Annotated in this window: 419 protein-coding genes, 1 other RNA gene and 3 pseudogenes (1 of these 423 only partly in view); 178 read left to right on the top strand and 245 right to left on the bottom strand. The window is 60.2% G+C overall.

What is annotated here, in order from left to right; all coding sequences use genetic code 11:
• The 5 genes from ssuD to V6F91_RS11275 form a co-directional block, all read right to left on the bottom strand.
• Positions 1-1036, bottom strand: the 5' portion of a protein-coding gene (gene ssuD / locus V6F91_RS11295; RefSeq protein WP_186549553.1) for an FMNH2-dependent alkanesulfonate monooxygenase. Its footprint begins 113 nt before the window's first position; the window shows 1036 of its 1149 coding nt (coding positions 1-1036); the start codon lies at positions 1034-1036; its stop codon lies off the left edge, out of view.
• Between the two features lie 25 nt (positions 1037-1061).
• Entirely contained in the window at positions 1062-2036 is a 975-nt protein-coding gene (locus V6F91_RS11290) for a sulfonate ABC transporter substrate-binding protein (RefSeq protein WP_332764356.1), read from the bottom strand.
• Positions 2037-2125: 89 nt separating this feature from the next.
• Positions 2126-2719 (bottom strand): NADPH-dependent FMN reductase, encoded by a 594-nt coding sequence (gene ssuE, locus V6F91_RS11285; protein WP_332764355.1) that lies wholly within the window; start codon positions 2717-2719, stop codon positions 2126-2128.
• Positions 2720-3032: 313 nt separating this feature from the next.
• A complete protein-coding gene (locus tag V6F91_RS11280; protein WP_332764354.1) occupies positions 3033-3671 on the bottom strand; it encodes a peroxiredoxin in 639 nt (212 codons plus the stop codon).
• A 298-nt stretch (positions 3672-3969) separates the two neighbouring features.
• On the bottom strand, positions 3970-5313 hold the full coding sequence (locus V6F91_RS11275; RefSeq protein WP_332764353.1) for an OprD family porin: 1344 nt from the start codon (positions 5311-5313) through the stop codon (positions 3970-3972).
• Between the two features lie 364 nt (positions 5314-5677).
• Here V6F91_RS11275 and tauA point away from each other — a divergent pair, with 364 nt between their 5' ends.
• Complete coding sequence (tauA, locus tag V6F91_RS11270; RefSeq protein ID WP_332764905.1) at positions 5678-6667, top strand: taurine ABC transporter substrate-binding protein; 990 nt, start codon at positions 5678-5680, stop codon at positions 6665-6667.
• Positions 6668-6749: 82 nt separating this feature from the next.
• Here the strand turns inward: tauA and argA are convergent, their stop codons facing one another.
• Both argA and argE read right to left on the bottom strand, forming a co-directional pair.
• Positions 6750-8051 (bottom strand): amino-acid N-acetyltransferase, encoded by a 1302-nt coding sequence (argA, locus tag V6F91_RS11265; protein WP_332764352.1) that lies wholly within the window; start codon positions 8049-8051, stop codon positions 6750-6752.
• A 269-nt stretch (positions 8052-8320) separates the two neighbouring features.
• A complete protein-coding gene (gene argE / locus V6F91_RS11260; protein WP_332764351.1) occupies positions 8321-9475 on the bottom strand; it encodes an acetylornithine deacetylase in 1155 nt (384 codons plus the stop codon).
• A 158-nt stretch (positions 9476-9633) separates the two neighbouring features.
• Here argE and V6F91_RS11255 point away from each other — a divergent pair, with 158 nt between their 5' ends.
• Positions 9634-11004 (top strand): inorganic triphosphatase, encoded by a 1371-nt coding sequence (locus V6F91_RS11255; RefSeq protein WP_332764349.1) that lies wholly within the window; start codon positions 9634-9636, stop codon positions 11002-11004.
• Positions 11005-11099: 95 nt separating this feature from the next.
• Here the strand turns inward: V6F91_RS11255 and V6F91_RS11250 are convergent, their stop codons facing one another.
• Positions 11100-11564 (bottom strand): Lrp/AsnC family transcriptional regulator, encoded by a 465-nt coding sequence (locus V6F91_RS11250; protein ID WP_064589724.1) that lies wholly within the window; start codon positions 11562-11564, stop codon positions 11100-11102.
• A gap of 125 nt (positions 11565-11689) precedes the next feature.
• Here V6F91_RS11250 and V6F91_RS11245 point away from each other — a divergent pair, with 125 nt between their 5' ends.
• The 3 genes from V6F91_RS11245 (at position 11690) to V6F91_RS11235 (ending at position 14293) form a co-directional block, all read left to right on the top strand.
• Positions 11690-12028 carry a hypothetical protein gene (locus tag V6F91_RS11245; protein WP_332764345.1) on the top strand — a complete coding sequence of 113 codons (339 nt, stop codon included), beginning with the start codon at positions 11690-11692 and terminating at the stop codon, positions 12026-12028.
• A gap of 93 nt (positions 12029-12121) precedes the next feature.
• Positions 12122-13906: a GspE/PulE family protein gene (locus tag V6F91_RS11240; RefSeq protein ID WP_332764343.1), complete on the top strand. Its 1785-nt coding sequence runs from the start codon at positions 12122-12124 to the stop codon at positions 13904-13906.
• A 66-nt stretch (positions 13907-13972) separates the two neighbouring features.
• Positions 13973-14293 carry a DUF2388 domain-containing protein gene (locus V6F91_RS11235; RefSeq protein ID WP_197677994.1) on the top strand — a complete coding sequence of 107 codons (321 nt, stop codon included), beginning with the start codon at positions 13973-13975 and terminating at the stop codon, positions 14291-14293.
• 176 nt (positions 14294-14469) lie between these two features.
• On the opposite strand, the gene gcvP is transcribed toward V6F91_RS11235, so the two are convergent.
• From gcvP to V6F91_RS11180, 10 genes are all read right to left on the bottom strand, one after another.
• Complete coding sequence (gene gcvP, locus V6F91_RS11230; protein WP_332764341.1) at positions 14470-17343, bottom strand: aminomethyl-transferring glycine dehydrogenase; 2874 nt, start codon at positions 17341-17343, stop codon at positions 14470-14472.
• 251 nt (positions 17344-17594) lie between these two features.
• Positions 17595-17978, bottom strand: coding sequence for a glycine cleavage system protein GcvH (gcvH, locus tag V6F91_RS11220; RefSeq protein WP_332764339.1), 384 nt, complete (start codon positions 17976-17978; stop codon positions 17595-17597).
• 47 nt (positions 17979-18025) lie between these two features.
• Complete coding sequence (gene gcvT, locus V6F91_RS11215) at positions 18026-19108, bottom strand: glycine cleavage system aminomethyltransferase GcvT (RefSeq protein WP_332764337.1); 1083 nt, start codon at positions 19106-19108, stop codon at positions 18026-18028.
• Positions 19109-19531: 423 nt separating this feature from the next.
• Positions 19532-21145: an iron ABC transporter permease gene (locus V6F91_RS11210; RefSeq protein ID WP_332764335.1), complete on the bottom strand. Its 1614-nt coding sequence runs from the start codon at positions 21143-21145 to the stop codon at positions 19532-19534.
• Positions 21146-21391: 246 nt separating this feature from the next.
• Positions 21392-22393 carry an extracellular solute-binding protein gene (locus tag V6F91_RS11205; protein ID WP_332764333.1) on the bottom strand — a complete coding sequence of 334 codons (1002 nt, stop codon included), beginning with the start codon at positions 22391-22393 and terminating at the stop codon, positions 21392-21394.
• Positions 22394-22614: 221 nt separating this feature from the next.
• A complete protein-coding gene (locus tag V6F91_RS11200; protein WP_332764901.1) occupies positions 22615-23832 on the bottom strand; it encodes a 2-octaprenyl-3-methyl-6-methoxy-1,4-benzoquinol hydroxylase in 1218 nt (405 codons plus the stop codon).
• A 9-nt stretch (positions 23833-23841) separates the two neighbouring features.
• Positions 23842-24327, bottom strand: coding sequence for a DUF4442 domain-containing protein (locus V6F91_RS11195; protein WP_332764331.1), 486 nt, complete (start codon positions 24325-24327; stop codon positions 23842-23844).
• The gene (gene ubiH / locus V6F91_RS11190; protein WP_332764329.1) at positions 24320-25507 is read right to left on the bottom strand and encodes a 2-octaprenyl-6-methoxyphenyl hydroxylase; all 1188 of its coding nucleotides are present in this window, start codon (positions 25505-25507) and stop codon (positions 24320-24322) included. The genes V6F91_RS11195 and ubiH overlap by 8 nt, the downstream gene beginning before the upstream one ends.
• Positions 25504-26838 carry a Xaa-Pro aminopeptidase gene (gene pepP, locus V6F91_RS11185; protein WP_332764327.1) on the bottom strand — a complete coding sequence of 445 codons (1335 nt, stop codon included), beginning with the start codon at positions 26836-26838 and terminating at the stop codon, positions 25504-25506. The genes ubiH and pepP overlap by 4 nt, the downstream gene beginning before the upstream one ends.
• A gap of 27 nt (positions 26839-26865) precedes the next feature.
• On the bottom strand, positions 26866-27426 hold the full coding sequence (locus tag V6F91_RS11180) for a YecA family protein (protein ID WP_332764325.1): 561 nt from the start codon (positions 27424-27426) through the stop codon (positions 26866-26868).
• A 130-nt stretch (positions 27427-27556) separates the two neighbouring features.
• Between V6F91_RS11180 and V6F91_RS11175 the strand changes: the two genes are divergently transcribed.
• The 4 genes from V6F91_RS11175 (at position 27557) to V6F91_RS11160 (ending at position 28971) form a co-directional block, all read left to right on the top strand.
• A complete protein-coding gene (locus V6F91_RS11175) occupies positions 27557-27766 on the top strand; it encodes a TIGR02449 family protein (RefSeq protein ID WP_007911197.1) in 210 nt (69 codons plus the stop codon).
• The gene (locus V6F91_RS11170; protein ID WP_016772632.1) at positions 27763-28080 is read left to right on the top strand and encodes a cell division protein ZapA; all 318 of its coding nucleotides are present in this window, start codon (positions 27763-27765) and stop codon (positions 28078-28080) included. Before V6F91_RS11175 ends, V6F91_RS11170 begins: the two co-directional genes overlap by 4 nt.
• 30 nt (positions 28081-28110) lie before the next feature.
• Positions 28111-28289: non-coding RNA, 6S RNA (gene ssrS, locus V6F91_RS11165), on the top strand.
• Between the two features lie 79 nt (positions 28290-28368).
• Complete coding sequence (locus tag V6F91_RS11160) at positions 28369-28971, top strand: 5-formyltetrahydrofolate cyclo-ligase (protein ID WP_332764321.1); 603 nt, start codon at positions 28369-28371, stop codon at positions 28969-28971.
• Positions 28972-29010: 39 nt separating this feature from the next.
• Here V6F91_RS11160 and V6F91_RS11155 read toward each other — a convergent pair whose 3' ends face one another.
• Positions 29011-29166: a hypothetical protein gene (locus V6F91_RS11155; protein ID WP_090287349.1), complete on the bottom strand. Its 156-nt coding sequence runs from the start codon at positions 29164-29166 to the stop codon at positions 29011-29013.
• 197 nt (positions 29167-29363) lie between these two features.
• Here V6F91_RS11155 and V6F91_RS11150 point away from each other — a divergent pair, with 197 nt between their 5' ends.
• Positions 29364-29816, top strand: a complete 453-nt coding sequence (locus V6F91_RS11150; RefSeq protein ID WP_332764317.1) for an EVE domain-containing protein — start codon at positions 29364-29366, stop codon at positions 29814-29816.
• A 115-nt stretch (positions 29817-29931) separates the two neighbouring features.
• Here the strand turns inward: V6F91_RS11150 and V6F91_RS11145 are convergent, their stop codons facing one another.
• Complete coding sequence (locus tag V6F91_RS11145; protein WP_332764315.1) at positions 29932-30339, bottom strand: flagellar basal body-associated protein FliL; 408 nt, start codon at positions 30337-30339, stop codon at positions 29932-29934.
• 150 nt (positions 30340-30489) lie between these two features.
• Here V6F91_RS11145 and V6F91_RS11140 point away from each other — a divergent pair, with 150 nt between their 5' ends.
• Positions 30490-31467, top strand: coding sequence for an NADPH:quinone oxidoreductase family protein (locus V6F91_RS11140; RefSeq protein ID WP_332764313.1), 978 nt, complete (start codon positions 30490-30492; stop codon positions 31465-31467).
• 259 nt (positions 31468-31726) lie between these two features.
• The gene (glpT, locus tag V6F91_RS11135) at positions 31727-33076 is read left to right on the top strand and encodes a glycerol-3-phosphate transporter (protein ID WP_024014747.1); all 1350 of its coding nucleotides are present in this window, start codon (positions 31727-31729) and stop codon (positions 33074-33076) included.
• Here the strand turns inward: glpT and V6F91_RS11130 are convergent.
• From V6F91_RS11130 to V6F91_RS11100, 7 genes are all read right to left on the bottom strand, one after another.
• Complete coding sequence (locus V6F91_RS11130) at positions 33052-33720, bottom strand: gamma-glutamylcyclotransferase (RefSeq protein WP_332764311.1); 669 nt, start codon at positions 33718-33720, stop codon at positions 33052-33054. The two genes, glpT and V6F91_RS11130, sit on opposite strands and share 25 nt — an antisense overlap.
• A gap of 196 nt (positions 33721-33916) precedes the next feature.
• Positions 33917-34885 (bottom strand): CDP-6-deoxy-delta-3,4-glucoseen reductase, encoded by a 969-nt coding sequence (locus V6F91_RS11125; RefSeq protein WP_332764309.1) that lies wholly within the window; start codon positions 34883-34885, stop codon positions 33917-33919.
• A complete protein-coding gene (gene ubiD / locus V6F91_RS11120) occupies positions 34885-36351 on the bottom strand; it encodes a 4-hydroxy-3-polyprenylbenzoate decarboxylase (protein WP_008081413.1) in 1467 nt (488 codons plus the stop codon). Before ubiD ends, V6F91_RS11125 begins: the two co-directional genes overlap by 1 nt.
• 80 nt (positions 36352-36431) lie before the next feature.
• Positions 36432-38393, bottom strand: coding sequence for an acyltransferase family protein (locus V6F91_RS11115; RefSeq protein WP_332764306.1), 1962 nt, complete (start codon positions 38391-38393; stop codon positions 36432-36434).
• A 139-nt stretch (positions 38394-38532) separates the two neighbouring features.
• Positions 38533-39792 (bottom strand): transcription termination factor Rho, encoded by a 1260-nt coding sequence (gene rho, locus V6F91_RS11110; protein WP_003229334.1) that lies wholly within the window; start codon positions 39790-39792, stop codon positions 38533-38535.
• A 246-nt stretch (positions 39793-40038) separates the two neighbouring features.
• On the bottom strand, positions 40039-40368 hold the full coding sequence (trxA, locus tag V6F91_RS11105; protein ID WP_003206727.1) for a thioredoxin TrxA: 330 nt from the start codon (positions 40366-40368) through the stop codon (positions 40039-40041).
• A gap of 120 nt (positions 40369-40488) precedes the next feature.
• Complete coding sequence (locus tag V6F91_RS11100) at positions 40489-41196, bottom strand: FadR/GntR family transcriptional regulator (protein WP_332764304.1); 708 nt, start codon at positions 41194-41196, stop codon at positions 40489-40491.
• A gap of 257 nt (positions 41197-41453) precedes the next feature.
• On the opposite strand from V6F91_RS11100, the gene V6F91_RS11095 reads away from it, so the two are divergent.
• From V6F91_RS11095 to ppx, 5 genes are all read left to right on the top strand, one after another.
• On the top strand, positions 41454-42239 hold the full coding sequence (locus V6F91_RS11095) for a transporter substrate-binding domain-containing protein (protein WP_090287367.1): 786 nt from the start codon (positions 41454-41456) through the stop codon (positions 42237-42239).
• A gap of 21 nt (positions 42240-42260) precedes the next feature.
• On the top strand, positions 42261-42929 hold the full coding sequence (locus V6F91_RS11090) for an amino acid ABC transporter permease (protein WP_332764300.1): 669 nt from the start codon (positions 42261-42263) through the stop codon (positions 42927-42929).
• Complete coding sequence (locus V6F91_RS11085; protein ID WP_208939309.1) at positions 42926-43576, top strand: amino acid ABC transporter permease; 651 nt, start codon at positions 42926-42928, stop codon at positions 43574-43576. Before V6F91_RS11090 ends, V6F91_RS11085 begins: the two co-directional genes overlap by 4 nt.
• Complete coding sequence (locus tag V6F91_RS11080; RefSeq protein ID WP_203419941.1) at positions 43563-44300, top strand: amino acid ABC transporter ATP-binding protein; 738 nt, start codon at positions 43563-43565, stop codon at positions 44298-44300. The genes V6F91_RS11085 and V6F91_RS11080 overlap by 14 nt, the downstream gene beginning before the upstream one ends.
• Positions 44301-44509: 209 nt before the next feature.
• A complete protein-coding gene (gene ppx, locus V6F91_RS11075) occupies positions 44510-46012 on the top strand; it encodes an exopolyphosphatase (protein WP_208939308.1) in 1503 nt (500 codons plus the stop codon).
• Between the two features lie 247 nt (positions 46013-46259).
• Here the strand turns inward: ppx and ppk1 are convergent, their stop codons facing one another.
• Both ppk1 and hemB read right to left on the bottom strand, forming a co-directional pair.
• Entirely contained in the window at positions 46260-48485 is a 2226-nt protein-coding gene (gene ppk1 / locus V6F91_RS11070; RefSeq protein ID WP_208939307.1) for a polyphosphate kinase 1, read from the bottom strand.
• 18 nt (positions 48486-48503) lie between these two features.
• Entirely contained in the window at positions 48504-49517 is a 1014-nt protein-coding gene (gene hemB, locus V6F91_RS11065) for a porphobilinogen synthase (protein WP_332764296.1), read from the bottom strand.
• A gap of 207 nt (positions 49518-49724) precedes the next feature.
• On the opposite strand from hemB, the gene V6F91_RS11060 reads away from it, so the two are divergent.
• Both V6F91_RS11060 and elbB read left to right on the top strand, forming a co-directional pair.
• Positions 49725-50384 (top strand): DedA family protein, encoded by a 660-nt coding sequence (locus V6F91_RS11060; RefSeq protein ID WP_332764294.1) that lies wholly within the window; start codon positions 49725-49727, stop codon positions 50382-50384.
• Positions 50385-50611: 227 nt separating this feature from the next.
• The gene (gene elbB, locus V6F91_RS11055) at positions 50612-51280 is read left to right on the top strand and encodes an isoprenoid biosynthesis glyoxalase ElbB (RefSeq protein ID WP_332764292.1); all 669 of its coding nucleotides are present in this window, start codon (positions 50612-50614) and stop codon (positions 51278-51280) included.
• Between the two features lie 129 nt (positions 51281-51409).
• Here the strand turns inward: elbB and V6F91_RS11050 are convergent, their stop codons facing one another.
• Positions 51410-51865, bottom strand: a complete 456-nt coding sequence (locus V6F91_RS11050; RefSeq protein ID WP_332764291.1) for a YaiI/YqxD family protein — start codon at positions 51863-51865, stop codon at positions 51410-51412.
• A gap of 93 nt (positions 51866-51958) precedes the next feature.
• Positions 51959-53854 carry an FTR1 family protein gene (locus tag V6F91_RS11045; protein WP_332764289.1) on the bottom strand — a complete coding sequence of 632 codons (1896 nt, stop codon included), beginning with the start codon at positions 53852-53854 and terminating at the stop codon, positions 51959-51961.
• Positions 53855-54020: 166 nt separating this feature from the next.
• Between V6F91_RS11045 and V6F91_RS11040 the strand changes: the two genes are divergently transcribed.
• The 5 genes from V6F91_RS11040 (at position 54021) to V6F91_RS11020 (ending at position 58786) form a co-directional block, all read left to right on the top strand.
• Positions 54021-55424, top strand: a complete 1404-nt coding sequence (locus tag V6F91_RS11040; RefSeq protein ID WP_332764287.1) for a hypothetical protein — start codon at positions 54021-54023, stop codon at positions 55422-55424.
• A 206-nt stretch (positions 55425-55630) separates the two neighbouring features.
• Positions 55631-57025: a hypothetical protein gene (locus tag V6F91_RS11035; RefSeq protein WP_332764285.1), complete on the top strand. Its 1395-nt coding sequence runs from the start codon at positions 55631-55633 to the stop codon at positions 57023-57025.
• A gap of 15 nt (positions 57026-57040) precedes the next feature.
• Positions 57041-57415 carry a YcfL family protein gene (locus V6F91_RS11030; protein ID WP_093097162.1) on the top strand — a complete coding sequence of 125 codons (375 nt, stop codon included), beginning with the start codon at positions 57041-57043 and terminating at the stop codon, positions 57413-57415.
• A gap of 36 nt (positions 57416-57451) precedes the next feature.
• Complete coding sequence (gene lpoB / locus V6F91_RS11025; RefSeq protein WP_039757415.1) at positions 57452-58039, top strand: penicillin-binding protein activator LpoB; 588 nt, start codon at positions 57452-57454, stop codon at positions 58037-58039.
• Between the two features lie 3 nt (positions 58040-58042).
• The gene (locus V6F91_RS11020; RefSeq protein WP_332764281.1) at positions 58043-58786 is read left to right on the top strand and encodes a penicillin-binding protein activator LpoB; all 744 of its coding nucleotides are present in this window, start codon (positions 58043-58045) and stop codon (positions 58784-58786) included.
• Between the two features lie 105 nt (positions 58787-58891).
• Here the strand turns inward: V6F91_RS11020 and V6F91_RS11015 are convergent, their stop codons facing one another.
• From V6F91_RS11015 to V6F91_RS11005, 3 genes are all read right to left on the bottom strand, one after another.
• Positions 58892-59524 carry a LysE family transporter gene (locus V6F91_RS11015; protein ID WP_332764279.1) on the bottom strand — a complete coding sequence of 211 codons (633 nt, stop codon included), beginning with the start codon at positions 59522-59524 and terminating at the stop codon, positions 58892-58894.
• A gap of 134 nt (positions 59525-59658) precedes the next feature.
• Complete coding sequence (locus V6F91_RS11010) at positions 59659-60240, bottom strand: mechanosensitive ion channel family protein (protein WP_332764277.1); 582 nt, start codon at positions 60238-60240, stop codon at positions 59659-59661.
• Entirely contained in the window at positions 60240-62150 is a 1911-nt protein-coding gene (locus tag V6F91_RS11005; RefSeq protein WP_332764275.1) for an ATP-binding cassette domain-containing protein, read from the bottom strand. Before V6F91_RS11005 ends, V6F91_RS11010 begins: the two co-directional genes overlap by 1 nt.
• A 50-nt stretch (positions 62151-62200) precedes the next feature.
• On the opposite strand from V6F91_RS11005, the gene V6F91_RS11000 reads away from it, so the two are divergent.
• Entirely contained in the window at positions 62201-62662 is a 462-nt protein-coding gene (locus tag V6F91_RS11000; protein WP_332764273.1) for a TIGR02444 family protein, read from the top strand.
• On the opposite strand, the gene V6F91_RS10995 is transcribed toward V6F91_RS11000, so the two are convergent.
• Entirely contained in the window at positions 62659-63849 is a 1191-nt protein-coding gene (locus V6F91_RS10995; protein ID WP_332764271.1) for an AlgP family protein, read from the bottom strand. The two genes, V6F91_RS11000 and V6F91_RS10995, sit on opposite strands and share 4 nt — an antisense overlap.
• 192 nt (positions 63850-64041) lie before the next feature.
• Between V6F91_RS10995 and V6F91_RS10990 the strand changes: the two genes are divergently transcribed.
• Positions 64042-64707, top strand: a complete 666-nt coding sequence (locus tag V6F91_RS10990; protein WP_332764268.1) for an FKBP-type peptidyl-prolyl cis-trans isomerase — start codon at positions 64042-64044, stop codon at positions 64705-64707.
• Positions 64708-64766: 59 nt separating this feature from the next.
• On the opposite strand, the gene rsd is transcribed toward V6F91_RS10990, so the two are convergent.
• From rsd to V6F91_RS10955, 7 genes are all read right to left on the bottom strand, one after another.
• Positions 64767-65225 (bottom strand): sigma D regulator, encoded by a 459-nt coding sequence (rsd, locus tag V6F91_RS10985; protein WP_332764267.1) that lies wholly within the window; start codon positions 65223-65225, stop codon positions 64767-64769.
• Between the two features lie 182 nt (positions 65226-65407).
• A complete protein-coding gene (locus V6F91_RS10980) occupies positions 65408-65959 on the bottom strand; it encodes a disulfide bond formation protein B (RefSeq protein WP_332764266.1) in 552 nt (183 codons plus the stop codon).
• A 218-nt stretch (positions 65960-66177) separates the two neighbouring features.
• Positions 66178-67416 carry a heme biosynthesis protein HemY gene (locus V6F91_RS10975; protein WP_332764265.1) on the bottom strand — a complete coding sequence of 413 codons (1239 nt, stop codon included), beginning with the start codon at positions 67414-67416 and terminating at the stop codon, positions 66178-66180.
• Complete coding sequence (locus V6F91_RS10970; RefSeq protein WP_332764263.1) at positions 67413-68555, bottom strand: uroporphyrinogen-III C-methyltransferase; 1143 nt, start codon at positions 68553-68555, stop codon at positions 67413-67415. Before V6F91_RS10970 ends, V6F91_RS10975 begins: the two co-directional genes overlap by 4 nt.
• A 16-nt stretch (positions 68556-68571) precedes the next feature.
• Positions 68572-69339, bottom strand: a complete 768-nt coding sequence (locus V6F91_RS10965) for a uroporphyrinogen-III synthase (protein ID WP_332764261.1) — start codon at positions 69337-69339, stop codon at positions 68572-68574.
• Entirely contained in the window at positions 69336-70277 is a 942-nt protein-coding gene (hemC, locus tag V6F91_RS10960; RefSeq protein ID WP_332764259.1) for a hydroxymethylbilane synthase, read from the bottom strand. Before hemC ends, V6F91_RS10965 begins: the two co-directional genes overlap by 4 nt.
• A 137-nt stretch (positions 70278-70414) precedes the next feature.
• Complete coding sequence (locus V6F91_RS10955; RefSeq protein ID WP_332764257.1) at positions 70415-71161, bottom strand: LytTR family DNA-binding domain-containing protein; 747 nt, start codon at positions 71159-71161, stop codon at positions 70415-70417.
• A 470-nt stretch (positions 71162-71631) separates the two neighbouring features.
• Here V6F91_RS10955 and argH point away from each other — a divergent pair, with 470 nt between their 5' ends.
• Entirely contained in the window at positions 71632-73026 is a 1395-nt protein-coding gene (argH, locus tag V6F91_RS10950) for an argininosuccinate lyase (RefSeq protein ID WP_332764255.1), read from the top strand.
• 102 nt (positions 73027-73128) lie between these two features.
• Here the strand turns inward: argH and V6F91_RS10945 are convergent, their stop codons facing one another.
• On the bottom strand, positions 73129-73788 hold the full coding sequence (locus V6F91_RS10945; protein ID WP_332764253.1) for a glutathione S-transferase: 660 nt from the start codon (positions 73786-73788) through the stop codon (positions 73129-73131).
• A gap of 124 nt (positions 73789-73912) precedes the next feature.
• Here V6F91_RS10945 and V6F91_RS10940 point away from each other — a divergent pair, with 124 nt between their 5' ends.
• The 3 genes from V6F91_RS10940 to V6F91_RS10930 all read left to right on the top strand — a co-directional run bounded on the left by V6F91_RS10940 (position 73913) and on the right by V6F91_RS10930 (position 77728).
• On the top strand, positions 73913-74203 hold the full coding sequence (locus V6F91_RS10940) for a hypothetical protein (protein WP_332764251.1): 291 nt from the start codon (positions 73913-73915) through the stop codon (positions 74201-74203).
• A gap of 254 nt (positions 74204-74457) precedes the next feature.
• Positions 74458-74703 (top strand): TIGR02647 family protein, encoded by a 246-nt coding sequence (locus tag V6F91_RS10935; RefSeq protein ID WP_332764249.1) that lies wholly within the window; start codon positions 74458-74460, stop codon positions 74701-74703.
• A 181-nt stretch (positions 74704-74884) separates the two neighbouring features.
• On the top strand, positions 74885-77728 hold the full coding sequence (locus tag V6F91_RS10930) for a class I adenylate cyclase (RefSeq protein WP_332764248.1): 2844 nt from the start codon (positions 74885-74887) through the stop codon (positions 77726-77728).
• An 8-nt stretch (positions 77729-77736) separates the two neighbouring features.
• Here V6F91_RS10930 and rnk read toward each other — a convergent pair whose 3' ends face one another.
• The 3 genes from rnk to cyaY form a co-directional block, all read right to left on the bottom strand.
• Positions 77737-78156 carry a nucleoside diphosphate kinase regulator gene (rnk, locus tag V6F91_RS10925; RefSeq protein ID WP_093097081.1) on the bottom strand — a complete coding sequence of 140 codons (420 nt, stop codon included), beginning with the start codon at positions 78154-78156 and terminating at the stop codon, positions 77737-77739.
• A 126-nt stretch (positions 78157-78282) separates the two neighbouring features.
• Positions 78283-78507 carry a DUF1289 domain-containing protein gene (locus V6F91_RS10920; protein ID WP_332764245.1) on the bottom strand — a complete coding sequence of 75 codons (225 nt, stop codon included), beginning with the start codon at positions 78505-78507 and terminating at the stop codon, positions 78283-78285.
• Positions 78508-78510: 3 nt separating this feature from the next.
• Entirely contained in the window at positions 78511-78843 is a 333-nt protein-coding gene (gene cyaY, locus V6F91_RS10915; RefSeq protein WP_077575013.1) for an iron donor protein CyaY, read from the bottom strand.
• A gap of 306 nt (positions 78844-79149) precedes the next feature.
• Here cyaY and lptM point away from each other — a divergent pair, with 306 nt between their 5' ends.
• Genes lptM through V6F91_RS10885 form a run of 6 tightly spaced genes read left to right on the top strand, consistent with a single transcriptional unit; the run spans position 79150 to position 83756 of the window.
• Positions 79150-79320, top strand: coding sequence for an LPS translocon maturation chaperone LptM (lptM, locus tag V6F91_RS10910; protein ID WP_016772589.1), 171 nt, complete (start codon positions 79150-79152; stop codon positions 79318-79320).
• A gap of 9 nt (positions 79321-79329) precedes the next feature.
• Entirely contained in the window at positions 79330-80577 is a 1248-nt protein-coding gene (lysA, locus tag V6F91_RS10905; RefSeq protein WP_332764241.1) for a diaminopimelate decarboxylase, read from the top strand.
• 3 nt (positions 80578-80580) lie between these two features.
• The gene (dapF, locus tag V6F91_RS10900) at positions 80581-81411 is read left to right on the top strand and encodes a diaminopimelate epimerase (RefSeq protein WP_332764239.1); all 831 of its coding nucleotides are present in this window, start codon (positions 80581-80583) and stop codon (positions 81409-81411) included.
• 13 nt (positions 81412-81424) lie between these two features.
• Positions 81425-82150 (top strand): DUF484 family protein, encoded by a 726-nt coding sequence (locus tag V6F91_RS10895; RefSeq protein ID WP_332764237.1) that lies wholly within the window; start codon positions 81425-81427, stop codon positions 82148-82150.
• A 2-nt stretch (positions 82151-82152) separates the two neighbouring features.
• Positions 82153-83052 carry a tyrosine recombinase XerC gene (gene xerC / locus V6F91_RS10890; protein WP_332764235.1) on the top strand — a complete coding sequence of 300 codons (900 nt, stop codon included), beginning with the start codon at positions 82153-82155 and terminating at the stop codon, positions 83050-83052.
• Positions 83049-83756: an HAD family hydrolase gene (locus V6F91_RS10885; protein ID WP_332764233.1), complete on the top strand. Its 708-nt coding sequence runs from the start codon at positions 83049-83051 to the stop codon at positions 83754-83756. Before xerC ends, V6F91_RS10885 begins: the two co-directional genes overlap by 4 nt.
• Positions 83757-83945: 189 nt before the next feature.
• On the opposite strand, the gene sutA is transcribed toward V6F91_RS10885, so the two are convergent.
• The 4 genes from sutA to glnK form a co-directional block, all read right to left on the bottom strand.
• A complete protein-coding gene (gene sutA / locus V6F91_RS10880; RefSeq protein WP_332764231.1) occupies positions 83946-84269 on the bottom strand; it encodes a transcriptional regulator SutA in 324 nt (107 codons plus the stop codon).
• 102 nt (positions 84270-84371) lie between these two features.
• Positions 84372-84797, bottom strand: a complete 426-nt coding sequence (locus V6F91_RS10875; protein WP_093097054.1) for a secondary thiamine-phosphate synthase enzyme YjbQ — start codon at positions 84795-84797, stop codon at positions 84372-84374.
• A 214-nt stretch (positions 84798-85011) separates the two neighbouring features.
• Positions 85012-86349, bottom strand: coding sequence for an ammonium transporter (locus V6F91_RS10870; protein ID WP_332764227.1), 1338 nt, complete (start codon positions 86347-86349; stop codon positions 85012-85014).
• Between the two features lie 36 nt (positions 86350-86385).
• Complete coding sequence (glnK, locus tag V6F91_RS10865; RefSeq protein WP_002555808.1) at positions 86386-86724, bottom strand: P-II family nitrogen regulator; 339 nt, start codon at positions 86722-86724, stop codon at positions 86386-86388.
• 413 nt (positions 86725-87137) lie between these two features.
• Here glnK and V6F91_RS10860 point away from each other — a divergent pair, with 413 nt between their 5' ends.
• From V6F91_RS10860 to V6F91_RS10845, 4 genes are all read left to right on the top strand, one after another.
• Positions 87138-87398, top strand: coding sequence for an accessory factor UbiK family protein (locus tag V6F91_RS10860; protein ID WP_007920416.1), 261 nt, complete (start codon positions 87138-87140; stop codon positions 87396-87398).
• A 683-nt stretch (positions 87399-88081) separates the two neighbouring features.
• Positions 88082-88534, top strand: coding sequence for an N-acetyltransferase (locus V6F91_RS10855; protein WP_332764224.1), 453 nt, complete (start codon positions 88082-88084; stop codon positions 88532-88534).
• Positions 88535-88568: 34 nt separating this feature from the next.
• Positions 88569-88739, top strand: a complete 171-nt coding sequence (locus V6F91_RS10850) for a hypothetical protein (protein ID WP_332764222.1) — start codon at positions 88569-88571, stop codon at positions 88737-88739.
• Positions 88740-88911: 172 nt separating this feature from the next.
• Positions 88912-90405 (top strand): YifB family Mg chelatase-like AAA ATPase, encoded by a 1494-nt coding sequence (locus V6F91_RS10845; protein ID WP_332764220.1) that lies wholly within the window; start codon positions 88912-88914, stop codon positions 90403-90405.
• On the opposite strand, the gene V6F91_RS10840 is transcribed toward V6F91_RS10845, so the two are convergent.
• From V6F91_RS10840 to V6F91_RS10830, 3 genes are all read right to left on the bottom strand, one after another.
• The gene (locus V6F91_RS10840) at positions 90402-91616 is read right to left on the bottom strand and encodes an aldose 1-epimerase family protein (RefSeq protein ID WP_332764218.1); all 1215 of its coding nucleotides are present in this window, start codon (positions 91614-91616) and stop codon (positions 90402-90404) included. The genes V6F91_RS10845 and V6F91_RS10840 overlap by 4 nt on opposite strands.
• 218 nt (positions 91617-91834) lie before the next feature.
• Positions 91835-93811 carry a methyl-accepting chemotaxis protein gene (locus V6F91_RS10835; RefSeq protein ID WP_332764216.1) on the bottom strand — a complete coding sequence of 659 codons (1977 nt, stop codon included), beginning with the start codon at positions 93809-93811 and terminating at the stop codon, positions 91835-91837.
• 189 nt (positions 93812-94000) lie between these two features.
• Positions 94001-94921, bottom strand: coding sequence for a LysR substrate-binding domain-containing protein (locus V6F91_RS10830; protein ID WP_332764214.1), 921 nt, complete (start codon positions 94919-94921; stop codon positions 94001-94003).
• Positions 94922-95078: 157 nt separating this feature from the next.
• Here V6F91_RS10830 and V6F91_RS10825 point away from each other — a divergent pair, with 157 nt between their 5' ends.
• Positions 95079-96476 carry a NorM family multidrug efflux MATE transporter gene (locus V6F91_RS10825; RefSeq protein ID WP_332764212.1) on the top strand — a complete coding sequence of 466 codons (1398 nt, stop codon included), beginning with the start codon at positions 95079-95081 and terminating at the stop codon, positions 96474-96476.
• A 6-nt stretch (positions 96477-96482) separates the two neighbouring features.
• Here the strand turns inward: V6F91_RS10825 and V6F91_RS10820 are convergent, their stop codons facing one another.
• A complete protein-coding gene (locus V6F91_RS10820; protein ID WP_332764210.1) occupies positions 96483-98156 on the bottom strand; it encodes a bifunctional diguanylate cyclase/phosphodiesterase in 1674 nt (557 codons plus the stop codon).
• A gap of 271 nt (positions 98157-98427) precedes the next feature.
• Between V6F91_RS10820 and rep the strand changes: the two genes are divergently transcribed.
• Together rep and V6F91_RS10810 are read left to right on the top strand one after the other, a co-directional pair.
• Positions 98428-100437, top strand: coding sequence for a DNA helicase Rep (gene rep, locus V6F91_RS10815; protein ID WP_332764208.1), 2010 nt, complete (start codon positions 98428-98430; stop codon positions 100435-100437).
• Between the two features lie 57 nt (positions 100438-100494).
• On the top strand, positions 100495-101067 hold the full coding sequence (locus V6F91_RS10810; protein ID WP_332764206.1) for a xanthine phosphoribosyltransferase: 573 nt from the start codon (positions 100495-100497) through the stop codon (positions 101065-101067).
• A gap of 136 nt (positions 101068-101203) precedes the next feature.
• Here V6F91_RS10810 and V6F91_RS10805 read toward each other — a convergent pair whose 3' ends face one another.
• From V6F91_RS10805 to dadA, 6 genes are all read right to left on the bottom strand, one after another.
• The gene (locus V6F91_RS10805) at positions 101204-103126 is read right to left on the bottom strand and encodes an acetyl-CoA hydrolase/transferase C-terminal domain-containing protein (protein WP_332764204.1); all 1923 of its coding nucleotides are present in this window, start codon (positions 103124-103126) and stop codon (positions 101204-101206) included.
• A 392-nt stretch (positions 103127-103518) separates the two neighbouring features.
• A complete protein-coding gene (locus tag V6F91_RS10800) occupies positions 103519-103932 on the bottom strand; it encodes a c-type cytochrome (RefSeq protein ID WP_332764899.1) in 414 nt (137 codons plus the stop codon).
• Between the two features lie 182 nt (positions 103933-104114).
• The gene (locus V6F91_RS10795; RefSeq protein WP_016772566.1) at positions 104115-104663 is read right to left on the bottom strand and encodes a cupin domain-containing protein; all 549 of its coding nucleotides are present in this window, start codon (positions 104661-104663) and stop codon (positions 104115-104117) included.
• Between the two features lie 88 nt (positions 104664-104751).
• Entirely contained in the window at positions 104752-105825 is a 1074-nt protein-coding gene (gene alr / locus V6F91_RS10790; protein ID WP_332764201.1) for an alanine racemase, read from the bottom strand.
• A 94-nt stretch (positions 105826-105919) separates the two neighbouring features.
• A complete protein-coding gene (locus tag V6F91_RS10785) occupies positions 105920-106273 on the bottom strand; it encodes a RidA family protein (protein ID WP_034152045.1) in 354 nt (117 codons plus the stop codon).
• Positions 106245-107549, bottom strand: a complete 1305-nt coding sequence (gene dadA, locus V6F91_RS10780) for a D-amino acid dehydrogenase (RefSeq protein WP_332764197.1) — start codon at positions 107547-107549, stop codon at positions 106245-106247. Before dadA ends, V6F91_RS10785 begins: the two co-directional genes overlap by 29 nt.
• A 154-nt stretch (positions 107550-107703) precedes the next feature.
• On the opposite strand from dadA, the gene V6F91_RS10775 reads away from it, so the two are divergent.
• Positions 107704-108192, top strand: coding sequence for an Lrp/AsnC ligand binding domain-containing protein (locus tag V6F91_RS10775; protein ID WP_010465173.1), 489 nt, complete (start codon positions 107704-107706; stop codon positions 108190-108192).
• 113 nt (positions 108193-108305) lie between these two features.
• Here V6F91_RS10775 and V6F91_RS10770 read toward each other — a convergent pair whose 3' ends face one another.
• Positions 108306-108659 (bottom strand): YkgJ family cysteine cluster protein, encoded by a 354-nt coding sequence (locus V6F91_RS10770; RefSeq protein WP_332764191.1) that lies wholly within the window; start codon positions 108657-108659, stop codon positions 108306-108308.
• 145 nt (positions 108660-108804) lie between these two features.
• Here V6F91_RS10770 and V6F91_RS10765 point away from each other — a divergent pair, with 145 nt between their 5' ends.
• Positions 108805-110115 (top strand): FAD-binding oxidoreductase, encoded by a 1311-nt coding sequence (locus V6F91_RS10765; protein WP_332764189.1) that lies wholly within the window; start codon positions 108805-108807, stop codon positions 110113-110115.
• A gap of 133 nt (positions 110116-110248) precedes the next feature.
• Here V6F91_RS10765 and V6F91_RS10760 read toward each other — a convergent pair whose 3' ends face one another.
• The gene (locus tag V6F91_RS10760; protein WP_332764187.1) at positions 110249-110491 is read right to left on the bottom strand and encodes a DUF1127 domain-containing protein; all 243 of its coding nucleotides are present in this window, start codon (positions 110489-110491) and stop codon (positions 110249-110251) included.
• A 175-nt stretch (positions 110492-110666) separates the two neighbouring features.
• Between V6F91_RS10760 and V6F91_RS10755 the strand changes: the two genes are divergently transcribed.
• A complete protein-coding gene (locus V6F91_RS10755) occupies positions 110667-112088 on the top strand; it encodes a PLP-dependent aminotransferase family protein (RefSeq protein ID WP_332764185.1) in 1422 nt (473 codons plus the stop codon).
• Here V6F91_RS10755 and V6F91_RS10750 read toward each other — a convergent pair.
• The 4 genes from V6F91_RS10750 to V6F91_RS10735 form a co-directional block, all read right to left on the bottom strand.
• The gene (locus V6F91_RS10750) at positions 112085-112606 is read right to left on the bottom strand and encodes a hypothetical protein (protein ID WP_332764183.1); all 522 of its coding nucleotides are present in this window, start codon (positions 112604-112606) and stop codon (positions 112085-112087) included. The two genes, V6F91_RS10755 and V6F91_RS10750, sit on opposite strands and share 4 nt — an antisense overlap.
• Positions 112607-112619: 13 nt before the next feature.
• The gene (locus V6F91_RS10745) at positions 112620-115040 is read right to left on the bottom strand and encodes a fimbria/pilus outer membrane usher protein (protein ID WP_332764897.1); all 2421 of its coding nucleotides are present in this window, start codon (positions 115038-115040) and stop codon (positions 112620-112622) included.
• A 5-nt stretch (positions 115041-115045) separates the two neighbouring features.
• On the bottom strand, positions 115046-115756 hold the full coding sequence (locus tag V6F91_RS10740; RefSeq protein WP_332764181.1) for a fimbria/pilus chaperone family protein: 711 nt from the start codon (positions 115754-115756) through the stop codon (positions 115046-115048).
• Positions 115757-115856: 100 nt separating this feature from the next.
• The gene (locus V6F91_RS10735) at positions 115857-116507 is read right to left on the bottom strand and encodes a DUF1120 domain-containing protein (protein ID WP_332764179.1); all 651 of its coding nucleotides are present in this window, start codon (positions 116505-116507) and stop codon (positions 115857-115859) included.
• 282 nt (positions 116508-116789) lie between these two features.
• Between V6F91_RS10735 and V6F91_RS10730 the strand changes: the two genes are divergently transcribed.
• On the top strand, positions 116790-118358 hold the full coding sequence (locus V6F91_RS10730) for a phospholipase D family protein (protein ID WP_332764177.1): 1569 nt from the start codon (positions 116790-116792) through the stop codon (positions 118356-118358).
• A 120-nt stretch (positions 118359-118478) separates the two neighbouring features.
• Here the strand turns inward: V6F91_RS10730 and V6F91_RS10725 are convergent, their stop codons facing one another.
• Positions 118479-119624 (bottom strand): MFS transporter, encoded by a 1146-nt coding sequence (locus tag V6F91_RS10725; protein ID WP_090287504.1) that lies wholly within the window; start codon positions 119622-119624, stop codon positions 118479-118481.
• Positions 119625-119811: 187 nt separating this feature from the next.
• Complete coding sequence (locus V6F91_RS10720; protein ID WP_090287506.1) at positions 119812-121305, bottom strand: aldehyde dehydrogenase; 1494 nt, start codon at positions 121303-121305, stop codon at positions 119812-119814.
• Positions 121306-121540: 235 nt separating this feature from the next.
• Here V6F91_RS10720 and V6F91_RS10715 point away from each other — a divergent pair, with 235 nt between their 5' ends.
• The gene (locus V6F91_RS10715; RefSeq protein ID WP_332764173.1) at positions 121541-121903 is read left to right on the top strand and encodes a cupin domain-containing protein; all 363 of its coding nucleotides are present in this window, start codon (positions 121541-121543) and stop codon (positions 121901-121903) included.
• A 175-nt stretch (positions 121904-122078) separates the two neighbouring features.
• On the opposite strand, the gene rpmG is transcribed toward V6F91_RS10715, so the two are convergent.
• Both rpmG and rpmB read right to left on the bottom strand, forming a co-directional pair.
• The gene (gene rpmG / locus V6F91_RS10710) at positions 122079-122234 is read right to left on the bottom strand and encodes a 50S ribosomal protein L33 (protein ID WP_003177274.1); all 156 of its coding nucleotides are present in this window, start codon (positions 122232-122234) and stop codon (positions 122079-122081) included.
• A gap of 11 nt (positions 122235-122245) precedes the next feature.
• The gene (rpmB, locus tag V6F91_RS10705) at positions 122246-122479 is read right to left on the bottom strand and encodes a 50S ribosomal protein L28 (protein ID WP_007920377.1); all 234 of its coding nucleotides are present in this window, start codon (positions 122477-122479) and stop codon (positions 122246-122248) included.
• 447 nt (positions 122480-122926) lie between these two features.
• Between rpmB and V6F91_RS10700 the strand changes: the two genes are divergently transcribed.
• A complete protein-coding gene (locus V6F91_RS10700; RefSeq protein ID WP_332764170.1) occupies positions 122927-124516 on the top strand; it encodes an ABC transporter substrate-binding protein in 1590 nt (529 codons plus the stop codon).
• Between the two features lie 77 nt (positions 124517-124593).
• Here V6F91_RS10700 and radC read toward each other — a convergent pair whose 3' ends face one another.
• Positions 124594-125268, bottom strand: a complete 675-nt coding sequence (gene radC, locus V6F91_RS10695; protein WP_332764168.1) for a RadC family protein — start codon at positions 125266-125268, stop codon at positions 124594-124596.
• 133 nt (positions 125269-125401) lie between these two features.
• Between radC and coaBC the strand changes: the two genes are divergently transcribed.
• The 4 genes and pseudogenes from coaBC to argB all read left to right on the top strand — a co-directional run bounded on the left by coaBC (position 125402) and on the right by argB (position 129634).
• Positions 125402-126610, top strand: a complete 1209-nt coding sequence (coaBC, locus tag V6F91_RS10690; RefSeq protein ID WP_332764895.1) for a bifunctional phosphopantothenoylcysteine decarboxylase/phosphopantothenate--cysteine ligase CoaBC — start codon at positions 125402-125404, stop codon at positions 126608-126610.
• Positions 126611-126615: 5 nt separating this feature from the next.
• Positions 126616-127071 carry a dUTP diphosphatase gene (gene dut, locus V6F91_RS10685; protein WP_208939256.1) on the top strand — a complete coding sequence of 152 codons (456 nt, stop codon included), beginning with the start codon at positions 126616-126618 and terminating at the stop codon, positions 127069-127071.
• 263 nt (positions 127072-127334) lie between these two features.
• Positions 127335-128711 (top strand): annotated as a pseudogene (locus tag V6F91_RS10680) (phosphomannomutase/phosphoglucomutase); the annotation flags it as partial.
• A 17-nt stretch (positions 128712-128728) separates the two neighbouring features.
• Complete coding sequence (gene argB, locus V6F91_RS10675; protein ID WP_016772548.1) at positions 128729-129634, top strand: acetylglutamate kinase; 906 nt, start codon at positions 128729-128731, stop codon at positions 129632-129634.
• A 183-nt stretch (positions 129635-129817) separates the two neighbouring features.
• Here argB and pyrE read toward each other — a convergent pair whose 3' ends face one another.
• A complete protein-coding gene (pyrE, locus tag V6F91_RS10670; RefSeq protein WP_258451168.1) occupies positions 129818-130462 on the bottom strand; it encodes an orotate phosphoribosyltransferase in 645 nt (214 codons plus the stop codon).
• Positions 130463-130544: 82 nt separating this feature from the next.
• Between pyrE and V6F91_RS10665 the strand changes: the two genes are divergently transcribed.
• Complete coding sequence (locus V6F91_RS10665; RefSeq protein WP_332764164.1) at positions 130545-131324, top strand: exodeoxyribonuclease III; 780 nt, start codon at positions 130545-130547, stop codon at positions 131322-131324.
• 75 nt (positions 131325-131399) lie between these two features.
• Here V6F91_RS10665 and gltS read toward each other — a convergent pair whose 3' ends face one another.
• The 3 genes from gltS to rph all read right to left on the bottom strand — a co-directional run bounded on the left by gltS (position 131400) and on the right by rph (position 134094).
• Complete coding sequence (gene gltS / locus V6F91_RS10660; RefSeq protein WP_332764162.1) at positions 131400-132608, bottom strand: sodium/glutamate symporter; 1209 nt, start codon at positions 132606-132608, stop codon at positions 131400-131402.
• A 366-nt stretch (positions 132609-132974) separates the two neighbouring features.
• A complete protein-coding gene (locus V6F91_RS10655) occupies positions 132975-133343 on the bottom strand; it encodes a DUF4870 domain-containing protein (protein WP_332764160.1) in 369 nt (122 codons plus the stop codon).
• Positions 133344-133371: 28 nt separating this feature from the next.
• Positions 133372-134094, bottom strand: coding sequence for a ribonuclease PH (gene rph / locus V6F91_RS10650; RefSeq protein ID WP_090287527.1), 723 nt, complete (start codon positions 134092-134094; stop codon positions 133372-133374).
• Between the two features lie 270 nt (positions 134095-134364).
• On the opposite strand from rph, the gene V6F91_RS10645 reads away from it, so the two are divergent.
• The 6 genes from V6F91_RS10645 to V6F91_RS10620 all read left to right on the top strand — a co-directional run bounded on the left by V6F91_RS10645 (position 134365) and on the right by V6F91_RS10620 (position 139669).
• A complete protein-coding gene (locus tag V6F91_RS10645; protein ID WP_332764157.1) occupies positions 134365-135228 on the top strand; it encodes a YicC/YloC family endoribonuclease in 864 nt (287 codons plus the stop codon).
• Positions 135229-135240: 12 nt separating this feature from the next.
• Positions 135241-135861: a guanylate kinase gene (gene gmk, locus V6F91_RS10640; protein WP_039757364.1), complete on the top strand. Its 621-nt coding sequence runs from the start codon at positions 135241-135243 to the stop codon at positions 135859-135861.
• Positions 135862-136029: 168 nt separating this feature from the next.
• Positions 136030-136293 (top strand): DNA-directed RNA polymerase subunit omega, encoded by a 264-nt coding sequence (rpoZ, locus tag V6F91_RS10635; protein ID WP_039757363.1) that lies wholly within the window; start codon positions 136030-136032, stop codon positions 136291-136293.
• A 57-nt stretch (positions 136294-136350) separates the two neighbouring features.
• Positions 136351-138456 carry a bifunctional GTP diphosphokinase/guanosine-3',5'-bis pyrophosphate 3'-pyrophosphohydrolase gene (gene spoT / locus V6F91_RS10630; RefSeq protein ID WP_332764153.1) on the top strand — a complete coding sequence of 702 codons (2106 nt, stop codon included), beginning with the start codon at positions 136351-136353 and terminating at the stop codon, positions 138454-138456.
• 24 nt (positions 138457-138480) lie between these two features.
• Entirely contained in the window at positions 138481-138861 is a 381-nt protein-coding gene (locus V6F91_RS10625; protein ID WP_003229509.1) for a RidA family protein, read from the top strand.
• A 67-nt stretch (positions 138862-138928) separates the two neighbouring features.
• On the top strand, positions 138929-139669 hold the full coding sequence (locus tag V6F91_RS10620; RefSeq protein ID WP_332764149.1) for a hypothetical protein: 741 nt from the start codon (positions 138929-138931) through the stop codon (positions 139667-139669).
• Between the two features lie 140 nt (positions 139670-139809).
• On the opposite strand, the gene V6F91_RS10615 is transcribed toward V6F91_RS10620, so the two are convergent.
• The gene (locus V6F91_RS10615) at positions 139810-140667 is read right to left on the bottom strand and encodes an SDR family oxidoreductase (RefSeq protein WP_332764147.1); all 858 of its coding nucleotides are present in this window, start codon (positions 140665-140667) and stop codon (positions 139810-139812) included.
• Between the two features lie 188 nt (positions 140668-140855).
• On the opposite strand from V6F91_RS10615, the gene exbB reads away from it, so the two are divergent.
• The 6 genes from exbB (at position 140856) to V6F91_RS10585 (ending at position 147763) form a co-directional block, all read left to right on the top strand.
• Positions 140856-141812 carry a tonB-system energizer ExbB gene (exbB, locus tag V6F91_RS10610; RefSeq protein WP_332764145.1) on the top strand — a complete coding sequence of 319 codons (957 nt, stop codon included), beginning with the start codon at positions 140856-140858 and terminating at the stop codon, positions 141810-141812.
• Between the two features lie 6 nt (positions 141813-141818).
• Positions 141819-142247, top strand: coding sequence for a TonB system transport protein ExbD (gene exbD, locus V6F91_RS10605; RefSeq protein ID WP_332764143.1), 429 nt, complete (start codon positions 141819-141821; stop codon positions 142245-142247).
• Entirely contained in the window at positions 142244-142990 is a 747-nt protein-coding gene (locus V6F91_RS10600; RefSeq protein WP_332764141.1) for an energy transducer TonB, read from the top strand. The genes exbD and V6F91_RS10600 overlap by 4 nt, the downstream gene beginning before the upstream one ends.
• A gap of 278 nt (positions 142991-143268) precedes the next feature.
• Positions 143269-144198 carry a hydrogen peroxide-inducible genes activator gene (locus V6F91_RS10595; RefSeq protein ID WP_024014805.1) on the top strand — a complete coding sequence of 310 codons (930 nt, stop codon included), beginning with the start codon at positions 143269-143271 and terminating at the stop codon, positions 144196-144198.
• Between the two features lie 9 nt (positions 144199-144207).
• Entirely contained in the window at positions 144208-146283 is a 2076-nt protein-coding gene (gene recG / locus V6F91_RS10590) for an ATP-dependent DNA helicase RecG (protein ID WP_332764138.1), read from the top strand.
• Between the two features lie 79 nt (positions 146284-146362).
• Positions 146363-147763: an aminoacyl-tRNA deacylase and HDOD domain-containing protein gene (locus tag V6F91_RS10585; RefSeq protein ID WP_332764136.1), complete on the top strand. Its 1401-nt coding sequence runs from the start codon at positions 146363-146365 to the stop codon at positions 147761-147763.
• 180 nt (positions 147764-147943) lie between these two features.
• On the opposite strand, the gene V6F91_RS10580 is transcribed toward V6F91_RS10585, so the two are convergent.
• Positions 147944-148327, bottom strand: a complete 384-nt coding sequence (locus V6F91_RS10580) for a helicase (protein WP_039757355.1) — start codon at positions 148325-148327, stop codon at positions 147944-147946.
• Between the two features lie 584 nt (positions 148328-148911).
• Here V6F91_RS10580 and V6F91_RS10575 point away from each other — a divergent pair.
• A complete protein-coding gene (locus tag V6F91_RS10575) occupies positions 148912-149283 on the top strand; it encodes a DUF6124 family protein (RefSeq protein WP_332764132.1) in 372 nt (123 codons plus the stop codon).
• 95 nt (positions 149284-149378) lie between these two features.
• On the opposite strand, the gene V6F91_RS10570 is transcribed toward V6F91_RS10575, so the two are convergent.
• The 28 genes from V6F91_RS10570 to tssA all read right to left on the bottom strand — a co-directional run bounded on the left by V6F91_RS10570 (position 149379) and on the right by tssA (position 182391).
• The gene (locus tag V6F91_RS10570) at positions 149379-149558 is read right to left on the bottom strand and encodes a hypothetical protein (RefSeq protein WP_332764130.1); all 180 of its coding nucleotides are present in this window, start codon (positions 149556-149558) and stop codon (positions 149379-149381) included.
• A 302-nt stretch (positions 149559-149860) separates the two neighbouring features.
• A complete protein-coding gene (locus V6F91_RS10565; protein WP_332764128.1) occupies positions 149861-150448 on the bottom strand; it encodes a lysozyme inhibitor LprI family protein in 588 nt (195 codons plus the stop codon).
• Between the two features lie 4 nt (positions 150449-150452).
• The gene (locus tag V6F91_RS10560) at positions 150453-150908 is read right to left on the bottom strand and encodes a cell division protein (protein WP_332764126.1); all 456 of its coding nucleotides are present in this window, start codon (positions 150906-150908) and stop codon (positions 150453-150455) included.
• A 137-nt stretch (positions 150909-151045) separates the two neighbouring features.
• A complete protein-coding gene (locus tag V6F91_RS10555) occupies positions 151046-152410 on the bottom strand; it encodes a lysozyme inhibitor LprI family protein (RefSeq protein WP_332764124.1) in 1365 nt (454 codons plus the stop codon).
• A gap of 330 nt (positions 152411-152740) precedes the next feature.
• Positions 152741-153469 (bottom strand): hypothetical protein, encoded by a 729-nt coding sequence (locus V6F91_RS10550; protein ID WP_332764122.1) that lies wholly within the window; start codon positions 153467-153469, stop codon positions 152741-152743.
• A 2-nt stretch (positions 153470-153471) separates the two neighbouring features.
• Positions 153472-156507 carry a hypothetical protein gene (locus V6F91_RS10545; RefSeq protein ID WP_332764120.1) on the bottom strand — a complete coding sequence of 1012 codons (3036 nt, stop codon included), beginning with the start codon at positions 156505-156507 and terminating at the stop codon, positions 153472-153474.
• The gene (locus tag V6F91_RS10540) at positions 156507-157508 is read right to left on the bottom strand and encodes a sel1 repeat family protein (RefSeq protein WP_332764118.1); all 1002 of its coding nucleotides are present in this window, start codon (positions 157506-157508) and stop codon (positions 156507-156509) included. Before V6F91_RS10540 ends, V6F91_RS10545 begins: the two co-directional genes overlap by 1 nt.
• Positions 157509-157546: 38 nt before the next feature.
• The gene (locus tag V6F91_RS10535) at positions 157547-159595 is read right to left on the bottom strand and encodes a type VI secretion system tip protein VgrG (RefSeq protein WP_332764115.1); all 2049 of its coding nucleotides are present in this window, start codon (positions 159593-159595) and stop codon (positions 157547-157549) included.
• A 28-nt stretch (positions 159596-159623) separates the two neighbouring features.
• Positions 159624-160625: a serine/threonine-protein kinase gene (locus V6F91_RS10530; RefSeq protein WP_332764113.1), complete on the bottom strand. Its 1002-nt coding sequence runs from the start codon at positions 160623-160625 to the stop codon at positions 159624-159626.
• Positions 160622-161350, bottom strand: a complete 729-nt coding sequence (locus V6F91_RS10525; protein ID WP_093096874.1) for a PP2C family protein-serine/threonine phosphatase — start codon at positions 161348-161350, stop codon at positions 160622-160624. The genes V6F91_RS10530 and V6F91_RS10525 overlap by 4 nt, the downstream gene beginning before the upstream one ends.
• Entirely contained in the window at positions 161350-164889 is a 3540-nt protein-coding gene (tssM, locus tag V6F91_RS10520; protein WP_332764110.1) for a type VI secretion system membrane subunit TssM, read from the bottom strand. Before tssM ends, V6F91_RS10525 begins: the two co-directional genes overlap by 1 nt.
• A gap of 13 nt (positions 164890-164902) precedes the next feature.
• A complete protein-coding gene (icmH, locus tag V6F91_RS10515) occupies positions 164903-165778 on the bottom strand; it encodes a type IVB secretion system protein IcmH/DotU (RefSeq protein ID WP_090287580.1) in 876 nt (291 codons plus the stop codon).
• Between the two features lie 5 nt (positions 165779-165783).
• Positions 165784-167115 (bottom strand): type VI secretion system baseplate subunit TssK, encoded by a 1332-nt coding sequence (gene tssK / locus V6F91_RS10510; protein WP_090287582.1) that lies wholly within the window; start codon positions 167113-167115, stop codon positions 165784-165786.
• A 2-nt stretch (positions 167116-167117) separates the two neighbouring features.
• Complete coding sequence (tssJ, locus tag V6F91_RS10505) at positions 167118-167618, bottom strand: type VI secretion system lipoprotein TssJ (protein WP_090287584.1); 501 nt, start codon at positions 167616-167618, stop codon at positions 167118-167120.
• 5 nt (positions 167619-167623) lie between these two features.
• Positions 167624-168820: a type VI secretion system-associated FHA domain protein TagH gene (gene tagH, locus V6F91_RS10500; protein ID WP_332764105.1), complete on the bottom strand. Its 1197-nt coding sequence runs from the start codon at positions 168818-168820 to the stop codon at positions 167624-167626.
• A gap of 18 nt (positions 168821-168838) precedes the next feature.
• Entirely contained in the window at positions 168839-168979 is a 141-nt protein-coding gene (locus V6F91_RS10495; protein WP_003229566.1) for a hypothetical protein, read from the bottom strand.
• 93 nt (positions 168980-169072) lie between these two features.
• A complete protein-coding gene (locus tag V6F91_RS10490) occupies positions 169073-170593 on the bottom strand; it encodes a sigma-54 interaction domain-containing protein (RefSeq protein WP_208939231.1) in 1521 nt (506 codons plus the stop codon).
• Between the two features lie 10 nt (positions 170594-170603).
• Positions 170604-173261: a type VI secretion system ATPase TssH gene (tssH, locus tag V6F91_RS10485; protein ID WP_332764101.1), complete on the bottom strand. Its 2658-nt coding sequence runs from the start codon at positions 173259-173261 to the stop codon at positions 170604-170606.
• 11 nt (positions 173262-173272) lie between these two features.
• Positions 173273-174280: a type VI secretion system baseplate subunit TssG gene (tssG, locus tag V6F91_RS10480; RefSeq protein WP_093096850.1), complete on the bottom strand. Its 1008-nt coding sequence runs from the start codon at positions 174278-174280 to the stop codon at positions 173273-173275.
• Positions 174244-176031 carry a type VI secretion system baseplate subunit TssF gene (gene tssF, locus V6F91_RS10475; RefSeq protein WP_332764099.1) on the bottom strand — a complete coding sequence of 596 codons (1788 nt, stop codon included), beginning with the start codon at positions 176029-176031 and terminating at the stop codon, positions 174244-174246. Before tssF ends, tssG begins: the two co-directional genes overlap by 37 nt.
• 56 nt (positions 176032-176087) lie before the next feature.
• On the bottom strand, positions 176088-176483 hold the full coding sequence (locus tag V6F91_RS10470) for a hypothetical protein (RefSeq protein ID WP_332764097.1): 396 nt from the start codon (positions 176481-176483) through the stop codon (positions 176088-176090).
• 5 nt (positions 176484-176488) lie between these two features.
• On the bottom strand, positions 176489-176899 hold the full coding sequence (locus V6F91_RS10465) for a hypothetical protein (protein ID WP_332764095.1): 411 nt from the start codon (positions 176897-176899) through the stop codon (positions 176489-176491).
• Positions 176900-176931: 32 nt separating this feature from the next.
• The gene (locus tag V6F91_RS10460; protein ID WP_332764093.1) at positions 176932-177852 is read right to left on the bottom strand and encodes a hypothetical protein; all 921 of its coding nucleotides are present in this window, start codon (positions 177850-177852) and stop codon (positions 176932-176934) included.
• The gene (locus V6F91_RS10455) at positions 177845-178363 is read right to left on the bottom strand and encodes a PAAR domain-containing protein (RefSeq protein WP_332764091.1); all 519 of its coding nucleotides are present in this window, start codon (positions 178361-178363) and stop codon (positions 177845-177847) included. The genes V6F91_RS10460 and V6F91_RS10455 overlap by 8 nt, the downstream gene beginning before the upstream one ends.
• A gap of 11 nt (positions 178364-178374) precedes the next feature.
• Positions 178375-178782, bottom strand: a complete 408-nt coding sequence (tssE, locus tag V6F91_RS10450; protein WP_332764089.1) for a type VI secretion system baseplate subunit TssE — start codon at positions 178780-178782, stop codon at positions 178375-178377.
• 9 nt (positions 178783-178791) lie between these two features.
• Positions 178792-180267: a type VI secretion system contractile sheath large subunit gene (tssC, locus tag V6F91_RS10445; protein ID WP_016772499.1), complete on the bottom strand. Its 1476-nt coding sequence runs from the start codon at positions 180265-180267 to the stop codon at positions 178792-178794.
• 25 nt (positions 180268-180292) lie between these two features.
• On the bottom strand, positions 180293-180796 hold the full coding sequence (tssB, locus tag V6F91_RS10440) for a type VI secretion system contractile sheath small subunit (RefSeq protein WP_003229587.1): 504 nt from the start codon (positions 180794-180796) through the stop codon (positions 180293-180295).
• Between the two features lie 32 nt (positions 180797-180828).
• Positions 180829-182391 (bottom strand): type VI secretion system protein TssA, encoded by a 1563-nt coding sequence (gene tssA, locus V6F91_RS10435; protein WP_332764085.1) that lies wholly within the window; start codon positions 182389-182391, stop codon positions 180829-180831.
• 711 nt (positions 182392-183102) lie between these two features.
• On the opposite strand from tssA, the gene tssI reads away from it, so the two are divergent.
• The 5 genes from tssI to V6F91_RS10410 all read left to right on the top strand — a co-directional run bounded on the left by tssI (position 183103) and on the right by V6F91_RS10410 (position 189544).
• The gene (gene tssI / locus V6F91_RS10430; RefSeq protein WP_332764083.1) at positions 183103-185127 is read left to right on the top strand and encodes a type VI secretion system tip protein TssI/VgrG; all 2025 of its coding nucleotides are present in this window, start codon (positions 183103-183105) and stop codon (positions 185125-185127) included.
• On the top strand, positions 185124-185972 hold the full coding sequence (locus V6F91_RS10425; protein WP_332764081.1) for a DUF4123 domain-containing protein: 849 nt from the start codon (positions 185124-185126) through the stop codon (positions 185970-185972). The genes tssI and V6F91_RS10425 overlap by 4 nt, the downstream gene beginning before the upstream one ends.
• Positions 185969-186766, top strand: coding sequence for a hypothetical protein (locus V6F91_RS10420; protein ID WP_332764080.1), 798 nt, complete (start codon positions 185969-185971; stop codon positions 186764-186766). Before V6F91_RS10425 ends, V6F91_RS10420 begins: the two co-directional genes overlap by 4 nt.
• Positions 186763-189093 (top strand): lipase family protein, encoded by a 2331-nt coding sequence (locus V6F91_RS10415; RefSeq protein WP_332764079.1) that lies wholly within the window; start codon positions 186763-186765, stop codon positions 189091-189093. The genes V6F91_RS10420 and V6F91_RS10415 overlap by 4 nt, the downstream gene beginning before the upstream one ends.
• Positions 189094-189187: 94 nt before the next feature.
• On the top strand, positions 189188-189544 hold the full coding sequence (locus tag V6F91_RS10410) for a hypothetical protein (protein ID WP_332764078.1): 357 nt from the start codon (positions 189188-189190) through the stop codon (positions 189542-189544).
• 98 nt (positions 189545-189642) lie between these two features.
• Here the strand turns inward: V6F91_RS10410 and V6F91_RS10405 are convergent, their stop codons facing one another.
• From V6F91_RS10405 to V6F91_RS10395, 3 genes are all read right to left on the bottom strand, one after another.
• The gene (locus tag V6F91_RS10405; protein ID WP_003213368.1) at positions 189643-189918 is read right to left on the bottom strand and encodes an HU family DNA-binding protein; all 276 of its coding nucleotides are present in this window, start codon (positions 189916-189918) and stop codon (positions 189643-189645) included.
• Positions 189919-190108: 190 nt separating this feature from the next.
• Positions 190109-191257: an NAD(P)/FAD-dependent oxidoreductase gene (locus V6F91_RS10400; RefSeq protein WP_332764075.1), complete on the bottom strand. Its 1149-nt coding sequence runs from the start codon at positions 191255-191257 to the stop codon at positions 190109-190111.
• Positions 191258-191277: 20 nt separating this feature from the next.
• Positions 191278-191445, bottom strand: a complete 168-nt coding sequence (locus V6F91_RS10395) for a rubredoxin (RefSeq protein WP_003177199.1) — start codon at positions 191443-191445, stop codon at positions 191278-191280.
• 200 nt (positions 191446-191645) lie between these two features.
• Between V6F91_RS10395 and V6F91_RS10390 the strand changes: the two genes are divergently transcribed.
• Both V6F91_RS10390 and ubiA read left to right on the top strand, forming a co-directional pair.
• Complete coding sequence (locus V6F91_RS10390; protein WP_332764072.1) at positions 191646-192206, top strand: chorismate--pyruvate lyase family protein; 561 nt, start codon at positions 191646-191648, stop codon at positions 192204-192206.
• On the top strand, positions 192206-193096 hold the full coding sequence (ubiA, locus tag V6F91_RS10385; RefSeq protein ID WP_332764070.1) for a 4-hydroxybenzoate octaprenyltransferase: 891 nt from the start codon (positions 192206-192208) through the stop codon (positions 193094-193096). Before V6F91_RS10390 ends, ubiA begins: the two co-directional genes overlap by 1 nt.
• Before the next feature lie 113 nt (positions 193097-193209).
• Here the strand turns inward: ubiA and V6F91_RS10380 are convergent, their stop codons facing one another.
• The gene (locus tag V6F91_RS10380) at positions 193210-193593 is read right to left on the bottom strand and encodes a COG4315 family predicted lipoprotein (protein ID WP_038359362.1); all 384 of its coding nucleotides are present in this window, start codon (positions 193591-193593) and stop codon (positions 193210-193212) included.
• Between the two features lie 151 nt (positions 193594-193744).
• On the opposite strand from V6F91_RS10380, the gene phoB reads away from it, so the two are divergent.
• From phoB to V6F91_RS10365, 3 genes are all read left to right on the top strand, one after another.
• Positions 193745-194434 carry a phosphate regulon transcriptional regulator PhoB gene (gene phoB, locus V6F91_RS10375; RefSeq protein WP_007896474.1) on the top strand — a complete coding sequence of 230 codons (690 nt, stop codon included), beginning with the start codon at positions 193745-193747 and terminating at the stop codon, positions 194432-194434.
• A gap of 136 nt (positions 194435-194570) precedes the next feature.
• A complete protein-coding gene (gene phoR / locus V6F91_RS10370; protein ID WP_332764893.1) occupies positions 194571-195857 on the top strand; it encodes a phosphate regulon sensor histidine kinase PhoR in 1287 nt (428 codons plus the stop codon).
• A gap of 123 nt (positions 195858-195980) precedes the next feature.
• On the top strand, positions 195981-197321 hold the full coding sequence (locus tag V6F91_RS10365) for a hemolysin family protein (RefSeq protein ID WP_090287628.1): 1341 nt from the start codon (positions 195981-195983) through the stop codon (positions 197319-197321).
• Between the two features lie 113 nt (positions 197322-197434).
• Here V6F91_RS10365 and V6F91_RS10360 read toward each other — a convergent pair whose 3' ends face one another.
• The 8 genes from V6F91_RS10360 to V6F91_RS10325 form a co-directional block, all read right to left on the bottom strand.
• Complete coding sequence (locus V6F91_RS10360; protein ID WP_332764067.1) at positions 197435-198331, bottom strand: M23 family metallopeptidase; 897 nt, start codon at positions 198329-198331, stop codon at positions 197435-197437.
• Positions 198332-198538: 207 nt separating this feature from the next.
• The gene (locus tag V6F91_RS10355; protein ID WP_332764065.1) at positions 198539-199492 is read right to left on the bottom strand and encodes a response regulator; all 954 of its coding nucleotides are present in this window, start codon (positions 199490-199492) and stop codon (positions 198539-198541) included.
• A 188-nt stretch (positions 199493-199680) separates the two neighbouring features.
• Positions 199681-200442, bottom strand: coding sequence for a phosphate signaling complex protein PhoU (phoU, locus tag V6F91_RS10350; RefSeq protein ID WP_016772483.1), 762 nt, complete (start codon positions 200440-200442; stop codon positions 199681-199683).
• A 111-nt stretch (positions 200443-200553) separates the two neighbouring features.
• Positions 200554-201387, bottom strand: coding sequence for a phosphate ABC transporter ATP-binding protein PstB (gene pstB, locus V6F91_RS10345; RefSeq protein WP_252879120.1), 834 nt, complete (start codon positions 201385-201387; stop codon positions 200554-200556).
• A gap of 93 nt (positions 201388-201480) precedes the next feature.
• Entirely contained in the window at positions 201481-203151 is a 1671-nt protein-coding gene (pstA, locus tag V6F91_RS10340) for a phosphate ABC transporter permease PstA (RefSeq protein ID WP_332764059.1), read from the bottom strand.
• A gap of 16 nt (positions 203152-203167) precedes the next feature.
• Positions 203168-205201 (bottom strand): ABC transporter permease subunit, encoded by a 2034-nt coding sequence (locus V6F91_RS10335; protein ID WP_332764891.1) that lies wholly within the window; start codon positions 205199-205201, stop codon positions 203168-203170.
• A 473-nt stretch (positions 205202-205674) separates the two neighbouring features.
• The gene (locus V6F91_RS10330) at positions 205675-206676 is read right to left on the bottom strand and encodes a phosphate ABC transporter substrate-binding protein PstS (RefSeq protein ID WP_332764057.1); all 1002 of its coding nucleotides are present in this window, start codon (positions 206674-206676) and stop codon (positions 205675-205677) included.
• 240 nt (positions 206677-206916) lie between these two features.
• Positions 206917-208215, bottom strand: a complete 1299-nt coding sequence (locus V6F91_RS10325) for an MFS transporter (protein ID WP_093096782.1) — start codon at positions 208213-208215, stop codon at positions 206917-206919.
• A 377-nt stretch (positions 208216-208592) separates the two neighbouring features.
• Between V6F91_RS10325 and V6F91_RS10320 the strand changes: the two genes are divergently transcribed.
• A complete protein-coding gene (locus tag V6F91_RS10320) occupies positions 208593-208997 on the top strand; it encodes an acyl-CoA thioesterase (RefSeq protein ID WP_003229628.1) in 405 nt (134 codons plus the stop codon).
• 57 nt (positions 208998-209054) lie between these two features.
• Positions 209055-209954, top strand: coding sequence for a D-hexose-6-phosphate mutarotase (locus V6F91_RS10315; protein ID WP_332764054.1), 900 nt, complete (start codon positions 209055-209057; stop codon positions 209952-209954).
• A gap of 122 nt (positions 209955-210076) precedes the next feature.
• On the opposite strand, the gene V6F91_RS10310 is transcribed toward V6F91_RS10315, so the two are convergent.
• The 5 genes from V6F91_RS10310 to V6F91_RS10290 form a co-directional block, all read right to left on the bottom strand.
• Positions 210077-210613, bottom strand: a complete 537-nt coding sequence (locus V6F91_RS10310) for a DUF3299 domain-containing protein (RefSeq protein WP_332764052.1) — start codon at positions 210611-210613, stop codon at positions 210077-210079.
• 93 nt (positions 210614-210706) lie between these two features.
• The gene (locus V6F91_RS10305; protein WP_208939209.1) at positions 210707-210952 is read right to left on the bottom strand and encodes a GlsB/YeaQ/YmgE family stress response membrane protein; all 246 of its coding nucleotides are present in this window, start codon (positions 210950-210952) and stop codon (positions 210707-210709) included.
• Between the two features lie 107 nt (positions 210953-211059).
• On the bottom strand, positions 211060-212142 hold the full coding sequence (locus V6F91_RS10300; RefSeq protein ID WP_332764048.1) for a 5-(carboxyamino)imidazole ribonucleotide synthase: 1083 nt from the start codon (positions 212140-212142) through the stop codon (positions 211060-211062).
• 10 nt (positions 212143-212152) lie between these two features.
• Entirely contained in the window at positions 212153-212644 is a 492-nt protein-coding gene (gene purE, locus V6F91_RS10295) for a 5-(carboxyamino)imidazole ribonucleotide mutase (RefSeq protein WP_007954291.1), read from the bottom strand.
• A 332-nt stretch (positions 212645-212976) separates the two neighbouring features.
• Positions 212977-213885: a LysR substrate-binding domain-containing protein gene (locus V6F91_RS10290; RefSeq protein ID WP_208939207.1), complete on the bottom strand. Its 909-nt coding sequence runs from the start codon at positions 213883-213885 to the stop codon at positions 212977-212979.
• 180 nt (positions 213886-214065) lie between these two features.
• Here V6F91_RS10290 and V6F91_RS10285 point away from each other — a divergent pair, with 180 nt between their 5' ends.
• The 5 genes from V6F91_RS10285 (at position 214066) to V6F91_RS10265 (ending at position 220961) form a co-directional block, all read left to right on the top strand.
• Positions 214066-215490 (top strand): aspartate ammonia-lyase, encoded by a 1425-nt coding sequence (locus V6F91_RS10285; protein WP_093096767.1) that lies wholly within the window; start codon positions 214066-214068, stop codon positions 215488-215490.
• Between the two features lie 535 nt (positions 215491-216025).
• Positions 216026-217474 carry an alanine/glycine:cation symporter family protein gene (locus V6F91_RS10280; protein WP_332764040.1) on the top strand — a complete coding sequence of 483 codons (1449 nt, stop codon included), beginning with the start codon at positions 216026-216028 and terminating at the stop codon, positions 217472-217474.
• A 171-nt stretch (positions 217475-217645) separates the two neighbouring features.
• Complete coding sequence (locus V6F91_RS10275) at positions 217646-218650, top strand: asparaginase (RefSeq protein ID WP_332764039.1); 1005 nt, start codon at positions 217646-217648, stop codon at positions 218648-218650.
• 110 nt (positions 218651-218760) lie between these two features.
• Complete coding sequence (locus tag V6F91_RS10270) at positions 218761-219756, top strand: AraC family transcriptional regulator (protein ID WP_332764038.1); 996 nt, start codon at positions 218761-218763, stop codon at positions 219754-219756.
• A gap of 179 nt (positions 219757-219935) precedes the next feature.
• Positions 219936-220961, top strand: a complete 1026-nt coding sequence (locus V6F91_RS10265) for a histone deacetylase family protein (protein ID WP_332764036.1) — start codon at positions 219936-219938, stop codon at positions 220959-220961.
• Between the two features lie 66 nt (positions 220962-221027).
• Here V6F91_RS10265 and V6F91_RS10260 read toward each other — a convergent pair whose 3' ends face one another.
• A complete protein-coding gene (locus V6F91_RS10260; protein WP_332764034.1) occupies positions 221028-222581 on the bottom strand; it encodes a PLP-dependent aminotransferase family protein in 1554 nt (517 codons plus the stop codon).
• Positions 222582-222673: 92 nt separating this feature from the next.
• Between V6F91_RS10260 and V6F91_RS10255 the strand changes: the two genes are divergently transcribed.
• The 3 genes from V6F91_RS10255 to V6F91_RS10245 are packed head-to-tail and all read left to right on the top strand — an operon-like array spanning position 222674 to position 224437.
• Complete coding sequence (locus tag V6F91_RS10255; protein ID WP_332764032.1) at positions 222674-223297, top strand: FMN-binding negative transcriptional regulator; 624 nt, start codon at positions 222674-222676, stop codon at positions 223295-223297.
• 10 nt (positions 223298-223307) lie between these two features.
• Complete coding sequence (locus V6F91_RS10250) at positions 223308-223754, top strand: GNAT family N-acetyltransferase (protein WP_332764029.1); 447 nt, start codon at positions 223308-223310, stop codon at positions 223752-223754.
• A gap of 11 nt (positions 223755-223765) precedes the next feature.
• Positions 223766-224437: a GNAT family protein gene (locus tag V6F91_RS10245; RefSeq protein WP_332764027.1), complete on the top strand. Its 672-nt coding sequence runs from the start codon at positions 223766-223768 to the stop codon at positions 224435-224437.
• Positions 224438-224558: 121 nt separating this feature from the next.
• On the opposite strand, the gene V6F91_RS10240 is transcribed toward V6F91_RS10245, so the two are convergent.
• A complete protein-coding gene (locus tag V6F91_RS10240) occupies positions 224559-225461 on the bottom strand; it encodes a homocysteine S-methyltransferase family protein (protein ID WP_332764025.1) in 903 nt (300 codons plus the stop codon).
• A 113-nt stretch (positions 225462-225574) separates the two neighbouring features.
• On the opposite strand from V6F91_RS10240, the gene V6F91_RS10235 reads away from it, so the two are divergent.
• Entirely contained in the window at positions 225575-226396 is an 822-nt protein-coding gene (locus tag V6F91_RS10235; RefSeq protein ID WP_332764023.1) for an ABC transporter substrate-binding protein, read from the top strand.
• A complete protein-coding gene (locus V6F91_RS10230; protein ID WP_332764022.1) occupies positions 226393-227229 on the top strand; it encodes an amino acid ABC transporter permease in 837 nt (278 codons plus the stop codon). The genes V6F91_RS10235 and V6F91_RS10230 overlap by 4 nt, the downstream gene beginning before the upstream one ends.
• Before the next feature lie 29 nt (positions 227230-227258).
• Here V6F91_RS10230 and V6F91_RS10225 read toward each other — a convergent pair whose 3' ends face one another.
• A complete protein-coding gene (locus V6F91_RS10225; RefSeq protein WP_332764020.1) occupies positions 227259-227549 on the bottom strand; it encodes a helix-turn-helix transcriptional regulator in 291 nt (96 codons plus the stop codon).
• A 215-nt stretch (positions 227550-227764) separates the two neighbouring features.
• On the opposite strand from V6F91_RS10225, the gene V6F91_RS10220 reads away from it, so the two are divergent.
• Positions 227765-230719, top strand: a complete 2955-nt coding sequence (locus V6F91_RS10220; RefSeq protein ID WP_332764018.1) for an autotransporter outer membrane beta-barrel domain-containing protein — start codon at positions 227765-227767, stop codon at positions 230717-230719.
• Positions 230720-230925: 206 nt separating this feature from the next.
• Positions 230926-233115: an autotransporter outer membrane beta-barrel domain-containing protein gene (locus tag V6F91_RS10215; RefSeq protein WP_332764016.1), complete on the top strand. Its 2190-nt coding sequence runs from the start codon at positions 230926-230928 to the stop codon at positions 233113-233115.
• Positions 233116-233750: 635 nt separating this feature from the next.
• Here V6F91_RS10215 and oadA read toward each other — a convergent pair.
• Together oadA and V6F91_RS10205 are read right to left on the bottom strand one after the other, a co-directional pair.
• Positions 233751-235559 carry a sodium-extruding oxaloacetate decarboxylase subunit alpha gene (oadA, locus tag V6F91_RS10210; protein ID WP_332764014.1) on the bottom strand — a complete coding sequence of 603 codons (1809 nt, stop codon included), beginning with the start codon at positions 235557-235559 and terminating at the stop codon, positions 233751-233753.
• 101 nt (positions 235560-235660) lie between these two features.
• The gene (locus V6F91_RS10205) at positions 235661-237076 is read right to left on the bottom strand and encodes an acetyl-CoA carboxylase biotin carboxylase subunit (RefSeq protein ID WP_090287702.1); all 1416 of its coding nucleotides are present in this window, start codon (positions 237074-237076) and stop codon (positions 235661-235663) included.
• Between the two features lie 189 nt (positions 237077-237265).
• On the opposite strand from V6F91_RS10205, the gene V6F91_RS10200 reads away from it, so the two are divergent.
• Entirely contained in the window at positions 237266-238228 is a 963-nt protein-coding gene (locus V6F91_RS10200) for a LysR family transcriptional regulator (protein WP_332764011.1), read from the top strand.
• Here the strand turns inward: V6F91_RS10200 and V6F91_RS10195 are convergent.
• The 3 genes from V6F91_RS10195 to V6F91_RS10185 form a co-directional block, all read right to left on the bottom strand.
• Positions 238170-238373, bottom strand: a complete 204-nt coding sequence (locus tag V6F91_RS10195) for a PA3496 family putative envelope integrity protein (protein WP_332764009.1) — start codon at positions 238371-238373, stop codon at positions 238170-238172. The genes V6F91_RS10200 and V6F91_RS10195 overlap by 59 nt on opposite strands.
• A gap of 164 nt (positions 238374-238537) precedes the next feature.
• Positions 238538-239404: a transcriptional regulator HexR gene (gene hexR, locus V6F91_RS10190; RefSeq protein WP_007962240.1), complete on the bottom strand. Its 867-nt coding sequence runs from the start codon at positions 239402-239404 to the stop codon at positions 238538-238540.
• 127 nt (positions 239405-239531) lie between these two features.
• Positions 239532-242402 (bottom strand): EAL domain-containing protein, encoded by a 2871-nt coding sequence (locus V6F91_RS10185; protein WP_332764006.1) that lies wholly within the window; start codon positions 242400-242402, stop codon positions 239532-239534.
• Positions 242403-242658: 256 nt separating this feature from the next.
• Here V6F91_RS10185 and uvrD point away from each other — a divergent pair, with 256 nt between their 5' ends.
• The 3 genes from uvrD to V6F91_RS10170 all read left to right on the top strand — a co-directional run bounded on the left by uvrD (position 242659) and on the right by V6F91_RS10170 (position 246503).
• Positions 242659-244842 (top strand): DNA helicase II, encoded by a 2184-nt coding sequence (gene uvrD, locus V6F91_RS10180; protein WP_332764005.1) that lies wholly within the window; start codon positions 242659-242661, stop codon positions 244840-244842.
• Between the two features lie 236 nt (positions 244843-245078).
• A complete protein-coding gene (locus V6F91_RS10175; protein WP_332764003.1) occupies positions 245079-245954 on the top strand; it encodes a Tim44 domain-containing protein in 876 nt (291 codons plus the stop codon).
• Between the two features lie 141 nt (positions 245955-246095).
• Positions 246096-246503 (top strand): SMI1/KNR4 family protein, encoded by a 408-nt coding sequence (locus V6F91_RS10170; RefSeq protein ID WP_003187120.1) that lies wholly within the window; start codon positions 246096-246098, stop codon positions 246501-246503.
• Positions 246504-246524: 21 nt separating this feature from the next.
• On the opposite strand, the gene V6F91_RS10165 is transcribed toward V6F91_RS10170, so the two are convergent.
• Positions 246525-248288, bottom strand: a complete 1764-nt coding sequence (locus V6F91_RS10165) for a cation:proton antiporter (protein ID WP_332764000.1) — start codon at positions 248286-248288, stop codon at positions 246525-246527.
• A gap of 279 nt (positions 248289-248567) precedes the next feature.
• Between V6F91_RS10165 and V6F91_RS10160 the strand changes: the two genes are divergently transcribed.
• Complete coding sequence (locus V6F91_RS10160; protein ID WP_016772447.1) at positions 248568-249050, top strand: acyl-CoA thioesterase; 483 nt, start codon at positions 248568-248570, stop codon at positions 249048-249050.
• Between the two features lie 117 nt (positions 249051-249167).
• Here the strand turns inward: V6F91_RS10160 and pdxY are convergent, their stop codons facing one another.
• Positions 249168-250040, bottom strand: a complete 873-nt coding sequence (gene pdxY, locus V6F91_RS10155; protein WP_090287716.1) for a pyridoxal kinase PdxY — start codon at positions 250038-250040, stop codon at positions 249168-249170.
• 117 nt (positions 250041-250157) lie between these two features.
• Here pdxY and V6F91_RS10150 point away from each other — a divergent pair, with 117 nt between their 5' ends.
• Positions 250158-250571 (top strand): DUF3301 domain-containing protein, encoded by a 414-nt coding sequence (locus V6F91_RS10150; RefSeq protein ID WP_332764889.1) that lies wholly within the window; start codon positions 250158-250160, stop codon positions 250569-250571.
• A 6-nt stretch (positions 250572-250577) separates the two neighbouring features.
• Here the strand turns inward: V6F91_RS10150 and V6F91_RS10145 are convergent, their stop codons facing one another.
• Positions 250578-251543: a CobW-like GTP-binding protein gene (locus V6F91_RS10145; protein WP_332763994.1), complete on the bottom strand. Its 966-nt coding sequence runs from the start codon at positions 251541-251543 to the stop codon at positions 250578-250580.
• 27 nt (positions 251544-251570) lie between these two features.
• On the opposite strand from V6F91_RS10145, the gene V6F91_RS10140 reads away from it, so the two are divergent.
• Positions 251571-251927, top strand: coding sequence for an NADH:ubiquinone oxidoreductase (locus V6F91_RS10140; protein ID WP_332763992.1), 357 nt, complete (start codon positions 251571-251573; stop codon positions 251925-251927).
• A 4-nt stretch (positions 251928-251931) separates the two neighbouring features.
• Here the strand turns inward: V6F91_RS10140 and V6F91_RS10135 are convergent, their stop codons facing one another.
• Both V6F91_RS10135 and zigA read right to left on the bottom strand, forming a co-directional pair.
• The gene (locus V6F91_RS10135) at positions 251932-252576 is read right to left on the bottom strand and encodes a DUF1826 domain-containing protein (protein WP_332763990.1); all 645 of its coding nucleotides are present in this window, start codon (positions 252574-252576) and stop codon (positions 251932-251934) included.
• Entirely contained in the window at positions 252576-253781 is a 1206-nt protein-coding gene (gene zigA / locus V6F91_RS10130) for a zinc metallochaperone GTPase ZigA (RefSeq protein ID WP_332764887.1), read from the bottom strand. Before zigA ends, V6F91_RS10135 begins: the two co-directional genes overlap by 1 nt.
• Before the next feature lie 186 nt (positions 253782-253967).
• Between zigA and V6F91_RS10125 the strand changes: the two genes are divergently transcribed.
• The 5 genes from V6F91_RS10125 (at position 253968) to V6F91_RS10105 (ending at position 257765) form a co-directional block, all read left to right on the top strand.
• A complete protein-coding gene (locus V6F91_RS10125) occupies positions 253968-254345 on the top strand; it encodes a glutamine synthetase (RefSeq protein WP_332763988.1) in 378 nt (125 codons plus the stop codon).
• Between the two features lie 105 nt (positions 254346-254450).
• Positions 254451-255347 carry a GTP cyclohydrolase FolE2 gene (gene folE2 / locus V6F91_RS10120; protein ID WP_332763986.1) on the top strand — a complete coding sequence of 299 codons (897 nt, stop codon included), beginning with the start codon at positions 254451-254453 and terminating at the stop codon, positions 255345-255347.
• The gene (locus V6F91_RS10115; RefSeq protein WP_332763984.1) at positions 255344-256012 is read left to right on the top strand and encodes a metal ABC transporter ATP-binding protein; all 669 of its coding nucleotides are present in this window, start codon (positions 255344-255346) and stop codon (positions 256010-256012) included. The genes folE2 and V6F91_RS10115 overlap by 4 nt, the downstream gene beginning before the upstream one ends.
• On the top strand, positions 256012-256878 hold the full coding sequence (locus V6F91_RS10110) for a metal ABC transporter permease (protein WP_332763982.1): 867 nt from the start codon (positions 256012-256014) through the stop codon (positions 256876-256878). Before V6F91_RS10115 ends, V6F91_RS10110 begins: the two co-directional genes overlap by 1 nt.
• Positions 256879-256889: 11 nt before the next feature.
• Positions 256890-257765 carry a metal ABC transporter substrate-binding protein gene (locus V6F91_RS10105; protein WP_332763980.1) on the top strand — a complete coding sequence of 292 codons (876 nt, stop codon included), beginning with the start codon at positions 256890-256892 and terminating at the stop codon, positions 257763-257765.
• A gap of 9 nt (positions 257766-257774) precedes the next feature.
• On the opposite strand, the gene V6F91_RS10100 is transcribed toward V6F91_RS10105, so the two are convergent.
• A complete protein-coding gene (locus V6F91_RS10100) occupies positions 257775-258293 on the bottom strand; it encodes a DUF3617 domain-containing protein (RefSeq protein ID WP_332763978.1) in 519 nt (172 codons plus the stop codon).
• Positions 258294-258424: 131 nt separating this feature from the next.
• Here V6F91_RS10100 and cls point away from each other — a divergent pair, with 131 nt between their 5' ends.
• The gene (cls, locus tag V6F91_RS10095) at positions 258425-259864 is read left to right on the top strand and encodes a cardiolipin synthase (protein WP_332763976.1); all 1440 of its coding nucleotides are present in this window, start codon (positions 258425-258427) and stop codon (positions 259862-259864) included.
• 29 nt (positions 259865-259893) lie between these two features.
• On the opposite strand, the gene cfaB is transcribed toward cls, so the two are convergent.
• From cfaB to V6F91_RS10065, 6 genes are all read right to left on the bottom strand, one after another.
• Positions 259894-261081 (bottom strand): C17 cyclopropane fatty acid synthase CfaB, encoded by a 1188-nt coding sequence (gene cfaB / locus V6F91_RS10090; protein ID WP_332763974.1) that lies wholly within the window; start codon positions 261079-261081, stop codon positions 259894-259896.
• Positions 261082-261277: 196 nt separating this feature from the next.
• Complete coding sequence (locus tag V6F91_RS10085) at positions 261278-263197, bottom strand: cation-translocating P-type ATPase (protein ID WP_332763972.1); 1920 nt, start codon at positions 263195-263197, stop codon at positions 261278-261280.
• Entirely contained in the window at positions 263194-264243 is a 1050-nt protein-coding gene (locus V6F91_RS10080) for a protease modulator HflK (RefSeq protein WP_332763970.1), read from the bottom strand. The genes V6F91_RS10085 and V6F91_RS10080 overlap by 4 nt, the downstream gene beginning before the upstream one ends.
• Entirely contained in the window at positions 264240-265286 is a 1047-nt protein-coding gene (locus V6F91_RS10075; protein WP_332763968.1) for a protease modulator HflC, read from the bottom strand. The genes V6F91_RS10080 and V6F91_RS10075 overlap by 4 nt, the downstream gene beginning before the upstream one ends.
• Positions 265283-267244 carry a protease modulator HflK gene (locus V6F91_RS10070; RefSeq protein ID WP_332763966.1) on the bottom strand — a complete coding sequence of 654 codons (1962 nt, stop codon included), beginning with the start codon at positions 267242-267244 and terminating at the stop codon, positions 265283-265285. The genes V6F91_RS10075 and V6F91_RS10070 overlap by 4 nt, the downstream gene beginning before the upstream one ends.
• 218 nt (positions 267245-267462) lie before the next feature.
• Positions 267463-267936, bottom strand: a complete 474-nt coding sequence (locus V6F91_RS10065; RefSeq protein WP_332763964.1) for an Lrp/AsnC family transcriptional regulator — start codon at positions 267934-267936, stop codon at positions 267463-267465.
• A 143-nt stretch (positions 267937-268079) separates the two neighbouring features.
• On the opposite strand from V6F91_RS10065, the gene V6F91_RS10060 reads away from it, so the two are divergent.
• Positions 268080-268709 (top strand): LysE family translocator, encoded by a 630-nt coding sequence (locus tag V6F91_RS10060; RefSeq protein WP_332763962.1) that lies wholly within the window; start codon positions 268080-268082, stop codon positions 268707-268709.
• Here the strand turns inward: V6F91_RS10060 and V6F91_RS10055 are convergent.
• Genes V6F91_RS10055 through V6F91_RS10025 form a run of 7 tightly spaced genes read right to left on the bottom strand, consistent with a single transcriptional unit; the run spans position 268706 to position 277824 of the window.
• A complete protein-coding gene (locus V6F91_RS10055) occupies positions 268706-270844 on the bottom strand; it encodes a hypothetical protein (RefSeq protein ID WP_332763960.1) in 2139 nt (712 codons plus the stop codon). The two genes, V6F91_RS10060 and V6F91_RS10055, sit on opposite strands and share 4 nt — an antisense overlap.
• Entirely contained in the window at positions 270831-272015 is a 1185-nt protein-coding gene (locus V6F91_RS10050; protein ID WP_332763958.1) for a DUF3142 domain-containing protein, read from the bottom strand. The genes V6F91_RS10055 and V6F91_RS10050 overlap by 14 nt, the downstream gene beginning before the upstream one ends.
• Positions 272016-272074: 59 nt before the next feature.
• On the bottom strand, positions 272075-272902 hold the full coding sequence (locus V6F91_RS10045; protein ID WP_332763956.1) for a class I SAM-dependent methyltransferase: 828 nt from the start codon (positions 272900-272902) through the stop codon (positions 272075-272077).
• The gene (locus tag V6F91_RS10040) at positions 272896-274050 is read right to left on the bottom strand and encodes an acyltransferase (protein WP_332763954.1); all 1155 of its coding nucleotides are present in this window, start codon (positions 274048-274050) and stop codon (positions 272896-272898) included. The genes V6F91_RS10045 and V6F91_RS10040 overlap by 7 nt, the downstream gene beginning before the upstream one ends.
• A complete protein-coding gene (locus V6F91_RS10035; protein WP_332763952.1) occupies positions 274047-274952 on the bottom strand; it encodes a class I SAM-dependent methyltransferase in 906 nt (301 codons plus the stop codon). Before V6F91_RS10035 ends, V6F91_RS10040 begins: the two co-directional genes overlap by 4 nt.
• Positions 274949-276250 (bottom strand): glycosyltransferase, encoded by a 1302-nt coding sequence (locus tag V6F91_RS10030; RefSeq protein ID WP_332763950.1) that lies wholly within the window; start codon positions 276248-276250, stop codon positions 274949-274951. The genes V6F91_RS10035 and V6F91_RS10030 overlap by 4 nt, the downstream gene beginning before the upstream one ends.
• Entirely contained in the window at positions 276244-277824 is a 1581-nt protein-coding gene (locus V6F91_RS10025) for a glycosyltransferase (RefSeq protein ID WP_332763948.1), read from the bottom strand. Before V6F91_RS10025 ends, V6F91_RS10030 begins: the two co-directional genes overlap by 7 nt.
• A gap of 417 nt (positions 277825-278241) precedes the next feature.
• On the opposite strand from V6F91_RS10025, the gene V6F91_RS10020 reads away from it, so the two are divergent.
• Genes V6F91_RS10020 through V6F91_RS09985 form a run of 8 tightly spaced genes read left to right on the top strand, consistent with a single transcriptional unit; the run spans position 278242 to position 287230 of the window.
• Complete coding sequence (locus V6F91_RS10020) at positions 278242-279156, top strand: GDP-mannose 4,6-dehydratase (RefSeq protein WP_332763946.1); 915 nt, start codon at positions 278242-278244, stop codon at positions 279154-279156.
• Positions 279153-280124, top strand: coding sequence for a GDP-mannose 4,6-dehydratase (gene gmd, locus V6F91_RS10015; RefSeq protein ID WP_332763944.1), 972 nt, complete (start codon positions 279153-279155; stop codon positions 280122-280124). Before V6F91_RS10020 ends, gmd begins: the two co-directional genes overlap by 4 nt.
• Before the next feature lie 3 nt (positions 280125-280127).
• Positions 280128-281570 (top strand): mannose-1-phosphate guanylyltransferase/mannose-6-phosphate isomerase, encoded by a 1443-nt coding sequence (locus V6F91_RS10010; protein WP_332763942.1) that lies wholly within the window; start codon positions 280128-280130, stop codon positions 281568-281570.
• Positions 281571-282368: an ABC transporter permease gene (locus V6F91_RS10005; RefSeq protein WP_332763940.1), complete on the top strand. Its 798-nt coding sequence runs from the start codon at positions 281571-281573 to the stop codon at positions 282366-282368. It abuts the gene before it with no gap.
• On the top strand, positions 282368-283621 hold the full coding sequence (locus V6F91_RS10000; protein WP_332763938.1) for an ABC transporter ATP-binding protein: 1254 nt from the start codon (positions 282368-282370) through the stop codon (positions 283619-283621). The genes V6F91_RS10005 and V6F91_RS10000 overlap by 1 nt, the downstream gene beginning before the upstream one ends.
• The gene (locus V6F91_RS09995) at positions 283618-284985 is read left to right on the top strand and encodes a glycosyltransferase family 1 protein (protein ID WP_332763936.1); all 1368 of its coding nucleotides are present in this window, start codon (positions 283618-283620) and stop codon (positions 284983-284985) included. The genes V6F91_RS10000 and V6F91_RS09995 overlap by 4 nt, the downstream gene beginning before the upstream one ends.
• Complete coding sequence (locus tag V6F91_RS09990) at positions 284969-286099, top strand: glycosyltransferase family 1 protein (RefSeq protein WP_332763934.1); 1131 nt, start codon at positions 284969-284971, stop codon at positions 286097-286099. Before V6F91_RS09995 ends, V6F91_RS09990 begins: the two co-directional genes overlap by 17 nt.
• Positions 286100-287230 (top strand): glycosyltransferase family 4 protein, encoded by a 1131-nt coding sequence (locus V6F91_RS09985; protein ID WP_332763932.1) that lies wholly within the window; start codon positions 286100-286102, stop codon positions 287228-287230.
• 131 nt (positions 287231-287361) lie between these two features.
• Here V6F91_RS09985 and V6F91_RS09980 read toward each other — a convergent pair.
• The 8 genes and pseudogenes from V6F91_RS09980 to serC form a co-directional block, all read right to left on the bottom strand.
• A pseudogene (locus V6F91_RS09980) lies at positions 287362-289392 on the bottom strand (pyridoxamine 5'-phosphate oxidase family protein).
• A 43-nt stretch (positions 289393-289435) separates the two neighbouring features.
• Entirely contained in the window at positions 289436-290062 is a 627-nt protein-coding gene (locus V6F91_RS09975; protein WP_332763930.1) for a glutathione S-transferase, read from the bottom strand.
• Between the two features lie 103 nt (positions 290063-290165).
• Complete coding sequence (locus tag V6F91_RS09970; protein ID WP_332763928.1) at positions 290166-291092, bottom strand: LysR family transcriptional regulator; 927 nt, start codon at positions 291090-291092, stop codon at positions 290166-290168.
• A 146-nt stretch (positions 291093-291238) separates the two neighbouring features.
• Complete coding sequence (gene glyA, locus V6F91_RS09965; protein ID WP_332763926.1) at positions 291239-292504, bottom strand: serine hydroxymethyltransferase; 1266 nt, start codon at positions 292502-292504, stop codon at positions 291239-291241.
• A 25-nt stretch (positions 292505-292529) separates the two neighbouring features.
• On the bottom strand, positions 292530-293711 hold the full coding sequence (locus V6F91_RS09960; protein ID WP_332763924.1) for an aspartate aminotransferase family protein: 1182 nt from the start codon (positions 293709-293711) through the stop codon (positions 292530-292532).
• A 24-nt stretch (positions 293712-293735) separates the two neighbouring features.
• Positions 293736-294578, bottom strand: a complete 843-nt coding sequence (locus V6F91_RS09955) for a YggS family pyridoxal phosphate-dependent enzyme (RefSeq protein WP_090287795.1) — start codon at positions 294576-294578, stop codon at positions 293736-293738.
• Positions 294578-295831, bottom strand: coding sequence for a benzoate/H(+) symporter BenE family transporter (locus V6F91_RS09950; protein WP_332763920.1), 1254 nt, complete (start codon positions 295829-295831; stop codon positions 294578-294580). Before V6F91_RS09950 ends, V6F91_RS09955 begins: the two co-directional genes overlap by 1 nt.
• A 124-nt stretch (positions 295832-295955) precedes the next feature.
• Positions 295956-297038: a 3-phosphoserine/phosphohydroxythreonine transaminase gene (serC, locus tag V6F91_RS09945; RefSeq protein WP_332763918.1), complete on the bottom strand. Its 1083-nt coding sequence runs from the start codon at positions 297036-297038 to the stop codon at positions 295956-295958.
• 135 nt (positions 297039-297173) lie between these two features.
• On the opposite strand from serC, the gene V6F91_RS09940 reads away from it, so the two are divergent.
• The gene (locus V6F91_RS09940) at positions 297174-298670 is read left to right on the top strand and encodes a PLP-dependent aminotransferase family protein (protein WP_332763916.1); all 1497 of its coding nucleotides are present in this window, start codon (positions 297174-297176) and stop codon (positions 298668-298670) included.
• Here V6F91_RS09940 and V6F91_RS09935 read toward each other — a convergent pair.
• Together V6F91_RS09935 and V6F91_RS09930 are read right to left on the bottom strand one after the other, a co-directional pair.
• A complete protein-coding gene (locus V6F91_RS09935; RefSeq protein ID WP_332763914.1) occupies positions 298667-298843 on the bottom strand; it encodes a hypothetical protein in 177 nt (58 codons plus the stop codon). The two genes, V6F91_RS09940 and V6F91_RS09935, sit on opposite strands and share 4 nt — an antisense overlap.
• Positions 298844-298873: 30 nt before the next feature.
• The gene (locus tag V6F91_RS09930; RefSeq protein ID WP_332763912.1) at positions 298874-300172 is read right to left on the bottom strand and encodes a serine hydroxymethyltransferase; all 1299 of its coding nucleotides are present in this window, start codon (positions 300170-300172) and stop codon (positions 298874-298876) included.
• Positions 300173-300432: 260 nt separating this feature from the next.
• Here V6F91_RS09930 and V6F91_RS09925 point away from each other — a divergent pair, with 260 nt between their 5' ends.
• From V6F91_RS09925 to V6F91_RS09905, 5 genes are all read left to right on the top strand, one after another.
• Positions 300433-301647 carry an MFS transporter gene (locus V6F91_RS09925; protein WP_332763910.1) on the top strand — a complete coding sequence of 405 codons (1215 nt, stop codon included), beginning with the start codon at positions 300433-300435 and terminating at the stop codon, positions 301645-301647.
• 155 nt (positions 301648-301802) lie between these two features.
• On the top strand, positions 301803-302765 hold the full coding sequence (locus V6F91_RS09920; RefSeq protein WP_093096523.1) for an AurF N-oxygenase family protein: 963 nt from the start codon (positions 301803-301805) through the stop codon (positions 302763-302765).
• Positions 302762-303823 carry a 2Fe-2S iron-sulfur cluster-binding protein gene (locus V6F91_RS09915; protein WP_332763907.1) on the top strand — a complete coding sequence of 354 codons (1062 nt, stop codon included), beginning with the start codon at positions 302762-302764 and terminating at the stop codon, positions 303821-303823. Before V6F91_RS09920 ends, V6F91_RS09915 begins: the two co-directional genes overlap by 4 nt.
• Positions 303824-303860: 37 nt before the next feature.
• The gene (locus V6F91_RS09910) at positions 303861-304571 is read left to right on the top strand and encodes a glutamine amidotransferase (RefSeq protein ID WP_332763905.1); all 711 of its coding nucleotides are present in this window, start codon (positions 303861-303863) and stop codon (positions 304569-304571) included.
• A 76-nt stretch (positions 304572-304647) separates the two neighbouring features.
• Complete coding sequence (locus V6F91_RS09905; RefSeq protein ID WP_332763903.1) at positions 304648-305016, top strand: antibiotic biosynthesis monooxygenase; 369 nt, start codon at positions 304648-304650, stop codon at positions 305014-305016.
• A gap of 199 nt (positions 305017-305215) precedes the next feature.
• Here V6F91_RS09905 and glmS read toward each other — a convergent pair whose 3' ends face one another.
• The 16 genes from glmS to mnmG all read right to left on the bottom strand — a co-directional run bounded on the left by glmS (position 305216) and on the right by mnmG (position 320966).
• Positions 305216-307048, bottom strand: a complete 1833-nt coding sequence (gene glmS, locus V6F91_RS09900) for a glutamine--fructose-6-phosphate transaminase (isomerizing) (protein ID WP_332763901.1) — start codon at positions 307046-307048, stop codon at positions 305216-305218.
• Between the two features lie 2 nt (positions 307049-307050).
• The gene (locus V6F91_RS09895; RefSeq protein ID WP_332763899.1) at positions 307051-307827 is read right to left on the bottom strand and encodes a DeoR/GlpR family DNA-binding transcription regulator; all 777 of its coding nucleotides are present in this window, start codon (positions 307825-307827) and stop codon (positions 307051-307053) included.
• 154 nt (positions 307828-307981) lie between these two features.
• Complete coding sequence (gene glmU / locus V6F91_RS09890) at positions 307982-309343, bottom strand: bifunctional UDP-N-acetylglucosamine diphosphorylase/glucosamine-1-phosphate N-acetyltransferase GlmU (RefSeq protein WP_332763897.1); 1362 nt, start codon at positions 309341-309343, stop codon at positions 307982-307984.
• 118 nt (positions 309344-309461) lie between these two features.
• Positions 309462-309887 carry a F0F1 ATP synthase subunit epsilon gene (locus V6F91_RS09885; protein ID WP_016772407.1) on the bottom strand — a complete coding sequence of 142 codons (426 nt, stop codon included), beginning with the start codon at positions 309885-309887 and terminating at the stop codon, positions 309462-309464.
• A gap of 45 nt (positions 309888-309932) precedes the next feature.
• Positions 309933-311312, bottom strand: coding sequence for a F0F1 ATP synthase subunit beta (atpD, locus tag V6F91_RS09880; RefSeq protein ID WP_090287822.1), 1380 nt, complete (start codon positions 311310-311312; stop codon positions 309933-309935).
• A gap of 27 nt (positions 311313-311339) precedes the next feature.
• On the bottom strand, positions 311340-312200 hold the full coding sequence (gene atpG / locus V6F91_RS09875) for a F0F1 ATP synthase subunit gamma (RefSeq protein WP_007911960.1): 861 nt from the start codon (positions 312198-312200) through the stop codon (positions 311340-311342).
• A gap of 50 nt (positions 312201-312250) precedes the next feature.
• Positions 312251-313795, bottom strand: coding sequence for a F0F1 ATP synthase subunit alpha (atpA, locus tag V6F91_RS09870; RefSeq protein ID WP_016772405.1), 1545 nt, complete (start codon positions 313793-313795; stop codon positions 312251-312253).
• A 21-nt stretch (positions 313796-313816) separates the two neighbouring features.
• On the bottom strand, positions 313817-314353 hold the full coding sequence (locus V6F91_RS09865; RefSeq protein WP_016772404.1) for a F0F1 ATP synthase subunit delta: 537 nt from the start codon (positions 314351-314353) through the stop codon (positions 313817-313819).
• A gap of 12 nt (positions 314354-314365) precedes the next feature.
• Positions 314366-314836, bottom strand: coding sequence for a F0F1 ATP synthase subunit B (locus V6F91_RS09860; RefSeq protein ID WP_016772403.1), 471 nt, complete (start codon positions 314834-314836; stop codon positions 314366-314368).
• Positions 314837-314895: 59 nt separating this feature from the next.
• Positions 314896-315153, bottom strand: a complete 258-nt coding sequence (atpE, locus tag V6F91_RS09855) for a F0F1 ATP synthase subunit C (protein WP_003097235.1) — start codon at positions 315151-315153, stop codon at positions 314896-314898.
• 133 nt (positions 315154-315286) lie between these two features.
• The gene (atpB, locus tag V6F91_RS09850; RefSeq protein ID WP_016772402.1) at positions 315287-316156 is read right to left on the bottom strand and encodes a F0F1 ATP synthase subunit A; all 870 of its coding nucleotides are present in this window, start codon (positions 316154-316156) and stop codon (positions 315287-315289) included.
• 16 nt (positions 316157-316172) lie between these two features.
• Positions 316173-316580: a F0F1 ATP synthase subunit I gene (locus V6F91_RS09845; RefSeq protein ID WP_090287824.1), complete on the bottom strand. Its 408-nt coding sequence runs from the start codon at positions 316578-316580 to the stop codon at positions 316173-316175.
• 148 nt (positions 316581-316728) lie between these two features.
• On the bottom strand, positions 316729-317601 hold the full coding sequence (locus tag V6F91_RS09840) for a ParB/RepB/Spo0J family partition protein (protein WP_332763887.1): 873 nt from the start codon (positions 317599-317601) through the stop codon (positions 316729-316731).
• Positions 317602-317610: 9 nt separating this feature from the next.
• The gene (locus V6F91_RS09835) at positions 317611-318408 is read right to left on the bottom strand and encodes a ParA family protein (RefSeq protein ID WP_203420125.1); all 798 of its coding nucleotides are present in this window, start codon (positions 318406-318408) and stop codon (positions 317611-317613) included.
• 18 nt (positions 318409-318426) lie between these two features.
• The gene (gene rsmG, locus V6F91_RS09830) at positions 318427-319071 is read right to left on the bottom strand and encodes a 16S rRNA (guanine(527)-N(7))-methyltransferase RsmG (RefSeq protein WP_332763884.1); all 645 of its coding nucleotides are present in this window, start codon (positions 319069-319071) and stop codon (positions 318427-318429) included.
• Positions 319068-320966 (bottom strand): tRNA uridine-5-carboxymethylaminomethyl(34) synthesis enzyme MnmG, encoded by a 1899-nt coding sequence (mnmG, locus tag V6F91_RS09825; protein WP_332763882.1) that lies wholly within the window; start codon positions 320964-320966, stop codon positions 319068-319070. The genes rsmG and mnmG overlap by 4 nt, the downstream gene beginning before the upstream one ends.
• Before the next feature lie 573 nt (positions 320967-321539).
• Here mnmG and V6F91_RS09820 point away from each other — a divergent pair.
• The 3 genes from V6F91_RS09820 to V6F91_RS09810 all read left to right on the top strand — a co-directional run bounded on the left by V6F91_RS09820 (position 321540) and on the right by V6F91_RS09810 (position 325547).
• Entirely contained in the window at positions 321540-322046 is a 507-nt protein-coding gene (locus V6F91_RS09820; RefSeq protein ID WP_332763880.1) for a sigma-70 family RNA polymerase sigma factor, read from the top strand.
• Positions 322046-322993 carry a FecR domain-containing protein gene (locus V6F91_RS09815; protein ID WP_332763878.1) on the top strand — a complete coding sequence of 316 codons (948 nt, stop codon included), beginning with the start codon at positions 322046-322048 and terminating at the stop codon, positions 322991-322993. Before V6F91_RS09820 ends, V6F91_RS09815 begins: the two co-directional genes overlap by 1 nt.
• A gap of 118 nt (positions 322994-323111) precedes the next feature.
• Positions 323112-325547, top strand: coding sequence for a TonB-dependent siderophore receptor (locus tag V6F91_RS09810; RefSeq protein WP_332763876.1), 2436 nt, complete (start codon positions 323112-323114; stop codon positions 325545-325547).
• Between the two features lie 37 nt (positions 325548-325584).
• On the opposite strand, the gene mnmE is transcribed toward V6F91_RS09810, so the two are convergent.
• The 5 genes from mnmE to rpmH form a co-directional block, all read right to left on the bottom strand.
• Positions 325585-326955, bottom strand: a complete 1371-nt coding sequence (mnmE, locus tag V6F91_RS09805) for a tRNA uridine-5-carboxymethylaminomethyl(34) synthesis GTPase MnmE (RefSeq protein WP_332763874.1) — start codon at positions 326953-326955, stop codon at positions 325585-325587.
• Between the two features lie 81 nt (positions 326956-327036).
• Complete coding sequence (yidC, locus tag V6F91_RS09800) at positions 327037-328719, bottom strand: membrane protein insertase YidC (RefSeq protein ID WP_090287843.1); 1683 nt, start codon at positions 328717-328719, stop codon at positions 327037-327039.
• Positions 328720-328721: 2 nt separating this feature from the next.
• A complete protein-coding gene (gene yidD, locus V6F91_RS09795; protein WP_010465488.1) occupies positions 328722-328967 on the bottom strand; it encodes a membrane protein insertion efficiency factor YidD in 246 nt (81 codons plus the stop codon).
• Positions 328960-329361: a ribonuclease P protein component gene (gene rnpA / locus V6F91_RS09790; RefSeq protein ID WP_197677837.1), complete on the bottom strand. Its 402-nt coding sequence runs from the start codon at positions 329359-329361 to the stop codon at positions 328960-328962. Before rnpA ends, yidD begins: the two co-directional genes overlap by 8 nt.
• A gap of 16 nt (positions 329362-329377) precedes the next feature.
• On the bottom strand, positions 329378-329512 hold the full coding sequence (rpmH, locus tag V6F91_RS09785; RefSeq protein ID WP_003213577.1) for a 50S ribosomal protein L34: 135 nt from the start codon (positions 329510-329512) through the stop codon (positions 329378-329380).
• A gap of 566 nt (positions 329513-330078) precedes the next feature.
• On the opposite strand from rpmH, the gene dnaA reads away from it, so the two are divergent.
• Genes dnaA through gyrB form a run of 4 tightly spaced genes read left to right on the top strand, consistent with a single transcriptional unit; the run spans position 330079 to position 336286 of the window.
• Positions 330079-331602, top strand: a complete 1524-nt coding sequence (gene dnaA / locus V6F91_RS09780) for a chromosomal replication initiator protein DnaA (protein ID WP_332763870.1) — start codon at positions 330079-330081, stop codon at positions 331600-331602.
• A 39-nt stretch (positions 331603-331641) separates the two neighbouring features.
• The gene (gene dnaN / locus V6F91_RS09775; RefSeq protein WP_186546224.1) at positions 331642-332745 is read left to right on the top strand and encodes a DNA polymerase III subunit beta; all 1104 of its coding nucleotides are present in this window, start codon (positions 331642-331644) and stop codon (positions 332743-332745) included.
• Positions 332746-332759: 14 nt separating this feature from the next.
• Complete coding sequence (gene recF / locus V6F91_RS09770; protein WP_016772389.1) at positions 332760-333863, top strand: DNA replication/repair protein RecF; 1104 nt, start codon at positions 332760-332762, stop codon at positions 333861-333863.
• Positions 333864-333868: 5 nt separating this feature from the next.
• Complete coding sequence (gene gyrB, locus V6F91_RS09765; protein ID WP_090288680.1) at positions 333869-336286, top strand: DNA topoisomerase (ATP-hydrolyzing) subunit B; 2418 nt, start codon at positions 333869-333871, stop codon at positions 336284-336286.
• Positions 336287-336346: 60 nt separating this feature from the next.
• Here gyrB and V6F91_RS09760 read toward each other — a convergent pair whose 3' ends face one another.
• Positions 336347-337783 (bottom strand): zinc-ribbon domain-containing protein, encoded by a 1437-nt coding sequence (locus tag V6F91_RS09760; RefSeq protein ID WP_332763864.1) that lies wholly within the window; start codon positions 337781-337783, stop codon positions 336347-336349.
• 55 nt (positions 337784-337838) lie between these two features.
• Entirely contained in the window at positions 337839-338543 is a 705-nt protein-coding gene (locus V6F91_RS09755; protein WP_332763862.1) for a response regulator transcription factor, read from the bottom strand.
• 158 nt (positions 338544-338701) lie between these two features.
• Here V6F91_RS09755 and V6F91_RS09750 point away from each other — a divergent pair, with 158 nt between their 5' ends.
• Complete coding sequence (locus tag V6F91_RS09750) at positions 338702-340234, top strand: HAMP domain-containing sensor histidine kinase (RefSeq protein ID WP_332763860.1); 1533 nt, start codon at positions 338702-338704, stop codon at positions 340232-340234.
• Positions 340235-340402: 168 nt separating this feature from the next.
• Here V6F91_RS09750 and V6F91_RS09745 read toward each other — a convergent pair whose 3' ends face one another.
• The 4 genes from V6F91_RS09745 to glyQ form a co-directional block, all read right to left on the bottom strand.
• Entirely contained in the window at positions 340403-341182 is a 780-nt protein-coding gene (locus V6F91_RS09745) for a lysophospholipid acyltransferase family protein (RefSeq protein ID WP_332763858.1), read from the bottom strand.
• An 81-nt stretch (positions 341183-341263) separates the two neighbouring features.
• A complete protein-coding gene (gene gmhB / locus V6F91_RS09740) occupies positions 341264-341803 on the bottom strand; it encodes a D-glycero-beta-D-manno-heptose 1,7-bisphosphate 7-phosphatase (RefSeq protein ID WP_332763856.1) in 540 nt (179 codons plus the stop codon).
• Between the two features lie 4 nt (positions 341804-341807).
• Entirely contained in the window at positions 341808-343862 is a 2055-nt protein-coding gene (gene glyS, locus V6F91_RS09735) for a glycine--tRNA ligase subunit beta (protein ID WP_332763854.1), read from the bottom strand.
• On the bottom strand, positions 343859-344812 hold the full coding sequence (gene glyQ / locus V6F91_RS09730; protein WP_003187265.1) for a glycine--tRNA ligase subunit alpha: 954 nt from the start codon (positions 344810-344812) through the stop codon (positions 343859-343861). The genes glyS and glyQ overlap by 4 nt, the downstream gene beginning before the upstream one ends.
• Positions 344813-344893: 81 nt before the next feature.
• Between glyQ and V6F91_RS09725 the strand changes: the two genes are divergently transcribed.
• Positions 344894-345451, top strand: coding sequence for a DNA-3-methyladenine glycosylase I (locus V6F91_RS09725; RefSeq protein ID WP_332763851.1), 558 nt, complete (start codon positions 344894-344896; stop codon positions 345449-345451).
• 41 nt (positions 345452-345492) lie between these two features.
• Positions 345493-346380: a lysophospholipid acyltransferase gene (locus V6F91_RS09720; protein WP_332763849.1), complete on the top strand. Its 888-nt coding sequence runs from the start codon at positions 345493-345495 to the stop codon at positions 346378-346380.
• 93 nt (positions 346381-346473) lie between these two features.
• Here the strand turns inward: V6F91_RS09720 and V6F91_RS09715 are convergent, their stop codons facing one another.
• From V6F91_RS09715 to def, 5 genes are all read right to left on the bottom strand, one after another.
• Entirely contained in the window at positions 346474-346791 is a 318-nt protein-coding gene (locus tag V6F91_RS09715; RefSeq protein WP_332764882.1) for a tetratricopeptide repeat protein, read from the bottom strand.
• 145 nt (positions 346792-346936) lie between these two features.
• Positions 346937-348313 (bottom strand): Trk system potassium transporter TrkA, encoded by a 1377-nt coding sequence (gene trkA, locus V6F91_RS09710; protein WP_090287869.1) that lies wholly within the window; start codon positions 348311-348313, stop codon positions 346937-346939.
• Positions 348314-348335: 22 nt separating this feature from the next.
• Positions 348336-349646 (bottom strand): 16S rRNA (cytosine(967)-C(5))-methyltransferase RsmB, encoded by a 1311-nt coding sequence (rsmB, locus tag V6F91_RS09705; RefSeq protein ID WP_332763846.1) that lies wholly within the window; start codon positions 349644-349646, stop codon positions 348336-348338.
• Positions 349643-350602 (bottom strand): methionyl-tRNA formyltransferase, encoded by a 960-nt coding sequence (gene fmt / locus V6F91_RS09700; protein ID WP_332763844.1) that lies wholly within the window; start codon positions 350600-350602, stop codon positions 349643-349645. The genes rsmB and fmt overlap by 4 nt, the downstream gene beginning before the upstream one ends.
• A 58-nt stretch (positions 350603-350660) precedes the next feature.
• Entirely contained in the window at positions 350661-351167 is a 507-nt protein-coding gene (gene def, locus V6F91_RS09695; RefSeq protein WP_186546237.1) for a peptide deformylase, read from the bottom strand.
• 161 nt (positions 351168-351328) lie between these two features.
• Here def and V6F91_RS09690 point away from each other — a divergent pair, with 161 nt between their 5' ends.
• The 4 genes from V6F91_RS09690 (at position 351329) to V6F91_RS09675 (ending at position 355061) form a co-directional block, all read left to right on the top strand.
• Entirely contained in the window at positions 351329-352354 is a 1026-nt protein-coding gene (locus V6F91_RS09690; RefSeq protein WP_332763839.1) for a LysM domain-containing protein, read from the top strand.
• A gap of 79 nt (positions 352355-352433) precedes the next feature.
• The gene (dprA, locus tag V6F91_RS09685; protein ID WP_423815326.1) at positions 352434-353534 is read left to right on the top strand and encodes a DNA-processing protein DprA; all 1101 of its coding nucleotides are present in this window, start codon (positions 352434-352436) and stop codon (positions 353532-353534) included.
• A gap of 55 nt (positions 353535-353589) precedes the next feature.
• A complete protein-coding gene (locus tag V6F91_RS09680) occupies positions 353590-354147 on the top strand; it encodes an L-threonylcarbamoyladenylate synthase (protein ID WP_090287880.1) in 558 nt (185 codons plus the stop codon).
• Positions 354148-354386: 239 nt separating this feature from the next.
• Entirely contained in the window at positions 354387-355061 is a 675-nt protein-coding gene (locus V6F91_RS09675; RefSeq protein WP_332763838.1) for a hypothetical protein, read from the top strand.
• 64 nt (positions 355062-355125) lie between these two features.
• Here V6F91_RS09675 and V6F91_RS09670 read toward each other — a convergent pair whose 3' ends face one another.
• Positions 355126-356103 carry an NADPH:quinone reductase gene (locus V6F91_RS09670; protein WP_332763836.1) on the bottom strand — a complete coding sequence of 326 codons (978 nt, stop codon included), beginning with the start codon at positions 356101-356103 and terminating at the stop codon, positions 355126-355128.
• 153 nt (positions 356104-356256) lie between these two features.
• On the opposite strand from V6F91_RS09670, the gene hemF reads away from it, so the two are divergent.
• Together hemF and aroE are read left to right on the top strand one after the other, a co-directional pair.
• A complete protein-coding gene (hemF, locus tag V6F91_RS09665) occupies positions 356257-357171 on the top strand; it encodes an oxygen-dependent coproporphyrinogen oxidase (RefSeq protein ID WP_332763834.1) in 915 nt (304 codons plus the stop codon).
• Between the two features lie 9 nt (positions 357172-357180).
• Positions 357181-358002 carry a shikimate dehydrogenase gene (gene aroE, locus V6F91_RS09660; protein WP_332763832.1) on the top strand — a complete coding sequence of 274 codons (822 nt, stop codon included), beginning with the start codon at positions 357181-357183 and terminating at the stop codon, positions 358000-358002.
• Between the two features lie 115 nt (positions 358003-358117).
• On the opposite strand, the gene V6F91_RS09655 is transcribed toward aroE, so the two are convergent.
• The 3 genes from V6F91_RS09655 to betC all read right to left on the bottom strand — a co-directional run bounded on the left by V6F91_RS09655 (position 358118) and on the right by betC (position 362392).
• Positions 358118-359686 (bottom strand): SulP family inorganic anion transporter, encoded by a 1569-nt coding sequence (locus V6F91_RS09655; protein ID WP_332763830.1) that lies wholly within the window; start codon positions 359684-359686, stop codon positions 358118-358120.
• Positions 359687-359941: 255 nt separating this feature from the next.
• On the bottom strand, positions 359942-360862 hold the full coding sequence (gene choX, locus V6F91_RS09650) for a choline ABC transporter substrate-binding protein (RefSeq protein WP_332763829.1): 921 nt from the start codon (positions 360860-360862) through the stop codon (positions 359942-359944).
• 15 nt (positions 360863-360877) lie between these two features.
• Positions 360878-362392 carry a choline-sulfatase gene (betC, locus tag V6F91_RS09645; RefSeq protein ID WP_332763827.1) on the bottom strand — a complete coding sequence of 505 codons (1515 nt, stop codon included), beginning with the start codon at positions 362390-362392 and terminating at the stop codon, positions 360878-360880.
• 114 nt (positions 362393-362506) lie between these two features.
• On the opposite strand from betC, the gene V6F91_RS09640 reads away from it, so the two are divergent.
• Positions 362507-363457 carry a choline sulfate utilization transcriptional regulator gene (locus tag V6F91_RS09640; RefSeq protein WP_332763825.1) on the top strand — a complete coding sequence of 317 codons (951 nt, stop codon included), beginning with the start codon at positions 362507-362509 and terminating at the stop codon, positions 363455-363457.
• A 4-nt stretch (positions 363458-363461) separates the two neighbouring features.
• Here the strand turns inward: V6F91_RS09640 and V6F91_RS09635 are convergent, their stop codons facing one another.
• Positions 363462-364124, bottom strand: a complete 663-nt coding sequence (locus V6F91_RS09635) for an NAD(P)-dependent oxidoreductase (RefSeq protein ID WP_332763823.1) — start codon at positions 364122-364124, stop codon at positions 363462-363464.
• A 79-nt stretch (positions 364125-364203) separates the two neighbouring features.
• On the opposite strand from V6F91_RS09635, the gene V6F91_RS09630 reads away from it, so the two are divergent.
• The 16 genes and pseudogenes from V6F91_RS09630 (at position 364204) to V6F91_RS09555 (ending at position 380145) form a co-directional block, all read left to right on the top strand.
• Complete coding sequence (locus tag V6F91_RS09630; RefSeq protein WP_332763822.1) at positions 364204-364530, top strand: DOPA 4,5-dioxygenase family protein; 327 nt, start codon at positions 364204-364206, stop codon at positions 364528-364530.
• 396 nt (positions 364531-364926) lie between these two features.
• Positions 364927-366234 (top strand): CitMHS family transporter, encoded by a 1308-nt coding sequence (locus V6F91_RS09625; RefSeq protein WP_039757164.1) that lies wholly within the window; start codon positions 364927-364929, stop codon positions 366232-366234.
• Between the two features lie 85 nt (positions 366235-366319).
• Positions 366320-367069, top strand: a complete 750-nt coding sequence (locus V6F91_RS09620; protein WP_332763821.1) for a TerC family protein — start codon at positions 366320-366322, stop codon at positions 367067-367069.
• Positions 367070-367333: 264 nt separating this feature from the next.
• Positions 367334-367832: pseudogene (locus V6F91_RS09615) on the top strand (PAAR domain-containing protein).
• Between the two features lie 17 nt (positions 367833-367849).
• Positions 367850-369007 carry a DUF2515 family protein gene (locus V6F91_RS09610; protein ID WP_332763820.1) on the top strand — a complete coding sequence of 386 codons (1158 nt, stop codon included), beginning with the start codon at positions 367850-367852 and terminating at the stop codon, positions 369005-369007.
• Positions 369007-369636 carry a hypothetical protein gene (locus tag V6F91_RS09605; RefSeq protein WP_042608274.1) on the top strand — a complete coding sequence of 210 codons (630 nt, stop codon included), beginning with the start codon at positions 369007-369009 and terminating at the stop codon, positions 369634-369636. Before V6F91_RS09610 ends, V6F91_RS09605 begins: the two co-directional genes overlap by 1 nt.
• Positions 369637-369903: 267 nt before the next feature.
• A complete protein-coding gene (locus V6F91_RS09600; RefSeq protein WP_332763815.1) occupies positions 369904-370545 on the top strand; it encodes a hypothetical protein in 642 nt (213 codons plus the stop codon).
• A gap of 361 nt (positions 370546-370906) precedes the next feature.
• Positions 370907-371215 (top strand): hypothetical protein, encoded by a 309-nt coding sequence (locus V6F91_RS09595; RefSeq protein WP_332763813.1) that lies wholly within the window; start codon positions 370907-370909, stop codon positions 371213-371215.
• The gene (locus V6F91_RS09590; RefSeq protein WP_332763811.1) at positions 371212-371853 is read left to right on the top strand and encodes a hypothetical protein; all 642 of its coding nucleotides are present in this window, start codon (positions 371212-371214) and stop codon (positions 371851-371853) included. Before V6F91_RS09595 ends, V6F91_RS09590 begins: the two co-directional genes overlap by 4 nt.
• Positions 371854-372151: 298 nt before the next feature.
• Positions 372152-373810, top strand: a complete 1659-nt coding sequence (locus V6F91_RS09585; RefSeq protein ID WP_332763809.1) for a Na/Pi cotransporter family protein — start codon at positions 372152-372154, stop codon at positions 373808-373810.
• Positions 373811-373975: 165 nt separating this feature from the next.
• Complete coding sequence (locus V6F91_RS09580; RefSeq protein ID WP_332763807.1) at positions 373976-375376, top strand: M16 family metallopeptidase; 1401 nt, start codon at positions 373976-373978, stop codon at positions 375374-375376.
• A gap of 174 nt (positions 375377-375550) precedes the next feature.
• The gene (locus V6F91_RS09575) at positions 375551-376579 is read left to right on the top strand and encodes a DUF5924 family protein (RefSeq protein ID WP_332763805.1); all 1029 of its coding nucleotides are present in this window, start codon (positions 375551-375553) and stop codon (positions 376577-376579) included.
• Positions 376580-376633: 54 nt separating this feature from the next.
• Positions 376634-377782 carry an ABC transporter permease gene (locus V6F91_RS09570; protein WP_332763803.1) on the top strand — a complete coding sequence of 383 codons (1149 nt, stop codon included), beginning with the start codon at positions 376634-376636 and terminating at the stop codon, positions 377780-377782.
• A complete protein-coding gene (locus V6F91_RS09565) occupies positions 377779-378582 on the top strand; it encodes an ABC transporter ATP-binding protein (protein WP_332763801.1) in 804 nt (267 codons plus the stop codon). Before V6F91_RS09570 ends, V6F91_RS09565 begins: the two co-directional genes overlap by 4 nt.
• A 1-nt stretch (position 378583) precedes the next feature.
• Positions 378584-379522: an MlaD family protein gene (locus V6F91_RS09560; RefSeq protein WP_332763799.1), complete on the top strand. Its 939-nt coding sequence runs from the start codon at positions 378584-378586 to the stop codon at positions 379520-379522.
• The gene (locus V6F91_RS09555) at positions 379519-380145 is read left to right on the top strand and encodes an ABC-type transport auxiliary lipoprotein family protein (protein WP_332763796.1); all 627 of its coding nucleotides are present in this window, start codon (positions 379519-379521) and stop codon (positions 380143-380145) included. Before V6F91_RS09560 ends, V6F91_RS09555 begins: the two co-directional genes overlap by 4 nt.
• Positions 380146-380260: 115 nt before the next feature.
• On the opposite strand, the gene V6F91_RS09550 is transcribed toward V6F91_RS09555, so the two are convergent.
• The 5 genes from V6F91_RS09550 to V6F91_RS09530 form a co-directional block, all read right to left on the bottom strand.
• Positions 380261-381490 carry a nucleoside recognition domain-containing protein gene (locus tag V6F91_RS09550; RefSeq protein ID WP_332763794.1) on the bottom strand — a complete coding sequence of 410 codons (1230 nt, stop codon included), beginning with the start codon at positions 381488-381490 and terminating at the stop codon, positions 380261-380263.
• Positions 381491-381692: 202 nt separating this feature from the next.
• Positions 381693-383024, bottom strand: a complete 1332-nt coding sequence (gene gltP, locus V6F91_RS09545) for a glutamate/aspartate:proton symporter GltP (RefSeq protein ID WP_332763792.1) — start codon at positions 383022-383024, stop codon at positions 381693-381695.
• Between the two features lie 707 nt (positions 383025-383731).
• The gene (locus tag V6F91_RS09540) at positions 383732-384196 is read right to left on the bottom strand and encodes an inhibitor of vertebrate lysozyme family protein (RefSeq protein ID WP_258451040.1); all 465 of its coding nucleotides are present in this window, start codon (positions 384194-384196) and stop codon (positions 383732-383734) included.
• Between the two features lie 2 nt (positions 384197-384198).
• Positions 384199-384363, bottom strand: coding sequence for a DUF1328 domain-containing protein (locus V6F91_RS09535; protein ID WP_003177151.1), 165 nt, complete (start codon positions 384361-384363; stop codon positions 384199-384201).
• 74 nt (positions 384364-384437) lie between these two features.
• The gene (locus V6F91_RS09530) at positions 384438-384725 is read right to left on the bottom strand and encodes a hypothetical protein (protein WP_332763787.1); all 288 of its coding nucleotides are present in this window, start codon (positions 384723-384725) and stop codon (positions 384438-384440) included.
• A gap of 429 nt (positions 384726-385154) precedes the next feature.
• Here V6F91_RS09530 and algB point away from each other — a divergent pair, with 429 nt between their 5' ends.
• Together algB and V6F91_RS09520 are read left to right on the top strand one after the other, a co-directional pair.
• Positions 385155-386501: a sigma-54-dependent response regulator transcription factor AlgB gene (gene algB, locus V6F91_RS09525; protein WP_093096334.1), complete on the top strand. Its 1347-nt coding sequence runs from the start codon at positions 385155-385157 to the stop codon at positions 386499-386501.
• A 10-nt stretch (positions 386502-386511) separates the two neighbouring features.
• Positions 386512-388302: an ATP-binding protein gene (locus tag V6F91_RS09520; RefSeq protein ID WP_332763783.1), complete on the top strand. Its 1791-nt coding sequence runs from the start codon at positions 386512-386514 to the stop codon at positions 388300-388302.
• Positions 388303-388329: 27 nt separating this feature from the next.
• On the opposite strand, the gene V6F91_RS09515 is transcribed toward V6F91_RS09520, so the two are convergent.
• The 7 genes from V6F91_RS09515 to V6F91_RS09485 all read right to left on the bottom strand — a co-directional run bounded on the left by V6F91_RS09515 (position 388330) and on the right by V6F91_RS09485 (position 395639).
• Positions 388330-389943: an EAL domain-containing protein gene (locus V6F91_RS09515; RefSeq protein WP_332763781.1), complete on the bottom strand. Its 1614-nt coding sequence runs from the start codon at positions 389941-389943 to the stop codon at positions 388330-388332.
• A 76-nt stretch (positions 389944-390019) separates the two neighbouring features.
• A complete protein-coding gene (locus V6F91_RS09510) occupies positions 390020-390802 on the bottom strand; it encodes an N-acetylmuramoyl-L-alanine amidase (RefSeq protein WP_332763779.1) in 783 nt (260 codons plus the stop codon).
• 101 nt (positions 390803-390903) lie between these two features.
• A complete protein-coding gene (locus tag V6F91_RS09505; RefSeq protein ID WP_332763777.1) occupies positions 390904-392961 on the bottom strand; it encodes a diguanylate cyclase in 2058 nt (685 codons plus the stop codon).
• Complete coding sequence (locus V6F91_RS09500; RefSeq protein WP_332763776.1) at positions 392958-393836, bottom strand: endonuclease/exonuclease/phosphatase family protein; 879 nt, start codon at positions 393834-393836, stop codon at positions 392958-392960. Before V6F91_RS09500 ends, V6F91_RS09505 begins: the two co-directional genes overlap by 4 nt.
• Positions 393837-393850: 14 nt before the next feature.
• Positions 393851-394492: a thiol:disulfide interchange protein DsbA/DsbL gene (locus tag V6F91_RS09495; RefSeq protein ID WP_332763773.1), complete on the bottom strand. Its 642-nt coding sequence runs from the start codon at positions 394490-394492 to the stop codon at positions 393851-393853.
• Between the two features lie 199 nt (positions 394493-394691).
• The gene (locus V6F91_RS09490) at positions 394692-395303 is read right to left on the bottom strand and encodes a c-type cytochrome (RefSeq protein ID WP_332763772.1); all 612 of its coding nucleotides are present in this window, start codon (positions 395301-395303) and stop codon (positions 394692-394694) included.
• A 30-nt stretch (positions 395304-395333) separates the two neighbouring features.
• On the bottom strand, positions 395334-395639 hold the full coding sequence (locus tag V6F91_RS09485) for a c-type cytochrome (protein WP_016772347.1): 306 nt from the start codon (positions 395637-395639) through the stop codon (positions 395334-395336).
• A gap of 191 nt (positions 395640-395830) precedes the next feature.
• On the opposite strand from V6F91_RS09485, the gene yihA reads away from it, so the two are divergent.
• A complete protein-coding gene (gene yihA, locus V6F91_RS09480) occupies positions 395831-396472 on the top strand; it encodes a ribosome biogenesis GTP-binding protein YihA/YsxC (protein WP_123417616.1) in 642 nt (213 codons plus the stop codon).
• Between the two features lie 402 nt (positions 396473-396874).
• Here yihA and polA read toward each other — a convergent pair whose 3' ends face one another.
• Positions 396875-399679: a DNA polymerase I gene (gene polA, locus V6F91_RS09475; RefSeq protein ID WP_332763766.1), complete on the bottom strand. Its 2805-nt coding sequence runs from the start codon at positions 399677-399679 to the stop codon at positions 396875-396877.
• Positions 399680-399753: 74 nt separating this feature from the next.
• On the opposite strand from polA, the gene V6F91_RS09470 reads away from it, so the two are divergent.
• Together V6F91_RS09470 and V6F91_RS09465 are read left to right on the top strand one after the other, a co-directional pair.
• A complete protein-coding gene (locus V6F91_RS09470) occupies positions 399754-400044 on the top strand; it encodes a DUF2782 domain-containing protein (protein WP_090287949.1) in 291 nt (96 codons plus the stop codon).
• A 59-nt stretch (positions 400045-400103) separates the two neighbouring features.
• Positions 400104-401057, top strand: coding sequence for a homoserine kinase (locus V6F91_RS09465; RefSeq protein ID WP_332763763.1), 954 nt, complete (start codon positions 400104-400106; stop codon positions 401055-401057).
• A 127-nt stretch (positions 401058-401184) separates the two neighbouring features.
• Here V6F91_RS09465 and V6F91_RS09460 read toward each other — a convergent pair whose 3' ends face one another.
• Complete coding sequence (locus tag V6F91_RS09460) at positions 401185-402105, bottom strand: zinc ABC transporter substrate-binding protein (RefSeq protein ID WP_332763761.1); 921 nt, start codon at positions 402103-402105, stop codon at positions 401185-401187.
• A gap of 66 nt (positions 402106-402171) precedes the next feature.
• Between V6F91_RS09460 and V6F91_RS09455 the strand changes: the two genes are divergently transcribed.
• The 4 genes from V6F91_RS09455 to V6F91_RS09440 are packed head-to-tail and all read left to right on the top strand — an operon-like array spanning position 402172 to position 404971.
• Positions 402172-402654: a Fur family transcriptional regulator gene (locus tag V6F91_RS09455; protein ID WP_332763759.1), complete on the top strand. Its 483-nt coding sequence runs from the start codon at positions 402172-402174 to the stop codon at positions 402652-402654.
• Positions 402654-403439: a zinc ABC transporter ATP-binding protein ZnuC gene (znuC, locus tag V6F91_RS09450; RefSeq protein WP_093096270.1), complete on the top strand. Its 786-nt coding sequence runs from the start codon at positions 402654-402656 to the stop codon at positions 403437-403439. The genes V6F91_RS09455 and znuC overlap by 1 nt, the downstream gene beginning before the upstream one ends.
• Positions 403432-404220 (top strand): zinc ABC transporter permease subunit ZnuB, encoded by a 789-nt coding sequence (gene znuB / locus V6F91_RS09445; protein ID WP_090287957.1) that lies wholly within the window; start codon positions 403432-403434, stop codon positions 404218-404220. The genes znuC and znuB overlap by 8 nt, the downstream gene beginning before the upstream one ends.
• Before the next feature lie 37 nt (positions 404221-404257).
• Positions 404258-404971: a PA5502 family lipoprotein gene (locus V6F91_RS09440; protein WP_332763755.1), complete on the top strand. Its 714-nt coding sequence runs from the start codon at positions 404258-404260 to the stop codon at positions 404969-404971.
• Positions 404972-405064: 93 nt separating this feature from the next.
• Here the strand turns inward: V6F91_RS09440 and katE are convergent, their stop codons facing one another.
• Positions 405065-407206, bottom strand: coding sequence for a catalase HPII (gene katE, locus V6F91_RS09435; RefSeq protein ID WP_332763753.1), 2142 nt, complete (start codon positions 407204-407206; stop codon positions 405065-405067).
• A 262-nt stretch (positions 407207-407468) separates the two neighbouring features.
• On the opposite strand from katE, the gene V6F91_RS09430 reads away from it, so the two are divergent.
• The 3 genes from V6F91_RS09430 (at position 407469) to V6F91_RS09420 (ending at position 409986) form a co-directional block, all read left to right on the top strand.
• Positions 407469-408476 (top strand): methionine ABC transporter ATP-binding protein, encoded by a 1008-nt coding sequence (locus tag V6F91_RS09430; protein WP_332763751.1) that lies wholly within the window; start codon positions 407469-407471, stop codon positions 408474-408476.
• Entirely contained in the window at positions 408476-409150 is a 675-nt protein-coding gene (locus V6F91_RS09425; protein WP_101159657.1) for a methionine ABC transporter permease, read from the top strand. Before V6F91_RS09430 ends, V6F91_RS09425 begins: the two co-directional genes overlap by 1 nt.
• Positions 409151-409215: 65 nt before the next feature.
• On the top strand, positions 409216-409986 hold the full coding sequence (locus tag V6F91_RS09420) for a MetQ/NlpA family ABC transporter substrate-binding protein (protein ID WP_332763748.1): 771 nt from the start codon (positions 409216-409218) through the stop codon (positions 409984-409986).
• Positions 409987-410387: 401 nt separating this feature from the next.
• On the opposite strand, the gene V6F91_RS09415 is transcribed toward V6F91_RS09420, so the two are convergent.
• The 5 genes from V6F91_RS09415 to V6F91_RS09395 are packed head-to-tail and all read right to left on the bottom strand — an operon-like array spanning position 410388 to position 414296.
• A complete protein-coding gene (locus V6F91_RS09415) occupies positions 410388-411023 on the bottom strand; it encodes an SCO family protein (RefSeq protein WP_332763747.1) in 636 nt (211 codons plus the stop codon).
• Positions 411020-411919, bottom strand: coding sequence for a heme o synthase (gene cyoE, locus V6F91_RS09410; protein WP_332763746.1), 900 nt, complete (start codon positions 411917-411919; stop codon positions 411020-411022). The genes V6F91_RS09415 and cyoE overlap by 4 nt, the downstream gene beginning before the upstream one ends.
• On the bottom strand, positions 411907-412986 hold the full coding sequence (locus V6F91_RS09405; RefSeq protein ID WP_332763745.1) for a COX15/CtaA family protein: 1080 nt from the start codon (positions 412984-412986) through the stop codon (positions 411907-411909). Before V6F91_RS09405 ends, cyoE begins: the two co-directional genes overlap by 13 nt.
• A 10-nt stretch (positions 412987-412996) precedes the next feature.
• Positions 412997-413590 carry a hypothetical protein gene (locus tag V6F91_RS09400; RefSeq protein WP_332763743.1) on the bottom strand — a complete coding sequence of 198 codons (594 nt, stop codon included), beginning with the start codon at positions 413588-413590 and terminating at the stop codon, positions 412997-412999.
• Positions 413556-414296 (bottom strand): SURF1 family protein, encoded by a 741-nt coding sequence (locus V6F91_RS09395; RefSeq protein ID WP_332763741.1) that lies wholly within the window; start codon positions 414294-414296, stop codon positions 413556-413558. The genes V6F91_RS09400 and V6F91_RS09395 overlap by 35 nt, the downstream gene beginning before the upstream one ends.
• Positions 414297-414367: 71 nt before the next feature.
• Between V6F91_RS09395 and V6F91_RS09390 the strand changes: the two genes are divergently transcribed.
• On the top strand, positions 414368-414571 hold the full coding sequence (locus tag V6F91_RS09390) for a twin transmembrane helix small protein (RefSeq protein ID WP_332763739.1): 204 nt from the start codon (positions 414368-414370) through the stop codon (positions 414569-414571).
• 90 nt (positions 414572-414661) lie between these two features.
• Here V6F91_RS09390 and V6F91_RS09385 read toward each other — a convergent pair whose 3' ends face one another.
• The 4 genes from V6F91_RS09385 to coxB form a co-directional block, all read right to left on the bottom strand.
• Complete coding sequence (locus tag V6F91_RS09385; protein ID WP_332763737.1) at positions 414662-415549, bottom strand: cytochrome c oxidase subunit 3; 888 nt, start codon at positions 415547-415549, stop codon at positions 414662-414664.
• 25 nt (positions 415550-415574) lie between these two features.
• Positions 415575-416126, bottom strand: a complete 552-nt coding sequence (locus V6F91_RS09380; RefSeq protein WP_332763735.1) for a cytochrome c oxidase assembly protein — start codon at positions 416124-416126, stop codon at positions 415575-415577.
• Positions 416127-416242: 116 nt separating this feature from the next.
• Complete coding sequence (ctaD, locus tag V6F91_RS09375) at positions 416243-417829, bottom strand: cytochrome c oxidase subunit I (protein WP_332763733.1); 1587 nt, start codon at positions 417827-417829, stop codon at positions 416243-416245.
• Between the two features lie 82 nt (positions 417830-417911).
• Positions 417912-419039 carry a cytochrome c oxidase subunit II gene (coxB, locus tag V6F91_RS09370; protein WP_332763731.1) on the bottom strand — a complete coding sequence of 376 codons (1128 nt, stop codon included), beginning with the start codon at positions 419037-419039 and terminating at the stop codon, positions 417912-417914.
• Between the two features lie 369 nt (positions 419040-419408).
• On the opposite strand from coxB, the gene V6F91_RS09365 reads away from it, so the two are divergent.
• Entirely contained in the window at positions 419409-420059 is a 651-nt protein-coding gene (locus tag V6F91_RS09365; RefSeq protein ID WP_332763729.1) for a hypothetical protein, read from the top strand.
• Positions 420060-420188: 129 nt separating this feature from the next.
• On the opposite strand, the gene V6F91_RS09360 is transcribed toward V6F91_RS09365, so the two are convergent.
• The 3 genes from V6F91_RS09360 to V6F91_RS09350 form a co-directional block, all read right to left on the bottom strand.
• Positions 420189-421715, bottom strand: a complete 1527-nt coding sequence (locus V6F91_RS09360; RefSeq protein ID WP_332763726.1) for a SulP family inorganic anion transporter — start codon at positions 421713-421715, stop codon at positions 420189-420191.
• A gap of 90 nt (positions 421716-421805) precedes the next feature.
• Entirely contained in the window at positions 421806-422534 is a 729-nt protein-coding gene (locus V6F91_RS09355; protein WP_093096212.1) for a carbonic anhydrase, read from the bottom strand.
• Positions 422535-422770: 236 nt separating this feature from the next.
• Entirely contained in the window at positions 422771-423826 is a 1056-nt protein-coding gene (locus V6F91_RS09350; RefSeq protein WP_332763721.1) for a PA0069 family radical SAM protein, read from the bottom strand.
• 212 nt (positions 423827-424038) lie between these two features.
• Between V6F91_RS09350 and V6F91_RS09345 the strand changes: the two genes are divergently transcribed.
• Positions 424039-424341, top strand: a complete 303-nt coding sequence (locus tag V6F91_RS09345) for a hypothetical protein (protein ID WP_332763719.1) — start codon at positions 424039-424041, stop codon at positions 424339-424341.
• Positions 424342-424406: 65 nt separating this feature from the next.
• Here the strand turns inward: V6F91_RS09345 and V6F91_RS09340 are convergent, their stop codons facing one another.
• The 3 genes from V6F91_RS09340 to V6F91_RS09330 are packed head-to-tail and all read right to left on the bottom strand — an operon-like array spanning position 424407 to position 428254.
• Entirely contained in the window at positions 424407-425708 is a 1302-nt protein-coding gene (locus V6F91_RS09340; RefSeq protein ID WP_332763717.1) for a cytochrome c, read from the bottom strand.
• 12 nt (positions 425709-425720) lie between these two features.
• Positions 425721-427505 carry a GMC family oxidoreductase gene (locus V6F91_RS09335; protein ID WP_332763714.1) on the bottom strand — a complete coding sequence of 595 codons (1785 nt, stop codon included), beginning with the start codon at positions 427503-427505 and terminating at the stop codon, positions 425721-425723.
• A 2-nt stretch (positions 427506-427507) separates the two neighbouring features.
• Positions 427508-428254 (bottom strand): gluconate 2-dehydrogenase subunit 3 family protein, encoded by a 747-nt coding sequence (locus V6F91_RS09330; protein WP_332763712.1) that lies wholly within the window; start codon positions 428252-428254, stop codon positions 427508-427510.
• A 300-nt stretch (positions 428255-428554) separates the two neighbouring features.
• Between V6F91_RS09330 and V6F91_RS09325 the strand changes: the two genes are divergently transcribed.
• A complete protein-coding gene (locus V6F91_RS09325; protein WP_332763709.1) occupies positions 428555-429199 on the top strand; it encodes a dual specificity protein phosphatase family protein in 645 nt (214 codons plus the stop codon).
• Positions 429200-429207: 8 nt separating this feature from the next.
• Here the strand turns inward: V6F91_RS09325 and V6F91_RS09320 are convergent, their stop codons facing one another.
• From V6F91_RS09320 to prlC, 3 genes are all read right to left on the bottom strand, one after another.
• A complete protein-coding gene (locus V6F91_RS09320; RefSeq protein WP_332763707.1) occupies positions 429208-431235 on the bottom strand; it encodes a M3 family metallopeptidase in 2028 nt (675 codons plus the stop codon).
• Positions 431236-431327: 92 nt separating this feature from the next.
• Positions 431328-431612, bottom strand: coding sequence for a YheV family putative zinc ribbon protein (locus tag V6F91_RS09315; protein ID WP_090288005.1), 285 nt, complete (start codon positions 431610-431612; stop codon positions 431328-431330).
• A complete protein-coding gene (prlC, locus tag V6F91_RS09310; protein WP_332763704.1) occupies positions 431609-433687 on the bottom strand; it encodes an oligopeptidase A in 2079 nt (692 codons plus the stop codon). Before prlC ends, V6F91_RS09315 begins: the two co-directional genes overlap by 4 nt.
• A gap of 62 nt (positions 433688-433749) precedes the next feature.
• Here prlC and V6F91_RS09305 point away from each other — a divergent pair, with 62 nt between their 5' ends.
• Both V6F91_RS09305 and V6F91_RS09300 read left to right on the top strand, forming a co-directional pair.
• Positions 433750-434295, top strand: coding sequence for a gamma carbonic anhydrase family protein (locus V6F91_RS09305; protein WP_332763702.1), 546 nt, complete (start codon positions 433750-433752; stop codon positions 434293-434295).
• A 29-nt stretch (positions 434296-434324) separates the two neighbouring features.
• Entirely contained in the window at positions 434325-434975 is a 651-nt protein-coding gene (locus V6F91_RS09300) for an HAD family hydrolase (RefSeq protein ID WP_332763700.1), read from the top strand.
• Between the two features lie 97 nt (positions 434976-435072).
• Here V6F91_RS09300 and V6F91_RS09295 read toward each other — a convergent pair whose 3' ends face one another.
• Positions 435073-436149 (bottom strand): aminopeptidase, encoded by a 1077-nt coding sequence (locus V6F91_RS09295; protein ID WP_332763698.1) that lies wholly within the window; start codon positions 436147-436149, stop codon positions 435073-435075.
• 59 nt (positions 436150-436208) lie between these two features.
• Here V6F91_RS09295 and V6F91_RS09290 point away from each other — a divergent pair, with 59 nt between their 5' ends.
• Positions 436209-436631 (top strand): hypothetical protein, encoded by a 423-nt coding sequence (locus tag V6F91_RS09290; protein WP_203420208.1) that lies wholly within the window; start codon positions 436209-436211, stop codon positions 436629-436631.
• A gap of 40 nt (positions 436632-436671) precedes the next feature.
• Complete coding sequence (locus V6F91_RS09285; protein ID WP_332763694.1) at positions 436672-437091, top strand: hypothetical protein; 420 nt, start codon at positions 436672-436674, stop codon at positions 437089-437091.
• Between the two features lie 4 nt (positions 437092-437095).
• On the opposite strand, the gene V6F91_RS09280 is transcribed toward V6F91_RS09285, so the two are convergent.
• Together V6F91_RS09280 and V6F91_RS09275 are read right to left on the bottom strand one after the other, a co-directional pair.
• On the bottom strand, positions 437096-437335 hold the full coding sequence (locus V6F91_RS09280) for a DUF1161 domain-containing protein (protein ID WP_332763691.1): 240 nt from the start codon (positions 437333-437335) through the stop codon (positions 437096-437098).
• A gap of 231 nt (positions 437336-437566) precedes the next feature.
• The gene (locus V6F91_RS09275) at positions 437567-437998 is read right to left on the bottom strand and encodes an OsmC family protein (RefSeq protein WP_016772308.1); all 432 of its coding nucleotides are present in this window, start codon (positions 437996-437998) and stop codon (positions 437567-437569) included.
• A gap of 240 nt (positions 437999-438238) precedes the next feature.
• On the opposite strand from V6F91_RS09275, the gene V6F91_RS09270 reads away from it, so the two are divergent.
• Entirely contained in the window at positions 438239-439240 is a 1002-nt protein-coding gene (locus tag V6F91_RS09270) for an LLM class flavin-dependent oxidoreductase (protein ID WP_332763687.1), read from the top strand.
• A gap of 158 nt (positions 439241-439398) precedes the next feature.
• Here V6F91_RS09270 and V6F91_RS09265 read toward each other — a convergent pair whose 3' ends face one another.
• Both V6F91_RS09265 and V6F91_RS09260 read right to left on the bottom strand, forming a co-directional pair.
• Entirely contained in the window at positions 439399-439623 is a 225-nt protein-coding gene (locus tag V6F91_RS09265; RefSeq protein WP_332763685.1) for a DUF1161 domain-containing protein, read from the bottom strand.
• A gap of 128 nt (positions 439624-439751) precedes the next feature.
• On the bottom strand, positions 439752-439967 hold the full coding sequence (locus tag V6F91_RS09260) for a dodecin (RefSeq protein WP_090288024.1): 216 nt from the start codon (positions 439965-439967) through the stop codon (positions 439752-439754).
• 165 nt (positions 439968-440132) lie between these two features.
• Here V6F91_RS09260 and V6F91_RS09255 point away from each other — a divergent pair, with 165 nt between their 5' ends.
• Positions 440133-440459, top strand: a complete 327-nt coding sequence (locus V6F91_RS09255; protein ID WP_039757078.1) for a DUF883 family protein — start codon at positions 440133-440135, stop codon at positions 440457-440459.
• Here V6F91_RS09255 and V6F91_RS09250 read toward each other — a convergent pair.
• On the bottom strand, positions 440432-441349 hold the full coding sequence (locus V6F91_RS09250; protein ID WP_332763680.1) for a LysR family transcriptional regulator: 918 nt from the start codon (positions 441347-441349) through the stop codon (positions 440432-440434). The genes V6F91_RS09255 and V6F91_RS09250 overlap by 28 nt on opposite strands.
• 114 nt (positions 441350-441463) lie before the next feature.
• Here V6F91_RS09250 and trpB point away from each other — a divergent pair, with 114 nt between their 5' ends.
• Positions 441464-442696: a tryptophan synthase subunit beta gene (gene trpB, locus V6F91_RS09245; RefSeq protein WP_332763678.1), complete on the top strand. Its 1233-nt coding sequence runs from the start codon at positions 441464-441466 to the stop codon at positions 442694-442696.
• A complete protein-coding gene (gene trpA, locus V6F91_RS09240; RefSeq protein WP_332763676.1) occupies positions 442696-443505 on the top strand; it encodes a tryptophan synthase subunit alpha in 810 nt (269 codons plus the stop codon). Before trpB ends, trpA begins: the two co-directional genes overlap by 1 nt.
• A 66-nt stretch (positions 443506-443571) precedes the next feature.
• On the opposite strand, the gene V6F91_RS09235 is transcribed toward trpA, so the two are convergent.
• The 10 genes from V6F91_RS09235 to V6F91_RS09190 form a co-directional block, all read right to left on the bottom strand.
• A complete protein-coding gene (locus V6F91_RS09235; RefSeq protein ID WP_332763674.1) occupies positions 443572-445533 on the bottom strand; it encodes a DUF4105 domain-containing protein in 1962 nt (653 codons plus the stop codon).
• Positions 445530-445850: a DUF2388 domain-containing protein gene (locus V6F91_RS09230; protein WP_122604763.1), complete on the bottom strand. Its 321-nt coding sequence runs from the start codon at positions 445848-445850 to the stop codon at positions 445530-445532. The genes V6F91_RS09235 and V6F91_RS09230 overlap by 4 nt, the downstream gene beginning before the upstream one ends.
• A gap of 27 nt (positions 445851-445877) precedes the next feature.
• Positions 445878-446195: a DUF2388 domain-containing protein gene (locus tag V6F91_RS09225; protein ID WP_332763667.1), complete on the bottom strand. Its 318-nt coding sequence runs from the start codon at positions 446193-446195 to the stop codon at positions 445878-445880.
• Between the two features lie 108 nt (positions 446196-446303).
• The gene (locus tag V6F91_RS09220) at positions 446304-446621 is read right to left on the bottom strand and encodes a DUF2388 domain-containing protein (protein WP_332763665.1); all 318 of its coding nucleotides are present in this window, start codon (positions 446619-446621) and stop codon (positions 446304-446306) included.
• 332 nt (positions 446622-446953) lie between these two features.
• Positions 446954-447169: a DUF1127 domain-containing protein gene (locus V6F91_RS09215; protein WP_011058498.1), complete on the bottom strand. Its 216-nt coding sequence runs from the start codon at positions 447167-447169 to the stop codon at positions 446954-446956.
• A gap of 321 nt (positions 447170-447490) precedes the next feature.
• Positions 447491-448984 (bottom strand): acetyl-CoA hydrolase/transferase family protein, encoded by a 1494-nt coding sequence (locus V6F91_RS09210; protein WP_332763663.1) that lies wholly within the window; start codon positions 448982-448984, stop codon positions 447491-447493.
• A 214-nt stretch (positions 448985-449198) separates the two neighbouring features.
• Positions 449199-450632 carry an NAD(P)(+) transhydrogenase (Re/Si-specific) subunit beta gene (locus V6F91_RS09205; RefSeq protein WP_090288044.1) on the bottom strand — a complete coding sequence of 478 codons (1434 nt, stop codon included), beginning with the start codon at positions 450630-450632 and terminating at the stop codon, positions 449199-449201.
• Entirely contained in the window at positions 450632-450952 is a 321-nt protein-coding gene (locus tag V6F91_RS09200; RefSeq protein ID WP_003220416.1) for an NAD(P) transhydrogenase subunit alpha, read from the bottom strand. The genes V6F91_RS09205 and V6F91_RS09200 overlap by 1 nt, the downstream gene beginning before the upstream one ends.
• 15 nt (positions 450953-450967) lie before the next feature.
• Positions 450968-452089, bottom strand: a complete 1122-nt coding sequence (locus V6F91_RS09195; RefSeq protein WP_332763658.1) for a Re/Si-specific NAD(P)(+) transhydrogenase subunit alpha — start codon at positions 452087-452089, stop codon at positions 450968-450970.
• 434 nt (positions 452090-452523) lie between these two features.
• On the bottom strand, positions 452524-453423 hold the full coding sequence (locus tag V6F91_RS09190; RefSeq protein ID WP_332763657.1) for a LysR family transcriptional regulator: 900 nt from the start codon (positions 453421-453423) through the stop codon (positions 452524-452526).
• Between the two features lie 158 nt (positions 453424-453581).
• Between V6F91_RS09190 and V6F91_RS09185 the strand changes: the two genes are divergently transcribed.
• Entirely contained in the window at positions 453582-454763 is a 1182-nt protein-coding gene (locus V6F91_RS09185) for an acyl-CoA dehydrogenase (RefSeq protein WP_332763655.1), read from the top strand.
• A gap of 13 nt (positions 454764-454776) precedes the next feature.
• Positions 454777-455997: a CaiB/BaiF CoA-transferase family protein gene (locus tag V6F91_RS09180; RefSeq protein ID WP_332763653.1), complete on the top strand. Its 1221-nt coding sequence runs from the start codon at positions 454777-454779 to the stop codon at positions 455995-455997.
• The last annotated feature ends 321 nt before the right edge of the window (positions 455998-456318 follow it).

Genomic DNA, 456318 nt, shown 5'->3' with positions numbered 1-456318 from the left:
ATAGCAGCTCGGCGACGCGATAGGATTCTTCGAGGTGTGGATAACCAGAGAAGATGAACGTATCGATGCCCAGATCGGCGTATTCCTTGACCCGCGCCGCCACGGTCGGGCCATCGCCGACCAGCGCCGTACCGGCACCGCCGCGCACCAGACCGACGCCGGCCCACAGGTTCGGACTGACTTCGAGGTTATCGCGGCTGCCGCCGTGCAGCGCGGCCATGCGTTGCTGGCCGACCGAATCGAAGCGCGCCAGCGACGCCTGCGCACGTTTGATGGTGTCGTCGTCCAGATGCGAAATCAGCCGGTCCGCCGCTTGCCAGGCTTCGGCATTGGTTTCCCGCACGATCACATGCAGGCGAATGCCGAAGCGTACGGTGCGTCCGAGCTTGGCGGCTTTGGCACGAACTTGGGCGATCTTCTCGGCCACCGCCGCTGGCGGCTCGCCCCAGGTCAGGACCATTTCCACTTGCTCGGCGGCCAGATCCTGCGCAGCTTCCGAAGATCCACCGAAATACAGCGGCGGACGCGGTTGCTGGATCGGCGGATAGAGCAGCTTGGCGCCTTTGACGCTGATGTGCTCGCCGTCGTAATCAACGGTTTCGCCTTCCAGCACGCGGCGCCAGATACGGGTGAATTCCACCGAGGCCTGATAGCGTTCTTCGTGGTTGAGGAACAGGCCGTCACCGGCCAGTTCTTCCGGATCGCCACCGGTGACCAGATTGAACAACGCACGGCCGCCGGACAAACGATCCAGTGTTGCAGCCTGTCGCGCCGCGACCGTTGGGGAAATGATCCCGGGGCGCAGGGCGACCAGAAACTTCAATCGCTGGGTCACTGGAATCAGCGACGCCGCCACCAGCCACGAGTCTTCGCAGGAGCGCCCGGTGGGAATCAGCACACCGCCAAAACCGAGGCGATCCGCCGCTTGCGCGACTTGCTGCAAATAACCGTGGTCCACCGCACGGGCGCCTTCGGCGGTGCCAAGGTAATGGCCGTCGCCGTGGGTAGGCAGGAACCAGAAAATATTGAGGCTCATGGAGTGGTCTCCTTGTGGATTCGAATTACTGCGCTTGAGAACTTTGGGCCACAGCGGCCGGCGGGGTCCAGATCACGTCCTTGATGCTCAGCGGCTTGGGAATCAGCTTGAGCTGGAAGAATGCGTCGGCGATTTTCTGCTGCGCGGCGACCACTTCCGGGGTCAGGAACAGCGCGCCGTAGCCCTGGCGTTTCACCGAAGTCAGAGTGATGTCTGTTGGCAGACCGAGCAGTGGCGCCACCTGTTGGGTCACGTCTTGCGGATTGGCTTGCGACCATTCGCCGACCGCGCGCACTTCTTCGACAAGGGTCTTGATCACCTCGGGATTTTTCTGCGCGTAAGGTTTGGTGGCGAGATAGAACTGGTGGTTGTCGACGATGCCTTTGCCGTCACGCAGGGTATGCGCCTGCAGTTGTTGCTCGGCCGCGGCCTGATACGGATCCCAGATCACCCAGGCGTCGACACTGCCGCGCTCGAACGCTGCGCGGGCATCGGCCGGTGGCAGGAACACGGTTTGAATGTCGCTGTACTTGAGGCCGGCATCTTCCAGCGCGCGCACTAACAGGTAGTGAACGTTGGAGCCTTTGTTCAGGGCAATTTTCTTGCCTTTGAGATCGGCCACCGATTTGATCGGCGAGTCTTTTGGCACAAGGATCGCTTCGCTGTGCGGCGCGGGTGGTTCGTAAGCCACGTAGAGCAGATCGGCGTCAGCGGCCTGGGCGAACACGGGCGGGGTTTCGCCGGTCACGCCAAAGTCGATCGAACCGACATTGAGACCTTCGAGCAGTTGTGGGCCGCCGGGGAATTCAGTCCATTGCACGTCGACGCCCTGGGCGGCCAGACGTTTTTCCAGCGTACCTTTGGCCTTGAGCAGCACCAGCGTGCCGTACTTTTGATAACCGATCCGCAAGGTCTCGGCTTGAGCTTGGGTAATAGCGCCGATGGACACAGCCGCAGCAAACAGAGCGACCAGACCACGACGCAAAAATACAGGGCGCATGGCGCTCTCCTTTTTGCTGTTGGGTTGTGGCTGCACCTGCTTGCCCGTTGGCGGGCGAGTAAGGCCAGTACTTCAAAATGCGATGAGGCTCAAATGCTCCAGCGAGCACTCAACAAACGTTCGTTCAAAAGGCCCGGCTCCAAAGGTTTCGGCCGGCGCGCCATGGCGCCGACAAACTGCTCCAGCGCTTCATGCAGTCGCAATTCCAGGGTCGGCGCCAGTTGCGCATCGGCACTGCCTTCGCCGTAAGCGATCTGGCTGTCCTCGGCAAAAATCCCCTGGAGCATTTCCTGGGCCTTCAACGCCGACAGCACTGGCTTGAGGGCGTAATCGACTACCAGCATGTGGGCGATGCTGCCGCCGGTGGCCATCGGCAGGACGACCTTGTGGCTCAGCGCACGTTCGGGCAGCAGATCGAGCAGGGTTTTCAGCGCGCCGGAAAACGAAGCCTTGTATACCGGCGTGGCGATCAGCAGGCCGTCGGCGTTTTCGATCTGTTGCAACAGGTCGAGAACCTTCGGACTGTCGAAGCGCGCATGGAGCAAATCCTCGGCCGGGAAGTCCCGCACCCGATAACTCACCACTTCCACCCCGTGCTGTTGCAACCAGCGTTGCGAGCGCTCCAGCAGCACCCCGGAACGGGAGCGCAGGCTGGGGCTGCCACCCAGTGAGACGACCAGCATTGAGACAATTCCTTAAACGTTAGCGGCGATTCGCAGGTTGCGATCTCGCTTCAATGGAATGACCTTACCAGCAGATTCATATATCTATAAATCATATTTATTCATTTGGTTATGCGTTTTAGAGATATACCAACAGCCATTATTCGGGCGAAAAAAAAGGCCGTTGAAACGGCCGAAGTTCCCCTGCTTTGTGTCCTGAATTCTGTATTGACCGAGCTGCCGCCTTCGCGAGCAGGCTCGCTCCCACGGGAGATGCGGTGCAAATGTGGGAGCGAGCCTGCTCGCGAAAGCGGTGGTGGCTACACCGCGAAGGTTATTTGTTCGGCTGCGGCGTCAGGCGCAGGTACGGCTTCACTGCGCGATAGCCTTTCGGAAAGCGCTGCTTGATCTCGTCCTCATCCTTTAGCGAAGGCACGATCACTACCTCTTCACCGTCCTGCCAGTTGGCCGGGGTGGCCACCTTGTAATTGTCGGTGAGCTGCAGCGAGTCGATCACCCGCAGGATCTCGTGGAAATTGCGCCCAGTGCTCGCCGGATAAGTGATGGTCAGGCGAATCTTCTTGTTCGGATCAATGACGAACAGCGAGCGCACGGTCAGCGTGTCACTGGCGTTCGGGTGGATCAGGTCGTAGAGATCGGAAACCTTGCGATCGGCATCGGCCAGGATCGGAAAATTGACCACGGTATTCTGGGTTTCGTTGATGTCTTCGATCCACTTGTGGTGCGAATCCACCGGATCGACCGACAGCGCAATGGCTTTGACGCCGCGCCGGCTGAACTCGTCCTTGAGCTTGGCGGTGAAGCCCAGCTCGGTAGTGCATACCGGGGTGAAGTCCGCCGGATGAGAGAACAGCACGCCCCAGCTATCGCCCAGCCATTCGTGGAAACGAATCTTGCCGGCGCTGGAATCCTGTTCGAAATCGGGGGCGATGTCGCCAAGTCTGAGGCTCATGATGCGGCTCCTGATGGAGTTGTTGGAGACCTCAACTGTAGCTCGGGATTTGCCATCATGAAAAAGAATAAATAACTTGATATCTAGACCTTTATCGAATATTAAATATCTGTTCACTGGACCCTTGGCGAGATCGCGACGAACATCGGCCTTAAGGTTCGAGAAGGCCTTGAGTTGCAGTAAAGAGGGAAACTTCGAGACAGGCTTACGGGGGTGGGCCTGACCCGAAAACGCAAAAGCCCCGTCCGGCGCAATGCCGGACGGGGCTTTTTTTACGTCTGCGAATCGAGCCGCGCTATTACAACAGCGGGATCGAGTAGCTGACGATCAGGCGGTTTTCGTCCTGCGAACGGGTGTTCGGCAGGTCGGTGCGCCATACAGCGTTTTTCCACATCAGGCCGACGTTCTTGAACGGGCCTTCCGGCACCACGTAACCGATGGTGAAGTCACGTTCCCACTCGGAACGGTTCGAAGCGCTTTCGCGACCGTTGCTGCCAACGGTGTCGATGCTGTCGCCCTTCAGGTAAACCACACCGGCGGTCAGGCCAGGTACGCCAACCTTGGCGAAATCGTAGGAGTAGCGAGCTTGCCAGGTTTTCTCACCGGCACGACCGAACTTCTGGATCTGCATATCGGTGATGGTGTAGTTCGACGAACCGTCGCCCTGGTTCAGCCAAGGGAAGTCGCTGCTACCGTTGGAAACCTGGTAGCCGCCGCCGAAGGTGTGGCCGGCAACGGTATACAGGAACAGGCCGCTGTACAGGTTGTTGTCGACTTCGCCACGACCGTTACGGAAACCGGTGTAGTTACCCGAGCTGTAGTAAGCCGAATCGGTGCCGTTCTTGCCGTCGTCGGAGCTGTTGAAGTAACGCAAGTCAGACTTCAACACACCCGGGCCGATCGACCAGTTGTGTACCAGACCCAGGAAGTGCTGCTTGTAGAAGTCTTCCAGGTTGCCGTAGTAGTACTGGGCAGTCAGGTCTTTGGTGATCTTGTAGTCACCACCGGCGTAGATGAACTTGTTGCTGTCACGGAACGCCGTGCCACGGGAGTTGGCGCCGCCGATCGAGAGGTTTTCGTTGTTGCTGGAGTTACGACCTTTTACCGCTTCGATCTGACCGCCGACCAGGGTCAGGTCCTTGATCTCGCCGGAAGTGATCTGGCCGCCCTGCCAGGTTTGTGGCAGCAGACGACCGTCGTTGGTCACGATCACTGGCAGTTTTGGCTGCAGGGTGCCCAGCTTCAGTTCGGTCTGGGAGATCTTGGCTTTGGCAGTCAGGCCCAGGCTGGAGAAGTTGTCCACGGCTTTGCCGTTGGACTCGCTCGGGAACACGGTGCCGCCGTAAGCGGTGCCGCTGTTGCCGTTGGTGCCGCCGCCCGAATCCAGACGAATGCCCAGCAGGCCGATGGCGTCAAGGCCGAAACCGACGGTGCCTTGGGTGTAGCCGGAGATGAAACGCAGATCGAAGCCTTGGCCCCACTCTTCGTTCTTGTTGGCGCCAGTGCCATCACGGTTGTCAGTGTTGATGTAGAAGTTGCGCAGCCCCAGAGTTGCCTTGCTGTCTTCGATGAAACCGGCGGCGCCTGCCTGCTGCGCCATAACCCCAACGGCCACAGCCAGGGCCAAGGTGGACTTGTTCATGTATCGCTCCTCTCGTTCTAATTCTTGTGTTCCTGGTTCGGGGTCGATTTGCCCTGAATCCTAAGATGCGCGATTAGCGCCAGACCGTGACTGCCAAGTCAATCGTAACCTTGTGTGTCTACGACCATCGTCTAATCGCTGTGATTGGGTCCGTGCACAGTAAAGACTTCCTCATAAAGCCAAAAAGAATTTATTCATTCTTTTTCATACCATTCGGGTATATGGCCGATTAATGGCCATGCGCGCCGGGAAACAGCGTATCGGCGCCTAAGCTCATTCCTAAATGGTATTTGTTGACCTTTTTTTAGATCGATTAGCTTTGCCGTTCTCCCACCTACGTCAAACCCTATCGAAAAGGCGACGCATCATGGCGAAACGCGCACTATCAAGTCAATTTGTTACAGTTTGTGTGTCGGCACTGTTTTCTTTTTCCGCACACGCCGCCGGTCTGACCGTGGGATATCAGACGGGAATCGACCCGAGCAAAGTGCCCCAGGCGGACGGCGTCTATGAAAAGGCCATCGGCGAAAAGATCGACTGGCGGCGCTTCAACAGCGGCCCGGAAGTTGTGACAGCCATCGCTTCGGGTGACGTGCAGATCGGCAACCTCGGCTCGAGCCCGCTGGCCGCGGCGGCGTCGCGCAATCTGCCGATCGTGGCGTTTATTGTTTCGGCGCAGATCAATGCCGCCGAGGCCTTGGTGGTGCGCAATGGCAGTGGCATTGATAAGCCGCAGGATCTGATCGGCAAAACCATCGCCACGCCGTTCGTGTCCACTTCTCACTACAGCTTGCTCGGGGCACTGAAGCACTGGGGCCTGACGACCTCGCAAGTCAAAGTGGTCAATCTGCAACCGGCGGAGATCGCCGCCGCGTGGAAGCGGGGCGATATCGACGGGGCGTTTGTCTGGTCGCCGGCGCTGGGTGAAATCCGCAAGACCGGCAAGACCTTGACTGACGCCGCGCAGGTCGGCCAGTGGGGCGCGCCGACCTTCGAGGTGTGGGTCGCGCGCAAGGATTTTGCCGAGAAGCACCCGGACGTCGTGGCGAAATTCGCCAAGGTCACTCTGGACTCGTTCGCTGATTACGCCGCGCACAAAGACAGCTGGACGGCCGACTCGGTGCCGGTACAGAAAATCGCCAAACTGACCGGTGCCAATGCCGCCGATGTACCGGAACTGCTCGCCGGCTCGACATTCCCGGATGCGAAGGCACAGCAGACCGCTGGGCTGCTTGAGGGCGGCACGGCGAAGGCGATTGGCGAGACCGCGAAGTTCCTCAAGGAACAGGGCAAGGTCGAAACGGTGCTGACGGATTATTCGCCGTATGTCAGTGCGAAGTTTGTCGCGCAATAAAAAGCTTCGCGAGCAGGCTCGCTCCCACAGGGTGCACTGAACAAATGTGGGAGCGAACCTGCTCGCGAATGGCGTGACGCGATCACAGGGTCTTTTCGAAAATCTTCGAATTACGCTGATAGTTGTACAGCGAAGCCCGTGCCGCTGGCAGACGCTCGACGCTGCTCGGCTCGAAACCGCGCTCGCGGAACCAGTGCGCGGTGCGCGTAGTGAGCACGAACAAGGTCTTCAAACCCTGTGCGCGCGCGCGGGTTTCGATACGCTCGAGCAATTCATCACCGCGCCCACCGTGGCGATACTCCGGATTCACCGCCAGGCAAGCCAGCTCGCCGGCATCGGAATCGGCAATCTGATACAGCGCCGCGCAGGCGATGATCATGCCTTCACGCTCGACCACGCTGAACTGCTCGATCTCACGCTCCAGCACTTCGCGTGAACGGCGCACCAGAATCCCCTGCTCTTCCAGCGGACTGATCAGGTCGAGCAAGCCGCCGACGTCTTCAATCGCCGCCTCGCGCACCAGTTCGAATTGCTCCTGCGCGACCAGCGTACCGCCGCCGTCACGGGTGAACAGTTCGGTCAGCAGCGCGCCGTCTTCGGCATAGCTGACGATATGGCTGCGCGCCACGCCGCCCCGGCAGGCTTCGGCAGCCGCGTCGAGCAACTCCGCCTGATAATTGCTCATGCCCAGACGCTGCAAATGCGCCGGCACTTGTTGCGGACGCAGTTCGCGCACCAGTTTGTCGTTCTCGTCGATCAGGCCGAGATCGGCGCCGAACAGCAGCAGTTTATCCGCGCCCAGATCGATGGCGGCGCGGGTGGCGACGTCTTCGCAGGCGAGGTTGAAGATTTCACCGGTCGGCGAGTAGCCCAGCGGCGACAGCAGCACGATCGAGCGCTCGTCGAGCAGGCGATTGATGCCCTTGCGGTCGACCCGGCGCACTTCGCCGGTGTGGTGATAATCAACGCCTTCGAGCACGCCGATCGGCCGCGCGGTAACGAGGTTGCCGCTGGCCACGCGCAGGCGTGAGCCCTGCATCGGCGAGGAAGCCATGTCCATCGACAGCCGCGCTTCGATGGCGATGCGCAACTGGCCGACCGCGTCGATCACACATTCCAGCGTCGCCGCGTCGGTGATGCGCATGCCGTGATGGTAGTGCGGGGTCAGGCCGCGTGCGGCGAGGCGGGTCTCGATCTGTGGACGCGAGCCATGCACCAGCACCAGACGCACGCCGAGGCTGTGCAACAGGACCAGGTCGTGGACGATGTTGCCGAAATTCGGATGCTCAACGCCGTCGCCGGGCAGCATGACGACGAAGGTGCAATCACGGTGAGCATTGATATAGGGGGACGCGTGACGAAGCCAATTAACGTATTCGGGCATGAACCTGGGCCTGTGTAATAAAGAGCAGCCGAAAAAGGGGCGAAACGAAAAAACGCACAGCGGGCTGATGGTTATCGTCGGAACAGGCTTGGCGACACGCGCGCTCTCCTCATGAATACGGGTTGGGGTGGTGGCAATTTACAGTCTTTGTTCGGATAAAACACAGTTCCCTTGTGGGAGCGAGCCTGCTCGCGAAAGCGGTTTATCAGTTGACGTTAAGGCGTCTGAAAAGGCGCTTTCGCGAGCAGGCTCGCTCCCACAGGAATGCATCATCGTTCGTCAGTCGTCAGGCAGTAATGTTCAATCAACTGCCGCAATAGCTGCACGGTAGGCTGCAAACGTGACATTTCAAGGTATTCGCCAGGCTGGTGCGCACAGGCGATGTCGCCGGGGCCCAGCACGATGGTTTCGCAGCCGAGGCGCTGAAGATAAGGCGCTTCGGTGCCGAATGCCACTGCTTCGGCGCGATGGCCGGTGAGCTTTTCGGCAATGCGCACCAATTCCGCGTCTTCGCTCTGCTCGAACGGCGGTACTTCCGGGAACAGCGGTTTGTAGTCGATCCTGACCTGATGCCGCTCGGCCACCGGGTTGAGCTTGCGCAGGATTTCCGCGCGCAGAACTTTCGGGTCCATACCCGGTAGCGGGCGCAGGTCGAACTCCAGCGAACACTGGCCGCAGATGCGATTGGGGTTGTCGCCGCCGTGGATGCAGCCGAAATTCAGGGTCGGCTGCGGCACGCTGAATTGCGGATTGTTGAATTCGCGCTGCCACAACAGGCGCAGGCCGCGCAGCTCGCCGATCGCATCGTGCATGGCTTCGAGGGCGCTGTGGCCCAGCCGCGGGTCCGACGAATGCCCGCTCTGCCCGAGAATGTCGATGCGCTCCATCATGATGCCTTTGTGCATGCGGATCGGCTTGAGCCCGGTCGGCTCGCCAATCACCGCCGCACGGCCCAGCGGTTGCCCGGCCTCGGCCAGCGCACGGGCGCCGGACATCGAGCTTTCTTCATCGCAGGTGGCGAGGATCAGCAGCGGCTGCCTGAACGGTTTATCGAGCAGTGGCTGCACGGCCTCGATGATCAGCGCGAAGAAGCCCTTCATATCGCAACTGCCAAGCCCGACCCAGCGGCCATCGACTTCGGTGAGCTTCAGCGGATCGGTCTGCCACAGGGCGTCATCGTAGGGCACCGTGTCGCTGTGCCCGGCCAGCACCAGCCTGCCGGGGCCGCTGCCGATACTGGCGAGCAGGTTGAATTTGCCCGGGCTGACCTGCTGGATATCGCAGGCAAAGCCCAGATCGCCCAGCCAGCCGGCAAGCAGGTCGATCACCGCCCGGTTGGATTGATCGAGGCTGGGTTGAGTGCAACTGACCGATGGCGCGGCAATCAGCGCAGCGAACTGGTCTTGCATGGATGGCAAAGGCATCGCTGACTCCAACTCCCGGATTGAGGTCCATCATAGAACCATCCGGCGCTCGGAATAAACCGCCGCAGGGCGTAGGAAGTTTGACTCCTGTACACTGCACGGCCTTGGCAGCCACACATTCCCCCGGCTGCGCTCCCGATACTCTGGATTTTCCGGCCATGCAGAAAGAAACCGAAATCAAACTCCGCGTCAGCCGCGAAACCCTCGCCGCGCTGCGCGAGCACCCGCTTCTGAAGAAACGCAACAAAAGTGGCTGGGAACGCCGTGAGTTGATGAACCAGTACTTCGACACCCCGGAGCGCGATCTGGCCCAGGCCAAGGTCGCCCTGCGCCTGCGCAAGGATGGCGACGAAGTCATCCAGACCCTGAAGACGCGCGGCCAGAGCGTCGCCGGTCTGTCCGAGCGTAACGAGTACGACTGGAAACTGCCGAAAGCCAAGCTCGATGTGAAGAAACTCGACGGCGAGTGCTGGCCCGAGTCGCTGGCCGAGCTGGACAAGAAAACCCTCAAGCCGATCTTCACCACCGACTTCGTCCGCGAGCGTGCCGTAATCGCCTGGGGCCGTGGCAAGACCAAGGTGGTCATCGAAGCCGCGCTGGACCTCGGTCACGTCGTGGTCGGCAAGCAGAAAGAAGAAATCTGCGAGCTGGAACTGGAACTGCGCGAAGGCGAGCCTGCCGCGCTGCTGGAACTCGCAGCTGAGCTGGCCGAAACCCTGGCGTTGATGCCATGCGACATCAGCAAGGCTGAGCGCGGTTATCGTCTGTACGACGCCAACAGCTATTCGCTGAGCCTGCCGGCGCCGCAACTGACCCCGGAAACTCCACTCGACGACGCCTTCGCCGCGCTGAGCTGGCATTTGCTCGGCAGCAGCCAGCGTCTGGCCGAACAGTATCGTTTCAACGGCCATTGGCGCCTGCTGCAGGACTGGGTCGAGAACCTCGCAGAAATGCGCGCCCTGCTCAGCAGCCTCGGCCAGGCCGCGCCGCGTCAGTCGACCCACGACCTGCGCGTAGCACTGGATGCGTTGCTTGAAGACTGGCGCCCGCTGGTGCAGGTCGGCATCGAAGACGAAGACGTGCGCAAAGCCGCGCCGGAGCAGTTCCTTGAGGAACTCGAAGACCCGCGCTGGGGCCTGTTCTCGTTGAGCACGTCGCGCTGGTTGCTGGCCCGCACCTGGACCGCCGACCGCAACGTGCGTGGCAACCGTCAGGGCGGCGCGCAGCTGCACAGCTGGTTGCCGCGCCTGCTCGGCGAAGAAGCCACGGCCCTGCAGCTGCAGCGCTATCAGCAACAGCCGGAAGACCTCGCCGAGCAACTGCCGCGCATCGAGCGCATTCAGGTCTGGCTGCACCACGCGCGCAACGTGCTGGAGATCCCGGAAATGGATCGCCTGTACGGCGAGCTGAACAAATTGGCGCAACTGGCCAACGAGCCAACCATCACCGACGAACTGCTCGATGCGCGTAAGCAGCAAGCGATTGCGGTTTACCAGAATCGCGCGTGGAAAATGCTGTTGCGCATGTAATACCGCATTCGCGAGCAGGCTCGCTCCCACATTGGAATGAAATCCTCTGTGGGAGCGAGCCTGCTCGCGAAGAGGCCATCAGAGTTGGCCGAAATTCAGACCGGCAGGCTGGTGGTGGATTTGATTTCCGATAACGCGACAATCGAGTTCACTTCCTGTATCCCCGGCACCAGCGACAGTTTTTCAAAGAAAAACCGCTCATACGCCTCGATGTCCGCCGCGACAATGCGCAGCAGAAAATCCACCGCGCCCATCAGCACATAACATTCCAGCACTTCCGGGAAGCCGCGAATCGCCTCGGTGAACTCGGTGAAGTTCGAACGCCCGTGGGCGTTGAGTTTGATCTCAGCGAAGATCTGCGTGTTCAGGCCGATCTTCTTGCGGTCGAGCAAGGTCACCTGTCCGCGAATGATCCCCTCCTCCTTCATCCGCTGAATCCGCCGCCAGCATGGCGATTGCGAGAGGCCGACCTGCTCGGCGATCTGTGCACTGGACAGCGAAGCGTCCTCTTGCAGCAGGGCGAGTATCTTGCGGTCGTAGGCGTCCAGCTCGCTGTGCATAGAAAATCCTCTGAAATCAAATAATGCGAATTGTTCACGTCGATCAATTGCCGATATCACTGATCTTAGCCAAGAAATACCCGCCAGCGAATGTAAAAATTTCTTCAGTGATCTGGAGACTTGCCATGCCGCACCTTGAAGCCGTAAACAGCGCCACGACCCGCGCCGACGTGTGGAACGTCAGCAACGCCCATTGCCTGGCGCAGTATCAGATTCTCGCCGAGGCCGAGCCGGATCTGTTGGTGCGGGTGCTGAACCTGTTCGCCTTGCAGTTTCTTACGCCCGAGCAGGTCAACGTGCAACGCACGGATGATCTGCTGTCGATCGATCTGGTCATGGGCGGCCTGAGCTGGCACCGCGCACAAGTGATCGGGGAAAAACTTCGTAACCTGATCAGCGTCTGCTCGGTCGATCTGCGAAACGCCGACAGCGCTTGGGATGCCCCGGCACAGGCCACCGGCTGACAAACCCGGCAACGGCTTCGTCGGGTAGTGGCCCAACGGTCCGCAGCGCCACGGCTATTCTTTTGCGCACTGTCGCTTGAAAAGGAAGCCCGCATGTCCGTTCAACTCGCTACTCAGGACCGCTGGCTGGACCTCAATGAAGTGCTGCGCGAGCTGGTCGCGCAAGGCTTTATCTGCCAGGACGCCGCCGAGCAGGCGTTGAATGCGCGTCGCCGTCACGCTGCGCACGCGCAGAAGCATCCGCTGGAATTCATCGCCAGCCAGCAACTCGACGACCTCAGCCGTCCGGGCAAGCACCTGGACCTGGAAAGCCTGACCCTGTGGCTGGCGCAACAAGCCGGCCAGCCGTACCTGCGTATCGATCCGCTGAAAATCAACGTCGCTGCGATCACGCCGTTGATGTCCTACGCCTTCGCCCAGCGGCACAAGATTCTGGCCGTGGCCGTGGACCGCGACTCGGTGACGGTCGCCAGCGCTCAGCCGTACGTCACCGGTTGGGAGGCCGACCTGACCCATGTGCTGAAGCTGCCGATCAAACGGGTGGTGGCCAACCCGGCGGACATCCAGCGTTTCAGCGTCGAGTTCTTTCGTCTGGCGAAATCGGTCAGCGGCGCCAGCAATGCCGATGCGCAGGGCGGCAACCTCGGCAATTTCGAACAACTGCTCAACCTCGGCGCCAGCGATCAGGAGCCGGACGCCAACGATGCGCACATCGTCAACATCGTCGACTGGCTGTTCCAGTACGCCTTTCAGCAGCGCGCCAGCGATATCCACATCGAACCGCGCCGCGAGCAAGGCACCGTGCGCTTTCGCATCGACGGCGTGCTGCACAATGTCTATCAATTCCCGCCGCAGGTGACCATGGCGATTGTCAGTCGCCTGAAAAGCCTCGGCCGCATGAACGTTGCGGAAAAGCGCAAACCGCAGGACGGCCGGGTCAAGACCAAGACCCCGGACGGCGGCGAAGTGGAGTTGCGCCTGTCGACGCTGCCTACGGCGTTCGGCGAAAAAATGGTCATGCGGATCTTCGACCCGGAGGTGCTGCTCAAGGATTTCGATCAACTGGGCTTCAGCGCCGACGACCTGCGCCGCTGGCAGGACATGACCCGCCAGCCCAATGGCATCATTCTGGTCACCGGGCCGACCGGTTCGGGCAAGACCACCACGCTGTACACCACGCTGAAAAAACTGGCGACGCCGGAGGTCAACCTCTGCACCATCGAAGATCCGATCGAAATGGTCGAGCCGGCCTTCAACCAGATGCAGGTGCAGCACAACATCGACCTGAGTTTTGCCGCTGGCGTGCGTGCGCTGATGCGACAAGACCCGGACATCATCATGATCGGCGAGATCCGCGACCTTGAAACTGCGGAGATGGCGATTCAGGCCGCGCTTACCGGGCATCTGGTGTTGTCGACGTTGCACACCAACGACGCGCCGAGCGCGATCAGCCGTCTGCTCGAACTCGGCGTGCCGCATTACCTGATCAAAGCTACGGTGCTCGGCGTCATGGCCCAGCGTCTGGTGCGCACCCTGTGCCCGCACTGCAAGGCGCCGCAGACGCTGGACGAGGACGACTGGCAGACGCTGACCCGGCCCTGGCAGGCGCCGTTGCCGGGCCATGCGCAACGGGCGATCGGCTGCGTGGAATGCCGCGACACCGGTTATCGCGGCCGCGCCGGGGTTTACGAAATCATGCAACTGAGCGACAGCCTCAAGGCGTTCATCACCCCGGACACCGATCTCACGGCGATCCGCCGTCAGGCCTTCAAGGAGGGCATGCGCAGCCTGCGCCTGTCCGGCGCGCAGAAAGTCGCGGCGGGGCTGACCACGGTTGAGGAAGTGTTGCGGGTGACACCGCAAAGCGAGCAGAGATAAGCCACCACGGAACCGGATCCGGGAACGACGATCCAACGCCGTAGTTAATCCCCCAGGAGTCACCTCATCATGCGTCTCAAACTTGCTGTCGCCACCATGGCCCTGTTGTCCCTTCCCGTCGGTTCGGCCATGGCGGACAGCTTTTGGCGTAACGTCATCTCGTCCGGTGCCACCACTGGCTCCACCTATCTGACCTTCAAGGATCACAAGCTGATCGTCGCCGCTCAGGACGACGCCGGCAGCTTCGTCGCCAGCGACGGCGGCATTCGTGGCCCGTATCTGGAAGCGGCGATGCAGAAAGTCCGCGCCGACAATCCAGGCTTGCAAGCGTCGGACATGGAACTGGCGAATGCGATTCTGGCGAAGAACGCGGTGGCTTCCGAGTAACAAAAAATGCCGCTCAAACGAGCGGCATTTTTTTGCCCGGATTTTGATCTCAGCGCGTTCCCCTGTAGGAGTGAGCCTGCTCGCGATAGCGTTGTATCAGCCGCCGAAAATGTAGACTGGCAGACCGCTATCGCGAGCAGGCTCACTCCTACAGGGGGTTGGTGTGTAGCTGAATGTCAGCGGTAATCCTCCACCGGCACACACGCACAGAACAGATTCCGGTCGCCATACACATTGTCGACCCGATTCACCGCCGGCCAATATTTGTGCAACCGGGTGTGCGTATCCGGGGTTATCGCGCGTTCGATGCTGTAGGGCCGCTCCCAGACGCCGGTGACATCGGCCAGGGTATGCGGCGCGCGTTTGAGCGGGTTGTCTTCCGCCGGCCAGTTACCGTTCTGCACTTCGCTGATCTCCGCGCGAATGCTCAGCATGGCGCCGATAAAGCGATCCAGTTCAGCCTTGGATTCGCTCTCGGTCGGCTCGACCATCAGCGTGCCCGGCACCGGAAAGGACATGGTCGGTGCGTGGAAACCGTAATCCATCAGACGCTTGGCCACGTCTTCTTCGCTGATGCCGGTCTGCGCTTTCAGCGGACGCAGATCAAGAATGCACTCATGCGCCACTCGCCCGTTACGCCCGGTGTACAGCACCGGGAACGCGCCGGATAAATGCTGGGCCAGATAATTCGCCGCCAGTATCGCCACCTCACTGGCATCGGCCAGTTGCGGGCCCATCATGGCGATGTACATCCAGCTGATCGGCAAAATGCTCGCACTGCCCCACGGCGCCGCGCTGACCGCGCCGTTCTGCGGCAGCGGCCCGTCGATCGGCACCACCGGATGGTTGGCCACGAACGGTGCCAGGTGCGCGCGAATCCCGATCGGCCCCATGCCCGGCCCGCCACCACCGTGCGGGATGCAGAAGGTCTTGTGCAGATTCATGTGCGAAACATCGGCGCCGATGTCCGCCGGCCGCGCCAGGCCGACCTGTGCATTGAGGTTGGCGCCGTCCATGTACACTTGACCGCCATGCTGATGAATCACCTGGCAGATCTCGCTGATGCCCTCTTCGTAGACCCCGTGGGTCGATGGATAGGTGGCCATCAGACACGACAGTTTGCTCCCCGCTTCAGCGGCTTTGGCTTTGAGATCCGCAAGATCGACGTTGCCGGCCTCGTCGCATTCGACGATGACCACGCGCATGCCGGCCATCTGCGCCGACGCCGGATTGGTGCCGTGGGCTGAGGCCGGAATCAGACAAATGTCGCGCGCGCCCTGCTGGCGGCTTTCGTGATATTTGCGAATCGCCAGCAACCCGGCGTATTCACCCTGCGCGCCGGAATTGGGCTGCATGCAGATCGCATCGAAGCCGGTGATCGCACACAGCCAGCGCTCCAGCTCTTCGATCATCAACGTATAACCCAGCGCCTGCTCGCGTGGTACGAACGGGTGCAGGTTGGCGAACTGCGGCCAGGTGATCGGGATCATTTCGCTGGTGGCGTTGAGTTTCATCGTGCAGGAGCCCAGCGGGATCATCGACTGGTTGAGCGCCAGATCCTTGTTCTCCAGTTGCTTGAGGTAGCGCAGCATCTCGGTTTCGCTGTGATGGGCGTTGAACACCGGATGACGCAGGTATGGCGTGGTGCGTTGCAGGTCGTCAGAAATTCCCGAGGCAATTTCTTCGGCATCCAGTGCATCGACGTCCAGACCGTGGTCAGCGCCGAGCAGCACATCGAAGAGCCGCGCCACGGTGCTTTCATCGCAGGTTTCGTCGAGACTCAGGCCGAGGTGGCCACGACCCAGGATCCGCAGATTGATCTGCGCGGCCCTGGCACTTTCGATGATCGCGGTCTGCGCCCCGCCGACGTCCAGCGTCAGCGTATCGAAGAATTGCGCGTTGACCCGTTTGATCCCGTGGCGCTCAAGCCCTGCGGCGAGAAGGCAGGTCAGCCGATGCACGCGCTGGGCGATGCGTCGCAAGCCTTCCGGGCCGTGGTACACCGCATAGAAGCTGGCGATGTTGGCCAGCAGTACCTGCGCCGTGCAGATGTTGGAATTGGCTTTTTCGCGGCGGATATGTTGCTCGCGGGTTTGCAGAGCCATGCGCAGTGCGACGTTGCCACGGGCATCTTTCGACACCCCGATGATCCGCCCCGGAATGGCCCGTTTGTATTCTTCGCGACTGGCAAAAAACGCCGCATGCGGGCCGCCGTAACCCATCGGTACACCAAAGCGCTGGGACGAACCGAATACCACGTCCGCGCCCAGTTCGCCCGGAGGCGTCAGCAACAACAGGCTCAGCAGATCGGTGGCGACGCAGGCCAGTGCCTGCTGCGCATGCAAGTGGTCGATCAACGGCCGCAGATCGCGGATCTCGCCATGGGTGTCGGGATACTGCAGCAGCGCGCCGAATACCTCGTGCTGTTTCAGGTTATCCACAGCGTCGACGATCAGCTCGAAGCCGAAACCTTCAGCGCGGGTCTGCACCACAGAAAGGGTTTGTGGATGGCAATTTTCATCGACAAAAAAAACATTGCTCTTCGATTTCGCGACTCGTTTGGCCAGCGCCATGGCTTCAGCCGCTGCCGTGGCTTCATCGAGCAGCGATGCATTGGCCAATTCAAGGCCGGTGAGGTCGATGGTCAATTGCTGGAAATTCAGCAGCGCTTCGAGCCGGCCCTGAGCGATCTCTGGTTGGTATGGTGTGTACGCGGTGTACCAACCGGGATTTTCCAGCACGTTACGCAGGATCACCGTCGGCGTCAGGGTGCCGTGATAGCCCATGCCGATCAGGCTGGTCCAGAGCTGATTCTGCTCGGCATAGCCGCGCAGTTTCGCCAGTGCCGCCGGTTCGTCGAGGGCCGATGGCAAGTCCAGCGCACGGTTGAAGCGAATCGCCGGCGGCACGGTCTGCTCGATCAGTTCGACCCGACTGCCGAGGCCGAGGCTGTCGAGCATCGCCTGCTGCTCAGCGGCATCCGGGCCGAGATGACGGCGGGCAAAGGCATCGGGGTCGCGTAACTGGCGCAGGGACGGCAACTGGGACATGACGGGCTCTCCTGGCGGGTGCTGGGCGTCAATGCAACACGGTCAAACCAGCATAGCAGCCCAAGCCACGGCTAAATTTTCAAGATCAACGCTGACCCTGTGGGAGCGAGCTTGCTCGCGAAAGCGGTGTGTCAGTCGCAGAAGATGTTGAATGTAAAACCGCCTTCGCGAGCAAGCTCGCTCCCACAGTGGGTTTTTCGTCGGGCATAAAAAAGCCCCGACGAATCGGGGCTTAGGATATTGCTGACGACTTACTCGCCAATCGCCGCCTTGTACGCACCAGCATCCAGCAGCTTGTCCAGCTCGGCCTTGTCACTTGGCTTGAGCTTGAAGATCCACGCGCCGTACGGGTCGGAGTTGAGCAGCTCGGGCGAACCGCTCAGCTCTTCGTTGATGGCGATGACTTCACCGCTGACCGGGGCGTAGATATCGGAAGCGGCTTTCACCGATTCAACCACACCGGCTTGATCTTCAGCGGCGAACACCTTGCCCACTTCGGTCAGTTCAACGAACACCACATCGCCCAGCGCTTCCTGCGCGTGATCGCTGATGCCCACGGTGACGGTGCCGTCGGCTTCCAGACGCGCCCATTCGTGACTTTCGGCAAAACGCAGTTCGGCAGGGATATAGCTCATCTTCAGTGTCCTCAGGAATTGGTCAGCGGTCGGCCCGCCGGAAAAGATTAGATCAAAGTCTTGCCATGGCGCACGAAGGTCGGTTTGACCACTCGCACCGGGTACCACTTGCCACGAATTTCCACTTCGGCGCGGTCGGCAGTTGCCATCGGTACACGCGCCAAGGCAATCGATTTGCTCAGCGTAGGAGAGAAACTACCACTGGTGATCTCCCCTTCGCCAACATCAGCGATACGAACCACCTGATGAGCGCGCAAAACACCGCGTTCTTCCAGTACCAGACCGACCAGTTTGTGCGCCACCCCGGCGGTTTTTTCCGCCTCAAGCGCCGCACGACCGATGAACTGGCGCGAGGCCGGTTCCCAGGCGATGCTCCAGGCCATGTTCGACGCCAGCGGCGAAACGTCCTGATGAATGTCTTGCCCGTAGAGGTTCATTCCGGCCTCGACCCGCAAGGTGTCACGGGCGCCGAGGCCGATCGGGGAGATCCCGGCGCCGACCAGATCGTTGAAGAAACCCGGTGCCTGATCGGCCGGCAGGCATATTTCCAGGCCATCCTCGCCGGTATAACCGGTGCGCGCGATAAACCAGTCGCCGTCACAGTAGCCTTCGAAGGGCTTGAGCTGCTGGATCAGGGTCGCACGGGACTGAGTCACCAGTTCGGCAATCTTGTGCCGGGCCTGCGGGCCCTGGATGGCGAGCATCGCCAGCTCGCTGCGTTCATGCAACTGCACGTCATAACCGCCGAGCTGGGCACTCATCCACGCCAGATCCTGATCGCGGGTGGAGGCGTTGAACACCAGCCGATACGCGTCGTCGAGACGGTAAACGATCATGTCATCGACGATGCCGCCGCGCTCATTGAGCATGGTGCTGTAGAGCGCCCGGCCGGGACGGTGCAGGCGGTCGACGTCGTTGGCCAGCAAATGCTGAAGCCAGGCCTTGGCCTGGGTGCCGCTGACATCGATCACGGTCATGTGGGATACATCGAACACCCCGCAATCGCGGCGCACTTCGTGGTGCTCCTCGACCTGCGAGCCGTAATGCAGTGGCATGTCCCAACCGCCAAAATCGACCATCTTCGCGCCGAGGGCGAGGTGCAGGTCATACAGAGGCGTACGCTGTCCCATGGGTTTCTCCTTCCGGGCGTGGCGAAGGTGCGGACCGCCGCCAAGCGGACGAAAGCCTTGATGAACAGGGCTTTCAGCCGATTCCAGCGTACGGGTCTGTCAGACGGACCGCTCCGAATGCCGCGCATTGTAGCCGCATGATGTAGGACTGACGACTACGGGGGCGTTCTCAATTGGTTTCCCCACCGCGTTGTCGCCTAAAAGCGAGCCAGGCAAGGCGCAGGCCGCTGGGAATGGTATTCCCTTTTCAAGGCCTGCAACGCAGGCTGGCTCGCTTTTAGGCACAACCCGGAGGGCCGGGCCTGCTGTTGTGCAGGGCTGCGTTGCTCGAAGCTTATTTGGAACAACCAAACCACGCTTCTCGCGTCTTGCCCTGCACAACAGCAGACCCGGCGCGGTGGGGAAACCAATCGAGAACGCCCCCTAGTTTCGGTGCGCGGAACGACGGATCAGGCCGATGACCGGCAACAGACCGACCAGCACCAGGGTCAGCGCCGGCAACGATGCCCGCGCCCACTCGCCTTCGCTGGTCATTTCAAAGATGCGCACCGCCAGCGTGTCCCAGCCAAACGGGCGCATCAGCAGGGTTGCGGGCATTTCCTTGAGCACGTCGACAAATACCAGCAGCGCCGCGCTGAGCGTGCCGGGCAGCAGCAACGGCAGATACACTTTGAAAAACAGTCGCGGCCCACTCACACCCAGACTACGTGCCGCTTCGGGCAAAGACGGCCGTATACGCGCCAGACTGCTTTCCAGCGGACCGTACGCCACGGCAACGAAACGCACCAGATAGGCCGTCAGCAACGCCGCCAGACTGCCGAGCAGCAACGGTTTGCCCGCTCCACCGAGCCAGGCGGAGAGCGGAATCACCAGTTCGCGATCCAGATAACTGAAAGCGAGCATGATCGATACCGCCAGCACTGAACCCGGCAGCGCGTAACCAAGGTTGGCCAGGCCGACGCCGGAATTGATCGCCGGCGTCGGTGCCAGCCGTCGGGCGAACGCCAGCAGCAAGGCGACGCTGACCGTGATCAACGCGGCCATGCCGCCCAGATACAACGTGTGCAAAATCAGCCCGGCGTAACGCTCGTCGAGATCGAAGCGCCCGCGCTGCCAGAACCACACCACCAGTTGCAGCAGCGGAATCACGAAGGCGCAGGCGAACACCAGACCGCACCAGCTCATCGCCGCGAAGGCCTTGAGCCCGCGCAAGTGATACAGCGCTTTCACTCTTGGCCGTTCGTTGCCCGCCCGATTCGCCCCGCGGGCGCGACGCTCGCCGTACAGCACCAGCATCACCACCAGCAGTAGCAGGCTGGCCAGTTGCGCCGCGCTCGACAGGCTGAAGAAGCCATACCAGGTCTTGTAGATGGCCGTGGTAAAGGTGTCGAAGTTGAACACCGACACCGCACCAAAATCCGCCAGGGTTTCCATCAGCGCCAGCGCCACACCCGCACCGATCGCTGGCCGCGCCATCGGTAGTGCGACGCGCCAGAATGCTTGCCATGGGGACTGGCCAAGCACACGCGCGGCTTCCATCAGGCCCTTGCCCTGAGCGAGGAACGCGGTGCGCGCCAACAGGTAAACGTAGGGATAAAAGACCAGCACCAGCACGATGATCACCCCGCCGGTGGAGCGCACCCTCGGCAGGCGCAGGCCGGTACCGAACCATTCACGCAAAACGCTCTGCACCGGGCCGGCGAAGTCGAGCAGGCCGACGAACACGAACGCCAGCACATAGGCGGGGATCGCGAAGGGCAGCATCAGCGCCCAGTCGAGCCAGCGCCGACCGGGGAATTCACACAGACTGGTGAGCCAGGCGAGGCTGACGCCGAGCAGCGTCACGCCAACCCCGACGCCGAGCACCAGCGTCAGCGTGTTGCCGAGCAGGCGCGGCATCTGGGTCTGCCACAGGTGCGACCAGATCTGCTGATCAATGGTTTGCCACGAGAGCAGCAGAACGCTCAGGGGCAACAGCACCAGCGCGGCGATGGAGAAGACGATGGGGTACCAGCGGCGTTGGGCGGGGTGGGCCACTTTTGGGTCTCTGGGGGAATTAGGGGTGTTCTTGGGGTTAGCGTTTCAGGTTGGGATAGCTGCCCTCACCCTAGCCCTCTCCCGGAGGGAGAGGGGACTTACCGCGCAGTTTATGGAAATTACGCCGGACTGGAATATCGAGTCGAACTCAGGAATTGAACCCTGCACAGATCGGCTCCCTCTCCCCCCGGGAGAGGGCTGGGGTGAGGGCAGCAATCCAAAGTGAACCGCGTTATCGGAACAGCCTCAGTTCCAACCCGCCCGATCCATCATCCGGATCGCCTCAGCCTGGCGCTTGCCCGCCACTTCCACCGGCAGGGTATCGGCGACAAACTTGCCCCACGCCGCGACCTCTTCGGAAGGCGCCACCGCCGGGTTGGCCGGGAACTCCTGGTTCACGTCAGCAAAAATCTTCTGCGCTTCTGGCGTGGTCATCCATTCAACCAGAGCCTTGGCCGCTTCCGGGTGTGGTGCGTGTTTGGTCAGGCCGATGCCCGACAGATTCACATGCACGCCACGATCGGCCTGATTTGGCCAGAACAGCTTCACCGGCAGCTCCGGCTTCTGCTTGTGCAGGCGCCCGTAGTAATAGGTGTTGACGATGCCGACATCGCACTGCCCGGCGCTGATCGCTTCGAGCACGGCAACGTCATCGGAGAACACATCAGTGGACAGGTTATTGACCCAGCCCTTGAGGATCTTCTCGGTCTTCTCCGCGCCATGCACTTCGATCATGGTAGCGGTCAGCGACTGGTTGTAGACCTTCTTCGCCGTGCGCAGGCACAAGCGGCCTTCCCAGTTCTTGTCGGCCAAGGCTTCGTAGGTGGTCAGCTCGCCCGGTTTTACCCGCTCGGTGGAATAGGCGATGGTCCGCGCGCGCAGGCTCAGGCCGGTCCAGGCGTGCGTGGACGAGCGATATTGCAGCGGGATGTTGGCGTCGATGGTTTTCGAGGTGAACGGCTGCAGGATGCCCATCTGCTCGGCCTGCCAGAGGTTGCCGGCGTCGACGGTGAGCAGCAGGTCGGCGGTGGCGTTCTCGCCTTCGGCCTTGATGCGCTGCATCAGCGGCGCTTCCTTGTCGGTGATGAACTTGATCTTCACCCCGGTCTTGGCGGTGTAGGCATCGAACACCGGTTTGATCAACTCATCGATGCGCGACGAGTAAACCACCACCTCATCGGCGGCCTGGGCAGTGCTGCCGATCAGGGTCAGGGCCAGTGCGGTCAGAAGACGCTTGGGTGCCAACATGGGAGTGGTCTCTCGGTCGGGAAATGTGGGCCAAATGATAAGGACTCACATTTACCACTACAATCGAACACTTGGGGAAGGCGTTACCAGATGTTGCACAGGCTGAAATGTGTTGCGCCTGTTCTGGCCCCTTCGCGAGCAAGCTCGCTCCCACATTGGAATGCATTACAAATGTGGGAGCGAGCTTGCTCGCGAAGAGGCCATCAGCTTCAATGCAGATGTCAGGGTTTGGCGAGGGCTGGAAGATCCCCGGTCAACCCGAGAGCTTCGCGCACAAACAATGCTTTCGCCTCGGGCATCTGCTCAACAAGCTTCAAACCGGCATTGCGCAACCAGCGCACGGGCAACGGGTCGGCCTGGAACAACCGTTCAAACCCTTCCATCGCCGCCATCAACGCAAGGTTGTGCGGCATACGCCGACGCTCATAACGGCTCAGTACCTTGACGTCCGCCAGTCGCTCACCGCGCTCATGCGCTTGGAGCAGCACTTCCGCCAGCACCGCTGCATCGAGGAAACCCAGGTTCACACCCTGCCCCGCCAACGGGTGAATGGTGTGCGCCGCGTCGCCAATCAACGCCAGACCTTCGGCCACGTAGCGCTTGGCGTGGCGCTGACGCAGCGGCACGCAGACGCGCGGATCAGCGCTGAGCACTTCGCCAAGTCGGCCTTCGAAAGCGCGTTTCAGTTCAGCGCAAAACGAGACTTCATCCAGCGCCATCAAGCGCTCGGCTTCGCTCGGCGTGGTCGACCAGACGATCGAACACCAGTCCTGCTCGCCGTCACGCTCCAGCGGTAGAAATGCCAGCGGCCCGTGATCGGTGAAGCGCTGCCATGCGGTCAACTGATGCGGCTGGCTGCTGCGCACGCTGGTGACGATGGCATGATGCAGGTAATCCCATTCACGCGTGGCCACGCCAGTGAGGCGGCGTACCGCCGAGTTGGCGCCGTCCGCGGCGATCACCAGCGGCGCGCGCAGTTTGCGCCCGTCCGCCAGGGTCAGCAGCCAGTCGTCGCCGGAGCGGCGCATCTGCTCAAGCCGCGCATTGGCCAGCAAGCCCATATCACAATCGTGCAAGCGCTCAAGCAAGGCATCCTGAACCACGCGATTTTCGACGATGTGGCCGAGCACATCGGCATGCACACTACTCGCCGAAAAGTGAATTTGCCCGGTGCCGCTGCCGTCCCACACCTGCATGTCGGTGTACGGGCTGGTGCGCCGTTGGACAATGCCGTCCCACACGCCAAGGCGTTCGAGAATACGTTGACTGGCCGCCGACAGCGCGCTCACCCGCGGCTCGAACGGCGCCTCGGCCGCGAACGGTTTGACGCTCAACGGGCTGCCGTCGAGCAGCAGCACTTCCAGGCCGCTGTCCTGCAACGCCAGCGCCAGGGCGCTGCCGACCATTCCGGCTCCGACAATCAGCAGATCTGCGCGCATTTCCATGCTTTAAGCCTGTCTCGCTTGCGGCTTGAGCCGCACGTAAAGGGTTTTACCGACCCGCGCCACCAGATGGCCGGCGCCGTCATGAATGTCGACCTGCAACTGCGGCAGGTATTTTTCGCCATCGGCGGTCTGCCGGCGGATCTCGGCGAGCAACGTCTCGTCGATGGTGAACCGGGCGAACACCGGGCCTTTGCCCGGCGCGATGAAATCGATGTCAGCGGCCTTGTCCCAGACGATGTAACGCGAGCCGAGGTTTTCCATGAGCATCAGCATGAAGAACGGATCGACCATCGAATACAGACTGCCGCCGAACTGGGTACCGACGTAGTTGCGGTTGTACCAGCCCAACCCCATCGACACCCGGACGTCGCGAAAGTCATCGCTGATGTGCCGAACCCGCACCCCGGCGCCCAGATAAGGTGGGTAGAGCGTCATCGCCCAGCGCATCAGCCGCGCCTTGCCGAACCTGGCGATCAACCCTTTAAGCATCCGGACGCGTTCCCAGGCCCATGGCCTGACGGGCAAACCAGCGCTTGGCCGGTGGCAGCAGTTCAAGGCCGAGCAGGCCGATGTTGCGCCCCAGCGAGACCAGCGGCTGGGTGCTGCCGAACAGGCGCGTGACCTGATCGGAAAAACCCACGGTGAGGTCCTGATCCAAGCGTTGACGCTCGCGATAGGCCTGCAACGTAGCGAAGTCGCCCAGCGCTTTATCGCTGCCCAGCAGTGCGGTGGCCAGGGCATCGGCGTCACGCAGCGACAGGTTGAAACCCTGCCCGGCAATCGGATGCAGGCTATGCGCAGCGTTGCCGAGCACGGCCAGATGCGAACGCACCTGTTCTTCGGCTTCAACCAGCGAAAGCGGATACAGGTGCCGCGCGCCGACCTGTTTCAGCGTGCCGAGGCGGTAACCGAACACGCCCTGCAATTCGCTGAGAAAATCCCGTTCGCTCAACTCGGCCAGACGCTGCGCGTCCATGCCCAGACGCGTCCAGACCAGCGCGCAGCGGTTATCCGGCAACGGCAGCAAGGCCATCGGTCCTTCGTCGGTGAAACGCTCGAACGCCATGCCGTTGTGCGCTTCGCTCGGGGTGATGTTGGCGATCAGCGCGCTCTGGTTGTATGGACGCGTGCGCACGTTGATGCCCAACTGTTCGCGCAGCCCGGAGCGACCACCATCGGCGAGCACCGCAAGGTCGCATTCAAGGGTGGTTTCATCGTTGAGCGTCAGGCGATAGCCGTCGGCCAACGGCTCCATGCGCGAGACTTCCGCCGGGCAGCGCCAGGTGATCACGTCTTTGTCGAGGTGCTGCCACAGGCACTGGCCGAGCCAGGCGTTTTCCACCACATAGCCGAGCGCCGGCACGCCCTCTTCCATCGCCGACAGGCGCGCGGTGGAGAAACGCCCCCGATCAGATACGTGAATCTGCTTGATCGGCTCGGCGCGGCGGGAGATCTCCTGCCACACGCCCAGCCGTTGATAAATCTGCCGCGAGCCGAAGGACAGCGCCGATGACCGTGCGTCGTAGCTCGGCTGCCAGCTGTCGCCCGGCGCAAACGGTTCGATCAGGACGATTTTCCAGCCACGGGCCTTGGCCCCAGCCTGCAGGGCCAACGCCAGACTGGCGCCGACCAGACCGCCCCCGATGATTGCCAGATTGACTCGACTCATGCCGCGTGTGTCCTTGCCTGTGCCATCAGCGCTTCGATGTCGGCGACGGTTTTCGGCACGCCACCGGTGAGGATTTCACAACCGGTTCGGGTCACCACCACGTCATCCTCGATGCGCACGCCAATGCCGCGCCATTTCTTCGCGACGTTCTGATTGTCCGGGGCGATGTAGATGCCCGGTTCCACGGTCAGCGCCATGCCGACCTCTAGCACCCGCCATTCGCCGCCGACCTTGTATTCGCCGACGTCATGCACATCCATACCCAGCCAGTGGCCGGCGCGGTGCATGTAAAAAGCTTTATAGGCTTCGCTGGCGATCAGTTCGTCAACGCTGCCCTGCAGCAAACCGAGCTTCACCAACCCCGTGGTGATCACTCGAACCGTGGCTTCGTGCGCCTGGTTCCAGTGTTTGTTCGGGGCGATTTCGGCAAACGCCGCTTCCTGCGAAGCCAGCACCAACTCGTAGATCGCCTTCTGCTCTGACGAAAACCGGCCATTGACCGGCCAGGTGCGGGTGATATCGCTGGCGTAGCAGTCGATCTCGCAACCGGCGTCGATCAGCACCAGATCACCGTCCTTGAGCAGCGCGTCGTTCTGCTGGTAATGCAGGATGCAGCTGTTGCGCCCGGCGGCGACGATCGAGCCGTAGGCCGGCATCTTCGCCCCGCCCTTGCGGAATTCGTAATCCAGTTCGGCTTCGAGGCTGTATTCATAAAGGCCCGGGCGACTGGCCTGCATCGCGCGTATATGCGCTTGCGCCGAAATCCGTGCGGCTTCGCGCATTACCTTCACTTCTGCCGCCGATTTATACAGGCGCATGTCATGCAGCAGATGATCCAGGGCAACGAATTCGTTCGGCGGCTGGGCGCCGAGGTGGGCCTTGGAGCGGATCACATTGATCCAGTCCATCAGGTGGCGGTCGAATTCGGGGTTGCTGCCCATCGCCGAATACACCCGGTCGCGGCCTTCGATCAGGCCGGGCAGGATGTCGTCGATGTCAGTAATCGGAAAAGCATCGTCTGCACCGTAATCGCGGATCGCGCCTTCCTGCCCTGCGCGCAAACCGTCCCACAATTCGCGTTCGGCGTTGCGCTCGCGGCAAAACAGGATGTATTCGCCGTGCTCACGACCGGGCATCAGCACGATCACCGCTTGTGGCTCGGGAAACCCGCTGAGGTATTGAAAGTCGCTGTCCTGGCGATAGACGTGCTCGACGTCGCGGTTGCGGATGGCTACCGCGGCGGCGGGCAGGATCGCGATGCTGTTGGGTTCCATCTGCGCCATCAGCGCCTTGCGGCGCCGGCTGTATTCCGCTTTGGGGATATGGGTCATGGGCAGATGGCTTTTCCTGGCACGCGATTAATGCAGCGACGGCTTGGCGGCAGGCGCCGCATCGGCTTTTTTGGTTTCCGAGAACAGCAGCAGCGGCGCGACGCGCAGGTATTCCATGACTTCCATGTAGTCGGATTCGCCGTCTTCGGATTCTTCCAGTGCGTCCTGCACCTGGGAAATGGCAGCCAGATCCTGCAGCACTTCGGTGGCTTCGGTACTGAGCATGCTGCTATCACGGCAGTTCAGACCAAAACCGCTGAGGAAGCCCTGGCACCATTGGCCCAGTGCAGCAGCGCGGTCGGGCAGCGGCGCGTCATCGGTCGGCAGCAGCAGAACGACGGTAACGTCGTCGCCGGTCAGCTCGCCTTTGACCATCTCCTGCAGGCCGATCAAGGCGTTGCGGACGTTGTCCTGGATGTCGCCTTCGAGCAGTTCGGCGGCGTCGATCAGCCAGCCTTCGTGGTCGAAGCCGGCACCGGCGCAGCTGCGTCCGAGCAGCACGCCATGCAGTTCGGCAGGCGAGACGTTGTGGCCGCTGGCAGTCAGCAGGGTGGCAAAGGCTTGGTACGGGGAATTCGCAATGGTCATGGGCAGCTAGGCGCCAGACGGCGCTATGTCTAGAATGAAGGCCTTGTATCCTACATCGACAGACTCGCCAAGACTATTAAAGGCTGTCCGCCAGCTATCCCATCAGACAGACTCCAACCCAGTGGACACAATGGAAGACACCGACCTGCAAGCGCTGATGGCCAGACTCGAACTGCTGATTGGCCGAGTCGAGCAACTTAAGAGTCAAAACGCACTCTTACTAGCTCAGGAAAAGACCTGGCGCGAGGAACGCGCTCACCTCATTGAAAAAAACGAAATCGCCCGGCGTAAGGTCGAATCGATGATTTCGCGCCTCAAGGCCCTGGAGCAAGACTCATGAGTTCAAGCAATAGCGTCACCGTGCAGATCCTCGACAAAGAGTATTCGATCATCTGCCCGCCGGAAGAACGCAGCAATCTGGTCAGTGCCGCGCGCTACCTCGACGGCAAGATGCGCGAGATCCGCAGCAGCGGCAAAGTCATCGGCGCCGATCGCATTGCCGTGATGGCCGCGCTGAACATCACCCACGACCTGTTGCACAAAGAAGAGCGCCCGGACATCCAGGCCAGCGGTTCGACCCGCGAACAGGTGCGCGACTTGCTCGATCGTGTCGATCTGGTCCTGGCCGACGATCAGAACACCGCCAAGGGCTGATTCGACTGGCAGCTTGAGGTATACTCGCGGCACTCCCTGGGGTGCTTGCCAGTTGACGATGTCCCGGAGCCGATTCGCACTACCCTGGAAGTTGCACGTTGGGCTGGTGTGCATGTCCGCTAGACGGAAAGCCTTAAAGTCTACTGCTTCTTCCACCTTGAACTTTCGGGTTCAAGGGCTGAGTTGACAGCGGTACATCCGGGGAGCCTGATTCGAATCCGATGTCGGTTTATGCCGACATCGGATTTTTTATGCGTACGTTTTCGTCCACCCTGCCGAAGCCGAACCATGACTGAACCCGCGCTGCTGCCCCGCCCGCAACTCCGCCGCCTGCTGCGCAAGGTGCGCCGCTCGCTGAGCAAAGCCGAGCAACACCAGGCTGCCAAAGGCTTGTTCCGGCAACTGGCGCAAGACCCGCATTTCCGTCGGGCCAAACACATTTCCCTGTATCTGCCCACCGATGGCGAAATCGATCCGCGCCTGCTGCTGCGCGAAGCCCAGCGCCGGGGAAAGGCGACTTATCTGCCGGTACTCAGCGCCTGGCCGCGGACCAAGATGGTTTTTCAGCGGGTTCGCCCCGGCGAAAAACTCAGACCCAATCGTTTTCGCATTCTCGAACCGCAGGCCAATCTGAGTCGGCAGCGCAAGGTCTGGGCGCTGGACCTGGTGCTGTTGCCGCTGGTGGGGTTCGACGATGTCGGCGGGCGACTGGGCATGGGCGGCGGCTTTTATGATCGCAGCCTCGCCTATCTGGCCCGACGCCAGAACTGGCGCAAGCCAACGCTGCTGGGCCTGGCCCATGAATGTCAGAAAGTCGAACGTCTGGCGCAGGCGAGCTGGGATGTACCGTTACAGGGCACGGTCACCGACAAGGCGTGGTATTTCGCGTGACAGGACGCCGCCAGAACAGCGGCGTCGAAGAAGACAGTTTCAGCGCTTGAAGGCCGTCGACTGTTGCACCTGTTGTGCAATTTCAATCGGTGCATCAGCCTTGTTCGCCCACAGGCTCTGCGCGTAACCAGTGGTCACGACGCCCAGGCCGAACAAAATTACCAAAGTCCATAGTAGATCCGGTTTGCGTTTCATCGATTGCCCCCCTCAAGGCACATCATCACGATGACAGCAGCGGTTTCCGTGTGTAGGCCGTGCAGCAGCGTCAAGCTTTAAAGGCCGGCATTTTGCGGCAACGTGAACCTGTGCGCAAACGCTGACGTCAACCGACTGTCGGTTTGTCATAAAATTGCCCGACAACCTGCCCAACGACCGTTTCAGGAGCACCCAACATGGCCTATTGGCTAATGAAATCCGAGCCCGACGAGCTCTCGATCAAAGGCTTGGAAAAGCTCGGCAAGGCGCGCTGGGACGGGGTTCGCAATTATCAGGCACGCAATTTCCTGCGGGCGATGGCGGTGGGCGATGAATTCTTTTTCTACCACTCCAGTTGCCCAGAGCCGGGAATCGCCGGCATCGGCAGGATCATCGAAGCGGCGTATCCCGATCCGACGGCGCTGGAGCCAGAGAGTCATTACTTCGATCCCAAGGCTACGGCGGAGAAGAATGCCTGGAGCGCGATTGATGTCGAGCATGTCGAGACGTTTGCTCGAGTATTGAAACTCGACTATCTGAAGCAGCAGACCGTGCTGGCCGAGATGCCATTGGTGCAGAAAGGCTCGCGACTGTCGGTGATGCCGGTGACAGCGGAGCAGTGGGCGGCGGTGATTGCGCTCAAGCCATAAGACTTTTTGCGACTGAAAAACAGCTATTGCGAGCAGGCTCACTTCTACAGGGGAACGCATTCCAGTTGTAGGAGTGAGCCAGCTCGCGATAGCACCAGACTGGACAGCAGAAGACTTACTGAATGATCAGGTTGTTGAACAACAGATCCTCAACCACCGGCTTGCCGGTCTCATCATTCATCACTTGCTGCGTCTGCTTCAGCGCTTCCTGACGCAGTTTTTCCTTGCCTTCGATGCTGCCCATCGCTTCGGTGCTCTGCTGCGTGAACAGCGCCACCAGTTGATTGCGGATCAGCGGCTCGTTGGCCTTGACCAGTTTGGTCGCTTCTTCGCCGGTCACGCGCAAGGCGACATCGGCCTTGTAGACCTTGAGCTTGGCCGTTCCGTCGAGGCCGTAATTGCCGACGAACGGCGGGCTCAGGGTAATGTAATTGACCTTCGGCGCCTCGCCTTCTTTGGCTTCTTCGGCCAGCGCTGCCACAGGCAGAGCCAGGGCCAGCAACAACATGATCCACGCTTTCACAATTCGCTCCTTATCCGGTTTGCGGCCTAGCATAACGACCCGCCGCACAAGCACAAGCTTATGCCTGACTATCAGGGCCGGGCATGCTCGTTGACCCGTTGATTCACACACCTACACTTATCGGCCATCACTCCCAAAGGAATAGCCCTGATGAAAGCCGTGCTGTGCAAAGCCTTCGGCCCTGCCGAATCGCTGGTGCTGGAAGACGTCGCCAGTCCTGTCGCCAAAAAGAATGAAATCCTGCTGGACGTGCACGCCGCCGGGGTCAACTTCCCGGACACGCTGATCATCGAGGGCAAGTATCAGTTTAAGCCGCCCTTCCCGTTCTCGCCGGGTGGTGAAGCGGCTGGTGTGGTTCGCGAAATCGGGGAAAAGGTCAGCCATCTCAAGGTCGGCGACCGGGTCATGGCCCTGACCGGCTGGGGCAGTTTTGCCGAGCAGGTCGCGGTGCCGGGCTACAACGTGCTGCCGATTCCGCCGTCGATGGATTTCAATACGGCCGCCGCGTTCAGCATGACTTATGGCACGTCGATGCATGCGCTCAAGCAACGCGCCCACCTGCAGCCGGGCGAAACCCTGCTGGTGCTCGGTGCCTCCGGCGGTGTCGGTCTGGCGGCCGTGGAGATCGGCAAGGCCATGGGCGCGCGCGTGATCGCCGCTGCCAGCAGCGCGGAAAAACTTGAAGTGGCGAAAGCCGCTGGCGCCGATGAGCTGATCAATTACAGCGAAGCCAATCTCAAGGACGAAATCAAACGTCTCACCGACGGCCAGGGCGCCGACGTGATCTACGACCCGGTCGGCGGCGACCTGTTCGATCAGGCCATCCGCGCCATCGCCTGGAACGGCAGGCTGCTGGTGGTCGGCTTTGCCAGCGGTCGCATCCCCGAACTGCCGGTCAATCTCGCCTTGCTCAAAGGCGCGGCCGTGCTCGGCGTGTTCTGGGGCTCGTTCGCCCAGCGCCAGCCGCAGGACAACGCGGCCAACTTTGCGCAACTGTTCGGCTGGTTCGCCGAGGGCAAGTTGAAGCCGCTGGTGTCGCAGGTTTATCCGTTGAGCCATGCAGCGCAGGCGATCAATGATCTGGGGCAGCGCAAGGCTGTCGGCAAGGTTGTGGTGCAGGTCCGTTAAGGCCAGGGAGCGATCCGGGCCAGTAACCCGGATCGCCTCGTCGTTGAGATCAGCCCCTTTCAATACGCGAAAACCGCAGAAACCTTCCTGAGTCACCATTCCCACAACGCCCTGTTCTTACGTCTGAGCGACATGTTCATAAAAGAACACTCAACCACCTAGATTTCCGCTGTTTTGCCGACGTTAAGCGATGCTATTTTCAGTAACGAAACTGTAACATTCGCATCCGCAGTCAAAACAAGAAAACTGGAGCTCTTGAATGTTTGCTTTCTTTCGTCCTGCCGCACATCAGGCTCCCTTGCCTGAAGAAAAAATAGACAGCACCTACCGACGCCTGCGCTGGCAGATCTTCGCCGGTATCTTCATCGGCTATGCCGGTTACTACCTGCTGCGCAAAAACTTCTCGTTGGCCATGCCGTACCTGATCGATGAAGGCTACAGCCGTGGCGACCTCGGTCTGGCGATGTCGGCGATCGCCATCGCCTACGGTCTGTCGAAATTCCTCATGGGCCTGGTGTCCGACCGCTCCAACCCGCGCTTCTTCCTGCCGTTCGGCCTGCTGGTGTCGGCCGGGGTGATGTTCATTTTCGGTTTCGCGCCATGGGCAACGTCCAGCGTGACCATGATGTTCATCCTGTTGTTCATCAACGGTTGGGCGCAGGGCATGGGCTGGCCGCCGAGCGGGCGGACCATGGTGCACTGGTGGTCGCAGAAGGAACGCGGCGGTGTGGTCTCGGTGTGGAACGTGGCGCACAACGTCGGTGGCGGCCTGATCGGCCCGCTGTTCCTGATCGGCATGGGCCTGTTCAACGACTGGCACGCGGCTTTTTACGTGCCGGCGGCGGTGGCGCTGGGCGTGGCGGTGTTTGCTTTCATCACCATGCGCGACACCCCGCAATCGGTCGGCCTGCCGCCGATCGAGCAATACAAGAACGATTACCCGGAAGGCTACGATGCCAGCCACGAAGACGAATTCAGCGCCAAGGAAATCTTCGTCAAATACGTGCTGCGCAACAAAATGCTCTGGTACATCGCCCTGGCCAACGTTTTTGTCTACTTGCTGCGCTACGGCGTGCTGGACTGGGCGCCGACCTACCTGAAGGAAGCCAAGGGCTTCACCGTGGATAAAACCTCGTGGGCGTATTTCTTCTATGAGTGGGCAGGCATTCCGGGCACGCTGTTGTGCGGCTGGATGTCGGACAAGATTTTCCGCGGCAACCGTGGCCTGACCGGCATGGTATTCATGGCACTGGTGACGGTCGCGACGCTGGTTTACTGGCTGAATCCGGCCGGCAACCCGATGGTCGACATGATCGCCCTGCTGTCGATCGGCTTCCTGATCTACGGCCCGGTGATGCTGATCGGTTTGCAGGCACTGGAACTGGCACCGAAGAAAGCCGCCGGTACCGCCGCAGGTTTTACCGGGCTGTTCGGTTATTTGGGCGGTTCGGTCGCGGCCAGTGCGGCGATGGGCTACACCGTCGACCACTTCGGCTGGGACGGCGGCTTCGTGTTGCTGGTCGGCGCTTGCCTGTTGGCAATGGCCTTCCTGGCCCCGACGCTATGGCACAAGCAAGTCGCCAGTCAGAGCCGTGAGGCGGTCGCCTGATCGCTGGTTGACTGACAGCGCTTGAGCCGCGCCTCCAGATTACGGTCTGGCATGGCGTGGCTGCGCAGGGCGTGTGCGGTCTGCTCGACATAATCGCGAGTGGTGCCGTAACGCCCGCTGGCGCTGGCGAACACCTGGCTCAGCACATGATCCGGCAGGTTGCCGGCATAGCTGGGCAGGTGCCGCTCCAGGACAAAGCCCAAGGCCTGCACCTGAGTGCCATCTTCGAGCCGGCAGTTGAGCCAGTGCGGCCGATACGATGGCACCGGCATTTCGCGTTTCCACAAGGCGTACAGCGCGGTATCGAGATTGTCTTCCGGCAACCGATAGGCGAAGCCGCTGCACGAACCGCCACGGTCCAGACCGAACACCAGCCCGGGCATCTCCGGCGTCCCGCGGTGTTCATGCGACCATAAATAGAGGCCACGATGATAACCGTGCACCCGACCGCGTATTCTCTCGACGGCGGTGCATTCCGGGCGCCAGATCAACGAACCGTAAGCGAACAGCCACACCGGCCCGCCCTTGTGGCGCGCCATGGTCGATTGCATGGAGGCGAGCAATTGCTCGTGGGTCAGCTGCGGCCCGAGTTCCAGCCGCGGAGGGTAAGCCAGGTTCAGAAAAGCGTTTTCAATGGCGCTCATGGCGAATAGCGTTCAGCTCCCCGCGGGTGAAGAATTACTTAATAGAACGCACCGCTGTAACAATAAGGCACATATGTTTTCAGGCAAATTAAGTGCCATGGCACAAAGATTATTTAACGGCCTGATGGATTTATAACCTACCGGTATTTATTGAATTACATAAATACCGATCGGCTATATACGAAGTTATATGAAATCAGGAGCGCGGTGCATAAGCGAATACGTCTGCGCGCATTTGATGGGCATCCATCCCCGCCTCGACCAGCGCGTCCAGGGTGCCGTAAACCATGGCCGGCGAGCCGCTGGCATAGACGTGCAAGGGCTTGAGATCGGCGAAGTCTTCGCAAACCGCTTCGTGCAGCATGCCGCAGCGCCCTTCCCAGCCGCACTGATCGCTGACAACCTTGTGCAGGAACAGGTTGGGCAGTTTCAACCATTCGTCCCAATGTTCGATCTGGTAGAAATCTTCCGGACGGCGCACGCCCCAATACAGATGCACCGGGTGCTTGAAGCCATTGGCGCGGCAGTGCTCGATCAGGCTGTGTATCTGGCCCATGCCGGTGCCGGCGGCGACGAGTACCAAAGGGCCGTCAGGCAATTCAGCCAGATGGGTGTCACCGAATGGCAACTCGACGCGCACCATCGGGTTGCGTTGCAGCTGTTCGATCAGGCTCAGTGCACTGGCTTCGCGCGCCAGCACATGGATTTCCAGATCCCGCCCGCCGTGCGGCGCAGAGGCCATGGAGAACGCCGATTTCTCGCCGTTCTCGCGTTCGATCATCAGATATTGCCCGGCATGATAGCGCGGCGGCTTGCCGGCCGGCGCGCGCAGACGCACGCGCCAGGTGTCGCCGCCCACTTCGCGGCATTCGATGACCTGGCACGCCAGGCTGCGCACCGGCAGCTCGCCCAGCGCCAGAACGCCATCCCAGAGCAGCACGCAGTCTTCCAGCGGCTCGGCGATGCAGGTGAAGAACTCGCCGTGATCATGGACCTGGCCGTCCTGCTCGACGCGACCTTCAACCAGCAGCGCCGCACACACGTGGCAGTTACCGTTGCGGCAGCTTTGCGGGCAATCAAAACCCAGGCGCCGCGCGCCGTCGAGAATCCGCTCACCGGGCTGTATCTCGAGCACTGCTCCGGAAGGCTGCAGGGTTACACGCATCAATCTATTCCTAACTGATTCCAGATGGCATCGATCCGTTGAGTCACGGCGTCGTCCTTGACGATCACGCGGCCCCACTCGCGGGTGGTTTCGCCCGGCCACTTGTGAGTGGCATCCAGGCCCATCTTCGAGCCCAGGCCGGAAATCGGCGAGGCGAAATCCAGATAGTCGATCGGGGTGTTATCGATCATCACCGTATCGCGCTTGGGGTCCATGCGCGTGGTGATGGCCCAGATCACATCGTTCCAGTCTCGGGCGTTGATATCGTCGTCGGTGACGATAACGAACTTGGTGTACATGAACTGTCGTAAAAACGACCAGACGCCGAGCATCACGCGCTTGGCATGCCCCGGATACGACTTCTTCATGGTCACGATGGCCATGCGGTACGAACAGCCTTCGGGCGGCAGGTAGAAGTCGGTGATCTCCGGGAACTGCTTCTGCAGGATTGGCACGAACACTTCGTTCAGCGCCACGCCGAGAATCGCCGGCTCATCCGGCGGCCGGCCGGTGTAGGTGCTGTGGTAGATCGGCTTGATCCGGTGGGTGATGCGTTCGACCGTGAACACCGGGAAGCTGTCGACTTCGTTGTAGTAACCGGTGTGGTCGCCATATGGACCTTCATCGGCCATTTCGCCCGGATGGATCACGCCTTCAAGGATGATCTCGGCGGTGGCCGGCACTTGCAGGTCGTTGCCACGGCACTTGACAAGCTCGGTGCGGTTACCCCGCAGCAGACCGGCAAAGGCGTATTCGGAAAGGCTGTCCGGCACCGGCGTGACAGCGCCGAGAATGGTCGCCGGGTCGGCGCCAAGCGCCACGGACACCGGAAACGGCTGGCCCGGATGCTTCTCGCACCACTCGCGAAAATCGAGGGCGCCACCACGGTGGCTGAGCCAGCGCATGATCACCTTGTTGCGGCCGATCACTTGCTGACGGTAGATACCGAGGTTTTGGCGTTCCTTGTTCGGGCCTTTGGTGACGGTCAGGCCCCAGGTGATCAGCGGGCCGACGTCGCCGGGCCAGCAGGTCTGCACCGGCAGCATCGCCAGATCGACATCATCGCCTTCGATGACCACTTCCTGGCATACCGCGTCTTTGACGACTTTCGGCGCCATCGAAATGATCTTGCGGAAAATCGGCAGTTTCGACCAAGCGTCCTTCAAGCCCTTCGGCGGCTCCGGCTCCTTGAGGAAGGCCAGCAGCTTGCCGATCTCGCGCAGCTCACTGACCGACTCGGCGCCCATACCCATCGCCACCCGCTCAGGGGTGCCGAACAGGTTGCCGAGCACCGGAATGTCGTAGCCGGTGGGTTTCTCGAACAGCAGCGCCGGGCCCTTGGCCCGCAGCGTGCGGTCGCACACCTCAGTCATCTCCAGCACCGGCGAGACGGGAATCTGGATGCGTTTCAACTCTCCGCGCTGCTCAAGCTGCTGCACGAAATCCCGAAGATCCTTGAATTTCATTGACGATGGCACCCTCAAAATAGGCGTACATCCTACCTGCTCTGACGGGCAAACAGCAGCCCGTCAGTGCCCGGCATCGCTCATTGGCGGCTGGTGCCCAGCAACATCGGCGCAAACAGCGGGCTCAAACGCGCGCTGCCGGCGTCGGAAAGATGATCGGCATCCTTGTATTGCGAATGGCCGTCGACATCGATCATGCACAGGCCGTCCTTGCACATCAGCGGCGTCGGGTCGATGACATGCACGCCGGAATCGGCAGCGCTCATCGAGCCGAACAGACCGGTGAAAAACTGCTGCCGCGCCAGATGCTCGCTTAGCGGGCGACCGAGCCCTTCGGCCGAGCGGCCAATCCGCGCCAGACTGGTCAGGCGGCTGATGTAACTCTTGTGCTGCAGCGGCACCTCCTTGAACAACCAGACCTGCACTCCGGCCTCACGCAGTTCGCTGACTTGCGCCTTGATCGCCGCCGCCATGCGTTTCTCCGACTGCGCCACATTGCGCGAAGGATCGAGCAGGAACTGCTTGTCGCCGTCGCCGTCTTCACGCCCGTAGACGTATAGGCTCCAGTTCGCCGCCAGCACCACGTCCTTGATGCCCAGATCACGGACCAACTGCATGTTGCGCTGATTGAACTGCTTGCATTGCGCACGGAGGGCGTCGTCAATGATCGGTGGGCACCCGGTCAGGCTATACAGCCAAACGGGCTGGCCGTCACGCTGGCTGTTGCCTTCGATGGCCGGCAGCAGTGCGGCGGTGTGGCTGTCGCCCCAGAACATCTTGGTCGGCGCGATCTGCTGGTCACCGCCCACGCGACAGGCCTTGTCCAGGGTCTTGTCCTTGCTCATGTGCATGCACTTCATTTGCCCGGCGTTCCATTCCTGGGACTGCGCATACTCAAGTGCCTTGCCGCTCAGACGCTGCGGCACGCCGTCCGCCGAACGAATGGCCGAGCCAACCACCGCCAGGGCGGCAATGGAAACCAGGCCACCGACCAGCACCGAGTTACGGCTGGCAAACACACGCTTTTCGCGAAACGGCAGTTCGACATAGCGCAGGCTCAGCCACGCCAGTGCCATGGCCAGGGCGATCCAGCCAAGTGCTTCAAGCGGCTGGATGCCGTCGATGGAGATCGCGTTGGCGTACACGTAAATCGGCCAGTGCCACAGATACAACGAGTACGACAGCAAACCGATCCACACCATCGCCCGCAAGCTCAACAACTGGCCAGCCAGGGTCGGGCCGCGCGCGCCCGACCAGATCAATGCCGTCGTACCGAGCACCGGCAGCAAGGCTGCCCAGCCCGGGAACACCGTGGATTTGTCAAAGGTGAAGACCGCCAGCAGCACCGCCGCCAGTCCGGCCAGGCCGACCGTCTGCCGGACCCACAGGCGCGGCGCATGTTTGGCGGCCGGCAACACCGCGAGCATCGCGCCGCAGAGCAATTCCCAGGCGCGGGTCGGCAGAGAGAAGAAGGCGAATTCCGGGCGGCGCTCGATGTAGACGATGTTCAGCCCGAACGACACCAGCAGCACGGCGAACAGCATCCAGCGCCAGTGCCGGACATAGCGCATCAACAGCACCATCATCAGTGGGAAGAAAATGTAGTACTGCTCTTCCACCGCCAGCGACCAGGTATGCAATAAGGGTTTGAGATCGGAGGCCGGCTCGAAGTAGCCATCCTCGCGCATGAACAGGATGTTGGAAATGAACAGCGACTGGTAACGGATCGTCCGCCCCAGATCGGACAGGTCCTTGGCGGTCAGCAACAACCAGCCCAGCGCCAGCGTCACCACCACGACCACGGTCAATGCCGGCAGGATACGCCGTGCACGACGACCCCAGAAATCGAGGAAGCTGAAGCGCTGGGCACTGATTTCACGGAACAGGATCGAGGTGATCAGAAAACCGGAGATGACGAAAAAAACGTCGACGCCGACGAAGCCGCCGCTGAATGTATTGAATCCGAAATGGAACAGCACGACGGGAAGAACCGCAAGTGCGCGTAAACCGTCGATATCACGGCGATTGCCAAACGTGTGCATGAAAAACCTTACCTGTTCTGGATACAGAATCCCTTGAAGGCGCGACGTTAGCAGCCGCGCATACTTCAATCCAGATACAAATAAATCGCGGACAAAAAAAAGCGCCCCTTACGGAGCGCTCCTTTCAACGGCTTGCGTGTTACTTGCGCTTCATCGACAAGAAGAACTCGTCGTTGGTCTTGGTCGTTTTCAGCTTGTCGACCAGGAACTCGATGGCAGCGACTTCGTCCATCGGGTGCAGCAGCTTGCGCAGAATCCACATGCGCTGCAGTTCGTCGTCGGCCGTCAGCAACTCTTCGCGGCGGGTGCCGGAGCGGTTGATGTTGATCGCCGGGAACACACGCTTTTCAGCGATCTTGCGATCCAGCGGCAGTTCCATGTTGCCGGTACCCTTGAACTCTTCGTAGATCACTTCGTCCATCTTCGAGCCGGTTTCAACCAGCGCGGTGGCGATAATGGTCAACGAGCCGCCTTCTTCGATGTTACGCGCGGCACCGAAGAAACGCTTTGGCTTCTCCAGGGCGTGGGCATCGACACCACCGGTGAGGACCTTGCCGGAGCTTGGGATCACGGTGTTGTAGGCACGGGCCAGACGGGTGATGGAGTCGAGCAGGATCACCACGTCTTTCTTGTGTTCGACCAGGCGCTTGGCCTTCTCGATCACCATTTCGGCAACCTGGACGTGACGGGTCGGCGGCTCGTCGAAGGTCGAGGCAACCACTTCGCCGCGCACGGTGCGCTGCATTTCGGTCACTTCTTCCGGACGTTCGTCGATCAGCAGCACGATCAGGTGCACTTCAGGGTTGTTACGCGCGATGTTCGCCGCGATGTTCTGCAACATGATCGTCTTACCGGCTTTTGGCGGTGCAACGATCAGACCACGCTGGCCTTTGCCGATCGGGGCGCACAGGTCGATCACCCGACCGGTCAGGTCTTCGGTGGAACCGTTGCCGGCTTCCATCTTCATGCGCACGGTCGGGAACAGCGGGGTCAGGTTCTCGAAGAGAATCTTGTTTTTCGCGTTCTCCGGACGATCGAAGTTGATCGTGTCGACCTTGAGCAGTGCGAAATACCGCTCGCCTTCCTTCGGAGGGCGGATCTTGCCAACGATGGTGTCACCGGTGCGCAAGTTGAAGCGGCGGATCTGGCTCGGCGAGACGTAGATATCGTCCGGGCCGGCCAGGTAGGAAGCGTCTGCGGAGCGCAGGAAGCCGAAGCCGTCCTGGAGAATCTCCAGCACGCCATCACCGGAGATTTCCTCGCCGCTTTTCGCGTGTTTTTTCAGCAGGGAGAAAATCACGTCCTGCTTGCGCGAACGGGCCATATTTTCTATGCCCATCTGTTCGGCTAATTCGAGCAGTTCGGTAATCGGCTTTTGCTTGAGTTCAGTCAGATTCATATAGGAATGACGTAATCATTTATGGAGGGGGGAAATTAAGCTTTTGGCTTAATGAGGCCGCGCCGCGGAGAAGGCGACAGGATCGCGAACTAATTCGAAAAGGAGTGCGTCGGCGACGGCTAGCAGGGGGCAGTGGAGAAACCAGTGCGGGGCCGAATGTACCACCTGAGTTTCGGAGCGTCTAGCCCTGAATACGCAAAAAGCCCCGCGATTTGCGGGGCTTTTTTTAACGTTTTACCGCGACGCTTAGATGTTGGCGTCGAGGAAAGCCGCCAGCTGCGACTTCGACAGCGCGCCGACCTTGGTCGCTTCAACGTTGCCGTTCTTGAACAGCATCAGCGTCGGGATACCACGCACGCCATGCTTGGCCGGGGTTTCCTGGTTTTCGTCGATGTTCAGTTTGGCGACGGTCAGCTTGCCCTTGTAGGTCTCGGCAATCTCGTCCAGAACCGGTGCGATCATTTTGCAAGGGCCGCACCATTCAGCCCAGTAGTCGACCAGGACAGCGCCTTCGGCCTTGAGTACGTCAGCTTCGAAGCTAGCGTCGCTAACGTGTTTGATCAGATCGCTGCTCATGGAATTCTCCAGGTTGTAAGCAAAAAAACGTGGCCCATCATAGCCGCCCTTCCCGTGTTCAGGAAGCCGCAGTTGATTGAGTCTTGCTATGGTGACTGATGAGTTTGGGTATGGTTCAAGTCAGCCGGCGGCGGGGGCGATGAACGCGATTCCAGTGCGCAGGGCCGCGTTGCGCACATGTTCCTGCATGGCTTTTTGCGCCGCAGCCGAGGCGCGGCGGGCCAGGGCGCGGAGGATCTTGCGGTGTTCCTGCCAGGTTTCCATGGCGCGTTCGGCGCGGATGAACGGTAGTTTCTGGCTTTCGAGAAAGATCTCCGCGCTGGCGGTGAGGATGCTCAGCATCGCCTGATTGCCGCTGGCCAGAAGAATCCGTCGATGAAATTCGAAGTCGAGTTTTGCCGCTGCCTCGAAATCGCCGGCGCGCAATTGCTCACGCATCGCCGCAACGTTGTCCTCCAGCGCATCCAGGTCGAACGTGCTCAGCGTCACCGCCGCCAACCCCGCCGCAAACCCTTCCAGCGCATAGCGCAACTGAAAGATATCCAGCGGCGAGGCCTGCGCCGCAAAAGCCCATCCCGGTGCGCTGTCGCCATTGGCCAGTTCCATCGGCGCCTGCACGAACACCCCTTTGCCCGGCTGAATACTGACCACGCCCAGCGCACTCAGCGATGACAGCGCTTCACGCAACGACGCGCGGCTGACCCCCAATTGCAGGGCCAGATCCCGTTGCGACGGCAAGGCGTCGCCGGCGCCGAAACCCTGTTCGGTAATCAGTTTGCGGATCGCTTGCAGCGCCACTTCGGGTACCGCACGGGAAATCGAGTTCATGGTTTTTCGGACGCGCCAAGGTCAATGTGCGGCTAGTTGTAAAGCTATTCGACGGGTCCGGCAAGTCGTGCCCCAGCGGGGTTCGGTGCGCACCACTGATGCGCCATCGGGGTGCGAAAAGCCTCCTGACTGTTCAGACCAGTAAGACCGAACGAAGCCGCTGAAACCGCGGCCTGGCGCAATGAAAGCGCAGTCTTGGCACGCCCCATGCTCTGTCTGATCGCAGAAATCACTTCCCGCCGATCCGGAGATTGTCCATGACCCAGCGTTACAGCGCCCTCCTCGCTTCCCTGTTTGCCGGCCTGCTGCTGTGCCAGGCTCCCGCTCATGCCGACGGTCTGGACGACGTGGTCAAGCGCGGCACGCTGAAAGTCGCGGTGCCGCAGGACTTCCCGCCGTTCGGCTCGGTCGGCCCGGACATGAAACCCCGCGGCCTGGACATCGACACCGCGAAACTGCTGGCCGACCAGCTCAAGGTCAAACTCGAACTGACCCCGGTCAACAGCACCAACCGCATTCCGTTCCTCACAACCGGCAAGGTCGACCTGGTGATCTCCAGCCTCGGCAAGAACCCCGAGCGCGAGAAAGTCATCGACTTCTCCCGCGCCTACGCCCCGTTCTACCTCGCTGTGTTCGGCCCGCCAGACGCTGCGATCAGCAGTCTCGATGATCTCAAAGGCAAAACCATCAGCGTCACCCGTGGCGCCATCGAAGACATCGAGCTGAGCAAAGTCGCCCCCGAAGGCGTCACGATCAAGCGCTTCGAGGACAACAACTCGACCATCGCCGCCTACCTCGCCGGCCAGGTCGACCTGATCGCCAGCGGCAACGTGGTGATGGTCGCGATCAGCGAGAAGAACCCGAAACGTGTGCCGGCGCTGAAAGTGAAGCTCAAGGATTCGCCGGTGTATGTCGGCGTGAACAAGAACGAAGCCGCACTGCTGGCGAAGGTCAACGACATCCTGACCACCGCCAAGGCTGACGGCGCGCTGGAAAAGAACGCGCAGACCTGGTTGAAAGAACCCCTGCCGGCCGATCTCTGATCGACGGCGCGGGAGAATTTCATGGCTTATCAGTTCGATTTCCTGCCGGTGGTGGAAAACACCGACCTGCTGCTGCGCGGCGCGCTGTTCACCCTTGAGCTGACCGCCATCGGCGCGGTGCTCGGGGTCGGCGTCGGCATTGTCGGCGCGCTGGTGCGGGCGTGGAATATCCGCCCGTTCGCGGCAATCTTCGGCGTTTACGTCGAGTTGATTCGCAACACGCCGTTTCTGGTGCAGTTGTTTTTCATCTTCTTCGGCTTGCCGTCGCTCGGCGTGCAGATTTCCGAGTGGCAGGCAGCCGTGCTGGCGATGGTGATCAACCTTGGCGCTTATTCGACCGAGATCATCCGCGCCGGCATCCAGGCGATTCCGCACGGGCAACTGGAGGCGGCTGCTGCACTCGCGATGAGCCGTTTCGAGGCGTTCCGGCATGTGGTGCTGCTGCCGGCGCTGGGCAAGGTCTGGCCGGCGCTGAGCAGTCAGATCATCATCGTCATGCTCGGCTCGGCGGTGTGTTCGCAGATCGCCACCGAAGAGCTGAGTTTCGCGGCCAACTTCATTCAGTCGCGCAATTTCCGCGCCTTTGAAACCTATGCGCTGACCACGCTGATCTACCTGTGCATGGCGCTGTTGATCCGCCAATTGCTCAACTGGATCGGCCGGCGCTATATCAGCAGGAGCCGGGCATGAGCGACTTCACCTTCTGGGACATCCTGCGCAACCTGCTCACCGGCCTGCAATGGACGCTGGCGCTGTCGCTGGTGGCGTTCATCGGCGGCGGCATCGTCGGGTTGCTGATCCTGATCATGCGCATCTCGAAGAACTCGCTGCCGAGCAGTATCGCCCGCACCTGGATCGAGCTGTTTCAGGGCACGCCACTGTTGATGCAGCTGTTTCTGGTGTTTTTCGGCGTGGCGCTGGCCGGGGTCGAAATCTCGCCGTGGATGGCCGCAGCGATTGCTCTGACCCTGTTCACCAGTGCCTATCTGGCGGAGATCTGGCGCGGCTGCGTCGAGTCGATCCCCCATGGCCAGTGGGAAGCCTCGGCGAGCCTGGCGCTCAATCCGCTGGAGCAATTGCGTTACGTGATCCTGCCGCAGGCGCTGCGCATCGCCGTGGCGCCGACCGTGGGCTTCTCGGTGCAGGTGGTCAAAGGCACTGCTGTGACCTCGATCATCGGTTTCACCGAACTGACCAAGACCGGCGGCATGCTCGCCAACGCCACGTTCGAACCGTTCATGGTCTACGGCCTCGTCGCCCTCGGCTATTTCCTGCTCTGCTACCCCCTGTCCCTCAGTGCGCGCTACCTGGAAAGGAGACTGCATGCCTCTGCTTAGAATTTCCGCCCTGCATAAATACTACGGCGATCACCACGTTCTCAAAGGCATCGACCTCAGCGTCGAGGAAGGCCAGGTCGTGGCGATCATCGGCCGCAGCGGCTCGGGCAAATCGACCCTGTTGCGCACCCTCAATGGCCTGGAGTCGATCAATGACGGGGTGATCGAAGTCGACGGTGAATACCTCGACGCCGCCCGCGCCGACCTGCGCAGCCTGCGGCAGAAAGTCGGCATGGTGTTTCAGCAGTTCAACCTGTTCCCGCACCTGACCGTGGGCGAAAACGTCATGCTCGCGCCGCAGGTGGTGCAGAAAGTGCCGAAGGCCAAAGCGGCCGAACTGGCGCGCGAGATGCTCGAGCGGGTCGGCCTGGGCGAGAAATTCGACGCCTTCCCGGATCGGCTGTCTGGCGGCCAGCAACAGCGCGTGGCGATCGCCCGGGCGTTGGCGATGTCGCCGAAGGTGTTGCTGTGCGACGAGATCACCTCAGCGCTCGACCCGGAACTGGTCAACGAAGTGCTCGCCGTGGTCCGGCAGCTGGCCAAGGAAGGCATGACCCTGATCATGGTCACCCATGAAATGCGCTTCGCCCGCGAGGTCGGCGACAAGCTGGTATTCATGCACCACGGCAAAGTGCATGAAGTGGGCGATCCGAAGGTGTTGTTTGCCAACCCGCAGACGGCGGAGCTGGCGAATTTCATTGGCACCGTCGAAGCGACAGCCTGAGGCCCCTCCGGAGCCCCTACCGGCGCCTTCGTGAGCAGGCTCGCTCCCACAGGGGATATGCATTCCAGTGTGGGAGCGAGCCTGCTCGCGAATGGTCGCGCCGCGGTCTCAAGCTTTTCTGCGCAGGATCAACGGTTTGAACCGTGCGCGTTGGCGTCAGCGTGTGATCGTGGCACGATGGCGGGGTTATCGACCGAGACTCCCTGATCATGCCGCAATCCCAAGCCAAGAATCTGTCCCTGATCGCCGCAATCGACCTGGGCTCCAACAGCTTTCACATGGTCGTGGCCAAGGCCCAGAATGGCGAGATCCGCATTCTCGAGCGTCTCGGCGAAAAGGTGCAACTGGCCGCCGGCATCGACGATGCGCGCCAGCTCAACGAAGAATCGATGCAGCGCGGTCTCGACTGCCTCAAGCGCTTTGCCCAACTGATCAACGGCATGCCGCTGGGCGCCGTGCGCATCGTCGGCACCAACGCCCTGCGTGAAGCGCGCAACCGGATCGAGTTCATCCACCGCGCCGAAGAAATCCTCGGCCATCCGGTGGAAGTCATCTCCGGTCGTGAAGAAGCGCGCCTGATCTACCTGGGCGTGTCACACACCCTCGCCGATACGCCGGGCAAACGTCTGGTTGCCGACATCGGCGGCGGCAGTACCGAGTTCATCATTGGTCAGCGCTTCGAGCCACTGCTGCGCGAAAGCCTGCAGATGGGCTGCGTCAGCTTCACCCAGCGCTATTTCAAGGACGGCAAGATCACCCCGGCCCGTTACGCTCAGGCGTACACCGCGGCGCGGCTGGAGATCATGAGCATCGAACACGCCCTGCACCGCCTGACCTGGGATGAAGCGATCGGCTCCTCGGGCACCATTCGCGCCATCGGCCTGGCGCTGAAGGCCGGCGGCCACGGCACCGGTGAAGTCAACGCCGAAGGCCTGGCCTGGCTCAAGCGCCGGCTGTTCAAGCTCGGTGATGTCGACAAGATCGATTTCGAAGGCATCAAACCCGACCGCCGCGCGATCTTCCCGGCCGGTCTGGCGATTCTCGAAGCAATCTTCGACGCCCTCGAACTGCAACGTATGGATCACTGCGAAGGCGCACTGCGCGAGGGCGTGCTCTATGACCTGCTCGGTCGCCATCACCACGAAGACGTGCGCGAACGCACCCTCACCTCGTTGATGGAGCGCTACCACGTTGACCTCGAACAAGCGGCGCGGGTCGAGCGCAAAGCCTTGCACGCGTTCGATCAGGTCGCGGCAGACTGGGAGCTGGACGACGGCATCTGGCGCGAACTGCTCGGCTGGGCGGCGAAAGTCCACGAAGTCGGCCTCGATATCGCGCACTATCACTACCACAAGCACGGCGCCTACCTGATCGAGCACTCGGACCTTGCCGGATTTTCCCGTGAAGACCAGCAAATGCTCGCGCTATTGGTACGTGGCCACCGACGCAATATTCCCAAAGACAAGTTCGCCGAATTCGGCGACGACGGCATCAAGCTGATTCGCCTGTGCGTGCTGCTGCGTTTTGCCATTCTGTTCCACCATATTCGCGGCACGCAGGCGATGCCGCAGGTGGTGCTGCATGCCAATGGCGATAGCCTTGAGGTGGAATTCCCGGAGAACTGGCTGGATGAAAATCAGCTGACCCAGGCGGATTTCGGGCTTGAGGCGGACTGGCTGACGCGGGTGGGGATTGTGCTGACGGTTCACTGATTAGCGGGCATGCGCAAAAAAGGCGATCCGTTGGGATCGCCTTTTTTATTGGGCTTGGCTTGAATGCCGGTGCGAGGCAGCCCCTCACCCCAGCCCTCTCCCGAGGGAGAGGGAGCCGATCTTCACCGGCTTCAAATTTCAGGTTCGACTTGAAATCTCAGGTCAGCGTATAACGCAAGACACCGCGGTCAGTCCCCTCTCCCTCTGGGAGAGGGCTAGGGTGAGGGGCTTTTGACTTGCCAAGGCCTCAACTGCTCACCGGCAAAATCGGACTCCCCAACCGCTCCAGCAACGTCGCCTGCGCACTGCGCGGGTTCTGATTGCCGGTCGGCGTATTGCGGATGTAGCGACCGTCCGATTGCAAGCTCCAGCTGTGGGTATTGTCGGTCAAATACAGCTCCAGCTCTTTCTTCACACGGGTCAGCAACTTTTTGCCTTCCACCGGGAAGCAAGTCTCGACGCGCTTGTCGAGGTTGCGCTCCATCCAGTCGGCGCTGGAGAGGAACATCTGCTCGTCGCCGCCGTTAAGGAAGTAAAACACCCGCGTGTGCTCAAGGAAGCGGCCGATGATCGAGCGCACATGGATGTTGTGCGAAACTCCGGCGATGCCCGGCCGCAGGCAGCACATGCCGCGCACCACCAGATCGATGCGCACGCCCGACTGGCTGGCCTTGTACAGCGCGCGGATAATCTTCGGATCGGTCAGCGAGTTGAACTTGGCGATGATGTGCGCCGGTTTGCCGTCGAGCGCAAATTGCGTCTCGCGGGTGATCATGTCGAGCATGCCTTTCTTCAGGGTGAACGGCGCATGCAGCAGCTTTTTCATGCGCAGGGTCTTACCCATGCCGATCAACTGGCTGAACAGTTTGCCGACGTCTTCGCACAAGGCGTCGTCGGAGGTCAGCAGGCTGTAGTCGGTGTAGAGCTTGGCGTTGCCGGCGTGGTAGTTACCGGTACCGAGGTGCGCGTAACGCACGATTTCGCCGGCCTCGCGACGCAGGATCAGCATCATCTTGGCGTGGGTCTTGAAGCCGACCACGCCATAGATCACCACCGCACCGGCCGCTTGCAGACGGCTGGCCAGTTGCAGGTTGGACTCCTCGTCAAACCGCGCGCGCAGTTCGATGACCGCGGTGACTTCCTTGCCGTTACGCGCGGCGTCGACCAGCGCATCGACAATTTCCGAGTTGGCGCCCGAGCGGTACAAGGTCTGGCGTACGGCGAGCACATGCGGGTCTTTCGCCGCCTGACGCAGCAGATCGACCACCGGGGTAAACGACTCGAACGGGTGCAGCAGAAGGATGTCCTGCTTGCTGACCACACTGAAAATGTTTTCGCTGTTCTGCAGCAGTTTCGGAATCTGCGGGGTGAACGGCGTGTATTGCAGTTCCGGGTGGCTGTCCAGACCGGTGATGCTGAACAACCGCGTCAGGTTGACCGGACCGTTGACCTGATACAGCTCGGTCTCGCTCAAGTTGAACTGCTTGAGCAGGTAGTCCGAGAGGTGTTTCGGGCAAGTGTCGGCAACTTCCAGACGCACCGCGTCGCCGTAGCGCCGCGAGAACAACTCGCCACGCAGCGCGCGGGCCAGGTCTTCGACGTCTTCGGAGTCGAGCGCCAGGTCGGCGTTTCGGGTCAGGCGGAACTGGTAGCAGCCTTTAACCTTCATGCCCTGGAACAGGTCATCGGCGTGGGCGTGGATCATCGACGACAGGAATACATAGTTGTCGCCGGCGCCGCCGACTTCTTCCGGGACCTTGATGATCCGTGGCAGCAGACGCGGCGCCGGGATGATCGCCAGACCAGAGTCGCGACCAAAGGCGTCGATACCTTCGAGCTCGACGATAAAGTTCAAGCTCTTGTTCACCAGCAACGGAAACGGGTGCGTCGGGTCGAGGCCGATCGGGGTGATGATCGGCGCGATCTCGTCGCGGAAATAGCGGCGTACCCAGGTCTTGAGCTTGGTCGTCCAGTTGCGCCGACGGATGAAGCGCACCTGATGCTTTTCCAGTTCCGGCAGCAGAATGTCGTTGAGGATCGCGTACTGACGATCAACGTGACCGTGGACCAGCTCGCTGATCCGCGCCAGCGCCTGATGCGGCTGCAAGCCATCAGCGCCGGCCTGTTCACGGGCGAAGGTGATCTGCTTTTTCAGCCCGGCGACGCGGATTTCGAAGAATTCATCAAGGTTGCTGGAGAAGATCAGCAGGAACTTCAAGCGCTCCAGCAACGGGTAGGACTCGTCCAGCGCCTGTTCCAGCACGCGGATGTTGAACTGCAATTGCGAGAGCTCGCGGTGGATGTACAGGCTGCTGTCATCCAGGCCGGGGATGGCAATTGCCGGCACCGCCGCTGCGGGTTCGGCGACCGGCGCGGGTGGCGCAGGCTCGAGTTCCGGCGGGGTCTCGGCGATTTGCTCGACCACTGGTTGAGCTTCTTTTACGGCAACTTCAGTGAGTCCTTCGGTATTCATCGCATGTTCCTGGGAGGGCTATTTCTGCTCTCGTAACAATTGAGCGGCACGAACGGCAAAGTAAGTCAGGATGCCATCTGCACCGGCACGTTTAAAGGCGGTCAGTGATTCGACAATCACCGCTTCGCTCAACCAGCCATTCTGAATTGCGGCCATGTGCATGGCGTACTCGCCACTGACCTGATAGACGAAGGTCGGCACCTTGAAGGCATCTTTTACCCGGAAAAGAATGTCCAGATACGGCATGCCGGGTTTGACCATGACCATGTCCGCGCCTTCGGCCAAGTCCGCACCGACTTCGTGCAGCGCTTCGTCGCTGTTGGCCGGGTCCATCTGGTAGGACGCCTTGTTGGCTTTGCCAAGGTTGCTGGCCGACCCGACCGCATCGCGGAACGGGCCGTAATAGGCGCTGGCGTACTTGGCCGAGTAGGCCATGATCCGCACGTTGACGTGACCCGCCATTTCCAGCGCTTCACGAATGGCCTGGATGCGACCGTCCATCATGTCCGACGGCGCTACGACTTGCGCGCCCGCTTCGGCATGGGACAGCGCCTGGCGGACCAGTGCATCGACGGTGATGTCGTTCTGCACGTAACCGTCTTCGTCGAGGATGCCGTCCTGGCCGTGCGTGGTGAACGGGTCCAGCGCCACGTCGGTGATGACGCCCAGTTCCGGGAAACGCTGACGCAGCGCGCGGGTAGCGCGCTGGGCAATGCCTTCAGGGTTCCACGCTTGGGCAGCGTCGAGGGATTTCAGTTCCGGTGGGGTGACCGGGAACAGCGCCAATGCCGGAATCCCCAGTTCAACCCACTTGGCCGCTTCTTCAAGCAGCAAGTCGATCGTCAGCCGCTCCACGCCCGGCATCGACGCCACGGCTTCGCGGCGGTTTTCACCGTCGAGCACGAACACCGGCAGGATCAGGTCATCGACCGTCAGCACATTTTCCCGCACCAGCCGACGCGAAAAATCATCACGGCGGTTGCGACGCAGACGGGTGGCTGGGAACAGGCGATTGGCGGGGGTAAAGCTCACGGCGGACTCCTGAGCCCGGGCAAACGGGCGAGCGTGACAGTTATAGACGGCCATTATGACCAACAGATGACAGTTATGTGTGCCCCGTGTCACGTAGCCGCATTCCATTGTCAGCGTAGGAAATGTTCACGTCGAGACACATTTGGACACTTTCATGAATGTGTCCGAAGGGTTAGGCTGCGCGTTCATTTCGCCAGCACCCAGACAATGCTCCAACAATTTCTGCACGACTTTGGCTACTTTGCCTTGTTTCTCGGCACGTTCTTCGAAGGCGAAACCATTCTGGTGCTCGCAGGCTTCCTCGCGTTCCGCGGATACATGGACATCAACCTGGTGGTGGTCGTGGCCTTCTGCGGCAGTTATGCCGGCGATCAACTGTGGTACTTCCTCGGCCGCAAGCACGGGCGCAAACTGCTCGCGCGCAAACCACGCTGGCAGCTGATGGGCGACCGCGCGCTGGAGCATATCCGCAAGCATCCGGACATCTGGGTCCTGAGTTTCCGTTTTGTTTATGGTCTGCGCACGGTGATGCCGGTGGCGATCGGCCTGTCGGGTTATCCGCCGGGACGTTACCTGTTGCTCAACGGCATTGGCGCGGCGATCTGGGCCACGGCACTGGCAGCGGCCGCGTATCACTTCGGTGCGGTGCTCGAAGGCATGCTCGGCAGCATCAAGAAGTACGAGCTGTGGGTGCTCGGCGCCTTGCTGATCCTCGGCCTCGGGCTGTGGCTGCGCCGGCGCTTCAAGAACGCTCGCTTGGCCAAACAGATTTATCAGGACGAGCAACTGACCAAAGCAGCCGAGGCCGAACAGTTGCGCAACACCGAAGCGTCCAGCCCAGCCGAACCCAAGACCCCGACCGAATAAAGCGCCGCACGCTCTCATGCCTGCGGCCGCGCCCTCTGCGCCGAGTCTTCATGCACCACGGTTCCCTCTCCCCCGGCACGCTTGCGCTGCCAGCAAAAAATGAACACCCCGCCGCCGTTGCGATCCATGAAGAGAGGGTTCTGTGCCCGATACCGCCGCCCGTTCCGCCTATGGCAACGCGCGACGATTTAGTGGACATTGAGCGCCATGAATCTGGAGAGAAACCCATGAGCAAAAAAGTTGCAGTGATCCTGTCCGGCAGTGGCGTCTACGACGGCGCCGAGATCCAGGAAAGCGTCATCACCCTGCTGCGGCTCGACCAGCGCGGCGCGCAGGTGCAGTGCTTCGCGCCGAACATCGCGCAATTACATGTGATCAATCACCTGACCGGCGAGGAGATGCCCGAGTCGCGCAATGTGCTGGTGGAATCGGCGCGCATTGCCCGGGGCAACGTCAAGGACATCCGCGACGCCGACGTCGAGGAGTTCGACGCGCTGATCGTGCCCGGTGGTTTCGGTGCAGCGAAAAACCTTTCGAACTTTGCCAGCGAAGGCGCCGGTTGCAGCGTGCAACCTGAAGTGCTGGCCCTGGCCGAGGCGTTTGCCGAAGCGGGCAAGCCAGTCGGGCTGATCTGCATTTCCCCGGTGCTGGCAGCGAAGATCTACGGCCCGGGCGTGACCTGCACCATCGGCAACGATGCCGACACCGCCGCCGCCATGAGCAAAATGGGCGCGACTCACGAAGAGTGCGCGGTGACCGAGATCGTCGAAGACAAGGCGCGCAAGCTCGTCACTACCCCGGCCTACATGCTGGCGCAGACCATCAGTGAAGCGGCGTCCGGCATCAACAAACTGGTCGACCGCGTGCTCGAGTTGACCCACGAGAACGACGCCTGACTCCCCGGCAGCATACAAAACCCAATGTGGGAGCGAGCTTGCTCGCGAAAGCGTTGTGTCATTCAACTCAAGGGTGTCTGATACATCGCTTTCGCGAGCAGGCTCGCTCCCACAAGATTTGCGCAAGACTCAGGGCTTGCGGGTCAGCCGGGTGAGGATCCGGTCCAGGGCATTGGCAAACGCCTGCTTCTCCCGCTCGCCGAACGGCGCCGGGCCGCCGCTGACCTGGCCTTGTTCGCGCAGGTCGGTGAACAGGTTGCGCACCGCCAGGCGCTCACCCATGTTCTGCGCATCGAACTCCTTGCCGCGCGGATCCAGCGCTGCCACGCCTTTCTTCACCAAGCGGTCGGCCAGCGGAATATCACTGCAAATCACCAGCTCACCGGGCACCGCGTGCTCGACCAGATAGTCGTCGGCCGCATCCGGCCCGCTCGGCACCACGATCAGTTTGACGATCGCCAGCCCCGGCTTGGTTTGCGGCTGGCCGGCCACCAGCACCACTTCGAACTGGCGCTTGAGGGCGAATTTCACCACCAGATCCTTCGCCGCCCGCGGGCAGGCGTCGGCATCGATCCAGACACGCATTTTCTTTCTCCAAAGACAAAGGCTCGCCCCACAGGATACACACCGACCCTGTGGGAGCGAGCCTGCTCGCGAATATGAGCGCAGCGAATGCCTCTAAACCGTTATCCGGCGCTTCTCCGCCACCCAACTACGCCCATACAGCACAACAATCGCCACGATCGCCACCGCCTGCGCCGCCAACGAATAGGCATCGGCGTGAATCCCCAGCCAGTCGAAGTCGAAAAACGCCACAGGCCGTGTGCCGAAGATCCCAGCCTCTTGCAGCGCTTTCACACCATGCCCGGCAAACACCACCGATAACGCGCACAGCAGCGCCGCGTTGATGCTGAAGAACAACGTCAGCGGCAGTTTCGCCGAACCGCGCAGGATCACCCACGCCAGCCCGACCAGCAGCACCAGCGCCGTCGCCCCGCCCGCCAGCACTGCGTTGTGCCCGGCAGGTCCGGCCTGCAGCCACAGGGTTTCGTAGAACAGGATCACTTCGAACAGCTCGCGATACACCGAGAAGAACGCGAGGATCGCAAAACCGAAACGCCCGCCGCCGCCGACCAGACTGCTCTTGATGTAATCCTGCCAGGCGGCCGCATGCCGGCGATCGTGCATCCACACGCCGAGCCACAACACCATGACGCTGGCGAACAGAGCCGTTGCGCCCTCAAGCAATTCACGCTGCGAACCGCTGACGTCGATTACGTACGCCGCCAGCGCCCAGGTGCCCAGGCCGGCCAGCAATGCCAGCCCCCAGCCAACGTTGACACTGCGCACCGCCGATTGCTGGCCGGTATTGCGCAAGAACGCGAGGATCGCCGCCAGCACCAGAATCGCTTCCAGGCCTTCGCGCAGCAGAATCAGCAGCCCGGAGATGTAGCTCAGCGACCAGCTCAGCCCATCGCTGCCCAACAGACCGGCCGACTCCTTGAGTTTGGCCTTGGCCGCGTCCAGACGTTGCTCGGCCTGCTCGACCGGCAGGCCGTCCTGCAAGGATTGCCGATACGCCATCAGCGTTTTTTCGGTGTCCTTGCGCACGTTGGCGTCGACGTTATCCAGCGAACTTTCGACCAACTCGAAGCCTTCCAGATACGCCGCCACCGATAGGTCGTACGCCTGATCGTGCTCACCGGCGCGGTAGGCCGCCAGACTCTTGTCCAGCGTCGCCGCGGTGTAGTCGAGCAACTGCGCCGGGCCACGCTTGACCTGCGGCGGCTGCGCTCGTTGCGCACGGAACGTCGCCGCAGCTTGCGGGCCTTCGGCGGCCTGTACTTCGGCCGGAGTCTGGCGGGCCAGATCGGCGATGTTGTAGGTCTTGTCGGCTTTTGCAGCCGTGGCATCGGCACTGAAACCAGCGATGTAGGTCGCCAGATCCCAGCGCTGCCGATCATCGAGCTGATCGGCAAACGCCGGCATGTCAGTGCCTTCGACGCCTTGGCCGAGGGTGTTATAGATTGCGTACAGGCTCAGGTGATCGATCCGCGCCGCGTCGCGCAGATTCGCTGGCGCCGGCGACATGCCGAGCGCCGCCGGGCCGTCACCGGCACCGCTGTCGCCGTGGCACACCGAGCAGTTCTGCGCATACAGCGGTGCGCCGCGAGTCGGGTCGGGGGTGATGATTGGCGCCTGGCTGACTTCATACGCCACCGCCAGTTGCGCGCCCAATTGCCGCGCCTGCCGCGCCACATCGGCACCGTCCTGCCTGGTGCTGATCGCAGTGTGCAAGGCGCTGACGCCCTGCTCCAGGGCGGCTTTTTCCGGTTTGGCTGGCATGCCGGCAATCAACCCTTGCAGCGCCTGGGTGAATTCCAGTTGCTCGCGGTACTCGGCGTCATCGACGACCTTCCCAGCCTCGACCGTTGGCGGATAATCCGCGCTGATGTAATCGAGCAGGTGCAACGCCTGCGGCGCGCCTTCCACGGTATCGGCCAGCAGCGGCAGGCTGCTCAGGGCCAACAACGGGAACAGCAGCCAGGCCAGCAATCGGGACGAGGCAGTCATGAACGAGTCTCAAATGGAAATGCGAAGTTACATATTGTTCACTTCGAACTCATTTCCCTCAAGCTTTCTCGGTATCGGCAGGGAATCTTTGCAACCTCCAAGCACTGTGCCACCATCGGCACCCGCCACGGGCAGCTGCCCGCAATCCTCAAGGAAGACCTGCTCCATGCGCCATTGCCTGCTGTTTTCGCTGCTGCTGACCGCCATTGTGCAACTGGTCGGCTGCGGGGCTTATCGCAACTACGATCTGGAGCTGGAGCAGACCACCGAGCAATTGAAGCAGGGTAACGTTGACGGCTCCCTCGCCTTGATCGAGGCGCACAACCCGGACGAGCAAAAAGACCTGCTCTATTACTTCGAGAAGGGCGCGGTGCTGAGTGCGGGCGGCGCACTGCCGCAGAGTCAGGCCGCCTGGCGCAGTGCCGAGCAAATGGTCATTGAGCGCCAGGACACCATCGAAACCACAGGCGACAAGCTGTTGGCAGCGATGGGCAAGGAATGGGGCAGCATCATCAATGACAAACTGCGTCGCTATGACGGTTATGACTATGAAAAAGTCATGCTGACCACGCAGATGGCTCTGAATCAATTGGCGGTGAATGACTTCGACGGTGCCCGCGCCGACATCAAGAAAACCCACGAACGCGAAGCATTGATCGCCCGACAGCGCGAGCTGGAATACGAACGCGTCGAAGAAGCAGCGAAAAAACAGGGCGTTCGCGTGCATTACAAGGATCTGCAGGGTTATCCGGTGGTAATGCTCGACGCACCGGCGGTGATCGCCCTGAAGAACGGCTATCAGAGCGCCTTCAGTCATTATCTCGCCGGCTTCACCTACGAAGCGCTGGGAGAAAAGGACCTCGCTGCACCCGGCTACCGCCAGGCCATCGAGCTGCGCCCGGATCTGCCGTTTTTCCAACAGGCGCTGCGCGACCTCGACAGCCCCGGCCTCAAGGCTGGCGAGAGCGATGTGCTGTTCATCGTGCAAAGCGGCCTCGCGCCAGCGCGCAGTTCGCTGCGTGTGCCTTATCCAGTCAAACTGGAAGATGGTCAGGTCATCGTCGCCAACATCTCGTTTCCGGTGATGGTGCCCGACACTTCAACGCCGTCGCTGGCCGAGATCAGCATCGATGGCCGGCAGAAGAAGCTGACCATGGTCAACAGCATTACTGACATGTCCTTGCGCACCTTGCGCGACGACATGCCCGGCATCATCCAGCGCACCACCTACCGAGCCTTCCTCGCGGCTGACGTGCAGGGCCGGGATAACCGACGCGACCCGAGCAAAGCGTCATACGTGACGCATTGGGATGGTTTCGAACACGCCGACACGCGCACCTGGCGGACACTGCCCAATCTGACCCAGGTCGTGCGCGTGCGCCTGAAACAAGGTGAGCACTCGATCGCCTTGCCTGGTGCCGTCGGCAGCGCGCCGCTGAAAATCCGTATCGATCAGCATCGTCAGGTCATCACCGTGCGCGCCCTCGGCGCCAGGCTTTTTGCCAATGGCAGCGCCTTCCAGCCCTCCAGTGCAGCAGCGCAAAGCGCGGTGGCGGAATCGGTGCGGTAGTGGCATCGAAGCATCGAGCGCCATCAAAAAGGCATTACATAGCCATCACGCCACGCTTATAATGCCGCGCCCTCGCCCCCGCGAGCCGGCATCAAAGCTCCTCTTGCAAGAGGAATTGGCAGGAGGCCAGCGCCACTGTCGATCGGTCACATCAGCCCGACCAGCACCCGCGGCTGCAGTTATCGCTACTCAGGGAAGAAGTACCCATGGCATTCCGCGCTCCCACTCTGCTCGCGCTCAGCGCCGTCACGCTGCTCTCGGGCTGTTCGGCCTTTCGCAATTACGACTCCGAACTGGCCCAGACCAACCAGCAACTGGCCTCCGGCAACGTTGACGCGGCACTGACCCTGCTGGAAAAGAACAACAGCGGCCCGGACAAAGACCTGCTTTATTACTTCGAAAAAGGTGAACTACTGCGCGCCAAGGGCGACCTGTCCGGCAGTCAGAATGCCTGGACCAGCGCCGACCAGGTGGTCGGTCAGTGGGAAGATGCAGTCAAGCTCGACAGCGCAAAGTACCTTGCCCAGTTCGGCAGTTTCCTGGTCAACGACAAAGTCCGTCGCTACGAAGGCTACGACTACGAGAAAGTCATGCTGACCACGCAAATGGCTCTCAACCTGCTGGCGGTCAACGACTTCGACGGCGCCCGCACCGCGATCAAGCGCACTCACGAGCGTGAAGCAGTGATCGCTGATTTGCGCGACAAGGAATACCTCAAGAGCGAAGAACAGGCCGAGAAAGAAGGCATCAAGACCCAGTACAAGGATTTGCAGGGTTATCCGGTCGCCAGCCTCGACGCCCCGGAAGTGGTGGGCCTGAAAAACAGCTACCAGAGTGCGTTCAGCCATTACCTCGCCGGCTTCGTTTACGAAGCGCTGGGCGAGAAGGACCTGGCTGCACCGGGCTATCGCAAAGCCGCCGAGTTGCGCCCCAACACTCCGCTGCTGGAGCAGGCGCTGGTCAATCTCGACAAGCCGGGCAAATCCGACGACAGCGACATCCTGATTGTGGTGCAAAGCGGTCTGGCCCCGGCCCGCGATTCGATCCGCGTGCCGCTGCCGTTGCCGATTTCCAATAACGTGGTGATCACCCCGCTGTCGTTCCCGATCATCAAACCGGACACCTCCACCGCGCCGTTCGCGCAGATTGGCGTCGATGGCAAGCAGGTCGATCTGACCGCGCTCAACAGCACCACGGCCATGTCGCGCCGTGCGCTGCGTGACGATATGCCAGGGATCATCGTGCGCACCACCGTGCGGGCAATCACCAAAGGCGTGGCACAAAAACAGATCAACGAAACCAACCCGCTGGCCGGCTTGGCCGTGGGTATTTCTTCAGCGGTGCTCGAAGGTGCCGATACCCGTACATGGCGCACGCTGCCAGACAACACTCAGGTGGTGCGTCTGCGCTTGAAGAAGGGCGAACATCAGGTCACCCTGCCGAGCGCCGTGGGTGGCTCGGTGATCAAGGTCAGCGTCGACCAGCGTTACCAAGTGATCAGCCTGCGCGCCGTGGGCAATCAAGTGTTCGCCGGTGGCCTCGCGGCCCGCGTTGTTCCGAATGCCGCTGCGACCAGCGTCGCCAGCCTCAAACAACCTTAAGAACGGAGTCTTTGCATGCGCTTCAAACTCATCGCCGTTGCCGCCCTCGCCTTGCTGGCGAGCGGCTGCGCCACCCCGCCGCCACCAGAGCCGGGCAGCGCCGCGAGCAAAGTCGTGGCCATGGGCCCGCAGAAACACATCGTTGTCGGCGCCATGCGCGTCGCCCGCGAAAATGGCTTCATGACCGTCAACGTGCAGTTGAGCAACACCCTCAACAGCAACAAGATTTTCTACTACCGCTTCGCCTGGCTTGGCGCAGAAGGTTTCCCGGTGGCCGAGGAAGAAGTCTGGAAAAGCCAGATGATGTACGGCGCCCAGACCAGTTTCATCCAGGCCATCGCGCCGACGCCGAAAGCGCTGGATTTCCGTCTGGAAATCAAAACGCCTTAAGCCTGTCACCCTATTCCTGATTCAGAGATCACTCCCATGTTTGCACGCTTTTCCTGCATCGCTGTCATCGCCCTGCTGGCCTCCGGTTGCGCCAACACCTCGCCGACGCTGGGCAGCAAGAACATCAGCTACGGCGACACCAAAGCGGTGGAAACCGTCACCAACGAATTCGGTTCGACCGACCTGCAAATGATCGCCGAGTCGATGACCCGCTCGCTGGCTCAGTCCGGCATCCTGCAGGGCCGTCCGGTGGTTCAGGTCTACGATGTGAAGAACAAGACCAGCGAGTACATCGATACCCGCGAAATCACCACCAGCATCAAGACTCAGTTGATGAAGACCGGCGTTGCGCGTTTCGCCAGCGACAACAATGCGATGCAGAGCCAGGTTGACCAGCTCAAGCTGCAGAACCAGAGCGGCCTGTACAAAAAGAGCACCGTGGCCAAGACGGGCAACATGATCGCCGCCAAGTACCGCATCGAAGGTTCGATCAGCTCGATCGTCAAGCGCAGCAGCGATTACAAGGACGTCTTCTACAAATTCAGCCTGCAACTGATCGACGTCGAAAGCGGTCTGGCCGAGTGGATGGACGAAAAAGAGATCCGCAAAACCACGGAGCGTTAAGCAATGCGCGCATGGATTGGCATGATGGCCCTGGCTTGCGCGTTCAGCGTGCAAGCGGCCCCGAAAGTCGCGGTGACGGATCTGGCGTACCAGGAACGCGTGGAGCAATACATCCACATCGTTTCGGCGCAGAGCAATCACCGCGAGGGTTACTACAGCTCCAGCGGCTCTTCGAGCTACAACGAGATCGAAGCGACCACCAGCTACATCGAGCAGGGCGAGCTGCGTAAATTCACCGGCGACATCAAAGGTGAGATCCTGCGTACCGGCATGTTCCAGCTGGTGCAGGGCACGCCATACACCGCCTCGTCCAGGGGCGATGTGTACGACGTGATCAAGCGCATCAAGGCCGGCAATTTCAAGGGCGCCGACTACGTGCTGTTCGGCACCGTGTCGGATATCGACTTCACCCAGGACATCAACGAGCTGGCGCACACCGACAGCTATTCGGCGGTGCTGGGCCTGACGCTGGTGGCGGATTTCAGCCTGATCAACACCAAGACCTTCGAGATCACCTCGGCCTTCACGGCGATGGGCGAAGCGCAGGACACCAAACTGGTCAATCATCGCGACATCAAGATTTCGCTGAACCGTCCACGGGTGGTCCGCGAAGTCTCGAAAGCGCTGGGCGAAGACGTGGCCGGACAGCTGAGCATGCAGCTCGGTGGCGACGGTCATGAGCAGCCGCGCGAGGCACCGCAGCGCAACAATCTGCCGCGCGACACCGCGCCGGTGATTCTGCGCTGACTGATCATTCCCACGCTCAGCGTGGGAATGCAGCCCGGGACGCTCTGCGTTCCAGGCGCAAAAAAAGGCGACCCGCTCGGGTCGCCTTTTTTGTGCCTGCGCGGTTTACACCGCCGCTTTGCGCAATGTTGCCATAAACGCTGCGGCACCGATGAACAGCCCGGCAAACGTGCGGTTCATGCGGCGCTGCTGCTTCGGCGTGCGCAGCAAACGCAGCACTTTCGAAGCCAGCCCGGTGTAGCCCGCCATGACGATCAGATCGACGAAGATCATCGTCACCCCGATCACCAGATACTGAATCAACAACGGCGCATGTGGGTTAATGAACTGCGGCAGCACCGCGAGCATGAACACCAGCGCCTTGGGATTGCTGATGTTCACCAGAAACCCGCGGAACACCAGCGCCAGCGGCTTGCCGATCGGCCGCACCGCGGCGTCATCGCTCATGTCCATCGGCAGCGCGCGCCATTGCTTGATCGCCAGGTAAACCAGATAGGCCACACCGAACCATTTGATCGCATGGAACGCGGTGGCGGAAGCCGTGAGGATCGCGCCGACCCCGGCGCCGACAATCGCAATCTGCACCGCCAGACCGAGCTGCAAGCCGAGGGCGTTCCAGTAACCGCGCCAGAAACCATATTGCAGACCGCTGGACATCGACGCGATGGCGCCGGCACCCGGGGACAGACTGATCACCCAGCAGGCTGCGAAAAACGCCAGCCATGTTTGAAGCTCCATCGCACACCTCGACTCGTGCTCGTGACAAAGGCATAAGCTAATGCGGCGATGGCTGGATGACTATCGTTTTTTGCTGAGGATTGCGATGCTACTGAGGGCCTGCTCGCGAAGGCGCCAGATCAGGCGCCCGAAATCTACTTTTCGAACCCGCTGGACGGAAACACATCCGTGCCGCGCCAGCGCCGCACCGAACGCTGGAAGAACAGGCTGTTGGGCACCTGGACCATGGCGCTGCCGGTGCCGAGTTCTTCGGCCTCGATCAACGTGGTGTAGAGCAGATTGATCGCTACCACCCGGCCTTTGACGCCCGGTTTGTCAGTGGTGTCGACCAGCTCGACGACATCGCCCAAGCGGAACGGCCCGACGGTGAAGATCAGAATTGCGCAGAGCAGGTTGGACAACACGCTCCACATGGCAAAGAACGCCACCGCCGCCACCGCGACGAACCCGGAGAGTGCGGTCCACAGCACCGTCGCTGAAACCCCGAGGCGTTCCAGCACGAAGATCACCGCGCTGCCCATGATCAGCCAGCGCAACACACCGCGCAGCGGCATCAGCAGTTGCGGCGGGAACGGGTAACGCTCACCCAGACGGGTCAGCCCCCGGGCGACCACGCGCTGGGCCAGGTAACCGGCGAGCAGGATCAGCAGAATCTGCACGCCGAGCCAGATCGGCTCGATCCACATTGCCGGCAGCGGCAGCTTGAACGCTTCCATCAGGACAGCGCCTCCAGCTCCGCCTGCATGCTTTCCAGAGTCTCCAGCGCTTGCATCCAGGCTTCTTCAAGCTCGGCTTCGCGAACCTTCAATTTGGCCTGCTCGGCGAGCAGATCGCGCAGTTCGTTCTTGCGCGCCGGCTCGTAGATGTCGCTGTCGCCGAGGCTCGCGTCGACCTTGGCGAGCTTTTCATGCAGCTTGCCCAGTTCGGCTTCGAGCTTGTCGGCTTCGCGTTTGTGCGGGGCCAGTTGCTGACGCAGCGCCGCGGCCGCTTGGCGCTGAGCCTTCTTGTCGGTCTTGTCCGGATTGACCGGCGTGTTGTTCACCGGCGCGTTGCGTTGACGGTACTCGACCAGCCAGCGCGCGTAGTCATCGAGATCGCCATCGAACTCTTCAACCTTGCCGTCAGCGACCAGGTAAAAGTTGTCGGTGGTGCTCTTGAGCAAATGCCGATCGTGAGACACCACCAGTACCGCGCCGCTGAATTCCTGCAGGGCCATGGTCAGCGCCAGACGCATTTCCAGATCGAGGTGGTTGGTCGGTTCGTCGAGCAGCAGCAGGTTCGGCCGTTCCCAGGCGATCAGCGCCAGCGCCAGACGGGCTTTTTCGCCACCGGAAAAATTCAGCACCGGCTCATCGATACGCGCACCGCGGAAGTCGAAACCACCGAGGAAATCACGCAAGGTCTGTTCGCGCTCGGTCGGTGCCAGACGCTGCAAGTGCAGCAACGGGCTGGCCTTGGCATCCAGCGAATCGAGCTGATGCTGAGCAAAGTAGCCGACCACGGTGTTTTCACCGCGAGTGAGGCGCCCGGCCAGCGGTTCGAGCTCGCCGGCAAGATTCTTGATCAGCGTCGATTTACCCGCACCGTTCGGACCCAGCAGACCAATCCGTGCGCCTGGGGTCAGTTGCAGCTTGACCTTCTCCAGGATGGTTTTGTCGCCATAACCCAGGCGCGCATCGGACAGGTCGATCAACGGGCTGGAGATCTTTGTCGACTCGCGGAAAACGAAATCGAACGGCGAATCGACATGCGCCGCCGACAACTCTTCCATCCGTTCCAGCGCCTTGATTCGGCTTTGCGCCTGACGAGCCTTGGTCGCCTGTGCCTTGAAGCGGGCGATGTAGCTTTCCATGTGCGCACGCTGCGCCTGCTGCTTCTCGTAGGCCTGTTGCTGCTGGGCCAGCCGCTCGGCACGGGCGCGCTCGAACGCGGTGTAGCCGCCACGATAGAGGGTCAGCTTGCGCTGGTCGACATGGGCCACGTGATCGACCACTTCATCGAGGAAATCGCGGTCGTGGGAAATCAGCAGCAACGTGCCCGGATAGCTTTTCAGCCATTCCTCGAGCCAGATGATCGCGTCGAGGTCCAGGTGGTTGGTCGGTTCGTCGAGCAGCAGCAGGTCCGATGGGCACATCAGGGCCTGCGCCAGGTTCAGACGCATCCGCCAGCCACCGGAGAAATCGCCGACCTGACGATCCATCTGCTCGTTGCTGAAACCGAGACCGGCGAGCAGTTTGCGCGCCCGCGCATCGGCGGTGTAGCCGTCGGCGCTATCGAGTTCGGCGTGCAGACGGGCCAGCGCGGTGCCGTCGTGGGCCTCCTCGGCGGCGGCGAGCTCGCGCTGCACTTCGCGCAGGCGCAGGTCGCCGTCGAGCACGTAGTCGACCGCCAGGCGCTCAAGGGTATCAACCTCTTGGCGCATGTGCGCGATGCGCCAGTCGGCCGGCAACAGGCAATCGCCCGAATCCGGGTGCAACTCGCCACGCAGCAAGGCAAACAGGCTGGATTTGCCGGCGCCGTTGGCACCGATGAGGCCAGCTTTGTGGCCGGCGTGCAGGGTCAGCTCGGCGTCTTCTAGCAGACGTTGCGGGCCACGCTGTAAAGTCAGGTTCTGAAGTCGGATCATAATGGCGGCGGAGTCTACCAGCTTCGCTCACAACTGGCGCGAGTAGCACGATGTCCTCTGACCTGTGGAGCTTTGCCTTGAATGTCTACACCCGAGCGGGTGTGGAAGATGCCTGCCTGCAATTGCAAACAGCAGGCGTCAATGTCTGCCTGTTGCTGTGCGGTTTGTGGCTGGAACAACGCGCGGTGACATGTGATGAACAGCGCTTGAACCAGCTGCGGACGCTGACCGGGCCTTGGGATGCCGAAGTGGTGCAACCGCTGCGTACATTGCGCATGCAATGGAAAACCCGGGCGGTCGACGATGCCGTATTGAAAGGCATGCGCGAGCAGATCAAATCACTCGAACTTGAGGCAGAGCGAGTATTGCTGTCACGGCTTGAGGGTGTAGCGCAGGCGTGGGCGCGAAACGCCGCCGGTTCTACCACCTGGCTTGAGGGAGTGGTTGGCGCGGCGGCCAGCCCGAACCGCGACGCGCTGCAAGTGCTGCGCGTCGCGGCAACCGGCACTTAGGAGGCGCTGGTCGGGTTATTGCTGACGCTCGATGCAGCGGCTGGCGTTGGCGCAGTCGTAGGGACCGAGGTAGTAGCGGCAGGCGCAGCAGCGGCTGGCGTGGCCGGGGTGGCTGGCGCGGCAGGCTTGGCAGCTGGGGCAGCGGCTGGTTTGGCAGCGGCTGGCTTCTTCGCAGCGGGTTTTGCGGCAGGTTTTGCTACTGGCTTGGTGGCTGTTTTTGCAGCAGCAGGCTTGGCAGCAGTGGTCGCAGGTTTGGCAGCGGCAGCCGGTTTGGCGGCTGGCTTTGCGGCGGCTTTAGCGGCTGGTTTTGCAGCTGGCTTGGCGGCAGTTTTTGCAGCCGGTTTAGCCGCAGCTGATTTCGCGGCAGCTGATTTCGCGGCAGGCTTGGCGGCAGCGGTTTTCACAGCAGGTTTTGCGGCGGGTTTCGTCGCAGCTTTCGCTGCAGGTTTAGCGGCCGGTTTGGCAGCGGTGGTTTTCGCCGGAGCGGCTTTGGTCGCGGCGGGTTTTGCAGCCGGTTTGGCGGCGGCAGTTTTAGCGGCAGGCTTGGCGGCAGCTGGTTTGGCAGCGGTGGTTTTCGCCGCCGGTTTTGCAGCGCTCGCCGCAGCCGGTTTTTTCACCGCAGGTTTCACAGCGATTTTGGCGGCTGGTTTGGCTGCGGCTTTCACCGGTGCTTTCGCAGCAGGCTTGGCTGCCGTTTTAGCAGCAGGCTTGGCCGCTGCAGTTTGGGTCTTGTTGGCAGCCGGTTTGGCGGCGACTTTCTTCGCTGGCGTGGCGGCTGGTTTGGCAGCGCGGGTGGACAGGACTTTGCCCACGGCTTCTTGCACGCGACCGACACCCTGGGCCAGTTTCAGGCTTTCCTGGGCATCGCGCTTGAGCTGGAGAATGTAGCTGCGTGTCTCGGACTGACGATCCTTCAGCGCATCGAGCAGGTCTTCCAGTTCTTTCACCGCGCCTTTGGCTTTGGTCTGTGCCTTGGCTTTGCCGGCAGTTGCTGCGTCCTGCAATTTGGTGCGCGATTTGTGCAGTTTTTCCTGCGCCTTGCCGCGTTGCTTTTCCAGCTTGGCGAGCAATTTTTCAGCATCAGCCAAGGCTTGCGAGCAAGCGTTTTCCAAATGCTCGAGCAGGCTGCCCGAGAGTTGTTGGAGTAAGTGCAACGGAGTATTTACAGGCTTCTTGGTGGCCGACATGGTTTACCTCCTGGCTGACGTGAGTGCGGCTCATACTAGACCTCTGCTGATACCGCCGCTAGGGCATCTTGACAGTATCGAAACCGTTGCGTTGCACCGAAACGAAAATGTCTTGCACGAAACCCAAAGGAGTTCACCGGTGCAGCGCTTTGCGCTGGCATAATCCCGCGCATCTCAGGTCGGAGAGTGCCCATGTCACGCTACTTTTTTTTATCCCTCTGCGTGCTTTTTTCAGTCGCCCATGCCGACGAAAAAAACACCGCGAATGATGCTCATGATCTGGCTTACAGCCTTGGGGCGAGTCTCGGCGAGCGCCTGCGCCAGGAGGTTCCACAGTTGCAGATTCAAGCGCTGATCGAGGGCTTGCAACAGGCTTATCAAGGCAAACCATTGGCGTTGAGCGAAGCGCGTATCGAGCAGATTCTGGCTGACCATGAATCGAAGAATGCTGAGCAGGCATCGCTGCATTCGAGCGACGCGGCGATGGAAAACGAACAACGTTTTCTGACGGCTGAAAAAGCCAAACCCGGCGTGAAGGAATTAGCCGATGGCATCCTGCTGACTGAACTCGTTGCGGGTAACGGTGCAAAGGCCGGACCTGATGGAAAAGTGCAGGTGCTGTATGTCGGCAAGCTACCGGACGGCACCGTGTTCGATCAGAACAGCCAACCGCAGTGGTTCAATCTCGACAGCGTGATTGCCGGTTGGCGAACCGCGTTGCAAAACATGCCGGTGGGGGCGAAATGGCGCTTGGTGATTCCATCGGATCAGGCTTATGGCGCTGACGGCGCCGGCGACCTGATCGCCCCGTTCACACCGCTGGTGTTCGAAGTTGAATTGCGTGGCGCGACGGGTTGATCTGGCATAAAAAAGGTGCGCTTTCGGGCGCACCATTTTTTGCTCGGGCTTTTCAATAATCAGGCCTGAACCGGCTCCTCAGCCTTGTGTGCTGTATGCAGCACTTCGATCAGGCAGTCTTCGAGTTCAAAGCGCTCGTGCAGCAGTCCGCCCAGCTCCTTGAATTTCTCGGCGACGCATTTGCCTTCATCACACAGATCGTTGAACGCAAGCAGCTTCTCGGTGATGACGTCGATGCGCGGATAGATCGTATCGGCGAGTTCCAGGCCGCGCTTGTCGTTGAACGCTTTGGCTTCGCCGGTCAGCTGTTCGTAGATTTCGAAGTGCCCGGCCGATACGTAATCAACCAGTACGCCGCAGAATTCCTGCAAGGGCTTGCGGCTCTCCGACAAGGCTTCAGGCTGCGCGCCGAGTTTGTCGTAGGCGCCGATCAGTTCTTCACGCTCCTGCAACCAGCGGTCGATCAGCAGATGAACTCCACCCCAGCGTTCCTGAGCATTCTGACAACTTTCGAGCATGGCGATCTCTCTTCCCTTGTGGGTCATGCTGCTCTACACCCGCGTCCCTGTTCTGATCAGGCTTGGGGGACGGTCGGGCAGAGCGTCATCGAGCAACATGATTCCAATGACACGTGCGGGCCAGATTATGCCCGCGCGCTTATGGCTTCAAGGTACGCAGGAGATAAAGTTCATACAAGTGTTTAATCGCGCAGCATCAGCGTGTGCGACGCTTCGCCGCTGAGCGGGCGTTGCAGAGCGCTCCAGACCAGCCGCAACAGTTGATACACCGCCAGAATCGATACCGCGACGAAGAACAGCAGACTCCATTCCGGGATGCTCAGGTCGAACAGCGTCCAGGAAATTTCCGCGCATTCGGCGGCGCCGCTAAACATCCGTTGCAGCGCGCAGATCCACGGCAGCCCCCCCATAAACGACTCGGGAGCCGCTATGCAATGGTGCAGTTGCAGCACCGGATCACTCTGAATCAGCACCTGCCGCCAGGCCGCCGTGGTGCCACCCAAAGTCGCTCCCAGGGTCACCAGCCAGTACAACCACAGGCCCGCACGCTTGGGGCCGTGCACCGCCGCCACACCACTGCAAACGCAAAGCAGCGTGAGAAACAGCCGCTGCACCAGGCACAGGCTGCAAGGCGTCAGGCCGACAGCGTATTCAAGATAATAGGAAGCTCCCAGAGCAAAGACCCCCGCAATGAAAGCCATGAAGAACAAGGAGCGTGAGCAGGCCAACGACATGGCTTTTCCGTAACAGTAGAGACAGGCGGTTACGGTAGAGGAAAGCGTGTCAGCCTTTCAAGGCGATGCCCTGCGGACAGTTCACCAAAGGTGTAGGGAAAACCCGACAGGTTCGAGAGGAATTGATGTAGCGCGCTGTAAGACTTTGTCCCGCAGCCGCATTGAAGATCGAACTTCAGCGGTAATCGGCAGCGAGGGAGATACCTCCCTCGCCCCTTTCAGACCGCTGTCGGCACTGGCAACGGCGCCGCCAGCAAACGCTCATCCAGCAGGCCAAGGCCTTCCTGGAACAGTTGATTACTGCGCTCGGTATCGCCCAATTGCGCCAGCAGCCTCGCCAGCTCGGCACAGGTTTCCGGATTGCGCTGAACACGCAGGCTGCTTTCCAGGTAATCGCGCGCCTTGCCCCACAAACTGGTTTGCAGACACAGCCGGCCCAGGGTCAGCAGCAGGCTCGGATCGTTCGGGTGATCCTTCAACCAGCCTTCGGCGATTTGCAACTGACGGGCTGGCTCGCTACCGCGCACCAGGCCGTAAAGACGGGCCAGATGGCTGTCGTATTTGCGCTTTAGCGCGGTGCGCAATACCTCTTCGGCCTCGACCTGAGCGCCTGACTGGCGCAGTTGTTCGGCATACGCCAGCACCAGCGAAGGCTCTTGCCGTTGCGCCGAGGTCAGTTGCTGCCAGGCGCGAGTCAGCGATTGCAGGCCCACGCTGCCGTCTTCTTCGCGTTGCGCGGCCAGCGACAGATTTTCGCCCCAGGCGCGGCGCTCCAGTTCTGTCAGCTCCGCCGGTGGCAGAACCTTGTCCTTGCGCAGCTCCGGCAGCAAACGGATCACCGCCGACCATTCGCCGCGTTGCTGATACAAACGCTGCAACTGGCGCAGCGTCTGTGCATTGTGCGGATGCCGCTCGTGCATCGCTTGCAAAGTCACCAGCGCACCGTCGGTATCGCCACGATCAGTTTGCAATTGCGCATGGCTCAAGGCGATCGCCAGTTCCGCCTGCGGTTGACGTTCCAGCGCGCGCTCGAGCAACCGATCGCACTCCTCGTAATGACCTTGTTCGTTAGCCGCGCGGGCGGCGCCAAGGTAGTAGAGAAGCGGTTGGCGCTCGGCTTCGGCGGCTCGCGACAGATGCCGCTGCGCACTGGCCCAGCGACCTTCGGCCAGATCCAGCTGACCATGTTCGATCGCTACCTGCACGCGCCGGCTGCGGTTACGCCGCGACCACGGATTGACCACACCGCTGGAGGTCATGATCAATTCGATCAGCGCCCTGATGCCCCAGACGAGCAGCCACAACACGGCGATGACCGCCAGCGTCGCCCACAGGCTCGATTCATAGCGGAAGCTCTTGTAGGCCACCAGCACGTAACCGGAATGTTCGGCAATCGCCAGCCCCAGCGCCGCCGTCGCCGCGATCACCAGAAACACGATCACATACAGGCGTTTCATGGCGTGGCCTCCTGCGCAGTGTTGGCAGCAGGCTTGGCAAACGGTTTCACCGACTCTTCAGCGTTGACGTTGCGTCGCTCAAGATAGGCCTGGACCGCGCTGAGCGTGCCGGCCAGATCCGGTGTCACGACTGTCACCGGTTCCTTGCTCAACTCGCCGACCTGCTCGAGCATCACCTTGCTTTGCGGATTGTCCGGGTTGAAATTGCCCTTGAGCACATCACGCGCCTCGGCCAGCGCCTGGGTATACACCGACGCCTGCCCGTTGAGGGCTGCCCACTGCGCCTGCTCCAGCGCCAGGCTGAGGGCCAGACGCACCTGACTCAGGCTTTGCCCGGCCAGCAATGGCCTCACATTCTTGTCGGCGTTGAAATCGATGCGGATATAGCGCGATACCTTGTCCCACCATTGCGCCCAGCGACTGGCGCCGTCACCGTCGGCGGTCAGGCCCAGCAGCGATTCGCCGCGGTCCTTGTACTCCGGCGCCAGTTCGGTGAGGTTGATAACCTGGTCGCGCAGCGCGCCCAGGCGCAGGAACAGCCCGGTGCGGTCCGGCTGCTCGGTGCTGCGCAGCGCCACCAGGGTTTTCGCCACCTGCTCGCGCGCGGCGAACGAACCCGGATCGTTTTGCTCGCGAAGAATCTCGTCAGCGCCCTGCACCAGCGCCTGAGCGCTGCTGATGTCCTGCAAGGCTGACAGGCGCAGGCTGGCCAGACGCAGCAAATGTTCGGCTTCGGCCAGACGCCAGTCCTTGCGGCTGGCGCCCAGCACGGTTTCCAGACGCTGATTGAGGCGCTGCTGATCGCCCTGCAACTGCGTCACCAGACGCTGGCGTTCGGCAAGTTCGTCGGCTCCCGGCAGTTGCGCAAGGCGCTCGGTCAGGCGCTGCTCGTTGAGCTTCAGACTCTGCGCCTGATCGTTCAACGCCTGCACCTGACCGGACTGTTGCTGGGTGTTGGTCTGCAGGTGGCGGACCTGCCAGACACCCCAGCCTCCGATCGCCACACCGGCGGCGCCAAGCAACAGGGCGACGATGGCCAGTCCATTGCCTCGGCGCGGCTCTTTGGCCGGCGGTGGAGTTTCAACCTGGGTATCGGTCACAGGTTGCACATCATCTTTAGGCAAGGCTGTTTCGCTCACGTATCCATCCTTTGCATCAGAGAACGGCCACGGGATGTTCCCGTAACGCCGTCAGCAAAGCCGCGGCACTCGCGCCGCGGCAATCCACAACTGTTTGAGCCCCGGCGGCACGTGCCAGCTCGGCGACTCTCGGGCTTGGTACAAACAACGGCAACTGCGCGATGCCTGCCCAGGCTTCACCGGCCATTTGGCGCAGGTGCTCGAAACCCTGTCCACTGCTGACCACCAGGCCGTTCAAGCGTTCCGCTTCGATCCGCCGTGGCAGTTCTTGCGGCGCGTGGCTCGGCAGCTCGCGTCGATACAATTCCAGATACTCGACACTAGCACCTGACTCGCGCAGACGCTCGGCGAGCAGCTCGCGCCCGCCCTCACCACGCAAGATCATCACCCGCGCGCCAGGCTGGCCGAGCACCTTGAGCAGACGCGGCAATTGCAGCAAGGCTTCGCTGTCATCGCCGGCGTCCGGAAAATGCACGTCCAGGCCATGCTCGCGGAGAATATCGCCGGTAGCCGAGCCCACGCTGAACCACGGCATCGTCAATGACTGCGGCTCGTACGTATCAAGCAGATCCAGGGCAATGCGCGCCGCCGGCTTGCTGACCACGATCACCGCGTTGCAATCCGCCAGCCGAATCAGCGCCTGACGAATTGTGGCAGACACAGGCAGCGGAGCTATTTCCAAAAGCGGCAGGCAACTGCTGAAAATCCCCTGCGCGGCCAACGTCTCGGCCAGCGCCGCGCAGTCGTCCGCAGGGCGTGTCAGCAGCAGGCGCCAGCCGGTCACTCGTGACCTGCCTCGCCATATACCGCTTTGAGGATGTCATCGGCGCCCTGGCGCAGCAAGTCTTCGGCGACCTGCACGCCCAAAGCTTCGGCATCGCCGCGCGGCGCACGGGCTTCAGCACTGAGCAGCCTGCCGCCACTTGGCTCACCGACCAGACCGCGCAGCCACAACTGCTCACCTTCGAGCACGGCATAGCAGGCGATCGGCACCTGGCAGCCGCCATTCAAATGTTTGTTGAGCGCACGTTCGGCGCTGACGCGCGACGAGGTGTCGGCGTGATGCAAAGGCGCGAGCAGTGCGTGGATGTGCGTATCGGCGCTGCGGCACTCGATGCCCACCGCGCCCTGACCACCGGCCGGCAGGCTGTCATCGACGCTGATCGCCGAAGTGATACGGTCCTCGAAGCCAAGGCGGATCAGACCGGCCGCCGCGAGGATGATCGCGTCGTACTCACCGGCATCGAGCTTGGCCAGGCGAGTATTGACGTTGCCACGCAAGAAGCGGATCTGCAGGTCCGGACGGCGCGTCAGCAATTGCGCCTGACGACGCAGGCTTGAAGTGCCGACGATGCTCCCGGCAGGCAGCGTTTCGAGGCTGGTAAAGGTATTGGAAACGAAGGCGTCGCGCGGGTCTTCGCGCTCGCAGATGCAGAACAGACCGAGGCCTTCGGGGAAATCCATCGGCACGTCTTTCATCGAATGCACGGCGATGTCGGCTTCGTTTTCCAGCAGCGCGGTTTCCAGCTCCTTGACGAACAGACCTTTGCCGCCGATTTTCGACAGTGGCGAGTCGAGCAGCTTGTCGCCGCGACTGACCATGGGCACCAGCGTTACCTGCAAACCGGGATGGGCCGCTTCCAGACGGGCTTTGACGTATTCGGCCTGCCAGAGGGCCAGCGCACTTTTACGGGTGGCGATGCGGATTTCGCGAGAGGACATGGATCAATCCGTACTGAATAGATACGGCGGATAATAACAGCTCAGCCAAATCCACTTTGACTTGAATCAGAAACGACGTGGCCTCCCTGGCCTGTGATGCCCGGTTCAAGCAGATGGCGCCGCCCGGAGTGACCGGGTCAAAGCCCCTGCATCATTTTGCGTACGCCGGCGACATGACGGCGGCTGACGATCAGCGCATCACCATTGAGGCCTTTGAGGAACAGCTGAAAATGCCCCAGCGGCGTGCGTTGCAGACGCTCGATGCGGTCGCGGGCGACCAGCGCGTTACGGTGGATCCGTACGAAGCGCTCGCCGAACTCGTCTTCCAGCGCCTTGAGTGGCTCGTCCAGCAGCACCTCGCCGGCCTCGTGGCGCAAGGTCACGTATTTGTGGTCGGCGATGAAGTACACCACCTGATCCAGCGGGATCAGCTCGATACCTTTGCGAGTGCGCGCGCTGATGTGGCTGCGTGGGCCGTTGCCGCTTTCGGCAGCGGGACGGGTCAGCGACGAGAGTTGTGCCCGGTTGGGACGCTCAGCCCGCTTCAGGGCTTCCTGCAGATGTTCAGTTCGCACGGGTTTCACCACATAGCCCACGGCACAGGCCTGCAGGGCTTCCACGGCAAATTCATCGGGGCTGGTGCAAAACACCACGGCCGGCGGCGTTTCGCGTTCGCACAGACGGGCAGCCACCTGCAGGCCATCGAGGCCCGGCATGCGGATATCGAGCAAGACGATATCCGGCTTGTGGCTGTCGATCAGTGCCAACGCCTCTTCGCCATTGGTGGCGCTGGGCTCCAGAACTGTATAACCCTCAAGCTCGCTCACCATTCGGCTGAGGCGCTCGCGAGCCAGTGGTTCGTCATCAACGATCAGGACATTCATATTGCGCTGGATTCCTGCGTGAGTCTCGCACAAGGATAGCTAGACAGGTGAAGTGACGTCCGTCACCGCGATCCACGCTAAGACTAGCCTGAGCGCCAAAAAGTGCCGTACGTCGGCCAGCAATATTTGCCAGCGTCCGGGTCGTACTGCTCGAAGCCCGCTGTTTCTTGCGTTTTTCACGGGGTTTGCCGAAGGACAATCCACCCACCCCCTCTTCTTATAGTCGGCGCCCTGCCCTTTGCGCGAGACAAAGCCACGCCGACCCTTACGTCCAACTGTAGACGTTCGTCGGAGCGATATTGCTCAATCGAAAAATATCCTTGCGCAAATTCCCGGCGGGAAGCGCCGGCCACGGCTGACATGCGCCGAAAAAAACGTATCGACCGGTGTCAGCGACAGGATTGGCAACCCTGTTATTATCCGCGCCAGCGTTTCACGCCTTCTTTCTTCAAGCCGATACGAGCGAATTCATGAGCACTGACAAGACCAATCAGTCCTGGGGCGGCCGCTTCAGTGAACCCGTCGACGCCTTCGTCGCCCGCTTCACCGCCTCCGTCACTTTCGACCAGCGCCTGTATCGCCACGACATCATGGGCTCGATCGCCCACGCCACCATGCTGGCCAAGGTCGGCGTGCTGACTGATGCCGAGCGCGACAGCATCATCGATGGTCTGAAGACCATTCAGGGCGAAATCGAGGCCGGCCAGTTCGACTGGCGCGTCGATCTCGAAGACGTGCACATGAACATTGAAGCGCGCCTGACCGATCGCATTGGCGTGACCGGCAAGAAGCTGCACACCGGGCGCAGCCGCAACGATCAGGTCGCCACGGACATTCGCCTGTGGCTGCGTGACGAAATCGATCTGATCCTGGCCGAAATCACCCGCCTGCAAAAAGGCCTGCTGGAGCAAGCCGAGCGTGAGGCCGCGAGTATCATGCCGGGCTTCACTCACCTGCAGACCGCGCAACCGGTGACCTTCGGCCACCACATGCTCGCCTGGTTCGAAATGCTCAGCCGCGATTACGAGCGTCTGGTCGACTGCCGCAAGCGCACCAACCGTATGCCGTTGGGTAGCGCCGCGCTGGCCGGCACCACGTACCCGATCGACCGCGAATACACCGCGCAACTGCTGGGCTTCGATGCCGTCGGCAGCAACTCGCTGGACAACGTTTCCGATCGCGATTTCGCCATCGAATTCTGCTCGGCCGCGAGCATCGCGATGATGCACCTGTCGCGCTTCTCCGAAGAGCTGGTGCTGTGGACCAGCGCGCAGTTCCAGTTCATCGATCTGCCAGATCGTTTTTGCACCGGCAGCTCGATCATGCCGCAAAAGAAAAACCCCGACGTGCCAGAACTGGTACGCGGCAAGACCGGCCGGGTGTTCGGCGCGCTGATGGGCCTGCTGACCCTGATGAAAGGCCAGCCGCTGGCCTACAACAAGGACAACCAGGAAGACAAGGAACCGTTGTTCGACGCCGCCGATACATTGCGCGATTCGCTGCGCGCGTTTGCCGACATGATCCCGGCGATCAAACCCAAGCACGCGATGATGCGTGAAGCGGCGCTGCGCGGTTTCTCCACCGCGACCGATCTGGCCGACTATTTGGTACGCCGTGGCCTGCCGTTCCGCGACTGCCACGAAATCGTTGGCCACGCCGTGAAATATGGCGTGGATACCGGCAAGGATCTGGCCGAGATGAGCCTGGAAGAGCTGCGCCAGTTCAGCGACCAGATCGAGCAGGACGTGTTTGCCGTGCTGACTCTGGAAGGTTCCGTCAACGCCCGCGACCATATCGGCGGGACTGCACCGGCGCAGGTCAAGGCTGCGGTGGCCCGCGGTCAGGCATTGATCGCCAGCCGCTAAAAGTTAAAAGCATCGCGAGCAGGCTCACTCCTACAGGGGGACGCATTCCAACTTGTAGGAGTGAGCCTGCTCGCGATAGCTTTTTTCAGTCCACCGCAAATCTCACTTCTTGGCAGCAATCATCGCCAAAAACCCCGGCATCGCCGCATCCTTGTCCGCGGCAATCTTCTGCACATGCGGATTCTGCTCAAGCCGCTCCAGCAGCGCATTCGCTTGTGGCATGTCTGCCAGCCAATCGATCCCGAACAGCTTCTGCCCGACCGCACACGCCAGCGGCACGCTGTAGAGGAAATACAGATCCGCGATGCTCAAACTGTCGCCCGCCACATACGGGGCGAACTTGCCATGGCGGCCCAGCGCCGCAAAACCCAGCTGCAGTTCAGTCCTGGTCTTGTCCTTGATCGCGTCCGACAGGGTCATGCCGAAAAAAGCTTCGCCATAACAGGCGCGGCCCGGCAACTCGATGTACAGCTCGATTTCCTTGGCGATCGCCAGTACCTGCGCGCGTTCGAACGGGTCGCTCGGCAGCAGCGGCGTGCCTTGCTGAGTCTGTTCGAGGTATTCGAGAATGATCGCGGTTTCGTTGATATAACCGGCGTCGACGCCGAGCACCGGCACCTTGCCGCGCGGGCTGATGGTCAGCGATTCCGCGGTTTGCGTCGGATAGAAAGTCACTTCCTCAAACGGCAGGCCTTTTTCCAGCAACGCCAGTTTGACCATGTTGTAGTAATTGCTGACAGAGAAACCGTAGAGCTTGAACATCACAGAGCCTCCAGGCCGTGCGGGGTGGGCAGTGCCTGTTTATAGATCGCTACGGCGATTCCCGCCAGCAGCATCACGCCGCTGAATGCGGGTAAACTGGGCGCCTTTCCTTGAGGAGCCTGCCATGAGCGAGCCGACAGATATCGTCAACGATGACGACGAAGAAGCATTCACCGAGGCAACGCTGATCGAAGCCATCGAAAACCAGATCGAGAGCGGCAACCCGCCAGCAGCCAAGGCGACCTTCAACAAGTTGAAGTTGGTGGGCACGGAGCGCGAGGAGATCCTTGAACTGATGGCGCACGTGCTGGCTTACGAGATTGACGCGATGCTGGATGAAGACCGCGCGTTCGATACAGAATGGTACGAAGCGGCGTTGCGTGCATTGCCTGAGTTGCCACCAGAAAAGCAGTGAACCCCATCCTGTAGGAGTGAGCCTGCTCGCGATAGCGTTCTGTCAGTGACGAATATGCTGACTGGCACTCCGCTATCGCGAGCAGGCTCACTCCTACAATGTTTGTAACGTATCCATCCAGCCAACTCCCCGGCCCTGACTACACTGAAATCCGTCTCAAGACAAAATCCCTTGATCTGAGCACTGGACAGGCCGCACCCGCGGGTTCACCTTAGGGGCGCTGTCGTCCAATTCCTAGAAAGTCTGGAGTCCTTATGTCGCTTACCCCTGAGTTGGTTGCCGAACTGGAAGTCCTCGCACTCTTTCCCCTGGACAGTTCCCAGGAAGGTCTGAAAATTCATCAGACCGCTGCCCCGAAACACATCGCCGCTGCCCGGCGCCTGTTTGAAAAAGACCTCACCGATCAGCCCGATGGCGGCTATCTGACCAGCCTCGGTCGCGATGCCGCGCAAAACGTGCAAACCGTGCTGACCATTTTGAAAGAGCAGGAAACCGCCTGATTCCCTGACTTCGCCCACGGAAACTCCTGCCACGGGATTTCCGCGGGCCTGCCGTTTTGTTCCGCGATAGAAACCTGACGTCAAAAAACAAATTCAGCTGAAACTCCCGCTGCGCTACGGCTAAACTGCCTCCCATTCCGAGACCCTCTACGTCCGAGCCTGCGAGCCGGTTTGAGCTGACATGACGCGCACCCATGAAATTCGCCCCGACCTGGACGAGGGCATTGACCGCAAGACGCTCACCCAGCTGCGCGCGCGTTTTCTCAAACTCAATGAAGGCCGCCTAGGCCGCGCCCTCGAAGGTCTATCGACCCGGCAACAGAGCGTGTTGACATTGCTGCCGCTGTTCTTCCACGTCAATCACCCGCTGCTGCCCGGTTATGTCTCAGGCAGCACGCCGGCCGGCCTGTCGAATTACGAGCCGGATGCCGACAGCCTCGCCGAAGCCCAGCGCCTGACCCGCTCGTTCTCGTACAAGCCGCGCCATGGCAGCAACCCGCCGCGACCGATTCACGGCCTGTTTCTCATGGGCAGCCTCGGCACGCTGGCCCAGGCCGATCAGAGCGACATGGACGTGTGGGTATGCCATGCGCCGGATCTGAGCGAAAGCGAGCTCGCCGAACTGCAGCGAAAATGCCAGTTGCTCGAAGTCTGGGCCGCGAGCCAGGGCGCCGAGGCGCACTTCTTTCTGATCGATCCGGCGCGCTTCGTCAAAGGCGAACGCGACGCGCAGCTCAGTTCGGAAAACTGCGGCAGCACGCAGCACTTTCTGTTGCTGGACGAGTTCTATCGCACCGCCATCTGGCTGGCCGGGCGCACGCCGATCTGGTGGCTGGTGCCGGTGTATGAAGAAAGCGCGTACGACGCCTACACCCACACGCTGCTGTCCAAACGCTTCATTCGCGCCGACGAAACCCTTGATCTCGGACCCATGGCGAGCATTCCGCCGGGCGAGTTCATCGGTGCCGGGTTGTGGCAACTGTTCAAGGGCATCGAGTCGCCGTACAAATCGGTGCTCAAATTGCTGCTGACCGAGGTCTATGCCAGCGAACACCCGCAAGTGCAGTGCCTGAGCCTGCGCTTCAAGAAAGCCGTGTTCGCCAATCAACTGGACCTGGATGAGCTGGACCCTTACATGGTCGTGTACCGGCGTATCGAGGAATACCTGATTGCCCGCAATGAGCCGGAACGCCTCGAGCTGGTACGTCGCGCGCTGTATCTCAAGGTCAACCGCAAGCTCACCGGCAACAGCCGTACCCAGAGCTGGCAACGCTCGCTGCTCGAGCGACTGGCTAACGAGTGGCATTGGGATCAACGGCAACTGACCCTGCTCGACAGCCGCAGCCAGTGGAAAGTCCGCCAGGTCAGCGCCGAACGCCGCGCGCTGGTCAACGAATTGAATTACAGCTATCGCTTCCTCACCCAGTTCGCCCGCACCGAGCAGACCGTCAGCCTGATCAACAAGCGTGATCTGAATGTTCTCGGTCGTCGCCTGTACGCAGCGTTCGAGCGCAAGGCCGACAAGGTCGAGTTCATCAACCCCGGCATCGCCCCGGATCTGGCCGAAGACACCCTGACCCTGGTGCAATCGCGCAATAAAAAGGAGCCGGGGCAAACCCAGTGGGGCCTGTACAACGGCAGCCTGACCGCGCTGGAGTGGGAACATTTCGCGCCGATCAAGCGCAGCCGCGAACTGCTCGAACTGCTGACCTGGTGCCACCGCAACGGCGTAATCGACAGCAGCACGCGGCTGGCCCTGCATCCGGGCAACAGCGACTTGAGCGAATTCGAACTGTTCAACCTGCTCGGCAGCCTGCAACAGTGCATCGCCCTGCCCTTGCCCACGGTCGCCGAGGAACCACTGCTGCGCGCCGCCGTGCCGAGCGAGGTGCTGATGCTGGTCAACGTCGGGATTGATCCGCTCAAGCATCATCGCGACCTGAATATCCTGATGACCACCGAGCGCACCGACTCGCTGAGCTACGCCGGCGTGCGCGAAAATCTCGTGCTGACGCTGGATCAGGTCACGCTCAACAGCTGGAACGAGGTAATGGTCAACCGCTTCGACGGGCCGCACGCCTTGCTCGACTGTCTGCGCGATTACCTCAACAATCTGCCGCGCGGGCCGTTGCAGCCGTCGTTGAAAGTGCGCTGCTTCTGCCACAACCGCGCGCAATTCATTGCCCGTCGTGTCGAAGAAATCGTCGACACCGCACAGACCCTGCTGCTCAGCGAACTGAACCATCGTTACCTGATTCAGGTGCAGCAGCACTATCACGCGCTGGAACTGGTGCCGGGTCAGGTCAACCATGTGGCGCTCGCCACCCTGCCGGCACTGCTCGACTACCTCGGCGAGGAACAGCCGCGCTACAGCCCGCTGCACCTGGACCCAATGGCGCTGGAAGAACACGATCTTGCACTGATCCTGCCGATGGGCCAGCCGGAATGCATTCAGGTGTTTTACCGCATCAGCGAGCAACACGCCGAGCTGTACGTGCTGGATGAGTTCAACGCGCTGTGGCAGCAGCATCTGCCGTACCACGACGAGCAAAGCCTGTTGGTGCCGTTGCAGCGTTTCCTGCAGTCGATCCTGTTCCGTCGCGAAGCCGTACTGCCGATGGAGGCCGGCTCCGACAGTCGCCTGGAAATTCTCTATTACCAGTTGTTGCCTTCAGGTCCGGGACGCGCGCGCCGGGTCGAAGCGCGGCCCGCGCCGCAGACGCCGGTCAACGAGCCGTTTTATGACGTGCAAGCCATCGTCGGCAAAGCCGCACCGGGCGAAGTGCAGGTCACCTTGTATTGCAATCAGCGGGAATTCAGCGAGCTGGAGCATGGCGACCAGTTGTTCAGCGTGGTCGCCCGCGAGATCGTCGGGCAGCGCCGCGAAGCCGAGCGCTACCGTTGCTACATCACCGACCTCGACCTTTCGGGCCTGCTCGGTGACGGGCAGAGTTCGAGCAATCTGTATTTGCGTTACAAAGCTGACCTGGAGCGCGCTCTGAACGAGGCGCTTGAACAGGTCTGACGCGGGGCTTATTCGGGAAAAGCGCCACCGTTGGCCGGCTGCGACTCGACTTCGAGCAGGGTCAGTTTGAGGGTCTTGCCACCCGGTGCCGGCCAGTCGATGTGCTGCCCGACCTTCAGGCCCAGCAGCGCGCTGCCGACCGGGGCGAGAATGGAGATCTTGCCTTCATCGGCGTTGGCGTCCTTGGGATAGACCAGCGTCAGGTGGTAATCCTTGCCACTGCCTTCTTCGCGGCAATGCACACGGGAATTCATGGTCACGACGTCCGCCGGCACTTCATCGTGGCCGACCACGGTGTCGGCGCGATCCAGCTCGGTTTGCAGCGCGATCACGCCCGGCGCAGCCTGGTCTTTCTCACTCAGGCTATCGATCAAGCGCTCCAGACGTTGTACGTCCAGACGGGTAAGGGTGATGGAAGGTGCGGTCATGATCCGGGCAGACTCCTTTCTTCTGCACAAAAAAAGCAAAACCCCGCCAAAAAAGACGGGGTTTTTACCAGGCCTCGGTCGTTTGAGGCGTTCGCGGACACTATCACAGCTCAAAAAATATACAAGTCACGTCCCACTGGATTGCTTGCGCTGTGACGCTTGGGCAACGATCACCCGGCGCCGCTGGTCATCCGCCGAGCGCCATTCGCGAATGTCTTCGACGTGGCGCGCACAGCCGAGACAGACTTTCTGTTCGTCCAGTCGACATACACCCGTGCACGGCGAAGGCACCGCCGGGCTGACGTTGCTGTAAAGCGGTTTTGGCGAGCGAACAGGCGCTGCATCAGTCACGAATCACAGACCTTCGAAATCGAATTCAGCGCCAGCCTGCTGCTTGACGATGCGCTCGAGCATTTCGCCCAATTGCTCTTCGCTCTTGTCGCACATCCAGCGCTCGCTTTCTTCGTCATAGTCGAAGTGGAAGCCGCCGGACACCGCCGCCAGCCACAGCTGACGCAGCGGCTCCTGGCGACTGAAGATCAGTTGGCTGCCGTTTTCGAACTTGACAGTCAGCACACCGGCCGAGCTTTCCAGGTCGATGTCCAGGTCGCTTTCATCAAAGATGTCTTCCAGTTTTTCCTGGGTTTCATCGACCAGATCGTGGAAACGGGCTTCGGACAAACTCATTGCGGCAACCTCAAAAATTGTCTGATCAGGCTCAAGCGCCGAAAGATACGGACGCTGCCGGCCGATTGCAAAGGATAACGACCAAGCGCCTGCAGCGCCTCCCTGTAGGAGCGAGCCTGCTCGCGAAAGCGCGGTGTCAGGCGCTGAAGATGTCGAATCTACCGGCCCCTTCGCGAGCAGGCTCGCTCCCACAGGGAGGCTGCGGCTGACTCGGGTACCCCGCCAGACGGGAGGGCCATTACATAGGCAAGCTGCCGGGTGGCCGGTATACTCCGGCGCAATTAACGCATTTTCAAGGATTTCGCCATGAAGCGCCTGATCTCTTCCCTTGCTGCGCTCGTCGCGGTTGCCTGCCTCGTTTCGGCCTGCGGTCAAAAAGGCCCGCTGTACCTGCCCGATGACGATCAGGACCCGGCCGAGCAAGCCCAATCGTCGCAAAAGCAACCGTCCAAAGCACACAAGCACGACGTTTACTAAGGGATCGCCATGGACGCTTTTAACTACCGCGGCGGCGAGCTGTTCGCGGAAGGTGTGGCGCTGTCGGCCATCGCCGACCGCTTCGGCACCCCGACCTATGTCTACTCGCGCGCGCACATCGAGGCCCAATATCTGGCTTTCGCCGATGCGCTGGCCGGCATGCCGCACCTGGTCTGCTTTGCAGTCAAGGCCAACTCCAACCTCGGCGTATTGAATGTCCTGGCGCGTCTGGGCGCCGGTTTCGACATCGTTTCCCGTGGCGAGCTGGAACGCGTACTGGCCGCTGGCGGCAGCGCCGACAAGATCGTTTTCTCCGGCGTCGGCAAGACCCGTGACGACATGCGTCGCGCCCTCGAAGTTGGTGTGCACTGCTTCAACGTCGAATCCACCGATGAGCTCGAGCGCCTGCAAGTGGTCGCCGCCGAGCTGGGCGTGCGCGCCCCGGTTTCGCTGCGGGTCAACCCGGACGTCGATGCCGGCACCCATCCGTACATTTCTACCGGTCTCAAAGAGAACAAGTTCGGCATCGCCATTGCCGATGCCGAAGACGTGTACGTGCGCGCCGCGCATCTGCCGAACCTGGAAGTGGTCGGCGTCGACTGCCACATCGGTTCGCAACTGACCACGCTGCCGCCGTTCCTCGATGCTCTCGACCGTTTGCTGGATCTGGTCGACCGCCTGGGCGATTGCGGCATTCACCTGCGCCACATCGATCTCGGTGGTGGTTTGGGTGTGCGTTATCGCGATGAAGAGCCACCGTTGGCCGCCGACTACGTCAAGGCCGTCCGCGAACGCCTCGAAGGCCGCGATCTGGCGCTGGTGTTCGAGCCGGGCCGTTTCATCGTTGCCAACGCCGGCGTGCTGCTGACCCAGGTCGAGTACCTCAAGCACACCGAACACAAGGATTTCGCCATCGTCGACGCGGCGATGAACGACCTGATTCGCCCGGCGCTGTATCAGGCGTGGATGGACGTCACTGCGGTGAAACCGCGTGAGACCGCCGCCCGCACTTACGACATCGTCGGCCCGATCTGCGAAACCGGCGACTTCCTCGCCAAGGACCGTGAGCTGGCGCTGGCCGAAGGCGACTTGCTGGCCGTGCATTCGGCCGGTGCCTACGGTTTCGTCATGAGTTCCAACTACAACACCCGCGGACGCGCCGCCGAGGTGCTGGTAGACGGTGATCAGGTTTTTGAAGTGCGCCGCCGCGAAACCGTGGCCGAGCTGTTTGCCGGCGAAAGCCTGCTGCCGGAGTAACCCATGCTGCTGCGTTTTACCAAAATGCACGGCCTGGGCAATGACTTCATGGTTCTCGACCTGGTCAGCCAGCACGCGCACATTCAGCCCAAACATGCCAAGCAATGGGGCGACCGCCATACCGGTATCGGTTTCGACCAGTTGCTGATCGTCGAAGCCCCGAGCAACCCGGACGTGGATTTCCGTTACCGGATCTTCAATTCCGACGGTTCCGAGGTCGAGCAGTGCGGCAACGGTGCGCGCTGCTTCGCCCGCTTCGTGCTCGACAAGCGCCTGACCGCGAAACGGCAGATCCGCGTCGAGACCAAGGGCGGCATCATCGAACTGGACGTGCGTAACGACGGCCAGATCGGCGTCAACATGGGCGCGCCGCGCCTGGTGCCGGCGGACATTCCGTTCCAAGCGCCAGCGCAGGCCAGCAGCTATCAGCTGGAAGTTGACGGCACCACGGTCGAACTGGCCGCCGTGTCGATGGGCAACCCGCACGCCGTATTGCGTGTGCAGGACATCAACAATGCACCGGTGCATGAGCTGGGGCCGAAAATCGAGCACCATCCGCGCTTTCCAGCGCGGGTCAATGTCGGCTTCCTTCAGGTCATCGATCGCCACCGTGCGCAATTGCGCGTGTGGGAACGCGGCGCCGGGGAAACCCAGGCCTGCGGCACCGGCGCGTGCGCGGCGGCTGTCGCGGCCATCAGTCAGGGGTGGATGGATTCGCCACTGTTGATCGACCTGCCCGGCGGGCGTCTGTCCATCGAGTGGGCCGGCCCCGGCCAACCGGTACTGATGACCGGTCCGGCAGTGCGTGTATATGAAGGACAAGTGCGTCTTTGAGTGAGCAGAAACCATGACCGATAAGCCTCAGGTACCCGCCCGACAGTCCGACGAATCCGCGTCCGCGAATCTGGAAGCGGCAGCAGTCGCCGCCTACCTCGAGGCTCATCCGGACTTCTTCGTCGAGCACGAAGAACTGCTGCCGGCCATGCGCATCCCGCACCGTCGCGGTGACACCGTGTCGCTGGTCGAACGACAGATGACCATCCTGCGTGATCGCAACATCGAGATGCGTCACCGCCTCTCGCAGCTGATGGATGTTGCCCGCGATAACGATCGCCTGTTCGACAAGACCCGCCGGCTGATCCTCGCCCTGATGGACGCTTCCAGCCTGGAAGACGTAGTAATCAGCGTCGAAGACAGTCTGCGCCAGGATTTCCAGGTGCCGTTTGTCAGCCTGATCCTGCTCGGCGACAACCCGGCACCGGTCGGTCGCTGGGTCACTCACGCCGACGCCCAGGTCGCCATCGGCGGCCTGCTCACCGAAGGTAAAAGTGTCAGCGGCAGCCTGCGTGAACACGAGCTGGATTTTCTTTTTGGCGAAGAGCAGCGCAAGCAGATCGGCTCGACCGCCGTGGTCGCGGTCAGCCATCAAGGCATCCACGGCATTCTGGCGATCGCCAGCCGTGATCCGCAGCATTACAAAAGCTCGGTCGGCACGCTGTTTCTCAGCTACATCGCCGAAGTCATGGGTCGCGTGCTGCCACGGGTCAACAACTCCTTGCGTTCGGTACGCTGAACATGGAACGGCAACTGGACGCTTACTGCGAGCACCTGCGCAGTGAGCGCCAGGTGTCGCCGCACACGCTGTCGGCCTACCGCCGCGACCTCGAAAAAGTCCTCGGCTGGTGCATCAAGCAGAACATCGGCAGCTGGGCCGCGCTGGATATCCAGCGCCTGCGCAGCCTGATCGCTCGCCTGCATGCGCAGGGCCAGTCCTCGCGCAGCCTCGCCCGCTTGCTTTCGGCTGTACGCGGGCTCTATCACTACCTCAATCGTGAAGGCCTGTGCGATCACGACCCGGCCACGGGTCTGGCGCCACCGAAAGGCGAACGTCGCCTGCCGAAAACCCTGGATACCGACCGCGCGCTGCAATTGCTCGAAGGCGCGGTCGAGGATGATTTTCTGGCGCGCCGTGATCAGGCGATTCTCGAACTGTTCTACTCTTCAGGCCTGCGTCTTTCCGAACTGACCGGGCTCAATCTCGATCAACTCGATCTGGCTGACGGCATGGTTCAGGTGCTCGGCAAGGGCAGTAAAACCCGTTTGCTGCCGGTAGGCAAAAAGGCCCGCGAAGCGATCGAACAGTGGCTGCCGCTGCGAGCGATGACCAACCCGGCGGACGATGCCGTGTTCGTCAGCCAGCAAGGCCGGCGCCTCGGCCCGCGAGCGATTCAGGTGCGCGTCAAACTGGCTGGCGAGCGCGAACTGGGGCAGAACCTGCACCCGCACATGCTGCGGCATTCTTTCGCCAGCCACTTGCTGGAATCCTCTCAGGACCTGCGCGCCGTGCAGGAACTGCTCGGCCACTCCGACATCAAGACCACGCAGATCTATACCCACCTGGACTTCCAGCACCTGGCCGCGGTCTACGACAGTGCCCACCCCCGGGCCAAACGCATGAAAGGCGATGATTCATGAGCATTCAGTTGATCACCTTCGACCTCGACGACACCTTGTGGGATACCGCGCCAGTGATTGCCAGCGCCGAAACCGTCCTGCGTGAGTGGCTTGGCGAGCACGCAGCGAATCTGGGCGCGGTGCCGGTCGAGCACTTGTGGGCGATACGTGAGCGTGTGCTGAGCCGCGAGCCCGGGCTGAAACATCGCATCAGCGCCTTGCGTCGGCGCGTGCTGTTCCATGCGCTGGAGGAGTCCGGTTACGCCCACGACGAGGCGTCGGATCTGGCCGACAAGGCGTTTGAAGTATTCCTGCATGCGCGGCACCAGATCGAGGTGTTCCCCGAAGTCCAACCGGTGCTGGAGATCCTCGCCAATCACTACGCGCTGGGGGTGGTCACCAACGGCAATGCCGATGTGCGCCGACTGGGGCTGGCGGATTTCTTCAAGTTTGCCCTGTGCGCCGAAGATATCGGCATCGCCAAACCGGATGCGCGACTTTTTCAGGAGGCGCTGCAGCGTGGTGGTGCCACCGCCGAAACCGCCGTGCATATCGGCGATCATCCGGGCGACGACATTGCCGGCGCACAGCAGGCCGGGTTGCGAGCGATCTGGTTTAACCCGGCGGGCAAAGTCTGGGAAGCGGAGCGCCTGCCGGATGCCGAAATTCGTAGCCTCACGGATCTGCCCGCGCTACTCGCCCGCTGGAATACCACCTCGAAATAATCCACAAACCCTGTGGGAGCGAGCTTGCTCGCGAAAGCGTCAGGTCAGTCACTGCAATGCTGAATGACCTACCGCATTCGCGAGCAAGCTCGCTCCCACAAGGGAACTGCATTCACTTCAGCTCCTTTATTCCAGGCATGAAAAAGCCCGCAGCGACGGCGGGCTTTTTCAGCAAGCGAGCGACACGCCTCAGATAGGGCGGCTGCCGTACTTGTTGTCCGGCTTCTTGGGCGGATCGGCGACCACATTGGCCTCCACTTCCTGCACCTTGCCACCGCGCGCAAGGAACTCTTCCATGGCCTTGGCCAGGGCATCGCGCTCCTTGTTCTTGGCTTCAATGCTCGGCAACTCATCCACCGACACCGCCGCCTTGGCTTTGCCTTTGGCAGCCGGGGCCGGCGCGTCGTCACCGCCATCGTCTTCAGCAACTTCCGCTGCTGCTTCCAGACCTTCCTCGGCCTCGTCTTCGTCGCCTACTTCGAGGTCGTCGTTTTCCAGATCATCGTCGCTCATGTTCTACCTCATGACTTGCGAAAAGCAGATTAGTTATAGACCAGCTTTGGCGACTGTCGAAAGTCGCCGGAAAAAAATCGGTAACCATTGATGACCAACGGCTCATGCCCCTTCACCGTGCAAGGTGGCGAGGACTTTACGGGCACCGCCATGATCACGGTGCTCGCCCAGATAAACGCCTTGCCAGGTTCCCAGTGCCAGGCGACCTGCCGAAACCGGCAGACTGATCTGGCAGCCAAGCACGCTGGCCTTGAAGTGCGCCGGGAGGTCGTCCAGGCCTTCGTCGTTATGCTCATAGCCGTCTGTTCCTTGTGGGATCAGACGATTGAAAAATCGTTCGAAGTCGCGACGTACCGCCGGATCGGCGTTCTCGTTGATGGTCAACGACGCCGAGGTATGCTGCAGCCACAAATGCAACAGACCGATCCGACACTTCCTGAGTTCAGGCAGGTTTTCGATCAGCTCATCCGTTACCAGATGAAAGCCCCGGGGCCGTGCCCGCAGGGTTATCAGAGTCTGTTGCCACATACAGTTCTCCGCACGTTCGGGGCGCATTCTAGCGCGCTCTGGGAAAAAACAAAGACCCTAATATTCCCGCAGTGATGTAAGCCATTCGCCGGGTAAAAACGCCACGGGTAAACACGACCAAAGCCGTACGAAAAATCCTTTCAGCTGCATTCACAATGACAAATCGCGGACAAAAAAATGCCCGGCGAGCCGGGCAATTTTTTTCTGCGCGTACTTACAGGTTGTAGCCGCGTTCGTTGTGTTGTGCCAGATCGAGGCCGACCGACTCTTCTTCCTCGGTCACGCGCAGACCCATCACCGCGTCCAGGACCTTGAGGATGACGAAGGTGACGATCGCGGTGTAGATCACCGTGAAGCCGACGCCTTTGATCTGAATCCAGACCTGTGCGCCGATGTCGGTCACGGTGCCGAAGCCGCCCAGCGCAGGAGCTGCAAACACACCGGTGAGGATCGCGCCGAGGATACCGCCGATACCGTGTACGCCGAACGCGTCCAGGGAATCGTCATAACCGAGTTTGCGTTTCAGGGTGGTGGCACAGAAGAAGCACACCACGCCCGCGGCCAGACCGATCACCAGTGCGCCCATCGGGCCTACGGTGCCGGCGGCCGGAGTGATGGCGACCAGACCGGCAACCACACCCGAGGCAATGCCCAGTGCGCTTGGCTTGCCGTGGGTGACCCACTCGGCAAACATCCAGCCCAGTGCCGCAGCGGCGGTGGCGATCTGAGTAACCAGCATTGCCATGCCGGCGGTGCCGTTGGCCGCCGCAGCGGAGCCGGCGTTGAAGCCGAACCAGCCGACCCACAGCATGGCCGCGCCCATCAGCGTGTAACCGAGGTTGTGCGGAGCCATCGGGGTGGTCGGGAAGCCTTTGCGCTTGCCCAGTACCAGGCACGCGATCAGACCAGCCACACCCGCGTTGATGTGCACGACGGTGCCGCCGGCGAAGTCGAGCACGCCCCAGTCCCACATCAGGCCGCCGTTGCCGGACCAGACCATGTGCGCAATCGGTGCATAAACGAGGGTGAACCAGATGCCCATGAAGATCAGCATCGCGGAGAACTTCATGCGCTCGGCGAACGCACCGACGATCAGCGCCGGGGTGATGATCGCAAAGGTCATCTGGAAGGTAATGAACACCGCCTCAGGGAACAGCGCCGCCGGGCCAGTGATGCTCGAAGGCGTGACACCGGCGAGGAACGCCTTGCCCATGCCACCGAAGAACGAATTGAAGTTGACGACGCCCTGCTCCATGCCTGTGGTGTCGAAGGCAATGCTGTAGCCATAAATGACCCACAGGATGCTGATCAGACCGGTAATGGCGAAGCACTGCATCATCACGGAAAGAATGTTTTTCGAGCGGACCATGCCGCCGTAGAACAGCGCCAGGCCGGGAATGGTCATGAACAGCACAAGGGCTGTCGAGGTGAGCATCCAGGCAGTGTCGCCGGAATTGAGGACTGGGGCCGCCACTTCGTCTGCCGCCATTGCAAGGCTGGGCATTACGATGGACAACAGGGCTCCTAGCCCTGCGAATTTACGCAGAGTCATATTGTTTTCTCCTGGGGCGTTGGGGTTTGTGGCGGCTTAGATCGCGTCGGTATCGGTTTCGCCGGTACGTATGCGGATCGCCTGTTCCAGATTGACCACGAAGATCTTGCCGTCACCGATCTTGCCGGTGTTGGCAGCCTTGGTTATCGCTTCGATAACCCGGTCCAGATCTTTGTCGTCGATGGCCACGTCGATTTTCACCTTGGGCAGAAAATCGACCACATATTCCGCGCCGCGATACAGCTCGGTGTGACCCTTCTGCCGGCCGAAGCCTTTGACTTCAGTAACGGTAATGCCCTGCACGCCGATTTCGGACAGCGACTCGCGCACGTCGTCCAACTTGAACGGCTTGATGATGGCAGTGACTAGCTTCATGAAACTCTCTCCCGAATTGGTGGACTTGCCCCAGGAAAACAAACCCGACTCAAGTCTAAGCGCAGTGCCTGGCTTTGTAACGCATCGTCGGCCTTGCCTGCCCGACTGACGCCAGCTAACCGCATCCAGACGAAACTCCCCGCTCCGTCTGCCGCACTGCATTCGTCACAGCGACTGCATCAGTGCATGGGTCGAGGGTGACTAAGCAGAAACCTTGCCATATCGCCGAAACCCCGTGATTTCAGTCGCTTGGCTGCTACCGTCGGCAGTCTTGCGCAAACCGCCGCGCGGATACGCACAACAACGGTGCGCGGCCGTCCGTCTGCTTGCGCGAAAAGCGTGCATGCCTGACCACGGAATTGACTATAGACACTGCGTGATACACTGCCGGCCATTGTTTCCAGGAATCCACCATGCTCGCGCCCAAAGACTTCCTCGACGCCCTGAGCGGCACCGCCTCCCGCCTGTTCAGCGGCGACACCCCGCTGCCGAAAGCCGAAATCGAAAGCCAGTTCAAGATGCTGCTGCAAAGCGCCTTCAGCAAACTCGACCTGGTCAGCCGTGAAGAATTTGATAGCCAGATGGTCGTGTTGGCGCGCACGCGTGCACGGCTTGAGAGCCTTGAAGCGAAGGTTGCCGAGATGGAAGCGAAGCTGACGCCGCCTGCGGAATAAGACCGCAATCCACTGTGGGAACTAGCCTGCTAGCGATTGAAAGTCGGCACGACTTTCAGCTTGAGGTGCAGGAATTCCCGCAGGCTGCGATGTTTTGATCCGCAGCCCTGCAACAATCCCCGCCGGTAGAAGATCTAGAGTGAAAAATAGAAAAGGCGCCCCATAGGACGCCTTTTTTGTGTTCGGAGGAGTAGTCGCAGCGATTCTTTAGCTCCCAGCCTTAGGGCGTTGGGTTCAGAATCCGACAGGCTAGCCCGTCGTCACTACTTCAAAGAAACCAGCTTCCTCTGCTGCCAAAAATGCGGGGGAGCTTTTACTGGTGCCCAGTCCCGACGAATGCGCAGTTGCAGTCCTCGAGCGGGAGGATGTTTCAGTACCGCTCAGGAGTCAAAGCTCATTTACGATCGAGAGCAGCGCAAAACACTCATCCATGCCGACATAAAGTATTGCTTCTCCGCCCTCTCACACCCTTAACTGGCCATCTCCAACGTCCTTCACTAACGCAAGCACAGTCCTACGAGGACCGTCCCCTACGTCTGATTACGTAAGCAGCAATGCCTTCGATATCGTCTGCATATTGATCCCGACAGAACAAGACGATGCGAAGAAAAGGCAAAGGTACCGAGCTTCGAAATCAGACACTCAAATCTGAATCGCGCAAACTCGCACATCAAACAATGTCCATGAACCCAGAAGCCCTGGCAGCTGGAGTTGATGCTCTATCACTCAGGATCGATCCGATAACTCCAGTAGCAATCAACGCATTCCACCAGTGGACCGGCCCCGTTGGCTATCCTTGGGACGCTGTTTTGGAGTGGAAGACCAAAGATGCAAAAGGGCTGGACTTGGCGTTCTGGTACGAAGAAGACCTGTGCGGACTGTGCTACGCAACGCCGCGAAGAAGCACGATCTGCATGAAAATCGTCCTTTTACAGGGACACACATGCAAGACGAATACCTTGCGGGGCTGGATCGCTCCAATGGCATTGCTGACAACAGAGTTCTACGCCCGGAAGCTGGGGTGCACGCAAATCGAAGTACAAGAGCCAGACTCAGGCGCCATCCCTTACTATCAAACGCTGGGATTTTATTTTGATACAACCGGCCGCCTTGTCTTTCCATTGGACGACCAATAAGATCGAATCAAGCATCCCGGCACGTGAGGTGTTTATGAAGCAGAAGAAGCAGAAAACCCAATCGGCACGGGTTTCCAAACCGGGTCCCGAGGCACTCGGTTTGCCGGACAGAGTTTCAGCCAGTCAGCGTCACTTTTTGAAAGTGGCCGCGACCTATGGTAAGGAAATGGAGCCCGATGGTTGGCTCGCCGGTGGCGGAACATGAGTACCGCAAAAATGACCGCCCTGACAGGCGGTTTTTTTATGCCTGAGAATTAGTGCTTCAGCAACATCCAGTGAAAGTTCGCCTTTAAAACTGTCCGACCAATGCCCTTTACCCAGACTACCCTTCAAAAACCCGCAGGAAGCGGCTCCCCGATTCAGCTCAAGGAACGACCATGTCCCTCTCCATTGTCCACAGTCGCGCCCAGATTGGCGTGGAAGCCCCCGCTGTTACCGTCGAAGTCCATTTGGCCAACGGTCTGCCGTCGCTGACCATGGTCGGGCTGCCCGAGGCGGCGGTGAAGGAGAGCAAGGATCGGGTGCGCAGTGCGATCATCAATTCCGGGCTGCAGTTTCCGGCGCGGCGGATCACTTTGAATCTGGCCCCGGCAGATCTGCCCAAGGATGGCGGGCGGTTTGATCTGGCGATTGCCTTGGGGATTCTCTCGGCGAGTGTGCAGGTGCCTTGCCTGACGCTGGACGAGGTGGAGTGTCTGGGCGAACTGGCGTTGTCCGGCGCGGTACGGCCCGTGCGTGGCGTCCTGCCGGCAGCGCTGGCGGCGCGCAAGGCCGGGCGCGCGTTAGTGGTGCCGCGAGCGAATGCGGAAGAAGCATGTCTGGCCTCGGGACTTAAGGTGTTTGCAGTCGATCATTTGCTGGAGGCTGTGGCGCATTTCAACGGGCATACGCCGGTTGAGCCGTATGTATCTGACGGCTTGATGCACGCCAGCAAGCCCTATCCCGACTTGAATGAAGTGCAGGGCCAAATGGCGGCCAAACGTGCGTTGCTGATTGCTGCGGCGGGTGCGCATAACCTGCTGTTCAGCGGGCCTCCGGGTACCGGTAAAACATTGTTGGCAAGTCGTCTGCCAGGGCTTTTGCCGCCGCTGGCAGAGAGTGAAGCCCTGGAGGTCGCGGCGATCCAGTCAGTCGCCAGCGGTGCGCCGCTGACCCATTGGCCGCAGCGCCCCTTTCGCCAGCCGCACCATTCGGCATCCGGGCCGGCACTGGTCGGTGGCAGCTCGAAACCGCAACCCGGAGAGATCACTCTCGCTCATCATGGCGTTCTGTTTCTCGACGAACTGCCGGAGTTCGATCGCAAGGTGCTCGAGGTGTTGCGCGAGCCGTTGGAGTCCGGGCACATCGTGATTGCCCGAGCCAAGGATCGCGTGCGGTTTCCTGCGCGGTTTCAGTTGGTGGCGGCGATGAATCCCTGCCCCTGTGGATATCTTGGCGAACCGAGCGGCAAGTGCTCGTGCACACCGGACATGGTCCAGCGCTATCGCAACAAACTGTCGGGCCCGCTGCTCGACCGCATCGATTTGCACCTGACCGTGGCGCGCGAAGCGACGGCTCTGAACCCGCAGGTCAAGCCGGGCGAAGACAGTGCCAGCGCTGCCGCGTTGGTTGCCGAGGCCCGTGAACGACAGCAAAAAAGGCAGGGCTGCGCCAATGCCTTCCTCGATTTGCCGGGACTGAAGCGGCACTGCAAGTTATCCACAGCCGATGAAACCTGGCTGGAAGCCGCCTGCGAACGCCTGACCTTGTCGCTACGCTCGGCGCATCGCCTGCTCAAGGTCGCCCGTACGCTGGCAGACCTCGAACAAGCCGACGCCATCAACCGTGAGCACTTGGCCGAGGCGCTGCAATATCGGCCGGCGACGCCTTAATGCGCGGTCAGATCAACCAGCGGCGTCTGCCGAACTTCGGTTTCACGCCCGGCCTGAATCTCGGTCACACGCTTCAGGGCGTTATCCACAGCGTCCTTGTCCGCGAGCAGGCTGTAACTGATCTGGAACTGCTGGCTGGCTTTCGGCGCAATGGTCGGCACCAGTTTCAGCGGACGCTGATAGCGGCGGTTGTAGGAAAAACTTGTCCCCGGTTCCAGGCCGGTGACATAGCCCTGCCCTTGGGTATCGGTATTTTTCCACAGGGAAAAGACCGGCAGTTGCGAGGTGTTGAAACCGACCGAGACGCCAAGACTACCGGCCTTGTTATGCAGCACGGTCAGCGTTTGCCCCTTGGCATCGGCATAGGGCACGACGTTGTAGACGGTTTCGTCGTAGTCCTTGGTCGGCCCGCGATAGGTCTGCCAGTCGGGCAGATCGCCCTTGGCCTTGTCGTTGAACGGCGATACCTGTTTGACCGGCGCAGCAAAACGCGCGCCCTGCTCAAGGAACGGCGTACTGAAGTTGCTGTGGTACAGCGCCTGGTATTCCTTCGGATAATCCCCGTTGTTGGTCAGCGTATCGTTAAGTGCAAAGCGCACGCTGCCTGGCTCGGTGACCAGTTCTGTGACCACCGAGAAGTCGACTTTCTTGAAGGCTTGCTCTTTCAGCTCACCGCGCAGACTGATGGCATAAGGCGGTTTTTCGTCAATGTGCAGCGTGACGGTACTAGCCGGAATGTTGGCAGCGCGTCCGTGCAACGTCAGCAGTTCGCCATTGTCCATGCCCGGATGGCCGACCCATTCATAACCACAGCGGGTCACCAGCTCGTTGAAACCTTCCAGCCAGCCGAGGCCACCGCGTCCGTTGAGTTCGATGAAGGCCGGATTGACCACCTCCTTGACCGGCGATTCCCAGCCCATGCGCACGTCGCCGACGGATGCCTGCAAGACGTTCATGCCTCGGGTCGGCACTACGGAGAGTTTCATTGTGCCGTTATTGATATCGACGATGCTCACGCCTTCCTGCCGGCCGCCGTGCAAGGTGCGCAGGCTGACGGAAAAGGGTTTATCGGTTTTCACGCCCAATTGCGCGCTGGTGATGGTCCAGTTTTGCGCGGGTTTGTTGGCATCGAGAAGGACGTAATCCCAGGCCATAGCGTGGGAAGCAGCAGAGAGTGCGCCGAGTGCGACGGCGAGTTTGAGCGGGGTCATGGCAGCAGCCTTTATTGGAGTTGTGCCATTTTTATAGCGCTGCGGAAACGATTCAGCAAGTACATTGAATCGGCAGATCGTATGTTCTGCCAAAGATCTGCAGTGATGCTCTCGCGAGCAGGCTCGCTCCCACAGGGGGCCGGGGCTTCATAACTTTTGTGATTCGCACCGGACACTGTGGGAGCGAGCCTGCTCGCGATAGCTATTTCAAAGACGCATCAACGAAAGCGATCAACCTCGGAACGCAGATCAGCCGCCAGCTTCTCCAGCTCTTTGGCGGTTACCGCAAGGTTGGAAACCACTTCGCGTTGTTCGCTGTTAGCCAGCGCAATGCTCTGCAAGTTACTGCTCAGCAACGTCGCGGTGCTGCTCTGCTCCTGCGTCGCGGTAGTGATTGCGGCAAACTGCTGGCCCGCCGAACGGCTCTGCTCATCGATCCGCGCCAGCGCCGAGGCGACATTGGCGTTGCGCGACAGGCCCTCCTGCATCAGCACGTTGCCCTGCTCCATGGTGCTGATCGCGTTGCCGGTTTCCTGCTGGATGCTGTGGATCATGCTGGAAATTTCATCGGTGGCCTGACGGGTACGCGAGGCCAGGCTGCGCACTTCATCGGCGACCACGGCAAAACCGCGACCTTGCTCACCGGCACGCGCCGCTTCGATCGCAGCGTTGAGTGCCAACAGGTTGGTCTGCTCGGCGATCGAGGTAATGACACCGACGATGCCGCCGATTTCCTGGGAACGCTGACCGAGGGTGTTGATTACGGTGGCGGTGCTGTTGAGGGCGCCGGCGATTTGCTCCAGCGAGGACGAGGCTTCTTCCATCGAGCTGCGGCCGATCTGCGTTTGCTGGGCGTTTTCCTGGGCCAGACGCTGGGTGGCGCTCATGTTGTCGGCGATGTCCAGCGAGGTCGCGCTGAACTCTTCCACCGCGCCGGCCATGCTGGTGATTTCGCCGGATTGCTGCTCCATGCCGTCATAGGCACCGCCGGACAAACCGGACAACGCCTGCGCCCGGCTGTTGACCTCTTCCGAGGAGCGACGGATGTGCTCGACCATGGTCGACAAGGCCTGGCTCATCTGGTTGAACGCACGCGACAACTGACCAATCTCATCGTTGCTCGACACGTTCAGACGTACGCTCAGATCACCCGCGCCCAAGGCTTCGGCCTGACGCACCAGGTCACTCAACGGCGCCAGTTTGCTGCGCAGCAGCCAGACTACCGAACCGACCGCCAGCAACATCGCCAGCAGACTGCCAATCGCCAGTTGCGTACCGACGCTCCAGGTCACCGCGCGAATCTCGGCTTTCGGCATGCTCGCCACCACCGACCATGGGCCACCCTCGAACGGCACGGCAATGCTGTAGAAATCTTCGCCCTGGTCGCTCCAGAACTCGCCTTTACCCGGAGTTTTCACCAGTGCGTTGATGGCTGGCACGGCCTGGTCGAGCGACTGGACGCCGGCGATCGGCACCAGCCATTTATTCTGCTCGTCGAGCAGGGCCAGCGAGCCGGTCTGGCCAATGCGGAAGCGCTTGAGGTTGGCGAATTGGGCGTTCTGCGCATCGGTGTAATCGAAGCCGACATACAGCACCGCAATGATCTTGCCGCTGCCGTCACGCACTGGCGTGTACTGCGACATGTAATAGCGCTCGAACAACAGCGAGCGGCCGACATAACTCTGCCCCGCCATCAACTTCGCGTAAGCCGGGTTGGCGTGGTCGAGCACGGTACCGATGGCGCGCGTGCCGTCCTGCTTGCTGACGTTGGTGCTGACGCGAATGAAGTCTTCGCCGCTGCGCACGAACACCGTGGCCACACCGGCGGTCATCTGCTTGAACTCGTCGACTTCCTTGAAGTTGTTGTTCAGCACTTCGTTGCCCAGATGCAGGCCCGGGGTCTGCACGCCGGCCACGGTCACGGGCTGATCAGGGTGCACGCTCAGGCCGCTGCCGAAGCGCTTTTCGAACAGGCCGCTCAGGCGCAGGGTGCTTTCGCGCAACGTGCCGTGGAACGTGCTCAGTTGGTCGGCCAGCAGCCGTGCCTCACTGGCCAGATGCTCTTCACGGGTGGCGAGGTTGGCAGAATCCAGCGAACGCAGGGCGAACACCGTACTGCCGCTGATGACAATCGCCAGTATCACGGCGAGGGCGAGGCCCAGCTGCGAGGCGATCCGAGCACGAGGTTGAGACATGAACAGCTCCTGGCCGAGCCACCGAATCCTCCTTGATCGCGGTAATGCCCGGAAAAATATTCTGATAATGGGGGTGCGGCCTGAAACCGGCACGACGGTTCCACTTGCTCATAGTCGGCGGTGAATCCGAATACTTGAGCGCGCAACGTGGGTATGGCGTAAGGCCTGCATTGTGGCCGCTCCAACGTTTCAGCTCAAGCGCGCCACCGCTGGCAGTTCCATGGCGCGGACTTCGCCTTGCAGGAAATCGCTGAGGCGGCGCAACCGTTCACCTCCCGGACGGGTTTTCGGCCACACCAGGTAATAATTCAGGCCGCTGGCGACCGCCGTCGGCCACGGCAGGCTCAGGCGTCCCTGGGCGACATCTTCAGCCACCATCAACAGATCGCCCATCGACACGCCGTAGCCGCGCGCCGCAGCAATCATTCCCAGTTCGAGGGTATCGAACACTTGCCCGCCCTTGAGTGACACCTGATCCGACAACCCCATGCATTCCAGCCAACTGCGCCAGTCGCGACGGTCCGGGGTCGGATGAAGCAATTCGGTGCTGGCCAGCCGCGTCACGTCCCACGGCTGGTCGTTGAGCAGATTGGGCGCGCCGACCGGGATCAGCTCCTCGGCAAACAACAGGCTGGCCTCCCAGTCCGGCGGAAAATGGCCATCGCTCAACAGCACCGCGCAATCGAACGGCTCGTCATTGAAATCCACCGAATCAATGTCCATCCACGCGCTGGTCAATTGCACTTCGTTGCCCGGCTGCAGATGACGAAAGCGACTCAGGCGCGCCAGCAGCCAGCGCATGGTCAGGGTCGACGGTGCCTTCATGCGCAGAATGTCGTCCTCGGCGCGCAAGGTATTGCAGGCGCGCTCCAGCGCGGTGAATCCCTCGCGGATGCCCGGCAACAACAGCCGCGCGGCTTCGGTCAATTGCAGATTGCGCCCGCTGCGCTGAAACAACCGGCAGGCGAAATGCTCTTCGAGGGTGCGGATATGTCGGCTCACCGCGCTCTGGGTAATCGACAACTCTTCAGCAGCGCGGGTGAACGAACTATGCCGCGCCGCCGCTTCGAATGCGCGCAGGGCATACAACGGTGGGAGGCGACGGGACATGCAGATAGCTCCGGTGGCGGGATGTGGCCAACTTAGCAGAATCGGTCCTGGATGAGTTTTAATCATGCCACCCATCCTTTTTATCCCTTTGTGCAATCACGCTCACACGCCGAAAATCGACGCTCTCCTGTTTCCCTCTGAATCGAGTGGTGATGACATGCAGCATCCTGTGCGTAGCGAACTCTGGGCCATTTTGCGGCTGGCCGGGCCGCTGATCGCTTCGCAGTTGGCGCACATGCTGATGGTGCTGACTGACACATTGATGATGGCGCGCCTCAGCCCCGAAGCCTTGGCGGGTGGCGGTCTGGGTGCGGCGAGCTACTCGTTCGTGTCGATTTTCTGCATCGGCGTGATCGCCGCTGTCGGCACGCTGGTGGCGATCCGTCAGGGTGCCGGCGACATCATCGGCGCGGCGCGCCTGACTCAGGCGGGTTTATGGCTGGCGTGGCTGATGGCGCTGGTCGCCGGCCTGTTGCTGTGGAACCTCAAACCGGTGTTGTTGCTGTTCGGCCAAACCGAAACCAACGTCAATGCCGCCGGGCAATTTCTGATCGCCCTGCCCTTCGCCCTGCCGGGTTATCTGAGCTTTATGGCGTTGCGCGGCTTCACCAGTGCGATTGGTCGAGCGACGCCGGTGATGGTCATCAGCCTCGCCGGCACCGTGGCCAACTTCCTGCTCAATTACGCCTTGATCACCGGCATGTTCGGCCTGCCGCAGCTCGGGCTGACCGGTATTGGCCTGGTCACGGCAATCGTTGCCAACTGCATGGCGCTGGCGCTGGCCTGGCATATCCGCCGGCATCCGGCGTACGACGCGTACCCGTTGCGTGCCGGGCTGGCGCGGCCCAACCGGCAATATCTGAAGGAGTTGTGGCGCCTCGGCCTGCCAATCGGTGGCACCTATGCGGTGGAAGTCGGTTTGTTTGCCTTCGCCGCGCTGTGCATGGGCACCATGGGCAGTACGCAAATGGGCGCACACCAGATCGCGTTGCAGATCGTTTCGGTGGCGTTCATGGTGCCGGCCGGCATGTCCTATGCGATCACCATGCGCGTCGGCCAGCATTACGGCGCCGGGCAACTGATTGATGCGCGCACGTCCGGCCGCGTCGGCATCGCCTTCGGTGCGGTGGTGATGCTGGGTTTTGCCTTGGTGTTCTGGCTATTGCCGAACGAACTGGTCGGGTTGTTCCTTGACCATGACGACCCGGCGTTTGCCGAGGTGATCCGCCTCGCGGTAAGCCTGCTGGCCGTGGCGGCCTGGTTCGAGCTGTTCGATGGCACGCAGACAATCGCGATGGGCTGTATCCGTGGGCTCAAGGATGCCAAGACTACGTTTCTGGTCGGGCTCGGTTGCTACTGGCTGATCGGCGCACCGGCGGCGTGGTGGATGGCGTTTCACCTGAACTGGGGGCCGACGGGTGTCTGGTGGGGGCTGGCGCTCGGGTTGGCGTGCGCGGCGGTGAGCCTGACGCTGGCGTTTGAGTGGAAGATGCAGCGGATGATTCGGCGCGAGCCTGAGCGTTCAAGCCCGTACACCGTCGCCCGAGCTGACTGACAGGCGTTAGCTCACGATTTCGAGGGCTGGCTGCTGATTCGATCCAGACACCAGGTACTCCACCAGCTCCGCCAGCGGCAACGGCCGGCTGATCAGGTAACCCTGCACTTGATCGCAACCAAACCCGCGCAGCAATTGCAGTTGCTCGGTGGTTTCCACGCCTTCGGCCACCACCTCCAGATGCAGGTTGTGCGCAAGATTGATCATCGCGTGCACCAGTTTGCGGTTCTCTTCACGCTGCTCCATGCCGCCGACAAAGCTTTTGTCGATCTTCAGCAAGGTGATCGGCAGGCTGTTGAGGTGCACGAATGAGGAGAACCCGGTACCGAAGTCATCCAGCGAAAAGCGCACGCCGAGGCGGCCGAGGGCGTCCATGGTCTGCTTGACAAGATCGCTGCGGCGCATCACCGCGGTTTCGGTCAGTTCGAATTCCAGCCATTGCGCCTCGACCCCGCGTTCGAGAATCAGTCGGCTCAGGGTCGGCAACAACTGGCTGTCCTGAAACTGGCGGAACGACAAGTTGATTGCCATGTGCAGCGCCGGCAGGCCTTGCTCGCGCAGCGCCTGCATGTCGCGCAGGGCACGGGAAATCACCCAGTAGCCCAGCGGCACGATCAAACCGCTCTGCTCGGCCAGCGGCACGAACTCGCTGGGCGGTAACAAGCCGCGTTCGCCATGCCGCCAGCGCACCAGGGCCTCGAGGCCGACGATCTGGCCATCTTCAAGATTCAGTCGCGGCTGGTAATGCAATTCCAGCTCATCGCGCCGCAGTGCCCGGCGCAGCTCGCTTTCCAGATCGGCCATGCTTCGCGCGTTGCGGTTGATCCGCTCGTTGAAGATATGAAAGGTGCAGCCTTGGGTGCTTTTGGCTTGCTGCATGGCGATGTGCGCATGCCACATCAGCGGGTCGGCGCCGGCCTGCGCGCGGGCGTGGGCGATGCCGAGGCTGGAGCCGATCAACAGGCTCTCGCCATCGACCCAATACGGTTCGGCCAGCGCTTCGGTAATGCGCTCGGCCATCCACTCGGCACGCTCGGGCGCGCGGCGGGTGTCGATCAGCAAGGCGAATTCGTCGCTGCCCAGGCGCGCCAGTTGATCACCGGCCTCAAGCTGACTCTTCAGCCGCGCGACCACTTGCAGGATCAGCCGGTCGCCGGCCTGATGGCCAAGGGCGTCGTTGGCGTGGCGAAAGTTGTCGAGGTCGAGATGCCCGAGGGCCAGACCACGGCCGTCGTTTTCCGCCAGACGCGCCGTCAGCAGGGTCTGGAAACCCTGGCGGTTGGCAATGCCGGTCAGCGGATCCTGTTCGGCCAGGCGCTGCAAAGTGTTTTCGAGTACCCCGCGCTCGCGCACATGGCGCAGGCAACGGCGCAACATGCCGGCGTCGAGCGCGTCGAACGCCAGCCAGTCACTGACCCCGTCCGGCGCGGTGGCCGGTTCGTGATCGAGCAGCAATACCGTCGGCAGGCTGCAACGGCCCGGTGCCGGTTGCAACGCAGGAATGGTCAACAACACCGCATGGCGGTTGTCTTCGAACAGGCTGCTGACCGACTCCCAGCTCGGCGCGCTGATCAGCACCGCCGCGCTCCCCATGGGCGCCAGACACTCGCGCAATAACGCTGTCCACGCTGGCTCTTCGGCCAGTAACAGCAAACGCAAGGGCTCGACAGGCGTAGACAAGCTGACTCCCTAGACTCTGCAATGATGTGGGCTGGGCATTATGCCGTTGTGCGTGACATTGACCAATGAACATGACCACCAAAGCCGGACAAAACGTTAACTTTGGTCACAAACGAGAACATTAGCCGCAAAATCACCGCGCATCCTGCGTGAAAGTAACAAAACCGGCAAATCCGCATCGCGTGGTACGTCACAAGTCGGACAGAGCAGCACAATTCGCTGAGCCTGTTAAAATGCCGGCCCATTTCGTCAACGACTCCCGAATTTTCGTATGTCCCGACTCAATCCCCGGCAGCAAGAAGCCGTGAACTACGTCGGCGGCCCTCTATTGGTGCTCGCCGGTGCTGGCTCCGGCAAGACCAGCGTGATCACGCGCAAAATCGCGCACCTGATCCAGAACTGCGGCATCCGCGCCCAGTACATCGTCGCCATGACCTTCACCAACAAGGCCGCGCGCGAGATGAAAGAGCGGGTCGGCACCCTGCTGCGTGCCGGCGAAGGCCGCGGCCTGACGGTCTGCACCTTCCACAACCTGGGCCTGAACATCATCCGCAAGGAACACGCGCGGCTGGGCTACAAGCCCGGTTTCTCGATTTTTGACGAGACCGACGTCAAAGCCCTGATGACCGACATCATGCAGAAGGAATATGCAGGCGACGATGGCGTCGACGAGATCAAGAACATGATCGGCGCCTGGAAAAACGACCTGATCCTGCCGGCCCAGGCGCTGGAAAACGCGCGCAATCCCAAGGAGCAGACCGCCGCCATCGTCTACACCCACTACCAGCGCACGCTCAAGGCGTTCAACGCGGTGGACTTCGACGACCTGATCCTGCTGCCGGTGAAACTCTTCGAGGAACATGCCGACATTCTCGAAAAGTGGCAGAACAAGGTGCGTTACCTGCTGGTCGACGAATATCAGGACACCAACGCCAGCCAGTACTTGCTGGTGAAGATGCTGATCGGCAAGCGCAACCAATTCACCGTAGTGGGCGACGACGACCAGTCGATCTACGCCTGGCGCGGTGCACGCCCGGAAAACCTGATGCTGCTCAAGGACGATTATCCGTCGCTGAAAGTGGTGATGCTCGAGCAGAACTACCGCTCGACGAGTCGAATCCTGCGCTGCGCCAACGTGCTGATCTCAAACAACCCGCACGAATTCGAGAAGCAGCTGTGGAGCGAGATGGGCCACGGTGACGAAATCCGCGTGATCCGCTGCCGCAACGAGGACGCCGAAGCCGAGCGCGTGGCCATGGAAATCCTCAGCCTGCACTTGCGCACCGACCGCCCGTACAGCGATTTTGCGATTCTCTATCGCGGCAACTACCAGGCCAAGCTGATCGAATTGAAGCTGCAGCACCATCAGGTGCCGTACCGCCTCAGCGGCGGCAACAGCTTCTTCGGCCGTCAGGAAGTGAAGGACCTGATGGCCTACTTCCGCCTGATCGTCAACCCGGATGATGACAACGCCTTTCTGCGAGTGATCAACGTGCCGCGCCGCGAAATCGGCTCGACCACCCTGGAAAAACTCGGCAACTACGCCACCGAGCGCAAGATCTCGATGTACGCCGCCACCGACGAAATCGGCCTTGGCGAGCATCTGGACAGCCGCTTCACCGATCGCCTGTCGCGCTTCAAGCGCTTCATGGACAAGGTCCGCGAACAATGCGCCGGTGAAGACCCGATCTCGGCGCTGCGCAGCATGGTCATGGACATCGACTACGAGAACTGGCTGCGCACCAACAGCTCCAGCGACAAGGCAGCCGACTACCGCATGAGCAACGTCTGGTTCTTGATCGAGGCGTTGAAAAACACCCTCGAAAAAGACGAAGAAGGCGAAATGACCATCGAGGACGCCATCGGCAAATTGGTGCTGCGCGACATGCTCGAACGCCAGCAGGAAGAAGAGGACGGCGCCGAAGGCGTGCAGATGATGACCTTGCACGCCTCCAAGGGTCTGGAATTCCCCTACGTGTTCATCATGGGCATGGAAGAGGAAATCCTCCCGCACCGCTCCAGCATCGAAGCCGACACCATCGAAGAAGAACGCCGCCTGGCCTATGTGGGTATCACCCGCGCCCGTCAGACGCTGGCGTTTACTTTCGCCGCCAAGCGCAAGCAGTACGGCGAGATCATCGACTGTGCGCCGAGCCGCTTTCTCGATGAACTGCCGCCGGACGACCTCGCCTGGGAAGGCAACGACGACACCCCGACCGAAGTCAAAGCCGTGCGCGGCAATAACGCTTTGGCCGACATACGCGCGATGTTAAAGCGCTAGAATTGACCACTTTTTACTAGACCTTCGGCGCACCAAGCGCCAAATGAGGACAGCTTCATGGAAGCATTGCAGCAGAAAATCCGCGAACAAGGCATTGTGCTTTCCGACCAGGTCCTGAAGGTCGACGCCTTCCTGAACCACCAGATCGACCCGGCCCTGATGAAGCTGATCGGCGACGAATTCGCCGCGCTGTTCAAGGATTCGGGGATCACCAAGATCGTCACCATCGAAGCGTCGGGTATCGCCCCGGCGATCATGACCGGTCTGAACCTCGGCGTGCCGGTGATCTTCGCCCGCAAGCAGCAGTCCCTGACCCTGACTGAAAACCTGCTGTCGGCGACCGTCTACTCGTTCACCAAGAAGACCGAAAGCACCGTGGCCATTTCCCCGCGCCACCTGACCAGCAGCGACCGCGTGCTGATCATCGACGACTTCCTGGCCAACGGTAAGGCTTCGCAGGCGCTGATCTCGATCATCAAACAGGCCGGCGCCACCGTGGCCGGTCTGGGCATCGTCATCGAGAAATCGTTCCAGGGCGGCCGCGCCGAACTGGATTCGCAGGGTTATCGCGTCGAGTCGCTGGCCCGCGTCAAGTCGCTGAAGAATGGCGTCGTGACCTTCATCGATTAACTGCTGAAGACCGCAAACACACCGCAATACCTGTGGGAGCGAGCTTGCTCGCGAATGCTTGGTGTCAGTCGACATCCTGGTTGACTGACACACCGCTTTCGCGAGCAAGCTCGCTCCCACAGTTTTTTGTCGTTTGTTATTGCTCGGTGGCTTTAAGGCCGGTGAGCAGCAGGCGTTGGAATAGCTCTTCTTTGAGGCCTTCGGGGTTTGTGAGCTGCATGCGTTCCAGATGTTCCGGAAACGCTGATGCCTCCGGCGCATCCAGCGCAGCCTTGCCCAGTTCCAGTATCTCGGTCAGCTTGAACTTGCTCTTCAGCCAGTTCAGCGCGCGCAGCAGATCCCGCTCGACCGCGGTGAAATCACAACCCAGCGGATATTCCGGAAACAGGTTCGGATGCCGTGCGGCGATCGCCTGCAAGCGTTGCGGCGTGTTGTCGGCAAAACGCGGATCGATGCGGAAGTCCTTTGGCAGCTTGCCCACCTTTTGTGCCTGTTCGATCAGCCCCGGCTGGAAGCGCGAGTCGCTGATATTAAGCAGCGCTTCGATCACCGCCGCGTCGGGCTTGCCGCGCAAATCGGCGAGGCCGTATTCGGTGACGACGATGTCGCGTAAATGCCGCGGAATCGTGCAGTGGCCATATTCCCAGACGATATTCGAACTGACGTCGCCACCCGACTCGCGCCAGCTACGCAGGATCAGAATCGATCGTGCCCCATCCAGCGCATGGCCTTGGGCGACAAAGTTGTACTGCCCGCCGACGCCGCTGAGTACGCGCCCGTCCGCAAGTTGATCAGCCACCCCGGCGCCGAGCAGGGTCATGGTGAACACCGTGTTGATGAATCGCGCATCGAGGCGTTGCAAACGCTTGAGTTCTTCCTGCCCGTACAACTCGTTGATGTAGCTGATGCGGGTCATGTTGAATTCGAGCAATTTGCTTTGCGGCAACTCACGCAAACGCTCATAGAAACTGCGCGGGCCTAGAAAGAATCCGCCGTGTACGCAAATGCCGTCAGGCTGCGCCGCCTCGTCAAGGGTGCCGGCATTGGCGTGCTCCTGGGTCGGCGCGTCCGGGTAAACCTTGCGCCGGATGATCCCGGCTTCCGCCAGCACCAGCAGGCCGTTGACGAACATTTCACTGCAGCCATACAAGCCTTTGGCGAAGGGCGCGGTGCCGCCCTCACGCTCGATCAGTTGCGCCCACTGGCTCAGGTTGATGTCATCGAGCAGCGCCCGATAACCGCCGTTGTCGGCCTGGCGCGCAAGCAACGCCGCAGTCAGCGCATCGCCCATCGAACCGATGCCGATCTGCAGCGTGCCGCCGTCGCGCACCAGGGTGCTGGCATGTAGACCGATGAAGTGGTCCTGGAAACCGACGGGCATGTTTGGCGTCGAGAACAGCGTACTGCTGTCCTTCTCGTCGATCAGCAGATCAAAGGTGTCGATATCGACTTCGGCATCCCCGGGCATGTACGGCAGATCGGTGTGAACCTGGCCGACCAGCACAATCGTCTCGCCGGCTTCGCGGCGCCTGGCAATCATCGGCAACAAGTCGAGGGTGATATCGGGGTTGCAGCTCAGGCTCAGGCGGTCCGGGTGTTCGCTGCTGCTGGCGAGCAATTGCGCGACCAGATTCAGGCCGGCGGCGTTGATGTCGCGGGCAGCGTGGCTGTAGTTGCTGCTGACGTAATCCTGCTGGGCCGGGGCGCTGTTGAGCAGGCTGCCGGGCTGCATGAAAAACTGCTGGACGCGGATGTTGGCGGGCAGGCTGTCGCGCTGCAGCTCGGCGAGAAAATCGAATTCGGGGTAATCGCCGAAAACCCGTTCGACAAAGGGCTCGATAAAGCGCTTGTGCAAACCATCGCCCAGACTCGGCCGGCCCAGACACAGCGCGGTGTAGATCGTCAGCTGGCGCTCGGGCAGGTCTTTGATGCGCCGGTACAGCGCGTTGACGAAGTGGTTGGGCTTGCCCAGCCCCAGCGGCAGACCCATGTGGATATGCGCTGGCAAGCGTGCGAGCACGTCATCCACTGCCTGTTCGATCGAACACAACTGCACCATCTGAAGCCTCCCGCCCGTTCCGTTGATAGGGGTAGACCGAGATTGCCTTGAGTTTGCTGCAAAGGACAGCCCAAAGTCCTGGACGATTGTCGGCCAAGGGAGTTTTTTACAGCTGGAGATCGCTTGCCCTCACCCTAGCCCTCTCCCGGAGGGAGAGGGGACCGATTCGGGGATGCTCGGTATATGCATCGACCTGAAACTGCGGTACCGAATCCATAATCGCCAGATTCTTCCAAGTCGATGTAGAGCGAAAGACACCTCGATCGGCCCCCTCTCCCTCCGGGAGAGGGCTGGGGTGAGGGGTCAGGGTTTTGCATTAATCGAAAGAGCAAAAACCACAGGCACAAAAAAACCGTCCGAAGACGGTTTTTTTACATCGAGAGCGTCGCTGATTACAGACCGGACATCTCTTTGATCGCACCCTTGAGCTCATCATCGGTGCAATCGGCGCAGGTGCCTTTCGGTGGCATGGCGTTGATGCCGGTGATGGCTTTGGCAAGGATGCCGTCCAGACCACCCTGGTGATCGGCCCGCTCTTTCCAGGCCGCCTTGTCGCCGATTTTCGGCGCACCCAGCAGGCCGGTGCCATGACATGCGTTGCAGTGCTTGGCGATCACGTCTTTAGGCGCCTTGGCTCCGCCACCGCCGCCAGCGGATGCAACCACTTCCATCCCTTTGCATTCCTGCCCCTGAACACACACCTGGCCGACCGGCTCGAGGCGTTTGGCAATGTCGTCATTGGTCGCAGCTTGAGCGCTGACAGCCCAGAGGGCCAGTACGGTTGCTGGTGCAGCCAGCATTTTCATAATTAGGTTCACGCGTTCACCCTCAATGGTGGCTATTCACGCCTGCGGCCACGGTTCGCAGGCGGGCGCAAGTATAGCGGGTAGCCCGCCACACTGAAACAACCCCATTTTTAAAGGGGTCTTGTTGCGCATCGGTCAAACGGTTCGGGAGCCTTGGCCATCAGTGAATGGCGCCTCTTGCTTTAGAAATTCGCCGGTGTGGCTGCGCTGATCAGTCGCGCAGGCACATCGAAAGGATTACGGAAACGATGCGGCTTGGTACTTTCAAAATAGTAGCTGTCGCCGGCCTCGAGGATAAAAGTTTCCAGGCCGACCACCAGCTCCAGACGACCCTCGACCAGAATCCCGGTTTCCTCGCCTTCGTGAGTGAGCATTTCTTCACCGGTATCGGCGCCCGGTGGGTAGATTTCATTGAGGAATGCGATGGCGCGGCTGGGGTGCGCGCGGCCGACCAGCTTCATGGTCACGGCGCCGTCGGAAATGTCGATCAGCTCGTTGGCCTTGTAGACGATCTGGGTCGGCTGGTCTTGCAGGATCTCTTCGGAAAAGAATTCGACCATGGACATGGGAATGCCGCCGAGCACCTTTCTCAGCGAACTGATCGAAGGGCTCACGCTGTTCTTCTCGATCATCGAAATGGTGCTGTTGGTGACGCCCGCGCGTTTGGCGAGTTCGCGCTGGGAAAGCCCTTTGAGCTTGCGGATCGATTGCAGTCGTTCACCGACGTCCAAGGCGGGAGCCTCCTGATGTTGTAAGAATATTGAGCGTTATCATGGCGACAGCGTTCAGTATTTACAACACTTGGCCCCCGCGCTGGCGTCAGGCCTCGGAATAGAGCCTTGGCACCCGGCGCAGGTTGCAGAAGATCTGATATGGAATGGTGTCGGCCGACTGCGCCACGTCGCTGGCAAGGATGTTTTTGCCCCACAGCTCGACGGTCGAACCGAGGCCAGCCTCCGGCACATCGGTGAGGTCAATGCACAGCATGTCCATCGACACGCGCCCCAACAGACGGCTGCGCTGACCGGCCACCAGCACGGGTGTGCCGGTCGGCGCCTGACGTGGATAGCCATCTGCATAGCCCATGGCGACCACGCCGATGCGCATCGGCTTGTCGGTGATGAATTTTGCGCCGTAACCGATCGGCTCACCGGCCGGCAGCTCACGGACACTGATGACTTTCGATTCCAGGGTCATCACCGGTTGCAGGCGTTCGGCGACAGCATTGGCTTCTTCGAACGGGGTCGCACCGTAGAGCATGATGCCGGGGCGCACCCAGTCGCTGTGGATCTGCGGCCAACCCAGCACCGCCGGTGAATTGCGCAGGCTGACTTCCGCCGCCAGGCCCTGGCGCGCTGCCTCGAATACTGCCACCTGCTCGCTACTGCATTGCGCGTGCAGTTCATCGGCGCGGGCGAAGTGGCTCATCAACACAATCTTCGCCACTTTGCCGCTGGCCAGCAGGCGCTGATAGGCGGCCAGGTAGTCTTTTGGGTGCAGGCCGACACGGTGCATGCCGGAGTCGAGCTTTAGCCAGACCGTGATCGGTTTGTTCAGCGTCGACTGCTCGATGGCTTCGAGCTGCCACAGCGAATGCACCACGCACCACAAATCATGCTCAACGATCAGCGCCAGCTCATCCGCCTCGAAGAAACCTTCCAGCAGCAGCACCGGCGCGCGAATACCAGCGGCGCGCAGCTCCAGCGCCTCTTCGATGCACGCCACGGCAAAGCCGTCAGCCTCGGTTTCCAGCGCTTGAGCACAGCGCACCGCGCCATGGCCGTAGGCGTCCGCCTTGATTACCGCGAGCGCCTTGGCGCCGGTGACTTCGCGGGCAATTCGGTAGTTGTGGCGCAGGGCTTGGAGGTCGATCAGGGCACGGGCAGGACGCATGGCGGCGGACTTCTAGGCGGTAATGGAAGAAAAACCGGCGCCAACTGGCAGCGTGAACCGCCAACAGCGCCGGGAGAGGGATCTTTGCTACGGCTTACGGCAGCGCGGCGACGATGGAGATCTCGACAAGGATGCTCGGCTTGGCCATTTTCGCTTCGACGGTGGCACGGGCCGGTGCGGCGCCTTTGGGCAGCCACTGGTCCCATACCGAGTTCATCCCGGCAAAGTGCGCCTCGATGTCGTTCAGGTAGATCGTTGCCGAGAGCAGATGCTGTTTGTCAGTCCCGGCCAGGTCGAGCAGACGCTCGATGTTGGCCAGTACGTCGCGGGTCTGCTGTTCAATCCCGGCATCGAAGTCGTCCCCGACCTGCCCGGCCAGGTACACCGTACCGTTGTGGCTGACGATCTGACTCATGCGCTCATTGGTGAGCTGGCGCTGGATTGACATGTTTTGCGGACTCCTGGGTCTGGTTGCCGTAACGGGAAATATCGAGGCCTTCGGCACTGATCTGCGGTTTTTTCTTCGCCATCAGATCGGCCAGCAAACGCCCGGAACCGCACGCCATGGTCCAACCCAGGGTGCCGTGACCGGTGTTGAGGAACAGATTCTTGAACGGCGTGGCGCCAACAATCGGCGTGCCGTCCGGCGTGGTCGGACGCAGGCCGGTCCAGAAACTCGCCTCGGCCAGATTGCCGCCCTGAGGATAAAGGTCGTTGACGATCATCTCCAGGGTTTCGCGCCGACGCGGGTTCAGCGACAGGTCAAAACCGGCGATCTCGGCCATGCCGCCAACGCGAATGCGGTTGTCGAACCGGGTGATCGCGACCTTGTAGGTCTCGTCAAGAATGGTCGAGGTCGGCGCCATGTCCGGGTTGGTGATCGGCACGGTCAGCGAGTAGCCCTTGAGCGGATACACCGGGGCCTTGATGCCCAGCGGCTTGAGCAATTGCGGCGAATAGCTGCCCAGCGCCAGCACGTAGCGATCGGCGGTTTCCAGTTTGCCGTCGATCCACACGCCGTTGATGCGATCACCGGCGTAGTCGAGCTTTTGGATGTCCTGACCGAAACGGAATTCAACACCGAGCTTGCGGGCCATGTCGGCAAGGCGGGTAGTGAAGATCTGGCAGTCGCCGGTCTGGTCGTTCGGCAAGCGCAGGGCGCCGGCGAGAATATCGGTGACGCCGGCCAGAGCCGGTTCAACGCGGGCAATCCCGGCGCGGTCGAGGACTTCGAACGGCACGCCGGATTCTTTCAGCACGGCGATGTCTTTGGCGGCGTTATCCAGTTGCGCCTGGGTGCGGAACAGTTGCGTGGTGCCGAGGCTGCGGCCTTCGTAGGCAATGCCGGTTTCGGCGCGCAGTTCGTCGAGGCAGTCGCGGCTGTACTCGGACAGCCGCACCATGCGCTCCTTGTTCACCGCATAACGGCTGGCCGTGCAGTTGCGCAGCATCCGCGCCATCCACAGGTATTGGTCGATGTCGGCGGTGGCCTTGATTGCCAGCGGTGCGTGGCGTTGCAGCAGCCATTTGATCGCCTTGAGCGGTACGCCCGGCGCGGCCCACGGCGAGGCGTAGCCGGGCGAGACCTGGCCGGCGTTGGCGAAACTGGTCTCCATGGCCGCGGCGGGCTGCCGGTCGACCACCACCACTTCAAACCCGGCACGGGCCAGATAGTAAGCACTGGCGGTACCGATGACGCCGCTACCCAAGACCATGACGCGCATTTTCAATCCCTCATCGCGGCTTTGTGCCGAGCTGTGTTGTTAGAGCAATGATGCGCGCAGTGTAAAAAAGAAATGCCAGTGCTTTTCACTATATAAGCGCCTATATTTGGCGACAATTCTCGGCAAAAACCGTTTTCACGGAGGCGCATCCCCTATGCGGACCAATACACAGACCAAGCGCGAGCTGGACAAGATCGACCGCAACATCCTGCGGATCCTACAGGCGGACGGGCGCATTTCGTTTACCGAACTGGGGGAAAAGGTCGGTCTCTCCACCACGCCCTGCACCGAGCGCGTGCGGCGTCTGGAGCGCGAAGGAATCATCATGGGCTACAACGCCCGGCTCAATCCGCAGCATTTGAAGGGTAGCCTGCTGGTATTTGTCGAGATCAGCCTGGACTACAAATCCGGCGACACTTTCGAGGAGTTCCGACGCGCGGTGCTGAAATTGCCCCACGTCCTGGAATGTCATTTGGTGTCAGGGGATTTCGATTATCTGGTAAAGGCGCGGATTTCCGAGATGGCCTCGTACCGCAAATTGCTTGGCGACATCCTGTTAAAGCTGCCGCATGTGCGCGAATCGAAGAGCTACATCGTCATGGAAGAAGTCAAAGAGAGCCTGTGCCTGCCGATACCGGACTGAAATCCGGTGGCGTCCCTTCGCGAGCAGGCTCGCTCCCACATTTGAAATGCGCTCCCCTGTGGGAGCGAGCCCGCTCGCGAAGGCCGCGACTCGGTTTCAAGTGAACACGACAGTCAAACCAACACCTGCCGATTCGCCGCCATGTACTCGAAAATCTGCTCCTCTACCTGCGGATGAATCAGCTCCACCGGTCGCCGCTGATTTGGGCACGGCAAGGTCTTGGTGGTGCCGAACAACCGGCAGATCAACGGCCGTTCCTCATACACCGTGCAGCCATTCGGCCCCAGGTGTACGCAGTTCAGCTCTTGCATCGCCGCATCCTGCTCGGCGCGAGTCTTGCGCGGCAGTCGGGCCATTTCCTCGGGCGACGTGGTCACCGGCCCGCAGCAGTCATGACAGCCGGGTACGCACTCGAACGAGGGAATCTGCTGACGCAACGTGCGAATTTTCTGGCTGTTGCAGCTCATTGAAACGGCGACCGAGGAGAAATGGACCGCAATTGTGCCGTAAAAGACCGAAGCCAGACACAGTAGGCGGACCAATGTTGCCCGTGTTCGGCCGTGCGGCTTATGCTCCGTCAAATTTTCTCGACACCGCCTCAGGATGACGCCCATGACCGCCCGCGCCCACACTTTCGCGAGCCAACCCCACGCCGCCTCTTATTACGCCGCCAGCAGCCTGCCGCAGCCGGACCATCCGCGGCTGCAAGGTGAAGTGCTGGCCGACGTCTGTGTGGTCGGTGGCGGCTTTTCCGGGTTGAACACGGCGCTGGAACTGGCTGAGCGCGGATTCAGCGTAGTCCTGCTGGAAGCGAACAAGATCGGTTGGGGCGCCAGCGGGCGCAACGGCGGACAGCTGATTCGCGGCGTGGGCCATGGCCTCGATCAGTTCGCCAAGGTCATCGGCACCGACGGCGTGCGGGCGATGAAACTCATGGGCCTGGAAGCGGTGGAAATCGTTCGTCAGCGCGTCGAGCGTTTCCAGATCGCCTGCGATTTGACTTGGGGCTACTGCGACCTCGCCAACAAGCCTGCTGATCTGCAAGGCTTTGCCGAAGAGGCCGAAGAGCTGCGCAGCCATGGCTATCGTTATGAAACCCGTCTGCTGCAAGCCAACGAGATGCATACGGTGGTCGGCTCAAAACGTTACGTCGGCGGTTTGATCGACATGGGCTCCGGGCATTTGCATCCGCTGAATCTCGCGCTTGGTGAAGCCGCAGCGGCGCAGCAAATGGGTGTAAAACTGTTCGAGCAGTCGGCGGTAATCCGCATCGACTACGGCGCCGAAGTGAAAGTCCACACGGCGCATGGGTCGGTGCGGGCGAAGACCCTGGTGCTTGGCTGCAATGCCTACCTGAATGATCTGAACCCGCAACTCAGCGGCAAAGTCCTGCCGGCCGGCAGCTACATCATCGCCACCGAGCCGTTGAGCGAAGCCCAGGCCCGCAACCTGCTGCCGCAGAACATGGCGGTCTGCGACCAGCGTGTCACTGTGGATTACTTCCGGCTCTCGGCGGATCGACGCCTGTTGTTCGGCGGCGCCTGCCATTACTCGGGGCGCGATCCGAAAGACATCGCCGCGTATATGCAGCCGAAGATGCTTGAGGTGTTCCCGCAACTGGCGGGGGTCAAGATCGATTATCAGTGGGGCGGGATGATCGGCATCGGCGCCAACCGCTTGCCGCAGATTGGCCGGCTCGCCGATCAGCCGAATGTGTATTACGCCCAGGCCTACGCCGGACACGGCGTGAATGCCACGCACCTGGCGGGCAAGCTGCTGGCGGAGGCGATCAGTGGGCAGCAGGGTGGAGGTTTTGACCTGTTTGCCAAAGTGCCGCACATAACCTTTCCGGGTGGTAAGCATTTACGCTCGCCGCTGCTGGCGTTGGGGATGTTGTGGCATCGGCTCAAAGAGTTGGTCTGATATAACCCAGCGACTTCCAGATCGCTTTCGCGAGCAGGCTCGCTCCCACAGTAACCGCGTTTATTGAGGTGGAACGCGATCGAATGTGGGAGCGAGCCTGCTCGCGATGAAGCCCGCAAGGACGGTGCAGGTCTCAGATCCGCCAGAACGGCTTCAACCCCTCCTCCAGTGCCTGCTCCCGGGTCAGGCCGATGTCCTTGAGCTGATCGGTCGTCAGCGCCAGCAACGCCTTGCGCGTGTGCAGACGGTGCCACAACAGACCCCAGCGACTCAGGCCGGACGGTGCATTGCGCAGTTCATTGCGCGCCCGCTCCTTCTGCCCTGCCGCCAGTTCCTGACTGTGTAACGTCAGCCGCACATCGCTCAAGCCGTTCATTTTTGTCGCTCCTGTTTACTTGGGTAGCCAGAGATTCCATGATGCGCGGGCGAGCAAAACCATTACAGACTCAAAGAACCTGTATTAACTCCATACAGATTTGCTGATCTGCCGACTGAATGATCAATTTTTGCCGCATCTGTACTGGTTTTCGCTCAACTGCACCGAGGCCGCCATGACTCTGTATGTAAACCTCGCCGACTTGCTCGGTACCCGCATCGAACAGGGCTTCTATCGGCCCGGCGATCGCTTGCCCTCGGTGCGCGCCTTGAGCGTCGAGCACGGGGTGAGTCTGAGCACGGTGCAGCAGGCCTATCGCATGCTTGAGGACAGCGGCCTCGCCACGCCTAAACCCAAGTCCGGCTACTTTGTCCCGGTCGGTCGCGAGCTGCCGGAGCTGCCCGCGGTGGGCCGCCCGGCGCAAAGGCCGGTGGAGATTTCGCAATGGGATCAGGTGCTGGAATTGATTCGCGCGGTGCCACGCAAAGACGTTGTGCAATTGGGTCGCGGCATGCCCGACGTTGGCTCACCAACGATGAAACCGCTGCTGCGCGGCCTGGCACGGATCAGCCGCCGGCAGGACATGCCCGGTCTGTATTACGACAACATCCACGGCAACCTCGAACTGCGTGAACAGATCGCGCGGCTGATGCTCGATTCCGGCTGTCAGTTGAGCGCCGGCGATCTGGTGATCACCACCGGTTGCCACGAGGCGCTGTCCACGAGCATCCATGCGATCTGCGAACCGGGCGACATCGTCGCGGTGGATTCGCCGAGCTTTCACGGCGCCATGCAAACGCTTAAAGGTTTGGGCATGAAAGCCCTGGAGATTCCCACCGACCCGCTCACCGGTATCAGCCTCGACGCGCTGGAACTGGCACTTGAGCAGTGGCCGATCAAAGCCATTCAACTGACGCCCAACTGCAACAACCCGCTCGGCTACGTCATGCCCGAATCGCGCAAACGTGCGCTGCTGACGCTGGCGCAACGCTTCGACGTGGCAATCATCGAAGACGATGTGTATGGCGAACTGGCGTATTCCTACCCGCGTCCGCGCACGATCAAATCTTTCGACGAGGATGGCCGCGTCTTGCTGTGCAGCTCGTTTTCCAAGACTCTAGCGCCGGGGCTGCGCATTGGTTGGGTCGCTCCCGGCCGCTATCTGGAGCGGGTACTGCACATGAAATACATCAGCACCGGCTCGACCGCGCCGCAACCGCAGATTGCCATCGCCGAATTTCTCAAGGCCGGCCACTTTGAGCCGCACTTGCGGCGCATGCGCATGCAGTACCAGCGTAATCGCGATGCAATGATCGACTGGGTAACCCGCTATTTTCCCGCCGGCACCCGCGCCAGTCGCCCGCAGGGCAGCTTCATGCTCTGGGTGGAACTGCCGGAAGGCTTCGACACGCTGAAACTCAATCGTGAGTTGCACGATCAAGGCGTACAGATTGCCGTCGGCAGCATCTTTTCCGCCTCGGGCAAGTACCGCAACTGCCTGCGGATGAACTACGCTGCCAAACCAACGGCACAGATCGAAGAAGCGGTGCGCAGGGTCGGGGCGACAGCGATCAAACTGCTGACCGAGTCCGACTAATCGATCTGAAACGCTCCGTTGCCCTCGAAACGCCTCAGGTCGGCAACCCGGCTTGAGGCATCTTCCACTTGGGCATCGATCTCGAACTCCACTTGCAAGTAACGTCCCTGCGCCACAGCCGCGCCACTCCAGGGCACGACACGTGCGCCCGGGGATAACAGATTCGCTTCAAGGGGCTGCCCGCTTTCCAGACGCCACTGCACCGCCACACCATCGAGGCGTGCCGCGACGATGCGCACTTGCAACGTGCCAGCCTCCCAGCGATAGCGCCGAGAGTCTGCCGTCGGCGCGACAAACGACCATTTGATCGGACGAGCTTGCGGGCAATGAACACGCAAATGCACGTTGCGCAGGCCAAACCCCTCGCTCTGCACTGAAGCAGAACGCAAGAGTTCGGAGCGGGTTATTGCGCCGTAATCCAGGGTTGCCGGCGACAGATCCACCTCACAGGCATCGTTCGCCCATGCCGAGGCACAGGCAAGACAGGCCGCAAGTACGGCAATAATCCGGGGCTTCATGGCAGGCACTCGGTCAGGACAGATTTAAAGGGCGACAGATCGCCTCAACGGTTTCAATTTGCGTAGCCTCGCCGGGCGATTCACTCAGGGGGAAATGCAAGACGCAGTGGCTGCTGTCGGATAACTTCACGCGCAACACCTGCCCTGGTTGGATATCCGGCAAAAAAATCGCCCCGGCGTCCATCACGGACGTCAGGTACTCACCCTGCGCATCCAGTACGCTCAAGCCTCTGGGCAACCATTGGCGATCCTGCGACCGCGCCTTGAGCAACAGACGCCGGACGGTAACCAGGGAAAAATCCAGGTGCTGCACCGAACCTCGCCCGGCTGTCACCTCCTGCACACCATTGAGGACTTCGACATTACGCGGCAGACCCAGTGGATCGACTTCTAGCCGTGCCAAAGAATAAGCTGGCAGGTTCGCCGCCACTGCGCGACCCGCGCCATCCGTCCAGACGGGGCCTTGTGGCGTTTGCAGCCGCACTCCGGAACGCTCGCCCGCCTTCAGCACTCCCACCGTGTCACGTAGCGCATAGGGTGACAGCGTGACGCCATCGCGGTGCAGCAACACGCCGCCGCGCAAGCCCAGATCATATTCCGTCGCACCGGCGCGCTGCCCGACCCCCACATCCAGGCTGGTATAGCGCGGCAAGGCATTGATTCGGCCAGCCACCGCAGCCGATGCATTATCACGGTGTTCGGCATTGACGGTGTAGGCCAGGGTTTCGCTGACCGCAGCGCTCACGGCCAGCCCTTGGCGCGTGCCTGAGCGCTCGTCACTGCGCACGTACCCGCGCAACCGGCCTTGCCCGCCCAGCGGAACGCCCACGGTCAGGTAAGCCGCGCGGCCCTGACGATATTCCTCGTCACCACCGACGCCTCGCTCCACGCTCAGTGACAAGCTGACGCGCTGCGGCAGCGTCAGTGACCATGACAACCCCAACTGCGACACCGGTGCTTCGCCCATACTCGAATAACGCGACCAGCTTGCGCCAAAGGCCCCCCAGTCATCGGTGGCGCCATTGAGCGAAAACACCCAGTGATCGCGTTTGCGCGACTCGGCCTGATGCCGCCGCTGATTCCAGCCGGTATCTGACAAGGTGCGAAAGTCCCGGCTCTGGCGCACTGCGACCAGACTTGCCGAGAGATTGGCCGCCAAAGGCGCGCTGAACGTCAGCTGCAATTGATCACCAGCAAGACCCGCCGCGCGCTGTTCCGACACCACTTGACGCAGCCCCAGCGTGATCGGCCCAGACCACTGTTGTTGCAGCCCCCAACCGGCGGAAAGGTAAGCGTCGCCCGCGAGCGCACCAGCGGTTGCACGCAGGCCTCGGCGCATTTCCCAGTCTTTGCTGAACGCCGCGAATGTCGGCGCCTCACGGTTATCCGCTGACAGACGGCGGACCCGGCCCAGCGCCAGATTGAAACCCTCGGGGGCGTCAGACTGCGCCGCTTGCAGACTCGCCGCCGGCACCCGAAAACGTCGCACCTGACCATCCTGCTCATGCACCGCTACCTCCAGATCGAGCTGATTGCTCAACAACGGCAGCGCGCGCAAGGTAAAAGGCCCGCTTGGCACCATCGTCGTATAGATCGCCACGCCGTTCTGGCGGACCTCGATACGGGACGGTGTGTAAGCAACCCCGTCCACTTGGCCACGGGCGCCGTTGCGGGCGGCATCGAGTCGGGCGAAGGCTGCTTCAGGAAAAACCTGTACGCCAGTGAACGACTCACCGGCAAACAGCGACGATGCCAGGTTGAGCTGACCGATCTGAAGGCTGGCCTCGTGATCTTCCAGCGTGTGCATTGCATAGGCATAGAGGTGCTCGAACCGTGAGCTGTCGGGCAATGCCGTGAATGACTGGCGACTGCGTAGCACCCAGTCGCCGGCATTCAAGCCGGCTTCCGAACTCAGGCTGCGATAGTTGCTGGTCTGCCCGTCGAATTGACTTGCGGCCATTAGCAAATCGTAATTCAACACACCGGCCACGCCGCCATTGGCAAAGCTGCGCTGCGACGGCTCGGGCTCAGCGAGCGTATCGGTAGGCACCAATAAACGGACCTGCTGACTGCCCGGGTTCAACTGCACGATGGCAGCGGGGAAACCCTGTGCGGCCGTCACACATCGCCCTGACGCCAGAGGCACAGACGCGGGCAGACGCACTCCGGCAGCCTTTAACCATTGCTGCCCCAGACACAACTCGCCCACATCGTTGAACGTCATTTGCACACGGCCCTTTGGCTGTCCGTTGACTTCAAGCACGACGGCATGCACACCCTGAGTAAAACGCGCAGCATCACGAAAATACTCCGCCAGGGCCGGATCGACTCCGCGGTCCCTGAGCACTTCAACGTCGAACGTCACCGGTTCTGCCGCCACTGCCACGCGCCACCCGCAGCCACCCAGCGCCAGCAATGATCCGGCGATGCACATCCAGTTCAACGTGTCACCGGGGCGATATGATCGTCGACAGCAAAACCGTAAGTGGTCGCCGGGAATATCCGCACCGACGACACCTGTGCCAACGAACTCAAAGGCAAATCGAGTTGCAGTCGCTCCCCCGGCAGAATATAGGTGCGCGGCAGTTCGACCGGGCTTGAGCCGGGCAACGGTGTAACCGCTTTGCCGAGTCGAACCACGTAGGGACTGGGATTGTGAACGTGCAAGCCATCCTGCGTGACGGTCCAGACGAGGCGCTTCCACGGCTCACGCTCGACGGGCAATCCGGCCGGACGCAGGATCACCGGCAGGTTCTGCCGCACGCCGAGGCTGACACGCGCCCCACCTGCGGCTGCAACCGGGTTGATGCCTTCGAAAATGACCCGTTTCAATCGTTCGGTCTGCAAGGGCTGAGCGCTCTGCAGAAGGAACCGTACCTGCTGAACCTGGCCAGCCTCGACACGTGCAACAGGGGGAGTGAAAACCAGAAGGACCTCATCGTCCGATTCAGTGTTTTCGACGGTGGTGTACAGAAGCGCCGGATGAGCATCGGTGTTGCGCACGTTCATGACGGCTTCGCCGAGGCTCTGCTCGACGACCAGTACCGGCGTTTGCGGAACCATGCCGGCGCCTTGCGCAAGCGACATCGACAGACCGGCGAACAACCACAGGGAGACCTGCAACAAAGCAGGTTGGAATGAAAGGGGCATCGGTAAATACCGGAAAATTCCAGGCCACGGTTCCGGCGCTGCCGGCGTGTTCCTGTCGGAAGGAAAAGCCCGGCGCCCTGGTGGCCGCCGGGCTCGGCGGTCAGAGGTAGAACATGTCGAAGGTCACCGAGCCGTCGAGCGGGATCTCGTTGGCGATCGGCAAGTTGTTACTCGCGCCAATGATTGGCAGCAAGCTCATCGGAAAGCCGTGATGCCGAGCGGCAACAGGCCCCGTTGCGGCATTGATACCCCAGGAATACAGCGCAGGGGCATTGCTCACCAGCGAACTGGCAGGTACACGCCACGCTGGCGCTGCGAGAGTGCGGGTCAGCAGTGCGCGCCCTGTTCCGTCGGTCTCCGGCGTGCCATGACGTAAAGCGAATCCGCCAATCCGCGTGCCATTGATTGCGCCAAGCCCGAAGAACAGCACCGGATCGGTTTGACCGGTGCCATCGCTGATACCCGGCAATTTGGTCGCTGCACGGTTATCGCGAACCGACACTTCGACCGGGGCTGGAGCGTCGCAATTGATGTGCAGCGAGATGTCCCGCTCCGGCAGCAGAGTTTGCGTGGTTGGGTTAAGCGTGGCCGCGGAAATCTTGCGCAGGTCTACCGTGCCGCCCCCGGCAAAGGCCGGGACGCAAGAGGTCGGGATAATGGTGCCGATGACGTTCAGGTCAACGCTCTCCGCCATAGCCAGCGAAGGTAGCAGGGCGGCAGCGAGAACGACGAGCCGGTGGGTGTTTTTCATAAGCCGTATCTTCCATGTCATTAACAAAAAGCTTCCTACTGACTTCTCACGTAAGTAAGCAGTCGGATAATTGCGGCTTTTGGAGGACAAATCTGTAGGAAAAACCTTCGCCTGAATGGGGAAAAATCGACCTGATTCATAGGCAATTGATGCTGAGAAACTATTTCCTACTTCCTGATGACAAAACATTGCGCGCTGCTGCCTTGCAGCGCCCACTGATCGAATTCAAGGCAGCGATGCCCATGCCATACTTCACCCTCCGTCACGACCCGAGATCGCCACGTGATTCCAGGACAGAAACTGATCGCTGCAGCGCTACTCGCTTTGCTCTTGAATGGCTGTGCCACGCTCGATGTGCCGCGCGAGCCGAGCCAGGCCTTACCGGCGGCGGACTCGGCTTTCGGCCGTTCGATTCAGGCTCAGGCCGCGCCCTACCAGGGGCAATCGGGGTTTCGCCTGTTGTCTGACAGCGGCGAAGCGTTTACCGCCCGCGCCGAGCTGATTCGCAACGCCCAGACCAGCCTCGATTTGCAGTACTACATCGTCCACGACGGCATCAGCACCCGCATGCTGGTGGAAGAAGTGCTCAAGGCCGCCGACCGGGGCGTGCGCGTGCGCATTCTGCTCGACGACACCACCAGCGACGGGCTCGATCAGATCATCGCCACGCTGGCGGCGCATCCGCAGATCCAGATTCGTTTGTTCAACCCTTTGCATCTGGGCCGCAGCACCGGGGTCACACGTGCGGCGGGACGGCTGTTCAACCTGTCCGTGCAACACCGGCGGATGCACAACAAGTTATGGCTGGCGGACAACAGCGCGGCGATTGTCGGCGGGCGTAATCTGGGCGATGAGTATTTCGACGCCGAGCCCAACCTGAATTTCACCGACATCGACATGCTCAGCATCGGCCCGGTCGCCGAGCAGCTCGGACACAGCTTCGATCAATACTGGAACAGCGCGTTGAGCAAGCCGATCGAAGAGTTTCTCTCTGCCAGACCGAGCGCCGCGGACCTGCAGAACACCCGCACGCGCCTGGAAGAATCGCTGGAAGAAACGCGCAAACAGAACCACGCGCTGTATCAACAGTTGATGAAGTTCAAGACCGACCCGCGCATGGACATCTGGCGCAAAGAGCTTATCTGGGCGTGGAATCAGGCGTTGTGGGATGCACCGAGCAAGGTGCTGTCCAAGGGCGAGCCTGATCCGCACCTGCTGCTGACCACGCAACTGGCGCCGGAACTGACCGGAGTGAGCAAAGAGCTGATCATGATCTCGGCGTATTTCGTGCCGGGTCAACCGGGGCTGGTCTACCTGACCGGACGCGCCGACGCCGGGGTTTCGGTGAACCTGCTGACCAACTCGCTGGAGGCTACCGATGTGCCGGCAGTGCATGGCGGCTATGCGCCGTATCGCAAAGCCTTGCTGGAGCACGGCGTGAAACTGTATGAACTGCGGCGCCAGCCTGGGGATAACTACGGCAGTGGCCCGCGCCTGTTCTACAGCAAGTCGTATCGCGGCTCGGATTCCAGCTTGCACAGCAAGGCGATGATCTTTGATCGACGCAAATCGTTTATCGGCTCGTTCAACTTCGACCCGCGCTCAGTGCTGTGGAACACCGAAGTCGGTGTACTGGTCGACAGCCCGGAACTGGCCGAGCATGTGCGCGCACTGGCGCTGCAAGGCATGGCGCCGAACTTGAGCTATCAGGCGAAACTGGAAAACGGCAAGGTCGTCTGGGTCACCGAGGACAACGGCCAGATGCACACGCTGACCAAGGAACCGGGGAGCTGGTGGCGGCGCTTCAATGCGTGGTTCAGCACCAGCGTGGGTCTGGAGCGCATGCTCTGATTTCGGCTGACGGTAATCCCCCTGTGGGAGCGAGCCTGCTCGCGAAAGTGGTTTCACATCCAGCAAATGAGCTGCCTGATGCACCGCTTTCGCAAGCAAGCTCGCTCACAAGGGTTGTGTTCAGGCAGTTTCTGCCGTTGTGCCAAAGGCGCCTTGGCGCAACAGCAAAAGCACCAACCCGAAAGCGCCCGCCGCCATCAGCAGCGGCAACGCATGCCCATTGATCCACTGACTGCCCGCCCCTGCCGCCAGCGGCCCGACAAGGCAACCGATCCCCCACAGCTGCGCGATGTGCGCATTGGCGCGCACCAGCGCATCGTCGCGATAACGCTCGCCGATCAGAATCAGTGACAGGGTGAACAGGCCGCCGGCACTGGCGCCGAACAGCACCCACAACGGCCAGATCAGCAGCGTGTCGAGCAGCAATGGAATCGCCAGACTCGAGAGCATCAACACCACCGCGCAGCCCGCGAACAATGTGCGCCGCGACAGATAATCGGCCAAGGCGCCAATCGGCAATTGCAACAGCGCATCGCCGACTACCACGGTGCTGACCATGGCCAAGGCAATCTCCGCAGTGAAACCCTGTTGCAGGCAATACACCGGCAGCAACGTCAGGATCATTGCCTCGAACGCGGCGAACAACGACACCGCCCAGGCAATCGCCGGCAGTTCGCGGGCAAAGCCCCACAGGTCGACGAAGGTCACGCTGCTCGCTTCACTGCTGGGCGCACCACTGCGCCCCAGCAACAACAACGGCGAAACGCTCAGCAAGCCAACACCGACCCAAAAACCGTAGTCATGCTCGGTGCCGAGCGCACCCAACAGCAACGGCCCGGACAGTTGGCTCAGCGCATAACTGCTGCCATACAACGCGACTAGCCGCCCGCGCCACTGCTCGACCACCAGTTGATTGATCCAGCTTTCGCCAAGGATGAACACGATGGTCAGAATCACCCCGATCAGCAGGCGCAGCAGCAGCCAGACCGGATAACTCGGCAGCAATGCCAGCAAGCCAATCGACAGGGCCCCGGCCCACAGACACAAGCGCATCAGATTCGCCGTGCCGAAATACGCGGCGAGATGGCTGGAAACCTTCGCACCCAACAGCACACCAATCGCCGGCATCGCCGCCATCACGCCGATGGCGAAAGCACCGTAGCCCCAGCCTTCAAGACGCAGCGACACCAACGGCATGCTCACGCCCAAGGCCAAGCCGACACTCAAGACAGACGCCAACACGGCGAAATACGTCGCCCACCGCATGTTCCACGCTCCTGTGGATATTTTTATGTGCACCACAAAACCATTGTGGGAGCGAGCTTGCTCGCGAAGACGGTTTCACATTCAGCAGGTCTGCTGACTGATACACCGCTTTCGCGAGCAAGCTCGCTCCCACAAGGGATCTCTGTTTCGCCAGAAAGCCCGGAAAAACCGGGCTCGCGTTAACGGCTTACAGCTTGATCCAGGTCGCTTTCAGCTCGGTGTACTTGTCGAACGCATGCAGCGACTTGTCGCGGCCGTTACCCGATTGCTTGAAGCCGCCGAACGGCGCGGTCATGTCGCCACCGTCGTACTGGTTGACCCACACGCTACCGGCACGCAGGGCCTTGGCGGTCAGGTGTGCCTTGGAGATGTCCTGCGTCCACACCGCCGCGGCCAGGCCGTATGGCGTGTCGTTGGCGATCTGAATGGCTTCTTCGGCGCTGTCGAAAGCGATGACCGACAGCACCGGGCCAAAGATTTCCTCCTGAGCAATTTTCATCGCATTGCTCACGCCATCGAAAATCGTCGGCTCGACATACGTACCGCCTGTTTCCTGAAGGATGCGCTTGCCACCAGCCACCAGTTTGGCGCCATCGCTGTGGCCGGACTCAATGTACGACAGCACGGTGTTCATCTGCTGGGTGTCGACCAGCGCGCCGACGTTGGTCGCCGGGTCCAGCGGATTGCCCGGCTTCCAGGTTTTCAGCGCCTCGATCACCATCGGCAGGAATTTGTCCTTGATCGAACGTTCCACCAACAGACGCGAACCGGCGGTGCAGACTTCACCCTGGTTGAAGGCGATCGCGCTGGCGGCGGATTCGGCAGCGGCTTGCAGGTCCGGTGCGTCGGCAAAGACGATGTTCGGGCTCTTGCCACCGGCCTCCAGCCAGACGCGCTTCATGTTCGATTCGCCAGAGTAAATCATCAGTTGCTTGGCGATCTTGGTCGAACCGGTGAACACCAGCGTGTCGACGTCGTTGTGCAGGGCCAGCGCCTTGCCGACGGTATGGCCGTAGCCCGGCAGTACGTTGAGCACGCCTTTCGGAATACCGGCTTCGACAGCCAGCGCGGCGATGCGGATGGCGGTCAGCGGCGATTTTTCCGACGGCTTGAGGATCACCGAGTTACCGGTCGACAGTGCCGGGCCGAGTTTCCAGCACGCCATCATCAGCGGGAAGTTCCACGGCACGATGGCGCCCACCACGCCGACAGGCTCGCGGGTCACCAGACCCAGCTGATCGTGCGGCGTGGCAGCCACTTCGTCATAGATCTTGTCGATCGCTTCGCCGCTCCAGCTCAGCGCTTGCGCCGCGCCCGGCACATCGATGTACAGCGAGTCGCTGATCGGTTTGCCCATGTCGAGGGTTTCGAGCAGGGCCAGTTCTTCAGCGTGCTGCTTGAGCAGGCTGGCGAAACGGATCATCGTGGCTTTGCGTTTGCTCGGCGCCAGGCGCGACCACACGCCGGAATTGAACGTAGCGCGGGCATTTTCCACAGCGCGCTGGGCGTCGGCGGCGTCACAGCTGGCGATCTTGCCGAGCAGACGGCCATCGACCGGGCTGATGCATTCGAAGGTTTCGCCGGAAACGGCGTCGGTGTATTCGCCATTGAGGTAGGCGCGGCCTTCGATCTTCAGGTCGCGGGCGCGTTGTTCCCAGTCGGCACGAGTCAGGGTGGTCATTCGGGTGTCCTCCTCTTATTGAATACGAACGCCGCAAGCGCTGCGGTGTTCATCAAGAATACTGCCCGGCCAGCCTGCATGTCGGCCCGAGGCATCCGCCACCCTAAACCAGCGGCCGGGTTTGTTTCAATATATTTGACATATGCCCGCCAAACGACCTTGCAGTGTTCAATTTAATAAACATAGACTTTCGCCCATTCCAATCAACGCGCCGTCATTACGGGAGAAAACAACAATGAACATCCAGAACGTCGTCGACATCAGCCTGACCAGCAGCGAAGCCGAACGCTATCGCCCGGACCCGGCCAAAGTGCTCAAGGGCGACCCGGAACAAGCCGTGTCCCATCAATACGAAAGCCCCTGCGGGCAGATGGGCGCAGGCGTCTGGGAAGGTGCGGTGGGTCAGTGGACGGTGAATTACACCGAGCATGAGTATTGCGAGATTCTGCAGGGGGTTTCGGTGCTGCGCGACAGCGACGGCAATGCCAAGACCTTGCGTGTCGGCGATCGCTTTGTGATTCCAGCGGGGTTCCGTGGGACATGGGAAGTGCTGGAAGCGTGCCGCAAGATCTATGTGATTTTTGAACAGAAGGCTTGAGTCTTTCGCTGGTCGATCCGGCCCCTTCGCGAGCAGGCTCGCTCCTACAGGTGACCGCATTCCATTGTGCGAGCCTGCTCGCGAAGGAGCCAGAACAGGCAGCGCCAAATTCGAGGCAACAAAAAAGGCCCGTATCGTGAGATACGGGCCTTTTTCGTAAGTAGGGAAAAATCAATTACTTGATTTTGCCTTCCTTGTAGATCACGTGCTTGCGAACAACCGGATCATATTTCTTGATCTCGATTTTGTCCGGGGTAGTACGCTTGTTCTTGTCGGTAGTGTAGAAGTGACCAGTACCGGCGCTCGAGATCAAACGAATCAATTCACGCATGATTAGCTCCCTTAAATCTTGCCATCGCGGCGAAGTTCGGCGAGCACGACAGTGATGCCACGCTTGTCGATGATACGCATGCCTTTGGCAGATACGCGCAGACGCACAAAACGTTTCTCTTCTTCAACCCAGAAGCGGTGATGCTGCAGGTTCGGCAGGAAACGACGACGGGTTTTGTTGTTTGCGTGGGAAATGTTATTCCCAGTCACCGGACCCTTACCGGTAACTTGACATACTCTCGACATGCCTCAGCCCTCTAAAACCACATGCCCAACCCGGCATGGGTTGGCCGCTTAATCTCTCAGTCATTTGGCGCCAGGCGCCGCGTTTCTTTAGAGGTCTTACCGGCTACACCTACAGTGAAGGAACCGGGCCCCTAGAAAAGAGCGCTGCTTTATACCAGAAAGACCGGGGTGCAACAACAATCGGTGTGCAATGAATCCATAAAAAGCCGCTTTTTCGGCCTGCGAACGCCTTGAACAAAGGCTGCGGCCAGTTTTGACCACTCGTCGCAGAAATCCTGCCCTACAGGCGATTCAGACATTTCATCTTGCTGATCGCGCCTGAAACCGCGCAAGACTACCCCCGGAAAATACAAAAAGGGGATAGTCATTTGCAATTCAGACCTCTAGGGTAGGACTTTTCCAGACTGCACTTGCAGATGGGCCTTCGATCTGTAAAGGAAACCGACCATGCGCCTCGCTGCCCTACCCCTGTTGCTTGCCCCGCTGTTGCTAAGCCCTCTGGCCCAGGCCGCCGCGCTGAGCGTGTGTACCGAGGCCAGCCCCGAAGGGTTTGACGTGGTGCAGTACAACTCGCTGACCACCACCAATGCCTCCGCCGACGTGCTGATGAATCGTCTGGTCGATTTCGACACTGCCAGCGGCAAGGTCGTGCCGAGCCTGGCCGACAGCTGGGAAGTCAGCACTGATGGGCTGACATACGTATTCAAACTGCATCCGCAGGTGAAGTTTCACACCACCGACTATTTCAAACCGAGCCGTGAACTGACCGCCGAAGACGTCAAGTTCAGCTTCGACCGCATGCTCGACCCGGCCAACCCGTGGCACAAAGTCGCGCAGAGCGGCTTCCCCCACGCGCAGTCAATGCAGTTGCCGGCGCTGATCAAGAAGATCGATGCACTCGACCCGCTGACCGTGCGCTTTACCCTAGATCATCCAGATTCGACCTTCCTGGCCACCCTGAGCATGGGCTTCGCCTCGATCTACTCAGCCGAGTACGCCGACAAGTTGATGAAGGCCGGCGCGACCGACAAGCTCAACAGCCAGCCGATCGGCACCGGCCCGTTCATCTTCAATCGCTTCCAGAAAGACGCGGCGATCCGCTACAAGGCCAACCCGGATTACTTCCGTGGCAAGCCTGCGGTCGATCCGCTGATCTTCGCCATCACTCCGGACGCCAACGTGCGCCTGCAAAAGCTGCGGCGTAATGAATGCCAGATCGCGCTGTCGCCGAAACCACTCGACGTACAGGCGGCGCTTAAAGAGCCGACGTTGAAAGTCGAAAAGACTGACGCGTTCATGACCGCTTTCGTTGGCATCAACAGCCAGCATCCGCCGCTGGACAAGCCAGAAGTGCGTCAGGCCATCAACCTGGCCTTTGACAAGGCCAACTACATCAAAGCTGTGTTCGAAGACACCGCCGAAGCCGCCAACGGCCCTTACCCGCCGAACACCTGGAGCTACGCGAAGAATCTGCCGGGCTACCCGCACGATGTGGCGAAGGCCAAGGCGTTGCTGGCCAAGGCCGGGTTGAAGGACGGCTTCCAGACCACGATCTGGACGCGCCCGTCGGGGAGCCTGCTCAACCCGAACCCGAGCCTGGGTGCGCAGATGTTGCAGTCGGACCTGGCTGAAATCGGCATTCAGGCGGAAATCCGCGTGATCGAGTGGGGCGAGCTGATTCGCCGCGCCAAGGCTGGCGAGCATGATCTGCTGTTCATGGGTTGGGCCGGTGACAACGGCGATCCGGACAACTTCCTCACCCCGCAGTTTTCCTGCGCGGCGGTCAAGTCCGGCACCAACTTCGCCCGCTACTGCAATGCCGATCTGGACAAGCTGATCAGCGCCGGCAAGACCACCAGCGAACAAGGCGTGCGCACCAAGCTGTACGAACAGGCGCAAGCGCAGATCCAGCAGCAGGCGTTGTGGCTGCCGCTGGCGCATCCGACGGCGTATGCGTTGACTCGTAAAGACGTGCAGGGTTACTCCGTCAGCCCGTTCGGTCGCCAGGACTACTCCAGAATCAGCCTCAAGCCCTAAGCGGCAAGCCCCAAGCTAGAGCCGAACGCGCACGGCTCTAGCTTGCCGCTTGTAGCTGCATACTTGCCGCTGCCTTTTTACATCCAGCCACACTCCGCCATCGACAGCGGCTCGCCATCGCCGACGATGAAGTGATCCAGTACGCGCACGTCGATCAGCTCCAGGGTCTTTTGCAGCCGCTTGGTCAGCAGCCGATCCGCCTGACTGGGGTCGGTATTGCCGGAGGGATGGTTGTGACACAGGATCACCGCCGCCGCGTTATTGGCCAGTGCGCGCTTCACCACTTCTCGGGGATGCACGCTGGTGTTGTCGATCGAGCCGCGAAACAGCGCCTCGAAATTCAGCACTTGGTGCCTGGAATCGAGAAACAGGCAGCCGAATACTTCGTGCGGCTCGTGCCGCAGCATCGCTTTTAGATAATCACGCACGACTTGCGGGTTTTCCAGTGCCGGTTTCTGCCGTGATCGTTCGGCCAGATGGCGCTTGCTCATCTCCTGCGCGGCTTGCAGTTGCGCATACTTCGCCGGCCCGAGTCCCATTTGTTTACTGAATGCGTCCTGGTCGGCCTCAAGCAGTAAACGCAGGCTGCCGAATTGCTTCAGCAGATGTCGCGCAAGGTCCACGGCGCTTGTTCCGGGCACCCCGGTGCGCAGAAAAATCGCCAGCAACTCAGCGTCCGAAAGACTCCCTGCCCCGTGCTCCAACAACCTTTCCCGCGGCCGTTCCGCCGCCGGCCAATCGCGAATACTCATACACACTCCCTGTCTGTGGGCGCCGCTGTTCCGTAGCGGTCGCTGTGATATCGTAGCCCATCTTTTTGGCGGTCGATTCAACCCTGGGGAGGGGTATCGCGCCGCCGTCATCAACGAAATGAAAGGCAGACCTATGCAGCGGCTGTATCGGAAACGCATCGTTCTGGGCGTCGGCGGCGGCATTGCGGCCTACAAGAGCGCCGATCTGGTTCGCCGCCTGATCGACCAGGGTGCCGAAGTGCGCGTGGTCATGACCCATGGCGGCGCCGAGTTCATTACCCCGCTGACCATGCAGGCCCTGTCGGGCCACCCGGTGCACCTCGACTTGCTCGACCCGGCCGCGGAAGCCGCGATGGGCCATATCGAACTGGCGAAATGGGCCGATCTGGTCCTGATCGCCCCGGCCACCGCTGACCTGATCGCCCGTCTGGCCCAAGGCATCGCCAATGATCTGCTGACCACGCTGGTGCTGGCCACAGACGCCGTCGTGGCCGTCGCACCGGCAATGAATCAAGCGATGTGGCGCGACCCGGCCACCCAGGCCAACCTGCAAGTGCTGGAAAGCCGAGGCCTGAAGACCTTCGGCCCGGCGTCCGGCAGCCAGGCCTGCGGCGACGTCGGCATGGGCCGCATGATGGAAGCCACCGATCTGGCCCTGCTCGCCGCCGACTGCTTCCAGCGTCAGGCACTGACCGGCAAACACGTCGTCATCACCGCCGGCCCGACTCAGGAAAACATCGATCCGGTGCGCTACATCACCAACCACAGCTCCGGCAAAATGGGCTTTGCCCTCGCGGAAGCCGCAGTGGAAGCCGGCGCCCGCGTCACTCTGATCAGCGGCCCGGTGCACTTGCCAACCCCCGATCGCGTCACGCGAATCGACGTGGTCAGCGCTCGCGACATGCTCGCCGCCTGCGAGTCGGCGATCCCCTGCGACGTGTTCATTGCTTCGGCAGCGGTTGCGGATTACCGCCCAGAGGTCGTTGCCCCGCAAAAACTCAAGAAAGACCCTGCGAGCGGTGACGGCTTCGTCCTGCAAATGGTGCGCAACCCCGACATCCTCGCCAGCATCGCGACCCGTCCCGACCGTCCGTTCAGTGTCGGCTTCGCCGCCGAGACCGAACACCTGCTCGACTACGCTGCACGCAAGCTGAAGGACAAGAATCTCGATTTGATCGTCGCCAACGACGTCGCCAACCCGAGCATCGGTTTCAACAGCGAAGAAAACGCCTGCAGCGTCATCGACCGTGAGCTGCACGCCACGGTTTTCGCCCAGACCAGCAAAGGCAAGATCGCCCGCCAACTGGTCACTTTTATCGCCGAACGTCTGAACCAGGTTTAATTTACATGCACGCTTTGCAAGCCAAGATCCTCGACCCACGCATCGGCACCGACTTCCCGCTGCCGCAATACGCCACCCCGGGCTCCGCCGGCCTCGACCTGCGCGCCATGCTGGATCAGGACACCGTGATCAAGCCGGGTGAAACCGTGCTGATCCCCACCGGCCTGTCGGTCTACATCGGCGACCCGAACCTTGCCGCGCTGATCCTGCCGCGCTCGGGCATGGGCCATAAACACGGCATCGTGCTGGGCAACCTGGTCGGCCTGATCGACTCCGACTACCAGGGCCCGCTGATGGTGTCCTGCTGGAACCGTGGCCAGAGCGATTTCACCATGACCGTCGGCGAACGTCTGGCGCAACTGGTGCTGGTACCGGTGGTGCAGGCGCACTTCGAAATGGTCGAAGAATTCGTCGAAACCGAACGCGGCACCGGCGGTTTCGGGCATACCGGAACGAAGTGACCCGGTCGGCTGATCTTGTGGTGAGCCAGCCCGCTGGCGCACCACAAACCGAAATTGTCATCTGCACGGTTTAGCGCGGTAAATCAAGGCATTGGCCGGTCAAAGCCCTGCTGCGCGGGGTGTCATGGCCCTTTCATAGCACGAACTCTCTGTGGAAAACGCCGTCATACCCTTCAGTTTGAGCCTGCCGTCGAACGATTCGTCGGCCTGTCCGCCACTTTCCAGATGGAGCATTTGTGCAGATGAGCACTCCAGCCAAGATCGCCCCGACCCTCCCCGAGAGCATTTTCCGCGCCTATGACATTCGCGGCACCGTGCCGGATTTTCTCAACGGCGAAACCGCTTACTGGATCGGCCGCGCTATCGGCTCGCAGAGCCTGGCCCAGGGCGAACCGAATGTGTCGGTCGGTCGTGACGGCCGCTTGTCCGGTCCGGAGCTGGTCGCCGAGTTGATTCGCGGCATCGCCGAGAGCGGTTGCCACGTCAGCGACGTCGGCCTGGTGCCGACACCGGCGCTGTATTACGCGGCCAACGTGCTGGCCGGCAAATCCGGAGTGATGCTCACCGGCAGCCACAACCCGTCGAATTACAACGGCTTCAAGATCGTCATCGCCGGCGACACCCTCGCCAACGAACAGATTCAAGTGCTGCACCAGCGCATCAAGAACAACGATCTGAGCAGCGGCCAGGGCAGCGTCACCCAGGTTGAAATCCTCGACCGCTACAACACCGAAATCGTCCAGGACATCAAACTGGCTCGTCGCCTCAAAGTCGTGGTCGACTGCGGCAACGGCGCGGCCGGCGTGATCGCCCCGCAACTGATCGAAGCGCTGAACTGCGAAGTCATTCCGCTGTTCTGCGAAGTCGACGGCAACTTCCCTAACCATCACCCGGATCCGGGCAAGCCGGAGAACCTTGTCGACCTGATCGCCAAGGTCAAGGAAACCAACGCTGATATCGGCCTGGCGTTCGACGGCGACGGCGACCGCGTCGGCGTGGTAACCAACACCGGCAGCATCGTCTACCCGGATCGCCTGCTGATGCTGTTCGCCCGTGATGTGGTGGCACGCAACCCGGACGCGGAAATCATCTTCGACGTCAAATGCACACGCCGCCTGGTGCCGCTGATCAAGGAATACGGTGGTCGGCCGCTAATGTGGAAGACCGGTCACTCGTTGATCAAAAAGAAAATGAAGCAATCCGGCGCACTGCTGGCCGGGGAAATGAGCGGGCACATCTTCTTCAAGGAACGCTGGTTCGGTTTCGATGACGGCATCTACAGCGCTGCACGCCTGCTGGAGATCCTCAGCAAGGAAAAATCCACCGCGGAAGAGCTGTTTGCGACCTTCCCGAACGATATTTCTACGCCGGAAATCAATATCCATGTGACCGAAGAGAGCAAATTCAGCATCATTGATGCACTGCACGATGCTCAGTGGGGTGAAGGCGCCGACCTCACCACCATCGACGGCGTGCGGGTCGATTACGCCAAAGGCTGGGGCCTGGTGCGCGCCTCCAACACCACTCCGGTGCTGGTGCTGCGCTTCGAGGCCGATGACGAGGCTGAATTGCAGCGCATCAAGGATGTGTTTCACGCCCAACTGAAACGCGTTGCACCTGATCTCCAACTACCGTTCTGATCCACCCGGAGCCCTGAATGACCCTCGAACGCGAAGCCGCCGCCAACACTGCCAAGGTCCTGTCCGAAGCACTGCCTTACATCCGACGTTATGTCGGCAAGACCCTGGTGATCAAATACGGCGGCAACGCGATGGAAAGCGAGGAGCTGAAAACCGGCTTCGCCCGCGACATCGTGCTGATGAAGGCCGTGGGCATCAACCCGGTGGTGGTACACGGTGGCGGCCCGCAGATCGGTGATCTGCTCAAGCGCCTGTCGATCGAGAGCCATTTTGTCGACGGCATGCGCGTGACCGACGCGGCGACCATGGACGTGGTGGAAATGGTCCTGGGCGGTCAGGTGAACAAAAGCATTGTCAACCTGATCAACCGCCACGGCGGCAGCGCCATCGGCCTGACCGGTAAAGACGCCGGGCTGATTCGCGCGAAGAAGCTCACCGTGTCCCGGCAGACCCCGGAGATGACCCAACCGGAAATCATCGACATCGGTCACGTCGGCGAAGTGGTCGGGATCAACACCGAGCTGCTGAATCTGCTGGTCAAAGGCAACTTCATCCCGGTGATCGCGCCGATCGGCGTGGGTGAGAACGGCGAGTCGTACAACATCAACGCTGACCTTGTGGCCGGCAAGGTTGCCGAAGCGCTGAAAGCCGAGAAACTGATGCTGCTGACCAACATCGCCGGCCTGATGGACAAGTCGGGCACCGTGCTGACCGGGCTGAGCACGCAGCAGGTCGACGATCTGATCGCTGACGGCACCATCTACGGCGGCATGCTGCCGAAGATCCGCTGCGCGCTGGAAGCGGTTCAGGGCGGTGTCGGCAGTTCGTTGATCATTGACGGGCGTGTACCGAATGCGATTCTGCTGGAAATCTTCACCGACACCGGTGTGGGTACGCTGATCAGCAATCGCAAGCGTCCGTAAGCGGTCGCGCAAACAAAAAGCCCCCGCTCAGTCTGGCTGAGCGGGGGCTTTTTTTCGCTGCAATCCCTGTGGGAGCGAGCTTGCTCGCGAAGACGGCGGCACATTCAACCTTGATGCAAGCTGACTCATCGCTTTCGCGAGCAAGCTCGCTCCCACAGGTTTGTCACAAGGCCATCAGACGCATCAAACGCCGAACCGGGCGCGGTACGCTTCCACCGCCGGCAAGTGCTGCTTGAGCTGCGGATCGTCAGCGAGGAACTCCAGCACCTGATTCAGCGAAACAATGCTGATCACCGGAATACCGAAGTCGCGCTCGACTTCCTGGATCGCCGACAGTTCGCCGTTGCCGCGCTCCTGGCGGTTCAGAGCGATCAACACGCCGGCGGCCTTGGCGCCCTCCTGCGAGGCGATGATCTGCATCACTTCGCGGATTGCGGTGCCGGCGGTGATCACGTCATCGATGATCAACACGTCACCGGTCAACGGCGCGCCAACCAGGCTGCCGCCTTCACCGTGAGCCTTGGCTTCCTTGCGATTGAAGCACCATGGCAGGTCGCGGTCATGATGTTCGGCCAGCGCAACGGCGGTAGTCGCCGCCAACGGAATGCCTTTGTAGGCCGGGCCGAACAGAACGTCGAAAGGAATGCCGCTTTCGGCGATGGCGGCGGCGTAGAAACGCCCCAGCTGCGCCAGGGCCGAGCCCGAGTTGAACAGGCCGGCATTGAAGAAGTAGGGACTGGTGCGCCCGGACTTCAGGGTGAACTCACCGAAGCGCAAAACGCCGCGATCGATGGCAAAACGAATGAAATCGCGCTGATACGCTTGCATGAAAAAAACCCCAAATACCACGGATTTAGCTAATTAGCTTGACGCCGTGTATCATACACGCACGCGATTTTTGGGGCCATTTATGCGGATCATCAGTGTGAACGTCAATGGTATTCAGGCGGCAGTCGAGCGCGGTTTGCTCAGTTGGCTGCAAGCACAGAATGCCGACGTCATCTGCCTGCAGGACACCCGTGCCTCCGCCTTTGAACTGGACGACCCAGCCTTCCAACTGGATGGCTACTTCCTTTATGCCTGCGATGCTGAAGTCCCTGCCCAAGGCGGCGTGGCTTTGTATTCGCGGTTGCAACCGAAGGCTGTCATCAGCGGTCTCGGTTTCGAGACGGCCGACCGCTACGGGCGCTACCTGCAAGCAGATTTCGACAAAGTCAGTATTGCCACCTTGCTGCTTCCTTCGGGGATGAACGGTGATGAGGACTTGAACCAGAAGTTCAAGCTCATGGACGACTTCGGCAAGTATCTGGACAAACAGCGGCGCAAACGTCGCGAGTACATTTATTGTGGCTCGTTGTACGTGGCGCAGCAGAAGCTCGACATCAAGAACTGGCGCGACAGCCAGCAGTCTCCAGGCTTCCTGGCGCCGGAACGGGCCTGGATGGACGAGATTGTCGGCAACATGGGCTACGTCGATGCGTTGCGCGAATTCAGCCGCGAAGGCGATCAGTACAGCTGGTGGCCGGATAACGAACAGGCCGAGATGCTCAATCTCGGCTGGCGCTTCGATTACCAGATCCTGACACCGGGCCTGCGGCGCTTCGTGCGCAGCGCACGCCTGCCGCGTCAGCCACGGTTCTCGCAGCACGCGCCGCTGATCGTCGACTACGACTGGACGCTGACCATCTAAGCGTCGGATCGCCGTCAGAAAAAATGCCCGCATCGTCAGATGCGGGCATTTTTTTGCCTCAAATAAAGCCCCGTCCTAGACGGCGGCAAACAACGGCAAGACCAGATACAGTTTGATCACAATGACGTTAATGATGTCGATGAAAAACGCTCCGACCATCGGCACCACCAGAAAAGCAATCTGCGACGGCCCATAGCGCTGCGTCACCGCCTGCATGTTGGCGATGGCCGTAGGCGTGGCGCCCAGGCCGAAGCCGCAATGTCCCGCTGCAAGCACGGCGGCATCATAGTTGCTGCCCATCACGCGGAACGTCACGAAAATCGCGAACAGCGCCATAACCAGCGCCTGCACGGCGAGAATGATAAAGATCGGCAAGGCCAGCGCCGCCAGATCCCACAATTTCAGCGACATCAGCGCGATCGCCAGAAACAGCGACAAACTGACGTTGCCGAGTACCGAAACTTCACGCTCGAACACCTGATACAAGCCAAGTGCCGAAAGACCGTTGCGCAACACCACGCCCACGAACAGCACGCAGACAAACGTCGGCAACTCGAAGGCAGTGCCCTGCAGCCAGCCATTCAACAGACTGCCAGTCAGCAAACTGATGGCAATCAACGCCAGCGTTTCGACGAATGAAAATGGCGTGATCGAGCGCTCCTTGTTCGGCTGCTCGAAACCTTTCGGCAGCCGGGGAGCTTGCTCCTGATTGCCGCCCGGTACTTGCACCCGCTTGATCAGCAAGCGCGCAACGGGCCCGCCGATCAGTCCTCCGAGGACCAGACCGAACGTCGCCGAAGCCAGCGCCAGTTCCGAGGCGGATGCCAGCCCATACTTCTCGCTGAACACCGTTCCCCAGGCAGCACCCGTGCCATGCCCGCCCGCCAGGGTGATCGAACCCGTCAGCAAGCCCATCAGAGGATCAAGTCCGAGCAGGGCTGCCAACCCGATACCCATCGCGTTCTGCACCACCAGCAAGCCGATAACGGCCAGCAGAAATATGCCGACAACGCGGCCACCCTTTTTCAGGCTGGCGAGATCGGCACTCAAGCCAATCGTGGCGAAGAAAGCCAACATCAGCGGCGTTTGCAGGGAAGTATCAAAGCGCACTTCAATATCGAACGCGCGCAATATCAATAACAGTACGGCAACCACCAGGCCGCCCGCTACCGGTTCGGGAATATTGTAACTTCGCAGAAAGCCGACTCGCGTAACAAGTCCGCGCCCCAGCAGTAATACTAATGACGCGGCCACGAGCGTGCCGTAGAAATCGAGCTGAATCATGTGGATTATTCTTGGCTATGTATTCAGGAGGCGAGCGTGTACCTGGGCTCGACTCGTGAACCGGCTGATTTTATCAACACTGATTACTGGGAAGTTCAAGAACCTTCGATGGCTTGAACATATCGAAATGTTTCAAATGAAACATTGCACCGGGCAACTTTAACAATCAGCCCGCACCAATAACAAGCACATAGATAAACACTTGTTCATACAGTTGTGACTAAAAATGTAGCAATTAAATATTCATAAATAATTACTCGACCGTAAATCGACAACAGACTATTCCTACAACAGAAAACACTTTATTGAATTGCAAAAAAAGCCCCGACAGGTCGGGGCTTTTTTATTTGGTGCCCTAGCGGGCCGTTATTTGATCAGCCGCCAGGTGAAAGGATAACGGTAGGGAAATCCTTTATTGGCCTTCACCGCAGCGATGATCGGAATGACCAACGCGCAAATCACCACCGGAACAATCAAAACATACCCGATCAGCACCACCATTAGCCCCACGCAGATGAGCATGGCAATGGTCATGGTGATCTGAAAATTCAGCGATTCCTTACCCTGCGCATCGATAAACGGGTCAGTCTCACGCTTCATCTGCCAGAGGATCAGCGGGCCGAGCAGACTTCCAAAGGGAAATACGCTACCCAGAAAGCTGGACAAGTGACAAAACATCGCCCACTGGCGAATCTCCTGACTCGGTTTGGGCAGCACGTCTTGCTTGTCACTCATCGCGTCCTCCTTGCGGCTGTGAATTGGCTCAGTCGGCCAATGCGGCTTTTTGCAGTTCGAAAATCTCGTTCATGCCTTTCTTCGCCAGTTCCAGCATGGCATTCAAATCTTCAGGCTGGAACGGCGCGCCTTCAGCGGTGCCCTGCACCTCGATGAAACCACCGGTGCTGGTCATCACTACGTTCAGATCGGTCTCGGCAGCGGAATCTTCAAGATAGTCGAGATCCAGCACCGCCTCGCCCTGATACATGCCAACCGATACCGCGCCGATCATCTGCTTGAGCGGGTCGCCGCCTTTCAGGCCGCCACGTTTCTTGATCACTTTCAGCGCGTCGACCAGCGCAACCATGGCGCCGGTGATCGATGCCGTGCGGGTGCCGCCGTCAGCCTGGATCACGTCGCAGTCGACGTACAGGGTCACGTCGCCCAGCTTGGACATGTCCAGCGCCGCGCGCAGGGAGCGGCCAATCAGGCGCTGGATTTCGAGGGTGCGGCCGCCCTGCTTGCCGCGACTCGCTTCACGCTGGTTACGCTCGCCGGTGGCGCGCGGCAGCATGCCGTACTCAGCCGTCAGCCAGCCTTGGCCCTGGCCTTTGAGGAAACGCGGCACGCCGTTTTCAACGCTGACGGTGCAAATGACCTTGGTATCACCGAATTCGACCAGCACCGATCCCTCGGCGTGTTTGGTGTAGTTGCGGGTAATGCGGATCGAGCGGAGCTGATCGGCAGCGCGACCACTTGGACGTTTCATAGGGAATACCTGTACTGAGGACGGAAAACTACCGAGCATTATAGAGCGGTGCACCGCGCCTGGGCACTCGTTAAAAAGCCGGGGCGACCGGTGAAGGTCGTGAAACGCACGTTACCGACGGGCTGCAGCGCTTTGTCACACCGTGTGTTTGGGCGCATTCGCCGCACTGCGCTACAATCCTGCGCCTTTGCTGCCAGTCGGCTTACATTCATTGATATCGCGCCTGCGGAACTTCCCTGCTGCGCCGATCTGCATTGCGAGGTCACCGCCATGGTGCACAGCATGACCGCCTTCGCCCGCGTCGAGAAAGCCGGCGTCCAGGGCACCCTGAGCTGGGAACTGCGCTCGGTCAACAGCCGCTATCTGGAACCGCACCTGCGTCTGCCGGAGTCATTCCGCGACCTCGAAGGTGCCGTGCGTGAAGCGCTGCGTCAGGGCCTGTCGCGAGGCAAGCTGGAGTGCACGCTGCGCTTCACCGAGGAGAGCACCGGCAAGCCGCTGCAAGTCGACCGCGAGCGCGCCGCGCAACTGGTCGCTGCCGCCGAAGCCATCGCCGGCTTGATCAGCAACCCTGCTGCATTGAATCCCCTGGAAGTGCTGGCCTGGCCCGGCGTGCTGGTGGGTGATGCGACGGATCCACAAGCGCTGAACGCCGAAGCCCTGGCGCTGTTCAATCTAGGCCTGAAAGAACTGAAGGCCGGCCGCGAGCGCGAAGGCGCGGAGCTGGCCCGCTTGATCAATGATCGCCTGACTTCCATTGAAGAAGACGTCGTGACCCTGCGCGAGCTGGTCCCGCAAATGCTCGCCACCCAGCGCCAGAAGGTTCTCGACCGCTTCGCTGACATGAAGGCCGAGCTGGATCCGCAGCGCCTGGAGCAGGAAATGGTCCTGCTCGCACAAAAAAGCGACGTCGCCGAAGAGCTGGATCGCCTGAGCACCCACATCATCGAAGTGCGCCGGGTGCTCAAGTCCGGCGGCGCGGCCGGGCGGCGCCTCGACTTCCTGATGCAGGAGCTCAACCGCGAAGCCAACACACTGGGCTCCAAGGCCTTCGACCCGCGCAGCACCCAGGCCGCCGTCAACCTCAAAGTGTTGATCGAACAGATGCGCGAACAAGTGCAGAACATTGAGTAAGGCTACCCTGACATGACCCAACACACCGGCACCCTGTACATCATTTCCGCGCCGTCGGGCGCGGGCAAGAGCAGCCTGGTCAAGGCGTTGACCGACGCTGATCCAGAGATCCGCGTTTCCGTTTCGCACACCACCCGCGCCATGCGCCCGGGTGAAGTGGACGGCGTGAACTACCACTTCGTGACTCGTGAGGAGTTCGTGAAGATGGGCGAGCACGGCGACTTCCTTGAACGCGCTGAAGTGTTCGGCAACTTCTACGGCACCTCGCAAAGCCGCCTGCAGCAGACGCTGGACGAAGGCCATGACCTGATTCTGGAAATCGACTGGCAAGGCGCCGAGCAAGTGCGCAAGCTGATGCCCCAGGCACGCTCGATCTTCATCCTGCCGCCCTCGCTGCAAGCCCTGCACCAGCGCCTGACCAACCGTGGCCAGGACAGCGACGAGATCATCGACGGGCGGATGCGCGAAGCAGTCAGCGAGATGAGCCACTACGTCGATTACGATTACCTGATCATCAACGACGATTTCGCCCACGCGCTGGACGATCTGAAGGCGATTTTCCGCGCCAATCAGTTGCAACAGAAACGCCAACAGGTGCGTTTCGGCAAATTGCTGGCCGAATTGCTCGGTTAAAACAGCCCTTCCCAAAACGCCTGCAAGCGCTTTACATTGGTGCTTGCAGCGCGTTGAAGGGCTTGGTCAAAAAAACAGCGCTTCCCTAATCGCTGGTGATTTTTTAAACTGCTGAGTCCGCTTGCCCATTCGGGCAGCGCGCATATTGCATTCGCTCCGAGGAATACCATGGCCCGCGTAACCGTTGAAGACTGCCTAGAACACGTGGAAAACCGCTTTGAGCTGGTCATGCTCTCTACCAAGCGTGCCCGTCAACTGGCCACAGGCGGCAAAGAGCCACTGGTTCAGTGGGAAAACGACAAGCCGACTGTTGTCGCGCTGCGTGAAATCGCTGAAGGCGTGATGAGCTACGAGTACATCGCCGAGCAGGAAATCGTCCAGGATGAGCCGCTGTTCGCAGCGTTCGAGGACGAGTCCAACGAGGCCGTCTAAGCCTATGCCTGGTCGACGTAGCACGGCGCGGGATCACAGCTTGCGGCAGGATTTATCATGCCGAGCATAGACGCCCTCGCCGATCGCTTATCGACCTACCTCGGCAACGACCAGGTCAACCTGGTCCGCCGAGCGTATTTCTACGCCGAACAAGCCCATGACGGTCAGCGCCGTCGCAGCGGCGAGGCGTACGTCACGCATCCTCTTGCGGTGGCGAATATTCTGGCCGACATGCACATGGACCATCAGAGCCTGATGGCCGCGATGCTGCATGACGTGATCGAAGACACCGGTATCGCCAAAGAGGCGCTGCAAGCGCAGTTCGGTGAAACCGTGGCCGAACTGGTCGACGGGGTCAGCAAACTGACCCAGATGAACTTCGAGACCAAAGCTGAAGCCCAGGCGGAAAACTTCCAGAAAATGGCCATGGCCATGGCGCGCGACATTCGCGTGATCCTGGTCAAGCTTGCCGACCGCCTGCACAACATGCGCACACTTGAAGTGCTGTCCGGGGAAAAACGCCGGCGCATCGCCAAGGAAACCCTGGAAATCTACGCGCCCATTGCCAACCGCCTGGGCATGCATGCGATCCGCATCGAATTCGAAGACCTCGGTTTCAAGGCGATGCACCCGATGCGTTCCGCGCGGATCTACCAGGCGGTCAAGCGCGCTCGGGGCAACCGCAAGGAAATCGTCAACAAGATCGAAGAATCCCTTGGTCATTGCCTCGCCATCGACGGCATCCAGGGTGAAGTCAGCGGTCGCCAGAAACACCTCTACGGCATCTACAAGAAGATGCGCGGCAAGCGTCGGGCCTTCAACGAGATCATGGACGTCTACGCGTTCCGGATCATCGTCGACAAGGTCGACACCTGCTACCGCGTGCTCGGCGCTGTGCATAATTTGTACAAACCGTTGCCGGGGCGCTTCAAGGATTACATCGCGATTCCCAAGGCCAACGGCTATCAGTCGCTGCATACAACGCTGTTCGGCATGCACGGCGTACCGATCGAAATCCAGATCCGCACCCGCGAAATGGAAGAAATGGCCAACAACGGCATCGCCGCCCATTGGCTGTACAAATCCAGCGGCGACGAGCAGCCGAAAGGCACTCACGCCCGCGCCCGCCAGTGGGTCAAAGGCGTACTGGAAATGCAGCAGCGCGCCGGCAACTCGCTGGAATTCATCGAAAGCGTAAAAATCGATCTGTTCCCGGACGAGGTCTACGTGTTCACGCCCAAAGGCCGGATCATGGAGCTGCCCAAAGGCTCCACGGCGGTTGATTTTGCCTACGCGGTGCACACCGACGTCGGCAACAGCTGCATCGCCTGCCGGATCAACCGCCGTCTCGCACCGCTGTCCGAACCGCTGCAAAGCGGCTCCACGGTCGAGATCGTCAGCGCTCCCGGGGCCCGCCCAAATCCGGCATGGCTCAACTTTGTGGTTACCGGCAAGGCGCGCACGCACATTCGCCACGCGCTGAAATTGCAGCGCCGCTCCGAGTCCATCAGCCTCGGCGAACGTCTGCTGAACAAGGTCCTCAACGGTTTCGACAGCTCGCTGGAGAAGATTCCGGCCGAGCGCATCAAGGCGATGCTCACCGAGTACCGCCTCGAACTGATCGAAGACCTGCTCGAAGACATCGGCCTGGGCAACCGCATGGCCTACGTGGTTGCCCGTCGCCTGCTCGGCGAAGGCGAGCAACTGCCAAGCCCGGAAGGCCCACTGGCGATTCGCGGCACCGAAGGTCTGGTACTCAGCTACGCCAAATGCTGCACGCCGATCCCGGGCGACCCGATTGTCGGCCACCTGTCGGCGGGCAAAGGCATGGTCGTGCACCTGGACAACTGCCGCAACATCAGCGAAATCAGGCATAACCCGGAAAAATGCATCCAGCTCTCGTGGGCCAAGGATGTCACCGGCGAATTCAATGTCGAACTGCGTGTCGAGCTGGAGCACCAGCGCGGCCTGATCGCCCTGCTGGCCAGCAGCGTCAACGCGGCCGACGGCAATATCGAAAAAATCAGCATGGACGAACGCGATGGTCGCATCAGCGTCGTGCAACTGGTGGTCAGCGTCCACGACCGTGTGCACCTGGCCCGTGTGATCAAGAAGCTGCGCGCCTTGACCGGAGTGATCCGTATCACCCGCATGCGTGCATAACCTGCCTATTACAAGGAGTCATACATGACCAAAACCGTCATCACCAGCGACAAGGCCCCGGCCGCCATCGGTACTTACTCCCAGGCCATCAAGGCAGGCAACACCGTGTACATGTCGGGTCAGATCCCGCTGGACCCGAAAACCATGGAACTGGTCGAAGGTTTCGAAGCCCAGACCGTCCAGGTCTTCGAGAACCTCAAAGCCGTGGCCGAAGCCGCCGGCGGTTCGTTCAAGGACATCGTCAAACTGAACATCTTCCTCACCGACTTGAGCCACTTCGCCAAGGTCAACGAGATCATGGGCAAGTACTTCGACCAGCCGTACCCGGCACGCGCCGCCATCGGCGTGGCGGCCCTGCCAAAGGGTTCGCAGGTTGAAATGGATGCCATTCTGGTCATCGAGTGATGCGCGCGGCGCGGCCTGACCGCCGCGCCGAATGCCGTGCAAGAAAAGGTTTTGAAAGGATTCCACCATGCGCAAAGCGCTAGCTCTCTCGCTGCTCGCCCTGATCCTCGGCGGCTGCGCCAGCGACCCTGCAGACCGTGACATCAGCGGCACCTGGATCAATCAGGTGGCGATCGATGCCGCCGCCAAGGGCGGTCCCCTGCGCGAAGCGCTTCAGGCCTACGGCCCGAATCTGGAATGGGACGTCAACACCAAGGCCGGTCAGGCCCGCTACACCAACGGTTTTGAAAACGTCGAAGGACGGCTGCTGGGCGAACAGTCCGGCGCCTGGAAAGTCGACTTTTATGGCAGCTCCGCCAGTGAGCTGAAACGCGACGGCAATCAACTGCAGCAAGCTGCCAGCGACAACGAACCGGAACAACTGTTCGACCGTGCGCAGATCCCGGTGCCGGAAGGCGCACCGATTGGCGCCAGCTTCGAACGCGCACTGTATTCGGCGTACATGGGCGGAAACTGGAAAATTGTCAGCGGTGAGGGCGAAGGCGCCACCGTGCAGTTTCAGGCGGACGGCCAGGTCACCGGCCTGCCGGGCGCTGACCGCTATGCCTTGTGCCTGGCGGGTGATTGCGCGTCGATGAGCAATGGCAACGACAGCATGTGGTTGCAACTCAACGGTCAGGGCAACAACTGGATCTTTGTGCGCAAAGGTAATGAGCTGGAGATTCTCCAGGCAGTGAATGCTGCGCTGGCGGATGAACAGCCGCAGTTTGCTGCGGGTGAGCGCAAGTGGTTGCTGGAGAAGCAGTAACCCCGTTTTCAACGACGCTGTAGATTCAATGTGGGAGCGAGCCTGCTCGCGAAAGCGGTTTTACATTCGATGATGATGTTGAATGTTACGGCCTCTTCGCGAGCAGGCTCGCTCCCACAGTGTTTTGTGTGGTCAGGAAGTCAGCATTTCCCTTCAAGGATCGCGGCGTAGCCTTCGCGGTAGGTCGGATAAGTCGGCGCCCACCCCAACGCCTTCACCCGCGCATTGCTGCAACGCTTGCTACCGGTGCGCCGCACACTGGCGTCTTCGGCCCACTCGGTCACGTTCAGGTATTCGCGTAACCAGCCCACCACTTCTGCCAACGGCGCCGGCGCATCGTCGACACCGATGTAACAGTCTTCCAGCGCCACGCCCTGCCGATCCTTTTCCAGCAGAAACGCCAGCAGGCCGGCCGCGTCATCGGCATGGATGCGGTTGCCATACAGCGGCGGCTCGACCGCCACGCGATAACCGCGACGCACCTGGGTCAGCAGCCACTCGCGGCCCGGCCCGTAGATGCCGGTCAGGCGCAGAACGCTGGCAGGAATTCCGCTGTGGAGCGCGACCTGCTCGGCTTCGAGCATCAAGCGACCTGAATAACCGGCCGCGACAGTCTCTGAGGTCTCATCGACCCACGTCCCGTCTTGCTGGCCATACACACTGCTGCTGGACACGAAGATCAGTCGCTCAGGCGCTTGCCCATAGTCGCCCAGCCAGCTCAGTACATTCTGCAAACCCTGCACGTAGGCTTTGCGATAGCCCTCTTCATCGTGCTCGGTGGCCGCAGCGCAATACACCAGGTAATCGATGGCACCGACCGGCCAGTTCGCCGGGCACTCTTCACCGAACAGGTCGCCAGCGACGCCCATAACGCCGTCCGGCAGGCGCGCAACATTGCGCCGCAGACCAAAAACGTCCCAGCCGGCAGCCAACAGTTGCGTGGCCAGACGACTGCCGACATCACCACAACCGGCAATCAAAACAGAAGGCGCGGACATCAGAAAACTCCCATCGGAAAGACACAGACTAGCGTCGGCAGAGGATGAACGGCTAGCAATGGAGGAAAAAAAGATACTCTATTACTTTTGTTAACAAGAATTACTTGCAATAATGCACGTCACTTTTGTTCTCGGCCTCACGAGGCCTGGAAGAGCATTACCGTTTTTCAATCTCAGGTCCGGCCAGCATGACACGTAATCAAACTCCCGCTTCGCCAACCAATCGACCTCGCGCCTGGAGCGCGGTGGCGGCTCTGCTGCTCAGCCTGATGCTGGCGCCGACCGCCGCATTCGCTGACGCTCAGGCCCCGGCCGCGCCAGCCGCTGCCGAGCAGAGCGCACCGGCAGCCGCACCGGCAGCCGCACCGACCGCCACCGATCCGGTGCAGAGCGTGCAAGCCGTCGACGCGCCTGAAGTCCTCGAAGCCGACAACAGCCTGGGCATGGCCCACGACCTGTCGCCATGGGGTATGTACCAGAACGCCGACATCATCGTGAAAATCGTGATGATCGGTCTGGCCATCGCCTCGATCATCACCTGGACCATCTGGATCGCCAAAGGCTTTGAGCTGATGGGCGCCAAGCGTCGTCTGCGAGGCGAAATCGCTGCGCTGAAAAAAGCCGCCACGCTGAAGGAAGCCAGCGCCACTGCGGCGAAGGAAGGCACCCTCGCCAATCTGCTGGTGCACGACGCGCTCGAAGAGATGCGCCTGTCGGCCAACAGCCGCGAGAAAGAAGGCATCAAGGAACGCGTGAGCTTCCGCCTCGAGCGTCTGGTCGCGGCCTGCGGTCGCAACATGAGCAGCGGCACCGGCGTACTCGCCACCATCGGTTCCACCGCGCCGTTTGTCGGCCTGTTCGGTACCGTGTGGGGCATCATGAACTCCTTCATCGGCATCGCCAAAACCCAGACCACCAACCTCGCGGTCGTTGCTCCGGGTATCGCTGAAGCGCTGCTGGCCACGGCACTGGGTCTGGTTGCCGCGATTCCTGCGGTGGTGATCTACAACGTCTTCGCCCGCTCCATCGCCGGTTACAAGGCGCAGGTGTCCGATGCATCGGCGCAAGTGTTGCTGCTGGTCAGCCGCGATCTCGACCACCAGCCTGAGCGCAGCTCGCAGCCGCACATGGTCAAAGTGGGGTAATCGGCCATGGGCCTGCATTTGAAAGAAGGCGCAGACGACGATCTGGCCGAGAACCACGAAATCAACGTCACGCCGTTCATCGACGTGATGCTGGTGCTGTTGATCATCTTCATGGTGGCTGCACCGTTGGCCACCGTGGACATTAAAGTCGACCTTCCCGCCTCGACCGCCAAACCGGCGCCGCGGCCAGAGAAACCGGTGTTCCTCAGCGTGAAAGCTGACCAGCGTCTGTTCCTCGGCGACGACGAAGTGAAGGCCGACGCACTCGGCGCCACGCTCGACGCCAAGACCCAGGGCAAGAAAGACACCACCATCTTCTTCCAGGCCGACAAAGGCGTGGATTACGGTGACCTGATGAGCGTGATGGATAACCTGCGCGCCGCCGGTTACCTGAAGGTCGGTCTGGTCGGTCTCGAGACGGCAGCCAAGAAATGATCAACACGCGCCATAAGCTGACGCGTTACAGCGGTAGCCTGGCCGTGGTGCTGGGCGTGCACGCGCTGGCCATCGCGCTGGCGCTGAACTGGACCACCCGCCCGCCCATCGAATTGCCACCGCAGGCAATGATGGTCGAGCTCGCTCCGGTGCCTGCCCCGCCACCGCCGGCTCCGCCGAAAGTCGTCACCCCGCCACAGCCACCGGCTCCGGTGGAAGAACTGCCGATACCGAAACTGGCCGAAGCACCGAAAGCGGAAATCGCGGTGCCTAAACCCAAGCCGAAGCCAAAGCCCAAACCGCCGAAGCCGGTCGAGAAAAAGCTGCCTGACCCGCCGAAGGAAAAACCTTCCGAGGAAAAACCGGCCGACACCCAACCGACCCAGGCACCGACGGAGAAATCCGCCCAGCCGGCACCGGGCCCGTCGCCGGCGCAATTGGCGGCCAAAGCCAGCTGGCAAGGCACCCTGCTCGCGCATTTGCAGAAGTACAAGAAATACCCGCAAAGCGCCCAGGCACGGGGCAAGGAAGGCTTGAACCGTCTGCGTTTCGTGGTCGACGGCGAAGGCAACGTGTTGTCGTTCGAACTGGTGGGCCGCTCTGGCAACGCCGATCTGGACCGGGCCACCCTGGACATGATCCGCCGCGCGCAACCGCTGCCCAAGCCACCGGCCGACATGCTCAACAACGGCTCGATCGAAATTGTTGCGCCGTTTGTTTATTCCCTGGAACGCCGCCGTTAAGCAACACCGCAATACCCTGTGGGAGCGAGCTTGCTCGCGAAGGCGCCAGGTCAGTCAGAGCAGTTTCGTCTGACATACCGCATTCGCGAGCAAGCTCGCTCCCACAAAGTAATGTGCTAACCAATAGATCCAGCCAAGAGGCACCCGAAAGGTGCCTTTTGCGTATCTGCCTGCGGCAAACCGACATCGCCCGGTGTCGCACTCAGCCCTCAGTCTGATAACGTGCGCCTATCGATTGCAGCCGGTATGCTTGGCGCGCATCTTCATGGACGCTTGCTATGACCCTCACAGAATTACGCTACATCGTTACCCTCGCCCAAGAGCAGCACTTCGGCCATGCCGCCGAGCGTTGCCACGTCAGCCAGCCGACGCTGTCGGTGGGCGTGAAAAAACTTGAAGACGAACTCGGTGTGCTGATTTTCGAGCGCAGCAAAAGCGCCGTGCGCCTGACCCCGGTCGGCGAAGGCATCGTCGCCCAGGCGCAGAAAGTCCTGGAACAAGCCCAAGGCATTCGCGAACTGGCCCAGGCCGGCAAGAACCAGCTGACCGCACCGCTGAAAGTCGGCGCCATCTACACCGTCGGCCCGTACCTGTTCCCGCACCTGATTCCACAACTGCACCGGGTCGCCCCGCAGATGCCGTTGTACATCGAAGAAAATTTTACCCACGTGCTGCGCGACAAACTGCGTAACGGCGAGCTCGACGCGATCATCATCGCCCTGCCGTTCAACGAAGCCGATGTGCTGACCCTGCCGCTGTACGACGAGCCGTTCTACGTCCTGATGCCGGCCCAGCACCCCTGGACCAAGAAAGAATCCATCGACGCCGGCCTGCTCAACGACAAGAGCCTGCTGCTGCTCGGCGAAGGTCACTGCTTCCGCGATCAGGTGCTCGAAGCCTGCCCGACCCTGACCAAGGGCAACGACGGCGCCAAGCACACCACGGTCGAATCCAGCTCACTGGAAACCATTCGGCACATGGTCGCTTCGGGCCTGGGCATCTCGATCCTGCCGCTGTCCGCGGTGGACAGCCATCACTACGCCCCGGGCGTGATCGAAGTCCGCCCGCTGACCGCGCCAGTACCTTTCCGCACCGTGGCGATCGCCTGGCGCGCGAGCTTCCCGCGGCCGAAAGCCATCGAGATCCTCGCCGACTCTATTCGCCTGTGCTCGGTGGCCAAGCCTGCCGCGCCGGTCACGGCCGGTTAAGCCAGGGTCATGACGGAGCTGTCGCAAGTGTCGGTGACGGCACTCAAGGGTGTCGGCGAGGCTATGGCCGAGAAGCTGGCCAAGGTCGGTCTGGAAAACCTGCAGGACGTGCTGTTTCACCTGCCGCTGCGTTATCAGGATCGCACCCGCGTGGTGCCGATCGGTGCGCTGCGCCCGGGGCAGGACGCCGTGGTCGAAGGCACCGTCAGCGGTGCCGACGTGGTCATGGGGCGACGTCGCAGCCTCGTCGTGCGCTTGCAGGACGGTACCGGCGGCCTGAGTCTGCGCTTCTACCATTTCAGCAACGCGCAGAAAGAAGGCCTCAAGCGTGGCACGCGCGTGCGCTGCTACGGCGAAGCGCGGCCCGGTGCGTCCGGCCTGGAAATCTATCATCCGGAATACCGCGCGATCACCGGCGATGAACCGCCGCCAGTGGACGAAACCCTGACCCCGGTCTATCCGCTCACCGAAGGCCTGACCCAGCAGCGTCTGCGCCAGTTGTGCATGCAGACCCTAACCATGCTTGAGCCTTCGACCCTGCCCGACTGGCTGCCGACCGAGCTCGCTCGCGACTACCAACTCGCGCCGCTGGCCGATGCGATCCGTTACCTGCACAACCCACCCGCCGATGCCGATGTCGATGAACTCGCCCTCGGTCATCATTGGGCGCAGCATCGTCTGGCCTTCGAAGAATTGCTTACCCATCAACTGTCGCAGCAGCGCCTGCGCGAAAGCCTGCGTTCGCTACGCGCGCCGGCGATGCCGAAAGCCACGAAGCTGCCACCGAAATACCTGAAGAACCTCGGCTTCAGCCCGACCGGTGCCCAGCAACGGGTCGGCAACGAAATCGCCTACGACCTCAGCCAGCACGAACCGATGCTGCGGCTGATTCAGGGCGATGTCGGCGCGGGCAAAACCGTGGTCGCCGCCCTCGCTGCACTGCAAGCGCTGGAGGCTGGTTATCAGGTCGCGCTGATGGCACCGACCGAGATTCTTGCCGAACAACACTTCATCACCTTCAAGCGCTGGCTCGAACCGCTGGGGATCGACGTCGCGTGGCTGGCCGGCAAGCTCAAGGGCAAAAACCGCGTCGCCGCGCTCGAACAGATCGCCAGCGGCACGCCGATGGTGGTTGGCACTCACGCGCTGTTTCAGGACGAAGTGCAGTTCAAGAACCTCGCACTGGTGATCATCGACGAACAACACCGCTTCGGTGTGCAGCAGCGTCTGGCGCTGCGGCAAAAAGGCGTCGGCGGGCGCATGTGCCCGCATCAACTGATCATGACCGCCACACCGATTCCACGCACGCTGGCGATGAGCGCCTACGCCGACCTCGACACCTCGATCCTCGACGAATTGCCGCCCGGCCGGACCCCGGTCAACACCGTGCTGGTCACCGACATCCGCCGCGTTGAAGTCATCGAACGCGTGCGCGGTGCCTGCGCCGAGGGCCGACAAGCCTATTGGGTGTGCACCCTGATTGAAGAATCCGAAGAGCTGACCTGCCAGGCCGCCGAAACCACTTTCGAAGACCTCACCGCCGCCCTCGGCGAATTGAAAGTCGGGCTGATTCACGGGCGCATGAAGCCTGTCGAAAAAGCCGCGGTGATGGCCGAGTTCAAGGCTGGCAACCTGCAACTGCTGGTCGCCACCACGGTGATCGAAGTCGGCGTCGACGTGCCCAACGCCAGCCTGATGATCATCGAAAACCCCGAGCGCCTCGGTCTTGCGCAACTGCACCAGTTGCGCGGTCGTGTTGGTCGGGGCAGCGCGGCCAGCCATTGCGTGCTGCTCTACCAACCGCCGCTGTCGCAGATCGGCCGTCAGCGTTTGGGCATCATGCGCGAGACCAACGACGGTTTCGTCATCGCCGAGAAAGACCTCGAATTGCGCGGCCCCGGCGAAATGCTCGGCACCCGCCAGACCGGTCTGTTGCAATTCAAGGTCGCCGACCTGATGCGCGACGCCGATCTGTTGCCCGCCGTGCGCGACGCCGCGCAAGCCCTGCTGGAGCGCTGGCCGACCCACGTCAGCCCGTTGCTTGATCGCTGGCTGCGGCATGGGCAGCAATACGGCCAAGTGTGAGCACTGTCGCAGTTTCTGACAGCTCGTTCCGGCAGAGCTGGTTATACTCCTGCCATTGTTTCAAAAACGGATACAGACCATGACCGAAGCTGCTCTCGTCCCCGAATCTCCGCAAGCTCCGTCTGTTATTCGGCTGCTGCTCAACAAGCTGGGCGTTGTCTACGAAGAAGTGCTCGACCACCACGGCCTCAATGCTTCGCGCAAAGTACAGGCCGTGTTGCTGGACGATGCCGTCGGCGCGTTGATGGTGCTGTTTCCCCAGAGCCAGTTGCTGGATCTCAACCGCCTCGCCGAACTCACCGGCCGCCGCCTGACTGCCGTGTCCACCGAACGCCTGGAAAAAATGCTCGGCAAACACAGCCTGAGCCTGCTTCCGGGCCTGCCGGCATTGACCAGCTCGCCGTGCCTTTATGAAGAAAGCCTGCTGCGCGAGCCGAAGTTGCTGATTAACTCGGGCGAGCCCGGCGTGCTGCTGGAAATCGCCAGCGAAGACTTCAAGACCATGCTGACCAAGGCCAGCGCCGCCAACTTCGGCGAAGCCCTGAGCAGCATCCGGCCGAACCTCGACCGCCCGGACGACGACCGCGAGGAAATCACCCAGGCCGTGCAGGCGTTCACCGCGCGGCGCATTCAGCAGCGTCTGGAAGCGACCATCGAGATTCCGCCACTGGCGGAAACTGCACAAAAAATCATCAAGCTGCGCGTCGACCCCAACGCCACCATCGACGACATCACCGGCGTAGTCGAAACCGACCCGGCGCTGGCCGCGCAAGTGGTGAGCTGGGCGGCGTCGCCGTACTACGCCTCGCCGGGCAAGATTCGTTCGGTGGAAGACGCGATCGTTCGCGTGCTGGGCTTCGATCTGGTGATCAACCTGGCGCTGGGCCTGGCCCTCGGCAAGACCCTCAGCCTGCCCAAAGACCACCCGCAACACACCACGCCGTACTGGCAGCAGTCGATCTATACCGCTGCCGTCATCGAAGGCCTGACCCGCGCCATGCCGCGCGCTCAGCGCCCGGAAGCCGGCCTGACCTATCTGGCCGGCCTGCTGCACAACTTCGGCTATCTGCTGTTGGCCCACGTGTTCCCGCCGCACTTCTCGCTGATCTGCCGCCACCTGGAGGTCAACCCGCACCTGTGCCACAGCTACATCGAGCAACACCTGCTGGGCATCAGCCGCGAACAGATCGGCTCGTGGCTGATGCGCTACTGGGACATGCCCGACGAGCTGGCCACCGCCCTGCGCTTCCAGCACGACCCAAGCTACGACGGCGCCTACGCCGAATACCCGAACCTCGTTTGCCTGGCCGTGCGCCTGCTGCGCAGCCGCGGCATCGGCTCCGGCCCGGATGAAGACATCCCCGACGCCCTGCTCGACCGTGTCGGCCTGACGCGCGATAAAGCCAACGACGTCGTCAGCAAAGTCCTCGAAGCCGAAGTCCTGCTGCGCGAACTGGCCTCGCAATTCAGCCAGGGCTAAAAGCTTCGCGAGCAGGCTCGCTCCCACAAGGTTTCAGTGACCTCCTGTGGGAGCGAGCCTGCTCGCGAAGAATCCAACCCGGTCTACCTGACCACACCTGATCAAGCCTTGATTGATCGTTCCCACGCTCTGCGTGGGAATGCATCCCGTGACGCTCCGCGTCACCGCCCCACCGCAGTCTCAAGCCTTAGGCTTGGCTTTCCTCGGCTTCAAATACTTCATCAACCCCTGAAACCACATCACCAGCGCCGGGTTGCCCTTGAGCTGAATCGACTTGTCCTGAATCCCCTGCATAAACGCCAACTGCTTGTTCTTCGCCTGCATCGTCGCAAAGCCATAACCGGCATCTTTAAACGCAATCGCAAACGCCGGCTCTGCCACCACGCCAGACTTGCTGGTGATGCGCTGATCCTTGACCACGAAATGCCGCGCCACTTTCCCATCCAGCGTCTGCAGCTGAAACACCAGATCCTTGTCACCCAACTGCTGCTGGAACGCAGGATTTGTCCGGCTGGCCTTACCCATCAACAAACCCATCATCCACAGAAGAAAACGAAATTTCATGCGCACAGCCTCAAAAGGAAAATGAACGGCCGGGGCAGTGTAAGGGATTCGGACGATAACGCCAGCATCTGACGCTGTTGGAGGATTATGCAGACCATTTCGCGCACGATGACCGCCAAGTCACGACTCAGCGCTCACCCCCTAATCGTTCCCCCGCTCCATGTGGGAATGCATCCCGAGACGCTCCGCGTCTCACCACTCACCTTTCCTACACCTGTTGAAACACATCCCTGTAGGAGTTGGCGAAGCCTGCGATCTTTTGATCTTCCGCCCCGCGAACCCATGGGAAATTTCCTGCGAAGTGCCGGGCTGTCCGTGAACTAGGCGGGATTGGTCGTGAGGGATAGGCTTTGTGTGTCGCCGCAAAATCGGCGATACGGACGTGCAAGTCCGCATCGGCACACTATCGGTTATAGCTATTCATCGAGCGTTTTCTTATGCTCGCGAATCGTTATGGCAGCTGTGTGTGGGAGATCTCAGGATCTGCCGGTTTGCCGATTGCCGGTCTTGCACACCTATACACAGCTGCCACCTTATTCGAAGTGCGAGCGAAGGGGTGTTAGCTCCTTAATCGGTATATTTCAATGAAGAAACCAACACCCAACCCCCCGGAAGCCCCGGACATATCGCCCTACGAATCTCTGGAATCGAAGAAATTCCACGAAGCCGCCGAACGCGCCCTCGACCACCATTTCAAACCCGCCGTCGATCCACACCCCAAACGCGAGAACGGCCTCTTCAAACTCTCCCCCGGCACCGACGCCGAAGCCCTCATGGCCAACGCCTCCGAAGACCTCCTGTCCATCAGCGCCATCGCCTGCGACCTCGCCGACGACCTCCACGGCTCCCGCCGCTCGGTGGCACTGGCCCTGAGCAGGATGGCGGACGGGGTGCGATTGATGGTGGAAGGGACGCTTGATCATATTGAGGTGAAGAGCGCGGTGGCGAAGCCGTAGCGAGATTGGTGAATGAAAAAGGGGACGTTAAGTCCCCTTTCAACAATGTCCGTAAAAATCCAGACATAAAAAAGCTGCCAACGAGGGCAGCTTTTTTAAGAGTCTCGAAAGCTCCAACCGGCCAGTCGACCGACAGACTCAAAATCACTGCCTTTTGACAGTGCAGCATCCAGAAAGCGGCTGCGCTTACCGGAACGCTTGGCTAAGACTTCACGAGCTTCGGCTTGGAATCGGGCAGCCATCATAGGCTTTGGTTCATGTTTGGACTTTTTCATGGAAACCTCTCGGGTCTCGAAATTTGACTGGGCAGTATTACCGCTCAACCCAAGCTTCTGCATAAACAGAAATAACCTGACACTGATTACTTGGTCCGAGCATTCCGCAGCCTTCAAGCCTCAACCGCCGACGCAGTCGCTCATCGGCAGGACGTAAAAGGCTATTGAAGGAACGCTTGATCACGCTGAAGTACCGAACATGGCAACCGCTTTAGCTGTGTAGAACCTTCACTATGGGCAGTCGGTGGTACTAGCAGAAGAGCTGAGATAAACGCAGGCGAGAACTTGAAATCGAAATTCCTTTAACGATTCATAGGCAACTGAAAGCGCATCCGCACCCTGCAATTCGCAAAATCCTCACGGAACAAACGCTCGCTCATTTTGCAGTGCCCATCCGCGTATTGATTCCAAAGCGGATCATCGAACTCATCCCCTCCCAGCCGCTCGATTGAGGCCGCTAAATTTCTCTCACGATCCTTCCCCGCAATCGCGGATGCGGCTTTGTAAAAACCATCCAGCGGTATACCCGTCTGTAGAGCGATCAACTCTCCCAGCCGAGCATTGGTCGTTTGGACGAGGCACCCCAGCTTCTCGATTGGCGCCTCTGCGCCCGGCAACGCGGCCTGATAAAGCTCTTCGCAAAACGACTCTTTGAAGCGCACCCAATTCTTTTGCACCTCTCTCAGATGGCTTTGCTCCGCCGGAGCCAGAGTCGACAGCGCTTTTTTGTATTGCTCGTTCAAGACGCCATCGACATTCTTGAAGGTTTGCTGGCCGCAGTTGATCAAGTCCGGATTGGAAAAGCTGTCTGGGTTGCACGCTTCTCCAGCAAACAATGCGGATGAAGCAGCAGAGATCAAGCAACCGAGAAGAATCGAAAATACTTTCACGCTGTTACTCCTTCCCTTGACGGTCATGTCTGTACAGCCAAAACAGTGGCGGCAACAACACCAACAGCGCAAAACCATCAAGCCACACGTGCGACCAGACCTGCTGTTGCGCCGAGAGCCACATGTCCTGCGGCGCCCATAACAGGATGCCGGCGATCAACCAGCCCCAGATGGCCGGAGCTTTCAAGCGATTGCCCAAGTGCACCAGCGCGAGCATGTACAGCGAATAACTTTGCAACGTCGCGCCGAACAGCGCGAGCCACCAGACTTGTTGTTCGTGGCCGGCGGTGGGAACCGCATCGGCACCCCAGAACGACAGTTCGAGGACTTGCAGGTAGCCCTCGAGCAAGCCGGAGTCACCGGCCCAGGTCAGGGTAAGACCGGCGAGGATATGCGTGATCGCAGCGGCATATAGCCAAAGCACCAACGCTGGGCGAAGCGAGGAAGAAGAGGCTGGCATTCCGTGTCCTGAGCGCGTTCCTTGGGGGTGGGGAGTTTAAAGGAAAATCGGGGTCGTCAGATGCTCAAGCGTTAAACGTTTTAGCGTGAGGGATTCAGACAAAACTTGTGCAAAACCGCCTCAAACAGCCCCGAAATTCAAATGCAGTGGCTGGCTTTGATCGGCGCCGTGGCTGACGATCCCAATCGCCTCACGTTGAAGACGCCCAACTGGTCACCTTTGTCAGCCGCCATTTGATAACAGGCTAACGCCCGCGATATATCCTTCGTTCCCAACTCCCCACCCTCAAAGGTCGAGGCCAGGTAATTCATCGCGTCCGTGGAGCCCATGGTAATCGCTCGAATAACCTGCTCTTCTGCCTGCTTGGGATGGAGGCAGGGGCCGTTATAGTCAGTGGAGTTTCCTGAACAAAGAAACGTCGCATAGCCCATGGCACCCTTTGGTATTTTCGAAGCCGCTTTGAACAAAGCCTCAACCTTAGGGGTTTCCAACTGAGACGCCATTTGCGAAAGACTTAGGCTTGCCGCCGACAGGCTCGCCTGTGCATCACCCGACTCTGCAGCACACACAAAATTCTCCAGGGACGCTTCAATCAGCTCCGCAGTCAGCCGGTATTGCTCAAGAAACCCCAGCCCACCTAACGCTTCGGCACGCTGATAACAAAAGTTTTCGGCGCGGCTCATTCCAGGGTTTTCTGTTGCAACAAGATCCTTTTCGCTGATCGACCAGTCCTCAATCCCCTCAAGCACCCAGCACGCCTGACGAGAGAAATTGAAAATCTTGATATTGCTGTTGCCCGCCCGTTTATCCACCACGTTGACGTGACTTTCGTCGATCTCTTCGACCTCGACTCCAGGCGTTTTGCCGGGTGTGATAGCGGCCATCAGCGGGTAGGTGAAAGTAGCCCCACTGACACCCGATGTCGAAGGCTCGAAGGTGCTTCGATCCTTCCCAGCTACCGGTTTCAACACCAGCGACTTGACCGTCATTGCGGTAAGACGGCGTTGTGATTCGCTATTGGCGGAAAACGCTGTCAGGAAAGGCGCGAACTCCTCCGAGGGACAGTTATCGCTGATTGGCGCCGTCGAAGCGCTGTTGTCGGATGCAAGCGCAGGGACAATCTTGTCCAGATACGCCGAGCGTTCGCGACTCATTCTGGCGATGCACGAGTTAACCGCGAACACATGCGCCGGCATCCCCGTCTCGATCTCGAACGCCTCCAACGGGCAGTTCGCATCGCGCAGTTTTAGCCAGGCTCGCTGCGACTCTTTAACCTTCGCTGCGTACTCCACGCCCAACGCGGGATCGGCTCGATAGCCAGACTCAAGTCGCGCCATCAACTGCTTGTAGCTGACGTTCAACTGCGCATCGGCAGCCTTCTTCGCCGCCTCCGAGCAGGGCACCATTTCCAGGCTTGAGGTGACATGGCTGCAGTCGTTCTGCGCATAGGCCGCTGAAACTGGCAGCAGCACGGCCAACAGGGTAAAAACAAAACGTTTCACGGTGTTCTTCCTTGAGTCATTCAGGCTTTGCGTTTGGTGAATCGAGTGATGCATTGATCTGTTCCGTTCATGCCCCAGTAAGTGCTGAGGAACGTCTTACGTTTTTTTGTCGACGCGCAGGTTAACGAAGCCATCGCCGCAGTCCGGTTGTAACTCTCATACATGCCGACTTTGGCTTGGTAACGAAAAACCGGTCTTAGTTTGTAAGTGCCACTGCCATGATTTAAGCCAGTGAGTAAACGGAACAGATCTGTTTGCCTTCGCAATCTAGACAGAAATCGCATTGCACACCAAACAGATCTGTCCTTTCTTTGAGGCCAGAAGAGTTGATCAGAACAGCTTATTTAAAGCAGCCCGATCATACCTTACGAATGCACTGTCAAGCTTTCCAGAAGACACATCGAGATAGAGCGGACTAGCTAAATTCCCAGACGCGTAAACGGAAAATACGTAGCCATTACCAAAGGAATGGCTGACTTTGTCTTTCTTTACCACGCTTTCGGGACGCGAGAACTTTAGGTCATTGGGAGAATGATAGGTTCTGGATAACTTCACCCCTCCGAAAGCCGAGTCTTCAACCTCTATCAATACCGGGGGCGTTCCCAACAAAGGCGCTATAACCACCTTGCTAGTCAAGTTTTTCCACTGATCCGAAAATTCAGAAACTGCTTCCTCATATTCTTCAGCTAATGGGCGATCCAAGCCGCAAACGGCTTTGTTTATTAGAACTCCATTCTGCTCGTTCCGAATATTTGTATAAACGCAATCTATGAGAACATCCGCGCCATGCCTAGTTAACGTAAAATAGGCTTCAAAAGGAGCTCGCGAGGCGAGATTTTCGTAATGGAGGGCCTTACCTCCATTAAATTCAACCAGTTCCCTAGTTGTTTCGCCTTGACTCCCGACTACGCCTTCTATTGTTTTGCTACCACCTGACCAAGTAACGGTCAGAGACTGGGCGTCAACATCGGCTGAATACACGTCATGCGGCTCGGCGACTGCGAAACCTGCTAGCACGAAAGTTACGACAGCTAAACCTACAGGCAACTTAATATTCATACTTATTTGGTCTCCGGTGCAATTGACGTGGCCTTTAGTATCGCTTCGAATTTCACAGCATAACTAGCGATCAACGCTTTTTGGTCGGAACCGTTGATAACCTTTCGCGCCCCTTCATAGTCCTTGGCACTATTATTTACATAATCGCCAAGTTTTTTCCCTGTAAATATACCTTCTTTCATGCCCCATATCATAATCGGCACAGAATTTTCAAACCCAGCGGCCTCATCGGGATGGGCGACAAAGTCGATTCCGAAATAATCTTTCGCCTTTTGATAGTTCTTCTTCCATGTCAAATGAACGAGACCACGACCCCGATATTTAAAACCGTCCCCTTGTACCGTATTACCGTTGCCGATCGCAGTTTGTCTGCGTGTTGCGGTATCTGCAAGCACAGGGTCATATTTGTCAAAATAGGAAACCGGCCCATACTCCGGGGCAGCGCTAAAATACTCAGCAATCATAAATTGGTAAGCCTCGTGACGCGCCGTCGCGAACATATATGACAACTCATAGACAGTATAAACTTCCTTAGTTTTGTCCAGATATTTATTAATATTCTCTGCGATCTTGCGTAAATTAGACTTGGACGCAGCAGAAAACGGAGGCGCATCAGCCTGAAACGAAGCATGTTGCTCAGCATACATGGCTACAAACCGCTCGACATCTATAAATTCGGAGCGACTCATGAAGTTACTCAGCATTTCAATAGGATGAAAATGCCAAACCAAGTCCGTACTCATGGCGGCCTTGTCTTTCAGATCCTCCCAAAACACATACTTCGTGATTCGTTCTTTTTCGTGTTCTAAGGTTTTCGGAGCGTCTTCTAAAATAAGACCAAGTCGACTCCATTTGGCAGCATCTGCTTCGTCTTTCCATTCCGTAGGGTGACGGGCGATCAGCTTGGCCCATTTCGCTCTTGTATCTGCAGTTTTCAACGCAACGGTAAGCTCTGCAGGATCAACTTCCTTATCGTCATTGGTATCCATCTTCAGGAATAACTCTTTGAAGAACTGCGGCATGCTATCCGGATCAAGGAATCCGTCTGCCGTTGCGTTTGCTTCCTCAACAATAACGAAGCCAAGTTTTCCCCAGTCGTGCTGCGTGATGATTTCAGTTTCTTTTTTATTTACCAGCCCAGATAAGGGCAAGCCGTCCTCGATGATGGAAACCTGATAATAATCCTCAGCGCCTTCTTTGATGGCGCGGGCTTCGTTCAGATCAACGGCATGTTCTTTCTTGAGCGGAGTCAAATCTGTCGCTGGCGCATTTCTTTTCAGATTTGTTCCCGCTAACAAGTGAAGATATTGTTTACCAACTTTCAATCCCGCGCTGTTCTTCAAAAAGTCCGTTACATGGGTTTCTGCTGTAAAAAGCTCGACATGAACCTGGTGTTTGCTTGAAACACTACCGTCCTCTCCAGACACATTTTCCGTTAGCCCAAGATAGCCAATCGGATCGCCGGCCTTGATCCCTGTACCCGAGAGCTCGACGGAATCGAAACTTGTTGGAATGACATCCCAAGCGACAAATTCATTCTCCACGAATGCCCAAAAACTAGTTGTCACCTCACCCGCGCCCGCAAGGTCGCCACTGATTTTTGTGCATTTCGCCATTCGTCGGGTGACTCCCGACACCGTCAGGTTCAATACATCTTTACTTTCAAACTCAACAACGCTTCCCGGATTGAGCTGCATTGTTCCTTTTCTGGGGCCTGCGGGCTGTCCATTCTGCGGTGAAGCCGGTTCCTGATACAGATCCAACTTTTTGATAGCAGTACCTTTTACCTTCCCTTGCCAATATTTTGGTTTATTACGCTCGGGAATCGGGTCGGCACGCCATATGCGCTTTTGCTGCGAGTTCTTAAATGGCTCACTATTTTTCAGATAAGCAAACCAGACCACACTGCCTGACAAACGTACTTTTTGTGCGTTGTTCTTGACGCTTCCGGAAAGAATCTTACCCTTGGCATAGGTAATATCCCCTGCGGCTTTCTCCTCCAATATTTCAAGTTTGGTCCCGCTGCTCAACTTTCCTGGAGAGGGCCAGCCGGATGCTTCGGGAAAACTATCGTAGGCCTTAAAGTCGTCAACCTGCATTGTCACCTTAGGCTTAGGAGTTTCCTCCTCTGACAGCGGATAACGCTTATAAGGTAGCAAATGCATATAAAGACTGAAAAAGGTCAGCTTATTTTGCTTGCCCTTGTTGGGCCCATCTTCAGGATTAGGCTCGGATTTATACTCATGGCGTACAAGACAAAAAGAATTTGAATACTTCAGTTTTTTTTCATTTTCACCAAAGGTCGACTCCAAATAATCTTCATTGAGACGATATGCCACGACCTCGCCGTCGGCCATGCAGCGAATCGGTTCATTCAAAATGCATTGAGGAGCGCTGGCATTGCTGATGTGAATGCCACCGTGCCAGAACTTGTTGCTGCCCAGCAAATAATGCCCGGCACTCTCGTTTTCGAGAGCCTTATAAATCTCATCCGCGTCAGAAAACTGCTTACCGTCAGCTTTTCTGAATGGATATTGGAAGCTCATCAGCGGAGCTGGGCCTGCCGGCGCGGGGGCCGGCGCAGGAGTAGGTGCGGGGGCTGGTTGAGCACCTCTGAATTGGGGCTTCGGGCGTAAAAACTTTTCAGGCATTGGCCAGTAACCACTACCCGCCCCATATTTGGCAGATTTCGGGCCGCTTGAAGACTGTGAGCCGAAAAAATTGCCCTTATTTCGAACAGGCGCCCCGGAGATGTCTTCGATAACCCCCGTGTGTCCATGAAAGTTTATCCACAGCGCAATATCGCCAGGCTGTACTTCCGCAAGCGGGATTACATCAAAAAAAGTAGTGTCGGCATTTAACCCCGATGTTGTGAGGTAAGGAATCGTATATCCCGCATCCTTAAGCATTCGATACAGAAGCCCGGAGCAGTCGATTTCCTTTTTACCATCTTCATCATGGTCAGTCTCGCCCTTGAAAGGGCCGTACTCGTAACCAGTGCGATATTGCTGCCTTTGTTCAAGTAGTCCTGTGCTCATCAAAAGCTTCCTGCTTCAAAACATTGAATAGAGTTATCGCTGACGACGCCTCGGGCTGCCAAGCGCTCAACCAAAGCGTTAGCCGTCTTAGGATCGGTTTTCTGAATATTCCGGTAACACGCCATCGCGCGAGGCAAATCAGCCGCTACGAGGTCTCCCGCTTCGTACACTTCACCTAATCGAATCAGCGCGTTAGTCGAACCGAGACGGGCGGCACGCTCCAATGTCGCTATTGATTCTTTGGGGTTAATACAACCGTGATTTTCGTCGTATTCACCTTCTTCGCAATAAAAATCTGCGAGAGTCAAGCCGGCATCCGGCACTTGTTCTGAAGCTTGAATCAACAACGCCAGGATTCTGGAATTCTCCAAGCGTGGCGCTTGTCCAGAAAGACTGATTCCCGCGGCAGCGAATGCTGCTTGCGCCGAACCCTTCCGGGCGCCATCTAAATAGCTATCCAATGCCGCGGCGTACAAATAAATCCCTGATTCGGGAGACGCCTTGTTGACCAACCTGTCGAATATGACGCCTTTTTTTAGTTCCAGCTCACCGGGCGTTAGTCTCTCAGACTGAGTGATCTCTTCCATCACCGCATCGATTGCCCAGTCCTCCACTCGACTCAGAGCCCAGCAATCACTGTGTTTGAAGACGAAAATCTTCAAAAAATGGCCCGCCTCATCACGGACGACCACTCTGTCAGGCACCTTGGGTTCGATAGTGAGACCCAATTTGGCAGCATTTTCCGGAAGCAGCACCTTCAACTCATCGACGGAAATCGAGCCCAAGCTCCGTTCGACGACCTTCGGTATTTTCCCGTCCGCAATGACGTGAACATGCTTCGCAGGAGTCGCAATAAACGCTTTCTGTATCTCTGGCTCAGATGCAAAAATTTTTACGAACTCAGCAAAATTGCCGCTTGGGCATTGGGCGGTGCTGGACGAAGAGGCAAAGGCTCCCGAAGTCATCCCCCAGCACAACAAAACAATCGAAAACCACTTCATCTGCCTTACGTACCTGTTTGTTGTCATCACGACATTCATCACTCAGAAAACACAAAAAAAGCCTTCGGCTTAACCTTCTCAGGCACCGCATTCCCCAAGGCCTGATCCATCAAACTGCCCGCCTTATCCTTATCCGCCGCCCCCGGCAGCACCGGCGGTTTAATTCCGATCCCGGTACCCGACCCAGCCGAGCCACCCGCGTTGATCTTGATCACCGGCCCAACCACCGTAACCCCACCGCCATCGAGCTTGATAAAGCTCCCACCCCCAAGAATGGTCAGCTCTGTCCCGGCCTCAATAACGATCTTGTCCCCAGCCTTAAGATGAATCTCTTTCCCCACACTGGTCAGCTGCGCAGTCCCCAACTTCACATGCTGGTTCTGCCCAATCGTCAGGTGATCATCCAGCTTCGCTTCAACCTTGCGGTCAGAGATCGTGGTGCGATGTTCCTCGGCCTTCAGCTCCGTGTAGGTGTTCTTCACCACCGTGTCGTGACGTTCATTACCGACCCGAATCTTCTGGTCATGCTCAACGTTCTCATCCCAATCGCGCTGGGCATGAATGTAGATCTGCTCCGCACCTTTCTTGTCTTCAATGCGCAGCTCGTTATACCCACCACCACCCGGCGAGCTAAGCGTTTTGAAGACGCTGCGGGTCTTGTTCGCCGGCAGTGCATACGGCACCGGGTTTTCCTTGTGGTACAGGCAGCCGGTCACCAGCGGTTGGTCGGGGTCGCCTTCGAGGAAGGTGACGAGGACTTCCATGCCGATGCGCGGGATGCTGATCGCACCGTAGCGGTCGCCGGCCCAGGCGCTGGAGACGCGGAGCCAGCAGCTGGTTTTGTCGTCGGCGAGGCCTTCGCGGTCCCAGTGGAACTGGACTTTGATGCGGCCGTACTGGTCGCAGTGGATTTCTTCGCCTTTGGGGCCGGTGACCATGGCGGTCTGGCTGCCCAGCACGCGCGGTTTCGGGTGTTCGAGGGCCGGGCGGTAGAACACGTCCCACGGGGTGGCGAGGAAGGTGTTGCGGTAGCCCTGGTGGAAGTCGTCCTTGTTGTCGGTGGTGTCGCTGGTCACGCCTTCTTCGAGAACTTGCGGTTGCTTGCCTTCGTGGAAGATTTCGGTGAGCAGCCACAGGTCGTTCCACTCGCTGCGCGGGTGGTCGGACAGGGCCATGAAGTGGCCGCTGACCAGTTTGGTCTGGTCGCCGCGACCTTCGGCCTGACGGTAGTCGGCGCGGTGGCGTTCGAGGGCGCGCTGGCTGAGGAACTTGCCGCGCGCGCGGTCGATGAAGCGGCCCGGGTAGTCGTAGTCTTCCAGATCCGGTTCGGTGCTGTCGCTGTCTGGTCTGCTCTCTGGTTTAAACGCAGCTTCCATTTGCAGGCGCGGTTTTTCGAAATCGTAATCACGGCGCGTGGTGCGGGTGGTGCGGGTTTCCAGGCGCAGCTTGAAGGCTTTGATCACCGGCTCGTCGGCGACCATGCCGCTGCCCTGCACGTACGCAGTCGGCTGGCCGAGGTCGGGGAACACGGTCTGATCGTCGCCGAACACCAGCAGGTGAGCTTTTTCGCTGTGCTGAAAGTGGTAGTGAATGCCCTCTTCTTCGCACAGGCGCTGGACGAAGTGCAGGTCGGTTTCGTCGTACTGCACGCAGTAGTCGCGATCCGGGCACGGCTGGCTGAGCTGGAAGCTGTAGGCGTTGCTCTTGATGCCGTGTTCGTCGAGGATCAGGGCGATGATTTTCGGCGCCGACATCTGCTGGTAGATGCGCTGGTTGGTGCGGTGATGCAGGTATTGCAGTTGCGGCACGATCGAAACTTTGTAGCGGGTCAGGCGCTTGCCGGCATCGCCCTGGGCGACGCGGTAGATCTGCCCGTGAATGCCCGAGCCCTGTGGGTCGAATGCGAGAAACGCCTGCTTGTGCAGCAGCTGTTCCAAATCCAGATCCGGGTTTTCGCTGACCAGTTCGAGGTCGAAGCGATACGGCTGGCTGATGCCTTCGGTGCCGGTGAACGACAGCACTTGCAGGTCGCCGACGTAGTCTTCGACCTTGAGGCTGAAGTGGGTTTCGTTAGCTGAGTTGAACATCGTGTGCTCCCTGTTCGAATGTCATCCGTTACGCCCGAAATCGCAGACGTTGCAGCCAGGACGAAGTGGCGCCCAAGGCGTCACGCAGTTGTTGGGCAGTGATGGTGCGTTCTGCCGGGTTGAAGCTCAGTGCGGTTCGCAGCGCTTGCCAGCCTTGTTGGGGTAGATTCGCTGGGGCGCGCAGCTCGCGCTCCAGGTGCTCGTCGCGGGCCTGGGTCGAGGGCAAGCGGCGGAACGGGTGTTTGCCGCTCGCCAGTTCATAGATCACGCAGGCCACGCCGTACACGTCCGCGCTGGCCGACAAAGGTTGGCCCTCAAGCAGTTCGGGGGCGGCGTAGCCCGGGGTCCAGGCGTTGAAGCGTTCACGGCTCAGGTGCGGCAGGCCGGGCAAGGTGCCCGGCTCTGCCTGACCGAGGCCGAAGTCGAACAGGCGCAGGCCGTCTTCGCTGAGCATGACGTTGCTTGGCTTCAGATCACCGTGCAGCACGCCGCGACGGTGGGCGTAGGCCAGCGTGTCGAGCAGCGGCAGGACGATGTCGCGCAGTTCTTTCCACGGCAGACCAAGGGGCCGCTCGCAGAGCAATTTGTCCAGGGTCAGGCCACGCATGTATTCCATGGTGATGAAGGCCCGCTGGCAGTCGGTGTCGACTTCAAAGGTGTGCGCACGCACGACGTTGTCGTGGCGCAGGCGCCGGGTCAGGGCGAACTCGCTGTAGAGCAAGGCACTGGCGTCCGGCGATTCGGCAAATTCTTCGCTGAGGATTTTCAGCGCAATGTAAGGATCGGGATCACCAAACTGTTCGTGCAGCAGATCCCGCGCCCGGTAAACCGCGCCCATGCCACCGGCCCCGAGCAGACGCTCGAGGTGGTAGCGACCGGCGAGTACATCTGGCAGTGCGCCGATGCTGGCCTTGGTCGGCACCAGCAACGGTTCTGCCTGATTACCTTTGGCAAAAGCGAAATAGGTCAGGTTGTTGGCCTGCTCTTCGCTGATCAACAGGTCATCGATGGGCGATTCGAGTTCACTCATTGGCGGACCACCACGGCAGTCAGGTTGTCACGGGCGGCGCCACGCAGCGCGCCGTCGAACAAACGTTCCAGCGCCACGTGCGGCGCGCTCAGGCTGAGGGCGTTGCCAAGGGCATCGCTGCTCAGGCCTTGATACAAACCATCGCTGCAGAGCAAAAACGCATCGCCCGGATACACCTCGAGTTCCAGCACATCCAGGGTCAGCGTTTCGGCGGCGCCGACGGCTCGGGTCAAGGCTTGAGCCGCCGGGTGTGCTGCCGCTTGTTCGACGCTCATTTGCTGTTCGTCGATCAATTGCTGTTGCAGCGAATGGTCCTTGGACAGCTGATACAGCCGCTGGCCACGCCACATATAGCAACGGCTGTCGCCGGCCCAGATGCAGGCCGCGCGATTGCCTTCCACCAGCAGCGCGACGACGGTGCTGCCCATGATGCTGTCGTGACGCCCGGCGGTGACCGTCAACTCTTGCCCCAGACGCCGGTTCAGCCAGTGCAGGCACTGGCGGATGGCTTTGAGGCGTTCGTCGAAGTCCTCATGTTGCGGCAGTTCAGCCAGGCTGGCGACGATCAACTGGCTGGCAATGTCGCCCCCCTGATGACCGCCCATGCCGTCCGCGACCACCCACAGTCCATGCTGTGGCAAGTCGAGGAAGGCATCTTCGTTGCGCGCCCGCACCTTGCCCGGGTCGGTACGCGCCGCGCTGCGCCAGGCACTGGCCACCAGCATCAGAGCTGCACCGGCATACGGAAGGTGCGCAGCACGCCCATGTCGAACGGGTTCGGCGTGCGCTGGCTGGTCAGCAGGTAGTTGGCGCGCAGGCCACCCACGTCGGCTTTGAGCACCAGCACATCGCGGCCGGTCATGTACTCGGTCTGCATCAGGTCGAACAGACGGAACAGCGACCATGGGCCGGAGTTCTTCTCGATGCCGATCGGGCGCCCGGCCATTTTGTCCATGACCAGACTGGTGCGACCGTCTTCAGCGTCGGTCGGCCATTTGAACGACATCGGCAGGATCGGACCGTGGCGGTATTCCATGGTCTTGTCGCCGAACTTGAACTCGGAACGGCTGACGGCCGGGTCGAGGGTGTACGGCTCCAGCTTGAACTGCACGGTCGGTTCGGCCGGGTTGATCGAGAAGAAGCTCTGGCGAATCGTCAGGGCTGCGGCCATCTGATCGAGGTAGACCTTGGACACCGGCAGGCTGTGACCGTCGACGCTGCGCATGCGGTAGTTGCCCGGATCGCCGCTGACGAACGGACGCATGTAGTTGTCGAAGAAACGATCGACGATGCCTTGCGCCTTGAAGAACTCGCGGAAGTCGCTGATCGCCACGTCGCTGGTGCTGGTGGCGCTGAACGGATAACGCTTGCTGATGGTTTTGCCATACACGCTGTACAGCTCGTTCTGATAACGGCCGTTCAGGTATTGATAGGCATCGTTGAGCACCAGACGCCACGAGTCTTCGGCCAGCACGTTGAACCATACGCTCAGCGGACGCGGCAGACGCCCGGACGCATTGCGCAGGTTGGTCAGCGCATCACGCTGGCCGCTCATGCGGGTTTTCGCCAGTTCGAACGCGGCTTGTTCCGGCGTGCTCGAACGGGCCAGGCCGGCCAGTTGCAACTGCAGGTCGTTGAGCGCGCTCAGCGCTGGGGTCAGGTCCGCCGCCGGGCCGTTGTTGTCATCGAGCAAACGGTGCAACGGTTCGAAGCGGCGTTGCAGCGATTTCTTCGCGGTGTCCGGCAGGTTCTTCGCGACTTTCAGCGCCGAGGCCTTGTCCGCCACGGCAGACGCCAGTTTGCCGACCTTGCCCAGCTTGCCTTTCTGGTCGGCCAGCGCATCGGCCGCATCACCGGCTTCCTCGACCGGATCAGCCGTCGCTTCGAAGCGGGTGTTCTCACGCACTTCGGTGAGCAGCGCCAGCACCGGCGAGTTGGCCGAGGTCAGGCCCGCCAGTTGCTCGGCGCCTTCACCGGCGTCGCTGATTGGCGGCAAGGCAACCTGGCCAACCGCTTCGCTCCAGTAGTTGGCGTAGTCGCGGAAGTACAGTTGCTCCAGTTCGACCATCAGGCGACGCAAGTCCATGTCGCTGATGCCCGCGCCTTCGCCCAGCACCCAGTTGTCGCGCAGGATGTCGGTGACCAGCGCCGAGCCCTGCACCGAGAAGTACTGCTGATAACCGCTCTGGGTGTAGAAGCCCGGAATCACGTATTCCGTGCCGATGAACAACGAGCCTTGCGGGCCGAGGTGCTGGCTGAAACGGTAGTCCGGCAGGTTGCGCGCCTGTTCGCGGAGCATGCGGTACACCACGGTCGCCAGCGATTCACTGCGCAGGACCTGACGCGCCTGCGTCACCAACTGATCATTCAGTGGATAGATGAACGGTTGCTTGAGCAAACGATCGAGGTGCGCATTCAGACCGTTCTGCACCGCCGTGTTGCCGGTGTAGCGCTGCGACCAGTCAGTGGCGATCCAGTCCTTGAGCCAGACCGCATCGCGACGGTCCTTCATGTTCAGCATCAGGTACGCGCGCAGGCTGTTGAGCAAGCGATCGCGGTCCTTCATGTTGGCGCGGATCTGCCCTTCGAGCATGGTCGCTACCCGTGGCAGCAGTTGCGCTTCAAGCTCATGCTCGTAGGCTTGCTTGACCACCGGATTGACGTCTTCGCCCTGATACAGCCCACCGCGTTCGTGATACGACACGTCGCCCTTTTTCGGGAAGGCCTGGGTGGCGGCGTAACTGGTGTCGAGGGTTTTCAGCACGCCCATGGCGTCATCGCGTGGCGTCAGCGCCGAACGTTGCTGGGTCCAGTTCTGCGCCAGCGTGCGCAGGTTTTCCAGGCGCTCATAGTTGGCCGAGAAACCACCGGCCCAGAGCATGCCGAACAGCGCCAGTGCCGCCAGTGCGCCAACGTACAGAGCCCGTTGACCCCAATGGATGCGGCTGCGCTCGCGCTTGTCGAGACCGGCAAGATCGGCTTCGGGGAAAATCACCTGGCTGAACAGGTGATGAATGAACCGCGAACGGCCGCTGCGCAGGGTCGGCAGCACACCGGCGTTCATGCCGAGGCTGGCGCCGATGCCGGCGGTGGTCGAATCCATTTCCTGGGTCAGGTGCGGTGCGCTGGTCAGGTAGAAACCGCGCAGTTGCGTGGCCCGCTGATAACGGTTGCCGGTGAATGCCATGTCGACGAACAGGCACAGGCGCTCGCCGATCTGCCCGAGTTGATGCGGGAAGTCGAGGATGCGGCCACGGCGCTGGGTATCACGCTCGGAGTGCATGCGCATGATCACTTGGCTGTTGAGACGACGCAGCAGTTCTTCGAACTCGTTGCGCAGCACCGCCACGTCGGTGCCGACCTGATCCTTGCGGAAACTGGTACCGAGCACCTGATCGCTTTCTTCGCGGGTCAGTTGATCGAAGAACTCGTCGAAGCCGAGCAGCTTGTCGGCCTTGCTCAGCACCAGATACACCGGCACATCGACGTGCAGTTTCTGATGCACATCTTGCAGACGCCCACGCACCTGACGTGCCAGCGTATCGATGTCCTGTTCACTGCCGCCGAGCAGGGTTTCCACCGGAATGGTCACCAGCACACCGTTCAACGGACGACCGCGGCGACGCTTGCGCAGCAGCTCCAGCAAGGTGCTCCAGGCGTTGCCGTCGACTTCGGCGTCGGGCTGGGTCATGTAACGCCCGGCGGTGTCGATCAGCACGCCGTGATCGGCGAAATACCAGTCGCAGTGACGGGTGCCGAGGGTGTCGCGGGTCAGCTTGCGGTCGATCTTGTTGATCGGGAATTCCAGACCGGAAAAGTCCAGCAGGCTGGTCTTGCCAGAGGCCTGCGGACCGATCAGCAGGTACCACGGCAAGTCGCTGCGCCAGCGCTCGCTGCGGCCGCGATACAGGCTCGAGGTCTTCAGGGTTTTCAGCGCGTCCTTGAAGCGCGCCTTCAACTCTTTCTGTTCTTCGTCGATCAGCTCTTCGCGGCGAATGCGGTCCTGGCCGTCTTCGCTGGCTTCCTCGGCTTTCTTGCGGACCCCGGCGCGCCAGCTGACGAAGACCATGGTCAGGCCCCAGATCAGGAACAGCACGGCGATGGTCAGCAGACGCGAGGTCGGGCTTTCCCAGAACTTGTAATCGTCAACCGCCAACAATGGACCGGCGAACCACACCAGCAGCGCCAGGAACAGCACCAGCAGCAGGGTCCAGACCCAGGTCTGGCGCAGGAAGGCGCCGACTTTCTTGAAAAACTTTTTCATCACACGTCCCTGTTTACGGCTGCGACTGCGGTTGCACCGCGGCCGGATCAAGCGGCTGATAGGGTTGCAGAACGGTGTCGCGCTGCTCGCCCAAGACCCAGGCGAAGCCCGAATACATCACCACCAGGCAGACCAGCGTGAACAGCACCACCATCCACGCCGGCACGATGCGCACCAGGTTGCGGCGCTGGTCGTTGAGGCCTTCCCAGTGCGGCGACAGCTCGCGCGGCACGTCGCCACGCAACTGACGGATCTGCCGGTACAAGGCGTCGCGGATGCCTTCGAGCTCGAGCATGCCGCGTGCCTGCACGCGGTACTTGCCCTCGAAACCGAGGGACAGGCACAGGTACATCAGTTCGAGCATCGGCAGGTGCTTGACCGGGTTTTTCGACAGCCGATCGAGCAGCTGGAAAAACTTCTCGCCGCCGAAGGTTTCGTTGTGGAAGCTGCTGAGCAGGCTCATCTGCGACCACTCACTTTCGTTGCCCCACGGCGTGGTCACGACGGCTTCGTCGACCACGGTGCAGAGCACGTAACGCGCGGCCATCACCTGGCTGCTTTCGGCGCCGTTGTGCAGGGCGCGCACTTCGAACAACTTGAGCCCGGCGGTCAGTCGTTCATTGAGCGCGTACAGGTCTTCGCGGGTTTCGCTGTGCTTGAGGCGCACTACTTCCGAGAGCAGTTCCGACGACGCCGCGACCAGCGAGTTGAGGCTGATGTTGAACGCTTCGGCCGGACGCAGGCGCGCTGCGTAGATCATGCGTTCTTCCAGTTGCTCGAAACGCGGCGGCGCGGCGAAGTCGGTCAATGGACTCGACGCCGGTCCGTGGCCCTGGCGATCGAGCAGGACGGTTTTGTCGTCCTGGCTGTAATCCGTTTCCTTGATCATGTCGGTCAGTTCCTGATGGCCCAGAATTTCAGTTCAAGATTGGCGAATTCGCCGGACACGTGGAACGCGAAACCGCCGGAGCGCTCCAGTTGTGCCAGGTCTTCGGAACTGAGTTCGAGAATGAAATAGGTTTTGTTGGAGTGGAACGCGATCTGCCGCGGGGCCACCGGCAACGGTTTGACCTTGATTCCCGGCAGGTGCAGGTTGACCAGTTGGCGAATGCGCTCCACCGGGCCGACCTTGAGGTGCGCCGGCAGACGCTGGCGCAGTTCTTCGGAGTCGCAGTCGGCACTGGCTGCCAGCACGAACGACGCCGAGCCGAGCAGTTTATGGTCGTGCAACGGCGAAACGATGATGCCGTACTGACGCGCTTGCAGGATCAGTTCGATGGCGTGCTGTTCGAGCACCATCGACAGTACCTGACGAATCGCTTCCATCAGTTTGCGGAAGCTGGCGCCCTGATCGGCGTGGGAATAACGGCTGTCCAGACGCGGGCGTTTGCTCTCGCCGGAGAAGGTCGCCAGATCGCCGAGCATGGTCAGCAGCGTGCGGTACAACTCTTCCGGATGGACCTGCTCCAGCCCCAGATAATGGCGCAGCAGCAGTTCGGTGCGGTTGATCAGTTGCAGCATCATGAAGTCGCCAACCTCAGCGCCGCCGACCTTGCCGTTGGAGCGAATCCGCTCGGCAATGGTGTCGCCACGGTGGCTGAGCATGCTGATGACTTCTTTCAGGCACGACAGCAGATAGCTCGACGCGTGGGCCTGAATGTAGGTCGGCACGAAGTCCGGATCGAGGCTGATCACGCCGTCGGGCGTGGTGTCGAGCACGTCACAGATCTTCAACTTCACGTAGGCCTGATCGCTCTGCTGCTCGCCGAGCAACAGTTTGAAGTCGGGGCGACCGCAGCTGACCTGGCTGGCGGAATCGTCGCCGGCGTTGGAGTCGGCGACTTCGGCGTCGTACGCGGTATAGCGCGCGAGCACGTCGGATTGCTCCGGGCGACGGGCCTCGATGTGGTTGCCGGTCACCAGGGGCAGCGCCAGATAGATCGGCGTGTTGCCGGTGTTCGGTGGCACGTCGAGCGCCAGCGGTTCGGTGTTGCCACCGAGTTCGAACAGGCTGCCGTCCGGCAGAATCCCCGAGGCTTCACTGATCACCAGTTTGCCCATGTTGAGGAACTGCAAGTCGATTTCCAGATTGAGAAAACCCCAGGTGTAGCCACCGAGCAATTGCGTGCGGGTTTTCATCTGGTGATCGTAATAGCGATCGTTGTGCTGGAAGTGCTGCGGACGCAGCAGCATGCCTTCCTGCCAAATGACTTTATGGGTATTCATGTTCAGTCATCCGCCTTGGCGAGCACTTGATGGGTGTTACGGATGCCGGTCTGGTCCAGCGTCAGATCGACTTCGGTGACTTCCAGCGGCGTGATCTGAACCGTGTGTCGCCATTGGGTGTCCGGCAAGTCGCGGTAAGCGGCGAGAACGCCAACATAAAGGCTGCCCTCTTCCACCTTGAGCTTCATCTCCACGGTTTCACCCGGGCGCAGCTCTAGTTCTTCGCTGGCCACCAGATCCGGGTTGAGGGCTTCCTTGGCGCGTTCGTAGAGGCTGAAGAAATCAGCGTTCTCGAAGGTCACCGGATGCTTGAGTTCGAACAGGCGCACAACGATCGGCGACGGCCGCCCGTTGAGGTCCGGGTTGAGCTGATCGCTGCCGGTGAGTTTCAGGTTGATCTTGGTCACTTTCGAGTACGGCGATAGCGACGAGCAACCGGCGAGCAGCACCAGCAGGGTGAGCGCAGTCAGCGTCTGGAAAAAAGCGGTCGAGCGGCGAGACATGCGCATCATCCTTGGTGGTCGGTGTGAAGGGTGGAAATCAGGCGGATCTGTTCTTCGTAGGCCTGAGCAAAGTCGCGGGCCAGCAGGCGCTCGCTCCAGTCATCGTCCTGACGCAGCGCCTGGTGATAACGGCCGAACGCTCTCCAGCGCCCGCCCGACGTGGCGATCAGCGGCTTGTTGTCGCGCTCGAAACGCAGGGTCAACTGCTCCGGCGAAAAGTGCTCGAGCGTGCCGCGCACGGCGGCGCGGCTGGCGGTGAGCAAGGCCACTTGATGCGCCTGCAAATCACGGAACGCACGGGAGATCGCCTGCTCGGCCGGCAGATGCCCGGGCTTGCTCGGCTGCAACAGAATCTCCAGCGCTTCGCTCGGGTCAACGGCGAATTTCAGTGGGTTCTTGTTGGTGCCTTGCACGGTGGTCTGGGCCAGACGCAGTTCGTTTTTCAGCTCCGAGCGGGTGCGCAGGCTCTGCTGCAAACCGCCGATGCTCTGGCGCAGCAGGCGCGCCGCATTGATCGCCATGGCCTCGCGTTCGTCGTGGCTGAGGCCTTTGACGTCGACACCCAGCGCCGCGCCGAAATGCTCCCAGAATCCGTCGCTCTGACGCTCGACGGCTTTCGGGGCCGGAGCGGGTTCGGGTTCGACCGGGGCGGCGATCAGCTCGGGAACCAGCAGGCTTTCCATGTCGATGCGCGCGTAGTCGGCACGCTGACGCGAGTCTTCCGGTTTGGCCGTGGGCGCCAGCAGCTCGTCGATTTCCGAGTACACGCGCTCTTGCTGCTCGAGCGCATTGAGCGGATCGAGATTGAGGAACGCGTCATCCGGGATGATGCTGCCAGCAGCGCGCGGACGGCCGACTTCACCGTCGAAGGTCGCCGGGTCGCGCACCAGCCGCGCGCGAATCTCGAAGTCGCCAAGAATGTAGGTGCTGCCGTGTTCGATGCGCACCGGCTCGCCCTTGTGCAGGCGCGCGTGACTGCTGCCGTCCTGGACACCGTTGCTGCTGGTGTCGGTGAGGAAGAACGAGCCATCGCGGTAGCTGACAATCGCGTGGTGATTGGACAGATGACGCTTGCGGTCAGGGATGATCCAGTCGCAGTCCTCGCCCCGCCCGATCACGCCGCCGGCCTGTTTGAAGGTCCGCTGGCACAATTCGGTGGGCACGAACTGCTTGGTGTTCAGCATTTCGAAAACCAATTCCATGTTTGATGCTCCTTGCGGTCACTTGCCGCGATTGACCGCTTGCGGATCACCCAACGGGCGATAGTCGTTGTCGTTGAATTTGTAATTGCCGCTACAGCCGCCAAGGCCGCATAGAACGACGAGGGTCAGCAGAACAGCGTGCCAGTGACGAACAGACATCAGAGGGTCTCCAGGTGTAGACAAAGCACAAAGCGCCGACCCTTGCGGGCGGCGCTGAAATTGGTTTTTCGGGACAGATCGATACGCTTTTGCCTAGCCATCGAAATCCCCCAGATTGATGTTCAGACGGCCGAGCCGATACAGCAGCGTGCGCCGTGGCAGCCCCAGTTCGCGGGCGGCGAGGGTCTGGTTGCCGTCGTTCTTGCGCAGGCAATCGAGCAACAAAGTGCGTTCGACCTGTTCCAGGCGTTCGCGCAGATTCAAGTGGCTGTTGTCCTCAAGGATCGGCTCCATGCGCAGGGCAAAATGCTCGGCGAGCAGTTCGCCGCCTTCGCACAGCAACACGGCACGTTCGACCAGCGCTTTGAGTTCGCGCACGTTGCCGGGGAAGGTGTAACCCGACAGGTGCTCCAGCGCCGCGCTCGACCAGCGCACCGGATCACGCTGCAGATAGGCACAGGTCTTTTCCGCGAAGTGTTGCGCCAGTTCGAGGATGTCGCCCTCGCGCTGACGCAGGGCCGGCAACTCGATCGGAAATTGCGCGAGGCGGTAATACAGGTCCTCGCGGAATTTGCCTTCGCCGACCAGCGCCGCCAGATCGCGGTGCGTTGCAGCGATGATGCGCACGTCGATTTTGTGCGTGTCGTTCGAACCCAGCGGACGAATCTCGCCTTCCTGCAACACGCGCAAAATCTTCGCCTGCAACGACAGCGGCATGTCGCCGATCTCGTCGAGCAGCAGCGTGCCGCCATTGGCTGCATCGAACAGACCGGCGCGGTCGCGATCGGCACCGGTGAAGGCACCTTTGCGATAGCCGAACAGCTCGCTTTCAAGGAGGTTTTCCGGCACCGCCGCGCAGTTCTGCACGATGAACGCCTGGGAACGGCGCGGCCCACAATCGTGGATAGCCCGCGCAACCACTTCCTTGCCGGTGCCGGTTTCGCCACGCAGCAACACGGTGTACGGGCTGTGCAGGACTTTGCTGATCAGCGAATGGGTCTGGCGCATCGCTGCGCTTTTGCCGATCAGGCCGTAGCCGCTGATGCTCGGCACGCTGCGCACCGCCGTGGCCGATTCCGCCGATGGCTGACGCAGGCGTTGCAGCAAATGCAACTGGCCGAGCACGAACGAACCGAGCTGACCGAGGGAATCGGCAAAGCCCTGCAAGTCGGTGCGACGACGGCTGGCGCAGAGCAACAAGCCTTCGACCGCTTTGTGGCTGTTGACCAGCGGCACGCACAGCAACGACTGCCAGGCGCTGGTCGTCGCGGGCAGAAAACTGGTCTCGTGCAGGCTGCCGCTCAAATCGTCGAGGCACACCACGCGGTTCTGGCACAGGGCGAATTGCAGCAGTTGTTCACCGTTGTAATCCGCCGGCAAGCTCGCCGCCTGGCGCGGTTGCAGCGCGCCATCGAGGCATTCGGCGTTCATCCCCAGGCAAGTGTGGGTGGCGTCGAGCAGGTACAGCTGCGTCAGTTCGCAACCGCTCAGCTCGGCCAACCCGCGCACGAAGTCACCCAGCAGCGCAGCACCGTCCGCCGCCCGCGACAGACTGGCGAACTGCGCCAGCAACGCTTCGGCGTAGACCAGTGGCTGCGGCACTCGAGTGAACATCACACCCACCTCAGGCGAACTCGCACGTCACGCTGGCGTCGCCGTCGAGCGTGGCGTGCACGCGCTTGAGGCTTTCACCCGTGGCCATCGCATCGAGCAGACGATCAGCCACCAGCGGCAATACGTGCTGGTCGAGCAGATGGTCGATCAGACGCGCGCCGCTTTCGCTTTGCGTGCAGCGCTCGGACAGGTGATCGACGAGGTTCTGGCACCAAGTGAAATCCAGCTGACGACGATTCAGGCGCTCGCCCAGACGGCCGAGCTTGATCTCGATCAGCTCGCGCAGCACCGGGCCGCCGACCGGGTAGTACGGCACCACTTTCATCCGCGCCAGCAACGCCGGTTTGAAGTGTTTGCTGAGCACCGGGCGAATGGTTTCTTCGAGCACTTCCGCGGTTGGCCGCGCGCCGTTCTCGCAGAGGTCGCTGATCTTGTCGCTACCGAGGTTCGAGGTCATCAGGATCAACGTATTGCGGAAGTCGATCTCGCGACCTTCACCGTCGTTGGCCACGCCTTTGTCGAAGATCTGATAGAACAGGTTGAGCACGTCCGGGTCAGCCTTTTCGACTTCATCGAGCAGCACCACCGAATACGGTTTCTGCCGCACCGCTTCGGTGAGCATGCCGCCCTCGCCGTAACCGACGTAGCCCGGTGGCGCGCCGATCAGGCGCGAGACGGTGTGCTTCTCCTGAAATTCGGACATGTTGATGGTGGTGATGAAACGGTCGCCGCCATACAGCAGGTCAGCCAGGGCCAGCGCGGTTTCGGTCTTGCCGACGCCGCTCGGGCCGACCAGCAGGAACACGCCGACCGGTGCGTCAGGCTTGTTCAGACCGGCAGCAGTGGCACGCATCGAGCGATCCAGCGCGTGCACGGCTTGTTCCTGGCCACGAATGCGCGTGCGCAAATCGGTGGCGAAACTGGCGACCTTGGCGTTGTGTTCGCGGGCCAGTTGCGCCAACGGCACGCCGGTCCAGGCGCTGATCACTTCGGCGACCAGACGCGGGCACACTTCGAAGCTGACCAGACGCTCTTTGACTTGTGCAGCTGTCAACGCCGTGTGGGTTTCATGCAGCTGAGCCTCCAGCGCTTCAACGCTTTGGCCTTCTTCGACTTCGGCGACCACGGTTTCGATCACGGTGCCTTCGGCGTCTTCTTCAATGCTGACGGTCGGCTCGACAGCAGCGGCTGCGCGGGCCTTGGCCAGTTGCTGACGCAATTCCAGCAGGCGTTCGGCCAATGCTTTCTGCTCGGTCCACAGGGTTTCCAGCGCGACCATCTCGCTTTCGGCTTCGTCCAGACGCGCTTCCAGTGCTTCCAGCGCTTCGTGGTCGATCAGCAGACCAGCCTCGGCATCGCGACGCAGGGCCTGGCGTTGACGGCCACCTTCCGCCAGTTCGCCACGCAGACGCTCAAGGCTTTCCGGGGCGGCGGCGAGGCTGATGCGCACGCGGGCGCATGCGGTGTCGAGGACGTCGACGGCTTTGTCCGGCAGTTGCCGCCCGGCCAGATAACGCGCAGACAATTCAGCCGCGGAGACCACCGCGTCATCGCGCAGGTAGATGCCGTGGCTCTTCTCGTAGACCTGAGCCAGACCGCGCAGGATGGTCACCGCTTCGCTGACCGTCGGTTCGTGCAGTTGCACAGGCTGGAAACGACGGGCCAGTGCCGGGTCTTTCTCGAAGTATTTCTTGTACTCGGCCCAGGTGGTCGCGGCGATGGTGCGCAATTCGCCGCGGGCCAGTGCCGGTTTCAGCAGGTTGGCTGCGTCGGAACCGCCGGCATTGCCGCCCGCGCCGATCAGCGTGTGGGCTTCGTCGATGAACAGAATGATCGGTTTCGGCGAGGCTTTGACTTCGTCGATCACGCCTTTCAGGCGACGTTCGAATTCGCCTTTGACGCTGGCGCCGGCCTGCAACAGGCCCATGTCCAGCGACAACAATTCAACGCCTTTGAGCACCTGCGGCACTTCACCGGCGGCGATGCGCGAGGCCAGACCTTCAACGATGGCGGTTTTACCGACACCGGCCTCACCGACGACGATCGGGTTGTTCTTACGGCGACGGGCGAGGATGTCGACCATCTGCCGGATCGCGCCGTCACGGCACAACACCGGGTCGAGTTTGCCGTCGCGGGCCTGCTGGGTCAGGTTGTGGGTGAAACGCTGCAACAGCGATTCGCCTTGCGCGGCCGGTTTGCCATTGGCCGCCGGTTGCTCCTGTTGCGACAGGGCGAATTCCTTCAGGCGATCGATGTTCAACTTGGCAAGCAGCGGCTGATAGCGGCTGCCGGCATAGCGCATCGGGTTGCGCAGCAAAGCCAGAATCAGCGCGGCGTCTTCGACCTGGGTCTGGCCCAGTTCAAGGTTGGCCACCAGCAGCGCGTCTTGCAGCCATTGCACCAGTTCCGGGGCGAACACCGGGTTGCGCGAAGCGCTGTGCTCAACCCGCGATTGCAGCGCGGCGCTCAGCTCACCGGCATCGACGTCGGCATCCTGCAAGGCGCGTGACAACAAGCCGTTCGGACGTTCCAGCAGGCCCAGCAGCAGGTCTTCGACGAGAATCTTGCTGCCGCCCCGAGCCACACAACGCTCGGCCGAACGTTCCAGATCACGACGGGTTTCGGCGTCCAGCGCCTGGATGAGTTGTTGCAGGTCTACGTTGATCATGGCTCACGTCCTTAATGAATTTTGCTGCCCAGGGTCACCACGCCGTCCGCTTTCTCGCGGCCCAGCCAACTGGTCCAGCCGAGGCGACAGGCGTTCTGCTCACCAATGCGCAGTTCGCGGATTTCTTCCTGGCGCAGGACCAGGCGAATGTCGTAATCGAGCGGGTCACGCAGGGTGAACCGCACCAGCGCGCAGAGCGGCTGGTAACCGAAACCGATCGGCAAGAATTCGTGGAAGCGCTGCCAGTCGAGTTCGGTGATGTGGATGCGGAATTTACCGCTGCGGTCGCGCACGTGTTCGCCGAGCACCAGGTCTTCACCGAGCACACTGTTGGCGCGGCCCAAACGATTGCGCTGCTCGTCGAGAATTTCCACGCGGCGCTCGATGCACTGCTCGATGACCAGGTCTTCGTGCTTGAAGTAGTAACGCAGCACGGCTTCGATCAGCGCCGCCGAGTGCGCCCGCAGGCTGAGCAGGCCGAGGTACGGCAGCAGGCGTTTCCAGTTGAGTTCCTTGGCCTTGCGGATCTCGTCGCCGCCCAGGCCGATCAGCGCGAACAGCTGCGCCGAGAACGGATCGACCGCGCCGCTCTGGAAGCTTGCGCGGTAGCGGTACTTGCGCCAGATCGGCAGCATCAGCCGTTGCAGGCGATGGTGGAACAGGTCGAGGAAATTGCGGGTCGGGTTGCCGTCTTCGCTGTCGCCCAGCGCCTGCTCGCCGTAGAACGCCGGCAGCGGCGAACCGGAGCCGACCAGCCCGATCAGGTTGAAGCGCATACGCGCGCGCATCTTGCCGTGCTCTTCGAAAAACTCGACGCGATCGACGTCGCTGCGCGGAAAGCCCAGGCTCGGGTTGGCCTGAAACTCGACCTGATCGTACAGATCGTCTTCGCTCAGGTGCGGGTGGGCCTCGCGCAGCCGGTCGATCACCAGCAGCACGGCCTGAAACAGCGAGTACTCGCGTATTACCTTGGTCAGCCCGCTTAGAGCAGGGGCTGCAGGCCCATACGTGGTGTCCATTGGTACACCTCTCCCTGTGTGCTTTTTACCCGCAGCTCATGGAATGAATTGAGACTGGCGTAAAGCGCGAAAAACTCGTTGAGAACCGAAGCGAAGACGAACAGATCGCCTTCGCCGATATAGCCTTCCGGGTCGATGGTCAGTTCGGTGCGCAAGCCGCGCACCGGCAGGCCGCGATGCAAGCGGTCGACGTGGTGATGTTTGATGTGCTTGAGGCCGCCGAGCAGGCGTTTGCTGACCTTTTCTGCGTGCTGGTCGTAGTAGCGCGGCAAGTCGTAGGTTTCCAGAATCACCTTCAACGCATTGACGTCGGCCAGCGACAGATAGTTAAGCGACATGTTGCTGATCAGCTTCCACAGGAAGTCACGGTTCAGCGGCGGCGCGAAACTCGGGGTGGCCGGGGTGATGTTGCGGAAACTCAAGAACTCCGGCGTCTCTTCGCAAGCCATGCAGATGTCGCCGAGCTTGAGCTTTTTCGGCAGGTTCTGGTTGGTGCACATCAGCTCGATCGACAGGGTTTCGTGGGCTTCGGTGTGGCGGATGCCGAAGCTCAGGTAAGTGTCGAGGCCGTCGTGCAGCAACGACGAACGCTGGCGAATGCTGTAATGCGGACGGCTGTTGGGCACGTCGAAACTCGGGTCGTGCTCGAAGGACTCGAACGGCACGTACTCCTGATAACCGAGGCCGCCGGGCTTCCAGCCAGTGACGGTTTCCACTGAGAACACGCCGCAGTTTTCCAGGTCGTATTCCGCCGGCAGCAACAGGTATTCATCCTGCTTGCCGTCGAGGCGGATCGGCAGTGCATCGTGCTCGAACAGATTGACGATCGGCGTGCAGAACAACTTGACGTTATCCAGGGTCGGGCGCATGCGCATGATGCCGCTCTTGCGAATATCGAAGCGCAGTTCGAGGCCGCGCATCTGCTTGAGGGTGTCTTCCGGCAGTGCCTTGAGGATGTCCAGACCGTTGACGTCGACGAAGAGAAACTTGTCCTGGAAGGCGAAGTATTCCTGCAGGTAGCGATAGCCACGGAAGGTGTTCAGCGGATACGGAATCAACGCTTCTTCTTCGGCAAAGCCCACCGGTTTGACCCGGTCACCGGGAATCTTGAACGCCATCGGCTTGCCGCTGACGCCATCGATGGGTTTGCCGGCGCCGTCGAGCGGGATCAGTTCGATGCCGTCGAGGTTGCGCAGCAGGCTCAGGTAGAGCATCTGGCTGATGTAACGCTCACCGGCAAAGTGCAGGCGCAGTTTGCTCAGTTCCAGTTCGCCGAGATGGCCGTCGGCGCTCATTTCCAGACGCAGGCTGAGCAGCGAGCCGTCACCCTTCACCGAGTAGTTCAGCGCAGCCAGATCCAGCGGCAACACTTCGGTCGGGTAGCAAGTACGGAAGCGGCAACGCACGTCTTCGATCGGCTTGCTTTCAATCGGCGTATCACGCTCGACGCGCAGCGCCGGCCCGGAACGCTTAAGCGGATCGAACTGCAAAATGCTGAACGCCGGCAGTGGCCGCATGTAGTTCGGCCACAGCAGTTGCATCAGCGAATGGCTGAGCTCCGGCAGCTCATCATCAAGCTTCTGCCGCAGGCGCCCGGTGAGGAACGCAAAGCCTTCGAGCAACCGCTCCACATCCGGATCCCGCCCGGCCTGCCCCAGATACGGCGCCAACGCCGGACTACGCTCGGCGAAACGGCGACCGAGCTGGCGCAGTGCGGTGAGTTCGCTTTGGTAGTAGTGGTTAAAGGACACGGGTTACCTGCCTGGTTTTTCGTTTGATTTCGCATCACTGCGAGTCTTAAAAATCGCTAGTGAGTTTTTGGCTTATTCGGGTTAAGTACCTTGCGTTGCTGGAGGTAAATCACCCCACCTCCTGAAAACGCAATGACATCGCTTGGAGTGAGTGGCTCATCGCCCTTTTCGCCGTACTTGACCCATCCTTCGTCCCAAAGACCTCCACTTTCATATCTAACCTGAACGAAATAATAGGGAGGCTCGGACTTGGTCACCTCTATAAACTGACCGCCATCAACACCACCCTGCCATTGTGCGTAGGGATGTTCGGTCAAGATGTGCGGCTGGTCTGCAGAAAAATCCATATGCGACAAAACAGCGACAATCACTAAAAGCGAAACAACCCCAACCAGAATCAGAAATCGCTTGATCCAAAGCCACCCCACACACCAAGTCAAGATACTCGCCATAACTATCATCCCCTGTCAGAAAACAGAGAGATTTTGCTCATCAACTTGAAAACAAAAACAACAACAGCCGAAACCAAAAAACCAAAAAACAAAAAATAAGGAATATACGCCAACCACATAAATATCATCCCCAAACCAGCAGGCCTACCAGCCACCAGATATCCGACACCATACATAACCCAAGGCAAGCCATAAAACGGGATAAAAATTATCGGAGCCCACCAAGCAAGCTTTATTACTTCCAACTCAGATTTTTTACTAATCACACAACACGAAAAAGCCGCAAATAAAACATATGCAACTAAGCCAAAGCCAAGAGCATAAACAAGAACAAACTGCTCAACTCCTCCGTTTAGCGGTTTTGAAAAATAGGCCGCGTCAACTGCCAACAGGATCGGCAACAAAAACGCGGGCATCCAAACGGCCACTTTGAAATAACCCGTATATGTCATTTCAATGTCGACTCTGTATTGGCGTCCGGCATAGGCTCCTCCCAAATGCCCATCCAGCGGCCATCATTTGGGCTAAGGTTGATGAAAAAATCGTTCCACTCTGTAATCGGGCGCATTTCAAGCTGCTCCTTTTTGAGCTTCCTTCTTCTCATCTCATTCCCCAGTTGATCCTTAAAGTTTCCTTCATCATCCACCTCAATACGAATAGCAGAAGAGATCATTGGATACTTTTTATCGCCAAACAGAGAAACGGCAGCGGCCCCTTTTCGTACGTGCACGCCAAGGAAAATCGATTTCCCAGACGGGTCAGAAATAAACGCCTCACAATTTGGAAACCCATCACCGGAAATATAAGTAACGACATCCAGATGCTTCGCAACTCGATCCAGCGTCATTATTATTTTATAACTTACATCCAAACTTGGTACAAACGTGAGACCAGTGAGTTTTTTTGTCATTGCCGACATTGGAAACGCATGATTCTCACCAGCGTATCCGCCCTCTACCCAAACAGTAGTGACTGCACCTTTTTCCGTTTTTATTGATGGCCAACTTCCACCTTTAGGTTTCAGCTCTGCGTCGTAGTGGGTGTGCTCCGCCCCAGCTTTTCCGGAATCGTTCGACTCCGTTTGAGTATCAGTGACTTCATTGGATTGAAGCTTAACAAAGAACTTATGCCATACGCGTGAAGTTACTAACGTACCTTGAACACCAGAGAGCCCGCTAGGCTTTAACGAAAAGCCACGCGCATCGCCTTCAAAGTTAAAGCCGCTCCACCCGAATGTTTTACCTGGATGAAACGATCTTATATTGAATTCATAAGTTGATAACTTTGCTAACTTTACGGTCGCTACCTGCCCCTCACGATTGGTAGAGGGAGTGGAAGGAGCCTGCGCCAGAGGCGTTGCGTTAGACATTCGCGACTCCTGCTGGAGGAAGCAGCGAAACTTTCAGTATCTGCGAAGCTTTGCCGGTGCTAACGGCTTTGGTATGCCCGTTCGCGTCTGTCACACCCTCATAAACTTCACCTGACTCGGTCTCCAACCGGTAACCATAATTTGCTACCGGATTACCCTCATCATCCCGCAAAACAAAAAAGTCGTTGAAGTAGCCAGGCATTGGAACCGGCGGCACAAACGGCGCCGGCGAATGCGAATTGCCGATAATCACCGTCCCCGATCCAGCCGTTACTTTATTGCCATGAGATCCAACCGAACCGACCGTGGCGGCCGGTTTTCCGTTGATCAACACGGTAGTGGCAAGATCGCCGACCATCGCACCACCACACGCCGAGGCATCGCCTTGGCGGGCGGCCGCGAGGCCGTCGAAGAACACGTCGCCGGAACCGGCGGCGATCGGGTTGGTGCCGTGGCCGGGTAGCGGGCAAGCGGTGGGGTCGGATACACGTGCTGCGGGTTTGCCAGACATCGGGGATCTCCTTAGGTGACCTTGACTTGACCGCTGCCATCCAGGCGCGCGGAAAAACTGACCTGACGCTTGAACCCTTCAACTTCCAGCAGGCCTTCAATGCTGAAGGCCAGGCGCAGTTGATCGTGGTCACGCGGCAGGGAAATGACACGCACGTTGCTCAGGCGTGGCTCGTAGGCTTCGATGAAGCTTTCGATGGCCAGGCGGGCCTGACTCAGGGAGTCGTGCAGGCTCAGGCGCATGTCATTGAGATCGGGCAACCCGTAGTCGGCCAGCGTTTGCACGCTGCCGGCCCGGGTGCTGAGCATTTTGGCCAGATGGGCAGCCACCGACGCCATGGCAGAAACCTCGAGGCTCTTGCCCTTGCGTAGTTGTGCGTCGCCGTTGAGGCGCTCGAACAGGCTGCCGTATCCGTCCATGAGTCGCTCTTACTCTTTGTCCAGCTTGCCAACCAGCGACAGGGTGAAATCGGCACCCATGTACTTGAAGTGCGGACGCACGTTCAAGCTCACGCGGTACCAGCCCGGCTCGCCTTCAACGTCGCTGACGATCACCTGCGCAGCGCGCAGCGGACGACGGCCACGCACTTCGGCGCTCGGGTTTTCCTGGTCGGCAACGTACTGACGGATCCACTTGTTCAGTTCCAGCTCGAGGTCGGTACGCTCTTTCCACGAACCGAGTTGCTCGCGCTGCAGCACTTTCAAGTAGTGAGCCAGGCGGTTGACGATCATCATGTACGGCAGTTGGGTGCCGAGCTTGTAGTTCAGCTCTGCCGCCTTGCCTTCTGCGCTGATGCCGAAGAACTTCGGCTTCTGCACCGAGCTTGCGGAGAAGAACGCCGCGTTGTCGGAGCCTTTGCGCATGGTCAGGGAGATGAAGCCTTCCTCGGCCAGTTCGTATTCACGACGATCGGAAACCAGAACCTCGGTAGGAATCTTGGTTTCGATTTCGCCCATGCTTTCGAAATGGTGCAACGGCAGGTCTTCAACCGCGCCACCGCTCTGCGGGCCGATGATGTTCGGGCACCAGCGGAATTTGGCGAAGCTGTCGGTCAGCTTGGTGCCGAACGCGTACGCGGTGTTGCCCCACAGGTAGTGCTCGTGGCTGTTGGCAACGGTTTCCTTGTAGACGAACGATTTCACCGGGTTTTCTTCCGGATCGTACGGGTTGCGCAGCAGGAAACGTGGCACGGTCAGGCCAACGTAGCGGGAGTCTTCCGAAGTACGGAAGCTCTGCCATTTGGCGAATTGCGGGCCTTCGAAGTGGTCTTTCAGATCTTTCAGATCCGGCAGGCCGGTGAAGCTTTCCAGGCCGAAGAATTTCGGCCCGGCAGCAGCGATGAAAGGCGCGTGGGACATGCACGAAACGCTGGCCACGTACTGCATCAGCTTGACGTCTGGCGAGCTTGGCGACATGTAGTAGTTGGCGATGATCGCGCCCACAGGCTGACCACCGAACTGGCCGTATTCAGCGGTGTAGATGTGCTTGTACAGGCCCGACTGCATGACTTCCGGCGAATCTTCGAAATCGTCCAGCAGGTCTTCTTTGGAGACGTTGAGGATTTCGATCTTGATGTTTTCGCGGAAGTTGGTGCGGTCGACCAGCAACTGCAGGCCACGCCACGACGATTCCAGCGCCTGGAAATCCGGGTGGTGGAGGATTTCGTCCATCTGACGGCTGAGCTTGGCATCGATCTCGGCGATCATGCGGTCAACCATGGCCTTCTTGACCGGCTCACCGTTGTTCTGCGGCTTGAGCAGTTCTTCGATGAAGGCCGACACGCCGCGCTTGGCGATGTCATAGGCTTCGTCGTCCGGGGTCAGACGGGTTTCGGCGATGATGCTGTCGAGAATGCTGTATTCGCCGCTGGCGGCGCTCTTCTCTTGTGCTGCGCTAGTGCTCATTGTGTTGGCTTCCTTGGCAAGAGTCTCAGGCGTCCGGGGCTGCGGCGTTCAGGCCCAGCTCACCGAGTACGCGACCACGGGATTCGTCGTCGGCGAGCACGCCTTCGATCGCTTTACGGAACGCAGGCGCGTTACCCAGCGGGCCTTTGAGGGCCACCAGCGCATCGCGCAGTTCCATCAGTTTTTTCAGCTCAGGCACTTGCTCGACCAGGCTGGCCGGGTTGAAGTCCTTCATCGAATTGACGCGCAGTTGCACAGCCAGCTCGTCGGCCTCGCCATCTTCCTGCAGACGGTTCGGCACGCTCAGCGTCAGACCCAGTTCTTGCTTGGCCAACACTTCATCGAAGGTCATCTTGTCGATGCTGATCGGCTTGCGATCTTCGATTTTGCGATCGTCCTTGCGGTGGGTGTAGTCACCGATTGCCAGCAGTTTCAGCGGCAGTTCAATCTCTTCCTGAGCACCGCCGGTGGCGGGTTTGAAGGTGACGTTGATGCGTTCCTTGGGGGCTACCGAGCCTTCTTTGGCCATGGCTTTTCTCCTTGCGGTTGTGGCCCTGGGGCCTATTCGAGTACCACTTCGAGGTCGAGGTGGCACAGCCTGCGATAAATCTCTTCCTTGCGTTCACGTACGGCATGGTTCTGCGGCAACAACTCGCAGCAACTGTGCAGCAGGTGCAGCACTTCCAATGCAAGATCGGGCTCCCAGGCGTGCAGGCCTGAGTCCTGTAATGTCTGATCGAGGGTTTCGAGCTGGTTCTTGGCCAGTTCGTATTTCTTGGCCATGAAGCACAGCCGCGCGAGGGCGAACTGCCAGAAAAACCGTTCGCGCCCGCCGTGGGCCGACTGGAGACCCTGCTTGAGGATCTGCACGGCCGGCTTGAGGCCTTCCTTGCGCAGCAGTGGCAAGACGTCTTCGAGGGCCTTTTCCCAGGCTGGCTGGGTTTCGACGTTTTCGCTCTCGACCTTGCGCGGCGCACTGGCGCTCTGCAGGTGCGGCATGACGTGGGCGGCGATCCACGCCCGGGTGGACGGATCGGCGAACGGCGCGCCGTCATGGAAGCGCAACTCGACAATGCCCGGCAGGCGCTGAACCAAAAGCGCGAAGTGGATTTCCACTTCGCGCATGGCCAATTCGGCGTTGAGGTTCTGGAGACATTCCCAGACCATCCTCTGGCCATCGAACCAGAACGGTGCCTTCGCCAGGCTCGCCTCCAGTTCCACCAGCAGATCGGCGTATTTGCCCTGATCGAAACGGTCCTGATAAAGCTTGAGCTTTTCCAGCGGCAGGCCGCGCAACACGGTGATCTGCTCGGCGTTGCGCTCGGGCACCGCGTCGATGGTCATCCACAGCAACGTACGATTGAGGCGCAACGCGCGCAGGTCAGTGGCTTTCTGTTTCAGCCACCAGGCACACAACGGCCGGGCGCTTTCCTGCTGGGCACGAAGGGCTTTGTGCGCATCGCGTTCGTTGTCGATCGGCGCGCCGGGCGTGAGCAACTGGGTCGCGGCCTGCTTGACCTGCGCCACTGCCGCGCCGACCACGCCGGGGGCCGGCTGATTGTCGGCAGCGCGCTGGATCATGGTTTTCAGGCGACGGGAGATCGGCAGCAGCAGCGGCGCGTCATCGCCCAGATGTTCAGTGCAGGCGGCTTCGAGACCGGCCAGGTGCTCGGAGAGCTGCCGGAACATCGGCAACTGCTCTTTGATCGCAATGTTTTCGGTAATCACCTGCTCGAGACGCGGCACCAGCCAGCCAATCGCGGCGGCACGGGTGCGTGGTTTGAGCGGGTGGACGTCGGCCCAGTGGTTTTCCGACAAATGGTGCAGCAGACCGAGGCCGGCGAGCAGGCCGGGGAAGGATTCACGCTGGTACAACGACCAGGTCAGCCAGGCGCCGACACGCAGATCCTTGGATTGGGTACGCAACAGGTTTTCGCTGTTTTCGCGGATTTTCAGCCAGTCGATCTGCCCGCTTTCGTGCATCGACGAGGCTTTGGCCAGCTCGCTTTCCAGCGCCTCGAATTCGCTCGAAAAACGAACATCTTCGCCCGCGAAATTCTCTTTGGAAACAGAGACTTTTGCGAGTTCGAGGTAATGGGCGGAAAGTTTGCTTGAGTAGGACATCCATGGCCTTTATTAAGGATTACAGTCGTGCGGGCGAATAGAGTGTCAGCCACGCGGGACAGTATCGAAGAGCAGTTCAGCGACTCATCCAATTGAGATGTGCTCTTTCAAGTGGGCGCATCGTAATCACAATGATGGCCACTAGCAAGCATCTGATTAAACAACAAGACGAAGTGTTCATTGGGCTCTGTAGGAGATTGCCTTATATGTTGCAAGGGAATCCCTGATACCCGCTTTGCATAGCCGCTTTTTCCGGGACCCCGGCAAACCCTCGACCTAGAGCCGTCAGAACCGGACGGCGAACGTTTCGCCAAGCGCAGCGCTCGATACGCGGCGGCAAGCATGACAACTCTTGCAAAAAATAGAAGTAGGACGCTTCTGAAAAACTGCAGTTTTTTTTAAACACTTTGACCCCGACCATGGCAAACAAATAAAGTGCCATCAATTTGATGGCACTTTATTTTGTGAGACTTTCACGATCCGGAAACAATGTACAAGCCTCTACTTCGATAATGCAAAACTGCCTTCCTACAGTCATTTCCTGCAACTCATCCACACACTTACAACCCGGAAGTCTCTGACAAGCGTCAAAGATACTTCTTACATCATTTCATTTCGCGCTTGGTTAGCGTGCCTTGGCAAATTTCTGACGCGTAGCGATCACGGACGATCGAGCACCGCGCAAGACTCTCTTTGCTTAAGGACAAGCCCATGTTCAATCCAGGTGATTGCGCGCGATTCGAGCTGCATATCCCAGCCATCCGGCACGATTTCAGGGTGCTCGCATTTGACGGCACCGAAGCCATCAGCCAGCTGTATTCCATACGCATCGAAGTGGTCAGCGAGCGCACAGACTTCGATCTGGAGAGCCTGCTCGCTCAGCCGGCGTTTCTGCAGTTCGGCTTCGACCGGGAGGGCATCCACGGACACATCGAAGATGTCCAGGTGGGTGCCGCGGGCAATCGTCTGACTCGCTACAAGTTGAGGCTGGTCCCGGCGCTGCATTATCTGCAGTTCAGTCATGACCAGCGGATTTTCCAGCGGCTGACAGTGCCGCAAATCATCGCTCAGGTACTGAAACGCCACGGTATCCTGAGCGACGTGTTCACCTTCCACGTCACGCCGAACGAGCCCCGCGAGTACTGCACTCAATATGGCGAAAGCGACTTCCAGTTTATCCAGCGCCTATGCGCCGAAGACGGTATCGCCTGGCACCATCAGCATTCGGCTGAGGGGCATTGGCTGGTGTTTAGCGACAGCCCGGTGTTTGCACCCAAATTGGGGCCGACATGTTTCAAGGCCGACAGCGGCATGGTCGCCGAACGAGCGGTGATCAACCATCTGACGATGGGCTTCAACACGCGCACCAGCACCGTCACGCGTCGTGACTATGACCTGAAACGCCCCAGCCTGCTGCTGGAGAGTCGCTTCACCGCTGAATTCACGCCTGATCTCGAGGACTATCGCTATCCACTGCTGATGACGTCCGAGAAGCACGGCAAGCAGTTGGCGCGCCAGGCTCTGGAGCGTCACCGCAGCGACTACCAATGGATTGAAGGCCACAGCAATCAGGCGACGCTGCGCAGCGGCTACCTGTTCGATATACGCGAGCATCCGAGGACGGACTGCAACCAGTCATGGCTGTTGCTGACGCTGACCCACGAAGGCAGGCAGCCGCAGGTGCTGGAAGAATCCCTGGGCAGCGCTGCGCAACCGGCCGACAGCTTCAGCCAAGGTTATCGCAACACCTTCAGGGCCGTTCCGGCAGACGTGTTCTACCGCCCACCGTTGCCTGCGCCAAGACCTTTGCTGGTGTGTCAGACCGCACGAGTTACCGGGCCCTGCGAAGAAGAGATTTTCTGCGACGAATACGGCAGGGTTCGCGTCGAATTCCCGTGGGATCGTGCTGAACGCAACAGCGAGAAAAGCAGTTGCTGGTTACGCGTGGCCTCCAGTTGGGCAGGTGAGGGATTCGGCGCAGTGACCATCCCCCGGGTCGGAATGGAAGTAGTGGTGAGTTTTCAGGACGGCAACCCGGACCACCCGCTGATCACCGGCTGCGTCGCCAACAAGGTCAACAGCGTTGCTTATCCATTGCCGGCCAACAAGACCAGAACGGTGCTGCGCAGCCAGAGTTATCCGCGTAATGGCGGGTATAACGAGTTGTCGATCGAGGACCGTGCCGGGCAGGAGAACATCTACCTGCGGGCCCAGCGCGATCTCGAGCAACTGATCCTCAACGACAGCCGCAGCCGGATCAACCGCAACCGCTTCGAGCATGTTGGCAACGACAGCATCAGCCTGATTGAAGGCACGGAGACCCGCACCCACCAAGGCGTGCGCAGCACCCTGATCAATGCCAATGATCTGCTGACCGTCAGCGGCACCAGCAGTCAGACCTTGGGCGCTCTGGTGATTCAGGCAGATCAGCAGGCACACGTCAGCGCAAGCAACGTGGTGATCGACGCTGGCATGAGCCTGACACTTTCGGCGGGCGGTCATCACATCGTGATCAATGCCGGGGGGATTTTCAGCAGCGTGCCCATCGTCCAGGGCGGTGCGCCGCTGACCGGTCTCGCACCGCTGCAATCTCAGCAGGGGGTGGCCGGCGTTTCCCCTGCGGCCAGCGCCACGCCGTTGTCGATCATCAGCAGTGCCCGCGAGCAAGCGGCGGATTATTGCCCGCTGTGTGAAGCCTGTGCGGCGGGCCAGTGCGAGTTGGGAGATGTCGCATGAACCCGCTCGAACAATGGCTGCATGCCCAGACCCGTGGCGGATGCGAGCTGTATCTGATGCTCGACACCGACGGCCAAGGCGCAGAGCACGCGGCGTTGACTCGCGACCTCGGCACCGAGCAGTTTCGTCCGCTGTACACCGGCACCGCGGCTGAGTCGCTGGGGTCGTCCGGGCCGCTGCTGTTGCGCCTCGATTCGGTGCAGCATCCGGCCATCCAGACATTGCTCGCTACGCCTGAGCGGCATTGGGGTTGGCTGGCCAGTGCCCGTCACATCGAACTGGAGGTACTGACTGCGCATTGGCGCGAGCGCGTGGTGACCGGCGAACGCCCGAATCTGGCGGTGTACCGCGTGCATGACAACCGGGTGCTGGGACGCGCGCTGGCGCATCTGCAACCCGAGCAGTACGCGGCATTTCTCGGGCCGTTCACCAGCGTCTGCTATTGGCACGCCGGGCAATGGCACACCGCCGACAACCCGGACCCCGGCCTCCATCCGCTGCCGATCGACCCACCGTGGCTGCAGACGCCAACTCCGCAACTGATCTACGCCAACGTGCTGTTCGACAACACGCGGCGTTACCTGGTCGGCGAACACACCGAAGCCATGGCAACGCTGGCCGAACAACGCGACGTCGATGAATGGTTGTGGGGTTTGGTGCAACTGACGCTCTTGTGGGGCTGGCAACAACCGGAGCAAGTGCATTTCCTGCTGACCCGCTGTTTGCAGTTACCGGGCTATCGACCACCCAAAACATGGCTGCCCAAACCCGGTGAAGATTCGGCGATGCATTTTGAGCGGGTCTATCAGGAAGCGTTGTATTGGCAGGGAGACATTGGCAGATGAGGCATTTGAAATACGGGTTGATGCTGAGTGGTTGCCTGGGATTGCTGGTGGGTTGTGCGACAGTGAAGACCCCGAACACGTTTACGTTTGTTCCGGATTTTCCGCCGGATTTCAAGTACGAACTCAAGGCTATCTACTTGCCTGCCAAAGGGGAAACCTGCCGTTTGCCGGGGAAGCGGGATTTCTGGGTGAGCTTCAATAAACCCACCATGGAATATGTAAGCACTGCGGAAATTGATTTGTACAGAAAAGAGAGCGACTGCCCGCTGGCGCTGAACTATGTCGAAATCAAGATTATTGGCGTCATTGGCAGAGACCAGAAACGCACCTACTCAAGCTACGACTATGCGTCGTTCGCCGTGCGCCCGGAGTTGCAGGAGCGGCATAGGGGGAGTATCGACGATGACGGCGCGGGGAGGTTTTTCGGTGAGTGCCAATGGCTGTTTAGGACTGTTGGTCCCAAACGCTATATCACCAAAATCCTGACCTGCAAAAGGATGGATCCGCAGGGGAATCTTGGCCGAGGCCATCCTTTTACGGCGTACACGCTGACTCAGCTACCAGGGAAGACCGTAGAACTGCAGATCAGGTTAGCTGCGGAAGAGGAGCCTTACATGGGCGATACATGGGTCAAAGTACCCGGCGGATGGAAGCGATGCATGGGGAAAAGCTTTGAGGATCAACATGCGTTTTGTTACGGCAATCAAACTGACTTCAGCACCTTTAGGATGGTGGATGAACGGGTCTGCACAATTTACCCAAGCTGTGCAGAAAGTAAGGACGACGCGCCATGAGCATTGAGTCGTTGTCCGCACATGACGCAAAGTTTATGCAAGGCAAAACGCATGCATGCCCCGTGCGCGGGCACTCTACGAGCTTTCAGTTGGTAGATGAATTCGGTGATGGCAAACCATATGCGGGATTGGCATACGAAGCCATCGATTACGAAGACACAGTCTATACAGGCAAACTTGATTCAACAGGTTCAGGCAAAGTCGCAAAACACTTTTGCGGCCCGGTGATGCTTAAACTCAACCATGCATATCAAGGCCGAAACGATGATTACAGTGAGCTGATTCGTAGAAAACATTACCCGCTCCCCATCACCGAGCTCCAGGTCCGCGCCGAAAAAACCCGCTTCTTTCACAAAACCGGGGTTCGCACCCAAGCCAATCCCGCCAGGGAGCTGGCCGAAACCAATGCGTACTGTCAGGTCGAAGTCAGTGAACTGGTCAACCACATCGCCCACCTGCCGCCGCTGGTTGCTCGTCGCGACCCACCGAAGAGGGCGGCGCACAAGCTCATGCGACCTGCGGTGCAATCCAGAGATTTTACGGTTGTGGATAAAACCGCTGCGGATGGCGGACTGCACGCAATCCTGAGTCCGGCAGAGATGGGCACCGTCGAGCTGGGGTTTTCGCCGCCACCGTCCAAGGGCGTTGCGCTGCTGCCGAACAAGCATCATGTGCTGGAGGTTCGCCCGATGAGAGCGCTACGGCCGATGCTATCGACAGGCGACGCATTCTGCGCGCTCAACCTTTACCAGCTGTCGGTGATGGCCACGCTGAGCTACACCGACTTTGGGCAGGAGCCAAACACTCATCCGGTGGAAACCGACACGGTAAGCTTCCCGTTACAGCCCAGCAGCGGAAACTGGTTCGGCCATGCGCTGCCGCAGTTCGACGAGTTGTGGAGGGTCGATGACTCTCAAACACGAAAATATTACCCACTGTACGAAGACGTGCCGTATTCAAAACGTCTGGAAGTGGTGCCGTTTGACCCGAACCTTTACCCAGAAGTGAACGATCCGGCGCGGGGCGATGAACAAGAAAACCCGGCTAAAGTGCATTTTCTTGATGATCGTAACAAAGACAATGGCACCGATACCCAAGCCTTCATCTGCCACCACGACGAACTTATCCTGATCAGCGTACGCGGTACCAGTGAGTTCTGGGCAGACGGCTTTCGTGATGGCGATGCCCATCAGGTTCCGTTCGAAGAAGGCGAAGGCAAAGTGCACCGCGGCTTCTACGGTGGGGCCTTGGCGGCTTATCCATTCATCGAGACGTATCTGGACAAGTTCTACAGCGGGCAAAAGTTACTGATTACCGGGCACAGCCTGGGTGGCGCGGTGGCACTCATCCTGTCCGAGATGCTGCGCCGTGACAAACGCTTCGCCCCGCAAATCGTGCTCTACACCTACGGCGCCCCCCGCGCCGGCGACACCACCTTCATCGAAAGCGCCCAGTCGCTGGTACATCACCGCATCGTCAATCAGAACGATCCGGTGCCGAGCGTGCCGGCGACCTGGATGAACACCTTTGCCGAGCCTGTACCGATGTACGGAGCCAACGCCGGAGTGCTGGCTCTTAATCCGGTCGCCGGCCTCGGGCTCCTGATCTGGGGAATGACCAACTTCATGGGTGACGACTATGGGCATCACGGTGCCTTGCGCCATTTCATGCCGGTTGAGTTCGACAAGAACCATCGGTCTTCCATCCTTTGGGAACCGGGTTGCAGCACGATCATTGATCACGGCTGCGCCCAGGCCTTGCGCGCGACCAATGGCTTGCCCGAGCGCGAATCGTTTTTGCGGCAAGTGCTTTCCGCAGGTCATCACTCAATGGTCGGCAGCTATATACCCGGCTGCTGGGCCAGCTTGCGCCGTTGGCAGGAAGCGCTGCGGCTCAAGCGTGCGCTGGTGACTGATCGCGAGTTTGAGTGGGTCAGCAGCGCCCTGAAAAATATCCAGGAACAGCTGCGCGCTGTCAGGCGCGATCTCGAAAGCAACCATCGCTCCTACGTGCGAGAGCAGGAGTTCACTCACAAAACGCTGAAACTCATTCAGGAGATCGACAAGATCAGCATGACCGAGGCCCGCCTGAAAGCGCTGCGCGGCCAACGCATAACCGAGGCCGATGTTTACGGCAGCTTCGCCGACCAGCCCGAATGGGTCGAGGAAAGTCTGCTGCGCTGGAACGCCAACCCGGAAAACCTCATTCAGGAACAATTGGCGATGACTCCGCCCGCCGCCGCAGACCACGATGCTGCAATCGCCGCGATGACGGGTGGGCGGGCGGTTGGCGCGCCGTTTCATCTGGATATTGATTCGATTGTGTAGCGCCAGAACAACGCGCGAGCAAACCGTGGTTATGCCAGAATCCAAAGCCCGAAAATCGGCACCCCCTACGACAGCTGGCATGGAGCTTCACCTCATGGAACTGAAACCACTCTTTTTCGCCGCAATTCTGGGCCTTCCCTTCACCTCGGCATTCGCTGCCGCCCCTGCGCTGGAAGGTCATTACTATCTGACGGGGGCGATGGAAATGGGCGCCGAACTGTTGCTGCGCAAAGACGGCACCTTTGATGCGGGCGTTTCGTATGGCAGTGCCGACGGCTTCGCCAAAGGCACTTGGGCAGTGGAGAACCAGACCGTGGTGCTGAAAAGCCAAACCAAGGCTGCCTCGAACAGCGATCTGGGCGGCCTCTTCCAGGACTTGGAACTGGCAATCGAACCCAACTGCCTGGCCGTGGATTTCGGCAACGGCAAAGCGTGCTTCCGACGCCAGTAAGCCAACAGGCACCCACAAAAAATGAGCACCCGACCGCAATCGGTGTGCCCATTTTTGTGATCGCGGTTCTCCCCGTCATTCAGGGGAGCACGCCGCAATTATGGATTAACGCTGTCTTTCAACGATTTGCCTGGCTTGAACGCAACGGTGTTGCTGGCCTTGATCTTCACCGGTTCGCCGGTTTGCGGGTTCTTGCCGGTGCGCGCGCCGCGGTGGCGTTGCAGGAAGGTGCCGAAGCCGACCAGCGTCACGCTGTCCTTGCGGTGCAGGGCGCCGGTGATTTCTTCGAGGACGGCGTTGAGGACGCGATTGGCCTGTTCTTTGGTCAGGTCCGCTTTTTCCGCGATGGCGGCGGCGAGTTCTGGTTTACGCATTAGTGAAGCCCCTTTGACGGTTTTTTGTTGTTATGTCCGTGCTGTTCTCGTTGGAACAGCGCCCAAGGCGCCGCAGGCTCTACTCTGCGGCAGACGGGAGTGAGAATGGCACGCGGATACGGGCGACGCCAGTCTCCCCGCGACCTTTGTCGGGGCAAAAGCGGGGTGTTTACGACAGAACGACCGGCATTTACGCCAGCAGGGCCGGAAGCTGTTTGTTCAGGGCGAGTTTTTCCATGACCGCAGCGCCGGTCAGCGCATAACCGAGCAACTGACCGTCGGCACTGTGGCACAGCGCCTTGATGTCGGCGCCCTGCCCCTCAACCGTCCAGACGCCTTCGCTGCCACGCGGCGGCGGCGAGACCACCAGCGGGCACACCGGGGTTTTCACGGTGATCGGCATCGGACCGTAGCTGACCGCCGTCGGGTTTCCCGCCAGGGTCTGGGCCAGCGCTCGCGCGCAGCTCATGAGGGGCATGACGTACAACAGATTCAGCCCGTCGACCTCGGCGCAATCGCCCAGGGCGTAAATATTGGCGTGGGAGGTTTTCAGCTGCCGATCAACCATGACGCCGCGGTTGACCTGTAGCCCCGCCGCCGCTGCCAGATCGATGCGTGGGCGCAGGCCAATCGCCGAGACCACCACGTCACAGGCGATGACCTGACCGTCGGACAGATGCGCTTCGAGACCATCGGCAACTTTCTGCAGGCGAGTCAGCACCGGGCCCAGATGGAATCTTGCGCCGAGACTTTCCAGCCCAGCCTGCACGGCGGTCGCAGCGGCCGGGTGCAACAGGGTCGGCATGACCTGCTCGCACGGCGCAACCAGTTGCACTTCGTAGCCGCCGATGATCAAGTCGTTGGCGAACTCGCAACCGATCAGCCCGGCGCCGAGCAACAGCACGCGGCGCTTGCCGGCCGCGGCCGCACGAAACCGTGCGTAGTCTTCGAGATCGTTGATCGGAAACACCAGGTCGGCGCCATCGCCTTCGACTGGCACGCGCACGGTTTCCGCGCCCCAGGCAAGGATCAGGTCGCGGTAGTACACCGCCTCTTCACCGATCCACAGGCGTTTGTGCCCGGCGTCGATGCCGCTGATGCGCGTATGGGTGCGCACCTCAGCCTTCAACTGCTCGGCCATTGTCCCCGGCTCGGCCATGCTCAGGCCGTCGGCATCCTTGTTCTTGCCGAAACCAGTGGAGAGCATCGGCTTGGAGTACGAGCGGCCGTCATCGGCGGTGATCAGCAGCAGCGGGGTTTCGCTGTCGAGCTTGCGAAACTCGCGGGCCAGGTTGTAGCCCGCCAGGCCAGTGCCGATGATGACGACAGGTGCGCTCATGCCTTACTCCTTGATTTTGTTTAGTTGATTTCGATCATTTCGAAGTCCATTTTGCCGACGCCGCAGTCCGGGCACAGCCAGTCTGCCGGCACGTCTTCCCAGCGGGTGCCCGGCGCAATGCCGTCATCCGGCCAGCCGTCGGCTTCGTTGTAGATCAGGCCACAGACGATGCATTGCCACTTTTTCATTCGGATACTTCCTCAAGGTTCAGGCGATTGCTGGCGCGGACGGTCGATGGGTGTTGCGCTGCCATCCGGCTCAGGGCGTTTTGTACTGAGGGTGCCGGGCAGATGCAAGCCTGTTCGGCGCAACGGCAGCCCGGATCGATCAATCTCGCCGCCTGCCATGGTAAGCTCGCCGCCTCATTTGCGGCCAATAATGACTCATTGTGCAACATTCAAATGCCTGCCCTGCCCCGCTCTGGCTGACGCAAAGCCGACTGTCACCCCGCCCCGATTCGTTGACCCTGGACTGGTTGTTCGACGAAGGCTCACTAACCCGGCGCCTGACGCGGCTGTCCTGCGATGGCTTCAGCGTGACGCCGTTGTTCGAAGGCTGGGCCACCCTGCGCAGCGACGAATGCGCGGCGCTGGAACTGGCCGAACGCAGCGAAGGCTGGGTGCGCGAGGTGTATCTGCGTGGCCACGGCGAGGCCTGGGTGTTCGCCCGCAGCGTTGCCTCACGTGGGGCGTTGCAGGGTGACGGCTTGCACATGGACGAACTCGGCAGCCGTTCGCTGGGCGAATTGCTGTTTTGCGATCAGGCGTTCCAGCGCCGCGCCATCGAGGTTTGCCATTACCCTGAAGACTGGCTGCCGGTAGACGTCAAAGCGCCTGAACTGTGGGGACGGCGTTCGCGTTTCGACCGCGGCGCGCTGAGCGTGCTGGTCGCGGAAATCTTCCTGCCGAGCCTGTGGAGCGCCGCCCGCGCCCATCCGGAGAACTGCTGATGTATCAGAGCCTGCTCAAGTCCCTGAATCGCTTGAATCCGCGCGCTTGGGATTTCATTCAGTTGACGCGCATGGACAAGCCGATCGGCATCTATCTGCTGCTGTGGCCAACGCTGTGGGCGCTGTGGATTGCCGGCAAGGGCTCGCCGTCATTGGCCAACGTGGTGATTTTTGTCCTCGGTGTGGTGCTGACCCGTGCCGGCGGTTGCGTGATCAACGACTGGGCCGATCGCAAGGTCGACGGCCACGTCAAACGCACCGCGCAACGCCCGCTGGCCAGCGGCAAGATCAGTTCGAAAGAAGCGCTGGTGTTCTTCGCCGTGCTGATGGGCATCAGTTTTCTGCTGGTGCTGTGCACCAACGCGCCGACCATCTGGCTGTCGCTGGGCGGGCTGGCGCTGGCCTTCACTTATCCGTTCATGAAGCGTTACACCTATTACCCGCAAGTGGTGCTGGGCGCAGCGTTCTCGTGGGGCATGCCGATGGCGTTCACCGCCGAGACGGGAGAGCTTCCAGCGGCGGCATGGCTGCTGTGGATCGCCAACCTGCTGTGGACGGTGGGTTACGACACCTATTACGCGATGACCGATCGCGATGACGATTTGAAGATTGGCGTGAAATCCACGGCGATTCTGTTCGGCGAGGCGGATCGGGTGATCATCCTGAGCTTGCAGGCGTTGTCGCTGGGGTGCCTGTTGCTGGCGGGGTCGAAGTTCGAGCTGGGTGTCTGGTTCCATCTCGGCTTGCTGGTGGCTGCCGGGTGTTATGCGTGGGAGTTCTGGTACACCCGCGATCGTGACCGGATGCGTTGTTTCAAGGCGTTCCTCCACAACCACTGGGCAGGGTTGGCGATATTCGTCGGGATCGTGCTGGATTACGCATTGCGCTAAACACCAATCAATGTAGGAGTGAGCCTGCTCGCGATAGCGGTGTATCAGTTAACTAAAATGCCGACTGATACACCGCTATCGCGAGCAGGCTCGCTCCCACAGGGGATTTGCGTTTATTTGTGCTCGTGCACCACGTGCCACACGTCCTTCATGCCATCGCCCTTCATTTCTCCTGGTTTCTCATCCTTCATGAAGGTGTACAGCGGTTTGCCGTCGTAGGCGTACTGCATCATGCCGTCATCACGCTTGATGACCGTCCATTTGCCTTCAGCCTTGGCCCCCGCCGGCGCCATCATCGGCGGCCAGTTCTTCGCGCAATCGCCGTTGCACATCGACTTGCCGCCAGCGTCCTTGTCGAACGTATAAACGGTCATGCCTTTGTGGTCGACCATCATGCCGTCCTTCATCATGGCCGGCTCGGCAGCCATGGCAAAGCCGGGCAGAGTCAGGGCGGCAGCCATCAGCAGTGCTTTGAAAGAAACAGTCATCTGAGTCATGGAAACCTTCTTTTGTGGTTGTCAGGATTCGGACTTAGAGCTTAGTTCAGGATCGGTACAAACGCCGTCGCGCTGAAATACTGTCACACGACTGCAATAATTCCGTTATCTAATGCGGCGCAAGACAGTTAAATGACAAGAGGATTAAGGCATGGTTGGCAGGAGCATTCTGATCGTCGACGACGAAGCGCCCATTCGCGAAATGATCGCCGTGGCGTTGGAAATGGCCGGCTATGACTGCCTCGAGGCAGAGAACTCGCAGCAGGCGCACGCCATCATCGTCGACCGCAAACCGGACCTCATCCTGCTCGACTGGATGCTGCCCGGCACCTCGGGCATCGAACTGGCCCGACGCCTCAAGCGTGACGAACTGACCGGCGACATCCCGATCATCATGCTCACCGCCAAGGGCGAAGAGGACAACAAGATCCAGGGTCTGGAAGTCGGCGCCGACGACTACATCACCAAACCGTTTTCCCCGCGCGAACTGGTCGCCCGCCTCAAGGCTGTGCTGCGCCGCGCCGGCCCGACCGACGGCGAAGCGCCGATTGAGGTTGGTGGCCTGCTGCTCGACCCGATCAGCCACCGCGTGACCATCGATGGCAAGCCGGCCGAGATGGGCCCGACCGAATACCGCCTGCTGCAGTTCTTCATGACCCACCAGGAACGCGCCTACACCCGTGGGCAATTGCTGGATCAGGTCTGGGGCGGCAACGTCTATGTCGAAGAGCGCACCGTCGACGTGCACATCCGCCGCCTGCGCAAGGCCCTCGGCGACGCTTACGAAAATCTGGTACAAACCGTGCGCGGCACCGGTTATCGGTTCTCCACAAAAGCATAAAAGCAGCTGCAAGCTTTCAGCTACAAGCGGCAAGAAACAGCGAGCCGCTCTGATTTGCAGCTTGTAGCTTGAAACTTGACGCTGCGGCTAAGGACGCCCCGTGAATCAAAACTGGCATGGCACCCTGATTCGCCACATGCTGCTGCTGGTCACCGCGTGCCTGGTGATCGGGCTGATCAGCGGTTATTACGGCTGGAGCCTCGCGGTGGGCCTGGGCCTGTATCTGGCCTGGACGCTCAAGCAATTGCTGCGCCTGCACGAATGGCTGCGTCAGCATCAACCCGACGAGGCGCCGCCTGATGGCTATGGCCTGTGGGGCGAGGTGTTCGACAGCATCTACCACCTGCAACGCCGCGACCAACGGGTGCGCGGGCGGCTGCAAGCGGTGATCGATCGAGTGCAGGAATCTACCGCTGCGCTGAAAGACGCGGTGATCATGCTCGACAGCGACGGCAACCTGGAGTGGTGGAACCGCGCCGCTGAGACGCTACTCGGCCTCAAGACCCCACAAGACAGCGGCCAACCGGTGACCAACCTGGTGCGGCATCCGCGCTTCAAGGAGTATTTCGAGCAGGACAACTTCTCCGAGCCGCTGGAAATCCCTTCGCCGACCAACGATCGCGTGCGCATTCAGCTGTACCTGACCCGCTACGGCAACAACGAACACCTGATGCTGGTGCGCGATGTCACACGCATTCATCAACTGGAGCAAATGCGCAAAGACTTCATCGCCAACGTTTCCCACGAGTTGCGCACACCGCTGACGGTGATCTGCGGTTATCTGGAAACCCTGCTCGATAACGTCGAGGAAGTGAACCCGCGCTGGAACCGGGCCCTGCAGCAGATGCAGCAACAGGGCGGGCGCATGCAGACGTTGCTCAATGACTTGCTGCTGCTGGCCAAGCTGGAAGCTACCGATTACCCTTCGGACAACCAGCCGGTACAGATCGATACGCTGCTGCAATCGATCACCAGCGACGCCCAGCAATTGTCGGGCGCGAAGAACCAGCACATCACGCTGGAAGCCAATGCCGGTGTGCTGCTCAAGGGCAGCGAAGCGGAGTTGCGCAGTGCGTTTTCCAACCTGGTGTTCAACGCGGTCAAATACACGCCGGCAGAGGGCAACATTCGTATTCGCTGGTGGGGCGACGAACAGGGCGCGCACCTGAGCGTGCAGGATTCGGGCATCGGTATCGACAGCAAACACCTGCCGCGCCTGACCGAACGTTTCTATCGCGTCGATTCCAGCCGCAACTCCAACACTGGCGGCACCGGTCTCGGTCTGGCGATCGTCAAACACGTGCTGTTGCGCCACCGCGCACGCATGGAGATCAGCAGCGTGCCCGGCCACGGCAGCACGTTCACCTGCCATTTCGCCCCGGCCCAGGTGGCCAGCGCACGGGCCATCAGCGCCGCCGAGTGACGCCGCCCGGCACACGCCACTAGGCAATTGCCCAGTCAGCCGCTACATTGGCTGACTTGTGCCTGCATTTCAGGCGCTGCTTTCCCTTACTTTCGAATCACACGGAACCTGCAAAACTCCATCATGGACCCTTCCCCTGGCTTGTCCCTCGCTACCATTTTCGCCGACTTCGGCATGATTCTTTTTGCTCTGATCCTGGTACTGCTCAACGGCTTTTTCGTTGCGGCGGAGTTCGCCATGGTCAAGCTGCGCTCGACCCGGGTCGAAGCCATCGCCGAGCAGCACGGCTGGCGCGGGCACATCCTGCGCACCGTGCACAGTCAGCTCGACGCCTATCTCTCGGCGTGTCAGCTGGGTATCACCCTCGCCTCCCTCGGCCTGGGCTGGGTCGGTGAGCCGGCGTTCGCGCATATCCTCGAACCACTGTTGAGCGCGATCGGCGTCGATTCGCCGGAAATCGTCAAAGGTGTGTCGTTCTTTACCGCGTTTTTCATCATTTCCTATCTGCACATCGTTGTCGGCGAGCTCGCTCCGAAGTCGTGGGCGATCCGTAAGCCGGAACTGCTGTCGCTGTGGACGGCGGTGCCGCTGTACCTGTTCTACTGGGCGATGTACCCGGCGATCTACCTGCTCAACGCCAGCGCCAACGCAATTCTGCGTATCGCAGGGCAAGGTGAACCCGGCCCGCACCATGAACACCATTACAGCCGCGAAGAACTGAAACTGATCCTTCACTCCAGCCGTGGACAGGATCCGAGCGACCAGGGTATGCGCGTACTGGCCTCGGCGGTGGAAATGGGCGAGCTGGAAGTAGTCGACTGGGCCAACTCCCGTGAAGACCTGATCACTCTGGAATTCAACGCACCGCTGAAGGAAATCCTGGCGATGTTCCGTCGCCACAAGTTCAGCCGCTATCCGGTGTACGACAGCGAGCGCCAGGAGTTCGTCGGCCTGCTGCACATCAAGGATCTGCTGCTGGAACTGGCAGCGCTGGACCACATTCCCGAGTCGTTCAACCTGGCCGAGCTGACCCGTCCGCTGGAGCGTGTGTCGCGGCACATGCCGCTATCGCAGCTGCTGGAACAGTTCCGCAAGGGCGGCTCGCATTTCGCCGTAGTCGAGGAGGCAGATGGCAACATCATCGGCTACCTGACCATGGAAGACGTGCTGGAAGTGCTGGTCGGCGACATTCAGGACGAACACCGCAAGGCTGAGCGCGGCATTCTGGCCTATCAGCCGGGCAAGCTGCTGGTTCGTGGCGATACGCCGTTGTTCAAGGTCGAACGCCTGCTGGGCATCGATCTGGATCACATCGAAGCGGAAACCCTTGCCGGGCTGGTCTATGAAACCCTCAAACGCGTGCCGGAAGAGGAAGAGGTGCTGGAAGTCGAAGGACTGCGGATCATCATCAAGAAGATGAAAGGGCCGAAGATCGTGCTGGCCAAGGTGTTGATGCTGGATTGACTGGCTGATCCGGGACCGCGTCGCTGCCTTCGCGAGCAACCTCGCTCCCACAGGTTCAGTGTGACCCATGTGGGAGCGAGCCTGCTCGCGAAGGCGCCCGCATCGTCAACACATCACTGTTTGCCCAACGCAAAGTTGGGCAACGCCCCCAGTGGCTGGTTGAACTGATATGGAATCGACACCAACCCTTCCCCGGTATTGCGCTGCACTACGAAGTGCAGGTGCGGGCCGCTGCTGTTGCCGGTGTTGCCCGACAGCGCCAGCGGACTGCCGACCTTGACCCGTTGCCCCTCACGGACACTCACCGAACCTTGTTTGAGATGCAGGTACACCCCCATCGTGCCGTCATCGTGCAGCACCCGCACGAAATTGCCCGACGCATCGGTGCCGCGCCCGCTCTGTGAGTTTTCAGTCTTTACCACTACCCCGGCCCGCGCGGCGATGATCGGCGTGCCCACCGGCATGGCGATGTCCATGGCATAGCGATTCTTCGCCCCGTAGTGGCTGTATTGGCCGTTGGCGCCCTGACTCAGGCGGAACGGCCCGCCACGCCACGGCAATGGATAGCGATAGCTCTGCGCCGCGCCAGCGGGGTCGCCCAGCGAATAATGGAATTGCGGCGAATACACCAGCGGCTTGCCGGCGGATATCGCCGTCAACAGCGCCAGCCGCGTGTTGCTGCGCGCCGGCAGCACCCGGCGAATGGTTTGCGCCGGCGCGCCGCGCACGTTGCTCAGGCCGGTAAACGCCAAGGCAATCTCGACCGGTGCATACAGATCGTTGCGCACGAACACCACGTCGGTGCCCTTCTGCTTTTTGATATCGAGGTACACCTGACGCTCCAGGCGCTCGACCATGCGGTCCTGAAACACGAACACCTGCGCGCCTTTGCTCGGCCGGTCGCTGTAGGAAACCACGCCGTTGGCATCGGTGGATTTGTAGATGGTCATGGCCACTGCCGAGGTGCAGGCCAGAAAGAAAGCACAGAGAAACAGCAGGCGCGCGAGCATGGGCAAGAATCTGTCGAAAGAAGGCCTGGAAATGAGCCTAGCAGGTGAAGCAGACCAGGCTAGTCGACAGATGTTGCAAATTGGCAGTCTGGAAAATGGATGTCGTGGGTGATGGCCCCTTCGCGAGCAGGCTCGCTCCCACACTTGGAATGCGTTCCAGGGTGGGAGCGAGCCTGCTCGCGAAGACGGTGTGTCAGGCGACGAAGATCATGCGCCGGGAACGAAATGCTTCTGCGCCGTGCCACGGGCGATCAGGCGGGAGATGTAGTCGAGCTTTTGCGCGTCCTGATCGACGAAGCGGAAGGTCAGTTGCAGCCATTCACTGTCAGGCTTCTGCTCGACCGCGACAACGGCGTGCAGGTAACCGTTGAGGCGCGCGACTTCGGCATTGTCGCCCTGCTCCAGATCGAGCACGGCACTGTCGAGGACCTGCGGCAGGGTCTCGGTGCGTTTCACCACCAGCAGCGCTTCCTTGATGCTCAGCGCCTTGATCACGCATTGCTGGGTGCCGCTTGGCAGGCGCAACTGGCCCTGACCGCGACCACCGACCGGCGCTTTTACCGCGGCAGGTGCCTGCACCGGCGGCGCGTTGAGCAAACCGCGCGATGGCGCTGCGGCGGCTGTCGGAGCCGCCGCAGGCTTGGCAAACGGGTTGGCCGCCGCCGCAGCCGGGGCAGCGCCGACCACCGCAGGCTTGCCGCCAGTCAGTGCGCTCAGCGAATCGTTGCCGAACGCCGAGTTCATCTTGGTCGGCGCGCTGTTCATCAGGGTATCGAGCTTGCCGACCTTGTTCAGCGCCTGCTTGACCTTGGTCAGCAACTGCTCGTTGGTGAACGGTTTGCTGACGTAGCCGGACACGCCGGCCTGAATCGCCTGCACGACGTTTTCCTTGTCGCCCCGGCTGGTCACCATGACGAACGGCATGGTCTTGAGATTGTCCTGCTCGCGGCACCAGGTCAGCAGTTCGAGGCCGGACATTTCCGGCATTTCCCAATCGCACAGCACCAGGTCAAAGGCTTCTCTGGCCAGCATGGCCTGGGCCTTTTTACCGTTGACGGCGTCCTCGGTGCGGATCCCCGGGAAGTAATTACGCAGGCACTTTTTCACCAGGTCACGAATGAACGAAGCATCGTCCACGACCAACACACTGATCTTGCTCATCCAACACCCCTATTAAAATCCCGGCAAGCATAACGCTGGCTGATGGCACATTGCCAAAACTCTTCAGTCACGCCGGGACTTTTCGTTCGCGGGTGCTGCTTTTTAATTCATGTCCAATTCGGATCGGCCTGTGAAAAGCACAAACAAAAACGCCCAGCCAAAGGGCCGGGCGCTTTTCTCAGGCAATCTTACTTATCGTCAGCTTCGCCCGGAACATTAGCGGTTTCGGCGCTGGTGCCTTCAACTTCTTCTTTCATGCGCTTGAGGCCCATGTGCCGCACGTCGGTGCCGCGGACCAGGTAGATCACCAGTTCCGAGATATTGCGCGCGTGATCGCCAATGCGCTCCAGCGAACGCAGGACCCAGATGATGCTCAGAACCCGCGAGATAGAGCGCGGGTCTTCCATCATGTAGGTCGCCAGTTCGCGCAGGGCGGTTTTGTATTCGCGGTCGATGATCTTGTCGTACTGCGCCACCGACAAGGCCAGATCGGCGTCGAAACGCGCGAACGCGTCCAGCGCATCGCGGACCATGTTGCGCACCTGGTCGCCGATGTGGCGAACCTCGACGTAACCGCGCGGCGCTTCGCCTTCTTCGCACAACTGGATGGCACGGCGGGCGATCTTGGTCGCTTCGTCGCCGATGCGCTCAAGGTCGATCACCGATTTGGAAATGCTGATGATCAGACGCAAGTCCGATGCTGCCGGCTGACGACGGGCAAGAATGCGCAGGCATTCTTCGTCGATGTTGCGTTCCATCTGATTGATCTGGTCATCAATCTCGCGCACTTGCTGAGCCAGACCGGAATCGGCCTCGATCAGCGCCGTGACGGCGTCGTTGACCTGCTTCTCGACCAGCCCGCCCATGGCCAGCAGGTGGCTGCGCACTTCTTCCAGTTCGGCGTTGAACTGCGCGGAAATGTGATGGGTTAAACCTTCCTTCGAAATCATGATTTGCTCCGCAAAAGCCATGAGCTGCAAGCTACAAGCTGCAAGCTGATTTGTGTCGTACTCGAACCGCTCTTTCTTGCCGCTTGAAGCTTGCGGCTTGCAGCTGTTCGGTCAGCCATAGCGACCGGTAATGTAGTCTTCGGTCTGCTTCTTCGCCGGATTGGTGAACAGGGTATCGGTGTCGCCGAATTCCACCAGTTTGCCCATGTACATGAACGCCGTGTAGTCGGACACCCGCGCCGCCTGCTGCATGTTGTGCGTGACGATGACGATGGTGAACTTGGATTTCAGCTCGTAGATCAGCTCTTCGACTTTCAGCGTCGAGATCGGGTCGAGTGCCGAGCACGGTTCATCGAGCAGCAGCACTTCCGGCTCAACGGCGATGGTACGGGCGATCACCAGACGCTGTTGCTGACCACCGGACAGGCCAAGCGCCGAATCGTGCAGACGGTCTTTGACTTCGTCCCACAGGGCCGCGCCTTTCAATGCCCACTCGACCGCCTCGTCGAGGATGCGCTTCTTGTTGATGCCCTGGATGCGCAGGCCGTACACCACGTTTTCGTAGATGGTCTTCGGGAACGGGTTGGGCTTCTGGAACACCATGCCGACGCGACGACGCAGTTCGGCAACGTCTTCGCCCTTGCGATAGATGTTGTTGCCGTACAGGTTGATCGCGCCTTCAACGCGGCAGCCGTCAACCAGATCGTTCATGCGGTTGAAGGTGCGCAGCAAAGTCGACTTGCCGCAACCGGACGGGCCGATGAACGCGGTCACGCGCTGCTTCGGAATGTTCATGCTGACGTCGAACAGCGCTTGTTTCTCGCCGTAGTACAGGCTCAGGCCGGGCACTTCGATGGCCACGGTTTCCTGCGCAAGGTTCAGGCTCTGCTTGTCGCGGCCCAGGGCAGACATGTTGATGCCGTGGCTGTGTGTTTCGTGCTGCATGGGTCTCACTCCGTTCGTAGCTGCAAGCTTCTGGCTGCAAGCTGCAAGTTTGAGCAAAAGCGGCTTGTAGCTTGCCGCTTGTGGCTAATGGCTTTAGCTATCCAGTGCTTTGTACTTTTCGCGCAGATGGTTGCGGATATACACCGCCGACAGGTTCAACGTCGCGATCACCAGCACCAGCAACAGCGCCGTGGCGTACACCAGCGGACGGGCCGCTTCGACGTTCGGGCTCTGGAAGCCGACGTCATAAATGTGGAAGCCCAGGTGCATGATCTTCTGGTCCAGGTGCAGGTACGGGTAGTTGCCATCCACCGGCAGCGACGGCGCCAGTTTCACCACACCCACCAGCATCAGCGGCGCCACTTCACCGGCGGCACGGGCCACGGCGAGGATCATGCCGGTCATCATTGCCGGGCTGGCCATCGGGATCACGATCTTCCACAGCGTTTCTGCCTTGGTCGCGCCCAGTGCCAGCGAACCTTCACGCACGGTACGCGGAATCCGCGCCAGACCTTCTTCGGTCGCGACGATGACCACCGGCACTGCCAGCAGGGCCAGCGTCAACGAAGCCCAGAGCAGGCCCGGCGTACCGAAGGTCGGCGCTGGCAGCGCTTCAGGGAAGAACAAGCGGTCGACCGAACCACCGAGCACGTAGACGAAGAAGCCCAGACCGAACACGCCGTAAACGATCGCTGGTACACCGGCAAGGTTGTTCACTGCGATGCGGATGACGCGGGTCAGGGTGTTCTGCTTGGCGTATTCACGCAGGTACACCGCCGCCAGCACGCCGAACGGGGTGACGATCATCGCCATGATCAAGGTCATCATCACGGTGCCGAAGATCGCCGGGAAGATCCCGCCCTCGGTGTTCGCTTCACGCGGGTCATCCGAAAGGAATTCCCAGATCTTGCTGAAGTAGAAGCCGACCTTGGTCAAGGTGCTCATGCCGTTTGGCTGGTAGGCGTGAACCACTTTGCCCAGACCGATTTCGATTTCCTTGCCGTTGGCGTCACGGGCGGTCAACGCGTCGCGGTTGAACTGGGCATGCAGATCAGACAGACGTGCTTCGATGTCTTTGTAGCGCGCGTCCAGCTCGGCGCGCTCGGATGCCATGTCCGCTTGTGCGGTGGCGTCGAGCTTGCCTTCCAGCTCGAGTTTGCGAGCGTGCAGACGGATGCGCTCAAGGCCAGCGTTGATCGCGCCGATGTCGGTTTTTTCCAGCGTCTTCAACTGAGCAGCAAGATCGTTGACCCGATCGATGCGCGCTTGCAGCTCAGGCCATGCGGCCTCGCCTTCGGCGATGACCTTGCCGTCCTGTTTGACGTTGACCAGGTAACCGTAGAAGTTGCCCCACTCGCGACGCTCGATCGCCATCAACTCCGGCGGCGTGGTCTGCTTGGTCAGCCAGTCACCGACGATCCACGTGAAGTCGTTGCCGTTCAGATCGCGGTTGCCGACCTTGACCAGCTCGCGAGTCATGAACTCAGGGCCTTCGTCAGGCACCGGCAGGCCGGCGCTCTTCAGACGGGCACGCGGCACTTCTTCTTTCTGCACCACTTCGCCGACGATCAGGTGATTGGCCTGGCCGGGCACGTCGTAATGCGCGTGGATCAGGTCCGCCGGCCAGAAGTGACCGAGACCGCGCACGGCAATCACCGCCAACAGGCCGATGGTCATGATGACCGCGATGGACACCGCGCCACCGCTGATCCAGACGCCAGGGGCGCCGCTCTTGAACCATCCTTTCAGGGAGTTCTGTTTCACAGACTTCTACCTTTGCTTAAAGCGACGAGTATTTCTTGCGCAGACGCTGACGAATCAGTTCTGCCAGGGTGTTCATGACGAAGGTGAACAGCAGCAGCACCAGCGCCGAGAGGAACAGCACGCGGTAGTGGCTGCCGCCGACTTCCGACTCGGGCATTTCCACTGCGACGTTGGCGGCCAGGGTGCGCAGACCTTCGAACAGGTTCATTTCCATGACCGGGGTGTTACCGGTGGCCATCAGCACGATCATGGTTTCGCCGACGGCGCGGCCCATGCCGATCATCAGCGCGGAGAAAATCCCCGGGCTGGCGGTGAGGATGACCACGCGGGTCATGGTCTGCCACGGCGTGGCGCCGAGGGCCAGCGAACCGAGGGTCAGGCCACGCGGCACGCTGAACACGGCGTCTTCGGCGATCGAGTAGATGTTCGGGATCACCGCAAAGCCCATGGCCAGACCGACCACCAGAGCGTTGCGCTGGTCGTAGGTGATGCCCAGGTCATGGGAAATCCACATGCGCATGTCGCCGCCGAAGAACCAGTTCTCCATGAACGGGCTCATGTACAGCGACAACCAGCCCACGAACAGGATCACCGGAATCAGCAGCGCACTTTCCCAACCGTCCGGGACTTTCAGGCGGATCGATTCAGGCAGGCGGCTGAAAGTGAAACCGGCGACGAGGATGCCGATCGGCAACAGCATCAGCAGGCTGAAAATGCCCGGCAGATGCCCTTCCACATACGGTGCGAGGAACAGACCGGCGAAGAAACCGAGGATCACCGTCGGCATCGCTTCCATCAGTTCGATCACCGGCTTGACCTTGCGGCGCATGCCCGGCGCCATGAAGTACGCGGTGTAGATCGCTGCGGCAACGGCCAGTGGCGCGGCCAGCAGCATCGCGTAGAACGCGGCTTTCAGGGTGCCGAAGGTCAGTGGCGAGAGGCTCAGTTTCGGCTCGAAATCGGTGTTGGCGGCAGTCGATTGCCAGACGTACTTAGGCTCGTCGTAGTTCTCGTACCAGACCTTGCTCCACAACGCGCTCCACGACACTTCCGGGTGCGGGTTGTCGAGCAGCAACGGTTGCAGCTTGCCGCCGGCTTCGACGATCACCCGGTTGGCGCGCGGCGACAGACCGAACAGGCCCTGGCCGTCGACCACCTGATCGACCAGCAGCGTGCGGTGCGCAGTGCTGTGGAACACCCCGAGCTTGCCGCTGGCGTCGAGGGCAAGAAAGCCTTTACGGCGTTCTTCGGCGGCGATTTCAACGATGGGCGTGTTGCCCATCTGGAACGTGCGAATCTGCTTCAGGCGCTGCTCGCCGTCGGTGTCACGGGCCATGAACCACTGGGCCAGACCACCCTTGGAGTCGCCGATGATCAGCGAGATACCGCCGACCAGTTGCGTGGTCGCGGTGACTTCGGCGTCAGCATTTTCCAGCAGTTTGTAGCGACCGTTGAGGCTCTTGTCGCGCAGGCTGAAGACATCGGCCTGAGCGCGCCCGTTGACCACGTACAGCCACTGCTGACGCGGGTCGACGAAGATATTTTTTACAGGCTCGGTCATCTGCGGCAGATCGATACGCTGCTGCTCGTTGGTGACCTCGCCGGTCATCAGGTTTTCTTCGCTGGTCAGCGACAGAACATTGAGTTGCGAACCGGTAGAGCCGACCAGCATCAAGGTCGTATCGGTGGCATTGAGGCTGACATGTTCCAGTGCGCCGCCGCTTTCGTTCAGCGCAATCGGCGTCTCGCCGTACGGGTACTCGATGGCCGGCGTGATGGTTTTCTTGCCATCGGGGTAGCTGACTTTATAGGTGTGACGGAACACCAGCGCCTGACCGTTGGACAGGCCCACGGCCACCAGCGGATGACCCGGCTGGTCTTCACCAATCGAGGTCACGGTGGTGCCAGCCGGCACCGGCAGATCGACGCGCTTGAGTTCAGCGCCACTGTCGATATCGAAGAACAACGCCTGACCCTTGTCGGAGACGCGCATCGCCACCTGATTCTGCTCTTCGAGCGAGATCATCAGCGGCTTGCCGGCGTCCTGCATCCAGGCCGGGGTGATCGAATCTTTCGCGGTCAGGTCGGCACCCTGGAACAATGGCGCCACGACGTAAGCGAGGAAGAAAAAGATCAGGGTGATGGCCGCGAGCACCGCGAGGCCGCCAACGAGGACGTACCAACGGGTGAAGCGATCCTTGAGCGCGCGAATGCGGCGCTTGCGTTGCAGCTCAGGCGTATTGAAATCAATGCGCTTGGGAGGGGAAGTCGTAGTCATTGGGGAATTGGCCAGATCATTCATGCGCACACCCTAGCGATCCTGTATGACAGAAAGATGACAATGCAGTGACGCAGCAAATCCGCCACCCGGAAGGCCCGGCAGCGGAGTCGAAAATTTGGTGGTTGTGGGAGCGAGCCTGCTCGCGAAGGGGCCGTCACATTCAACATCAGTGTGACTGATCCGGCGCTTTCGCGAGCAGGCTCGCTCCCACAGGAATCCGGCGTTACACCGGATTCAATTTGTTACTTTTTTGCGACTTCAGAGCCGCCTTCCTGCAGACCGAGGTCAGCCAGTGCTTTGGCAGCCACCTTGGCTGGCAGCGGGATGTAGCCGTCTTTCACAACCACTTCCTGGCCCTGCTTCGACAGCACCAGCTTCACGAACTCGGCTTCCAGCGGGGCCAGAGGCTTGTTCGGGGCTTTGTTGACGTAAACGTAGAGGAAGCGCGACAGCGGGTACTTGCCGTTCAGGGCGTTTTCTTCGGTGTCTTCGATGAACTCGCCGCCTTCTTTCTTGGCCAGGGCAACGGTTTTCACGCTGGCGGTCTTGTAGCCGATACCCGAGTAGCCAACGCCGTTAAGCGAGCTGCTGATCGACTGCACCACCGACGCCGAACCTGGTTGTTCGTTGACGTTTGGTTTGTAGTCGCCTTTGCACAGGGCTTCTTCCTTGAAGTAGCCGTAGGTGCCGGACACCGAGTTGCGACCGAACAGTTGCACTGGCTTGTTGGCCAGGTCGCCGGTCACACCGAGGTCGCCCCACGTCTTGACGTCAGCCTTGGCGCCGCACAGGCGTGTCGAGGAGAAAATCGCATCGACCTGAGCCATGGTCAGGTGCTTGATCGGGTTGTCCTTGTGCACGAAAACGGCCAGGGCATCCACGGCTACCGGGATCGCAGTCGGCTTGTAGCCGTACTTCTGCTCGAAAGCCTGCAGCTCGTTGTCCTTCATCTTGCGGCTCATCGGGCCCAGGTTGGCGGTGCCTTCGGTGAGAGCAGGTGGCGCGGTGGAGGAACCGGCGGCCTGAATCTGGATATTGACGTTCGGGTATTCTTTTTTGTAGTTCTCGGCCCACAGGGTCATGAGGTTGGCCAGGGTATCGGAACCGACGCTGGACAGGTTGCCCGACACACCAGTGGTCTTGGTGTAGCTCGGGATAGCAGGGTCAACAGCGGCAACCGCGTTGGCAGTCGCAACGCCAGCAGCGACAAAAGTCATTGCCGCCATCAAACGCTTCAGTTTCATGCCTTACTCCTAGCAGATAGGGTGTGTTAAGTCGGGGCCAAGTATCAGCAGGCCGTGTGAACACTCTATGGCTGAAATATGACAATTGGATGAAAGGCCAGCATGTCGCGACAGATCGTTCCCACGCTCTGCGTGGGAATGCCGCCAGGGACGCTCTGCGTCCGCATTCGAGAGGTGACGCGGAGCGTCACAGGATGCATTCCCACGCGGAGCGTGGGAACGATCAGGCGGGAGGGAAAATCAGCGCCCCTTCTTCCACAGCCACGCACCTACAAGAATCCCCATCCCGCACAGCACCGCCACGTAATAAGCAGGCCCCATCGCGCTTTCCTTGAGCAGCAGACTCACCACCATCGGTGTCAAGCCACCGAAGATTGCGTACGCGACGTTGTAGGAGAACGATAGTCCGCTGAAGCGCACCACCGGCGGGAACGCTTTGACCATCACATACGGCACCGCGCCGATGGTGCCGACCAGCAGACCGGTCAATGCGTACAGCGGGAACAGCCAGTCCGGGTGGTCGGCGAGGCTGTGATAGAAGGTCCACGAGCTGATCAGCAGGCCGAGGCAGCCGAAGACGAAGACGCGACCGGCACCGAAGCGATCGGCCAGCGCACCGGCACCGATGCAACCCAGGCTGAGGAAGACGATGGCCAGGCTGTTGGCCTGCAACGCGGTGGTCGGCGAGAAGTGATAGACCGTTTGCAGCACGGTCGGGGTCATCAGGATGACCACGACCACGCCGGCCGACAGCAGCCAGGTCAGCAGCATCGAAATCGCAATCGCGCCGCGGTGATCACGCAGCACCGCGCGCAGCGGTACTTCTTCGGCCAGTGCCTTGCGCTGCTGCAGCTCGGCGAACACCGGGGTTTCGTGCAGCCAGCGGCGCAGGTACACCGAGAACAGGCCGAACACACCGCCCAGCAGGAACGGGATCCGCCAGGCGTAATCGGAAACTTCCGCCGGGGTATAAATGCTGTTGATCGCCGTGGCGACCAGCGAGCCAAGCAGGATGCCGGCGGTCAAACCGCTGGTGAGCGTGCCGCAGGCATAGCCGATGTGCTTTTGCGGGACGTGTTCGGAAACGAAGACCCACGCTCCCGGCACTTCCCCACCGATCGCCGCGCCCTGAATGACGCGCATCAACAGCAGCAGGATCGGTGCCCAGATGCCGATCTGCGCGTAGGTCGGCAGCAAACCCATGATCAGGGTCGGCACGGCCATCATGAAAATGCTCAGGGTGAACATTTTCTTGCGCCCCAACAGGTCGCCGAAGTGCGCCATGACGATGCCGCCCAGCGGCCGGGCGAGGTAACCGGCAGCGAAGATGCCGAAGGTCTGCATCAGCCGCAGCCACTCGGGCATGTCGGCCGGAAAGAACAGCTTGCCGACCACAGTGGCGAAGAAAACGAAGATGATGAAATCGTAAAATTCCAGCGCCCCGCCGAGGGCGGACAGCGACAGGGTCTTGTAGTCATTGCGGGTCAACGGTCGTGCGGGTTGCTCGGGCTGCGCGAGGCTCGAAGGCGCTGTGGTCATGGCAAGGGCTTCTCTTATAGTCGAATCTGTCGCCACAACAACGCTGGCGGTGGCTCGGACAGGTTCGGCACCATAGCAAATTGTTCGAAAAAGCACATAGAGGCGCGTAATTGACGGTCGAAATCAGAACCGGACGGTCGTCGTGGAGTCTACCGACCGATATACTCGCCACCTGCGCAGGTTTTGTAAGAGGTTGCTGTGCGAAAACGTTGTTGGCCCGCCCTTTGCTCGGGATTTAGCCTTTTTCGCAGAGTTTCCCTTTAGGCGCCTGATGGAAAACGTGACGAACGCAGTGTGTTCGGTGTTGAATCGTTTTTCTTGAAGACGGCTACCACCCGCAATACCCACGAAGAGTCACGGGTCAGAGGCCCCTCGGCATGATAGAGCTCGAACAAGAAGATCCGATCCCGCAGGGCGACCTGGCCCTGCAAATCACCGCGCTCCCACGCGAAACCAACGGCTTTGGCGATATTTTCGGCGGCTGGCTGGTAGCGCAGATGGACCTGGCCGGCACCGCCATGGCCAGCCGTGTTGCCGGTGGCCGTGTCGCCACGGTGGCCATCGACCGCATGGCGTTTCTGGTGCCGGTGGCCGTCGGCGCGCAGTTGTCCTTTTATACCCAGACCCTGGAAATCGGCCGCAGCTCGATCCAGATGATGGTCGAAGTGTGGAGCGATGACCCATTGTCCAGCGAATGGCGCAAGGTCACCGAAGCGGTCTTCGTCTTCGTTGCTATCGATGGCAGCGGTCGCACCCGCTCGGTGCCGCCACGCGCGCGTTAAACCTCGCGGCCGTTTTGCGGTCGATAGTCGTCCCCAGTGTCTGATCGAGAGTTGCCCATGAACACGCCCAACGTTGAAGCCGTGAAACAGGATGAACTGAACTGCTGGCGCATCCGCCACGGCAAGGCCGAAGTGCTGGTGGCCCAGCAAGGTGCGCACATCCTCAGCTATCAGGTCGACGGCCAGCCGCCGATCATCTGGCTCAACGACAAGGCCGACTTCAAGACCGGCAAAAGCACCCGTGCCGGCGTACCGGTGTGCTGGCCGTGGTTCGGCAAGTTCGAACGCAACCCGCAGAGCGTGCAGGCCATGTACACCGGCGCACAACCGGCCCCCGCGCACGGTCTGGTGCGGGCGATGGATTGGGAACTGGGCGGCATCGAGTCGGAGGCTGACGGTATCAAGGTCGAGTTCAAGCTGCCCTACCCGGAAAACGGCCTGCCGGGCTGGCCCCACGAAGTCGATCTGACCCTGACTTTGCATCTGGCAGATCAGTTGAGCTACAGCCTGACCAGCCACAACCGTGGCGCCGACAGCGTGACCCTCAGCCAGGCGCTGCACACGTATTTCGCCGTCAGTGATGTGCGTAACGTGCACGTTGATGGTGTCGCCGGGCTGGATTACATCGAGACCCTGGACGACTGGAACACCGCCAGCCAGCAAGGTGATCTGCAGTTTGCCGGTGAAACCGACCGCATCTACCTCGACGCTCCGCCGCAACTGAGCATCGTCGATCCAGCCTGGGAACGCCGCATCGTGCTGACCTCGACGGGCTCGCGCACGGCGGTGATCTGGAACCCCTGGATCGACCGCGCCGCCGCATTGCCGGACATGGACAACGACGGCTGGCAGCGCATGCTGTGCATCGAGACCGCGAATGTGATGGCTGACCTTGTCACATTGGCGCCGGGGGCGAGCCATACGATGGGTGTCAGCGTCGCCAGCAAACCGCTCTAACCAGCACCCGATAAAACTGTGGGAGCGAGCTTGCTCGCGAAAGCGTCGTATCAGTCAACATCAATGTGACTGAGAGGCAGCATTCGCGAGCAAGCTCGCTCCCACAATGTTTTGTATAGGTCCTACAGATCAGCCTCCTGCACCACCCGCACCTTGTCCGCCTCCAGCGCATACGCTGCATCGGCCAGGTCATTGCTGACCTTCTCGATCTTCAGGGTGCCGGTCACCCACAACGGCGTGTAGATATCGTCCAGCTTCAAACCCTTCGGATAACGCACCAGCACCAGTTGATTCGGCGGCGGTGGCGGCACGTGGATGCAGGCGCCCGGGTACGGCACGAGGAAAAACAGCGTGCTGCGACCCTTGGCATCCGATTCCAGCGGCACCGGGTAACCGCCGATGCGGATGTGCTTGTCGTTCATCGACGCCACGGTTTTGGTCGAGTACATCACCGCCGGCAGACCTTTAGCCTGCTTCATCCCGCCCTTCTCGGTGAAGGTGCCGGTGGCTTCGGGGGTGTTGTGGTCGATTTCAGGCATGGCCTCAAGGGCCTTTTGATCCGACTTGGGCATCAGTTCGAGCCAGTCGGTTTCCGGCAGTTCGCCGGCGTGGGCCAGACCGCTGCCCAGCAAGAGGAGAGTCAAAAAAAGACGGCGCATGAAGGGGCTCGGTAAAGAAAGGAGAGGACAGTGAATCGCCGAGCATTCTAGCCCTCCCGGCCAATTTGGCAGAGAGGGCTTTGTCGCTTTGGATCAGTTCTTTTTGATCAGGCCGTAAATCACCAGCAGCACGATCGCGCCGACCAGCGCACCGATGAAACCGGCACCCTCGCCCGCCTGATAAATACCCAGAGCCTGGCCGCCATAAGTGGCTGCCAGCGAACCGCCGATACCGAGCAGGATGGTCATGATCCAGCCCATGCTGTCATCGCCCGGTTTCAGGAACCGCGCCAGCAGGCCGACGATCAAGCCGATAAAGATGGTTCCGATAATTCCCATGACATTTCCCTCTGATTGATTGGCTATAGCCTAGCCAGACTTTGACATCCTGCCATCAGAGAACGGCGGCCCCGCAATGGTTCCGCCGTTGTCACATGAAACTGCCGTTACTCGGCGATCAGCGCCTGGACCTTGACGATCTGCGCCTGCAGCGTGGCCATGTCTGCGCAACGCAGGTTGGCGTGACCGACCTTGCGTCCGGCCTTGAAGGCTTTGCCGTAGTGATGCAGGTGGCAGTCTTCGATGGCGATGACCTTCTCCACTGGCGGAACCACGCCGATGAAGTTGAGCATGGCGCTCTCGCCGACCTTGGCGGTCGAACCCAGCGGCAGGCCGGCAACGGCGCGCAGGTGGTTTTCGAACTGGCTGCACTCGGCGCCTTCGGTGGTCCAGTGCCCGGAGTTGTGCACGCGCGGGGCGATTTCGTTGGCCTTGAGGCCACCGTCGACTTCGAAGAATTCGAACGCCATCACGCCAACATAGTCGAGCTGCTTGAGCACACGGCTGGAATAGTCTTCCGCCAGTGCCTGCAACGGATGATTGGTACTGGCGACCGACAATTTGAGAATGCCGCTATCGTGGGTGTTGTGCACCAGCGGATAGAACTTCGTCTCGCCATCGCGCGCGCGCACGGCAATCAACGACACTTCACCGGTGAACGGCACGAAGCCTTCGAGCAGGCAGGCGACGCTGCCCAGCTCGGCGAACGTACCGACCACGTCTTGCGGTGTACGCAGGACTTTCTGGCCCTTGCCGTCGTAACCCAAGGTGCGGGTTTTCAGCACGGCCGGCAGGCCGATCGCAGCGACCGCTGCATCCAGATCGGCTTGCGACTGGATGTCGGCGAAGGCCGGGGTCGGAATACCCAGATCCTTGAACATGCTCTTTTCGAACCAGCGGTCGCGAGCGATGCGCAGGGCTTCGGCGCTCGGGTAGACCGGCACGAACTGCGAGAGGAACGCCACGGTTTCGGCCGGAACGCTTTCGAATTCGAAGGTCACCAGATCGACTTCATCGGCCAGTTGGCGCAGATGATCCTGATCGCCGTAATCGGCCCGCAGGTGTTCGCCCAGCGCAGCCGCACAGGCGTCCGGCGCAGGGTCGAGAAAAGCGAAGTTCATCCCCAGCGGAGTACCCGCCAGGGCCAACATGCGACCCAACTGGCCGCCACCGATTACACCGATCTTCATCTCAACAACCTCAGGCAATACGTGGGTCTGGATTGTCCAGGACGCTGTCTGTCTGCTCGGCACGGAAGGTTTTCAGTACCGCGTGGAACTGCGGATGCTTGGCGCCAAGGATGCTCGCCGAGAGCAGGGCTGCGTTGATCGCGCCAGCCTTGCCGATCGCCAGGGTGGCGACCGGAATGCCTGCTGGCATCTGCACGATCGACAGCAGCGAATCGACGCCCGAGAGCATGGCCGACTGCACTGGCACGCCCAGCACCGGCAGGTGGGTCTTGGCCGCACACATGCCTGGCAAGTGCGCAGCGCCGCCGGCACCGGCAATGATCACCTCGATGCCACGGCCTTCAGCCTCTTCGGCGTACTGGAACAGCAGATCCGGGGTGCGGTGGGCAGAGACCACCTTGACCTCGTACGGGATGCCGAGCTTTTCCAGCATATCGGCGGTGTGGCTAAGGGTGGACCAATCGGACTTGGAGCCCATGATCACGCCAACCAGTGCACTCATCGTCGCGCCTCTTCTCTCAGGAGCGCCCGCAGGCGCGTCATAAAACAACAAGCCACGCAGGTTGCGTGGCTTGATTGTACGAAAAATGGCCGGACGTGCCGGCCGAAGGCCGCGCAGTATACCGCAAAGAAAGCAATAAACAGCCCCCGAAACGACCATCCGTCAAATCAGTGAAAGGCCCGGTTTTATTGACTTGAAGGTCAGTCCAGAAACACCGCAAACCCCCTGTGTGAGCGAGTTTGCTCGCGAAAGCGGTGTGTCAGTCGCCATCCATGTTTCTGACACGACGCCTTCGCGAGCAAGCTCGCTCCCACAATTGGCTCTGCGGTGGCTTAGGAACTTTGCGCAGCGCCGCCTTCGAGCTTGCGCCACAGCAGCCGCACATTGGCCTTGCGCACCAGGGCGCAGCGGTACAGGCGAATCTCCAGCGGCACATGCCATTGCGGGCCACCGCAGACCACCAGTTCGCCGCGAGCCAGCTCGGCGCGCACGCTCAGTTGCGGCACCCAGGCAATGCCGAGGCCTTCCAGTGCCATGCTTTTCAGGCTGTCGGCCATGGCGGTTTCGTAGATCGTGGTGAAGCGCAACTGGCGCTGGCGCAGCAGACCGTTCACCGAGCGTCCGAGAAACGCCCCGGCGCTGTAGGCCAGCAGCGGCACGCTTGCCTCGCCCTCCAGATCAAACAACGGCTTGCCCTCGGCATCCGCCGCGCACACCGGGAGCATTTCGGTCTGGCCCAGATGCAGCGAGGGGAAGATTTCCGGGTCCATCTGCATCGCCGAATCCGGGTCGTAGAACGCCAGCATCAGATCGCAACCGCCCTCGCGCAAGGCGTGCACCGCGTCGCCGACGTTGGTCGCGACCAGCCGCGTGGCGATGTTCAAGCCTTCGTTGCGCAACTGCGCGATCCAGCGCGGGAAGAAACCCAGCGCCAGCGAGTGCGCCGCCGCGACTTGAATGACTTCGCCCTGCCCGCCTTCCAGATGATGCAGATGACGCAGCACTTCACCGAGCTGTTCGACGACGGTGCGTGCGGTCACCAGAAACAACTGCCCCGCTGCCGTCAGCTCGACCGGCGTACGCGAGCGATTGACCAGCGTCAGGCCCAGCGCAGCTTCAAGGCTGCGGATCCGCCGACTGAACGCCGGCTGGGTCACGAAACGCCGTTCGGCCGCCTGCGAGAAGCTGCGGGTGGCGGCCAGAGCACTGAAGTCCTCGAGCCATTTGCTTTCCAGATTCATCACGTCCTCCCGGACACGCACCAAAACAGGTCACACGTCTGCCGCACCAGCGGCGTCACACCGACATTATGCCGAATGTGCATAGGCCAGTGCTTAACAGCATTGGCCCAAAAATCCCCACAAGCCTAGCATTCGCAGCGTTCCGGCACCGACCGGGTCCTTATCGAGATGATTTCCATCATGTCCTCCGCTGCATCTTTCCGCACAGAAACCGACCTGCTTGGCGCCCTCGACGTACCGGCGCAAGCGTATTACGGCATCCAGACCCTGCGAGCGGTGAACAACTTCCGCCTCTCCGGTGTTCCGATTTCGCATTACCCGAAACTGGTTGTGGGTCTGGCGATGGTCAAACAGGCCGCCGCTGACGCCAACCGCGAGTTGGGTCACCTGAGCGAAGCCAAGCACGCTGCCATCAGCGAAGCCTGCGCCCGATTGATCCGCGGTGATTTCCACGAAGAGTTCGTGGTCGACATGATTCAAGGTGGCGCCGGTACGTCCACCAACATGAACGCCAACGAAGTGATCGCCAACATTGCGCTCGAGGCAATGGGTCACCAGAAAGGCGAATACCAGTACCTGCACCCGAACGACGACGTCAACATGGCGCAGTCGACCAACGATGCCTACCCGACAGCCATTCGCCTGGGTCTGCTGCTCGGTCACGACACCCTGCTGGCCAGCCTCGACAGCCTGATTCAGGCGTTCGCGGCCAAGGGCAAAGAGTTCGATCACGTCCTGAAAATGGGCCGTACCCAACTGCAAGACGCCGTGCCGATGACCCTCGGCCAGGAATTCCGTGCCTTCGCCACCACCATGGGCGAAGACCTGGCCCGTCTGAAGACGCTGGCCCCGGAACTTCTGACCGAAGTCAACCTGGGCGGCACCGCGATCGGTACCGGCATCAACGCCGACCCGCGTTATCAAGCGCTAGCGGTACAGCGTCTGGCGCTGATCAGCGGTCAACCGCTGGTTCCAGCCGCCGACCTGATCGAAGCGACTTCCGACATGGGCGCCTTCGTGCTGTTCTCCGGCATGCTCAAGCGCACTGCGGTGAAGCTGTCGAAGATCTGCAACGACCTGCGCCTGCTGTCCAGCGGCCCACGCACCGGCATCAACGAAATCAACCTGCCAGCGCGTCAGCCAGGCAGCTCGATCATGCCCGGCAAGGTCAACCCGGTAATCCCGGAAGCGGTGAACCAGGTTGCTTTCCAGGTCATCGGCAACGATCTGGCACTGACCATGGCAGCCGAAGGCGGCCAACTGCAACTGAACGTGATGGAGCCGCTGATCGCCTTCAAGATCTTCGACTCGATCCGCCTGCTGCAACGCGCCATGGACATGCTGCGCGAGCACTGCATCGTCGGCATCACCGCCAACGAAGCGCGCTGCCGCGAACTGGTCGAACACTCGATCGGTCTGGTCACCGCACTGAACCCGTACATCGGCTACAAAAACGCCACCCGTATCGCCGGCCTCGCCCTTGAAAGCGGCCGCGGCGTGCTGGAACTGGTGCGCGAAGAAGGTTTGCTCGACGAAGCCATGCTCGCCGACATCCTGCGCCCGGAAAACATGATTGCTCCGCGTCTGGTTCCGCTCAAAGCCTGAACCGACACGTAACTTGTAGCACCGCTCACCAGGTCGAGGGACTAGACACCTCTCACCTTTTGAGGGCTTGGGGACCTGGTCCCCGAGCCCTTTTTTTTAACTGTTTGATCCTGAGACCACGAATGCCTTGGGACTGAACACTGTGGGAGCGAGCCTGCTCGCGAAGTCGCCTTGTCAGGCACTGTTGTGTTGTCTGACACAACGCTTTCGCGAGCAGGCTCGCTCCCACAGAAGCTCAGTCCCTGCATAAGCCCGGCGCCGGTTACGCCGGGTGTTTCAACGCTTCGTTTCGTCGCTTGCACCACAACCGTGCAGACGGGCGCGCCACTGATCGGTATAGTGCCGCCCCTCTTCGCGTGAGCGGTCGTCGGTAACGAGGCCATAACCCATGCGAAACCCGAACTAATAACAAAACCCGCGATATGGATCCGGGACGAAACCTTCGCCTCACCCGTTGTGCCGTGCGCACAGCGGTGTAACACGATGTTTCTCCGATCCAGCATTTGCTCTCACAAAAAACAGCGAGGAAAAATCCATGCTCGAAGTCATCAACGACTTCCTCTCAGGGAAAGTACTGATCGTGCTCATTGTCGGGCTCGGTAGCTACTTCACGATTCGCTCGCGTTTCGTTCAACTGCGCCACTTTTTCCACATGTTCGCGGTGTTCCGCGACAGCCTCAAAGGCAGCGCCGGGCAACTCAGCTCGTTCCAGGCCTTGATGCTCAGCCTCGCCGGCCGCGTTGGCGCGGGCAACATCGCTGGTGTCGGCATCGCCGTGACCCTCGGTGGTCCGGGTGCGGTGTTCTGGATGTGGGTGACCGCACTGGTCGGCATGTCCAGCAGCTTCTTCGAGTGCACCCTGGCCCAGGTCTACAAGCGCGCCGATGGCGACGGCCTGTACCGTGGCGGCCCTGCGTACTACATCCAGCACGGCCTCAAGCTCAAAGGCATGGCGGTGGTGTTCTCCATCCTGCTGCTGGTCACTTACGGCTTCGCCTTCATTGGTCTGCAGTCCTACACCGTGACGCACTCGCTGCAGAACGCCTTTGACTTCAACCCACAGCACACCGGTATCGTCCTGGCCGTGCTGCTGGCCATTACCTTCATCGGCGGCATCAAACGCATCGCGTCGGTGTCCGACCTGTTGGTACCGATCAAGACGCTCGCCTATATCGGCGTGACCCTGTACGTGATCGGCACCCAGATCGAACATGTGCCAGCGATGCTGGAAACCATCTTCAAAAGCGCCTTCGGTCTCGACCCGGCCTTTGCCGGCCTGCTCGGCAGCGCGATTGTCATGGGCGTGAAGCGTGGCGTATTCGCCAACGAAGCGGGCCTCGGCAGTGCGCCGAACGTCGCCGCCGTGGCGGCCGTGAAGCACCCGGGCGCACAGGGCGTGGTCCAGGCCTTCAGCGTGTTCCTCGACACCTTTGTGATCTGCACCTGCACCGCGCTGCTGATCCTGCTGTCGGGTTTCTACACCCCGGGCTTCGAAGGTGACGGCATTGTCCTGACCCAGAACTCGCTGGCTGCCGTGGTCGGTGACTGGGGTCGCATGTTCGTCAGCGTCGCACTGTCGCTGTTCGTCTTCACGTGCATTCTCTACAACTACTATCTGGGCGAGAACAGCCTGCAATTCCTCACCCGCAACCGCGCCGCACTGATGATTTTCCGCGGTCTGGTGCTGGCGCTGGTGGTGTGGGGTTCGATGCAGGACCTCACGACCGTGTTCGCCTTTGCCGACATCACCATGACCTGCCTGGCGTTCGTCAACTTGGTGGCCCTGGCCATGCTGTTCAAGGTCGGCATGCGCGTCATGCGCGACTACGACGAGCAGCGCCGCGCCGGCGTCAAACAGCCAGTGTTCGACTCGGGCAAGTTCCTCGATCTGGATCTGGATCGCAACGCCTGGCCGGCCAACCCGCCGGCAGCTGCGGGCAAGACCGAAGCCGAGCCGCAAGGCGTACCTGCAGCGCAACGCTGACCGGTGAATGACGGGCGCATCCCCTGCGCCCGTCAGTTATTGTGGTGCAATAACTTGTAGGAGTGAGCCTGCTCGCGACAGCTGCCTTTCAGCCAACACCAATGTTGAATGATGAACCGCCATCACGAGCAGGCTCGCTCCCACAGGGCCCTCATCGTTTCGGAGAATCCCATGAATTCGTCGACTTATCCCGCTGCCCAACACGTCATGGTGCTCTACACCGGTGGCACCATCGGCATGCAGGCCAGCGCCAACGGTCTGGCCCCGGCGTCCGGTTTCGAATCGCGCATGCGTGACTACCTGCACAGCCAGCCGGAGCTGGTCGTGCCGCAGTGGCGCTTTCGCGAGATGTCGCCGCTGATCGACAGCGCCAACATGAGCCCGGCCTATTGGCAGCAACTGCGCGAAGCGGTGGTCGATGCCGTCGACGTGCAAGGTTGCGACAGCGTATTGATCCTGCATGGCACCGACACGCTGGCGTACAGCGCGGCGGCGATGAGCTTTCAACTGCTCGGCCTGAATGCTCGCGTGTGCTTCACCGGTTCGATGCTGCCCGCCGGCGTTACAGACAGCGATGCCTGGGAAAACCTCAGTGGCGCACTGGTCGCGCTCGGCCAGGGCCTGGCCCCCGGCGTGCATTTGTACTTCCACGGCGAACTGCTGGCGCCGACCCGTTGCGCGAAAGTGCGCAGCTTCGGCCGTCACCCGTTCAAGCGCCTGGAGCGTCAGGGCGGCGGCGTAAAGGCCACTTCTATTCCAGCCGCGCTGAATTACAACCAGCCAAAACAACTGGCCAAGGTTGCCGTTTTGCCGCTGTTTCCCGGCATCAGCGCGCAGATTCTCGACGGCCTGCTCGATAGCGGCATTAACGGACTGGTGCTGGAGTGCTACGGCAGCGGCACGGGACCAAGCGATAACCCCGAATTCCTCGCCAGCCTTGGCCGCGCGCGGGACAACGGTGTAGTCGTCGTGGCAGTGACGCAATGTCATGAAGGTGGCGTTGAGCTGGATGTGTATGAAGCTGGCAGCCGTCTGCGCGGTGTGGGCGTGTTGTCCGGTGGAGGCATGACCCGGGAAGCGGCGTTTGGCAAGTTGCATGGATTGCTGGGCGCAGGGCTTGAGACCGCTGAAGTGCGCCAACTGATTGAACTCGATTTGTGTGGTGAGCTGATCTGAACCGTTAAAACGCAAATCCCTTGTGGGAGCGAGCCTGCTCGCTCCCACAAGGGATCTTTGTGCGGCATATAAATTGCTGCGTTCCAGCCATCCCCAGGCTGGAAGATCCCATGCTCCACTCCCACCTCACCACCCTCAACGCGGTCTCACTGATCCTCAACACGTTCAAGGCTGAAGGCTTGTCGAGCGAGGCATTGCTGGCCGGCAGCGGCATTACCGCGGCGGATTTGCAGCGTGCCGACACGCGTATTACCACCCACCAGGAGATGCAGGTCTGCACCAACGCCGTTGCGCTCAAGCGTGACATTGGCCTCGAACTGGGGCGGCGCATGCATGTTTCCTGCTACGGCATCCTCGGTTACGCCTTGCTCACCTGTGCCACCTTCGGTGACGCTCTGCGTCTGGCGATCCGTTATCCGGCGCTGTTGGGAACACTGTTCGAGTTGAGCCTTGAAGACGATGGCGAACGCATCTGGTTCGTCGCCGCCGACTATCGCGAGAGCCCGGCGATGGCCGTATTCAACGCCGAATTTTGTCTGGTGTCGCTGAAAGTCATTTGCGACGACTTGCTCGGGCATCCATTGCCACTGCTCGCTACCCGCTTCGAACATGCCGCGCCGGACTATCGCGACCGCTATGCCGAAGCGTTCAACTCGCCTCTGCTCTTTTCGGCCAGGGACAACGCGTTTGCCTTCGACCGTAAATGGCTTGATCAGCCGTTGCCGCTGGCCGACGCCATCACTCATCAGACCATGGCCGAACGCTGCCGCAAGCAAAATCTGGAGTTCACCGGACGTCAGGCCTGGCTCGGGCGGATTCAGCAGTTGCTCAGCGCGCAGCTGAACGCTGCGCCGGGGCTGGACGGTCTGGCGCAGCAGATGAAATGCTCGCCGCGCACCTTGCGCCGGCATCTCAAGGACATGGGCAGCAGTTATCAGGAACTGCTCGATGAACTGCGCTTCGAGCGAGCCAAGCAGATGTTGTGTGAGGATCAGTTGCCGATCTATCGAATTGCCGAAACGCTGGGCTTCAGCGAAACCGCAAGTTTCCGGCATGCGTTCGTGCGCTGGAGTGGCGTGGCACCGAGTCAATTCCGCCCGCACTGAGGAGCAATATGTAGGGCCTTGTTCCAGGCGCTGATGGAGGGTGGATTCAAGTCGAAGGGGCGAATTTCGGACACATGTTTTGGCCAGATCCATCCCCTTTTGGCCGCTCCTGCCATTCTCCGTTTCACCACGCGCCGCAACACTGACGGTCACCGAACCAGTCTTGCGGAGAACAATAAATGCTGACGATCTACTCGGACGATCACCACCTGCACCACGGCCGCTGCGAGCTTATCGATGGCCAGCTCAAACCTTGCTTCGAGATGCCTTCACGCGCCGACCACGTTTTGCAGCGAGTGAAAAGCCAGAACCTCGGCGCGGTCGAAGCGCCGCAGGATTTTGGTCTCGAGCCGATCGCACGCATCCATGACCGCGACTATCTGGAGTTCTTCAAAGGTGCGTGGGATCGCTGGACCGAGTTCAACACCGACGGCGACTTGCTGCCCTACACCTGGCCGGCGCGCACCCTGCGCGCGATCAAGCCGACCAGTCTGCATGGCCAGCTCGGTTATTACAGCTTCGACGGCGGCGCGCCGATCACTGCCGGGACCTGGCAAGCAGCCTATAGCGCAGCGCAAGTGGCGCTGACCGCGCAAGCAGAAATCCAGCGTGGCGCACGCGCGGCCTTCGCGTTGTGCCGTCCACCGGGACACCACGCCGCCAGCGATCTGATGGGTGGATATTGCTACCTCAACAACGCCGCCATCGCCGCGCAGGCGTTCCTCGATCAGGGCCACCAGAAAGTCGCGATCCTCGACGTCGATTACCACCACGGCAACGGCACCCAGTCGATTTTCTATGAACGCAGCGACGTGCTGTTCACGTCGATCCACGGCCACCCGGAAGCGGAGTTTCCATTCTTCCTCGGCTATGACGACGAGCGCGGCGAAGGCGCCGGTGAAGGTTTCAACTTTAACTATCCATTGCCGGCCGGTTCCGGCTGGGATGTCTGGAGCGCGGCGCTGGATCGGGCCTGCGACGAGATTGATCGCTATGGCGCGGACATCATCGTCGTCTCCCTCGGCGTCGACACCTTCAAGGACGACCCGATCTCGCAGTTCAAACTCGACAGCCCGGATTACCTGGCGATGGGCAAACGCATCGCCGCCCTCGGCAAGCCGACTCTGTTCGTCATGGAAGGTGGTTATGCCGTCGAAGAAATCGGCATCAATGCGGTGAACGTGCTGGAAGGTTTCGAGCGATAAATCCCCATAATCTTCAAGCAATAAATGACCCGCCGACGCGGGTCTTTTGTCCCCGCGCGTTGTTTTCTAAGCCCGCCATGCCTGTCGCAAGCGAATCAGCGCCGCTTTGATTGCCGGTTCCGGCACGGCGGCGAAACCCAGCACCAGCCCGGCGCGCTGATCAGCCGGGGTGCTGGAGTCCGGTAGCCAGTAACTGCTCAAGGCATTGATCTCCACCTCGACGCGGGCGGCTTGTTCGATCAATTGTCGCTCGCGCTCGAGGCCATCGACAGCCACCGTCATATGCAGGCCGGCGGAGACGGCGGGCAATTCGCCCACGCCTTCAATCTCACGCGGCCAGCCGTCGAGCAATGTGTTGCGGCGGCTCAACGCGGCCCGGCGCATGCGCCGGATGTGCCGCTGGAAATGCCCGGCGGCCATGAACTCGGCCATCACCGCTTGGGTACTCACCTCGGAATGCCGGACGTCTACAGCCCGACGTTGCGAGAACGCATCCACCAACGCCGGCGGCAGCACCAGATAACCGAGGCGCAAAGCCGGAAATGCCACCTTGCCGAACGTGCCGACGTACAGCACGCGCCCCTGACGATCGAGTGCTGCCAACGGTGCCAGCGGCGCCCCGGTGTAACGGTATTCACCATCGTAGTCATCCTCGACGATCCAGGCCTGGCTGCGCTCGGCCCACGCCAGTAATTCGAGGCGCCGCGCCAGGCTCATCACCACGCCGGTCGGGTACTGGTGCGACGGCGTCACGTAGGCCACGCGGCAGTTGCCGCTCGCCGACAACGCCGAGCAATCCATGCCTTCGGCGTCCACGGCGATACCCTGCAAACGAGCGCCTGCCACAGCGAAGGCGTGACCGGCTGCGCGGTAACCCGGATTTTCGATCGCGACACTGTCCCCAGGCTCCACCAGTAACTGTGCACAAAGGCTTATGCCCTGTTGTGCACCGCTGGTGATCACAATTTGTTCAGCCGAGCATTGCATGCCACGTGAGCTGCGCAAGTACGCGGCGATCATTGCGCGCAAACGCTGATCGCCGGAAGGGTCGCCGTAGCACAACTGCTCAAGATCCGGCTTGCGCCAGAAAGCCGCATTCAGCTTGGCCCATACGTCAAAAGGGAACAGATCGAAAGCCGGAACACCCACCCGGAATGCCCGCGGCGGACCGCTCGGTGGTCGTGGCAGATGGTTGCTTTCGATGCGCAAAAAACCGCCGCTGTGGATAACTTCACTGGATGAAACCACAGGCAAATCCAGCCACTTTGTGGATAAGGCTGTGGGTAAGCCTGTTGAAAACCCTGTGGACAGTTTTGTGGATAGTTTTTTTGGCTGCACCGCTGTCGGCACTAATTGCGCAACGTAAGTACCGTCCCCCACGCGCCCTTCAATAAACCCTTCGGCATAGAGCTGATCGTAAGTGCGCACCACGCTGTTGCGGGAGATACCCAGCGCTGCCGCCAGATCTCGACTGGCCGGCAACCGCGTACCACTTGCCAGGCGTCCATCGAGCACCCGCAGGCGCAGAGCCTGGTAAAGCTGACGGCTCAACCCCTGCCGGCGATCGAGTTCGATACCGGTCGGATTGAACGGCATGGACAACGGGGCTGAATCAGGCATGACAATGGACCTATGAAATTGGTCGGCAATGGCTCTTACAACAGACCAATAGCCTGCCTAGGATGCAGGCATTCGCCAAGGAAATTCTGTCCATGTACACACCTCGCGCTTTTGCCATCGAAGATCTGTCCCAATTGCACGAATTGATCCTCGCCACCCGCCTCGCCATTCTCGTCAGCCATGGCGAAAAAGGCCTGCAGGCCAGCCATGTGCCGGTGCTGCTGCATCGCGAACAAGGTGAATACGGCACGCTGTACGGGCACCTGGCCAAGGCCAACCCGCAGTGGAAAGACCTGCGCGACGGTGCCGAAGCCATGTTGATCTTTGCCGGCGCCGACGCCTACGTCAGCCCGGGCTTCTACCCGAGCAAGGCCGAGCACGGCAAAGTCGTGCCGACCTGGAATTACATCGCCGTGCACGCCTACGGGCACGCCGAGACCTTCAGCGATGGCGGACGCCTGCTCGACATCGTCAGCACCCTCACCGACCGCCACGAAGCCGGCCGGGCGCAACCCTGGGCCGTCGCCGACGCACCTGCCGATTACATCGACGGCATGCTCAAGGCCATCGTCGGTTTTGCCATTCCGATCGAGCATCTCGAAGGCAAACGCAAGCTCAGCCAGAACCGCAGTGCCGAAGACATTGCCGGGGTGCGCGACGGCCTCGCCGCCAGCCCCGACGTCAACGATCAAACCCTCGCCCGCTTGATGCGTTAAGGAAATCACCATGAGTCAGATCGACATTCGCCCGGTCAGCGCCGCCGACCATGCCGCGTGGCTGCCGCTGTGGCAGACCTACCTGCGGTTCTACAACACCGAACTGCCGGACACGGTGACGCAAAGCACCTGGCAGCGCTTTCTCGATCCGAACGAACCCACCCATGCCGCGTTGGCCTGGGGCGACGGTAAAGCGGTAGGCATGGTGCATTACATCTACCACCGTTCGAACTGGAGCATCGAAAACTCCTGCTACCTGCAGGACTTGCTGGTAGTGCCCGAGACCCGCGGCAGCGGCGTTGGTCGCCTGCTGATCGAACACGTCTACGCCACCGCCAAGGCCGACGGCTGTGGCAAAGTCCATTGGTTGACCCACGAAACCAACGCCACCGCGATCCAGCTCTACGAACGGATCGCCGAACGTCCGGGCTTCATCCAGTTTCGCAAAGCCCTTTAGGAGATGCGCCCATGACCGCTTCACTCGCTGACTGGAAAGGCGTCCCCGCCCCCACCGCCACCCTGCTCGAAGGCCGTTTCATCCGCTTGGAAAAACTTGACCCGGCGCGGCATGCCGATCAGCTTTACGCCGCCCTTGAAGGCCCCGGCGCCGACCCGAAACTCTGGGATTATTTGCCGTACGGCCCGTTCTCCGAGCGCAGTGCATTCAATGACTGGCTGAACAACCATGCGGCCAACAGCGACCCGTATTTTTTCAGCGTCGTCGATCGGGCAACCGGTCAGGTGCAAGGCATTCTCAGCCTGATGTCGATTGTTCCGGCACAGGGCCGTATCGAAATCGGGCACGTCACTTTCGGTGCGCCAATGCAGCGCTCGCCGAAAAGCACCGAAGCGGTGTATCTGCTGGGCCAATATGCCTTTGAGCTCGGTTATCGCCGTCTTGAATGGAAATGCAACAACGGCAACGCCCGCTCCAGATACGCGGCAGAGCGTTTGGGGTTCAGCTTCGAAGGAGTGTTCCGCCAGCATATGGTGGTCAAAGGTCAGAACCGCGATACCGCCTGGTACTCGATTCTGGATTCGGAGTGGCCGGCGATTGGCGCAGGCTTTGAACGCTGGCTTTCAGAAGCGAACCAGACAACGTCGGGGCAAGCGAAAACCCTCGCCGAGTGCCGAACCTAGTCGTCACCGACGCCCGCGTGGGAGCGAGCCTGCTCGCGAAGACGGCGGATCAGTCACCTTTGCATCGACTGACCCAGCGCTTTCGCGAGCAGGCTCGCTCCCACAATTGGCCGGGTACGGCTCAACGACGCAGTTGCTGCGCCAGCACGGCGATGTGTTCCGGGCCGATGCCACAGCAACCGCCCAGATGGCTGGCGCCGCGCTGTTGCCAATCCCTCGCCCATTGCAGATAACCCGGCGGGTCGAGGTCTTCACGCAACGGGTCGAGCCCGTCGTTGGCCGTGGCCTCCTTGGGCTGTGGCGGGAACGCGTTGGCGTAAGCGCCGATATGGATGCTCACCCCGAGACGCTCGAAGGTCGCGCGCGCCGCATCAATCGCTGCGCCGATGACTTCCGGCTGGCTGCAATTGAACAGCAGCGTCTCCACGCCCAGTTCAGCCGCCACCGCCGCCGCTTCAGCGACCGGCTCACCGGAACGCAGGCGCGGCACCTCATCGGTGTCTTCGTCTTTCAAAGTAAACGACAGCCAGAACGCCTTGCCATCCTTCGGTAATCCGGCGTGGATGGCTCGGGCTTCGACGGTCGAACTCTGGGTTTCCGCCAGCCACAGATCCACGTGCGGCGCCAGGCCCTGAACCAACGGCGTCAGCAACTCGCTGGCGCGCGAAGCCTCGAACAGATCCGGGCGATAGGAGCCAAACAGCGGCGGCAATGAACCCGCCACGCGCACGGACTGGCCCGAGGCGTGCACCGCGCGTTGCGCCAGTTCGCCGGCCAATGCCGCCAGCGCCTGGCCTTCAGCGGCGAAGCGAGCTTCGCCGATATGGAACGGCACCACGGCGTAACTGTTGGTGGTGATCACATTGGCGCCACTGGCGATGTACGCGGCATGCACCGCTTCGACCGCTTGCGGTGCTTCGCTCAACGCCAGCGCCGACCACTCGGGTTGACGAAACGGCGCCCCGGCGCGCTGCAACTCACGGCCCATGCCGCCATCGAGAATCACTGTGCTTGCTGCGCCCATATGCTTTTCACTCATATGCTTATGAAAAAAACTCACTACCAGAGTCTTTGTTATAACTATTTAATGCTCACCATTCGGTTAATGACAACCTCTTTTTTGCTCAGGGATCGCCCGTGAAATTGCAACCGTTACTGGCTCTGGGCCTGACCCTGCTCGCCGCTTCGACACAGGTTTTTGCCGGCGCCACGCTGGATCGCATCGAGCAGAACAAAGAACTGGTCGGCGTGCTGATGGAAAGCTATCCACCGTTTTCGTTTCTCAATGAGCAGAATCAGCTCGACGGCTTTGATGTCGATGTCGCCAAAGCCGTGGCCGAAAAACTGGGCGTCAAGCTGCGCCTGGAGACGCCATCCTGGGATGTCATTGCGGCCGGACGCTGGAGCGGGCGTTACGACATCTGCATCTGCTCGATGACACCGAGCAAGGCCCGCGCCGAAGTCTTCGACTTCCCGGTCGAGTACTACGCCTCGCCGGCGGTGATCGTGGTCAACGCCAAGGATGATCGAATTCACAGCGCCAAGGACCTGAGCGGCAAGAAAGTCGGCCTGACCAGCGCCTCCAGTTACGAAAGCTATCTGAACAAGAACCTGATCATCGAAGGTGCCGAAGACACGCAGCTGCAGTATCCGTTCGAGGATGTGCAGATCGCCCCGTACGACACCGACAATGTCGCCTTTCAGGACCTGGGGCTCGGCGCCGGCGTACGTCTCGACGCAATCCTCACCAACCTGGTTACCGCACAACCACGCCTGAATCAGGACAAGCGCTTCAAGCTGGCCGGCGCAGCGCTGTACTCCGAGCCGAATTCGGTGGCCATCGAAAAGGGCGACGCGCAGTGGGACGCGAAAGTCCGTGAAGTGTTCGCGCAACTCAAGCAGGACGGCACCCTGAGCCAGTTGTCGCAAAAATGGATCGGCGCCGATATCAGTCAATGACTTCTTTCCCGACACCGCCACAGCCACCGCAACCGGTGGCTGAATCACGCCTGCAGCGCCTGTTCGGCTTTCGCACACGGCTGTACCTGACCTGGGCTGCGCTGTTCTGCCTGTTCGCCGGATTCTTTCTGAGCTTCGACCTGAAGTTCTCAATCATCCTCGACAAGCTGCCCAACCTCGTCGGCCTGCACCTGGCGCCCAACGGCTTTCTGCAAGGCGCGGCGCTGACGCTGTTTCTGTGTTTGTGCTCGATCGTCGCTTCTTCGCTGCTGGGCTTCGTCACGGCACTGGCGCGCCTGTCGAGCAGCGCCGTGGCGTTCGGTATCGCCAGTTTCTACACCTCGTTCTTTCGCGGCACACCGCTGCTGATCCAGATCCTGCTGATCTACCTCGGCCTGCCGCAACTGGGCCTCGTCCCCGGTGCGATTGTGGCGGGCATCATCGCCCTGTCACTGAACTATGGCGCCTACCTCAGCGAGATCTTTCGCGCCGGCATCCTCGGTGTCGACCACGGCCAACGCGAGGCCTCGCTGGCGCTGGGTATGCGCGAGACGGTGATCTTCTGGCGCATCACCCTGCCGCAAGCCATGCGCACCATTATTCCGCCGACCACCAATCAGTTCATTTCGATGCTCAAGGACTCGTCGCTGATTTCGGTGATGGGCGTCTGGGAAGTGATGTTCCTCGCCCAATCGTACGGCCGCTCAAGCTATCGCTATATCGAAATGCTCACCACCGCGGCGATCATCTACTGGCTGATGTCGATCGGGCTGGAGCTGATTCAAGCGAAGATGGAACGGCATTACGGCAAGGCGTACGTTCGGCGCGGTTGAAACGGCGAACCCCGCTCGGCGTGCAGGGCTCAGCTGTTGTCCGGACGAATCCGTACCACGCCCATCTTCATGCCAAACGGACGAAACACGGCATTCAACGACTTGAGGGTCTGATTGCCTTCGCCATGTTCGATATGCACCAGCGTCCGCACCGAGATCTTGCACATCCGCGCGAACTGGGTCTGGTGCAAACCGGTCACTTCCACCCGCAGTCGACGCACGGCTTCGCCGATGTCCAGCGTGCCTTGGGCCAGGGCTTGCTGGATGCTTTCGATGAGCGCCGTGCGCTCCATGACGGTCAGGCTCTTTGCAGGTTTCATTGCTCTCCTTGTTGCGTTCAGAAGAACGCTTTGAGAAAAAACGCAATATAGTGCAGTTTTAATGGATTAGAGATGCTTAAACTGCAACAAAATGCAGATCATGACGTCGCCAGCTTAGACGGCGCGCAAAATAATGCAGAACGCCTCCGACATCATTCTGTAAAAACCCCTCGCTATACAGGACGGCCCGTCCATAAGAAAAAGGCCGCCCCTTCATGCCGTTTCCGCCACAGCGCCTGTCTCTCGCTATCGCCCTGCTGATCGCCGCCACTGCTGCTCACGGTAAAACCGTGCAGATCGACACCGCCACAACCGCCTCGCAAACGCTGAGCGGCAGCGACACGCTGACGATTTCGGCGCCCGGCAGTATCACCAACACTGGCAAGGCCGTGAGCCTGAAAGACAGCACCAGCGATGCCGGTGTGGTGATCGATAACGCCGGCAAGATCGTGTCCAGCGGTGGCCGAGCCATCGACAGCAGTGGCGATGAGAGCAAGGCGCGCAATTACTCGATCTACAACCGCAGTGGCGGGCAGATTCTGGGGGCCAACGATGCCTTGCGCATCGACAGCAACTTCGTCAGCGGCAGCCTGTTGATCGACAACAGCGGGGTGATTCGTTCGACCACCGGCCAGGGTCTGGATCTGGACGCGCTGCGCAGCGACGCGGTGAAGACCACCATCATCAATCGCGCCGGCGGACTGATTCGCGGCGAGGCCAGCGACGGCATGAAAACCGGCGCCAACGCCACCCTGACCAACTACGGTGAGATCTCCACCGGCGATGCGCACACGGCTGACGACAAGTTCGATGGCGTCGACATCGATACCGCCAGCGGCGTGACGATCAGCAACTACGGGGTGATTTCCGGTGGCCGACACGGCATCACCACCGACCTTGGCGCGACCTTGATCAACTACGGGCAGATCACCGGACGCAACGGTTCCGGGTTTGGCTCCGATGGCGATGGCACGGTGATCAACCATGGCACCATTACCGGTGCGTACTCGGGCCTGCAAGCGAACGGCGACGGCGATGGCGTCGACATCGACAACCTCGCCCACATCGAAAACTACGGCACCATTCAAGGCGTCGGCGCCGGTGGCGTGGACAAGGGCGGTTTTGCCAATGGCAGCGAAGGCATAGCCCTGGGTGGCGGCTACATTCTCAACGCCAGCGGCGCGCTGATCAGCGGTGCCGACAGCGCGATTCTGGTCGATGACGGCAGCGGCAATTCGGGGCTGGCCGCGACCACGCTGGAAAACTTCGGCAGCATCGAGGGCCTGAACGGTTTCGGGGTGAAGTTCGTCGGCGAGTTCGCCGACAGTGTCATCAACGGCGGCACCGTCAGCGGCAGCAATGGTCTGGCGCTGGACCTGGGCGGCGGCGATGACCGCCTGACCCTGCGCAACGGCAGCCGCTTCATCGGCGTGGTCGATGGCGGCAGCGGCACCGATCAGGTGGTCATGGACGATGCGTTCGGTGGCGATTTCGGCGCCAGCCGCAACTTCGAGTGGCTGGAGGTCCGCCAAGGCGCCTGGACGCTGACCGGCAGCGGTGATTTCAGCGATGGCGGCGCGGTGCGCAATGGCGCCACCCTGATCAACCACGGCGGCATCGCTGGCACCCTGACGGTCGATGCCGGCGGCGTGTATGCCGGTGGCGGCTCGGTGGGTAACCTCAACGTCAACGGCACCCTGCGCACCGACACCAGCCTGGGTCGCGCGACCATTGTTCGCGACTTGAACATGGCCAGCACTGCCACCCTCGCCTACGGCGTCAACGCTGACGGCAGCAGCGCGCCGGTAGTGGTCGGCGGTATCGCCAACCTCAATGGCGCGACACTCGCGGTGAATCCCGGCAGCGGCACCTACCCTTGGCAGAGTCACTACACCGTGCTGCAAGCAGCGCAAGTCAACGGCACCTTCGGTGAAGTCAGCAGTGACTATGCGTTCCTGACGCCAACCCTCGCTTACACCGCGACTCAGGTCGACCTGACTTATACCCGCAACGACATAGCCTTCAACGAGTTCGCCACCACCGCTAACGGCAACAATGCCGCCAACAGCCTGGCCTCGATCGGCAAAAACAATGCGCTGTACAACGCCTTGCTCAACACCACTCAAAGCAGTGCCGGTGCGGCAATCGAACAACTGGCCGGCACAAGCAATGCCAACCTCACCAGTGCCACGCTCAGTGCCAGCAGTCAGGTTGGCAGCAGCATGCTCGCAGCGATGCAGCAAATGGCGGGGCCGGGTTTGCTGGTCGGTCTCGATCAGCGCGACACGCCGGTGCTGGCCGCCAGTGGCGTGCCGGCGGCGGCGCGCAATCTCAATGATCCGAACGCTCGCGGCCGCCTCTGGCTGCAAGGTATCGGCGGCTACGGCAAAGTCGATGGCGAACATGGCAGCAGCGGTCTGGAGCAACGCACCAAGGGCAGCTTGCTCGGTGCCGACTGGGCGCTGAACCCGGCCTGGCGCGTGGGCGTTCTGGGCGGTTACTCGCAGACCGATCTGGATGCCAGCGGCGTCGAAGGCGAGGTCGACAGCTGGCACGCCGGGATTTATGCGCTGCATCAGAACGGCCCGCTCGCCGTGCGCCTCGGCGCGGCGTACAGCGCTCATCAAGGCGACAGCCAGCGCAGCATCGCTTTCAACGGTTTCAGCGATCGTCCGAAAGGCGACTACGACGCCGACAGCCAACAGGCCTTCGCCGAACTCGGCTACGCCATGGGCAGCGGCCGGCTCAGCGCCGAACCGTTCGCCAGCCTCGGCTACCAGCGCTACCACAGCGAGCGCTATCAGGAAAAAGGCGGCGCCGCTGCGTTGCAAGTCGACAGCCAGACCCAGGACAACTTCAGCAGCACCCTCGGCCTGCGGCTCGCGCATTTGAGCAGCCTGAACAATGGCATGAGCGTCACCCCGCGCATGGCCCTCGGCTGGAAACACACTTACGGCGATGTCAGCAGCTCGACGCGCCAGGCGTTTGTAACCGGCGGCACGGCGTTCAATGTCGAGGGCAGCGCGCTGGATCGCGACAGCCTGATGCTGGAAGCCGGGCTTGATGTCGGCGTCTCGGCACGGCATTCGCTGGGCCTGGGCTACAGCGGCGAGATCGGCAGCAACAGCCGTAACCACGGGCTGATCGGGCAATGGCAGATGAGTTTTTAAGCGCTTGATAGACGGTAGCAGCCCGGCTTCGCTGTAGGAAAAAGCGCCGATCAAGCCGGGTAAAAAAGGTCCGGTTTCGAGTCCCCCGGACTTTTTCGCCGCGTACGGTCCGACGTCGCCTGCACAGGTAGGAGAAGCAGCCGACAGCGGATTTTTGAGGTCCGCCATAGAGTTGAGTCTTCACTCTCTGGAAAAGGCTTTCCTTGATGCTGACTCAACACGGATGTAAACCAGAACACCTGGCGCTGGCCATTTCCCTGGCACTCGGTTGCGTAGAGTTTGCCAACGCCGAGCAACCCTCGGAAGCCGCTGAACCGCTGACACCCATCGCGGCACCGCAACCGACCGAAGCCAGCGCCAAGGAAAAGGCTGCTGAACGACTTCAGCGCTTTCTCAGTGATCCGGGAACGGTGCCCATCGTTTTCGAAACCGCGCAAAAATCCTTCAAGGGCACCGCGGTCAACGATCTGATCAGCCTCAAGGACGGTGCCAGCTTCACAGGCCGACTGGACGGTGGTGAGGGCGACAACTTTCTGTTTCTCGATGCCAGCGACGGCGGTGCGCTTAAAGACACGCGCAACTTCAACGGCCTGGTCGTCGCCAAGGGCGACTGGACGTCGAGTTCCAAGGGTGACTTCAGGGAAGGTGTGCTGGTTCAAGGCGGCACGGCCCTGACCAACCTGGGAAGCCTCAAAGGCGATGTTCATGTCGAGAACGGCGGCAGCTTCGCTGGCAAAGGTACGGTAGAGAATCTGCAAGTCGGCGGGCTGCTTACCGTCAACGGATTGCTTGGGGCGCCGCGGGTCAAAGGCGATCTGCACTTGGCGCCAACCGCCGAGCTGGCGTATGAGGTCACGCCTTCTGGCAGTCAAACGATCAAGGTCGACGGCACTGCCGCGCTCGCCGGCGCCACCTTGAATATCGTCGCAGCGCAGGGGGAGTATCCACAGAGCAGCCAGTACAAAGTTATCGAAGCGGGTGCGGTGGAAGGTGAGTTCGGCACCATTCGCAACAACCTCGCGTTCATGACCGCTACACCTCAATACAACAAGAAATCGGTCGGATTGACCTACGCCCGCAATGACGTAGCGCTGAAAGAGGTGGCTACGACTGACGCCGGCCGCGCGGTCGCCGAGAGCCTTGTCGAACCCGTCGCGCCATCTCCCTCTGCGCTGCCAACATCAACGCCAACGCCAACGCCAACGCCAGCAACGGCAGTGGGAACCACTCCAATCCCGACCCCGCCATCCGCGCTCGCCACCAAACCTGCTGCAGCCGCTGAGCAGGAACAAATCGTCATCGCACAGGCAGAGCAGGCAGCCGAACAGCCCGCGCCTGTGTCGACAAAACCGGCAAACACCGCAGTCGCCGCACTCCTGTCCAGCGACAAGACCACTGCCCCCATCGCCCTCGAACAACTTGCCGCCGGCAGCAACGCCAATCTCGCCAAAGCCACCTTGAGCAGTGTCTCGCCGGTAAGCGCCAGCATGCTTTCGGCGATGCAGCAATTGAGCAACCACTCAGACAGGACATACACATCGGCCAACTCGCCCGGCCAGGCATCCGCCGCAGCCGACACTGGCCGGGTGTGGATTCAGGCACTCGGCCATGGCGGCAAGGTCGATCGCGATGTCGACAGCACTCTCAAGCACGCTACCCAAGGCCTGGTCCTGGGCGCCGACTGGCGGCTCGATGAGCAATGGCATGTCGGCCTGCTCGGCGGCAAATCGCAAACCCGACTCGACGCCCGCCAATACGACGGCGACCTCGACAGCTGGCACCTCGGCGCCTACGCCGTACGCCAGGACGGCCCGTTGGCCGTGCGCCTCGGCGCAACCTGGGCCAGCCACGAAGGCAGCAGCAAACGCCGCGTCGCCTACAACGGCTTCAGCGATCGCCTGCAGGGCAATTACAACGCCAACACCCAGCAAGCCTTCGCCGAACTCGGCTACAACTTAGGCCGCGACAACGCCACCCTCGAACCCTTCGCGAGCCTTGGCTATCAACGCTACCAGCGCGACAGCTACCGCGAAAAAGGCGGCGACGCAGCCCTGAAAGTATTCGGACAAACCCGCGACAACCTCAGCAGCACCTTCGGCCTGCGCACCGCCCACACCACCCGACTCGACAACGGCATAACCCTGACCCCGCGCTTCAGCGCCGGCTGGAAACACACCTTCGGCGAAATCGACAACCATACGCACCAACAACTGATCAAAGGCGGCAAACGCTACGAAATCGCCGGCGCCGCACTGGACCGCAACAGCCTGTCCATCGACACCGGCCTCGACCTCGGCCTCGCCGCCAACCACACCGTCGGCGTCAGCCTTACAGCCGAAGCGGGCAATGACAGCCGGACTCATGGCGTGACGGGGCAATGGCGCATGGCGTTTTGATGGATGGTTGATCAGCCTAAGCCCCTCACCCTAGCCCTCTCCCAAAGGGAGAGGGGACTGATCGCGGTGGATGTGAGAGATACGCCGACTTGGGATACCGAGTCGTACGCAATCTCAAAGCCAACGCAAATCGGCTCCCTCTCCCTCGGAAGAGGGCTGGGGTGAGGGGAAAATCCACCACAATTCCAAGTCGAACAACCGCTCTTCACCACTCAACAATGAGCGTTAGCTCGCGTGCTCTTGATCTTGATCTTGCCTAACCAGCGACATCGGAAGGCTGAGTGGAGGGATTGATCCGGGCGTGGGAGCGCAGCGACCGTACGACGAAGTCGTACACAGCGGAAGGAGGTGCAGCGAAGCAAACCGTAGCCGCTGCGCCCGGATCGATCCCGGAGCGAAGGGACCCGAGCCTGCGAGGGCCGAACGCAGGAGCAAGCCTTTTCGGTTACCTTTTCGGCGTCTGGAAAAGGTGACTCGCCGTAAGGGCGAAACCGCCAGCCGCAACCCCCGAAACAACGGATATTCACCCAAAACAACCAATGCATGGTCGGCCCAGAGGCCGCCAAGGCAACCAACCAAAAAAAAGGGGAGCACATGCCCCCCCGAGGTTTAAAACATTACATCGAAGCGCTAAATCACCCTTCGATCTCAATCAAAATCTCACCCGGATTCACCCGATCGCCCTTGACCACATGAATCGCCGCAACCTTCCCGGCAATCGCCGCCTGAACCTCGGTCTCCATCTTCATCGCCTCGGTAATCAGCACCGCCTGACCCGCCTTCACGGTGTCGCCCTCCTTGACCAGCACATCGACGATATTGCCCGGCATGGTCGTGCTGACATGCCCCGGCGCCGACGCCTGCTTGCGCTTGCTGCTGCCACCGCTGACAAACTCGTTGAGCGGCTCGAACACCACTTCTTCCGGCATGCCATCGATCGACAGATAGAAGTGCCGCTTGCCCTCGGCCTTGACGCCAACACCGGTGATATCGACGCGGTAGGTTTCGCCGTGCACATCAATGACGAACTCGGTCGGCACGCCCTCACCACCCGCAGAGGCAACAGCGCCCGCCTCAGGAATCGGCAACAGCACTTCCGGCGTCAGGGTGCCGGCGGCACGTTCCTCGAGGAACTTGCGACCAATGTCCGGGAACATGGCAAAGGTCAGCACGTCCTCTTCCGAGGTCGCCAGTGCGCCGATATCGGCCCGCAGTTTGGTCATCTCCGGCTTGAGCAGATCGGCCGGGCGTACGTCGATGACGTCTTCGCTGCCGATCGCCTGACGGCGCAGTTTTTCGTTGACCACGCCCGGCGCTTTGCCATAACCGCCTTGCAGGTAAAGCTTCACTTCATTGGTGATGGTCTTGTAACGCTCGCCTGCCAACACGTTGAAAAACGCCTGTGTACCCACGATCTGCGAAGTCGGGGTCACCAGCGGTGGGAAGCCGAGGTCTTCACGTACCCTCGGGATCTCGGCCAGCACTTCGCCCATGCGGTTCAAGGCGCCCTGCTCTTTCAATTGGTTGGCCAGGTTGGAAATCATCCCGCCCGGTACCTGGTTCACCTGCACACGAGTGTCGACCGCGGTGAATTCGCTTTCGAACTGGTGGTACTTCTTGCGTACGGCGTAGAAGTACAGGCCGATCTCTTGCAGCAACTCGAGGTTCAGACCGGTATCGAACTCGGTGCCCTTGAGCGCCGCGACCATCGACTCGGTGCCCGGGTGGCTGGTGCCGGAGGCGAAACTGGAGATCGCAGTGTCGATGTGATCGGCGCCGTTTTCGATCGCCTTCAGCTGACACATGGCTGCCAGGCCTGCGGTGTCGTGGGAGTGGATGAACACCGGCAGCGACTGTTCGGCCTTCAATGCACGCACCAGTTCACCGGTAGCGTACGGAGTCAGCAGACCGGCCATGTCCTTGATCGCCACCGAGTCGCAACCCATGGCTTCCATTTGCCTGGCCTGCGCCACGAACGCATCGATGGTGTGCACCGGGCTGGTGGTGTAGGCGATAGTGCCCTGGGCATGTTTACCGGCAGCCTTCACTGCTTCAATGGCCACGCGCAGGTTACGCACGTCGTTCATCGCGTCGAAGATACGGAATACGTCGATGCCGTTCTCTGCGGCTTTGGCGACGAAGGCCTGGACCACGTCGTCGCTGTAATGGCGATAGCCCAGCAGGTTCTGCCCGCGCAACAGCATTTGCAGACGCGTGTCAGGCAGCGCCGCGCGCAGTTGGCGCAGACGCTCCCACGGGTCTTCTTTAAGGAAACGTACACAGGCGTCGAACGTCGCACCGCCCCAGCATTCCAGCGACCAGTAGCCGACTTTGTCGAGCTTGTCGCAGATCGGCAGCATGTCCTCGGTGCGCATGCGGGTGGCGAGCAGCGATTGGTGAGCGTCGCGCAGGATGGTGTCAGTAACGAAGATCTTCTTGGTCATTGGTATCTCCTCATAGCGGCAAGCTTCAAGCTACGAGCTGCAAGAAAAAGCCAATCTGCTTTTACTTGCCGCTCGCAGCTAAAAGCTCGCAGCTGTTTCATTCATAGGCCTGCGTGGGCGGCGATGGCGGCGGCGATGGCCAGGGCCAGCTCTTCGGGTTTGCGCTTGATCGAGTAGTTGGTCAGTTCCGGGTGGCTTTCAACGAAGCTGGTATTGAACTGACCGCTGCGGAATTCCGGGTTGCGCAGGATTTCCTGGTAGTAGGCGGCGGTGGTCTTCACCCCTTGCAGGCGCATGTCGTCGAGCGCGCGCAAGCCACGGTCCATTGCCTCTTCCCAGGTCAATGCCCAGACCACCAGCTTCAGGCACATCGAATCGTAGAACGGCGGAATGGTGTAACCGGTGTAGATCGCCGTGTCGGTGCGCACGCCCGGACCACCGGGCGCGTAGTAACGGGTGATCTTGCCGAAGCTCGGCAGGAAGTTGTTCTTCGGATCTTCGGCGTTGATGCGGAACTGCAAGGCGAAACCGCGGTGCTGGATGTCTTCCTGCTTCACCGAAAGGGGCAGGCCGGAGGCGATGCGGATCTGCTCGCGAACGATATCGATGCCGGTGATTTCTTCGGTGATGGTGTGTTCCACCTGCACGCGAGTGTTCATCTCCATGAAGTACACCTCGCCCTCGGCGAGCAGGAACTCCACGGTGCCGGCGTTCTCGTAACCCACCGCCTTGGCCGCGCGCACCGACAGATCGCCGATGTAGGCGCGCTGTTCCGGGGTCAGTTGCGGGCTTGGCGCGATCTCGATGAGCTTCTGGTTACGGCGCTGGATCGAACAGTCACGCTCGAACAGGTGCACGACGTTGCCGAAGCTGTCGCCGAGAATCTGCGCTTCGATGTGCTTGGGATTGACGATGCATTTTTCCAGGAACACTTCCGCCGAGCCGAAGGCCTTGGTGGCTTCGGAAATGACCCGGGGGAAATTCTGTTCGAGTTCTTCGCGACTGTTGCAGCGACGGATACCGCGACCGCCACCACCCGAAGTGGCCTTGAGCATCACCGGGTAACCGATGCGGTCCCCTTCGGCCAAGGCTTCTTCGATGCCCGAGACGTTGCCTTCGGTGCCCGGCGTGACCGGCACGCCCGCCTTGATCATGCTGCGGCGCGCTTCGGTCTTGTCGCCCATGCGCCGGATGACTTCAGCCGACGGGCCGATGAACTTGATTCCGCGTTCGGCGCAGATTTCCGCCAGTTCGGCGTTTTCCGACAGGAAGCCGTAGCCGGGGTGCAGCGCATCGCAGCCGGTTTCTACGGCCAGGTTCACCAGCTTGCGCGGGTTGAGGTAACCGGCCAATGGCTCGGCGCCAATGCTGTGAGCTTCGTCCGCACGCTTCACATGCAGGGCATGACGGTCGGCGTCGGAAAAAATCGCTACCGAGCGAATGCCCATCTCGGCGCAGGCTCGTACGATTCGTACGGCAATCTCACCACGGTTGGCGATCAGGATCTTTGTTATCACTTGGAGGTTCCCTTGAGCCGGTGGCACCACGACCTGCTAGACCCAGGTCGACGCGTGACCAAATGTTTCAATTCGGTCGCAGGTCCACACTAGCGCTCGCAAGGGATTAACAAAAATGAATAAAAATTGGGTCAGGCATAAGTAAAGACTTATAGTTAAAACATCGAACACATTTCAGAGCCTGCAAAAATGCGTAAGTCCTTGATGCGTATGACATTACGTCAGCTACAGATCTTCAACGAAGTGTGTGATCTGCGTTCCTATAGCCGCGCAGCTGATGAAATGTCCCTCACACAACCGGCCGTAAGCCTACAGATTCGTCAGCTTGAAGAGCTGATCGGCCAGCCCTTATTCGATTATGTCGGCAAAAAACTTTACATGACCGAGGCCGCCGAAGCGCTGCAGCGCGCCAGCCGCGACATTTTCGGGCGCCTGGAAAACCTCGATATGCAACTGTCGGACATGCAGGGTTCGCTACAAGGTCAGTTGAAACTGGCGGTGGAATCCAGCGCCAAATATTTCGTCCCGCACTTGTTTGCGGCGTTCAAGCGCCAGCACCCCGAGGTCAATCTGCAACTGACCGTGGTCAACCGCGGCCAGGTGATCCGACGGCTGTCGGACAACCGCGATGACCTGGTGATCATGTCGATGGTGCCGCAGGACATGGGCCTCGAATTTCTGCCGTTCCTGAATAATCCGATTGTTGCGGTCGCACGTCCCGATCACCCGTTGGCGCATCTGGGACCGTTGCGCCTGCAGGATCTTGAACCTTACACATTGCTGATTCGCGAGCAGGGCTCGGGCACGCGGCTGGCATGCGAAGAATATTTCAAAGAGAAACGCGTGCACTTCACCCAGACTCAGGAAGTGGCCTCGGCCGAGGCTCAGCGCGAGTGTGTGCTGGCGGGTCTGGGCGTGGCGCTGTTGACGCGTCACGCCCTGAACCTGGAGCTGGCGACCGGCGGGCTGGTCGAGCTGCCGGTCGAGGAATTGCCGCTGCTGCGTAGCTGGTGCCTGGTGCAGGCCAAAGCCAAACGCCTGTCACCGGTGGCGCACGCCTTCCTGGCGTTTATCCGCAGCGAGCGTGCGCAGATCAGCGCGCTGGTTGAGCGTTTCGACGGGAAGCTGCGGGTGCTGCCTGCCAGAAATTAACCTCGGGGAAATCGCCGATCTCGGCTTGAAGCTGGCGAAGTTCGAAGCGATCTTCGATGGCGCGACGGAATTCCATGCGGCGCTGGTCTTCCTGCTGACGGCGGGTTTTCGCGGCGCTGTTGCGTTCTTCGTAGGGCTGAGCCATTTCGATTCTCCCAAGGCGAGTACGGGAGTTTCACAATAGGCGTGGCGGATGACGGTTTGGCTGCGCGGGGGTTACAGACTGATGAAAGTTTCGGATTTTCAGTGTTGTTGAGGACGCCTTCGCGAGCAGGCTCGCGATTAAGGTCGGAGCGACCCTGGATGACTTCAGTCATCCAGCGCTTTCACGGCTTTGGGCGACAAGCGCAGGCTGCGCAAACTGCGCTTCACACTCTTGAGGTGATTGACCAGGCTCGGCCCGCGCGCCATGGCCACACCCATCGCCAGCACATCGATCACCACCAGGTGGGCGATACGTGAGGTCAGCGGCGTGTAGATTTCCGTGTCTTCGTGCACATCGATTGCCAGATTGACCGTCGACAGCTCGGCCAGCGGTGTCTGGCTCGGACACAGGGTGATCAACGAGGCGCCGCTTTCGCGAACGAGGTTAGCGGTGATCAGCAGATCCTTGGAGCGCCCCGACTGGGAAATGCAGATCGCCACATCGGTCGGTTTCAGGGTCACCGCCGACATCGCCTGCATGTGCGGGTCGGAATACGCCGCCGCAGTCAGCAGTAGACGGAAGAACTTGTGCTGGGCATCCGCCGCCACTGCACCGGACGCGCCAAAGCCATAGAACTCGACGCGCTGCGCCTGCGACATCAACGTGACCGCGCGCTGCAATTCCACCGGATCGAGCTTCTCGCGAACCTCCATCAGCGTGTGCAGCGTGGTGTCGAAAATCTTCAGGCTGTAATCGGCGACCGAGTCGTCTTCGTGGATCGCGAATTGGCCGAAACTGGCACCGGCAGCCAGGCTTTGCGCCAGTTTGAGCTTCAGATCCTGAAAACCGGAACAACCAATGGCGCGGCAAAAACGCACGATGGTCGGTTCGCTGATGCCGACGCTGTGGGCCAGATCGGCCATGGAACTGTGCATCACCGCCGCAGGGTCAAGCAGCACGTGGTCGGCGACCTTGAGCTCCGACTTGCGTAACAGGTGACGTGACTGGGCGATGTGTTGCAGCAGATTCAAGGGGCTGGACTCTTCTTGTGGGCAAGGATGTAGCACGCTTGTAGTTATACTACATGAATTGGCATTTTGCCTGCTCAATGCGTAACTCGATGTCCCGCTATCTGGCGCGATGGCCTGCATGTAGCCCTTAAAGCGGTTTTTCCTGTTCGCGCAAAAGCCCGGCCAGCGCGCCGGCGTCAACCGGACGACTGATCAGATAACCCTGCACTTCGTCACAACCTTCGCTGCGCAAGAACTCCAGTTGGTCCGGGCACTCGACGCCCTCGGCGACGACTTTCAGCGACAAGCCATGGGCCATGGCGATGATCGCGCGAGTGATCGCCGCGTCTTCGCTGCCCTCATCCAAACCGCGGATGAACGCTTGATCGATCTTCACGTAATCCACCGGAATGCGCTTGAGATAACTCAGCGACGAATAGCCGGTACCGAAATCGTCGATTGCCAGTTTCACACCCAGATCGCGCAGTTGCTGGAACGTCGCGATGATGTGCTCGACGCTGTCGAGCAACTGGCTTTCGGTGAGTTCCAGTTCCAGGCAATGCGGCGCCAGCCCCGTCTCCTCCAGCACCTGCCGCACCAGACTGACCAGTTTGCCTTGGCGCAGCTGGTGCACCGACAGGTTCACCGACACGCGGATCGGCGCCAGGCCCTGCCGCTGCCATTCGCAAGCCTGCCAGCAAGCCTGACGCAGAACGAACTCGCCGATCGGCCCGATCAACCCGGTTTCCTCGGCCAACCCGATGAAGTCGGCCGGCGGCACCTGACCCATGCTCGGATGCTCCCAGCGCACCAGCGCTTCCGCGGCATTCAGGCGGCCGGTTTGCAGGCACAGTTTCGGCTGATAGAACACGCTGAGCTGCTGCTCTTCAATCGCCCGGCGCAGATGGTTTTCCAGTTGCAAGCGCTCCAGCGTGCTGGCCTGCAAACTGTCGGTATAAAACTGGAAGTTGTCGCCGCCCAGATGTTTGGCGTGCTGCATGGCCATGTTCGACTGGCTGACCAGCGTGGAAATCTCGCGGGCGTTGTCCGGCAGCAGACTGATGCCCATCGAAGCGCTGACCACCAGCTCGTGCCCTTCCACCGTCAGCGGCAAGCGCAGCTTCGATGACAAGCGCGTGGCGACGCGGGCCAGACTCGACAGGTTGCCGTAGGCATCGAACAGCACCGCAAATTCATCACCGGACAAGCGCGCTATGGTGTCGGCTTCCGGCAAAGCATTGACCAGCCGCCGCGCCATTTTTTGCAGCAACTGGTCCGCCACCTCATGCCCGAGGCTGTCATTGAGCAACTTGAAACGGTCCAGATTGATGTGCAGCAGGGCCAGACTGCGCCGGCTCTGCCGCGAGCGCTGATGCGCTTCGTGCAGGCGTTCGCGAAACAGCGAGCGGTTGGCCAGACCGGTGAGCTCGTCATAGTGGGTCAGATAACGCATGCGCTCTTCGGATTCGCGCCGCGCCGACAGATCGGCGAAGAAACCAACGATATGGCTGACATTACCGCGGTTGTCGCACACCGCATTCAATTGCAGCCATTGCGGGTACAGCTCGCCGTTCTTGCGCGTTTCCACCAGTTCGCCCTGCCAGCTACCGTGCTGCTCCAGCGCATGACGAATGGCCACATAATGGCGGCGGGCATCGCGGCTGCATGGCAACTCGACGACATTGCGCCCGAGCATGTCGTCGATGTCATAGCCGGTGACCCGGCTGAAGGCCTGATTGATCGCGATCAGCGCGTAGTTCGGGTCGAGAATCACGATGCCTTCACTGGCCGCTTCAAACACCGTCGCCGCGAGCCGCTGCTGTTCTTCAAGCCGCTTGCTGGCGCTGATGTCACGGCGCGTGCCAACCATGCGGATCACTCGCCCATTGACGCTGCGCTCTACCGCACGGCCCCGGTCTTCGATCCAGACCCAATGGCCGTCGCCGTGACGTACGCGATATTCAATCTGATAATCCTCGCTGCGCCCCTTCAAATGCTCGATCAATGCGTACTTGAGCGACGGCAGATCCTCGGGATGCAAGCGTGGCTTGAGATCGCGCAGCAGCGCGGTGACATATTCCGGGGCGAGGCCGAACAGCTCCTGAATTTGCGTGTGATGGACTTCGTCGGTCTGCAGGTTCCAGTCCCACAACCCCAGCTCGCTGGCCTTCAACGCCAGCGCCAGACGCGCCTCGCTTTTGCTCAGGGCCTGGTTGGCCGCATCCAGTTCGCGGCTGCGCTGGGCGACGCGGTCTTCGAGTTCGACCTGAGCCTCGCGCAGCTTGCCCTCGGCACAGCGGCGCTGCTCGATTTCCCTGGCCAGTTCCTGGTTAAGCTGCTCGCCGCGCAGTTGGGTCTGCTGCAAATGTTCGATCAGGTGCTGGTTCTGAAAGCGCCGCAGCAAACCGCGGTCGATCAGCCGATTGACCTGCCAGGCGACCACGCTCAAGGAGCCGAGCAGGATCAAGCCGAGCCAGCCCCAACCACGCGCCTGCTCATCGCCACCCCAGAACAGGTATCCGATCGCTGGCAGCAGACAGGGCAAAGTGAACGACAGGAACGCCGGCAGGCTCACGGCGTAGGCGACGCTGGCCGACAGGGTCGCCGCGCCGATCAGGCCGAACACCCAGGCTTGTTGCATGAAGTTATCGGCGGGCACCAGCGCGATACCGGCACCGGCGAGCGTCAGGCCGGTCATCGTCGAACCGAGCAGAAACATGCGCCGCCAGATCGGCTGGGCCTGACGATCCGGTATCGCCGAGTCGAATGCCGCGACCTGAATCACCCGCAGTGCCACCAGCGACAACAGCCACACCAGCCAGATGCTGACCACGAAGTAACGCTGCGGGCTCCAGAGCAATGCCGCGCAGACCAGGCCATTGACCAACATGAACAGCGTCGGCAGCAATGAGCCCTGATACAGCAGACGCGTGCGCTCGACCGCCATTTCGACGGCATAGTGCTTGCGGATGACCCGGGGTTCCACAGAGGGTCCCGACAGTTCGGCGCTGAGGATCATGGGCAACGTTCTTGTTCTTATAAGGAGGGCGTGCGCCCGAAACGTCGACGGAGCATACACAAGCCGCTCCGGTTGCCAAACTGCTGCAGGTCACAATTGCGCCGAAACTTGCGCGTGTCCCGGCACCGTCGCGACCGCTCAAGCGAGACGGGCCGAAGCCTGCAGGGGTGACCGACCGGTCGTCATCGGCAGCACTTTCATCGGCTAATGCAACACGCGGTTTGCCCGGGCCTGCGGCGCACCCTAGAATGCCCCGATGCGCGATGATCTCTCCCTTCTGCTGAACTCTCTCAACGATGCCCAACGCCAGGCCGTAGCGGCCCCCGTTGGCCGTCAGTTGGTCCTGGCCGGTGCTGGCTCCGGTAAAACCCGAGTGCTGGTGCACCGTATCGCCTGGTTGATCCAGGTCGAAAACGCCTCGCCCCACTCCATCCTGTCGGTGACCTTCACCAACAAGGCCGCTGCCGAGATGCGTCACCGCATCGAGCAGTTGCTGGGCATCAACCCGGCTGGCATGTGGGTCGGCACCTTCCACGGCCTGGCGCACCGCTTGCTGCGGGCGCACTGGCAGGAAGCCGGCCTGAGCCAGACCTTCCAGATTCTCGACAGCGACGACCAGCAACGCTTGGTCAAGCGAGTGATCCGCGAGCTGGGGCTGGATGAGCAACGCTGGCCTGCCCGTCAGGCGCAGTGGTTCATCAATGGCCAGAAAGACGAAGGTCTGCGGCCGCAACACATCCAGGCCAGCGGCGATCTGTACCTGGCGACCATGCGTGGCATTTACGAAGCCTACGAGGCGGCGTGCCAGCGTGCCGGGGTTATCGATTTCTCCGAATTGCTGCTGCGCGCCCTCGACCTGTGGCGCGATCATCCGGGCCTGCTGGCACATTATCAGAAGCGCTTCCGACACATTCTGGTCGACGAATTCCAGGACACCAACGCCGTGCAGTACGCCTGGTTGCGCCTGCTCGGCAAGGGTGGCGACAGCCTGATGGTGGTCGGCGACGACGACCAGTCGATTTACGGCTGGCGCGGCGCGAAGATCGAGAACATCCACCAGTACTCATCCGACTTCCCGGATTCCGAGACCATTCGTCTGGAGCAGAACTACCGCTCCACCGCCGGCATCCTCAAGGCGGCCAACGCGCTGATTGCCAACAACACCGGGCGTCTGGGCAAAGAACTGTGGACCGACGGCGGCGATGGCGAAGCGATCAATCTGTACGCCGCATTCAACGAACACGACGAAGCGCGCTACGTTGTCGAAACCATCGAGAGTGCGCTGAAAACCGGCCTGGCGCGCAGCGAAATCGCGATCCTGTACCGCTCCAACGCCCAGTCGCGCGTTCTCGAAGAAGCCTTGCTGCGCGAGCGCATTCCGTACCGTATCTACGGCGGCCAGCGCTTCTTCGAGCGCGCCGAAATCAAGAACGCCATGGCCTACCTGCGCTTGCTCGAGGGTCGCGGCAACGATGCCGCATTGGAGCGGGTGATCAACGTGCCGGCCCGCGGCATCGGTGAGAAAACCGTCGAGGCAATTCGTGAGCACGCCCGGCACAGCGATGTGTCGATGTGGGAAGCGATGCGCCTGCTGGTCGCCAACAAGGGTCTGACCGGTCGCGCGGCCAGCGCACTGGGCGCGTTTATCGAGCTGATCGAAAACCTTGCCGCCAAGTGCGCCGAGATGCCCTTGCACTTGATGACCCAGACCGTCATCGAGCAGTCCGGCCTGATCGCCTACCACGAAGCGGAAAAAGGTGAAAAAGGTCAGGCACGGGTAGAAAACCTTGAGGAACTGGTCAGCGCCGCGCGCAACTTCGAAAACACCGAAGAAGACGAAGAGCTGACGCCACTGGCGGCGTTCCTCGGCCACGCGTCGCTGGAGGCCGGCGACACCCAGGCCGACGAGCACGAAGACAGCATCCAACTGATGACCCTGCACAGCGCCAAAGGCCTGGAATTCCCTTACGTGTTCCTCGTGGGCATGGAAGAAGGCCTGTTCCCGCACAAGATGAGCCTCGAAGAACCGGGGCGTCTGGAAGAGGAACGGCGTCTGGCCTATGTGGGTATCACCCGGGCGATGCAGAATCTGGTGATGACCTACGCGGAAACCCGCCGCCTGTACGGTAGCGAGACCTACAACAAGGTGTCGCGTTTCGTCCGCGAGGTGCCGAAAGGTCTGATTCAAGAAGTGCGTTTGTCGAATAGCGTCAGCCGGCCCTTCGGCGGCAACCAGTCGATGAGTGGCAGCAACCTGTTCAGCGGCAGCGAGATACCGGAGACCGGTTTCGTCCTCGGCCAGGCCGTGCGCCATTCGATCTTCGGCGAGGGCGTGATCCTCAACTTCGAAGGCTCCGGCGCACAGGCCCGGGTGCAGGTGAACTTCGGCGAAGGCAGCAAGTGGCTGATGCTTGGTTACGCCAAGCTCGAGGCCATCTAACGCCGGTTCCGCTTGCTTTCTGTAGGATTGAGCCTGCTCGCAGGCTCAATCCTACAAGAGACCCAAATCCCTCTGAACCTATCGCCTTTTCCTACACACAAAAGTACATCGGCTGATTGCCTCGCCAAGCTGAACGCAACCTGTCAGGCAAAAGCCGGAAACACTCTCTCGCTAGCCAGTAACACTTCAGCTGTGCAACATGGCGCGCGTGTCTCCACAAAACGGGAATACCCTTTATGAAACGTTTTCTTAGCATCGCCATGGCGTTGTGCATCGGCCTGACGATGAGCCTCGACGCCAACGCCAAGCGCTTTGGTGGTGGCAAAAGCGCCGGCGCTGCGCCGACGCACCAGACCAGCCAGATGGCTCCTTCTTCTCCAGGCGTGGGCGGCGCAGCTGCGACCGCTGGCGCTGCCGGTGCTGCAGGCGCTGCGGCCAAGGCCGGCGGTGCTTCCAAGTGGCTCGGCCCTCTGGCCGGTATCGCCGCCGGTGGCCTGCTCGCCTCCATGTTCATGGGCGGCGGGTTCCAGGGCATGCAGATCTTCGACATCCTGATCATGGCGCTGATCGCGTTCGTGATTTTCCGCTTCATCGCCGCCCGTCGTCGCAAGCAGCAGGAGCAGTTCGCTCCGGCCGGCGCGCCAATGCAGCGTGAAGTCTTCGAGCAGAAGCCTGCTGCCATGGGTTCGATCTTCGGTGGTTCGGCTGCACCTGCTGCCGCCCGTCCGGTGATCAACGCACCAGCGTGGTTCAACGAGCAGAACTTCCTTGAAGCTGCACGTAGCCACTTCCAGTCGCTGCAGCAGCACTGGGATGCCAACGAAATGGACAAGATCGCCGAGTTCGTGACGCCGCAAATGCTTGAATTCCTCAAGCGTGAGCGCGCTGACCTGGGTGATGGCTTCCAGTCAACCTACATCGACAACCTGCAAGTGCAACTGGACGGCGTCGATGATCGTGCCGACAAAACCATTGCCACCCTGACCTTCACCGGCGTTTCGAAGACTTCGCGCTTCGACCAGGGCGAAGTGTTCAGCGAAAGCTGGAACATGGAACGCCCGCAGGGCGAGAACCAGCCCTGGCTGGTCGCCGGTATCCGCCAGAACGGCTGATTGCCTGCTGAGCTTCACTTGCGGTAATAAAACAACCCCAGCCTCGGCTGGGGTTTTCTATTTCGCAGTTGCATCTATAGCGAGCTACTGTATAAACCGGCCCCTATAAACCGCGCCATTCAAGCAAGAGGATCCCCGGACGTGGAAGAAATCATCGAACAACTACGCGAAGCCAACGAACCCGTACCGGTTCCCTTGGAATTGCCTGACGAAGACCTGCTGGTCGAAATTGAAGAACAACTGTTCATCGACATTCCGTTTGTCTTCCGGGAATTTTTGCTGACCGTCAGCGATGTGGTCTATGGCAGTCTCGAACCCGTCACCGTCACCGACCCGCAATCCCACACCTATCTGCCGGATGTCGCGGCCAATGCATGGGATGCCGGGGTTGATCGCAGCCTGATCCCGATCTGTCAGGACGGCGATGACTACTACTGTGTCGAAGAAGACGGCACCGTGGTGCTTTGGCAGGCCGAAGAAGAATTGATTGCCGAAGAAACCTGGGAATCGGTGTGGCACTGGGCGCGGGACGTCTGGCTGGAAAGCTGATCGGCCAGCCGCCCCGGCGGCTCAATGCCCTGACGACTCCTTGTGATTGTCGAGGGTCTCCAGCAGCGCCACCTGCATCCGCGTGTGCACGCGGATGAACCAGCGCCAGAGCAGCGCCGCCACGGCGGCCGCAACCACGGCGATCAGCACCAGCAACTTGTTGGTCGGCAAGATACTGGCTGACAAGGCTGCCAGCAGCAGAAAAATCACCAGCAGCGAGAGAATCGGGATCACTTCAGAGATCACCCGGCGCACTCGCTGCGTGTGCCGCCCAGCCATCTCCGGTTTGACGCCCATCTCCGCCAGCAGCATCGACAGCGCCTTGAGCTTGCGGTAAGCGGCGATCAGGAACGGCAATGATACGAGCAACGCGCCGCCCCAGATCAACGCCTTCTGCCAGCTCGAATCGCTGATCCAGTCCTGCAGCCACACCGACAGACGTTCGGCGAAGTAAGCCCCGGCGATGAAAATCGCAATCACCAGCGCCAGGTTGACCCCCACCTGCAACAGAATCCGCCGGATCATCGACGCCAACATCGCTCCCTCGCCTTGCGGCTGGATGCTGCGCAGCCATTCACCGTACATGCCCAGTACCCGGCCGAGACGCTTGGGCATGGCTGCGGACAACTTGATCGACAACGGATCGGCCGCGCGAATCAGATACGGCGTCAGCAACGTGGTAATCACCGACACCGCCACAGCCACCGGATAAAGGAAATGGCTGGTGACCTGCAAGGTCATGCCCAGTGCGGCGATGATGAAGGAAAATTCGCCGATCTGTGACAGGCCCATCCCCACTCGCAGTGAGGTACGTCCGTCATTGCCGGCGATGAAAGCACCGAGGCCGCAAGACAACATCTTGCCCAGCACCACGGCCACGGTGATCACCGCAATCGGCCAGGCGTATTCGAGCAGGATCATCGGGTCGAGCATCAGGCCGATGGCGACGAAGAAGATTGCGCTGAACAGATCACGCACCGGCTCGACCAGCCGTTCGATCTTCAGCAGTTGCCGCGACTCGGCCATGATCGCGCCAATGAGGAAGGCGCCGAGGACCATGCTGTATTCAAGTTTCACCACCAGCAGGCAGAAGCCGAAACACAGGCCCAGCACGGTGATCAGGAGCATCTCGTTGCTGTCGAATTTCGCCACGTAGGCCAGCAGGCGCGGCACCAGCAGGATGCCGATGACCAGCGCAACGATCATGAACAGCGACAGCTTGCCGACCGTGGAAAATACTTCGCCGGAGCTGACCGTGCCGCTGACGGCGATACTCGACAGCAACGCGATGATACCAATGCCGAGGATGTCCTCAACGATCAGTACGCCGAAGATCAGCTGCGCAAAGCGCTCGTTCTTCATCTTCAGATCGTTGAGCGCCTTGACGATGATGGTGGTCGAGGAAATCGCCAGGATCGCGCCGAGGAACAGCGAGTCCATGGTGTTCCAGTCGAACCAGCGGCCGATTTCGTAACCGATCCAGATCATCAGGATGATTTCCAGAAACGCCGCGATAAACGCTGTGGCACCGACCTTGAACAGCTTGCGCAGGCTGAACTCCAGCCCGAGGCAGAACATCAGGAAGATCACCCCCAGCTCGGCGAGGGTCTTGATGGTGTCTTCGTCGTGGATCAGGCCGAACGGTGGTGTATGCGGGCCGATGATGAACCCGGCAACGATGTAGCCGAGCACCACCGGCTGCTTGAAACGGTGAAACAGTACGGTCACCACACCTGCGACCAACATGATCACTGCCAGATCCTGAATGAAACTGATGGCATGCATGGTGTGGGCTCCTTGAATGACGAGGCCGCGGACAGACGTCAAAAGTGTCTGCGCAGGCTGGGTAAAAATCCGCTTCGGCTGTAGGAATTGCCCTTGGGCAGGGCTTTTGCAGGTTAACACCGCGACTTCTTTCTGAAAGCCGGTGCAATATAAGGAAACAGATCGATTCCGGCGTGACGACGAGCCTGCGCCCGGCGTCCCGATATCGGTGCTTTTGAAAAGCGACCAGGCACCCGCAGAGGTGCTTTTCAGCCATCCGCCTTGACCCGTGAGAACGTTATGGAACCCGGAAACGCCCAGCTGTCGATGACGGTACTGATGACCCCCGACATGGCCAACTTCTCTGGCAATGTCCACGGCGGCACGCTGCTCAAATACCTCGACGAAGTGGCCTATGCCTGCGCCAGCCGTTATGCCGGCCGCTACGTGGTGACCCTGTCGGTGGATCAGGTGATTTTTCGTGAGCCGATCCACGTCGGCGAGCTGGTGACCTTCCTCGCGTCGGTCAACTACACCGGCAACACCTCGATGGAGGTAGGTATCAAAGTGGTCACCGAGAACATCCGCGAGCGCTCGGTGCGTCACACCAACAGCTGTTTCTTCACCATGGTGGCCGTGGACGACCAGCGCAAACCCGCCGCCGTACCGCCGCTGCAACCGCAGAACAGCGAAGACAAGCGCCGTTTCATGCAGGCGCAGCAACGTCGGCAGATTCGTCAGGAGCTGGAAAAGCGTTATCAGGAGATCAAGGGCGACGCTTGAGATTTGTAGCGCTCTGAAGAACGCTTTCGCGAGCAAGCTCGCTCCCACACTGGCTCTGTGTCGTACAGAAAACCTAATGTGGGAGCGAGCTTGCTCGCGAATGGGGGCAGCGCGGTCTTACAGACTGATCGCCGTCGCTTCGAACTTCACCCGCGGATGCGCAATCCGATCCTGCGCCCGCACCAGTTGCAACTCGTAACTGGCACACGCCTGAGTCTCCAGCAGCACCTCATGCACCGCCGCTGCGGTGAACTCGAACGCGGCCAGCAGGCTGTCGCCCAAAAGCACTCGCGCCAGGAACAGACCGGACGTCAGATCGCCCACGCCCACCGGCTGACGCGGAAACGCCAGCAGGGGACGGCGCAGGTGCCAACTGCCCTCAGCCGTCACCAGCAACATTTCGAAGCCATCGGCCGGTTTGCCCGGATAGTCCAGATGCTTGACCAGCACCGCTTTCGGACCGCGCGCCAGCAGTGCCCGCGCCATCGCCAGGCAATCGAACAGCGACTGCGGCTTGCGCCCGGAAAAGCTGTCCAGTTCCAACTGGTTCGGGCACATGATGTCCGCCACCGCTGCCGCCTCATCCAGCAGGAAATCACTGACCTCGGTCGGCACGCTGCAGCCTTTCTCCGGGTGCCCCATTACCGGGTCACACAGATACAGCATCTTCGGATTGACCGCTTTGATGCGCGCCACGCCGCTGAGAATCGCACGGCCCTGCGCGGCGCTGCCGAGGTAGCCGGACAGCACCGCGTCGCAGTTGCCCAGCTCGCCAATGGCGGCAATCCCTTCGATCAGCGCGGGAATCTGCTGCGGTGCCAGCACTTCACCCGCCCACTGCCCATATTGGGTGTGGTTGGAAAACTGCACGGTATTGAGCGGCCAGACGTTGACGCCGACCCGCTGCATCGGAAAAACCGCGGCGCTGTTGCCGGCGTGGCCGAACACCACGTGGGACTGGATGGCGAGCAGATGAGGCGTACGTTTCATTCGGGTCATTCCGTAAAACGATTGAAATTCAAGCCGCGCAGTATGCGACGAAACACAGCCTGTACGACAGACCGACGACGCAGTTAAGCTGACGCCATCTTTTGGAGTTCGATGTTGATGCTGACCCTGGAAAACATCTTCGTACTGATGCTGTTCGCCGCTGCCGGCGCCTGGTTGTGGCATAACCACGGCTTGCGCGAGCGCGCACTGGAACGGGTCAAGCAGCATTGCAGCAACGTCGGCGTCGAATTGCTCGACGGCAACGTCGCGTTGAAGAAGATCGGCCTGCTCAAGGATGCCAGCGGTCGGCGGCGCCTGGCGCGGGTCTACAATTTCGAGTTCACCGTAACCGGCGAAACCCGGCACAACGGCACCATCACTCAGTTCGGTGCGCACAGTGCGCAGATCGAACTGGCACCCTACCCTGCGCCGTTCGACGATACCCCGCCCGTCGTGGAAGTCAGCAAGCCGCGCGCCGAAGTGATCGAACTGAGTCAGTGGCGTCAGGAACATACCAAGTGGAAGCCGTGAGCTGACTTACGGCAGCCGACACTGCGCCAGTCCTGCCTGCAATTGATCGATGTTTTGCGCATCAGCAAAGATCAGCTCGATTCGCGAGTCCTTGCGCCATTCGCTGATTTGCCATTCGAGATTGGCGTTATCCAGCGCATTCGCCGACACCCAGCCATCCGGGCTGTGGATCACCAGTTTTGCCCGCGTCCAGTGAAGGCTCTTCAGCCAGTCCGCGACGCGCAGTTTGTCGAACGTCTGGTGCGGATGCCAAAGCCAACCGATGCTCCAGCCGCCCTCCTGCGCCTGACTCAAGCAGATTGGCACGGTCGGATCGCTCCACACTGCCGGAAGCTGCGCAGGTCCCCGAGGCATGAGTGGATTATCTGCGCCACTCATCGCTTGCGCGGCCAAGCCCGGCAGATCACTCAACGACAATTGCGCCTGGCGGGTCCAGATCAGCCTGACCGACGGCAACTGTATGGCGATTTTCTGCCGTTCGTCCTCATCAAGGCCTTCCGCTTTGTTCATCAAAACCAGTCCGGTACTGCCCAACGCCTGTTGTTGCGCTGCTGGCAGCGCTTGTCCTGCATGCAGTGCCTGAGCATCGAGCACCAGCACACTCGGTTGCACCGCCAATACGCCCTGCCATGGCGCCTCGCGCAATTGCCTGAGCAACTGCAGCGGATGGCCCAGCCCGGACGGTTCAATGAACAAGCGATCCGGCTTCGCTTTGCGCAGCAACCGGGCGAGGCCAATCTGGAATGGCGCGCCGTTGACGCAACACAGACAGCCGCCGGCGACTTCGGCCAATTCGGTACCCGCTGCGTCACGGCTCAGCAAGGCGGCATCCAGACCGATCTGGCCAAACTCGTTGATCAACACCGCCCAGCGTTCGCCAGACGGACGCTGGGCCATGAGCTGGCGAATCAGACTGGTTTTGCCCGCGCCCAAAGGGCCAGCAATGACATGAGTGGGAATGTTCTGCAACATGGCGGCAAGTTTTTCGGAGATTAGAAGATGCGTTGGATGGGATGGTCGTTGCTGTTGGCGCTGCTGTCGAGCGAAGCGTGGGCTCAGGCCTGTGTGGTGCACAGTCAGGGCGAGCGGCTCGACGTCAAAGTCTGCCAGCAAAACCGCAACATTCCCGAAAAACTGTTCAACGACGGCTTCTGCCAGCCGACCCTGGCCGGGCAAAAAGTCGAGGTGCAATACGTCGACCAATGCCCGGGTGGTGCGTTTGGCGTGTGCAGCAACGCGCAAGTTGCCAATATGCCCTATCGCCAGGACATCCACTATTACGGTGTAGCCACTGATGCGGCGTACCTGAAGCCTTATTGCGAAACGCAGAGCCAGGGATCGTGGCTCAAGCCTTGAAACATCAGCCGAGCCAGTCGAGGGTAAGAATCAAGCGGCGCTCGCCCACTGGCGGTTGCGGCGAGCGATGGATCAGGCCGAAACCTTCGTTGCCGTGCCATTTCTCCCCCTTCAACAATGCAACGTCGCCGCTGCTGAGTTGCTGAACATCCGCGTGGGGTTCGGCGTTGGCCTGACCGAGTTGACGGCGATCCATCGCACCCTCCGCGAGCCATTGGCTGCCGACGCCGGCGTAGGTCGTGATCAGCCGCACCGGTACGTGATCAACGTGGAAACGCGGGCACATGGCTTTGTCCAGCGCCCGCAGGCGCAGGCCGATCCGCCGCGCACCGAGCAGGCAGGCAAAGGCGCTGACCAGCCATTGCAAATCGGCGACAAAGCCTTCGTAACCCTGCACATCGCGCAACTCCGTAGCCAGCCCGGTGAGATCCGGCTCGGCGTCCTCTTCGGGCAACTCCAGACACAGCGACTGCGCAAAAGGCTGGTTGAGCGACAGCAGCACATCGGCAAATGCGCTGATGTGCAATGGCAACTGTCGCTGCCAGACAGCCAGATTGACCTCATCTTCGAGTATGCGCGTCAGTGCCTGTGGGGTCGGGCCTTGATGCTGCTGGCGGCTGAGGTTTCGCAGGGATTGGAGTGCAGACATCAGGCAGCCTCTTCGTGCCAAGGGCCGAACGGGTCCGCGAGCGATCGCCAACCCTCGGCACCGAGCGCCATTTCTTCATCGGTGAGCAGGCAGGTATCCAGCTCGGCAGTGAGTTGTGGGAAATCGATGTTCTGGCCGATGAACACCAACTCCTGGCGGCAATCTCCTACGCTCGGCGTCCAGTTTTCCAGGATGGCTGCGCTGCTTTCCTGATCCTGTGGCCATTGATCTTTCGGTACGAACCGCCACCAGCGCCCGGCAAAACCGTGACGCATCAAGCCGCCGGCCTGCGACCAGCTACCGGCGTCGGTGGGCTTGCTTGCCAGCCAGAAAAAACCTTTGGAGCGCAGCAGTTTGCCGTTCAGCCATGGACGGTTGATGAAGTTGAAGAACCGTTGCGGGTGAAAGGGCCGCCGAGCGCGGTATGCCGTCGAGGCAATGCCATACTCATCGGTCTCCGGAATGTGTTCACCGCGTAGCTCCTTGAGCCAACCAGGCGCCCGCGCGGCTTTTTCGAAGTCGAAACGGCCGGTGTTCAGGACTTTTTCCAACGGCACCTCGCCCATCACCATCGGGATGATTTCGGCCTGCGCGTTCAGGCGCTTAAGAATGGCGATCAGTTCTTCACGTTCTGGCTGGCTGATCAGGTCGATCTTGCTGATCAACAGTACATCGGCGAATTCGATTTGCTCGATCAACAGATCGGTGATCGAGCGTTCGTCTTCCTCAGCCAGCATCTCGCCGCGAGAAGCCAGGCTTTCTGCCGCTTGGTAATCGGGGAGGAAATTCACGCCGTCGACTACCGTCACCATGGTGTCGAGATGGGCGACGTCGCACAGGCTTTGGCCGTGTTCATCGCGAAAGGTGAACGTTTCCGCAACGGGCAGCGGCTCGGAAATTCCGGTGGACTCGATGAGCAGGTAATCGAAGCGATCTTCGCGGGCGAGCTTGCTGACTTCTTCGAGCAGGTCTTCACGTAACGTACAACAGATACAGCCGTTGCTCATTTCGACTATTTTTTCTTCAGCGCGGTTAAGGCTGACATCGCGCTGGACTTCGCTGCCATCAAGGTTGATCTCGCTCATATCATTGACGATGACCGCTACGCGCATTCCGTTTCGATTACGTAGTACGTAATTCAAAAGCGTACTTTTTCCGGCGCCCAAAAATCCTGAAAGAACAGTGACGGGTAATTTTTCTGACATTGGATAATCCTGTCTTCTGTGAGCAATTGGCGCATGTCCCATTGCTGTTCACCCCATCGCTCCACGTCAGCATCTGAAAAACCAAAATCATGGAACAGGGCAGGTGTCTTTTTATGTTATGTTATAACTCACCTAACAAACCAGCTTTTGTTTCGCCTGAGGTGCTCGCGCTTGACACGAACCATGATGAAAAACGCGCTGCGTGGGGTTGTGCTGAGCTGTGCCCTGCTGCCCGCAATAAGCATCCTTGCGCAGCCGGGATCACCTGCTACCTGCACGCGCAGTGCGAGTCTTTTGGCCTGCGCGGATGCCGCCGGCAACAGCTACAGCGTGAACACCGTGGGCAACACGCTTTATTTGCGCGGCTTCGAAAAAGACGGGCATCGCTATTGGGCGCAAACCAACAGCCGCTTCGGTCAGCTCACCTTTTTTACGGGTATCGCTTCGAACGGCGAGGTCTGGGTGGGGTACACCCGTCGTGTGGGCTGGACCACGATCAACCGTTTTTCGAGTTCTGGCGGAGGTAGCGCGAAATTTACCTGTAGCCGAATGACCGGGTGCTAAGTACTCCCGATTCTTGCTTGGGTAAAAATTCATTCATGAAACAAGCAATGGCGTGCGCATTGTTATACTGTAACATCCGATTCGTTCAAATCGACGGTTACAACCATGAACTCAATGACACTGCCGGATATTGCCGCAGAGGCGCTGCGCGAAAATGTGCCGCTTGAATGGGTAGGCATGCAGGGCATCGCTTTGCCGATCCTCCTGCAAGGAAAGCCTTTGAGTGCAAAGGCTGATGCAGGCGTAAGCCTTGATGATGGCGAAGCGCGGGGCATACATATGTCGCGCCTGTACCTGGCGTTGGATGCACTGGAACAGAAGGAGCTTTCGCCTTCATTATTGCATCGTGTACTCAGCCAATTTCTCGACAGTCATGAAGGCTTATCTAGCTGCGCTTATATCAATCTGCATACTGAATTGCTGCTGAAACGACCCGCGCTGATCAGCCCATTGGCCGGCTGGAAAGCCTATCCAGTGTGCATTTCTGCCACGCTGAAAGAGCAGATGTTCCACGTGGAACTAAAAATTGAATTGCCCTATTCCTCGACCTGCCCCTGTTCAGCGGCGTTAGCCAGACAACTGATCCAGCAACAATTCATCGATGACTTTGCCAATCAGACGTTGCAACACGCCGATGTGCTGGCATGGCTAGGCTCTTCTCGCGGCATCGTTGCCACGCCTCACAGCCAGCGCAGTACCGCACAACTGCATTTTCATCTCGACCAATCCATCGACGAGTTACCGCTGAATACACTCATCAACGCTGCCGAAGCTGCGCTCGGCACAGCCGTGCAGACCGCCGTGAAGCGCGCCGACGAGCAAGCCTTCGCCCTTGCCAATGGGCAGAATCTGATGTTTTGCGAAGACGCCGCTCGCCGCTTGAATCTAGCGCTACGCCGCATCTCAGGAGTCAGTGCCTTCCATCTGCGCGTTGTCCATGCCGAAAGCCTGCACGCGCACGACGCGGTTGCCGAAAGCCAATGGCGACGGGAGTCGGCATGATTCGTTGCCAATCATTGAGCTGGGGAGCGCCGGGCCAACCGCTGACGTCGCCGCTGAATCTGCAGCTCGCCAGTGGCTCCCTCACAGCAATCATCGGTGCCAATGGCTGCGGAAAAAGCAGCCTGTTGAAAGTCATTGCCGGCCTGCAAAAACCACTGGCAGGCAAAGTCTCTCTTGGTGTTCCACGGCAAAGTGGATTGTCCTTTCTTCCGCAACAGCAGCATCTCGATCGCCAGTTTCCAATCAACCTGCAAGAACTGGTTGCCGCCGGATTCTGGGGGCGCCGATTGGCAACGCAACTGCGCGCGCAACGGCTGCAAGCCGCACTGGAGAACTGGCACTTGCACGGACTAGAACAGCGTCCGTTGATGGCGCTGTCCGGCGGTGAGCTGCAACGCGCCCTGCTCGCCCGCTTGAGTCTGACCGACGCGCCGGTACTGCTGCTCGATGAACCCCACGCGGCACTCGATGAACTCGGTCAACAACTGCTCTGGCAGAACATTCTCGCTTGGCACGGCGAAGGCCGGACGCTCGTTGTGGTGTGTCATGACCTCGCTGCGGTACGCCAGCACATTCCCACCACCTTGCTGATCAAACATCGCGAGTGCCGCTTGGCGGCGAGCGCGGAATTGATTGACCAAACGCCGTACACGCAGGTGGCCTGATGCTTGCCGTCACACAACTCTGGCAGCCGTTTCACGAATTCATGTTCATGCGTCGCGCCTTGTTCGGTGGTCTGGTCCTGGCCTGCAGCACGGCGCCACTTGGGGTGTTTTTGATTCTGCGGCGCATGAGCCTGATCGGCGATGCGGTCGCCCATGGAATCTTGCCCGGAGCTGCATTGGGCTTCTGGTTCGCCGGACTCAGTTTGCCGGCACTGACCCTCGGCGGCCTCGGTGCCGGTCTGGGAATGGCCGGACTGGCGGCCTGGATTACTCGGCGCACAGGCTTGCGCGAAGACGCCAGCCTTGCCGCGATCTACCCGATCTCACTTGCCAGCGGCGTGCTGATTCTCGGCATCGCCGGAAAGCGCCTGGACCTTTTGCATCTGCTGTTCGGTTCAGCATTGGCCGTCGACGGACCCACCTTGCAAGGCATGCTGTGGGTCTCGGCGTGCAGCCTGATCGCCATGGTGCTGATCTATAAACCGCTGGTGCTCGACACCCTCGATCCATTGTTTTTGAGAACCGTCAGCCGTCTCGGCCCGCTGGCCCACGGTGTATTCCTTACCTTGGTGGTGCTCAATCTGGTCATCGGCTTTCAGGCAATCGGCGCCCTGATGGTCGTCGGCCTGATGATGCTGCCCGCTGCGGCGTCGCGATTCTGGAGCCGACGACTTCCGGTGCTGATTGCCATTGCGGCAGCGTTCGGTTGCCTGTCGGTGTGGTTTGGATTGCTGCTGTCGTTCTATTTCTCGCTGCCCAGCGGCCCGGCGATCGTGCTGGTCGCTGGCGCTGGTTATCTATTGTCGGTGATCGTCGGGCCGGTCCATGGCCTGCTGCGCCGCCCGCCTTTGCTCACATCCCAATGAGGTGTTTCCCGATGCGCGCTCTACTCGTGCTGTTCAGCTTGTTGCTATCGATGTCATTGTCGGCGGCGGAAAAAATGCCGGTGGTCACCAGCTTCAGCATCCTCGCCGACATGGTTCACCAGATTGGCGGCGACCATGTGCAGATCACCAGCATGGTCGGTCCGGACGCCGACGCGCACACTTACGAGCCGACTCCAGACGACGCCAAAGCCCTGCTCAACGCTAAATTGATTATCAAAAACGGACTGGGTTTCGAGCCATGGCTGGATCGACTGGTCACCAGCACCGCCACCCAGGCAACGCTGATCAATGCCAGCCGCGGGGTGATTCCGCGATCTCTGGACGAGGACGGCGAAACTGTTCCCGACCCGCATGCCTGGCACAATCTGGCGAACGCCGAGTTGTATATCGCCAATATCACCAAGGCTTTGATAGCGGCTGACCCAGCGAACAAGGCTGACTACCAGCGCAACAGCCAAACCTATCTGAAGCAGATCTACGCCCTGCTCGCTGAAGCCAAGACCAAACTGGGTTCGCTGTCAGCGGGCAACCGCAAGATCGTCACCAGTCACGATGCGTTCGGTTATCTCGGTCAGGCCTACGGCATCGACTTCATCGCGCCCCAGGGTTTATCCACCGAGCGCGAGCCGTCAGCCGCAGAAGTTGCCGCGCTGATTACCCAGATCCGTCAGGCAAAGGTCAAAGCGGTCTTCATGGAGAACATCAAGGACGCGCGCCTGCTCAAGCAGATCGCCGATGAGAGCGGCGCGCATATCGGCGGCACGTTGTACTCGGACGCACTCGCCGCAAGCGGGCCGGCGAGCACTTTCACCGGACTCTTCGAGTACAACCTCAACACGCTGTACAAAGCGTTGAGCCAGCCATGATGCGAGGCATCAAGCCCGTGGCTTCACCGTCCCGCAATCCTGACCCAACCATACCGCGCGGGTTTCCAGACTCCCCTTCTGGTTGATCCCGATGGCGTTGAACGTGCCATTGGCAACAGTCGTGAATTCGCGATCACTGAGGAATGTCGCGACCCCGGTGCCCTGCGCTTTCGGGCAGCTGAAACGGAATTTCCACTGGTTGCCGGTGCGCTCGGTGATCTGCTGTTTGCAGCCCGATTGCGGATCGGCCAGTGGAATATCGTTGGTCGCCACTTGCTGCGGTGTGAGGCAGGCGCGGATGCCCTTGCCGCCGATGTTGATGCCGTTCTTCTCCAGCGCCGCGCGCTGTTGCGGCGTGATCTGGCCTTGAATTTGCCCGAGGATCGATTGCACATCCATCGCTTGATCGTCGACTTTCAAATTGCTCGAGGTCATTTCCCACAGCCCCGGCTGCAACATCTGCGCTTGCGCAATCACCGGCAATGCCAAACCCAGGCCCAGCGCCAAACCCAGCAGACGAACGTTCATCGACAAACTCCTGATCAGTTGTGGCCGTTAGACGCCGGCCGGTTGCTTCGGTTCATGGACCAATTAAATAGCGACATTCGCCGCTGAACATGGTCTGTTAAGCATTGCATCTTCCGGAGCAAGGCTGCCCCATGGATTATTTTGGACCGCACATTTTCGGTTATCTGATCGCGCTGATTCACACCCTCGGATCGATTGCCGCGATACATGCGGTACTCACCGTGCGCACCGCGCAAGGTTCGATTGCCTGGGCTTTGTCGCTGATCTTCATTCCGTATCTCACACTGATTCCGTATTTGGTATTTGGCCGTAGCACCTTCGACGGCTACATAAAGGCGCGGCGCCAGGCCAACGAACAAATGCGCGTGGCCATCTCCGAGCTGAACTGGCGCCCGTGGGTCGAGGAAGCGCTCGCCGCCCGCGCTTCCAACGCTTATGCCTCGTTGCGTGCGATGCCCAAACTTGGGCGAATGCCGTGCCTGGCCAATAATGAAGTGCAGCTGCTAATAAACGGTGCGGCGACGTTCGAGGCGATCTTCAGTGTGATCGAGCAAGCCAAAGAGGCCGTGCTGGTGCAGTTTTTCATTATCCATGACGATCGACTCGGCCAACGGCTGCGCGATCTGCTGCTGAAAAAAGCCGCCGAAGGCGTGACGATTCATCTGCTCTACGACCGCATCGGCAGCCATGCCCTGCCCCATGGCTATGTGCAGGCATTGCGCGACGGCGGTGTTGCGGTGAAAGCATTCGCCACGCGCAGTGGCTGGCTGAATCGCTTTCAGGTCAACTTTCGCAATCACCGCAAGATTGTGGTGGTCGACGGCATCATCGGTTTCGTCGGCGGGCACAACGTCGGCGACGAATACATGGGCGACAAACCACCGCTGGCACCGTGGCGCGATACCCATGTGCAAGTCCGCGGACCGGTCGTTGCCAGCATGCAGGAATCTTTCGCCGAAGACTGGTTCTGGGCCGCGCGCTCGCTGCCGCCGCTGATCCTGCCGGATGCCTACCCTGAGGACGGCGTGCTCTGCCAATTGCTTGCCAGCGGCCCGGCCGATGCCTATGAAACCTGCTCGTTGTTTTTTGTCGAAGCGATCCACGCCGCCAGCGAGCGGGTATGGATCACCAGCCCTTATTTCATCCCGGATGAAGCGGTGTTCGCCGCACTACGACTGGCCGTGTTACGCGGCGTTGATGTGCGCTTGCTGCTACCATCGCGCCCGGACCATCGCATCGTTTATGCAGCTTCCAGTCTGTATGCGTTTGAAGCGGTGCGCGCCGGTGTGCGGGTGTTCCGTTACGAACCCGGTTTCCTGCATCAGAAGGTGGTGTTGATCGACAGCGAGATCAGCGCGATCGGCAGCGCCAACCTCGACAACCGCTCGTTCCGTTTGAATTTCGAGGTCATGCTGCTGACCGTCGACAGCGCCTTTGCCGCCAGCGTGGAACAGATGCTTGAAGCAGATTTCGCCCAGGCGTACGAAATCGCCAAGGAAGAGAGCCGGGAAATCCACCGCCTGCAACAAGTCGGCATGCGGATCGCCCGGCTGATCTCACCGATCCTGTAAGGCGCCCACGCGAGGGGACGCCTTTGACTTCACGGGTTATAGATGTCGTCGCGAGTCCAGGGCAGTTCATGGCTGCCATCGGCGTGCGCTTTGACCGCAAGGATCTGGTGCAGATTGATCCAGCCACGGGCAAACGCATAAGCGCAGCCGGCCAGATACAGGCGCCAGATACGCAATGCCTGTTCCGGTACCAGCTTGCCAGCGGCTTCAAGGTTGTCCTCCAGCCGCTCGCTCCAATGGTCCAGCGTACGCGCGTAATGCAGGCGCAGGCTTTCCACGTCGACAATCTCCAGCCCGGCTTCACTGATCTGCGCCGAGATCATGGAAAGGTGCGGGAGTTCGCCGTTAGGGAACACGTACTTCTCAATGAAGTCGCCGGCACCACGCCCGACTGGCCGGCCGTCGGTGTGCTTGGCGGTAATGCCATGGTTCATCACCAGACCACCTTCCTTCACCGCGCCAAACAGGGTTTTGCAGTATTCGGCGAGATTGGCGTGGCCGACGTGTTCGAACATGCCGACACTCACGACCTTGTCGAAGCGCCCGTCCTGAGGCAGATCGCGGTAGTCGAGCAGTTGCAGTTCGATCTGATCTTCCAGCCCCTCAGCCTTGACCCGTTCGCGCGCCAGCTTCAGTTGTTCCTGGCTCAGCGTGATGCCGAAGACCTTGGCACCGAATTCCCGTGCGGCAAAACGCGCCAGTCCACCCCAGCCGCAGCCGACATCCAGCAGATACTCGCCCGGCTGCAAGCGCAGCTTGCGACACAGATGGCGGAATTTGGCCTGTTGCGCGTGCTCCAGTGTTTCGCTGCCGGTCTCGAAATACGCGCAGGAATAGACCATGTCGCTGTCCAGCCATAGCTGGTAGAACGCATTGGAAAGGTCGTAATGGTAAGAGATGGCCTTGGCGTCGGTTTCCTTGTCGTGAACTGAACGCACCGGCAGACTGCCTTCGTCTTCGTCGAGCAAGGCGCTGCTCAGTTCATCGCAGACGCGGATGACTTCGCTGATCGAGCCCTCCAGTTCAAGTTTGCCTTCAACGAACGCCGCTCCCAGCGCATCGAGGCTTGGATGGGTGAACTGGGTGACCATCTGTGGGTCCTTGACCACGATGGTGACGCTGGGCGTCGGCCCCAGATTGAATTCATGGCCGTCCCAGAGTCGCAGGCGAAGCGGAAGCTGCAGGTTCTGTAAGGCCGGTGGAAGTTGCGCGAGCATGGAAATCCCCCCTTGTTTCAGACGTCAGATCTGAGGGTAGACCATCGCGAAAAAATAGCAGGCTATCGAACTGATTAGCCGAAGCTATCGTCGCAGACGCTCCAACAGGCCATCCTGCACCCACAACTTTCAACCGATAACGGCTTGAAATGGAGCGCCCTCTTTTCCAATGACTGCTAACTTGGCCGGCAGTTCGTTACAAATCGTTTCGAAGCTCATCATCCATTTTCGCCAACGGTTCCTGAAACCGCAGCAAGCGGCCGGCATTACCAAGCACCAGTAATGTACTCAGGTTGTGCAGCAGTGCAGCGATCATTGCTCCGGCAGCACCGAGCCAGCCAAATGCTGCGAAGACGACGATTGCCAGCGTCCAGCCCAGTCCGATGATCACATTGACCTGCAATGTTCGGCGGCACTGACGGCTCAGCCGCACACAAGTACCGAGCCGGCGCAGATCGCTGCCGATCAGCACGATATCGGCCGAGGCCAGCGCAATGTCCGCGCCGCCCGCGCCCATTGCAACGCCAACCACGCCGGCCTTGAGGGCGAGCGAATCATTGATACCGTCACCGACCACCATCGGCCGGAAGCCGTGGTCGATTTCCTTGAGAACGCGATTGAGTTTGTCTTCAGGCAAGGCCTGCGCTTCGACTTCGTGCAAGCCGACCTCCTGCGCCAGCGAGTTCGCGACGCTCTGCCGATCACCGGTCAACAACAGCTGTCGGCCAAGACCCAACTCACGTAACTCGCTGAGGGCAAAGCGTGCCTCCGGTTTGACGCTGTCGGCCAACAGCAGCCAGGCAAGAAACTCACCGTTCGAGGCCAGCCCGGCAATCGGCCCATCGTGCTCTGGGACCGGCGTGGTGCTGATACCCAACTGCGCAAACAGCTCCGGGCGCCCGAGTGCCGCTTCGCCCTGCGCGGTCATGGCAACAACGCCGAGCCCCTGCCGCTCCTGAATATCGCTCAAAGGCAAATAGTCTTGCGCGCTGACCAGTCCCGCCAAGGCGCGGCTTACCGGATGACTGCTGGCTGCGCCGAGGCTGGCCGCCAAGGTCTTCGCCGCCGCGTGATCCGCCGCTGCGCCGTCGATCGATTGCAGACGCAGGGTGCCGTAGGTCAGCGTCCCGGTCTTGTCGACTACCAAGGACGTCAGATCGGCCAGCTCTTCAAGGAACGCCGAGCTGCGGATCAATATGCCGTGACGCGCCGCTACTGCGACGCCGGCAATCGCTGTGGCAGGTGCCGACAACACCAGTGCGCATGGACAAGCGGCAACCAGCACTGCAAGCATCGCTTGCGCATCGTTGGTGATAAACCAGGTCACAGCGGCCAGCAGCAATACCAGGATCATGTAGCTGCCAGCGTAACGTTCAAGCAGTCGGGTGATCGGCGGTTTCGAGCGTTCGGCGTTCTGCATCAGTGCGATGACTTTGCCCAGGGTCGACTCGTCACCGGTGCGCGTCACTTCGATACGCAGTAAGCCGTCGAGGTTGATCGCGCCGCCATACACGCTCATGCCGACGCCCGCCTCGACCGGCACAGATTCGCCGGTGATCGACGCGGTATCGAGACTGGCCTGACCGGCGAGAACCCGACCATCCGCTGGCACGCGATCACCGGCCCGCACCTCAACGGTATCGCCGGGCTTGAGGGTGCCGTTGTCGACTTCGATGACCGAGCCGTCCGCCTGGATTTTGCGAGCATGGCTACGCGTGAGCTGACCTAACGCGTGAATCGCTTCCTGCGAACCAATGACACTGCGTTCCTCCAGCACATGGCCGAAGATCATGATGATCGGCAGCAACGCCGCCGTGAGCAGATCGCCTGTTGCCCAGGCGCCAAGCATGGCCAGTGCAATCAATTGATCGGTGATGCCATGCAGACTCGGATAGCGCAGGCTGTACCACGCCGAGCGCATCACCGACACCCCGACTATTAATGACGCAAAGCCCAGCAGCAATTGGCTGACCCCGGTTTGCTCCGGCAGCCACCAACGCCAGATCAGGCCGAGCCCGAGCAAACCGAGCGCAAGCATTGCCAGGGTCAGTTGCCGTGCGGCGCGGCGTTGTTCGGCCGAGGACAACAGGCTCGGCGTGGCGGTGGTCGCAGTCATTGGCTGGCTCCCTGAATGATCAGGCGGGAATCGTCTTTCGCATTGACCGTGGTCACCGAGCCGGCCTGGCCGAGAATCTGCGGAATGCGCTCGCGATACAGACGCAAGAGCAACTGCGGGTCGGCACTCTTGGCCAGGCTCGCAACCGTGGCAGTATCTGCTGACGCCTTGGCCAAGCGCTCGCCGGCCTGCGCATGTGCAATCTGTAGTGTGCGGTCGGCTTGTTCGTTGGCGGTCTGGGTGAGTTTTTCGGCCTCGGTGCGGGCATTGGCGACGGCTTTATCGGCTTGCTGACTGGCGGTCAGGACCGCGTTGAAAGCGCTGACTGCCGGCTCAGGCAGACTCGATTGCACATCGACCCGCGCCACTTCGACACCAATGCCCTGCCCGCCCGATTTCAGTTCAACCAGGCGCTGATTGATCGCTCGGACCAGATCACCACGCAATCGCTCACGGCGCTCGGCGGCCTGGCTGTCCGCACCGATGAGTTCCGGACGTGCGACCAAAATGGTGTCCAGATCGCGCGCGGCTGTCAGTGCCAATGCACTGCGAGTTACGAGCCGATCCAGTGCAGGCAACACATGAGTGCCTTGCAGAACAAAGTCATATGGATTGCTGACCTTGTAGAACACCCGCACATCCAGTTGCACCACCCCAGCGTCACCGGTCAGCAAATAGCCAGACCCCGCCAGCGCATCGCTCAACGGCGTGGCAAACGAAGCGACCCGATCTGCCTTTAACGCCTCATCGCTGCGCAACAGGTTTTCCACGCGCCGCTCGATAACCCGATCGGCTGCCGGCAGCAGGATCACCTGTTCGAACGGCTGTGGCCAAGCCAATAGCAGGCCGGCATTTTGAATGCGATCCAACGCACCGAAATGCAAAACCACTGCGCGATTCTGCGGATCGATCTGCCGCACATTGGAAAACGCCCAAGCGAGCGCAGCCAGTACCGTCACCGCGTATAAGGCAAGAAATGCCAGGCGCCCGGCCTGTATCCATGGACCGTTCAATGTGTGTGTTCCACGTGGAACGTCATCAGTCATGGCTGTAATCCGGCTTTATTGTCGAGAGCCGGCGGCCCGTCGACCAATACCCGAAACGGCGCCGCATCGGTTCGTAGTATCAGTTTGGTTTCTGGCGTAACGATCGTCCCAAGGGTGTCGAGCGAGCGCAGCAAGTTGTAGAGCTGCGGTGAACTGGCATAGGCGCGGCCGTAAATTTGCGCGGCTTCGACGCGGGATTGCGCTTCGATGTCGGCAGCTTTTACCGTCGCGTCAGCCTGAACAATACGTGCATCACGTTCGGCGGCGGATCGGATTTGCGCGGCTTCACGTTTACCGATGGCCGTGCGTTCGGTGGCGATGGTTTCACGCTCTGCGCGCATGCGATCAACCGTGGCCGTGAGCGTGACCGATGGCAAAGTCAATCGCTCGATGCCCATCTGCACAACGCGCACACCATAAGTGGCAAGCAATTGCTGATCGATCTGTTGTCGCAACTGCGCCTCGAAATCACCGATGCGCACCTGGCTGGCATCGGTGTTGACCAGACTCGCCAAGTCAAAACTGCTCGCCGTGGTCTCCAGCGCCGAGCCGACAAAGGTGCGAATCTGCCGCGCGGCTTCGTCCGGCTGGTTTTGCACGGCGCGCATGAAACGCTGCACGTTGTCCGCGTCGCCCTGCACCTGCCAGGCCACGTAGGCCTGGACAATGATGCGCAAGCCGTCTCGGGTACCGACATCCTGCAAACCGCTGGAAGTCGTACGCAGTCGCAAGTCCACCGGAATTGCCGCCTCAAACGGCGCCGGCCAACGCCAACTCAGGCCCGGATCAAGCAATACCCGCGAGGGATTTCCGAAGCGTGTGATCACCGTGGCCTCTCCGGAGCGCACTTGCACCAGGCTCGCCGCTGCAACCGCGAAGGCAACCAGCAACGCTGCCCAACCCATGCGCCGCCACGGAAACGGTCCAGCCTCTTGCGGCGCGCCGTGGTGGTGATGGTGATGCCCGTGATGGTGGTGATGCCCGCCATGGCCGTGATCGTGGCCGCTGTGGTCGTGCGAATCGTGAGTAGGCGACTGGCTCAATGGGCAACTCCTGGTTGAGCGTTGGTGCGCGCGGGCGTCGGGTCAGCCGGCAGCGTGAAATTGCGCAAATCGATGGTCGGCGCGTTGGTCGCGCCGCCCAGTCGGTGGTCAAGAATCAGCAGCCGCGCCTTGCTCAGGCCTTGGCTGAGCTGACTGAAATATTGCTCAAGTACAAAGGCCTGACCGGCATTTGCGTAGGCTTGCTGTTCGGCGTTGAATTTCGAATCCGCTGCCTGCGCGGCGGCACCGATTTCCCGCGCGCTAGCAGTGGCGAGATCACGCGCAAGACTGGCCTGCAATTGAGCCTGGTTGCTCGCCTGTGCAGCGGCGCCCCGCTCACGGGCAATCAACGCCTGCGCACCGATCTGCGCAGCTTGCACGCTGTGATAGGCATTGGCCGCACCGGCCGGCGGATGAATCGCCTCGACCACCGTGGCGAGAATTTCCACGCCGCTGCCGAGTGCATTCAGATCGCTCTGCACCGCTCGACCGATCTCCTCGGCCAGGTCGACGCGGTCCTCACCGAGCAAACCGTCCAGCGTACGCGAAGCAAAATCGTGAACCAGAATCCGGCTGGCGGTGCTGCGAATCAGCGTCGGCACATCGGCGCTGTTATAGGTCGCGGCCAACGCGGCCTGATCGCTCAGGCCGATGCGATAGACAAAACGCACGTCCATGTTGACGATCTGGAAGCTCTGCTGCTCACCGCGACGGCTGGCGATGACTTGCGACTTGTCATTGACGTGACTGGCGTCCCACAAGCGGTTGGCCGTGGCAGGGGCCGGGCCTTCGGCAGGATAGGCTTGCAGCGGTGCCGGGTTCTCGCCGACGCTGGTAGCCAGTTCATGGACCACGCCGTTTTCAACGCTCAACACGCGCCCCAGCGGCCATGGCAATCCCACCTGTAAACCGGGACCGAATACCTGCACCGGGTTGCCGAAACGTTCGTAGATACCCCGCCCCTGCAAGGGAATTTCATGAATGCCCGTAAGTAGCCAACCCACCACCGCCACCAGCGCCAACACCGGCAACAACGCCCGGCGCATGAAACTGAACGCCCAGATCTGACGCAGATCGATGCCAAAACGGTTATGTAGTTCGTGCTGCAAGGCGAGCAAGGGTTGCGGCGGCCAGCGCAGCATATCGGCGACGAAGCTGCGCGCCAGTAGCGTTGGTTCGAGCTGCTCGCGACGTGGGCTGAACAGCGAAAGCACGGCACGCAATAAAAACTCCACCGCAACCAGGCCCGGCAAGAGCCCGATCAGCACGGCGACACGCACCGGCCAGATGGCATTTTCGCCAGCGAACAACAAACACAACGCGCTCAAAACCAGGGTGATGATCGCCACCCGAGTGAGTTGCGCCAACGACCCTGCTTCCGGCCATTGCGCCGAGTTCTCCTGAGCCAATTGCCGTTCCAACACCAGCAAACCGAACGCCAACAGCAACCCCAGCGCCGCCGCCACGGTGGCGGACAGGCCCATCGCCGCGCTCGGCAACGTCAGGTTCCACGCTTGGTCAACGCTGAGCATAATCAGCAATGCCCAGCCGGCCAACCACAACGTTGCCGCGCCAATCTGACCGAGCAGATGCAGACCTCGCTGGCTCAGGCGATCAAGGAAGCGCTCGTACCAGCCTTCCGGTGCCGAAAGTACTTCGTCTGCAAGCGCAGTCGAGGGCACGGGATCAATCGCCCGTGCACGCCATTGCGTCAGCCACCAGGCCGATTGCCAACCTGCAACCAACACCAGCAACGCGGCACTTTGATTGAGCAATAACGGTTGCCACAGTGACTGCGGCCTGAACAACCCGACAAACAGCGCCAGCACCACGCCCGCCCCTGCCAACCCGCCAAGACCCAGCGCCCAACGTCGTAGCCGCCGGCCCTGAACGGCTGCCTGCTGGAACCGTGGCAGTCCGGCCACTTGCGTGCCCTCAACCTGCAGATCAACTTGCATATCACCCCAAACTGATTGGCTTGCGTTCGTGTCGTTACGATATAACGAAAAGCGTGAAATATTCGTCCACAATCGTTATTCAAAGACCTCGTACCTGTCGCTTGCCTGAAGTCTTTGCCGAATGTCTGAACGCGCACTGTTGAGGGTGAACAACAATCATCTGGTCGATCAAAAGCGGTGCGGGAGCCAGTTTTTTGAGTGATAAAGTCAACTCATTCTCAAGCAGGAAGATGCCCCAAAGGCAACGGTCCTGGCGTCTTCACCGTATGAATCGCAAAGTTGCTGCGAATGTCGCTGACTCCCGGCAGCTTCAGCAGATGACTGCTGACAAAACGGTCGTAGGCACGCAGGTCCGGCACCACCACTTGCAACAGGAAATCCGACTCACCTGACACCAGAAACGCGGAAATCACCTCCGGCAATGCGGTAACGGCGGCATAGAACGCATTGGCCCGTTCTTCGTTGTGCCGCTCGACCTTGACCCCGACGAACACCGTCAGCCCCAGGCCGACTTCATCGCGGTCAACGTTGGCCTGATAGCCGCGAATCACCCCCGCCTCTTCCAGCATGCGCACGCGTCGCAGGCATGGCGAGGCCGACAGGCCGATTTCCTCCGCCAGCTCGACATTGCTCAGGCGGCCGTTGCGTTGCAGCGCGGCGAGGATCTTGCGATCGAAAGCGTCGAGTTTCATGGTTGGCATATCTCGATTGTTCTGACTTATAAAACCAGCAGGTTATGCCAAAATACGGCGCTTTTGAAGCGAACTACGCAAGCACCTGCGCCAGCGTTCGGCTCTAGAATTGGCCACCGAATCCGCTGCGCAAGGGCTGCAATATGACAAGTCTCTGGCTGTTTTTCCTGGCATTGGCCGTGGTTCTGTTATTGCCCGGCCCGGACATGATCCTGCTGCTACAAACCGGCGCCCGTCAGGGTCGCGGCCCGGCACTGGCCACCGCCATTGGTCTGGGCGTCGCTCGCGCCTGTCATGTCGCGCTCGCAGCGTTGGGGCTGGCGGCGCTGTTCAAGGCAGCACCGTGGACCTTCGAGGTGGTGCGCATGGCCGGCGCGGCCTATCTGCTGTGGATTGGCGTGCAATGCCTGCGCAGCACCTTGCTGCCGCCTCTGAGCGCTGAAACAGGCGCCGGCCGTCACGGGCAATGGCGCACGGCCATTCGCCGAGGTTTGCTGACCAACCTGCTCAACCCCAAAGCGCTGCTGTTCTGCTCGGTGCTATTGCCGCAGTTCATCGTCAACGACGGCACGCCGGTGCTCAGCCAATTCGCAATACTGGGCGGGTTGCTGGTCGGCACCGGCCTGCTGTTTGACAGCGCTTATGCCCTGACCGGGGCCGCACTGGGCCGTTGGTTGCAACATCATCCAACCGCCCAGCGCGTGCAGCAGTGGCTGTTCGGCAGCCTGTTGATCGGTTTCGCCGTGCGCCTGACGTTTGTCCAGCAAGCCTAGCCTTTGCCTGCCTTGCGCCGGCGACGGCTGATCAGCAGCAACGCCGCCGCGACAACCAGCCCCAGCGCGCCGATCTGCACCGGCCACTTGTACGGCCGCAGCGACGCGCGCACTCCGTCGGTCACCTGAGTCACGTAACGCTTGTCGGCGTTCTCGAAATCCGGGTACGGGCATTGATTGCCGAAATCCACCGCCCATGGCACGTACGGACCTTGCTTGACGTAACGCTGATACAGCGCACTCTGGTCTTCCAGACTGCTGTTCCAGCCGGCTGCATTGCACAGAACAGCGGCAAAAGCCTGACTGCTGTGCGGCAGATTATCGGCGGCGCGGCCGGCCAGTTCGGTGGCGACAAACCGATAGTGGTAACGCTGATCCGGCTGCGCAGCGCTGGCCTGCTGGCGTTGCACTTCCGCCTCGGACACCAGCGGGCCAACTTTCAGCTCGGCGCTTTCCAGGCTGTAATTGCCGCCAAACGTGGCGTAATCCGGGGCCATTTCGTAGCCGAGAATGTCCATGCCCCATTCGCGGGCCGTCCACGCGGCGTTGTACAAGGCACTCGCGCGTTTGGTCGGCCACCATGCGGCGTCGGCTTTGAGGCGTTGTTCGCCGTAGAGACGCGCCTTGTTCTGCAGGTCTGGATTATCAAAATAAGCCACCGCCTCCTGGTAATGGCCTTCGCGCAGCAGGCGCCGACCCAGCAGATTGCGCAGGCTGGCCGCCACCGGCAGCGGCACGTAGTTGTCGCGTTGCTGCTGGGTCAGCGCGGGCGGCGCAGGGACGTTGTCGTCGACGTAGCGTTTCAGCTCATCAACCGTCAGCACGCGCTCGGCCACGGTTGCCGCGTCGAACCAATAGACGCTGTTGCTGCGATACAGCTGCACGAACGCTTGCAGGTACTCGCCGCGTTGCAACGCCAGGATCGCGCTCTCGCCCTCGACCCGGCACTTCGGCTGCACGGTTTCATAGGCCCAGTCCGGTGTGCGCCGGTAACCCCAATCCTCAGTCTGCGGAAAGGCTTGCGCGGCTTTGGCATACGCTGCGGCAGCGGCCGTTTTATCGCCGTCACGCACGGCCAGTTTGGCCCGCAACCACCAGGCCAGTCCGCCGTCTCCGGCATTCACCAGAAAGGCTTTGGCGCTTGCGTAATCGCCCTGTTGATAACTCATCGCCGCCAGTCGATCGGCATTGTCCAGGCTGCCACGGGTGCTGTTTTGCAGTAGCGTCACCAGCTTCTTTTCGTTCGGTGGTTGATCACCGAATGACCAACCCTGCCGGCTGACCAAGGAAGCCGTGACCAGTTGCTGCACCGCTTTATGCTCGAGCAGTTTCGCCAGCTCAGCCTCGGGCAGCTCCGCCAGTTCGTTCATCAATTGTTTCAGCGAGGTGTAGCCCACCGCCGAGCCGTGCAGGTTCTGCGCCTCATACAATTCGATGGCGCCGCTCCAGTCACCGGCGCTGCGCAGCACCCGTGCTTCCTCGCCGAGGCTGGCCACGCCCAGTTCCAGCGGATCACTGAAGCCATCGATGCTCAGCTGGCGCGCATGGCGGTACGCCGCGCGCGCCTGGTCTAGTGCGGAGATCGCATCGGCGGCCTCGGCGCTCGCCGCCAGCCATGTGCGGCCCAGCGAATACGCCGCCCAGGTGCTGCGCAGCGGCCGCTGATCGGCCGGCAGCGCCAGCACTTTGTTGAAGTATTCGATTGCCTGTTGGCGATCACCGGTGGCGAAGGCCACCGCACCAGCAACGTACCAACGGATTTCCTCGGGCAGACTGGCGCCCTGCATTTCGGCTTGAGGTGCATCGGTCAGGCCACGCAGTTTTTTGACCAAGGCTTGCTGCTCGGCGCTCAGGCCTGCCTGCTCGGCTTGTTCACGAGCGATGGCGGCAGCGTTTTCTTCGCCGTACAGATCGTTGGGATTATGGGTGATGGCAGTTGCGTTCTTCAGCCCGGCAATGGTTTCGCCGAGGCGGCTGAGTTCGAAATTGAAATTGCCTTCGGGCAGATCGGCCAGGGTCTGACCGCGATCGTCGAGCAGGCGCATCGGGAAATCCGGCCCGCAGGCCAGCGCCGAACCCAGCGGCAGGCTGAGGCTCAGGCAAAGCAGATGACGCGGCCAGTTACGGGACAACATGCGAACCTCCTTGATCAATAGTGGCGCAACGCGCCCAACCGATGGCGCGTTGTCCGCCCGCCGGCAAGCGGCCGTCGCGCAGGCGGGTGAAGGTAAGCAGATCAGCATTTTGTTGCAATGAGTAACCGGCGAGCGCATCGGCGCCCTCGCAGTTTTTTGCCTTCAGGGTGATTTGCGCAGGCCAGGCGCTGTCGAGATTACCGGGATTTTCGAGCTGAATGTCGTAGAGAGCGGCGTGTTCGCTGAGCGTCACGTCGAGCCGACTGGTCAGTTGATCGCCACGGGCAACCGCGGCCAGCGTGGTCAGACTCCAGGCGCGGCGATCATTGGCCAGCGGCAGGCGAAACCAGATCAGCCCCGCCAGGTGCTTCGGCGGATCATCACGTAATGTTTGGCCGAGCCGGCTCAATTGCAGCGGATCGGCAAGCAGTTCCCGACGCTGACCGCCCCGCTCCAATCGCACCTCGCTTTCCACCAGCGGCGCCCCACCGTCATCCGGCAACAACGCCACGCCATAGGCGGGCAGTGCCAGATAGAACGGCTTGTCAGTGATCTGCGCCCAGCCCTTGGCCCATTTCAACGCTTGCTCGGGATCGAACAGACCGCGCCGAGGATCGCTGACCGCATGCACTTGCAGCACGCTGCTGTCGACAGTTTGCAGCAGCGCGCGCAGTTGCGGACTGTCGAGCCAGGCCGGCAATGCGGTGATGCTCAGCGGCAACGTCGACGGCAATGCCGAGCGCAGCTGTTTGAGGAATTCAGCGTACGCCGGCAAGCGCGCGCTACCGGCGTCGTGGTCGATTTCGATGCCGCTCACTGTCAGGCCTTGCGCCTGCCAATCGGCGAGCACTTGCAGAATCTGCGCGGTGACCTGCTTATGATCCAGCGCCTTGAGCTGGCCGTCGAGCCGTATCACCGCGATCAATGCCCGGCCATCGGCCTTCAGCAACGGCGCATCGATCCGCGCCCGGCTCCAGCCTGCGTTCGGGAAGGCTTGCAGCGCCAGCACCCGCAGCGTGGAAAAATCAGCGCGGCTGTCACGCAACGCCGCCTCGTGGGCAGGCGTCCACTGGCGTTGCCAGACATACAGTTGCTGGTCGAGAGGCGGCGCATCCTGCGGTTTACAGGCACACAACAGCAACGCAATACATAGACCGACGTGACGCCGCATACCTTGCAGATCCTTGAGAACGAGGCCGCAAGGTTACACAAAACCCCTGTCGGAATGTGTCAGGGCTTGCGCGCGATAATGACCTGGCTTTTCGCTACGACCGCATCCAGCGCCTGCTTGATCTGTGCGCCGCGCGGCGAATCCAGCAGCGCTTGCCAGGTTTCGGCCCAGTGGTTGAGCAACGGATGGTCCGGATTGCTGAAATCGACTTTGGCTTCCCAGAACAGCAGCATCCACATCGACCAGTAAAAACCGTACTGGCTGTGACTGATGATCTCCAGCCCGGCGTCGCTGACCAGCGTCTTGAACTGCTCTTCGCTGAGGATGCGGATGTGGTTGGGCTTCTGAAAATACTCGGCCGCGGCGATGTCTTTTTGCAGATCCTCAGAGCTGGGGTGCGGCACGCTCAACAGGTACAACGCACCCGGTTTACCGACGCGCACCAGCTCGGCGAGAAACTGCACGGGATCGTCGACATGCTCGATCACTTCGGTGGATACCACGCGCGTGGCCGTCGCGTCGGCAATCGGCAGCGGATTGCAATCGGTGACGTGGCATTCGACATCTCGCGCCGGGGTATCGCTCAGGCGCTGACGAGTCGCTTCGACCTTGGCCGCGTCGATGTCAGCGATGATGATCTTCGCCCCGCGCATACCGCAGAAATGCACATTGCCGCCATCGCCACAGCCAACATCCAGCAAGGTGTCGTCGGCAGACACCACAAAGCCCTTGAACAGCTCGTTGGAGTCCTGGTTGAACCAGCCGCTGAGCACCGCGTCGTGCAGGCCGAGCATGTACGGATCGACTTTGCTGGCAACCGGTGCAACGGGTTGCGTCGGCGCCGGGGCTGGCGTCGCCGCCGTGAGTTTTTTCAACAGGCTCAGCATGAGGTGGCTCCAGTGGCAGGGACGGCGGATCGCGCGGTACCGAGGCGTTGCACCAGTGCGGCACCGCGGTTGCGCATGGGCATTTCGACCAGACGGTAATTCAGTTCACTGAGCAGCACGATCAGGCCAAAGGCGATCAGCAGCGTCAGGATCGGGTGGCCGGCGGGGCTGGGCAGACCGGCGCTTTGCAAGCGAAAGATCAGCTCTCGCACCAGTTGATAGGCCGGAATGTGGATCAGATAGATGCCGTAGGAACGGCTGCCGATCCATCCCAGCAGGCGCTGCAGCGCACCGGCCGGCATCAGGTAGTTTCGATCGTACGAGGCGATCCACACCAGAACCGCGCTGAGCACAGCAATCGAACCGATGCGATACCAGGCGAAGGTGAAGCGGTCGGTAGCCATGAAGCTCAACAGCGCAGCGATCAGGATCAGCGCGCCGATCCCCAGCCACGGCCGGCGCAGCACCTCCGGTCGCCAGCGTTGATAGCCAGGCTGCGCGCTCCACATCGCCAGCAGCACGCCGAGGGCCAGCGCATCGGTACGCACCACCATCAGCAACGGCGTGCGCATCGTGAACAATTGCACCGCGACCAGCGCCAGCAACACCCACACCAGATGTTTGCGACAGAGCACGATCAACAGCGGAAACAGCAGGTAGAACTGCTCCTCCAGCGCCAGACTCCAGTAAACGAAACTGCTGCCGTATTCGTACCGGAAGAAGCTGTCGGCGAAGCGAAAGTTGGCGTACTGAAAGACCCCGGCAAGGGTCGCCTGCAAGTTGGCCGACAGCGTACCGAACGCTCCCGAACGGTTGACGAACAGACACGCCAGCAACATCAGCGCCAGCCACAGCCAGGCCGACGGCAGCAAGCGAAAGGCGCGACGCAACCAGAAGTTGCGCGTCTGCTGCCAGTATTGCTGGCGGCTGGTGCAGCCTTGCAACGCCGGGATCAGGCTGCGCGCGATGACAAAACCGGAAATGGCGAAAAACAGGTCGACGCCCCACCACGGCTGCACCCAGGCATGGATCCTGGCCAGCAGCGGCACCACATCGGTGAACAGGCTGCCCTGCAAGTGGTGAAACAGCACGCCCAATACCGCGATGGCGCGCAGCACTTCGATGTCCATGATGCGTTTGCCGCTCATGGCGCATCCCCGGCATCGAATGGCTTTCGAGCGATGATCACCTGGCTCTTGGGCATGAAATTGTCGAGCGCCTGCTTGATGGCGAGTCCGTCCGGCCGATGCAGCATTTCATTCCAGGTCCTGGCCCACCCCTGCATCAGCTCCGGGTAGGGTGCATGAATGCGATCGCGCACCGCGCCGCCCGGATCCTGGCCGGCGGCCTTCTCACTGGCCCAGAAGAAAATCATCCCCATCACCCAGAAGAATCCGGTGGCCTGCCGATGTTCGATGACCAGCCCCGAGTCCTCGACCATTGCTGCGAAACGCTCCGGCGTAAAAATATGCACATGGTTAGGCGACTGGTAGTAATTGGCGGGAGCGATGCCTTTTTGCAGGTGCTCACCAACCGGCGCCGGCACGCTGAGCAGATATAACGCACCGGGACGCCCCATGCGCGCCAGTTCGGCCAGGAACGGCTCAGGCGCTTCAACGTGTTCCAGGACTTCCAGGCACATCACTTTGCTTGCGCAACCATCCACCAATGGCAAGGGCAAACTGTTGCTCACCAGGCCCAGACACGGCCGGCTACTCTGAGCATCGATCTGGCGGGACAGATCGCGCACTTTGTCGTGTTCGCTGTCGGTGAAAATCACCGACGCGCCCTGGCGCACGGCAAACAGCGTCGCGCCACCTTCACCACAACCGACATCGAGCACGGTGTCATCGGCCGTAATCGCAAAGCCCTTGAGCAGCTCACCGCTGTCATTGAGAAACCAGCCATCCAGTACCGCATCATGGAAGCCGACATCGCGCGGCGACCATGTGATCGGCTCCTGCGCTTGGGCAACCGGCTGGGCGACTGGGGCAAGCGCATGCACCGCACGGGCTGAAGGCAGGAACCGATGGAGCAATCGACGAATCATGCTTCGCCCTCCTCCAGCTGAACGGCTTGCGCTTCGAACAGCTGGGCCAGAAATGCCTGCAAGCGCTGTTCGGCGACCCACTGACTGCAGAACCCCCGCAGACTGATCACCGCCTGCGCCGACATCTGCGCGTAACGCTGGGGATCGTTTTTGGCCACTGCATGGCTTGCGCGATAGGCGGCGCATACCGACGCCCAATTGGTGGCGTAACGCAGGGTCCGATAAGCCGAGCGCGGATCGTGTGGCCAGGCGGTGAACTCTTCGGTTGATTCGATCAGGAACGCGTTCTCGGCGTTCAGATAGTCGATCATCGCTGTCGTACACGGCGCCACCGCGGGTTTGCCACACGACATGAACTCCATCAAGGGCAGGCATTGGCCCTCGCCATATGAGGTGTTGACGACGTAGCGCGTCGCCTGCACCAATCGTTCGTAATCCGCGTCAGCGAGATAGCCATAGATCAGCACGATGCGGCATTGGCGAGGCTGGTTTTTATACACGTAGTGAAGGATGTCCGTCAGCGCTTCTTCAGCATCGTGGTGGGTGAGCTTGAGCACCAGTGTTGCGTCATCAGTCTCACGGAAAGTCGCGCAGAAGGCACTGATCATGTCCTCCCAGTTCTTGCGTCCGTCGCGGGGGTTGAATACGGAGGTGTAGACCACGCCGTCGAGAATCAACTCCTGTTCGCTGATGGGCGCAAGGAAATCGATACCCGTGCCACAGCGCAAACCCGCCGGCGCGAAGGCATCCAGTTCGATCCGACGACTGTCGACTACCAGGCCCTTGATAATCAATCGTACCGAATCAACAACCGGTTGCCCCTGCAACTGGACGCCACGTGCCGCAAATCGATCCCAGACGGGGGCGGGAACGGCGACAATCGGGTAATCACGGGTCATCGCCGCACGCACCGCGTTGACCGTATAAGTGGAATGCGTGATCGCCGCGCCGCAGGCCTTGAGTACGGTGCGCCAGTCGTTCAACGGATCATTGGCGAACGGCTCGTCGGGAATGGTGCTGAATTCCCAGGCGAATACCGGCACAGTCGGGCAGGCCAGATGCACCGGCGTGCGGTGCGGAGGCGAAAACGACAGGAACACACAGGGCTCACCGCGAGCCCGGCAGTCTGCGTACAACGCATCGACCTCGGCGTTCGGATCGGCGACTTCGATCACCCGGCCAAGGCGCTCGAGCACCGGTCGATATTCCTTGAGTACAAAGAAATAGCTGTACTCCGAACGCCCCAGGTTACGGCTGATGGTGTGTTGGTTGGTTTCCGAGTGAATGATGATCAGCATGAGGCGTTATCCATAACCTTGGCAGCATCGACGGCATGGGGCACCCGTGCGAAAAAATCCGTGACACGCTTTCGCAAGGCCGGCTGGGCGCAGTAATCGCGCATGCGTTCGGCTGCAGCCAGCGACATGCGCTGATATTCCTGTGGTCGTGTCCTCGCCATGCAGTAGCTGTCTTCGTAGGCTTTTTTCAACGAGCCCCAGTCTGGACGGTAACGATGCGCGCGAAACAGCATTCGCGGATCATGTGGCCAAGTGCAGATCTCCATGCTGGAGCGGACGACGAAGGCCACTGATTCATCGATGTAATCCTGCATTGCCGTGTGATCGGGCGCGATTGCCGGTGTGCCGCAGGCCATGAACTCCATCAGAGGCAAGCACAGACTTTCGCAATGCGAGGCGTTGACGTAATAACTACCTGCCTGGCACAGGCGCATGTATTGGGCATCATCCAGATGACCATGAATCATCACGACCCGGCAGGCAAACGGCGCCAGTTGCGCCAGCGGCGTCATCAGATGCGCATAGACTGCCGTCAGATCGCTCTGCGTAAACTTCAGCACCAGCGTAGCGTCGGGCGTGTCACGGAACGCTGCGCAAAAAGCACTCAGGATCTGTAACCAGTTCTTGCGGGGGTCTTCAGGCCGAAAGACCGTCACGTAGACAACGCCGTCCAACCGGGTTTGCACTTCTAACGAGCTGTCAGGCATGTCTCGTGGCGGCGGTTGAACCGTTGCGGACACTGGCTGGGGTCCGGCGATAGCAGGCAGACGGCTGCCGAGCCAGTCATGGAGGGAGTCAGACACCAGGTCGCGAATGCCTTCCCAATACCAGTTTTGCAGGAACCTTACTCGCGGCACCGGCGGTGCCTGCTTCTGACCCGAATTGAGTCGCCACAACCGCAAGTAATGCCGGGCAATCACGAAACGCCGCTTCAAGGTCAGCGGTGGCGGCCGCGAAGCCTCCAGCAGGGCTTCGATTTCGGCCAGTTCCTCTGGCGTGAGCGGTTTGGGCAGCAGGTTATCCGGGTGCAGATTCATTTGCCGGGAGTCGAAGATGCAGCCTTTGACCGTCAACGTCGTACCGGCATTCACCGGCACGCTGTCCTCTTGCTCGCGAATCGCCGCAAAGCGTTCGTCCAGCGGCACTGGCAGAACCAGGACAGGGAAGTCTTCGCCCATGCTGCGACGGATCGCGCCGGCAGCATGGCTGGACAGCGCGATCGCTCGTCCGTGGCGGGCCAACAGGCGTGTCCAGTCCTGCGACAGATCGTTGGCCCACGCTTCGTCGGGAATGCAGTCGTACTCCCATGCAACCACGCATACGGTTGGGCATTGAAGATCGATCGCGGTGTTCTGAGGTCGGGTGAACGAGAGGAAAACGCTTTCCTCGCCCACGGCGAGTAACTGCCGGTAGAGCGCATCGACCTCTGTGACTGCGCCTGCCACGTAAACTTGCCCAAGCGTTTCGAGCAGAGGCAGACAGGCCTTCAGTACGCGGGAATAACTGGAATCTGGATGCTCCGAATGCGGGTGGATGGAACCGTCGTTGATGTCCGAATAAAGAATGAAGTTCATTGGCATTCCACGATGAAGCTGCCATCCCGGCAACTTCACACTGTGACGGCCAGGCGTCGTGACGGATCGATGTCCGCGCTTCGTCTCTGGTGCCGTCTTGTTCTTGTTTTAGTGGTCAGTTTCATCTTTGTTCACGACGATTCCAGCGAATCAGGCCAATCGTGACAAGGCGCATTCTAAACACATCCACAAAGGGTCCGTGAACCCGCCCGACGAGAATAAATCCGCTACGCTGACGAGAACTGACCGGTCACGGTTTGCCCTGTTGAAATTGCCGCGCTTTTGGCACAGATTGGGCACAAATAACTACAACAACGGACTTCGCCCGTCTTTCAACCGGTTTTTCCATCGGTCTGACAGACCTCTCCTCAAACTCTGTGGGAAAGTGGCGCAAGTTCAAGACCAAGGGGTCGCTGCTTGAAAAAACGTCTGTTCGTTACGGGCCTTACCGGCTTCGTGGGACAACATCTTCAGTCTCGTCTGGCCTCGCCTGGTTCGACATGGGAGTTGCTGCCTGCCGCAGCGCCCTATGACCTGACGGATGCCGAAAGCCTCAGTGATCTCTGGCCGCAAGTGCCCGACGCGGTGATTCATCTGGCCGGACAAACCTTCGTTCCCGAAGCCTTCCGCGATCCGGCGCGCACCCTCGCCATCAATCTGTTCGGCACCCTCAATCTGTTACAGGCGCTCAAGGCGCGCGGCTTCACTGGCACTTTTCTGTATGTCAGCTCCGGCGATGTCTACGGACAGGTCGGTGAAAGCGCCCTGCCCATCACCGAGCAACAACCGCCCTGCCCCCGAAATCCTTACGCTGTGAGCAAACTGTCAGCCGAGTTTCTCAGCCTGCAATGGGGCCTGAGCGAAGGCTGGCCGGTGCTGGTCGCGCGCCCGTTCAACCACATCGGCAGCGGCCAGAAAGACAGCTTTGTCATCGCCAGTGCCGCGCGCCAGATAAACCGCATCAAACTCGGCCTGCAGGGGCCGCAACTGGAAGTTGGCGACATCGACGTGACCCGCGATTTTCTCGATGTCGGCGATGTGATCTCGGCCTATCTGGCGCTGCTTGAAAGCGGTACGGCCGGGCAGGTCTACAACATTTGTTCTGGCCGCGAGCAAAGCATTCGCAGCCTGATCGAACAGCTGGGCGACCTTGCCGAGGTCGAGTTGCAACTGGTTCAGGACCCGGCGCGCATGCGCCGTGCCGACCAGCGTCGCGTTTGCGGCAACCACGCAAAACTGGCCACAGCCACTGGATGGGCGCCGGCCATCACCACACAACAATCCCTGCGGACGATCCTGTCCGACTGGGCGATTCGAGTACGACAAGAATGACCAAAAGTGCACTGATCACAGGGATCACCGGCCAGGACGGCGCGTATCTGGCCAGATTGTTGCTCGACAAGGGCTACACGGTTTACGGCTTTGTCGCCCGGCGCAGCAGCGATTCGCGCTGGCGTCTGCGCGAAATGGGCGTCGAAGCCGACATCGTCTATCTGGACGGCGACATGGCCGATGCGTGCTCGGTACAGCGTGCAGTCATTCAAGCCAAACCCGACGAAATCTATAACCTCGCCGCGCAGAGCTTCGTCGCCGCCTCGTGGAATCAGCCGGTGACCACCGGCATCGTCGACGGCCTGGGGGTCACCCATCTGCTCGAAGCGATCCGCCAGTTCAGTCCGCACACGCGCTTTTATCAGGCCTCGACCAGCGAAATGTTCGGCCTGATCCAGGCGGAGCAGCAGGACGAAAACACCCCGTTCTATCCCCGCAGCCCGTATGGTGTGGCCAAGCTCTACGGCCACTGGATCACCGTCAATTACCGCGAAAGTTTCAACCTGCACGCCAGCAGCGGCATTCTGTTCAACCATGAATCACCGTTGCGCGGTATTGAGTTCGTAACGCGCAAGGTCACTGATGCCGCAGCGCGCATCAAGCAGGGCAAACAGCAGGCGCTGGCCCTGGGCAACATCGATGCGAAACGCGACTGGGGCTTTGCCGGTGATTACGTCGAAGCCATGTGGCTGATGCTGCAACAGGACAAGCCCGACGATTTCGTGGTCGCCACCGGCGTCACCACCACGGTGCGTGAAATGTGCCGGATCGCCTTTGATCACGTCGGCCTCGACTACCGCGATTTTGTGAAGATCGACCCGGCGTTCTTCCGCCCGGCCGAAGTCGAAGTGCTGCTCGGCAATCCGGCCAAGGCGCAGCGGGTGCTGGGCTGGAAGCCGAAAACCGACCTGGATACCTTGATCCGCATGATGATGGATGCGGACATGAAACGCGTCGCCAAGGAGTAGGCCATGCTGATCCCCGTGATTCTGTCCGGCGGTGCCGGCACCCGTTTGTGGCCGGTGTCCCGCGAGGGCCATCCGAAACCGTTCATGACCCTGCCCGACGGCCAGTCGCTGCTGGGCAAGACCTACCAGCGTGCGGCCGCGCTGCTGGACGGCTGGGGCGATATCGTCACGGTGACCAACCGCGAATACTACTTCCAGAGCAAGGATCACTATTGCGCCGCGCAGGTGTCACGCCATCGCGGGCATTTCCTGCTGGAGCCGAGCGGGCGCAATACGGCGCCGGCCATCGCCGCCGCCGCACTGGCCCTGCAAGCGCTGCACGGTGACGAGGCAATCATGGTGGTGATGCCCGCCGACCATTTGATCGTCAATCAGGACGCACTGAAAAGCGCGGTCGAACACGCCGTAAACCTGGCGAAGGACGGCTATCTGGTGACCTTCGGCGTGGTGCCGACCACGCCCGAAACCGGCTTTGGCTATATCGAAACCGGTGCACCACTGAACGCCAAAGGCGCCGCCAAAGTGCAGCGCTTCGTCGAAAAACCCGATCTACAGACTGCCACGCACTATCTGGAAAGCGGCAGTTTCCTCTGGAACTCGGGCATGTTCTGTTTCACCACCGCCGCGGTGATTGCCGAATTGCAGCTGCACGCACCAGAGTTGCTGGAACAGACTCGCGCCTGCATGGCCGCCAGCGCCCCGGTGGAAACCGTCGGCTGCCTGCAACAGGAACTGTCGCCAGCCTTGTTCGCCGAGATCACCGACATTTCCATCGACTACGCGCTGATGGAGCGCTCGGAAAAAGTCGCGGTTGTACCGGCCGGTTTCGACTGGAGCGACATCGGTTCGTGGAGCGCCGTCGCTGCGCTGATTCCGGCCGATGCCGACAACAACCGCGCCAGCGGCGAAGCGATCTTCGTCGACAGCCACAACAACTTTGTCCAAAGCGAAGGCCGCCTGGTGGCGGCCGTCGGTGTGGATAACCTGATCGTCGTCGATACCGCCGACGCCGTGCTGATCGCCCATGCCGACCGTGCGCAGGACGTGCGGCGCGTGGCCAGACAGTTGAAAGACAAAGCCCACGAAGCCTATCGTCTGCACCGCACCGTCAGCCGGCCGTGGGGCACCTACACCGTGCTCGAGGAAGGCCCGCGCTTCAAGATCAAGCGCATCGTGGTCAAACCTGGCGGCAAGTTGTCATTGCAGATGCACCACCACCGCAACGAGCACTGGGTGGTGGTCGAAGGCATGGCCAAGGTCACCAACAACGGTACGGGCACGCATCTGGTGGCGAAAAACGAATCGACGTTCATCGCTGCCGGCCACCGCCATCGTCTGGAAAATCCCGGCGTGATCGATCTGGTCATCATCGAAGTGCAAAGCGGCGAATACCTGGGCGAGGACGACATCGTCCGCTTCGAAGACCAATACGGCAGGACAGTTTGAATGCTGCTTTCCTTGTACCGTTCCTTGCATGACTACCGAGGCTTCATTCGCGGCAGTGTGAAGCGGGAGTTTCAAGCGCGCTATCGCAATTCACTGTTCGGCGCCCTGTGGCCGATTTTCAATCCGCTGTCGATGATCATTGTCTACACGGTGATTTTTTCCCACATCATGCGCGCCCGCTTGCCGGGTGTGGATGACGCCATGGCCTACAGCGTCTATCTGTGCGCCGGATTGCTGGCCTGGGGATTGTTTTCCGAAATCACCCTGCGCAGCCAGACCATGTTTCTGGACAATGCCAATCTACTGAAGAAGATCAGTTTCCCGCGGATCTGTTTGCCGGTGATCGTGTTATGCAGCGCGGCAATCAACTTCGCGATCATCATTGCGTTGTTCCTCGGTTTTCTGTTGATTACCGGGCGCTGGCCGGGGCTGGCATTACTGGCACTGATTCCGCTGATCGTGCTGCAGATGATGTTCTGCGCCGGATTGGGCATGGTGCTTGGCGTGATGAACGTGTTCTTTCGCGACGTCGGTCAGCTCTTCGGTATCTGCCTGCAATTCTGGTTCTGGCTGACGCCCATCGTTTATCCGATCACGATTCTCCCGGAGTGGGTGCAGGGCCTGCTGCAACTCAACCCGCTGACACCCGTGTTCAGCAGTTATCAGAATCTGTTTCTTTACGGACAGTGGCCAGTTTGGGATTCGTTATTGCCGATCTTGGTCATCGCCGTACTGTTGTGTCTGATCGGCCTGCGGCTGTTCCGTCAGCACGCCGGCGAAATGGTGGATGAACTCTGATGGGGCGTATTCGTGTGACCGGTCTGAGCAAGGCCTACAAACAATACCCCGATCGCTGGAGCCGACTGGCTGAGTGGCTGATCCCCTTTTCACGTATCCGTCATCAGCAGCATTGGGTGCTGCGCGATGTCGAATTCGAGATCGCCCCGGGCGAGGCGGTGGGCATCGTCGGGGCCAACGGTGCCGGCAAAAGCACATTGTTGAAGATGATTACCGGCACAACCCGCCCCACACACGGCAAGATCGAACTGCAAGGTCGCGTGGCTGCGTTGCTGGAACTGGGCATGGGTTTCCACCCGGACTTCACCGGACGTCAGAACGCGATCATGGCGGGCCAGTTGCTGGGCATGCAGCTTGAAGACATCGAGGCACTGATGCCCGCTATCGAGCTTTTCGCCGAGATAGGCGATGCCATTGACCACCCGGTGCGCACTTATTCCAGTGGCATGCAAATGCGTCTGGCGTTCAGCGTTGCCACGGCTCGGCGCCCGGACATCCTGATCGTCGACGAAGCACTGTCGGTAGGCGATGCCTATTTCCAGCACAAGAGCTTCGAACGCATCCGCAGCTTCCGCAAAGCCGGGACCACCCTGCTGATCGTGTCCCACGACCGCTCGGCCATTCAGTCAATCTGCGACTCGGCCATTCTGCTCAAAGACGGCCGCATGGCCATGTACGGCAAACCCGAAACCGTCCTCGATTTCTACAATGCATTGATGGCCGAACGCGAAGGCCACATGGTGCGCCAGGAGATGCTCAGTGGCGGTCAGGTACAAACCATATCGGGTACCGGCGAGGCGGGCATTTTGTGCGTACGTCTCCTGGATGACGCCGAACGTCCCATCGAGGCTGCCGAAGTCGGCCAGTCGGTAACGCTGGAAGTGAAGGTAGAGATTCGCCAGGACATCGAACGTCTGGTGCTGGGTTTTTTGATCAAGGATCGTCTCGGCCAGCCCATGTACGGCATCAATACGCATCGTCAGAACCAGGCACTGGACAATCTGCAAGCCGGCGAGCGCATCACTTATCGATTTGCCTTTGTGATGGGGCTGGGCAAGGGCAACTACTCCGTCGCCCTGAGCCTGTCGAGGCTGGACTCGCACCTGGATCAAAACTTCGAATGGCGGGATTACGGTCTGGTGTTTCATGTGATCAACAATCGACGCGAAGATTTTGTCGGTTGCTCATGGCTCAATGCTCAAACCACCGTCAGCCGTGATACCGAGTCCAACCGTCTCGAGCGCACACCATGACCCGCTTGCTGGTGGAATGCACACACGTATTCAATCACCCGAGCGTCAACTCAGGCATACAACGCGTCGTGCGCAACGTGGTCAGTCATTTGCCCGCCAGCGTCGACAATGTCGAATGCGTGCCCGTGGTGATTCTCAACGGCGAACTCTATCGCGTACTGCAACTGCAACCGCTTGATGCGCCATTTTTCAGCGCACTGCAGATCTTCAGTGAGCGCCTTGAGCGCTTGGCCCATCGTTTCTGGCAGTGGCATCGGCGCCGCGATGCGCAATGCACCTCGAAGCTGGCGCAACGGCTGTTGTATGTCGGTTATCGCCTGAGCCTCTTCGCGGCGTTCGGCCTGCCGATCCGACTGACCCGCCGGATCAATCGCCGACAACTGCTCAAACGCTGTTCACCACTCAGGCACCAGCCGGGCGATCAACTGGTATTGCTGGACTCCTCCTGGCATTCGGATTTTTGTGCCCATGTCGAGCAACTCAAACGCGAAGGTGTCGGTGTCATCGCGGTGATCTATGACCTGATTCCACTGACGCACCCGCAGTTTTACGAAGCACGGCTGATCGAGGTATTCAGCGAGTGGTTTGACTGGATTACCCGTACTGCCGATGGCTACATGGCGATCTCGGCGACGGTGCGCGATCAGGTGCAGGAGGAAGTGCAACGAAGAATCGGCAGTGCGCAATCCGCCTGGCGCTGGTTCGACTTTTTTCACTTGGGTTGCGAACTCGATTTGCATAACCACCAGGCAGCGGTCGAACCACGCCTGCAGCAATTGTTCACGACGAGCGACCCGGTCTACCTGATGGTCAGCACCATCGAGCCGCGCAAGAATCATGCATATCTGCTCGATGCCTTTGAACGCGCCTGGTCCGCCGGTTCTACCGCACGGCTGTGCTTCGTCGGGCGGGTGGGCTGGAAGTGCACTGACTTGCTGACCCGAGTCCACCAACATGCAGAGCTGAATCAGCGCCTGTTTATGTTCAACGACCTCAATGACACCAGCCTCGAATATGCCTATGCCCATGCCAGTGCGCTGGTGTTTCCTTCGTTTGTCGAAGGTTTCGGTTTGCCACTGGTGGAGGCCATGCAACGTGGCTTGCCGGCGATGGGCAGCGATATCGCGGTGTTCCGTGAGATTGGCAGCCAATTCATGGCGTACTTCGATATCGACGATCCACAGAGCCTCGTCAACCTGATCAACGAGTTTCAGTGCAGCGGACAGTTCCCTGCCGATCGCAATGTTAGTCAGTGGCGATGGATTGGCTGGCGTGAAGCCAGTCTGCAACTGGTCGAGCGTAGCGTCAGTCATGTTGTTGAATTGCCAGCGGCATCAGGGAGTCAGCATGCGCATTGCTCTTAACGCGCGCATCCTGCAGGCGCCGCGCACCGGCATCGGCCATTACGTGGCGGAACTGGTCAGTGCCTTGCGCCACGAACCCGATGTCGAACTGACGCTGTTTCACGGCTGGGGCTGGAGCGCTGCCTTGCCGCAGTCCGCCCTGCCCGGTTACTCACGTTTGACTCCCTTGCTGCGGCAGATCCCCGGCGCGTATCAGGCGCGGCGCTGGCTGGAGCAGAAGCGCTTCGACCAGGGCCGCGCGCAAGGCATCGATCTCTATCACGAGCCGAGCCTGTGGCCGCTGGTGTTCGACGGGCCGACCGTGATCACTCTGCATGACCTGACGCATCTGCATTATCCCGACACCCAGCCGGCAGCGCGGATCAAGGAAATCGAGCGCCGACTGGAAACCGGGGTGCAGCAGGCGCGTTTGATCCTCACCGACTCCCAGGCGATCGCCGACGAAGCACAGCAGCATTTCGGGCTGCCGGCCGAGCGCTTTGTCGTGGCGCAGCTGGGCGTCGCCGAGCGTTTTTATCCGCGCGAGGCGAGCGCCATCGACGCCGTGCTCAAAGCCCACGGCGTCGAGGCACGCCAGTATTTTCTGTGTGTCGGCACGCTGGAGCCGCGCAAGAACCTGAGTCTGGCCTTGCGCGCGCACGCCTTGCTGCCGCAGGCCCTGCGCGAACGCTTCCCGCTGCTGATCGTCGGCATGGCTGGCTGGCAGCGCGAGCAGTTGAGCGACGAGCTGCGCCAGGCGCTGGCCAGCGGGCATGTGTGTTTGCTCGGCTATCTGCCCGACGAGGATGTCGCGCAATTACTGGCGGGGGCACGGGCGCTGATTTTCCCCTCGCGTTACGAAGGTTTCGGGTTGCCGGTACTGGAGGCGATGGCCAGTGGCACGCCAGTCGTGATTACGCGGTCTTCGGCGATGCCGGAAGTCGCTGGCGCTGCCGGCAACTATATTGAAGCTGATGATGCAGACGGCTTGCGCGATGCGATGAGCCTTCTGATCGACGATCAAACGCATTGGCAGGATTGCCGAGCGGCCGGCTTGCAGCAGGCACGGCTTTTTTCCTGGCAGCGTTGTGCACAGGCCACGGCCGGTGCCTACCGCCAGGCCATGGGAGGTTGAATGCGCGTTCTTCATTTTTTCAAGACGTACCTGCCTGACTCGGTCGGCGGTATCGAGCAAGTGATCTTCCAGCTCTGCGAAAGCGGCGCCCAACACGGCATCGACGGCCAGGTGCTGACGCTCAGCGCCGACCCGACACCGCCTGTGGTGCAGCTCGGCCAGCACGAAGTGCACCGAGCCAGACTCGACATTCAGTTCGCCTCCACCGGTTTTTCCTGGAGTGTGTTCAAACAGTTCCGCGAACTGGCCGCCGAGGCCGATGTGGTCAATTACCACTTCCCGTGGCCGTTCATGGACCTGGTGCACTTCGCCAGCGCGCTGAACAAACCGAGCGTGGTCACCTACCACTCCGACATCATTCGCCAGAAGCACCTGCTCAAACTCTACCGGCCGCTGATGAACCGCTTCCTTGCCAGCGCCGACCGCATCGTCGCCGCTTCGCCCAACTACCTGCACACCAGCGATGTGCTGCAGCAATTTCAGGACAAGACCCGGGTCATCCCCTACGGCTTGAACAAGGCCGGTTATCCACAGGCTGACAGCGCGCGCATGCAGCGCTGGCGCCAGCAGCTTGGGGATAAGTTTTTCCTGTTCGTCGGGGTCATGCGCTACTACAAGGGCCTGCATATTCTGCTCGATGCCCTGAAAGACGTGGACTATCCGGTGGTGATCGTCGGCGCCGGGCCACTGGAGCTGGAACTGCATGCACAGGCGCAGGCGTTGGGCCTGCGCAATATCCATTTCCTTGGGCGTCTCAGCGATGAAGACAAGGTTGCCCTGCTGCAATTGAGCTACGCGATCGTCTTCCCGTCGCACCTGCGCTCAGAAGCCTTTGGCATTTCGCTGCTCGAAGGCGCGATGTACGGCAAGCCGATGATCTCCAGCGAAATTGGTACCGGCACCAGTTACATCAACATCCACAACGAAACCGGGCTGGTAGTGCCACCGAGTCAGCCGCTGGCGTTTCGCGAGGCCATGCGCACGCTCTGGGACGATCCGCAGCGTGCCGCAGCCATGGGCGTCAAAGCCGAAGCGCGCTATCGGCAGCTGTTCACCGCCGACGACATGGGCCGCAAATGGACGCAGCTGTATCAGGAACTTCTGGAAGAAAAAGCTCTGTCCTACGCCTGATTCAGGTCGAAACACATTCACCCCTGTGGGAGCGAGCCTGCTCGCGAAAGCGTCAAGTCAGCCGATGAATTCTTTACTGGCAGTGCGCATTCGCGAGCAGGCTCGCTCCCACAAGTTTTTCGCGGGTGTGTTCAGAGATCCAGCACCAGCGGCTGTGCACTCTGCGCTGGCACCGCACAGCAAATCAACACATGCCCCGCTGCGGGAATCTCCGCCGGGGCCTGTGGATAATTCACCGCACCACTGACCAGCCGGGTCTTGCAGGTGCCACACGAACCGCCACGGCAACTGAATTCCGGGCGCAATCCGCGGCTTTCCGCCAGTTCCAGCAGGCTGCCGCCCTCTGGCTGCCAACGCGCCTCTTTCGCCGAGCGTTCGAACACCACCGCCACCGAAGTGGTCGCCGCTGGCGGTTGTTCGATGACGATTGCATCAGGGTCAGGCAGGCGTTTCAAGGTCGACGGGCCGAAGGTTTCCGCATGAATCTGCGCGTCACGCACATCCAGTTCACGCAGGCTGTCGTACAGCCCTTGAGTGAAACCGCCGGGGCCACAGAGGACGAAGTCGATCTGGTCGAAATCGTCGACGTCGAGCAGATTGCGCAACACGACGCCCTCAATGCGCCCGGTCAGATCGAAATCCTCGCCCTCACGCGCATCGGCCTCCGGTTGGCTGAGCAAGCGCAGGACCCGCACGGCCTCACCGGAGCGCTCGAGCAAGCGGTCCAGTTCCTGACGAAACGGCTGATCGGCGAGGCTGCGCGAACTTTGCAGCAACAACGTCGGGCGGATCCCGCGCGTGCGCAGTCCCTGGTAGACCACCTCGCGCAGCATCGACAGCAACGGCGTGATGCCGACACCCGCCGCCAATAGCACCAACGGCCGGTGTTCCAGCGGCGCCACGGTGAAATGCCCTTGCGGTGCCCGCGCTTCCAGTACATCGCCTACCTGTATCTGCTGGTGCAGATGCGATGAAATCAGGCCTTCGCGCTTGACGCTGATGCGGTAGAAACCGTCCGACGGCGCACTGGAGAGACTGTAGGTGCGGATATGCACTTCGCCATCCAATGTAAAACGCAGCGGCAAATGCTAGCCGGCGAGAAATACCGGCAGCCCGGCGCCATCGACCGGCTCCAGATAGATCGAACGAATGTGACGACTTTCCGCTTCGTTCTTCGCCACTCGCAGCGGCCGCCATTGGTTGCCGAGTGCCTGGGCCTGCAAACGCGCATCAGCCTCAGCCCAATTGCCGGTGAGCAGGCTGGTCGGCGACATGCCGTCGAAGCGCCAGCGCAACGCCAACGCTGCCGGACGCCGCACAACCTGTTCCACCTCGAACGTCCACAGCCGTTCCGCGCCTTGAAACGCTTCGATCTGTGGGTCTTCGAGAAGGATCTCGGTACGCCCGCTCAGTTGCAGCAGATCGCCTGTGGAAAAGTCGATGAACAGCAAGCCAGCCTTGGGGTTGAGCAGCAGATTGCCCAAGGTGTTGAAGTGCAGGTTGCCGGCGAAATCAGGGATGGTCAGGCGATTGCCTTCGATGCGCACGAAACCGGGCTGACCGCCGCGATGCGAAACGTCCACCGAGCGCTGCCCGTCGACGTCGGCATAGCTGGCGACGAAAAACGTATCGGCGCTCGCGATCAGTGCGCCGGCCGCCTCATCGAGACCGTTCAGATGCTGAGCCGGGCGCGTCTGCGGATCGCTCAGCGGCACACGCTGAAACTGGCGCAATTGAATGTATTGCGGGCAGTTGCCGAACGCTTGGTCGACGCTCAGTTCGAAGCCATCAGCCGTCAGGTTGGTGACATGCCCGTTGAGGCGATTGCGCCGCCGCGTGTGCAGTTCGATACCCAGCAGACCGATCGGCTCGCCGTCGCGCAGTTGCGCCGGGTCGTCGGCGGCCGGCCGGCGGGTGAAATGCAGATGCTCGGGATCCGGCGAATCGGCGAAGCCCGGCTCGCCCTCCAACACGCTGGCCCACGGCCGCCCTTGCGCATCGACCGCGCCGAGCAGCATGAATGGAAGTTGCCGGTAGAACTCGCGGTGTTGATCGGGCATCCAGCTGCGAATGACTTTGCGCCCGAACGCTTCCATGCGTTCGGCCACTCCTACGTGGGCCTGCAACTGCTGTTCGCCGGCGTGCCAAGGTGAACGTTCCATCACGATTCTCCCCTGCGCCAGCGGCGCAGTCCGGTTGCGCCTGTCAGGCTGAAGTTTGCAGACCGGCAATCGTGCGCGGCATGCCGACGAAACCGGGCAAGGCTTCGATGCGGGCCAGCCAGGCGCGAACGTTGCCATAGTCGTCCAGCGAGACATTGCCCTCCGGCGCGTGGGCGATATAGCTGTAAGCGGAAACGTCCGCAATGCTCGCTTCGCCGCCGGCCAGGAACGCGTTTTGGCCCAACTCGATGTCCATGATCTTGAGCAGGTTGTGCGCACGGGTGATCGCTTCTTCAGCATTCAGTTGTGCGCCAAACACCGTCACCAGTCGCGCAGCAGCCGGGCCAAAGGCAATCGGGCCGGCAGCAGCGGACAACCAGCGCTGCACGCGCGCCGCGCCGACCGGGTCAGCCGGCAACCAACGCCCGTTGCCGTATTTTTGCGCCAGGTACACCAGAATCGCGTTGGAGTCGGCGAGGACCACGCCGCCGTCATCAATGGCCGGCACCTGGCCAAAACTGTTGATCGCCAGATATGCCGGCTGCTTGTGCTCGCCTTTTGCCAGGTCGACGAAAATCAGCTCGGTCGGCAACTGCAACAGGGACAACATCAGCTCGACACGGTGGGCATGGCCGGAACGTGGGAAGTTGTAGAGTTTGATCGCTTGCATGGTCGACTCCGCTGAATAAGGGTGTCGTCCGAATTGACGTCACCGATGGCAGCAATCTTCCACGGATCTGCAAAACAACAGAATAACCAGCAAACGCAATCAATTATTTCATTGGCTGCAATAACGCTGCGTTCTGGAGGGACGGATGCTCGCGCAAGGCCTGCACGGTGAAGTCGACGAAACTGCGCACCCGCGCCGCTGCCTTGCGCCCTCCCTGATACACGACGTGAATGGGCAATGCGGGCAGTTCGAACTCGTCGAGGACGATCTCCAGTTCGCCCCCCGCGACCTCGCTCGCCACTTGATACGACAACACTCGCGTCAGCCCCAGGCCGAGACAGGCCGCTGTGATCGCCGCCTGATTAGCGGTCACCACCAATCGCGGCTCGGGGCGCACAAACAACGGCTCGCCATGTTCCAGAAACGGCCAGTTGCGCAACTGCCCGACCGCGGACGTTGCAACCACCGGCATTTCGCACAGCGCCTGCGGATGTTGCGGCCGACCATGCTGCGCCAGATATTGCGGCGAACCACACACCACTCGCCGTACCTCACCGACGCGGATCGCGTGCTGACTGCTGTCCGGCAGTTCTCCGATGCGCACCGCCACATCGATGCCCTCTTCGACCATGCTCACCACCCGATCGAGCAGCAGCGCATTGATCGTAACGTCCGGATACTGCGCCAGATACGCCGCCATCAGCGGCGTCACGAACAGCTCGCCGAACAACACCGGCGCCGTCACCGTCAACTGCCCGCGCGGCTGCGCATGACTGCCCGCCGCCGAATCCTCAGCCTCCTGCACCTCCAGCAGAATCCGCCGACAGTCTTCCAGATAACGCTGACCGGCTTCGGTCAGATGCACGCTGCGCGTGGTCCGCACCAGCAACTGCGTACCGATCCGCAGTTCCAGCGCCGCCACCGCCCGCGTCACACTCGCCGCCGACAACCCCAGCCGCCGCGCAGCGGCCGAGAAGCCCTGCTCTTGAGCGATGGTGGTGAAGATGTGCATTTCCTGGAAGCGGTCCATGGGATTCCCCGGTTCGGATATCGGAAGTCACCTGGCAAAATCGCAGCCGAAGCTGCGATTTCCTTGTGCTGGATTACACGATAAGAGCGTTCGCGGCAAACAGCCTGTTACTCAGGCTTTCGCTGATGCTGAAACTACAGCCAGGCTCAGCGATAGACCGGAAAACGACGGCACAGCGCGACAACCTGTTCGCGCACGTGGTGCCCGACCTTGTCACTGCTTCCGTTTTCCAGGGCGTCCAGTATGTCGCATAACCAGCCGGCCACTTGCTCGCAGGCTTCCACGCCAAACCCGCGGGTAGTCACTGCCGGTGTACCAATACGAAGGCCGGATGTCACAAACGGTGAGCGCGGGTCATTCGGTACCGAGTTTTTGTTGGCGGTGATATAGGCATTGCTCAGGGCCGCGTCTGCCTCCTTGCCGGTGTAGGGCTTGTCGGACAGGTCGATCAGCATCATGTGGTTGTCGGTGCCGCCCGAGACGATCTTGTACCCGCGCTTTTGCAACACCCCGGCCATGGCCCGGGCGTTGATGACCACTTGGGTCTGGTAGACGCTGAACTCAGGCGCAAGCGCTTCCTTGAACGCCACGGCCTTGGCTGCGATCTGGTGCATCAGCGGCCCGCCCTGCACGCCGGGAAACACAGCGGAATCGAGCTTTTTGTAGAAGGCTTCATCCTGGCCCTTGGACAAAATCAAACCGCCGCGTGGCCCGCGCAGGGTTTTGTGCGTGGTGCTGGTGACCACATGCGCATGGGGCAGCGGGTCCGGGTATTCGCCCGCGGCGACAAGGCCGGCGACGTGGGCCATGTCGACCCAGAAAATGGCGCCAACCTTGTCGGCAATGCTGCGCATGCGTGCCCAGTCCTTGTACCGCGAATACGCCGAAAAACCACCGATCAGCATTTTTGGGCGTGTCTGCAGTGCGATTCGCTCCATCTCGTCATAGTCGAGAAAGCCGGTTTTCGGGTCCAGTCCGTAAGGCACGATGGTGTAGTGACGCCCCGAAAAATTGGCCGGGTTGCCGTGGGTCAAGTGACCGCCCTGGGCCAGGTTCATGCCCATCACCGTATCACCTGGGTTGATCAGCGCCAGGAAAACCGCCGCGTTGGCCTGGGCGCCCGCATGGGGTTGCACGTTGGCGTAGTCGCAGTCGAACAGGGCCTTGACCCGCTTGATCGCCAGCCGCTCGGCTACATCGACGTATTCGCAACCGCTGTAATAGCGCTTGCCGGGGTAGCCTTCGGCGTACTTGTTGGTGAGCACCGTGCTCTGGGTTTGCATGACCAGCGGGCTGGCATAGTTTTCCGAGGCGATCAGCTCGATATGGTCTTCCTGGCGATGCTCTTCGTTGTGAATCGATTCATACAGCTCAGGATCGAAAGCGTTGAGGGTCAGCGTCGAGTCGTACATGGGCGAAGTGTCCTTGGTCAAGAATTCAAGCGGCGGGTGACAGCAGGCGGGTGACGCGCGCGGCGATGTCGTCGATCTGTGCGTCATCGCAGATCAGCGGCGGCAAAAGGCGCACGGTGTTGCCCCGTGTGACGGTGATCAGCAGACGTTGTTCTTCACGGGCCCGGCCGACCAGTTCGGCGCACGGGCCATTGAGTTCAATGCCGATCATCAAGCCGATGCCGCGAACGGACACCACCTCAGGATGGTTGCCCAGCGCCAGCTTCAAGGCCGCCAACAAGCGGCGGCCCGAGGCAGCGGCGCGTTGCGGGATGTGATCGCGCTGCATGATGTCGAGCACTGTGCAGCCGACGCGGCACGCCAGCGGGTTACCGCCGAACGTGGACGCATGGTGGCCGGGGGAAAACAGCTGGGCGGCCTTGCCTCGCGCCAGGCATGCGCCGATGGGGAAACCGTTGCCCAGCGCTTTGGCCAGGGTAATGACGTCCGGCTTGATGCCCGCGTGCTCAAAGCCAAACCAGGTACCGGTGCGGCCCAGCCCGGTCTGCACTTCATCGATCATCATCAGCCAGTCGTGTTCATCACACAGTTGGCGCAGGGCCTGCAGGTAGCCGGCAGAGGCGGCGTGCACGCCCCCCTCACCCTGCACCGGCTCGACGAGCACCGCGACGATATCGGGAGACTGCGCCGCGACCTGGCGAATCGCCTCGATGTTGTCGAAAGGCACCCGCACAAAACCCGGCATCAGGGGCTCGAAGCCGCGATGCACGGCGGGGTTGCCGGTGGCGGCGAGCGTGGCCAGGGTGCGCCCGTGAAAACTGTTTTCCATCACCAACACTTGCGGCTGGGCCACCTGCCGCGCGTTGGCATGCAGGCGGGCCAGTTTGAGCGCCGCCTCGTTGGCCTCCGCTCCGGAGTTGCAGAAAAACGCCCGTTGCATGCCCGATAGCAGGCACAGTCGTTCGCCCAATTGCTCCTGCCATGGGATGCGAAACATGTTGGTCGTGTGCAGTAACACCGAGGCCTGTTCGGCGATGGCCGCGGCAATTTCGGGGTTGGCATGCCCCAGGCTCGTCACCGCCACGCCGGCGATGGCATCCAGGTATTCAACACCCTCGGTGTCCCACAACGAGGCGCCCCGGCCTCGGCTGAACGAAACCGGTTGTCGGGCTGAGGTGTGCATGAGGTAAGCGGGTGCAGCGGACATTGCGGGCCTCCTGTAGAGGGGGGATCAACGGCTGGGGGTGATCGACAACAACGTGTCTTCGATGAGAGGGCGGGCATCAGCGGTCGGCCAGTAGTACGCATCCGGCATGGCTCGGGCACCGAAAATCGCCTGCCCGACGCGCACCACGGTCGAGCCCTCTTCGATGGCGACTTCAAAGTCACCTGACATGCCCATGGACAGCTCTTGCAGCGACACCCCGTCGGGGGCGCAATGAAGCAATCGGTCGCGCAATTCACGCAGCCGGACGAAGCAAGGGCGTACCCGCAGCGCGTCGGCCGAGAACAGCGCCAGCGTCATCAACCCGCGAACCCGCAGCGTCGGGAACGCTGGCATTGCCTCGAGGAAAGCCGCCACGTCATCGGGCGCCAGTCCGTACTTGCTGGCTTCGCCGGAGGTATTGACCTGGACGAACACATCCATCTGCCGATCCAGAATGCGCAGGCGACGGTCCAGCGCCTCGGCCACCCGCAGGCTGTCCAGGGCCTGGAACTCACTGGCGAAGCGTGCAACCTGCTTGGCCTTGTTGGTCTGCAAATGGCCGATCACCGACCATTGCAGGTCTTGCAGGTCGGTCATGGCTTCCCACTTGCGCTGGGCTTCCTGCACCTTGTTCTCGCCCAACAGGCGGCAACCGGCGGCATAGGCCAGACGCAGATGAGCTTCATCAAAGGTTTTGCTGACCGGCAGCAAGCGCACACCGGCCGGGTCGCGCCCTACCCGATGGCACGCCTCGACAATCCGTTGCTGCACCGCGGCCAGGTTGCGGCGAAAGTCTTCGACACTGTCGGCCTGTGGGTAACGACCATGGCGCGCATGCAGGATGAGGTCTTCGGTTTGGTCAGGCATCAGTTGGCCGCTCCCTTGGTGGGCACCGCAACCGGTTCGGCCTGTGGGCCTGCAGTCTTTGCACGACGCGGCAACTGCCCATTGAGTACGACATAGGCGGCCAGGCCGATAACCAGGCCCCAGAACGCGCCACCGATGCCCAGCAAGGTGATATTGGCCGCGCAGGCCAGGAAAGTGATCAGCGACGCTTCGCGCGATTTCACGTCCGCCATGGCATTGGCCAGGCTCGCGCCGAGTGTGCCCAGCAGGGCCAGCCCGGCCAGGGTGGTGATGAAGGTCGCCGGGAAGGCCATGAACACCGCCGCCAGGGTCACGCCGAAGATCCCCACCAGTATGTAGAAGATGCCCGCGGCCACGCCTGCGATCCAGCGCTTGGACGGGTCTTCCGACGCTTCCTTTCCCGTGCAGATAGCGGCGGTGATGGCCGCGATGTTAAAGGCATGCGAACCGAACGGCGCCATCAGCAGAGAACCCAGCCCGGTCAAGCTGAGGATCGGGTTGGCACTGGTGTTGAAGCCGTCACTGCGCAGCACCAGCATGCCCGGCATGTACTGCCCGGTGAGGGTGATCAGAAACAGCGGCAACGCCACGCTCAACAACGCATTGATCGAGAACTCCGGGCGGGTGAACACCGGTGTCGCAAACTCCAGCGTCAGCCCCGTGAAATCCACGCGTGCCTGCATCAGCAGAAAGCCAAGCCCCAGTACTAGAATGCCGACGACCGCGTATCGCGCACTCAAACGCTTGAACAGGATGTAGGCGCCGATCAACACCCCGACCAATAACGGGTCGACGCTCATGCTGGCAAACGCACCGATGCCGAACTGCAACAAGATGCCGCCCAACAAGCCCGCTGCTACACCCGGAGGGATCAGGCGAACGGCTTTTTCAAAGTAACCGGATACGCCCAGCAGCACGAACGCTGCAGCCGAAATCATGTACGCCCCAATGGCTTCGGCATAGGGTGTGGTTGCCAGGGCGACGATCAAAAATGCCGCCGCCGGGGTCGACCAGGCGGTGATGATCGGCTCGCGGCTCATCCAACTGAGGAACAGCCCGGTCACCCCTACGCCGATCGACACAGACCAGACCCACGAAGCCGTCAACTCGGGGCTGAGCCCTGCGACCTTGGCGGCCTGAAACACCAGGATGAAGGTGCCGCCGTAATTGACGATCACTGAAATCAACCCGGCAACCACCGGGTGCAGCAGGTCCCGCAGACGCAGGGACGAGAGGGATTGAGTAGATGACATAGGTCTTGGCTCCTTGCTGGACGATTGCATCCGGCCGCTGGCAAGCGGTCATTTATAGCGGTTGAATGGTGGGTTTTACCCCTACGCTTTAACGCAGCAGACCAGACCACTTTTTGTGGGCGGCTCAGCCGTTCTTACGCGCAAAGGCGCTCATGAAATCGCACAGCGCCTCGACCGCCGGCACTGAAACGGCGTTGTACAGGCTGGCGCGCAGGCCGCCGACGCTGGCGTGGCCTTTGAGGCCGTTGAGGCCGGCCTGCTCCGCGCGCCGCAAAAAGCTCTTCTCCAGCGCCACGTCGGCCAATCGGAAGGGCACGTTATTGATCGAGCGATACGGTGCCTGCACCGAGTTGCGATAAAACCCGTCACTTTCATCGATGGCGCGGTAAAGCATTCGCGCCTTGGCCTGATTGCGCTGATGCAGGGCCTGCAGACCACCACTGCGCTTGATCCATTTGAGCGTCAGGCCTGTGAGATACCAGGGGAAGGTCGCAGGGGTATTGAGCATGGACTGCGCGTCGCTGATGCGCGCGTAGTTGAGAATGTCCGGGGTAAAGGCATGGGAACGCTCCAGCAACGACGGGTCCACGATGACCACCGTCAACCCGGCCACGCCCATGTTTTTCTGCGCGGCGGCATACACCAGCCCATGCCTAGCGATGTCGATCGGCTTGGACAGCAGGCTTGAACAGGCATCGCACACCAGCGGCGCGTCGCTCGCGGGCGTGTCGATGAATTGCACGCCGTGCACCGTCTCATTCTCGGTGTAGTGCAGGTAAGCGGCGTCGGCGTTAAGGCGCCAGTCCGAGGCGTGTGGGACATGGTCGAAACCGGACGCGTGGGCGCTGGCAACCACGCGCACATCGCAGTAGCGCCGGGCGGCCTCGATCGCCTTGCCCGACCAGAGGCCGGTATGCAGGTAATCCGCCGTGCCTTTATCGCCCATCAGGTTCATCGGCACTTGAGCGAACTGCAAGGAGGCGCCGCCTTGCAGGAACAGTACTTTGTAGGCGGGCGGCACCCCGAGAATATCGCGCAGGTCTCGTTCGGCATCACGGGCCACCGCCATGAATACCTGCGAACGATGGCTGATTTCCATCACCGACATGCCGGTGCCGGCAAAATCAAAAAACTCCTCATGCGCCTGAGTGAGAACGTCCAACGGCACCGCGGTGGGGCCTGCGCTGAAGTTGTGTGACCGAGCCATGGTTGAGTAACTCCTGTTCAAGAACCCTCGCCCGGCGCGTCATCAGCGAGTAAAGGCGGCGGGTAGCGAGGGCCAGAGTCTACGGATAAACTGGCCTGCCTTTACCTGCCAGTTCATGGAAAGAGAGCAGACCACATGGCCAAGACCTTCGAGCTGGAAACCCTGAAGATGCGCCTCAACGACGCTGAATTTCAGCTGCTGGATCTGCATCAGCGGATCCAGCGTGCATTGCGTGCGCTGATTCTCGACGGCGCCCTCGGCCCCGGCTTGAAACTGCCCGCCACGCGGGTGCTGTCCAAATCGCTGGGGTGCGCCCGCGATACCGTTGAGAACGCCTATGTGCAATTGCATCGGGACGGGTTTATCGTGCGCCGCGAAGGCGCCGGCAGTTACGTCTGCGACACGGTGGGCGTCGAATTGCGCGGTGCTGGCCGCCGACGCCTCAGGGCTCAGGAAATCAGAAGCAGCGTCGCCGCACCGGGCGCAGCGCTCAGCCAACGCGGGCGAATGATCTTCGACACCGGCGGAGTGCGCGATCAGCAAGTCATCAAGGCATTCGCCACCGGCCTGCCGGAAACCCGCAGCTTTCCGACGGATGTCTGGGAGCGTTTGCAGCGCCAGGTCATGAAGGACTATCGCGCAAGCGTGCTGCTGCATGGCGATCCACAAGGGGCTGAGCCCCTGCGCAAAGCGATTGCCACCTACCTGAACCTCGAACGCGGCGCCAAATGCTCCCCCGACCAGATACTGGTCTTGAGCAGTACGCGTCAGGCGTTGTATCTGTGCGCGCAATTGCTGGTAGACGCCGGCAAGCCGATCCTGATGGAAAACCCCGGCTACTATGGGGCGCGCAAGGCCTTCCAGATCGCTGAAACCAAGGTGGTGCCCATTGACGTCGATGAACAGGGCATCCGTACCGACCTGTTGTACGCCGACCGCAGCGGCGCCAATTGCGTGTATGTCACGCCCTCTCACCAATACCCCACCGGCGCGACATTGCCGCTGGAGCGGCGTCTTGAGTTGATCAATTGGGCGGCGCAAAAAGGCAAGTGGATCATCGAGGACGACTACGACAGCGAGTTCCATTACGACGGGCAACCCACGGCGTGCGTGCAGGGCCTGGACAAGTACCAGCGCACGCTCTACATCGGCACGTTCAGCAAAACCCTCTACCCCGGACTGCGCATGGGGTATATGGTGCTGCCCTGCGAACTGGTCAAGCCTTTTGCCTATGCGCGCAGCATGATGGACGGCCATACTCCGCAAACGCTGCAACTGACGCTGGCGCGCTTTATGGAGGACGGCCATTACAACGCGCATGTCCGGGCCATGCGCAAGCTGTATGCCGGACGCCGCTCGATCATGCACGACGCCATCGGCAAGTACTTGAGCACCGTGGTTACCGCCGAACTGCCGCCGGGTGGGTTGCAAATTCCCTGCGTGCTGAAATCCGGATGGTCCGAGGAAAAAACCATCCGCCAGGCTGCCACTGCCGGCGTGCAACTGTCCGGCCTCAGCGGCTTGTACGCGGGCGAACCGAAGCAACAGGGCTGGCTGCTGGGTTACTCCTCCCTGACTGCGTATGAAATAGAAGCCGCCATGTTGCGTCTGGCCAATGCCCTGAAAATCTAATGGCCCAGCGCATAGTTCATCAGCAGCTGCTGGGCCTGGACGACCATACGCGAGCGCCGGGGCAGCCTGGAATGTTCAACCGTGATGACGGGTTGCGGCTTGGCGGTGGTGAACAAGCTGAAACGTGACGTGCGGGCAGCCGCCAGGCGGCCGGTGGGGATGATGTCGGACATCGGAATTCCTTTGCAAAAAAGCGCAGACGGTTAATACGGCAGTCTGAAACGCTTGGTCAGGTCGCTGATACCTTCACGAATCGAGCGTTCAGTTCGGCCGTCGAGGGCACCGCTGCGTACGCCACCGAGCATGGCCAGAATCATGTCGCCGATCTCTCTGAATTCATCGACCCCCATGCCACGCGAAGTGCACGCCGCACTGCCGAGACGAATCCCGGACGTCACGGTAGGCTTGACCTCATCGCCGGGCACGACATTTTTGTTCACGGTAATACCGATGGCCTCCAGCGCACGTTCGGCGACATTGCCCACCAGGCCCCACGGCCGCAGGTCAATCACCCCCAGGTGACAGTCGGTCCCTCCCGACACGACCAACAACCCACCTTCAGCCAATCGGCCGCACAAGGCCTGGGCGTTGGCGACCACGGCGTGGGCATAAGCGCCGAAGGCCGGGTGCAATGCCTCGCCCAGCGCCACGGCCTTGGCTGCAACGATATGCATCAGTGCAGCGCCCTGCAGGCCGGGGTACACCGCCGCATTGATCTTCTGCGCAATGGCCTGCTCATTGCACAGGATCATCCCGCCACGTGGGCCGCGCAATGTGGCATGGGTACTGAGGGTGGTGACATGGGCGAACGGCACAGGAGACGGATACGCACCACCCGCGACCAGCCCTGCGACGTGGGCAATGTCGGCCATCAGGTACGCACCCACCTCGTCGGCAATCGCACGAAACCGGGCGAAATCCAGCGCCCGTGAGTACGCCGAGGCTCCTGCGATGATCAGGCGTGGACGTTCTTGTCGGGCGATCTGCTCGACCTGATCCATGTCGACCCTGTGCGTCACCGGGTGCACGCCATAGCTGAGGGCCTGAAACCAGCGCCCGGACAAGTTGAATGCTGCACCATGAGACAGGTGCCCACCGGACTTGAGGTCCAGGCCGAGGATCTTGTCCCCCGGCGCCAGCAGAGCCAGAAACACCGCCTGGTTGGCCTGGCTGCCCGAATGAGGTTGCAGGTTGGCATAGGCACAGCTGAACAGCTGCCTGGCCCGTTCGATGGCGAGCTCTTCAATGGCATCGACATTACAGCAACTGGCGTAATAGCGACGCCCTGGGTAGCCCTCGGCATATTTATTGGTCAGCACCGACCCTTGGGCCTCGAGCACCGCACGACTGACCACGTTCTCAGCGGCGATCAGCTCGATTGACTGCACCTGGCGCTGACGCTCGGCGTCAATGGCGCGCCACACCTCCCCGTCCACCTGGGGCAGCGCAACGCCACTGACCCCTGGCAGCGCGTGGCCCTCCCGATAAGCGAAATGCGGCATGGTCACTCCCTTTGTAAACGCCCGATAACACGCCGCACTACCCTAGCCGCCCACGGGCCGGCCAACCATACCAGTTCGCTTGGATGTTGCAGACCACCGCACTCAAAGTCCTTGCCACGCGTCTGCGCTGGGGCAGGCGTGGGGAAATCGCCGCCATTTAAAGTGGTCTGGTAGCCGCACCGGTAATGGACTATCGCGCAAGACCATCGCCTCATTAAGCTCTGCGCCGGATTTGCCATGCTCACTACACGGGTTTCGTCATGACGATTCGTATCGGGTTGCTGCCTCAGGTCGCCGCTGCACACTTTGTCAGTCATTTGCACATCATGGTGCTGGCGGCGCTGTTCCCCCTGCTTCCGGCTTTTTTCAATGTGGAATATGTGGAATTGGGCCTGGCGTTAAGCCTGTTCAATATCATCACGGCGCTGGTGCAGGCACCCATGGGGTTTGCCGTGGACCGCTACGGTGCCAGGTGCTTGCTGCTGGTCGCGCTGGCACTGGGCAGCAGCAGTTTCCTGCTGATTGCACTCCTGCCCGGCTACACCTGTTTGTTGATCGGCATGGCGCTGGCCGGTGTCGCCAACGCCATTTATCACCCGGCCGACTATGCCCTGCTGTCGCGCCACATTGACCCCGCCCATATCGGTAAGGCGTTCTCCGTGCACACCTTTGCCGGGTTCATTGGCGCGGCCGTGGCCCCAGTGTTTTTGCTGAGTATCGCGGTGGCGAGCAACCTGCCCATGGCCTTCGCGGCCGCGGCTCTGGTGGGGTTTTTCGTGCTGGCGCTGTTGTTGATCCCTGGCTCCGCACTGGCCCGAGTCAGTCGCGTGTATCCCGCCGCCGACCCGACACCCATCGGCGCCAGTCGCCTGTCACTGCTCTCGCCTATGGTGCTCAGCCTGACCCTGTTGTTCGTGCTGCTGAACCTGAGCACCGGCGCGATTGAAAAGTTCTCGGTCGCCGCCCTGATGCAAGGTCAGGATGTGGCCTTGACCTGGGCCAACTCGGCGTTGACCGCCTTCCTCTTTGCCAGCGCTTTCGGCGTACTGGCAGGGGGAGCCTTGGCCGACCGGACCCGCCGCCATGGCGTAGTCGCAGCCAGCGCGTTTGCCTTGGCCACCGTGCTGATGCTGCTGGTCGCCACGGCACGCTTGAGCGAGCCCGCACTGCTGATCGTGCTGGGGGCTGCGGGCTTCCTGACCGGGGTAATCGCACCGTCCCGCGACATGCTGGTACGGGCGGCTGCCCCGAAGGGTGCCGAAGGCAAAACCTTCGGCATCGTCTCTACCGGTTTCAACATCGGTGGCGCCATCGGCCCCGTTGGGTTCGGCTGGCTGCTCGACCAGGGTCGGCCCAACGCCATTTTCTGGGCCAGCGCCGCCTTCATGTGCCTGACTGTTGTACTGACCCTGATACAGGAGCGGTCCATGGCAAAGAGTCGAAAAATGGCGGCACTCCAAGTGGCATTCAAGTGACCTGAATCAATAGCCGCCACATGTTTTTGCCGCAGACTTGAAGGGCGCCGTCCCGCATTTATTGCACTGCACCCCTCGCTTGTGCGGACTCGTTATTTTTGCAAGGACTGCACGGTAAACCCAACACCAATAGCCTATTTCCTTGGAGTTAAAACATGGAACGTTTGAATTGTGGTACCGATGACGTAGTAAAAAACATGCTGGCCAAACTCTCCACGCTCTGGAAAACCCGCGCGGCCGTCAACAACCCGCAACCGAACTACTGGGGCCTCGCCTTCGATGCCGACAAGCACGACTTCAGTCTGTCGCTGTTACCGTTTCGTCATCACCAGGCCTGGCTCGAAGCCCCTCAGGACCTGCAATCCAAATGCCTGTCCTATGCGTGGGGCATCTACAACCTCAAGACCATCTACATCGAATGCAATGTGGTCGTGCCGGCCTGCGAGGACATTATCAAGACCCCGCCGCCGAGCAACAACCGCGCCCTGCTGCAAGACGTGATGTCTCAGGCACTGCTCGACGAAGCCCTGCACACGCGCATGTCCATCATGGCCTGCAACTATATCTATGACATGCGCAAACTCACCCCGCTGGACTTCAGCGCGTTCAACCTGGTGACCTGGCGCGAGGCCCTCCTGGCCAACTGCACTGCCGAATGGGAGCGACGCCTGACCCGCTTCGGCGTCGCGTGTGCCAGCGAAACGCTGATCACCGACTACCTTAAGACCATGGCCGAGGACGCCAGCATTCAGGCGGTGTGCCACGAGGTCACGCGCACCCATGCCATGGACGAGTGGAGCCATTCCAGCGTCTTCAGCTTCGTCGCTTCCGACATCGTCAATGGCCTGAGCCGCAAGGAGCGCGAGTACCTGCGCGCGATCATCCTGCGCACGGTGCAGATGTTCGCCAATAACGAAATGGGCGCATGGTCCACCGTGTTTTCGATGCTGGATTTCCCCCACGCCGGCGAGATCGTGCGTGACGTGGGCGACAACAACGAAATCAGTGTCTACACCGACTCGCTCGAAGCCCTGATCGACCGGATCGGCTTGACCGGCAACGGCCTCAGCAGTGCCGAGCATGCCATTGAAACCTTAGGCGAGAAGGCCCGCGCATGAACGGCATGGCATCCCTCACGGCCCTGTGCGAACACGTAAGCACTGAAACGGCCAACGTAAAAGTCTTCACCCTGCGCGCGGTAGACGCCCCCGTCGAATTCCTCGACAGCCTGGAGGCAGGCAGACACGTGGCTCTGCACGCCGCTGACATGGCGGGCACCTACCACCAACGGTTGTATTCGATCACGCGCAGGCATGGCGTCGACCGGTTCGACATTGCGGTCAAGCGTGAAGGCCATGGCGGGGTTTCGGACCATTTGCACGCTACGCTGCAAGCCGGCTCAACCACCGCGATGCAGTTTGTCGCAGGTGATATTTCCCTGGAGTCGGTTCTGGGTTGCCGCCAGGTCGGCATGCTCGCCGGTGGCATCGGCATCACCTTGCCGATTGCATTGCTGCGGGGTCTGGCTGAACGTGCGCAACGCGGATTGGCGGTGCCCGATGTGAGCCTGCTGCTGTGTGTGCCGTCCATCGCCGAGATTGCGTTTCTACAGGAGTTGCTGGAACTTGAGCTGAGCACATCGTGGTTCTCCTTGCAGGTGTTCGTAACCCGCGAAACGATCAACAACAACGGGCACTTCAGCGCCGGTCGTCCCCAGGCTCAGGACCTGAGCCGGCTGGGTAACCCCGACCGCGTGGTGATCTGTGGCAGCTATGGCTTCGCCCAGGGCATGCGCGAATACACCCTGGCCATGTTCCCCGCGAGCCGCTTGCTCATCGAGTCGTTCACGCCACCGGTCGCGCCGGACTGCGTCGCACAGCCGCAGGCTCAAGCCGACGCGACGCTGCGCCTGCACTTGAACCACAACGATCAGGTGCTGGAGCCGCCCGCCGGCAAGAGTTTGCTGGAGATGCTTGAAACCGGCGGCATCGCGGTGCGCAGCCTTTGCCGCGCCGGCATCTGCGGTCACTGCCGGCTGAAGGTATCGGAGGGTCACTACACCCTTGAACCCGATTTTTGCCTGACCGACAAGGACAAGGACGACGGCTACGCCCTCGCCTGCTGCACCTTCCCGCAATCCGGGACGATCAAGGTCGACCTCTCCACCACCGTATGAACACTTACCGCCCTTACTTCAACAACTGGTTTTTTCCATGAAAACTGCCATTGCATTACGCCACATTCACTTCGAAGACGTTGGCACTCTGGATGCCGTTCTGGCCGAAGCAGGCTATACGCTGATTTACCTGGACCCCACGGTCGACGCCATCTACAGCGAGGCGGTGCTGCAGGCCGACTTGTTGATCGTACTCGGCGGCCCGATTGGAGCCTATGACGAGCAGCTGTATCCGTTCTTGCACGACGAGTTGAAACTGGTGCGCCAGCGCGTTGCGTCCGGCAATCCCCTGCTGGGCATCTGCCTGGGTGCGCAATTGATCGCCCGGGCCATGCAGGCCGACGTCTATCCGATGGGGGTCAAGGAGATCGGTTTTTCACCGCTGACCCTGACCGCGGCCGGTCAAGACTCGCCGCTCGCCGCGCTGATGGACACCCCCGTGCTGCACTGGCACGGCGACCAGTTCGATGTGCCGGAAGGTGCTGTGCTGCTGGCCAGTACGCCGGTGGGTGCTCATCAGGCGTTCGCCGTGGGCAACACGATTCTTGGCCTGCAATTTCATCTCGAAGCCGATACCGCCAACATCGAGCAATGGCTGGTTGGCCATGCCAGCGAACTGGCACAAACCGGCATCGACCCTGTTGCGTTGCGCAGCGAGGCCATCCACCTAGGCGACCGTCTGACCCGCGCCGCGAGCCACGTCATGCGGGCCTGGCTGAACAACCTGGGCACCCCGATAAAACACTGATAGCGGTCGGGCACCCGCCCAGCGTATTTGCACCGTGTAAAACCACCTGAAAAATATCAAGGATGAGGAATCAAAAATGATCGTCGTTTTGTTCGAGTTACAGGCACTGCCAGGCCAGGGCGAGACCTATGTTGACCTGGTCAACAAGCTGACCCCGCTGCTTGAACCCATGGAAGGGTTTATCTCCGTCGAGTGTTTCCAAAGCACGCTCAACCCCAAGAAGGTCATGTCGGTCACCACCTGGCGCGATGAGGAGGCCGTGGTGCAGTGGCGCAACGTGACAGCCCACCTGTCGGCACAGCGCGCCGGACGCGACAAAATCTTCGATGACTATCGCGTGCGGGTGACATCGGTGATCCGTGATTACGGTCTGCGTGATCGCGAACAGGCACCGTACAACGTAGTGGTCGACGGAGAACCCGCCACGGCTGCCGCAGGGGTTTAACGGCGCAGTCTCGTCACCTGTGGGGCGAGAGATTTATTGTCGGTGGTTGTGGTGAGCGGGGCTCACCACAACCCGCTCTTCGCCATTGATAATCCCGCAACGCCTATTCGTACATCCGGTGGACGCCATTAAATAGAAAAAGCCCCTGAAATCAGGGGCTTTGGCATTGCTGGGAAACCTGTTTTTAGCGGTGGATAACTTACTCCACCGTCACCGACTTCGCCAGATTGCGCGGCTGATCCACATCCGTGCCTTTGAGCACCGCGACGTAGTACGACAGCAACTGCAACGGGATCGTGTAAAGGATCGGCGAGAGAATGTCGTGGATGTGCGGCATCTGTACCACGTGGGTGCCTTCGCCGTTAGTCATCGCCGCTTTTTCGTCGGCGAAGACGATCAGTTCACCGCCACGGGCGCGGACTTCCTGCAGGTTGGATTTGAGCTTTTCCAGCAGTTCGTTGTTCGGCGCAACGGTGACCACCGGCATGTCGTTATCCACCAGTGCCAGCGGGCCGTGTTTAAGCTCGCCGGCCGGGTAGGCTTCGGCGTGGATGTAGGAGATCTCCTTGAGTTTCAAGGCGCCTTCCATCGCCACCGGGAATTGCGCACCGCGACCGAGGAACAGGGTGTGGTTCTTTTCGGCGAACAGCTCGGCAATTTTCTCGACGGTACTGTCCATCGCCAGGGCTTCGCCCAGACGGGTTGGCAGGCGGCGCAGCTCTTCGACCAGCGTAGCTTCAACGCCTTTCGCGAGGCTGCCGCGAACCTGGCCCAGCGACAGGGTCAGCAGCAGCAGGCCGACCAGTTGCGTGGTAAAGGCTTTGGTCGAGGCGACGCCGATTTCGCGGCCGGCCTGGGTCAGCAGGGTCAGGTCGGATTCGCGCACCAGCGAACTGATGCCGACGTTGCAGATCGCCAGGCTCGCGAGGAAGCCAAGTTCCTTGGCGTTGCGCAGCGCGGCCAGGGTGTCGGCGGTTTCGCCCGATTGCGAGATGGTCACGAACAGCGTGTCCGGCTGCACTACTACCTTGCGGTAGCGGAATTCGCTGGCGACTTCGACCTGGCACGGGATGCCGGCCAGTTCTTCCAGCCAGTAGCGCGCAACCATGCCGGCGTGATAACTGGTGCCGCAGGCGACGATCTGCACATTGCGCACCTTGGCAAACAGCTCGGCGGCTTGCGGCCCGAACGCTTGCACCAGTACCTGATCGTTGCTCAGGCGGCCTTCGAGGGTGCGCTGCACCACTGCTGGCTGCTCGTGAATTTCCTTGAGCATGTAGTGGCGGAACTCGCCTTTGTCGGCGGCTTCGGCACCGTCGGTGTACTGCACCGTCTGACGCTCGACGGCGTTACCGTTGACGTCCCAGATCTGCACGCTGTCGCGTTGAATTTCGGCGATATCGCCTTCTTCCAGGTACATGAAGCGGTCGGTGACCTGGCGCAGCGCCAGTTGATCGGAAGCGAGGAAGTTTTCCCCCAGACCCAGGCCAACCACCAATGGACTGCCACTGCGCGCAGCGACCAGACGATCCGGTTGTTGCGCATTGATCACGGCCAGACCATAAGCGCCGTGCAGTTCCTTGACGGTGGCTTTGAGCGCAACGGTCAGGTCTGGCTGCTGTTTGAGCTTTTCGGTGAGCAGGTGGGCGATGACTTCGGTGTCGGTGTCGGAAGTGAAGACGTAACCGAGCGCCTTCAGTTGTTCACGCAGCGCTTCGTGGTTTTCGATGATGCCGTTGTGCACCACCGCAATGTCACCGGAAAAATGCGGGTGAGCATTACGTTCGCAAGGTGCGCCGTGGGTTGCCCAGCGCGTGTGAGCGATGCCCAGACGACCGGCCAGAGGATGCTCGGTCAGTGCCGCTTCGAGCTCGCTGACCTTGCCCGGCCGGCGCATGCGCTCAAGGTTGGCGTCGTTGGTATACACCGCCACACCGGCGCTGTCGTAGCCGCGGTATTCAAGGCGCTTGAGGCCTTCGAGCAGGATCGCGGTGATATTACGTTCTGCCACTGCGCCGACAATTCCACACATGTTTATTTCTCCTGACTGACAGCCGCGCTAATCACGGTGATACCGCGGGCCTGAAGGTGATCGCGGGCCTCATCGGGCAGGCGATCGTCGGTAATTAGGGTATGGACGCTGCTCCACGGCAGCTCCAGGTTGGGGATCTTGCGGCCGATCTTGTCGGCCTCGACCATGACGATGACTTCGCGCGCCACTTCAGCCATTACCCGGCTCAGACCGAGCAACTCGTTGAAGGTGGTCGTCCCGCGCACCAGATCAATACCATCGGCGCCAATGAACAACTGATCGAAATCGTAGGAGCGCAGTACCTGCTCGGCGACCTGACCCTGAAAGGATTCCGAATGCGGGTCCCAGGTGCCGCCGGTCATCAGCAGCACGGGCTCGTGTTCAAGCTCGCTCAAGGCACTGGCGACGTGCAGGGAGTTGGTCATCACCACCAGCCCCGGCTGCTGACCGAGTTCGGGAATCATTGCGGCGGTAGTACTGCCACTGTCGATGATGATCCGCGCGTGTTCGCGGATGCGCTGAACCGCGGCGCGGGCAATCGCCTGTTTGTATCTGGAGACACTTTGCGCGGTTTCCGCGACCAGTTCCTGCGGCATGGTGATCGCTCCGCCGTAACGGCGCAGCAACAGACCATGACTTTCGAGTGCGGCCAGATCCTTGCGGATCGTAACTTCGGAGGTTTCGAAGCGCTTGGCCAATTCATCCACACTGACTTCGCCCCGCTCAGTGAGCAAGGCGAGGATGTTGTGGCGGCGCTGGGGTGTGTTGCGTTTCGACATGGTGGATTATGTTTCGATTCGAAAGATAACGTAAGCAATCAAAACCTATCGAAACAATGCCGTCAAGCCGTTGCGAGAAAAATTCAGAAAATGGCGCAACTCGTGTGGGAGCGAGCCTGCTCACTCCCGTCAGAGGATTGTGGATAACTCAGGACTACCTGATTTTTTCCGGCCGCTTCCAGCCATCGATATTCTTCTGTCGCGCCCGACCCACAGCCAACTGCGCGTTATCCACATTTTGCGTGATTGTCGAACCCGCCGCCGTGGTTGCTCCGCTGGAGATATCCACAGGCGCAACCAACGAATTGTTCGAGCCGATGAACACATCCGCACCCAACACGGTCTTCCACTTGTTGGCGCCATCGTAGTTGCAGGTGATGGTGCCGGCGCCGATGTTGGTGCGCGCACCGATTTCGGCATCGCCCAGATAGGTCAGATGACCCGCCTTTGCGCCCTCGCCCATATGGGCGTTTTTCAACTCGACGAAGTTACCCACATGCGCGCGCGCTTCAAGCACGGTGCCAGGGCGCAGACGCGCGAACGGTCCGGCATCGCTGCCTTCGCCGAGAATCGCACCTTCGATATGGCTGTTGGCTTTGATCACCACGCCTTTGCGCAGGGTACTGTTTTTGATCACGCAATTCGGGCCGATGATCACGTCGTCTTCGATCACCACGTTGCCTTCGAGGATCACGTTGATATCGATCAGCACGTCTCGACCGACAGTGACTTCACCCCGCACGTCAAAACGTGCCGGATCACGCAGGGTCACGCCTTGTGCCATCAGACGACGACCGGCGCGCAGCTGGTAGTGGCGTTCGAGTTCGGCGAGTTGCTTGCGATCGTTGGCGCCCTGCACTTCCATCGGGTCATGCGGTTGTTCGGTGGCCACCACCAGACCATCGCTGACCGCCATTTCAATCACGTCGGTCAGGTAGTACTCGCCTTGGGCGTTGTTGTTTGACAGGCGGCTCATCCAGTCCGCGAGGCGATTGGCTGGCACAGCGAGAATGCCGGTGTTGCCTTCGGTTATCGAGCGCTGGGCTTCGCTGGCATCTTTGTGCTCAACGATGGCGGCCACCTTGCCGTCAGCATCACGCACGATGCGGCCATAACCGGTCGGGTCGTCGAGTTCGACGGTCAGCAAGCCCATCTGACCAGGCACCACGTGCTTGAGCAAACGCTGTAAGGTTTCGACTTCGATCAACGGCACGTCGCCGTAAAGGATCAACACGGTGTCGGCAGTAATGAACGGCACCGCTTGCGCCGTGGCGTGGCCGGTACCGAGTTGTTTGTCCTGGAGGACGAAATTCAGATCGTCGGCCGCCAGGCGCTCACGCACCACATCGGCGCCGTGACCGATCACCACATGAATACGTTGCGGGTCCAGCTGACGGGCGCTGTGGATAACATGACCCAGCATGGAGTCGCCGGCAATCGGGTGCAGCACTTTCGGCAAGGCAGAACGCATGCGGGTGCCTTGGCCGGCCGCGAGGATAACGATTTCAAGAGACATGACTGGCTACCAATCCTGGGTGGTCAGCGACTGCGACCGGTTTTCGGGAATTCGGAAAAGAAAAAAGGGTAGCCGAGGCTACCCTTTTTTATCAATCGCACAACAAGCGGCTGACGGATTAACCGCCAAACTTCTTGCGGATCTGCTGGACGGTGCGCAGTTGAGCTGCAGCCTCGGCCAGACGTGTGGCAGCGGCGCCGTAATCGAAGTCCGCGCCTTTTTCGTTCAGGGCATTCTCGGCAGCCTTGAGAGCTGCCTGAGCCTGAGCTTCATCCAGGTCGGCGGCACGTTGCACAGTATCGGCAAGCACCTTGACCATGTTCGGCTGAACCTCGAGGAAACCACCGGAGATGTAGAACACCTCGGCTTCCCCGCCTTGCTTGATCAGGCGGATCGGACCCGGCTTGAGATTAGTGATCAGCGGCGCGTGACCCAGAGCGATACCAAGATCACCCAGTGCACCGTGCGCAATCACCATCTCGACCAGGCCGGAAAAGATTTCCCCTTCCGCGCTGACGATATCGCAATGGACTGTCATAGCCATCTGATTGCCTCAACCTAAATTAGCGCCCGTTGCCGGGCGCCGGGATTACAGTTTCTTGGCTTTCTCGATCGCTTCTTCGATGCCGCCAACCATGTAGAACGCTTGTTCTGGCAGGTGGTCGTAGTCACCGTTGAGGATGCCTTTGAAGCCAGCAATGGTGTCTTTCAGGGAAACGTATTTACCCGAAGCACCGGTGAAGACTTCAGCCACGAAGAACGGCTGCGACAAGAAGCGCTGGATCTTGCGAGCACGGTTAACCAACTGCTTGTCGGCTTCCGACAGCTCGTCCATACCCAGGATCGCGATGATGTCCTTCAGCTCTTTGTAACGTTGCAGAACGTACTGAACGCCGCGAGCGGTGTCGTAGTGGTCCTGGCCGATCACGTTCGGGTCCAGCTGGCGCGAAGTCGAATCCAGTGGATCTACCGCCGGGTAGATACCCAGGGAAGCGATGTCACGGGACAGAACGACGGTGGCGTCCAAGTGGGCGAAGGTGGTCGCTGGCGACGGGTCGGTCAAGTCATCCGCAGGTACGTATACCGCTTGGATCGAAGTGATCGAACCTTCCTTGGTCGAAGTGATACGTTCCTGCAGAACGCCCATCTCTTCAGCCAGGGTCGGCTGGTAACCTACTGCCGAAGGCATACGGCCCAGCAGTGCGGATACTTCAGTACCGGCCAGTGTGTAACGATAGATGTTGTCGACGAACAGCAGAACGTCGTTACCTTCGTCACGGAACTTCTCGGCCATGGTCAGGCCGGTCAAGGCTACGCGCAGACGGTTTCCCGGCGGCTCGTTCATCTGACCGTAAACCAGTGCCACTTTGTCCAGAACGTTGGAGTCCTTCATCTCGTGGTAGAAGTCGTTACCCTCACGGGTACGCTCACCCACACCGGCGAACACGGAATAACCGCTGTGCTCGATGGCGATGTTACGGATCAGTTCCATCATGTTTACGGTTTTGCCTACACCGGCACCACCGAACAGACCGACTTTACCGCCCTTGGCGAACGGGCAAACCAGGTCGATAACCTTGATGCCGGTTTCCAGCAGGTCGTTGCCGCCCGCTTGCTCGGCGAAGGAAGGCGCAGGACGGTGAATGCCCCAGCGCTCTTCGGTATCGATCGGGCCAGCTTCGTCGATCGGGTTGCCGAGGACGTCCATGATCCGGCCCAGGGTCGCTTTACCGACCGGTACGGAGATGGCTGCGCCAGAGTCGCTGACTTCCAGACCGCGCTTCAAGCCCTCGGTGGAACCCATCGCAATGGTACGAACCACGCCGTCGCCCAGCTGCTGCTGAACTTCCAGAGTGGTTGCGGCCGCGCTTTGTACAGTCAGCGCGTTGTAGATGCTCGGTACGCTGTCGCGTGGAAATTCCACGTCGATAACGGCGCCGATGATTTGAACGATACGTCCGCTACTCATAGCTGGATCCTCTGAATATTTGAACCGTTAAACCGCGGCAGCGCCGCCGACGATTTCCGAGATCTCTTGGGTGATCGCAGCCTGACGCGCCTTGTTGTAGATCAGCTGCAAATCGCTGATCAAATCACCGGCGTTGTCGGTAGCGTTCTTCATCGCGATCATCCGCGCAGCCTGTTCAGCCGCGTTGTTCTCGACCACCGCCTGGTAGACCTGCGACTCGACGTAACGGACCATCAAGCCGTCAAGCAGCTCTTTGGCATCCGGTTCGTAGAGATAGTCCCAGTGGTGCTTGAGATCCTGATCCGGGGTGGCCACCAGTGGAATCAACTGCTCCACGGTAGGCTGTTGCGTCATGGTGTTGATGAACTTGTTGGACACCACGGACAGGCGGTCAATACGGCCGTCCAGGTAGGCATCCAGCATCACCTTGACGCTGCCGATCAGATCATTGATCGACGGCTCTTCACCCAGGTGGCTGATAGCTGCAACGACGTTACCGCCGAAGTTGCGGAAAAAGGCCGCACCCTTGCTACCAACGACACACAGATCGATCTCGACGCCGTTTTCGCGGTTTACCGCCATGTCCTTGACCAGGGCCTTGAACAGGTTGGTGTTCAAGCCGCCGCACAGACCACGGTCACTGCTCACGACGACATAACCGACGCGCTTGATTTCGCGGTCGATCATGAACGGGTGGCGGTATTCCGGGTTGGCGTTGGCCAGATGCCCAATTACCTGGCGGATACGCTCCGCATAAGGACGGCTAGCAGCCATGCGCATTTGTGCCTTGCGCATTTTGCTGACCGCCACTTTTTCCATGGCGCTGGTAATCTTTTGCGTGCTTTTGATGCTCGCAATCTTACTGCGAATCTCTTTTGCGCCTGCCATGTAACACCTATCAGGTTAGCAAGCGGGAGCCTCGCGGCTCCCGCTGCGGCTTACCAGGTTTGGGTGGCCTTGAACTTCTCGATACCGGCTTTCATGCCAGCGTCGATTTCGTCATTGAAGTCACCTTTAACGTTGATCTTCGCCATCAAATCGGCGTGATCGCGGTTGAAGAAAGCAATCAGCGCTTGTTCGAAGCTGCCGACCTTGGCGATTTCAATGTCAGTCAGGAACCCACGCTCAGCGGCATACAGCGACAGCGCCATGTCAGCGATCGACATTGGTGCGTATTGCTTCTGCTTCATCAGCTCGGTAACGCGCTGACCATGCTCAAGTTGCTTGCGGGTCGCTTCGTCCAGGTCAGAAGCGAACTGGGCGAATGCCGCCAGTTCACGGTACTGAGCCAGAGCGGTACGGATACCACCGGAGAGCTTCTTGATGATCTTGGTCTGAGCGGCACCACCCACACGGGATACCGAAACACCGGCGTTCACTGCAGGGCGGATGCCCGAGTTGAACATGGCCGATTCCAGGAAGATCTGACCGTCGGTGATGGAAATCACGTTGGTCGGAACGAACGCGGAAACGTCGCCAGCCTGGGTTTCGATGATCGGCAGTGCGGTCAGGGAACCGGTTTTGCCGGTCACTGCGCCGTTGGTGAACTTCTCTACGTATTCTTCCGAAACGCGGGATGCGCGCTCCAGCAGACGGGAGTGGAGATAGAACACGTCGCCTGGGTAAGCTTCACGGCCTGGTGGACGGCGCAGCAGCAGGGAGATCTGGCGGTAAGCCACTGCCTGCTTGGACAGATCGTCATAAACGATCAGCGCGTCTTCACCGCGGTCGCGGAAGAATTCACCCATGGTGCAACCGGAGTACGGTGCCAGGAACTGCAGCGCAGGAGATTCCGAAGCACTGGCAGCCACGATGATCGTGTTGGCCAGGGCGCCGTTTTCTTCCAGCTTGCGAACCACGTTGGCGATGGTCGATTGCTTCTGACCGATGGCTACGTAGACGCAGAAAATGCCGCTGTCTTTCTGGTTGATGATCGCGTCGATCGCCAGAGCGGTTTTACCGATCTGACGGTCACCGATGATCAGCTCGCGCTGGCCACGGCCGACCGGGATCATGGCATCGACAGCCTTGTAGCCAGTCTGTACAGGCTGGTCTACCGACTTACGCCAGATCACGCCTGGAGCAACTTTCTCGACCGCGTCGGTCTCGGTGTTGCCCAGTGGACCTTTGCCGTCAACAGGGTTACCCAGTGCATCGACTACGCGGCCCAGCAATTCCTTACCAACAGGAACTTCGAGGATGCGGCCGGTGCACTTGGCGCTCATGCCTTCAGCCAGCGACTGGTAGGAGCCCAATACAACGGCACCTACGGAGTCCTGCTCCAGGTTGAGGGCCATACCGTAGACGCCGCCCGGAAACTCGATCATCTCGCCGTACATGACGTCGGCCAGACCGTGAATCCGCACGATGCCGTCAGATACGCTGACGACAGTGCCTTCGTTACGGGCTTGGGAGGTCACATCGAGCTTGTCGATGCGGCCCTTGATAATTTCACTTATTTCGGAAGGATTGAGTTGCTGCATTGCTCTGCTGCCCCTTCAAACTCAAGATTTCAATGCTTCGGCAAGTTTCGCGATTTTGCCGCGAATCGAGCCATCGATAACCAGGTCGCCGGCGCGGATCACGACACCACCAATCAAGGCAGCGTCCTCCGCAACTTGCAGGCGCACTTCCCGGTTGAGTCGTGCACTGAGAACCTTGGCGAGTTTGTCTTGCTGTTCTTGGTTCAATGCGAAAGCACTGGTCACTTCAACGTCTACCGATTTCTCTTGTTCGGCCTTGTACAGGTCGAACAGAGCGGCGATCTCCGGCAGAAGCAGGAGACGGTCGTTTTCGGCAACGACGTTGATGAAGTTGCGTGCCTTTTCATCAAACTTGTCGCCGCACACGTCAATGAACGTGGCGGCCTTTTCTGCGCTCGTCAGTCGCGGGGCCTTGAGCACACGCTGCAGGGTGTCATCTTGCGACACCGCTGCTGCCAGGCCGAGCATGGCTGACCAATTGGCCAGTTGCTGGTGGGCCTGAGCGTGCTCGAAGGCCGCCTTAGCGTAAGGTCGGGCCAACGTGGTCAGTTCTGCCATGATCGCCCTCGCTTAGATTTCAGCAGCCAGTTGGTTAACCAGCTCTGCGTGCGCGTTTTGATCGATTGTGGCACCCAGGATCTTCTCGGCGCCGCCAACAGCCAGCAAGCCCACTTGGGCACGCAGCTTGTCTTTGACGCTGTTCAGTTCCTGTTCGATCTCGGCTTGAGCCTGAACCTTCACACGGTCAGCGTCGATACGGGCTTTTTCAACAGCCTCTTCGACGATCTGATTACCGCGTTTCTTGGCTTGCTCGATGATTTCAGCTGCCTGAGCTTTCGCTTCGCGCAGTTGCTGACCCGCTTTTTCTTGGGCCAACTCCAGGTCGCGAGCTGCACGGCTGGCAGCGTCCAGACCATCAGCGATCTTCTTTTGACGTTCGTGCAGAGCAGCGATGACCGGAGGCCATACATACTTCATGCAGAACAGTACAAAAATCAGGAACGCAACGGACTGGCCAATCAGGGTCGCATTAATGTTCACGCCAACACCTCGCAGTTACGTTGTCCATCACACCAGATTACTCGGAAGAATCCGGGTAATCAGCCAGCGATCTGACCAACGAACGGGTTCGCAAAGGTGAAGAACAGAGCGATACCAACACCGATCATGGTTACGGCGTCGAGCAGACCGGCAACGATGAACATTTTAACTTGCAGCATTGGAACCATTTCTGGCTGACGCGCTGCGCCTTCCAGGAACTTGCCGCCCAGCAGGCCGAAACCAATTGCGGTACCCAGTGCGCCCAGGCCGATCAACAGTGCAACAGCGATAGCGGTTAGACCAACTACAGTTTCCATCTTTCCTCCCGACTTTTACGTCGTATGGTTTAGGTTTTTTAGATTAAAGCGGTAAAACAAATCGTTTCAGGTGCCCTGTGAAGAGCCCCCTCCCGTTTGACCGGGAGGGACATCAGACTAGTCGAGACTGGTCTTAATGGTTTTCTTCGTGCGCCATCGACAGGTAGACGATGGTCAGCATCATGAAGATGAACGCCTGCAGCGTGATGATCAGGATGTGGAACACAGCCCACGCCCACTGCAGAACAACGCCCAGGCCGCTCAGCCAGAGCAGGCCGCTGCCGAACATCACAGCGATCAGAATGAACACCAGCTCGCCGGCATACATGTTGCCGAACAGACGCAGAGCCAGAGAGATCGGCTTGGCAATCAGGGTCACGAATTCCAGCAGGAAGTTCACCGGGATCAGCAGTGCTTGAACGAAGATGTTCTTGCTGCCGAACGGATGCAGGGTCAGTTCGCCGATGAAGCCGCCGATGCCCTTGACCTTGATGCTGTAGAAAATGATCAGCGCGAACACCGAGAACGCCATGCCCAGAGTCGCGTTCGGGTCGGTAGTCGACACGGCGCGGAACGGGATGTGCGCATCACCGGAGATCAGGATGGCCAGTTGAGGAATCCAGTCGACCGGTACCAGGTCGACCGCGTTCATCAGGAACACCCAGACGAAGATGGTCAGTGCCAGCGGTGCGATCACCGGGCTACGGCCATGGAAGCTGTCTTTCACGCTGCCATCGACGAATTCGACCAATACTTCAACGAAGTTCTGCAAAGCACCCGGCTGACCCGACGTTGCCTTCTTCGCCGCCATGCGGAAAAGAAGAACGAAGATCAGACCCAGCGCGACCGACCAGCCGAGGGTATCGACGTGGAAAGCCCAGAAGCCCATTTCCTTGGCCTCTGCTGCGGTGTGGGCAAAGCCCCAGCCGCCGTTGGGTAGCTGACCGAAGGTCAGGTTCTGCAAGTGGTGCTGGATATAGCCCGAAGCGGTTGTTTCTGCCATGGTTGCCTCAAACGCCCTAAGGTCTCGAAAGTCTTGTTCTCATCAGCAGGGGAGCGAACCAGCTGACCGACTGCGTCAGCACGAACACGCCGAATACTGCGATCGGCGCCAGTGGCTTCACACCTGCGAACACCAGTGCAAACAGCACTGCCGTCAAAATCAGTTTGCCTGCCTCGCCGGCATAAAAAGACCGGACGATGGACTGGGCTGCTCGGGCGCCGGAAAACCGAAATGCCCTGTGAGCGAAATAAACATTGGGCAGCAAGGCTATCAGGCCTCCGCAAAGTCCCGAGTATCCGGCAACGACTCCATGCCATTGCCAGAGCGCCAACGCGGCAATCAGCAAAACGACAAATTGAGCCATCAGCACCGGAAAAACCGCCAGGCGATGGAACGGCAGGCGGTTTGGCTTGCGGGTTTCCATCACGTTTGCTCTCCAATGGTCGGCTGCCAGAATTCACTGACTTGGCATAATTTGTGCCGACAAAATGCGCGCAGAGTATAGGGGCGGTTCTGCCCCTATTCAACTGTCAGGTAGTGATTTCCGACTGCGCGCTACATGAGGAAATGTTTCAGCGGATGTGTGCGAGCACACCTTGAAGCTCATCGAGCGAGTTGTAACCAATCACCAATTGGCCCTTGCCCTTCTTTCCGTGGCGAATCTGCACCGCAGAGCCTAGGCGCTCGGCCAGGCGCTGCTCGAGGCGAGCGATGTCCGGATCGGGTTTAGCGGCTTCGACAGGCTCGGGTTTGCCACTCAACCATTGGCGAACCAGTGCTTCAGTTTGGCGCACAGTCAGGCCTCGTGCGACAACATGTCGCGCCCCTTCAACCTGCTGATGGTCCGGCAGACCGAGCAATGCACGGGCATGACCCATTTCCAGATCACCATGAGACAGCATGGTCTTGATGACTTCAGGCAATGCAATAAGTCGCAACAGGTTAGCCACAGTCACCCGGGACTTACCCACAGCTTCGGCCACCTGCTGCTGAGTCAGCTGGAACTCCTGCTGCAAACGCTGCAGTGCCACGGCCTCTTCGATCGGACTCAGGTCTTCGCGCTGGATGTTCTCGATCAGCGCGATGGCGATTGCGGTTTCATCAGGCACATCGCGAACCATGGCCGGAATGGTTTCCTGACCCGCCTGTTGACTGGCGCGCCAGCGACGCTCACCGGCGATGATTTCGAAGCGGCCACCACCAATCGGACGCACCACGATCGGTTGCATCACGCCTTGGGCTTTGATCGAAGACGCCAGTTCTTCCAGCGCTTGCGGATCCATGTCCCGGCGCGGCTGGTATTTGCCGCGCTGAAGCAGGTCCAGCGGCAAATGCTGCAATTCCCGGGTATCAGCCTGCGCGGCCTGTTCTTCCAGGGCGCTGACTGTCGGACCGCTCAGCAGTGCATCCAGTCCACGTCCGAGACCTCGTTTCTTGACGGCCATGGGGATTCCTTAAGTTGGCTGGGCAGCGGCGATACGTGAATTTTTGCGCTGACGGCGAACCATCTCGCCCGCCAAGGCCAGATAGGCCAGCGCGCCGCGCGATTGCTTGTCGTAGGCCAGTGCCGGCATGCCGTAGCTTGGCGCTTCGGCCAGACGGATGTTGCGCGGAATCACCGTGTCGTAAAGCTGCTCGCCGAAGTGTTCCTTGAGCTGCGCCGACACATCGTTCATCAGGCTCAGGCGCGGGTCGTACATGGTCCGCAACAGACCTTCAACTTTCAGGTTCGGATTCAGCAGTTCAGCGATGCGCTTGATGTTATCCACAAGGTCGCTCAAACCTTCGAGCGCGAAATACTCGCACTGCATGGGAATGATCACCCCGTCGGAAGCGACCAGCGCATTAAGCGTGAGCATCGACAGCGACGGCGGGCAGTCGATCAAGATGTAATCGTAGTTATCGCGGATCGGCGCCAGCGCGCTACGCAGACGGCTTTCCTTCATCTGCATTTCCAGCAGCACCACTTCAGCCGCCGTCAGATCGCGGTTGGCCGGCAGCAGTTGATAACCGCCATGTTCGGAAAAATGCATGGCCTGGCCCAGATCGCATTCACCGATCAGCAGGTCGTAGACCGAATTTTCCAGGCCGTGTTTATCCACACCGCTACCCATGGTGGCGTTGCCCTGTGGATCGAGATCGATCAGCAGCACCCGGCGCTTGGTCGCGACCAGCGATGCTGCGAGGTTGATACAGGTGGTGGTCTTGCCCACACCACCCTTCTGGTTCGCTATCGCGAATACCTTAGCCATTCTTGCTTGTGTTCCCAATCATGCCGTGCGGCGCAGTATCAGCAGATGGCGTTGGCCTTGGCAACCGGGGACGGCCAGGGCGTGTTCGCTATCGAGTTTGAAATCTGCCGGCAATGCTACCAGCTCATCGGCCGGATGAACGCCCTTCATTGCCAGCCAGCGTGTATCGGCATCGCCCAAGTGGCGAGTCCAGTTGGTGAAGTTTTCCATGCTGCTGAAGGCCCGGGAAATGATCCCGTTGAATGGTTGCGCAGGCTGGAACGCTTCGACGCGACTGTGGATAACTTGCAGGTTATCCAGCCTCAGCTCCAGTTTGACCTGAGTCAGAAAGCGGGTTTTCTTGCCATTGCTGTCCAGACAGGTCACCTGCGAGTCCGGATACAGGATCGCCAGCGGAATACCAGGCATGCCACCACCACTGCCGACATCGAGCCAGCGACCGTTTTCGATAAACGACATCACGCTGAGACTATCGAGCAAGTGCCGCGAAACCATTTCATCCGGATCGCGCACCGCTGTGAGGTTGTACGCCTGGTTCCATTTGATCAACAGGGCCAGATAACCCAGCAGTAACTCGTGCTGGGTTTGCGTGAGATTGACACCGAGCGCGCGGGCTCCTGTGGATAACTCTTCGGCGTGTTGCGAAGTGACCTTAGAACTCAAGCGCTTTGCTCCAACTGACGGCCCGCGCCGCGTTTTTTCAAATGAATCATCAACAGCGAAATGGCTGCCGGGGTCACGCCCGGGATCCGTGAAGCCTGGCCAAGCGTCTCGGGGCGAGTCGCGCCGAGCTTGCCCTGGATCTCCTTGGAGAGACCGGAAATGTTGGTGTAATCGATATCCACAGGCAGTTTCGTGTCTTCGCTGGCACGCAAACGGGCGATTTCATCCTGTTGACGATCGATGTAACCGGCGTACTTGGTCTTGATTTCGACCTGCTCGGCGACCTGTGGGTCTTCAGCGCCTTGTCCGGTCACTTCGACCAGACCCGCGTAATCGATTTCCGGGCGGCTCAAGAGATTGAGCAAGTTGTACTCGTGAGTCAGCGGCGTGCCGAACTTCTCGGCAATCGCATCGCCCTGCTGCGTGTTAGGGCGCACCCAGGTGCTTTTCAGGCGCTGTTCTTCCAGATCGATGCTTTCGCGCTTCTTGCAGAACGCCGCCCAACGCGCGTCATCGACCAGACCGAGCTCGCGGCCTTTTTCGGTCAGACGCAGGTCGGCGTTGTCCTCACGCAGGATCAGGCGGTACTCGGCGCGGGAAGTGAACATGCGGTACGGCTCTTGGGTACCGAGGGTGATCAGGTCATCGACCAATACACCGATGTACGCTTCATCGCGGCGCGGGCACCAGGCTTCTTTGCCCTTGGCGCGTAGAGCCGCGTTGGCCCCGGCCAGCAAACCTTGCGCACCGGCTTCTTCGTAACCGGTGGTGCCGTTGATCTGACCGGCAAAGAACAGACCGCCAATCACCTTGGTCTCGAGGCTGTACTTCAGGTCGCGAGGATCGAAGTAGTCGTACTCGATCGCATAACCCGGACGCACGATGTGCGCGTTTTCCATGCCACGGATCGATTGCACGATCTGCAATTGCACGTCGAACGGCAAGCTTGTGGATATCCCGTTCGGGTACAGCTCATGGGTGGTCAAACCTTCCGGTTCGATGAACACCTGATGGCTTTCCTTGTCGGCAAAGCGATGGATCTTGTCTTCGATCGACGGGCAGTAACGGGGGCCGATGCCCTCGATTTCGCCGGCAGCGGAATACATCGGCGAACGATCGAGGTTCGCCGCGATGATTTCATGGGTGCGGGCGTTGGTATGGGTAATCCAGCAACTGACCTGGCGTGGATGCTGTTCCTTGTTGCCCATGAACGACATCACCGGGATCGGCGTATCGCCTGGCTGCTCGGTCATCACCGAGAAATCCACAGACTTGCCGTCAATACGCGGCGGTGTGCCGGTTTTCAAGCGGCCGACACGCAATGGCAGTTCACGCAGACGGTGCGCCAGTGCGATTGACGGCGGATCACCAGCACGACCGCCGGAAAAATTCTGCAAACCGATGTGGATAAGTCCACCGAGGAACGTACCGGTGGTCAACACCACGGAATCGGCGAAGAACCGCAGACCCATTTGCGTGACAACACCACGGACTTGTTCCTGCTCGACGATCAGGTCATCAGCCGCTTGTTGAAATATCCACAGGTTCGGCTGGTTTTCCAGGATTTCGCGGACCGCGGCCTTGTACAGAATGCGGTCGGCCTGAGCACGGGTCGCCCGTACGGCCGGGCCTTTGCGGCTGTTCAACACGCGAAACTGGATACCACCCAAATCGGTAGCCATGGCCATCGCACCGCCGAGGGCGTCGATTTCCTTGACCAGATGGCTTTTGCCAATGCCACCGATGGCCGGGTTGCAACTCATGGCGCCGAGGGTTTCCACGTTATGCGTCAGCAACAGGGTTTTTGCCCCCATACGTGCTGAGGCCAGTGCTGCCTCGGTACCGGCATGACCGCCGCCGATGACGATCACTTCAAAACGGGAAGGGAAATCCACCACGCACCTCGTGCCTGCTTAATAGGTCATTCAGGAAATAGTTTGAGCTCAGGTTTCTGGACCTGGTCGACAAGTATAGGGACTTCGCCCTTCCTAAAGAACCCTTTGCACAAAATTTAACCAGCTGTGGAGAACTCGCGGTTAAAAGAATAAAAAAGAGAGAAATTTATAAAACCTTTGTTTTTATGTTTATTCTTACTGACCACGCTTTCTGTGGATAGATTACTACAGGCCTTTATTTATGTACTGTACAGAGATTCAAAACCCTGTGCCCATGTGCCGATGAGGGCATTGGATAAGCCTCGTAAGCCTGTGGATTAAAGGGGTGGTTATCCACAGAGCGGGTTATGTCCAGTTTTTGGACCCTGTTATCAACCGGCCTCAGGGGCAGTTATTCACAGAGCTTAATCCACAAATAAAATGTCCAGACGATGGATACAGAACGCGAAAAAAGGCGCCACCGAGATAGCGGTGACGCCCATGCGTTCGTTGGAGAGGAAGTGAAAGGGCTATTGTGAGAGAACGTAACAGGGGCTAATAATAGGCATTATCATTAACTTGTTACTTTCTCCCATGCCCCTACTCGCCCACACCGCTGCGATCGAGCAAATCTACGAGCAACACCATTCGTGGCTCTACGGCTGGCTCAAGGGAAAATTAAATGACGCCTGCGATGCGGCTGATGTCGCGCATGACACGTTCGTGAGAATTTTGGCGGCCCGCAATGCTGCGTATATCCGCGAGCCCAGGGATTATCTGACCACCATTGCGCGTGGCCTGGTGATCGATCGTTATAGAAGAAGCGCCATCGAGAACGCTTTTCTGCAGGCTCTTGCAACCAGACCTGAAGCCACCGCAATCAGTGAAGAAGACCGAGCGCTGATCATTGAAACACTGATGGCGGTGGATAAAGCCTTGGCTGGCCTCGGTGCGCGAACGCAGCGAATCTTCGTGCTTTCTCAGATTGAAGGCCTGACTTATCAACAGATCGCCGCGCAGGTGAGGGTTTCGCTGACCACGGTGAAGAAGCACATGGTTCGCGCCCTGACGGAATGTGCCCTGATCATGGCGCAGCATTAATGGCCATCGCACCCGACCGCCAGGTTTTCGAAGCAGCCGCCAGTTGGTATGTGCAATTTCAGGCAGAGCCGCCAACCCTTGCCGAAAAAAAGGCCTGGCAGCTGTGGATAGATAGCGATCCTGCGCATCTGGTGGCATGGAACCAGGTGGAACAAATGCAGCGTCATTTGGGAACATTGCCGCAGGATTTGAAGCGTCGCGCCCTGACTACCGGACAGCAACGACGCCAGGTATTGAAGCTGTTGCTGGTCGCTGCGGGGACCGGATTCGTCGGCTGGAACGTTCAGCAACACACTTCCTTGGGGAATGTCTGGGCCGACTACAAAACCCGGGTCGGTCAGCGACGCAACCTTACATTGGCCGATGGCAGCGAGATCCAGCTCAATACCGACACCGCGATCGATGTGTCTTTCAATACGACACAACGGCTGATTCGCCTGCGCTCGGGCGAGATCCTGATTCAAACCGGCAAGCTTGGCGATCAACGACCGTTTTTTGTCGAAACCCAGGATGGCCGGGTTCAAGCGCTGGGCACGCATTTTTCGGTTCATCAGTTACCGGGTTCAACCCGAGTGGGTGTGCTCGAAGATCGTGTCAGCATTCAGCCCGCTGACGTCTCAGCGCCAGCGAGAATCTTGCAGACGGGTGAAGGTGCAGATTTTGATCGTCAGCATATCGCGCTCATTCAGCCGTTCACCTCATCGCAAGTGGCGTGGAGCAACGGCCAGTTGATTGTGCTTGATGCGCGTCTGGGTGATGTGATCGATGAGCTGCAGCGCTATCGCCGCGGCGTCCTGCATTGCGATGCTGGCGTTAGGGATCTGCGCATATCCGGCACATTCAAGCTCGATTCCACGGACGCTGTGCTGGCCAATCTCCAGGCTTCGTTGCCGATCAACGTGCGTTATTTCACCCGTTACTGGATATCGATCAGCCATGGCGCTTGATCGAAACCACACCCGCGAAAAATAAACTGAAACCGGGTTATCTTTTTTTGCCCTGAACCGGCCCTACAGGTAATCGCGATAAACGCGGCTCGTTGCCACCTTCAGGGCTTATCCACACATGCGTCTTCCTACGTATCGTCAGCACTTCTCCTACCACTGTCTTGCTTACTGCCTATTAATGACCAGTGCCGCGTCTTGTCTGGTGATGCCCGCTGGCGCATCCGCGGCGAGCAGTACTCAGCGTTATGCCATTGCCGCGGGCCCTTTGGATAAAGCCCTCAGCCAGTTCGCCTCCGCTGCGAATGTGATTTTGTCCTTCTCGCCGCAACAGACGCTACGCTTGTCCAGTACCGGGCTGAACGGCAATTTCAGTGTCGAGCAGGGCTTCGCCCAACTGCTGCAAGGCTCCGGACTGCAGGCCGTGCCGCAGGCGCCGGGCAGTTACATTCTGCAAGCGTTGCCAAGCACTGATTCGCTGGAACTGGCCCCAACCAACATCAACGCGCAGTTGGCCAACCCGATGGACCTGGACTACGCCGCCGACGTCGGCTACAAGGCGCAGAACAGCCGGGTCGGTACGAAAACCAGCACGCCGCTGTCGCAAACGCCGCGCTCTGTGTCAGTCGTCACCGCACAACGCATGAAAGATCAGAAATCTCAGACACTCACAGAGGTACTTGGCTACGTCCCAGGCATCTTTGCCCCACCATTTGCAGCAGGCGACAGTCTGGCCGGAGACCTGTTTTTCATTCGCGGTTTCAACGCCACCGATTACGGCTACGGTCTGCTGCGCGATGGACTCCGCGTGCAGGGCAATCGCTATGACACCAGCACCGAGCCGTATGGACTGGAACGGGTTGAAGTGTTCCGCGGTCCGTCGTCGCTGTTGTATGGCGAAAACGCCCCTGGCGGTCTGGTCAACCTGGTCAGTAAGCGTCCAACCGCTACACCTCAGGGCGAAGTGCAATTGGGTTATGGCTCGAACAATCGCCGGCAGATCGGCGTCGACGTGTCGGGGCCGCTCAACGACAGCGACAACATTCTCGGGCGCGTGGTGATGCTCGGACGCAAGTCCGACACCCAGACCGATCACGTCCCGGATGACCGAATCTACATCGCCCCTTCGCTGACGCTGAATTTCGACGACTTCAATACGCTCACGCTGCTGGCCAACTACCAGAAGGATCACACCAACATGGAACTTGGCCTGCCGGCCGCCGGGACATTGCTGAGCAACCACAACGGCAAATTATCCAAGGACACGATGCTTGGCGATCCGGACTGGAATACTTTCGAACGGGAAACCTGGAGCACTGGATACGAGTTCAGCCATTCATTCAACGATGATTGGCAGTTTCGCCAGAACTCGCGCTATATGCAGTCGCGCATCACCCGTCACGAAACATGGCCGGGCAACCTCAATAACGGCGGTTTCGGCACGCGGCTGAACATGACCGCTTACGATCGGTTCAACAAGTCGATGGTGTACTCGCTGGATAACCAACTGGAAGGCAAGTTTCAGGTCGGTGGGCTGGAGAACACTGTGCTGTTCGGCGTTAGCTACGACCGTACTTCGTTCAATCAGGACTGGAACGCCGGCATCGTCGGGCCGATCGATGTGTATAACCCGGTTTATCTACGCGACCCGACCACGCCGATTGCGGTGCAAAACACCCTGCTCGAGCAACAGATGAAAGGCGTTTATGCACAAATCCAGAGCAAGTACGACCAGTGGCTGTTTTTGCTCGGTGGCCGGCAGGACTGGGTCGACAGCGATTTTCGCGACAAGGTGGCCAGGGGCGGCGACATCAGCTCCGAGGACAAGAAGTTCACTTATCAGGGCGGGGTGATGTACCAGTTCGACAACGGCATGACGCCGTATGTCAGCTATTCCACCTCGTTTGTGCCAGTGCAGCAGATTTCCAACGCCGGCGCACCGCTCGATCCGATCACCAGCAGCCAGTACGAAGTTGGCGTGAAGTACGAGCCGATCGGCTGGGATACCGCATTCACCGCTTCGGTGTACGACCTGCGCAAAAAGGACGACACCTACTTCGACTCGTCGACCTCGAGTTATCGCCAGGTAGGCGAAAGCCGCTCCAAGGGTGTCGAGCTGGAGTTGAACAGCAACCTGACGCAGAACCTCAACGTGACTGCGGCTTACACCTACACCGATGCGCGCATTACCAAGGATGCCGCGACTTCGTTGGTCAAAGGTCATCAAATGACCGGCGTGCCGCGAAATCAGGCCTCGGTCTGGGCCAAATACCGCTTTCTCGACGGTGACCTGAAAGGCTTGTACGTGGCCGGCGGTGTACGCTACTTCGACAGCGCGTTCGCCTATACCTCGCCATCACTCTACGGCAAGCTGGATGCCGACGATGTTACGCTGGTCGATGCCGCGATCGGTTATCAGATCGACAACCATTGGAGCGTGGATCTCAACGCGAAAAATCTTTTCGACAAGGAATACGTATCAGGCTGCAACGATGCAGGGCGCTGTTATTGGGGCGAAGACCGGACTTTGCTCGGTACGGTGTCTTACAACTGGTAAAAAAAGGCCTGTGGATAAATTGTCCACAGGCCTGTTTTCATTTACCGATGCAGAAGCTGGAAAAGATCCGCCCCAACAAGTCATCGGAGCTGAACGCCCCGGTGATTTCACCAAGAGCATGCTGGGCCTGGCGCAAATCTTCGGCGAGCAATTCGCCGGCGCCCGCCAATGTCAGTTGGGCACGGCCGTGTTCCAGTGCCGCGCTGGCATGGCGCAATGCTTCGAGGTGACGACGCCGTGCACTGAAACTGCTTTCCGAGGTTTGCTCGTAACCCATGCAGGCCTTTAGATGGTCACGCAGCAAATCCAGGCCTTCACCCGCCGATTTGGCACTCAGGCTGATGGTCACATGGCCGTCTTCACTGGTTTCCAGCGCAATTGCTTCGCCGGTCAGATCGGCTTTATTGCGAATCAGGGTGACCTTGGCCGGATCCGGCCGGGTTTCGAGGAATTCTGGCCACAGGGCAAACGGATCCAGCGCTTCCGGTGCGGTCGCATCAACCACTAACAACACGCGATCAGCCTCACCAATCGCCTTCAATGCCCGCTCGACGCCAATCTTTTCCACATGATCATCGGTATCACGCAGACCGGCAGTGTCGACAACGTGCAGCGGCATGCCATCGATGTGGATATGTTCGCGCAGGATATCCCGGGTGGTGCCAGCGATCTCGGTAACGATGGCGGCTTCCCGACCGGCCAGCGCATTCAACAGGCTGGATTTGCCGGCATTCGGTCGGCCGGCGATCACCACTGTCATGCCGTCACGCAGCAAGGCACCTTGTCCGGCCTCGCGCAGTACTGTGGATAACTCGTTGCGCACTTTGTCGAGCATGCTCAACACATGGCCGTCGGCGAGAAAGTCGATTTCCTCTTCAGGAAAGTCGATAGCGGCTTCAACGTAGATGCGCAGACCGATCAGTTGCTCTGTCAGGTAATGCACACGCTGGGAAAACGCTCCCTGCAATGAACGCAGGGCATTACGTGCAGCTTGAGCAGAACTGGCTTCGATCAGATCGGCAATCGCCTCGGCCTGGGCCAGGTCGAGCTTGTCATTGAGAAACGCGCGTTCACTGAACTCCCCAGGACGCGCCAAGCGGCAACCCAGTTCCAGGCAACGCTTGAGCAGCATGTCGAGAACGATCGGGCCGCCGTGTCCTTGCAGTTCCAGCACGTCTTCGCCGGTAAACGAGTTCGGTCCCGGGAAATACAATGCCAGCCCCTCGTCCAGCACTTGTTGGTCGTTGTTGAAGAACGGCCCGTAATGGGCAAACCGAGGTTTCAGCTCGCGACCGCTGATGGCTTTCGCCGCCACGCTGGCCAACGGCCCGGAAATACGAACGATGCCTACACCACCGCGACCTTGTGCGGTGGCGACGGCGGCGATGGTTTCACGCGGTGTGCTCATAAACCGGAATCCAGACAAAAGTGGCAGATAGCAAAACGCCCCACTAGGGGGCGTTTTGAGTGGTGTTATCCACAGTGCAAGTTACGCCTCGGCTTTTTTCGTCGCCGCTTCGATCTTACGCGTGATGTACCACTGTTGTGCAATCGACAGGCAGTTGTTCACAACCCAGTACAGCACCAGACCAGCAGGGAACCACAGGAAGAAGAACGTGAAGATGATTGGCATCATTTTCATGACCTTCGCCTGCATCGGGTCCGGAGGTGTAGGGTTCAGCTGCTGCTGGATGAACATGGTCGCGCCCATGATGATCGGCAGAATGAAAAACGGATCCTTGATCGACAGGTCGGTGATCCACAGCATGAACGGCGCTTGACGCATTTCCACGCTTTCCAGCAGAACCCAGTACAGCGAAAGGAAAACCGGCATCTGCACGAGGATCGGCAAGCAGCCGCCCAGCGGATTGATCTTCTCTTTCTTGTACAGCTCCATCATGGCTTGCGACATTTTCTGCCGGTCGTCGCCATGTTGCTCTTTCAGCGCAGCCAGTTTCGGCGCAACGGCACGCATGCGCGCCATCGATTTGTAACTGGCAGCCGACAGCGGGAAGAAAATTCCCTTGATCAGCATGGTCAGGAAGATGATCGACCAGCCCCAGTTACCGACAATCGCGTGGATGTGTTGCAGCAGCCAGAAGATTGGCTGGGCAATGAACCACAGAATGCCGTAGTCGACGGTCAGTTCCAGACCTGGGGACAACTCTTTCAACACCGCCTGGCTTTTTGGACCGGCGTACAGCACTGCGCTGGTTTCAACCTTGGCACCCGGAGCAGCGGTCAACGTAGGACCGGTATAACCGATGATGTAGTTGCCTTTGCTGTCTTTACGGGTCTGGACGATGTTGTTTTCGCCCTTGGCCGGAATCCACGCCGTCACAAAGTAGTGTTGCAGCCAGGCGACCCAGCCACCAGTAACGGTTTCTTTGAGCTGCGCCTTGTCCATGTCCTTCATGGACACTTTCTTGTACGGCTCCGAACTTGTCCACAGGGCAGCGCCCAGGTAAGTCGCAGTGCCAGTCGCTGTTGTGGACGAAGGATCCGCGCTTGCGTCGCGTTTCAGCTGAGCGAACATTGCGCCATTCCAGGGCTGAGCGCTCTGGTTATCCACAATGTAGGAAACGGCTACGTCATACAGGCCGCGTTTCAGAGTGAAACGCTTGATGTAGTTGACGCCATCCTTGCTGAATTTCAGGTCAACGACGAGTTGATCCTGACCCTCAGCCAGTTGGTAGGTCTTCTTCTCCGAGGAGTAGACCGGACGACCGGCCGGATTTGCGTCCGGGCCATTGGTGCCGATCAGCCCGCTTTGGGCCAGATACACACGTTCGCCGCCGTTATCGAACAGCTGGAACGGCACATCAGGACGATCCTGACGACGCGGATACAGTGGCAAGGTCAGTTGAGCGACATCGCCACCTTGTGGATCGATCGCGAGATCGAGCACGTCGGTTTTGATCTGGATCAGATCCTTGCTGGCGGCCACCGGTGTTTCGGCAGGTGCGCTGGTATCGCTGGCGGCACGCGGAATATCGTCACTGGCGGCAGCATTGGTGCCAGTGGCGGTGTCCGGCAAACCGGATGTAGTCGTACTGGAAGCAACATTCTGAGTCGGCAGGGCAGCCTGGCCATAGTCCTGGTTCCATTTAAGAACCATAACGTAGGACACGATTGCCAGGGCGACGATCAGGATCGTGCGTTTGATATCCATGATTACTCGGCCATCGAAGAAGAACGGGAGGTAGGGATAGGCGGAACCGGGTCATAACCACCGGGATTCCACGGATGACAGCGACCTAAACGACGAAAGGTCAGCCAGCCACCGCGCAGAAGGCCATGATTTTCAATGGCTTCATACGCGTAGCAGGAACAACTGGGGTAGAAACGACAGTGGCTGGCCATCAAAGGACTAATGGCATAGCGATAAAACTGGATCGGAACGAGGGCCAGTTTACGCATCTGGACTGTCTACCCCTACAGTTTCGGTTTTAACTGCCGGAACCGGCTTGTTACGAGCCAGACGCTTCCAGAGTTTGCCGAAATGCTGAATCAATTCGGGGTTTTCTACATCGCCCAGACCTTTGCGCGCGACGATAACGATGTCCCAGCCGACCAGTGAATCCTGGTGCAGACGGAACGATTCGCGCATCAAACGTTTGAGACGATTGCGCTCAACGGAGAGCTTGACGCTCTTTTTCCCGATAACCAGCCCGAGACGGGGGTGATCGAGATCGTTGTCGCGTGCAAGGAGCAGGAGATTTTTCCCCGGAACCTTGCCGGTAGGGGAGTCAAAGACTGCCTTGAAATGCCGGGGGGTAAGCAGACGCTTTTCCCGACTGAAGTCCTGACTCACCTCCAGTACCGGATTATCAAACTGCCAGACGCGCACGACCTTTGGCGCGACGACGCGACAGGACTGCGCGGCCGTTCTTGGTAGCCATGCGAGCACGGAAACCGTGGGTACGAGCGCGTTTGATAGTGCTTGGTTGGAAAGTACGTTTCATGTCGTGTTACCTGGTTCGTCCACAACGGGCCGGAATGGCCCCCGTTTTAAGAGACCGGGGATTCTAGAGAAAGCAAGCCTTCAGGTCAATTTCCAACCAGCGTTTCCTTATAAATAGATCTCCCGGACGTTTTCGTCTGAAACACTGTCCGCCAGATATAAAAATAGAGAAGGGAATTATTTAAAGCTTTTCTGTAAAGCTTGTTAAAGCTAGGCAATGCATCCTCTGTGGATAAGTGACATGACACCTTTATTTATCTGGTGTACAGGGAATGACAACTACAGTGGAAAACCGTGATCAGCCTGTGCTGCGCTGTCGGATAACCTGTGCGTGGAATGGTCGGTTATCCACAGGCAGGTTATCCACCGAGTTCAGGCCCCAGTTGTCCAGTGCCCTCAAGGGTGGTTATCCACAGAGCTTATTCACTAACCGTTGGTCGCCTTTTATCGATCCAGGCCGCTGACAATTGATGAATGCCGGGCAACCTGCGTGTGGATAAGTGGACGGCTCGCCGCTACAATGGCCGCTTGTTTTTGCCTCACCGGCTTTCAACTTAGGGGATATCCGTGTCAGTGGAACTTTGGCAGCAGTGCGTGGAGCTTTTGCGCGAGGAGCTGCCTGCCCAACAATTCAACACCTGGATCCGTCCACTACAGGTCGAAGCCGAAGGCGACGAGTTGCGCGTCTACGCACCGAACCGTTTCGTGCTGGACTGGGTCAACGAAAAGTACCTGGGCCGGGTCATGGAACTGCTGGATGAGCACGGCAATGGCATGGCACCTGCGCTGTCCTTGTTAATAGGCAGCAAACGCAGCTCGGCTCCGCGTGCCGCCCCGAATGCACCGCTGGCTGCGGCGCAGGTTTCTCAGGCCCAGGCCAATACCGCGCCTGCCAGTGCGCCGGCTCCTGCACCGGCGCGCGCGTCGAACAAGCGTTCAACGCACAAAACCGAAGAAATCAGTGAAGAGCCGTCTCGCGACAGCTTTGATCCGATGGCCGGTGCCGCGTCGCAACAAGCCCCGGTTCGGGCCGAACAGCGCACCGTGCAGGTCGAAGGTGCGCTCAAGCACACCAGCTATCTGAACCGCACCTTCACCTTTGAAAATTTCGTCGAAGGTAAATCCAACCAGCTCGCCCGGGCGGCGGCGTGGCAGGTCGCGGACAACCCCAAGCATGGCTATAACCCGCTCTTCCTTTATGGGGGCGTCGGCCTGGGTAAAACCCACTTGATGCACGCGGTGGGTAACCATCTATTAAAGAAGAACCCGAATGCCAAGGTCGTGTACCTGCATTCCGAGCGTTTCGTGGCCGATATGGTCAAGGCGCTGCAGCTGAACGCCATCAACGAGTTCAAGCGTTTCTACCGATCGGTGGACGCATTGCTGATCGATGACATTCAGTTCTTCGCCCGCAAAGAGCGCTCGCAGGAAGAATTCTTCCACACCTTCAACGCCCTGCTTGAAGGTGGCCAGCAGGTCATTCTCACCAGTGACCGCTACCCGAAAGAAATCGAAGGTCTTGAAGAGCGTCTCAAGTCGCGTTTCGGTTGGGGCCTGACGGTAGCCGTCGAGCCGCCGGAGCTGGAAACCCGCGTGGCCATCTTGATGAAAAAGGCTGACCAGGCCAAAGTCGAGTTGCCGCATGACGCGGCATTCTTCATCGCCCAGCGTATTCGCTCCAACGTGCGTGAGCTGGAAGGCGCGCTGAAACGCGTGATCGCCCACTCGCACTTCATGGGCCGCGACATCACCATCGAGCTGATTCGCGAATCGCTGAAAGACCTGCTGGCGTTGCAGGACAAACTGGTCTCTGTGGATAACATCCAGCGCACGGTCGCCGAGTACTACAAGATCAAGATCTCCGATCTGCTGTCCAAGCGCCGTTCGCGCTCGGTAGCGCGCCCGCGTCAGGTGGCCATGGCGTTGTCCAAGGAACTGACCAACCACAGCCTGCCGGAAATCGGCGATGTGTTTGGCGGTCGCGACCATACGACCGTGTTGCACGCCTGCCGCAAGATCAACGAACTTAAGGAATCCGACGCGGACATCCGCGAGGACTACAAGAACCTGCTGCGTACACTGACCACTTGATGAACACCAGCGCAGCTTATTAAGGCAAGGGACTAGACCATGCATTTCACCATTCAACGCGAAGCCCTGTTGAAACCCCTGCAACTGGTCGCAGGCGTCGTCGAGCGCCGACAGACCTTGCCGGTACTCTCCAACGTGCTGTTGGTTGTCGAGGGCCAGCAACTGTCGCTGACCGGTACCGACCTTGAGGTCGAGCTGGTCGGTCGTGTGCAACTCGAGGAGCCGGCCGAAACAGGTTCCATCACCGTGCCTGCGCGCAAGCTGATGGACATCTGCAAAAGCCTGCCCAACGATGCGCTGATCGACATCAAGGTCGACGAGCAGAAGCTGGTGGTGAAGGCCGGCCGTAGCCGTTTCACCCTGTCGACCCTGCCAGCCAACGATTTCCCGACCGTTGAAGAAGGTCCGGGCTCGCTGACCTGCAGCCTTGAACAAAGCAAACTGCGTCGTCTGATCGAACGCACCAGCTTCGCCATGGCCCAGCAGGACGTGCGCTACTACCTCAACGGCATGCTGCTGGAAGTTTCTGCAGGCATCATCCGCGCGGTGGCAACCGACGGTCACCGTCTGGCCATGTGCTCGATGCAGGCCGATATCGGTCAGCCGGATCGTCATCAGGTGATCGTGCCGCGCAAAGGTATCCTTGAACTGGCACGTTTGCTCACCGAGCCGGACGGCAATGTCAGCATTGTTCTCGGTCAGCACCATATCCGTGCGACCACCGGCGAATTCACCTTCACCTCGAAACTGGTCGATGGCAAGTTCCCGGATTACGAGCGCGTGCTGCCCAAGGGTGGCGACAAGCTGGTACTGGGCGATCGCCAGGCCCTGCGTGAAGCGTTCAGCCGTACCGCTATTCTGTCCAACGAGAAGTACCGCGGCATTCGCCTGCAACTGGCCAGCGGTCAGTTGAAGATCCAGGCCAACAACCCGGAACAGGAAGAAGCGGAAGAAGAAGTGGGCGTTGAATACAACGGCGGCTCGCTGGAAATCGGCTTCAACGTCAGCTACCTGCTCGACGTGTTGGGCGTGATGACCACCGAGCAGGTTCGCCTGATCCTGTCCGACTCCAACAGCAGCGCGTTGGTGCAAGAGTCCGACAATGACGACTCGGCTTACGTTGTCATGCCGATGCGTCTGTAATCAGCTGATTCTGAATGTCGTTAAGTCGTGTTTCGGTCACCGCGGTGCGCAATCTGCACCCGGTGACCTTCTCCCCCTCTCCCCGCATCAACATTCTTTACGGCGCCAACGGCAGCGGCAAAACCAGTGTACTGGAAGCCATTCACCTGCTGGGGCTTGCCCGTTCGTTTCGTAGCACGCGCTTGTTGCCGGTCATCCAGTACGAGCAACTCGCCTGTACGGTATTCGGTCAAGTTGAATTGGCCGAGGGCGGGCACAGTGCGTTGGGGATCTCTCGCGACCGTCAGGGCGAGTTTCAGATTCGCATCGATGGGCAGAACGCCCGTAGCGCTGCGCAACTGGCGGAAATCCTGCCGCTGCAGTTGATCAACCCCGACAGCTTCCGTCTGCTCGAAGGCGCGCCAAAGATTCGCCGGCAGTTCCTCGACTGGGGCGTGTTCCACGTCGAGCCGCGGTTCATGGCGACCTGGCAGCGTTTGCAGAAGGCCTTGCGTCAGAGAAACTCCTGGCTGCGGCATGGTACACTTGACGCCGTTTCGCAAGCGGTTTGGGACAGGGAACTGTGCCAGGCCAGCGCTGAAATTGATGAATACCGCCGCGCTTACATCACAGCCTTGAAACCGGTCTTCGAACAGACCTTGAGCGAACTGGTTGAGCTCGAGGGTTTGACGCTCAGCTATTACCGAGGCTGGGATAAAGACCGGGAGTTGAGCGCCGTACTTGCTGGTTCCGTGCAACGGGACCAGCAGATGGGGCACACCCAAGCCGGACCGCAACGGGCTGATTTGCGTCTTAGATTGGGCGCACACAATGCCGCGGACATATTGTCCCGGGGTCAGCAGAAGTTGGTGGTCTGCGCACTGCGGATTGCCCAAGGGCACCTGGTCAGCCAGGCCCGCCGCGGTCAGTGTATTTATCTGGTGGATGACTTGCCGTCCGAGCTGGACGAGAGCCATCGCCGCGCGCTGTGCCGTTTGCTGGAAGACTTACGCTGCCAGGTGTTCATCACCTGTGTAGATCACGAATTATTGAGGGAAGGCTGGCAGACGGAAACGCCAGTCGCTTTGTTCCACGTGGAACAGGGCCGTATCACCCAGACCCACGACCATCGGGAGTGAAGGCATTGAGCGAAGAAAATACGTACGACTCATCGAGCATTAAAGTGCTGAAAGGCCTGGATGCCGTGCGCAAACGTCCCGGTATGTACATTGGTGACACCGACGATGGCAGCGGTCTGCACCACATGGTGTTCGAGGTGGTCGACAACTCGATCGACGAAGCCCTCGCCGGCCATTGCGACGACATCAGCATCATTATTCACCCGGACGAATCCATCACCGTGAAAGACAACGGTCGTGGCATCCCGGTAGACGTACATAAAGAGGAAGGCGTTTCCGCCGCCGAGGTCATCATGACCGTCCTTCACGCCGGTGGTAAGTTCGACGATAACTCCTACAAGGTATCCGGTGGTCTGCACGGTGTAGGCGTGTCGGTAGTGAACGCATTGTCCGAAGAACTGGTCCTGACCGTCCGCCGCAGCGGCAAGATCTGGGAACAGACCTACGTCCACGGTGTACCTCAGGCACCGATGGCCATCGTTGGCGACAGCGAAACCACCGGCACCCAGATTCACTTCAAGGCTTCCAGCGAAACTTTCAAGAACATTCACTTCAGCTGGGACATCCTCGCCAAGCGCATTCGTGAACTGTCTTTCCTCAACTCCGGTGTTGGCATCGTCCTCAAGGATGAGCGCAGCGGCAAGGAAGAACTGTTCAAATACGAAGGCGGCCTGCGCGCGTTCGTTGAATACCTGAACACCAACAAGACTGCGGTCAATCAGGTGTTCCACTTCAACATCCAGCGCGAAGACGGCATCGGTGTAGAAGTTGCCCTGCAGTGGAACGACAGCTTCAACGAGAACCTGTTGTGCTTCACCAACAACATTCCCCAGCGCGATGGCGGTACCCACCTGGTGGGCTTCCGTTCGGCGCTGACGCGTAACCTGAACAACTACATCGAACAGGAAGGCCTGGCGAAGAAACACAAAGTCGCCACCACCGGCGATGATGCTCGTGAAGGCCTGACCGCGATCATCTCGGTGAAAGTACCGGATCCGAAGTTCAGCTCGCAGACCAAAGACAAGCTGGTGTCTTCCGAAGTGAAGACTGCGGTCGAGCAGGAGATGGGCAAATATTTCTCCGACTTCCTCCTGGAGAACCCGAACGAAGCCAAGCTGGTGGTCGGTAAGATGATCGATGCCGCCCGTGCCCGTGAAGCGGCGCGCAAGGCTCGTGAAATGACCCGCCGCAAAGGCGCGCTGGACATTGCCGGCCTGCCGGGCAAACTCGCTGACTGCCAGGAGAAAGACCCGGCGCTGTCCGAACTGTACCTGGTGGAAGGTGACTCCGCGGGCGGCTCTGCCAAGCAGGGACGTAACCGCAAGACTCAGGCGATCCTGCCGTTGAAGGGCAAGATCCTCAACGTCGAGAAAGCGCGTTTCGACAAGATGATCTCGTCTCAAGAAGTGGGCACCTTGATCACTGCGCTGGGTTGCGGCATCGGCCGCGACGAGTACAACATCGACAAGTTGCGCTATCACAACATCATCATCATGACCGATGCTGACGTCGACGGTTCGCACATTCGTACCCTGCTGCTGACCTTTTTCTTTCGTCAGTTGCCGGAGCTGATCGAGCGCGGCTACATCTACATCGCCCAGCCGCCGCTGTACAAGGTCAAGAAAGGCAAGCAAGAGCAATACATCAAGGACGACGACGCCATGGAAGAGTACATGACGCAGTCGGCCCTCGAAGATGCGAGCCTGCACCTGAACGAAGACGCACCGGGTATTTCCGGCGAAGCGCTCGAGCGTCTGGTCAACGACTTCCGCATGGTGATGAAAACTCTCAAGCGCCTGTCGCGCCTGTATCCGCAGGAGCTGACCGAGCACTTCATCTACCTGCCAGCGGTGAGCCTGGAAACCTTGGGCGACCATGCAGCGATGCAAGACTGGCTGGCCCAGTATGAAGTTCGTCTGCGCACTAATGAGAAGTCGGGTCTGGTCTACAAGGCCAGCCTGCGTGAAGACCGCGAACGTGGTGTCTGGTTGCCTGAGGTTGAACTGATCTCCCACGGCCTGTCCAACTACGTCACGTTCAACCGCGACTTCTTCGGCAGCAACGACTACAAGACCGTCGTCACCCTCGGCGCTCAACTGAGCACCCTGCTCGACGAAGGCGCGTACATCCAGCGTGGCGAACGCAAGAAAGCCGTCACCGAGTTCAAGGAAGCCCTCGACTGGCTGATGGCCGAAAGCACCAAGCGCCACACCATTCAGCGATACAAAGGTCTGGGTGAAATGAACCCGGATCAGCTGTGGGAAACCACCATGGACCCAAGCGTGCGCCGCATGCTGAAAGTCACCATCGAAGATGCCATCGGCGCCGACCAGATCTTCAACACCCTGATGGGTGATGCGGTCGAACCTCGCCGAGACTTCATCGAGAGCAATGCGCTGGCGGTTTCCAACCTGGATTTCTGACCCGGGTCAGTGTCAAATAAAAAAGGCCAACGCATTGCGTTGGCCTTTTTTGTAAGTGCTTCAACCGATGCTGTAGAACTTGCAAAGTTGCTGATATTCCGTCTCATGTTGATATTGATCGTAAACGATCGGCAATCTTGAAAGAGATGCGTTGGTAGTAGCTGCCAAATATTTCAACACTTCAAGTATGGCTTCTCTCCATTTCTGATCGTAATAATTGTTGCCTGGGTAGAGCACGACTTTATCGGCGGTAGTGATTGCTGGCAGTCGGTCATCGCGCAGGCGAATCACAGTCCAGCCATCGTTTTTCAATCGCCTGTCTTTGGCTTGGTCACTCAGCAGTTTAGTCTGATGCCACCAGTTGCCATCCACTTCGATGGCAATCTTTGGAAAGTTTGGCAGTGCCAGCGAGATATCAATTTCTATTTTGCTGCCGCCAATCGGGAATTTTTTAGAGTGCTTGTGTGACACCCCCAGCAAACCTGCGATTTCGCAGCCAAACCTTAATTGTGTTCGACTGATATTGCTTTTGCAGAACGGGCAACCCGGATTATTCGTGCGCGCGTCAACGTCCCGTGTCCAGATATGTTCAGGGTTGACGGGACACTTCCATTTCACCTCCAGCCGTACGTTCGATGGGATATCGTCCGGGGTCAGAGTCGGATGGGACGGACAGATCATCCATTGTGCCGCCAGGGCCGGATAATTTGATCCGAGCGTACCTCGGTTAGCTATTCTGGTTTTCCAGTCCTTCAGTTGGGAATACTTTTTGCGCTCTTTCTCGCAGTGTGGCTTTGCGCAGAAAAACGCGGTTTCCCTACTGGCTCCGCCGACCTGGCGTTTCACCGGATGACCACAGCATTCACAGCGAAAGAATGCGTACTCGTTGGATTTCACCTTTAGCGTGTTTAGATCCTGCACGCATACGGCATGCTGCTTGGCTGCAAGTTTTGGAAACAGAGCAGTGAAACTGTTGGAGGAGGTAGCCCTCTTCTCGTAAGAACCGCGGGCATTGGTTACAGCTCTACGCTGTTGCCTACACTCCTCTTGTTCGCAGAAGAGCCCCAGCTCATCAATCTTGATCGAGAAAGGACTCTTCAGGATATTGGGCTGGTCGCATTGTTTGCAGCGAAAGAGAAGTTTCTGTTTGGACTTCTTCGACACGGTACTTGCAAGGGCTGGATCCGAAAGTTGTTTGGCCAACTCCGGCCTGCTCGCACGCAACGAGTCCTCTGGCAGTACTTTACGGGCAGGCACAAGTAGCTTGCGCTGGGCCTGACAAGCAGGCGATTTACAGAATATGAGTGACTTATCACCCTGCCGCCGAAACATGTTTCCCACATTCTTTTTTACCCACTCGGTGCACCCCGTTCCCATGCAGCTGAATTCAAGGGTTTGATGGGATTGAGCATGAATGGTTGTCGGGTCCATACCCGGGTGAAGCCGTTTACTGATTTCGGGGAACGCCTGGTTCAGGTAAATGGGCGGACCGGACATGCGCTCTTCCTTGGCTGACGAATTCTTCGGTGAAATTGTTGAAAGCACCCCGAGCCTACACGCTTTCCAAGCGGTACCCATATCCATAAATCGTCAACAACTGCCAGCCACGATCCGCAGTTAACCCGAGTTTGTTACGTAACCGATAGATATGCGTATCCAGAGGTCTTGAGGAGGCTACTTCTTCATGCGGCCAAAATCGCTCATATAAATAATCACGCGACAGCGGCCGCCCCAGATTGCTGAACAGGCACCGAGCGAGCCGGTACTCCCGCTCAGTCATGACGATCGATTTGCCCTCGCGGATAACGGTCAGCTCAGCATCATCGAAAATCAGGTCATTGAAGGTAAGTACTTCGCCAGCAGGTGTGCGTTGCTGGCTATGTCGGCGCAGTACCGCAGCGACTCGCGCCTTCAGTTCATTGGGCCGAAATGGCTTGCTCACATAATCGTCAGCTCCGGCATTCAACGCCTGGACGATATCGCTCTCGCCATCGCGGCTGGTCAGCATGATCGCTGCAGGTGGCGCGTCCATGTGCTCGCGGGTCCAACGCAGCAGCGCCAGGCCGGTGAGGTCGGGCAGTTGCCAGTCGAGGATCAGCAGGTCGAAGGTTTCCCGACGCAGTTGACGCAGCAGGTCTTCACCGCGCTCGAAGCTGTGCAGCGCCCAAGGTTGTTCGCCAGCCTCGGCCATCTGTTGCAGGGTTTGCTCGACCCTTCGCAGTTCGGCGGGTTCGTCATCCAGTATCGCAACACGCATACGCGGGGGTTCCTTGTCGCTTGGGCAGTTGGGCAACTGTAGTCGCTTGGCCTGTGCGATGAAAGTAAGCGGCTTTCGTCGGCCGACGTCCGCTATGATTCTTCGGATCTACGTCTCGGACCCGTGGCCCATGAAACCATTCACCCTGCCCTGTTCCCATGAACAATAATCGTCGACGCGAAAGCCGGGTACCCAGTCAAGTGCAACGACTGTTTCGCCAGTTGGTGCGCGAATGGCTGTGGATAAGTCTGGTGCTGTTGCCGCTGACTGCGTTTCTGTCCTATCGCGCGCAGACCAGTTTGCAGGGTATCTCGCCGACGACGGGGGCGTCGTTATCGGTCGGGCTGGTGGCCGCCGTGCTCAGTCTATTGTTATGGCGCCCGCGTTGGGCGCTGTGGATTTCCCTGATGGGCATGGCCTGCGCACTCTTGATCAGTGCCGGTCTGGCGCAGGCGCAACGCTGGTGGTCGCCGACGCCGGCGGTGCTGGGCATGTTGTTCGGTTATCTGATCTGGAACTGGCGCCGTCTGAGTGTGGTGTTGACCTATTTCGGTTGGGAACTGGCGCGCCTGGACAGCGAGCCAAAGGTATTTCCGGAGCGTCGGCGTTCGCAGTTCACCGGTGCCGATCGCTTGCAGGGCCAGATCATGGCGCTGGAACAAGCCATGAGCCGCACCCGCGATACCCGAAGATTCATTGCCGATGGCCTCGAATACCTGCCCGTCGCCACGCTGATCAGCGACCCCAAGGGACAAATTCTGTTGGGCAACCGCAAAGCACGCGAGCTCTTCGAAAACGATCTGGTGGGCAACGATGTGCTCGATCAGCTAGCCAGCCTGGGCTATCCGGAATTATCCCCAACACCACGCCCGCCATTGTCAGCTATGCCGCTGCTGGAATTTCGCGACCACAAGGAGCGCAGCCTGCGTCTGGACCGTGCGGCATTGCTGACCGCCGATGGCGATACGCCTATCGGTTGGCTGCTCAGCCTCACCGACCTCAGCGCCGAACGCGCTGCCGAAGAACAACGCAGCGTGTTGCTGCGCTTCTTGTCCCACGATTTGCGCGCGCCCCACTCGGCCATCCTTGCGCTGCTGGATGTGCATCGCCATCAGGCCGGCGCTGATTCGCCTTTGTTTGACCAGATCGAACGCCAGGTTCGCCGTGCACTGGATTTGACAGATGGCTTCGTCTTGTTGGCGCGAGCCGAGTCAGAGGCCTATCAATTTCAGCCAAGCCTGTTCGCAATGCTGGTGTTGGACGTGCTCGATCAAGCGCTGCCCATCGCTCAGCAAAAACGTATCGAACTGCGGCATGCCATGGATGAGCAATCTCCGGAACGCCTGGTCATGGCTGATCAAGGCTTGCTGACCCGCGCTTTGTTCAACCTGTTGGAAAACGCGATCAAATACAGCCCGGCAGGTTCTACCGTGGGATTACATGTCAGCTGTCACGAGCAGTGGCTGCGTTGCGAGTTGATTGATCAGGGCAAGGGTATCGCCGAGCGCGAGTTGCCGGAGCTGTTCAGCCAATATCGGCGTTTCTCCTCCGCGCAGGGCACTGATGGCATAGGGCTGGGCCTGTCGATGGTCAAAGCGGTGATTGATCATCACGGTGGCAGCATCGAATGTCACAGCGAAGTCGACCGAGGCACAACGTTCCTGCTGCAGTTACCGTTGATTGCTGAATGAACAGGCACAAAAAAACCGGCTATATCAGCCGGTTTTTTTACATCTAAAATAAACTTATGCACGGTTTCCGAGATTGGAAGATCGTAAAAAAAACATTTCTAAATCAATTAGTTGCATTGAATATGACGGCGATTTAGAACAATCCGTACACAGGTTATCCACAAAATGTCAGGCAGGCACTTGCTCATTGGCGACCGGCGCTTGCGGCGCCGGTGGCAGCGAGCCCATTTCCTGCTGCATCTTTTCATTCCAGGCCTGGACCCGGTCGTTCAGCTCGGCAATGGCGCGGGGGCCAGTGCCTTCGGCGTACATAGGCTCGCCGATCACGACAGTGATCACCCCGGGCTTTTTGCCCCAGCCGACTTTCGGCCAGAATTTGCCGGCATTGTGTGCAATCGGCAGCACCGGAAGCGCCGCATTCACCGCCAGCGCACTGCCGCTGCGCGAGAATTTGCCGATGGTGCCGTAAGGTACGCGCGTCCCTTCGGGGAAGATCAGCACCCAGACGTTGTCCTTGAGCAACTCATCGCCTTTGGCCGCGACTTGCTTGAGTGCGGCTTTGGGATTGTCGCGATCGATCGCGATCGGCCGCAGCATGGCCATGGCCCAGCCGAAGAACGGCACGTAAAGCAGTTCGCGCTTGAGCACCTGGCTCAAGGGCGAGAAATAAGCCGAGAGAAAAAATGTCTCCCAGGTGCTCTGGTGGTTCGATTGAATCACGCACGGCCGGTCAGGCACGTTTTCCGCGCCGCTGATTTCGTAGCGGATACCGAGGAAGACCTTGGTCAACCACAAGGCGCAACGGCACCAGTACACGTTGATGAAACGATAGCGCGCCTTGAAAGAAAGAAACGGCGCGATAAAAAAACTCAAGCTGCACCACAGCAGGGAGGTGGTGCCCAGCAGCAGGTAAAAGAGAAAAATCCTGATGGCCCGCAGTATCGACATAGTGACATTTACCGTTACGGGCAATGCCCGTCTGTTCAAGCGCACCCCCGAGCAATCCCTGGTCAGGAATTCAGAAGTACTCTAGTTGTGGATAAGTTCTGCGGCAATCGCCGCCAGATCGTCGAAAATCAGAGTGCCCACCGGCAGGGTTTTGCCCTGAGTCTTTGCGCCTTTCCCGGTCTTTACCAAAACTGGCTGTGAATCGACGGCTTTGGCAGCCTCCAGGTCACCAAGGCTGTCGCCGACGAACCAGACGTTGGTCAACGGCACCTGGTAATGGGCGGCGATGGTCTTGAGCATGCCCGGTTTCGGTTTGCGGCAATCGCAACCTTCGTCCGGCCCATGCGGGCAATACACGATCAGCCCGACTTCACCGCCCTGCTCCGCCACCAACTCGCGCAAGCGCGTGTGCATGGTGTCGAGGGTGGCGAGGTCGTAATAGCCGCGAGCAATTCCCGACTGGTTGGTGGCCACTGCCACCGTCCAGCCGGTCTTGCTCAACTGCGCAATCGCTTCGATCGAACCGGGGATCGGAATCCACTCTTGCACCGACTTGATGTAAGCGTCGGAGTCGTAATTGATCACTCCGTCCCGATCGAGAATCAGCAGTTTCAACAGCAATCCCTCAACCCAGCAGCGAAATGTCGGCAACGCCAAGGAACAGACCGCGCAGACGCGCCAGCAGCGCGTAACGGTTGGCCCGCACATTGGCGTCGTCGGCATTGACCATCACCGCGTCGAAGAATGCATCCACCGGCTCACGCAATGCCGCCAGGCGTGCGAGCGTTTCGTTGTACTGACGCGCCGCGGCCATTGGCTGCACCGCCTGATCCGCTTGCTGGATCGCCGAGTACAGCGAGAACTCGTTGGCGTTGTCGAAGTACTTGGCTTGCACCTCGCTAGGTACAGAGCCTTCGACCTTGCTCAACAGGTTCGACACACGCTTGTTGACGGCCGCCAGCGCTGCCGCTTCCGGCAGTTTGCGGAACGCCTGCACCGCTTGCACACGCTGGTCGAAATCCAGCGCTGAGCCCGGCTTCAGGGCACGCACCGACAGATACGTCGCGACATCGACGCCTTCGTCTTCGTAACGTGCACGCAGGCGGTCGAAGATAAATTCCAGCACCGATTCGTTGAGACCGGCAGCCTTGACCTTGGCGCCGAACGCACTCACCGCGAAAGCCACGGCGTCGTTCAGGTCGAGGTCGAGTTTTTTCTCGATCAGGATGCGCAAAACGCCGAGTGCCGCACGGCGCAAGGCATACGGGTCTTTGCTGCCGGTTGGCAACATGCCGATACCGAAGATGCCGACCAGGGTGTCGAGCTTGTCGGCGATCGCCACCGCTGCTCCGGTCAAAGTCGCCGGCAGCTCAGCCCCGGCACCGCGCGGCATGTACTGCTCGTTCAGCGCCAGCGCGACGTCCTGCGGCTCGCCGTCATTGAGGGCGTAGTAGTAACCGGCGACGCCTTGCATCTCCGGGAACTCGCCGACCATTTCGGTGGCCAGGTCGCACTTCGACAGCAAGCCGGCACGGGCCGCCCAAGAGGCGTTGCCGCCAATGCGCGCGGCGATGTACGCCGCCAGTTTCGAGACGCGTTCGGCCTTGTCGTAGACGCTGCCGAGTTTTTCCTGGAACACCACGTTTTGAAGGCGCAGGTTGAAATCTTCGAGCTTCTGCTTTTTGTCTTGCTTGAAGAAGAACTCGGCGTCGGTCAGACGTGGGCGGACCACTTTCTCGTTACCGGCGATGATCTGCTGCGGGTCTTTGCTTTCGATGTTGGCCACAGTGATGAAACGTGGCAGCAACTTGCCGTCGGCATCCAGCAGGCAGAAATACTTCTGGTTGTCCTGCATGGTGGTGATCAGCGCTTCTTGCGGCACGTCGAGGAAACGCTCCTCGAACGAGCACACCAGCGGCACTGGCCACTCGACCAGCGCAGTCACTTCGTCGAGCAGCGCCGGCGGCACGATTGCGGTGCCTTCCTGACGGGTCGCCAGTTCTTCGGTGCGCTTGCTGATGATCTCGCGACGCTCGTTGGCATCGGCCAGCACGTAGGCGGCACGCAGGTCAGCGAGGTAGCTCGATGGCGAACCAATGCGCACGCCTTGCGGATGGTGGAAACGGTGACCACGAGAATCACGGCCAGCCTTCTGCGCAAGGATGGTGCAATCGATGACCTGATCACCAAGGAGCATCACCAGCCATTGGGTCGGACGTACAAACTCTTCCTTGCGTGCACCCCAACGCATGCGTTTCGGGATCGGCAGGTCGTTCAGCGAATCTTCGACGATGGTCGGCAGCAGGCTCGCGGTCGGCTTGCCGGCGATGTTCTGGCTGTAACGCAGTTTCGGCCCGCTCTGATCGATTTCGCTCAGCTCGACGCCGCACTTCTTGGCGAAGCCCAGCGCGGCCTGAGTCGGATTGCCGTCAGCGTCGAATGCGGCCTGACGTGGCGGGCCGTCGAGGTTGATGCTGCGATCCGGCTGCTGAGTGGCCAGCGCGGTGATCAGCACAGCCAGACGCCGCGGTGCGGCGTAGACGGTCTTGGTCTCGTAGTGCAGGCCAGCGGCTTGCAGGCCCTTGTCGATACCGGCGAGGAATGCTTCAGCCAAAGTATTCAGAGCTTTGGGTGGCAGTTCTTCGGTGCCCAGTTCAACCAGAAAATCTTGCGCACTCATTGTGCAGCCTCCAGCTTGGCCAGTACTTCGTCACGCAGGTCCGGGGTCGCCATCGGGAAGCCCAGCTTGGCGCGTGCCAGCAGGTAGGCTTGCGCAACGGAACGCGCCAGGGTGCGCACGCGCAGAATGTATTGCTGACGCGCAGTCACCGAGATCGCCCGGCGCGCATCCAGCAGGTTGAAGGTGTGCGACGCCTTCAGAACCATTTCATAGCTCGGCAACGGCAGCGGCTGGTCGAGTTCGATCAGGCGCTTGGCTTCGCTTTCATAAAAGTCGAACAGTTCGAACAGCTTGTCGACGTTGGCGTGTTCGAAGTTGTAGGTGGACTGTTCCACCTCGTTCTGATGGAACACGTCGCCGTAGGTGACTTTGCCGAACGGACCGTCAGCCCAGACCAGGTCGTAGACCGAATCCACGCCTTGCAGGTACATCGCCAGGCGCTCGAGACCGTAGGTGATTTCGCCGGTTACCGGGTAGCACTCGATGCCGCCTGCTTGCTGGAAGTAGGTGAACTGAGTGACTTCCATGCCGTTGAGCCAGACTTCCCAGCCCAGACCCCAGGCGCCGAGGGTCGGCGATTCCCAGTTGTCTTCGACGAAGCGGATGTCGTGGACCAGCGGGTCGAGGCCGACATGCTTGAGCGAGCCCAGGTACAGTTCCTGGAAGTTGTCCGGGTTCGGCTTCAAGACGACCTGGAACTGGTAGTAGTGCTGCAGACGGTTCGGGTTTTCGCCGTAGCGGCCGTCAGTCGGACGGCGGCTTGGCTGCACGTACGCGGCGTTCCAGGTTTCCGGGCCGATGGCGCGCAGGAAGGTCGCGGTGTGGAAAGTGCCGGCGCCTACTTCCATATCGTAGGGCTGAAGTACCACACAACCTTGCTCGGCCCAGTATTGCTGGAGCGCGAGGATCAAGTCTTGGAAGGTACGCACGGCTGGCGTAGGCTGGCTCACGAAATTCACCTGTTTCTTGGGCTGCGATTTAAAGAGCGGGAGTATACCCGATTCGTTGCTGCGCACGCCCCCTGGAGCCTTATGCCACGCTGCTTTTGGTGTACCGAAGATCCGCTGTACATGGCTTATCACGATCAGGAGTGGGGCACGCCGCTACGCGATGCGCAGGGTTTGTTCGAGTTGCTTTTGCTCGAAGGGTTCCAGGCCGGGCTGTCGTGGATCACCGTGCTGCGCAAGCGCGAGCGTTATCGCCAGGTGCTGTTCGGCTTCGACGTGCAGCGTGTGGCGCAGATGAGCGACGCCGAAATCGACGAACTGATGCTCGACCCGGGCATCATCCGCAATCGCCTGAAACTCAACGCCGCCCGGCGCAATGCCCAGGCGTGGCTGGCGCTGGAGGATCCGGTGGCATTTCTGTGGTCGTTTGTTGGCGAGCAACCGATCATCAATCATTTCAAGGATCGCAGCGAAGTCCCGGCGATCACTCCCGAAGCGCTGGCGATGAGCAAGGCGCTGAAAAAGGCCGGGTTCACCTTTGTCGGCCCGACCATCTGCTACGCGTTGATGCAGGCCTCGGGCATGGTCATGGACCACACCCAGGATTGCGACCGCTACGCGCAGTTGGTCATCGCCGGTTAGAATGCCCGCCTCGCGCACAGCACAAAGATCAGGAGTGACCTGTGGAAAAGTTTAAAGGCGCCTTGCTGGTAGGCGCGCTGCGGCTGTTTGCCCTGCTGCCATGGCGGGCGGTGCAGGCCGTGGGTTCGGCGATCGGCTGGATCATGTGGAAGACCCCCAACCGCTCCCGCGACGTGGTGCGGATCAACCTCGCCAAATGTTTTCCACTGATGGACCCGGCCGAACGCGAGCGTCTGGTCGGCCAGAGTTTGAAGGACATCGGCAAGTCCCTGACCGAAAGCGCCTGCGCGTGGATCTGGCCAGCGCAACGTTCGATCGATCTGGTTCGTGAAGTCGAAGGCCTCGAGGTATTGAAAGAGGCGCTGGCCTCGGGCAAAGGCGTGGTTGGCATCACCAGCCACTTGGGCAACTGGGAAGTGCTCAACCACTTCTATTGCAGCCAGTGCAAACCGATCATCTTCTACCGCCCACCCAAGCTCAAGGCTGTGGACGAGTTGCTGCGCAAACAGCGCGTGCAATTGGGCAACAAAGTCGCTGCATCGACCAAGGAAGGCATCCTCAGTGTTATCAAGGAAGTGCGCAAAGGCGGTGCAGTAGGCATTCCGGCCGACCCGGAACCGGCCGAATCCGCCGGTATCTTCGTGCCGTTCTTCGCCACTCAGGCCCTGACCAGCAAGTTCGTACCGAACATGCTCGCTGGCGGCAAAGCAGTTGGCGTGTTTCTGCATGCCTTGCGACTGCCGGACGGCTCTGGCTACAAAGTGATCCTCGAAGCCGCGCCCGAAGCCATGTACAGCACCGATACCGCTGAGTCCTGCGCGGCCATGAGCAAAGTGGTCGAGCGCTACGTCGCGGCGTATCCAAGCCAGTACATGTGGAGCATGAAGCGCTTCAAAAAACGTCCACCGGGCGAAGCGCGCTGGTACTGAGCATATCGACGAGATTGGCATGGTCTGTGGATAACTCACCGTCAAAGTTATCCACAACCGTTCGTTCGAGGGCGCAGCAGATGTCCGAACAGCCTACCGCTGCTGGCGCTCGAGCTTCTTCAGAAACACCGTCATTTCCTTTTCGGCCTGCTTGTCGCCATGGGCGCGGGCCGCTTCCAGCCCCTGTTCCCATGCTTGCCGCGCGGCAGCAGAATCACCCAGCGCCAATTGGGCCTTGCCCAATAATTTCCATGCCGCCGAATATTTCGGATCGAACGCCACGCAGCGCTGAAAATGCTCGGCGGCCTTGGTATTTTCGCCCAGATCCAGATAACCCTTGCCCAGGCCGAAGCGCAGCAGAGCGTTATCTACACCCTTGGCGAGCATTTTTTCCAAAGATTCGAGCATCAGTGGATTTCCTTTTTCTGTAGCGCGTCAGGACCATCTTCAAACCCGTGGATCCGCCTTCGCGAGCAGGCTCGCTCCCACAGGGAAACACATTCCAAATGTGGGAGCGAGCCTGCTCGCGAAGGGGCCGGTGCCATCAGCGCAGATCTCAGAAGAAGCTCAACCCCACATGAAACAGCTTCTCCACATCGCGAATATGCTTTTTATCCACAAGGAACAGAATCACATGGTCGCCCGCTTCGATCACCGTGTCGTCGTGGGCAATGATCACCTGTTCGTTGCGGATCACCGCGCCGATGGTGGTGCCCGGCGGCAGGCCGATTTTTTCGATCGGCTTGCCGATGACCTTGCTCGACTTGGCATCGCCGTGGGCGATCGCCTCGATGGCTTCCGCCGCCCCGCGACGCAATGAGTGCACGCTGACGATATCGCCACGGCGCACGTGGGCCAGCAAGGTGCCGATAGTCGCCAGTTGCGGGCTGATTGCAATGTCGATATCGCCGCCCTGGATCAGGTCGACGTAGGCCGGGTTGTTGATGATCGTCATGACCTTCTTCGCCCCGAGCCGTTTGGCCAGCAGCGAAGACATGATGTTGGCTTCGTCATCGTTGGTCAGGGCTAGGAAGATATCGGCGTCGGCGATGTTCTCCTCCAGCAGCAGATCGCGGTCCGAAGCGCTGCCCTGCAGCACCACGGTGCTGTCGAGCGTGTCGGAGAGATAACGGCAACGCGCCGGGCTCATCTCGATGATCTTTACCTGATAACGGCTTTCGATGGCTTCGGCCAGGCGCTCGCCGATCTGCCCGCCACCGGCGATGACGATGCGTTTGTAGGTTTCGTCGAGGCGGCGCATTTCGCTCATCACCGCGCGAATATCCTCACGGGCGGCGATGAAGAACACTTCGTCGTCAGCCTCGATCACCGTGTCGCCCTGCGGCAGGATCGGCCGGTCACGGCGGAAAATCGCGGCGACGCGGGTTTCAACGTTCGGCATATGTTCGCGTAGCTGGCGCAGTTGCTGGCCGACCAGCGGCCCGCCGTAATAGGCGCGCACCGCCACCAGTTGCGCAGCGCCTTCGGCGAAGTCGATCACCTGCAAGGCGCCGGGATGCTGGATCAGACGTTTGATGTAGTTGGTCACCACCTGCTCGGGGCTGATCAACACGTCGACCGGAATCGCCTCGTTCTGGAACAGCTGCTCTTCGCGATTGAGATACGACGCTTCGCGCACCCGGGCGATCTTCGTCGGGGTGTGGAACAGCGTGTGGGCGACCTGACAGGCGACCATGTTGGTCTCGTCACTGTTCGTTACCGCGACCAGCATGTCGGCGTCGTCGGCACCGGCCTGACGCAGCACCGAGGGCAGCGAGCCACGGCCCTGCACGGTACGGATGTCGAGGCGATCGCCGAGGTCGCGCAGGCGCTCGCCATCGGTGTCCACCACGGTGATGTCGTTGGCCTCGCTGGCCAGATGTTCTGCCAGCGAACCGCCGACCTGTCCTGCACCGAGGATGATGATTTTCATCCAGTCACTCCGTTGAATCCGTTTAGCTGCGCGCGGCAGCGATCTTGATCAGCTTGGCGTAGTAGAACCCGTCATGGCCGCCCTGCTGGGCCAGCAATTGGCGACCATGGGGCTGTTTGATTCCGGCCGCAGTGGCCAGGTCCAGCTCCCGTGCTCCCGGCGTACGCTCGAGGAACGCGGCAATCACCTCAGTGTTTTCCGTCGGCAGCGTCGAGCAAGTGGCGTACAGCAGGATGCCGCCGACTTCGAGGGTTTGCCACATTGCGCCGAGCAGCTCGCCTTGCAGTTGCGCGAGGGCGGCGATGTCGTCGGCTTGCCGCGTCAGCTTGATGTCCGGGTGACGGCGGATCACCCCGGTGGCCGAGCACGGTGCGTCCAGCAGAATGCGCTGGAACGGTTTGCCATCCCACCACTTCGCCGTGTCGCGGCCATCGGCGGCGATCAGCTCAGCGCTCAGGCCGAGGCGTTCAAGGTTTTCCTTCACCCGCACCAGACGCTTGGCTTCCAGATCCACCGCCACCACGCCGGCCAGCTTCGACTCGGCTTCGAGGATATGGCAAGTCTTGCCGCCGGGCGCGCAGCAGGCGTCGAGCACGCGCTGGCCCGGCGCCAGGTCGAGCAGGTCGGCGGCCAGTTGCGCGGCTTCGTCCTGCACGCTGATCCAGCCCTCGGCGAAACCCGGCAGGCTGCGCACATCGGCAGCGGCTTTGAGGATGATGCCGTCGCGGCTGTACACGCAGGGCGTTGCGGCAATCCCGGCCTCAGTCAGTAAACCGAGGTAGGCGTCGCGGCTGTGATGGCGGCGGTTGACCCGCAGGATCATCGGCGGATGTGCGTTGTTCGCCGCGCAAATCGCTTCCCATTGCTCAGGCCAGAACGCCTTGAGGGATTTTTGCAGCCAGCGCGGGTGCGCCGTGCGCACTACCGGATCACGCTCCAGCTCGGCAAAAATTGTTTCGCTTTCGCGCTGGGCATTGCGCAGCACGGCGTTGAGCAGGCCTTTGGCCCAAGGCTTTTTCAGCTTGTCGGCGCAACCCACGGTCTCGCCGATGGCGGCGTGGGCCGGCACGCGGGTGTAGAGCAATTGGTAGAGACCGACCAGCAGCAACGCCTCGACATCGGCGTCGGCGGCCTTGAACGGTTTCTGCAACAGCTTCTCCGCCAATGCCGACAGACGTGGCTGCCAACGCGCAGTGCCGAAGGCCAGATCCTGCGTGAAACCGCGATCACGATCCTCGACCTTGTCCAGTTGCGTGGGCAGCGAACTGTTCAGCGAAGCCTTGCCGCTGAGCACAGCGGCGAGTGCCTTGGCGGCGGCCAGACGCGGGTTCATTGCGCGTCCACCGCGGCACCGAGCATGGTGCCGACGGCGAATTTCTCGCGACGGCTGTTGAACAGGTCACTGAAATTCAGTGCCTTGCCGCCGGGCAATTGCAGACGGGTCAGGCACAGGGCTTGTTCGCCGCAGGCAATGACCAGACCGTCCTTGCTGGCGCTGAGGATTTCACCCGGCGCGCCTTTGCCTTCGGCGAGATTCGCCGCCAGCACTTTCAGCGCTTCACCGTTGAGGGTGCTGTGGGTGATCGGCCATGGATTGAAGGCACGCACCAGACGTTCCAGTTCAACCGCCGGACGGCTCCAGTCGAGGCGTGCTTCGTCCTTGTTCAATTTGTGCGCGTACGTGGCGAGTTCGTCGTTCTGCACTTCGCCTTCCAGCGTGCCGGCGACGAGACCGGCAATCGCCTGCACCACGGCGGGCGGGCCCATTTCAGCGAGACGATCATGCAAAGTGCCGCCGGTATCGTCGGCACTGATTGGCGTGACGACCTTGAGCAGCATCGGCCCGGTGTCGAGCCCAGCCTCCATGCGCATCACGGTCACGCCACTTTCTGCGTCACCGTGTTCCACGGCACGTTGAATCGGCGCCGCACCGCGCCAGCGTGGCAGCAGCGAGGCGTGGCTGTTGATGCAGCCCAGTCGCGGAATATCCAGCACCGCTTGCGGCAGGATCAGGCCGTAAGCAACCACCACCATCAGGTCCGGCTGCAATGCCGCCAGTTCGGCCTGAGCATCGGCATTGCGCAAGGTCGGCGGCTGCAACACCTGGATATGGTTTTCCAGGGCGAGCTGTTTGACCGGGCTCGGCATCAGTTTCTGCCCGCGACCGGCCGGCCGATCCGGCTGGGTGTACACCGCGACAATCTCGTACGGGCTGTTCAGCAAGGCCTTGAGGTGTTCGGCGGCGAACTCCGGGGTGCCGGCAAAAACGATGCGCAATGGCTCAGTCATGAAGGGCGTCTCATAAAAATGAAAAAGGCTTGCCGCAGCAAGCCTTTGAAGAGGGGCATCAAGCGTTCTGGCGGTGCAGCTTTTCCAGCTTCTTCTTGATCCGGTCGCGTTTGAGCGTGGACAGGTAGTCGACGAACAATTTGCCGTTGAGGTGGTCGCATTCGTGCTGGATGCACACCGCGAGCAGGCCTTCGGCGATCAGCTCATAGGGCTTGCCGTCGCGGTCCAGCGCCTTGATCCTGACCTTTTGCGGGCGATCGACGTTTTCGTAGAAACCGGGTACCGAGAGGCAGCCTTCCTGGTACTGGTCCATCTCCTCGGTCAATGGCTCGAACTCGGGGTTGATGAACACCCGCGGCTCGGTCCGGTCTTCGGAAAGGTCCATGACCACGATGCGTTTGTGCACGTTGACCTGGGTCGCGGCAAGGCCGATGCCCGGCGCTTCATACATTGTTTCAAACATGTCATCGACCAACTGACGCACTTCGTCGTCCACTACAGCCACAGGCTTGGCGATAGTGCGCAGACGCGGGTCCGGGAATTCGAGGATGTTTAAAATGGCCATAGGCTTTGATTGCTGCACACGTTGAGTAAAGTCGGGTCGATGGCCTGGCAGGTCCGAAGATGCAGGCTACCGTTGTGAAGCGTAGCTTGTGCAGTTTGCCCAAGCGAGCCACGGGGGCTCTGACGGTTCACGCGAACGCATATGATAAAGGGATTCACGGCATGAGGAAAACACTACTCGCCCTGCTGCTTCTGGCTTCGGCCGGCGCTGCGCAAGGGCAAGTGCAACTCAGGGATGGTTTTCCACAGCAATACACGGTGGTTTCAGGGGATACGCTCTGGGACATTTCCGGCAAATACCTGCGCGAGCCCTGGCAATGGCCGCAACTGTGGCGGGCCAATCCGCAGATCGATAACCCCAACCTGATCTATCCCGGCGACACGCTGACGCTCAGCTACGTCAACGGCCAGCCGCAACTGACCGTCAACCGTGGCGAGTCGCGCGGCACCATCAAACTCTCGCCGCGTATCCGCACCAGCCCTGTAGCCGAGGCGATTCCGAGCATTCCGCTGAAGTCCATCAACAGTTTTCTGTTGAGCAACCGCATCGTCGACAAGGCCGAAGATTTCGACAAGGCACCGTACATCGTCGCCGGCGATGCCGAGCGCGTGCTCAGTGGCACCGGTGACCGCATCTTCGCCCGCGGCCATTTCGACCCGGAACAACCGGTGTACGGCATCTTTCGTCAGGGCAAGGTCTACACCGACCCGCAGACCCAGGAGTTTCTCGGGATTAACGCCGACGACATCGGCGGCGGTGAAATCGTCGCCACCGAAGGCGACGTCGCCACTCTCGCGCTGCAACGCACCACGCAGGAAGTGCGCCTTGGTGACCGTTTGTTCAGCGGCGAAGAACGCTCGATCAATTCGACCTTTATGCCCAGCGCCCCCGCCCGCGATATCAACGGGGTGATCATCGACGTACCACGCGGCGTCACGCAGATCGGTGCGATGGACGTGGTCACGTTGAACAAGGGCAAACGCGACGGCCTCGCCGAGGGCAACGTGCTGGTGGTGATGAAAACCGGTGAAACCGTGCGCGACCGGATCACCGGCCAGCCGCTGAAAATCCCCGACGAACGCGCCGGGTTGCTGATGGTATTCCGCACCTACGACAAACTCAGCTATGGCCTGGTGCTCAACGCATCGCGCTCACTCGCAGTGCTCGACAAGGTGCGTAATCCGTAGCTTGCTCAACAAGTTACCAACAGAGTTATCCACAGCTTGTTCCGAAAGGTTCGGGCCTTATATCGATCAAGGATGATCCATGATGTCGCCTGTCTGTACACCGGTTTCCCCGGCGGAACTGGAAGCGCGTCTGCGCCTGCACCGTTTGCCGGATATCGGCCCCAAGCGCTTCGCCAAATTGCTCGATGCCTTCGGCTCGGCCTCCAAAGCCCTCAGTGCGCCGGCCAGCGCCTGGCGTTCGCTGGGTCTGCCGGCGGCGTGCGCCGAGGCGCGGCGTTGCCCCACGGTTCGCGACGGCGCCAGCCACGCAATGCGCTGGCTAGAGCGGCCGGGCCAGCATTTACTGATGTGGGACCAAGCCGATTATCCGGCGCTGCTGGCGCAGATTCCGGATCCGCCACCGTTGTTGTTCGTTGCCGGCGATGCGCAGATTCTGGAAAAACCCCAACTGGCGATGGTCGGTAGCCGCCGCGCTTCTCGTCCGGGCATGGACACCGCCACGGCGTTTTCGCGCAGCCTCGCCGGGGCCGGTTTTGTCATCACCAGTGGCCTGGCGCTGGGCATCGATGCGGCTGCACATCAGGCCGCGCTGGACGTTGGCGGGCTGACGGTCGGGGTACTCGGCACCGGCCTGGAAAACTTTTATCCACAGCGCAACCGACGGCTGGCCGAGGCGATGATGGCGTCCGGCAGCGCTGTGCTTTCGGAGTTTCCGCTGGATGCCGGGCCGACCCCCAGCAACTTCCCGCGGCGCAACCGGATCATCAGCGGTTTGTCGCTGGGCGTGCTGGTCGTCGAGGCCAGCGTCGCCAGTGGTTCACTGATCACCGCTCGCCTGGCGGCCGAACAGGGGCGCGAGGTGTATGCGATTCCCGGGTCGATTCATCATCCGGGCGCACGCGGCTGTCATCAGTTGATCCGTGATGGCGCAGTGCTGGTCGAAACCATCGAACACATCCTCGAAGCCCTGCGCGGCTGGCAGCACGTGTCGTTGTTCACAGATTCGGCGAACGCCGATCATCCGTTGCTCGCTCTCCTTCATGCCGCGCCGCACACCAGCGAAGCGCTGGCCGACAGCAGCGGCTGGGCCTTGCCCAAAGTACTGGCGGCGCTGACCGAACTGGAAATGGACGGCCGGGCGGTGTGCGAAAACGGTCGTTGGCTGGCCAGGACACGCTAGGTTTTACATGCAGGATAGGTAAACTGCGCGAAACCTGATTGCGGAGAGTTTTTTCATGGTTAACAGTTGGCGTGTGCAACAAGCCGCGCGAGAGATTCGCGCCGGGGCGGTGATTGCCTATCCAACCGAAGCCGTCTGGGGGCTGGGTTGCGACCCGTGGAATGAAGAGGCCGTGGACCGGCTGCTGGCGATCAAGAACCGCTCGGTGGTCAAGGGGCTGATTCTGGTCGCCGACAACATTCGCCAGTTCGACTTCCTCTTCGAAGATTTCCCTCAGGAATGGATCGACCGCATGGCCAGCACCTGGCCGGGGCCGAACACCTGGCTGGTGCCGCACCAGGGCTTGCTGCCCGAATGGGTGACTGGCATCCACGACACCGTGGCACTGCGGGTCAGTGATCATCCGCAAGTGCGCGACCTCTGTTCACTGGTCGGGCCGCTGATTTCCACGTCTGCCAACCCTCAGGGTCGCCCGGCTGCGCGTACGCGCCTGCGGGTCGAGCAGTATTTCCGTGGGCAGATCGATCTGGTGCTCGGCGGGCAACTGGGTGGACGCAAGAACCCCAGCGTGATCCGCGACCTGGCGAGCGGCAAGGTTATTCGTCCCGACTGATCCGCCTCCAAAGATAAAAAATGTACGTACTCCTCGGCGTGATGACGGGGAGTACTACGCATGCCTGCGATTTGTCCTGCAACGGTGCTGTTCATCGTGTCGGAAAAGTCGCCAACTGCCCGGATTCATTGACTTTTCCCACCTGATTATCAGACCTCCTGACGTGGCGGAATCGCCAAAAGCAACCATCCTTTCCCTGCACTCGAAACACTTCGATAAGTAAAGGACGCGGAGAAAGAATGGACACTACGGATTTGCAACTCACCGATTACCTGCAAACGCTTCAGGCGACGCTAAAGATTCATCACGAGGGTTGCCGTATCGTGACGCTTGAAGCGGGATCGGATACTCAGGATTTCGATCGGTTCATCGACCGGCAATTTCGGCTGCGGCTGCAGCATTACATGCTGTCCTCACGTGCGCGGCTGCTCGAAACGCAACTGGCGATCAAGTCGCGCAGTACGCACTTTCTGCTGTACCGCCACGACCAGTTGCTGGCGGTGCTGCGGGCCACTCCAGCGCCATTCGAATGGGCGTTGCTGGCGCAACAACATGTGTCGCCCACGGTGGCGCTGTCACGGCATGTCGAATTCAGCCGTTTGATCTCGTACTCGACCCATCAACTGCCCATCGCGGTCAACGGTCTGTTGGCCGCCGCTGCCGAGTGGGCGATCAGGAACGGCTACCAGGGCGTCACCGCACTGTGCCGGTCGCAACAGCTGCGTTTTTACCAACGTTTCGGCCTGATGCCGATCGCTTCGAATGCCCTGCACATCGATCAGCGCGCACGCGGCGATTACTGGGTGTTGTCAGCCGAGTGGCGGCAAGTCCTCGCGGCGGTGCAACAGCCGGATCAGGCGATGGTTAGCCATGCGGTGCAGAAACCGTTGGCATGTCATCCGCCAGGTTTCTAAAGGCGCTCGCGTCGTCTCGCCAGCCGTGGTTCAAGCCGTGGCTGGCAAGACGCCGAATGAGGTTTCAGGGCAACAGGACGGTGGAGCCGGTGGTGCGCCGCGCCGACAGTTCGGTTTGCGCTTTCGCCGCCTCGGCCAGTGGATAACGCTGGCTGATGTCCACCTTCAGTTTGCCGCTGCTGATCATCTCGAACAGCTCGTCGGCCATTCGCTGCAGGTTTTCAGCGTTGTTGGCGTAGGTTGCCAGGGTCGGCCGGGTGACATACAGCGAGCCTTTGGCAGAAAGAATGCCCAGGTTCACCCCGTCTACCGCGCCGGAAGCGTTACCGAAACTGACGACCAGGCCACGTGGCGCGGCGCTATCGAGGGACGTCAGCCATGTGTCCTTACCGACGCCGTCATAGACCACCGGGACTTTCTTGCCGTCGGTCAACTCCAGCACGCGCTGGGCAACGTTCTCGTGGCTGTAATCGATCGTCGCCCAGGCGCCATTGGCTTTGGCCAGTTCAGCTTTTTCCCTGGAACTGACCGTACCGATCAGCTTCACCCCGAGCGCCTTCGCCCACTGGCAGGCCAGCGAGCCGACGCCACCGGCCGCAGCGTGAAACAAAATGGTTTCGCCACCCTTGAGTTCGTACGTCTGGCGCAGTAGATACTGCACGGTCAGGCCCTTGAGCATGACGCCGGCTGCCGTCTCGAAACTGATGTCGTCCGGCAGATGCACCAGATTGTCCTGCGGCAGCACGTGCAATTCGCTGTAGGCGCCCAGCGGGCCGGTGCCGTAGGCCACGCGATCGCCAACCTTGAAGCGGGTGACTTCGCTGCCGACTGCATCGACGATGCCTGCGCCTTCAGCGCCCAGCCCGGACGGCAAGGCAGGCGGCGGATACAGGCCGCTGCGGAAATAGGTGTCGATGAAGTTCAGGCCGATCGCCTTGTTCGCCACCCGCACCTGATTCGGGCCGGGTGCGGCGGGTTCGTAATCAACATATTCGAGCACTTCGGGACCGCCGTGGGCGCGGAACTGGATACGCTTTGCCATCTGCCTGCTCTCCTTGGGGCTTTTTGTAAGCCCCCTATCCAACTCCCATGCTTGATCTTCGTCAACTGCGGCGGGCCATTCTGCGATGGTATGCTACGCGCCCATTTGCGCCGCCCCGCCTGCCGGGGGCGCCGCCCGATTCAAGGTGAAGCCATGACGACCCGCACTGACGCCGTAAAGGCCTATCTGCTCGACCTGCAAGACCGCATCTGCGCCGCTCTGGAAGCCGAAGACGGCGGCACGCGCTTCGTCGAAGACGCCTGGACCCGGCCCGCTGGCGGTGGCGGTCGTACCCGGGTACTGGAGAACGGCACGCTGATCGAAAAGGGCGGGGTCAACTTTTCCCATGTCTTTGGCAGCGGCCTGCCACCCTCGGCCAGCGCTCACCGGCCGGAACTGGCCGGCCGCGGTTTTGAAGCCCTTGGCGTGTCGCTGGTCATCCACCCGCACAACCCGCATGTACCGACCTCCCACGCCAACGTGCGGTTTTTCATCGCCGAGAAAGAAGGCGACGAGCCGGTCTGGTGGTTCGGCGGCGGTTTTGACCTGACCCCGTATTACGGCAATGAACAGGACTGCATTCACTGGCATCGCGTCGCCGAACAGGCGTGCGCACCGTTCGGTGCTGACGTGTATCCACGTTACAAGGCCTGGTGTGACACCTACTTCCACATCAAGCACCGTCACGAACCGCGCGGCATTGGCGGTCTGTTCTTCGATGACCTGAACGAATGGGACTTCGACACCAGCTTCGCCTTCATGCGCGCGATTGGTGACGCCTACATCGAGGCGTACCTGCCAATCGTACAGCGCCGCAAAAATGATCCATTCACCGCCCAACAGCGTGAATTTCAGGAATTCCGTCGTGGCCGTTACGTCGAGTTCAACCTGGTTTACGACCGCGGCACATTGTTCGGGCTGCAATCGGGTGGGCGTACCGAGTCCATCCTCATGTCCCTGCCGCCGCAAGTGCGCTGGGCTTATGACTGGAAGGCCGAGCCTGGCAGCGAAGAAGCGCGCCTGACCGAGTACTTCCTGCAAGACCGCGACTGGCTCGCCGAAGCCTGAGGACCTCTGATGGATCGTTACGTCGTTTTCGGCAACCCGATCGGCCACAGCAAGTCGCCGATGATTCACCAGCTGTTCGCGCAGCAGACCGGCGAGCAGCTTGAATACCACACCTTGCTGGCCCCGCTCGATGACTTTGCCAACTGCGCCACAGGGTTTTTTCAAGAAGGCCGCGGCGCCAACGTCACTGTGCCATTCAAGGAAGACGCCTATCGCCTGGCCGATAGCCTGACCGCCCGAGCTCAACGCGCCGGCGCGGTGAATACCTTGAGCAAACTGGCAGATGGCACGCTGCTCGGCGACAACACCGACGGTGCCGGGCTGGTGCGCGATCTGACGGTGAATGCCGGCTTCAGCCTGGCGGGCAAACGCATTCTGCTGCTCGGTGCCGGTGGTGCGGTGCGCGGTGCGCTGGAGCCGCTGCTGGCGGAGAAGCCGGCGTCGCTGATCATTGCCAATCGCAGCGTGGACAAGGCCGAGTTGCTGGCCGAATCGTTTGGCGATCTGGGCCCGGTGTCGGCCAGCGGTTTCGACTGGTTGCGCGAGTCGGTCGACGTGATCATCAACGCCACCTCGGCCAGCCTCACTGGCGACGTGCCGCCGATTGCCGCGAGCCTGATCGAACCGGGCAAGACCCTGTGCTACGACATGATGTACGGCAAGGAGCCGACCGCATTCTGCCGTTGGGCCAGTGAGCATGGGGCGGCGCTGTCGATGGATGGTCTGGGGATGCTCGCTGAGCAGGCCGCCGAGGCGTTTTACCTGTGGCGCGGTCTGCGCCCGGACACGGCGCCGGTGCTGGCCGAACTGCGCCGCCAGCTCGCGCAATAGTCCCCCGGTGGGAGCGAGCCTGCTCGCGAAAGCGATCTGTCTGACACATCGATTGCGAATGTGCCAGCGCCTTCGCGAGCAGGCTCGCTTCCACAGGTTATTCGCTGTCTGGAAATCAGTCCTCAAACCTGATCGGGCAGTTCTCTGCGCCTTCAAGCTTCCTCAATTCCTCCACCACCTGCGGCCGCGCCCCACGCAAGGTCAGGTTGCGGTTCTGCCGCAGCAGGCGGCGCGCCTCCTGATGCAGCATCTCCACTCCCGAATAGTCGATGAAGTTGATCTGCTGCGCTTCGATCACCACCCGTTCGCCGTGCATGCGTTGCAGGCGCACTTGCAGATAATGGCTGGCGCCGAAAAAAATCGACCCGCCAACTCGCAGCACATCGTCTTCGCCGTCGCGCCAGTGTTGGACCCGCGGTTGCGAGGTGCGCTTGAGGTAGAAGAACAGCGAGGCCAGCACACCGGCATAAATGGCGGTCTGCAGTTCCAGCAGCAAGGTGGCGAGACAGGTCAGGGCCATGACGACGAACTCGGCGCGGCTGACCCGCAGTAATGCCCGAATGGCACGATGGTCAATCAGGCCCCAGGCAATCAGCAGAATGCTCCCGGCCATCGCCGGGATCGGAATATGCGCAATCAGCCCGGCGCCAAACATCGCAAACAGCGCCACCCACAGCGCTGAAAACACCCCGGCCAGCGGCGAGCAGGCGCCCGCTTCATAACTCAGGCCTGAGCGGGTAAACGAGCCGGCGGACAACGAGCCGGAGAAAAACGCGCCGATAATATTCGACAAGCCCTGCGCGCGGACTTCCTGGTTGGCATTGAGCAACTGCTGCGACCGCGCGGAAATCGAGCGCGCAATCGACAGGCTGGTGACCAAGCCCAGCATGCCGACTGCCACGGCGCTGGGTAGCAGATGCAAAATCAGATCGAGGTCCAGTGGCAAAGCACTGAACGGCGGCAAACGTCCGACGAAGGCGCTGACCAGATGCACATGACCGAACATCGCCGGCCACAGCCAGACCAGCAAACTGGCCAGGACGAGGGTGATCAGCAGCGTCGGCCAGCGCGGCAGCCAGCGTTTGAGCACGATGCCGACCAGCACCGTGGCCACGCCGAGTACCAGCGAAGGTTTATCCACAGCCCGCAAATGCTCAAGCAGATCCATCAGGCTTGCCAACGCCGTGCTATTGGCGGGCAACTCCAGCCCCAGCAGGTTCGGCAACTGGCCGATGGCAATCACCACCGCCGCGCCGAGGGTGAAACCCAGCACCACGGAATGCGAAACAAAATTCACCAGCGCGCCGAAGCGCAACAAGCCGAGCAGCCACTGGAAGATCCCGGCGAGCAAGGTCAGCAGCAGAATCAGCGTGATGTAGTCCTGCGAGGCCGGAACGGCCAAAGGGCTGACGCTGGCAAACAGCACAATCGAAATCGCTGCAGTCGGGCCGCAGATCAGATGCCAGGACGAACCCCACAGACAGGCAATCAGCACCGGCACAATTGCCGCATACAGACCGTACTCGGGCGGCAGGCCGGCGATCAGCGCGTAGGCGATCGACTGCGGTAACGCAAGAATCGCCCCGCTGAGCCCGACGATCAGATCCCGTCCGACGCTGGCGCGGGTTTGCCGTGGCAGCCAGCTGAGGAAAGGGAAAAGAGAGTGGCGGCTGGGGAAGGCCATGGGTCCTCGCGGTTGGGGTTTTGTTCAAGGTTATCAGGGTGTCAGGGAGAAGGCCCTCACCCTGGCCCTCTCCCGGAGGGAGAGGGGACTGACCGAGGTGTTCATCCAAGATTCGCCGACCTGCGATTTCGAGTTGAACGCAAGTTTGAATCCGCCAAAGATCGGCTCCCTTTCCCCTCGCCCCCTTGGGGGAGAGGGTTGGGGTGAGGGGGCAAAAATCTTGAGCCGAGCACAATTTCGACAACCCCGCGATCGTCAAAGCTTCGCCTTCACCGCCGCCAACGCATCCTTGCCATCCGCAGTTTTCACCCCATCCAGCCACTTGTCGAGCACGGCCGGATTGGCCTTGATCCACGCCTTCGCCGCCTCGGCATTGCTGATCTTCTTGTTCACCACCTCGGCCATGATGCTGTTTTCCATGTCCTGAGTGAACGCCAGGTTGGTCAGCAATTTGCCCACGTTCGGGCAGGCCTCGGCGTAACCTTTGCGTGTCAGCGTATAAACACTGCCGGTGCTGCCGAAGTACTTCTCGCCGCCCTTCAGGTAATGCATTTTCAGCTGCACATTCATCGGGTGCGGGGTCCAGCCGAGGAAGGTGACGAACTTCTGCTTCTTCACCGCGCGCGATACTTCCGCCAGCATCGCCTGTTCGCTGGACTCGATCAGCTTCCACTGGCCCATGTCGAAGTCATTTTTCTTGATGATTTCCTGCAGGGAAATGTTCGCCGGCGCACCCGAGCCGATGCCGTAGATCTTGCGGTCGAACTTGTCGGCGTGTTTGTTCAGGTCGGCAAAATCATGCACACCGGCATCCCACACGTAATCCGGCACGGCGAGGGTGAACTCGGTGCCTTCGAGGTTCTTCGCCAGTTGCGTGACGTCGCCGGTGGCGACGAATTTGTCGTAGAAGCCCTGCTGCGCCGGCATCCAGTTGCCCATGAACACGTCGACCTGGCCATCCTTCAGGCCGCCGAAGGTGATTGGTACGGCGAGGGTGTCGATCTTCGCTTTGTAACCCATGCCGTCGAGCAGGAACCCGGTGATGGCGTTGGTCGCGGCGATGTCGCTCCAGCCCGGATCGGCCATTTTCACCGTGTCGCAGCTCTGCTCGGCAAAAGCCGAGGCGCTGCTCAATGCGATCAGGCCAACCGTCACAACTGTGGATAACTTGCCCATGGACTTCCCCTTACATTATTGGTTTTGGCAGGGTTGTGGATAACGTGCTTTGCGTTCCAGATCATCGAGGTCGATGTGGTTGCGCATGTACTGCTGACTGGCGTCCACCAGCGGCTGGTGATCCCAGCTCTTCAGCTTGCCGAGGGTCAGGGCTTGCGCGACGAAACGTCGGCGGCGCTGACTGGCTAGCACTTGGCCGTGGATCGTCGGAATGTCCCATTTGGCCCGCGCTTCGGCGAGAAAGTCTTCGAACAGTTGGCGATGCTGTGGCGACTGGCTGAGTTCTTCCAGTTCGCGCGGATCGTTGTCTACGTCGAAGAGTAGGCAAGGGTCGCTTTCGCTGTAGATGAATTTATAGGCGCCGCGACGGATCATCATCAACGGGCTGACGGTGCCTTCGGCCATGTATTCGCCGAACACTTCGTCGTGACCGCCCTGCCCTTGCAGATGCGAAACCAGCGAGCGCCCATCCAGCGGCAAGCCCGGTTCGAGCGTGCCTCCGGCCAGTTCGACGAAGGTCGGCAGCAGGTCGGCGGTCGACACGGCGGCGCTGACGCGGCCGGCACTGAATTGCCCCGGCGCGCTGATCAGTAGCGGCACGCGCGCTGCCATTTCGTACCAGTGCATTTTGTACCAGAGGCCTTTCTCGCCGAGCATATCGCCATGGTCACCGGAGAACACCACGATGGTGTCATCGAGCAGCCCCGTGTCTTCGAGCGTTTGCAGCAGTTTGCCAACGTTGGCGTCGATATAGCTGCACGCGCCGAAGTAGGCGCGGCGCGCATCGCGAATTTTGTCCACAGGCAAGGGTTTGTCCCACAGATCGTAAACCTTGAGCAGGCGTTGCGAATGTGGATCGAGTTCGTGCTGGTCCGGCGTGTCCGGCAGCGGGATGTCGGCATCGTCGTACAAATCCCAGAACGCCTTGGGAATGGTGTACGGGTCGTGGGGGTGAGTCATCGAAACGGTCAGGCAGAACGGCTGGTCGCCGTCCTCGCGAATGTGATCGAACAGATATTGCTGGGCCTTGAACACCACTTCTTCATCGAAATCGAGCTGGTTGGTGCGCACGCAGGGCCCGGCCTGCAAGACCGACGACATGTTGTGATACCAGGTCGGCCGCACGTCCGGCTCGTCCCAGTTCACGGCCCAACCGTAATCGGCCGGGTAGATATCGCTGGTCAGGCGCTCTTCATAGCCGTGCAATTGATCCGGCCCGCAGAAATGCATCTTGCCCGACAGCGCAGTGCGGTAGCCGAGGCGGCGCAGATAGTGGGCGTAGGTCGGGATATCTGCGGGAAAATCAGCAGCGTTGTCGTAGGCGCCGATCTTGCTCGGCAACTGGCCGCTGACCAAAGTGAAGCGCGACGGCGCGCACAATGGGCTGTTGCAGTAAGCGGCATCGAACACCACGCCTTGTTCGGCGAGGCGCGACAGATTCGGCAGTTTGATCGGCGACGGGCCGTAGAACGGCAACATTGGCGCGGCCATTTGATCGGCCATGATGAAAAGAATGTTCTTGCGCTTCATGTGATCGCGGCATTCCATAGTGAATATTTATGCGACATTGCTGCAATCGAGCATGGAGTCCATGCTCTGTTCGGTAAAGCCTGCGCCAGACAATGACTAGGATAAGCACAGCTTATGTATGAAGCCTTGGGTGACCTGTCGCTCGACCTGTTGCGCGCCTTCGAGGCTGCCGCTCGACATCGCAGCTTTACCGCGGCGGCGGTCGAACTCGGCACCACGCAACCGGCGATCAGCCAGCAGATCAAACGGCTGGAGGAACAACTCGGCACGCGCTTGTTCGATAGAATTTATCGCGGCATTGAGTTGACGGAAGTCGGCGCCATCCTGTTCGAGCAGGTCAGCCTCGGTTTGCAAAACATCGATGCGGGCTTAAGCGCGATCAGCACGCAGCAGCAACACGAAGTGCTGCAAGTCGCCACGGATTTCGCCTTCGCTGCGTACTGGTTGATGCCCCGCCTGCACCGTTTTCACGAGGCCAACCCGCATATCGATGTCAGCCTGGTGACCAGTGAGCGCAACCACAACATGCTGCGCACCGATATCGATGTGGCGGTGCTGTTTGGTGACGGGCGTTTCAAACAGGGCGAAAGCCACTGGCTGTTCAGCGAGGAAGTGTTTCCGGTGTGCAGTCCGCTGTTACTCAAGGGGCGCCCGCTACCGCTGCCTGCACAGGCATTGCTGGAGTTCCCGCTGCTGCACTTGCGTGGAGAGAACAGCAGCAACTGGTTCGACTGGAGTGGCCTGTTTCGCGAGCTGGGCCTAGCCACCGCGCCGGCGCCGGGACAATTGCGTTTCGACAATTACACGCTGCTGATTCAGGCAGCGATCGGTGGCCAAGGCGTGGCGATCGGTTGGCGGCACCTTGTGGATAACTTGCTGACGCAAGGGTTGCTGTGTCGGCCGCTGGCCGAAACCACCCTGTCACGCCTTGGTTATTACGTGGTGCTGCCGCCGCGCAAACGTCGCGGCGCGCTGATCCAATTGTTCGTCGACTGGTTGATGGCCGAACAGGCCAGCAGTGCCGCCTCGTTCAACGGACTGGCACTGCCTTCGATTGCCATTTGAGGCGTTATTCCAGCGCCGCGACAAAATTCACATGCTCGCGGATATGCAGATTCAGCCTTATCTCGTCGGCAATCCCCACCGCCACGCGATTCAAGCGCTCCAGCGGCTCGGCCAGGCCCGGCTCGAGATTGCCGCCGACCTGACTGAAATGTTCGATGGTCAGCCCCGCCACACCATGGGGCGCGTTGACCAGTGTCCACTGCAACGCACTGCTTTGCAGTGCCTCGCGAATTTCTTCCGCAGCATGGCGTTGCAGGCGATCATCGACGTCGGCCTCATCGAGCACGGCAAAATCACCCACCAGAAACAGCCGTGCAACACTGGCCAGTTGCAGCCCATCGACCAGCGCGTCCACCGCCAGCACTTGTTCGACCGGGCCGAGTACCACCGAGCGCTCGACGTGATCGCTGCTGAACGGCAACCCCGGCGCATCGAGTAAGCAGATGACTGCGGTGCTGCCGGCCACGCTCTGATTGACCCGCTCCGGATCGAACAGATCACCGGTTTTGGTGCGCAAACCCGGGCGTGGCGCCAGTGCGGTGAGATCGTCGAGAATGGCAATGACTTCGTGCTGGCGCCGCAGCAGCTCAGCCATCAACGCGCTGCCCAGGCTACTCATGGCACCATAGAGCACCACTTTCACCGCCGGGGTTTCGGCATTCTTCATGGCTGTTTTCCTGTTCTGGGCCCATATGGCCTGTGACGGTGGAAAACGCCGAGGGTTCGAACCGATCAGAGGATTTGCGATGCACGCGATCAGGGGTTACCACGCCCATGTTTATTTCGACGCCGATACCATCGACCAGGCGCGCGCGTTGTGCGAAGAAGCCGCGCAGACGTTTGCCTTGAAAATGGGCCGTGTCCACGAGCGCCCGGTCGGCCCGCACCCGGACTGGAGCTGCCAGTTGGCCTTCGGCCCGCAATTGCTCGGTGAGGTCCTGCCGTGGCTGGCGCTCAACCGCCACGGCCTGGTGGTATTTCTGCACCCCGACACCGGCAATGATTTGCTCGACCACAGCGACCATGCGATCTGGATGGGCGCGATGCGGCCGTTGAACCTGTCGGTTTTTTGAACAGCACGGGTTGAGCTAAAACATCAGCGGATGTGTCGGCAATGACAGCCGCTGCTGTGCAAGGGATGGCGCTTGATATGCCTTTCCCCCGTGTTTATTGGCTCACAGTCCGCTTCAGCGAGCGCATGACCGTTCATTCAAAGCTTTGCCCCGCGAAAGGTAGCTGAAAGCTTCCGCGATTAGGATCGCCCCACTCCCGGCAACAGACCGGTTGGCCAACGCCTGCGATGACTCGCTCGCGCCGGCCCATTTAACAACAACAATTGGTGATTCTGATGTCTTCTGCAACCCGCCTCTTCGCTGTCACTCCGCCCGTACGTTTCGTGTTTGCCGTTCTGCGCTGATCGCGCCTGATCCGCTCACCCAACTCGCCGCGCTGCGCCTGGAGTATTTCCCATGCTGACTTTCCTTGGCTTCGCCATGGTCATCACGTTCATGTTTCTGATCATGACCAAGCGCCTGTCGGCGCTGATCGCTCTGATCATCATCCCGATCCTGTTTGCCTTGTTCGGCGGTTTTGCGCCGAAGATCGGCCCGATGATGCTCGAAGGCATCACCAAGCTGGCGCCGACCGGCGTGATGCTGATGTTCGCCATTCTGTATTTCGCCCTGATGATCGACTCTGGCCTGTTCGACCCGGCCGTGCGCAAGATCCTCAAACTGGTCAAGGGCGACCCGCTGAAAGTTTCGGTCGGCACCGCCGTTCTGGCGCTCGTCGTTTCCCTCGATGGAGACGGCGCGACCACTTACATGATCTGCGTGGCCGCCATGCTGCCGCTGTACAGCCGCATCGGCATGAGCCCGCGGATCATGGCCGGTCTGATCATTCTCGCCGGTGGCGTGATGAACATGACCCCGTGGGGCGGCCCGACTGCCCGCGCCGCGAGTGCGCTGCATGTCGATCCGTCGGACATTTTCGTGCCGATGATCCCGGCGATGGCTGCCGGCGTCGTGGCGATCCTGCTGATTGCCTACTTCTACGGTAAACGTGAACGCGCCCGCCTCGGTGAGTTGCATCTGGTTGGCGACGAGATCGATCACAGCGAAATCAGCGTCTCGCAATTCCCGGATGCGCGCCGTCCGAAGCTGATCTGGTTCAACGCCGCGTTGACCTTCGGCCTGATGTGCACATTGATTGGCGGCCTGCTGCCGCTGCCGGTGCTGTTCATGGTGGCGTTCAGTATTGCGATGATCGTCAACTACCCGTGCCTGCAGATGCAGAAAGATCGCGTCGCCGCGCATTCCGGCAGCGTGCTGGCAGTGGTCGGGCTGATCTTTGCCGCCGGTATCTTCACCGGTATCCTGTCCGGCACCGGCATGGTCGATGCGATGTCGAAGAGCCTGTTGGCGGTGATTCCGGATTTCCTCGGCCCGTACCTGGCGGTGATCACGGCGCTGGTGAGCATGCCGTTCACCTTCTTCATGTCCAACGACGCGTTTTACTATGGCGTGCTGCCGGTGTTGGCCGAAGCGGCCAGTCACTATGGGATCACTGCAGTGGAAATGGCCCGTGCCTCGATCGTCGGCCAGCCCGTCCACTTGCTGAGCCCGCTGGTGCCGTCGACCTATCTGTTGGTGGCGCTGGCCGGCATCGATTTCGGTGATCACCAGCGTTTCACCTTGAAATGGGCGATCCTGGTGTGTATCTGCATTCTGATTGCTGCGCTGCTGTTGGGGACTTTCCCGGTGTTCAGCACTCTATAAGCCCAAGACTCACCGATTCGGGTCCTGGCTTCGCGGTTTGAAGCCCGGACCTTTTTCGGTTTAACAACTGCTCAAAGGAATACACATGGAATGGCTGACCAACCCCGAAATCTGGGTTGCCTTCTTCACCCTGACCGCCCTGGAAATCGTCCTCGGCATCGATAACATCATCATGATCTCGATCCTGGTCAGCCGCATGCCCAAGCACATGCAGCAGCGCACCCGGATCTTCGGTCTGGCCCTGGCGATGATCACGCGGATCCTGTTGCTGCTGTCGATCACCTGGGTCATGCGCCTCACCGCCGATCTGTTCGAAGTGCTCGGCCAGGGCATTTCCGGCCGTGACCTGATCCTGTTCTTCGGTGGCCTGTTCCTGCTGTGGAAAAGCTCGCAAGAGATGTACCACGCGCTGGAAGGCGAAGAGGACAGCGACGATGCGCCTTCGGGCAAGGGCGGCAATTTCCTCTACACCATCATCCAGATCGCGATCATCGACATCGTCTTCTCGCTGGATTCGGTGATCACCGCCGTCGGCATGGTTTCTCACGTACCGGTAATGGTCGCGGCGATCATCGTGGCGGTATTGGTGATGATGCTGGCGTCGGGCAAGATCAGCGAATTCATCGACAAGCACCCGTCGCTGAAAATGCTCGCGTTGTCGTTCCTGCTGGTGGTCGGTACCGTGCTGATCGCTGAATCGTTCGACGTGCATGTACCGAAAGGCTACGTCTACTTCGCCATGGCGTTCTCGCTGGCGGTCGAAGCGATCAACATCAAAATGCGCGGCGCGATCGCCCGCAAGAAGAAGCAGCAGGATCCGGTGAAACTGCGCTAGAACCACTGCATACGCATCACCCCTTGTAGGAGTGAGCCTGCTCGCGATAGCGGTCCGTCAGTCAACAACGATGTTGAAGCTGATGGCCCTATCGCGAGCAGGCTCACTCCTACATTTGTTTCTGTGTTCTGCCATTCGATTGTGGTGCTCCCGCGTTTGTCCTGTGCAGCAGTGCGAGGTCGTTGCTACCGGGCAGAACGGTTGACGCTCAAGGCTCTGGCCGTTAGCTTCCCCGCTCGCCTCAACGACATACAAGGAACGTTCATGTCTGGAAAACCCGCCGCGCGCGTCACGGACCCGACCACTTGCCCGATTCCCGGCCACGGCACCAACCCCGATTGCCAGCGGTTCGGGCGACGTCTTTTTCAACGGCCTCGCCGCTGCCCGCCTCGGCGACAAATGCACCTGCGGCCAGGCGCTCAGCGGTGCCTTTTCATCGACTGTGTTCATTAACGGCAAGAACGCCATGACCCTCGACAGCACCGCCAGCCATGGCGGCGTCGTGGTGGGTGGCTCCGGTAACGTGATCATCGGCAGCTCGCACACCCCTGCGCCGTTCGTGCCGCCATTGCCGATCATCGGCCAGCCCCTGGTCGAATTCAAAGCCGTCAGCGCTGGCAACGGCGAACCCATCGCTGAACAAGGCTACGAGATCGAAACCGCCGAAGGCCGCGTGGTCAAAGGGCTGACCAATGCGCAGGGCATGACCCAGAGCGTCGCGACCCTGCAGCCCGATCTCGCCATCGTTCGCTGGACAGCCTGAGCTTCAAGGAAGAAACAATGACCGGACAATGCATCGCTCCAGACGACCTGGACATGAAAAAACTTTGGGGCAGCACCTGCGAGCTGCCCACCTGCAAGCGGGAAACCAGCACAGCCGGCCCCAACCCGAAAACCCGCGTCGAAGTCCCGCTGCTGACCTGCAACTGCCTGTGGCGGCGCTTCCAGAAGGAGGCCGAAGACTGGGTTGCCCCTGGCGGCGTGCTCATTGCCGACCCCCAAGCGCGCAACCGCAAGATCAACGCTGCGTATGCGCAGTTGTGGCTGGCGGATAACCGCTTTCAGTGGGCGGGGTTGGCCGCGTTTGCTTTTAAGCAGGTGGGGTGTGGATTGGTTCACGCCACCAAACTGCAAACCGCCATCGCTGCACAGAAGGCGGCACAGGAAAAGTTGCGAACCGCACCATCGGAAACTCTGTTCGAAGGCTTTGGGTTCAAGTTCAGCAAGACCAATCCCGAGGCAGAGCAGGAGCTGGCCAAGGCTCGGGCGGCCAATCCGATGCCGACCGAAGACATCACCTTCGGCGATAACCCACGTTCAGTGGTTCAGCAGCAACTCGACTATGTGTACGAGATGTTGGCGCTGGGTAATACGTCGCTGTTTCTCGACGTTTATCCGTTGCACCGGTTTTTCATGGTGCGGGGGTACAAGGAAATGGAAAAGTGTTTGAGAAGCCGGCGTGGCATTGGGAAGGATGTAGTGTGGCCGATTGCTGAGAAGGTAGAGTTTGGCCGTGATAATCCTGAGATTTACGCGACCTTCAAAGCCATTGATCAAGGGAACATTTCAGGTAGCGTTGAGCAAATGGCGCTCCATGAACAAGTCAACATCCTTCAGCCGGCGATGTACGACGAAACCCACTTTGCCCTATTGATGCGAGGCACACATGGCGGTGACGTGATTTCTGTTGTGACCGGATTGTTGCCAGGTGCTGCCGAGGAGATCCAGCTTACTCTCGCTAGCCAATGTAAAGCGCCCGACAGTCGAAAAGTCGCGTTTGGCAGCAATCCGCTGGCTAACCTTGCCGATAAGGATCAGCGAATGGAGTTCGTACTGCGCGCTGCTACTCAATTTAACGAACTGCTTAAACAGCCGTCCTCTCGCGCAAAACTTGAGCAATCTATCCGAGAAATTGCAGCTGGCGGGGGGGTTAAGTGATGCATAGACGCAGTTTCTACGTTGCTGCTGCCGCCGTATTGGGAGCTATCGCGCTAACCTTCTATTTCGGAAGAGGTCCGCAACAAATTTCTTTCCACATTGGAAAAACATATGACGATGTCGTGCGCGACTCATCATTTCCTGTGACGGATAAAACTGCCATCTATCCCGGTGATCCACCTCACCCAAGTTCGACTTGGATCAGTAGCCCAGTGGTCATCACATTCGATGACGAACAACACGGGTTCACGTTGCCCGTTACAAAATTCGGTGCGATTGGCTGGTCTGATTTCAAAGCGATCACCCTTTCTACCTCACCAATGCTGGAAACGTTACCTTTCGAGCAAGCAGTGAATCTGCTGGGAGTGCTGCAGCAGACGTTCAAAAAGGCAGGCTGGTCGCCAGAAGCTGTTGAAGGGAATGATTGGCTCAAGACTGAAACTCAAGAAGACAAGGTGCGCCTTCAAGCCAAGCTTTTTGACCAGTTGGACGGTGTCATTCTGTTGATTCCGCATAAGTACAGCCTGTTCCTCCACATCAAATGCTACGCACGTTGCGACGAACGAAATCCTGATACGGCCAAATATTTGATTGATGTGGGTTTTGGTGAAGATCACTTCAGTGATTGACCGTTTTCAATCGTCTCAGAGGAAGTCGACGGCTTTGGCAGGTAAGCATTGGCTGTCGATGGGCGCCGCTACGATTTTGCTGGGTGGTGTCATGGCGTGGCCATGGGGCGCCAAGACCCTATGCGTTCATATTGGAAAATCTTACGAACTGGTCATTAAGTACAGCTTGCTGTTGTTGATCAAGTGCTACGCAAGCTGTGACAAACAAGATCCGACAACTGCGAAATATTTGATCGATATCAGTGTGGGTCGGGATCGAAGCGGAGCATGAGAAATCGTCAAAACTGGCGCAGTCCGTGCTGGCGCAGAGCCGCGTTTTTAATGCTGTTGGTATGCCTGACGTCTTTCCACTATCCGATGGATCTGCTGGTTGTTCACATCGGCAAGCCATATGCCGAAGTCGTCAAAGACTCCAGTTTTCCTGTTGAGCGGAAAACCGCCATGTACCCAAGTGACCCGCCCAAGGTCGACTCGACCTGGATTAGCAGCCCGGTCGTGATCACTTTTGATGACCCTGAACATGGCTTCACTTTGCCCAAAACCATCTACGGGGCTGTGGGCTATACCAAAGGGAAAGTAGACGGCATAACCACGTCCCCAATGGTTGAAACGCTTCCCTTCGATCAGACGGTGAAGCTTTTGGATGATCTGCAATCGATGTTCAGGAATGCCCACTGGATTCCTGAACCCGTTGAGGGCAATGATTGGATCAAAGTGCAAAGCGATAACGAAAAGCGACAGCTACAAGCGAAGCTTTTTGATCAGGCGGATGGGGTCATTCTTCTGGTTCCGCACAAATACAGCCTGTTGATGCACATCAAGTGCTATGCACGTTGCGACGAGCGGGATGCAGAAACAGCCAAGTATCTGATCGACATTGGGCTAAGTAGAGATCATTTCAGTGATTGAGTACCGAACCCGTAAGCGAAGCTATACATGAGAAAGCGGTGCAAGTGGCGCAGTCGATGCTGGCACAGCGCTGTGTTTTTCATGCTGTTGGTGTGCCTGACGTCCTTTCACTATCCGATGGATTATCTAGTCGTTCATATTGGCAAACGTTACGACGAGACGGTTGCTGACTCAACGTTTGACGTGCCAGCTCACACTGTGATTTACCCCCGGGAATCCTCCGCACCCCAGCTCAGCCTGGATTTCCACACCGGTCATTATTCATTTCGATGACCCGAAGCACGGTTTCACGCTGCCTTTTACCAAGTTCGTTTCAATCGGATTTGACGAGGGGAAGGTCTCGAACATAACCACCTCTCCAATGCTCGAAACGTTGCCCTTCGACCAATTGGTGGTCGTGCTTGATCAACTTCAGAGCCAGTTAGAAAACGCCGGTTGGATAGAGTGGAACACTGAGACGAATCCGTGGGTGAACACGGCTGATGAGGCCAGTCGAAAGACGCTTCAGGCCGAGTTGTTTGATCACGTCATGGTTACGGTGCTATTGATCCCCCATAAGTACAGTCTCGTGCTCAACGTCAAATGCTACGCCCGGTGCGATGAGCGTGATCCGCAAACGGCGGAATATCTGATCGATGTCAGCGTAGGAAAGGATTACTACAGCGAATGAGGATCCGCTATTCGACTCGTCGGAGCTTTTGGAAGAAACCGCTGTTTTTTGCGCTGCTTCTCTGCATCACATCGTTTCATTATCCGATGGACATCTTGCATGTCCACATCGGCAAGCCTTACCAAAGCGTTGTGCAAGATTCGACGTTTCCTGTGTTACGGAAAACGGTAAATTACCCAAGTGAACCGCCGGAGGTGGACTCCACTTGGATCAGCAGTCCGGTGGTAATGAAATTTGATGATCCCCGGTACGGATTCACTTTGCCGCCTACGAAGTTTGGCGCTATCGGTTACAGAAAAGAAAAAGTCTCAACAATCACCATCTCCCCAATGCTGGAGACCGTTTCATTCGAACAATTGGTGCGATTGATTGCGCACTTGCAACAGACGCTGAAAGAGTCTGGGTGGCAGCCGCGACATCGCGAAGACAATGCGTGGCTTTCAGTCGATAACGAAGCGGATAGAAGCGCTCTGCAGAAGTTGTTATTCGATCAAGTCGTACTCGTGATGCTGCTGGTGCCTCATAAATATAGTTTGGCACTCAACGTCAAATGCTACGCCCGGTGCGACGAGCGCGACCCGAGCACGGCGAAATATCTGATCGATGTCAGTGTTGGTCGGGACCACTTCAGCAATTGATCCTGCAAAGCCACAAACCTGTAAGAGTGAGCCTGCTCGCGATAGCGGTCTTTCAGTCAACGATGATGTTGAAGCTGATGCCCTATCGCGAGCAGGCTCACTCCTACAGAGATTTGCATCGGTTTCGGCGATGTGAATGACCCCCATTTTCATGACACTTTTGTTTCAATCCACTCTTTAGCTGTGCAATGCTGGCGCCGAGACCGTTCGCCAACTACAGCTTAAGTATCAAGAACGTAGAAACCGCGCGGTGCCGTCCACTTGCCCCTCTGGGGCGCTGCTACTACAGGGGGTCTGCATGCTCACCCTGCTCAATTTGCTGTCCGCCGTCGCCCTGCTGATCTGGGGCACGCACATCGTCCGAACCGGCATCCTGCGGGTTTATGGCACCAATCTGCGACATGTCATCGGCCAGAACATGTCGAAGAAATGGCTGGCGTTCATCGCCGGTATTCTCGTCACCGCGATGGTGCAGAGCAGCAACGCCACGGCGATGCTGGTCACTTCGTTTGTCGGTCAGGGTTTGATGGCGTTGACGCCAGCGCTGGCGACCATGCTGGGTGCCGATGTCGGCACCGCACTGATGGCGCGGGTGCTGACGTTCGATTTGTCGTGGCTGTCGCCGCTGCTGATCTTCCTCGGGGTGATTTTCTTTCTGTCGCGCAAACAGACGCGGCTCGGGCAAATGGGCCGAGTGTCGATTGGTCTCGGGCTGATCATTCTCGCCCTGCAATTGATCGTCGAAGCGGCCGCGCCGATTACGCACGCGCAAGGGGTGAAGGTGATTTTCGCCTCGCTGACTGGCGACATTCTTCTCGATGCCCTGGTCGGCGCGTTGTTCGCGATGATTTCCTACTCCAGCCTCGCCGCCGTGCTGCTCACCGCCACCCTCGCCGGGGCCAGTGTGATCAGCCTGCCGGTGGCGATCGGGCTGGTGATCGGTGCCAACATCGGCAGTGGCATCCTCGCGTTCATGAGCACCAGCATGCAGAACGCCGCCGGCCGGCAGGTGGCGCTGGGCAGTCTGCTGTACAAACTGATCGGCCTGCTGCTGATCATTCCAGTGCTCGATCCGCTGGTGCACTGGATCGACAGCCTCGATTTCAGCCCGCAGGAAATGGTCATCGGCTTTCACCTGCTGTACAACACCGCGCGCTGCCTGATTCTGTTGCCCAGCGTGGGACCGATGGCGCGGTTGTGCGCCTGGCTGTTGCCGGAGCGCCCGGAGGTCAACGGCACAGCCAAACCGCGGCACCTCGACCCGACCGCGCTGGTGACCCCAAGCCTGGCGCTGGCCAACGCTGCACGGGAAACCCTGCGCATCGGTGACCTGCTCGACAACATGCTCGACGCCACCCTGGATGTGCTGCGCGGCAAGCAGACCGCCGTCACTCAGGAGATACGCCGGCTCACCGACGACATCGAATCGCTGTACAGCGCGATCAAGCTGTATCTGGCGCAGATGCCGCGTGAGGACCTCGGCGAACAGGACAGCCGACGCTGGGCCGAGATCATCGAGCTGGCGATCAACCTGAAACTCGCCGCCGACCTTATCGAGCGCATGCTGCGCAAGATCCAGCAGCAAAAGACGTCGCAGCGGCGTTCGTTTTCCGAAGAAGGCCTGGAGGATCTGGCCGGGCTGCATCAGCAATTGATCGCCAATTTGCGCCTGGGCCTGTCGGTGTTTCTCAGCGGCGACCGCGAAAGCGCGCGGCAGCTGCTACGCGAAAAACGCCGCTTCCGCGCGCAGGAACGGCGTCTGGCCCATGCGCATGTCAGCCGTTTGCAACGCAAGATCGTGCAGAGCCTGGAGACCAGTTCGCTGCACCTGGAATTGATTGCCGACATGAAGCGGCTCAATTCGCTGTTCTGCAGCAGCGCCTACGTGGTGCTGGAAACGGCCGACACCGGGGCTCTGGCGGTGGATGATATGGTCGACATTACGCATTCGCCTTGAACGTCTGGGGCTGGGGTCAGTCAGTTACAGTGGTTCAGCCTTGAGACCGCTATCGCGAGCAGGCTCACTCCCACAGGGATTGCATTCCAAATGTAGAGTCGGGTCAGCCCGCGCTGGTGGCTGACCACGACACGGATCTCCAAATCAGCCGTATGGAAGCCTGTTATGCGTTGTCTGTTGTTCGCCTGTCTGTTGCTCGGTTCCCTGCCCGCCTTCGCCCTGGATCGTTTTCAGGTCGAAGGCTATGCGCTGCCCAACGGTTTGCAGTTGCTGCTCAAACCCGGCACCGAGCGCGGACATGTGGCGATCCGGCTGGTGGTAGGCGTCGGTCTCGACGATTTCGATTGTGATGAAAAAGAGCTGCCGCACTTGCTTGAGCATCTGCTGTTCAGCGGCACCGACGCGACCGGCGAAGGCGGACTGGAAGAACGCATGCAGGCGCTGGGCGGTGACTGGAATGCGTTCACCAGCAACGCCGACACCACTTTCGTTATCGAGGCGCCGGCGAAAAACCAGCGCAAGGTGCTCGAGCTGTTGCTCGATCTGCTGACCCAGACGCGCATCGACGACAACGCGATCAACGCCGCCAAACGCGTGGTCGAGCGCGAGGACGGTGGCCATTACACCAAGCTGCGACGGTTTCTCGATCGTCAGGATCTGGGCCATTCCGCGAGCAATCAACTGGCCGTAGAGCTGGGTCTGAAGTGCCCGCAACGCGCCGAGGTCGGGCACCTGACCCAGGCGCAACTGGAGAAGGTTCGCAAGGCCTGGTACGCGCCGAACAACATGACTTTGATCGTGGTTGGCGAACTCGACAAGCTGCTGCCGGCCTATCTCGAACGCACCTGGGGCGCGCTTGAAGCGGTCGACCCGAGCGAGCACCGTTCACTGCCGGACATCCGCGCCAGTGCCGCCCATGAACGCACCCTCACCCGCGGCTTTATCGGCGACAACGCCAAGCTGCACTGGCTGGTGCCGGAGCCGGTGCTGGACGACCAATACGACCAGACCTTCGACATCCTCAAGGATTACCTCGACTGGGCGCTGTACCGGCAGATTCGCCTCAATCACGGTTTGTCCTACGGGCCGTGGGCCGAGCGCGAAGTGTTTGGCGGTGTCGGCTTCATGAGCCTCAACGCTGATCTGGACCGCGACGACGTCGACGAAGCGATTCAGGTGCTCGAAGATCTCAAGGCCGATCTGCTGAAGAACGGCCTCGACCCGACGACCTTCGCCCGAATCAAACAGGCGTCCATCGCCCATCAGGCGTGGGCCGTGCAAGGCAACAGCGCGATGGCCGATTATTACTGGAGCGCATTGGCCGATTACCAGGATGGCCGCTTCGCCAATCCCGCCCGCGAACTGCAAGGCGTGACGCTGGAGGCGGCGAACAAGGCCATGCGCGAATTGTTGTTGCAGCCGGGCTATTTCAGGATCGAGAAACCATTGATCGGTGATGATCAGGTGTTGTGGTTGAGTGCGGGTGGCTTGGGTCTGGTGTTGTTGATCCTCATCGGCTGGCGTTTGCATCACCGCCGAAAACCCGCCGAATACCGATCCCTGTAGGAGTGAGCCTGCTCGCGATAGCGGTGTGTCAGCCAATGCACATGCCAACTGACGCACCGCTATCGCGAGCAGGCTCACTCCTACAGGTCGGTTTAGCGACCATCCACCTCGCCACAACGCCCGGCGGACGCTACTCTGTCGGGGTATTTCATTAGCCTGCAGTGAACCGCCCACATGTCGAAGTTAACCCTCCTGGTCCAGCGCCTCCTCGAACTGATGAAGCGCTATCCCGGGGTCATTGCGCTGGGTGGTTTTATCTCCGGGGTCGGCAGTTTCATGCTGGTCGATCGCCAACAGGGTTTGGCGAGCTGGATCACGGTGATCATGCTGCTGAGCTGGATCTGGCTGATGCTGGAAAACACCCTGACCGGGCTGTTCACGCGGATCTTCAAGCGCGAGATTCCCCAGCCGCTGCTGCGTTACGCGACGCAGATGATCCATCAGGAAAGCCTGTTTTTCGTCCTGCCGTTTTTCTTTATCACCACCACCTGGAACAGCGGCCAGTTTTTTTTCACCGGCCTGCTCAGCATCGCCGCCCTGATCTCCATCGTCGACCCGCTGTATTACAAATGGCTGGCGCCACGGCGCTGGGCGTTTCTGGCGTTGCACACCCTGACCCTGTTCGCCGCCCTGCTCACCGCGTTACCGGTGATCATGCACCTGACCACCGCGCAGAGTTTCAAATGGGCGCTGGGCATTTCCGTGTTGTTGTCGTTTCCGAGCCTGGCGTCGATCTTCCCGATCCGTACGCTGCGCAACGCCCTGGCCATTCTGTGCATCACCGTCGGCATTGGCGGCGTTGGCTGGGTGCTGCGCTCGTGGGTGCCGCCGGCGACGCTGTGGATGACCGATGTGGCGATCAGCACAACGTTGCAGGATCGCACCCCGGGCGCCAGCCTCGACACCGTCAGCGCCGAGCAGATCCGCAACGACGGGCTCTACGCCTACACCGCGATCAACGCGCCGCGCGGTCTCGATGAGCGGATCTATCACGTCTGGCAATTCAACGGCAAAGAGGTCGACCGCATCGCCCTCGACATCCACGGCGGGCGCAAGGAAGGTTACCGGGCGTGGACGCACAAGCAGAACTTCCCCGGCAACCCGGCGGGCAAGTGGCAGGTGCGGGTGCTGACCGAGGATGGGCAGTTGATCGGTGTGCTGCGCTTCGCCATCACTGACAGCACACCGGCCAAAGAAAAGTAATCCGGTTCGTGCTATTACGTAGGCTCTCGTAACAGCCGTACAAGCACGGAGCTTATGATCAGCAGCCCAACGCCCGGCAGCGCCCGCCTGGACACCTCGCTCGGCCCTGCCCGCCTGCGGGTCAGCGGCGACTGGACGCTCGCCCATTACACGGCGCTCAAGCACCTGAGCGAAGAGCTTCACGGCCAATACGACGCCAATACCCCGATCGATCTCAACGACCTTGGCGCGCTCGACACCGCCGGCGCCTCGTTGCTGGTGGAATTGCTCGGCGCCGAACGCCTCGGGAAATCCGCTGAACACCCCGATTGCACCTTGTCTGCGGCTGATCGTGCCTTGCTGCAAACCGTGTATTGCTCGCTGAGCGATTTCTGCGTGCCGCTCAAGGAGCCGGAAGTCAGCGTCAGCGTGCAACTGCTCACGCGCATCGGCCGCGCCGTCGACACCGTTTGGCAAGACACTCTGCAACTGCTCGGCTTCGTCGGTCTGATCCTCGAAACCCTGGCGCGCGGGCTGCTGCGGCCCAAGCGCTGGCGCATTACGCCAATGATCGCGCACATCGAGCAGACCGGCCTCGACGCCGCGCCAATCGTGGCGTTGCTGACGTTTCTGGTGGGTGCCGTGGTGGCGTTTCTCGGCGCGACGGTGCTGGCCGGTTTTGGCGCGACGATTTTCACCGTGGACCTGGTCGGCTTCTCGTTCCTGCGCGAGTTCGCAGTGCTGCTGACGGCGATTCTCATGGCCGGGCGCACTGCCAGTGCGTTTACCGCGCAAATCGGCTCGATGAAAGCCAACGAAGAAATCGACGCGATCCGCACCCTCGGCCTTGATCCGATTGAGCTGCTGGTGGTGCCGCGAGTCCTGGCGATGCTGGTGGCGCTGCCGATGCTGACCTTTCTGGCGATGCTTTCGGGGATCATTGGTGGCGGTGTGGTCTGCGCGGTGTCGCTGGATATCTCGCCGGCGATGTTCCTCTCGCTGTTGCAATCGGATATCGGTGTGCAGCATTTTCTGGTCGGCATGGTGAAAGCGCCGATTTTCGCCTTCCTGATCGCCGCGATCGGTTGTCTGGAAGGCTTCAAGGTCAGCGGCAGTGCCGAATCGGTCGGTGCGCACACCACTTCCAGCGTGGTCCAGTCGATTTTCGTGGTGATCGTGCTCGACGCGGTGGCTGCGCTGTTTTTCATGGAGATGGGCTGGTGAGTCGCTTACCCCGCGCGCCCTCCGAGGCGGTGATTGAAGTGCGTGGCCTGTGCAATCGCTTTGGCAGCCAGAGCGTGCACGAGAACCTCGATCTGGATGTGTACAAAGGCGAAATCCTCGCTGTGGTCGGCGGCTCCGGCACTGGCAAATCGGTGCTGCTGCGCAGCATTGTCGGGCTCAACCGGCCCACCGAAGGTGTCGTCAAAGTGTTCGGGCAGAACCTGCCGAATCTGGCCGAACATGAGCGTTCGTTGATCGAGCGGCGCTTTGGCGTGCTGTTTCAGAAAGGCGCGCTTTTTTCCTCGCTGACCGTCACCGAAAACGTCGCCCTGCCCCTCATCGAACACGCCGGCCTCAGCCGCCACGACGCCGAGCATCTGGCCGCGGTGAAGCTGGCGCTGGCCGGGCTGCCGTTGTCGGCGGCGGACAAATATCCAGCGTCGCTGTCCGGCGGCATGATCAAGCGCGCGGCGCTGGCCCGCGCCCTGGCGCTGGATCCGGACATCCTGTTTCTCGACGAACCCACCGCCGGCCTCGACCCGATTGGCGCGGCGGCCTTCGATCAGTTGATCCTGACCCTGCGCGATGCGCTCGGCCTCAGCGTGTTTCTGGTGACCCACGACCTCGACACGCTCTACACCATTACCGACCGGGTGGCGGTGCTGGCGCAGAAAAAAGTGCTGGTCGCCGGGCCGATCGACGAGGTCTCGGAAACCGACGACGCGTGGATTCACCAATACTTCCACGGCCCGCGTGGCCGCTCGGCGCTGGACGCCGCCAAACTGCTCAACGAGGTCTGACATGGAAACCCGAGCCCATCATGTGTTGATCGGCCTGTTCACGGTGATCGTGGTGGCAGGCGCCCTGCTCTTCGGTCTGTTCCTGGCCAAGTCCAGCGTTGACACCGAGTTCAAGGATTACGAAGTGGTGTTCAACGAGGCGGTCAGCGGCCTGTCCAAGGGCAGTTCGGTGCAGTACAGCGGGATCAAGGTCGGCGACGTGGTCAGCCTGCGCCTCGACCCGCAAGACCCGCGCCGGGTGCTGGCGCGCATTCGTCTGGCGGGCGACACGCCAGTCAAGGAAGACACCCAGGCCAAACTGGCGCTGACCGGGATCACCGGCACCTCGATCATCCAGCTCAGCGGCGGCACGCCCGAGAGCCCGAAATTGCGCGGGCATGACGGTCAGTTGCCGACCCTCGTCGCCTCGCCCTCGCCTATCTCGCGCCTGCTCAACGACAGCAGCGATTTGATGACCGGCATCAGCGCCTTGCTGCAAAACGCCAATCACATGTTCTCGGCCGAGAACGTCGAGCGGGTGAGCAAGACCCTCGCCCACCTCGAACAGACCACGAGCACCATTAATGACCAGCGTGGCGACATCAAGCAGGCCATGCAGCAACTGGCGAGCGTCGGCAAGCAGGCCGGCAGCATGCTCGAACAGACCTCGCTGCTGATGCGCAACGCCAACGGCTTGCTCAACGATCAGGGCAAGCAGGCCCTGGGCAGCGCCGAGCAGGCGATGAAGTCGCTGGAGCAAAGCAGCGTGACCATCAATGGCCTGCTCAGCAAAAACCAGAATTCGCTGGATAACGGCATGCAAGGCCTCAATGGCCTGGCGCCGGCGATCCGCGAACTGCGCGAGACCCTGACCTCGCTGCGCGCCATCTCCCAACGCCTTGAGGCCAACCCCAGCGGCTACTTGCTGGGCAGCGACAAGAACAAGGAATTCACCCCATGAAACTGACCCGAATCGCCCTCCTCGGCGCAGGCCTGACCTTGCTCGGCGCGTGCTCGATCCTGCCGCAGGCGGAACCCTCGGATGTCTATCGCCTGCCCGCCGCCGCGGCACCCGCCTCGGCCGGTCCGGCGGCCACTCAGTCGTGGTCGTTGCGGCTGAACAAATTGCAGGCCAGCGAAGCGCTGAATCGACCGAGCATCGCGGTGATTCCACAGGGTGACGTGATCAGCAGTTACAAGGGCTCGCGCTGGAGCGATCCGGCGCCGGTGCTGCTGCGCAACCGCCTGCTCGACGGTTTTCAGCGTGACGGCCGGGTGACGTTGCTCAGCACTGATGACAGCAATTTTCAGGCGGATCTTGAACTGGGCGGCAGTTTGCAGGCATTTCAGACCGAGTATCAGGGCACCCAGGCCAGCGTCGTGGTGCGCGTCGATGCGTTGCTGGTGCGCGGCTATGACCAGCGGATACTCGCCAGTCGACGCTTCGAAGAACGCCAGCCGTTGAGCGCAGTGCAGGTCACCGCAGTGGTGGCCGGGTTCGGCCAGGCCAGTGATCGACTTACGGCCAAAGTCGTCGCCTGGGCGGTCGAACAAGGCCAAAAACTCGCCCCACAACCGCGCTGACACAACACAATCCCTGTGGGAGCGAGCCTGCTCGCGAAAGCTGTGTATCAGTCACTTAAGCGTTGACTGACACTCCGTCTTCGCGAGCAGGCTCGCTCCCACATGGGAATTTTGCTCAGCCGAAGAACCAGTAGCAGACGCCAATCGCACCAACCACCCCGGCAAACTCCGCCAGCAACGCACACCCCACCGCATGCCGCGCGCGCTGAATCCCCACCGCGCCGAAATACACCGCCAGCACATAAAACGTCGTTTCGGTACTGCCCTGCACCGTCGCAGCGACCAGCGCCGGGAAGCTGTCCACACCCGAGGTCTGCATGGTCTCGATAAGCAGCGCTCTGGCCGCGCTGCCGGAAAACGGTTTGACCATCGCCGTCGGCAACGCATCGACGAAGCGCGTGTCCCAACCGGCCCACTCGACCAGATGACGGATGCCATCGAGACCGAAATCCAGCGCGCCCGATGCACGCAACACGCCCACCGCGCAAAGCATCGCCACCAGATATGGCAGCAGATTTTTCGCCACGTCGAAGCCTTCCTTAGCGCCTTCGACGAATGCTTCGTAGACCTTGACCTTGCGCAATGCGCCGATCACCAGAAACAGCATGATCAAGCCGAACAGCGTGAGATTGCCGAGGATTGACGACAATCCCGCCAGCGCAGTGGCGGAAAGCGTGCCGAGCAGGGCCATGAAACCGCCGAGGGCGAGGGCGCCGGGAATCAGGTAGGCCAGCACCACCGGGTCCCAGATGCGCAGCCGTTGCATGAACGCCACCGAAAGGAAACCAACGATGGTCGAGCAACTGGTCGCCAGCAGGATCGGCAGGAACACCAGAGTCGGGTCGGCCGCGCCTTGCTGGGCGCGGTACATGAAGATCGTCACCGGCAGCAGGGTCAGAGAGGAGGCGTTGAGCACCAGAAACAGGATCTGTGCGTTGCTGGCGATGGTAGCGCTGGGATTGAGTTCCTGCAGCGCTTTCATGGCTTTCAGGCCTATGGGGGTCGCGGCGTTGTCGAGGCCCAGACCGTTGGCGGCGAAGTTCAGGGTGATCAGGCCGAGGGCAGGGTGACCGGGCGGCACTTCCGGCATCAGCCGCAGAAACAGCGGCCCGAGCACTTTGGCCAGCCATTCGACGATCCCGGCCTTCTCGGCGATGCGCAGAAAACCCAGCCAGAGGGTGAGGGTGCCGAACAGCAGCACCATGACTTCGACCGAAAGCTTGGCCATGGCGAAGATGCTTTCTACCATCGCCGCGAAGATCCCGGCATTGCCGCCGATCAGCCACTGCGCCAGCGCCGACACGGCTGCCACGATGAAGAAGCCAAGCCACAGGCCATTAAGCATCAGTCAAATCCCCCGAAGAATGCCGCGAATGATAGCGGGGTGGCCAGAAACGACAAACCCCGGATTGCTCCGGGGTTTGTTGATACGACTTGCATCTATCACTGTGGGAGCGAGCTTGCTCGCGAAGAGGCCAGTCCATTCAACATTTCTGTCGTTTGATACGCCGCCTTCGCGAGCAAGCTCGCTCCCACAGGGTTTTGTGTCAGCTCTTGGAAATTTCGCCCGCCGGCAATTTTTCCTTGCTGCGCCAGTGCGGCAGGGAGTTCCAGTAGCGCTCGCCCTTGGCATCGTCGTACATGCCTTCCCAACGCGAGATCACCAGCACCGCCAGGGCGTTGCCGATCACGTTCAGCGCGGTACGGGCCATGTCCATGACACGGTCGACACCGGCGATGAAGGCCAGGCCCTCCAGCGGAATACCGACGCTGCCCAAGGTCGCCAGCAGCACGACGAAGGACACGCCCGGTACGCCGGCGATGCCTTTGGAGGTGACCATCAGGGTCAGCACCAGCAGCAGTTGCTGGCTGATCGACAGGTCGATGCCGTACAGCTGGGCAATGAAAATCGCCGCGATCGACTGATACAGGGTCGAACCGTCGAGGTTGAATGAGTAACCGGTCGGTACCACGAAGCTGCAAATGGCTTTCGGTGCGCCGTAGGCTTCCATCTTCTCGATCACCCGTGGCAGCACGGTTTCCGAGGAGGCGGTGGAGTAGGCCAGCACCAGCTCATCCTTGAAGATGCGCATCAGCTTGAGCACCGAGAAGCCAAACAGTTTGGCGATCAGGCCCAGCACCACGAAGGCGAAGAAGGCGATGGCGACGTAAACCAGGATTACCAGTTTCGCCAGCGGCACCAGGGACGCGAAGCCGAAGTTGGCGACGGTGACCGCGATCAGTGCGAACACGCCGATCGGCGCATAGTTCATGATCATGTGGGTGACCTTGAACATGCTTTCCGAGACGCCCTGGAACGTCTTCACCAGCGGCTCGCGCAGATCCGACTGAAGGCTCGACAGGCCGAGACCGAACAGCACCGAGAAGAAAATGATCGGCAGCATTTCACCGCGAGCCATGGCCGCGAAGATGTTCGACGGGATCAGGTTGAGGATGGTCTCGATGAACGCGTGTTCATGCTGCACTTCGGCGGCGGTCGCCTGGTACTTCGAGATATCCACCGTGCCCAGGGTGCTCATGTCGATGCCGGCACCCGGATGGAACAGGTTGGCCAGCAGCAGGCCGACGACGATGGCGATAGTGGTGACGATTTCGAAGTAGAGAATCGTCTTCAGGCCAATACGCCCGAGCTTCTTGGCGTCGCCGACGCCGGCAATGCCGACGATCAGGGAAGAAATGACGATCGGGATCACGATCATCTTGATCAGACGGATAAAGATATCGCCTGCCGGTTGCAGGACATTGCTGACCCACCACGCCTTTTCGGCACTGAAGTGGTTGAGCAACGCACCGATTGCAATCCCCAATACCAGACCGATGAGGATCTGCCAGGCGAGGCTAAGCTTTGCCTTCTTCATTATCTTTACCCTTACTTGCGTTTGACTCAGGCACATGCAGGAACTGGAACGCTCATCAGCGGAAAAGTCTGTGCATCTGCCTCCGTATAAGGTGCCCCGAAGCGCGTGTTTACGGCTCTTCGGCAGGCGAAAAAAGGCGCAACTATTCCGATGCAAGGTTGCGCCGTCTAATGCCGTAAATGCCTACCCTATGCCGAATCGGCATGAGCTTTTTCAATTGAAACTGGCGTCCCAACCGGTTCGATTGTGACATTTCAGCCGACATAAGTGCCGTGAACCGGCCATCCCAGCGTAGATCGGTCAATTCGCGAGGGGAAAATGTCGCCAGAAATTTTGCGAAAAAGCCTACGTGAGGAGACTAGAAGTCCCACTGTTTAAACGGTTTCTTTGGCGATATACGGTCGTCAGGAAACACCGCGTAATATTTGCACGGGCAGTGTCGACAATTAAATGATCGAGGTGGTCGCTCTGGATCAAGCATTTCGCGGGTAGGGAAGCTCAGCGCAAGTCCGTCGAGCCATGATCGGCCGACGAACCTGCGACGCAGCTTTTACTTGCCCTGACCCGGCCCTCGCGCAGGCACTCCCTGTACCCGTAGGTCACTCCGACCCTGTAACAGTCAGAACGTCCCGGCCCCCTGGTCATGCACCGATCCTCCTCGGATGGGCGCAATGGAAAGCAGCAGGGCTGCTGCCTTCATGTTCGAATCAGTACCACTTCGGATCTTTCTTCAAGGTTTCCATCAGCAGATCCTGCATGCCCTGGTCGGGTTTGCCGAAGAAGCGGTAGGTGGCATGTCGCGTCGGCGACTTGTCCTGCGGCAGACCTTCCGGCACATCGACCAGCATGGCGTAAGCGTCGTCTTTGTCGAAGCTGAAGGCGACGATCAAGCGATGGTTCAGACATTTGTCCTGACTCTCGCAGAGCGGGCCCACCAGATATTTATCGCCGTCTTCAGTGACCGCGTTCATCTGCTGTTCCGAGGTGCCGGTCAGGTTGATCACCCACTCCGGTACGCGCTCCTCCTTTTTGATCACGCCTTCCCAGGTTTCCCGGTATTGCGCATCGGACGCGAGCAGTTCATTGACCCGCGTCTGGCCGTCATTGGCCGCCATCGCCATGGCACTGCCGCCCAGGAGCAGGGCGGCGGCCAGCGTCTTCAAGACTGTCATCGTTAACCTCGGCCGCGACGGCCAAAGAAGAAGGAAGCGATGAACATCACCAGGAACACGACAAAGAGAATCTTGGCGATACCCGTGGCGGTGCCCGCGATACCACCGAAGCCCAGTACGGCGGCGATGATGGCAATGATCAAGAATGTAATTGCCCAGCTCAACATGGTGATTCTCCTTACTTCTCTATTTAGGGGTGTTACGTGTTCCGGCGCGGCGCGCCCGAATCGGTTTTAGCGAGTCAGAAAACCCAACGTTCTTGGCGCGGCAGTTGATCCAGCGGTTGTGCCTGATCGACTGCCATCATGTGCATCGAAGCACGCTCGTCCTGCGTGCTGCTGACGGCGCTGAAATGGCTCTGCGTTGCATGCTGCATGGACACCAATGGCGCTTCCGGCTGCTGGCTGTTTTCCCAGCGCAGGTATTGCTGGCAGGCGATCAGGGTGATCAGCAGCGCCAGCACAGCGAAAAGACTTTGCTGGATATGCAGTGGCGAGAGACGCATGTGGGCGGCACGTTGGCGAGTCATCCTGGGTTCCTCACTCTTGTTCGGTTGGGGCAGTGCTGATCTGCCCGGGCTGAAACAGTTATTGCAGCCTGCATGCCAGTTTTCTGATGTCTAAAATATCCTTTTAAATCAGTAAGTTATAGATATACAGAAAAGCCCGGGCGACGCATCCTGCACGATGGGGTTATCCGGCGTCGTGCGGATTGCACGATTATTTCGTAGGAGATTTCGGTCCTACGGAATGAAGAGCACGTCGCAGATGTCAGAGATGTACGCAGGAGAAGCCCTGCAAAACCGTGGCGGATTAAAAAATCAAGAAAATCAACGTATTGGCCGTATCGGCTGGAGAGGGCTACCCTCCTATGGCTGGCATCGTTCAGAATAAACCATGCAACTTGCCCGATTTTTCCGGGACTAACCCAAGACCAATCACTATGGAGCGTAGGAAAAATGGAATCTGCCACTGAGCATCAAGGCCGCATTCTGCTGGTGGACGACGAATCCGCCATCCTGCGTACCTTCCGTTATTGCCTCGAAGACGAAGGTTATACGGTGGCCACCGCCAACAGTGCGGCCCAGGCCGAGGCATTGCTGCAACGCCAGGTGTTCGATCTGTGCTTCCTTGATTTACGTCTGGGTGAAGACAACGGTCTGGATGTACTGGCGCAAATGCGTATCCAGGCGCCTTGGATGCGCGTGGTCATCGTCACCGCGCACTCGGCGGTCGATACCGCTGTAGACGCCATTCAGGCGGGCGCGGCGGATTATCTGGTGAAACCCTGCAGCCCTGACCAATTGCGTCTGGCCACCGCCAAGCAACTGGAAGTGCGCCGACTGTCGGCGCGCCTTGAAGCGCTCGAAGGCGAAATCCGCAAACCCAAGGACGGCCTCGACTCCCACAGTCCGGCCATGAAAGTTGTGCTCGAAACCGCTCGCCAGGTTGCCAGCACCGACGCCAATATTCTGATTCTCGGCGAGTCCGGCACCGGTAAGGGTGAGCTGGCTCGCGCCATTCACGGTTGGAGCAAGCGCGAGAAGAAATCCTGCGTAACCATCAACTGCCCATCGCTGACCGCCGAACTGATGGAAAGCGAACTGTTCGGCCACAGCCGCGGCGCTTTCACCGGCGCCAGCGAAAGCACCTTGGGCCGGGTCAATCAGGCGGATGGCGGTACGCTGTTTCTCGACGAGATCGGCGATTTTCCCCTGACTTTGCAGCCTAAACTGCTGCGTTTCATTCAGGACAAGGAATACGAGCGCGTCGGCGACCCGGTCACCCGCCGCGCCGATGTGCGGATTCTGGCGGCGACCAATCTGAACCTCGAAGACATGGTTCGCGACGGACGCTTCCGTGAAGATTTGCTCTATCGCCTCAACGTCATCACGCTGCATCTGCCGCCATTGCGTGAGCGTGCCGAGGACATCCTGACCCTGGCCGACCGCTTCCTGGCGCGTTTCGTCAAAGAGTACGCGCGCCCGGCGCGTGGTTTCAGTGACGAGGCCCGCGAGGCGCTGCTCGGCTACCGTTGGCCCGGCAACATTCGCGAACTGCGCAACGTGGTCGAGCGGGCCAGTATCATTTGCCCGCAGGAACGTGTGGAAATCAGCCACCTCGGCATGGCCGAGCAACCGGCCAACAACGCGCCACGGGTCGGCGCAGCACTGAGCCTCGACGAACTGGAAAAAGCCCATATCGGCGCCGTCCTCGCGACCGCCGGCACCCTCGACCAAGCCGCCAAGACCCTGGGTATCGACGCTTCGACCCTGTATCGCAAGCGCAAGCAGTACAACCTGTGAGCGCCCGGCGATGAAACTGGCGATGAAGTTGCGGACCCGTTTGTTCCTGAGCATTTCCGCACTGATCACCGTGGCCTTGCTCGGGCTGCTGCTCGGGCTGGTCAGCGTGATGCAGATGGCCGGAACGCAAGAAGCGTTGGTGCGCAGCAACTTCGTCACCCTTGAGCTGGGGCTCAAGTTGCGTCAGACCTTGGGCGATCAACTGATCATCATGCTCGCGGAAAAGCCTGATCCCGTCGCGTTCGAGGCCTCCAAACAGCATTACTTCCAGTTGCTCGACGAGGGTATCGCCCAAGAGCAGCACGATGGCGAGCGCCAATATGGCTTCAGCCAGGCCAAGGCCGACTACCTGAGTTTCCTGCAAGCCTTCGATCTGTCTCGCGACCCCACCAACGCCGCAAGCTCCAGCGCCGATTTCAGAGAACGCTTCAATATTCTGCGCAACGGGCTGATCACCGAACACAAACACGCACTGGATAAGATCAACGGCGTGCAGAACGACGCACGCGATCGTGCCCTGTTGATCGCCGGCCTGCTCGGGCTGGTGGGGCTCGCCGTGCTGATCATCGGATTTGTCACCGCCCATGGCGTGGCCCGGCGTTTTGGCGCGCCGATCGAAGCGCTGGCGCAAGCGGCGGACGAAATCGGCAAAGGCAAATACGACGTGACTTTGCCGGTGTCCTCATCGCTGGAACTGAATCAGCTAACCAAACGTTTCGGGCAGATGGCCGAGGCCTTGCGCGAGCACCAGGCGACCAACGTCGATGAGCTGCTGGCCGGGCAGCAACGCCTGCAAGCGGTCCTCGACAGCATCGATGACGGCTTGTTGATGATTGATCGCCAAGGGCAACTGGAGCACCTTAATCCGGTTGCCCAGCGGCAACTGGGTTGGGAAGACGACCGTCTCGGTCAAGGCCTGGGCACCGCACTTGGCAGGCCCGAACTGGATGCGCAGCTGCAACTGGTGTTGCGCGGTGGCACGCTAGAGCGTGCGCCAGACGATCTGAGCATCGAAATCGATGGCGAATCGCGTTTGCTGACCTACAGCCTGACGCCCGTCAGCCATACCCAAGGGCATATTCTCGGCGCTGTGATGGTGCTGCACGATGTCACCGAGCAGCGTGCCTTCGAACGAGTGCGCAGCGAGTTTGTCCTGCGTGCCTCCCACGAGCTGCGCACGCCGGTCACCGGCATGCACATGGCGTTCGGCCTGTTCCGCGAGCGGGCGAAATTCCCTGAAGAGTCGCGCGAAGCGGACTTGCTCGACACGGTCAACGAAGAGATGCAGCGCCTGATGCAGTTGATTAACGACCTGCTCAACTTCTCTCGCTACCAGAACGGCTTGCAGAAACTCACGCTCGCACCCTGTTCCATCGAGGACCTGTTGGAACAGGCGCAACTGCGCTTCGCCGAGGCAGCAGAGGCCAAAGGCATTGCCTTGAAGGTCGAAGTGCAGGGACCGTTGCCACGCTTGCAGGCCGATCAGGCGCAACTGGATCGGGTCCTCGACAACCTGATCGACAATGCCTTGCGTCACACCGCGCGCGACGGGCAGATCCGCTTGCAGGCGCGTCGGCACGGCGAGCGGGTGATCATCAGTGTCGAAGACAACGGCGAAGGCATCGCCTACGGCCAGCAAGGGCGAATCTTCGAACCGTTCGTGCAGGTCGGCCGCAAGAAGGGCGGCGCCGGGCTCGGGCTGGCGCTGTGCAAGGAGATTGTCCAACTGCACGGTGGCCGCATGGGCGTGTATTCGCGGCCGGGGCAGGGCACGCAGTTTTATATGGCCCTGGCCGTTTAGGCACTGATCGAAACTGCCTTGATCTTTCTAGGCTTCATCATCGATGCGTCGCCCGACGAGGCGTCGACCACGGGTGATCAGTTCGATGAACTGCACCGCGCTCAGTGCATGGGCAAACAGCCAGCCCTGGCCGAACTTCACCCCTTCACTGCTGAGCAGTTGCGCTTGCGATTCCAGCTCGATGCCTTCGGCGATCACCTTCAGATCCAGTGCCTGGGCCATATGAATGATATGCGGCGCGACGCCGCTGCTCGCCGCGTCATGACCGAGGGCGTCAATGAACGCCTTGTCGATTTTCAGACAATCCACAGGCAATGTCTGCAGGTAGGCAAGGCTGCAATAGCCGGTGCCGAAATCGTCGATCAGTACCTGGTGGCCGACATCGCGCAAGGCTTGCAGATTTTCCCGTGCTACCACCACATCGACCAGCCCGCGCTCGGTGACTTCGAAAGCAATCTGGCGCGCCGCGACCCGGTGCAGAGCCAGCAGGCGCGCCATGACCTGGCCTACGCGGGGCACCATCACGTCGCACGCAGCGAGGTTAACCGAAATATAAAGCTGTGGATTGGCCCGCAATAGCTGCCCCAGTTGCTCCAGCAAGCGCTGCAGGACAAAGTCGGTCATCTGCCGAATTTGCCCGGTGTTTTCTGCCATCGGGATAAACAGGTCAGGGCTGGTTAGCGTGCCGTCCGGTCGCCGCCAGCGCAGCAGGGCTTCGGCGCCCACACAATTTCGGCTGTCGAGGTCGAAAATCGGTTGGTAGAGCACCTGCAACTCACCACGCCGAATCGCCCCGTGCAATTCTGCGTCGAGCGACTGGCGCTGGCGCACCAGCAAAAACACGCAGAACCCGACAAAGCCGCCAAGCACCAGGCACAGCGGGACCACCCACCACCATACGATGGGAATGTGCATGCCGGTTCGTGGCGCGATCAACACCAACTGATATTCCGGGTTGTCGGTGGGCATGCGGTAGATCAGGCGTGTTTGCGTGACCTGCAAGGCAGCGCTGGCTTTCGGCGGCCACGGTTCGGTAGGCGGCCATACCTGCGCCTGGCCCAGCACCGGAATAGCCCGCGTGCCGTGATCGAGTACCACCAGCAAACTGCTGCCCGGCGACAGGTCGACCATGTCGGTGAGGTGCCCGCGCGAGGTGGCCACGCGGAAATTGCCGCGCCCGAGCATCAGCGCCGCGCGGTTTTCGTCGGGTTCCGTGGTGGTGTTCAGCCAATAGCTGTAGGTCGGGCCAGTGATGTCCGGCGCCCGAGCGCTCGAGAGGATTTCCTGACGCGGACGGTTCGAGCAGGTCTGCGCGGCATCCGTATAGGCCGCTTCGTAAACGAAGCGATAGTTGAACGTGACTTGTTGCAGGGTGGCAATCATTTCATCGTCGCAACTGCGCAATGGCTGGGCCTCGAGATCATCGAGGCTTTCGCGCAGCTGGCCGAACAATTGTTCAAGACGCGCGAGAAATCGCTCACCCTGAGCATTCATTTCCTGGCTTTCATTCTGCTCGACTTGACGCATCGCGACGAACATTGCGCCGGCGATCAGCAGGCTGGTACTGAGGACAGCCGCGATCATCGCCAAAAACACCGGGCGATAAAACCAGCTACGCAGTGTCTCTCGGGTAGCAGCCATCAGGAGATATCCGAAGAATTACCAATGAGTTATAGCTGCTGATTGCGAATTTGCGCTGACCGTCGGGCGGGCGTCATTATTTTGTCTGATTGAGGACCAGCAGCAGCGCTGCAGTTTGCGCGTCTGGCGTGCCGTCGAAACGCGCAGGGCGGTAATGCATCTGGAACGCCGCGAGGACGTGACGAGTGGCGATGTCCAGTTCGCCGGTCTGCGGCGTGTCGTACCCCGCGCGTGCCAGCTGTGACTGGAACCAACTGATGCTTGGCAGCTCGCCGCTGTTGAATATTGCTTGCTGTCGCGCCACCGCTTGTTCGTTCGGCCATCGGCCAAGGCCTTCGGCGGCGAGACGCTTCCATGGAAACAATGGGCCTGGATCGAGTTTTCGCAGCGGCGCGATGTCGCTGTGGCCGATGATGTGCTGAGGACTGATACCGTTGCGCTTGCTGATGTCCTTGAGCAGGGCGACCAGCGATTGAATCTGCGCTTCGCTGTAGGGATACCACAGGCGCCCGGTCGGGGTGTCCTTGAAACCGGGATTGACGATTTCGATGCCGATCGAGCTGGAGTTGAGCCAGGTACGTCCCTGCCACTGGCTTTCACCGGCGTGCCAGGCGCGCTGGTTTTCATCCACCAGCTTGTAGACGGTGCCGACCTTGTCGTCGCCGATCAGGTAATGGCTGCTGACCTCACCGAGGGTCAGCAACTGCAGGGACCGCTCCAGCGAGGCCGAGGTGTAATGAACGACAACGAACTGGATGCGGCTGTCGTAATTGGCCGAGGGATGGCTGGTGTCATAACGCGGGCCACTGGCGCAACCGGCCAGAACGAGCAACGAAGCAATAAGGGCGAAAAATTTCATGGCAGAAAAGAGTACACGGGAGACGTTAATGCAACAGTGTAACGTAATGCCTTGTGTATCGACGGTCAGCGAGCGGAATTAAACAAAATGGAACAATTTGCTCAACCCAGCTCGACTCGATTGCGCCCTGCATTTTTTGCCCGATACAGCGCCTGATCAGCTCTTTTCAACACAAGATCACTATGTTCCCCGGCTTTAAATGAAGCCAACCCCATGGAAATGGTGATCGTCACGCGCTCGCCTTTGAAGTGAAACGGGCACGCTTCGATCGCCGCTCGCAACGCTTCCAGCAGTTTCGCGCCGACCGCCGGCGGTGTGGCGGGCAGCAGCAGAACGAATTCCTCACCGCCAAAACGCGCGATGAAGTCAGAACCGCGCAGGCGTTTGCGCAACACCGTGGCGATGATCTTCAACACTTTGTCACCGGCCAGATGGCCATAGCTGTCGTTGATCCGCTTGAAGTGGTCAAGGTCGAGCATCGCCAGGCTCAAGGTGTTGCCGTGCTGCTGCCATTGCTTGATTTCATGTTCGAGGCGTTCGCTCCAGGCGGCGCGGTTGGGCAGGCCGGTGAGCGGGTCGATCAGAGCTTTCTGGCGTTGCTCTTCCAGGTGTTCGCGAAAGCCCAGGGCTTCCTGTTCCATGTGCGCCACGCGCTCGGACAAGCCTTTGAGTCGCGCCGCCACTTCCTGTTCGCGGGCGTCGCGCTGCTGCCGGTGCTGGTCCATGGTGCCGAGCAGGCCTTCAAGATGGTTTTCCAATACTTGCTTGAGGTCGTCCAGATCCGCCGCTTCCTGCACGCTGGTCTGCAAGCCGTCGACCTGCTCGCGGATCTGCGTGTCCATCGCCCGCGCCGCCGAGCTGTTGTCGGCGTGGCCATCGCTGGCGGCTTGCAGGTTGCTCTGAAACGCTTCGAGGCGTTCATTGAGTTGTTGCAGATACGCTTCGAACTCGTGCTGGCCGCTGTCGGTGATCGCCAGCATCAGTGTCGCGAGATCGTCGAGGATCGGGATCAACTCGTACCAGTTCAAGCCATGTTTGAGCCGATCACGCATGGCTTCGGCTTGTGGGCGGTGACGTTCCGGCAGCGTCAGATCGTCGAGCAGGCCGATCAGCGTGTCTTCGATGTGGCGGGCGACGGAACTGTAGGACGGCTCCGGGGAATCCGGCAGGGCGAACAGGATGTCCTCTTCGGACTGCTCCGGGTCGATCGCGGCCAAGGCCTGGGCGATCGGCTCGGGCAGCGGCAGGCTGTCTAGCATCAGCGGTGCGGGATCGCCGGGATGGATCAGTTCGTCGGGGTTGAACGCGGCGCGTGGCGGAACGGCATCCGTGGCGAACACCGGCGCGGGTTCGAAGGGCTGCGCTGGCGGCTCGGTCGGTTGGGCGAAGGCGTCGCTGGCAATGGTGGGCGGCACGAAAGCCACCGCCTCGTTCGGTTTAACAGGGTGCTGCGCTACCGGCAGGGGCGTTTCGTCAGCTGATTCACTGATCGGGGCGGCGGGTGCTACGGTCATCGGCGCAGCCGGTACTGGTGGCGCCAATTCTGGTTCGAGATGTGCTGTTGCTTGTGCCTCGATGGGCGCCGCAGCTTGCGCCGTCGATGCGGCTGCTTCTGGCGCAGTTACCTCGGGATTCTCCCGATTGCCGAACAAGCGTTGCAGCAAGCCCGGACGACCGGGTTCAGCCGGGGTTTCCAGCTGGCTCAACGCCTTGCCCTGCAGACCACTCAATTCGCTGAGCAACAACGGCATTTCCCGCGCCGAGCTGACGCGGCCGTCCAGTTGCTTGGCGAATTTCTTCAAAGGCTGCGCGACTTCACGCGGCAGCGGCAAGGCCTGTAGCTGCGTGACCAGCGACGTCAGTGCGGTGCTGACTTGTTCGATACGGGTTTCCCGGCGCTGCTCGGAATCGAGCACGGCTTTTTCCAGGCGTGGCAGCAGGGCGGCGAGGCCTGCGTCCATGTCGTCGGTGCGCACCACGTCGCGCATCTCTTTCATGCACTGATCGACCGCCTTGTCGGTGCCTTCCGCCGCCAGGGTGCTGCGTACCAGACCGCGGCGCAGCAAATCGAGGCGGGCGGCCCAGCGCCGTTCGAGCTTGTCCTGTTGTTCGATGCTTTTAAGGTATTTCTCTTTCCAGCGCTGGGCGTCGTCGCTCATTCGGGGCTTCCGCGAAGGTCAGGACTCAACGCGGGCAATGCATCGGCCGTGAGCGAGCCCGGCAGACGAATCTCTACCGCGACCGGCAGGTGATCGGAAATCGGTTGTGCCAGCACTTCGACCTTTTCCAGGGTCAGGGTCGGGCTGAGCAGAATATGATCAAGGCAGCGCTGAGGACGCCAGCTGGGGAAGGTCGCTTCCACCTGCGGGGCCAGCAGGCCAAGATCGCGTAACGGGGAGTGTTGCAGCAGATCGCTGGCATGGGTGTTCATGTCACCCATCAAGACTTGATGCTTGTAGCCACCGATCAACTCACGAATATAGGCCAGTTGCAGGCTGCGCGTACGCGCGCCAAGGGCCAGGTGCATCATCACCACCACCAGCGCTTCCGGGCCTTCGCCGAAGCGCAGCAGAATCGCACCGCGACCTTTCGGCCCGGGCAGCGGATGATCTTCGATCGCCCACGGCTTGAGTCGACTGAGCACGCCGTTGCTGTGCTGCGCCAGTCGGCCGAGGTTGCGGTTGAGTTGTTGATACCAATAGGGGAAGGCGCCGAGCTGGGCCAGATGTTCGACCTGATTGACGTAGCCTGAGCGCAGGCTGCCGCCATCGGCTTCCTGCAGGGCGACCAGATCGAAGTCGCCGAGCAGTTCACCGATCTTTTGCAGATTGCCCGAGCGCCCGGTGTGCGGCAGCAGATGTTGCCAGCTGCGGGTCAGGTAATGCCGATAGCGCTCGGTGCTGATGCCGACCTGGATGTTGAAGCTGAGCAAGCGCAGACGCTGGTCCGCGGGCAAGCCCGTAGACGCCAGGTGATGCTCGTTGACCTGCGGATCATGCAGGCCAACGCTGCGTTCAGACTTCCAGCGGCGCATGGCGAGGGCCGCGCTTAGTTGGCAGCCGCCTTGGTCGCCGCTCGCTCTTTGGCGACGAGGTCGTCAGCCAGTTTCAGCGCTTGTTCGGCACCACCTGCCGAGCCGATGTCGAAACGGTACTTGCCGTTGACGATCATGGTTGGCACGCCTGTGATTTCGTACTTCTTGGCCAGTTCACGGGCCTTGACGATCTGGCCTTTGATGGCGAACGAGTCGAAGGTGGCGAGGAACTTGTCCTTGTCCACGCCTTGAGTGGCGAGGAAGTCAGCCATGTCGTTCTTGTCGGTCAGCTTCTTGTGTTCTTTCTGAATGGCGTTGAATACCGCCGCGTGAACCTTGTGCTCGACACCCATGGCTTCGAGGGTCAGGAACATTTGGCCGTGTGCGTCCCACGGGCCGCCGAACATCGCCGGGATGCGCACGAAGTTGACATCGGAAGGCAGTTTTTCAACCCAGGGATTGATCACCGGCTCGAACGCATAGCAGTGCGGGCAGCCATACCAGAACAGCTCGACCACTTCGATCTTGCCAGGCTCTGCAACCGGAACCGGGTTGGCCAGTTCGACATAAGGGGCGGCAGGGGCTTCAGCGGCCTGGGCGGTGACGCCGAACAGGCTGGCAGCGACGAGGGCGGCGCTGATGATCAGATTACGCATGCTTTACTCCTGAACAATTTGGGTCGCCTCGCTCGACCTGTTTAAAGACAGGTCCTGGCGGGCATGAGTGCTGTAGTGTAACGGCAGCGGCCACAAAAAAGGGCGGCCAAAGCCACCCTTTTTATACTTGCTGCGACGGATTAATCGAGCGTTAACGTTGCCGCAGATGTCCGCCTCGCTCAACGCTCGAAACCAGGCCTCAGTGCAGGCCCTGGATGTAGCTGGAAACGGCCGCGATGTCTTCGTCGCTCAGCTTGCGGGCGATGGTGCGCATGGTCATCGCGTCACCGTCATTGGCGCGGCCGCCTTCTTCCTTGCGGAAATCGGTCAGCTGCTTGGTGATGTACTGCGCGTGCTGGCCGCCCAGATGCGGGAAGCCGGCGGCGGCGTTGCCAGAACCGTTCGGCGAGTGGCAGCCGGTGCAGGCAGGCAGGCCCTTGTCCAGGTTGCCGCCGCGAAACAGCGCTTCGCCGCGTGCGACGAGTTTCGGATCGGCGGCGCCGACGCTGCCTTTCTGGCTGGCAAAATACGCCGCGAGGTCAGCCAGGTCCTGATCATTGAGGTTGGTCAGCAAACCGGTCATTTCCAGCACGACCCGCTTACCATCCTTGATTTCTTTCAGTTGCTTGGTCAGGTAGCGTTCGCCTTGCCCGGCCAGTTTCGGAAAGTTGGGTGCCATGCTGTTGCCGTCCGGGCCATGGCAGGCTCCACATACGGCCGCTTTTGCCTGGCCTGCTGCGGCATCGCCGGCAGCATGGGCGAAGCCTGAAATTCCCACGGTCAACAGCAGACTCACGATCAGTTTGTTCATCAGCTAATCCAACTACGGCTAAGGGTTAAGTTATGGACCGGGTTTACTCTCGCTCATCCACAGGATGATGGCCTGGTAATCCTCGGCACTGCAGTCCATGCACAAACCACGCGGCGGCATCGCCTTGAAACCCTGGGTCACGTGTTGCACCAGCGTCCCCATACCTTTCGCCAACCTCGGCGTCCAAGCTTCCTGATCGCCTCTTGCGGGCGCCATGGGTAGTTGGCCGGAATGACAGGCACCACAAACACGGTTGTACACTGCTTCCGGATCCTGTGTAGCCTGTGCGCTGTAAAGCGGCATCAAGACTCCGGCAGCCAGCAGCCATTTCGTCATAAAACGACCTTTTCAGGGTTGAGAGCGATCTGCGTTCTAGTGCGCAATCAAGGTCCGTCGCTCTCGTGAACTTCATCCTTCGCTGGGACAAAGCACACACAAAATCTGCGGCATTATATACTGGCGTCACTGAAACGGAAGCGACACCGCGTTCCGCGCCCAATCCCGGCGCCGCCCACATCGGAAATCCCATGCAACTCAAGAATCCCATCCTCGGCCTGTGCCAACAGTCCACGTTCATGCTCAGTGCCGCCAAAGTCGATCAATGCCCTGACGACGAAGGCTTCGAAGTGGCGTTTGCCGGTCGTTCCAACGCCGGTAAATCCAGCGCACTGAACACTTTGACGCACGCCAGCCTGGCGCGGACCTCGAAAACCCCGGGTCGCACACAGCTATTGAATTTCTTCAAGCTAGACGATGATCGGCGTCTGGTCGACCTGCCGGGCTACGGTTACGCAAAAGTACCGATCCCGCTCAAGCAACACTGGCAGCGCCACCTTGAGGCTTACCTCGGTGGTCGGGAGAGTTTGAAAGGTCTGATTCTGATGATGGACATCCGCCATCCAATGACCGATTTCGATCTGCTGATGCTCGACTGGGCTGTCGCCGCCGGCATGCCGATGCACATCCTGCTGACCAAGGCCGACAAGCTCACCTATGGCGCGGCAAAAAACACGCTGCTGAAAGTACAATCGGAAATTCGCAAAGGCTGGGGCGACTCGATCACCATCCAGCTCTTCTCCGCGCCAAAACGCATGGGCCTGGAGGAGGCCTACACCGTCCTGGCCGACTGGATGGAACTGGCAGACAAAAACACCGAGGCCGCCGAGTAGATTCAGAATGGGGGAAAATTGGTTGTAGTGTGTTCAGGCAAGGCGAAAGCGCAGCGAAAAGCGGAGTTTAGGGGACCTAAATGAGCATTTGAGCTGTGCTTTCAACGCAGCATGAACGCGCTACAGCCAATTTTTGGGCAAAAAAAGCCCCGGGATTCAGTGGGGAGGTAGAATTCCGGGGTTCAAGTTCCGAACCGCTAGGGCGGGGTTCAGATATCTGCCAACACTTAACACAACATAGGAGCATCGAAGGGCTTCACCAGCCATTCAGTACCTCTGAGTGTTCGGTCGCCAGATTAGTTCAGATTTTTTTCGAAAAGTTTGGAATAGGTCCCAGCGCGTTCAGGTCTAAGCCCGTTTCATGGGGCTTGCCGCGACGGTGGTCGCGGCAGGACACACGGCTCAGTGCGCCTCATCCCAGTTGTTGCCCACACCCACTTCCACCAGCAATGGCACATCCAGTGTCGCCGCTTCGCTCATGTGCTGACGAATCTCGGCGCTGACCTGCTCGACCAGATCCTCGCGCACCTCCAGCACCAGTTCGTCGTGCACCTGCAGGATGACGCGGGCATCGAGCCCGGACGTCGCCAGCCAGTTGTCCACCGCGACCATGGCTTTCTTGATGATGTCAGCGGCGGTGCCCTGCATCGGCGCGTTGATCGCCGTGCGCTCGGCGGCGGCACGTTCCTGCGGCTTGTTCGAGTTGATCTCTGGCAGGTACAGGCGACGGCCGAAGAAAGTCTCGACGTAGCCCTGATCCGCCGCCTGCGCGCGGGTGCGCTCCATGTACTCGCGAACCCCCGGATAACGGGCGAAGTAGGTGTCGATGTAGGCCTTGGCGGTCTTGGTGTCGACGCCGATGTCCTTGCCCAGTTTTTGCGCGCCCATGCCGTAGATCAGACCGAAGTTGATGGCTTTGGCGCTGCGACGCTGGTCGGAACTCACCTCATGCAACTCGACCTTGAACACTTCGGCAGCGGTCGCGGTGTGCACGTCCAGATTGTTGCGGAAGGCATTCATCAAACCTTCGTCGCGAGACAGGTGCGCCATGATCCGCAGCTCGATCTGCGAGTAGTCCGCCGCCAGCAATTTATAGCCTTTGGGCGCCACAAAAGCCTGGCGGATGCGCCGGCCCTCAGCGGTGCGCACCGGGATGTTCTGCAGGTTAGGATCGCTGGAGGACAGGCGACCGGTCGACGCCACAGCCTGATGGTACGAGGTGTGGATGCGCCCGGTGCGTGGGTTGATCTGCTCCGGCAGGCGATCGGTGTAGGTGCTTTTCAGCTTGCTCATCGAACGGTGCTCCATCAGCACCTTCGGCAAACGATGATCGTCCTCGGCGAGTTTCGCCAGCACTTCTTCGGCGGTAGACGGCTGGCCTTTGGCGGTCTTCTTCAGCACCGGCAGGCCGAGTTTCTCGTAGAGGATCACGCCCAGCTGTTTCGGCGAACCCAGGTTGAATTCTTCACCGGCGATTTCGAACGCTTCGCGCTCCAGCGCGACCATCTTGTTGCCCAGCTCGATGCTCTGAATACCCAGCAGTTCGGCGTCGACAAAGGCGCCCTGGCGCTCGATGCGCGCCAGGACCGGCACCAGCGGCATCTCGATATCGGTCAGCACGCTGGCCAGACTCGGAATGGCATTGAGTTTTTCCACCAGCGCCTGATGCAGGCGCAGGGTGATGTCGGCGTCTTCGGCGGCGTACGGCCCGGCCTGTTCCAGTGCGATCTGGTCGAACGTCAGCTGCTTGGCGCCTTTGCCGGCAATGTCCTGGAAGCTCACGGTAGTGTGGTCCAGGTATTTCAGCGCGAGGCTGTCCATGTCGTGGCGGGTTGCAGTGGAGTTGAGCACGTAGGACTCAAGCATGGTGTCGTAGGCAATCCCGCGCACGCTGATGCCTTCGTTCTGATCACCACCGATGGCGCAGTTGGCCAGAATGTTCATGTCGAACTTGGCGTGCTGGCCGACTTTCAGTTTGTTCGGATCTTCGAGAATCGGTTTCAGTGCGCGCAACACCGTGTCGCGGTCCAGTTGCTCTGGCACGCCGATGTAGGAGTGGGTCAGCGGGATATAGGCGGCTTCGTTGGCCTGTACGGCAAACGACAGGCCGACCAGTTGCGCCTGCTGCGCGTCGATGCCGGTGGTTTCGGTGTCGAAGGCGAACAGCTTGGCGTTGCGCAGCTTTTCCAGCCAGACGTCAAAGCGTGCCTGATCAAGGATGGTTTCGTACGCCGCTTCAGTAGGGATCGCGGCTGCCTCGGCCAGTGGCGCGCTGAACAGATCATGTGCGGGCGCCGGTTCAGCCGCCGCGCTGAGTTCCAGGCGCTTGGCGTCGCGATCAAGGTCGTTCAGCCAGCTCTTGAATTCCAGCAGGGAGTACAACTCGTACAGTTTGGCTGGGTCTTCCGGACCCATCTGTAGATCGTCGAGGCCGATATCCAGCGGCACGTCGATCTTGATGGTCGCCAATTGGTAGGAGAGGAATGCCATCTCCTTGTGCTCTTCGAGCTTGGCGGGCAGGGTCTTGGCGCCGCGAATCGGCAGGGTCGGGACGATGTCGAGGTTGGCGTACAGCTCAGTGAGGCCGCCATTGACCCCGACCAACAGGCCGGACGCGGTTTTCGGGCCGATGCCGGGAACGCCCGGAATGTTGTCGGACGAATCGCCCATCAACGCCAGATAATCGATGATCTGCTCCGGAGCGACGCCGAATTTCTCCTTCACGCCCTCCACATCCATCGAGCTACCGGACATGGTGTTGACCAAGGTAATGTGGCCGTCGACCAGTTGCGCCATGTCCTTGTCGCCGGTCGAGATGATCACCGGGCGATCCGCCGCTGCGCTGCTGCGGGCGAGGGTGCCGATGACGTCGTCGGCCTCGACGCCGTCCACGCACAGCAGCGGGAAACCAAGGGCGATCACGCTCTGGTGCAGCGGCTCGATCTGCACGCGCATGTCGTCGGGCATGCTTGGGCGGTTGGCTTTGTATTCGGCGTACATCTCATCGCGAAATGTCCCGCCCTTGGCGTCGAACACCACGGCGAAAGGGCTGTCCGGGTACTGCTTGCGCAGACTCTTGAGCATGTTCAGCACGCCCTTGACCGCACCGGTCGGCAGGCCTTTGGACGTGGTCAGCGGTGGCAGCGCATGGAAGGCGCGGTACAGGTAAGACGAACCGTCCACCAGGACGAGGGGGGCTTGGCTCATGAGCAGGATCAACCTTTTCGGCGGGTCCGGGGCTAGAATAGCGGGACCGTTGACGACAAAGGGACAAGGTTATCATGCGTACGTTAAATCGCTTGCTGCTGGTCGGTCTGATTGCTGTCTCACCGTTGGCCGCGATGGCGGCGGATGATGCGCCGGGGGGAGACCCTGAGGTCACCATCCGTACGGACGGCGACAAGACCATTCAGGAATACAGCCGGAATGGCTTCGTCTATGCGATCAAGGTCACACCCAAGAAAGGCAAACCGTATTTTTTGGTGCGCGCCGATGGTTCGGACGCCAATTACATCCGATCTGACCAGCCGGATATGCTGATTCCGTCGTGGGAAATCTTTACCTGGAAGTAAGATTCCCGACTTTTTAATCGGCGTCGCTTCGCGACGCCTGAACTGAGCAGTTTTTAACCATGTCTGTGTTCACGCCCCTGGCTCGGCCCGAGCTGGAAACCTTTCTCGCCCCTTACGGGCTCGGCCGTCTGCTCGATTTCCAGGGGATCGCCGCCGGCAGCGAAAACACCAACTTCTTCGTCAGCCTGGAGCAGGGCGAGTTTGTCCTGACCCTGGTCGAGCGCGGGCCGGTGCAGGAGATGCCGTTTTTCATCGACCTGCTCGATGTGCTGCACCAAGCTGATCTGCCGGTGCCCTACGCGCTACGGACTGCGGACGGCGTGGCGTTGCGCGAACTGAAAGGCAAGCCGGCGCTGCTGCAACCACGTCTGGCCGGCAAGCACATCAAGGACGCCAATGCCCAGCATTGCGCGCAAGTCGGCGAACTGCAGGCGCATCTGCACCTGGCGACCCAGGGCGAGCGCATGATCAAGCGCAAGACCGATCGCGGCCTCGACTGGATGCTGGAGGAGGGTGGCGAGTTCTTGTCGCACCTGAGCGGTGAGCCGCAGGCCTTGCTGCAAAAGGCGCTGGATGAAATCACCGTGCAGAAGGAACGGATTCTGGCGCTGCCTCGGGCGAATATTCACGCCGATCTGTTTCGCGACAACGCAATGTTCGAAGGCACGCACCTGACTGGGTTGATCGACTTCTACAACGCCTGCTCGGGCCCGATGCTGTACGACGTGGCGATTGCCTTGAATGACTGGTGTTCGGACGAGGAGGGCGTGATCGATGGCCCGCGTGCGCGAGCGTTTCTCGCTGCCTACGCGGCGCTGCGCCCATTCACGGCGGCGGAAGCTGAATTGTGGCCGACAATGTTGCGCGTCGCGTGTGTGCGGTTCTGGCTGTCGCGGTTGATCGCGGCGGAGCAGTTTGCCGGACAGGATGTGTTGATTCACGATCCGCGAGAATTTGAGCAGCGTCTGGCGCAGCGGCAGCAGGTCAGTACACCGTTGCCTTTCGCCCTCTAAAGCAATTCTAAAAGCAACTCGAACCTGTGGGAGCGAGCTTGCTCGCGAATGCGTCGGCACATTCAGCATATTCGTTGACTGGCCCACCGCTTTCGCGAGCAAGCTCGCTCCCACAGGGTTGTGCGGGTTACAGAGATTCCAGGCACCCGGCCAGATCATTCCCCAACTTCTCCAGCACCTGCTCATAACCTTGAGCCGTCGCTGGCGTGTAACCACCCAGCGCATCCAGCTCCGCCAGCTTCACCGGCAGTCCTGCGACCAACGTCTCCGCCAAACGCGGACGCAGCGGTGGTTCACTGAACACACAGGTCTTGCCGACTTCCTGCAAACGCGTGCGCATCGCCGCGACATGTTGGGCGCCCGGCTGCACTTCAGCCGCTACCGCGAACACTCCGGCGTGCTTCAGGCCGTAGGCGTCTTCGAAATAATCAAATGCCTCGTGAAAGACGAAGTACGGCTTGCCTTCGACATCGGCCAGACGCTTCTTCAAGCGTTGATCCAAGGCATCCAGACGCTCATCGAACGCCTTGGCATTGTGCTGATAACGCTGGGCATTGGCCGGATCGGCAGCGCTCAGGTCGGCGGCCATTTTGTCGGCGATCACTCGCGCATTCACCGGCGACAGCCACAAATGTGCATCCAGCGAGCCGGGGCGATGATCGTGATCATGGTCATCAGGTTCTTCGGCGTGGGAATGGTTGTCTTCGGCGAAATGCCGCAGTTTCAGCCCTGGCAGATCCTGCACGGCAACGCTCGGCAACGTGCGACCGTTGAGCACACGCGGCAGGAAACCTTCCATGTCCGGGCCGATCCAGTACAGCAAATCGACCGACTGTACCTTCCGTACGTCGGACGGGCGCAACGCATAGTTATGTGGCGAGGCGCCCGGCGGCAGCAACACTTCGGGAACCGCCACACCGTCCTGCACGGCTGCGGCAATCAGCTGCAGCGGCTTGATGCTGGTGAGTACTTTGACCTCGGCCTGAGCCGAACCGATCAGCAGGAAACTGGCGATGAAAGCCACAAAAACAGAAAAAATTCGGGACACGATGACCACTCAAGGAGGCGAGAACGGGTAACATAATAACGTCTCTATCAAAACTCGTCGCCGCCCATGCCTATTACACCGATCGCCAGCCGTCCCCACGACCACTCACATTGCGTGCAGAGCGCGTTGTCCGAGGCCGATACCTTGTGCGCCCAGAAAGGCTTGCGCCTGACTGCCTTGCGCCGGCGGGTGCTCGAACTGGTCTGGCAGAGCCACAAGCCGTTGGGCGCCTACGACATTCTTGCCGTGCTCAGCGAGCAGGACGGTCGCCGCGCCGCGCCACCGACCGTTTATCGGGCGCTGGATTTCCTTCTGGAAAACGGTCTGGTGCACCGCATCTCCTCGCTCAACGCCTTCGTCGGCTGCGTCCACCCGGAGCATGCGCATCAGGGTCAATTCCTGATCTGCCGGGTTTGCCACGCCGCCATCGAGCTCGAACAAAAAGTGATCAGCGACGCGATCATCAACAGCGCCAGGGACGTTGGTTTCATCGTTGAAGCGCAGACCGTCGAAGTCGTCGGCCTGTGCTCCGGTTGCCAGGGGGCTTGATGAGCAACGCGCTGATCCGTCTGGAACAGGTCGCCGTCACATTTGCCGGGCAGACCGTGCTGGACAACATCGAACTGAGCGTCGAGCCGGGGCAGATCGTCACGCTGATCGGGCCCAACGGCGCCGGCAAGACCACGCTGGTGCGCGCCGTGCTCGGCCTGCTCAAACCGGACAGCGGCAGCGTCTGGCGCAAGCCGAAACTGCGCGTTGGCTACATGCCGCAGAAACTCCATGTTGATCCAACCCTGCCGCTCTCGGTGTTGCGCTTTCTGCGCCTGGTGCCGGGTGTTGATCGCCCGCGTGCGTTGGCCGCGTTGAAGGAAGTCGGCGCCGAACATGTGATCGACAGCCCGGTGCAAAGTGTTTCCGGCGGTGAAATGCAGCGCGTATTGCTCGCTCGGGCATTGCTGCGCGAGCCGGAGCTGCTGGTACTCGACGAGCCGGTACAAGGCGTCGACGTTGCCGGGCAGGCCGAGCTGTACAGCCTGATCACCCGCCTGCGCGACCGCCATGGCTGCGGTGTGTTGATGGTTTCGCACGATCTGCATCTGGTCATGAGCACCACCGATCAGGTGGTCTGCCTCAATCGTCACGTCTGCTGCTCCGGGCATCCCGAGCAGGTCAGCGGCGACCCGGCGTTCGTCGAACTGTTCGGCAAGAACGCGCCGAGCCTGGCGATCTATCACCACCATCACGACCACGCTCACGACCTGCACGGTTCGGTGGTCAAAGGCCCGGTTGCCGGGCAACCCCATGTTCACGGAGACCACTGCAAGCATGGCTGATTTTCTGTTGTATGCCCTGCTTGCAGGCTTGGCGCTGGCACTGGTGGCAGGGCCGTTGGGCTCGTTTGTGGTATGGCGGCGCATGGCTTATTTCGGCGATACCCTGTCCCACGCCGCGTTGCTCGGCGTGGCGCTGGGCTTTTTGCTGGATGTCAGCCCGACGGTGGCGGTGACGGTCGGTTGCCTGCTGCTGGCGGTGTTGCTGGTGACCTTGCAGCAGCGTCAGCCGCTGGCCTCCGACACGCTGTTGGGAATTCTTGCGCCGAGCACCCTCTCTCTCGGCCTGGTGGTACTAAGCTTCATGCATGAAGTGCGGATCGACCTGATGGCCTATCTGTTCGGCGACCTGCTGGCGATCAGCCCGACCGATCTGGCGTGGATTCTCGGCGGCACGGCGGCGGTGCTGGTGTTGCTGGTCACGCTGTGGCGGCCCTTGCTGGCGGTCACCGTGCACGAAGAACTGGCGCGAGTCGAAGGCCTGCCGGTGGCCGGTCTGCGCATGGCGCTGATGCTGTTGATCGCGGTGGTGATCGCGGTGGCGATGAAAATCGTCGGCGTGTTGCTGATTACTTCGCTGCTGATCATCCCGGCGGCTGCGGCACAGCGTCACGCCCGTTCGCCGGAGCAAATGGCGCTGGGCGCGAGCCTGCTGGGCATGCTCGCGGTATGCGGCGGGCTGGCGCTGTCGTGGTTCAAGGACACCCCGGCGGGGCCGTCAATCGTTGTGACGGCCGCCGCACTGTTTCTGCTGAGTTTTGTTCTGCCCCGTCGAGGGGTGTAGACTTGCTCGCTTTTTGCGCAATTAGAGAGTCGCAGGAATGAAGCCGTTCGCCTCCCGTTATCTGCTCCTTGTCGCATTTTCCGTGCTGCTGGGCGCCTGCCAAAGCACACCGCCGGTGGCTGAAGTCCCCGACGCGCGGGCTACGGCCATCGCACAGCTGGAGCAAAGCCTGGCCAGCAGCGAACTGGCCACCGCCGAAGACCAGTTGGCCGCTTTGCAGGCCGCAACCCCCAACGATCAGTCCCTTGAGCAATATCAGCGGCAACTGGCCGAGGCGTACCTGCGCCGCAGTCAGATCGTGCTGCAGAAGGGCGATGTCAACGCCGCAGCCACCGCGTTAAGCCGCGCCCGTGTGTTGATGCCCAAGGCGCCGGCGCTGACCGGTGGCGTCAACGGCGCCATCACCGAAGCGCGCAAAGCCGAGCTGGAGAAGGCCGAGGCTGCGTTGCTCGCCGCCGAAGCCCGGCCGAAAGCCAAGGTAATAGATCCGACCGCGGAAAGCACCACGGTTGCACTGAACATCCATGATATTCACAAACTGCAGCGGCAACTCGATGCGATCGCCGCCGATGTAGTGAATTACCAGTGTGCCGTGAGTATCCAGGCGCCGCGCACAGCGGATTATCCATGGCTGGCAACGTTGCTGAGCAAACGGGTTAAAAAGCTGAATCCGGATTTCGATCTAGAGATCGAGAAGCAGATTCTGCGCACGGTGCCGGCGCAGATGGTTTTAAGCCCGCTTAAACCTTAAAAGCTTCGCGAGCAGGCTCGCTCCCACAGGTCTGATGTAGTACCTGTGGGAGCGAGCCTGCTCGCGAAAGCGCCTTCCCAGTCTACAAAGGTCTTAAGCTGGAATGGCTTTCGACTTAGGCTCCCGCGCCCAAACCCGATGCTCGCCAATCGCGGCGAAGAACGGCTTGGTCAACGTCCCTACATCCGCGCCCTGCAACAACCCGGCATCCGCCTCCAGTTTTAGCAAGTCCTGCAATTGCTTGGCGTCGCCATGCAGCGCAATCGCCTTCAGGTGCTTGTAGGCCTCTAGCAGGTAATGCAACGCCACGCCGTCAGCGCTCAGTGCCTTGATCGACGCCGCGCCACCCGGCACGAACACCGCGTCGAAGGCGATCGACGGAAGGCCTTCCATTGACGCATCCACCGGCAATGCCTTGCCGTCCGCAGTTTTCACCGGCGCCGAAGTCGGGCCGAGCACTTTCGCGTGGGCGCCTTCGGCCTTCAGCGCTTTCTTCATCGCCTCGATGGCCGCGCTGTCTACGCCGTTTGCAGCGAGAATCGCCACTTTGCGCGTCTTGATATCACCTGGCAGCAGGTTGGCCTGACTCAGCGCTGGCGAGCGTTCCAGTGAGGTTTTGCGCACCTCGACGGTGCCTTTGCTCGGCGCCGGCAAACCGAGGTTTTCCGCGACGCGCTTCGCTAACGTCAGGTCGATATTAGCGAGAATTTCGTTCACTTCCCGTGCGCGGATGAACTCACGTTCGACCTTGCCCAGCTCGAAGCTGTAGGCAGCGATGATGTGCTCCTTCTCATGGTCGCTCATGCTGTTGAAGAACAGCCGCGCCTGGGAGAAGTGGTCACCGAAGGACTCGCTGCGCTGGCGGATCTTGGCGGCGTCGATGCGTTCCGGATAGCTCTCGAAACCACCGTCCTGCGCGGCCGGCGGGGTTTCTTTCGGCCAGCCGCCATCGATCGAGTTGGGTTCGTACGAGGCGCGACCCTTGTCGATGGTGGTGCGATGTTGCGCGTCACGCTGGCCGTTGTGAAACGGCGCGACCGGGCGGTTGATCGGCAACTCATGAAAGTTCGGCCCGCCGAGTCGGCTGATTTGCGTGTCGGTGTAGGAAAACAGCCGGCCTTGCAGCAGCGGGTCGTTGGAGAAATCGATGCCTGGGACGATATGGCCCGGGCAGAACGCGACCTGTTCGACTTCGGCAAAGAAGTTGTCCGGGTTGCGGTTGAGGGTCATTTTGCCCAGTGGCGTGATCGGTACGATTTCTTCGGGGATGATTTTGGTCGGGTCGAGAATGTCGAAATCGAAGGCGTGTTCGTTTTCCTCCTCGACGATCTGCACGCCGAGCTCCCATTCCGGGTAGTCGCCCATTTCGATCGACTCCCACAGATCCCGGCGGTGGTAGTCGGTGTCTTTACCGGCGAGCTTCTGTGCCTCGTCCCACACCAGCGAGCAGGTGCCGGCAGTCGGGCGCCAATGGAATTTAACGAAGCGCGATTTGCCCTCGGCGTTGATCAGGCGGAAGGTGTGCACGCCAAAGCCCTGCATGCTGCGCAGGCTTTTCGGGATCGCCCGGTCGGACATCGCCCAGATCACCATGTGCGCCGATTCCGGCACCAGCGATACGAAGTCCCAGAAGGTGTCGTGCGCCGAACCGCCGGTGGGAATTTCGTTGTGCGGTTCAGGTTTTACCGCGTGGACGAAGTCGGGAAACTTGATCGCGTCCTGAATGAAGAACACCGGCATGTTGTTGCCGACCAGATCAAAGTTGCCTTCGTCGGTAAAGAACTTCACCGCAAACCCGCGCACGTCACGCACGGTGTCGCCGGAACCGCGCGGGCCCTGCACCGTGGAAAAACGCACGAACACCGGGGTTTTCTTGCCCGGGTCCTGCAGGAAACCGGCCTTGGTCAGCGCCGCGTGGTTTTCGTAGCTCTGGAAGAAACCATGGGCGCCAGTGCCGCGAGCATGGACGATGCGCTCGGGAATGCGCTCATGGTCAAAGTGCGTGATTTTCTCACGCATGATGAAGTCTTCCAGCAGCGATGGCCCGCGTGGCCCGGCTTTTAGAGTGTTCTGGTTATCGGCGATCTTCACGCCCTGATTGGTGCGCAGCGCCTGACCGGTGGCGTCGGAACGGAATTCTTCCAGGCTGTCGAGCTTGGCGTTGGTGTTGGCGCGATCCGGGGTATCGGTCCCGGCCAGTTCGCTTTTCGCGGGTGCAGGCTTTTTGATGCTCATCAGACGTAAACTCCTCGTTTGGCCCCGGATGCCTTCCGCAGACCCTTGAGTGATTCCCGGGCACGGCACCCAGGGTTTGAAGTCGCTTACTTAGTGACTGGCGAGCGTTTCAGCCGTTCCGTTTATCTGACCTTTGATCGCGTTATTGCCAAATCGAAGGTTAATTGCGAAATAAATGCTAAGAACCTCTATACGGACAGGCTAAAATGCGCGCCCGGCTAACCGCTGATCCTTTTCCAACGCGCCCCACAAGGTTCGCTACGTGATCGAGTTTCAAAACGTGCACAAGACTTACCGCGTCGCCGGTAAGGACATCCCCGCGCTGCACCCGACCAGTCTCACCATCGAGAACGGCCAGGTGTTCGGCCTGATTGGCCATTCCGGTGCGGGAAAAAGTACCCTGCTGCGTCTGATCAATCGCCTGGAAGACTCCAGCGGCGGCAAGATCATCGTCGACGGCGAAGAAGTCACCGCACTGGACGCCAACGGCCTGCGCCGTTTCCGTCAGCAGGTCGGGATGATCTTCCAGCACTTCAACCTGCTGGCGTCGAAAACGGTGGCCGACAACGTCGCGTTGCCGCTGACCCTGGCTGGCGAGCTGTCGGGCGGCGATATCGACAAACGCGTCGCCGAACTGCTCGCGCGGGTCGGTCTGTCCGACCACGCGAAGAAGTACCCGGCGCAATTGTCCGGCGGCCAGAAGCAACGCGTCGGTATTGCCCGTGCCCTGGCGACCAAACCGAAGATTCTGCTGTGCGACGAGGCCACCAGCGCCCTCGACCCGCAGACCACTGCCTCGGTGCTGCAACTGCTGGCCGAAATCAACCGCGAACTGAAACTGACCATCGTCCTGATCACCCACGAGATGGACGTGATCCGCCGTGTCTGCGATCAGGTGGCAGTGATGGACGCCGGGGTCATCGTCGAGCAGGGTTCGGTGGCCGATGTGTTCCTGCATCCGCAGCACCCGACCACCAAGCGTTTCGTTCAGGAAAGCGAGCAGATCGACGAAAGCGAGCAGCGCGACGATTTCGCCCATGTGCCGGGCCGCATCGTGCGTCTGACCTTCCAGGGCGAAGCGACCTACGCGCCGTTGCTCGGTACCGTGGCCCGGGAAACCGGCGTCGACTACAGCATCCTGGCCGGTCGCATCGACCGCATCAAAGACATTCCGTACGGGCAATTGACCCTCGCCGTCACCGGTGGCGACATGGAAGCGGCCTTTGCCCGCTTCACCGCCGCTGACGTTCACATGGAGGTATTGCGCTAATGGAAGACCTGATCAGTTTCTTCACCAATATCGACTGGTACGAAATCTGGCTGGCCACCGGCGACACGATGCTGATGCTCGGCGGTTCGCTGCTGTTCACCGTGCTGCTCGGTCTGCCGCTGGGTGTGTTGCTGTTTCTCTGCAGTCCGCGTCAGTTGCTGGAAAATCGCGGGCTGTACGCGATCATGTCGTTGGCGGTGAATATCCTGCGTTCGCTGCCGTTCATCATCCTGCTGATCGTGATGATCCCGTTTACCGTGCTGATCACCGGCACGTCGTTGGGCGTGGCCGGTGCGATTCCGCCACTGGTGGTCGGTGCCACGCCGTTCTTCGCGCGGCTGGTGGAAACCGCGCTGCGTGAGGTCGATCGCGGCATCATCGAAGCGACCCAGTCGATGGGCGCGACCACGCGGCAGATCATCATGAACGCTCTGCTGCCAGAAGCACGCCCGGGGATCTTCGCGGCGATTACGGTGACAGCGATTACACTGGTGTCCTACACGGCGATGGCCGGTGTGGTCGGCGCCGGTGGGTTGGGCGACCTGGCGATCCGTTTCGGTTACCAGCGCTTCCAGACTGACGTGATGATCGTCACCGTGGTGCTGCTGCTGATTCTGGTGCAGGTGTTGCAGATGGTCGGCGACCGACTGGTCGTGCATTTCTCGCGCAAATAAGCGGTTTTTAATCAAGAGAGGCGCTGGCCATTCGCTGGCGAGCGCCCTCACAAGGAGTTCGCTGAATGAAAAAACTGATCGCTGCTTTTGCTGCCGTTGCAGCATTCTCGGCCCACGCCGAAACCCTGACCGTCGCCGCCACCCCGGTGCCGCACGCGGAAATCCTCGAATTCGTCAAACCGGCTCTGGCCAAAGAAGGCGTGGATCTGAAGGTCAAGGTCTTCACCGACTACATTCAGCCAAACGTGCAGGTGGCAGAAAAGCGCCTGGACGCGAACTTCTTCCAGCATCAGCCGTACCTCGATGAGTTCAACAAGGCCAAGGGCACCAGCCTCGTCGCCGTCACTGGCGTACACCTGGAGCCGCTGGGCGCCTATTCGAGCAAGATCAAGAAAATCGAAGAACTGCCAGGCGGCGCCAACGTGGTCATCCCGAACGACGCCACCAACGGCGGTCGTGCCCTGTTGCTGCTGGCCAAGGCTGGCGTGATCACTTTGAAGGACCCGACCAACATTCTGTCGACCATCAAAGACATTGCGCAAAACCCGAAAGACCTGAAATTCCGCGAACTGGAAGCCGCGACCATCCCGCGTGTGCTGACCCAGGTCGATCTGGCGCTGATCAACACCAACTACGCGCTGGAAGCCAAACTTGATCCGTCCAAGGATGCGCTGGTGATCGAAGGTAACGACTCGCCGTACGTGAACATCCTCGTGTCCCGCGCAGACAACAAGGACAGCGACGCGATGAAGAAACTGGCTGCAGCCCTGCACAGCCCGGAAGTGAAGAAATTCATCACCGAGAAGTACAAAGGCGCGGTGTTGCCGGCGTTTTGATTTCGCTACAGCCCTGATCGTGCCCACGCTTTGCGTGGGCACGCATCTCCGGACGCTCCGCGTCCGCTGGGACGCAGAGCGTCCCTTGCGGCATTCCCACGCAGAGCGTGGGGACGATCAAAGAAAAAGGGGACGTCATGAGCGTCCCCTTTTTTGTATCTGGTGGTTGGCTGTAGATCTGCTGTAAAGCTTACCCTCATCGGAACGCCGCCCGCCCAGCCCTCTCCCGGAGGGAGAGGGGGCCGACCGAGGTGTCTGGCGCTGTGCATCGACCTGAAAGACCGAGTCGATTAGGGATTCGGTAAATGAATTTCAGGTCGGCGTAATTCCCCAATATCCCCCATTCAGTCCCCTCTCCCTCCGGGAGAGGGTTAGGGTGAGGGGCTTTTGATCCTGGGGGATTAATCGCGGTTGAGCATCACCGGCAACTGCGCAACCAGCTTGGCGTTGTTCAACGGCGCCCGGATAAACCCACGCTGTTTACCGTCCGGGCCGATCACCGCCAGGTTACCGCTGTGATCCACTGTGTAATTGGGTTTGCTGGTGTCGGCCGGAATAAACGGAATGCTCACCGCGTTCGCGACCTTCTGCAGCTCCTCGATCGAGGTCGGCGTCAGGCCGATGAACTGCGGGTCGAAATAGCCCAGATACTGCTTCAACTGCTTCGGCGTATCGCGGTTGGGGTCGACGCTGACCAGCACGATCTGCAGTTTATCCACCGCATCCTTGGGCAATTCGCTCTTGATCTGGCGCAGTTGCGCAAGCGTGGTCGGGCAAATGTCCGGGCAGAAGGTATAGCCGAAAAACAACAGACTCCATTTGCCCTGCAATTCGTCGATGGCCAGCGGTTTGCCGTCCTGATCGGTCATCGTTACGTCCGGCAGGGTGCGGCTTTGCGGCAGCAGAATGATCCCGGCGTCGATCAGCGCGGTCGGGTCGCCCTGGCCTTTGCCGCTCAGCACTTTGTTGACGGTCAGGCCCAGGATCAGCGCGATCACGGCGACGAGGATGAAAACGGTTTTCTGGGTTCGGGTCATAGGTTCAACAATAAGTAGTGGTCTACGAGCAGGGCGATGAACAACAGGAACAAGTAATAAATAGAGTACTTGAAGGTGTTGATCGCCGCGTGCGGCCGAGTGCCACGGTACAGCACCACGGCCCATTGCAGAAACCTCGCGCCGAGGGCGAGGGCGCAGATCAGGTAGAGCAGGCCGCTCATGTGAATCACGTACGGCAATAGACTCACCGCCAGCAGCGCGAAGGTGTACAGCAGAATATGCACCTTGGTGTAGTGCTCGCCGTGGGTCACCGGCAGCATCGGAATATCGGCCTTGGCGTATTCCTCCTTGCGATGGATGGCCAGCGCCCAGAAGTGCGGCGGCGTCCAGGCGAAGATGATCAGCACCAGCAGCAGCGGTTCGGCGCTGACATGGCCGGTAGCGGCGGTCCAGCCGAGCAAGGGCGGCGCAGCGCCGGCGAGGCCGCCGATGACGATATTCTGCGGCGTCGCGCGTTTGAGGAACCCCGTATAGATCACCGCGTAACCAAGCAACGAGGCGAGGGTCAGCCACGCCGTCAGCGGGTTGGTAAAGGTCAGCAACAAGGCCTGACCGAGCAGCGCCAGCACCAGCGCAAAGGTCAGCGCTGCCGTCGGTGAAACCCGGCCCTCGGCCAAGGGTCGCTTGTGCGTCCGCGCCATCACCGCATCGATGCGCCGATCGACCACATGATTGACCGCCGCCGCGCCGCCCGCGCACAGCGCAATGCCGAGATTGCCAAACACCAGCACCGTCCACGGCACGCCGGCGCGGGTGGCGAGGAACATGCCGACCAGTGAAGTGATCAGCATCAGCACCACGACTTTCGGTTTGGTCAGCTCCAGATAATCGCGCCACAGCGCTTGCGCCGCGCGCGCGCCGGTCAGACTCGCCATGGTGTTTCTCCTTTGAGGGCAATGGGCGCGACGGCGTGTTTACGCGGGCTAAGGTGCCAGCGTGCGAGCGCCGGTCGGGTGACTCGGACCAGGCTGGTGCGCGCGTGATAATTGACCAGCACCATGCTCAGCAACAGCGCCGCGCCACCGATGTTGTGCGCGACCGCGACCGCCAGCGGTAGATGGAACAGCACGTTGCTGATACCGAGGGTGATCTGTGCGGTGAGGGCCACCAGCACCAGCCCGGCCAGGCGCGTCATGCCCACCACTTTCAATTGCCAGGCCAGCCCAAGCAGCACGACCGTCACCAGCAGCGCGCCGATGCGATGAGTCAGGTGAATGGCAGTACGCGCATCGCTGTCGAGTTGCCCGCCCAGATAATTCGGGCCGATGTGTTGAGTCAGATGAAAGCCATTGGCGAAATCCGCCGGCGGCAGCCATTGACCATGGCAGGTCGGGAAGTCGATGCACGCCACCGCGGCGTAGTTGGAACTGACCCAGCCGCCCAGTGCAATCTGGCCGATCACCAACAATAGTCCGGCCGTGGCCCAGTATTGCAAGCGTCGGGGCACGGTCAGCGCCGGCAGTACGCCGGACAAACGCAGCGTCAGCAGAAACAGCAGACTCAAGGTCGCAAAACCGCCGAGCAAATGCCCGGTGACCACTTGCGGCCAGAGCTTGAGCGTCACCGTCCACATGCCGAACGCCGCTTGCGCAAACACCACCGCCAGCAGAAACAGCGGCAGCTTCAACGGCAGCCCCGGATGACGGCGATTGACCCAGGCGCGCCCGGCCAATACGGCGATCAGCAAACTGAGGGTGCCGGCGAAGTAGCGGTGGATCATCTCGTTCCAGCCCTTGTGCGCTTCCACCGGCGAGTCCGGGTAATGCAGTTCGGCATGGGCCAGTTGCGCCTCGCTTTTCGGCACGCTGATAAAGCCGTAGCAACCCGGCCAGTCGGGGCAGCCGAGGCCGGCGTGGGTCAGGCGCGTGTAGGCGCCAAGCAGTACCACAATCAGTGCCAGCAGAGTGGCAAACAGCGCGAGGCGAAATCCAGGTTTGGCCATGACGATGCCCTTATCCGATGTTGGACAGTTTCAGCAGATGCCGCAGGTCGTTGAGCAGATCCTTGCCTTTCACGTTCGGCTCGTAGCGCAGCACCAGATTGCCGTGCGGGTCGATGATCCACAGTTGCGGTGTGGCTTTGTCGCCGGTGGCCTTGCTGAAGGCGGCAGCGTCCAGCGGATAGCGCTGCAGTTGCGGATATTCGCGTGTGAGCTTGGCCTCGTAGTCGGTGCTCAATGGCTGCGCGACGGCAAGAGCATGGCTGGCGCGCCCGGCTTCGCGGCCGAGGCCGATCTGGATCTGCCGAGCCAGATACACCAGTTGCTGGCAATCCACCGCACACTCTTTGGGCGCGGTCACCAGCAATTGCCAGCGCTTCTCGTCCGCCTGTACGCCGAGGTCCGCGCGGGTCTGACCGTTGCCGATCAATTCACCGTGATAGCTGCGACCCTCGGGCACCCAGAACTGCAATTTGTACATGCCGGTGGCGAGGATCATCGGCCCGACCACGCCGAGCACGATCAACAGCAACTGAATGCGTCCGCGCCGGCGGCTGACGGCAGGTTTGGCCTCAGACATGCTGGGTGGATTCATGGCCGTTCGCATGGTGCTTCTCCTTTGCGTTGTGCAAGCCCAAATAGACGTAGAGACCGAGCAGGGCGGTCGCCATGGCGAACCACTGCACGGCGTAGCCGAGGTGTTTTTCCGGGCCCATGGCGACCACCGGCCAGTCGGTCTGGTAGCTGGCCGGGCCGGGTTCGGCGCGCAGTTCATAGGCGAAGCCGTCGCGCTCAAGGGTTTGCCAGAGCTTGCCCGGCTCGACGGTGGTGACGGTTTGCGGCCATGTGCGGCTGACCGGATCGGCGTGCAGCTGGAATGTCGCGCCGGGGGCGATGTAGACCCAGGCGTCGAGCGTCAGGGCATCAGCGGGCGTGGAAAAATGCGGCGCGACACGGCGATCCGGCCACGGCAGCCAGCCGCGATTGACCAGCAGCCACAGCCCGCTGCGCTGATCTTGAAACGGTTGCAGCAATTCGACGCCCACCTTGCCGTCGCGTTGGCGGTTGTCGAGCAACAGGCTGTGGGCGGCATCGAACTGACCGTGCAGGCGCACGCGGCGATATGCCGGATCGGCGCTGGTTGCCAGTTCGCTGCTGGCCATCGGCTCGGCCACACGGCGCTCGGCATAACTGGCCAGCAGCGCGGTTTTTTCCGCGCCCCGGCCCAGTTGCCAAAAGCCCAGCGCGATCATCAGCGGCAGCAGCAACGCGACCACTACGGTCGGTGTCACCCCCGGACGGAAGCGCTTCATGGCCGCGCCACAAAGTCAGTCGTCGCGCTCGCTATACTCAACTGCATTGCCTGTCCCCCGGAGTTCTTCCCATGCTCAAAGCAGCGATCGTCCTGCTGCTGATTGCCACGGTGATCAGCCTGTTCAGCGGCCTGTTTTTCCTGGTCAAGGACGACAGCAGCTCCAATCGCCTGGTCATCGCCTTGAGTGTTCGGGTGGCATTGGCCGCCGTCACCGTCGGCCTGATGGCCTGGGGTTTCTACAGCGGCCAACTGGTGTCCCACGTGCCGTGGTAGACGGGAGCGGCAAGCTTCAAGCGGCAAGCTACAAGTTAGAGGCCATCCCGCTTTCACTTGAAGCTTGCAGCTAGCAACTTGCAGCTGCTGTCAAAGCACATAGACGAAGAAGAACAAGCCGATCCACACCACGTCGACGAAGTGCCAGTACCAGCTCGCCGCTTCGAAGCCGAACTGATGCTCGTTGTCGAAATGGCCCTTCATGATCCGCATCAGCATCACAAACAGGATGATCGTGCCGATGGTCACGTGGGCGCCGTGGAACCCGGTGAGCATGAAGAACGTCGCGCCGTAGATCCCCGAGCCGAGGGTCAGTCCCAGCTCCTTGTAGGCGTGGATGTATTCCTCGGCCTGGAAGCCAAGAAACGCGATGCCCAGCAGCACAGTGATCGCCAGCCACAGTTTCAGCGCGCCGCGATGGCCTTTCTTCAAGGCGTGGTGGGCGATGGTGATGGTCACGCTGGAGCTGACCAGCAGAATGGTGTTAATCAGTGGCAAGCCCCACGGGCTGATCACCTCTTTGGGCGGCGGAAACAATTTCGGGTCTGGGGTATGCAACAGCGGCCAGGTGAACTGGAAGTTCGGCCAAAGCATGTGGGCAATGCCTTTCGGGCCCTCGCCGCCGAGCGCCGGGCCGGAAATGTGCCGTACGTAGAACAGCGCGCCGAAGAAGGCGACAAAGAACATCACCTCGGAAAAGATGAACCAGCTCATGCCCCAGCGGAACGAGCGATCCAGCTGCGGGCTGTAGAGTCCCGCGCGGCTTTCCTTGATCACCGCTCCGAACCAGCCGAAGAGCATGTACGCCAGCAACAGACCGCCAACGAAAAAGATCAGCGGGCCGTGGGAATCCGGGCGTGCTGCCTTCAGATCGTTGAACCAGGTAGCCAGGCCGTACACGGTGACGAACATCCCGAGCGTGGCGATGATCGGCCATTTGCTCTGGGCCGGGACGTAATAGTGCTCATGAGTTGCCATTTATTGTTCTCCTTATCGGCCACGCTCATCCGCCGGTATTAACGGCCACCGGTGGATGTCGGGCGGTGATATCGAACAGCGTGTAAGACAGCGTCAGGTGCTTCACTTCCTTGGGCATGTCGCGGTCAACGATGAAACGCACCGGCATTTCGATCTGTTCACCGGGTTGCAGCACCTGCTGGGTAAAACAAAAACATTCGGTCTTGTGAAAAAACGCCGCTGCGTTGCTCGGCGCGATGCTGGGCACCGCTTGCGCACTCATCGGCTTGTCGGTGGGATTGCGCGCGATGAACACCATCTCGTTGACTGCGCCGGGGTTGGCGGTCAGTTCGTCGTGCTTGGGATAAAAGTCCCACGGCATGTCGGCGGTGTTGGTCGAGAGAAACTGCACGCGCACCTGGCGCGAGGTGTCGACCACTTGCTCGCCCTCGTACTGGCCGCCGGTCTTGCCGTTGATGCCGAAGGCTTTGCACATCACGTCGTAGATCGGCACCAGGGCAAAACCGAAGATAAACATCGCCACCACCACCAGTAACAGGCGGGTGACCAGTTTTTTCAGCGAGATCGAGTCAGCCATGGTTCATGCCTCCCCACCAAACCCTGTAGGAGTGAGCCTGCTCGCGATGGGTCCACCGCGGTGTGCCTGACACACCGCCATCGCGAGCAGGCTCACTCCTACAAAAGTCAGGCGTTTCATTTCACTTCCGGCGGTGTAGTAAAGGTGTGATACGGCGCCGGTGACGGCACGCTCCACTCCAGCCCCTCGGCGCCATCCCACGGTTTGGCCGGTGCCGGTGGGCCGCCACGAATGGTCTTGATGACGATGAACAGGAAGAAGATCTGCGTGGCGCCGAACATGAACGCGCCGATCGACGAAACCATGTTGAAGTCGGCGAATTGCAGGTTGTAGTCCGGAATCCGTCGCGGCATGCCCGCCAGCCCGACGAAGTGCATCGGGAAGAAGGTCAGGTTCATGCCGACGAACGACAGCCAGAAATGCAGCTTGCCGAGGGTTTCGTCGTACATGTGTCCGGTCCATTTCGGCAGCCAGTAATAGGCCGAGGCGAAGATGCCGAAGATTGCCCCGGGCACCAGTACGTAGTGGAAGTGCGCGACCACGAAGTAGGTGTCCTGGTACTGGAAGTCCGCCGGGGCAATTGCCAGCATCAGCCCGGAGAAGCCACCGATGGAAAACAGGATCACGAACGCCACCGCGAACAGCATCGGCGTCTCGAAGGTCATCGAGCCCTGCCACATGGTGCTGGCCCAGTTGAACACTTTCACCCCGGTCGGTACGGCGATCAGCATGGTCGCGTACATGAAGAACAACTCGCCCACCAGCGGAATGCCGACCACAAACATGTGGTGCGCCCAGACGATGAACGACAGAAAGGCGATGCTCGCCGTCGCGTAAACCATCGAGGTGTAGCCGAACAGCGGCTTGCGCGCGAAGGTCGGGATGATCTGGCTGACCGCGCCGAACGCCGGCAGGATCATGATGTACACCTCGGGGTGGCCGAAGAACCAGAACACATGCTGGAACAGCACCGGGTCGCCGCCACCGGCAGCGCTGAAGAAGCTGGTGCCGAAATGGATGTCCATGAGCATCATCGTCACGCACCCGGCCAGCACCGGCATTACCGCGATCAGCAGGAACGCGGTGATCAGCCAGGTCCAGACGAACAGCGGCATTTTCATCAGCGTCATGCCGGGGGCACGCAGGTTGAGGATGGTCGCGACCACGTTGATTGCGCCCATGATCGAGCTGATGCCCATCAGGTGAATGGCAAAGATGAAGAACGTCACGCTTTCCGGTGCGTAGGTCGTCGACAGCGGCGCGTAAAAGGTCCAGCCGAAATTCGGCCCGCCACCCGGGGTGAACAGTGTCGAGACCAGCAGCAGAAACGCCGCCGGCAATAGCCAGAAACTGAAGTTGTTCATCCGTGGCAGGGCCATGTCCGGCGCGCCGACCATCAGCGGAATCATCCAGTTGGCGAGGCCGACGAACGCCGGCATTACCGCACCGAACACCATGACCAGACCGTGCATCGTGGTCATCTGGTTGAAGAATTCCGGCTGCACGATCTGCAGGCCGGGCTGGAACAGCTCGGCGCGAATGACCATGGCGAACGAGCCGCCGAGCAGGAACATGCAGAACGCGAACCACAGGTACAGCGTGCCGATGTCCTTGTGGTTGGTGGTCAGCACCCAGCGCATCAGGCCTTTGGCGGGGCCGTGGGCGTGGTCGGCGTGACCGTGGTCATCGATGACAGCGCTCATGGCCGGTCTCCTTCACGAAAGTGGACGGGGCAGGCCAGGGCGCGCGGCCCCGACCGGTTCACTGAATACGCAATTGACCGGCTCATTTGCTTTCCGCCTGTTTCAGCTCCAGCACTTCTTTTGGCGTGACCATGTCGCCCTTGTTGTTGCCCCAGGCGTTACGTTCGTAGGTCACGACCGCGGCGATATCGACTTCCGACAGTTGCTTGCCGAATGCCGCCATGGCGGTGCCGGGTTTGCCGTGGAAGACAATGCTCAGGTGGCCTTCTTTCGGCCCGGTGGCGATTTTCGAGCCCTTGAGCGCCGGGAACATCGGCGGCAGGCCCTGGCCTTCGGCCTGGTGACAGGCGACGCACGTGGTGTGGTAGACCTTGTCGCCGCGCTCCTTGAGCTCGTCGAGGGTCCATTCCTTGCTGGTCAGCTCCTTGAGCTGCGCCGCTTCTCCCTTGCGCTCGGCGAGCCATTTTTCGTAGTCGGCCTGCTCCTTGACCTCGACCACGATGGGCATGAAGCCATGGTCCTTGCCGCACAGTTCGGCGCATTGACCGCGATAGAGGCCGGGCTTGTCGATACGGGTCCAGGCTTCGTTGACGAAACCGGGGATCGCATCGCGCTTGACCGCAAACGCCGGCACCCACCATGAGTGAATAACGTCGGCGGAGGTGACAAGGAAGCGCACCTTGGCGCCGATCGGCAGCACCAGCGGCTTGTCGACTTCGAGCAAATAGTGCTCGCCCTTGGCTTCCTTGTTGTGGATCTGCTCGGCGGGGGTGGCCAGGTTGCTGAAGAACTCGACGTCCTGACCCAGATATTTGTAGTGCCACTTCCACTGATAACCGGTGACCTGAATATCGATATCCGGCTCACTGGTGTCGTACATCTTGATCAACGTGGCGGTGGCGGGAACGGCCATGGCTACCAGAATCAGCAGCGGCACAATGGTCCACATGATCTCGACGCCGGTGCTTTCGTGGAATTTTGCGGCGACCTGGCCGGTGGAGCGGCGGTGCACCATCATCGACCAGAACATGGCGCCGAAGACGATGATCCCGATCACCACACAGATCCAGAAAATGGTCATGTGCAGGTCGAATACTGCGTGACTGATTTCAGTCGCTCCAGGCGCCATATTCACAGTCCAGGCGGCGTTGGCCTGGCTGAAAATCGACCACAACAGGAGGCCCATCCAGACATGTGGATGTCGCATCATTGCGGGTTCCCCTTATCGTTCTTGTTATCCCGCCGGCTTTCGCCTGCGGCAAGGGAGCGGCTGCATCAGACTACGAACTTGAATCGCCGGGCCTTGCTGCGGGTGCAGTCGGGCGTCATCAGCTAACTCCATTCATTGGCGAGTATAGACAGCGCCCGGGAATTGCAACCCGGGCACGTAAATGAGCTGAAACACCCGGCGCTTGCGTTCAAGGGCCCGAATGGAGAAGGATGCAGACGAGTGGTGGCGAATGGATATAACGCAGCTGCATCAAGGATGAAATAATTATGACAAATGCGTCTTAGCGTTTTTCGTAAGCCAGCTAAGTTATGTCTTCCCTATTTCATTGCCTTGTTTCCTGGAGTTTTCATGAACACCGCCGCATTGCGCGAGCAGATCCAAACCGCCCAACAGCACGAAAAAGACACCGGCCTGCTGACCCGTCAGCTGGAAAGCAAGCTGCCTCATCTGCACCCGGCGATCCAGTTGCCGGAAACCGACGCCAACGGCGTGCTGACGCGTTTCGTCGCCGCCTACATAGATGAAGTACCAGACCTGCTCGATGCAGCCAATGAAGTCGCCAGGGAAGCGGGAATCGAATCGCAGATCAAACCGGTGCTGAAAATCGCCGAGCAGTATTTCCTCCAGCCGCCAGCGATCATGGCCGGGCATGTGGGCCTGGACAGCCTGCTCGACGAAGCCTATCTGGCGCACCGTTTTGTCGAAGAGGTCAACGACCTGTACATCAAGCATTTCGGCCAGCCACTGATCCCCCTGGACATGACGGTCGCCAATCTGATTGCTCACCAATTGATCGGTGAAGCATTTGCCAATCAACTGGACGAAGCGGTACACCACGCGATTGATGAAATGCTCAACGACGAGAGTTTTGCGCTGGAGTCGGTAGAAGCCTACCGCGACAAACTCAGCAGCCCGGACACCGGCGCCGCGTGGAAGCGCTGGCCGTGCATGAGCCGCCGCTTGGGTGTGGGGCTTGAGCTGGATCAGCCGGCTGCCTGAGTCATACACAATCCAATGTAGGAGTGAGCCTGCTCGCGATGGCGATGGAACATTCAACATCTTCGTTGATTGATCCACCGTCATCGCGAGCAGGCTCACTCCTACAGGGGTCGAGTTCAACCCGTAGATTCAACCCGCCGCACCAATCCCGGTATTGGTCCGCACCCGGCCTTCCAGCCTGCGCTTCAACCCACGCGACTCGATCAACAGCTTCGAACCCTTCGCCGCATTTGCCCGGCCCCATTCCTCCAGCAATTCCAGACACGAGTGGTCGATATAGCTCAGGTTATTCAGCGGCACATGCACCGTGGTGCCGTGGGGAATGCTGCCCAGTACCTGGGTCAGCGCCGGCACTTTGAGGAACGTCGCCGCACCGACCAGACGCAATTCCATCTCGCCGTCCTGCGGCAGGTCGATCAGGCTGATCTTCAAGCGTGAGGCCTTGAATGCCAGCTTCAACATCGTCAGGCCAAAACCGATCAGCACGCCGGTGAGCAGGTCGGTGAAGATGATCGCCAGTGCCGTCGCGGCGTAGGTGAACATTGGCATGCGTCCGTAACGACTCAGACCACGGAAGGCTTTCAGGTCGACCAGTTTGAAACCGGTATACACCAGCACACCGGCCAGGCTCGCCACCGGAATGCTTTGCAGCACACTCGACAGCAACAGCACGAACGCCAGCAGCCACAGGCCGTGAAAGATCGTCGAGTAGCGCGTGGTCGCACCGGCCTGAACGTTGGCCGAACTGCGCACGATCACACCGGTCATCGGTAACGCACCGACCAGTCCGCAGAGCATGTTGCCGACACCTTGCGCCGACAATTCACGGTCGAAATCCGAGCGTACACCGCTGTGCATACGGTCCACCGCGGCGGCGGACAACAGGGTTTCGGCGCTGGCGATGAACGCCACGGCGAACGCGGCGATCAGCAGCGTCGGGTCGGCGAGACTCATCAGGTCCGCGGGTTTGAGCCAATCGATGGCTTCGGCCAGATTCGCCGGTACTTCTACACGCTTGACCTGCAAGGCCAGCAGCAGACTGGCGGCGGTCGCCAGACCTACTCCCAGCAGGGCGCCGGGCACGAAACGCAGCGAATGTGGGCGAAATTTTTCCCACAGCCACATCACCGCAATCGTCGCCAGCCCGAGCAACCCGGCCTGCCAGCCAAACGACGGCAGGGCCTGCGCCACGGCCGCCGGGAATGCCGTGAGGTTGTCCAGCCCTGACGGTTGTGGCTTGGCGTCGAGCATCACATGCACCTGCGACAGCACAATCAACACGCCAATCCCCGCCAGCATTCCGTAGACCACCGCTGGCGCCGTGACCCGAAACCAGCAACCGAGCTTCAGGCGCCCGGCGACCAGTTGCAGAAAACCGGCCAGCAACAGGATCGGCCCGAGCATCTCGATACCATGCTGGCGCACCAGCTCGAACACCAACACCGCCAGCCCCGCCGCCGGCCCGCTGACCTGCAATGGCGAACCCGCCAGCCAACCGACCACCAGACCACCGATGATCCCGGTAATCAAACCTTTGGCCGGCGGCAACCCTGAGGCAATCGCAATACCCATGCACAGCGGCAGGGCGACCAGAAACACAACCACGGAAGCGAGCAGCTCCCGGGGCAACACCGCTTTCAATTGAGCCGCACGCATGGCGATTCTCCCGAAGTTTTCTTCAGGCGTGGCGAGGCCGGGCCGCTGAATCAGCGGCCGGCGTCAAACCACACAGATGTTTAGGAAGAGTTAGAAGCGCGCTTTGGGCGTCGCGACCGGTATCGGATGGCTGCCGTCGAGCGGCAGGAAACGACCCTGATCTGCGTCGTAAGCTTTGATTTCGCTGGTTTCGATGTTGTAGACCCAGCCATGGATGAACAGATGACCGTTCGCCATGCGCGAGGCTACCGAAGGATGGGTACGCAAGTGCTGCAGCTGGGCGATGACGTTTTCCTCGGTGAGGATCGGCATGCTTTCTTTTTCGTCGGTGCAGTTGCAGTTGTCATGCACCATGGTTTTCGCCACTTCAGCGTGGCGCAGCCAGGCTTTGACCGTTGGCATTTTTTCCAGGCTGTCCGGGTTGAGTACCGCACGCATGGCGCCGCAATCGGAATGGCCGCAGATGATGATGTGCTGCACGCCAAGCGCCAGCACCGCATATTCGATCGCGGTGGAAACGCCGCCGTTCATCTGCCCGTAAGGCGGCACGACGTTGCCGACGTTACGGGTCACGAACAGATCGCCGGGCGAACTCTGCGTAATAAGCTCGGGAACGATGCGCGAGTCGGCGCAGGTGATGAACATCGCCTTGGGCGCCTGAGCCGTCGCGAGTTTCTTGAACAGTTCTTCCTGCTGGGGAAAAACGTCATGATGAAAGCGTAAAAAGCCATCAACGATCTGTCGCAGTGCTGCATCGGCGGATTCCGCTTCAGGGCTTTGCGCCGAGGCAGCCAACGACTGTTTATCCTTGTCACTCATGATTCATCCTCTTTGGCGGATTCAGGGAGTCTTCCCCGGTGTTCCGGTATGAAGCCAGTGGCTGTTTAAACCATCCGGGTCATCCCGACCCGTCAGTCACTCGATGAACAAGGTAGCTGCCGAAACTTAACTCAAACTGAATCAAGCGCTCTAGAACGTGTGTTCCAGGTCACAAAAAATGTGACCGAGCAATCCCGGCAGAAGGATTCCAACCCACAACCCTGGGTCAATTGTCGCTAAATCAGCGACATCTGGCGACCCGGTGGACAGAAGGCTGTGCAGTCGAGGTCGTAACCCTCACGATGATTCAGGCCAAGGCGCTTGATGGCCTTGGCGAAACGCTGCGCGAGCAGATCGGCGAAAATGCCTTCGCCACGCATGCGCGCACCGAAACGGCTGTCGTAAAGCTCGCCGCCGCGGCTCTGGCGAATCAGGCTAAGGACGTGGGCGGCGCGTTGCGGGTAATGTGCGGCCAGCCATTCCTCGAACAGCGGCGCCACCTCCAGCGGCAGGCGCAGCATCATGTACGCAGCGCTTTGCGCACCGGCGGCGTGGGCCTCGCTGAGCAGGGTTTCGATCTCGCTGTCGTTGATCATCGGGATCATCGGCGAACACAGCACGCCGACCGGAATCCCGGCTTCGCGCATCACCCGGATCGCGCGCAAGCGTGCCTTGGGCGCGGCGGCACGGGGTTCAAGGACGCGTTTGAGTTCGTCATCCAGGGTGGTCAGGCTGATCATCACCTTCACCAGCCGTTGTTGCGCCAGTTCGGTCAGCAGATCCAGATCACGCAGAATCAGCGAACCTTTGGTAACGATCGTCACTGGATGTCGATAGCGCAGCAGCACTTCGAGGGTCTGCCGGGTAATCCTGTATTCGCGTTCGATCGGCTGATACGGATCGGTGTTGGAGCCCAGATTGATCGGCGCGCATTGATAACCGTTCTTGCTCAACTGCTCTTCCAGCACTTGCGCGGCGTTGGTCTTGGCGATCAGCCGGGTTTCGAAATCCAGCCCCGGCGACATGTCCCAATAGGCATGGCTGGGCCGCGCGTAGCAATAAATGCAGCCGTGCTCGCAGCCGCGATAAGGATTGATCGAACGGTCGAAGGGCAGGTCCGGCGAGGTGTTGCGGCTGATGATCGATTTGGCCTTTTCGATGATCACTTCGGTGTTTTGCGTCTCTGGCACTTCCTGATACCAGCCGTCATCCTCGGCCACCGAACGGTTCGGCGCGAAGCGGTTGTGCGGGTTGGTAGCGGTGCCGCGACCGCGAGGCGGTGGAGTGATCATGATGCTGCTCTCGATCTGTATGGGCATACAGTACCGAGTGACGCGTGTCTGATCCAGTACCGTTCAGCGATGAGGCCACTGATCTGTATTAATCCGCAAACAAGAGACAACCGGCGATACATATACCCGGTTGTTGTGCAAAGTTGCCGCAGATAGTCTTTGGCACTCAGGTGGACCCAGGATGGGTTACAAAAACAAAAGGATTTAGTGTTATGTCGTTTCTTAATCAACGTGGCGTTTTCATGCAAATGATGTTGCCCAATGCCTCCGAGCCCAACACCATTGTTTCGCTGCAACTGGCGCGCAAGGAACTGGGCTGGAACGCCGAGCAGGCGCTGCCCACCGAGGCACTGGTTGACTCGAGTTACGTGGTCGCAGTGTCTGCTGACCGTGGCAAGACCTTTACTATTCGCAGCAACAAAAATGATGTAGACGGCGACGGTGATATCGATAGCGATGACAAGGAAAAGTTGATCGCGCTGGCCAAGGCGTATGTGAGTATCGTCAATCCGTAAGTTGGATTTACTGTCACGCTTTAAAATTAAAACCCTGCATGAAAAGTTCATGCAGGGTTTTGTTTTTATTGATGCTTGGTCACTTGACCAAGATCATTCGGCGACATGCTTTCCATGTCATTGCTGCGCAGGTTGGCGACGTCTTTGGCGCTCACCGGCGCGCCTTTGTTACCCCAACTCCCCCGAATGAAACTCACCACATCCGCGACTTCCTGATCCGACAGGCGCCAGGCGAAGCCGGGCATGGTAAAGGTCGATGGCGCGGTGTGCGTGGCCGGCAGCGTGCCGCCCTTGAGGATGATGTGGATCAACGAGGTCGGATCCTCCGTCTGCAATACCGGATTGCCCGCCAGTGCCGGAAACACGCGGGTGTAGCCGTGCCCGTCGGTGCGGTGGCATGCCGCGCAGTTGTCGATGTACACCGACGCGCCACGCTGGCTGTCGTCGCCGTTCCACAGCGCTTTGGCAGCTTTTTCATCGTACTGATGCGGCTGATCGGCGGGATCGCTGGCCGGCAGCGACTTCAGATAACGGGCGATGGCGGTCAGGTCGGCGTCGGTCATGTATTGCATGCTGTGGGTGACCACGTCGCTCATGCCGCCGAACACCGCGCTGCGATCACTGCGCCCGGTCTTGAGGAATTGCACCAGTTGCTCCTCGCTCCAGCTGCCGAGGCCGTCCTTGTGGTCGCCGCGCAGGCTCTTGGCGATCCAGCCTTCCAGCGGCGCACTGCCGGCGAGGAAGGTTTTGCCATCCGATGCGCTGAGGGATTTTTCCTGCATGGTCAGGGCGCGTGGTGTGTGACAGGCGCCGCAGTGGCCGAGTCCTTCGACCAGATACGCGCCGCGATCAATCACCGGATCGTCCGACGTGGCCTTGTAATCCTCGACCTTCGGCGCGAACAGCCAACGCCAGCCCATCAGCGGCCAGCGCATGCTCAACGGCCACGGAATGTCGCTGGCCCTGTTCTCCTGCGCCACCGGTTCGACGCCGTGCATGAAATACGCATACAGCGCTTGCATGTCAGCCTGGTTGACCCTGGCGTAGGACGGATACGGCATTGCCGGGTACAAGGTGCTGCCATTTTTGGCGACGCCATGGCGCACGGCCTGGTCGAAATCCTCGAAGCTGTAATCACCGATACCGGATTTGTCCGGGGTGATGTTGGTCGAGTAGATCGTGCCGATCGGGGTTTCCATCGGCAGGCCGCCCGCGAACGGCTTGCCGTTTTTGGTGGTATGGCAAGCCACGCAGTCACCGGCACGGGCGAGGTATTCGCCTTGTTTGATCAGATTCTGATCAACTTCCGCTGCCTGCAGGGAGGCGCTGCCGAGCAGCGCCAGGGTGGCGATAACGAAATTTTTCATGGTCATCGCTCCTTATGCCTGAACCAGCGGGCCGGGATTTTTCAGATATTGCTCGCGGATCGCTTTTGCCGACCAGTAGGTCAGTGCCGCGACGAGTCCGGTCGGGTTGTAGCCCAGGCCTTGCGGGAACGCCGAGGCGCCGGGCACGAAGACGTTGTGCACGTCCCAGCTCTGCAGATAGCGGTTCAACGCGCTGGTCTTCGGATCGGTGCCCATGATCGCGCCACCGTTGAGGTGGGTGGTCTGATAGGACGCGGTATTGAAGTGGTCGCCGACCTGCTTGCCGATCACCGCAATCGCTTTGGGCCCCATGGCTTGGGCGACCTTGCCCATTTTTTCGACCATGAAGCGGTTCATCTTGATGTCGTTTTCCTGCCAGTCGAAGGTCATCCGCAGCAGCGGCAGACCGTAGGCATCGCGATAGACCGGGTCGAGATCGAGGTAGTTGCCGCGGTAGGACTGATGCGCACCGTGGGCGTCCATCGACACCTGATGGGTGTAGTAATCGGCGGTCGCACGTTTCCACGCGCTGCCCCACGCCGGTGTGCCGGGCGGGTTCGAGGTGCCGGCTATCGGCCTGCTGCCGGCCTGGTTGACCCACATCGGCGAGCCACCGACGAAGCCGTGCGGGCCGTGGTCGAAGTTGTCGGCGTTGAAGTCATCCAGTGCCACGCCGTTGCCGCCAGCGCCGATGAAGTTGTTGGTGTGGGTGTTCTTGTCGAAGAACGCCTTGATGGTCGCCATGTTCTGGTAGGCGAAGTTGCGCCCGACCACGCCTTCGCCGCTGATCGGATCGTACGGTTTGCCAATGCCCGAGAGCAGCATCAGACGCACGTTATGCAACTGGAACGCGCCGAGAATCACCAGATCAGCCGGCTGTTCGATTTCGCGGCCTTGGCCATCGATATAAGTCACGCCGGTGGCTTTGCTCTTGCTGCTGTCGAGGTTGACCCGCAGCACATGCGAGTTGGGCCGCAGTTCGAAATTCGGCAATGGCTTGAGCGCCGGCAGAATGTTCACGTTCGGCGACGCCTTGGAATACATGTAGCAGACATAACCGCTGCAGAAACCGCAGAAGTTGCACGGGCCCATCTGTGCACCGTAGGGATTGGTGTACGGCCCGGAAGTATTAGCGGAAGGCAGGTTGTAGGGCTTGTAACCGACCTCTGTAGCCGCTTTACCAAACAATTGCGCAGACACGGTGTTCTTTTGCGCTTCGAGCGGGAACGGGTTGGAGCGGTCCGGCGCGTAGGGATTGCCGCCCTTGCCTTGACCGACCAATTGGCCCTTCACGGTCCAGGCCTGGCCGGAGGTGCCGAAGACTTTTTCGGCGAAGTCGAAAAACGGCTCCAGCTCTTCATAGCTGACGCCGAAGTCCTGAATGGTCATGTCCTTGGGGATGAAGCTTTTGCCGTAGCGCTCTTCGTAGTGGCTGCGCATGCGCAACTCAATCGGATCGACGCGAAAGTGCACGCCCGACCAGTGCAAACCGGCGCCGCCGACACCGTTGCCCGGCAGGAATGCGCCCAACTGACGGTTCGGCAGGGCGATGTCGTTGACGCTATGCCGAATGGTCACGGTTTCTTTGGAGATGTCTTGAAAGAGTTTTTTGCGCACGCTGTAGGTGAGTTCGTCGATCACCTGGGGATAGTTGCCGTCGGGGTAGGTGTCCTGCATCGGCCCACGCTCCAGCGCCAGCACGTTGAGACCCGCTTCGGTCAGTTCCTTGGCCATGATCGCGCCAGTCCAGCCGAAACCGACGATCACGGCGTCGACCTTTTTCATTACCGTTGCCATGTTTACGCCCTCTCGCCGCGGATCGACACTGCCGGGAAGGGGTATTGCTCGTTGCGTTCCACCCAATCCATGAAATCGGCGCGGGCGCCGGGGAAACCGATCATGGTCCAGCCGACCATGCCTTTATTGCCGCCGTGGATCGGGTCGCAGAAGAAGCCTTCCTTGGTGTTCTGCAGCAGCAGATTGAAGAAAATCTTCGCCGCAACCGCGTCGAACTGTGGTTTACCGGCTTCAAGCTGCTTGAGCAAATCGTCTCGGGTAGCGCTGTCTTGCTCGGCAAATGTTTTACCGTTGAAGGCTTTTGCCCACTGATCCGTGGCGGCGATGCCCAAACGATAGATGTCCTTGGGCACCAGTTTGCTTTGCCAGCCCATTTCCGGCGCGGCGTCGGCATTGAACGGGCCTTGCATGTACCACAGGGCACCGGCGGCGTACGGCGTGTTCATCTGACGATCGATGTATTCCGGCACGCCGGCTTCGAGCGCACCCGGGCCTTGGGCATCGTTGGGGATCAATTGCGCGACGGCGGCATTGATGAACGCCCATTCCTCAGCGGTGAAATAGCTGGGCTGGTATTCGCCGGCCTCGCCACGAACTGGCTGGGTGGCAGGTTTGGCGGGCGCGGTTTCAGGCGCGGCGTGCAGCACGCTGCTGCCCAGACCAGTGCCGGCCAGGGTGACCACTGGAATCAGGGTCAGGGATTTGCGCAAAAACTCACGCCGCGGGTTGTCTCGATCTTCATCAGACATGGGGTGCACCTCATCAGGCATTAGCATTGAGCCGATTCTGCGAAAGGCTTGGGATTTTGCGTCGCAACGACAGCGCTCTGGCCTGAAAAAAGGCAGGGTGCCTGCAACATCGTGTGACAAATGGTAGCAGGCTAAGCATCAGCATGAACCGGCGCGATGGAAAAAAGCTCCGGCCGCAATGAAATTTTTGTCATCAAGCGCCGTTCACAATTCTTTAACAAGCGACTCACAGGGCTTTGACCGTTCAACCGCGAAGCTGCGCCGTCTCTCAATGAAACATCCGAAACGGTCAATTCCAGCATGCCTCGAGTGCGCATTTTTCCTGTTTTTTGCTCGGCTCTTTTCGTCCTGTTGCAGCTGACGTCCGTTCAGGCCGAGTCGCTGTCGCTGGCCCGCCCCGCTGAATGGGCGCAGCCGGTCGAAGTGCAGTACAACCTGTTCCAGATGTCGCCGACCTTGTATCGCAGCGCCTTGCCCGACGGTGGTGCGCTTCCCCTTCTGAAAAATCTGAAGATCATCACGGTGATCAATTTTCTCCCGGACGATGATCGCAGCTGGCTAGCGGATCCGGCTATCGAGCAGGTGCGATTGCCTTATCGCACCAATCATGTCGATGACAGCGACGTGCTCAAGGCGTTGCGCGCGATCCAGGCGGCCGAAGCCAACGGCCCGGTGCTCATGCATTGCAAGCACGGTTCTGACCGCACCGGGCTGATGGCGGCCATGTATCGGGTCGTGGTGCAGGGCTGGAGTAAAGAGGACGCCCTGAGCGAAATGACGCAGGGCGGTTTCGGCGACAGCACCCACTTCAAGGACGGCATTCGCTACATGATGCAGGCGGATGTCGACAAGTTGCGCACAGCGCTGGCCAACGGCGATTGCAGCACCAGTGCCTTCGCCACCTGCTCGATGAAAAGCTGGTTCAAATCGGCCCACGTCGAGTAGCCTGCGGTTTAATCCGGCCGCGCTGAAAACAGTTCGGCGGGCCTCGGCTTGCCGAGAAATTTTTCCATTGCACCAAGCAGCGAAACCGATTCGCCGGAGAAAAACGCGTCGCGCAAATCCCGGCCGGTCTGTGTGTTGAACACGCCTTCGCGTTCGACGCGCTTGAACGCTTCGGAGGCCAGCACACCTGACCATTTGTAGGCGTACACCGAGGCTTCGTAACCGGTCACCAGATAATCGAAACCGCTGGCAAATCGGCAATAGGCCGGCAGGTTCAGTTGCGGGATCTGCTTCAGCACCGCGTCGAAGCATTGTTGTAGATCGCGGCCATTGGCCGCGCTGCGGTGCAATTCAAGATCGAGCAGAGCCTCGAGCAATAGCATGGCGGTATCGCGGCTGGTGTGCGACGCGATGGCGGCCAGCGCCGAGGATATCCGCGCACGGCTTAGCGGCATATGGTTTTGGTAATGAGCGGACAACCACTGAAGCAGCTCCTCTGAGAGGCTCAATTGCTCGAACAGCTGTCCGGCGAACTCTGCCGAGTCCCGCCCCAGTTGCGAAATACCGGAAAGGTTGTAGTGCGGCGAACGGGTCAGCACATGCTGCAGGCAATGCCCGAATTCGTGAAACAGCACGCGCAGGTCCTTGTGCGACAGCAGGCTGGGATGTCCGTCGGTGGCGGGCGCGAAATTGCAATGAAGGATGGCGATCGGCAGGGCCGGTCGACCTTCGGCATTGATACGGTGGTCGCGCACGGTGCTGGCCGCGGCGAAGTCGGGCGCATCCTGACGATGAAAGGGATCGAAATAGACATAGCCGAGCACCTGATCGTATTCGCTGACCTCTAACAACCGCACCTCTTGGTGCCAATGGCTGAGGTCTTTGCGCTCGGTCAGTTTGACGCCGAATAGATGTTCGATGAACTGGCAGAAACGGCGCAGCGTTTCGTCCAGTTCAAAGTACTGGCGAAGGCCTTTGGGTGCGCTGGCCGAACGTTGCTGGCGCCATTGTTCAGCGAAGTAGTCGAAATCCCAGGCCTGGAGTTCTTCGATTCCCTGGGTCGCAGCAAATATCTGTAAGTCCTGCGTGTCCCGCTCCAGCGCCGCGCGATTGTGCGCAATCTGCTGCTTTAGAAACGCTTCGACCTGAGCCGGCGAGGTACCCATCTGTTGCGAGAGGCGCTGATGGGCGAAGCTTTCAAAGCCGAGCAATCGAGCTTCTTCATGGCGCAACGCGAGCAATTTCTGCAAGACCGGGCCGTTGTCGAACCGCTCGGAATGCGGTCCCTGATCCGAGGCCCGGGTGCTGAACGCGACGAAGTACGCCTCACGCAAACGGCGGTCGCTGGCGTTTTTCATCAGGTATTCGTACGTGTTGCGATCGAGTGTCAGCAGCCAGCCGGTTTTTCCCGCCTGACGTGCAGAAAGCGCCAATCGATCCTTGAAGTCGGCAGACAAGCCATCAAGCGTGGCAATGTCGTCGATCTGCTTGGTCCAGGCGGCGTTGCTGCGCTGCAGATTGATCTGGAAGATTTGCTGCTGTAGATCGATGTCGCCGGTTAGTGCGGCCAGTCGCTGTCGTTGTTCGGTGGGCAATTCGATGCCTGTCAGGCGGAAGTCGAGCAGGGTCTTGGCCAGCGATGCCTTGCGAAACGCATCGAAGCTGGCGGCGATCGGGCTCCGCTCCAGACTTTGATACGTGCGGTATAGCGCCAGGTTGGCAAATTTCCGCGAGCGATAGCGCTTCGCGATCAGGCTGCACTGCGCGCTTTGCGTCAGCCAGTCGGCATCAGTGCCTTTGACCGTGTCGAGTACTTCGATGATGGCGATGGCTTCGGCGATGCGTGCGTCGGCTTCGTCGATAGCGATCACCAGATCATCCCAGCTCGGGTGAACGGTCTGCGTGGCAATCACCTCGGCGATGATCCGCTGGTTGTCAGCGACGATGGCATCGAAGGCGGGGGCCAGGTGTTCGGCTTGTATCTCGGACCAGGCCGGCAGTTGCCAGCGTTGCAGCAGGGGCGTGGCGGGGGGCATCGCGTCTTCCTTGACCGTAGGCTGAAAAACTCAGCCTACGGACAAAGCGCGAGGGCGAGGCGGTAAAGGAATACCACCTCGGAGGGGTGATTTTACTCGTCGGTCTTTTTCTTCAGTTTCGGATTGGGGAAAAACTGCACCGCCTGGACTTTCTTGTCCGCTGGCGGCTTGAGCGCGCTGGTGTTGACCCGCGTGCCCAATTCCTTGGGCACCGACAGTCCTTGCTCATTGAGCGTGTCCGAATAACCGCAGGCCACGCATTCGCGGTGCGGCACGCCGTCTTCGTTCCACATCATCAGTTTGTCCGGCTCGCTGCACGCCGGGCAGACCGCCCCGGCGATAAAGCGTTTTTTAGTAATCACAGGCCCCTCACTCATGCTGCCGCGTCCTCACTCAGGCCGCTGTGGCGCAACAGTGCGTCAATCGACGGTTCACGGCCACGGAAGTCGACGAACAGCACCATCGGTGCCTGCGAACCGCCACGGGCCAGGATCGCCTCGCGGAAGGCGCGCCCGGTTTGCGCGTTGAGCACGCCGTCTTCTTCGAATTTGGAGAAGGCATCCGCGGAAAGCACTTCAGCCCACTTGTAGCTGTAGTAACCGGCGGCATAACCGCCAGCGAAGATGTGCGCGAAGCTGTTGGGGAAGCGGTTGTACGCCGGTGGTCGCATCACCGAGACCTCGTCGCGCACGCCTTCGAGCACCTGCGCAACGCTGCGGCCATCGCCGTGAGTGGCGTGCAGTTCGAAGTCGAACAGAGAGAACTCCAACTGACGGACCATCATCAGGCCGGACTGGAAGTTCTTCGCCGCGAGCATTTTTTCCAGCAGATCCTGCGGCAGCGGCTCGCCGGTTTCGTAGTGACCTGAAATCAGTGCGAGGCCCTCCGGCTCCCAGCACCAGTTTTCCATGAACTGGCTCGGCAGCTCGACCGCATCCCACGCCACGCCATTGATGCCCGATACGCCAGCATGATCGACGCGGGTCAGCAGGTGGTGCAGGCCATGACCGAACTCGTGGAACAGCGTGGTCACTTCATCATGGGTCAGCAGCGCTGGTTTGCCGCTGTCGGCCGGGGTGAAGTTGCACACCAGGTTGGCCACCGGGCTTTGCAGCACGCCGTCGACGGTGCGGCGGCGGTCGCGGGCGCCGTCCATCCAGGCACCGCCACGCTTGTTGGCGCGAGCGTAGAGGTCGAAGAAGAAGCGCCCGACGTGCTCGCCGTTTTCCTTGATTTCGAACAGGCGCACGTCCGGGTGCCAGGTGTCGAAGCCTTTCAGCTCGGCGATTTCGATGCCGTACAGACGTTGAACAATGGCGAACAAGCCGCTCAGTACTTTGTCGATCGGGAAGTACGCACGCAAAGTTTCCTGGGCAACGCTGTAACGCTGTTCGCGCAGTTTTTCACCGTAGAAACCACTGTCCCAGCTTTGCAGATCGGCGCAGCCCTGTTCGGCGGCGTAGGCACGCAGTTGTTGCAGATCCTGCTCGGCGAACGGTTTGCTGCGCTTGGCCAGATCACGCAGGAAGCTCAGCACTTGATCGCTGGACTCGGCCATTTTGGTGGCCAGGCTCAGCTCGGAGAAGCTGGCGAAGCCCAACAGTTTTGCCAGTTCCTGACGCAGGTCGAGGATCTGTTCCATTACCGGGCCGTTGTCGTTCTGGCCGGCGTTCGGACCTTGATCCGAGGCACGGGTGCAGTAGGCCGCGTAGACTTCTTCACGCAGCGCACGGTCCTGCGCATAGGTCATTACCGCGTAATAGCTCGGGAATTCGAGGGTGATCAGCCAGCCGTCGAGGCCTTTGGCTTGCGCGGCGGCGGCCATTTGCGCCTTGGCCGAATCGGTCAGGCCGGCGAGGGCGGCTTCGTCGGTGACGTGCTTGGTCCACGCCTGAGTGGCGTCGAGCAGTTGATTGGAGAAACGGCTGCCCAGCTCGGACAGCTTGCTCTGCACTTCGGCGTAACGCTTCTGTTCGGCCTCGGGCAGGTCGATACCCGACAGACGGAAGTCACGCAGCGCCTGTTCGAGAATAGTCTTTTGCGCGACGTCAAAACCGGCGGCTTCCGGGCTGTTGGCCAGCGCTTCATAAGCCTGGAACAGTTCGCGGTTCTGGCCCATCTCGGTGGAGTAGGCGCTCAGGGCTGGCAGGCACGACTCGTAGGCTTCACGCAATTCGGCGCTGTTGCACACGGCGTTGAGGTGGCTGACCGGGCTCCAGGCAGCGCCGAGACGATCATTGAGTTCGTCCATCGCCAATACCAGACCGGCCCACGTCGGGTGCTGGCCTTGGCTCTTGAGAATTTCGGCAATGGCCGCGCGGTTATCGGCCAGAATGGTTTCGATGGCCGGCAGGACGTGTTCGGCACGGATCGTGGAGAACGGTGGCAGGTCGTAGGACTGCAGCAGAGGGTTGTTCACGCTCACGGTTGGCACCTTGGCTGGAAGAAACATGCGCCCATCTTAATTACAATCGACACTCACCGCAGCTATCGGCGACAGAGAGAGAACTAATCGTGGCCCTTCGCAAGTACCAGCAACACACCCCGCAGTTGAGCAAAGGCGCATTTGTCGACGGCTCCGCGGTGGTGATCGGCGACGTCGAAATCGGCGAAGACAGCTCCGTCTGGCCGCTGACCGTGATCCGCGGCGACATGCACCGCATCCGCATCGGCGCGCGCACCAGCGTGCAGGACGGTTGCGTGCTGCACATCACCCACGCCGGCCCGTTCAACCCCGATGGTTTCCCGTTGCTGATCGGCGACGATGTGACTATCGCTCACAAAGTCATGCTGCACGGCTGCACCATCGGCAGCCGCGTGTTGATCGGCATGGGCAGCATTGTCATGGACGGCGCGGTGGTCGAGGACGATGTGATCATTGGCGCCGGCAGCCTGGTGCCACCGGGCAAGCGCCTGCAAAGCGGCTTCCTGTACGTGGGCAGCCCGGTGAAACAGGTGCGAGCCCTGACCGACAAGGAAAACGCCTTCTTCACTTATAGTGCCGCCAACTACGTGAAGCTCAAGGATCTGCATCTGGCCGAACGCTACGACACACTCTGAAGCGCAATCGCGACTGCCCAGGATTATCCATGCATTACCAGACCGTATTGTTCGACCTCGATGGCACCCTGACCGATCCGCGTGAGGGCATCACCCGTTCCATCCAGTTCGCCCTCGGCAAACTCGGCATCGACGAGCCGGATCTGACCAGACTGGAACACTTCATCGGCCCGCCGCTGCTGCAGGCGTTCATGCAGTTCTACGCGTTCGACGAGGCCAAGGCGTGGCAGGCGGTGAATTTCTACCGGGAGCGCTTCAAAGTCACCGGCCTGTATGAAAACCGGGTGTTCGATGGCGTCACGCCGTTGCTGGAAACCTTGAGCGGGCAGGGACGACAGCTGTTTATCGCCACGTCGAAACCGTGGGAGTTCGCCCGCGAGATTGCCCGGCATTTTGATTTCGCGCGGCATTTCAAGGTGATTTACGGCAGTGAGCTGGATGGCACGCGGACCAACAAGGTCGAGCTGATCGCGCATTTGCTGCAGGAAGAAGGGCTGGACCCGGCCGATACGTTGATGATCGGCGACCGCAAGCATGACTTGATCGGCGCCCGCAGCAACGGCCTGGATGCGGCGGCGGTGGGGTATGGGTTTGGCAGCTTTGAAGAGTTGAATGCCGAAGCGCCGGCTTATCACTTCGAGACGTTGGATAAATTGCATCAGGCGTTTCTGCAGCGTTGATGAAATAGCCTTCGCGAGCAGGCTCGCTCCCACAGGACACCTCTACCCCATGTGGGAGCGAGCCTGCTCGCGAAGGGGCGGGTTACGCCCCAAAAGATCAGGATTGAGCCAAGGCTTTCAACGCCACCTTGCGCTCAGCCATCGGCAGCCTGCCCAGCTTCTCAACCTCGGTATAAAACTTCAGCCAATCCCCGCCGACTTGCCTGAATAACTGCGCAAACGCCGGCACCCATTGGTCATATAACCCAAACGGCAACAATCGCGCATTGTTCAGCGGTGCATCGACCCAGGCGTCATAGCGCTTGTCGCCGGCCCATTCGCTGTCACGCAGCGCCCGATAATCGCGCCGAAAACGCTCGAACTCCGTCGCTTTGCGCTCGCGCATTTGCTCGGCTGGCAATGGCTGCGCATATAAGGTCTCCAGGCGTGAGCGAGTACCGAGGACCAATTCAATGAACTGGTCGCGCTGCTTGAGCCGCGAAGCGTTATCCGCCGGCAACCCGCGAAACGCGCGCCATTGCCGGGTGCCTTCCTGCTCGACGAATGTGGCAAAGGACTCATTGAATTCGGTGTCGTCCGGCACATAACAGCGCTGGTGCGCCAGCTCATGAAAGATCAGTGTGGCCAGGCGCTCGTCACCCCAGCCCATCATCGTGTTGATAATCGGGTCGTTGAACCAGCCGAGTGTCGAATAGGCCTCGACGCCGCCAATCGACACATCCATACCGTTCAAGCGCTGGATCGCGGCTTCGCCCCGCGCCGCGCTCTGGCTGTAATAGCCGCGGTAGGCCACACACCCGGCAATCGGGAAACAATGATTTTGCGGGATCAGGGAAAATTCGGCAGTGGTAAACACATTCCACACCACGAACGGCCGACCGATGTCGGCGTATAGCCGGTAGCTCTGGTTGTCCGGCAAGTGCAGATGCTCACTGGCAAAGGCGCGGGCCTTCTGCGATTGCGCCAGGTGGGCGCGCAACGTCGCGTCGCGGCTCGGGTCGTTGATCACGTTTTGTACCGGTTCGCGCGCGTGCAGCAATTGCAACTGCCCACTGGCCAACTGGCTGTAATAACTGACGCTGGCACAACCGTTGAGCAACAAAAACAACACACCCGGAAACAAAATCGGAAAAACGCGATCAAGTAACCCAAGGCTTGGAAACGGCCTGATCAAAATAAGAAATCCCCCGGAGAGTCTGCCCGCAAGACTATCCCGCCTTCAGGAGCACCGCTATGCGCAAGTTGATGCTGACAGGGGGCCTGCTGACGCTGGCCGGTTGTGCCGGATTCGGCATGCCCGACCCTGACCCCTCGCAAGCCTGGATCGATCTCGACGCCCGGCAACAGGACACGGCGCTGCAAGCGCTGCAGGTCGATACGCAAGCAGCCGTAGACAAGCGCTACTTTGAAGTCCAGCCCGGTAGCCATGAGCTGAAGGTGCGTTATCAGTTCCCGGTCGAAGCTACCAATATCGGCCCTGGCGCTGAGCCGCTCTGGCGCGATTGCCGGTTGAGCGTCAAATTCAAGGACTTCAACGCCGGCCAGCGCTATCAATTGCAGGCCGGCAGTATTGGCTTCCGGCCATGGGCCAAACTGTATGACGAACAGCGCAAAGTGGTTGGCCAAGCCACGCCGGCGGGCTGCCAGAGCAGCTGATCGGCGCTATGCTGAATGTTCCGATCCGTGGACATTGATCATGCGCCAAGTGCTGTTGTTGCTAGCTGTCAGTCTGCTCGCCGGTTGCCAGACGCCGCTGCCTCCGGTTGATCCGCAAATGGCCTGGGTCGAGTTCTCGACGCCAAGCCCCGGCGGCAAGTTATTGATGGCCGAGCGTCTGGACAACCAACGCCTGAGCGACGGACGTTTCTTTCAGGTTACCCCCGGCAGCCATGAACTTCGCGTGCGCTTCGATTTCGAAGTATTCGGTGGCGGCGGCAGCTTGCTGACCGGCCCGGCCGAGCGCTTGTGCTACCTGACCATTCGTTACGAGCATTTCGAGGCGGGTCAGCGTTATCTGCTGGAGGGTCGCTCGCTGGCGTTTACGCCGAGTGCGCGGTTATACAACGCGAAACGGGAAATCGTTGCCGAAGATCGCGAGTTCAACTGCATCATCTAGCGGGTCAGCTGTCGTTTTTCTGGTAGATGATTCTCTTTTTACCGTTCTCGCAAGAACCAACGATCATGGCTGAATCGTGCTGCTTCGCCTCCTCCTTGGTGATGATTTCCAAGGTATATGACGGGATCGCCTTCGCCTGAATCTTGATTTCGATTTCCTTTCTGAGTTCTTCGCAGTTCTTGGGGGCTGCGATAGCGGAAGTGGCCAGTGCACTGCAAAGGATCGCCAAGCCAATACGTTTCATCGATGAAGCTCCTTGAGGCAGCGCGCACGGGCGTGCGCTGAAGCTGCTGTCAGTTATTCGACCACATTTCTATAGAGCGGGTTCTGACTTTGCTCACACCTTCAAGTTTTACGCTGTTTCTCAAATCGCTTTCGCGAGCAGGCTCGCCCCCACAGAGGAGCCTTCCCTCCTGTGGGAGCGAGCCTGCTCGCGAAGGCGTCGGCACTGCCAACCCTGAATCAGCTGTGAAAATCAGCTGACCAGCGAAGCTTCCAGCGTAATCTTCGCATTCAGCACCTTGGACACCGGGCACCCTTCCTTGGCCTTGTTGCTCAATTCCTCAAACTGCTGCTGGGTCGCACCTGGAATCTTCGCCTTGAGGATCAGCTTCACCGCAGTGATCGCAAACCCGCCGTCGACCTGATCGAGGGTGACTTCAGCGTTGGTGTCGATGCTGTCGGCCTTCAGGCCCGCATCGCCGAGAATCATCGAAAACGCCATGGAGAAGCAGCCGGCATGCGCGGCGCCGATCAGTTCTTCCGGGTTGGTGCCCTTGCCGCCCTCAAAGCGCGCCTTGAAGCCGTAAGGCGCTTCTCGGAGCACGCCGGTTTCGGTGGAAATCGAGCCCAGACCGGTTTTCAGATCACCTTCCCAATGCGCCGATGCCTTTTTCACGATAGCCATGTCTGCCTCCTCAAATAGGGCGCGGAACGCCGCGCCGTCGTGGTTTTCACTAGCAAGGCTTCTGAGGATAGACCGCAGAACAAAGTTCAGCCTGGCTGAATCCTTGACTTTTTTAGTAGGAAATTTCGACGCGTCTATTGAAACTCGGGTATATGCCCTCATTGCATGAAACACGCTTATGGATCTGGCAGGTTTTCGTTCGCAAGAAAAACCTGCCTTCCCACTCGGAGACGCAGGTTTATGAAACAACTGTCCGACGTAAAATTTTCCACCCTCGACCTGGTGCCAGTGCGCGAAAACGGCAGCCCGGCGCAGTCGCTGCGCAATTCGCTGGACCTGGCGCAGCATGTCGAAAAACTCGGCTACACGCGCTTCTGGGTGGCGGAACACCACAATATGGATGGCATCGCCAGTTCGGCGACGTCGGTGCTGCTCGGTTATCTGGCCGGCGGTACGTCGAGTATTCGTGTCGGTTCCGGCGGTGTGATGCTGCCCAACCATGCGCCGCTGGTGATTGCCGAGCAGTTCGGCACGCTGGAAAGTCTCTACCCAGGGCGCATTGATCTCGGCTTGGGCCGCGCGCCCGGTTCCGATCAAATGACCGCACGCGCGTTGCGCCGTGAACGTTCCGGCAGCGCTGACGATTTCCCCGAAGACGTTGCCGAGCTGGTGCGCTACCTCGGCCCACGCACCCCGGAACAACGGGTAATTGCAATGCCGGGTACCGGTACCAATGTGCCGATCTGGCTGCTCGGTTCCAGCCTGTTCAGCGCGCAACTGGCGGGTGAGCGCGGTTTGCCATATGCCTTCGCCTCGCATTTTGCGCCGCGCTTCATGCATGAGGCGATTCGCGTCTATCGCAATCACTTCAAGCCGTCGGCAGTGCTCGACAAGCCGTATGTGATGCTCGGCGTGCCGCTGGTTGCGGCGGACACCGACGAGCAGGCGGATTATCTGGCGACGTCGGTGTACCAGCGCATTCTCGCGCTGATGCGTGGGCAAAGTCTGGTGCAGCGTCCGCCGGTGAAGAGCATGGACGGCCTGTGGCTGCCACACGAGCGGGAAGCGGTGGGTGATTTCCTTGGCCTGGCGATGGTGGGTGGCCCAGGGAAGATCCGCGCCAAACTGCAGGTGCTGGTTGAGCAGACCCAGGCGGATGAGCTGATTTTTACCTGCGACTTGTATGAGCATGCCGATCGCCTGCATTCCTACGAATTGCTGGCACAGGTCATGAAAGGATAACGCCGCCCCCTTTAGGAGTGAGCCTGCTCGCGATAGCGTTTGCATGGTCACTGGATTGCTGATGGTTACACCGCCATCGCGAGCAGGCTCACTCCTATCGAAAAACAGGACATAAAAAAGCCGACGCATCCACGTCGGCTTTTGCATTTCAGGCGCGATCAACCGCGCTTGTAGACGATTTCCTTGCTGCCACCTTCGCAGGTGCCGACAACTTTGCCGTCAGTTGCCGCACCCTTGTCGACAACCTCCAGCGAATACCCGGAAACGCCCTTGGCGTCGAGCTTTGCCGCGATTTCGCTTTTCAGCTCTTCACATGGCTTGCCGGCTGCGAACGCACCACCCGCAAGGCTCAACAAACCTACTGCCAACATGAACTTCTTCATCGGTCGCACTCCCTGGTCGGATTGAAAGAGGCGGGCACCGAGCCGTTCGCTCGATGCAACCACCCTGTAGCGCATTGCCATTCCTATGGCACTCGGCCAGCGCGCAAGTTCAGAAGACTAGACCAAACTCAGCTGCTGGCAATCTTGAAACCGACCTTGAGTGTTACTTGAAAATGCGCAACCTGGCCGTTTTCGATGTGGCCGCGGGTTTCGGTGACTTCGAACCACTCCAGATTACGCAGGGTCTTGTTTGCCTCAGCCAGTGCGTTGTTGATGGCATCTTCGATGCTGGTGGTGGACGAGCCGACCAGCTCGACTTTCTTGTAAGTGTGGTGGTCACTCATAACGAACTCCTTGGGATGGAAGGCGTGTGGAATTGAGACTAGCAGCGATTCGCTCTGTTGATTTCGGTGGCGCTGCGCTGCCGAAGTTCAGAATTTCTGCACTTTCTCGATGCGCTGAAGTCCCAACCAACACACGCCACTCATCACCAATGCAGGAGAGCCACCATGGCCAACACCTCGTTACGCAAAGCCTCGTTGCAAAGCATGGAAGCGGAGATCGAGAGTCTGCTCAAATCGTTGGAAAGCCTCAAAGACGATGCTTCGGACGAGTCGCGCAAGACCCTCAAGGCGTTGAAAAGCAATGCTGAAAGTGCGCTGAAACATTCGCGTCACCTGCTCAGCGATGCTTACGAAGAAGTCAAAGTCAAAACCCGCGAAACCGGCATTGCCACTCGCGATTACGCCCAGGAACACCCATGGACCACGGCCGGCGTTGCGGTCGGTGCCATCGGCCTGCTTGCCGCTTATTTCCTGTTCAAGCGCGGCGAGTGATCGGTCTGGCGCAGTTCGTTTTTCAGCCACTGCGCCAGTTGCCGGGCGCGTCCGTCAGCGGCGCGCTTGGGTAGCCACAACGCCAGTTGCGCCGGGGTTTCGCAAAAGCCCCATGGCGCAACCAGGCGACCGGCCTTCAAGTCTTCTGTTACCAGCGGCTCCGGCGCGATTGCCACGCCAAGCCCCGCCACCGCAGCCTCCAGCAGATAATACAAATGCTCAAAGCCTTGCCCGAGCTTCAGCGCTCTGGGGTCGAGGTCGTTCTGCTGCGCCCAGCTTGGCCAGGCTTGCGGGCGCGAAGTCGTATGCAGCACGGGTTGGTCGAGCAGCGCTTGAGCGGGCGCGGCCTGCAAGGCTTGATAACCGGTAAACAGCGGGCTCATCACCGGCCCGATGCGCTCGGCGGCCAGTTCGTAGACCTGCATGTCCGCCGGCCACGGTGGCTCGGCGAACAGCAATAATGCGTCCAGCCCGGGTCGGCGTGGATCGAGGTCACCTTCGCCGGCGGACAGATGCAGACGCAAATCCGGCAGGTCGGCATTCAACCGTCCCAAGTGTGGAATGAACCAGCGCGCCAGCAAGCTGCCCGAGCAACCCAGCACAAACGGCGCATCGGCGCTGTTGTGGCTCAGCTCCGCACACACGCCGCGCAAACGATCGAACGCGTCGCCACTGGCATCACGCAGCCGCACGCCGGCATCTGTGAGTTTCAAGCCGCGGCCGTCCTTGACGAACAGACTCACGCCCAAGTGTTCTTCCAGCACTTTCAGCTGCCGACTGACCGCACCGTGAGTCACGTGCAACTGCTCGGCAGCCTGACTGACGCTGTTCAACCGGGCAGTCGCTTCGAATGCGCGCAAGGCATTCAGGGGAGGGAGATCCTGGTTCATGGTATCTGTGAGTTTTCCTGACAGGTTGCGGCGATCTTATCGGTTTTCAGCGTAGAAGGTCAGGGGTAGAGTGGTGGTCATTGTCTTTTGACCCGAATTCACCTGGAGCACACCATGACCCAGACTTCGCACACTTCCAACCTGCGCAACGGCCCGGACGATAACGGCCTGTTCGGTGCGTTCGGTGGCCGCTATGTCGCCGAAACCCTGATGCCGCTGATCCTCGAGCTGGCGCGCGAATACGAAGCGGCCAAGGAAGATCCTGCGTTCAAAGAGGAATTGGCCTACTTCCAGCGTGACTATGTCGGACGTCCGAGCCCGCTGTATTACGCCGAGCGCCTGACCGAATTCTGCGGCGGCGCAAAGATCTACCTCAAGCGCGAAGAGCTGAACCACACTGGCGCGCACAAGATCAACAATTGCATTGGCCAGATCCTGCTGGCGCGGCGCATGGGCAAGAAGCGCATCATCGCCGAGACCGGCGCCGGCATGCACGGCGTGGCGACCGCCACTGTTGCTGCGCGTTTCGGCCTCGATTGCGTGATCTACATGGGCACCACTGACATCGAACGTCAGCAGGCCAACGTGTTCCGCATGAAATTGCTCGGCGCTGAAGTGATTCCGGTCGTTGCCGGCACCGGCACCCTGAAAGATGCAATGAACGAAGCGCTGCGTGACTGGGTGACCAACGTCGACAGCACCTTCTACCTGATCGGCACCGTGGCCGGCCCGCACCCATATCCGGCGATGGTCCGTGATTTCCAGGCAGTGATCGGCAAGGAAACCCGCGATCAGTTGCAGGCTCAGGAAGGTCGTCTGCCAGACAGCCTTGTCGCTTGCATTGGCGGTGGCTCCAACGCCATGGGCCTGTTCCACCCGTTCCTCGACGACAAAAGCGTCGAGATCATCGGCGTTGAAGCCGCAGGCTACGGCATCGAAACCGGCAAACACGCGGCGAGCCTCAATGGTGGCGTTCCGGGCGTGTTGCACGGCAACCGGACGTTCCTGCTGCAGGACGATGATGGCCAGATCATCGACGCGCACTCGATTTCCGCCGGCCTCGACTACCCAGGCATCGGCCCGGAACACGCCTGGTTGCATGACATCGGCCGCGTCCAGTACACCTCGGTCACCGACGACGAAGCCCTTGAGGCGTTCCACAAATGCTGCCGTCTGGAAGGGATCATTCCTGCCCTGGAAAGCGCCCACGCTCTGGCTGAAGTATTCAAACGCGCACCGAAGCTGCCGAAAGATCACCTGATGGTGATCAACCTGTCCGGTCGCGGCGACAAAGACATGCAGACCGTCATGCACCACATGGAAACTTCCCAGCAGGAGAAACACTGATGAGCCGCCTGCAAACCCGTTTTGCTGCCCTCAAGGAACAGAATCGCGCCGCACTGGTGACCTTCGTCACCGCCGGTGACCCTGACTATGACACTTCGCTGGCGATCCTCAAAGGCTTGCCCGGCGCCGGTGCCGATGTGATCGAGCTGGGCATGCCGTTCACCGACCCGATGGCTGATGGCCCGGCGATTCAGCTGGCCAACATCCGTGCCTTGGGTGCTCAGCAGAATCTGGCGAAAACCCTGCAAATGGTTCGGGAATTCCGCGAAGGCAACAGCGACACGCCGCTGGTGCTGATGGGCTATTTCAACCCGATCCACAAGTTTGGCGTCGAGCGCTTCATTGCCGAAGCCAAAGACGCCGGCGTCGATGGCCTGATCGTGGTCGACATGCCGCCCGAGCACAACGCCGAATTGTGCGACCCGGCCCAGGCTGCCGGTCTGGACTTCATCCGCCTGACCACGCCGACCACCGACGACGCGCGTCTGCCGAAGGTCCTCAACGGTAGCTCCGGTTTCGTCTACTACGTGTCGGTCGCCGGTGTGACCGGTGCTGGCGCGGCGACGCTGGAGCACGTCGAAGAGGCCGTTGCCCGCCTGCGTCGACACACCGATCTGCCAATCAGCATCGGTTTCGGTATTCGTACGCCGGAGCAGGCCGCGGCGATCGCGCGGCTGGCCGATGGTGTGGTGGTGGGTTCGGCGCTGATCGATCACATCGCCAGTGCCGATACGCCTGCGCAGGCTGTCGACGGTGTCTTGAGCCTGTGCGCGGCGCTGTCCGAGGGTGTGCGCAAGGCTCGTGTCTGAGCGCGCGATATCAGCGTTATGCTCGATAAAAAAGGCTTCAGAACTGTGTTCTGAAGCCTTTTTGTTTTAGGGCAATTCAAGCCCGCCCGACGCCTTGTGCAGTTTGCGCAGATGCTCGCCGATCTGCTTCACGTTGGCCTCGCTGGCGGCAATCTCCGCAGCGCGTTTGGGCTCCAGCAGCTTGCGCACTTCGGTATCCAGATCGCCAGAGAGGGCCAGCAGCTTTTTCTGCCGCTGACTGCTTTCCGCTTCGAGTCGGCCGAACTCGTTCGGCTGCGGCAGGCCGTAACCCTTGGCATCGAGTAGCTCCGCCGGTCGACTGAGGAAGCCGCTGTTGGCAAGAATTTCCTGCAAGGTCGCGTTGGCCTTGTCCATGCCGCCGTTTTCCAGTTCGCGGGCACCGAGGTAACGCTGCTTGACCTCGTCCTGGGCCAGCAACAACTGACGACGGAAGCTGGCTTGCTCCAGCAGCAGCAATGCAGCGCTGGTGCGCAAATCGGCACGCTCGAACCACGCGCGGCGCTCTTCCGCGGACAGCGATAGCCATTCTTCGACGGTGTTCTGTTTGATCGGCAACTGCTTCTTCAACACGTCGAACATCGCCTGATAACGATCACGGAACGAGTCGAAGCGGTAACCGAGGCGCAAGGCTTCTTTCGGATCGTCCAGCACACTGGTATCGGCCAAACCACGACCCTTGAGCACTTCCAGCAAGCCGTTGGGCATGATGCTGTCGAGGCCGATCAGTTGCGCGTTGTTGCTGCCGCTGCGCAATAGTTTCAGGCCTTCCACAGCACAGTTGTTGGACAGAAAGAAGTAGTTGCCGTCATAGCTCCAGTGCATTTCGGCGGAGTGTTCGACCACGCCTTCGATTTCTTCGCGGGACAGGTTCAGCGGCACCGAGGCAAGGCTGCGCAATTCGGTCTTGGTGTATTCGTCGATCACTTGCGCCAGTGGTAATACGAACAGGCGCGACGGGTATTTGCCGACCAGTCCGTCCCAGCTCGACAGTTGCACATCGCCGACGAAGGCGCGGTAGGACAACACCAGATGCTGGTCCAGATCGAGGCGGCAATCCGGCCCGCGCGGGCGACCCGGTGCGCAGATGACCAGGCGCAACATGCTGTGACCCCAGCGGCTGACCCAGTTCTGATTGGCCTCGGCCAGCAGGTAATCGACGGCGTACACCCGTTCCGGATCGACCTGCCCCAAGGGTTGCTTGGCAAAGTCGTTGCCCGCATTGAGGAAAGCGAAAGTTTTGCTGCAGGTGTCTCGGGTAGGCGGCGCCCAGCCGAAGTGGTCGCGATAATAGCGATACAGCGCCGGTCGGCGGCAGGCGTAGCTCGGGTCGAGGAGGAAATACTCCATGTTGACCGCGACGAATTCCTTCGGGCTGGACACTTCGTAGAGGTCGGGGCTGCGTGCGATCTGGCGGTTATGTTGCTCGCGCTCCCCTCGGCGGCCGACGTATTGCTGCCAGCCGGCCAGATCAAGCAGCCGCGGATCATCACTGAGGGTGAAGCGTCGGCCATTTTGCCCACGACATTCATCCGGAATGCCGATCAGCCCGGCACTGTCGAAGCGCCGGGTGCAACGCTGGATCAGCGTGCGCTCGGCATCTGGCCACAGGCGGGCGCGGTCGTAGATGTGGGTGATTTCATGCAGCACCGTGGCGAGCAGTTCCTGACGCACGGTGCCATGGGGGCGATTGGTCTTTTCTTTGGCGGCGCTGCCATCCGTAAGCCCGGCGAGCAGTTTTCGATTCAGGTCGAGCTCAGCCACCAGCGTGGCCTGGCCGTAAGCGTTGGCGGGCATGTCGTCGGTCCAGCCGACGTCGATCCGCCGATCGAGCCGCTCGATGAAGCTCGGCGGCAACTTGTGCATCGCCTCATCGATCAGCGCCTGGCTGGCCTGTTGTTCGGCGGGGCTCATACCGTCGGTCTTGAGCCGTAATTGCAGGCTGGCGTGAGCGCTGTTGCCGAGCAGCAACAACGCGCCGGCCAGCAGCCAGGCGCCAATGGACCTCACAGTGCGAGGATGGCTTCGGCGAGCACCTGATCGCTGGCGTCGCGCGCTTCGGGCACGCGCGTGCGCAGGGTATTGATGGCGGCTTCCAGGTGCGCGCCACGGATATCACCGTTGGTCGCGACGAAACTGGCGGCGTCGTCATGGGCTTCGCGGATGATTTTCGAATCGCGAATCGAGGTGGTGGTATCGGAGGTGAAATCGATGGTGCGCTGGGAGGCGCGGACGATGATGTTACTGGTGGCTACCAGGGTGTGCGCCTGGGCCACGTCGGCCAACAAAAACAGGCCAAGGGCGGCAGCAATCAGCGGGCTACGCATGGAACGACTCCGAAAGGGACAAGGTAACTATTGGACGAGAATTGCTTCTGCCAGTTCAAGGTCGCTGGCATGAAGTTTTGGCCGTTTTTTTCGCAGGTAATGCAGCGCGGATTCGAGCCGGGCGCCTCGCCATTCACCGTCACTGGCAACGAAGGCTGCAGCGTCATCGTGGGCAGCGAGCAGCAGTTTACGGTCGAACGGCGCGGAAGACACCATGCTGGTCGCGTAAGCGCTGACAACGGTGCCTTGGGTAGATGCATTGAACGCGTCAAAGGCGCCGGCCGATGTTGCCCAGCAGGCGGTTAAAAAAGCAGAGCAGATGAGCGGATTGGAAAGAAAGCGCATGGGACTCGACAACTGTTAACGAGCCTGAAGGCTAGCGCAAAATCCCGGGCCAGAGCCAGCGTTGAAACATCGGGACACGGCTGGCGTGTCCCGCAATGCTTGATGCGCTTACAGCGTCAGGATGGCCTGGGCCAGTTGCGCGTCGGTCGCTTGCAGCTGTGGCGCCTGATGACGGATGTGATCCAGCGCGCTTTCCAGTTTCACCCCACGGATATCGCCTTGGCTGGCAACGAAGCTCGCCGCGTCGTCACGGGCGGCGAGAACGATCTTGTCGTCGCGGAAGGAGGAGGTGACGTCGGAAGTCGCATCGGAGGAGGATTTCAACGCACCGACCACGGCGTCGGTAGTCACGATGAAGCTGGTGGCGCTGGCATTGGCAGCCACGGCCAGCAGGGCGGCGGCGCTGAACAGACGAAGACGGGTCATGTGGAACTCCTTTGGATAAACCGTAGTGAGAGGTGGCTCGGTATCTGAGGAGTCAGACGCCAGATGCTTAACGTTCGCCACGTTCTGTGTGGATATTAGGCTGCCGCTCGCGATTCGCCCAGTGATGGCCAGCGTTGCGGTTGTGTAAATGCACAACTGTACCTAAGAAATTAATGATGACGAAAATTGTACTGGTACGGTTGAAATCATACGCCCTGAGAAACTCTGAGCACTTAAACGACAAAACCCGTCGTGGTTTCCCACGACGGGTTCTGCTTGTTCAATTCGGGTTGCTGGCGGTAGGTCTTGGCGACCAGAGCCAGCGACGCTGCTTAGCGCCAGAACGGCTTGCTCAGCTCTTCGTAGCGTTGTGCTTCGCTGATACCGGCGTCAGCCAGCAGACGCGAATCCAGACGAGCCAGTTGGTGGCGGCTGGAGATGCGGCGCTGCCACAGCATCAGGTTGGCGATAACGCGCAGAGGCAGGGAAGCCTGGGTTTTTTCAGCTTTGTCTTCGAAGAACAGTTCGGAACTGAGTGTACGTTCCATGGTTGACATCCTTCCGCTTGTGGCGGGATCAGGTAGTGGTTTGACTGGTGCCCATGATCCTCTCGTTTGCCTAGTCTCTCTAGATACAGTTGCACTGTATTGTGAGTGACCAGTTAACTGTTTATAGGTGGTGTACGGGTCAAAATCGAGCAAACTGTACCTGTCTGCACTGAGATGGTGCGTTTCTGCCCGGTTGCGCGGAATGAGCAGGAAATTACCGTAGGAAAAGACCAGTACAGCAGTACAGTTTTTGACATTTGAAGAGTGTTCGCCGATCTCGGTTGGTGCAAACTGTGTTTGCACCAGCGAATATCTGTGTGATTACACCGCGAGCATGTGCCCGGTTTCTTCCAGATTCATGTGCCAGCTCAAAGCTTCACGCAGGATGTGCGGGGTGTGACCACCGATGGCACAGGCCGCCGTGAAGTATTGGTTTAGCGCCGGGCGATAGTCCGGGTGCACGCAGTTATCGATGATCACCCGTGCGCGCTCGCGGGGCGCGAGGCCACGCAGATCGGCCAGGCCAATCTCGGTCACCAGAATATCGACGTCATGCTCGGTGTGGTCGACGTGGCTGACCATCGGCACCACGCTGGAAATCGCACCGCCCCTGGCGATCGATTTGGTCACGAACACCGCCAGATGCGCGTTACGCGCGAAGTCGCCGGAGCCGCCGATGCCGTTCATCATCCGCGTGCCGCAGACGTGGGTGGAGTTGACGTTGCCGTAGATATCGAATTCCAGCGCTGTGTTGATGCCGATGATGCCCAGGCGGCGAACCACTTCCGGGTGGTTGGAGATCTCCTGCGGACGCAGGATCAGCTTGTCCTTGTATTTTTCCAGATTGCCGAACACATCGCTGTTGCGACGTTCCGACAACGTGATCGAGCTGCCCGAAGCGAAGCTCAGCTTGCCCGCGTCGATCAGGTCGAAAGTCGAGTCCTGCAGTACTTCCGAGTACATGGTCAGGTCTTCAAAAGGCGAATCAATCAGGCCGCACATCACCGCGTTGGCAATATTGCCAATCCCGGCCTGCAGCGGGCCGAGCTTGTTGGTCATGCGACCGGCGTCGACTTCCTGTTTGAAGAAGGTGATCAGGTGTTCAGCGATGGCGTTGGTATCGGCGTCAGGTGTCGATACCGTTGACGGCGAATCCGACTGCTGGGTGATGACGATGGCAACGATCTTCTCCGGTGGGATCGGAATCGCCGTGCTGCCGATGCGGTCGTCGACTTTCACCAGCGGAATCGGCGTGCGAGTCGGGCGGTAAGTCGGGATATAGATGTCGTGCAGACCTTCGAGGTTGGCGTTGTGCGCCAGGTTGATTTCGACGATCACCTGTTTGGCGAAGATCGCGAAGCTCGCCGAGTTGCCGACCGAGGTGGTCGGGACGATGTGCCCCTGTTCGGTGATGGCCACGGCTTCGATCACCGCGATGTCCGGTAGCTTCAGTTGCTGATTGCGCAATTGTTCTACGGTTTCTGACAGGTGCTGATCGATGAACATCACCTGGCCGGCATTGATCGCCTTGCGCAAGGTGCTGTCGACCTGAAATGGCATGCGCCGCGACAGCACGCCGGCTTCGGTCAGTTGTTTGTCGAGGTCGTTGCCCAGGCTGGCGCCGGTCATCAGACTGATCTGCAGCGGCGTGACCTTGGCCCGCTCGGCCAATGCGTGAGGAACGGCTTTGGCTTCGCCGGCGCGGGTGAAGCCGCTCATGCCGACGGTCATGCCGTCCTCAATCAGAGCAGCGGCGTCGGCAGCGCTCATCACTTTGTCCAACAACGAAGGCAGGCGAATACGGTCACGGTACATGGATGATTATCTCGGGCAACGAGTAGCAGGATGCGCAGTCTAGTGAATTTGACGGGCGCCTGTCCCGCTACCAAGGTCGCAAACGAGGCGTCTATTTCGCGGCTTTCAAGTAAAACACCGTTACCGGATCTGTAACAACGCGGCAAATTGTCCGGTGTTTCGCGTAAACAAAAACGCCCCGACAAGTCGGGGCGTTCGCTATTGCAGCGGTGAATTACTCGACCGCTTTGACCATGTCTTCAATGACTTTCTTCGCGTCGCCGAACACCATCATGGTCTTGTCCAGGTAGAACAGTTCGTTGTCCAGACCGGCGTAGCCGCTGGCCATCGAGCGCTTGTTGACGATGATGGTCTTGGCCTTGAACGCCTCGAGAATCGGCATGCCGGCAATCGGCGATTTCGGATCGTTCTTTGCGGCCGGGTTGACCACGTCATTCGCGCCGAGCACCAGTACCACGTCGGCCTGACCGAACTCGGAGTTGATGTCTTCCATCTCGAACACCTGATCGTAAGGCACTTCGGCCTCAGCGAGCAGCACGTTCATGTGCCCCGGCATCCGCCCGGCTACCGGGTGGATCGCGTATTTCACGGTCACGCCACGGTGAGTCAGCTTCTCGGTCAGCTCCTTCAGCGCATGCTGGGCCCGCGCTACTGCCAGACCGTAGCCCGGAACGATGATCACGGTATCGGCGTTGGTCAGCAGGAAAGTGGCGTCATCAGCGGAGCCGGATTTCACCGGACGTGCTTCTTTGGCGCCGGCCGGGCCCGCGTCTGCCGTGTTGCCGAAACCGCCGAGCAGTACATTAAAGAAGGAACGGTTCATCGCCTTGCACATGATGTACGAGAGGATCGCCCCGCTCGAGCCCACCAAGGAACCGGCAATGATCAGCATCGAATTGTTCAGCGAAAAACCGATACCCGCCGCTGCCCAGCCCGAATAGCTGTTGAGCATCGACACCACTACTGGCATGTCGGCGCCGCCGATCGGGATGATGATCAGGACGCCCATCACGAACGCCAAGGCCAGCATCAGCGCGAACGCGGTGAGGTTGCCGGTGAACATGAAGGTCAGGCCGAGTGCCAGTGTCGCCAGGCCCAATACGGCGTTGAGCTTGTGTTGCCCGGCGAACTGTACCGGTGCGCCCTGAAACAGGCGGAACTTGTATTTGCCCGAGAGCTTGCCGAAGGCGATCACCGAACCGGAAAAAGTGATCGCACCGATGGCTGCACCGAGGAACAGCTCCAGACGGTTGCCCGCCGGAATCGAGTCGCCCAACTGTTTGACGATACCCAGCGATTGCGGCTCAACCACGGCGGCAATGGCAATGAACACCGCAGCGAGGCCGATCATGCTGTGCATGAACGCAACCAGTTCCGGCATCTTGGTCATTTCAACGCGTTTGGCCATGATCGAACCAGCGGTGCCGCCGACCAGCAGACCGACAATCACGTAACCGATGCCGGCGGTCGCCAGCTCAGCGCCCAACTTATAAATGAGGCCAACCGTGGTGATGATTGCCAGTGCCATGCCAAGCATGCCGAACAGGTTGCCGCGCCGCGAAGTGGTCGGGTGCGACAGGCCTTTGAGGGCCTGGATAAAGCAGATCGACGCGATCAGGTAGAGCGTCGTCACGAGATTCATGCTCATTACTTCGGCGCCTCTTCTTTTGCTTTCGGGGCTTTCTTCTTGAACATCTCAAGCATGCGGCGGGTGACCAGAAAGCCACCGAAGACGTTGACCGCGGCCAGTGCCACGGCCAGCGTGCCCATGGTTTTGCCCAGCGGCGTGACGGTCAATGCAGCAGCGAGCATCGCGCCGACGATGACGATCGCCGAGATCGCGTTGGTGACTGCCATCAACGGCGTGTGTAGCGCAGGCGTAACGTTCCAGACCACGTGGTAACCGACATAAATCGCCAGCACGAAGATGATCAGGTTGTAGATACCGGGGGAGATAAGCTCTTCCATCGTCTGAATCCCTGCTTAGGCGTTTTTGCGGATGACTTGGCCGTCGCGGCACATCAGGCACGCGGCGACGATGTCGTCTTCGAGGTTGACGTCGAACTGGCCTTCCTTGGTGAACACCAGCTTGAGGAAGTCCAGCAGATTGCGGGCGTACAGCGCCGAGGCGTCTGCGGCGACTTCACCGGCGAGATTGGTCGGGCCGACAATGGTCACGCCATTCTCGACCACGACCTGATCAGCCACGGTCAGCGGGCAGTTGCCACCTTGAGCGGCGGCGAGGTCAATGACCACAGAGCCGGGTTTCATCTGCGCCACGGTTTCCGCGCTGAGCAGCGTCGGTGCCTTGCGGCCCGGAATCAGCGCGGTTGTGATGACGATGTCCGCCTGTTTGGCGCGTTCATGCACGGCCTGGGCCTGACGCTGCATCCAGCTCGCCGGCATTGGCCGCGCGTAACCGCCGACACCGACCGCGCACTCGCGCTCTTCATCGGTCTCGTAAGGCACGTCAACGAACTTGGCGCCGAGGGATTCAATCTGCTCTTTTACCGCTGGACGTACGTCAGACGCTTCGATCACCGCACCAAGACGTTTCGCCGTGGCAATCGCCTGCAACCCGGCCACGCCCGCGCCAAGAATCAGTACGCGCGCCGCTTTCACGGTACCCGCCGCAGTCATCAGCATCGGCATGAAGCGTGGATAGTGGTGAGCGGCCAGCAACACCGCCTTATAGCCGGCAATGTTCGCCTGCGACGACAACACATCGAGACTCTGCGCGCGAGAGGTGCGCGGCGCCGCTTCGAGGGCGAACGCGGTAATCCCGCACTCGGCCATTTTGGCGATGGTTTCGTTGTTGAAAGGGTTGAGCATGCCCACCAATACCGCGCCGCGCCGTATCAGCGTCAGTTCGGTGTCGTTCGGGGCGACCACTTTCAAAATCAGCTCGGCGCCAAACGCATCATTGGCACTGCCAATGCTTGCGCCGGCCGCTTCATAGGCACTGTCTACGACACTGGCTTTAATGCCGGCGCCGCTTTGCACAGTGACCTTATGACCTTGGCTGATCAGCTTCTTGATGGTTTCCGGGGTTGCAGCAACCCGTGTTTCACCGGTCTGGGTTTCGAGAGGAACACCAATGTGCACGTCAAATCTCCTGCGTGATCTTATTGAGTAAACCCAGGCACTGCGGATGGTGCGACTGGGGCGGCCGATCAGCACGATCCCGCCAAAACAGGGCGGGGCGCGGCATTTTGCAGGCGAACTTTATGCCCTTCAAGGGATTATGACGGGTGACGGAAAATTAACTACAAGTCATGCCGTGACCGAATGTCGCAGATGGCCAGTTGAATCCCTTGCAGACCGTGCCCTGCAAGGATTCTGGCTGAATATTGAAAAATTTCTGATAGGTGACGTGAATAGGCAGCAATGTGTCGCCAATGAAGGCTCAAAGCCACGTCTTACCGAGCTTATGGGACGTCTGTACGACTTTCGGATGGGGTCGTAGAAATAGCGACAAATACTTATATCTGTAGGGCTTCATTTTTTCTGACTACGGGGTTAGTAATTGCTCAAAGCCGCTATTCTTCTAGGCTGTAGCTCTGCGCCTGCTGTAACAGCCAGTCACGAAATGCTTTGAGCGATGCCGATTCGACCTTTCGCTCTGGAATCATCAGGTAATAAGCCTTGATGCTGGAGAGCGCCTGGTGATTGGCGATCACCAAACGTTTCTCCGCCAGCTCTCGTTGAATCAGGAAGGGTGGAATCAGCGCAATCCCCATGTCGTGCATGGCTGCCTGGGCGAGCATGGAGAATAGCTCGTAGCGTGGGCCTGTCATGTCGCGGGGAATATTCAGCTGTTGCGAGTTGAACCATTGACGCCACGCGTAGGGGCGGGTGGTCTGTTGTAGCAAAGGTAATTCGGCGATGGCGTCCGCGCTCAGAAGCGTTCGGTCGCCGAGCAGGGCCGGGCTGCACACCGGCATCGGATTTTCGCCCATCAACCTGTGGGATTCGGTACCGGACCAGTCGGCATCGCCAAAGTAGATCGCCGCATCGAATTGCGTATCGGCAAACAGGAACGGCCGGGTGCGGTTGGTCAGGTTGACCGTGACTTCCGGGTGCTTGTACTGAAAATCCTTCAAGCGCGGCAGCAGCCATTGCGTGCCGAATGTCGGCACTACCGCCAGTTCGATTACGTTGGCGCCTTGCTGCCCCATGACAGACAGGGTGTCGCGTTCGACGGCGTCGAGTTGCGTCGCGACCCGGCGACTGTAGGAAAGTCCCGCCTCGGTCAGTTTTACTCCGCGCCGCGAGCGTCGGAACAGTTCAACGCTGAGGAAGTCCTCAAGGCTGGCAATCTGTCGGCATATGGCGCCTTGAGTGAGGGAAAGCTCTTGCGCGGCGCGGGTAAAGCTTTCATGGCGAGCGGCCGCTTCGAAACTGATCAGTGCGGCGGTGCTGGGGATCTTTCTGCGCATGTACGAAAACCTCATTAATGCGCCGCATAACTGGCTTTTCGCGACGTTTCGAAGTGAGAAATTAGCACAACAGGATGCGAAATCCTCGTTTGCCCCGACGGCGAACCGCGCCTAGGATCAATGCCACGTTAATTCAGTCGATTTGCGAGGACACACTCATGGGCGGTAAAGCTAGCTTCAACTGGATCGATCCCCTGCTGCTGGATCAACAGCTCACCGAAGAAGAGCGCATGATCCGCGATACCGCCGAACAGTTCGCTCAGCAGAGCCTGGCTCCGCGCGTCCTCGAAGCCTTTCGTCATGAAAAAACCGACCCGGCTATCTTCCGCGAAATGGGCGAAGTGGGTTTGCTGGGCGCGACCATCCCTGAGCAGTACGGTGGCAGCGGCCTGAACTACGTCAGCTATGGCCTGATCGCTCGTGAAGTGGAGCGTGTCGACTCCGGCTACCGTTCGATGATGAGTGTGCAGTCCTCACTGGTAATGGTGCCGATCAACGAATTTGGCACCGAAGCACAGAAACAGAGGTACCTGCCGAAACTGGCCTCCGGCGAATGGATCGGCTGCTTTGGTCTGACCGAGCCAAATCATGGCTCCGATCCGGGCGCGATGATCACCCGTGCACGTAAAGTCGACGGCGGCTACAGCCTGACCGGCGCGAAAATGTGGATCACCAACAGCCCGATTGCCGACGTGTTCGTGGTCTGGGCGAAAGACGATGCCGGCGACATCCGTGGCTTCGTCCTGGAAAAAGGCTGGAAGGGTCTGAGCGCTCCGGCGATTCATGGCAAGGTCGGGCTGCGTGCATCGATCACCGGCGAGATCGTCATGGACAACGTGTTCGTGCCGGAAGAAAACATCTTCCCGGACGTGCGCGGTCTGAAAGGCCCGTTCACTTGCCTCAACTCCGCGCGTTACGGCATCTCCTGGGGCGCGTTGGGGGCTGCCGAGTTCTGCTGGCACACCGCTCGCCAGTACACTATGGATCGCCAGCAATTCGGTCGCCCTTTGGCGGCAACCCAATTGGTGCAGAAGAAACTTGCCGACATGCAGACCGAGATCACCCTGGCCCTGCAAGGCTGTCTGCGTCTGGGGCGGATGAAGGATGAAGGCACGGCGGCGGTCGAGATCACTTCGATCATGAAGCGCAACTCGTGCGGCAAGTCGCTGGACATTGCTCGCATGGCTCGCGACATGCTCGGCGGTAATGGTATCTCCGATGAGTTCGGCGTCGCTCGTCACCTGGTCAACCTGGAAGTGGTGAATACCTATGAAGGTACTCATGACGTCCACGCGCTGATCCTCGGACGCGCGCAAACCGGTCTGCAGGCTTTCTATTAACAGGAGAGCGACCATGGGCGCGCTGTCGCATCTGCGGGTACTGGATTTGTCGCGAGTGCTGGCCGGGCCGTGGGCCGGGCAGATTCTCGCCGACCTTGGCGCCGAGGTGATAAAGGTCGAACGCCCGGGCAATGGCGACGACACGCGCGCCTGGGGACCGCCGTTCCTTAAGGACGCCTACGGCGAGAATACGTCGGAGGCGGCTTATTACCTGTCCGCCAACCGCAACAAACAATCGGTAACCATCGATTTCACCCGTGCCGAAGGGCAGAAACTGGTGCGTGAACTGGCGGCCAAGTCCGACATCCTGATCGAGAACTTCAAGGTCGGGGGTTTGGCAGCTTATGGGCTCGACTATGAGTCGTTGAAGGCAATCAATCCGAACCTGATCTACTGCTCGATTACCGGTTTTGGCCAGACCGGGCCTTATGCCAAACGCGCCGGCTACGACTTCATGATTCAGGGCTTGGGCGGGCTGATGAGCCTGACCGGTCGCCCTGAGGGGGATGACGGGGCCGGTCCTGTAAAAGTGGGTGTGGCATTGACGGACATTCTCACCGGGCTGTATTCGACGGTGGCGATACTGGCGGCGCTGGCGCATCGGGATCACGACGGCGGTGGTCAGCACATCGACATGGCATTGCTGGATGTTCAGGTGGCTTGTCTGGCGAACCAAGCGATGAACTATCTGACTACGGGCAATGCGCCAAAGCGGTTGGGCAATGCGCATCCGAATATCGTGCCTTATCAGGATTTCCCTACAGCGGACGGCGACTTCATTCTTACCGTCGGTAACGACGGGCAGTTCCGCAAGTTTGCCGAAGTGGCTGGGCAGTCGCAGTGGGCAGATGATCCGCGCTTTGCGACCAATAAGTTGCGCGTGGCCAACCGGGCGGAGCTGATTCCATTGATTCGCCAGGCAACCGTGTTCAAGACCACTGCCGAGTGGGTTGCTCAGCTTGAGCTGGCCGGCGTACCGTGCGGGCCGATCAATGATTTGTCCCAAGTGTTTGAGGATCCGCAGGTGAGGGCGCGTGGGCTGGCGATAGAGTTGCCGCACCCGTTGGCCGGGATGGTGCCTCAGGTGGCCAGTCCTATTCGTATGTCGCAGACACCTGTCGAGTATCGTCACGCGCCTCCGTTGTTGGGTGAGCACACGCTTGAAGTATTGCGACGAGTGCTGGGCCTGGAGGCGGGTGCGGTGGCGGATTTGAAGATGGCCGGGGTGTTGTGACGATTCCCTCTATATAGAAGGAGTCGGTTTTTGATCGTTTTTTGATCGATCTGCAAGTGATTGAATAAAAAGCGAAATTAACGGTTGACGGCAGATCTGAGGTGTCTATAATTCGCCCCACTTCCGGCGCAGTCGAAACGGAAAACTCCTTGAGATTCAATGAGTTAAGTAGGTTTCGACAGCAAGCGGCTTCAGTTCATCGAAGCCGAAAGGAAGTTGAAAAAGAGGTGTTGACAGCAGCGTGTAACGCTGTAGAATTCGCCTCCCGCTGACGAGAGATCGGAAGCGCAAGTGGTTGAAGTTGTTGAAGAAATCTTCGAA

Origin of the sequence: Pseudomonas koreensis, assembly GCF_036668835.1 — a bacterium.
In the GTDB taxonomy this organism is placed as follows: Bacteria; Pseudomonadota; Gammaproteobacteria; order Pseudomonadales; family Pseudomonadaceae; genus Aquipseudomonas; species Aquipseudomonas koreensis_I.
Note: the sequence above shows the minus strand (reverse complement) of the source record. Positions and strands in the feature narration are given on the sequence as shown.

Bases quoted from the DNA above. Each gene is read 5' to 3' on its own strand.
- V6F91_RS10220 (WP_332764018.1), top strand. From the start codon at position 227,765: ATGCCGTTTCCGCCACAGCGCCTGTCTCTCGCTATCGCCCTGCTGATC.
- V6F91_RS09970 (WP_332763928.1), bottom strand. From the start codon at position 291,092: ATGGACCGCTTCCAGGAAATGCACATCTTCACCACCATCGCTCAAGAG.
- V6F91_RS10825 (WP_332764212.1), top strand. From the start codon at position 95,079: ATGCAGCATCCTGTGCGTAGCGAACTCTGGGCCATTTTGCGGCTGGCC.
- V6F91_RS10070 (WP_332763966.1), bottom strand. From the start codon at position 267,244: ATGCAAGTTGATCTGCAGGTTGAGGGCACGCAAGTGGCCGGACTGCCA.
- V6F91_RS10005 (WP_332763940.1), top strand. From the start codon at position 281,571: ATGCTGCTTTCCTTGTACCGTTCCTTGCATGACTACCGAGGCTTCATT.
- V6F91_RS10285 (WP_093096767.1), top strand. From the start codon at position 214,066: ATGTCCTCCGCTGCATCTTTCCGCACAGAAACCGACCTGCTTGGCGCC.
- V6F91_RS09325 (WP_332763709.1), top strand. From the start codon at position 428,555: ATGCCTCGAGTGCGCATTTTTCCTGTTTTTTGCTCGGCTCTTTTCGTC.
- V6F91_RS11175 (WP_007911197.1), top strand. From the start codon at position 27,557: ATGGAAGACACCGACCTGCAAGCGCTGATGGCCAGACTCGAACTGCTG.
- hemC (WP_332764259.1), bottom strand. From the start codon at position 70,277: ATGTCCTCTCGCGAAATCCGCATCGCCACCCGTAAAAGTGCGCTGGCC.
- V6F91_RS10715 (WP_332764173.1), top strand. From the start codon at position 121,541: ATGAACATCCAGAACGTCGTCGACATCAGCCTGACCAGCAGCGAAGCC.
- V6F91_RS10065 (WP_332763964.1), bottom strand. From the start codon at position 267,936: ATGAAACTCGACGCTTTCGATCGCAAGATCCTCGCCGCGCTGCAACGC.
- V6F91_RS09755 (WP_332763862.1), bottom strand. From the start codon at position 338,543: ATGCGTGTTGCGATACTGGATGACGAACCCGCCGAACTGCGAAGGGTC.
- gltS (WP_332764162.1), bottom strand. From the start codon at position 132,608: ATGATTCAGCTCGATTTCTACGGCACGCTCGTGGCCGCGTCATTAGTA.
- V6F91_RS09595 (WP_332763813.1), top strand. From the start codon at position 370,907: ATGCTCGAAACGTTGCCCTTCGACCAATTGGTGGTCGTGCTTGATCAA.
- V6F91_RS10035 (WP_332763952.1), bottom strand. From the start codon at position 274,952: ATGATTCGTCGATTGCTCCATCGGTTCCTGCCTTCAGCCCGTGCGGTG.
- ubiD (WP_008081413.1), bottom strand. From the start codon at position 36,351: ATGAAATTCAAGGATCTTCGGGATTTCGTGCAGCAGCTTGAGCAGCGC.
- elbB (WP_332764292.1), top strand. From the start codon at position 50,612: ATGAGCAAAAAAGTTGCAGTGATCCTGTCCGGCAGTGGCGTCTACGAC.
- V6F91_RS09750 (WP_332763860.1), top strand. From the start codon at position 338,702: ATGAACAATAATCGTCGACGCGAAAGCCGGGTACCCAGTCAAGTGCAA.
- V6F91_RS10980 (WP_332764266.1), bottom strand. From the start codon at position 65,959: ATGTCGTTGGCCTGCTCACGCTCCTTGTTCTTCATGGCTTTCATTGCG.
- V6F91_RS09455 (WP_332763759.1), top strand. From the start codon at position 402,172: ATGCCTATTACACCGATCGCCAGCCGTCCCCACGACCACTCACATTGC.
- tssE (WP_332764089.1), bottom strand. From the start codon at position 178,782: ATGGACGGATACGGCAGCCTGTTCGAGCGCCTCAACGGCGACGCACAA.
- V6F91_RS09620 (WP_332763821.1), top strand. From the start codon at position 366,320: ATGGAATGGCTGACCAACCCCGAAATCTGGGTTGCCTTCTTCACCCTG.
- V6F91_RS10560 (WP_332764126.1), bottom strand. From the start codon at position 150,908: ATGCCAGCCTCTTCTTCCTCGCTTCGCCCAGCGTTGGTGCTTTGGCTA.
- V6F91_RS11250 (WP_064589724.1), bottom strand. From the start codon at position 11,564: ATGCACAGCGAGCTGGACGCCTACGACCGCAAGATACTCGCCCTGCTG.
- katE (WP_332763753.1), bottom strand. From the start codon at position 407,206: ATGAGCATCAAAAAGCCTGCACCCGCGAAAAGCGAACTGGCCGGGACC.
- rho (WP_003229334.1), bottom strand. From the start codon at position 39,792: ATGAATCTGACTGAACTCAAGCAAAAGCCGATTACCGAACTGCTCGAA.
- V6F91_RS09485 (WP_016772347.1), bottom strand. From the start codon at position 395,639: ATGACGAAATGGCTGCTGGCTGCCGGAGTCTTGATGCCGCTTTACAGC.
- pstB (WP_252879120.1), bottom strand. From the start codon at position 201,387: ATGCAGCACGAAACACACAGCCACGGCATCAACATGTCTGCCCTGGGC.
- V6F91_RS10100 (WP_332763978.1), bottom strand. From the start codon at position 258,293: ATGAACGTTCGTCTGCTGGGTTTGGCGCTGGGCCTGGGTTTGGCATTG.
- V6F91_RS10540 (WP_332764118.1), bottom strand. From the start codon at position 157,508: ATGAAGTGGTTTTCGATTGTTTTGTTGTGCTGGGGGATGACTTCGGGA.
- V6F91_RS10160 (WP_016772447.1), top strand. From the start codon at position 248,568: ATGGAACCCGGAAACGCCCAGCTGTCGATGACGGTACTGATGACCCCC.
- V6F91_RS10935 (WP_332764249.1), top strand. From the start codon at position 74,458: ATGTCGCTTACCCCTGAGTTGGTTGCCGAACTGGAAGTCCTCGCACTC.
- rpmH (WP_003213577.1), bottom strand. From the start codon at position 329,512: ATGAAACGTACTTTCCAACCAAGCACTATCAAACGCGCTCGTACCCAC.
- glnK (WP_002555808.1), bottom strand. From the start codon at position 86,724: ATGAAGCTAGTCACTGCCATCATCAAGCCGTTCAAGTTGGACGACGTG.
- V6F91_RS09350 (WP_332763721.1), bottom strand. From the start codon at position 423,826: ATGATCACTCCACCGCCTCGCGGTCGCGGCACCGCTACCAACCCGCAC.
- V6F91_RS09955 (WP_090287795.1), bottom strand. From the start codon at position 294,578: ATGCCTGACCAAACCGAAGACCTCATCCTGCATGCGCGCCATGGTCGT.
- V6F91_RS10655 (WP_332764160.1), bottom strand. From the start codon at position 133,343: ATGAGTGACAAGCAAGACGTGCTGCCCAAACCGAGTCAGGAGATTCGC.
- tssC (WP_016772499.1), bottom strand. From the start codon at position 180,267: ATGAGCACTAGCGCAGCACAAGAGAAGAGCGCCGCCAGCGGCGAATAC.
- V6F91_RS09905 (WP_332763903.1), top strand. From the start codon at position 304,648: ATGATCGTCGTTTTGTTCGAGTTACAGGCACTGCCAGGCCAGGGCGAG.
- zigA (WP_332764887.1), bottom strand. From the start codon at position 253,781: ATGTCAGAAAAATTACCCGTCACTGTTCTTTCAGGATTTTTGGGCGCC.
- V6F91_RS10260 (WP_332764034.1), bottom strand. From the start codon at position 222,581: ATGCCTGATTCAGCCCCGTTGTCCATGCCGTTCAATCCGACCGGTATC.
- V6F91_RS09505 (WP_332763777.1), bottom strand. From the start codon at position 392,961: ATGAGCGACGACGCCCAGCGCTGGAAAGAGAAATACCTTAAAAGCATC.
- purE (WP_007954291.1), bottom strand. From the start codon at position 212,644: ATGAGTGCACTGGTTGGCGTGATCATGGGCTCCAAGTCCGATTGGTCC.
- V6F91_RS09560 (WP_332763799.1), top strand. From the start codon at position 378,584: ATGGAAACCCGAGCCCATCATGTGTTGATCGGCCTGTTCACGGTGATC.
- V6F91_RS10575 (WP_332764132.1), top strand. From the start codon at position 148,912: ATGAAGAAACCAACACCCAACCCCCCGGAAGCCCCGGACATATCGCCC.
- V6F91_RS09820 (WP_332763880.1), top strand. From the start codon at position 321,540: ATGCCCCTACTCGCCCACACCGCTGCGATCGAGCAAATCTACGAGCAA.
- argB (WP_016772548.1), top strand. From the start codon at position 128,729: ATGACCCTCGAACGCGAAGCCGCCGCCAACACTGCCAAGGTCCTGTCC.
- V6F91_RS11115 (WP_332764306.1), bottom strand. From the start codon at position 38,393: ATGCACACGTTTGGCAATCGCCGTGATATCGACGGTTTACGCGCACTT.
- gcvH (WP_332764339.1), bottom strand. From the start codon at position 17,978: ATGAGCTATATCCCTGCCGAACTGCGTTTTGCCGAAAGTCACGAATGG.
- V6F91_RS10470 (WP_332764097.1), bottom strand. From the start codon at position 176,483: ATGGCGAGTATCTTGACTTGGTGTGTGGGGTGGCTTTGGATCAAGCGA.
- pyrE (WP_258451168.1), bottom strand. From the start codon at position 130,462: ATGCAAGCGTATCAGCGCGATTTCATTCGTTTTGCCATCGATCGCGGC.
- serC (WP_332763918.1), bottom strand. From the start codon at position 297,038: ATGGCTCGGTCACACAACTTCAGCGCAGGCCCCACCGCGGTGCCGTTG.
- V6F91_RS09895 (WP_332763899.1), bottom strand. From the start codon at position 307,827: ATGTCGAAACGCAACACACCCCAGCGCCGCCACAACATCCTCGCCTTG.
- V6F91_RS09640 (WP_332763825.1), top strand. From the start codon at position 362,507: ATGTATGAAGCCTTGGGTGACCTGTCGCTCGACCTGTTGCGCGCCTTC.
- V6F91_RS11095 (WP_090287367.1), top strand. From the start codon at position 41,454: ATGACCCAGCGTTACAGCGCCCTCCTCGCTTCCCTGTTTGCCGGCCTG.
- trpA (WP_332763676.1), top strand. From the start codon at position 442,696: ATGAGCCGCCTGCAAACCCGTTTTGCTGCCCTCAAGGAACAGAATCGC.
- V6F91_RS10645 (WP_332764157.1), top strand. From the start codon at position 134,365: ATGGTGCACAGCATGACCGCCTTCGCCCGCGTCGAGAAAGCCGGCGTC.
- V6F91_RS09575 (WP_332763805.1), top strand. From the start codon at position 375,551: ATGTCGAAGTTAACCCTCCTGGTCCAGCGCCTCCTCGAACTGATGAAG.
- V6F91_RS10360 (WP_332764067.1), bottom strand. From the start codon at position 198,331: ATGCTCGCGCGCCTGCTGTTTCTCTGTGCTTTCTTTCTGGCCTGCACC.
- V6F91_RS10280 (WP_332764040.1), top strand. From the start codon at position 216,026: ATGCTCGAAGTCATCAACGACTTCCTCTCAGGGAAAGTACTGATCGTG.
- rpmB (WP_007920377.1), bottom strand. From the start codon at position 122,479: ATGTCGAGAGTATGTCAAGTTACCGGTAAGGGTCCGGTGACTGGGAAT.
- V6F91_RS09495 (WP_332763773.1), bottom strand. From the start codon at position 394,492: ATGCGTAATCTGATCATCAGCGCCGCCCTCGTCGCTGCCAGCCTGTTC.
- V6F91_RS09605 (WP_042608274.1), top strand. From the start codon at position 369,007: ATGCATAGACGCAGTTTCTACGTTGCTGCTGCCGCCGTATTGGGAGCT.
- polA (WP_332763766.1), bottom strand. From the start codon at position 399,679: ATGAGCCAAGCCCCCCTCGTCCTGGTGGACGGTTCGTCTTACCTGTAC.
- V6F91_RS10320 (WP_003229628.1), top strand. From the start codon at position 208,593: ATGATAGAGCTCGAACAAGAAGATCCGATCCCGCAGGGCGACCTGGCC.
- V6F91_RS10230 (WP_332764022.1), top strand. From the start codon at position 226,393: ATGACTTCTTTCCCGACACCGCCACAGCCACCGCAACCGGTGGCTGAA.
- V6F91_RS09845 (WP_090287824.1), bottom strand. From the start codon at position 316,580: ATGGAAACCCGCAAGCCAAACCGCCTGCCGTTCCATCGCCTGGCGGTT.
- V6F91_RS09355 (WP_093096212.1), bottom strand. From the start codon at position 422,534: ATGAGTGACAAGGATAAACAGTCGTTGGCTGCCTCGGCGCAAAGCCCT.
- V6F91_RS11100 (WP_332764304.1), bottom strand. From the start codon at position 41,196: ATGAACTCGATTTCCCGTGCGGTACCCGAAGTGGCGCTGCAAGCGATC.
- V6F91_RS10275 (WP_332764039.1), top strand. From the start codon at position 217,646: ATGAATTCGTCGACTTATCCCGCTGCCCAACACGTCATGGTGCTCTAC.
- V6F91_RS10415 (WP_332764079.1), top strand. From the start codon at position 186,763: ATGAGCATTGAGTCGTTGTCCGCACATGACGCAAAGTTTATGCAAGGC.
- V6F91_RS10315 (WP_332764054.1), top strand. From the start codon at position 209,055: ATGAACACGCCCAACGTTGAAGCCGTGAAACAGGATGAACTGAACTGC.
- V6F91_RS09500 (WP_332763776.1), bottom strand. From the start codon at position 393,836: ATGCGCCGCTGGAAGTCTGAACGCAGCGTTGGCCTGCATGATCCGCAG.
- V6F91_RS10335 (WP_332764891.1), bottom strand. From the start codon at position 205,201: ATGCAGGACGCCGGCAAGCCGCTGATGATCTCGCTCGAAGAGCAGAAT.
- coxB (WP_332763731.1), bottom strand. From the start codon at position 419,039: ATGATGCGACATCCACATGTCTGGATGGGCCTCCTGTTGTGGTCGATT.
- V6F91_RS09335 (WP_332763714.1), bottom strand. From the start codon at position 427,505: ATGGCAACGGTAATGAAAAAGGTCGACGCCGTGATCGTCGGTTTCGGC.
- znuB (WP_090287957.1), top strand. From the start codon at position 403,432: ATGGCTGATTTTCTGTTGTATGCCCTGCTTGCAGGCTTGGCGCTGGCA.
- V6F91_RS09835 (WP_203420125.1), bottom strand. From the start codon at position 318,408: ATGGCTAAGGTATTCGCGATAGCGAACCAGAAGGGTGGTGTGGGCAAG.
- V6F91_RS11050 (WP_332764291.1), bottom strand. From the start codon at position 51,865: ATGCGTGTCTGGATCGATGCCGACGCCTGCCCGCGGGCGGCGAAGGAT.
- rsd (WP_332764267.1), bottom strand. From the start codon at position 65,225: ATGCTCGAAAGTTGTCAGAATGCTCAGGAACGCTGGGGTGGAGTTCAT.
- V6F91_RS10995 (WP_332764271.1), bottom strand. From the start codon at position 63,849: ATGTCGGCCACCAAGAAGCCTGTAAATACTCCGTTGCACTTACTCCAA.
- ppk1 (WP_208939307.1), bottom strand. From the start codon at position 48,485: ATGAATACCGAAGGACTCACTGAAGTTGCCGTAAAAGAAGCTCAACCA.
- V6F91_RS11030 (WP_093097162.1), top strand. From the start codon at position 57,041: ATGCGCTTCAAACTCATCGCCGTTGCCGCCCTCGCCTTGCTGGCGAGC.
- V6F91_RS10085 (WP_332763972.1), bottom strand. From the start codon at position 263,197: ATGACTGCGACCACCGCCACGCCGAGCCTGTTGTCCTCGGCCGAACAA.
- V6F91_RS09590 (WP_332763811.1), top strand. From the start codon at position 371,212: ATGAGGATCCGCTATTCGACTCGTCGGAGCTTTTGGAAGAAACCGCTG.
- V6F91_RS09385 (WP_332763737.1), bottom strand. From the start codon at position 415,549: ATGGCAACTCATGAGCACTATTACGTCCCGGCCCAGAGCAAATGGCCG.
- V6F91_RS09550 (WP_332763794.1), bottom strand. From the start codon at position 381,490: ATGCTTAATGGCCTGTGGCTTGGCTTCTTCATCGTGGCAGCCGTGTCG.
- phoB (WP_007896474.1), top strand. From the start codon at position 193,745: ATGGTTGGCAGGAGCATTCTGATCGTCGACGACGAAGCGCCCATTCGC.
- V6F91_RS09990 (WP_332763934.1), top strand. From the start codon at position 284,969: ATGCGCATTGCTCTTAACGCGCGCATCCTGCAGGCGCCGCGCACCGGC.
- V6F91_RS11000 (WP_332764273.1), top strand. From the start codon at position 62,201: ATGTCCTCTGACCTGTGGAGCTTTGCCTTGAATGTCTACACCCGAGCG.
- V6F91_RS10405 (WP_003213368.1), bottom strand. From the start codon at position 189,918: ATGCGTAAACCAGAACTCGCCGCCGCCATCGCGGAAAAAGCGGACCTG.
- V6F91_RS10830 (WP_332764214.1), bottom strand. From the start codon at position 94,921: ATGTCCCGTCGCCTCCCACCGTTGTATGCCCTGCGCGCATTCGAAGCG.
- V6F91_RS11170 (WP_016772632.1), top strand. From the start codon at position 27,763: ATGAGTTCAAGCAATAGCGTCACCGTGCAGATCCTCGACAAAGAGTAT.
- V6F91_RS10030 (WP_332763950.1), bottom strand. From the start codon at position 276,250: ATGCTGATCATCATTCACTCGGAAACCAACCAACACACCATCAGCCGT.
- atpB (WP_016772402.1), bottom strand. From the start codon at position 316,156: ATGGCAGAAACAACCGCTTCGGGCTATATCCAGCACCACTTGCAGAAC.
- phoR (WP_332764893.1), top strand. From the start codon at position 194,571: ATGCTGCTGCTGGTCACCGCGTGCCTGGTGATCGGGCTGATCAGCGGT.
- yidC (WP_090287843.1), bottom strand. From the start codon at position 328,719: ATGGATATCAAACGCACGATCCTGATCGTCGCCCTGGCAATCGTGTCC.
- gmd (WP_332763944.1), top strand. From the start codon at position 279,153: ATGACCAAAAGTGCACTGATCACAGGGATCACCGGCCAGGACGGCGCG.
- V6F91_RS11125 (WP_332764309.1), bottom strand. From the start codon at position 34,885: ATGCGTGTAACCCTGCAGCCTTCCGGAGCAGTGCTCGAGATACAGCCC.
- V6F91_RS10620 (WP_332764149.1), top strand. From the start codon at position 138,929: ATGCGCAAAGCGCTAGCTCTCTCGCTGCTCGCCCTGATCCTCGGCGGC.
- lpoB (WP_039757415.1), top strand. From the start codon at position 57,452: ATGTTTGCACGCTTTTCCTGCATCGCTGTCATCGCCCTGCTGGCCTCC.
- V6F91_RS09190 (WP_332763657.1), bottom strand. From the start codon at position 453,423: ATGCGCAGAAAGATCCCCAGCACCGCCGCACTGATCAGTTTCGAAGCG.
- phoU (WP_016772483.1), bottom strand. From the start codon at position 200,442: ATGATTTCGAAGGAAGGTTTAACCCATCACATTTCCGCGCAGTTCAAC.
- V6F91_RS11180 (WP_332764325.1), bottom strand. From the start codon at position 27,426: ATGACCATTGCGAATTCCCCGTACCAAGCCTTTGCCACCCTGCTGACT.
- V6F91_RS10265 (WP_332764036.1), top strand. From the start codon at position 219,936: ATGCTGACGATCTACTCGGACGATCACCACCTGCACCACGGCCGCTGC.
- V6F91_RS10080 (WP_332763970.1), bottom strand. From the start codon at position 264,243: ATGACTGATGACGTTCCACGTGGAACACACACATTGAACGGTCCATGG.
- choX (WP_332763829.1), bottom strand. From the start codon at position 360,862: ATGGGCAAGTTATCCACAGTTGTGACGGTTGGCCTGATCGCATTGAGC.
- V6F91_RS09215 (WP_011058498.1), bottom strand. From the start codon at position 447,169: ATGGAACGTACACTCAGTTCCGAACTGTTCTTCGAAGACAAAGCTGAA.
- V6F91_RS11275 (WP_332764353.1), bottom strand. From the start codon at position 5,313: ATGAACAAGTCCACCTTGGCCCTGGCTGTGGCCGTTGGGGTTATGGCG.
- V6F91_RS10185 (WP_332764006.1), bottom strand. From the start codon at position 242,402: ATGATCCTCAGCGCCGAACTGTCGGGACCCTCTGTGGAACCCCGGGTC.
- V6F91_RS09930 (WP_332763912.1), bottom strand. From the start codon at position 300,172: ATGCCGCATTTCGCTTATCGGGAGGGCCACGCGCTGCCAGGGGTCAGT.
- V6F91_RS09520 (WP_332763783.1), top strand. From the start codon at position 386,512: ATGAAACTGGCGATGAAGTTGCGGACCCGTTTGTTCCTGAGCATTTCC.
- pepP (WP_332764327.1), bottom strand. From the start codon at position 26,838: ATGACCCATATCCCCAAAGCGGAATACAGCCGGCGCCGCAAGGCGCTG.
- V6F91_RS09985 (WP_332763932.1), top strand. From the start codon at position 286,100: ATGCGCGTTCTTCATTTTTTCAAGACGTACCTGCCTGACTCGGTCGGC.
- V6F91_RS10810 (WP_332764206.1), top strand. From the start codon at position 100,495: ATGGAAGCATTGCAGCAGAAAATCCGCGAACAAGGCATTGTGCTTTCC.
- V6F91_RS10845 (WP_332764220.1), top strand. From the start codon at position 88,912: ATGTCCCTCTCCATTGTCCACAGTCGCGCCCAGATTGGCGTGGAAGCC.
- ssuE (WP_332764355.1), bottom strand. From the start codon at position 2,719: ATGCTGGTCGTCTCACTGGGTGGCAGCCCCAGCCTGCGCTCCCGTTCC.
- V6F91_RS10840 (WP_332764218.1), bottom strand. From the start codon at position 91,616: ATGACCCCGCTCAAACTCGCCGTCGCACTCGGCGCACTCTCTGCTGCT.
- V6F91_RS10740 (WP_332764181.1), bottom strand. From the start codon at position 115,756: ATGCCCCTTTCATTCCAACCTGCTTTGTTGCAGGTCTCCCTGTGGTTG.
- V6F91_RS10850 (WP_332764222.1), top strand. From the start codon at position 88,569: ATGAAGCAGAAGAAGCAGAAAACCCAATCGGCACGGGTTTCCAAACCG.
- V6F91_RS10720 (WP_090287506.1), bottom strand. From the start codon at position 121,305: ATGACCACCCTGACTCGTGCCGACTGGGAACAACGCGCCCGCGACCTG.
- V6F91_RS10580 (WP_039757355.1), bottom strand. From the start codon at position 148,327: ATGAAATTTCGTTTTCTTCTGTGGATGATGGGTTTGTTGATGGGTAAG.
- dprA (WP_423815326.1), top strand. From the start codon at position 352,434: ATGATGTCGCCTGTCTGTACACCGGTTTCCCCGGCGGAACTGGAAGCG.
- aroE (WP_332763832.1), top strand. From the start codon at position 357,181: ATGGATCGTTACGTCGTTTTCGGCAACCCGATCGGCCACAGCAAGTCG.
- V6F91_RS11240 (WP_332764343.1), top strand. From the start codon at position 12,122: ATGTCCGTTCAACTCGCTACTCAGGACCGCTGGCTGGACCTCAATGAA.
- recG (WP_332764138.1), top strand. From the start codon at position 144,208: ATGACGGAGCTGTCGCAAGTGTCGGTGACGGCACTCAAGGGTGTCGGC.
- V6F91_RS10410 (WP_332764078.1), top strand. From the start codon at position 189,188: ATGGAACTGAAACCACTCTTTTTCGCCGCAATTCTGGGCCTTCCCTTC.
- V6F91_RS10055 (WP_332763960.1), bottom strand. From the start codon at position 270,844: ATGTTGTCCCGTAACTGGCCGCGTCATCTGCTTTGCCTGAGCCTCAGC.
- tssH (WP_332764101.1), bottom strand. From the start codon at position 173,261: ATGATCAACGTAGACCTGCAACAACTCATCCAGGCGCTGGACGCCGAA.
- V6F91_RS10595 (WP_024014805.1), top strand. From the start codon at position 143,269: ATGACCCTCACAGAATTACGCTACATCGTTACCCTCGCCCAAGAGCAG.
- V6F91_RS09950 (WP_332763920.1), bottom strand. From the start codon at position 295,831: ATGTCATCTACTCAATCCCTCTCGTCCCTGCGTCTGCGGGACCTGCTG.
- V6F91_RS10165 (WP_332764000.1), bottom strand. From the start codon at position 248,288: ATGCATGCCATCAGTTTCATTCAGGATCTGGCAGTGATCATGTTGGTC.
- ppx (WP_208939308.1), top strand. From the start codon at position 44,510: ATGCCGCAATCCCAAGCCAAGAATCTGTCCCTGATCGCCGCAATCGAC.
- glmU (WP_332763897.1), bottom strand. From the start codon at position 309,343: ATGTCTCTTGAAATCGTTATCCTCGCGGCCGGCCAAGGCACCCGCATG.
- V6F91_RS09270 (WP_332763687.1), top strand. From the start codon at position 438,239: ATGAAACAACTGTCCGACGTAAAATTTTCCACCCTCGACCTGGTGCCA.
- V6F91_RS11010 (WP_332764277.1), bottom strand. From the start codon at position 60,240: ATGGAAGCGTTCAAGCTGCCGCTGCCGGCAATGTGGATCGAGCCGATC.
- V6F91_RS09840 (WP_332763887.1), bottom strand. From the start codon at position 317,601: ATGGCCGTCAAGAAACGAGGTCTCGGACGTGGACTGGATGCACTGCTG.
- V6F91_RS09490 (WP_332763772.1), bottom strand. From the start codon at position 395,303: ATGAACAAACTGATCGTGAGTCTGCTGTTGACCGTGGGAATTTCAGGC.
- betC (WP_332763827.1), bottom strand. From the start codon at position 362,392: ATGAAGCGCAAGAACATTCTTTTCATCATGGCCGATCAAATGGCCGCG.
- V6F91_RS09285 (WP_332763694.1), top strand. From the start codon at position 436,672: ATGCGCCAAGTGCTGTTGTTGCTAGCTGTCAGTCTGCTCGCCGGTTGC.
- V6F91_RS09680 (WP_090287880.1), top strand. From the start codon at position 353,590: ATGGTTAACAGTTGGCGTGTGCAACAAGCCGCGCGAGAGATTCGCGCC.
- V6F91_RS09585 (WP_332763809.1), top strand. From the start codon at position 372,152: ATGCTCACCCTGCTCAATTTGCTGTCCGCCGTCGCCCTGCTGATCTGG.
- V6F91_RS10770 (WP_332764191.1), bottom strand. From the start codon at position 108,659: ATGAGCTGCAACAGCCAGAAAATTCGCACGTTGCGTCAGCAGATTCCC.
- ubiH (WP_332764329.1), bottom strand. From the start codon at position 25,507: ATGAGTCGAGTCAATCTGGCAATCATCGGGGGCGGTCTGGTCGGCGCC.
- dnaN (WP_186546224.1), top strand. From the start codon at position 331,642: ATGCATTTCACCATTCAACGCGAAGCCCTGTTGAAACCCCTGCAACTG.
- V6F91_RS09405 (WP_332763745.1), bottom strand. From the start codon at position 412,986: ATGGCCAAACCTGGATTTCGCCTCGCGCTGTTTGCCACTCTGCTGGCA.
- V6F91_RS11060 (WP_332764294.1), top strand. From the start codon at position 49,725: ATGCTCCAACAATTTCTGCACGACTTTGGCTACTTTGCCTTGTTTCTC.
- V6F91_RS09290 (WP_203420208.1), top strand. From the start codon at position 436,209: ATGCGCAAGTTGATGCTGACAGGGGGCCTGCTGACGCTGGCCGGTTGT.
- V6F91_RS11005 (WP_332764275.1), bottom strand. From the start codon at position 62,150: ATGATCCGACTTCAGAACCTGACTTTACAGCGTGGCCCGCAACGTCTG.
- V6F91_RS10330 (WP_332764057.1), bottom strand. From the start codon at position 206,676: ATGAAACTGAAGCGTTTGATGGCGGCAATGACTTTTGTCGCTGCTGGC.
- V6F91_RS10665 (WP_332764164.1), top strand. From the start codon at position 130,545: ATGCGGATCATCAGTGTGAACGTCAATGGTATTCAGGCGGCAGTCGAG.
- yidD (WP_010465488.1), bottom strand. From the start codon at position 328,967: ATGCGTAAACTGGCCCTCGTTCCGATCCAGTTTTATCGCTATGCCATT.
- V6F91_RS10300 (WP_332764048.1), bottom strand. From the start codon at position 212,142: ATGAAGATCGGTGTAATCGGTGGCGGCCAGTTGGGTCGCATGTTGGCC.
- tssI (WP_332764083.1), top strand. From the start codon at position 183,103: ATGTTCAATCCAGGTGATTGCGCGCGATTCGAGCTGCATATCCCAGCC.
- V6F91_RS09555 (WP_332763796.1), top strand. From the start codon at position 379,519: ATGAAACTGACCCGAATCGCCCTCCTCGGCGCAGGCCTGACCTTGCTC.
- V6F91_RS10045 (WP_332763956.1), bottom strand. From the start codon at position 272,902: ATGCTGAGCCTGTTGAAAAAACTCACGGCGGCGACGCCAGCCCCGGCG.
- V6F91_RS10290 (WP_208939207.1), bottom strand. From the start codon at position 213,885: ATGAATCTGGAAAGCAAATGGCTCGAGGACTTCAGTGCTCTGGCCGCC.
- V6F91_RS10125 (WP_332763988.1), top strand. From the start codon at position 253,968: ATGAAAAACGCGCTGCGTGGGGTTGTGCTGAGCTGTGCCCTGCTGCCC.
- V6F91_RS10195 (WP_332764009.1), bottom strand. From the start codon at position 238,373: ATGGCTCAGCCCTACGAAGAACGCAACAGCGCCGCGAAAACCCGCCGT.
- dapF (WP_332764239.1), top strand. From the start codon at position 80,581: ATGCTGCTGCGTTTTACCAAAATGCACGGCCTGGGCAATGACTTCATG.
- V6F91_RS10725 (WP_090287504.1), bottom strand. From the start codon at position 119,624: ATGCGGTGGGCGACGTATTTCGCCGTGTTGGCGTCTGTCTTGAGTGTC.
- V6F91_RS09465 (WP_332763763.1), top strand. From the start codon at position 400,104: ATGTCTGTGTTCACGCCCCTGGCTCGGCCCGAGCTGGAAACCTTTCTC.
- V6F91_RS10200 (WP_332764011.1), top strand. From the start codon at position 237,266: ATGCGTAAGTCCTTGATGCGTATGACATTACGTCAGCTACAGATCTTC.
- V6F91_RS10175 (WP_332764003.1), top strand. From the start codon at position 245,079: ATGAAACGTTTTCTTAGCATCGCCATGGCGTTGTGCATCGGCCTGACG.
- V6F91_RS10775 (WP_010465173.1), top strand. From the start codon at position 107,704: ATGCGGACCAATACACAGACCAAGCGCGAGCTGGACAAGATCGACCGC.
- V6F91_RS10755 (WP_332764185.1), top strand. From the start codon at position 110,667: ATGACTCTGTATGTAAACCTCGCCGACTTGCTCGGTACCCGCATCGAA.
- coaBC (WP_332764895.1), top strand. From the start codon at position 125,402: ATGCAGCGGCTGTATCGGAAACGCATCGTTCTGGGCGTCGGCGGCGGC.
- V6F91_RS09810 (WP_332763876.1), top strand. From the start codon at position 323,112: ATGCGTCTTCCTACGTATCGTCAGCACTTCTCCTACCACTGTCTTGCT.
- V6F91_RS09345 (WP_332763719.1), top strand. From the start codon at position 424,039: ATGTCGTTTCTTAATCAACGTGGCGTTTTCATGCAAATGATGTTGCCC.
- rph (WP_090287527.1), bottom strand. From the start codon at position 134,094: ATGAAACGTCCAAGTGGTCGCGCTGCCGATCAGCTCCGCTCGATCCGC.
- icmH (WP_090287580.1), bottom strand. From the start codon at position 165,778: ATGATCAAGGAAACGGATTACAGCCAGGACGACAAAACCGTCCTGCTC.
- V6F91_RS09925 (WP_332763910.1), top strand. From the start codon at position 300,433: ATGACGATTCGTATCGGGTTGCTGCCTCAGGTCGCCGCTGCACACTTT.
- rsmB (WP_332763846.1), bottom strand. From the start codon at position 349,646: ATGAACCCGCGTCTGGCCGCCGCCAAGGCACTCGCCGCTGTGCTCAGC.
- argA (WP_332764352.1), bottom strand. From the start codon at position 8,051: ATGCCCGAATACGTTAATTGGCTTCGTCACGCGTCCCCCTATATCAAT.
- V6F91_RS10760 (WP_332764187.1), bottom strand. From the start codon at position 110,491: ATGAACGGCTTGAGCGATGTGCGGCTGACGTTACACAGTCAGGAACTG.
- V6F91_RS09280 (WP_332763691.1), bottom strand. From the start codon at position 437,335: ATGAAACGTATTGGCTTGGCGATCCTTTGCAGTGCACTGGCCACTTCC.
- V6F91_RS11255 (WP_332764349.1), top strand. From the start codon at position 9,634: ATGCAGAAAGAAACCGAAATCAAACTCCGCGTCAGCCGCGAAACCCTC.
- gltP (WP_332763792.1), bottom strand. From the start codon at position 383,024: ATGAAGAAGGCAAAGCTTAGCCTCGCCTGGCAGATCCTCATCGGTCTG.
- V6F91_RS10250 (WP_332764029.1), top strand. From the start codon at position 223,308: ATGAGTCAGATCGACATTCGCCCGGTCAGCGCCGCCGACCATGCCGCG.
- V6F91_RS09395 (WP_332763741.1), bottom strand. From the start codon at position 414,296: ATGAAGCGCTTCCGTCCGGGGGTGACACCGACCGTAGTGGTCGCGTTG.
- V6F91_RS09470 (WP_090287949.1), top strand. From the start codon at position 399,754: ATGCGTACGTTAAATCGCTTGCTGCTGGTCGGTCTGATTGCTGTCTCA.
- V6F91_RS09815 (WP_332763878.1), top strand. From the start codon at position 322,046: ATGGCCATCGCACCCGACCGCCAGGTTTTCGAAGCAGCCGCCAGTTGG.
- V6F91_RS09515 (WP_332763781.1), bottom strand. From the start codon at position 389,943: ATGGCTGCTACCCGAGAGACACTGCGTAGCTGGTTTTATCGCCCGGTG.
- V6F91_RS09420 (WP_332763748.1), top strand. From the start codon at position 409,216: ATGAAAAAACTGATCGCTGCTTTTGCTGCCGTTGCAGCATTCTCGGCC.
- V6F91_RS09670 (WP_332763836.1), bottom strand. From the start codon at position 356,103: ATGGCAAAGCGTATCCAGTTCCGCGCCCACGGCGGTCCCGAAGTGCTC.
- argH (WP_332764255.1), top strand. From the start codon at position 71,632: ATGAGCACTGACAAGACCAATCAGTCCTGGGGCGGCCGCTTCAGTGAA.
- V6F91_RS09610 (WP_332763820.1), top strand. From the start codon at position 367,850: ATGACCGGACAATGCATCGCTCCAGACGACCTGGACATGAAAAAACTT.
- V6F91_RS11020 (WP_332764281.1), top strand. From the start codon at position 58,043: ATGCGCGCATGGATTGGCATGATGGCCCTGGCTTGCGCGTTCAGCGTG.
- V6F91_RS11150 (WP_332764317.1), top strand. From the start codon at position 29,364: ATGGCCTATTGGCTAATGAAATCCGAGCCCGACGAGCTCTCGATCAAA.
- V6F91_RS10700 (WP_332764170.1), top strand. From the start codon at position 122,927: ATGCGCCTCGCTGCCCTACCCCTGTTGCTTGCCCCGCTGTTGCTAAGC.
- V6F91_RS10955 (WP_332764257.1), bottom strand. From the start codon at position 71,161: ATGAATGTCCTGATCGTTGATGACGAACCACTGGCTCGCGAGCGCCTC.
- V6F91_RS10750 (WP_332764183.1), bottom strand. From the start codon at position 112,606: ATGAAGCCCCGGATTATTGCCGTACTTGCGGCCTGTCTTGCCTGTGCC.
- V6F91_RS10530 (WP_332764113.1), bottom strand. From the start codon at position 160,625: ATGAGTGAACTCGAATCGCCCATCGATGACCTGTTGATCAGCGAAGAG.
- V6F91_RS11040 (WP_332764287.1), top strand. From the start codon at position 54,021: ATGCGCCATTGCCTGCTGTTTTCGCTGCTGCTGACCGCCATTGTGCAA.
- V6F91_RS09625 (WP_039757164.1), top strand. From the start codon at position 364,927: ATGCTGACTTTCCTTGGCTTCGCCATGGTCATCACGTTCATGTTTCTG.
- trxA (WP_003206727.1), bottom strand. From the start codon at position 40,368: ATGAGCAGCGATCTGATCAAACACGTTAGCGACGCTAGCTTCGAAGCT.
- V6F91_RS10785 (WP_034152045.1), bottom strand. From the start codon at position 106,273: ATGTCAATCCAGCGCCAGCTCACCAATGAGCGCATGAGTCAGATCGTC.
- V6F91_RS09935 (WP_332763914.1), bottom strand. From the start codon at position 298,843: ATGTCCGACATCATCCCCACCGGCCGCCTGGCGGCTGCCCGCACGTCA.
- rpoZ (WP_039757363.1), top strand. From the start codon at position 136,030: ATGGCCCGCGTAACCGTTGAAGACTGCCTAGAACACGTGGAAAACCGC.
- yihA (WP_123417616.1), top strand. From the start codon at position 395,831: ATGCAACTCAAGAATCCCATCCTCGGCCTGTGCCAACAGTCCACGTTC.
- V6F91_RS10365 (WP_090287628.1), top strand. From the start codon at position 195,981: ATGGACCCTTCCCCTGGCTTGTCCCTCGCTACCATTTTCGCCGACTTC.
- tssA (WP_332764085.1), bottom strand. From the start codon at position 182,391: ATGTCCTACTCAAGCAAACTTTCCGCCCATTACCTCGAACTCGCAAAA.
- V6F91_RS11195 (WP_332764331.1), bottom strand. From the start codon at position 24,327: ATGCTTAAAGGGTTGATCGCCAGGTTCGGCAAGGCGCGGCTGATGCGC.
- V6F91_RS10420 (WP_332764080.1), top strand. From the start codon at position 185,969: ATGAGGCATTTGAAATACGGGTTGATGCTGAGTGGTTGCCTGGGATTG.
- radC (WP_332764168.1), bottom strand. From the start codon at position 125,268: ATGAGTATTCGCGATTGGCCGGCGGCGGAACGGCCGCGGGAAAGGTTG.
- alr (WP_332764201.1), bottom strand. From the start codon at position 105,825: ATGCGTCCTGCCCGTGCCCTGATCGACCTCCAAGCCCTGCGCCACAAC.
- V6F91_RS09540 (WP_258451040.1), bottom strand. From the start codon at position 384,196: ATGACAGTCTTGAAGACGCTGGCCGCCGCCCTGCTCCTGGGCGGCAGT.
- V6F91_RS10805 (WP_332764204.1), bottom strand. From the start codon at position 103,126: ATGGTGCAGTTGTGTTCGATCGAACAGGCAGTGGATGACGTGCTCGCA.
- V6F91_RS09265 (WP_332763685.1), bottom strand. From the start codon at position 439,623: ATGAAGAAGTTCATGTTGGCAGTAGGTTTGTTGAGCCTTGCGGGTGGT.
- atpD (WP_090287822.1), bottom strand. From the start codon at position 311,312: ATGAGTAGCGGACGTATCGTTCAAATCATCGGCGCCGTTATCGACGTG.
- V6F91_RS09865 (WP_016772404.1), bottom strand. From the start codon at position 314,353: ATGGCAGAACTGACCACGTTGGCCCGACCTTACGCTAAGGCGGCCTTC.
- V6F91_RS09380 (WP_332763735.1), bottom strand. From the start codon at position 416,126: ATGGCTGACTCGATCTCGCTGAAAAAACTGGTCACCCGCCTGTTACTG.
- V6F91_RS09690 (WP_332763839.1), top strand. From the start codon at position 351,329: ATGAGGAAAACACTACTCGCCCTGCTGCTTCTGGCTTCGGCCGGCGCT.
- cyoE (WP_332763746.1), bottom strand. From the start codon at position 411,919: ATGGCGAGTCTGACCGGCGCGCGCGCGGCGCAAGCGCTGTGGCGCGAT.
- V6F91_RS10945 (WP_332764253.1), bottom strand. From the start codon at position 73,788: ATGTTCAAGCTCTACGGTTTCTCTGTCAGCAATTACTACAACATGGTC.
- ubiA (WP_332764070.1), top strand. From the start codon at position 192,206: ATGTATCAGAGCCTGCTCAAGTCCCTGAATCGCTTGAATCCGCGCGCT.
- V6F91_RS10010 (WP_332763942.1), top strand. From the start codon at position 280,128: ATGCTGATCCCCGTGATTCTGTCCGGCGGTGCCGGCACCCGTTTGTGG.
- V6F91_RS09360 (WP_332763726.1), bottom strand. From the start codon at position 421,715: ATGCGTGCGGCTCAATTGAAAGCGGTGTTGCCCCGGGAGCTGCTCGCT.
- atpA (WP_016772405.1), bottom strand. From the start codon at position 313,795: ATGCAGCAACTCAATCCTTCCGAAATAAGTGAAATTATCAAGGGCCGC.
- glmS (WP_332763901.1), bottom strand. From the start codon at position 307,048: ATGTGTGGAATTGTCGGCGCAGTGGCAGAACGTAATATCACCGCGATC.
- V6F91_RS09440 (WP_332763755.1), top strand. From the start codon at position 404,258: ATGAAGCCGTTCGCCTCCCGTTATCTGCTCCTTGTCGCATTTTCCGTG.
- V6F91_RS10245 (WP_332764027.1), top strand. From the start codon at position 223,766: ATGACCGCTTCACTCGCTGACTGGAAAGGCGTCCCCGCCCCCACCGCC.
- V6F91_RS09725 (WP_332763851.1), top strand. From the start codon at position 344,894: ATGCCACGCTGCTTTTGGTGTACCGAAGATCCGCTGTACATGGCTTAT.
- V6F91_RS10115 (WP_332763984.1), top strand. From the start codon at position 255,344: ATGATTCGTTGCCAATCATTGAGCTGGGGAGCGCCGGGCCAACCGCTG.
- V6F91_RS09635 (WP_332763823.1), bottom strand. From the start codon at position 364,124: ATGAAGAATGCCGAAACCCCGGCGGTGAAAGTGGTGCTCTATGGTGCC.
- V6F91_RS10460 (WP_332764093.1), bottom strand. From the start codon at position 177,852: ATGTCTAACGCAACGCCTCTGGCGCAGGCTCCTTCCACTCCCTCTACC.
- V6F91_RS10225 (WP_332764020.1), bottom strand. From the start codon at position 227,549: ATGAAACCTGCAAAGAGCCTGACCGTCATGGAGCGCACGGCGCTCATC.
- V6F91_RS10535 (WP_332764115.1), bottom strand. From the start codon at position 159,595: ATGTTCAACTCAGCTAACGAAACCCACTTCAGCCTCAAGGTCGAAGAC.
- cfaB (WP_332763974.1), bottom strand. From the start codon at position 261,081: ATGCTCGCGCAACTTCCACCGGCCTTACAGAACCTGCAGCTTCCGCTT.
- trkA (WP_090287869.1), bottom strand. From the start codon at position 348,313: ATGAAAATCATCATCCTCGGTGCAGGACAGGTCGGCGGTTCGCTGGCA.
- algB (WP_093096334.1), top strand. From the start codon at position 385,155: ATGGAATCTGCCACTGAGCATCAAGGCCGCATTCTGCTGGTGGACGAC.
- trpB (WP_332763678.1), top strand. From the start codon at position 441,464: ATGACCCAGACTTCGCACACTTCCAACCTGCGCAACGGCCCGGACGAT.
- V6F91_RS11080 (WP_203419941.1), top strand. From the start codon at position 43,563: ATGCCTCTGCTTAGAATTTCCGCCCTGCATAAATACTACGGCGATCAC.
- exbD (WP_332764143.1), top strand. From the start codon at position 141,819: ATGGGCCTGCATTTGAAAGAAGGCGCAGACGACGATCTGGCCGAGAAC.
- V6F91_RS09530 (WP_332763787.1), bottom strand. From the start codon at position 384,725: ATGACTCGCCAACGTGCCGCCCACATGCGTCTCTCGCCACTGCATATC.
- argE (WP_332764351.1), bottom strand. From the start codon at position 9,475: ATGCCTTTGCCATCCATGCAAGACCAGTTCGCTGCGCTGATTGCCGCG.
- V6F91_RS10895 (WP_332764237.1), top strand. From the start codon at position 81,425: ATGACCGATAAGCCTCAGGTACCCGCCCGACAGTCCGACGAATCCGCG.
- V6F91_RS10400 (WP_332764075.1), bottom strand. From the start codon at position 191,257: ATGAGCGCACCTGTCGTCATCATCGGCACTGGCCTGGCGGGCTACAAC.
- V6F91_RS11200 (WP_332764901.1), bottom strand. From the start codon at position 23,832: ATGCGCGCAGATCTGCTGATTGTCGGAGCCGGAATGGTCGGCAGCGCC.
- V6F91_RS10525 (WP_093096874.1), bottom strand. From the start codon at position 161,350: ATGCTGGTGGCCAGTGCCTGGCGCAGCGCGGCGCGTACCGACCCGGGC.
- ctaD (WP_332763733.1), bottom strand. From the start codon at position 417,829: ATGAGCGCTGTCATCGATGACCACGGTCACGCCGACCACGCCCACGGC.
- V6F91_RS10025 (WP_332763948.1), bottom strand. From the start codon at position 277,824: ATGAACTTCATTCTTTATTCGGACATCAACGACGGTTCCATCCACCCG.
- V6F91_RS09920 (WP_093096523.1), top strand. From the start codon at position 301,803: ATGGAACGTTTGAATTGTGGTACCGATGACGTAGTAAAAAACATGCTG.
- prlC (WP_332763704.1), bottom strand. From the start codon at position 433,687: ATGTTTCTTCCAGCCAAGGTGCCAACCGTGAGCGTGAACAACCCTCTG.
- V6F91_RS09940 (WP_332763916.1), top strand. From the start codon at position 297,174: ATGGCCAAGACCTTCGAGCTGGAAACCCTGAAGATGCGCCTCAACGAC.
- V6F91_RS10615 (WP_332764147.1), bottom strand. From the start codon at position 140,667: ATGTCCGCGCCTTCTGTTTTGATTGCCGGTTGTGGTGATGTCGGCAGT.
- V6F91_RS09365 (WP_332763729.1), top strand. From the start codon at position 419,409: ATGAACACCGCCGCATTGCGCGAGCAGATCCAAACCGCCCAACAGCAC.
- xerC (WP_332764235.1), top strand. From the start codon at position 82,153: ATGGAACGGCAACTGGACGCTTACTGCGAGCACCTGCGCAGTGAGCGC.
- V6F91_RS09225 (WP_332763667.1), bottom strand. From the start codon at position 446,195: ATGCGCTTTCTTTCCAATCCGCTCATCTGCTCTGCTTTTTTAACCGCC.
- cyaY (WP_077575013.1), bottom strand. From the start codon at position 78,843: ATGAGTTTGTCCGAAGCCCGTTTCCACGATCTGGTCGATGAAACCCAG.
- gmk (WP_039757364.1), top strand. From the start codon at position 135,241: ATGACCCAACACACCGGCACCCTGTACATCATTTCCGCGCCGTCGGGC.
- V6F91_RS10040 (WP_332763954.1), bottom strand. From the start codon at position 274,050: ATGAGCGGCAAACGCATCATGGACATCGAAGTGCTGCGCGCCATCGCG.
- glyS (WP_332763854.1), bottom strand. From the start codon at position 343,862: ATGAGTGCGCAAGATTTTCTGGTTGAACTGGGCACCGAAGAACTGCCA.
- V6F91_RS11155 (WP_090287349.1), bottom strand. From the start codon at position 29,166: ATGAAACGCAAACCGGATCTACTATGGACTTTGGTAATTTTGTTCGGC.
- V6F91_RS10215 (WP_332764016.1), top strand. From the start codon at position 230,926: ATGCTGACTCAACACGGATGTAAACCAGAACACCTGGCGCTGGCCATT.
- V6F91_RS09400 (WP_332763743.1), bottom strand. From the start codon at position 413,590: ATGCGAACGGCCATGAATCCACCCAGCATGTCTGAGGCCAAACCTGCC.
- V6F91_RS10135 (WP_332763990.1), bottom strand. From the start codon at position 252,576: ATGTCTGCACTCCAATCCCTGCGAAACCTCAGCCGCCAGCAGCATCAA.
- tssJ (WP_090287584.1), bottom strand. From the start codon at position 167,618: ATGTCTCGCCGCTCGACCGCTTTTTTCCAGACGCTGACTGCGCTCACC.
- V6F91_RS11035 (WP_332764285.1), top strand. From the start codon at position 55,631: ATGGCATTCCGCGCTCCCACTCTGCTCGCGCTCAGCGCCGTCACGCTG.
- V6F91_RS11130 (WP_332764311.1), bottom strand. From the start codon at position 33,720: ATGAGCGCCATTGAAAACGCTTTTCTGAACCTGGCTTACCCTCCGCGG.
- V6F91_RS10875 (WP_093097054.1), bottom strand. From the start codon at position 84,797: ATGTGGCAACAGACTCTGATAACCCTGCGGGCACGGCCCCGGGGCTTT.
- tssM (WP_332764110.1), bottom strand. From the start codon at position 164,889: ATGAAAAAGTTTTTCAAGAAAGTCGGCGCCTTCCTGCGCCAGACCTGG.
- V6F91_RS10355 (WP_332764065.1), bottom strand. From the start codon at position 199,492: ATGAGCAAGATCAGTGTGTTGGTCGTGGACGATGCTTCGTTCATTCGT.
- glyA (WP_332763926.1), bottom strand. From the start codon at position 292,504: ATGTACGACTCGACGCTGACCCTCAACGCTTTCGATCCTGAGCTGTAT.
- V6F91_RS09205 (WP_090288044.1), bottom strand. From the start codon at position 450,632: ATGAGCATGAATCTCGTGACGACGCTCTACCTGATCGCGTCGATCTGC.
- V6F91_RS09260 (WP_090288024.1), bottom strand. From the start codon at position 439,967: ATGAGTGACCACCACACTTACAAGAAAGTCGAGCTGGTCGGCTCGTCC.
- V6F91_RS10765 (WP_332764189.1), top strand. From the start codon at position 108,805: ATGACCGCCCGCGCCCACACTTTCGCGAGCCAACCCCACGCCGCCTCT.
- V6F91_RS10545 (WP_332764120.1), bottom strand. From the start codon at position 156,507: ATGAGCACAGGACTACTTGAACAAAGGCAGCAATATCGCACTGGTTAC.
- rnk (WP_093097081.1), bottom strand. From the start codon at position 78,156: ATGACCGCACCTTCCATCACCCTTACCCGTCTGGACGTACAACGTCTG.
- spoT (WP_332764153.1), top strand. From the start codon at position 136,351: ATGCCGAGCATAGACGCCCTCGCCGATCGCTTATCGACCTACCTCGGC.
- cls (WP_332763976.1), top strand. From the start codon at position 258,425: ATGGATTATTTTGGACCGCACATTTTCGGTTATCTGATCGCGCTGATT.
- V6F91_RS10550 (WP_332764122.1), bottom strand. From the start codon at position 153,469: ATGAATATTAAGTTGCCTGTAGGTTTAGCTGTCGTAACTTTCGTGCTA.
- V6F91_RS10255 (WP_332764032.1), top strand. From the start codon at position 222,674: ATGTACACACCTCGCGCTTTTGCCATCGAAGATCTGTCCCAATTGCAC.
- V6F91_RS10600 (WP_332764141.1), top strand. From the start codon at position 142,244: ATGATCAACACGCGCCATAAGCTGACGCGTTACAGCGGTAGCCTGGCC.
- dut (WP_208939256.1), top strand. From the start codon at position 126,616: ATGCACGCTTTGCAAGCCAAGATCCTCGACCCACGCATCGGCACCGAC.
- V6F91_RS11140 (WP_332764313.1), top strand. From the start codon at position 30,490: ATGAAAGCCGTGCTGTGCAAAGCCTTCGGCCCTGCCGAATCGCTGGTG.
- rpmG (WP_003177274.1), bottom strand. From the start codon at position 122,234: ATGCGTGAATTGATTCGTTTGATCTCGAGCGCCGGTACTGGTCACTTC.
- V6F91_RS09975 (WP_332763930.1), bottom strand. From the start codon at position 290,062: ATGCAAGCGATCAAACTCTACAACTTCCCACGTTCCGGCCATGCCCAC.
- V6F91_RS11205 (WP_332764333.1), bottom strand. From the start codon at position 22,393: ATGTTGGCACCCAAGCGTCTTCTGACCGCACTGGCCCTGACCCTGATC.
- V6F91_RS10150 (WP_332764889.1), top strand. From the start codon at position 250,158: ATGCTGACCCTGGAAAACATCTTCGTACTGATGCTGTTCGCCGCTGCC.
- glpT (WP_024014747.1), top strand. From the start codon at position 31,727: ATGTTTGCTTTCTTTCGTCCTGCCGCACATCAGGCTCCCTTGCCTGAA.
- V6F91_RS10465 (WP_332764095.1), bottom strand. From the start codon at position 176,899: ATGCCCGCGTTTTTGTTGCCGATCCTGTTGGCAGTTGACGCGGCCTAT.
- V6F91_RS09180 (WP_332763653.1), top strand. From the start codon at position 454,777: ATGGGCGCGCTGTCGCATCTGCGGGTACTGGATTTGTCGCGAGTGCTG.
- V6F91_RS11245 (WP_332764345.1), top strand. From the start codon at position 11,690: ATGCCGCACCTTGAAGCCGTAAACAGCGCCACGACCCGCGCCGACGTG.
- lysA (WP_332764241.1), top strand. From the start codon at position 79,330: ATGGACGCTTTTAACTACCGCGGCGGCGAGCTGTTCGCGGAAGGTGTG.
- V6F91_RS10145 (WP_332763994.1), bottom strand. From the start codon at position 251,543: ATGTTGCAGAACATTCCCACTCATGTCATTGCTGGCCCTTTGGGCGCG.
- atpG (WP_007911960.1), bottom strand. From the start codon at position 312,200: ATGGCAGGCGCAAAAGAGATTCGCAGTAAGATTGCGAGCATCAAAAGC.
- V6F91_RS09340 (WP_332763717.1), bottom strand. From the start codon at position 425,708: ATGAAAAATTTCGTTATCGCCACCCTGGCGCTGCTCGGCAGCGCCTCC.
- atpE (WP_003097235.1), bottom strand. From the start codon at position 315,153: ATGGAAACTGTAGTTGGTCTAACCGCTATCGCTGTTGCACTGTTGATC.
- V6F91_RS10310 (WP_332764052.1), bottom strand. From the start codon at position 210,613: ATGCGCCGTCTTTTTTTGACTCTCCTCTTGCTGGGCAGCGGTCTGGCC.
- V6F91_RS10325 (WP_093096782.1), bottom strand. From the start codon at position 208,215: ATGACCACAGCGCCTTCGAGCCTCGCGCAGCCCGAGCAACCCGCACGA.
- V6F91_RS10855 (WP_332764224.1), top strand. From the start codon at position 88,082: ATGAACCCAGAAGCCCTGGCAGCTGGAGTTGATGCTCTATCACTCAGG.
- V6F91_RS10940 (WP_332764251.1), top strand. From the start codon at position 73,913: ATGAGCGAGCCGACAGATATCGTCAACGATGACGACGAAGAAGCATTC.
- V6F91_RS09250 (WP_332763680.1), bottom strand. From the start codon at position 441,349: ATGAACCAGGATCTCCCTCCCCTGAATGCCTTGCGCGCATTCGAAGCG.
- V6F91_RS09300 (WP_332763700.1), top strand. From the start codon at position 434,325: ATGCATTACCAGACCGTATTGTTCGACCTCGATGGCACCCTGACCGAT.
- V6F91_RS10270 (WP_332764038.1), top strand. From the start codon at position 218,761: ATGCTCCACTCCCACCTCACCACCCTCAACGCGGTCTCACTGATCCTC.
- sutA (WP_332764231.1), bottom strand. From the start codon at position 84,269: ATGAGCGACGATGATCTGGAAAACGACGACCTCGAAGTAGGCGACGAA.
- V6F91_RS09390 (WP_332763739.1), top strand. From the start codon at position 414,368: ATGCTCAAAGCAGCGATCGTCCTGCTGCTGATTGCCACGGTGATCAGC.
- V6F91_RS09200 (WP_003220416.1), bottom strand. From the start codon at position 450,952: ATGGAAGAGCTTATCTCCCCCGGTATCTACAACCTGATCATCTTCGTG.
- rep (WP_332764208.1), top strand. From the start codon at position 98,428: ATGTCCCGACTCAATCCCCGGCAGCAAGAAGCCGTGAACTACGTCGGC.
- V6F91_RS10395 (WP_003177199.1), bottom strand. From the start codon at position 191,445: ATGAAAAAGTGGCAATGCATCGTCTGTGGCCTGATCTACAACGAAGCC.
- V6F91_RS10050 (WP_332763958.1), bottom strand. From the start codon at position 272,015: ATGCGGCGTCACGTCGGTCTATGTATTGCGTTGCTGTTGTGTGCCTGT.
- V6F91_RS09425 (WP_101159657.1), top strand. From the start codon at position 408,476: ATGGAAGACCTGATCAGTTTCTTCACCAATATCGACTGGTACGAAATC.
- gcvT (WP_332764337.1), bottom strand. From the start codon at position 19,108: ATGGGACAGCGTACGCCTCTGTATGACCTGCACCTCGCCCTCGGCGCG.
- V6F91_RS10930 (WP_332764248.1), top strand. From the start codon at position 74,885: ATGACGCGCACCCATGAAATTCGCCCCGACCTGGACGAGGGCATTGAC.
- V6F91_RS10305 (WP_208939209.1), bottom strand. From the start codon at position 210,952: ATGGGAATTATCGGAACCATCTTTATCGGCTTGATCGTCGGCCTGCTG.
- V6F91_RS10240 (WP_332764025.1), bottom strand. From the start codon at position 225,461: ATGGGCGCAGCAAGCACAGTGATTCTCGATGGCGGCATGGGCCGTGAG.
- V6F91_RS10140 (WP_332763992.1), top strand. From the start codon at position 251,571: ATGCGTTGGATGGGATGGTCGTTGCTGTTGGCGCTGCTGTCGAGCGAA.
- V6F91_RS09745 (WP_332763858.1), bottom strand. From the start codon at position 341,182: ATGTCGATACTGCGGGCCATCAGGATTTTTCTCTTTTACCTGCTGCTG.
- def (WP_186546237.1), bottom strand. From the start codon at position 351,167: ATGGCCATTTTAAACATCCTCGAATTCCCGGACCCGCGTCTGCGCACT.
- V6F91_RS09535 (WP_003177151.1), bottom strand. From the start codon at position 384,363: ATGTTGAGCTGGGCAATTACATTCTTGATCATTGCCATCATCGCCGCC.
- V6F91_RS10570 (WP_332764130.1), bottom strand. From the start codon at position 149,558: ATGAAAAAGTCCAAACATGAACCAAAGCCTATGATGGCTGCCCGATTC.
- V6F91_RS10000 (WP_332763938.1), top strand. From the start codon at position 282,368: ATGGGGCGTATTCGTGTGACCGGTCTGAGCAAGGCCTACAAACAATAC.
- V6F91_RS09185 (WP_332763655.1), top strand. From the start codon at position 453,582: ATGGGCGGTAAAGCTAGCTTCAACTGGATCGATCCCCTGCTGCTGGAT.
- V6F91_RS10380 (WP_038359362.1), bottom strand. From the start codon at position 193,593: ATGACTCAGATGACTGTTTCTTTCAAAGCACTGCTGATGGCTGCCGCC.
- V6F91_RS10625 (WP_003229509.1), top strand. From the start codon at position 138,481: ATGACCAAAACCGTCATCACCAGCGACAAGGCCCCGGCCGCCATCGGT.
- V6F91_RS10735 (WP_332764179.1), bottom strand. From the start codon at position 116,507: ATGAAAAACACCCACCGGCTCGTCGTTCTCGCTGCCGCCCTGCTACCT.
- recF (WP_016772389.1), top strand. From the start codon at position 332,760: ATGTCGTTAAGTCGTGTTTCGGTCACCGCGGTGCGCAATCTGCACCCG.
- V6F91_RS11085 (WP_208939309.1), top strand. From the start codon at position 42,926: ATGAGCGACTTCACCTTCTGGGACATCCTGCGCAACCTGCTCACCGGC.
- V6F91_RS09315 (WP_090288005.1), bottom strand. From the start codon at position 431,612: ATGAGTGAGGGGCCTGTGATTACTAAAAAACGCTTTATCGCCGGGGCG.
- mnmE (WP_332763874.1), bottom strand. From the start codon at position 326,955: ATGAGCACACCGCGTGAAACCATCGCCGCCGTCGCCACCGCACAAGGT.
- V6F91_RS10990 (WP_332764268.1), top strand. From the start codon at position 64,042: ATGTCACGCTACTTTTTTTTATCCCTCTGCGTGCTTTTTTCAGTCGCC.
- V6F91_RS09600 (WP_332763815.1), top strand. From the start codon at position 369,904: ATGAGAAATCGTCAAAACTGGCGCAGTCCGTGCTGGCGCAGAGCCGCG.
- V6F91_RS09275 (WP_016772308.1), bottom strand. From the start codon at position 437,998: ATGGCTATCGTGAAAAAGGCATCGGCGCATTGGGAAGGTGATCTGAAA.
- V6F91_RS09570 (WP_332763803.1), top strand. From the start codon at position 376,634: ATGATCAGCAGCCCAACGCCCGGCAGCGCCCGCCTGGACACCTCGCTC.
- V6F91_RS09255 (WP_039757078.1), top strand. From the start codon at position 440,133: ATGGCCAACACCTCGTTACGCAAAGCCTCGTTGCAAAGCATGGAAGCG.
- V6F91_RS09910 (WP_332763905.1), top strand. From the start codon at position 303,861: ATGAAAACTGCCATTGCATTACGCCACATTCACTTCGAAGACGTTGGC.
- tagH (WP_332764105.1), bottom strand. From the start codon at position 168,820: ATGGAATTGGTTTTCGAAATGCTGAACACCAAGCAGTTCGTGCCCACC.
- V6F91_RS09960 (WP_332763924.1), bottom strand. From the start codon at position 293,711: ATGTCCGCTGCACCCGCTTACCTCATGCACACCTCAGCCCGACAACCG.
- V6F91_RS10110 (WP_332763982.1), top strand. From the start codon at position 256,012: ATGCTTGCCGTCACACAACTCTGGCAGCCGTTTCACGAATTCATGTTC.
- V6F91_RS11045 (WP_332764289.1), bottom strand. From the start codon at position 53,854: ATGACTGCCTCGTCCCGATTGCTGGCCTGGCTGCTGTTCCCGTTGTTG.
- folE2 (WP_332763986.1), top strand. From the start codon at position 254,451: ATGAACTCAATGACACTGCCGGATATTGCCGCAGAGGCGCTGCGCGAA.
- lptM (WP_016772589.1), top strand. From the start codon at position 79,150: ATGAAGCGCCTGATCTCTTCCCTTGCTGCGCTCGTCGCGGTTGCCTGC.
- znuC (WP_093096270.1), top strand. From the start codon at position 402,654: ATGAGCAACGCGCTGATCCGTCTGGAACAGGTCGCCGTCACATTTGCC.
- V6F91_RS10495 (WP_003229566.1), bottom strand. From the start codon at position 168,979: ATGTCTGTTCGTCACTGGCACGCTGTTCTGCTGACCCTCGTCGTTCTA.
- V6F91_RS10835 (WP_332764216.1), bottom strand. From the start codon at position 93,811: ATGTCTCAACCTCGTGCTCGGATCGCCTCGCAGCTGGGCCTCGCCCTC.
- exbB (WP_332764145.1), top strand. From the start codon at position 140,856: ATGACACGTAATCAAACTCCCGCTTCGCCAACCAATCGACCTCGCGCC.
- tssK (WP_090287582.1), bottom strand. From the start codon at position 167,115: ATGAATACCCATAAAGTCATTTGGCAGGAAGGCATGCTGCTGCGTCCG.
- V6F91_RS10745 (WP_332764897.1), bottom strand. From the start codon at position 115,040: ATGTGCATCGCCGGATCATTGCTGGCGCTGGGTGGCTGCGGGTGGCGC.
- V6F91_RS09885 (WP_016772407.1), bottom strand. From the start codon at position 309,887: ATGGCTATGACAGTCCATTGCGATATCGTCAGCGCGGAAGGGGAAATC.
- V6F91_RS09915 (WP_332763907.1), top strand. From the start codon at position 302,762: ATGAACGGCATGGCATCCCTCACGGCCCTGTGCGAACACGTAAGCACT.
- V6F91_RS10860 (WP_007920416.1), top strand. From the start codon at position 87,138: ATGCTCGCGCCCAAAGACTTCCTCGACGCCCTGAGCGGCACCGCCTCC.
- V6F91_RS10975 (WP_332764265.1), bottom strand. From the start codon at position 67,416: ATGAAACGCCTGTATGTGATCGTGTTTCTGGTGATCGCGGCGACGGCG.
- pdxY (WP_090287716.1), bottom strand. From the start codon at position 250,040: ATGAAACGTACGCCTCATCTGCTCGCCATCCAGTCCCACGTGGTGTTC.
- V6F91_RS11015 (WP_332764279.1), bottom strand. From the start codon at position 59,524: ATGGAGCTTCAAACATGGCTGGCGTTTTTCGCAGCCTGCTGGGTGATC.
- dadA (WP_332764197.1), bottom strand. From the start codon at position 107,549: ATGCGCGTCATGGTCTTGGGTAGCGGCGTCATCGGTACCGCCAGTGCT.
- tssB (WP_003229587.1), bottom strand. From the start codon at position 180,796: ATGGCCAAAGAAGGCTCGGTAGCCCCCAAGGAACGCATCAACGTCACC.
- V6F91_RS10490 (WP_208939231.1), bottom strand. From the start codon at position 170,593: ATGTTCACTCGAGTGCCGCAGCCACTGGTCTACGCCGAAGCGTTGCTG.
- V6F91_RS09630 (WP_332763822.1), top strand. From the start codon at position 364,204: ATGCACGCGATCAGGGGTTACCACGCCCATGTTTATTTCGACGCCGAT.
- V6F91_RS09210 (WP_332763663.1), bottom strand. From the start codon at position 448,984: ATGTACCGTGACCGTATTCGCCTGCCTTCGTTGTTGGACAAAGTGATG.
- V6F91_RS10425 (WP_332764081.1), top strand. From the start codon at position 185,124: ATGAACCCGCTCGAACAATGGCTGCATGCCCAGACCCGTGGCGGATGC.
- V6F91_RS09230 (WP_122604763.1), bottom strand. From the start codon at position 445,850: ATGCGTAGCCCGCTGATTGCTGCCGCCCTTGGCCTGTTTTTGTTGGCC.
- V6F91_RS11160 (WP_332764321.1), top strand. From the start codon at position 28,369: ATGACTGAACCCGCGCTGCTGCCCCGCCCGCAACTCCGCCGCCTGCTG.
- V6F91_RS09320 (WP_332763707.1), bottom strand. From the start codon at position 431,235: ATGCCCCCCGCCACGCCCCTGCTGCAACGCTGGCAACTGCCGGCCTGG.
- V6F91_RS10455 (WP_332764091.1), bottom strand. From the start codon at position 178,363: ATGTCTGGCAAACCCGCAGCACGTGTATCCGACCCCACCGCTTGCCCG.
- uvrD (WP_332764005.1), top strand. From the start codon at position 242,659: ATGCGCGATGATCTCTCCCTTCTGCTGAACTCTCTCAACGATGCCCAA.
- V6F91_RS10800 (WP_332764899.1), bottom strand. From the start codon at position 103,932: ATGAAAATGCTGGCTGCACCAGCAACCGTACTGGCCCTCTGGGCTGTC.
- V6F91_RS10060 (WP_332763962.1), top strand. From the start codon at position 268,080: ATGACAAGTCTCTGGCTGTTTTTCCTGGCATTGGCCGTGGTTCTGTTA.
- V6F91_RS10870 (WP_332764227.1), bottom strand. From the start codon at position 86,349: ATGACTCTGCGTAAATTCGCAGGGCTAGGAGCCCTGTTGTCCATCGTA.
- oadA (WP_332764014.1), bottom strand. From the start codon at position 235,559: ATGACCAAGAAGATCTTCGTTACTGACACCATCCTGCGCGACGCTCAC.
- V6F91_RS09220 (WP_332763665.1), bottom strand. From the start codon at position 446,621: ATGACCCGTCTTCGTCTGTTCAGCGCCGCCGCCCTGCTGGCCGTGGCT.
- V6F91_RS09675 (WP_332763838.1), top strand. From the start codon at position 354,387: ATGGACACTACGGATTTGCAACTCACCGATTACCTGCAAACGCTTCAG.
- V6F91_RS10105 (WP_332763980.1), top strand. From the start codon at position 256,890: ATGCGCGCTCTACTCGTGCTGTTCAGCTTGTTGCTATCGATGTCATTG.
- tssG (WP_093096850.1), bottom strand. From the start codon at position 174,280: ATGGACACCACGTATGGGCCTGCAGCCCCTGCTCTAAGCGGGCTGACC.
- V6F91_RS10885 (WP_332764233.1), top strand. From the start codon at position 83,049: ATGAGCATTCAGTTGATCACCTTCGACCTCGACGACACCTTGTGGGAT.
- V6F91_RS09655 (WP_332763830.1), bottom strand. From the start codon at position 359,686: ATGGCCTTCCCCAGCCGCCACTCTCTTTTCCCTTTCCTCAGCTGGCTG.
- V6F91_RS09760 (WP_332763864.1), bottom strand. From the start codon at position 337,783: ATGTCCGGTCCGCCCATTTACCTGAACCAGGCGTTCCCCGAAATCAGT.
- V6F91_RS09415 (WP_332763747.1), bottom strand. From the start codon at position 411,023: ATGACCCGAACCCAGAAAACCGTTTTCATCCTCGTCGCCGTGATCGCG.
- V6F91_RS09995 (WP_332763936.1), top strand. From the start codon at position 283,618: ATGACCCGCTTGCTGGTGGAATGCACACACGTATTCAATCACCCGAGC.
- V6F91_RS11280 (WP_332764354.1), bottom strand. From the start codon at position 3,671: ATGAGCCTCAGACTTGGCGACATCGCCCCCGATTTCGAACAGGATTCC.
- gcvP (WP_332764341.1), bottom strand. From the start codon at position 17,343: ATGTCCCAGTTGCCGTCCCTGCGCCAGTTACGCGACCCCGATGCCTTT.
- V6F91_RS11090 (WP_332764300.1), top strand. From the start codon at position 42,261: ATGGCTTATCAGTTCGATTTCCTGCCGGTGGTGGAAAACACCGACCTG.
- fmt (WP_332763844.1), bottom strand. From the start codon at position 350,602: ATGACTGAGCCATTGCGCATCGTTTTTGCCGGCACCCCGGAGTTCGCC.
- V6F91_RS09510 (WP_332763779.1), bottom strand. From the start codon at position 390,802: ATGAAATTTTTCGCCCTTATTGCTTCGTTGCTCGTTCTGGCCGGTTGC.
- V6F91_RS10585 (WP_332764136.1), top strand. From the start codon at position 146,363: ATGACCGAAGCTGCTCTCGTCCCCGAATCTCCGCAAGCTCCGTCTGTT.
- hemF (WP_332763834.1), top strand. From the start codon at position 356,257: ATGACGACCCGCACTGACGCCGTAAAGGCCTATCTGCTCGACCTGCAA.
- V6F91_RS11290 (WP_332764356.1), bottom strand. From the start codon at position 2,036: ATGCGCCCTGTATTTTTGCGTCGTGGTCTGGTCGCTCTGTTTGCTGCG.
- V6F91_RS09330 (WP_332763712.1), bottom strand. From the start codon at position 428,254: ATGTCTGATGAAGATCGAGACAACCCGCGGCGTGAGTTTTTGCGCAAA.
- V6F91_RS09580 (WP_332763807.1), top strand. From the start codon at position 373,976: ATGCGTTGTCTGTTGTTCGCCTGTCTGTTGCTCGGTTCCCTGCCCGCC.